The organism is Staphylococcus roterodami, assembly GCA_022493055.1.
GTDB classification, from domain to species: Bacteria; Bacillota; Bacilli; order Staphylococcales; family Staphylococcaceae; genus Staphylococcus; species Staphylococcus singaporensis.
Genome location: CP092781.1, coordinates 57,672 through 519,044, shown reverse-complemented (window position 1 = coordinate 519,044; position 461,373 = coordinate 57,672). Strand labels below are relative to the sequence as shown.

Sequence of the window (461,373 nt, the reverse complement as noted above, 5' to 3'; positions counted from 1 at the left end):
GTTCTGTAATTTCATTACCGTATAATAAAATATCTACATCTATTGTTCTTGGACCCCATCGCTCTTTCCTAACACGATGTAAGCGTGCTTCGGCTTCTAAGCAACGTTCTAATAGTTCAGATACTGACAGTGTTGTTTCAATTTCAATACATAAATTCAAAAAATTAGGCTGCTCGGTATAGCCTACAGGTGCAGTTTCATATATCGAAGAAACCTTTGACACGTTGATACCTTCATATGCACTCAACATCTTTATAGCTTCATTAAGTTGATTTTCTCTGTCGCCAATATTACTACCTAAACCTAAATATGCTTGAATCATATATTCTCCCTCACTATTTCGATACCAACACCATCATAATGACCTGGTATTGGTGGATTTTCTTTAGTGATTGTCACTTTCGTTTCCATTACACGATTATATTGTGAATTTATTCGTTTTGCAATACGTTCAGCCAGATGCTCAAGTAAATTTACTGGTTCACCTTCCATGATTAATTTAACTTCTTCAAAAACTTCACCGTAATGAACTGTATCAACAACATTATCAGTTCGTCCTGCTTCAGCCAAATCTACTTTCAACGTTACATCTACTTTAAAAATTTGTCCGATTTCATTTTCGGCTGATAAAGCACCATGATATCCATAAAAACGCATTCCTTTAAGAAAGATTTTGTCTTCCATTTTCATTCTCCTTTAAAAAATCTATACCTTTAGCTAGTTTCGCGTTTAACCCAACATTATGTACGCGTACTGCTTTAACGCCTTTCATAATACCATACGCAGTCGTTGCAGCAGTCACTTCATCTCTTTCAACTGGCGTTGTATCGTAACCCATCATCTCTTTTGTAAATCGTTTTCGGCTTGTCGCTAATAAAATAGGATACTCCGTAGCTACAAGTTCATCCAGTCTTGCCATTACTTCCGCTTCTTCACTTCTAGTTTTAGCAAATCCAATTCCCGGATCAAGCCATATTTTTTCCGAATGAATCCCTGCAAGTTTAGCCTGATGTGCCTGGGCCAGTAAAGAAGTAAGCATTTCTTCAATTACTGGTTCATCACGTTCACCATTACCATTATGCATTAAAATTATTTCTGCATCATATTTAGCAACAACTTGAAACATTCGTTTATCGTAGAGCCCTGCCCATTGATCATTAATCATATCTACTCCTAACTTCAAGCATGCCTCAGCCACTTCACTTCTAAATGTATCAACTGAAATTTTCACATCAAAACCAACAATAGCTTCAACGACTGGTAAAACTCTTTTCAATTCTTCTTCCAAAGTAATCATTTCATGTCCTGGTCGTGTCGAAACACCCCCGACATCTATGATATCAACACCTTCATCCATCATGCATTTTACCCTGTTTATTGCAGCTTCAACATTGTTATATTTGCCACCATCTGAAAATGAATCAGGTGTAACATTTAATATGCCCATAATTTCTGTTTTAGTCATCTTAATCATCCTTTAATTATGTATGTAATTTAACTGTAAGGTTAAGTTTATATATTCTGACTTACACTGTTTAATATGTACGCTTATTATATTAACATTCACTAGGTAGTTTTTTCAGAAAAATGTTTCAATGAATATTTATCTTTTCAAATTCACCAAATAAATCCTCGACCTATGTCTCCATAAAAAGGTAAAAAAAGAGCAAGCAATCCTTAAAGGACGGCTCACTCATATAATTAATATTAATTAGTCATCGAAAGAATATAAAGGTGTTGATAAGTAGCGTTCACCATTACTTGGCAATACAGTGACCACCGTTTTTCCTTTACCTAACTCTTTCGCTTTTTGAATAGCGGCATATATAGCAGCACCAGATGAAATACCTGCTAAAATACCTTCTTCTTTAGCAACACGACGAGACATTTCCATCGCTGTGTCATTACCTACTTTAATAATGCTATCATATATTTCTGTATTTAAAGTACCCGGAATAAATCCAGCACCTAAACCTTGTAATTTATGTGGCCCAGGCTCACCACCACTTAAAACTGGAGATGCTTCAGGCTCAATAGCAACAATTTCAATATTAGGGTATTCTTTTTTAAGAACTTTACCAACACCAGATAACGTACCACCAGTACCTACACCAGCTAAGAAGGCATCGATATTTTTACCTTCAAATTGTTGTAATAACTCAGGACCTGTAGTCAACTCATGTACTTCAGGGTTTGCTGGGTTTTCAAATTGTTGCGACTCAAAATAACCATGTTCTTCTTTTAATTCTTTAGCTTTTTTAATTGCACCCTTCATCGCTTCTGATCCAGGTGTTAACACTAATTCTGCACCATATGCTTTTAATAAATTACGGCGCTCTTGACTCATTGTTTCAGGCATTGTAAATACTGCTTTATATCCTTTAGCAGCACATACAAATGCTAAACCGATACCTGTATTACCACTTGTTGGTTCAACAATTGTATCGCCAGGTTTGATTTTGCCTTCACGTTCTGCTTTTTCAATCATCGCTAACGCAATTCTATCTTTAACAGAACCACCTGGATTTTGATATTCCAATTTTACATAAACGTCTGCTGCATTTTCATCTACTACATTTCTCAATTTGACTACTGGTGTACCACCAATAATTTGAGTAATATTATCTACTGGTTTTTGTGCCATTAAAACCACTCCTTTTTAGTTAGTTGTCGAAATCTTAGTTTATTTATCGGATATAAAATTATTTTATCAAATAAAATCTAGAAAGCAAACAAAAATACTAAGAATTATACAACTATTTAGTTCTACATTTCACTAAACCGCTAAAAATAAACATTTTAGCCTATTGGTTTAAATTAAATTACGCTAAACTTTCTAGCAACTCATTCAGTTCTTCTTCAGAATATTTATATTTATTCCCACAGAAATGACATACTGCTTCTGCACCATGATCTTCTTTAATCATATTTTGAATTTCTGCCTCGCCTAATCCTTTAATAGCATTCAAAAATTTCTCATGACTACAGTTACATTCAAATTGAACTGGCATTTTTTCTAAAATTTGTACATGTTCTTCACCTAAAATCTCATTTAATATTCTTTCAGGTGTTAAACCTTGTTCAATTAATTTAGACACTGGTGTCATTTCACTAATAGCTTTTTCCAGCTTTACAATAGTTTCTTCTTTTGCGCCTGGCATTACTTGAATAATAAAACCACCCGCTGCTTTAATTGTATTATCAGGATTTACTAGTACACCCAGTCCTACTGATGAAGGCGTTTGTTCACTTGTAGCATAATAATAAGTAAAGTCTTCCCCTAGTTCACCCGAAACAATCGGACTCGCTCCAGAGAAGTAATCTTTCATACCCACGTCTTTTACAACCATAATAGAACCATTTGTACCAACTGCTCGTCTAACATCAAGTTTACCTTGCTCATTTAATGGAAAATGCGTTTGTGGATGATCTACATATGCGCGTACCTCACCTTTGGCATTGGCATCAGCAATAATACGCCCAATAGGTCCTTGACCATCAACCGTGACTGTTAATTTTTGATCACCTTTTAACATAGCTCCCATCATTGCTGTCGCTGTCATTGTTCGTCCCATTGCAGCAGATGCTGTTGGCCATGTATAATGTCTCGTTTGAGCTTCTTGAACTGTTTCAGTTGTCAAAGCTGCATATGCCCTAATTTCCCCATCAAATGCTAACGCTTTAACAATATAATCATGTGTCATTATTTCAATCTCCTCTATTACTCTATATTTTAAAAATTATTTTACTTCCTAAAATGCAACAATTGTATATATTCTACACCCATCATTCTAAATAATGAAGTAACTTGTTTGATAGTTACTTCACCGTGAAACGATTTTATTGCTTACTATAAATCTATTAAACAACTTTCTTTCTCTTTAAAATACTAAAAAGTACCTCTTCCTATCACATAATCATAGAAAGAGGTACTAAATATTATTAATTATTTATTGTCTGGGTGATTTGGATCATAAGGTTTTTCGATATTAGGCGCTTGTTGATGTGCTGGCTCATCATTTTCATGAGATTTGTCAGCTTCTTTTCTATCTTCAGCAATATCTTTTTCTTCTTTACGATCTTCTTTCTCTTCACGTCGACCTTCTTCTAATTGCTCTTTACGAATGTCTTCATAAGATTTACCAAATTTACCATCATTAAATTCAGAATCTTCATCTTTAACAACTTTAGCTGCATCATAATCTATTTCAGGTAATTTACCTTCATAGAATAATGATTGAATTTGCTCTGCAACTAATGTTTCTTCTGTTAATAATGTTTCAGCAATTAAAATTAACTGTTCTTTGTGCTCTAATAAAATTTGTTTACAACGTTCGTATTGTTCTTTAACGATTCGTTGAACTTCTTTATCTATTTCATAAGCAATTTGACTTGAATAATTAGGTTCACCTTGCATGTCTTTACCTAAGAATACTTGTCCATTACTATGACCAAATTGTAATGGTCCTAGCTTTTTACTCATACCATATTGTGTAACCATTGATCTTGCGATTTGCGTAGCACGCTCGAAGTCATTTGAAGCACCAGTTGAAACTTCATTAAAGTTGATATCTTCTGATACTCGTCCACCAAGCAGACCACAAATTTTATCTAATAACTCTTGTTCAGTCATTAAGAATCGATCTTGTTTCGGTAACATCATAGCATAACCGCCAGCTTGTCCACGTGGTACGATAGTAACTTTGTGAACTACTTCTGCTTCATCTAATACCATACCAATAATTGTATGACCAGCTTCATGATGCGCAACGATATTACGTTCTTTCTTAGAAATAACACGAGATTTCTTAGCAGGTCCAGCAATAACTCTATCTGTTGCTTCTTCGATATCTCTCATATCAATTTTCTTCTTACCTTCACGTACTGCAATTAATGATGCTTCATTTAATAAGTTTTCTAAATCAGCACCAGAGAACCCTGGTGTACGTTGTGAAATAGCTTTTAAGTCTACAGTTTCATCAAGTGGTTTGTTCTTAGCATGTACATGTAGAATTGCTTCACGACCTTTTACATCTGGGCGACCAACTTGAATTTGTCTATCAAAACGACCTGGACGTAATAACGCTGGGTCTAGAATATCCGGACGGTTTGTAGCAGCTATCATAATGATACCTTCATTTTCACCAAAGCCATCCATTTCAACTAATAATTGGTTTAATGTTTGTTCACGTTCGTCATGACCGCCACCTACACCAGCGCCACGTTGACGACCAACCGCATCAATCTCATCAATGAAAATGATACAAGGTGCATTTTTCTTAGCATTATCAAACAAGTCACGTACACGACTCGCACCGACACCGACAAACATCTCAACGAAGTCTGAACCACTAATCGAGAAGAATGGGGCACCAGCTTCACCAGCAACCGCTCTCGCAAGTAATGTTTTACCTGTACCTGGAGGCCCCACAAGTAAGACCCCTTTAGGTATTCTTGAACCCATTTCTTTAAACTTCTTATTGTCTTTCAAGAAATCTACAATTTCAATTAACTCTTGCTTTTCTTCATCAGCACCCGCTACATCAGAGAAGCGAACTCGACGTTTATTATTATCGTACATTTTCGCTTTAGATTTACCAAAGTTCATCATACGACCGCCACTACCGCCGCCTTGTGCTTGGCTTAGGAAGAAAATAAATAATAACGCGATAACAACAACTGGAATTAATGTTGAAAGTATACTTACAAAGACACTTTGTTTTTCTTCTTCTTTAATCGTTAATTTTACACCGTTTTGCTTCTTAGCAGCATCTGTAATTTTTTGTAATTCTTTTTCATTGTTATATAAAATAGTTGATGAATAATCTTCATCATTTTTCGTCTTACCACTTACCATATACACATTTTGTTGTGGTTGGATTTCTAATGTTTTAAGGTCACCCTTTTCCAACTTCTCAGTAAACTGATTATATGTAAGCTGTTTCGGCATATTTCCATTACCGTTTAAATATGAAAATAGACCAAAAATAATAACGCCTATTATTACGATAACTAGCACATTGCGAAAAGCTTTCTGCATGCGTCATTTCCTCCTACTTCCCATAATAAAACTAACAAGAATTGTAACACATTACATATTTTGTATGCTAGTAATTGAGCTTACTGTCAATAACATTCACATCTTTTGTCAATTTTATCAATTTCTATATTTTTCCATCTTTGCAAGACATATGTCTTGTTTAAAATTAAATATATATGAAATACATTTTTCATATTTTTGAGTCTACACTATTCTTACTCAAAGGCATAGTAATAATAACTGAAATTGATTAAAAATTTAATTTGAATATACTTCAGGTTTTAACGTACCAATATATGGTAAGTTTCTATATAACTCGCGATAGTCTAAACCGTATCCAACAACAAATTCATCTGGAATTTTTTTACCAACGTACTTAGCTTCAATATCAGCTTTGCGACGATTCGGCTTATCTAGTAATGTAACTATTTCTAATGAGTTAACTTTTCTAGATTGTAATAATTCAGTAATAGACTTAAGTGTCGTACCAGTCTCTAAAATATCTTCAATGATTAACACATCTTTATTTTCAATAGAAGAACCTAGGTCTTTAATAATTTGTACTTCACCAGTTGATTCAGTACCACCGTGATAACTTGAAACATCCATGAAATCAATTGATAAATGTGTATCGATGCGTTTAATCAAATCTGACATAAACATTGCTGAACCTTTTAAAATTCCAACACATACTAATGGTTTATCTTTGTAATCCTTTGTTAATTGAGCTCCCAATTCTTTACAGATATTTTGAATATCTTCTTCAGTTAACAATACTTCCTTTAAATCATTATGCATAACGCTATTCATCTCCATTTTTACTAATTATAATCCATTGCTTTAATTGTTGTTGTTGATATAAATCTCCTACCGCAATAATGCGTTGCTGTTTATCCAATATAACTGGAATTTGATCACGAAGCCACAGAGGTTCTTTCTGATCTATAAACAAACGATTAACTTTCTTATAACCATCACGCCCATTAAGTTTAAATTTATCACCACTTTTTCTTGTCCTTACTGTAAGTGGAAATAAACTTTTTGGTAAATTAGAATGTATCTCTATTAAATATTTGTCAAAAATATAATTACCTGGCTTATCAATAATTTGAACTCTAAAATATGTATCGCCATTATTTTTAGCCATTATTATTAATTTACCATATGCGATTTGAATTATCCATTTTTCTGTAAGTTTAATACTGAATTGCGCTTTCTTACTTTTAAATTGTTGAAACCAATCATCATACGTTCTATCACTGATATTAAATATCTTAAAATGTTCAGATAAAACTCGATCAAATATAATCATTTTTAATTGATCTGGCAAATCATTAAAAACTTGTCTCGGCATTTCTATATTCATTAACTTTTCGTCAAACTTCACAAATTCTGTAATAAATTGCGTTGCTCTACATTGTAAAACAGCATATTGCTCATCATGCCAATGTTTTAATTTTAATAAATGTGAAACTTTAAGTTGATCATTTTCATCAATAGCTGGAATGATTCTATTACGAATGTCATTTCTAACATATTTATTATCTTGATTAGACGCATCTTCATAAAATGGTATCTCGTTTTCAATCTGGTATTGTTGAATTTCATTTTTAGAAACAGCTAGTAACGGACGATAAATATAATAACCTTCCCGTTTAGAATGTTCATCAATACCCAATCTATTACGCGTTGATTTGCCACTAAAAATACGGTACATGATGGTTTCAAGTTGATCATCTAGGTGATGTGCTGTTAATAAGACATCCGCTTCTAAATCCAACATCATCTCATCAAACCATTGATAACGTTTAATTCGAGCTTCATTTTGTATACTTATGTTTCTATCTAGACTATGAGATAAATCTAATCTCTTAATATGTAAATCTATGTGATGTTGTTTACAATATGCTGTTAAAAATTGAGCTTCTTCGTCAGATGCTAACCTAACACCATGATTAACATGCAAACAGGTCAACCGTCTATAGCTATCTTTGTATTCATTTAGGAGTTGGTACAATAAGCACATACTATCAATTCCTGTAGAAACAGCAACAACAAGATGGTCATCTCTATGCCAACCACTACTATTCAACTGCATACCCACACCTCACTCTTTACAATTTTTAAATACTCGAACTTCTAGAACTTCTATTTATATCATAACAAATAAAAAGAGACTGCTCCTTATTTAAGAAACAGTCTTAGACATTCTTCATACGCAATCACTACCATGATGCATACATTCTAAATTTATTCCTTATCGAAACAGTCTTTATTTATTTTAATTAACGTCTAGAACCTTTGCCACCGCGTCTAGATTCTGTTTGACGTTTGATTGAAGTTAATTTGTCTTCACTATCTTTTAAGAAATTGCTTAATTTCTTTTCAAAATCTTCGGCTTTTTGTACTGGTTTATGGTGACTTGGTTTACTTGTATGTTGTCTACGTGGACGATCTTTCGCTTTTTTAATTGAAAGACTAATTTTGCCATCATCAGCAATTGATAATACTTTTACGTCGACTTCATCACCTACAGTTAAGTGCTCTTCTACGTTTTCAACATAATTATCTGCTACTTCACTAATGTGAACTAAACCACTTTTTCCTTCAGGTAATTCTACGAATGCACCAAACTTTTTGATACCAGTGACTTTACCTTTAAGCTTATTTCCAACTTCGATTGACATATGCTAAATAAATCCTCCCGATTTGATTCGATTTTTCCTTATTATATCCTTGTTTGAGTTTTTTCACAATGTCTATACTCGTATATTTTTTGTTCAATTTTGAATTATTTTTTTGACGAATCAGAGTTTGACGAACCCTTGTCATTAGGAAGTCTAAATATTACTTCCCCTTTATTGCTTAAGTAATAATCATCACGTGCAATTTTTTCAATGTAATCTTTGTCATTTAGATTATTCAATTTCTCTTTTAATGCTATTTCTTCATTTTGTTGCTTTTGAAATTGTTCTTCTTTCGCTTTTCGTTCTTTTGCATCAACATCATTACGGTGTTTTTGGACAACAAGCAAGATTGATAAAATAATAATTATCGCAAGTAATACACCCGCAAAAACCGTGATTCGTCTTCGAACTACACGCATCTTCATTTTTTGACGTTGTTTTTTCTTATTTTCTTGTGATGTATACTGATTTTCTATATGCTCTACTTTATTTTTCATTGCTTGTCACCTCCAAATTACACTTCATCAATTCTTTGTTCTTCAATGATTTCATACATGCCCTTTGCATTATCTTTAGATGCATGTTCATTTAATGCTGTTACTTTTACAGTTACCAATTTCTGACCGAAGCGAATTGTTAAGACATCTTCTACTTTGACATCAGATCCAGCTTTAGCAATATTGCCATTGATTGTGATTCGTCCTTGATCGCTTACTTCTTTAGCTAATGTGCGTCTTTTAATTAGTCTCGAAACTTTTAAATATTTGTCTAATCTCATTTATTGCGCTCCCCCTTTTCTAACCATTGTTTCAACTCAGCTTCATCTAATGATTTACCTTTAGTCTCTTCATATAAGTTTAAAAAATGTTCAGCAAATACTTTTTCAAACTTAACTCTTGATTGTTTACCTTCAGCTTCTTTAGCTTTCGACCATATCTCTTTCAAATCTTCAATCGATTCAGCATGTGCATTGCCAAATATATGTGGGTGCCTATGAATCATTTTTGTATTTAAGCCCGTAATGACTTCTTTTATATCCATATACCCTTCTTTTTTACCAATACTTGTATGCAATAACACTTGTAGTAAAATATCTCCTAACTCTTCAATCATATGCCAATCATCTTCATTGTCAATAGCTTCGAATAATTCAAAGGTTTCTTCAAGTAAATATCGTTTTAAAGTATCGTGTGTTTGTGCTTTATCCCATGGGCAACCTTTTTCATCATCAACTAAAGTATCAATCACCTCTGTTGCAAAATCAAAGTCATTATACAAATATGCTTGTGTCGTTATTTTCGGAATAAATATACTTGTTAAATTATTGAACGCCTTTTCATCGTGATCTAATTCATATAAAGGGCAAGTCACAACATTTTCAGCGCCATTGCTGTGTGCACCCGTAACAATTTGAACAGGGTAATCATCTGGATAACGTTCCATTAACGTAATTTTTAAATCAGCAGCTACCATCGCACTGTAAACTTGAGTAATCAATGTATGAGTCCTAACATTCAATGTCACTTCTTGCAAAGATGTAGCATCTAACAAAGTAAATCCATCATTTGGATCAATATTTACAGCTTCAAATACGTCATCTATAAAGCTTTTTCCACCTAAAATCACTACATTAATATTAGCCTGCTTATCCGCAAATGCTTGCAATTTTACTGTAGTCGTCTCAGCAACTCTTGGATGCCCTGGAACCGCATAAACAATATCTTTTTCAGAAGCAAACGCGATCAATTTCTCTACAATTTCATCATAGACATCTTCAAACTGGTCATGTTCTTCATAAACGTAATCAAAACTTTCAAATGCCAATTCATCTTTCAAAGATTGAACAACCGGATGGTCCATCGTCCTAGCATAGACAATGTCCTGCGTCTTCAAAAATTTATATATTCCTAGTGGTAAATCATCTATATCATAATTACCTAAGCCAACAATCGTAATGGTATGTGCCATCAACGTCTTCCTTTCTTCATTTGATACAATTTAGAACCGAATGGTAAATAAGTTAACTCTTTATACGTCAATACATTAAATTTAAAAATATAGTAAAACAATGCTGCAATACCTAAAAAGGCTGCACATAATAATTCAATTAGTCCAGTTATTCGACCGTGTGTGGTCACTATAAATAAAACGAGTTGGACAACGATTGACATGAATACCATGCCGAAAACGACATTCATGAAAAATCGTCGCATCGCATGCAAATGATACTTTTTAGTTACAGCAATGTGAATAATTGCACCGAATATAATTAATGATACAACAGTACTTATACTTGCACCAATAATGCCACTTGAACGAATTATAATTATATTAAGTAAAAATTTAACTATTAATCCTGAGATTATACCAATAAATATAGGTCTCACAGCATGTTGCGCTTGTAACAATGCCATATCCATCATAATTAAAGACACACAAATCACTGTAAGCATATAAATACTTAATGTTAACGTTAAATCATTTGTTTTAAAAAACACGCTATTCATCAAAGGTAATAAATTGATTAATCCGATACCTGCTGCTGTACTAATTAAAATTGTAATTTTCAAAGAAGCATTTGCATAACGATTCATTAATACGCGCTTTTTCATTTTAATAGCATCACTTAGTAAAGGGATTAATGCAAAACTAAACGTTGTCGTTACAATTAAACCCATTTGAATGAATGAGGCACCTCGATCATAAACACCTTTTTCAGTAATAGCAATATTAAATGGTACACGTGTTGCTTGTAATGATTGAATAATCGTTATACTATCGATCACTTGCCACAAAATAACGATGAGTTGACTTATCGCGAAAATGATAATTGAAAGCATAAGCTGTTTCCAAGCTATCTTTGCTTTATTATTTATCACTTTAAATTTAAACGGTCTATGTGCAATTAAATATATCGATGAACCTAGAAATCCAATTGTTGATGCTAAAATAGCAATGGTACCAGCTTCATAAATATTCCATCCTTTATCTACAAAAATAATAATAGTTCCGATAATGATACCTACACGAATCACTTGTTCTATAACCTGGGAAATAGCTGGAATCGTCATATTATTTGCTGTTTGATAGTAACCTCTTAAAACACCAAGCATACCTATAAAAATAAAGCTTAAACTTGCGGCCTGAATCATTGAAGTCAAATGAATGTCTCCCATAATTTGAGCAATACGATTTGCAAACGCAAAGATTAAAACAAATATCGATATACCAATCATTTGAATATATATGACAGCTTTCGCATATGCATGGTCATTATGATATTGACCTATGTTTTGTGTAATAGCACTTGGAATAGCATTCATCGACAATATCATCCCTAATGCCACGATAGGATACACTTGTTGATAGGCATACAAACCTGTATCACCTAATATATTTTGATATGGGATACGATATACAGCACTTAGAATCTTTATAACAATTAATGCAGCAGTTAATACAACAACGCCATTAAATGCCTCTTTATGCTTCATCACTTATTCTCATACTTTCTTCGATACATTTCACTAGAAACTTAAGACTATCTAGCCATTGGGTTTGTTTCGTTAACGTTATCGTCATTTCACTATTTTGTACACCAACTTTCATTGTTCTACCAAGAGGTTGCGTAGCTTTGAACAACACTTCGCCATCAATGTTTTCAGTAGCTTTTACAGATAAATGAATATCGATTGTTTTCCCATTATCTTTAATTAACGTAATTCCTGCATGCAATGCACGTACTTTTATTTCTACAATATCAAGCAAACGTTCAACTTCAACCGGATAGTTATTAAAACGGTCAATCAACTCATCTTTAATATCCATGATTTGCTCATGCGTTTCTGTTTTTCGTAGCTTTTTATAAATTTCAATCTTAGCTTGCTCATTTGTTATATACTCTGTAGGTAAATATGCATCTAAGTTTAAATCCACTTCAACTTCTGGCACATCAGGTTCTGGTTCTTTAATACCGCGTTTCTCATTTACAGCTTCTTCTAACATTTGGCTATATAAATCAAATCCAACCGTGTCAATAAAGCCATGTTGTTGCTTACCTAATAAGTTACCTGCACCACGTATATTTAAATCACGCATTGCAATCTTAAATCCAGAGCCCAATTCTGTAAATTCTTTAATAGCTTGTAATCGATCTTCAGCCGTCTCTGTTAACACTTTGTTTGCTGGATGTAAGAAATAGGCATATCCAATTCGACTCGAACGTCCGACACGTCCTCTTAATTGATACAATTGACTTAATCCGAAACGATCTGCGTCTTCAATGATTAAAGTATTGGCATTTGGAACATCGACACCAGTTTCTATGATTGTTGTCGTTACCAAAATGTCATACTCATTATTAATAAAACTTAGCATCGTTTCTTCTAAATCTCGCTCCGTCATCTGCCCATGAGCAACCGCGATGTTAGCATCAGGCATTAACATTTGAAGCTGTTCACGCTTTTCATAAATAGATTGCACTTTATTGTACAAGTAAAATACTTGTCCGCCACGAGAGAGTTCTCTCTCTAACGCTTCTTTAATAAAACTCATATTTTGTTCTAACACGTATGTTTGTACTGGAAAACGATTTTCAGGTGGCGTTTCAATTACTGACAAATCACGTACACCTAGCATACTCATATGGAGCGTTCTCGGTATAGGCGTTGCTGTTAAAGTTAATACATCAACATTATGCTTTAATGTCTTGATACGTTCTTTATGGCGAACACCAAAACGCTGTTCTTCATCGACTATTAATAAGCCTAAATCTTTGTATTGTATATCTTTGCTGAGCAACTTGTGTGTACCAACAACTATATCAACGAATCCAGACTTAAGTCCTTCTTTCGTTTGTTTGATTTCTTTAGGTGTTCTAAAGCGACTCATTAATTGAATTTCAACTGGAAAATCCTGCATACGCTCTATTAATGTTTCATAATGCTGTTGCGCTAAAATAGTTGTAGGCACTAAAAACGCAACTTGTTTTCCTTCCATAACAGCTTTGAATGCTGCTCGAACTGCAACTTCTGTTTTACCATAACCAACATCACCACATAACAGACGATCCATTGGACGTGATTTTTGCATATCTTCTTTAATTTCATCAATAGATTTAGCTTGGTCTGGCGTAAGTTCATACGGAAAGTCTAATTCAAATGTAGTTTGCTCAGCAGTGTCAGAACCAAATTGATAACCTTCTGCCATTTCTCGTTCTTTATAAAGATCGATTAACTCTTCGGCAATATCTTCAACACTTTGTTGAACTTTAGCTTTCGTTTTTTTCCACTCACTACCGCCAAGTTTGTTTAATTTCGGCGTCTTATCTTCTGAAGCTACATATTTTTGAACTTGATCCATTTGATCAACAGGTACAAACAATTGATCCGTACCTTTATATTGTAATTTAATGTAGTCACGATGCGTTTGTCCGACTTCTAAAGTTTCAACACCTAGATATCTACCAACACCATGATGTACATGAACAATATAATCTCCTACATTTAAATCCTGGTATGATTTTATTTTTTCAGCATTTGAAATTGCTTTAGTGCGTTTTCGTTGTTTTTTCTGTTTTGATTTAAAAAGCTCTCGCTCTGTTATAACAACTAATCCCATATCAGGTAGTTCAAATCCTTCTGACAAACTACCTTCGATAATGACTGCTTGCCCAGCTAACATCGAGCTGTGCATGTTGGTTACAGAAGGAATATGCATTTCACTTAACATTGCTTGCATACGTTCAACTTTCGTTTCAGTCTCAACTAACACAACGATACGGTAATTCCGATTAACATAACGTTGAAATTCAGAGCGCATAATATCATATTGACCATAAAATTGTTGTACAGGTTTACATGACATTTTAATAATACGGTTAAGTTTTATCGGCATTGTTGTCGCAAATAATGAAAAATAAGTAGCTGGATAGTCTTCAATCAATGTTTCAAAATCATCATATTTTATAAAACTTTGTCCAATAAAACCATTACCACTTTCAATAATATTACTTATAAACGCATCTGATTCTGTAGTAAGACTTTCCTCAGTTTCTTTTATGCGATTGAATTCATCAATTGCTACAATTGCATCTTTTTGAAAATAATCTATAATTGTCGAAGGTTTATCATACATAAATGCTACTAAGCGTCGTAATATTTGATGATCAAAATAAGTACTTTCGAACAATTTAAAACTTTCATATGTTTCCTTCAAATCATTACGTACTGATTTATCGATTTTAGGTCTCGTATTTTCATAAGCTGCTTTCAATTCTGATTTAAGATGATTAATCACTTCATCTGTAATGATATAATCACTTGCAGTTGTAATATCAACTTCCTCTACATTATCTTTTGAACGCTGTGTTTCGACATCAAAATCTCGAATTGAATCAATTTCAGTATCGAAAAGTTCAATTCTAACAGGTTGCCCAATAAGTGGGAAAATATCAATAATACCTCCGCGCAATGAAAATTCGCCGATATGAGAAACGACCGATTCTCGTTTATAACCCATATTAACCAATTTATTAAGCAATTGATCCACATCGATATCATCGCCAACTCGTAATGTCATTTGATGGCTTTGCCACATTTCTACTGGCGTTAACCACTTTTTCAAGCCATTAAGGGGAACGATAAATAACCCTTTCTTACCTTGAGCTAACGCAGTTAATGTTCTAATACGTTCACTCATCAGTTGAGGGCTTTGTGTTGAAAATTCTTCAGTCATAATATCCTGTACTGGATACTTATATAATTCCTCTGCATCTACGAATTGTAAAAAGTCTGTTTCTAATTTATCCGCTTGGTATAAATTGTTAGTAATTAATAATAACTGTTGATTGCTTTGTGTATATTTTTCAGCAATCATCGTCACTTTTGCTGACGGGGAAAGTCCAGTTACTAATGTATTTTCTTGTCCAAATACCTGATTAAGTTCTTGAAAATGATTATTCTCTTGAATAAACGTTGTTAATATTGTCATTACTTTACTTCACCATTGAATTCATTCATTACGTGATCAAAACGTGATGTTTCAATAAACTTTTCAATTGCTCGCGCTGAATGTTCGATAACTTTTTCCATAGTTATCATTTCATCTTGTGAAAATCGTTGCAACACATAATCAGGAACAGACATGCCATTCGTTGGTCTTCCCACACCAATACGAACACGTTTAAATTGATCTGTACCAAGCATTTTGATGATTGATTTCATACCATTATGTCCGCCTGCACTACCTTTATGTCTTAAACGAACCTGTCCTTGTTCTAAATCTAAATCATCATACAGTACAATTAAATCTTCTGGATCAACATTATAATAATCCATAATAGGCGCTACAGCTTCACCAGATAAATTCATCATTGTCATTGGTTCAATGAATAAGACTTTATCGCCGTTCATGCGTTCAATGGTATATGCACCTTTAAATTTCTGTTTATCTAAAGTAAAATTATTTTTCTCTAAAATATAATCGACGACTTCGAAGCCGATATTATGTCTTGTAAGTTCAAAACGTTTACCTATATTACCAAGACCTACAATACACTTCATGCGTGTTTACCTCCATCGTAATTGTTTAATTTATTCATGTGGGAGTGGGACAGAAATGATAAAGAACCACTAATGATTTATTATGTAGTGGTTTTTACATATTAGCCACAGCTAATTTGTACTTCAATTCTCTGTGTTGGGGTCCCGACCCCAACTTGCATTGTCTGTAGAAATCGGGGACCAATTTCTCTGTGTTGGGGCCCCGCCACCTTGCATTGTCTGTAGAAATCGGGGACCAATTTCTCTATATTGGGGCCCCGACCCCCACTTAAAATTGCTCATCGAAATAGTAAGCATGTACTTAAACATTCTGTATGTCGATAAAATCTTTTTCATCGTTTTTATACTTTTCAATTAAGTCCACATTACTTACTAAAATTAATTCAACTTTGATACAAATCAATAAAGTTTAATTAAACCTTATAATAACACAAAAAGCACCATGCTTATATTAAAATAAGCACAGTGCTTGTTTAACAAAGTATAAAAACTTTATTGTAATGAGTTAAAATTACTCTTCAGTTTTCTCTTCGTCTTCTTTGCTTTCGCCAACAACTTCTGGTTCTTCAGTTTGTTGTTCGCCTTCCATAGCTTCGATTTCTTCTTCAGTTGGTTCTTCAGTTGGAGCAACTACTGTTACAACTGATTCAGCTGAATCATTTTCGATTTTGAAGTCGCCAGTTACTTTTACATCAGCAACAGTTAAGCTGTCGTTAATGTTTAATTCAGTAATGTCTACTTCAATAGCTTCTGGAATATTGTCAGGAGTAGCAGTTACTTCTAAGTTGAATAATGGTTGTTCAACTACACCGCCTTCTTTAGCGCCTACTGCTTCACCAACTAATTGAACTGGTACTTCAACAGTACGTTCTTCACTCATATTGATTGCTAAGAAGTCAATGTGAGTAATTTGGTTTTTAAGTGGATCGAATTGGTAGTCTGCAACCATAACTTTGATAGTTTTAGAACCAACACCTAATTCGATAACACCGTTACGACCTACTTCACGGATAACTTTGATGAATTCTACTTCATCAACTTTAACTGACACGTTTTTAGTACCGTAACCATATACAACTGCTGGTACTTTACCAGATTTTCTTAATTGTTTAAGGTCTGAACGTGTTTGTTTACCTTGACGGATGATTGACTTTAATGAAGCCATTCTCATTTCCACCTTTCATTTTCGCTCAACAAGAGCACCTCACTTACCCATCAACATGAACGTTGCTTGCAAGTGTTTATTTATTCGTATAATCACGAACGAAACTATTATACACGTTTGATATTTGTTCGTCAAACGGCTATTTAAAATTAGTCAAATAAAACACTAACTGATTCTCTTTCATAAACACGAATGATTGCTTGTGCAATTAAACCAGCAACCGATAATTCTTTAGTGTTAGAAGGTTTACGATCTTCATCTAAATGAATTGAGTTTGTCACGATTAATTCTTTAATCGCAGAATTTTCGATACGTTCTTTTGCAGGTCCTGATAAAACAGGGTGCGTACAACATGCATAAACTTCTTTAGCACCTTTATCTTTCAATGCTTGTGCAGCTAACGTGATTGTACCTGCAGTATCAATAATATCGTCAATAATAATAGCTGTACGCCCTTCAATTTCACCAACAATGTTCATAACTTCGGCAACATTTGGTCTAGGACGACGTTTATCTATAATTGCAATTGGAGTTTTTAAAATGTCCGCCAATTTACGAGCACGTGTAACACCACCATGGTCAGGTGACACAACAACACACTCTTCTGGGTTAATGTTTGGATCATCTTTAAAATGCTTAGCAAGAATTGGCACACCCATTAAGTGATCAATTGGTATATCAAAGAATCCTTGAATTTGAGGTGCATGCAAGTCTAACGCAATCATACGTGTTGCGCCAGCTGTTTCGATTAAGTTTGCTACTAACTTAGCTGTGATTGGTTCACGGCTACGTGCTTTTCTATCTTGTCTTGCATATCCATAATATGGCACTACAATATTGATTGTTGCTGCTGAAGCACGCTTACAAGCATCAATCATAATTAATAATTCCATTAAATGTAGGTTTACAGGATATGATGTTGGTTGAATAATAAATACGTCACAACCACGAATACTCTCTTCGATATTAATTTGAATTTCTCCATCACTAAAACGTTTAACTGAACATTTACCTAGTTCAATACCTACTTGGTCAGCAACTTCTTGCGCTAATGCTTCGTTTCCTTTCAATGAAAAAATCTTTAATGACGAATTCTTATATTCATTATTTAACATTTATAGTCCTCCAATTATTTACTTACGCAATTACTATTATATATAAAATGCAACCTCATTACTATGCGAATCCTTAAATCATAAAGATTACATTATTATTACATAGGATTATCCTTTTATCCTAGTCACCATAGATACGTAAATATTTATTTCCTATATCCTTCTTTTGTTGTTTGTCTTGCTCTTGCTACAGCTAAACTGTCATTAGGAATGTCGTTCGTAATTGTTGAACCTGCAGCCACTAATACTGCATCACCAACAGTTACTGGCGCTACTAAATTAACATTACAACCGATAAAGGAATCTTTACCGACAACTGTTTTAAATTTATTTATTCCATCATAGTTAACTGTAATCGTTCCACAGCCAATATTTGTACGTTCTCCTATGACAGCATCACCAATATAACTTAAATGTGAAACTTTAGAACCATCTTTAAGATCTGCTTTTTTAATTTCAACAAAATTACCAACTTTAACATCTGCACCTAAATTTGCACCCGGTCTCAACTGCGCAAATGGACCGACTTTAGTGTGTGCACCAACATACGCCTCATTTACAACTGATTGTTGAATCAATGCACCATTTTCAATCTTACTATTGTTGATTTCAGAGTATTGACCAACAACTACATCTTCACCTATTTCAGTTTGGCCATTAATTCTTACACCCGGCTCAATTACTGTATCGCTACCAATTGTAACGTTTGGACCTATAAACGTACTGTCAGGGTCAATAATTGTAACACCATTTATCATGTGTTTATGATTCGTACGTCGTTGCATCGCCTTTTCAGCTTGGCTAAGCATGACACGATCATTCACACCCATAATCTCTTCAATGTCATTAGTACGATATACTTCTACAATGCCATTATTTTCTAAAATTAACGCTAAAACATCAGGAAGATAATATTCACCTTGAGCATTATCATTTTTCACTTGTGCTAATTTTTCAAATAACACTTTGTTATCAAACGCAAAAATACCTGAACTAATTTCATTAATTTCTTTTTCAGATTGCGTTGCATCCTTTTCTTCAACAATGCGTTCTAAACGCCCTGATTGATTACGAACAATTCTTCCATAACCATATGGATTTTGAACTAAAGCAGATAACACCGTAGCTTGTGCATTATTATCCTCATGATGCGCAATTAGAGTTTCTAACGTTTCTTTTGTGATAAGTGGTGTATCGCCACATACTACAATTGTTGTACCTTCCTCACCATCTAAATGTGATTTCGCCATTAGTACTGCATGCGCTGTACCGAGTTGTTCTTGTTGAAAACTGTATAAAGAACGTTCGCCTAAATGTCCCTTTACACTTTCAGCACCATGTCCTACGATGGTTACAACTTGATCGACACCTGATCCTTTAACACTATCTAATACATGTTCGACCATAGGTTTACCAGCAACCTCGTGTAGCACTTTATATTTTTTTGATTTCATTCTTGTGCCTTTACCTGCTGCCAAAATTATCGCATGTCTTCGCATGAACATTAACCCCCATTAAATTTTACACTTCGTCATTATTATAATTTAATCTACAATGCTCTTTCAACATATAAAAGGCATTGTTTTCAATTCGTTGCTTTTTAAAATGAAATTCTTCATCGCTTATAAAAATATGTGTAACTCTTTTTCGAATCGAATCATGATTTTGTGTTGAATAAAATTATGACGTCAAAGTATCTTCCTAATTCAAGCTATATTTCTCCGGACCAATATGTAACTTTTACGTTGAGCATTTTCTCCTTAATATTTAAAACTAGTATCCTCATGTCAAACAATTTTGAATTCATTTAAAAAAACCAAACACACTGCAATTAGCAGTCCAAAATTTTATGTATCCCATGGATTAATATTCAGTGACAATATACTCCAACAAAGTATCATTACACAGTAAACATTAAATGTTGAACTGAAGCATAAAAAAATGTCGACAAAGCATTATACTTCATCGACAGTTTTATAAATACGCATTGCGAGTTACTAACATCATTGGATATTGAATTTATTAAGCTTCTTCTGAATCTTCTGATGTAGCGTTTTTATCTGGTACTACTTCATCTGTTTCATCATATACTTTCATCACAGCATCTTGAATTTCTTGTCTCATGTCTGAATTAATCGGATGTGCGATGTCGCGGAATTCACCATCTGGTGTACGTTTGCTTGGCATTGCGACGAACAGACCAGAGTTTCCTTCGATTACACGTAAATCATGTATTACGAAAGCTTCATCTAATGTAATGGAAACGAGCGCTTTCATTCGTCCATCTGTTTCTATTTTTCTAAGTCTTACATCTGTCACTTTCATGTAGTGAGCCCCCCTATAGTATATATATATCTGTGTTATTTAGAAGCTTGATTAAACCTATTAATCGAAAATTATAATTCCTTAACTTTACTTACTAATTCAATTTCTACTTTTACATCTTTTGGTAAACGCGCAACTTCTACACAACTACGCGCTGGTTTGTGTACATCAAAATATTGACCATACACTTCATTAATCTTTTGGAAATCATTCATATCCTTAATGAAGATTGTTGCCTTTGCAACAGAATTCAAATCAGAACCCGATTCCTCCAAAACAACTTTTAAATTTTCCAAAACTTGTTTTGTTTGTTCTTGAACATCATCACTAACAATATTTCCATCTAAATCCAATGGAATTTGTCCAGAAGTATAAACCATTCCATTTACAACTGTTGCATGAGAATATGGTCCAAGTGCTTCCGGCAATTTTGTTGTGTTAATTATTTTCATAATATTAAAAACTCCTTTTTATGAAAATTTAGATAAACTGTTACCAGGTTCTACGTTAAACTCTTGATTATATTCATCAACATCAGATAATTTCACTAAGGAAGTATAATCTTCAATTAATCGTTGTTTAACTTCTTTTGATTCTACAAGTACTGATACCCCTTTTACATGGGCTTTAAACTCATTCATTAAATTCATTACACCATTTATAGAACCACCGGCTCTCATAAAATCATCAACAACTAAAACATTTGAATTTTCAGCTAATGTTCTCTTTGAAAGCACCATCGTCTCTATTTTTCTCGAAGATCCCGACACATAATTAATTGAAACTGTAGAACCTTCAGTTACCTTATTATCTTTTCTAATAACTACTACAGGTAAATTTAAAATATTAGCAACTGCATTTGCTAATGAAATACCTTTTGTTGCAATAGTAACAACTGCATCTAATTTTTCATCCATGTAAATACTGGCAATTAACTTACCAACTTTATTAAGTAGCGTTGGATTACCTACCAAATCTGATAAAAATAAATATCCACCAGGTAACAAACGTTCTTTCTCTTCTAATAGAGTAATGACTTCGTTAACAACTTCTGTTGCTTCCTCTTTACTCATCATTGGTTTATACGTAACACCACCACTTGCACCAGCAGTAGTAATTACAGTACCTAACTTTTCTTTTTGGAATGTATTTTTTATAATTTGGACATCTTCACTTATTGAAGACTTCGCCTGCTTAAATTTTTTCACAAAAAAAGTTAATGGAATTAATTTGTTCGGATGGTTCATCAAATATTGCGTCATAAAAACAATTCTCTCGCTTCGTTTATATCTCATCTTTTCAACCCTTCTATCCTAATAGTCTAACTAAGTACACTTCATTACAACAACCGTTTACTGCATTATAAATATTTTTTGCTTGGCTTTCTTTACGTGCTAGCCCATACACAGTTGGTCCGCTTCCACTCATTAACGCACCGTCTGCACCACTTTTCAACATATTATTTTTCAACTTATCGATTTGTGGATGTTTCGAAACAGAAATTGGCTCTAATCGATTAGACAAACTTTGACATAATTGTTGATAATTACCATTTTCCAACGCCTCATAACACATTTTCGTATGTACATTATATTGCTTATCTAAATTGATTAACTTAAATATATCTGGTGATGATATGCCTAAGTTTGGTTTAGCTAGAATCACCCATGCTGATGGTGGTTTATTTAAAAACTCGATTTTTTCGCCTCTTCCAGAGCATAATGCAGTTTTATTATAAATACAAAACGGAATATCCGTTCCAATTTTACTGCCTAATTGAGCTAATTCATCTAAGCTCGCCTCAATATTAAAAAGTCTATTCAATCCTCTTAATGTTGCTGCTGCATCTGCTGAACCGCCAGCTAATCCTGCTGAAACAGGTATTTCTTTATCAATCGTAATAGTCACACCATGTTTTAGTTGATACTGCTCAATAAATAATTGTGCTGCACGATATGCAAGATTTTTATGATTCGAAGGCACATAATTGTGTTCAATTTCAACAACTATTTTTCGATCCTTTCTTTTACGAAAAGTTAAACGATCATTTAAATCAACTGTTGTCATTATCATTTCAATCTCATGATAGCCATCATTTCTTTTAAAAAGTGTATCGAGCGTAAAATTAATTTTGGCTGGTGCCGTTTCATATATCATTTTTGCGCCCTCTTTTCGTTATCTTAATATGATGATTTTAACATAAAGAGAATTAATATTTGACATTTTAATTTGTTTTTTAGTGTTTTTTTAATAAAAAAGTAATTTTTTCCATCTAATCACTTAATATTTACTTGTATTTTTATGTGTAAATACATTATCCATTTGCTGAAAAACTATAAGCGAAACACAGACATAAACGTGTCGTAAACAAAAAGAGTATTGAACATAATGCCCAACACTCAAATAATTATCATATTATTTACTTCTTATACTTAAGAAACGTTTAACATCTCTATGTGTCTTATTTAGTGTGCAATTGATTCGTGATGATTATCCTCTTCAAATGAAACTTGAACATTTTCAGTCAACACATCAGTGTATGTATACGATACTCTCTCAAAATTGTGTTTATCTTGATCTAACTCAACAATGAAAACTGACGGATATGTTTCTTTTAAAATTCCAGAACGTTTTATTGTTTTCTTACGGCCTCCATTGGCTTTCAGTACAATACGATTTCCTACATGACAATCAATAGAATTTTTGATGTCCAAAATTGATTTTGGCATATTGCTCCACCTCGCTACAAGTTACATAATACCATATTTGCAGCGTTTTCGTCAAATAAAATTTAAATTTTATCAATAGTGGTTTGCTTTGTCAATCATTTAAATTTCTAATTGAGGGAATTTTTTCTTTTCTTCATACAATTTAGCAAAATCTTGAATAGTTAATGTTTCACCACGTCGCCTTGGATCAATTCCCGCTTGTTCTAACCATTGTAAAATTACTTCTTTATGTTGTTTACCATCTTTAAAGAAATTCTGATAGTTATTGTTAATCGTCTTTCTTCTTTGAGCAAATGCCGCTTTCGCCAATTTAAAAAATGCTTCTTCATTATCAATTTTCACTAGTGGTTCTTTTCTTTGCATCAATTTTACAACAATTGAATCTACGTTTGGTGGTGGCATAAATACAGATTTAGGTACAGTTAATACTTTGCTTGTTTCAGTGTAGTATTGAACAACAATTGATAAAGAGCCATATGCCTTTGATCCTACTTCAGCATTTAAACGTTCACCTACTTCTTTTTGCATCATTACTACATAACCATCAATAGGTATATCTTGTTGCATCAAATTTAAAAGTATCGGCGTTGTAATGTAATACGGTAGATTCGCGACAACCATTATTTTTTCGCAGTCTTGTAAGTGGTTTTCAACTGCTTCTTTAATATTTGCTTTTAAAATATCTTCGTTAATCACTGTCACGTTATCATATGCTGATAAAGTGTCCTTGAGTACAGGTATTAAGCGTTGGTCTATTTCAAATGCCAATACTTTTTTAGCGTGTTTCGCCAACTGTTCAGTTAATGACCCCATACCAGGTCCAATTTCAATAACACCAGTACGTTCATCAATATTACTTGCATCGATAATATTATTTATAATATTAACGTCTATTAAAAAGTTCTGACCTAAACTTTTCTTAAAATTAAATCCATATTTATCTAATAATGCTCGTGTTCGAGATGGCGTTGCAATATCTTTATTATCCAACTGATTCACTTCCTTATTCATCTTTTAAAGCTTGCCTTACATCTGTTTCCGTATAACCAAAAGCATTTAACTTCTTCAATAATTGCTTTCCGTTTGAGTGACCAATTCTTAATTTCCTACTTAAAATTTCACGACGACGTCTAGCATCTTTGCCGACAATTAGCCCTAACTCTATTAACACGGTTTTATCAATTGACTCATATGCTTCTTCAAATGGTGAACTCACATGCATTAACGCTTCTTTTATATCTTCTAATTCAGCATGTTCAACACCGATTTTTCCTTTTTTATTTTTAGCTTTGTCTCTATCAATATATGCGTGTTTAACACCTTTTACATGCTCCGTAATTGTACTTCTAATTTTATCTCCAGGAAAATCTGGATCTGTCAGTACAATGACACCACGACTTTGTTGTGCATTTCTAATTACTTCCAAAGTTTGCTCATTGATTGCACTGCCATTTGTTTCAATCGTATCACATTCTACAGCTCGTTTAACACGTTCAGTATCATCTCGACCTTCTACAACAATAAACTCATTGATTTTCATTTAAAACGCCTTTCTCTACAATAAAGTTTTTAATACTAAAAACTAGCTTTTTTCAATCTATTCAACTGCTGTAATATTTTAATTTAAAAAAGCGAGAAAGAACCATAGCATATTTAACGAACATAATATCGTATCATTTAATGGCGATGTTCTTTCCCACTTTTAACTTTATGAATTTAAATTAAATAACTTTTCAGCATTTTTTGTAGTTTGTACACACACTTCTTCATAAGATAAACCTTTTAATTCAGCAATTTGTTCAGCTACCAATGTCACTCTTGCCGGCTCATTTCGCTTACCTCTATATGGATGTGGTGATAAATATGGTGCATCAGTTTCTACCAGCAATCGATCTAATTGCACATGTTTCGCAACTTCTTTAGGTTGCTTTGCATTTTTAAATGTCACAGGTCCCCCTAATGAAATATAAAAATTCAATTTATTAATAACAACATCTGCAATTTCTGGAGAACCACTGAAACTGTGCATTATACCACCTACTTCTTCAGCATGCTCTTCCAGTAAGATATCGATACAATCTTGTGTCGCTTCACGATTATGAATGATAATTGGTAATTTCAAACGCTTTGCTAATGCAATTTGTTTTCTAAAAACTTCTTTTTGAACATCAGCAGGAGATTTATCCCAATGATAATCTAATCCCATCTCACCAAGTCCAATCACTTTTGGATGTTTGGCTAACGATTCAATCCAATCTAGTCGCTCTTCTGTAAAATCAATTGCATCAACAGGATGCCAACCAATAATTGCGTATAGGAAATCATACTCATCGATTAAGTTCATCGCACGTTCGATTGTCGGTGTATTAAAACCGACTACAAACATACGATCGACACCTGCTTCTTTAGCACGTGTAATCACTTCACTTAAATCTTCATCGTATTGTTCATCATTTAAATGGACATGTGTATCGATTAACATAATTATCTCTCCTAATTTAAAAATACTGTTATTTAATCACTGCACCATTTGGAATCGCACTTGGTAAACTCACTAAAGTTAGAACACCATCTTTTTCAGCAGATAAAATCATACCTTCAGACTTTTGACCCATCAATTTAGCAGGTTTTAAGTTTGTAACGACAGCTACTTTCTTACCAATAATATCATCTGGCGTATAAAATTTCGCGATTCCTGATACGATTTGTCTTTGTTCAGAATCTAAATCCACTTGTATTTTTAATAATTTATCTGATTTTTTAACATGCTCAGCATCGATAATCGTAGCAGCCTTAATTTCAACTTTATTGAAGTCTTTGATATCAATTTCTGTCTTGCTAGGAACTTCTTCTTTTTCCTCTTTAGCAGCAGGTGGTTGCATTGATTCTTTAATATACGCGATTTCTGCTTCGCTATCTAACCTTGGGAAAATAGGTCTTGGTTGACCAGTTACCATTATAGGTTCAGTTAACACACCATATTGTTCTAAGCTATCCAATTCCATAAATTGTGGATTATTAATGTTTAACTGTTCAAAAATTTCTTTTGGTGCATGTGTTAAAAATGGACGTAATAACACTGCTGCAAATCGAATATTTTCAACTAAATGCGCCATAACATTGCCTAACATATCTTTTTGATTCTCATCTTTAGCTAATACCCACGGTGTTGTTTCATCGATATATTTATTTGTTCTACTAATGAACTTCCATACCGTAGATAATGCCACTGAAAATTGTAAACTTTCCATACTTTCTGTATAGCTTTTTACAGTTTCTAAAGCCATAGCTTCCATTTCTTCATCTAATTCATGACGTGGACCTTGGTATGCAGGTAATTCACCATCAAAGTATTTATTAATCATTGAAATCGTACGGTTTACTAAGTTACCTAAGTCATTAGCTAGGTCGAAGTTTGTACGTTCCACAAATGCTTCAGGTGTAAATACGCCATCTGAACCAAATGGTAGTTCACGCATTAAATAATAACGTGCAGCATCCAGACCATAACGATCAATTAAAATGTTAGGATCTACAACATTGCCTTTAGACTTACTCATTTTGCCATCTTTCATCAAAATCCAACCATGTGCAAAGACTTTTTTAGGTAACGGTAAGTCTAATGCCATTAATAAAATTGGCCAAATAATTGAATGGAATCGCACAATTTCCTTAGCCATTAAATGAATATCTGCTGGCCAGTATTTGTTAAATAATGACTCATCATCTGATAAATATCCTAATGCTGAAATGTAGTTAACTAATGCATCAATCCATACATATACAACGTGCTTAGGATTAGACGGAACATGGACACCCCAGTTGAATGATGTACGAGAAACAGCCAAATCAGCAAGTCCTGGTTTAATGAAGTTGTTAATCATTTCATTTTTTCTTGATGGCGGTTGAATGAAATCAGGGTTTTGATCATAGAATTCCAATAAACGATCAGTATATTTACTAATATTGAAGAAATAACTTTCTTCTTTAACTAGTTCAACCTCGTGTCCTGAATCAGGGCTTTTACCACCAATAATCTTACCGTTCTCGTATTGTGGGTCTACTAATTGCGACTCTGTATAGTATGTTTCATCCGGAACAGAATACCAACCTTCATATTCACCTAAGTAGATATCACCTTGCTTTAATAAACGTTCAAATACTTGTTCAACAACATGTTTATGACGTTCTTCAGTAGTTCTAATAAAATCATCATTTGAAATTTCAAGTTTTGCCCAAAGCTGTTTAATTCCAGCAATCATTTCATCTAAATATTCAATTTCAGTTTTCCCAGCTTTTTGTGCTTTTTCTTGAATTTTTTGACCATGTTCATCTGTACCTGTTAAGTAACGAACATCATACCCTTGCATTCTTTTATATCTTGCAATAACATCTCCAGCAACAGTAGAATATGCATGTCCTATATGTAAATTCCCACTAGGATAATAAATTGGGGTTGTTATATAAAATGTTTCTTTCGCCATAACTGTTCCTCCTCGTAATGTTTCACTTCAAATAATATCTAAGATTTTCAAGCATTTCAATGGACGTGGTCATATATCTTACTGTCCCATTTTTATTTTGCTCATTGTTTTATTATTTATTGCTATCAATGTATTTATTTTACATTAAAAATCGACGATGTCATTATTTTTTTTATCATAGTTAACATCATTTTATTAGTAGCAAATCAAATTGTTATCTTACTATTTAAAATTATAACTTTCGTTATTTGTTAACGTAAAATTTAGTCCATCAATAACTTGGTTAACTTATTTGATGATAAATATTATAAACTTCATTGGTTTTAAGTTGTCGTTCTTCTGCAACTTTCTTGATTGCCTGTTTAGGTTTCATCTGTTTAGTTTCAATATAATGTTCAACATGCTCTACAATAGACAAATCATCAAACCAAGACGTTTCAACATTTGCTTTCGCACCTTCAATTAAGATAACAAACTCACCTTTTAACGGAACGTCACCTTGTTGAATGAGTGCTATCATTTGTGTTACATCATTCGTGACTATTTGTTCAAACTTCTTAGTTAACTCTCGTCCCAAAGATACTTGTCTCGTGCCATCTATCTTTGCAATTGTTTTTAAAGTATCTGTTACACGATGTGGTGATTCATATAATATAAGCGTGCTATTTTCATACATGCGTTGTTCTAGTACAACAGTTTTTTCTTTTTCTTTTCTAGGTAAAAATCCTAAAAATGTATAAACATAAGAAGGTATTCCACTAGCCATCAAAGCAGTTAAACCTGCGTTCGGTCCAGGTACAGTTTCCACTTTAATATTAGCTTTTCTAGCTGCAACAACTAATTCATATCCTGGATCACTAATCAATGGCAATCCTGCATCTGATACAAGTGCAACATTTAGTCCAGATTGTAATTGTTCAATAATAAAAGTAGTCTGCTTATCCTTATTATGCTCATGGTATGACTTTAATGGTGTTGAGATATCATAATGATTGCATAATTTACTTGTTACACGCGTATCTTCACAGGCAATCATATCGACATGATGTAGTACATCGACTGCTCGATAAGTTATATCTGCCAAATTTCCAATGGGCGTTCCCACTAAATATAATACAGCCATGCTATCGCTCCTTAATCAATCGCAATTTCTTTTGTCTAGAATACGTTTTAATTTCATATTCACGCTTCAATGCTTCAGACTTTGTCTCATACGTTTCTTGATAAACTAACTGTACCGGCCGTCTTATTTTTGTATATTTAGCACCTTGACCGCGATTATGTTTTTCAATCCGCGCATTTACGTCTTTAGCATATCCTGTATATAAGCTACCATCACTACATTTTACTATATATACAAAGTGACTATCCATAATATACTTCCTTCATTTCGTTGCTATATTTTCCACTTTCATCATAAATATAAAACGGGGGCATAATTTCTAATCCTTGATTACCACCTTTACGACCTTCAACAACTATCGTGTGTGCTGACTTGCCTACCTTACTATATATAAAGACTACTTTCTTAGGTTCGATATTTACTTTTCTCATTTCAAATAAGACATCCATCAGTCTATCCGCACGATGTACCATATTTAGCCTGCCACCTTCTTTTAATAAATGACGTGCTGCAATCATACAATCTTCAAGTGTACACATAATTTCATGTCTAGCGATTTTGTGAGCCTCTATTTGATGTTGATGCTGCTGATTCTCTTTAAAATACGGAGGATTACATGTTACCAAAGTATATTGTGAAGGTTTAAATATTTTTGTGATATTTTTCAAGTCCATATGATGCATCATTAAATAGTCGTCAACCTCGTTAAATTGGAACGTGCGTCGTGCCATATCTACGAGAGTTTCTTGAATTTCGACACCTTCTATTCGATGGTGATGTTTTGCGAATAATAGTAAAGGTATTACGCCGTTACCAGAACATAAATCTAGTACTTTATCTTTTGCTCTTGGATTTGTAAAATGTCCCAATAATAATGCATCTGTAGAAAATGAAAATACATCGTCATTTTGAATAATACTAAAATTTTCTTTGATTAGTTGATCAAATCGTTCATTTTGTTTTAACATTTTTAACTCCTATGAAAATGTGCTTCTTTATGAAATACGTAAAATTCTAAATTTAATAGTGTTTACACATCGCATACCTATTTTAAATACTTTCAAATTATGCCTTACACATTAACAAACCTTATTATATTGCATGTTCACTAAATATGAAAAACTTATTTTTAAGTAATAACTCATAACATTATGTGAAACTAATACATAAGTAAAGTCTGAAACACATACTGTCTCAGACTTAGCATAACTTTATTTATTCATTATTATAACACTATTTGTGATTGAATGATTAGTCACTTAAAACTTCTAAACAAAACAAACAATCTTCACCATGTCTATGTTTTCCAAAAAGCTCACCTTTACAGATATGAAAACCTTCACCATATAATATTGCTAAATTATCTTTACTTGGTAATGGTTTTTTAACCTCTTTTGTAGGCATGGGATTTATTGTGTCTTGAATACTCGGCTCATCATTCCCTAACACTTTTTTCAAATTATCGTTTTCAATTTGTAGAGCCACATTTTCTTCAACAAGTTCAACAGCAAGTGTTTTTAACTCTGATGTTTCTTTTGAAAGTTGATTGACATTCATTTCTAAACGCATTATTTTTTCAAATATCTCATTGCGATCCAAATGTAATAATGCCTCCTTAATGCATAGTTTCTATTTCTTCTAATTTATATTCAAGTGGCTGTTCATGACCTTCAAGCTTCACTTGCATGGATATGTCTAATATATTTAATGCAACAACTTTCCCGCTACCATCTGGCGTTTCAATTGCTTCACCAATATCTGGTAATTGTGCACGTACTTCTTCATAGTAATCATTTTCATATTTCAGACAACACATTAAACGTCCACAGGCTCCAGAAATTTTAGTTGGATTTAAGGATAGATTTTGATCTTTGGCCATTTTAATTGATACAGGTTCAAAGTCACCTAAAAATGTTGAACAACATAATGAACGACCACATGGACCAATACCCCCAAGTAATTTGGCCTCATCCCTAACGCCAATCTGTCTAAGTTCAATGCGTGTTTTCAAATGCTGAGCTAATATTTTAACTAGCTTTCTAAAATCTATACGATCGTCAGCAGTAAAATTAAATATAACTTTTGATTTGTCTAATGTATATTCACAGTTGACTAACCTCATATCCAAGCCTTGTTCTCTTACAATATCCTTACATAATACTAATGCATTTTCAGCATCTTGCTCATTACAATAATATTTTTCAATATCATTTTCATCAGCAATACGAATAATACTTTTAAGAGGTAAACAAATATCTTCCTCTGCAATATCTATCATTGGATTTTTAACGATACCTATCTCTATGCCTCTTTTAGATTCTACGACAACCCAGTCATCTAAATCTATCTGTATATCACTAGGTGTATAATATTCTAATTTCCCCGCTTTTTGGAACTGAACACCTATTACATTTGGCATCTAACTCACACCCTTAATTACGATTTGTTCAAATACTAGCGTTGGATTAACATTTTGATTCAGTTTCTTATGTGCGTCTGTAAGTTGATCAAACATTAAAATCAATTGATTAAATGTTAATTTTTGCGCATACTGATTAATGTCACTTATCAAATCGCTGTATATTCGTTTATCATCTACATTGACCTTTGTATGTATGATATCTTCAAAGAATCCATTAACTGCTGCAATCGTTAAAGTTTGCAGTTTTTTATTTTTAGCCTGTTTCAATAAATCAATAATCCCAATCATTGCCATTGGTTTATTAGTAAGCAATAATTCACACCATCGTATAATTGTTTTTCTTAAAGCTAATAAATCAAATTCTTCGTTTAAAGCCATTGCATTATCTATTTGTGTTGTATACGTACTTATCATTTCAGCTACTGGCTTAGCAATGTCCTGTTCAACCAACCTATTTACAAACTGTTCTTTATCAATAGGTTTGAAATAAACATGCTGACATCTTGAATGAATTGTATCTAATATTTGTTCGGGCTTGGTAGACAATAAAATAGCAATCGTATTGTCCGGTGGCTCTTCGAGAAATTTTAATATACTGTTTTCCCCTTGAACAGTTAACTTTTCAAAATCTTCGATAATATACACTTTATATTTACTTTCTATAGGAAGTTGATTCATATGGCGCACAAGCTGTTCAATTTGTTCTTTCTTAATTGAGCTGTCATTAGTTGATATATACATAAAGTCTGGATGATTATATGTACTAACCTTTATTTCGCATTGATTATCTGTTTGACATAAAATGAGTTTTGCAAAATTAATCGCAACTTGTTTCATCGTTTGTGCGTCATCACCTTCAAATAAATAGGCATGCGATAATTTATTTGAATGATATGCATTTGTCAATTGTTGCTGTTCATCCATTTATTACAAACTCCCTTTTACTTTTATATAAAAAGGTTGCCAAAGAGCAACTAATTACTGCAACAATAGCAACTATGATTCGTGAAGCACTTTACAACCACGTATAATCATATCTATTTGCATCAGAACTAGTCGCAGTCAAGCAACCCAAAATTGTTAATAACTTATTAATACATTGTTTTAAGTATTTCAAATTGATGATTGTATTATAGAATTAAAATTGATGGAATGCGTCAACTGGCATAACAAATACAGTAGCACCGCCAACTTCAACTTCAACTGGATATGGAATATACGAATCCGCACTTCCTCCCATAGGTGTAATAGGTGAAACCAACTGTTCTCTATTACCACACGTATTATTAATAACAGTTAATATTTCATCTACGCGGTCATCGTTGACACCACATAAGAAAGTCGTATTACCTGCTCTTAAAAATCCACCTGTCGTTGCCAATTTTGTTGCTCTAAAGTTATTTTTAACGAGTTGATCTGCAAGTTCCTGACTATCTTGATCTTGTACGATCGCTATAATCATTTTCATTTTATAACACCTCTTCTAGCAATTATATCATATCTTTTCTAAATATTTGATGATAGTTTGATACGTGTCCTCAACAACATTTTCAAGAGGTTGATCTGCATTAACGCTTTTGAACCGTTGTGATTCATTATGAATGATTTCTTGGTAACCTTCAATTACTTTTTCATGAAACTTCAAATCTTCTTGATCTAATCTATTTTGATTTCTTGAATTTTTAATTATACGTTCACGACCTACCTCAGCGCTTACATTTAAATAAATCGTTAAATCGGGATACAAACCATTAATTGCAAACTCATTAATTGACTTTACTTCATCAACGCCAATACCTCTAGCATAACCTTGATAAGCTAATGAACTATCAATATAACGATCACATAATACAATCTTTCCTTCGTTTAATGCAGGTATGACTTTTAATACAAGGTGTTCCCTTCTAGAAGCAGCGAATAGCAAAGCTTCTGTTCTAATATCCATGTCATTACCCTCTAAGAGAATTTTACGTATTTCTTCGCCAGTAGGTACACCACCTGGTTCTCTTGTCATAATGACATCATAATCTTTTACTAATCTATGATAAACTTCATTAATTACTGTCGTTTTTCCTGAGCCTTCTGGGCCTTCAAAAGTTATAAAAGCTGACATTTTATTCATCCTCAACTAAAATTTTATTATTATTAATTCCTTCAACTATTATTCCAGTTTCCAGATATTCATTCATCAATTTTATCATATTTTTTGTTATACTTTCCCCTTTAAAAATAATAGGTACACCTGGAGGATACGGAACGATATGTCGTGCCAGAACTTTACCTTGTGCATTTTGTAATGCACACCAAGTTGTATGTTCAAAATGCTTCGGAGTGTAGTTTCCTTCAATTGTTAGTAACTTTGTTTGTTTAATATTAGAAAATTTCTTTTCTGGTAAAACCATTTCGTCAATCTTATGTAAAAGCGTATCAAATAAGAAAGTATCTCCTTCATGCCACAATGGTAGTATTGCTAAAGCTTGATAGTCGTCTGCTAACTCAAAATAAATATGATTATTCATAAACCATTCTTGAATATCATGTCCTGTAAATCCTTCATATTTTATTAGTAATTTCAATGGATCATCCACTTGAATAATTTCAAAACCTTTATTTTCCAAACATTCGATTAATTGCACTCTCTTTTTAAAAAATACGGTACTATCATATGTTTTGTAAAACTGAGCAGCTGACTCTAAACTAGTCATAATCAAATATGAAGGGCTAGATGTTTGGAAGTAGCTTAAATATTCTATAATATTTTCTCTATAAGGTGCATCTTTATGAATATAAAGTACCGATCCCATAGTTAAAGCTGGTAATGTCTTATGAAACGATTGAATAACATAGTCAGCTTGATAATTTAGTGTAGAATCTGGAAATCCCTGCAATCCAAAGTGCGCCCCATGCGCCTCATCAATGAGTACAGGAATGTCTAACTGGTGTAAAGATTTGATAACCTCTTCAACATTAAATGTTTCACCGTAATAATTTGGATAAGTCAATACAGCAAGTTTGTGACCATCATTATTCAAACTGCTTAAACTAACTTTATTATAATGATTCGTTAACAAACTTTGATGCGTTTCAATAAAATGGCCTTCTTGTTGGCTAATATCGAGAGCATGTAATACAGATTTATGTATATTTCTCGCCAATAAAATATCGCCTTTTTTCTGTGAAAAAGCCTGGATGACAGATAATATTCCTGAAGTCGTACCATTCACTAAGAAATAAGCATCATAATCTGAATGTTTCTCCGCTTGTTTCATACTTTCCAAAATGACTTCTTCAGGATGATGTAAATCATCTAATCCAGGTATTTCAGTTTTATCCATTGTAATTGATAATTGAGATAAATGACCGATAGTCATATTTTTGTGACCTGGAACATGCAAAGAAATTGCTTCTTCCTGATTAAATTGCTTTAGTTTATTTAAAATAGGTTGCTTCATTTATAAACGCTTCCTTTAAAGTGCTATGATATTGAACTAGATACTTATGAAAGTATTAATTATATAGTAACACTTCTTTGACAAAAGTTAGTGTTACTTATACAATAGCTTGTCTATTGTATAATAATTAATTGCCTTTTTGTATTTCAATTTAAGGTATATTAGATATAACATCTAAAAAAACAGCAGTAAGATGATTTATGATTAAAAACTATCTTACTGCTGTTCATTTTTTTATAATACATCTGAATGTCTTCACTTATACTTCTAGTCACAGATTTAAACAATCAAAAGTGCCCAATATTAAAATATCAATTTCACACTCAAGAAATTAAAAATAAGTAGGATAATAATTAAATTTCCTTTATAAGGTAAAGTTGCGCTCAAATTTGTTAAACACTTCGAATAACTTGCAACTCAATTTAACGAACCCAAAATAAAATTATTTAATTAAGTGGTCCATATCTCTGATTATGTTGTTTCTAATTTCTATAATTCTTTTTATCGCTTCTTCGTACCGTTTATTTTCCGGTCCCTCTACTTTTGTATTATATCGTTTTAACAAGTTTGCATTTAGAGTTATGTTTTCTTTTTTTTGGATTAATTTTTTTAAATCATTGTTTGTTATAATCTCTAATTTTTGTTTTTGAATTTCTGAAATTTTATCTCTTATTTCATTTAATTTATCGAATGTATTATCAATTTCTTTATTTATTTTTTCTGTATGCTTATCCAAGCTATCTGCTAGCGCAGAAGAAATAAGATATAGTCTACTTACTACATACATTCTATCCCTGAAGGTTTCATCGTCAATAAGCATTAGTAATCTTTCACTTTTCTTTTTAATATCCTTTTGCTTTTCTTTTTGATTTATATATATAGCATAACAAGCTACTAATATACTCCCTAAGCTCATAAACAAAGTTATAAAGCTGATTAGTAGTTGAGTCAAACTTTTATAATGAGATAAAAATCGTTCTGTATTTTCTAAAAAAAACACTAAACAATTGTCATTGTTCATTATTGATAAAGTTATTGTCCAGATTATTAATATTGATTTCATTTGTTTACCTCATTTTTTTCATAATAGCAAATTTAAAAAGAGATTTTAAATATTCTGAAAAAAATCACTTTTTATATTTACCTTTTCTTACTTTTTTACTTTGACATTTTTGGCATAAAAAAAGAGACCTTACGGTCTCAACTTGCCTGGCAACGTTCTACTCTAGCGGAACGTAAGTCCAACTACCATCGACGCTAAGGAGCTTAACTTCTGTGTTCGGCATGGGAACAGGTGTGACCTCCTTGCTATAGTCACCAGACATATGAATGTAGATTATACATTCAAAACTAGATAGTAAGTAAAAGTGATTTTGCTTCGCAAAACATTTAATTTGATTAAGTCTTCGATCGATTAGTATTCGTCAGCTCCACATGTCACCATGCTTCCACCTCGAACCTATTAACCTCATCATCTTTGAGGGATCTTATAACCGAAGTTGGGAAATCTCATCTTGAGGGGGGCTTCATGCTTAGATGCTTTCAGCACTTATCCCGTCCACACATAGCTACCCAGCTATGCCGTTGGCACGACAACTGGTACACCAGAGGTATGTCCATCCCGGTCCTCTCGTACTAAGGACAGCTCCTCTCAAATTTCCTACGCCCACGACGGATAGGGACCGAACTGTCTCACGACGTTCTGAACCCAGCTCGCGTACCGCTTTAATGGGCGAACAGCCCAACCCTTGGGACCGACTACAGCCCCAGGATGCGATGAGCCGACATCGAGGTGCCAAACCTCCCCGTCGATGTGAACTCTTGGGGGAGATAAGCCTGTTATCCCCGGGGTAGCTTTTATCCGTTGAGCGATGGCCCTTCCATGCGGAACCACCGGATCACTAAGTCCGTCTTTCGACCCTGCTCGACTTGTAGGTCTCGCAGTCAAGCTCCCTTATGCCTTTACACTCTATGAATGATTTCCAACCATTCTGAGGGAACCTTTGAGCGCCTCCGTTACCTTTTAGGAGGCGACCGCCCCAGTCAAACTGCCCGCCTGACACTGTCTCCCACCACGATAAGTGGTGCGGGTTAGAAAGCCAACACAGCTAGGGTAGTATCCCACCAGCGCCTCCACGTAAGCTAGCGCTCACGTTTCAAAGGCTCCTACCTATCCTGTACAAGCTGTGCCGAATTTCAATATCAGGCTACAGTAAAGCTCCACGGGGTCTTTCCGTCCTGTCGCGGGTAACCTGCATCTTCACAGGTACTATGATTTCACCGAGTCTCTCGTTGAGACAGTGCCCAAATCGTTACGCCTTTCGTGCGGGTCGGAACTTACCCGACAAGGAATTTCGCTACCTTAGGACCGTTATAGTTACGGCCGCCGTTTACTGGGGCTTCGATTCGTAGCTTCGCAGAAGCTAACCACTCCTCTTAACCTTCCAGCACCGGGCAGGCGTCAGCCCCTATACATCACCTTACGGTTTAGCAGAGACCTGTGTTTTTGATAAACAGTCGCTTGGGCCTATTCACTGCGGCTCTTCTGGGCGTTAACCCTAAAGAGCACCCCTTCTCCCGAAGTTACGGGGTCATTTTGCCGAGTTCCTTAACGAGAGTTCGCTCGCTCACCTTAGAATTCTCATCTTGACTACCTGTGTCGGTTTGCGGTACGGGCACCTATTTTCTATCTAGAGGCTTTTCTCGGCAGTGTGAAATCAACGACTCGAAGACACAATGTCTTCTCCCCATCACAGCTTAGCCTTAATGAGTACCGGATTTGCCTAATACTCAGCCTTACTGCTTAGACGTGCAATCCAATCGCACGCTTCGCCTATCCTACTGCGTCCCCCCATCGATTAAAACGATTATAGGTGGTACAGGAATATCAACCTGTTATCCATCGCCTACGCCTGTCGGCCTCAGCTTAGGACCCGACTAACCCAGAGCGGACGAGCCTTCCTCTGGAAACCTTAGTCAATCGGTGGACGGGATTCTCACCCGTCTTTCGCTACTCACACCGGCATTCTCACTTCTAAGCGCTCCACATGTCCTTGCGATCATGCTTCAACGCCCTTAGAACGCTCTCCTACCATTGTCCAAAGGACAATCCACAGCTTCGGTAATATGTTTAGCCCCGGTACATTTTCGGCGCAGTGTCACTCGACTAGTGAGCTATTACGCACTCTTTAAATGATGGTCGCTTCTAAGCCAACATCCTAGTTGTCTGGGCAACGCCACATCCTTTTCCACTTAACATATATTTTGGGACCTTAGCTGGTGGTCTGGGCTGTTTCCCTTTCGAACACGGACCTTATCACCCATGTTCTGACTCCCAAGTTAAATTAATTGGCATTCGGAGTTTGTCTGAATTCGGTAACCCGAGAAGGGCCCCTCGTCCAAACAGTGCTCTACCTCCAATAATCATCACTTGAGGCTAGCCCTAAAGCTATTTCGGAGAGAACCAGCTATCTCCAGGTTCGATTGGAATTTCTCCACTACCCTCAGTTCATCCGCTCACTTTTCAACGTAAGTCGGTTCGGTCCTCCATTCAGTGTTACCTGAACTTCAACCTGACCAAGGGTAGATCACCTGGTTTCGGGTCTACGACCAAATACTAAACGCCCTATTCAGACTCGCTTTCGCTACGGCTCCACATTTACTGCTTAACCTTGCATCAAATCGTAACTCGCCGGTTCATTCTACAAAAGGCACGCCATCACCCATTAACGGGCTCTGACTACTTGTAAGCACACGGTTTCAGGTTCTATTTCACTCCCCTTCCGGGGTGCTTTTCACCTTTCCCTCACGGTACTGGTTCACTATCGGTCACTAGAGAGTATTTAGCCTTAGGAGATGGTCCTCCCAGATTCCGACGGAATTTCACGTGCTCCGTCGTACTCAGGATCCACTCAAGAGAGACAATATTTTCGACTACAGGATTATTACCTTCTTTGATTCATCTTTCCAGATGATTCGTCTAATATCGTCCTTTGTAACTCCGTATAGAGTGTCCTACAACCCCAACAAGCAAGCTTGTTGGTTTGGGCTCTTCCCGTTTCGCTCGCCGCTACTAAGGGAATCGAATTTTCTTTCTCTTCCTCCGGGTACTAAGATGTTTCAGTTCTCCGGGTGTGCCTTCTGATATGCTATGTATTCACATATCGATAACATGACATAACTCATGCTGGGTTTCCCCATTCGGAAATCTCTGGATCAAAGCTTACTTACAGCTCCCCAAAGCATATCGTCGTTAGTAACGTCCTTCATCGGCTTCTAGTGCCAAGGCATCCACCGTGCGCCCTTAATAACTTAATCTATGTTTCCACCATTTTTATAAGTCAAACACTAGCATAAAGCTAAGTTCTTTTATAAAAAGATTTAAACGCGTTATTAATCTTGTGAGTGTTCTTTCGAACACTAGCGATTATTTCTTATGAATTCAAGCTTATTTAAAACTCTTTTTTTTCTTTTTTTTTTTTTTAAATATTTTTTTTTTTTTTTTTTTTTTTTTTTTTTTTTTAAAAAAAAAAAAAATTTTTAAAAAAACCTTCAAAAATAAATACAATATTTCCCGTTTTTCCCCATCTTCTTAAGAAGATGTTCCGAATATATCCTTAGAAAGGAGGTGATCCAGCCGCACCTTCCGATACGGCTACCTTGTTACGACTTCACCCCAATCATTTGTCCCACCTTCGACGGCTAGCTCCTAAAAGGTTACTCCACCGGCTTCGGGTGTTACAAACTCTCGTGGTGTGACGGGCGGTGTGTACAAGACCCGGGAACGTATTCACCGTAGCATGCTGATCTACGATTACTAGCGATTCCAGCTTCATGTAGTCGAGTTGCAGACTACAATCCGAACTGAGAACAACTTTATGGGATTTGCTTGACCTCACGGTTTCGCTGCCCTTTGTATTGTCCATTGTAGCACGTGTGTAGCCCAAATCATAAGGGGCATGATGATTTGACGTCATCCCCACCTTCCTCCGGTTTGTCACCGGCAGTCAACTTAGAGTGCCCAACTTAATGATGGCAACTAAGCTTAAGGGTTGCGCTCGTTGCGGGACTTAACCCAACATCTCACGACACGAGCTGACGACAACCATGCACCACCTGTCACTTTGTCCCCCGAAGGGGAAGGCTCTATCTCTAGAGTTGTCAAAGGATGTCAAGATTTGGTAAGGTTCTTCGCGTTGCTTCGAATTAAACCACATGCTCCACCGCTTGTGCGGGTCCCCGTCAATTCCTTTGAGTTTCAACCTTGCGGTCGTACTCCCCAGGCGGAGTGCTTAATGCGTTAGCTGCAGCACTAAGGGGCGGAAACCCCCTAACACTTAGCACTCATCGTTTACGGCGTGGACTACCAGGGTATCTAATCCTGTTTGATCCCCACGCTTTCGCACATCAGCGTCAGTTACAGACCAGAAAGTCGCCTTCGCCACTGGTGTTCCTCCATATCTCTGCGCATTTCACCGCTACACATGGAATTCCACTTTCCTCTTCTGCACTCAAGTTTTCCAGTTTCCAATGACCCTCCACGGTTGAGCCGTGGGCTTTCACATCAGACTTAAAAAACCGCCTACGCGCGCTTTACGCCCAATAATTCCGGATAACGCTTGCCACCTACGTATTACCGCGTACGCTGGCACGTAGTTAGCCGTGGCTTTCTGATTAGGTACCGTCAAGATGTGCACAGTTACTTACACATATGTTCTTCCCTAATAACAGAGTTTTACGATCCGAAGACCTTCATCACTCACGCGGCGTTGCTCCGTCAGGCTTTCGCCCATTGCGGAAGATTCCCTACTGCTGCCTCCCGTAGGAGTCTGGACCGTGTCTCAGTTCCAGTGTGGCCGATCACCCTCTCAGGTCGGCTATGCATCGTTGCCTTGGTAAGCCGTTACCTTACCAACTAGCTAATGCGCGCGGATCCATCTATAAGTGACAGCAAGACCGTCTTTCACTTTTGAACCATGCGGTTCAAAATATTATCCGGTATTAGCTCCGGTTTCCCGAAGTTATCCCAGTCTTATAGGTAGGTTATCCACGTGTTACTCACCCGTCCGCCGCTAACATCAGAGAAGCAAGCTTCTCGTCCGTTCGCTCGACTTGCATGTATTAGGCACGCCGCCAGCGTTCATCCTGAGCCAGGATCAAACTCTCCATAAAAAATTATGATGTTTGATTAGCTCATAAATACTAAATAATGTTTGTAACTTATAGTTACGTTTTTGGAATTAACGTTGACATATTGTCATTCAGTTTTCAATGTTCATTTTTCTTACCGACAAGAATTAATTATACATTTTATTAACATTTAAGTCAACAACTTTTTAAAATTAATTTTCGTTAGTAATTCAAGTTATTTCTTAAGTTGAGTTGTTTTGTTTGCCTCAACAAATAAATACTATACAGGCTTTCAAACTGCTTAACAACAGTAAAAATTACACCTTTACTATCTGTTCTGAACACTCTCGCCCTAAAATTCGAACTTAAAAAATACAGACTTATAAATAGTACGTTTTTTCAAAATCAATAAGCGGATATTTTATATAAAACCATAACAAAAACTCTGAAAAACTGAACTTTAATTTTTTACTGGAAATTAAAAATAAATTTACAGATTTTTAATAACGTCTCAAAACAGCGCTAAAACCGTTGATTTAATAAGTTTCAGACCTGAGAGGTACCACCACTAAACCATCATCTACCATTTCAATCACTAAAGAAATTCATTTACATTGTTATTAACTATCACTCGTATTAATCAAATTAATAACCCCAACGCACCACAATCGCAGACCTGCTTCCATCATCCAATTCACATCATTACTATTAGAAGTAACAAATCTCAACTAACGACTTTCTTTCTTAAGATGACCCACCCCGCCCCAGGAAAAATAGGTAAAACAATACTCTCGCCACACCACAAATAAAGTAGTCCAATACACACCTCAAAATAAAAAAGCCACAACAACTGCATTGTGACTTTTCCTACTATAGTATTAAATTCAAAATTATTTAATAGAAAGCATTACATTTCTGTTCTACCAGCAATCGCCTTAGATAGTGTTACTTCATCTGCGTATTCCAAATCTCCACCTACAGATAATCCTTGTGCTAATCTTGTTACTTTAATACCTATAGGTTTAACTAATCTAGAAATATACATCGCTGTCGATTCCCCTTCTAAGTTAGGGTTCATAGCTAAAATGAGCTCATTAACTTCATCACTTTTCAAGCGTTCAATTAATGAAGGAATATTAATGTCTTCTGGTCCAATCCCATCCATAGGAGAAATAGAACCATGTAATACATGATATAAACCTTTATACTCTCTCATTTTTTCCATTGCGATAACATCTTTATCATCTTCGACCACACAAATAACTGAACGATCTCTTTGCTTATCTTCACAAATATAACAAGGATCATTTTCAGTAATGTGACCACATACACTACAATATGTTAACTCTCGTTTAACATCCACTAAAGCTTTAGCAAATTGAACAACATCGTCCTCTTTCATATCTAAGGTATGAAAAGCCAGACGTTGGGCTGTCTTAGGACCAATGCCTGGCAATTTCATAAAGCTATCAATTAGTTTTGATATAGGTTCTGGATAATGCATCTACTATCACATTCCAGGGATGTTTAAGCCTTGAGTATGTTTACCTAAACGTTCTTGAGTAAGCTCATCAGCTTTGTTCATTGCTTCATTAGTAGCAGCTAACACTAAGTCTTGTAGCATTTCAATATCATCTGGATCTACAGCTTCTTCTTTGATTTCAACGTCGACAACTTCTTTATGACCAGTTACAGTAACTGCAACCATGCCACCGCCAGCTGTTCCTACAATACGCTCTTCTTTAAGTTTTTCTTGTTCTTGAGCCATTTTCTTTTGCATTTTTTGCATTTGTTTCATCATTTGTTGCATGTTTCCGCCACCGCGCATATTCCATTTCCTCCTTGAAAATCAATAAATATTTATCAATAAAATGATGTTTCTTCCATTATACATACGATTATATCGCTTGTCATGTATCACTCTTCATCAATAACATGTACCGTTTCTTCACCAAAAAGATCTTTCGCTTTTTGAGCAATATCAGTTTGTTGTACTTGCTGCTTTGGCATATCGTCATTATCATGTTTACGGTTTTGTAAATATTCCGTTCTAACTCTTTGCCATTGATCAGACGGTACACCAACCACTTTAACGTTTTTATTAACGATATTACAAACGACACTTTCTATATTATTACGTTTCTCATCGTCTTTATTAACGATTTCACAATGAATCTCTTCTTCAAACTTCACAAGTACATGATCTTCACTTGCTGCAACAGGTTCAGAGTTTTGCAATAAACTAACAAGCGATTTTTTATCATTGTTTTTAGCATGATCAATGACTTCTTGCCAGTGATCTTTTAACAATTTGATATCAGCCTTATTCGCTCTATCTAATACTTTTGCAATTTGTTGCATTGAAAATGCATTTTTAGATTTTTGCATACCTCTTACAGGTTTTTTCGAAGTTTTTTGTGTAGGCGCTGCAGTCACACCTTGTGCTTTCAATACTTTAAGTTCTTGCTCTAACTGTTCCATACGTTGCAACAACACATCTGAACTAGGTGCTGCAGCAATTTGTACCGGTTCAACTACATTCGTAACGCCTTGTGATTGACCTTTAATCAATTCAGCTAATTTCACCAGCAACACTTCAAAATGAACATTTTGATTCACACTAAAACGTATCGAAACTAACGTATCATTAATAAGGTCTATCATATGATACAGCATTTCCAAATCCAAGTTCATCAATGCGCGATAATCACTATCTTTTTCAGCCGTCTTATTCATAATCGTATCTCTGACAAAATAAATCATGTCATTAATTAAACGATTTACTTCTTTACCTTCAGCTATAAATTGATGGTATTTTTTGAAAGATGATTGTACATCACCTTGCACTATATCTTCAAACAATTGATTAAGTGCTTCATCATGTACGCTACCTGTAACATTCAACGCATCTTGCAATGTTAACGTACCATCACCAAATGCAATAGCTTGGTCCATAATACTTAACGCATCACGCATACCACCTTCAGATGCTTTCGCAATAAACGCCAATGCCTCTTCTTCATATTCAAGCGCTTGCGCATCTGCTACAAATTTCAATCGTTCAACAATCTGATCTAAACTTATTGCTTTAAAATCAAAACGTTGTGCCCTAGATATAATTGTTGGAGGAATTTTATGTGGCTCAGTTGTTGCTAAAATAAAAATAGCATGTGCTGGTGGTTCTTCTAATGTTTTCAAAAGTGCATTAAATGCACCAGTTGTTAACATATGAACCTCATCAATGATATAAACTTTATATTTCGATTCACTCGGTGCATATTTAACTTTATCTCTAATATTTCTAATTTCATCAACACCATTGTTACTAGCTGCATCTATTTCAATAACATCTGAATTTGTTCCTTGTGTAATGCCTTTACATATAGCACATTCATTACAAGGTTCTCCATTATTACTATTCAAACAATTGATTGCTTTAGCAAACACTTTTGCAATACTCGTTTTCCCAGTACCTCTCGGACCACTGAAAATATAAGCATGCGACTGTTTCTCTTTTGAAATCGCATTACGTAACGTCTTCGTTACATGTTCTTGCCCGACTACATCATCAAAGCTTTGGGGTCTATACATACGATATAAGGCTTGATAATTCAAGTTAGCACCTCCATAAACAATTACTTTTCATTATATCATGATAATACGATTACTTCTCAATCGAACTTTTAATAAAAATGTTCTGGAAACTTTACGATTCCATGTGGTGCATCCGTTAAATTATCCCATAAAAATTTCACAAGTAATGGCGCATCACTATTTTCTAATACAATATCTTGCCCCGAAGCATCTTCATATCCTAACTTTTCAAAGTAATCCAAACAATGGTCTACAACAATCGTACTGTATTCTTGTGCTTTCGCTCGTTCTTCAACGGCTTGAACCAATCCACGACCTAATTTTTGTCCACGCAATTCAGGATTGACCGATAAAGAAGCAATCGCCAAACCATAATACGTCTTATCCTCACTGTTAATTTCTACTTCTATTAATAAAACGTGCCCCACTACATCATTGTTTTCATTTTTGGCTATTACTTCTAATTCAAAATTATAATATGGCGACTTCCGTAAATTCTTCACTTTCCCACGTGCCTGCCAGCTCATTTCTGGATTGATATCAAAACTTTCTTCAATACTATTTAAAGATTTATCATAATCAAGTTCTGTTAATGTACTTAAATATATTTGCATAAGTCCTCCAAGTGCATTGCTTTACAATTATCGTAAAATAATAAATCAAATTAATACTTCCATTGTAAGACACTATAGTTTATTTCACCATCATTACTTTTATTAAAAACAATCATACATAATAAAAGCCCAAATATGCACTTCAAATAACATAATAATATTTTTCCTATTAACTGTTTCACTTAATTAACATATAAAAAAGCTACTGCCAATAAACGTTTACTCAAGCGCGATAACGCCAAGTCGTTTAAAGAAAGTAGCTTTTACTATTATGTATAATGATTTCAAGTCTTAATCAAAGATATTTATGTTTAAAAATAAAAAACCGTGCACCTAAGAATCGAACGTAATTCACGAACGTAACCAAAGTCGTTAGCTAAATCTCGGCTACCCTACGGCACATATGATGATCCACTTAATGCTGCTTCCGTCAGGACCTGACATGGTTCATGGGTTCATATTGCATAGGACCGAAATCTTCAAACACTACGTGCTTTGGGCAGACTTCGCAAAAATACGGCCTCAACAAAGGAATTAAGCCTCGCATAAAGCGGATTTCGAGTACAGGGAACCGCTACCTCCCCACCTAGCACGGCAAGATATATATTACTATATTTTAATAGTTAATTGCAAGTATAAATGTTTTATATCATTGTTTACTTAGAACGACGTCTTGAGAAGTCGTTAAATTTAAATTCATTAGCCAGATGCTTCGATATATTATATTGAAACGGAGATGTATTTTCTAAATACACAACACTTCTAACCGTTGCTGAAAAAGGAATAGATACATCACCAAACAATTGATATGCCTGTTCATCAAACGGTTCAAAAGTAATCGACTTACTTGAATAACTTATATTAAGGTCTAATTCTTTTTCTAAATAATCATAAATAGAGTTACTTGCAACCTCATTACTTATATCTGAAACAATCGACTTTAAAAAATAATCTTCATCAACTATCTTTACATGTTGATTAAGTCGGCGAGTTCTTACTATATGAATGAGTTGCTCACTTGGTCCTATGTTCAATGCACGTTGAACTTCTGGAACATTACGCGCTTCTGCTAATTCATTAACAACAACTTCAGTTAAATAAGAAACTCCCATCTCTTCTTGCATTTCTTTAAAACTAACTAATTCTGAAAATGGGAATTCTGTCATCTCTTGATAAATGACTAACGATCCTTTACCGTGAATCTTCTGAATCATGCCATCTAAAGCCAATAAATCTAATGCTTTACGCACAGTTTCTCGCGAAGCACTATATAACTTTACCAATTCGTGTTCAGATGGAATTTGTTCTCCATATTGAATCTTCCCATTCAATATATCAGCTTTCAATGCTTCACAAATTTTAATAAACTTCTTTTGCTTCATCATATTTACGCATCCACTTAATTTATTTTACGCGCTCGTTTCGACCACAATTGCTCCAAAACCGCTTATCACATTATTTTCTATCGTACCCGTTTGAATCACAATATCACCTTCATAATGCAATTCATCAGGTAATGTAACATTGGAAGATGAGAAATTCACAATCACCAACCATTGTTGACCTTTGTAATGACGTTCATAAACAAATAAACTGTCATGATCCATATAACGTGGCAAAATATCTCCATACGTAATGATATCATGCGTATGTCTCAATTGTATTAATTTTTGATAAGTGTAAAATACAGAAGCGCTATCTTGAAGTGCTTTTTCAACATTAATATCTTTATAATTCGCAGGAATATCTATCCAAGGTTTACCTGTTGTAAACCCAGCATTCATATTATCGTTCCATTGCATTGGTGTTCTTGAATTATCTCTCGATTTTTGTCCTAAAATCTCTAACACTTCAGCTTCAGGATGTCCCTCACTTAACAACTGATGATATGCATTGATTGATTCAACATCACGATACTGTTCTATTGAAGTAAAGTGCGGATCTGTCATACCAATTTCTTCACCTTGATAAATATATGGCGTTCCTTGAAGCATATGCAATGCAATAGCTAACATCTTGGCACTTTGCACTCTCATTTCTTCTGACGTATCATCACCGAATCTTGAAACCACCCTTGGTTGATCGTGATTACACCAAAAAATTGCGTTCCATCCGCCACCTTCATAAATACCTCTTTGCCATTCCATCAGAATTTCCTTTAACTTATGAAAATCAAGCTTCGCATTCGTCCATTTTTCACCATCAATATAGTCCACTTTTAAATGATGAAAGTTAAAGACACTATTCAATTCTTGGCGCTCTGGCTTCGTATATTGAATACAGTTTTCAATGGTTGTAGAAGACATTTCTCCAACCGTCATCATATTCGTTTTTCCAAAAGTTTGTCGATTCAATTCATGCAGAAACTCATGAACTCTAGGACCATCAGTATAAAATTCCTTACCTATTTTGTCAGAGTCCTTAAATTCACCTTTAGAAATTAAGTTAATGACATCAAATCGAAAACCATCAACGCCGAAATCTATCCAATGATTAACAATTCGATATAACGATTGACGTACTTCAGGATTATCCCAATTCAAATCAGCTTGACTCACGTCGAATAAATGTAAATAATATTCATCCGTTACAGGATCATATTGCCATGCATTGCCTCCAAATTTGGAATGCCAATTTGTCGGAGGACCATCTTCAGATGCTTTAAAAAAGTAATAATCTCTATATGGATTGTCTTTAGATTTACGAGCCGCTTTAAACCATTCATGATCCGTCGATGTATGATTGATTACAATATCTAACATCACTTTAATACCTTTTTCATGCGCAACATTAATTAACCTTTCAAAATCATCCATCGTACCGAAGTCTTCATTTATTTCTAAATAATTGCTTATATCATAACCATTATCATTCATTGGCGATTCATACACTGGTGTTAACCAAATATAATCAACACCTAACAATTTGATATAATCTAATTTTTCTATAATACCGTTGATATCACCTATACCATTTCCTGTCGTATCATTAAATGACTTAGGATATATTTGATATACTACTGATTTTCTCCAATCTATTTCTTTCAACACACGATGACCACCTTATAACATAATAAAGGACGTCCAAATAACGAACGCCCCTTTTTTATTTTATTAATCTTCAACAATTTCTTTTGCTTTTTGTTTACTAAAATTAGACATCACAATCGTTAATATACATGGTACAACAATTGCAATTCCTGTTACAACAAGATACACAGGCCAAAATTCTTTTTGAATCGAAATGAATGCCGGTACACCACCAACACCAACTTTTCCAAGTACATTATTCATACCAACGATTGCCCCCAATACACAAGACGTTGATATTGCGGCGATAAATGGATATTTTAAAGGTAAGTTCACACCAAACATGGCTGGCTCCGTAACACCTAACATACCAGAAATACAAGATGTTAATGCTAAACCTTCTTCTTTAACCATTTTACGTCGTTTATAGACAAACCATGCACCAAATGCTGCTGAACCTTGACAAATATTTGAGATTGCAACTATTGGCCATAAGTATGTACCGCCTAAACTGCTACCCATTAATTGGAAATCTACTGCTAAAAACATATGATGCAAGCCAGTAATTACAAGCGGTGCATATAGCAAACCATAAATTGCGCCACCTAACCAACCAGCATGTTGGAAAATAAATGTAACACCTGTTGTAATACCAGTTCCGATCATCAAAGCAATAGGTCCGATTACGATAAAAGCTAAAAATCCAGTAACTAAAAGAGCAACAGGTCCTACAACCAACATTTTAATAGAATCATGAACAACTTTATTTAATCCTTTTTCAATTTTAGCTAGAACATAAGCTGCAATTAAAACAGGCAATACTTGTCCTTGATAATTTAATTGTTTAATCTCTAATCCAAAAAGATTCCATGTTGGAATATGACCTTTCGCTATATCATACTGAGAAACTAACTGTGGATTCATTAATATTAAACCAAGTACTAACCCTAAAATTGGACTACCACCAAACACACGCATACTACTCCAACCGATTAATGCAGGTAAGAAAATAAATGCAGTGTTTGCTATGACGTTTATCATATTTGAAATATCAGCTATTTGTGGATACATCACAATGAGTTCTTTCGGACCAAATAATCCTTTCATTGTAAGCAAATTATTAATCCCCATTAATAAACCTGCTGTCACAATTGCTGGTAAAATCGGTATAAAAATATCACCCAATAACTTTATCAAACGTTGCACTGGATTTCCCTTTTGAGCTGCAGCTTGTTTAGCGTCATCTTTCGAAGCCTCTTGCGCACCAGTTTCATCAATAAATTGCTTATACACTTCATCCACTGTTCCAGGACCAATCACGATTTGATATTGATGATCTGCTTTGAACTGCCCTTTAACTAAAGCATTATTACTTAACGCATCCTTATCAACTTTACTTTCATCTTTAAGTACTAAACGCAATCTTGTTACACAATGCGTTGCAGCTTCTAGATTATCCTTCCCCCCAATTGCGGTAACGATGGCTTTTACATCTTCTCTTTTTACAGCCATGAACTTCACTCCCTTAATGTCTTAAAAAGAGTATAACTTGTCTAGACAAGTTATGTAAAGGCTTTCATTATAAAAATTTTAATATTGTCACAATTATCTAGTTTAGATATTTAAGAAAATTAAATGGCTACGACTACATATATAGCATAACTTCTCGCTACAATAGCATTGTCTATAATCTCCAAACACATATACTAAGTTAAAGAATAAGCGTGTATCATTTCCATGCCCAAGCAAACACTTCTACGTACATCACCAAATAAAAAAGACATTCAGCTATGTGTCATACAAAAGCCAAATGTCCTTTCTATTTCAATTCCTTATTACTTCCATAGCCAAAAATACGAGCCATTCAAAGACAAATAAAAAAGGTAAACACTCAAACTTTGAGTACTTACCTTTATTATATATAGTATTTAATATAAATATTGATGGCGGAGGAAGAGGGATTCGAACCCCCGCGAGCCGTTAAGCCCCTGTCGGTTTTCAAGACCGATCCCTTCAGCCGGACTTGGGTATTCCTCCTAAACACAATATTTATCATATATGAACGTTCTGTAAAAGTCAATATCGTTTTTAATCATTATAGGATAGACATCAATCTTTGTCATAAAATGTAATTCATCTATATATCAGATGTGAAAAATCAGCACGTCTAAACAATTATCAGTTATACAAATCTTTGTATCTATATGACAAAGATGACATGTGACGTTGATAGATACTAATTCGTTTCCTTTTCAATTCAGCACCATACAACGTCAACGCGAACATCATCATTTTCTACCAATAATTATACACAAACTTTACTAGCTAAATATTGATCTACTGCTTTTGCTACGCCTCTTCCTTCTTTAATTGCCCATACAACTAAACTTTGACCTCGTCTAGCATCCCCAGCAGCAAATACTTTTTCATTATTAGTTTGATAATTTGTGTCATCCGCAACAATTCGATTTCGATCCGTTTTAACATTAAAAGCATGCGGTACTGTTGGTTCAGTTCCTTCAAAGCCAATTGACAATAATACAAGGTCAGCAGGCCAAAATCTTTCAGGTCCTTCTTTCATGACCATACCATTGTCACTTTGCTCTAAAATTTGTGTATACAATCCACGAATATGCCCCTTGTCATCTATATCATAACGCATTGTTTGAACACCATATGCACGTGGTTCTTTACCGAACTTAGCTTCATATTCTTGATGTGCATAATCCATTTTAAATACTGGCATCGCTAATGGCCAAGAAGCATTTTCTTCAAATGTAATAGCTTCAGGTAATTTCGTATACTTATTGAATTGAACAATCGATTTACAGTTTTCTCTTAATGCCGTTGCTACACAGTCTGCTCCTGTATCACCAGCACCAATAATGATGACATTTTTATCCTTTGCTGTAATATTAATATCATCAATTTCACCATTTAAAAGTTGTGTTTGTTCAGTCAGATAGTCCATAGCAAAATGTATACCTTCACCCATGCGACCTTCCAAAGGTAAATCCCTACCTTTTTGTGCACCTGTACATAAAATAATAGCGTCATACTCAGATTCTAAAGTTTCTTTATCAATATCAACACCTACTTCAACGCCGTTAATGAAAGTAATGCCCGCTTCTTCCATTAATTTAATACGACGTCGAACGACATCTTTATCAAGCTTCATGTTTGGAATACCATACATTAATAAACCGCCTGATTCTCTAGCACGCTCATAAATTGTCACTTGGTACCCTAATAAATTCAGTTCTTCAGCGGCAGTCAATCCTGCAGGACCACTACCAATGATTGCAACTTTTTCATTTCTACGATGACTTGGAATTTTCGGCTCAACCCAACCATTTTCAAAAGCTTCATCAATAATCGTGCGCTCAATCCCTTTAATCGCTATCGATTCTCTATTAATCTTCATTACACAAGCACTTTCACATGGTGCAGGACACACACGTCCAGTAAAATCTGGAAAGTTATTTGTTTCGCTTAAACGTTCATAAGCAGATTTAAAGTCTTGATGATACACCAAATCGTTCCATTCAGGAATATAGTTTCCAATTGGACAACCAATCGTTTCCCTGCCATACTGTTGACCAGTTTGACAAAATGGCGTTCCACAATCCATGCATCGTGCACCTTGGATAGAGGCATCTTCTTTAGTAAATCGTTGTTGGTAAGCTTTATGATGTTTTAAACGGTCTACAAGTGATAATTCACCTAAGTACTGTTTGTCATACTTCATAAATCCTTTAAATTCACCCATCGTATCTCCCCCTTTCCTTAATACACAACGGCTGGTTTATATTTAGCATCGATTGTTTTACTTTCATCATAAAATGCAGCTAGCATCGCTTCATCTTCATTGTCATGCAATGATTTGTGTAGATGAATTTTTTGCATCATCAATTGATAATCTTTTGGAATAACTTTAACCACAACATCTTCAATACAATCGAAATGTTTTAAAATCTGAATCGCTCTAGTACTATTTGTATGAGTTACATGCTCTTCTAACATTTGTTTAATTAAGTTTTTTTCTTCATGATGTTTAATTTTTGTAAATAATAAAGTATCTAATTGGTTATTTTCCACAAATGTTTCTATATCTGATGGAATAACATAAGCAATACCACCACTCATACCTTGACCGAAGTTTTTACCGACGTCACCTAAAATGACAACATGCCCACCAGTCATATATTCTAATCCATGGTCACCTATACCTTCTACAACAACATCTACACCACTATTTCGGATGCAGAATCGTTCTCCAGCACTTCCGTTAATAAATGCTTTACCACCTGTAGCACCATAAAATGATACGTTACCAGCAATAATTTCGTTTTGTCGTTCTTCAAAAGGCGCTTTTACAATTACCGTACCACCAGATAACCCTTTGCCTACATAGTCATTAGCATCACCAGTATGATGAACCATCAAACCTTTCGGCGCATAGGCTGCTAAACTTTGCCCAGCATGTCCATTTGTATAAATATTGATTGTATTTTCTGGAAGCCCTTCTTCTCCATAACGTTTTGATATTTCACTACCAGTAATAACACCTACATCGCGTTGTTCGTTATTTACTGTGAAGCTACCAGTATATCTGCGTCCTTCAGCAATATAAGGTTTAGTAACTTCATAAACATTTGATAAATCAAAACCATGTTCTAAGCGATGATCCTGTTGAATTTCTTTTGTATTCGGCCCATCAAATGGACACAATAACTTTTCAACAGCTAACGTAGCTGCTTTACTATTCGCTTTTACAACTGATGATCGTTGTAATAAATCAGTTCTTCCAACTAAGTCTTCTACACGTTTCAAACCTAAAGATGCTAATATTTCTCTTAATTCTTGTGCAATAAAATGCATAAAATTAACGACATGATGTGCCTTACCTTTATATAAAGCACGTAAATCTTTATTCTGAGTTGCAACACCTACTGGACAAGTATCTTTATGACATACACGCATCATAATACAGCCCAATACTACTAATGGTGCTGTTGCAAATCCAAATTCTTCCGCTCCAAGCGCACATGCGTACGCTACATCTTTACCAGTTAATAACTTACCGTCCGTCTCCAACTTAACACGACTTCTTAAGTCATTAAGTTTTAATGTTTGATGTGTTTCTGCTAAGCCAATTTCCCAAGGAACACCGGCATGTTGAATACTCGTTTTAGGCGAAGCCCCTGTACCACCATCGTAACCACTGATGACAATTTTATCTGCAAATGCTTTTGCCACCCCAGATGCAATGGTACCAACACCTGTTTTCGAAACTAATTTTACAGCGATGTCTGCATCTTTATTCGCATTTTTCAAGTCATGTATCAATTGCGCCAAATCTTCTATCGAATAAATATCATGATGTGGTGGGGGTGAAATTAGACCGATACCAGGTGTCGATCCTCTTGTCTTTGCAATCCACGGATATACCTTTGTGCCAGGTAATTGACCACCCTCACCTGGTTTTGCACCTTGTGCAACTTTAATTTGAATTTCTTTGGCATGTTGTAAGTAATCACTTGTTACTCCGAAACGTCCAGAAGCAACTTGTTTAATTGCACTTACTTTATTACTTCCGTCAACTTGTACTTCGTATCGTTTGGCATCTTCGCCACCTTCACCACTATTACTTTTACCACCTAGTTGATTCATTGCTTGCGCTAATGTTTCATGCGCCTCTGCTGAAATCGATCCATAACTCATTGCACCAGTGTTAAAACGTTTTACAATCTCGCTTACTGGTTCAACTTGCTCAATATCAATTGGTGTACATGCTTTAAATTCAAGTAAATGTCTAATATGATCCGTTCTATCTTTATTCACCGCTTCAGAATAAGCTTTAAATTGCGCGTAGTCATTTTCCTTACAAGCATGTTGCAACAAGAAAATAGATTGCGGATTAAACGCATGATGTTGTCCTTGTTGTCTCCATTGGAACGTACTACCTGATGCAAGATAATTATCATCATTTTGTTGACGTGCTTTATTTTCAGCGTCAATTTGCTCTATCGAAATACCTGACAACTTAGATTGCGTTCCTGTAAAATAGCAATCAATAACATCATCCGATAATCCAATCGCTTCAAAAATTTGTGCACCTTGATAACTTTGCACTGTGGAAATACCCATCTTAGCCATTACTTTAATAACGCCTTCTGACAATACATCTGTATATGTTTTAACATTTTGAGCAACTTCACCTTTTAAACCTTCTGAGCGTGTCAATTGCTCAACTGTACGTTGTGCTAGATATGGCACAATCGCATTAGCACCATATGCGAGCAAACAAGCAACATGGTGTACTTCTCTTGTCTCACCAGACTTAGCAACCAAACTTGTAGACATGCGTAAATTCTCTTTAATTAATAATTGGTGCACATGGCTAATTGCTAATAAAATAGGCATTGCATAGCTATTTTCATTAACTAAACCACTATCATCTAACACTAGAATTTGAGCACCTTGCTTCACAGCTTTAACTGCATCACGACCTAATTTTTCAAGCGCATCTTCCAAATTACCCTCATATAATGTTGATAAGTAAGTCAATTTAAAATGATCTTGATCGATAGAAGATAAATGTTCTTCATTTAATACTGGGCGCTTCAACTGAATACGATCTAGAACCGTTTCGTCAGGTGCTAATAAATTCCCTTCTCCACCTAAATAAGATAATTCACTCGTAACAATTTTTTCACGATAGGCGTCAATTGGTGGGTTCGTTACTTGTGCAAATAGCTGTTTAAAATAATTAAACAATGATTCTGGGCGCTCGTTTAATACTGCGATTGGCGCATCATACCCCATCGCACCAATAGGATCTTTTTTACCTTCTACAAGTTCTAGAATATATTTATGAATATCTTCTTTCGTATAGGCAAATTGTCGTTGCAATTTAAATAACGTATCATCTTGCCATTTGGAAGGTTGATACGCTATATTTTCAAAATCAAAGTTAATTTTATGTGTATCAATCCATGTTTTATAAGGTAATTCTCCTGCAATCACACCTTTTAAATCATTATTTTCAATAACTTTATTCGCTTTAAAGTCAACTAACAATAACTTTCCGGGATTCAATTGTCCTTTAAAAGCAACATTACTTTCAGGGACGTCTACAACACCCACTTCAGATGAAAAGACTATAAAGTTATCTTTAGTAATTGTATATCGACCAGGTCGTAAACCATTTCTATCTGTCAGGGCACCAAGTTTGTCACCATTACAGAACGAAATCATTGTTGGCCCATCCCATGGTTCCATTAAATAACTATAAAATTCATAAAATGCACGCACATTTTCATCATTCGCTTCATTGTATAACCAAGGTTCAGGAATCAGTAGCATTGCTGCTTTTTCTGGCTCCATCGCTAACGATAAGAACTCTAATGCATTATCTACAATTGCGGAGTCACTTCCGTCTTCATCCACAATTTGAAAAACTTTGTGTTTCTCCTCACCAAATAATGTTTCAATTAATTTACTTTGACGCGCTCGCATCCAGTTCACATTACCTTTAATCGTGTTAATCTCACCGTTGTGCATTAGCATACGGTTCGGATGGGCTCTTTTCCAACTCGGAAATGTATTTGTACTGAACCTCGAATGTACTAAGCCAAGCTTCGATTGATATAAGTCATCCGATAAGTCTGTATAAAGCTTTTTAATTTGATCTGATCGTAACCAACCTTTATATACAATTGTTTTACGTGACAAACTCGTAAAGTACAATTCTAAATCGCATTGAGTCGAATAAAACTCTAATTGCTTTCTCGCTAAAAACAATCGCTTTTCAACATCTACAATGTTTCTAATATCAACAAACACTTGTTGGATGACTGGCATACTATCTGCCACATGTTTCGCAATCACCTCTTTATTAACCGGTACATCACGGTAACCTAGTATTGATAGACCTTCACCTTCAAAATATTTTTTGAATACTGCTTCATGTTCAGAACCTAATATGCGCTCTTTAGAAAAAAATAAACCCACGGCATATTCACCTTCACCTGGGATATCAAAGTCCGTTACATATTTTTTAAAAAATATAAAAGGTATTTCAGTCATAATACCTGCACCATCACCAGTGATGCCATCTGCGCCGACCCCGCCCCTATGATCTAAGCGTCGCAACATTTCAAGTGATTTATCAATGATATCATGAGACCTTTTATTGTCCATATTCGCATAAAAACCAATACCACAAGCATCATGTTCCTCACGATAGTCATATAAACCTTTAATTAATTTCTCATTGTGCATGATGCACACCCCTTTTTTAGAATATTCTGATATTAGTTGTTAATGATAATTACTATAATGTAAAAAATTTATCTGTTCAATATATAAAATAGAAGATATTCATCTAAAAAATAGAACAATCACTAATATTATTGCTATAATAGTTACAAAACACTCGTTTTTGGAGGTGCAAATTTCACCATGGAAATTAAACAATTACGATATTTTATAGAAGTTGCTAAAAGAGAACATATCTCCGAAACCGCACTAGAATTAAATATTGCGCAATCAGCGATTAGTCGACAAATTACTTTACTAGAACAAGAACTTAACGTGTCATTATTTAAAAAACATGGTCGCAACATTACACTCACGTCAGAAGGTAAGTTGCTGTTTAATGAAGCATTGCAAATTATAGAACATTTAGATAGTACAATTGAACAATTCCAAAGTCATGGCTTAACTAAAAATAAAAGCATATACATTGGCTATGATGAAAGTGATGTATCTCATATGTTATTGCCACTTATCCAAACATTTCATTTACAAAATGATACACATGTTATTCCTAATTTATTACAACATGACACGATTATTAATAGCGTGTTAAACGGTAATATCGATATTGGTTTTACAGAGCTTACACCTGAAATTAATAAACATAAACAATTACATATGATGCCTTTATTTGAAGAACATTACCATTTGTATGCACCATCAGATGATCCTATTGCAATGACGACGCATCCACCATTAGTGCAGTTTGAGCATCATCATTTTTATTGCTTAGCACCATTTGCTGAAACTGTAAAAAAGCAATTGCAAAAGGTTATTAAATCAGACGTATATACTATTAGTAGCCAACCACTTGCGCAATACTTACTACGTCAAAAAGAAGGCTATATTATCTCATCACATAATACACATTTACCTGAATCTAAAGATTGGGTAGACATTAAACTAGACCATACCGAACTAAAAAGAACAATATGCGCAATAACAAAAGAGCCTTATACGAAGAGTGATATTGGCATATTACTAACGCTTATCCAACAATTAATGGCTAAAACATCAACGTTTCATTAAACAAGTGTATTTTCCACGTCATCCTTATTAGTAATATCTTTGAAAATAAAAAATTAAGGGCGTATAATCACCATATTAATTCATTCATAGAATTGGGGTTTTGTTTTTGAAATATAGAAAATTATTTACAAAGCCATTTAATATTATTTTAAGTATATTTTGCATCGTTTTTATCGGTGCAATTCTATTCACATTACATAACGAGAATTTTTACAATAAACCTATTGGTCAAATTATAGATGTCAAACATGTTTCAACGACACCTACAAAAGATGCACAAAACAATCGTGATGTTAAATATAAAAATCAATTAAAAGTCAAAATATTAAATGGTCAATTTGCTGGAGAAACAACGACAATCAATCATCAATACGTCAAGTCTCAAGCAGATTCCGAAGCATTTCGCACACACGAAAAAGTGTTACTACATATTTCGGATAAACCTAGTGACGCTTACATTATAGAAAAAAAGCGTGATACATTAACAGTTGTCATCACTGGTTTATTCTTATTGACCGTATTATTAGTTGGTCGCAAAGTCGGACTTCAGTCCATTTTATCGTTAATTTTAAATTCGATTGCAATTTTAATCGCAATTTATATTCATATTCAACATACTAATATCAATTTATTCTTACTTATGACGATTGCAATGATCTGTTCAACAATTCTTACATTACTACTTGTTACAGGTTGGCACATTCGCACGCTGATAACAGTCGCAAGCACAATTATCGGGACCTTTTTAAGCATTGGTTTAACAGAGTTAATCATATTTATGACAGATGGAAACGGTATTAAATATGAAACGATGAATTTTTTATCTTTACCGCCGAAAGACATCTTTTTGGCATCAGTGTTAATCGGTTCACTAGGCGCAATCATGGATGTTGCAATTACGATTGCCAGTGGTATGCATGAAATTTTACAACGCACTCCTGATATTTCAATGAAACGTTGGGCACTTGCTGGACGAAACATCGGGCAAGATATTATGGGAACTATGACGAACATCTTATTATTTTCATATTTGTCAGGTGCTTTACCTATGTTTTTAATTTATTTAAAAAATGCCAATACAGTAACGTATACCATTTCAATGAACTGGTCTCTAGAAATTGCTCGAGCATTAACTGGTGGTATAGGTATCGTTTTAACTATACCTATCACGATATTATTTATGGAAATATTTGAAACATTAAGGAGGGCGAAACAATGAATGCTGTATTTATATTAGCGTTATTGCTCCTCTTGTTAATGGTTATTTTCGGAGGAAAAAAAGGACTTGTCTCTTATCTAACATTATTTTTAAACTTTGCAATTTTACTTATTAGTATTGTTTTCATTATCTTTGGTGTGCCAATTTATGTCGTAACATTTATTTTCTGCATCATAATCGCAGCGTGTAATTTATTCGTACTAAATAGTTATAATGTAAAAACGCAGGCTGCATTTATCAGTACCGTCGTTACAACAATCTTATTAATCACACTTATTTATTTGTCAGTGTATATTGGACACTTACAAGGATTTTCAACCGAACAACAAGACGAAACTTATGTGTATTCAATGAATATCGGTATTAATATGATTCAATTTATGGTATTTACTATTATCCTTGCTGTCATTGCAGCCGTGATAGATTTAGCAATTACAATCAGTTCACCTATCTACGAATTACATCAGGTAAATCCAACACTTACACAATATGAATTGTTCCAATCAGGCATGCGAGTGGGTAGAGAAATATTAGCAACGTCAGCTAACACGATTTACCTTGCCTTTTTCGGTGGTCAACTCGCCTTGTTTATTTGGTTTTTCAAACTCCAATATTCATTCGGCCATATTATCAACTCGAAAATATTCGCACAAGAGTTTATATTTATTTTACTAGGCGGTATTGCTGTAGCAGTGAGCATTCCTATTACTGCATGGATTACAGCATTTTTAATTAAAAGACCATCTCGTCGACGTCAAAATGATGAGACAATAAATTAAATCAAAGCAACTATATAACTTAAGCGACCTGTGAATCATACTTATGATATGCACGAGGTCGCTTGTTAATGTTTTTAAGTTAATCAATCTAAAATCACCTATACAAAAAAAGCATCTTTACACATCATTGCTGAAAATTCCAGTAACTATCAGCATTAGACGATAATAAAGATGCTTTTATTTTCAAGTTAAAATACGCGTCATAATATGAACAGGTCTTCCAACAAATACACTATCTCCAACATATTGATACCCTTGTCGACGATAAAGCGTCATGGCATGTGGGTTATCAGTATTAACTGTTAATACGATTTCATTAATATCTTGAAATGTCGCAGATATAAATGATGGGAGTTTTTCCATTACCAACTTGCCTATCCCTTGATTACGAAAACGTCGATCCACACTAAATGATCTAAAAAAGATTGCACCTGAGTGGTCGCTAAATGGTTTGACACCTTTACCACGATGTAATGTAAAAAAAGCAACACACTGTTGATCTCTCATTACGACGACTGGATACCTTTCATCATCTGACAATGCTGCTGTAATATTTTCCTTAGGTGTTTTAACAAACTTTAAATCTTCGTCACTTAATTGGAATTCTTCAATCATAGGTAAATCTTTTGAGACATATTTGCGTAAGACAATTGTGTTATTGTTTGGCATATTGACCACCATTTTCTTCAATCCAAACTTTAACAGCTGGCGCAATCAATTTGTCATCCTTTTTATCAATCCAACGAATATCTGTAATTTCATTATTAATTGTTACATGGTTCCAATCTATTTTAGTTAATGAACGATATCCATTTAATTCTGTAAGCATATCATGTTGAGGATATGCAGGACCTACAATCGTTCCGATATACTCAATGTCATTCTCTGTTAATGTTATATTTAGTTCTTCTTGAATTTCTCGTAATAGTGCATGAACTTGTGATTCCCCTTCTTCAATTTTACCACCCGGGAAATAATACTTTTCTCGATGTCTTACTTGTACTAGTAAAATTTTATCAGCTGTTTCTTCAACTAAACAAACACATTTAATCATCTATGTCACCCCAACTATGTTCACTCAATTATTCAAATTGTATTGTACAATTATGTTATCATATATGAGTAGTCAACGTGCACACTAACATATATAATAGATTCATATTTCACAGTGAAACAGAACATACTAGGGGGATTATTATTATGGCAAAACGTACAAAATCGCAACGTTTATCGAGTTTAATAAATATCGCAGGGTTTGTAGTTGATGGTTATAATGGCTATAAATATCATGCTAAAAATAAAAAATTAGTTTACATTTCATTAGGATTAAGTACAGTTGGAACATTATTAGATTTTTACATTTCAATCAAATCACCACGTAAATTCAAAAAAGCGGTCGCAATTGTTACATTAATAACTAATGGTACAAGACTATTTACAAGTCTTCGTAAAGTAAAACATGAATACTAAGTAGTAAAGGGTTAGTCGAATATAGAACATAAAGTTCATTCGACTAACCCTTTTTCTTATACAAAACTCCTATCACACACGTCATGAATGTAATAGGAGTTCATAATATATAAATATGCGTAAGACTTTAGTGAATATATCTATAATTGTTTACTTGGTAAGCTGGTACTGTTCTGTAAGTTAAAATACCTGGTGCAGCTGAATAGTTCATTTCTGAAACTAAAATACTACCATCGTTATTTACACGTTCTACAAACATAACATGTCCATAGTAACCTACATCAGTTTGTGCAATAGAACCTACAGTCGGTCTATTGTCGATAGTGTAACCATCTGCTGCTGCAGCGTTATCCCAGTTATTAGCATTCCACCAATAAGTGCTAATACCTTTACCAATTTCAGCACGACGATTAAATACATGATAAGTACATTGACCCCATGTATATAAGTTTTGATGATTGAAAATAGGTGTGTTGTAACCTCTATTTGTCGTTGTTGTAGATCCTGAATTCGTAGATGCTGTACCTGTTACTTTTAATTTTTGACCCGGATAAATAAAGAAATTATTTAAGCCATTTAAGCTCATAATTTTTTGATATGTTGTACCATATTTTGATGCAATTAGTGACAATGAGTCTCCTGCTTGTACTGTGTAGTATGATCCACCACCTGAATTTGTTGATGGACGACTACTATTGCTCGCAGAATTGCTTGAGCTTGCAGTACCTGATACTTTTAATTTTTGACCAGGATAAATAAAGAAATTATTTAAACCATTAAGACGCATTATGTTTTGGTATGTTGTACCATATTTCGATGCGATTAATGATAATGAGTCTCCTGCTTGTACTGTATAGTATGATCCGCCACCTGAATTTGTTGATGGACGACTACTATTGCTCGCAGAATTACTTGATCCTGATACTTTTAATACTTGATTTGGGAAGATAAGATTTGATGTCAAACCATTTAATGATTTTAATTTAGCAATCGAAATCCCATACTTATTTGAAATTGCCCACACTGATTCACCCGGTTGTACTGTGTGAGTCGTAGCCGCATTTGCTTGAGTTGCTGCAACAGCGCTAATCGCGCTTGTCCCAATAATAGCTGCAATTACTTTTTTTTGCACTTTAAAATCCTCCTCTTGCTTAACTTTCCTAACATTCTTTTTATCCGAATTTATGAATACTACATCATTATACGATTTAATTATGTATAATAGGTTGATGTTTGATGACATTATCATTACAAAAAAATCATATACTGTGTCATCAAATTTTATAATTACTCCTTAAAATTATTACAACTTATTAGATTTTACAATATCTAAATTATTACAATTTCATAATATTTAACTATAAAATGGTTACACCTCCTATCTCATCCTGAAATATTTTATTAGTCAAATAAAAATATCCTACAAACATAAGTGTTAACTTTGCTTGTAGGACTCACTTAACTTATTTCGCTAACGACGTTTCAATTGCCTTTATTTCATCTTTTGATAAATTAACTGGTTTCTCTCCATCTTTCACATCTTCTTGCAGCGCTTTTTGTGCTTCTTTAGAATGATACAATTCAACAATTTTCGCATAAGTCTTATTGTCTAAATCTTTGTCATTAACAGCAACAATATTAATATATGGTTTTACAGCATCTGAGTCAGATTTTTCTAAAAATATCGGATCTTTTTTTGGATCTTTGCCAGCTTTAGTTGCGACACCATTATTAATAACAGCAATATCTACATCTGATAATGCACGTGCTGTTTGTTGTGCATCAACTGCTGTAATTTTCAAATGTTTAGGATTAGAAATAATATCCTTTGTTGTTCCTGCCAATCCAAAATCTTTTTTCAATTTAATTAATCCTGCTGATTCTAATAACTTCAACGCACGAGCTTGATTAGATACATCATTAGGAATAACAACCTTGGCACCATCTTTCACACTTTTAACATTCTTGACTTTATCCGAATAAATACCTAAAGGTGCCAACACTGTTGTACTTAAAGCTGAAATCTTAGTTCCTTTATGTGCTTTCTTATACTGATCTAAAAATGCAAAATGCTGGAACGCGTTCATATCAATATCACCATCATTTAAAGCTTTGTTCGGCAAATTGTAATCAGAAAAATGCTTAATTTCTACATCAATATTATCCTTCTTAGCTAATTCTTTAACCTTTTCCCAAGCCTTTGTATCATTTGATGCGACACCAATCGTTACCTTTTTATCGTTATTGCCACCACACGCCGCCAATAACAATAATGCTACAATGACTAATCCAAATAATTTCTTCATTTTATCAATCCCCTTCAAATTAATACTTATATATCAATCGTTAATGTCTACGTATAAATCTAGCTAAGACATTTCCTAACGTTTGAATCACTTGAACAATAATAATTAATACAACAACCGTAATAATAATGACTGTTGTATCAAAACGTTGATAGCCATATACTAGGGCTAAATCGCCGATACCGCCTCCACCGACAGCACCAGCCATCGCTGTACTACCAATAAGCCCAATAATCGCAGTTGTAATTGCCAATACTAATGAGCCCAATGCTTCAGGTATTAAAAAATATCTAATGATTTGCAACGGTGAAGCTCCCATTGCTTTTGCCGCTTCAATAATCCCTTCATCTACTTCCAACAAAGAATTTTCAACAAGTCGGGCAATATAAGGAGCCACATATACTGTTAATGGCACAATTGCAGCAGTCGTACCAATTGAAGTGCCTACGACTAATTTAGTGAATGGTACAATCGCGATAAGCAAAATAATAAATGGTAATGACCTTAAAATGTTAACTAATGGATTTAAAATTTGATGTATCACCATATTAGGCCATATACCATTTTTTCTAGTAATCACCAATAAAACACCTAGTGGTATGCCTATCACTGCACCTAAAAATAAAGCAACCGACACCATATATAGCGTTTCATATAATGCTTGTAAAAGCTGCGCGCTATCTAAATCCGAACCAAACATACGCTATTGCACCTCCTCAAATTGAATATTTTTCTCTTTAAAATATTGATGTATTGCCGTGTCATCAAACTGTTGATTCGTATCAAATCTTAGCCATAAATAGCAAACAGTTTTACCTTGTATTTCAGACATAGAAGAAAACAATATTTTAACCTGCCCTTGATTAATTTGAATCAAATCATTCACAATAGGTTGCGTCAACTGAGTTTCTTCTACAAAGAGTTTATAATCTCTATAGTCACCAACTTGTCTGTCATTTAAATATTGTAGTAATTGCGAGCTTGGCTCGGTTTGGATTACAGTAGATACAAAATTTTGAGCAATTGTCGTTTTCGGATGACTAAATACGTCCGTCACTGTTCCTGTTTCAACAACTTGCCCCTTTTCCATAACAGCAACACGATTACATATATCTTTAATGACACGCATTTCATGGGTAATTATCATAATCGTAATTCCAAACGTTTGATTTACATTTTTTAATAATGCCAATATCGAAGCGGTTGTTGCTGGATCTAGCGCACTTGTCGCTTCATCACAAAGTAATATTTTCGGATTAGTAACTAACGCTCTTGCAATAGCTACCCTTTGCTTTTGTCCACCAGACAACTCATCAGGAAATTGATCTTTTTTATCGCTTAAACCTACAAATTCAAGCATTTCCGTTACTCGTTTCGTAATTTCTTTTTTACTTTTCTTACTTAAAATGAGTGGCATTGCGACGTTTTTAAATACGGTAGCTGAATTCAACAAATTAAAATGTTGAAAAATCATCCCGATATCTTTTTTTATTTCTCGCATGCCTTTTTCACTATAATCTGTAATATCATGTCCATCTACAAGCACTTGACCACTTGAGGCAGCTTCAAGATGATTCACAAGTCTTACTAATGTACTTTTTCCAGCACCACTGTATCCAATCACACCAAAAATATCATTGCGATTGACCTTAAATGATACATCTTTTAAAGCATGTATTTTTCGCTTCTTTTTATTAAAGGTCTTACTTACCTGTCGAAACTCAATCATGCAAAGCCCCCTCCTTCAAATTCTTATCAATTCACTAGGAATAAGAGCATTATATGTAACTTTGATGACATCGTCAATACAATTCGCTGAATTTTCTAAAAAATTAAAAAATAAATGAACTATGTGACTATAACAATTAGTGAAACTACTATGACCATCGTCCTATTAAATCCAGATAAATGACCAACAATCCCCATAACTAAAACATTAAAGACGTTGCCTCACACAAAAAAGCACTAGCATTTTCAAAATCAATTTAAGTTGATCTTAAAATATATGCTAGTGCCTCTATCATCTATAATTTATAACGTATCTAACGCTTGTTTTAAATCTTCTACTAAATCCTCTGTATCTTCAATACCTACAGAAATTCTAACGAGCCCATCTGTAATACCTTCTTTAGCTCTAATATCAGCTGGAATTGATGCGTGCGTCATCAATGCAGGTACTGAAATTAAACTTTCAACAGCACCTAAACTTTCAGCTAATGTGTAATAAGATGTTGCTCTAATTAATTGTTTTGCACTCTCAGTATCTTTCACTTCAAATGCAATCACACCTGTATGACCATCTGCTTGTGCCATATGTACATCATGATTCAAATGGCTTTCAATACTTGGATGGAATACTTGTTGCACAGCTGGATGTGCTTGTAACATTTTAATAATTTCAATAACACTTCGATTAATTTGTTCCATACGTAGACCTAACGTTTTAATACCTCTTACTAGTAGGTAACTATCTTGAGGCCCTAAAATGCCACCTGTTGAATTTGAAATGAATGCTAAACGTTCAGCAAGGGTATCATCTGATGTGGCAACTAAACCTGCAACAACGTCACTATGTCCACCTAAATATTTCGTTGCAGAATGTAAGACAATATCGATACCTAAATCTAATGGATTTTGATAATAAGGTGTCATAAATGTATTATCAACAACTGAAATCAAACCATGTTTTTTGGCAATCTCAGCAGATTTTTTAATATCTGTAACACGCAATAATGGATTAGATGGTGTTTCAATAAACAACATTTTTGTCGTTGGGCGAATCGCTTGTTCAATTGTATCTGTATATGTCGTATCTACAAAATCAACTTCAATCCCGAATCGTGTAAATACTTTTGTCAATGCACGATATGTACCACCATATACATCAGAATTTAAAATAATGTGATCCCCTTTATCTAATAACATGACTACTGCACTGATTGCTGCAACACCTGAACTAAATGCAAATCCATGTTTCCCATTTTCTAAAGCTGCAATAACACTTTCCACTGAACTTCTCGTTGGATTCGCTGTTCGTGAATATTCGTATCCTTGACGCAAATCACCAATATCATCTTGTAAGTATGTACTCGTTTGATAAATTGGTGTTGTAACGGCACCTGTATAATCGTCTGTTGTGTGCCCACCATGAATTAATTTAGTTTTCTTGTTCATTATTATTCTCCTCATATTCAAATATTTGTTTAGACATATAGCGATCACTACCATCTGGAAATACGACAACAATCGTACCTTCAGTTAGTTGCGCTTTTAAATTCAATGCACCTTGTAATGCTGCACCTGAAGAACTGCCTACTAACAACCCTTCATTCATAGCCAAACTTTTGACATTTCGAAAAGCATCTCGATCTTTAATTGTGAAAATCCCATCAACAAGTGTCCTATCTAAAAATGTTGGCCACTTCTCAGAGCCAATGCCTTCAGTGTCATGCGCATGTGCTGGTCCACCATTTAACACGGACCCTTCTGGTTCTACTGCATAACATTGCACTTGGTATTGCTTTAAGTAACTTGCTGTACCTGTAAATGTACCGCCAGAGCCAATACCAGCCACAAAATAATCAATATGATGTAATTCTGATATCAGTTCAGGTCCTAACGTATGAAAGTACGTATCTGGATTATGAAACGATTCAAATTGATTCATATAAACAGCGTTATATTTCTCAGCATAAGCACGTGCAGCTTTTTGTGCTCCAAGCATCCCTTCAGACTGACTAGTTCTTGAAACATTTGCACCAAGTGCTATCATTATATTGATTTTTTCTTCTGAAAATCCATACGGCGCAAAGATTTTGCATTTCAAGTGATGTCTGTTCGCAGCAATTGCTAAACCTATACCAGTATTGCCAGCAGTAGCTTCAACAATAGTTTGCCCTTCACGCACACGTCCATCTTTAATTGCCATCTCTACTAAATATTTTCCAATCCTATCTTTTACACTGCCTCCTGGATTCCATTGTTCGAGCTTGGCATAAATTTTAACTTTCTCGTCACTAAAATGTTCTAATAGTACTAATGGTGTATTGCCGATTAAATCATACGTAATCATTAATGTATCTTCATCTGACCGTCTTCTACCAAATGAATGAAACCTTCTTTCATATCGAATTTTAATCCTTACTTTTCAGATAAGAATTATAAACGACATTTTGCTATTTTGCAATTATCTAAGATTCTTTTAATTCAAAACAGACACAATCATTTTCGACCTCAAATAAAAAAGCACCTGAACAACACAAATACTTGTGCGCCAGATGCTTCCATATATTAACTAAATAGCTGTACGATAAAGACTAAAATAATAACAACTGGCATCGCATACTTAATTAAGTAATACCAGCCACTGAATAATCTAAACCGATTTTTACCAAAGTGTTGCTGCAATAATTTTTTATCTAATAATTGTCCTACGACCAGTGTAGTACCTAATGCACCTAATGGCATTAATACATTCGAAACGATGAAGTCCATATTATCAAAAATTGTTCCCGCTCCAAATCTTACGTCCTTTAAAATACCAAATGATAAAGTTGCTGGAATACTAATAATAAATACTAAAATACTGCCAATAACTGCTACCTTTTTACGTTTCGAATTGTCATTCTTCGTAAAGTTAGAAACATTCAATTCTAATAATGAAATTGATGATGTCAAAGCTGCAAATAAGAATAGTATTAAGAATCCTAAGTAGAATAATGTACCTAAATGCATTTGGCTGAATACCATAGGCAATACTTTGAATAATAGCCCTGGTCCCTCTTGCGGTTCATAACCAAAACTATGCAATGCCGGAAATATCGCTAAGCCGGCTAAAAGAGATACAAAAATGTTCATGACAACAATCGAAATAGCTGATGACTTAATCGTCATTTCTTTAGAGGCATAACTTGCATATGTAATCATACCTGTTGTTCCTAATGACAAGGTAAAAAATGATTGTCCTAACGCAAATAAGATACCCTGACCTGTAATTTCTGATATTCTTGGCTGTAAAATAAATTTCACACCGTCTAACGCACCATCTAATGTTAACGATTTAATTGTGATAACGATTAAAAAGATAAATAACAATGGCATCATCACTTTAGAGGCTTTTTCTAACCCTTTTTCGACACCTAACATCACAATGATCATCGTAACTATAATAAATAATCCTTGTCCAAAAACAGTTAACCATGGATTTGTTATTATCGCTTCAAAATTTATTTCTTGGAGATGATTGATTCGTTGAAATGCAATCAATTGCCACAACACCTGACCGATATAAATTACAATCCAACCACCAATAACACTATAGAAACCAAACAAGACAAATACAGCTAAGTTACCATTCCAGCCAATGACATTCAGCCATTTCTTACCTGTCAGTTTGCTGTAAATTTGCGTTGTATATGTTCGTCCCATTTTTCCAACTATAAATTCCATAACAAGCAGAGGTAAACCTACAAATATGGTAAAAATTAAGAACATAGCTAAAAATGCGCCACCACCATATATACCTGCCATATATGGAAATTTCCACATGGCACCTAGTCCAATTGCTGATCCGGCACTCGCTAAAATAAATCCCGTTGAAGTTTTCCATTGTGATTGTTGTTTCTTCATTGTTCATATCTCCTTTAAAGCGTTAAAGCGTCTACGTGTTTAAGTATCACTCTAACATGTATGTAATTAACATGCAATACACCTGTTTCAAAAATACATATTATTAAAGAGACGCCCCTTCATACTCAAACTGCCATGCTGACATGAATCATGTAAATACATAATACTTGGCACACATATATCACCACCACTAAAAAAACACTTGAATGACAGATGTAAGTACATCGTCACTCAAGTGTCTAATTTTAAAATCTTCAATTATTTTAATTTATTAAAGAAGTGAATGATATTGGCCTCTAATAAATCTCTGCCTTCTCCATGTGTCATCAAATGGTGTGAATCTTCAAGACCATTTAATTCTTTCTCTTCTGAGCCTAAATGTTCATATATAAAATGTGCACTTGTTTCATAAGACGGCTCATCTTTACCACCGAATAATATATTGGCCGGCATTTTAATCGTATCTAAATGCATCATAATATCATCAATAAAGTTTTGGAACTTCGTAATCTCAGCATCATAATCTTCGATTGCCGCTAATTGTGCATCTGCTGCTTGCTGATCCAAATTTAAAATATTAGCCATGCGTTGACTATAATAAACTAAATGTTCAATTAAACCATCGTCACTCTTTTCTTTCGGCGCTGACATCACAGCTATACGAGCCAATGGATAATGTTGCGCTAATTTCAACGTCATTAATCCACCTAAAGAGACGCCTGTCGCACTAATAGATTGATAACCTTCATTGACTAAAAATTGGTAAGCTTGCTCAACTTCTTTCCACCAATCGTCAACATTATATGTCATAAAATCTTTTAACAATAAACCATGTCCAGGATAATTGGGAGCATAACAACTAAATCCTTGTTCATTTAATTCTGCTGCAAGATGCTTCACATCTCGATTTGTACCTGTAAATGAATGCAATAATAATATTGCGTGTCCATTTGTACCTTTTAAATAAGATGGACTCGGTGTTTTAATTCTCATTTTCTATATACCTCCACTATGTCTAAAGATGTTAGCTAAACGCGTTGTCGTCGATGATTAATAAAGTATGGATATACCATTAAGAATAACGCTACCCAAATGATTGCTAGTGACGTGCCTCCAATGACATCTGAAAAATAATGTGCGTGAAAATAAAGTCGACAAAATAGTATGCTGAGCCACAATATCCCCATAACAATTGCACTTAAAACTTTCGTTACAGTTTTCGCTGCTAACGAAATAATGATAACCATTAAAGCGAAATACAACAAGGTACTTGCATTTGAATGTCCACTTGGGAAAGAAAACCCTGTATCAACCGCTAAATGATTATATGGTCTTGGACGTAAAACAGTATCTTTAATTAATTTGTTCATGATGACACCTGAAACCAAATACGTCACAAACCAGATAGCTAAATGCCTCTGTTTGATAAATAATATAATTGTTACAATTAGCGAAATCAATACAACACCTTTGACGTCACCTATTTCCGCGCTAAACGTCATATAATAATTAAACAAGCCATTTACATATTGTCGTTGTGGCTCACCGAAATAATCTGTAAACCATGTTAATGATCCCATATCTATATTTTTAAGCCATTCTTGATTAGTCACAACACCGTAAAACACACCTATAAATACAATCAGCGCAACTAAAAATAATGGCACTGTCATTTTAGGTGATGTTAACTTTTTATCTATCATCTTACAATCTCCTCATATCATCAATTTTTATTTTATAAATGTATTGCTTCATAACGATTTACCCTAGTTTTCACTTTATCGACAATATCAAAATTATAAACTTGATATTGTTATGTATATTGCAAATAAAACATTGTATAATTAGAACTAACAACATTTTGCTATTTCTAATATTGTACAATTTATATTTAATATACAGAGGGGGGTAAGGCGTATCAATAGAGTAATATTTGTCTATATAGCGTTAATTATTACATTAGTTCGATTCTTTACCCCTATTCATCCATCATTCTCCAATTTAATTTATTGGATTTTAATCTTATATTTAATCCCCATCATCTTATGCGTTATCGGTTTTAAAGCTGAAAAGCTCATTGCGATAATGGTGATTATACCTAACTTTTTAGGTATCTTATATCGACTTTACGCTTATATCGTTCACATTATTGTCATGCGATACATGGATAAAGCATACAGTATATAAAACAAAAGTTCCACTGCTCCATACTAAGGCACATATGGTAGTGAAACTTTTGCGTTTATATTCAATTATTTAATATAGTCGTCTACACTTTTTACACATATAAATGTCATACAACGATATACTTATAAAGATGAACCCTAAATGACATTACCGTACAACATCGATATAGCATCATCCTCGTATTCTTAAGACTTAGACAATATTTTACACTTTCTCAATGGACAATGACGACATCATTAAATATGCTTTTCCAAATTATCTTCAAGTTTGAATACAATAATACGTTCACCTGTAATTGTACTTAAATCACTATGAAAGCTCATCACTTTGATACCTGTAATGTTAAAGATGATTTCATTTAAATCTTGCTCACCTGATTCAACTAATTCAGAACGTGTTCGTTTAATATTTAATAATCCCTCATTCGTGCTGCACACACGATATTCTGCAGGCGTCAAAATACCTTGCAAACTAATTATTACCATGTCTCTTAAAATATCTGACTTTACGGACAAGGAGCCTCTACCAAGGAAATCTTTTTCCCATTGTGTTATGGCTTTACTAATTTCTGCTTCTATTTCACCTTTCGTTCTTTTCATATCACTAACTCCAATAATATTATGATTGATTACTTAATTTTTGCAACGTCGTCACGATGACGTCTAACACATTAAGTTTATCATTTTTAGTTATTTTAAAGAAGTTAGAACGTTACAACCGTAATGAAATTTCAGGCATTTCACACCATAACATTTTATCGTCAAATCCAATTTTTAAAATGACCTTCCTCATCGACACTCATTAAACGTAACCAGTGATTAGACATTTTTCTCGCAAAATGATTATTACTTTCAAGCAGTCTAGCTACTACATAATCAGGTGCTTGAATGACGATAAGTAATCGAATAGGTGAATGATACATCGATTTGTCAGCAGCCATAACAGATTGCCATGATAACCCATACATTAAATCACTTGCATTACCTTGCATTACACCAACACCAGACGTAACCGTTTGTGTCGCTTTATTGCCACTTCCGTAAAAATGCGGAGCTACCGTCGACGCGTAATATTGCAGATTAATCCATTGTGCTACAAGTGCTGGACCAGAAATAATAGTATTCAACAATGTTCCGTCTTCATCTTTACGCCAATCGTAATTGTGTAAAAATGTTCGACCTTCTAAATCAATGCCTTTTGTCAATTGGCGTCTTCCTATAATGAATGATGCATTTTTAGCTAGACCCCATTCTGGACGTACTTCACTCCAATCACTTGCAAATCGTTCTGCTTCTTCTACTGGATGCGCGACATTACCAATCGTTGGCAATTTAGCTAAACGTTCACGATTAGCATGTTCAGAGATTAATGGCATTGCATCATTCAAAGCTTCATACGCATTTAACGCTTCAGGCGACAATGTATCTGGTATGTATACCCATGCCAATGTATCTGTAGATGTATGATGTTCTGCCGCCGCAAAAATAGTTGTCTCTGGAATAAGCACGCCTAATTGCCCTAATCCTCGTCTGACTTTAGGACGGTTACATATCATCGCTAATAATTTAGCATTAAAACCGCTTGATGCCCCACCACAAGCACCACATTCAAGTGAAGCATGATGTGGATTATTATGAGAATGACTAGCGTGTCCAGCTAACACAACTAATGGTGCAAATGCTTCAGTTAAATCCATCAATTTTAACGCTTGCAAAGCGAAATCAATTTGTTCTTGTTCTGTAAAACCAATCGGTAAATCTGATGTACGATCAAACTCTCGATCAATCGTTAACTTGGTTTCAGGTTTCTTTAACCATTTTTGTTTAATTTTTTGCAGAGTCGCGCGACTTTTACTAGGCATAATCGTATTGACAATTGTACTCAAGCTTAAAAATGGTCCACTTAATTCAGGCAATAACAGACTAGGCATAACATTATTTTTCATCAATTTAAATGTGTAAAACATGGAAGACATCGTCTGTTGTTGCTGGCGATAAACATTCATATCATAACGATCCGCAAATTCTTTAATGCGGTATGCTGGCGGTACCATTACAGGTAATGAATCATGTTTAAATTGTTCATCGACGGCTTCTTTTTGAATAGGCAACCCAAAGAAACCTGCAATACCAATCGTTTCAAATGGCCCTGCCGCTTCAATGTGTCTACGAAACGGTTCTGAACGAACATCTATACAAAATGCAATTTGCGCTTTCGTTGATGTTTGCACCTGATTAGTATGCCCTACATTTGCTGTAGCTACTTGTGTAGCATTTAACGATACTGAATGCGACTGATTTGCGCAGTCATTTTCCGAAACATTTCCTTGATTAGCGTCTAGTGCGCCCGCCACATTTTCGCTACTTGCTTTAATTTTTTGTTTTAACTGTGCTTCATAAGTCATTTCCCAGGCAATCAACCATAAATTTTTAAATACATTTTTATTCATAGTTGCTGCAAATTGAATGAATTTTTGAATTTCATTGATCTCATGTTGTAATAATACGTCAATAGGCATATCACTGTAATAACACCAAGATGCAATAGTTTGTTTAAACCAATTTTCCGATCTACTCTCACAATCTTCAGTGGCTGACTTAACTTTATCTCCTACTATCAATTGTTCAACTACTAATCGAATCGCTAAATACTCTGTCAATAATTGTTGTTCAAAGTGATGCTGTTGTGAACGGTAATATAACATACCTGCCCATCCCGGCAACGCCAATAGATGCCCCTCGAAATATACTTGGTAGTCTTCCTGCATTATTGAAAAATGATTTAACACTGATTCTATAACCACTTCAGGATTTCTCGGCAAATGTTTAATCATTTGACGTTGTTCTTTAGTAAAAGTTCGATCGTGTTGTGCTAAATGTAACCATGCATGATAAAAGCTTTGCTCACGCTTTGGCATTGTCCAACTTGATAAAAATCGATCAATATATAACTTCGTCCATTTAATCATTTGACGATTAACTTGTTCGCTAAGTGGTTCACCTTGTTCATCTTTTACTGCATCGCTAACAGGGCGGATATTATATTGATGATAAGATTCAGACTTATCCTGTAATGACTTTTCCAACAACAAATCGACAACACCAGCATTTGATTGATTAATATATGATACTGGAACGTCTTCTAACGTTTTAATGTTATCAATATAACGCTTAATGTAATGTTGAGGAATATTGTAATGATGTTCAAGCAACATATCAGTTACTAGTTGATTAAAGATACTTTCGTCTAGTTCACCACGTTTTACAGCACTTTCAATTAACGCTTTATCGGGAAAAATATCCACATCTTTAAGGTCATGTAACCATTCGGCAACATCTTCAAATGTATCTGTTTCTAATCCTTCCCAGGGATTACGTGCAGCAAAAATTGAAATCGGTGATAACGGCGTAATAACACGTTTAGCATTTTCAATAACTTCATTTATATTTAACTGTGTTGTCATACCCTTTACCTCCTATAAATACTTCTTCAAATAACTTGGATGACTTTCTATCGCTTTCGAACGTGCTTCACCTAAATTTACTAGCCACACGTATAACACCGCAAAAGCTGTAGAATATCGACGACGTGCAACCCAGATACTTAATAAACTTCCAAAAATTAATATGATAACACTAATGATGACACTAATTGTAGGCGGTGTTGTCGCATGTGTAGTTATATTTTGTAATACATCGTAAAAATAATTATGTGTAATGATATAGATGAATGTCACGATTACAATCAAAATCATACCAACAAGACGTGCCATGCGTCCTTTACTAAAGGCTACCATTTGATTCCAAGACACAAGTAATGACCAAGCAAGAATTAGCGCACTTAACACTTCATACGCACTTCTATCACTGCTTACCCAAAATAAAAATGCCACAATAATAGCTAATATACGCCCCATGACAATCCAGCCATATGCATCTTTAGCCGAAGCTTGTTTTGGAATATTGAATCGTTTCACGATAGAACCCGACTGTAAAAATAACGTTGCTTTAAAGATGCCGTGTAGTAACAAATGAATAATCGCTGCTGAATAGACACCTAGTGCACACTGAACTAACATAAAGCCCATTTGACTCATCGTAGAGCCGACTAACTGTCTTTTGTAGTCCACTTGAACCAGGCTAATACCCGATCCTAATAATACAGAAATGCTTGAAAGAATCAGTAATAATGATAAAGCAAAACCATTATCAAATATCGGTGCAAATCGAGTTAGAATAACCCCACCTGCGTTCACAATACCTGCATGCATAATTGCTGATACAGGTGTTGGTGCCGTTACAGATTCGATTAGCCATCGATGAAATGGAAATTGTGCTGCTGGTATCATGACAGCTAATACAAGCAGTACATCAGTAATCAATGACCATGTCGAATTAGACATATGTTGAGGCACGCGCCATTCTCCAGTCGCAATATATATAGAAACGATGGCACCAACAAATGCAAGCCAACCACATAAAAATGTCATACTAGATAATTTCGCAGACTCACGTGGCACTTTCCAAAAACGATTCACGTTCATCAGCAAGGTTAAACATAATAATGTCATTCCCCAGCAGAGTGCCATCAGTCTTAAATCTGCTGACATCCATGCTAAAGATGCAAAAGAAGTAATTGCCGTAAACAATGGAAAGTAATGTCTATGATGATGATCACCTAATAAATATCGCATTGAAAATTTTTGAATAATAAATCCTAGCGCCATTACAAATCCAGCTAAAAGCCAAGATAATCGATCAATTTTAAAAGGTCCTAAGATATGTTGACCATGAATACCGAAAAAACCAATAATCGCAAATAATACTGGCATTACTAATATGTATAAATGTAATTTAATATATTTAATTGGCATGGCTGGTACTAAAAGCAACAAACCACTTATCAATGCAATGATAAGCGTAATAATAAATAGTGAAAATAGCAGTTGTAAACTTAACACTGCATAACCTCCTCATTTCCAATTTCTTGCAAAATCGCTAATTTATAAAAATAAAAACCTACAATAGTAGATTCTGTACATAATTGCAGAAAATTTACTATTGCAGGTTTCAGTTTAACTAGGCAATGCAGCATGGTATGTTGATATACCTTGTTACATTGTTCTCTTTAAGCGTGCTTCCTTGCACATATGTATATGTCATGTTACTTCTGTCTGTTCAATTCACTTTTATAAAATGCATTGCCTAGACGAGACCTAACGTGTTATTCATTTTTAAACTTATAACTTAAAATATAATTAAATTTCTTCTTCATGTCAACTTCATGAGCTTATCTCTGTTAAATCAATGTTTGTAAATCTTTTGTAAATGCACCTGTACAGTTAGGCAGTATTTCCCGTCCTTTTAAAATGAAAAAATCGCAGTTATGATCATAACAATTCAAGTTAGGAAAAAAATCAATTACGCACAAGATAACTATGTACAATGAAGTTAACTCATAAGCAAAGGAGGTAATCTTAATGGGTATCATCGCTGGCATCATTAAAGTTATCAAAAGCTTAATCGAACAATTCACTGGTAAATAAGTTTTCATAACAAACAAAGGAGGTTTTTCACATGGGTATCATTGCAGGAATTATTAAATTCATTAAAGGATTAATTGAGAAATTCACTGGTAAGTAATAAAAATCTCATAAAATATGAAATCTTCATTTAAAGGGGGCCACTCACATGGAATTCTTAGGAAAATTATTCAAATTCTTTAAAGATTTACTAGGTAAATTTTTAGGAAATAACTAATAACAATTATTGTGAACATCAACTTCATCACTATTTTCAAATAACATACAGGAGGACAAAACAATGGCTATTGTAGGTACTATTATTAAAATCATCAAAGCAATTATCGACATTTTCGTAAAATAATTTAAACGAATTGAATACTTAAAATTCTCAGGCCACTGTACCAATAGGGATGGTGGCTTTGCTTTGTTTCGATTTATTGCTGAAGCGTGAAAACGCCATGACTTGTTGCATATGAATGGAATAATAATAGTTATGGTTATCATCACTCGTTTTTATGATTGTTGAACATTGATTGTACCTTCATTTGACGAATGGCGTAATTATGTCGTCACCTACCATCGACACATACATAAAAAAAGAGCCAAGACAAATACATGTCTCAACTCTATTGGATAAAATGCAAATTTCTGCTTTATCAAAACTATCACACTTTGCATAGATTGAAAACAAAAACATCTTCCAATCATCTAAACTTTTCATTAATTTCTATAAATAGCAGGTAACAAATCCACAATTTAAAAACGACTATACTTTATTAAACTTAGCGTGCAGGTCTAATTTGCCATTGATATGGATCTTCAAATTGTTGCCAGTCAGCATCAATTTCTTGTGCGTTGACTAAACATGCATCAAGTTCTTTTGTAATTGCACCTTCATCTAAATCCGTACCAATAATGACAAATTGCGTATGACGGTCTCCATATTCTGGATCCCATTCAGCTGCGACGTCTTGACGTTCTGCTAATATTTGACTTTGTTGCACTTCAGACATACTAGCCACCCAATATGTTACTGGATGTATATTACAAGATGACCCTGCTTGAGATAATAAACATGCTACATGATTGTATTGCGCTAACCATACGATACCTTTTGAGCGTACGATATTACTTGGCATACTTTCTAACCAGTCATTAAACCTTTTAGCATGGAAAGGTAGACGACGTTTATATACAAATGATGATATGCCATATTCTTCTGTTTCAGGCGTATGCGATGCATGACCACCAGATTCAATCTCTTTAATCCATCCTGCTGATTCACTCGCTTTTTCAAAATCAAAACGCTGTGTATTTAAGACATCTTTTAAATCTACTTCAGAATTTGTTGTCTTAATAATTTTAGCAGTCGGTTGCAATGCGCTTAACACTTTTTCTAACTTTGCAAGTTCTTCTTCACTTATTAAATCAATTTTATTAATAATCAATACATCACAAAATTCAACTTGGTCAATTAATAAATCCGCAATCGAACGTTCATCTGTTTCATCAACGCTTTGATCACGATCCATCAATAAATCTTCTGAGTTGATGTCATGAACGAAGCGGTTAGCATCAACAACTGTAACCATTGTATCTAAACGACAAATTGCTGTAAGATCAATGCCAAGTTCATCATCAATATATGAGAAAGTTTGCGCAACAGGTACTGGTTCTGAAATCCCTGTAGACTCAATAACAATTTGATCGATGCCACCTTTTTTTACTAAACGCTCAACTTCTTTTAGTAAATCATCTCTAAGCGTACAACAGATACAACCATTAGATAGTTAGACTAATTTTTCGTCTGTACGCGATAGTCCCCCACCATCTGCGACAAGATCTTTATCGATATTCACTTCACTCATATCATTTACAATTACCGCGATACGTCGACCTTCACGATTTTGTAAAATATGATTTAACAACGTAGTTTTCCCCGAGCCTAAATAACCACTTAATACCGTAACTGGAATTTTAGCCATATATATACCCTCACTTCAATTTATTTGTTTCGTTCGTTTGCAAATAGGAATAATTCCGTTTTACATTATATAGGAGCATTTCGTCTTTCGCAATCTTCGATAATAAAAAAATAGTATACTTAATTAAATTATTGAGCACTTTACTTTATAATGGAGACAAAGATATATCTCACTAAAGAGAATCGAGGTGTATAAACATGTTATTTGTCATTTTAGCTTTATATGTCATTGGCATTGCATTTATTCTACTAAGTGTTTTTGGTTCTAAGACAGAAGGTTTATCTACGAAACATACTTTATATACAATCGGCAGTGCCATTATAACGATTGCTATTTTCATTTCTATTGGCTATGCCATTCAATACTTAACTGCAGCGCTTTATGGTTTGTAGGTTGAAGGTGATGAGTAGCGGGTAGTTTGGTCGATGTTGACTTGCATTGATTTTGATAAAGAGGTCATAGATTTTGGTACTTGAGGAATTTTATTATTGCTGTTTGGAATGTGGGTATGTTTAATGCTGGACAGTGATTTATGTTGTGTTTTTACAATTGAGAGTGTGATATGTCCATTCGGTTGGAATTACTTTACATGAGAATAAAATAAATTAAAAAGAAGCGGCCTATTGTCAGTTGTAAGTACACTGAACATTGGTCGCTTTATTTAGTAGTATGATATGTAGTTTAGCTATTAATTTTTTTAAAATCATCCTTAATACTGTCTATCTCAGACATAGCACTTTTAACCCAATCTCCTTGAGCTGCACCTTTAAAATTAGCTTTAAAAGCTTTGCAATGCTGCGCCATTTGTTCAATCAATACTTTTTCTTCACCTTTTAATTCATTTTCAATATCTTTATATTTATGCTTATGTTCAGGTGCAATAACAGTACGAATATTTTCTTTTTGAGCCTCCTTTTTCCTTAACGAAATATCCGGTCCTATGTCCGGTACTATAGTCGGTTCTATGTCCGGTACTATATCCGGGCCTATAAATGGTCCTATCATTGGACTCATATAATCGCCTCCAAATTATCAATCACTTAGTTTATCTAACTGCTTTTCATAAGATTTCTTTAAGTCTTTTTTATATTCTTCTAATTTCCATTCTTGCTTTCTAATTATCTCATTGATTTCTTGTTCATACGCTTCTATATTTCTCGTCATTTTCCTTTGTGCATCTTCACTGTAATTCATTTCGTGTTTCAAATATCGAAAAACATCATAACTACGCTCATTTTCTTTTCGAGCTCTATGCTTAAGCTCATTCAAGTTTTGCAGTTCATTCTCTATACGTTTTTTCTCAGAATCATATGATTCTTCTAATTCATTTTTATTATTAATTTGATTAAACATCATAGTAAACCACCTATTTGCGACGCAAGTGCTTGATCTTTATCAACGATTTCATTAATACTAAGCCTAACTCTTAGAATATAATTTGATATAGAAGATTTTATCGTTGAAAGTTGCCTTTCATTTAGAGATATCATTTGTTCAGGTTCTCTTACCATACTACTTTCATTCACTTGACCATCATTTAAAGCTTCTAGCACTTCATTCACGGTTATATCTTTACCTACAGCGTTCCCAGCTTTTTGTGCGTCTTCCCAATTTTTTTCAAATTTCTTTTTCTTTTCATTATGCATTTTTTTGATTTGATTAATTTCGTCCTCTATCAGTTGATTGAATGACTGTGCAATTGTTAAAGCTGTTAAACTTTCTAAAACTTTCTGTTGTGAAGAAGATAACCAACCACCATTTGTAGTCATCATATTGGCTCTAAGTAATTCTATACTAGCTAATTTAGACATAGCATTATTGGAATTTTTTACGAACGACTTATTATTTTCTTCTACATAACCTTGTACTTTTTTAAGTTCTTTTTTAATGGCTTTTTGTTCTTCTTTGGTTAAAAACCCATCCATTGAATGACCTTTACCATTTTTTAAGACTTTATCATTACCGAAAAAAACATAATGCTTAAATTTCTTCAGATATTCTGTCAATTCATCATTTTCTGCAACAAACCTAGTAATATTACCTTTATAATTCTTATATAATTCTAATAAACGTTTTCCTTCCGGGGAATTAGGGTTCAAACTAAATACAGAAATAGGAGCTGGATTATAAACAACAATATTCGGAATACCATTACTCATTCCTAATATTACAGCTTCTCTACCACCTAGTGAATGCCCAGTAATAAAATCAATGTCATACTTATTTTTTATTTTTTTGATGAACTCTTGTGTTTCTTCATAATGTTTGCTCTTATCAGACGGAGGAGATATTCCAATTTCGAAATCGGAAGTTAAATCCTTTCCAGTCTCGTCTGAGTCTATTTTATCTTGTTTGTCTCCGTTTCCCGAATATCGCTTCGCAAGAGCTTCCTTTTTGAAATTTGTACCAGTCATGCCAATAACTACTTTACCAGTATCTTTATTTAGGAAAGCAGTTGCTGTCACACCGTATTTTTTATCTGTGTGACTATCTATATATTCAAGATTAGAAGGGAATTTACCATCTGAACGTAACGTATCTAATTGTCTTTCTATTCTTCTACTATCAACACCATGTAGATAAGCATTTTCAACTTCATAACTTATTTTAGAAACAGCCGTGGTTTCTTCAGTATTATTATCGATAATTCCTGAATCTATTTTGTATTTATCTTTCATCGTTTTTCACCTTCGCTGGCTTATAACTTAAATAGTCAATAACTGATATATCTCTATCCTCTTTTGAAAAGTCTATTTCTAACCTTTTGTATCCAACAGAACTTCCTTTTAAGTCCCCATCAATATGCATTTTAAGTATTGGCGCTTTATCATTAGGAATGCTATAACGATTTCTTAATTGCTTAACATTTTCATCCTTATTACTCATTTTATATTCCACATCATAACTTGGAACATTACTATTAATAGAAACATCACCATTGTTGTAATTTTTCAAATCCTTGAAATTAGCATACTGACCGAAAAACTTAAAATTTTCTATTCTTTCTTTAAGATTTTGATTTTCAACCTTGTCTAATAAAATAATTTTATTGTTTTTCATTTCAACTTTATAATTTTTTCTATCAGGAAGTTTATCATTTTCATAAAATGTCTTAACAAAATAATATCCCTTAGCTGTGCGTGTATTTCTATCTAAGTGTAAGACCATACCTTCATTACTTAATTCGTCCGATTTATTACTTTTGGCGAAATCTGTATATATCGTCCACATCCCTTTGTCACCTTTTTCAAATTCGCCATCACGATATCCTTCTTTGTCATATAGATCCTCGAGATTCTTAATTGGGTACATATCTAACGTTTTCGCAAAACTCTTTTTGATTTGCTCTTCTTTTGAATTTGTTTTATTTGTTTGTGCTTCTTTTTTCTGTTCATCTTTCATATTTCCACATCCCCCAATAAAAATGATTAAAAGTAATACACTCATGTACAAAGCAATTTTTTTTATATACTCCATCATTTCACATCTCTCTGCTTTAATTTTATAAACAATTGAATATTTCATACAACTTATTAAAATAGTGATTATTCAACTTTTATGTTATCAAACAAAACTCACTTAATCAATTTAATATATATAACTAATTTAACTTTATTATTAAATGTTCTAACGTCATTTTTTATAATTGTAATTATACTTATTTATCCTCACTTGGATTAAAGTAGATACTATCTGTGAAGTAAATATTTTCTTCCTTATTTTCAACAAAGGTAAATTCAATATTTTTATATCCAACTGATGAGCCTTTTAGATTACCTGACCCTTTCAATAATAATTTAGGTGCTTTTTTCGTCGGTATATTATATCGCTTCCTTAATTGTTCAACATTGTAATCACTGTTTTTCAATTGATATTGTGCAGAGTATATTGGTACTTCTGGGTTATATGTCACTTCTCCGTCTTTATAGTTTTCCAATTCTTTGAAATTCCCGTATTGTACAAAAAATTTAAATTTTTCAATTTCTTTTTTTACTTTTTCATCATCAATTGGTTTTAATGGAATGATTTTATTATTTTCAATTTTGACTGGATATTTTCGTTCATCACTATATACCTTGCCCTCACTGTCTTCTTTAACTATCCTGACAAAATATTCCCCAGTGCATGTTCTGCTATTTCTATTTAGACGTACGACCATACCTTTGGATTCCATATTTTCATCTTTTAGTTCAGTTGTCATTTCAGATCTAATAACCCATGTACCTTTATCACCTTTTTTAAATTCTCCATCTCGATATCCTTCTTTGTCATAAAAGTCTTCTAGATTTTTCGTAGGGTATACATCTAATGTTTTCGCAAAACTCTTTTTGATTTGTGTTTCTTTTGAATCTCCAGTGATCTTATTACTTTCGCATCCTGCTATTAATACGATTAAAATTAATATAAATATGTATAATTTCTGAAAACACTTCATCTTGTCACATCTCTTTGCACATTTTTTGATATTTGATTATTTCATCAAACCACACATTGTAATTTAACTTTACTTACTTGGTATGAATTCAACACTATCGTTAAAATAAATATTCTCACCTTTTCTTTCAACAAAAGTAAATTCAATATCGTTTTGACCAACTGAGGAATCTTTTAAATCTCCTCCACCTTTCAAAATTAACTTCGGTGTTTCTTTTGTTGAAATGTCATATCTTTTACGTAGTTGTCTTACATTGTAATCATCGTTGTGTAATTGATATTTAGCCGAATAGATTGGTGCTTCAGGATTATATGAAAACTCACCGTTTTTGTATTTTTCGAAATTTTTAAAGTTTCCATATTGCACAAAAAACTTGAAGTTTTCAATTTCTTTTTTTATTTTCTCGTCATTAATTTGTTCAGTAGGAATAATTTTATTTCCTACCATTTTCACTTCGTATTTTTCCTCCTTATCTTTATTTACACGATTGTTATTTTCACTTATTTCTTTCAAAACAAAGAAACCTTTGGCTGTTTTGGTATTTCTATTAATATATAATTGCATACCTCTTGTTTTCATCACTTTGCCCTTTGGCTGTTTAACTATTTCAGATCTAATTAGCCAAGTCCCTTTATCATCTTTTTTAAATTCGCCATCTCGATATCCCTCTTTGTCATAAAAGTCTTCTAGATTTTCAGTAGGGTACATATCTAACGTTTTTGCAAAACTCTTTTTAATTTGTGCTTCTTTTGAATCTTCTTTTGGCTTTTCTGAAGTATCGCTTGATTTATCACAACCTATTATAAAAACACTCAAAACCATAACAATTATGTACAGTACAACTCTTTTTAAATATCTCATCATTTCACATCTCTCTCGTTTTTAAAATAGTTTATACACTTGGGTTTATATACTAATTACTATGTGATGGTCCGAAGTTCAAAAAATCACTGATAAAAGTCTCATCATCTTTCTCCTTAGAAAACGTGTACTCTATCTGCTTATATCCAACTGAGCTACCTTTAATATCTCCGTCTATATGCAGTTTTAATATCGGAGACTTCTTGGATGTAATTGGGTAATTTTCTCTAAGTTTTTTTACATTTCCATCACTATTATTCATTTTGTACTCTGCTTCATAAAACGGAGCATTTTCATTGATAGATATTCTTCCATTTTTATAATTTTTCAAGTCTTTAAAATCTGCATATTGCCCGAAAAATTTAAAATTTTCTATTTTATGTTTAAGATTTTCATCTTCTACTTTATCTAAAGACACTATCTTATTATTTTTAAGTTCAACACGGTAATTTTTTTCGCGTGTCATCTTGCCCATTTCATCATAAGTTGTTCTTACTGTATAATACCCAGTTGCCGTCCTCGTATTTCTATTCAAATGTAGTATCATACCTTCACTATCCATTTCACCTGGTTTGTTGCTTTTAGCAAAATCTGTTGATATTGTCCACGTCCCTTTATCGCCCTTTTTAAATTCCCCATCACGATATCCTTCTTTATCATATAAATCCTCGAGATTCTTAATTGGATACATAACTAACGTTTTCGCAAAACTCTTTTTGATTTGTTCTTCTTTTGAATCTTCTTTTGGCTTTTCTGAAGTATCGCTTGATTTATCACAACCTATTATAAAAACACTCATAACCATAATAACTATGTACAATACAAGTCTTTTTAAATAACCCATCATTTCACAACTCTCTTTATTCTCAATATTTTCTTTTGTTGACTAATATCAACTTTTTGTCATTTTGTTACTTGGAACGAACTCAACGCTGTCAACATAATAAATGCTTTCTTCTTTACTTCTACTAAATATGATTTCTATTTCCTTATATCCTACAGAAGACCCCTTTATATCTCCAGATCCCTTATACAATAATTTTGGTGTCTTGCTAGATTTTATATTAAATCTCTTTTTCAACTGTTGAATGTTTCTATCATTTTTCTTCATTTTATATTCTGCAGAATAATTGGGAGCATTAGGATTATATGAAATATTAGTAATCTCATTTTTATCAAAATGATTAAAGTTTCCATATTGTGAAAATAATTTAAAAGACTCTATTTCATCTTTCAACTTTTTATCTTTAACATCTTTTACCAAAACTATCCTATTATTCACCAATTTAACTGGATATCTCTTTTCATTTTTTTGAACATCATGATTTTTATCTTCTTTCAATGCTCTAATGAAATAATTACCTTCGGCTGTTCGCTTGTTTCTATCTATTTTTAATATCATTCCTCGAGATTTTAATTCCTCACTTTTTGGACTCGACACCATAGCTGAATACAATACCCACGTGCCCTTATCATCTTTTTTAAATTCTCCATCTCGATATCCTTCTTTGTCGTATAAATCTTCGAGGTTTTTGATTGGATACATATCTAACGTTTTCGCAAAGCTATTTTTGATTTGTTCTTCTTTTGAACCTTCTTTTGTTTCATTACCTTTGCCACAACCTGCTATCGCAAATATTAAAATCATAACGCTTATGCACATTCCAATCCTTTTTAAATATCCCATCTTTTCACGTCTCTCTATTTTAGAATTGTTTCTAAACCTAATAAATTTTAGCTACCTCCATCAGATGGTCCATAATTCACAAAATCTCTTACAGCAGTTTCTTGGTCTTTTACTTTTGAAAAATTATATTCTATATTTTTATAACCAACTGAACTTCCTTTTATGTCGCCATCTATATGTAATTTTAATACTGGTGACTTTTTGGTTGTAATCGGATAAACTTCTCTAAGTTTTTTTACATTTTTATCCGTATTACTCATTTTATATTCTGCATCGTATCTTGGCACATTATCTGTACTTGATATATTTCCATTTTTATAATTTTTAAGATCTCTAAAATCAGCATACTGACTAAAGAATTTAAAATTTTCTATTTTATTTTTGAGCTTTGGATCTTCTACTTTATCCAAAAGTACTATCTTATTATTTTTTAATTCAACATGATATTTTTTTTGTTGATCTTTTTCATTAAATTCATCATGAACTTTGCTCGTGTAATAATATCCTGTTGCCTTCTTTGTATTTCTATTAAGGAATAAAACCATACCTTCGTCATCTATCTCGCCTGGCTTGTTACTTTTTGAAAAACTTGTGAGTAAAGTCCACGTCCCCTTATCGCCCTTTTTAAATTCGCCATCTCGATATCCTTCTTTGTCATATAAATCCTCGAGATTCTTAATAGGGTACATATCTAACGTTTTCGCAAAACTCTTTTTGATTTGTTCTTCTTTTGAACCTTCTTTTGTTTCATCACTTTTGCCACAACCTGCTATCGTAAATATTAAAATCATAACACTTATGTACAATGCAAAACTTTTTGAATATCCCATCGTTTCACACCCTCCCTATCATTCATCACCTTTATTTTTTTTGGCAGGTTGAAAATTTAGTGAATCGACTACTGATAATTCGCTATTTTCTTCTTTTGAAAAGTCTATTTCTAACTTTTTATATCCAACGGAACTGCCTTTTAAGTCCCCATCAATGTGCATTTTTAATATTGGAGCTTTATCAGTAGGAATGTTATAACGGCTTCTTAATTGCTTAACATTTTCATCTTTATTACTCATTTTAAATTTCGCGTCATAACTTGGAACATTACTATTAATTGAAACGTCGCCATTGTTGTAACTTTTCAAACTCTTGAAATCAGCATATTGTCCGAAAAATTTAAAGTTTTCTATTCTTTCTTTAAGTTTTTGATCTTCCACATTGTCTAATAAAATAATTTTATTGTTTTTCATCTCAACTCTATAATTTTTACTATAAGAGTTTTCATGATTGTCATATATAGTATCTACAAAATAATATCCCTTGGCCGTACGTGTATTTCTATCCAAATTTAAAATCATACCTTCATTATCTAATACACCTGGTCTATTATTTTTGGCGAAATCTGTGTATATCGTCCACATCCCTTTGTCGTCTTTTTCAAACTCTCCATCTCGATATCCTTCTTTGTCGTATAAATCCTCGAGATTCTTAATTGGGTACATATCTAACGTTTTCGCAAAGCTCTTTTTGATTTGTGCTTCTTTTGAATCTTCTTTTCTTTCATCACTTTTGCCACAACCTGCTACAATAACTATTAAAATCAAGATACTTATGTACAATGCAAACTTTTTTAGATATTCCATTTTTTCACACCCTAATATTCCTTATCAATACTATTTTTTCGCTGGTTTATAACTTAAAAATTCAATGACTGATAATTTGCTGTTTTCACGTTTTGAAAAGTCAATTTCTAACTTTCTATAACCTACAGAACTGCCTTTCAGGTCCCCATCAATATGCATTTTTAATATAGGTGATTTTTCAGTCGAAATATTATAACGACTTCTTAATTCCTTAACTATTTCATCTTTATTGCTCATTTTGTATTCAACATCATAACTAGGAACATTTTCATTAATTGAAACATCACCATTATTACATTTTTTCAATTCTTTAAGATTTGCATATTGACCGAAAAATTTAAAGTTTTCTATTTTCTGCTTGAGCTTATCATCTTTTACTTCATCTAATAAAATAATCTTATTATTTTTCATTTCAATTTTATAATTCTTTTCATCTGGTAGTTTACCATTCCGGTAAAATGTAGTAACAAAATAATGACCTTTAGCGGTTCTAGTATTCCTATCCAGATTTAAAACCATACCTTCATCATTCAATTCATCCGGTTTATTACTTTTGGCAAAATCTGTATATATAGTCCACATTCCTTTGTCGCCCTTTTTAAATTCGCCATCTCGATATCCTTCTTTGTCATATAAGTCCTCGAGATTCTTAATTGGGTACATATCTAACGTTTTCGCAAAGCTCTTTTTGATTTGTTCTTCTTTTGGTTCTTTAGGAGTGTCAAATACGCCACCGCAACCTGATACTAATAGAATTAAGACCGACGTACCTATACACAACGTACATTTTCTAAAATTATTCATTGTTCCGTATCCCCTTTTTTTATCATAGCTAATAGTCCTCACTTGGGGTAAACTCTAAACTATCAGTAAAAAATATATTCTCTTCTTGATTCTCCACGAATGTAAACTCAATGTCCTTATGTCCGATTGATGAACCTTTTAAATCTCCAGTACCTTTCAACAACAATTTGGGAGCCTTTTCTGTTGGTATATCATATCTTTTACGTAATTGCTTTACATTATAATCATTATTTTTCAGTTGATATTTTGCTGAGTAGATAGGGGCTTCAGAATTGTATGAAACCTCTCCATTTTTATAATTTTTTAATTCTTTAAAATCACCATATTGTGAGAAAAACTTAAAATTTTCTATTTCTTTTTTTACACCTTCATCATTAATTGGATCAATAGGTACTATTTTATTATTCACCATCTTTACTGGATAACGTTTTTCTTTATCCTCTGTCTTTTTTAAAGTATCATTACTTGTTTCATCTACAATAAAATATCCTTTTGCGGTTCTTGTATTTCTATTTAAAAATAGATACATCCCTCTTGATTTCATAATTTCACCTTTTGGCTGTTTAACCATTACTGAACTGATAACCCACGTCCCCTTATCTCCCTTTTTAAATTCACCATCTCGATATCCTTCTTTGTCATATAAGTCCTCGAGATTCTTAATTGGATACATATCTAACGTTTTCGCAAAGCTCTTTTTGATTTGTTCTTCTTTTGAACCTTCTTTTGTTTCATTACCTTTGCCACAACCTGCTATCGTAAATATTAAAATCATAACGCTTATGTACAATGCAAAACATTTTAAATTCCCCATCATTTCACGTCTCTCTGTTTTATACTTCATTTATATTCTCTTTTCATATAAATAATTAATTATTTTGTATATTTCTCTTTTACGTTACCAAAATATACATATACAATCAATTTAATTTATTAATTAAATTTGTACTTATTATTATGTTGCATCATTTTTTTATTATTGTTTCATTTGAATTAAAATATCTTCGAAATCTACTTCTCAATACTAAGAAATATAAGCATCGTATTAAAGATTAATTGCATTTAAACAATATTTGTCGCTTTAACTATTTATTAAAAATTATTAAATCGACTTAATAAACGTAATTTTCTCAATATTCAGTGTTATGATAGAGTTACAATTTTTAGAGGAGTGATAGATATGAAATTTAAAAAAGTTTTAGTAGCTACGGCAATGGTAGGTGTATTAGCAACTGGCGTTGTTGGATATGGTAATCAAGCAGATGCGAAAGTTTATTCTCAAAATGGACTCGTACTACATGATGACGCAAACTTCTTAGAACACGAGTTAAGTTATATCGATGTGTTATTAGATAAGAATGCTGACCAAGCTACAAAAGACAACTTAAGATCATACTTCGCCGATAAAGGACTACATTCAATCAAAGACATTATCAACAAAGCTAAACAAGACGGCTTTGATGTTTCAAAATATGAACACGTAAAATAAATTCACTAATACTTTGTAACGAAGCACATAAAAACAGCTCAATGACGTTGAAGTTAGTGATTAACTCACTAATTTCATTACATCATTAAGCTGTTTTATTTAATTAATTATTTTTCTAATTTAGGTGTTGTACGTTCAACTTTCTTTTCACCTAATGGATAGAACCAAGTAATCGGGAATCCGTTAGTATCATAACCAACAATTTTATCGCCATGTAATTTATGATATGCTGGCGTGTTTTCCATTCTTTCGTCAAACTCACGATCAGCTTTTTCTTCAGGAGATTCATAAATATCTATGTTTTTAGAAACAAATCCTTTATGTAATAGCTCACCTGTAATAGGATCAACTACAGTAAAGTTTAGTGTTTCCCCATTATGTAATCTAAAACCGGCTTGATCTACATCAAAGCTGAATTCACCTTTTTCATCGACTTGCATATCAGGAAATTCTTGACCTTCACCTAGTTCAGAGTCTACCTTCACAACTGCATTTGCGAATTTAGTTTTCCCTTTAATTACTTTAGTACCTTCTTTATCAAGAATACCTTTACCCTTTTCTGTATGATACAAGCTACCATAAATATCATCTACATGTAAATCTTCTTTAACATCTTTCAAGACCTTTACTTTGTTAACTTTAGTATGGTCGTATTTAGTTTCTGCTTTATCAATATCTTTTAGACTTGTTACTTTAGTTTTGAAAATTAAAGGTTTTAATGCTTCGTCTTCTTCATCATCAGGTGCAAATGTTAATGAAATATCATTACCTTCTTTTAACTCTAAGTTATCAAAACGTTTTGTTTTGAAGTCAAAGTTAAAGTAACCTTTTTCATCAATAGGCATCCAGATACCTTCTGATCCAGATTTCGCTTCTTCTTTATTTGGACCACCATTAGCATTTGTTTCAAAATTAATGAATTTATTATTTATAGATAAAGCAACTTTTCCTTTTACAGATGTATGACCTTTAATAATACCTGTTCCTTCAGTAATAGGTTCAATGAAAACTTGGTGATGTCCATTTTCTTTATTTAACTGTTCATTCGGTATTTTATACGCTTTTTCATATCGTGGTGTTGTATATGTAGCCTTAGCATCTGTACTTTCTTCCTCAACACTTGCTTTTTCAGTTGAGGATTCTTCCACTTCTTCATCCTCTTCGTCGTACAAGCCATCCATTGAAGATGACGTTACTTCTATCTCTTGATTATGTACTATCTTTCGATCATTTAAAGGATATTCAAATGTTCCATCTCCTTTAGACATAACAAAATCACTTGTTCCACTATCAACCGAACTCACATCTTTTTTATCAATACTTAATAAAATCAATTGATTCGGTAATGTAGTACCTGTTACTTTTTGAGCTCCTGGTTTGATAGGATCTAAATTAACAAAGTTCTTAGAAGACTCTGCCGTTTTTGTTTCTTTTGAATTTTGTTCAGTCTGTGAAACAGCTTTTGATTCTTGATTTGTACTTGGCTCCTGATTGGTTTCTGATGCCTCTGCTTGTCCATTTGTCATGATATATAACATAGTAATTGCAACAGATACTAAACCGACTTTCATTTTACGTAATTTAAAATTTTCCCTCATGATTTACTCCCTCGAATATAATTAGTTTAATTCAACATTAATTTCTTTTATTTTAGTACCATCTATTACATCACCCATTCGGTGTTCTTGTAATTTTTTATTTAATTCAAAAGTATAATAATCACCATTTTCCATAGTAACTTTAATTTTACTGTCTTTAGGTTCAGTCTTATAAAGATCATGATTTTCAATTAATTGTTTTCTTAATTTAAAATCTAATTCCTTCAACGATATTTCTTCTTTATATATGTCATGGAATACCGATTTTACAGTAGTAGTATTATGACTTGTATTTCTATAAATCAACATATTTACATGTTTAACAGTGTCTCTATATTTGCTTTCATTTGTTTTTGTAATTCCACCAATTGATATATTATCTGCTTGTTTACCTGATCCTTCTCTTACAACAAATACATCTAGTCCATCATAATCTTCATCGTCTTTAAATCTTTCTTTGTCTGTGCCAAGTAATGTAACTACGTTAAGTTGTGGTCCATCAATAATGTTCATCTTATCCTTTTCTCTATAACCACTTACGTTTTGAAGACTAATTCCAGTTCCAGTATAATACGTTTTTAATTCTTGTGTATCTTTTGAAGTAACTGATAATCTGCTTTGCTCACTTGCTTTTACTGGCTGAGCAGTAGTTGTAATCATCCCTGTTGTTAAAATCCCAAGTGCTAAACTTGCTTTAGCAATATTTTTTAATTTCATAATTCTATGCTCCCAATTTTTAGTCTATTTGATTTATTCTATTACGCAATACGAACAATCCTCATTCATTATAATGAGCAATGGTCGTGCTTCACATTAAACTTACTTTAACTAAAAATTAATCATTATTAAGTAATTTAATAAATAGTTAACTAATATCATTTAATTCCTATCAATCTACTCTCTTTTATTTACGAATAACACTTTATCTCAAATTAATCTTTATTTAACCATTTATTCTGTACACAATTTCGACACAAAAAAGACACTGTGCTTTCACAGTGCCTAAATTTAATGTTCGTTTTTAATCGTAGCAAATTAGGTATTTTTAGTTACTAAAAGTTACATAAGGAAAATCGGCCAATTTAAGATTATTTTATTAATACTTAATTGATAGATGTGTTCAAATGCTTAAATAAACATCTTTTGTAAAAAGCTCTTTTTATTTTTCTTTAAAAGACTAATTTTACTCTGATAGTTTTTAATACATTTATCAATATTATCAAAGAATTGACCTATTTTTATTTGTTCATCCATACATGGGATGTATAATGGCATTTCCATAAATGTCTTATCTTTAATAGAAAACCTATCCGCTCGTGCACCTGAATCACCATTTAGTGCCATAAATCTATACCATTTTGAAGATTTAAAATAAAACTCAATAAAGTTTAAATCAATGCTTTGGATTCTAAATACAGTGTATAGAGGAGACATAACTCCTTTTTTTTCTAACTTATTTCTATTTACTGGTCCAAATGGAGCATAAGTAGAAATTCTAGGGTTATAAACGAAATCATTCTCTTCGACAACATAGTAGTTTTTTATATTATCTATATTTGAAATTTCTTTGTCAAAAAAATCTCTTTGAGATATGATGCCTAATTCAGCTGAATTAGTTAAAGTCTCAGTATATTTTTTATCAATATTCTTTTTAGTCACTTTACAAGCAAATTCTCCAAGTTGCTTCTTTTCCCACTCCGGATAATCATTGCCATTCTCATCCTTGAATCGTAATTCTTGTGAGAAGATTTTCTGCATATAGCCTTTTTTCTGTTGTTGAAGTAATTCAAGTTTTTGTTCTTCTAATTCAATTTGTCGGTCGAGTTTGCTGAAAAAACCACCTATTTTTTGCTGTTCTTTATTTGTAGGAAATTTTTTTATTATATTTTTAAATTCACTAAAATGAACTCTTTGCTTTTCCATCAAAGAACCTGTAGCTATTTTTTTATAATGAATAATCATTTTTTCTGTTTTTAAAAAGTTAGATATAAAATACGGATTAAAACTATTGATAATTTTCATAACATGATAGTATCCAGAAAGTGCAATATCATAATTATACTTTGATAAGTCTATAGCACCTAAAGTGACATTCATTGGATTATAAACTATATCCCTTGGTTCTACTATTTTAAAGTTGTCACTCTTTTTTACCAAAAAATCTCTTTTATATCTTTCTGTCTTCGGTGTAATACCTTTTTCTACTGTTAAACTGAATAACGGATACTTTGCTAAATCACTTGTTTTATTTGATACTTCTTGAAAAATACTAACAAATTTAACATCTTCCCATTCACCTTCAAATTCTGGGAATCTCAACTCCGGCACATTTTTCTTTTGTGTATTACTCATCTTTCAACACCCCAAGTTCTTTCAGGTATGCATTGATTTCTTGCTCAATTTCTGCGATTTCTTTGTCGATATTTTTCAAATCTTGTTGGACTTGATCTAAATCAATTGGTTCTTCTTCTTCAAATGTATCGACATATCTCGGTATGTTTAAGTTGTAATCGTTATCGGCAATCTCTTGTAATGTCGCGCTGTAGCTATATTTATCAATGGTTTCTTTACGCTTATATGTGTTAATAATGCGTTCGACTTGGGCATCGCTTAAATGGTTTTGATTCTTCCCTTTTTCAAAATCATTGGATGCATCGATAAATAATACGTTGTCGTCTTGTTGGCGACATTTTTTAAATACTAAAATACATGTTGGAATACTTGTTCCATAGAAAATGTTCGCTGGTAACCCAATCACGGCTTCTAAGTAGTTCTTTTCTTCTATTAAATAACGACGAATGACACCTTCTGCAGCACCTCTGAATAATACACCATGTGGTAATACAACAGCCATCGTACCTTCATCGTCTAGATAATGTACCATGTGTTGAATAAAGGCAAAGTCGGCTTTGGATTTTGGCGCAAGTTTACCGTAACCGCTGAAGCGCTCGTCATTTTCAAATTTTGAATCTGCTGACCATTTCGCACTGTATGGTGGGTTCGCTATTACCGCATCAAATGTATTGCCTAAAAAGGCTGGATTTTCCAAAGTGTCATCATTACGGATATCGAAATTTTCATAGCGCACATCATGTAATAACATATTCATGCGTGCTAAGTTGTATGTGGTATTGTTACGTTCTTGACCAAAATAACGATACACTTTTGTCTCTTTACCAACACGCAACAATAATGAACCTGAACCACATGTTGGGTCATACACGTGACGTAATTTATCTTTACCGTCTGTGACAATCTTCGCCAATATCTTAGATACTTGTTGTGGTGTATAGAACTCTCCTGCTTTTTTACCCGCTGTCGCCGCAAAGCGTCCGATAAGGAATTCGTATGCATCGCCTAACATATCAATTTCCATGTCGCTGTGAACGAATGGTAAATCGTCAAGATTAATCATAACTTTGGAAATTAACGCCGTACGTTCTTTCACATTGTTACCTAGTCGCGTTGAACTTAAGTCCATATCGCTGAACAGTCCGATAAAGTCATTTTCACTTTCTTCACCTAATGTAGATGTTTCAACTTTGCGAATTGCCGTTGCGAGATGTTCGATATCGAAATCTTGCGTTTCAATTTCACGAATCATCGCACTGAATAAATCTTGTGGCTCAATGAAGTAACCGACTTGATCAATTAATTCTGCTTTTAAGTCTTCACGGTATTCTTCATCTGCCCACGCTTCTTGATATGTAATATCTTCACCTGCCAAGGCATCAGCGTATTCTTGTTCTGCTTTTTCAGATAAGAAGCGATAGAAAATCAAGCCTAGTATGTAGTTACGGAATTCACTCGCATCCATGTTTCCTCTTAAATCATTCGCAATCGACCATAATTTTTTATGTAATTCAGCTTGTTGCTGACGTTGTTTTTCAGTAATAGACATGTGATTCCTCCGCCTTTGAATAAGTAATTTATCTCTTTGTGTAATAGATTTATTATAACATTTGGTTATGTTGAGATGTGGAGAATTTTGATGTTGGAGGTGGCATTTTTATATTAACGAAGATTGAGGTAGGATTCATGAAACGCACATAAAAACAGCTTAACGATAATGTCGATTGATACACCTTTTTTGTAAGGTATACATACCAATTTACATTTCATCGTTAAGCCGCTTCAATTACTTTTCTTATTCGAAATTATTTACTTCAAGTTAATTTCAATATCTTTAATCTGTTTACTCTCTATGACTTCTCCCATATATTTGAAATCTAATTTATATCTTAAATCAAGGTTATAAAAGCTGCCATCTTTCAAGTTAATTTTGACTCTACCATCTTTTGAGATTGTTTTATAAAGTCCGTATTTTTCAATTAGATGCTTTCTCAACTTATAATCCAGCTCTTTTAGTGTTATTTTTTCTTTTTTAATATAATAAGGGTAACCTTTCACAAAAGCATCTTCACCCTTTTCTTTTGAAATATTTAATATCGGTGCACTGACAACTCCAGATGTTTTATTATTCTGTATTACACCACCAACAGTATAAAATATATCGTGCTTATCTCTTTTTTCTTGAACAAAGAAAACATCTAACCCCTCATAACTACGCTGTTGAAATTTACTTTTATCATTTCCAGGCAATAATACTTGAATCTTAATACCTCTATATTTAAAACGTAAGTTGTTTTTACCATGTTTCAAAGCACTAATATTTTTCATTTCCATAGTTCTTCCAGTGTAGTATCGGTGTAGTGCCTCCTTGTCATGTTTATTTACTGACTTTTGATTTTGTTTTGCATGACCTGAATGAACTTCTGTTGTTAAAGTTCCTGTTGTTAAAATTCCTAAAGCTAATGTAGCTTTAGCTATCGCTGTTAATTTCATATTGTTTTGCTCCAATCTAAATGTATTAGATTGTTTTCATTACGTAATTTGAATCATACACTTTTATTATAACGTGCATCTCAGCAGACTAGAATTAACCTTGATTTAAATAATCTTGAAACATTGTTAATGAAAAGCATATATATTTTAATGTTCAGGTTAAATGGCTTTTATTATTTCATTTAGTTATTTTACTGGATTATCGTTTACTACATCTGACTTTGTTACTCTGTTCTGCTCTTTAATATGTAAAAACAACTTAACAACAATAATGTATTTAACATAGTTCCTTATATAAGGACATGGGTGTCAATTCACGTTTGTCGTTAAGTCGCTTCTTAAGCTATTATGCTATTATCTTCAATTAATTCAAATTTACTTCAATGTTTTTAATTTGCTTACTGTCCATGACATCAAACATACGATCAAAACTTAATTTTTCACTTAAATCAATTTCATATTTCTTTTCGTCTTTCATATTGATAACAATTCTACCTTTATCTGCCGTTCCTTTGTACAATCTATATTTTTCAATTAACATTTTTCTTATTTTAAAATCAAGTTCTTTCAATGATACTTCTTCCTTTTGAATAAAGAATAACTCATTTTTCGAAAAGCCATTTTTAGCATCAACTTTTTTAACTTGTAGACTTGTATTACTTACAAATCCAAATACTGATCTCACATTTTTCTTTGTTATACCGCCAACGCTATAAATGCCACCTTTTACATCTATCAATTCTGGTACTGCAAAGACATCAAGGCCATGCGTTTTTTCTTTATATTTATTTTTATAGTCTCCAATTAAAAATACTTTGAAGGTTTTATTTCGTTGGTTAAAGTTTAAAACATTTGAGCCATAATAATCTTCACTTTTAACACTAATGTTTGTTGATTCAAAACTTTCTTCAGAATAATATTGATGTAGCATATTGATATAATATTTGCGTTGTGTTTCATCCAGTTCTACTTTCGCGTGAACAGTTTGACTTTCTGTTGTAAACACACCTGTAGTTAATATTCCTAATGCTAATGTTGCTTTAGCTATCGTTGTAAATTTCATATTTCTGTGCTCCAATCTATTGTATTGGATTGTTATGATTACGTAATTTGAATAATACATCTTTATTATAAAGTGCATCAAAACAGACTGACATTAACCTACGTTTAAATAAACTTGAAACATTGTTAATGAAAATCAAACGTATTTTAATGTTCGTATTAACTGATTTTTAATAGCAACATAGTTATGTTTTTGGTGGATTATTGTTTTTTGACTAGTGTTAAATCTTAAGTTATTCGCTATAAAGTGTACAAAAAAGCAGCTTAATAACGTCGTCAATGCTCGATATGTATTTTACTATTAAAACACGTATCAATATCATTAAACATGGGGGTATTGAACCGCTTCTTAATCTTTTATTCTATATATTTTATTATTTCAAATTCACTTCGATGTTTTTAATTTGTTCACTATTAATGACATCTGCCATACGCTCGAAATCTAATTTATCACTCAGATCAATTTCATACTTATTTTCGTCTTTCATATTAATAACAATCCTACCTTTATCAGCTGCCCCTTCATACAATTTGTATTTTTTAATCAACAGTTTTCTTATTTTAAAATCAAGTTCCTTCAATGAGACTTCTTCCTTTTGAATAAAGAAAAATTCATCATACGAAAAACCGCCTTTATCGTCTATTTTTTTAACTAGTAAGTTCGGCGTTCTTAGAGACTCAAATATTGATTTTACGTTTTTCTTTGTTACACCACTAACACTAAATATTCTTCCATCTAAATCTACTAATTCTGGTACCGCAAAGACATCGAGGCCATGCGTTTTTTCTTTGTATTTATTTTCATCTTTTCCCAATAAAAACACTTGGAACTTTTGATTTTGTTGGTTAAAAAGCAAAACGTTAGAGTCATAATAACCTTGACTTTGGCCACTAACATTTGTTAACTCATAACTAGGCCCTGAATAATATTGATGTAACTTGTTTTTATCATATAAACGGTTCATTTTTTCATACTTTACTTTTGCATAAACTGTTTGACTTTCTACTGTAATCACACCTGTAGTTAATATTCCTAATACTAATGTCGCTTTAGCTATCGATGTTAATTTCATATTCATATGCTCCAATCTAAATGTATTGGATCGTTTTCATTACGTAATTTGAATCATATGCCTTTATTATAAATTGCCTTGAGACAGACTGTAATTAACGCTCGTTTAATTAAACTTGAATCATTGTTAATGAAGAGCTAATTAATATTCAATGGGCATCACTTTCAAGAGCAATGTAAATTTTTAGTATGCTCATAACCTGCGTTAAAAAAGTAAAAACAGCCTAACGACTGTGTTGATTTAGTTTCGCCCCTTTTTGTAAGGTGTACGTATCTATTCAACATTTCATCGCTAAGCTGCTTCAAAATTTATTACTTTAAAGTCATTGATTGTTTAATTTAAATTTGTTTCATAGTCACTGATATACCTCTAATATCTTTACTATTCAACACATCGCCCATGCGTTCGAATTTCAATTTATCACTTAAATCAATTTCTTCCTTTTTCTCGTCTTTCATATTGATAATGATTTTACCGTATTTAAATGTACCTTTATATAATCCATAACTTTTAACTAAATGCTGTCTAATTTTGAAATCAAGTTCTTTCAGTGAAACTTCTTCTTTATTAATTAAAAATGAGTCAATTGATGCATCTAAATTTCCACCATACACTTTATTAACAAATAAAGGTATTTTAGTTTCCGAAGTTTGGTTGTTTTTCTTCGTTACACCACCAACAGTAGATAGTCTGCCATTTGGATCAATTAATTCTTGTACTACAAATACATTTTGACCTTTAAGACCTTCTTTATATTCCTCTTTATCTTTTCCTAATAAGAATAATTGGTGATTTTGATTTTGTTGCTCAAAGCGTACAACGTTAGAACCATTGTAGTTTTCAACTTTGCCATTAATATTACTGTATTCAAAACTTGGTGCTGAGTAGTATCGATGTAAGTCTTTAATATCATATAAATGCTGTACTCTCTCTTGCTTTTCTTTTGCGTGGACTGCTTGACCTTCAGTTGTGATAACGCCTGTAGTTAATAATCCTAATGCTAATGTTGCTTTAGCTAACGTTTTTAGTTTCATAGCAGAATTCTCCCAATCTATTTTATAAATTCACTTGTATATATTTGTATATGATTAATTCAATTACGTAATACGAACAATCTACTATCATTATATTTCTGAGATGTCGGGCTATGAATTAACCTCGTTTTAACTATTTTTGAACCAACATTAAGTTAGTTAATTAAAATCTAACAGCGTTAATCTATTTTGATAACTTTACGCTGTTTTTTTCACATTTCACATTTTCCCTCAATTTAATTGCAAATTCTGTATTGTTTCATGTCACGAAAAGGACAACGCGCGACTATAGGTATCAACCGTTTTTTTCAAAAATTTGATCATGAACCCGCTCCTTTTTTCATCGTAACAACACAAAAAAGAAGCTAAGCAATATGTTATCGCTTAACTTCCCTATAATTACTAGTCTGCTTGTCCAAAGATTATTTATATTCTAGTTCAACATTAATTTCTTTGATTTTAGTACCGTCTATCGTGTCACCCATACGATGCGGTTGTAATTTTTTTGTAAGTTCGAAAGTATAAAACTTATCATCTTCCATTTTAACTACAATTTTACCTTTTCTATTGTTGACAGCACCATATAATTTTTCTTCTTCCATCAATTTTTTTCTTAATTTAAAGTCCAACTCTTTTAACGAGATTTCTTCTTTAGTAATTTTAAATTTACTATCTTTAGACTTTTCCGATGAGTCATCATTTTTTCTAGTTACTTTAACATCGACTTCTTTACTAAATTCTTTACTATTTGTCTTACTTAAACCACCAATTGAATATTGTCTTCCATTAACAGTTTCTTCCTCGATGACTAAAAATGCATCTTGCTTATCATGCTCACCTTGAGGGTATTTTTCAATATCTTTACCAAGCAAGCCAACAAAATAATCTTTTCGATCTTTCCAAACATATACTCCTTTATCTGTCACTTTCTGTCTATACAAACCATCAAGATTTTTTAACTCTATACTTGGCTTACTATAGTAATACTTTAACGATTTATAATTATGTTGACCTTGAGTTGACTCTGCTGCTTTAACTGCTTGGCCTTCTGTTGTAATGACGCCAGTAGTTAACAATCCCAATACTAATGTTGCTTTAGCTAACGTTTTTAGTTTCATAGTACTATTCTCCCAATCTATTTTATAAATTTACTTGTATATATTTTCATATGATTATTTCAATTACGTAATACGAACAATCTACTATCATTATATAAGCGGGATATCAAACTATGAATTAACCTCATTTAAACTATTTCTGAACCAACATTAAGTTAGTTAATTAAAATCTAACAGCGTTAATCTATTTTGATAACACAATGCAAATTTTTTAACTATTCACACTTTCCCTCAATTTAATTATGTTTTCCATATTGTTTCATGTCACGAAAAGGACAACGCGCGACTATAGGTATCAACCGTTTTCCCAAAAATTTGATTATGAACCCGCTCCTTTTTTCATCATATCAATACAAAAAAGAAGCTAAGCAATCAACGTGCCTAACTTCTCATTACTATCCATATTTGATTGTGACCATGTTCTGTGAAACTATCTTATATCGGCTTCTATTTTCTCAATATTTCTACCGTCAATGACGTCACTCATGCGATTTGTTTGTAATTTTTTATTAAGTTCAAACGTATAATAGTCGCCATCTTTCATTGTCACTTTTATCTTGCTATCTTTAGGAAACTTTTTATACAGTCCAAAATTTTGAATTAAATACTGTCTCAATTTAAAATCCAATTCTTTAAGTGATACTTCTTCTTTATAAATGTAGTGTATTCTATCGTACATAGCAATACCGTCACCTTCGTCTTTTTTAATTTGGAATCTTGGTGCGTTTAAATAATCATAATAGGCGCCTTTATTTTTCTTTGTCACGCCACCATATGAATAAACTGTACCGTTACGGTTTTCCGCTTCTTTAACAACAAATATGTCTAATCCCAGATTTTTGCGTGCTTTAAATCTTTCAATATCTTTACCAAATATCTGTACTCTTGTGAACTTTCTATTTTTATCAATGACAAGGTAGTGTCTACCGCCTTTACTATAGTGATAACCGATAACATTTTTAAGTTCTTTACTTGCACCACTATAGTAGTCTCTCAAGTCAAATATATCTTTTGTCACATTTTCATATTTTGATTCGTGTTCACTCGCATTTACAGTTTGAGTAGTTGATGTTATTGTTCCTGTTGCTAAAATACCTAATGCTAAACTTGCTTTCGCAATTGCTGTCATCTTCATTGTTGTATGCTCCATTCGTAATTATTAGATTTGTTCGCTTACGTCTATTGAATCATACAGTTTTATTATAGCTGGCGCATTTGGCCATTCATATTAATCCTTATTTAACTATCATTGAATCATCGTTAAGTAAATTAAGGAATCTATAATGTTCGTTAAATAAAAATAATCCCGTTGTGCTTTAACACTAGATATATAGGGGTTTTACGACACATTTAGGACACAAGCATGTCATATTTGGCCCCATCGAATATTCAGGTTCTCATTTTATTGAACGTAGCAAAAGAAGCTAAGCAACATATAGGCCGTTGTCGTTTAACTTCTTTTTTTATCGATGACAGGTTCTATTTTGAGAACGTCATGATTATTTTATATTCACTTCAATACTATCAATATTAGTGCCATCTATGACGTCTGCCATGCGATGTTCTTGTAGTTTTTTGTGTAATTCAAATGTGTACTTTCCACCGTTTTTCATTTTAATAACAATTGTTCCTGAACCAACATTTGCGTACAGATTATTTTTTTCAATAAGTTGTTTTCTCAATTTAAAATCAAGTTCTTTCAAGGAAATCTCTTCTTTAGTAATATTGTATTCTGAAACATCATGTGAGATTGTACCTTTATTATCTTCTTTAGTAATTCTTATTCCTGCCTTGTGATCAACTTTTTTACTATTAGCCTTCGTGATACCACCGACCGAGTATCTTTCCACTCCATATTTATTTTTTTCTTCTAAAATGACAAATACATCGACATGCCTATGCACTCCTTCACCATATTTCTTATCGTCTTTTCCAACTAAAGCTATTTTATATATGAAATAATCTGGAACAATATTCATAAATCTTATTGTCGTCCATTTTTTTAAAATAATACCAATCTCGTTTTTAAATTCTAAACTTGGTTTCGTATAATACGCTCTTAAATCTTTATATTTAGGGTTTATTTCTATTGGTACTTGTTTTGTATTTGGAGATTGTGGTGTTTCCACTTTAATTGAAGGCGGTGTTGTTGCGTTTGGTTTTGATTGCGGTGTTTTTATATCAGTTGAGGATGGTGTTGTCGCTTTTTCTGCGTTAGCCTTAGGCGACTGTTCGGGATTAGTAGCTAGTACATTTTCTGCGTTAGCTTTAGGCGTCTGCTCTGTTTTAGTTGACGGCGATGTTGTCGCGTTTGTTGCTAGTTGTGGTGCTTCTATTTTAGTTGAGGATGGTGTTGTCGCGTTTGCTGCTTGCGTTGTCGTTGTGATTACGCCCGTTGTTAAAAGGCCTAGTGCTAAACTTGTTTTCGCAATTGTTGTCATTTTCATAGTTGTATGCTCCAATCGTAATTATTAGATTTGTTCGATTACGTTCTTTGAATCATACAGCTTTATTATAGTTGGCGTATTGCTCCATTAACATTAAACCTTGTTTAACTTTATTTGAATCATCGTTAAGAAATCCATAATGTTCGTTAAATAAAATTGATTTTGATGTGATTCAACACTTGGCACATTTGAGGTTTCGTCACTTTTAAGCCATGTCACTTTTACAAACAAGAGTATATTCGTTTTCTTACACCATTGTGCATAATAAAAGAAGCTAAGCAACATGTAGGCCGTTGTCACTTAACTTCTTGTTTTACCGATGACAGCTTCTATTTAGAATCCATCACGATTATTTAATATTCACTTCAATTTTATCAATATTAGTGCCATCAATAACGTCTGCCATACGATGTTCTTGTAGTTTTTTGTGTAATTCAAACGTATACTTCCCACCGTTTTTCATTTTAATAACGATTGTTCCTGAACCAATGTTACCGTACAGATTATGTTGTTCAATAAGTTGTTTTCTCAATTTAAAATCAAGTTCTTTCAAGGAAACCTCTTCCTTAGTAATCTTATATTCTGAAACATCGCTTGAAATCTTGCCTTTATTATCTTCTTTAGTAATGCTTAATTCTGCTTTGTGATCAACTTTTTTACTATTCGTCTTCGTGATACCACCGACAGAATATTTTTTTAATTGATATTTATTGTCTTCTAATACGATAAATACATCGATATTATCGTAAGGTCCATCTTTATATTTTTTATCATCTTTTCCAACTAAAGCTATTTTATAAATGAACCAATTAGGAATAACATTCATAAACCTAACCGTCGTCCATGGTTTCAGCATAAATCCAAATTGTTTTTCGAATTCATAACTTGGTTTAGTATAATATGCTCTTAAATCTTTATATTTAGGATTTATTTCTATAGGCAGTGTTGCTGGGTTTGTCGATTGAGGTTGTGGTGTGTCTACATTAGACGAAGATGGTGTAATTGCGGTTGATGTTGGTTGTGTTGCTTTTATATTAGTTGAGGTCGGTGTTGATGCTTTTTCTGCGTTAGCTTTTGGCGCCTGTTCGGGATTAGCAGTTGGTGCTTTTTCTGCTTTAGCTGCTTGAGTTGTCGTTACTCCTGTTGTTAAAAGTCCTAGTGCTAAACTTGCTTTAGCAATTGTTGTCATTTTCATAGTTGTATGCTCCAATCCATTATATTCGATTGCTTTATTACGTAATTTGAACCATACAACTTCATTATAAAAGACAGTTTAAGAGATTCACATTAAACACCGTTTAACAGTTTTTGAAGTATTATTAAGTAATTTAAGCAAAAAATAATGAGTACTTCCGAGGTTTATGTAGCTATTCTATTTATGTTTGAATGATTTTAAGGCTCAAAAAAGAAGTTAAGCAACGCATTGTCATCACTTAACTTCTCTTTTTTCTATTTCAAATTATGTCGACAATAAGTATGTGTGTTATGCTTTTATAACTTTGATTTCAATTCTATCAATATCTGTAACATTGATAACATCGGACATACGGTCTTCTTGTAACTTTTTATCCAATTCAAATGTATACTTTCCATAGTATTTCTTTTTGACGGTAATTGTTCCTCTACTCATTTCACCGTAAAGACCATAATTATCAATAAGATATTTTCTTAATTTAAAATCAAGCTCTTTCAATGACATTGCTTCTTTATCTATTTTAAATGGGAAAAATTCATAATCATATTCACCAGTATGATCTTCTTTAACGACCCTTGCTTCTGCTATTAAGTCGACAGCTTTATCGTTTGCACTTGTGATACCACCAATAGAGTACTTTGCACCTTCAAATCTCTTATCCTCATTAACGTAAAATATATTAAGATTACGATGTACACCCGTATGATAATGTTGCTTGTCTTTGCCAATTAAAGCAAGATTATTAACAGTATTACCATCTATGAAATTCATAAATTTAATACTTGGTTGAATGAAACTGATATAACCTGTCACATTTTTATATTCAATACTTGGTTGAGTATAGTACGATTTTAATTTTTTACTATTTTCACTTATTACAATAGGTTTCTTTTCAGCATATACTGGTTTTTCCGTTGTAGTGTTTACACCTGTTGCTAAAATACCTAATACCAAACTTACTTTTGCAATTGATTTCATTTTCATAGTTGTATGCTCCAATCTATTATGTTCGATTGTCTTATTACGTAACTTGAACCATACACCCATATTATAGGAGCTATATGCTGATATTCACATTAAACCTTTTTTAACTATTCATAAAATATGATTAAGCTAATTAAGTAAAAGATAATGAGTAGTGCGTTTTTTTGTGTGTATGTTTGGTCACTTTGCCCCTCAAAAAAGAAGCTAAGCAACGATGTGTCGCTTAACTTCCATATATTTCTATAACAGGTACTATTTAATTTCTACTAGAATTTTTTGTATTTGTTTGCCATCGATAGACTCGCCCATACGTTCTTTTTCAAGTTTTTTACTTAAATCGATTGTATGTGATTTACCATCTTTCATTGTAATTGTAATTTGACCTTGTTTAAGACCGTTTGAATACAAGCCGTGTTGTTTAATCGCACGTTCTCTTAATCTATAATCAAGTTCTTTTAATGAGATGTCTTCTTTTGAAATGTAGTAAAAATCTTTAAGTACATCTTCATTACCTTTCTTGATTTCTAAAATTGGCGTATTGATATAATCAATATACTGCACACTATTTGATTTTGTAACGCCACCAATTGAGTAATTTGTTGCTTGTCTTCCCGCACCTTCTCTAACGACAAATACATCTATATTAGAATTTTCTCCTTCTTTAAATTTGTCTTTATCAGATTCTAGTAAAGTTATTCGAGAATGTTGTTGCCCTACTGTAACTTCCAAATAATGCTTACCATCTTCAGTATATTTAAATCCAGTAACTTTTTTATGTTCAAAACTTGGTCCACTATAATAAAGTTTTAAATCAGCTTCACTTTGTTGTTTTACTTCTGTTTTCGCTTGTACTGCTTGTGTATTCGACGTAACTACACCTGTTGCTAACATTCCCAATGCTAAACTTGCTTTTGCTATTGTTTTAAATTTCATAATTTTAAGCCCCAATCTATTTAAATTTGATTTTTCAATTACGTAATATGAACAATCTACCCACATTATATTCGCGCCAATATGCCATTCCAATTAAACCTCGTTTAACTAAACTTGAATCATTGTTAAGGTAATTAATAAAATGCTAACTGTTATTAATCAATTCTTATCCATCGAGACTCATTTTTATACCATTCATACTTTATTCCAATTTAATTTTAAAAACTGTAAAACTTTCAGACACAAAACAGACATCATATTGTCGTAGTACCTGATTAAAATTTTCAAAGATATTAGTGATACACATCAACTAAAACGCGTCATTACGGCGTTTCCAATATTAAGTATTTACTAAACATTATGACCATAAATGCAGACTACATTTTTTATAAAATCAAATATTTTGAAAATCATCGAATAAGTATTATGTTATGTATATCAATATTAGGAGATGACACAAATGAATATTATGCTAACAGGAGCTACAGGCAATTTAGGCAAACATATTACGAAGCAAGCCATTGATAATCACATAGATCATTTTCACATTGGCATTAGAAATATTGAGAAAGTACCAGATGATTGGCATGGAAAAGTTTCTGTCCGACAATTAGATTATTTTAATCCCGAAAGCATGGTAGAGGCATTTAAAGGAATGGATACCGTGGTATTTATCCCAAGTATTATTCACCCGTCATTCAAACGTATTCCTGAAGTAGAAAATTTAGTATATGCTGCAAAACGAAGTGGTGTATCTCACATTATTTTCATAGGCTTTTACGCGGATCAACATAATAATCCATTCCACATGAGCCCTTATTTCGGTTATGCCGAACGGTTATTAGCAACAAGTGGCATTGATTATACGTATGTCAGAATGGCGATGTATATGGATCCTCTTAAATCATATTTGCCAGAACTCATGACTATGCATAAACTTATTTATCCTGCTGGTGATGGTCGCATCAATTATATTTCTAGAAATGATATAGCTAGAGGCGTCATTGCTATTATTAAAAATCCAGATACTTGGGTCAAACGCTATTTATTATCAGGCTATAGCTATGATATGAAGGAACTTGCTGCTATTTTATCTGAGGCATCAGGTACTGAAATTAAATATGAACCCGTTACTTTAGAGACATTTGCAGCAATGTACGATGAACCTAAAGGTTTTGGTGCATTATTGTCATCAATGTACGATGCAGGAGCAAGAGGATTATTATACCAAGAATCCAATGATTTCAAACAATTAGTTAATGATAAACCACAGACACTGCAATCATTTTTACAAGAAAATATTTAATAATAAAGGAGCGTTACAGTGAATATCATCTCAACAATTTTAATCATATTTGTGGCAATAGAGTTTTTCTATATTATGTATCTCGAAACATTCACAACAACTTCAAGAAAAACAAGTGAAACATTTAATATTAGCGTTGGTAAATTGAAAGACAAAAATATTAAATTGCTTTTGAAGAATCAAGGCGTATATAACGGTTTGATTGGCGTTTTGTTATTATACGGTTTATTTTTCAGTAGTAACCCAAAAGAACTATGCGCTGCTATTTTAGTCTATATCATTGGCGTTGCTATTTATGGTGGCCTTTCAAGCAATATTAGTATCTTTTTCAAACAAGGTACGTTGCCAGTATTGGCACTCATTTCAATGCTTTGGTAAGTATTGGTGTTTGTGGGAGATGTAGTCGGAGGTTTGGAGGGTTTGGAGGATTTGGGTGTTGACGTTCATAAACTCAGAGTATTTCATCCTAATTATTTCAAGCAGAGGTGACAGTAGCGTTGCCTCTGTTTCCTTATAGAAAGATTATTTAATGAAGAAAACTCATATCTGTTTTAATTTTTAGTTGATAAATACTCCATATATTAGAATGGCTACTTTATCTATTGCATCAATCCATTAAAACAAAAAACCCATGATTTCGAAATTCCCGTATGGTGGGGTTTCTACTTTCATGGGTCTGTTAACTAAAATATCTATACTGATATATTATCACAATCAAACTATTATTAAAAAAAATTAAAATTATTTTCATAAGAAATAGCACAACTCAATAAATTAGTCCATTGCTTATATTCTTAATCCTTACTTTTCATGTACTATCGTTTCAATCATGTTTTGGTCAAAAAACGTATTTTCATCATAAACTTTTATACCTTCATTAATGAGTAAAGCAGTTGCCACACCTACACCCTTTTTCTTATTTCCTGTAAAATTCCCATCATATATCTCTTGTGATCCACATGATGGGCTATTTGCTTTTAAAATAACTGTATCACATTGATATTTTTTCAAGATTTTTAATGTAACTATTGCTCCATGTTTATAATCGTCAGTTACGTCTTTGTTCGAAATAGTAACAACCTTTGCAGCGTCATTCCACACATCAAAACCATCGCCACCAATAATTTCTGCAGGTTCTCTAGGAATTAATAATCCACCAAGTAATTCTGGACATGCGTGAATAGCTTTTCCGCTGTCTATTAATTTTTTCAATCTAACATTCAATTGATTACCACCATCGTATCTTACATTATCGCCTATCAAACACGAACTAATTAAAATCATCCCAACCACCTATAAATCATTTTGTTTTAATTTATTTGTCGTATTGCTAATGCCCCTTATGCTTCTCTTTTGCTTTAACCTTTTTAATTTCTCTTTTTCTTTTTTGAAATGCATCACGTTTTTCTTTATAGCGCTTCCGTTTTTGTTTTTTCTTTAGTTCTAATTCTTTCTTAATAGCTATTTGTGCTTGGGTAGAGTATTTAGGTTTCTTTTGCTCCTTAGCAATTTGTCTTTGTAGCCTTTTCGGATTTACTTTCCTTGAAATATTTTTAGTACAAACAATAGTTTGCACATCATCAATACTTTTCATTAATTGATGATGAATAAAATCTAATACCTCTAAATCATCAGGTTCATTCCCAAATGTGTATTGGATAAATTTAGATTTATTTCCCATTTTATATTCTACTAATGCTACAAAAAATTGCCCATTGTAAAAAATAGATAGCTCCATGCTATCCCTCCTCTAGTTTTATTAGAAATGACGGACGACCCGAGGAAGAAGGTTACTGACAGTTTTAAAACTGCATTGGGACTACCAACCCAATTGTGTTTTTACACTTCTATATACAGAATATATTGCACAACGTTACATGTAAACTGTAATTTTAAAAATTCACATTAAAGAACGTGTATGTAAATAATGCTAATAAAATATTCACAGGGAAGTACTTACACCCCATTAGTGTTGTTTGGCATTGCATAACGCTTTTAAGAGAGTTATTTGATAACAATAAGAAACTATTTACACAACTTCTGTTGTATAGTAAAATTATTTTATAAACTTTAAATCAAATTGCGTAAGGAGTAAATATCATGGTACCAGAAGAAAAAGGTTCTATTACTTTGTCAAAAGAAGCAGCTATCATATTTGCAACTGCAAAATTCAAACCATTTCAGAACAGAATTAAAAATAACCCACAAAAAACAAATCCATTTCTTAAATTACATGAAAACAAAAAATCTTAATCACTTTATTTATAGCATTTCTGATCTCAGAAATTTAATAAAGGACCACGCCCTCTTTCATAACTATATAAGTCAAGAAACCAAGAAATTCCAAACATCTTTAAACCCTTCAATAGCACATTTCCTAAAACATAAAGCAATAAGAATGAACGATCAAAATTCCTTACGTACTTATGATGTATCAGTGAATCGTCTACACTTAATTGAACAAATCCCATGAGAATAGATATTGTTAAATTAAGAAAGTAGTCAATTTTATTATGACAAGAGAAAGAAGAACATTTAGTTCAGAGTTTAAGTTACAAGTGGTTAGATTATATGAAAATGGTAAGCTTAAGAATGAAATTATACGCGAGTATGATTTAAAACCCTCAATTTTCTCAAATTCGATAAAACAATACCAAAATACTGGATCCTTCAATCATCAAGATAATTTAAAAAGTGATGAAAAAGAGTTAATAAAATTACGCAAAGAAGTTCAACATTTAAAAATGGAACATGTATCTGCTTTAAATCATTTACTTCATCGTAATAAAATACAATCACATATATATGATATTTTTATAATTGCAGTGCTTTTTGATTAATTCGCCATGATTATTTTCACAGACTTTAATATCACCATACACAGCAATGCCACTGAAACATGTATATCGCATTTTAATTTAATTTCATCCATTTTTGTGCGTCATTTAATTCGGTCGCCAAACTTATATCAGAAGATATTTTTTCTATTTCTTGAAACTTTTGTATAAGTTCATCAAATTCTTTTAAATGTACTAAATGATTTAATTAAATATAGTGTTTATATATATATGACAGCAACAAAATTGATTGTGAATCTATATATGAAATAGAAAATTTTCTAACTTCAAATATTAGAGTTGGTTTAGAAACTGAACTTTTTAAAGATACATTACTTGAAGATTCTAATTTATCTGATTATATAAAGAACCAACTTCCAACGATATGGAGAGACTAAGAAATAGTTTAAATTTATTTAATTTCAATAAAAACTCATAATAATATTTAAGTAAGTTAGATTGCTTTTAGCATTAGGAATTCGCTTATAATTAGATGTTCAATATAGACTTTTTTACACATACATGAACTATAAAAAGCGAATAAATAGGAGGTCATTGCGAAATTTGCTAAATACAAAATTGATGAGTTCCACCTAATAAAAATTGTTGGTTTTATAGTAACATCTATTTTCGTACCATTCATGTTAATTTCAGTGCTAATAATGCTGATATAAAGAAGAATAAATTGATTAGGAGAACACTATTTAATGTCTAAAAATATCAATCAAGCAAATAGTAAATTAAATACGTCAAACAAAAAACTAAAACAAGCTTATTCAAAATCCGATAGTAAAAACTTGAAAGTTATATACATGCCTCATTGGCTAGAGTTTTATTCAATTGCTATACATAGCGATGTTACAAGCAATAAAAAAAGATATTATAAATCATATAGTAGAGGAACAGTGGTATATGTAAAACTAGGGAGTAATATTGGAAGTGAGTTTTCTGGTAATCATTTTTGTGTAATATTAGATAACAAAGACAATAAAGGAAAAGAAACAGTTACAATAGTTCCACTTTCTTCCAAAGGTAATAAAAATTATTTGAAGTTAAACGAATCGGTGCTAAATCTAACAGCAACAGATTTAAAAAAACAGATTATCGATATCAGTAGTAAAGTACAAGCATTAGCCCAAAAATATAGAGATATTGACATTAAACTTAGCACAGAAGATAAAAAGCTTTTGTCTAACTTAAATCAAAAAGCTAATGAACTGTATAGAGTGATATGTGTTTATTCCAAGCACAAAGGGAAAGATACATACGTTAATATATCAGCAATTACAACAATAAGCAAAAGACGTATAAGCAAAATAAATGATTCTGATCCTACTGGAACGATAATAATTTCAGAAGATGACATGAATGAAATCGAAAAGCAAATAAAGATAAAGTTCTTTTCTAATTGAATTGTAATATTACATCTGATATAATTGATTTACAAATTCCCGGTAACCATTCCGGCTTCATTCTCTTGAAGAATGACATATTCTCAGCGTTTTAGCTGAAGGTCAGATGATACGTCATCTGGCCTCTTTTTTGTATAAATGCCCTTTAAGTGAAATATACAACAATCTGCAACCAATATAGACATCGCAAAACACACAATAAATTACACAATGTGTTATAAACCACATGTCACTATTATAGCAGCTAGCTGCGTCACTCGAAACGAATACGGAACGCGTTGGTTACTCCAATCATAATATTACTCTGCAAATACACAGCCCTGTAACCGAGCAAATGGATAGAGATTTGAACAAATGAAAACGATCAACTAATGGAAAGGATAAAATATTATGCAAAACAAAAATGAATTCAACAAAAAAACTGAAAGATTTTATAGGTAGCGATAAACGGATGGCTTTAGTAAAGGGTTATATTAACGAGTATAAATTAACAAATGTTTTAAGAGCTTTAAATAATTTCGATTACACAAAAGGGACGATACACACTCGTTCAATAGGCAACCTAAAACAAATAGTAGATAATCGAATTATCATCAATAAGATTTTGCTTTAAACATTGACTATGAAACTGGATAAATAAAGATTCAATTAATGCATCAGTATTAGGATTTACTCTAAAACGATTAATAGTTTTATAAGAAGGTGTTTGATTTTGAGCTAACCACATCATTTGAATACTGTCATGAAGTAATTTCTCTATTCTAAGACCAGAAAATATAGATTGAGTATATGCATATAAGATATTTTTAACATCATTTTGGATGATAGGAAGTTGCGCCACGATGGTGTCTGAATTCATCGAATTCACTATCAGGTATCGTTTCAACAATTTCATTAACATATTGCGAAATATCATTTTGAGGAATTCTAACAGAAGTTTCTATTGGTAGTGTAAGTTGGGTCATATTGTAATTTTTATACATAAGACACCTCGTTAATTTAGTTTAGTGGTATTTATCAAATTATACGAAGGGCCCCAACACAGAAGCTGACATATAGTCAGCTTACAACAATGTGCCGGTTGGGATAGCTGAGACGGCACCCTAGGAAGGGACCCGTCATCAAAAATTCTATAAATAGAATTTTACAGTAATGTGCCGGATGGGCATAGCGAAGCCATTCAATACGAAGTATTGTATAAATAGAGAACAGCAGTAAGATATTTTCTAATTGAAAAATATCTTACTGCTGTTTTTTTAGGGATTTATGTCCCAGCCTGCTATATATAATTATTCCCACTCAATTGTGCTTGGTGGTTTTGATGTAATGTCATAGACTACGCGGTTGACGTGATCTACTTCGTTTACGATACGACTTGAAATCTTTTGTAAGACTTCCCAATCGATACGTGCGAAGTCGCTTGTCATACCGTCGATAGATGTTACTGCACGGATACCTACTGTGTGATCATACGTACGGTAGTCTCCCATAACACCTACTGATTGAATGTTTGGTAACACTGTGAAGTATTGCCAAATTTCTCTTTCAAGACCTTCTTCTCTAATCACTTGGCGTAAAATTGCGTCTGATTCTCTAACAATTTCTAGTTTATCTTCAGTAATTTCTCCAAGTACACGAATGCCAAGACCAGGTCCTGGGAATGGTTGTCTCCACACTAAATGTTCTGGAATACCTAACTCAATACCTAATTTACGCACTTCATCTTTAAACAATGTATTGATTGGTTCGATTAATTCGAATTCCATGTCTTCTGGTAATCCACCAACATTGTGATGTGATTTGATTGTTTGTGCTGTCTTAGTACCTGATTCGATAACGTCTGTATAAAGTGTTCCTTGCGCAAGGAAGTCTACACCTTTAAGTTTTGATGCTTCATCATCAAATACATATACAAATTCATTACCAATGATTTTACGTTTTTGTTCAGGATCTGAAACACCTTTTAATTTATTCATAAAACGATCTTTCGCATTAACACGAATAATATTCATGTTGAATCCTTCACCGAATTGTTCCATAACCATGTCACCTTCACCTTTACGAAGTAAACCATGGTCTACAAAGATACATGTTAGTTGATCCCCAATTGCTTTATGCAATAATACAGCAACAACAGATGAATCTACGCCACCACTCATCGCACATAATACACGACGGTCGCCTACGCGTTGACGAATCTTTTCAATTTCAATTTCGATAAAGTTTTCCATCGTCCATTGTCCTTTACAATCACAAACACGACGTACGAAGTTGTTTAATAAGTCATTACCATATTCTGTATGACGTACTTCTGGATGGAATTGCACACCATAAATGCGACGTTTCTTATCTTCAATTGCTGCATAGTCTGTGCTTGGGCTATCAGCGATAACTTCGAAGCCTTCTGGAATTTCAATAACTTTATCAGAATGACTCATCCAAACTGTTTGTTCTGCTGGTAAGCCAGCGAATAACTCATCTGACTTCGCATTAATGATTGCTTTACCGTATTCACGTTCATTAGCACGCTCAACTTTACCACCTAATAATTTAGTAGTTAATTGCATACCATAACAAATACCAAGTACTGGAATTCCTAAATTATATATTTCAGGATCAATTGTAAATGAACCTTCTTCATAAACTGAATTTGGACCACCTGATAAGATGATACCTTTTGGATTCATTTTCTTAATTTCTTCAATTGAAATTTCATGATCATGTAATTCACTATAAACGCCCATTTCGCGAATTCGGCGTGTAATTAATTGGTTGTATTGGCTACCAAAGTCTAAGACAAGGATTAACTCTTGTTCTTTTGCCATTTCCATATTTGTCGTTCTCCTTTATCTTAATTAGAATGAGTAGTTCGGTGATTCTTTCGTAATTTGAATATTATGTGGGTGGCTTTCTGCTAAACCAGCTGGACCCATACGTGTGAATTGAGCTTCTTCACGTAATTCTCTTAAATCGTGTGAACCAGTATAACCCATACCAGCACGCACACCGCCCATTAATTGGTAAATTGTATCTTGTAACGCACCTTTATAAGCCGTACGTCCTTCGATACCTTCAGGAACAAATTTCTTAGGCGCTTTGTCTTCTTGGAAGTAACGGTCGTTTGAACCTTTTTCCATCGCACCTAAAGAGCCCATACCACGGTATACTTTATATTGTCTACCTTGGAAAATTTCTGTAGCCCCTGGACTTTCTTCAGTACCAGCTAATAAGCTTCCTAACATAACCGCATGTCCACCAGCAGCTAATGCTTTAATAATATCTCCTGAGAATTTAATACCACCATCAGCAATGATAGCTTTACCATGTTTGCGTGCTTCAGTTGCACAATCATAAATTGCTGTAATTTGTGGTACACCAACACCTGCTACAACACGTGTTGTACAAATTGAACCTGGACCGATACCGACTTTAACAATGTCTGCACCCGCTTCAAATAAATCTTTTGTTGCTTCTGCAGTTGCAACGTTACCAGCTACTAATGTGATTTCTGGGTAAGTCTTCTTAATATGTTTTACTTGATCGATTACACCTTTAGAGTGACCGTGTGCTGTATCGATAACTAAGACATCTACACCTGCTTCGACTAATTTTTGAGCACGAATATCAGTATCTTTTGAAATACCAATTGCTGCTGCTACAAGTAGACGACCATGTTCATCTTTAGCTGCATTAGGGAATTCGATAACTTTTTCAATATCTTTAATAGTAATAAGACCTTCTAGACGACCATCTTTAACTAATGGTAACTTTTCAATCTTATGTTTTTGGAGAATTTTTTCTGCTTCTTCAAGTGTTGTATTCATTGGAGCTGTAATTAAATTTTCTTGCGTCATTACATCTACAATTTTAATTGAGAAGTCTTCAATAAAACGTAAGTCACGGTTTGTTAAAATACCTACTAAGTTGCGATCTTCTTTATTATCAACAATTGGTACACCTGAAATACGGTATTTACCCATTAATGCTTCTGCTTCATAAACGCTTTCTTCTGGCGTTAAGAAAAATGGATTTGAAATGACACCATTTTCTGAGCGTTTTACTTTTTGAACTTCGTCCGCTTGTTCTTCAACGCCCATATTTTTATGAATAACACCTAAACCACCTTGACGCGCCATAGCGATCGCCATTTTAGATTCAGTTACTGTATCCATACCAGCAGAAATAACTGGAATATTCAATTTAACTTTGTCTGATAATTGTACGCTTAAATCAACGTCTTTCGGTAAAATATCAGATTGTGCTGGAATTAATAACACATCATCAAACGTTAATGATTCTTTTGCAAATTTACTTTCCCACATTAAAAACAGCCTCCATTTTCAAATTAATTAGTTATATTATTTCACATTTTCTTCTGTTTGTTTATACTTTATTCCATTAAAAAAGAAATTAAGAATAATTGCAGCGATTGCTCCTAACACAATACCGTTTTGAGTCAACCATGCAAATTGTTCGCCTAAGCCTTTAAATGCTTGTGGTACCGCGCTTATACCAGTACCTAATCCTACTGATACAGCAATAATTAATAAGTTGTTTTGATTTTTAAAATCGATATGTCCTAATATACTAACACCATATGCCATTACCATGCCAAACATAGCTATCATGGCACCGCCTAACACAGGTAGCGGAATGATATTCGCTAATGCCCCCAGTTTAGGTATACAACCACAAATAAGTAATAACACAACCATGCCGTATATAACATTATTTTTCTTAGCACCGGATAAAGAAACGAGTCCTACATTTTGCGAATAGGCTGTATACGGAAATGAATTAAAGATAGATCCTAACACAATTGCTAGACCTTCCGCAGTATAACCTTTACGAAAATCTTTTCTTTCTAACTTTTTACCGGTAATTTCACTTAATGCATGATAGACACCTGTCGACTCAATCAAGCTAACGATAGCTACAATGAAGAATACTAACGTCGATGTCACATCAAAACTGAATCCTGAGAACCTAAACGGTACTGGAATCCCTAACCAATTAGCATGATTGACTTGACTTACATCTACCATATCTAGTAAACCAGCACCTATCGTTCCAATTACTAAGCCGATTAAAATAGCAATACTCTTAATAAATCCAGTTGTGAATCGTTGTAAAACAAGAATAATGATTAATGTCATTAAACCTAATAAAATGTTCTTAACATCTCCATAATTTTTAGAACCTTGACCACCAGCTAAATAGTTCATAGCTACTGGCATTAAATTAATACCTATAATCGTCACAACACTTCCCGTTACTACTGGCGGGAAGAATTTCACAAGATGCGAAAAGAAAGGTGCGATGATAATAACCAATATCCCAGATAAGAATAACGAACCATATAACACATCGATACCTTTAGTTTGACCGATTAATATCATGGGTGCCACAGCCGTGAATGTACATCCAAGAACAATTGGTAATCCTGTCCCTGTTACTTTATTGGCTTGTAAAAATGTAGCGACACCACACATAAATATATCTACTGTAACTAAGTAAGCGATTTGTTCCGGTGTGAATTTCAAACTTGAACCAACAATAATTGGAACTAAGATGGCACCGGCATACATAGCTAAAAGATGTTGAACACTTAGGATTAAATTTTTCATTATTCTTCTCCCACCAATGTCACTTTATTACCTTCTAGTGATGCTACCTTGCAGAGAGATGAAACTGTTAAACCTGCTTCTTCTAAACGTTGATGTCCATTTTGGAAACTCTTCTCAACAACAATACCAATACCAGCCGTCTTAGCTTTAGCTTGTTGTGCGATATCGTATAAACCTAATGACGCATCTCCATTCGCTAAAAAGTCATCAATAATCAGTACTGTATCTTCTTCTGATAAAAATTCTTTCGAAACAATGACTGTACTAGTTTTATTTTTAGTAAATGAATGAATTGATGTTTCATAATAACCATCTGTCAAAGTACTAGGCTTTGCTTTTTTTGCAAATAAGCATGGTACATCAAAATGAAGTGCAGCCATAATTGCTGGTGCGATACCTGAAGCTTCAATGGTTAAAATTTTAGTGATTCCCTTATCTTTAAACTGCTCGTAAAAAGTACGCCCTACCTCATTCATTAACTTTGCGTCAATTTGATGATTTAAAAATCCATCGACTTTCAATATTTTTTCATCAATGACAACGCCGTCTTCTTTTACTTTTTGTCCTAGTAACTCCACTACTAAAACCTCCTCAGATTTGTGTGAAACATTTTGCTCTTAAAATTAGTGCTAGATACAAAAAAATCCCCAAACTAAATAATAGTTTCAGGGTTTATGAGTGAACGAACATGCATCACGAATTTGTCATGCAATCAATGTAAAAGAAGTTTCATCAAGTAAACTGTCTCCAATCATGAAAATGATACAAATCATCCATTCATGGTTACAATTTAATGGCTGAAGCTACTCCTAGTATTGTGTTGTTACTCATAGTCATGTCGTTCAAGGCAACATGGTAGAAACTTCTAAAGCCATATTCTTTAGATTATATGAGTTTATGTAAATTATTTAACGATAATAGCAAATTTTCGGCATTTTTTCAATAACTGCTTATGTAAACTTTTAATAGATTTATAAACGTGCAAATACATATAGTGAAAATGAAAGCTTATAATTTAATAATGAAAGGGTTTTACTTTATAATAAGAAGGGTAAAAGATTAAATAAACAAATTTTAAAAGGGGCGACAACTATGGCAGATATTACTGTAGTAAATGACACTGGTGAATTATACAACGTAATCAATCAAAAAAAATCTGAAGGTTATTTAGAAACAGAATTAGCGATTATAAGTAAAAGTAAATTGCATTTAAATGACTTACACGATTCTGAAATCTCCCTTATCTCAACAAGTGGCACGTTTAGCGATAGAATGACTAAATTGTTAACAGGTGAAGATGGTGAACATGCTGTCTTATCAAGATATAATTTAGCACCTGATGAATTAGAAAAATATAAGCAACTTATTTTAGAAGACAAAATGTTAGTTGTAGCTGTGCGTGACAATTCATCACATAAAGAAGTTCAAGAACATAACTCAGCATATGAAGAAATTGATATTACTCATTTTGCTGAAGCGTCAAAGGGTCCTAAAGCTTAATTAATCAAACACTCATTCTTAAAAGTTTACTGTACTGTCAAACGATTGATAGTACAGTTTTTTTATCACTTTAAAAGTAAACGAACCATCTATTACAACAGCCAATTATGCTATAATATTAAATAAATTGGGGAGGTGTTCTTATGGAATTTAAAACCATTCAATCTGTCAAAGATCCACATTATAAGGAGGCACTTCAACTTTATGATACTAAGTTGAACCTGTCTTTAACTGAAGATAAACGTATGATTAAATACTCATTAGAAAACAATAAAACTGAAAACGATTATGTCTTTATCGTAGGCTTAGAAAATGATGCCGTAGTTAGTTTAGCAACCGCGCATTATGAAGCCACAACCAATGCAGCATTTTTAATTTATTTATTTGCAAAAGACCTACCCAATCACGACGAGTTAATGACACAAACACTTCATCAAATCGAGCATGAGCTCAATGTATTATCAAATATCGTTCACTCAAGAGATATTAACTTTTTAATGATGGAAGTGCCGAAAGAACCAGCAGACTTAACAAAAGAAAATGGTCTCATCATTGAACATCGCAGACAATTTTTATATGAGCATCAGTTTGAAAGACAAACTGAAATTGATTATATTCACCCAAGTAAAGATGGTCATGCTAAAAAGGTGGATTTATTTTTAAAGAAAAATATTAAATTAACGAAAGATATTTATGGTACAAGCGTGAAATCAAATTATATATTAAAGTATGTTTTTGCTAATGGTATCTCACGCGATATTATTTATGCGCTATTAGAAGAAATGGATTTGCGCAAACCATTTTAAACAAACTTGAAATCACTAACAATAACGTTTAAACTATGTATGAAGCAAGACTGACGTTTCACTGCCCGTAGACAAACGTCAGTATACATAAAGTATATGCAGAAAGGACTTTAAAGTATGTTAACAAAAGAATTCGCACAACGCGTTGAACTAAGTGAGAAACAGGTCCGTAAAATAGTCCAACATTTAGAAGAACGTGGATACCAATTGAGCAAGACTGAATACCGTGGTCGTGAAGCAACAGACTTCAAAGAAGAAGATATCGAGCTTTTCAAAGACATCGCTGACAAAGTAAAACAAACAAATAGTTATGATTTAGCGTTTGATGAATTGGAAAAAGAAAAGGACTTCCTGCAAGTCATTGTTAAAAACGATGACAAACATTTACCTACTAACCAAAATGTCGCACAACTAGTAGAAGATTTACGTTTAGAAATCCAAAAAATGCGAGAAGAGCGTCATTTACTTGGTCAAATGATGAATCAAGTACATCAACAACAACAAGAATTGAAAGAGCTTCAAAATCAACTTACTACTAAAATTGATTCTAATAGCGAATCGTTAAAAGCAATCCAAACATCACAAGAAGCAATTCAAGAAACACAAGCATCTCAAGCTAAAGTATTAGCTGAGTCAGCAACGAAAACTAAATCTAATGTGGCAACTGATGAAAAGGTTGAAAGTAAAGATCCGAAAGATTCAACAGCAAATGCTACAACGGTTGCTAAAACTGACAAAGCAAATGATGACGCCACTACCAAAGTAGATAAAGAAGATCAAATTTCAGCAACAGAAGCAATTGAAAAAGCAAACGTTGAGCAATCTAAAAATGACAAGGCAACTGAAACTTCAGACAATGAAGCTACAGTTAAGGCACAACATGATGCCGAGCAACAAGTAGCAGAGGCACACGCTGATGCTTCTGAACAAGCAGCTACAAATGATTCAGCAGAAGCGAAATCAGAAAAAGATAATGGTTCAGAACCTGAAACTACAGAATCTAAACCGCAAGAAGAGAAAAAAGGATTCTTCGCACGTTTGTTCAATTTATAATTTTGTGATTTGAGCTCAAATTTCAACATTCAATACGTAAAGCTGAAATTTAACCATAAATTTAATTATCAATTCATAGAACCTGAAACAAGTTAGTTAGTTTGTTTCAGGTTTTTAATTATTATTTATGATTAAAATTTAATTTTGAATAAATTTTTATAGTGTGTTACTTTTAAGTGGGATGGCTTAATTGAATTTCTAAATAAATTCAATCTTTATAAGCCTATTAAATTTAGATATTTGGCTGCGATAGTTATTTAGCAATCACGCACGCTCACATTCGTCAGCACATCAAACGCCTTTTGCTGAAACAAAATTATTTGTTTACGGTAGCTTTCGAACTACCACCTGCACAGCATAATACTTTTGATTAAACATTATTGTCACACTTTATTTGTTTAGTGTTTTTAATTGAAGGCTTTTCATGGGTAATATTTTATTACCTTTTGACTCACTAAATACTGAGTTAGAAACATCATTTAAATTACAATCTCTCCATTTCTATTCGAGAGATACATTTGTATACATGACAAACTTTCTCCCCTCTATTCCGTAGAAATATTTTTATTGTTGCTTCTTTAACCAACATTTTACTTTATTACATTTAATACGCAGTTAACATTTTCGACCATCAACTTTAACCGACTAGCTCGTCACTCTATTTATCCTTTTCACCTCTCTACTAAATTAATAACGTTTCATTTTCAAATTCCCTTATGCCAACAGTCGAATTTCATCACAATTAAGTTAATTTACAAATGCCCTCTTGAAATATTTTATAATCAATATTATTCTTAGTTCAATAGTCGGGATTATATTTTAAATTTAAGGAGTGTCGTTCATGAATGCTTTTCTAACATTAATCAATATTGTTGCTTTAATCATTTTCATCATAATATTGCATCTTATGGCTCGTAAACATGTTTCATTTGCCAAACGTGTATTCACAGCTTTAGGTATTGGCATTGTATTCGGCATATTATTACATCTTGTTTACGGTACAAATTCTAATATCATTACGTCTACAAGTGATTGGTATAACATCGTAGGTCAAGGTTATGTCGCATTATTGCAAATGATAGTGATGCCTTTAATTTTCATCTCTATCGTAGCTGCATTTACTAAAATTCAAATTGGGGAAAAGTTTGCAAAAATTGGTAGTTTCATTTTTATGTTTCTAATCGGTACCGTAACAATTGCTGCTATTGTCGGTGTCGTATATGCTTTACTATTTGGTTTAGATGCATCAACTATTAATCTTGGCAATGCTGAACAAGCGCGAGGTAGTGAAATTGCTAAGCAAGCTAAAGATTTAACAGCACATACCTTACCACAACAAATTTTGGAGCTATTACCGAAAAATCCATTCTTAGATTTTACAGGACAACGTGCAACTTCAACGATTGCGGTAGTTATCTTTGCATCATTTGTAGGATTTGCTTATTTACGTGTAGCTCGCAAACAGCCCGAACACGGCGAATTGCTTAGACGTGGATGCTATCTATTCATTAGTTATGGCGATTGTGACGTTTGTCTTAAGATTAACGCCATACGGAGTGTTAGCAATTATGGCTAACACATTATCTACAAGTGACTTTGGTGCTATTTGGACTTTAGGAAAATTTCTAATCGCATCGTATGCTGCATTAATCACTATGTATATTATCCACTTAATCATCTTAAGTGTATTAGGTATTAATCCTATCCGTTATGTTAAAAAGACTTTAGAAGTATTAATCTTTGCATTCACATCTCGTTCAAGTGCTGGATCCTTACCGTTGAATGTTCAAACACAAACAAGACGTCTAGGTGTACCGGAGGGAATTGCCAATTTTGCAGCAACATTCGGTCTATCTATCGGGCAAAATGGTTGTGCTGGCATTTACCCTGCCATGCTTGCAATAATGGTTGCACCTATTGCTAATGTGGAAATTGATTTACAATTTATTGTCACATTAATCTCTGTCGTGATTATCAGTTCATTCGGCGTTGCTGGCGTCGGTGGCGGTGCGACATTCGCATCTATATTGGTATTGTCTACGTTAAACTTACCTGTCGCTTTAGCCGGTGTGCTCATTTCTGTTGAACCATTAATTGATATGGGTAGAACAGCATTAAATGTGAACGATGCAATGCTAGCTGGTACAGGTACCGCTAAGTTAACTAAACATTGGGATAAAGATACTTTTGAATCTAATGACGATGCTGCATTAACTTCACATTAATTCATTGCAAGAAATACCCGCCCCCACAAGCTATACTTATCATTTTAAGCTTGTGGGGGCGGGTCATTTTTGTATCTTGCTATCGCTGGATGAGTCCAGCTTTTTTCAATTGTTCTAACATATCTAATCTTGTTTTGTTTCCTAGGAACATTTCAATTTGTCTTGACCAAGTTTCCTTGCGAGCACCGTTTGTACGTTGATCATAATATTGACTAATTGTTTGATCATAATCAGCCATTTCTGCATATTGTGTTTCTTTAGTAGCATCATACTTATTATGGTGAAAGACATGTTCGAACGGTAAGCGTGGTTTGGCTGCTCCATTTTCATCATCTGCTGGTTCCCCTACTGCCATTCCAAATAATGGGAAGACATAGTCAAGTAAGTCTAAAATTTCACGAACTCGTGCAACATCATTTCTTAATGAACCTAAAAAGACAATGCCATAGCCCATATCTTCAGCAGTAACTGCAATGTTTTCAGCAACTAATGCCGCATCAATTGCGCCTACTAATAAACCTTCTGTTGAGCCGTATGCATTTTCCATATCAGTCTCAGCATGCTGATCGACTAAATGATGACGGTAATAATCAATTACAAAGACGAACAAATAGCCATTTTCTACTACATAAGGTTGTCCAGAAACTTCTTGTAAATTTTCTTTTATTGTCTCATCATCAATACCGATAATTGAATATGCTTGTAAAAAGCTAGATGTCGAAGCACTTTGACCTGCTTCTACTAATTTTTTTACAACATCATCACTTAATGGTTTATTTTTAAACTTTCTAACCGAATGATGTTTTTTCACAAGATTATATACATGATCTGACACGTTACCCACTCCTCAACATTTTACATTTAATTAAAAATCTTCATATTGCAATTGTACACTCCTAAACTTTTTTATAGCAATTATTTGCTTATACGATAATAATTAAACTACTCAAAATATTGCGCATCACTTGAATGTACTGTAATTGCATTCATAATCTATTTATCTCTAACCAATATTCTCACATCATTATCAATAAGGTTGACTTAGTTGAGAATAGCCAATTTATTTCTTTACATATTTTACATTACAGTCATGGTATTAATTATAATCGTTAATATTCCCTACTTTTACTACAAAAACCATTCTCAAAGCACTTTTTAATATATTACCCTAATTTAAAATTAATCATTCGTTTTGCAAAGTTATCCAGTTGACTATTCTGAATCAAAATGTAATAATGCTAACTAAGAGATTAGAATTATTATAATTAAGCACAATCAATTAATAGTTCTAATTCATACTTAAATTCTTAGGAGGAAGATATTTATGTCATTAATTAACAAAGAAATCTTACCATTTACAGCGCAAGCTTTTGATCCAAAAAAAGATCAATTTAAAGAAGTTACAGAAGAAGATTTAAAAGGTTCATGGAGCGTAGTATGTTTCTATCCTGCTGACTTCTCATTCGTTTGTCCAACTGAATTAGAAGACTTACAAAATCAATATGAAGAATTACAAAAATTAGGCGTAAATGTATTCTCAGTTTCAACTGATACACACTTCGTCCACAAAGCATGGCATGACCACTCTGATGCAATCAGCAAAATTACTTATACTATGATTGGTGACCCTTCACAAACAATCACTCGTAATTTTGATGTATTAGATGAAGCTACAGGTTTAGCTCAACGTGGTACTTTCATTATCGACCCAGACGGTGTTGTTCAAGCATCTGAAATTAATGCTGACGGTATCGGCCGTGATGCTAGCACATTAGCTCACAAAATCAAAGCAGCTCAATACGTACGTAAAAACCCAGGCGAAGTATGTCCAGCTAAATGGGAAGAAGGCGCTAAAACATTGCAACCTGGTTTAGATTTAGTAGGTAAAATCTAAGGAGGCATTACAAACATGCTTAATGCTGATTTAAAACAACAACTTAAACAACTATTAGAACTAATGGAGGGCAACGTTGAATTCGTTGCCAGCCTTGGTTCAGATGATAAGTCCAAAGAACTTAAAGATTTGTTGACAGAAATTACTGATATGTCACCTAGACTATCTCTTTCTGAAAAATCTTTAAAACGCACACCAAGTTTTGAAGTCAATCGTCCTGGTGAAGAAACAGGTGTAACATTTGCAGGTATTCCATTAGGTCACGAATTTAACTCACTTGTTTTAGCAATTTTACAAGTAAGTGGTCGTGCACCTAAAGAAAAACAATCTATTATTGATCAAATTAAAAACTTAGAAGGTTCATTCCATTTTGAGACTTTTATTAGTTTAACTTGTCAAAAATGTCCTGATGTCGTTCAAGCACTTAACTTAATGAGTGTGATTAATCCAAACATCACGCATTCTATGATTGATGGTGCAGTGTTCCGTGAAGAATCTGAAAACATCATGGCAGTTCCTGCTGTCTTTTTAAATGGTGAAGAATTTGGCAATGGTCGTATGACAATCCAAGATATTCTTTCTAAACTAGGTAGTACGGCAGATGCATCTGAGTTTGAAAATAAAGAACCTTATGATGTTTTAATCGTTGGTGGTGGCCCTGCTAGTGGTAGTGCAGCCATTTACACAGCGCGTAAAGGTTTACGTACTGGTATAGTTGCTGATCGTATCGGTGGGCAAGTAAATGATACTGCCGGCATTGAGAACTTCATTACTGTTAAAGAAACTACTGGTTCTGAATTTTCTTCTAACTTAGCAGCGCACATTGACCAATATGATATTGATGCAATGACAGGCATTCGTGCTACTGATATCGAAAAGACAGACGAGGCAATTAAAGTTACGTTAGAAAACGGAGCAGTATTAGAAAGTAAAACAGTCATTATTGCTACTGGTGCAGGTTGGCGTAAGCTAAACATTCCTGGTGAAGAACAATTGATTAATAAAGGTGTTGCATTCTGCCCGCACTGTGACGGACCTCTATTTGAAAATAAAGACGTAGCAGTAATCGGTGGCGGTAACTCTGGAGTTGAAGCAGCAATTGATCTTGCAGGTATCGTTAATCACGTAACATTATTCGAATTCGCTGGTGAATTGAAAGCTGACAACGTGTTACAAGATCGTTTACGTTCATTATCAAATGTTGATATCAAAACAAATGCTAAAACTACTGAAGTTGTAGGCGAAGACCATGTTACAGGCATACGTTACGAAGACATGAGTACTGGCGAAGAGCATTTACTTAACTTAGATGGTATCTTTGTTCAAATTGGTTTACTTCCAAACACATCATGGTTAAACGATGCTGTTGAATTAAACGAACGTGGTGAAATTGTGATTGATCGTAACAATAATACGAATGTTCCTGGTATATTCGCAGCTGGTGATGTCACAGATCAGAAGAACAAACAAATTATTATTTCAATGGGCGCAGGTGCAAACGCAGCTTTAAATGCCTTTGACTATATTATCAGAAACTAAAGTTTCATTCATTTCACTGACAGTATCTTACATTTGTTAAGATGCTGTTATTTTTTTATCCCGACATAAAGTCATGGTATGATAAACTAAATATATATAACGAGGTGTGCAAAAATGCTTGATGTTCATTTTATATACCCAGGAAAATTACAAAATGCATGCGAATATTTTAATTTACCGACCCAAAAAGAAGGATTTGAAGTCACGATTCATGCTTTACGCCCTGAAAATATACATAAAATTTATCATGATATGGATAAGACAGAACAAAAATTTATAGAAACACTTATATCTAATGGTAATCCTGTCACAATTATAAATAAACGCGATGTTAATATTTTAAAGCTAACAAATCATCTAGGTTTTGTTTATCAAATTAATGAAGATGAGTTCTTTGTCAATAATTTATTTTTAAGAAATATCAATTCAGAAGTACTAGATAGTACCTATGGTGAATTCGAAACATTAGATACAATAGACCATATGCATTTAAATGATGAAGTGTTTCGTGTAAGACAACATACGCGCTTAAACGATGTCACATTAGAACATGCTTTACTGCTAAAAACTAATGACGAGCTAAAAACAATATGCAGGCAATATGGTATTAAAGGATTCTCAAATAAAAACAAACAAAATCTTGTTGAATTAATTATGACAGCATTTTTCAATAATAATCACATCATTGAACAAGTGTTTTCTAATGCTACTCTATTTGAGTTTGATATTCTTTCTAGCATACTTGAAAGTGATGATAACTACCGATTAAACAATGAACTAACTAAATTTGAAAAGCTAAAATCAATAAATTTTGACAACTTTTTAACTAGTCATTTTTACTATTATTACAACTTTGAATATGATTGTCTTATTTTGCCAAATGATGTGCGTAAACATATTGAAAATTTCGTGAATCAAGTCGGCAATGGTGATTTTGAGAAAGCTGTAAATCAATTTGTTGATGAACAAACAATTGAGAATAGTTTAGCAGAGTTTGAAAACGCTTTAGTGTTATCATTTATGGACGACGAAGTTGACTTAGATATGTTACTTAAAGATGACGATTTTGGAGACTTTGGTATAACTGATAGCTTAAGAAATGATACAATCACTAAATTAATTTCTGAGATTAAGAAAGGTTTAATAGATAAAAAAGATATTTTACCTCTTCGTATTATACTTGGTTCTGTAAACTTGTATGGTATTTTATCAACTAATCATCTACTATATCTTTTACAAAGATTTTATGACTCTACTTTTAGTAAAGAAGAGTTACAATATAGCTTAGATACTTTAGCTGGTACTGAGCTATATTATGTTGAAGATGACTTCGTGTTTCATCCTGTGTTATTTGATGTTGTCGAGTCTGAGGCGTCAGGCATTGATATTTCTGATGATGGATATTATGTACCAGCTTCTGTTGAAGAATTAATCTATTATGATAGACATCACTATTTGAAATCTGATCAAGCAATTAAAGAGTTTACCAGTTATCTACGCAAACAAATCAATATGGCAAATGATATTGAGAAAGAAAAGTATGTGAATGAAATCATTATGCTTTTACGTACGATACCTATTTCTAAATTGATTCAACCAATTATGCAATTATTTATAGATAATGATATTCTTAACAACATTCAAAATGACGCATTATTTATCGACAAAGCAACTCATGCTCGTAATCATTTACGTTTATGGTCATTGCAAGGTCATCGTGACATTCCAAACTAATTGAACGTTACTCTATTAAATATAAATGCACATTTTTTCAATTAAAGATAAACCAAGGAGTTATATTACATTATGAAAAAGAGATTATTACTAAGTACATTTTTAGCATCAACATTAATTCTTACAGGTTGTGCAGCTGATCAATCTGACAAAGATGACCATCATTCTAGTACTGGCATACATGCACCTAAAAGTGCTAAAAAATTAGAAGAAAAAGATATCTTTAGTTCAAACAAGAAAAACAGTGATATTAGCGAGGAAGAAATGAAGAAAGCTGTCGAAAAATATTTATCTGTAAATAGCGATATACTTGATAACAAATATATTATGCAACACAAACTCGACAAACAAATTGACAGTCAAACAAAAGTAACCGAAAAGCAAGCAGAAACACTTAGCCACTTATCTAATTTAGCTGTTAAAAACGACTTACATTTCAAGAAATTTGTCACTGAAAACAATATTCCTAAAGAATATAAGAAACCCGTTGATCTAATTATGAATTACTTCAAAGCATTAAATAGTACAATCGCCAATGTTGATGAAGATATTGAAAAGCTTAACTATCAACCTCAAAACAAAATCAATGTGGTCGACGTACCAACAAAATATGCTGGAGACGTTAATAAAAAGCAACAAGATAAAATTAAAGATTTCTTAAAATCTAAAGGTATCAATAGCGATGTCATTGATAAATAACTGAATATTATCATTACGGCATGTAACATATCATTACATTAGCCATAATTCATGACGATTCTTTATCTTTTAAAATGACTAATCAATTTAGCTAAAGTCATCATTTGTGCATCAAGCAGTATATTACTGTTTGATGCTTTTTTAACTCTATCTATTCCAAAATCACCCATTAGTTGACGCATTTGACTATATATCTAACATATTTCATACTTATATTGACTCTATAAACAAAGGATGGTCATTATGAAAGTTCGAATTACTTTTATTATTTTATCAATTTTATCAACGATTGTTTGCTTATTTTTAGCAGCCATGCATCCAACAGGTCCAAACACAGTAACTTTTGAACAGCCATATTTATTCACCCTCAACATCATTATAATGGTATTAGTCGCATTGCCCGCACTTATTTTAGCTATATTCAATAATATGAGTTTTAGAATTTCTTCTGCTATTTTACAATTTCTAGGGGCTATCTCTTGGTTCTTTTTATCATTGATATTATCACTCACCCAATTTACACCTTTTACAGTAGCGTCATTTGTTACATCAATTATATTGTTCGTAAGTGCAATCATTACATTAGCTATTGGTGGTAAGCCTGTTAATAACGATGACTTCCATTAAATTCCTAATGTAAAAAGGTTCTGGAGACAGCGTTAGATTTTACTGCTTCAGAACCTTCAAACTTCTCTATTCAATGATATATGGCTTGCAATTTTCTACCTTTAAATCCACAGCTTCTTCCCTTGAAACTTTGTTAAAATAAACCATCAAACAACGAATAACAACTTGATGTGCAACAATAACAATATCATCTTGTTCAGTATTTTCACTAACAACATGATTCATAAAATGCGAAACACGTTGGTATACATCTTCGTAACTTTCTCCTTCAGGCGCTTTTTGAGAAAAACTATGACGAAAATCTTTAAACTTAGGATCATTAAAATATTTTTCATATTTCGGATTAACACTGACATCATCTTTATATTTACCCTCAAATACCCCTAATGAACGCTCTCTTAGTAAGGGTGTTGTCGTAGAAGGAATGTCATATGGAAAAATATGTTTAAATGTTTGTCGTGTTCTCAATAAGTCCGACACATATACATGTGCTATATTTTTTTCTTTAAAATATTGGCATAAATCATCTGCACTTTTTTTGCCAGCATTCGTTAACGGTACATCTAATTGACCACAAAAATATGATCGTGAATGTTTATTATCATAATTCGACTTCGATTCTCCATGTCTAACTAAATAAATCGTCATGCTATTACTCCTCTTCTTCTATATTTCATATTTACCATAACATTACTTTTAACCAAATGGAAATGATGTTTCTCAATATTTTTCTAATAATATTTAATTAATTTGCTTTTAAAATAAATAATAATGAAAATAGTGTTGTCTTTAGTCTAGTGATGTGTTACTATATGGGTGTAGTTCTTAAATGACTACACAGTCTTTTATATTCATGAACATAATACTCCTGGATGGCGCAACCCAACGTCATCCTTTTTTATTTGTCTATTGCTCACTTTTTTATTCTTACCTTTCCTCATATCAATCTATTGTGTTTTAATCCTATCTTGCCTATATTTTCCAACATTATAATACATATCGAACGTTTTCATGCAAATAAAAAAGATGACAACTAAGTGCCATCTTTATATTAATTCAACATAAGTTGAGTATTTATTATTTACGCATAGCTCTTAAAATTAAAGTTACAATTGCGATAAAGATAATTGAACCAATTAATGCTGGTAAGATGTAAATGTTTCCTAATTCAGGCCCCCATTGTCCGAATAGTTTGCCACCTACCCATGATCCAATAATACCTGCGATAATATTACCTAAAATACCACCTGGGATATCTTTACCCATAATAGCACCAGCAGCCCATCCAATTAAGCCACCGACAATTAACATTCCAAACATAATTCTCAGTCTTCTTTTTCTATTTATTTTGCGTTATTCTAAGTAGTACCCCTTATTCAAAATTTTAAAACAAAGTTAAAATATTTTTATTCAAATCTTTTTCCAGTCATTGATTTAATTTTGAAATTATTCAATGTGACTATAGCTAATTGTTATTTGTTACTCAGAAAATATTATATTTTGTGTCATTTTCTTAATTACGATTTCTTAGCTTGATTATTTTTTATCTTAGGAATAGAATATACACATATTATTAGCATCCTTGATTAGTAAAGCACAGAAATGAGGTTAAATGACAATGAATATGCATATTTTATATAACTTACGAACTAAACATAATTTAGAAATTGACGAATTAGCACAACAATTAAACGAAAAATATGGTACTAAATATGAAGCACATCAAATTTGGGAATGGGAGAATCATCACCATGAACCCAAATTTAAAGATGCCATGCATTTAGCTGACTTTTTTGATGCACCATATGAAATGTTTTTAGAAAGTAAAGTTAAAGAATATCAGAAGCATTTAGAAGAAGTCGATATTCGCATGGATAAATAAATATTATTAAACCCTCACAATATGTATGTCATATATCCTTTTACGTCAAACAGGACTTATGCATAAGTATTGTGAGGGTATTTTATTAATTAATATAAATTAAGACATTTTACAAGAGTTAATGCAACGAATCTTTTTAATGATCTTGTTCACTCTTTAATACTTTACCGTTTTTAGCATCGACAGTAACTTCTTGCTTTTTATTACCTTTTTTCAAATCGATGTTGTAAACAAGTTTGCCATCATCTTTTTCAAGTGACCATTCTTTAATATCACCATCAAATTCTTTTTGTCCTTTTTTGATAGCTTTTTTATAATCTACTGCATCACTATATTTAAAATTATCATTTTCATTTACGGTATCTTCTTTTTCAGTCTTTTTATTAATTACTTTTTGGTTTTTATCAGCAATAAGTACTTCTGATTCTTCACCTGATTTTTGTTGTGTCACTTTATAAGCCCATTCGCCATTAGAATTTTCAAATGAAATTCCTTTTAACTTTTGACCTTTATATGTTTCTTCAGCTTTTTTCACAGCATCTTCTGGACTTGTCTTAACATCTTTTAATGCAATAACGTCTTTTGTTGTATTAGTGTCTTGATTAGTATTTGCCTCTGTTGATTTTGTTTCATCTTTTGGAGTATCATTGCCACATGCCGTAAGCACCACCGCTGACATTGATAATACTGCTAATGATTTTAATTTCATAATATCACTCTCTCTTCCTATTTTTGAAACTCATAACAAAAGCTTATATGCTATATAGAATGTATTACCCCTTGTTTTTAATTTTATTCATAATTATTACAAATATTTTTAAATTAATCGTTATGTGTTACTTTCGTTCGTACTCATTTTTAAAATGAGCAATGTAATATAAGCACGTTATTATCGACTCAATTTCTCTAAAGCTTTTTTAGGCACTTGTCCCTTTTCAACTTCTTCAAAAGTTTCTACATGATGACCTTTATGTGTTATTTTCAAGTATCTATGCGGTTTAATATCAAATGTAGCAGTATACATTAATTGTGTTTCTTTCCCTTCTTTATTAAAAGCACTTTGATTATAACTTCGGAGTTGATCATCCATTCTAGTAGATACCTCTGTCGTTTTAACATAAGAATCTTCCTTCTTTACCAATGGATTAAACTGATCTGTTACACCATGAGAATCTATTGTTTTTAAAATGAACAAAGTAGCATAAGCGCCAATGATAGTAAGTGCGATATATATAATTGTTTTTAAAATCGTTTTCAAAAGATCACCTCTGCCAAAATATAATATAGGATGTCACTGAAAACAACTTACATAATTGTAATTAAAGTGTAAGTATTAGGAGAAAATGATGGGATTTGAATCTGAAAGATACGCATCGTTTTTAAACTAAGTTATTTTATAGAGGCTTTATTATGGAATTGAGAGAAGTTGATTTTAAGGTTGTCGAGTGTAAAAACATATTGATTAACCATAAAAGAGAAATTATTTTTATAGATTTCGGCATAAACGTCATTAAAGAATTTTCTATATGATGGTGTTGATCATAACAAAGAAAGCTAGGCACCTTTAGATACCTAACTTTCAAAGTATTAGCGATCAAACACTGTATATACTAATTTAACTTAATTTCAAACTTGTTCAATGTCATTAACACTTTTCACAAGTTCGAAAGTTACATTTTTTATATCATCAGTATTAATTTTTACATTTTCCCTATTTTTTTGTAACTCTTTATGCGACTCTAATGTATATTTACCGCCATTCTTTGTATTTATGACGATGTTACCCTTAGGCAAATGTTCTCCCATATATAAGCCATAAGAAATATGAGCAAATCTTATGATATGATCCAATTCTTTTAAAGTGACAACTTCTTTATTAAGAGTAATGTTCCTCTTAGGTGTATACACTCTGCCAGCAACTGTGTAAGTCCCTTCTAAATGTATACGAACTTGATTTTCATTTAAAGGTCTCTCTGAATAAACCCAATTCCTAGATTTATTAGATTTTCCGTTTATAGTATTTTTGCTGTATCTATCGTAAAGTTTTTTAACCAAAGCTTTTTCCGAATTATTTGGTACTTCTTCAACTTTTTGAAATTGTTTATCTTGTACACTTGAGGAATTTTGTGTTGACGCGTCTGCTTTTGGATATATTCCAATTGTTCCCCCATAGATGATACCTAGCGATAGAATAGATTTTAATACGATTGAATTTTTTGAGTCATATTTTTTGAACATATTTAATTACCTCCTTGAAGTAAAACTTTATTTTCTTCAATTATAAAAATAATAGCCGTGTTCATGAATTAAATTCATCTTAACTCTTGATTAACTTTAGTTTGCTACCACTCTCAAATTTAATAACTATAAGACGTCTACACTTAATTGGACAAAATCTATGAGAATAGAATTTGTTAATTTAAAAAAGTAGGCAATTCAAAGTTATAAGTGTACTAGGATAAATAGATACCCCTATAGTGATGTGTTACTAGCTAAACGTAATAACACTTTAGAAGTTAAGGAGTTACTGGATTATTTCGACTATGTAATTAAGTATAAAAAACAACCAACGAGAAAACGTAATTATAAAATGATAAAATTTATAATGCAGTTTCAAATTGCTAATGTCATGCATATCAACGAACTACTTACAATAAGGAAATTAAATACAAACTTTGAAGATAAAACGCTAGATATCGACGGCACAATTAATTGATTATCTCATTTTATTAATTCTAATTTGTTCCGGTCTTTCTTATTCTGAAACAGAACTTCAAAAAATTATAAGCCAATTCGAACAAAACCTTGATTTTTTACGATCAAAGATACGTGAGTCGACTTATGATAAAATTATAGGTGTTCAAGCAAGACCTAAATTAAGAAGTTTAAAGAACTTTATCAATAACCTTGATTTTTATCTAAAAATAGATTAATATCATATACAAATAGCGGTGCATATCTGCGGAATGCACTTGAGGTTAACTGTTACTGACGGTTGCCTCTTTTTTTTATGTCTAAATCTCAATAACTTTCACCTCATCTTTTTTACCCTTTTCTGTCCCTTTTCTATATCCCAAAGCATAAAAAAATCCCCCATAAGCCTATGCCTACGAGGGTTATAATATATTAAATATTATTGTTCTTCTTTTATATACCGCTATTTTATGAATAATCACTAGTGTTCAAAACACTATTAAATCAAGAATTTATAGTCATGATTTTCATTTTGAAAGTCTATGAATATGCACACTATTTCATAACTTTGCGAACTTTTTGCGAACATACTACCCTTGTCCCTAGTTTCACAATTACGCCTTTTTTTCACCATTAAAACAACCACGCTCCTAAATTAATAGGTGGTGTGGTTTTGTTGATTCGTTTTGGATATAATATTTATCAAAAAATTTTTAGTTCTCTATTTATTAAATTACAATGTCAAATTGACGCAATATATATCTAGGTATATATAAACGTATTGATTTTTGAGGATTAACTACCTGATTAATTTGCACTTCGCAAACTAAACTAAATAGTTTAAGGAGATCATTTGTAGATAGACCTGTCCTAAATTTAAAAAACTGAGCCAAATCTTCTATACCATTTTCAATAGCCTTTTCAATAGTGCATCCTGAAGAAATGAAATACATACCTTCTTCATTCGTTAAAATTGGGTTTTGTAAGTTCATACCGACATTGGCTTTTGAACATATAATTTCTACTTCTGCATTAATTTCTAGACCTGTTCCTCCAACTTCTCCATCTGACATAGCTAAATGTACGTCACCAATAGATAATAAAGCTCCCTCGTGATAAACTGGTAAATATAGTGAGCTATTTTCCGTTATTTTTTTACAATCCATATTTCCACCATGCCTTCCAGAAGTTGATGTAGAAATACAATCACCCTCAGGAGCTACACCAATAACACCTATCATTTTATTAATAGAGATATTAACGTCTTTAAATTTTATAGTTTTATCATTGAATTCATCTATAAATGCAAACTCACTACCTCTTATTATCTTATTAACACCTATCTCATGACCTGTATAAATAATACCATTTGATTTTTCCTTTATTTTTAAAACGTCCACCTTTAAAATATCACCTTTATTAATGCCATATATAAAAATAGGACCCGTTGCTGGATTAGTCTTCTGCAAAATTTTTTTAGTTAGTATCGCATTTTTATTTTTTATTTGTTCTTTATAACAATCATAAGTTTCAACCGTTACTCGCTCATTCTGTTCAATAAAATAATTAGTCTTATTATTTTTATCCATTGTGAATACATTACGTTCTTTAGATAAAAAATTTGCCAATCCATATATACCTCCTTTGACATAACTAAAGATATCTATGCTAATAACACACCACAGTCGGTGATTTTAAACATCTTATATCAAGGTAAAATTTGTATCGCGTTTAAGACTGAAAGTATTAGCATTGACATAAAAAGGTAAGCACCGAAATGCTTACCTACTTCCCATAAATATATTAGCATAAATGTAATGATTTTGATAGGAAATTTTAATTTATAAAAAACTAGTCCGAAGGCTGGTTTATTCATAGTTGAGAATTTGGACACTATATTAGTGTTTTCTATTGTTATAACACTTTGTCGTGGCATTTCATATAAAAAACTCCACTATCACATGACGTAAAAATTGTTCGTTTAATCAAAAAAACTATTTAAACACCTCTTCGTTAAAGTACAAATAAGCTAATACATCCACTTAAGGACACACTTAACGAAGCCACATTTGGCTCGGTTATATAAAAAAGGTACCCCTAATTTGGAGAAACCCTTTATTATAATATCAACTAACATACCTATAAAGCACTGCTTATAAATCTCTCTCACTTATCTCATCATCTTCGCTTATATTATCAATGAATACTGGTGTTGCTACATTTAAGTCTACTTTCTCAGTAAATAAGCTATGGTATCAAACTAATTAGCATTAATTTATAATTAGCATAACTTCATTTTCTTCAATCCTCTAACGGAATATCATCCACAATCACAGTATGGTTAGGGTTAGCGTTAGATACATCTTGTACAGCTTTGTCTAATTCCTCATCATCTCCATCCCATTCACCAATATTAATGAATATAGGCACATTCCCGTTAATATCATGCTTATCTGTAAATAACTTATGGTATTTACCCAACATATCACGAGCTTTTAAACGATCACTTGGCTTAATTGGTACCTCTATCAGTTCAACATGTTCATTATAGACTAGCTGTACTTTGCCATTTTGTGGATTCTCTTTATATTCCCCACGCTTGACTACAACTTCTTTCGTTTCTGTTTCATCACCGACTGCCGCATTCGTAAGCACATGTAGTAACTCTTTTGCAGTTAATACATTCTCATCTATAATCTTATCTTTTTGTTCTTGTATATATTGCTTGATGTGTGGCTTCTTTAATAACCTACATCCTGTCACATGTGCACTATTTGCGCTATAGCCTGCTTTTATGGCACTTTGTGTCACATTAAGTGTTCTAATATACTCATTCACAAAACGCGCTTGTTTTGCTGTTAACTCACTCATTCTATCACCTCCACAATTTTATCTAATAAGGTTTCATACCATAATCTTACAGATTGTTCTGAACACTCTAAGACATTGCTAATATCTTTAAAACTACGTCCTTGTATTAAAGAATCGAAAATATAAAACTCTTTATCATTAGCTACTCGGTCAACAATCATTTCTAAGTGATTCTTTACAATATGATCATCAATGTTATCGTCTGCCATCCATTCATTAGAATTTTCATCACCTATTGAAAAGAATTCATCGGTATTTATTTCATCATCTATCAACATATCCCTTCTAGTTCGCTTATGATAATCACAAACGAAGTCTTTTATTTGCTTTTTATCCATTGTTACACCACTTTTACATATGAAGATTGATGATAAGCATTTACTCGTGCAATCTTACTATTTTCAATTGCTATATTTCTTTGTTTTTGACGTTCTGAACGTTGTTTAATACTTGCTTGATACAAATCACCCTGTAAGCGTTCAATGACGTTGTAGGGCTTATATCGTCCATTTGAACGCATATATTTTACAACTTGCTTCTGCTCTCTTTCTGTATAATGATTTAGTACCGTTTTCAACAACACCATATTACTTATAGATCGATTTTTATAGTTTTGTAATCTTGCCTTTGTTTCAATAATTTTGATAACTAGTTTTTCAATTGGATATGAGACAGACACGACCCCCATTATTTCATCACATGTTGTTGTCGATGCACTCATATGGTACATACTTTCAATTTGGAATTCACACATCTTAATTTTCTTATTAATAAATGCTGGGTTAAATTGCGTTAATAGTTGATAATCAGATAATTTATTGTCACCATTACGATAATATAAACAATTCTTCGTTTTAAGCAGTTTCATTTATTCACCCCTATAAACAGAGCCTACCCGAATTGGATAGGCAATCATTGCTATTTAATAATTCGGTTTTGCTTAGCTAAATTTTGTAGCTCTTCATTATATTGTTTTTGCTTAGACCGCTCTGTTTGTTGTAACTCACTTGAAATATTCTGCATATTATTTTTAATATCCAAATCAACTGCATTTATTAATAGATTTGTATCTTCTTCATTTAAGCCAAATGCATTTGCGACCTTTTTAGTATTATTCAACTTATATTTTGTTTTCATTTTATTACCCTTTCCTTTTAACGTTTTAAAAACAACTTGTTATTGTGTTCGTATGGCAAATCATTACCATTAATAAATGATGTAAATATATTTTCTCTAAAGTAGCCATTTAACGCTTTTCTAGCCTCTTTGTCATCATATAATTGTTCTTGATTATACACACTCGCATATTGTTGATGTTCATCTTCATATCTATCATTAATATCTTCTATTTCATCAATGATCTCATTATATGCATCGACTACTTTTTTTAATTTACCTAAAGCTGATTGCTTTTCTGATTCATATAATGATGACAACTCGCTTTGATGTTTTAATAATTCAATTGTCTTTTGATATTTAACTTCTTTCGACACACTTTTCTTTGTCTCTAAGCGTTTATTAAGTGCTTTTAGTTTCTTTTCATCAGCATCTGTTGCTTGATATAGGTTATCTGCTTTATCATCTTGTCCATCCATGATTAACTGTTTGTATGTGGACTTATCTAACTTTATTTTACTTTCCAATGCATTGCACTCTTGTTCCAATTCTTGTATAGCCTTTTGTTGATCTATTACAAATTGGTTGTATTCTTTAAAGTACGATTCAGTTTTCATTTTTATCCCCTTTACACTTTAATTCGCTTCAAAGCTTCATAGCGTTTCATACTGCCATCAGCTAGTTTCTTAATACTTCTCATCGCTTGTTGCTTTTCTTGTTCTGTCGTAATGATGTAATAACCACGTTCACTAGGTTTATAACTGCATCCGATAGGATAGCCATAATCATATACTAATGAATTGATTACTCTTCGTAACCATCGTTCATTGCTTGAATTATATTCATATCCCAATTGATTTAAGATTTTAGTTTTAGTAATATACTTATTGGACGTATTTTTTATCACATTGAAAACTTGCAGGTGTTCGGTGGGTAAATGATACGTCTCTTTTTCTGCGATACTTTGCATTTCTACACCCCTTTATTTTAATTATTCCATATCTAAATTATACCATTTTTACAGGTCTAAAACAAACTTACGTTCGCTTTATAGCGCGTTTTATCAATTGTTTAGCTTATCGTATATAACACTTATAAAATCATGTTATAAACTTAACATTAGGCTTTTCACATTAACTTAATACAGAACTTAAGTTCGATAAAAATAGCACGAACAAATAGCGAACAAAATTAAGTTTTAGGCCTATACCAAAAACACACACTTTAGCTTGTATTAGCGTTAACAAAGTTCGCACACCTTGCACAAATCTTGCCATTTTTTCAATTCTCAAAGACTGTATACCTTCCGATTTTAAAAGCTAATACCTTTATATAACCTTATTATTTTCAAAGCCATAAAATAGCTTAATATCAACGTTTCATACTTTTTTAAAGTTCTGTACCTCAACCATTTTAAACTGCTATACCTCGTATAAAATCGTAGTATTTTATTAGGAGCCACACACTACATGTGACCCCTCATAACATTATTTACTCAAGCTATAGTAAGACGCTTTTAAATCATTCAATTTACGTTCTAAAGCCTTGTAATCCTCTTGTATCGCATTCTCATCTTGTACAAACTCAGTTACTAATTTCAATCCCTCAACTAACTCTGGTGCTGGTTCATTGATTCCCGTAGCTAACTGATACAACATTTCAATATTCGCTATCATATCAGTATTACTTGATTGAATGCCCTCAAGTGTATCTGTATCAAATCCATTTTCTAGGTACTCAAACACATCACTATTATTTGATTCTGCATATGTTTGTAATCCATACATAAAATACTCATCTTCAAACAAATGACTAGCCATCATATCACTAATAGAAAGCTTTTTACCGTCATGTAATTCATAACCCACATAATGTCCCTCTATGCTTCTTATAAGCCCCTCAGTGTGCTTAGGTGACGCTAATTCAAATGATTGCCTTACTTTACAATCTTTAATATATACATGACCGAATAACTTGCTGTTCATCACCACATAAACCATATCAAACGGATCATTATATAACTTAAAGCAATACGGTTGTACTTTACTATGTTCTAATAATCCTGTGTAGTACCTTAGTAACGTGCCTGCTCGTGTTTCGAATTCATTTACGATAGTTTCTATGTTCATTGTGTTATCTCCTTTTGAGCTATTTTGCTGAATTGTTCAAACTCACCTGTCTCAGTATTAAATTTTTTAATGCTAAATGTGGCTGCTTTATCAATGCACCCCACATCATCACAGTCATAAAAATTAATATTATGGGCTTTACTTAAAGCCATACATACAACTGGTGAATACCACACTTCGCCATCTTCTATATATTCAACAAATAAATTTTCAGGTGCTGGCATAATTTGAATTGGTGCATCATGATGAAGTTGATTGTAAATTTTCTCTTTGTCATTCATATTAGACACACTCCTTTTCTTTCTTACTAATATTAAACGTAACAGGCAACCAATGATCTGTTTTAATATTTTTCGACCTTACAATAGGCAAATCCAAACCTTTACCATCAACCATATAAACAATTGGCTCACAAATATCCATCTCAATACGTCCGTCTTTTTTAAGTTCAGCGATAACATCAAACGCTTCTTGATTCCACCCAATCCAAAACACAACATTGGGATGTTGACCACTTGTATATGCGCCGTCACCTTTATAATCAAAGTTATTTTCTTCAAATACACGTTCTATTTCTACAAATGATGTACCAGCATGAGCTTTTATATATTCTAAAATTTCTGACTTTAATTGATTTTTATTCATTTTCTTCCTCCTAAATTTTGGTAAGTGTCCCATTTCGCTATTTCCAACATATTTCGGGACATTGTCAGGACAATGCTCAAAGCTTACTCTCCCAAAGGATTAAAGTTAACCGTCCCGCTGTCCCACTATTTTATGACTACACTTATATATTTTTTGAATGTGCATATATTATTTATAAGTTTAGGGTAAAAGTTGTGGGACACAGGGACATACATAACATAGCGCTTACTGCCACAAGAGATTGAAGGTGTCCTACCACTGTCCCATAACCGTCCCATTGTCCCATTATTTTTGTTCTTTGCTTTTTAAGCTTTGATAATAGGATATTAAATTAATATCAAAACCATATTGTCTACCTATACCTTCGCCAAATCTATGACGCGACTTACTTTGCCCACAATAACACGTATTTCTTAACGCTTTATCAATTTTTCTTAAATGGTGTTGTTGTGGTTGGTCATCTCGTTTCATCATCACTTTCCAAATTTCCATGCTACATACCTTGTCACGCCATACATAAGCACCCGGTTTTGTATTCGGTAATTCAATCAATTTACCATCACCATATAATTTAATATAGTCTTGGTCTATAACATCATGCGCAGACACTCTTTTTTCTTCTAACGTTCTATACCAATAGTCTGACGGAATAGGACGTTCAAGGAATTCCTCTATTTCTCCAACTAAAGCATCTTTTTCGGAATGAGCTTCTTGGACTTTCAAAGCCATTTCACTCGCTTCTTTATCTAATAGCAATGCTTTATCCGTCGGATTCTCATCAAAATATACTTTAGCTTCGGCAAACATTTGTTGCACAACATCTGGTGTTAGATCGTCAAACGGGCTTTTAGTTGCTTTATTTTTATCTGTCGTAATAGGGAAAAAACGACGATTGCCTGTTTGGTCTTTTAAAAACTCATAGTTATTGGTTGTACCTACAAACACACACTGTCTAGGATGACGCTCTGTGCGTTTACCATACGAAGCTCTATAAATATCTACAATGGCACTTATAAACCCCTTAATATCTTCAATAGTAGACTTTTGAAATGCCGACAGTTCTTCAATTTCACATATCCAAGAACCCTGCAATTTCTTATAGACCTCATCACCTTTAAACGTTTTAATACTTTGGTTATACCAATGACCTCCCAATTTACTCACTGCCGTAGATTTTCCAACACCTTGACTACCATATAAAATAATCATGGAATCATATTTAATACCTGGCTGATAGATTCTAGCAACTGCACCCATCATCCATTTTTTTGTAACTTCTCTATTGTAGTGGTTATCTTGAGCACCTAAATAATCAATGAAGAGCGTTTCAATTCTTTTGATTCCGTCCCATGATTTAGATTCAATCATCGATTTAATAGGGTGAAATCTATTTTGATATGCTTCCTTTTCAATTACAGTATCAATAAGATCACGGCTAAACTGCACATTATACAATCTATCAATATGTGAAATTACATGTGTTGTATCTATATCAGCCCAATAATAATTCGCATCCCCTTTTGACCTCCAATATGGTAGACGTTTCAGTTTGGTTACTTTTTCAAAAGCGTCATATTGTACTAGCCCTTTTAAACTCTCATCATTACACAATATGATTTCAGCATTTGTAGTCGTTTTTTTCAATGCTTGTGTAGTAGCAGAACGCCTTAATTGACTTTTCCAATCATTAGCATTTAAAACACCGGTTCTACTATCAATCATTTCAAACACTTCATCATTTGTTACATTTTCCAAACAAAAACCTCCATTTCTAACTGCTTTTACTATCTTTTTTCAAAATACTTTTAAAAGTATTGTTTACTTCACTTTGATTAACAGGTGGTTTGCATACACTTGCCCACGCACTCACTAACCCATAAACTAAGTTTGGATCTACATGCCTACGTAAAAGATAACCTGTAATTGAAGCCAATGTTGAATTGCGCTCTCCCTCACTTACACCAAAAGCTATATCTCGCCAATACGCACTATCACGTCGTGTGTACCCTTTGATATTAGGACCATCATTTGATTGTTCATACTCTTTTGACCACTGTTCGAGCATATCAACATCCATAATTGGACAGTCATTCACTCGTTTAATAAATATGTGTCCTTTTTGAATAACTGGTAATGCAAAGCATCTACTTGGCTGATATGAACCTTCATCCACTTTATGGCCAATTTTATTTGCTAACACTTTTGTATATTTACGATAATCATCTGCACTTATCCGCTCATTCAAAGGGATATACAAGCGTATTCTAGCTTGTTCAGTTGTATGGCTAAACGATGTGTGCCAAAACCATGCAACATTGCTTAAAACTGAGCTGATTGCGTCATGTAATTGCTTTAAATCATTTATTTCATCGTAATCAAGTACAATCACATCTCGATATATGACATTTTTATCATTTCGATGCTTTTCGATAATTTCACCGTGATTATTTGTACCGTCTTTAATATCACCGTAAACAGCAACACCACGTGCATACTTATAATTTGATTCTATAGGCACAGACAGTTTATTAACCAACTTATTCCATTTAGGTTTTGAAAATCTCTTAAATGAACGTGAGTCTAAACTTTCATAATGTACCACTGAAACACGTGTGTCATATTCTAATTTAATTTCATTCATTTTTTGCACCTCTAGTGATTCACAGAGTAAAAAATGCTATAATAAACATGTGTAATTTCTAAATTACTCTGTGATTTTTAATTTCTGCGCGTCATCTGATTCCTCGTCAAAGTTCTCAGATGATGCTTTTTCTAATTCATGAAATCTTTCTATTAACTCATCAAAACGATTTAAGTATGCATGCATTAAATCGTGCAGTTGCTCATTGTGTATACGGTGTTCTTCGTATGCATATCCATGCCTCTTCACTTCTTCCATTGTGTTTAACTTATTAAAACCAAAAACATCGTTAATGAACCAACTTTGTATCAACTTTAAATCTTCAAACTTCTTTTTTATCACTTCAATATCACACATTATATTGCTAATCTCCCAATTCATTTATAATACCTCCACTTCAATATTTCCCACAATGTAATCTAATGCCCACTCTAACATTCCAATCACGTGTCCTTTGCGATCTGTTGTATGTTTATGTTCGCCTTTATCATCTATGACACTATAACGGTAAACATCTTGTGTTTCTTTCATGACATCGCTTAATGTCATTGTTACTTCATCAAGAATTAAAAACGCTTCATCTTTAAAATCTAATTCAGCAAGAACATTGAACAATCCAGTATGAACTAACTTTAAAGCATGTTCATAAAATACTGCATCCTCATTGCGATAACTAACATTATCATAAAGCTTACTTTTCTCGTATAATACTAATTCTAATATTTGAACCACTTTTGATAATTGATATTTTTGTTTGATTTCCATCTTAACTACCTACCTTTTTCTTATTTTTAATTTCTGTAATTTTTGGTAAATCCATTTCTAAACACGCAACTTGAACATCTTTACTAACATCAGGAAAGTACTGTTCAAATACTTTTGGCGGTATATTTAACATTAAATTATGTTGAGTATCTTTAATGTTGTACCAGCCAAATACTGTTTTTGTAATAATCACTTGTTTTCGCACGTTGCAATCTCTCCTGTTAAATTACATCCTAAAGTTATTAGCCAAGCATAAACGCTAAAAGCTACATACATGTTAGATATTGCTAGTAATAAAATTGTTAACAATGAAACTAAGCAAATATAAGTTAAGTACATTTTCATCGCCTTGCCTCCTACATCCATTTTTTATGACGCACCTTCATGTACTCCTCGAATCGCGGAATACTGATGACTATCATTGTTGATGATAGTGAATAATATAAATCATCCACACCTTTAGAATCTTTTTCCCACTCTTTTAAAATACGATTGACCGAACTGTATGAAATTCCAAAAATACTAGCTAGTGCATTAGGCTTTGCAAACAACGGATTTACTACAACTTGCTCCGGTTCTGTAACTGTATTTTCTTTTGATGGAAAATCTTGTAACTTTGTTCTAGGCATTTATTTAACCTCCTTTTTTTCATTAATTCCAAAAAATTCATTTGGTGTTACACCGAAATATTCACATAACTTCATAACTGTTTTTGTATCTGGATTTTCAGTACGTTCGTGATACAAGCCATGTATTGATGTTCTGGAAATACCAGTTACCGTGCTAAGTTTTGATGCCGTAACTCTATGTTTCCCCATCAACAAACTTAAATTATTATTCAAAATAAGTACTCCTTCCTTTTAGTACTACAAGTACTTTTTTTGTACATTGAGTACAAATCAAATATTACACATTTCTTTTTGTATTGTCAACACAAAAAATATTGTACTCAAAGTACAACTTATTTATAATTGTAATTAGAGGTGATTTATATGACTTTTGGTGAAATATTAAAAAAAGAAAGAGTGAGTTGGAAGCTTTCGGTTAAAGAACTCTCTACTTTATCAGGCGTTTCGCAAACATATATAAGTAAATTAGAAAACGGAAAAAGAAATTTCCCTTCTTTAGAAACAATTTTCAATTTACTAATAGGCTTTAAAACACATATCGAATATAAAATGGGGAGTGAAAGCCCGTTTTATGAAATCAATAATAGTTACTTAGATGAAATTCTTATAATGTTTATAAACTCATCTAATAGCACTATTAGCGATAGAGATCCCAATGAACTTATTACAAAATTCAATGAATATTATGATGTTACAATTAAAAATAAACAGAACGAAAACTCAAAAATTGAAAGTGATATATTCAGTAATAAAGTCAAATTGGTTAAAGGGACTACAAAAAAAGAAGTTATAGAAAAGCCTTATTTTGACTTAAATTGGCTACTTACTCAAAATGAATATGAAGTGTTTTTTGACAGAAGCTTTCTCTTAGATAATAATTTTTTAAATAAGAAGCATTTCACAGAAAAAGATATGTATTATTACAACGTTTTAAATGATAACGATTTAAAGACAATTAAAGATTTAATCGTTGTATTTTTACTTAATAAATACAATTACATTAAAAACAAGGATGATTTTTTTAATATCTTTACAAACTCGGAAGATGATAAAACTAAAAGAGACGCCTTATATAAATTTTTATATGAAACAGATTGATGTCATAATTTTCAAATAAATTATATAAAACAGTCAAATTCCTACGTGTCCTAGCATACCTACGTCTTATTTTAAGGTTGTGAGATACATAGTAAAAATGATTCAACCAATATACTCAAGGAGTGATTAATTGAATGTATTAATCGAATATTTACTTTTTACTATATATGCGTTAGTTATAACTATTTTTATCACTCAATGCATATCAATGTTTAAACTGATTGATAACATGTATAACTATGATCATTTAAAGCACTATAAAGAAAAAATTGATGAAGATGACAAGGAGGGATGACAAATGTGGGTTCGTGAAATCACTAAAAACAACAATACTGCCTATCGCTATTTAGAGCGCTATACAGACCCTTTAACTGGTAAGTATAAAACAGTATCAGTTACACGTAACAAGAACAATGTGCGCAGTCAGAAAGACGCTCAATTAGCATTAAACAAAATCATTGAGCAACGTCTTAAACATAACAGTACAAAACAACTTGAAAACTTAACATTCCATGATGCATGCGATGAATGGTTAGAGCATTACAAGACACATTCAGGCTCAAAGCCAACGACTATTAAAGAAAAGACAAGTAATGTTAATACAGTCAAAAATGCTATTGATAGTAAAGTGCTTATCAGCAAGATTACGCACACCTACTTACAAGACATCATTAATGAATGGGCTAAATCACATAGTATTGGCCATGTTCAGTCTCTTGTTATTGTTATCCGTTCCGTTTTCAAATATGCGTTTAAATATTATGATCTTCACGATATTAGTGTGTTAGATAAAATAGATATACCTAAGAAAGCCAAAACCAGAAACGAACTTCAAGCTAAACGTAATAACTATTTAGAAGATAGCGAAGTAAAGGAGTTACTTCAATGCTTCGACTATCTAATTAAACATAAGCGTCATGCTACACGTAAACGTAACTATGAAATGATAAAAGCATTAGTAGAATTTCAAATTAACAATGGAATGCGCATTGGCGAACTCCTAGCAATCAAGACAGACAATATAGGTATTGAGAATAAAACACTAGAGATTGATGGCACAATCAACTGGGTTACTGATACAGAAACTGGAGCATTTGGCGTTAAAGAAACAACTAAGACAAGTAAGAGTTATCGAACAATAGGCCTCACAACTCAAAGTATTAATTTACTTAAAAAGCTCATGCTAGAAAATAAAAAAGAAAATCAGTGGAATGCTAAATTCATAGATAGAGGTTATATATTTACTAACACTGCTGGTAGCCCTATTGACTTAAATAAGGTGAATAATATTATTAAAGAAGCTACTGATATAAGTTCAATTAACAAGCGTGTGACAACGCACACATTACGTCATACACACATATCTACACTTGCGCAATTAGGAATTAACCTAAAAGCGATACAAGAGCGTGTAGGTCACTCAGACTATAAAACCACCCTAGAAATATACACACACGTAACTGATCAGATGGCAAAAGATATGATGAATAAATTGGAAAGAATTGGGGGATAGAAATGATTAATATATATTGTGATGAAAGTTGTCATATACAAAACGATGTTGCAAATATTATGGTCTTAGGCGCTTTATCAGTTGATTCTAAGGATAAAATTAGTATAGTAGATTCATTTAGAAAGATAAAAAGAGAATTTAATATTAAAGAGTCTGTTGAATTAAAATGGACTAAAGCATCAAAGAGTAAACTTGGTATGTATAAAAAACTTATTGATTTATTTTTCAATGAAAGTTTATGTTTTAGGGTAGTAATTGCACACAATAAAAAAGAATTATCATTTTCTTCTGGCGATGATTATAATACATGGTATTATAAAATGTATTTTCTATTACTAGGCAAAATGATTAACAACCCTAATGAGCAATATAAGATATTACTAGATATTAAAGATACTCTTGGAGCTCCCAAAGTGCAATTTCTTCATGAAGTATTATGCAACAACATTTATGATTTTAAAAAAGATGTGATTAAAGAAATGCATCAAATTGACTCTAGAAGAAATGACTTACTTCAATTATGCGATATTTTAATTGGTATTTTTTCATATGATAGAAGAAATTTACAGTCTTCTCCTATTAAAACCGAAATAGTTAACTATTTCAAAAAAAAGGCTGGTAATAGTTTTAATGGCACAAGCCCAGATGAAAGCAAGCTAAATGTTTTTGATTGGGGAGAAAAATAAAATGTATTAAAATGATTTATTATCAGAAATAGATATAAACCTTGATAAAAGAAGTGATGAATTAGACTCTTCATATTCATTTTTTAAGAAATATTTTATGCAAAATGCGAATAAACCTACATTTAAAGGCAAACCCATTTATTTTGAATATGCCAATGACAATGCATTCAAGCATATATGTAGTATAGATGACATATTAAATGGGGGTAATGGAAGAGAAAAATATAACATGTATCCATGCGTAAACCATCATGCACATAGATTATGTAATGTAAATTGTTCTATCGCTTCCCCCAATAATCCTCAAGATTTTTTTCATGAAAACAGGGCAAAATGCATTTATAGAGCAAATCATCTCCCCTATATTTATTATGTGCTGAAAAATTTAGAACTTTCTAATGAAACAAATATAAAGGTATGGAAAAACCCAGACAAAAGAAAAGATAATAGAAAGAATAATAGATGGAATATATTGTACTCATATTCCAATTTTCATTATCACATTATTTTACAAGAATATTATAAAAATAGTGCTTTACATTCATATAGATTTATTACTGGCTATCCTTTAGTTTTAATAAGCGAAATAAAACGACTAGAGAGTAATTACAAAAAAGCAATAAAACAAACAAACAAAAAGACATAAAAAAAGCTTCCTTAGATCGTAAGGAAGTCGTGCTCCTTCTACACTGGGCAGATGAGTCATTAATATTATACCCTAAAATACTGGATTATATCAATATATAAATAGTTTTTCTTGACATGTATATATTAAGTAGATAATAAACGACAAATTATATACACATTCCACAATAGCTTTTAGGTTAAAATGTTACTGCAGTTACTTTTTTATGCCTAAACTTCCACACTCTGCGAATTTTTTGCGAATTTTCCAAATAAAAGCACACAAAAACAACCCCGCAAGTCTATACTTACGAGGTTTTACAATAAACTATATATTATTGTTCTTCTTTAACATATGGTAATAATGCCATATGACGAGAACGTTTGATAGCTGTAGTCAACATACGTTGATATTTAGCTGAAGTACCAGTTACACGACGTGGTAAAATTTTACCGCGTTCTGAGATAAAACGTTTTAATAATTCAGTGTCTTTGTAGTCGATATGTGTAATACCATTTGCTGTGAAATAGCATACTTTTTTACGACGACGTCCGCCTCTTCTTGGTCCACCTGCCATGATTGTGTGCCTCCTTTGATAATTTTTTCGCTTTAATTTCGTTAATTTTTATTAGAATGGTAAGTCATCATCACTTATGTCAATCGGTCCGTTTGCATTTGCAAATGGATTATCAGATTGTTTCGCGTTTGATGAATTATTGTACGAATTGTTTTGTCCTGATTGTTGACCACCGAATCCTTGACCGTAATCTTGGAATTCATTTTGTTGACGTTGGCCACCATTTTGTTGCGCATTTTTAGGTTCAAGGAATTGAACGCTATCACACACAACTTCAGTAACAAACACACGACGACCTTCTTGATTTTCATAATTACGGGATTGTAAGCGACCATCTACACCAGCTAAACTACCTTTAGATAAATAGTTATTTACATTATCTGCTTGTCTTCTAAAAACAACACAGTTAATAAAATCTGCTTCGCGCTCCCCTTGAGCATTCGTGAACGTACGATTTACTGCAAGAGTGAATGTCGCTACACTCACACCTGAGGGAGTGGTTCTGTATTCCGGATCTTTCGTTAAACGACCTACTAATACAACTCTATTTAGCATTTAAACGCCCCCTCTAATTATTACTTGTCTTCGTCTTCACGAATAACCATGTAACGAATGATATCGTCACTGATTTTAGCTAGACGTTGGAATTCGTCAGTAGCTTTGTTGTTATCAGATTTAACACGTACGATGTTGTAGAAGCCATCTTTGAAATCATTGATTTCGTAAGCTAGGCGACGTTTACCCCAGTCTTTTGCTTCTAAAACTTCTGCACCTTCAGTAGCTAAGATACCGTTGAAACGTTCAACTAACGCTTTTTTAGCATCTTCCTCAATGTTTGGGCGTACGATGTACATAACTTCATATGTTCTCATTTTATATTTGCACCTCCTTGTGGTCTATACGGCTTATCAATCTTAAAATAGATAAGCAAGGAATAATTTTCATTACTCACAATAAAGAATTATATCATGCGCCATTACTTTTTACAATAATAATTCAAACTACTCTTCATATCATTTCTGACATAAATACATTTGAAATTTTCTATTATATTTTTTAAAATACACTTCACAAAATCGAACACATGTTCTATAATGATTATGAGGTGGTAATGAATGAATTTAAATATTGATTGGTCTAAAGATTTTCAAGAATTCCAAGAGATACTTAATAGTGGTATTCATCCTGAATGGCTTTATTGTGCAAAGGCTAATCTTGTTTTAGAACCGGCTTATACTGGTGAAGGCAAACAATTTTTCAGCACTCCAGATATTATTAACGCTAGTAAAATTATTCCATTCTTTTAATAAATTATAATCATAATTAAAAGAGGCGAACAATTGATTCCGCCTCTTCTACATATATACTATTCAATTAACTTCACTGTATCGTTTATACATTAAATCTGAAATGAACGATATCGCCATCTTGCATAATGTATTCTTTACCTTCTAATCGTTGTCTACCCGCTTCTTTAGCACCACTTTCGCCGCCATATTGTACATAATCATCATAGCTTGTTACTTCTGCACGAATAAATCCACGTTCGAAATCAGTATGAATGATACCAGCACATTGTGGTGCAGTCATACCTTGTTTAAATGTCCAAGCACGAACTTCTTGCACACCAGCAGTAAAGTATGTTGATAATCCTAATAATTCATAAGTTGTTCTAATTAATCGATCTAATCCTGGCTCTTCAATACCTAAATCTTCTAAGAACATTTCTTTATCTTCGTCATCTAATGTTGCAATTTCTTCTTCAATTTTCGCACTAATAACAATTACTTCTGAATCTTCTTGTGCTGCATATTCGCGAATTGCTTTTACTTTGTCATTATCGTCATCACCAATCTCATCTTCACCAACATTAGCGATATAAAGCATTTTTTTAGAAGTCAATAGTTGCGCTTGATTAACCCATTTTTGATCTTCTTCATTAAAGTCAATACTGCGGGCAGGTTTACCATTTTCTAAAGCTTCTTTAATAGTATTTAAAATGCGCACTTCCATCTCAGCAGTTTTATCTTTTTGACGTGCTAATTTTTCAATTCTAGGCAATCGTTTCTCAACAGATTCTAAGTCCGCAAGTACTAATTCCATATTAATAACTTCAATATCATCAATAGGGTCTACTCGACCAGCAACATGAGTTACGTTATCATCGTCAAAAGCACGAACAACCTGACAAATTGCATCTACTTCTCTAATATGTGATAAGAATTTATTACCTAATCCTTCTCCCTTTGAAGCACCTTTCATAATACCAGCGATATCTGTAAATTCAAATGTAGTCGGCAATGTCTTTTTAGGTTGAACCATTTCTTCTAATTTAAGTAATCTAGCATCTGGCACTTCTACAATCCCTACATTAGGATCAATCGTAGCGAATGGATAGTTCGCTGCTAAAGCACCTGCTTTTGTTATTGCATTAAATAATGTTGATTTACCAACGTTTGGCAATCCAACGATACCTGCTGTTAAAGCCATTAATCATTCTCCTATCTTCGTGTATCATCATGAGATTCGATGATTTTTTTAAGTTTTTTATCAAACGTTTGACGTGGAATCATAATACTTCTTTGACAATTTTCACATTTAATTCTTATGTCTGCACCCATTCTAATAATCTTAAATCGGTTTGTTCCACACGCATGTTGTTTTTTCATTTCTACTATATCATTTATTCCATATTTTGACGCCATTAAATATGACCTCCATGTATTATAAACTACTAAACACCGTTTTCACTATGATTATAAGCAGTCATAATTGGTTGAGGTGTTTTAATACCTTCTTGTAAAAACATTTTTTGCACTTCTTTGCGAATAATTCGAGCTCCAGCAAATCCTTCACCCGGAATTGTTTCTGCAGATATTCTCAATATTACTCTTGTATCTTCAATAGCATCAATACCAATAACAACTGGATCACTAACAAATAAGTAATATTTACTACGTAAAGAAGTAAATAGTTTGTTTAGTTTTTTATCAACATTATCAATGTTTTCTTCGACAGACACTGGAATTTTAACGATAGCTGTACCATTTGTAATTGAGTAGTTCGTTATTTCTCCCATACTACTATTTGGTAAAATTGTTAATTCTCCTGAAATTGTATTGATTCGTGTTGAACGAAGTCCTATTGATTTAACCGTTCCCTCTGCCACAGTCGTACCACCATTGTTTATTTTAACATAATCACCTACATCAAATTGACTTTCAAATATAATGAAAAATCCAGTGATAACGTCTTTAACAATGGTCTGCGCACCAAAACCTACTGCTAAACCTACGACACCAGCACTTGCAATAACACCTTCAACACTAATGCCAAATTTACTTAAAATCGTCGTAATAACTATAAACCAAACGATATACTTCACTACATTTTGAACAAGAGATATTAAAGTTTTAGAGCGCTTTTTGTTACTCTTTTTACTTTTATTTTGAATCTTAAATCCCTGTTCAATCATTTTATTCAGTATTTTAATAACTATGAGGGCTACGATAATATAAATAACAATCATAGCGATTTTAGTTGCAATATTTTCATATGTTTCTATTTTTGTTAATGGCTCAAATAGAGATGAAATAATATTCATGACTTGATTCATGATAAGCGTTACTCCCTTCTATATGATATATCAATATTGTATTCATATTTTTATATACTTCCAACCTACGGAAGTCTCAATATATCTAGAATCAAATGTTCACTGATTACAATTTATTTACACTTGCACAAAGAGTTATTATATAAAATTGTGTAACTATTTACCATACCTACGATTTAATTGTTCAATTATTCTTAGAAAATCTTCTTGTGAATCAAACTCAAATGAGATTTTACCAACCGATTTCTTTATTGATATATCTACTTTGGTACCATACTGTTCTCTCAATTGGCGTTCTTGTTGCTTAATAAATTTAGGTTTTGACACATCCACATTACTTGTTTCAAGTTTTGATGCCATTTTCTTCATTTCATTAATATGATTTTCTAAAAACCTAACACTCCATTTTTCTTTAACGACTTTCTTCGCCAATTTCATCATTTGTTGTTCATCTTTAATGGCCAACAACGTGCGTCCATGTGCACTTGTAAGTCGTCCATCTTTTACCATATCGGAAATCTTTTTAGGTAAATGCAATAATCTCAACATATTCGCTATATATGGGCGTGACTTACTTAACCGTTTAGCTACTTCTTGTTGAGTAATTTTCAAATCAGTCATCAAGCGTTGATAACTTTCAGCTTCTTCAATCGCATTTAAATCCTCACGTTGCAAGTTTTCTATTACTGCAAGTTCCATCATATCTTCATCAGTTAACTCTTTAATAATTGCCGAAACATGTTTAAGCCCCGCAATTTTCGATGCCCTAAATCTTCTTTCGCCTACGACAATATAATAACCGCGAACTGTTTTTCTAAGTACAATCGGTTGCAAAATCCCATATTGTTTAATTGAATCAGCTAAATCATTTAAATGATTTTCATCAAATGTTTTTCTTGGTTGATATGGATTCGGTTTAATTTCAGTTATATCTATTTGTTTTATTTGCTCGCCTTTTGTTTTAGTAATACGTTGATCTTCACTTTTTGACAATTCACTCACATCACCTTTTATTTGATAACAGCAGTTAAATATATTTTATGTATTCTAAATGAGTCAGACAACCATTAACCACACTTTATTTTTTAAAACCTTTATTTTTACATCTCCACAATACCAGACACAATTTCATAAACAAATTAACTTTTAAATCAAAATTTTCTGAATAATTGTTGACAAATCATTTTTTACTCTGTAAGCTAATTAATATCTTATAACAGTTTAATGAAACGTAAACACTATAAAGAGGAAAGTAAAACACACCCTGCTTATACAGAGAGTCTTTAATAGCTGAGAGAAGATTTTGAAAGCGTGTTTGAAAATGGCCTTGGAGTGTTGATGCCAATATGAGGTGTCTACGGGTTCGCCCGTTATAGCGATACAGTATTAACATTGATGTTAAATGGCGTACTGGATATTCTTTACGCACAATTTTTTGTTAATAAGTATGAGATATTACAATACTATATCCTTACTTAGAAACTTTAATTTGTGATAATTGTTCAGTAAGCATATTCACATTACATGCGTACTGAATAAGGTTATTTCAGTGATGGAATAACAAATAAAGGTGGTACCGCGAAACTCAAGCTTTCGTCCTTTTTATCCGATTCATTCGGATACGAAGGACGGAAGCTTTTTTTATTTTAACTTACAGGAGGTCTTAATATGAAGGATACTCAGTTAGCACAAATCACATTAACAGATGATTCAACTGGTGCTATAGCGAATCCAATCCATCTATCAACTGCATACAAACATCCTAAACTAGGACAATCAACTGGATTTGATTACACACGAACTAAAAATCCTACTCGTTCAACATTTGAAACCTGTTTTGCAAAGTTAGAACAAGGTGTTGCATCATTTGCCACATCAAGTGGAATGTCTGCAATCCAATTAATATGTAATTTATTTAAGCCACACGATGAAATCTTAGTTTCCTTTGATTTATATGGAGGCACATTTAGATTATTTGAATTCTATGAACAACAGTATGATATCAAATTTAAATACGTTGATTTTACAGATTATGAACAAGTTCTAAATCATATAACAGATAAAACTGTAGCATTGTTCATTGAACCAATATCTAATCCACAAATGATTGCTATCGACTTGAAGCCATATTACCAGCTTTGTAAAGATAAAGGTTTATTATCTATTATCGACAATACCTTTTTAACACCTTATCTTTCAACGCCTTTAGCAGATGGTGCTGATATAGTCTTACATTCAGCTACAAAATATATTGGCGGACATAACGATGTGCTAGCTGGTGTAGTCACAGTTAAAGATGAATCGCTCGCTCAACAGTTGTTTGATTTTCACAACATGACTGGCGCAACACTATCACCAATAGATAGTTATTTGTTGTTACGCGGACTCAAAACTTTGCATCTCCGCATTGAGCGAGCACAATCAAACGCAAGAAGACTTGCTGAAAAATGTCAGTCACTGCAAGCAATTGACGAAGTACTATATAGTGGGCAAACTGGCATGCTTAGTTTAAGACTTAATAAAGCCTATAGCGTCGCTAAATTATTAGAAAATTTAGATATTTGTATTTTTGCAGAAAGTTTAGGAGGAACCGAAACGTTTGTAACATTTCCCTATACACAAACACATGTTGATATGCCAGATGCTGAGAAAGATAAACGTGGCATTGATGAGTATTTAATCCGCTTATCTTTAGGCGTTGAAAATTATGAAGACATCGAAAGCGATATCATCCAAGCATTAGATAAAGCTCAGATTGGAGAGATTGTATGACACTTTCAAAAGAGACAGAAGTGATATTCGATTGGCGTAGAGGTGTGGAATATCATTCAGCTAACCCACCACTCTATGATTCTTCAACATTCCATCAAAAACGTCTTGGTGGCGATGTTAAATATGATTATGCACGAAGTGGTAACCCTAATCGCGAGCTTTTAGAAGAGAAACTAGCACGATTAGAACACGGAAAATTTGCTTTTGCTTTTGCATCAGGAATTGCAGCAATCTCAGCTGTACTTCTAACACTTAAAGCTGGTGATCACGTCATTTTACCAGACGATGTATATGGCGGTACGTTCCGTCTCACCGAGCAAATTTTAAATCGTTTCAACATCGAGTTTACAACTGTTGATACAACAAAGATTGAACAAATTGAAGGTGCAATTCAATCTAACACTAAATTAATTTATATTGAAACACCATCGAATCCCTGTTTTAAAATTACCGATATCAAAGCTGTTTCAAACATAGCTAAAAAGCATCGACTACTAGTCGCCGTTGATAATACGTTTATGACACCGTTAGGTCAATCACCTTTATTACTAGGAGCTGACATTGTTATACACAGTGCTACTAAATTTTTAAGTGGACATAGTGATCTCATTGCCGGCGCGGTTATTACTAATAACGAAGAAATTCATGAGGCACTTTATTTAATTCAAAACGGTACTGGAAATATGTTATCTGCTCAAGATAGTTGGATGCTAGCTAAACATTTAAAGACATTTCCGATTAGATTTAAACAATCGGTCGAAAATGCTCAAAAAATCGTGTCATTTTTAATAGAACAAGAAGAAATTTCAGAAGTTTATTACCCTGGTCTCAATTCTGCTCATTTAGAACAAGCTGAAAATGGTGGTGCTGTTATCGGCTTACGTTTAAAAGATGAATCTAAAGCTCAACAATTCGTCGATGCTTTAACATTACCACTTGTCTCAGTGAGTCTTGGTGGTATTGAAACGATACTATCCCATCCAGCAACGATGTCACATGCAGCATTACCTGAAGAAGTAAGAGAAGCTCGTGGTATTACATTCGGTTTATTCCGATTGAGTGTTGGTTTAGAAGACCCTGATGAGCTTATTGCTGACATCAAATACGCATTAAAGGAGGCATTCAATGAGTCAATTCCTCACACAATTGAAAGATAATGTTTTGGTAGCTGATGGTGCTATTGGAACCATTTTATACTCTGAAGGTTTAGATACCTGTCCAGAAGCATATAACCTTAGCCATCCTGATAAAGTTGAACGCATTCATCGATCTTATATAGAAGCTGGTGCTGATGTCATTCAAACGAATACTTATGGCGCAAATTTCGAAAAATTAAAGCGCTTTGGTCTTGAAGATAAAGTCAAAGATATTCATCAAGCTGCTGTACGTATCGCCAAGAAAGCTTCAAATAAAGATACATTTATATTAGGCACAGTTGGTGGATTTAGAGGTATTAAGCAAGAAGAAATCAGCTTACAAACAATCCTTTATCATACAGAAATTCAAATAGACACATTGGTGGAAGAAGGCGTCGATGCCTTACTTTTCGAAACGTATTATGACTTGGAAGAACTAACGAATGTAATCACACGTACAAGAAAGAAATATGATATACCAATCATTGCCCAATTAACTGCATCAAATACAAATTATTTAGTTAATGGTAAAGCTATTAACGAAGGATTAAAACAACTCGTACAATGTGGTGCAAACATCGTTGGACTAAATTGTCATCATGGCCCCCACCATATGCAAGAGTCTTTTACACACATTGAATTACCAGAACAAGCATACTTATCTTGCTATCCAAATGCTAGCTTACTAGATATTGAAAATAGTGAATTTAAGTATAGCGACAACGCACAATACTTCGGTAAAGTTGCTCAAAACTTAATTCGTGAAGGCGTTCGCTTAATAGGTGGTTGCTGCGGTACAACACCAGAACATATTAAATTTATTAAAGAGTCTATTCAGACACTTAAACCAGTTAATGATAAGAAAGTGATTCCGATACCAACGAAAGCACTTTTCAATCCGTCTCAACATAAAGTGAGACAATCTTTAACATCTAAAGTTCAAGAACGTCCAACCGTTATTATCGAATTGGATACACCGAAACACTTAGATACTGATAGATTTTTTGAAAATATCGCTAAACTCGATAAAGCTAATGTAGATGCTGTAACACTAGCCGACAATTCATTAGCGACTGTCAGAATTAGTAATATTGCTGCTGCTAGCTTAATTAAGCAATATTACAATATCGAACCACTCGTACACATTACATGTCGAGATCGTAACTTAATCGGCTTACAGTCACACCTACTTGGATTATCACTCATTGGCGTTAACGAAATTTTAGCAATAACTGGTGACCCTTCAAAAGTTGGTCACTTACCTGGTGCGACAAATGTTTATGATGTTAATTCTAAAGGATTAACTGAACTCGCACTAAGATTCAATCAAGGTATTAACACTGACGGTGATGCGCTGAAGAAACGTACACACTTCAACATCGCTGGCGCCTTCAACCCAAACGTTCGAAAATTAGATGGCGCCGTGAAACGATTAGAGAAAAAGATAGAAAGCGGAATGTCTTATTTTATAACGCAACCCGTGTACAGCAAAGAAAAAATCATTGAAATTTACCATGCCACTAAGCACTTGAACAAACCATTTTTCATAGGCATTATGCCTATCGCAAGTTACAAAAACGCACTCTTTTTACATAATGAAGTGCCAGGCATCAAGATGTCAGACGAAATTTTACAACAATTTGAAGCTGTTAAAGATGATAAAGCCAAAACACGTGAATTAAGTTTAAAACTATCTAAAGACTTAATTGATACTGTCCACGAATATTTCAATGGTTTATACATTATTACACCGTTCCAAAATGTCGAAGATTCATTAGAACTTGCAGCATACTCAAAATCTATTACTGCTCACAAGGAGGCAATATTATGACAACAATTAAAACATCAAATTTAGGATTCCCAAGATTAGGTAGAAAAAGAGAATGGAAAAAGGCCATCGAAAGTTATTGGGCAAAAAAGATTTCTAAAGAAGAATTAGATCAAACTCTTACTGATCTTCATAAAGAGAACTTATTGTTACAAAAATACTACCATTTAGATAGTATCCCAGTTGGTGATTTCTCTTTATATGACCATATTCTAGATACGTCATTACTATTCAATATTATTCCAGAACGTTTCCAAGGAAGAACTATTGATGATGATTTACTATTTGATATTGCTCGTGGTAATAAAGAACATGTTGCAAGTGCACTTATTAAATGGTTTAACACAAACTATCACTATATCGTACCTGAATGGGATAACGTTGAACCTAAAGTAAGTCGCAACGTATTACTAGATCGTTTTAAATATGCACAATCTCTTAACGTTAACGCTCACCCTGTCATTGTAGGTCCAATTACTTTTGTTAAATTATCAAAAGGTGGTCATCAAACTTTTGAAGAAAAGGTTAAAACGTTATTACCACTTTATAAAGAAGTGTTTGAATCATTAATTGATGCAGGTGCTGAGTACATTCAAGTTGATGAGCCAATCTTAGTTACAGACGACAGTGAAAGCTACGAAAATATTACACGTGAAGCTTATGACTATTTCGAAAAAGCTGGTGTTGCTAAAAAATTAGTAATTCAAACATACTTTGAACGTGCGCACCTTAAATTTTTAAGTTCATTACCTGTGGGCGGTTTAGGTTTAGACTTTGTTCACGATAACGGATATAACCTTGAACAGATTGAAGCAGGTGATTTTGACAAGTCAAAAACTTTATATGCTGGCATTATTGATGGACGTAATGTATGGGCTAGTGACATTGAATCTAAGAAAATCTTAATCGATAAATTATTAGCACATACTAATAACCTTGTTATCCAACCTTCATCTTCATTATTACATGTTCCAGTATCATTAGATGATGAAACATTAGATGCAAGTGTTGGCGAAGGATTAAGCTTTGCGACTGAAAAATTAGATGAACTAGATGCATTACGTCGTTTATTCAACCAAGGTGATAATGCAAAATATGATAAATTTAAAGCGCGTTATGAACGTTTCCAAAACCAATCATTCAAAAACTTAGATTATGATTTCGAAAGTGTACGTACTTCTAGACAATCACCATTTGCACAACGTATTGAACAACAACAAAAACGTTTGAACTTACCAGATCTACCAACAACAACAATTGGATCATTCCCACAGAGTCGTGAAGTTCGAAAATACCGTGCAGATTGGAAAAACAAACGCATTACAGACGAAGCATATGAAACATTCTTAAAAAATGAAATTGCTCGATGGATTAAAATTCAAGAAGACATCGGCTTAGATGTATTAGTTCACGGTGAATTTGAACGTAATGACATGGTTGAATTCTTTGGCGAAAAATTACAAGGATTCTTAGTAACAAAATTTGGCTGGGTTCAATCATATGGTTCACGTGCAGTAAAACCACCAATTATTTATGGCGATGTTAAATGGACAGCACCATTAACTGTGGACGAAACAGTATATGCACAAAGTTTAACTGACAAACCTGTTAAAGGTATGTTAACAGGACCTGTAACGATTCTGAATTGGTCATTTGAACGTGTCGACTTACCACGTAAAGTTGTTCAAGATCAAATTGCTTTAGCGATCAACGAAGAAGTATTAGCGCTTGAAGCTGCTGGAATCAAAGTTATTCAAGTTGATGAACCTGCACTACGTGAAGGTTTACCATTACGCTCTGAATATCATGAACAATACCTTAAAGATGCAGTGTTATCATTTAAACTTGCAACGTCATCTGTTCGTGACGAAACACAAATCCATACACATATGTGTTATTCTCAATTTGGTCAAATCATTCATGCCATTCATGATTTAGATGCCGATGTTATTTCAATTGAAACATCTCGTAGCCATGGTGATTTAATCAAAGACTTTGAAGATATCAACTATGATTTAGGCATTGGATTAGGTGTTTATGATATTCATAGCCCACGTATTCCAACAAAAGAAGAGATTACGACAGCAATTAATCGTTCATTACAACAAATCGACCGCTCATTATTCTGGGTTAATCCTGACTGTGGTTTAAAAACAAGAAAAGAAGAAGAAGTTAAAGATGCTTTGACTGTTCTTGTGAATGCTGTTAAAGCCAAACGTCAAGAATAATCGGCACAATTATCATATAATAAACTAAAAACGGGTGATTTTATGACACAATATCCTTTATGGCAACAATTAAATACTTTAAAACAAGCAACTTGGGTAGATTTAACGCATACATTTGATCCTGAAATTCCACGTTTTAGTGAGTTCGAAAAAGGCGAAGTATCAACTTTATTTACTGTTAAAGATCATGGTTTCTATGTTCAACGTTGGAATATTGTAACGCAATATGGCACGCATATTGATGCGCCCATACATTTCGTTGAGAACAAACGATATTTAGAAGACATTGATTTAAAAGAACTGGTATTACCTTTAATCGTATTAGACTTTTCAAAAGAAGTAGCGAGCAACAATGATTTCATCGTAACACGAGCACATATAGAAGCATGGGAAAAAGAAAATGGCACAATTGAACCAGGTACATTTGTTGCGCTTCGCTCAGATTGGTCAAAGCGTTGGCCTAATATCGAGCAATTTGAAAACAAAGACGCTAATGGACAACAACATGCACCAGGTTGGGGATTAGATGCTTTGAAGTATTTGATTGAAGAACGTCAAGTTGAAGCTGTTGGTCATGAAACATTCGATACTGATGCATCTCTGGACGCTGTAAAAAACGGTGATTTAGTTGGCGAACGCTATATTCTTGGTCAAGATAAGTACCAAGTTGAGTTATTAACTAATTTGGATCAATTACCAACTCGTGGCGCCATTATTTATGCCATTAGTCCTAAACCAAAAGATGCGCCAGGGTTCCCAGTTAGAGCATTTGCAATCAAACCATCAAATGACTAATGTATATTACTAAATCAATAAATCCATAGACTAATAAAAACAGGTTATCTCAACGTGTATTCAATACTGTTGTGATAACCTGTTTTCTAATTATTAATATTTTGAAACGACTGCAGCGATTGCTTGTCCGCCACCAATACATAATGATGTTAATCCAGTTTCAACTTCATCATTTAATTGATGTAATAAAGTCACTAATACTCTAGCACCTGATGCCCCAATTGGGTGCCCTAATGCAATGGCACCACCCTTAACATTTACTTTTTCTTGTGGTAATTTCAACTCACGATCTACAGCTAATGATTGAGCTGCAAATGCTTCATTTAATTCAAATACATCAATATCGCTTAATTCTTTGTTACTACGTTTTAATACCTTTTCTACAGCGCCTACTGGTGCAATACCCATAACAGAAGGATCCACACCATGACTTCCAAAACCATCAAGCACTGCTAATGGTTCAATATTTAATTCGTTTGCTTTCTCTTCTGACATGACTAACATCATCGCAGCACCATCATTAATTCCTGATGCATTACCTGCTGTAACTGTTCCGTCTTTTTTGAAAGCTGGTCTCAAACGACTTAATTTTTCAACAGAGGCATCTCCTCGAACACCTTCATCTTTGGAAACAACGATTGGCTCACCTTTACGTTGTGGAATTGATACCGGAACAATCTCACTGTCAAATCCACCATTTTGTTGTGCATTTGCCGCCTTTTTCTGAGAATTAACAGCAAACGTATCTTGTTCTTCTCTTGAAATATCATATTGTTCTACTAAATTCTCAGCAGTAATACCCATATGATATTGGTTAAATACATCCGTTAGCCCATCATATACCATGCTATCAACCATTGTTTGATGTCCCATTTTAAAACCAAAGCGACCGTTATTGACAAGCATTGGTGACTGAGACATATTCTCCATACCACCAGCTAAGACGATATCATTTTCTCCCGTCAAGATAGATTGATACGCTAGTTGAATTGACTTCAATCCTGAACCACAAACTTTATTCACCGTAAATGCAGGTACTGTTTCTGGCAAACCGCCTTTCATAGCAGCAATACGAGCTGGATTTTGTCCTTGTCCTGCTTGAAGTACATTACCAATAATGACTTCATCAATGTCACTAGGATTCAAACGTGTTTCTTTAATAATATGTTCTATCAAAGTCGCACCTAAATCATAGGCTGGTACATCTTTGAATGCTCCTCCAAAAACGCCAATTGGTGTTCTATATGCTGCTGCTAATACGACTTTCGTCATGAAATATTCATCTCCTTATGATATATACAATTTTTATAACTAACATGTCTTATGAACCAATATTTCGTTAACATCCAAATGATGAATTCGATTGCTACCGATATTACATTTTCAATACTTGTTATTCATTCAACAAGACATATTATACAATGTAGTAATTTGATTGGGCAATTAGAAACGCAACCGTTTTCATACTAACACTTCACACTTTAATTTTTGCTCTATCATCCTCATCTATAGTACAAAATTATTAATTAATTTACCACAAATTATCATTATAATTAAGTGCAACGCTATCATCATTTTACAGTCAATTATGGAACTACTTTGTTGCTGTTGATTTCATAATGTTCTTCTCATCTATCGTTACAGCAACTATATTGTCATCAATTTCGAAACTATCTCCATATCAACTATCTCAAACGCTTCGTCGATACTAAAATATAAAAAAGCCCCTTTTCACTAGAATAGATGCATAGTATACTTAGAAAATTAATTATACATCCAAAAGGAGTTAAATTTTCATGGTTAATACATTAACGCCAAAACATTTAGCTGAAAAACGTGCAGGATTTCATGAGTTATTCTTTGATCTAATCTTCGTTTATGCGATTCAAAAAATAGCACATGTGATTTTAACAACACAAAATGGTTCTATTTCAGCTGAATTATTTTTCAAATATATCGTCATGAGTTTATTTTTATGGTTAATGTGGTCTCATCAAACATTTTTTACAAATCGATTTGGTCAAGTCACATTTAAAGATGTCTCGTTTATGATGTTCAACATGTTTATCATGGTCTTTCTATCTAATAGCTTATATCCAGACTTTGAAAAAACATTCTTTCCATTCTTCTTATGCGTTGCAATTATGTATCTAAGTATCGGTTTACAATACTTGTTACATATACGTACCGGTTTAGATTATGGGGATAAGCGTACATGCCAAGCCTTTGCTACTGTAGCTTTTGTGATTTCATTCTTATCATTTTTATCATTAGTACTACCTCAAAGTATCCATTACATTCCTGGTTTTTTAGGTGTATTTATAGCAGCAACAGGACTTATTCCATTCCAAAAATATCTCATATTGTCACCTGTTAATATGATGCATTTAGTAGAACGTTTTTCATTACTGACAATTATCATCTTTGGTGAAGTACTTGTCGGTTTAGCTTCTTCATCATTTAGTATTGAACGTTTTAGTTACATTTATATATTCCAATTTATGATTTTAATTAGCCTTTTCGGTGTATATTGGATTATTACTGAAAATTATATTAATCATAAATTAACATCCATCGGTTTTCGATTGTCGTATACACACTTGTTAATCAATATCGCTTTAGGTGTTATTAATGCAAAGCAATTGTTTTTAGTAATAATAATAAACTAAATGACTTATTTGAAATTAATATGATGTACATCAGTGTTTTAGTATTCTATATTGGATTATGGTTAATTACACCTTATTTCCATAACGAATTGACAAATGCGAAGTATATTTCATATTCACTAGGTATACTCGTTATATCTTATATTGTCAGCCTTTTATTTAAAGGTCACGACCATGTAATGATTATCTCAGTATCAGTTGCAACCTTCTGCATCATGCTGATTTATTTTAAAAATCAACGTCTACGTAATAGACATGAATAAATAGTATTTACCTCGGTCAAAGTATTTGAACTGAATCCAAAAGTGTCGAACTTCACATTATACTTTTGTGACAAGCTTCAGTTATGCTACATGATCGAGGTTTTTAAATATTTCCAAGGAAATCGTTAGCCTATTCAATCATCAAATGATACTCATAAATAACATATATTCTCTAATACCTACTATCTAAAAGGAAATAATTCTCACACAACATAACCACCTCAAAACAAATAAATCAATCTAGATATGCCACCTATACTTATCCCCCCACATTTCATTCCACACCAAAAAGAACAGATGACAATCGTAAAGATTTATCATCTGCTCTAAATATTATTTCAAATACTATCATCACCAAAGTCGACAATTATAGTTCTTGTTTGTTAAAAATTTTAATAGACAAGATATAAGAAACACTTGTTATAACTATGCCAATGACCGCATATGCTATGACAACTAGCCATCCTTCAGTGCTAATTTTGTCAAATTCTAATGCAGATGCACCACTAACCATACCATATATAAAGAAAAAGGCCATAAAAGAAATAAGTAGTAGTATAGATGCAAATATCATAATGACATTTGAGTTTTCAGCGCCAAATTTAAATGTCAACGGGAAAATGATAGAGTATGCCCCTATGACGCCAAAACTCATTAAACATGACATAATACCAATTATCACACTTTGGGTCACAATCGTAGTCACAACTAATCCAATCATTAAACTTGCACCGAATAAGATTAAGTAAAAGGCAAAGTATGACTTAATATAATCGCTTCGTTTAGCCGGTAAAGTAGATACATAGTACATCCATCTTGAATCTTTTTCATGTTTAATATTATCAGTAATGGGTGTAATTAACATAACCCCAGCCATTGCAGAACTCATCAACGGATTAAATACTGAAAAGTATCCCGCAGCTATTATAGCGACAATAAAATAAATATATGTTTGCTTTCTCGTTGCATAAAAACTACTTAGTAACATACCTTTCATTATACTTCACCTCGCATTATGATTTTTGTAGCTTCATCAATGTGTTTTAAAGGCACTGCATTTTCAATTTCTGCATAATCTTTAACTAAAATTTGATGTTTCCCCTTCGATAATCTAGAAGCAATCATTAAATGCTTAGGAATTTCGACATCTTTATCTTCCGTCGTTACGATTCCATATTGTGCTAACAGTATATCTTTCTGTTCAGTTAAAATAATTCGTCCATCTTTCATAAACACTAATTTATCCGCTAAATGTTCAATATCTTCAGAAATATGCGATGATATTAAGATGCCTCCACCTTGTGCGACAAAATCTTCTAGTATTTCCATTACTTCTTCTCTTCCAGAAACATCCATACCCGCAGTTGCTTCATCTAAGATTAATAACTTCACATCATGAGAAAGCGCAATCGTTAAAGCTATCTTCATTCGCATCCCTCTTGAAAAAGTTTTAATTTTAGTTTGTAGTGGCAACTCGAAATATTTGATTAAATCAAAGAATTTTTGACTATTCCAAGTCGTATAAATAGATTGAAATACTTTATCAATATCTTTAATAGTCAATTTATTAGGTACTCTCAGATCATCAAACACAACACCTATGTGTTCTTTATATTCGACATCATCCGCAGCATGTTCTTCTCCAAAAAATGCAATACTACCATTATCTTTATGTCGATTGCCTACTAGAATATTAATTAATGTCGATTTACCTGAGCCATTTTTCCCGATTAATCCTACTGTCTCATTAGTAGAAATCGTTAAAGATGCATCTTGTAATTTAAAATCCGAATCTTTGTATTGTTTGTTCACACGATCTACGTTTAACAATGTTGTCATATCCATGCTCCTCTTTGTTTAATTTTAATAAAAATGTCTTCTCTTCAATAAATAACTAAAAGCGTTATATATGAAAATAGCGATGATAAGTATCAAACTGAAGCTTTGATTAATTCCTGTAGCAATTGAATAAGACCCTATAAAAATAATGGCTAGTATCAATATTGATAAGTTAATCGCATAAGTTTTAAACAATGCAACCAATTCTATGTGTCGTTCACCTTCATCTAATATTTCCAAACGCTTTTCAGTGTAATTCTTATCTGCAATTTTTGGCATTCTATCATCAAATCTTCTATTAAACAGCGTAAATTGTGTATTGAAAATAGCACTAGCAAAAAATGGTATTAAAAAGAATAGCATTGCATTTGCTGCAGCGTGCCCTACCACAAAAATAAGCAATACTAAAAAAGCAATAACTGTCTGCAGAATACTTAATATATTTCCATTTAAAACATAACGATTCGCAAGCAACTCATATTGATCTGTTGCATCGATATCTACTTCTTTATCTACAAGTTGCTTATACTTCAATGCACGTCTTTGATTCATCAAAATAATGCCTTCTACCAATATGATGATAATCGTCGCAACTATCGATATTACAACGACATTGTTATATGTCGCAAACGTCAAGTTCTCAATACCAAATCCATCAAAGTTACCTAAAATTCCACCAATGATACCACCTACAATTCCACCCAGTAAAAGATATCCGATATATCTTAGTATTTTCATGCTTCATCCTCCTCAATAATAAAAACCGTTTCCACCGTTTCATTGAAAATGCGAGCAATCTTTATTGCCGTTAATACTGATGGCATAAAATTGTTTCGCTCAATTAGCGAAATGGTTTGTCTTGAAACACCAGCTAGTTTGGCAAGCTGCGTTTGATTTAAGCCATCTCGTGCTCGTAACTCTTTCAATCGATTACGCACATCGCATCAACTCCTTAATTCTACTGTAAATGATATTTGTCTTTTTGACAACTATATTTGTCAAATTCACACAAAAAAATACCATCGTTCACCAATTTATTAAATTATGATTCAAATTTCTCAACACTTGCGAGCCGTATTTTTTTACTTTCGCTAAATCTTGCTTCATAATTAACAGCATTCTAATTTTAGTATTATGCGCGCATTTTCAAACAGTAATTCAATAGCGTATTTCGCTAAATCAAACCATTCAAAGGAGATTATTATGACATTTACTTTATCTGCAATTCAACAAGCACATCAACAATTTACTGGTGTTGATTTTCCAAAACTATTCAAAGCTTTTAAAGATATGGGTATGACTTACAATATCGTCAACATTCAAGATGGCACTGCAACATACGTACATCAATCAGAAGATGATATCGTTACTTCATCTGTGAAAAGTACGATTCCTGTTGCTCAAAAATCAAACAAAACAATGGTTCAAGACGTCTTAACAAGACATCAACAAGGGCAAACAGATTTTGAAACATTTTGTAATGAAATGGCTGAAGCTGGCATCTATAAATGGCATATCGATATTCAAGCGGGTACTTGTACTTATATCGACTTGCAAGACCAAGCTGTTATTTCAGAATTAATCCCTCAATAAACTATATTTATAGCAATATTTTAATTATTTTATAAAATTTTATTGATAATCATTATCGTTCGGTATAAAGTAAGTACTATATACTACTTATTGAGCGAGGTTGATTATCATGATAACTAACACTTTCATTTTAGGCATTACAGGCCCAACTAGTCTTGTAGTCATAAGCATTATCGCTTTGATCATTTTTGGTCCGAAAAAATTACCACAATTTGGCCGTGCCATTGGTTCTACTTTAAAAGAATTTAAATCTGCAACAGAAGATTTAGATAAAGAGTCTCACGATACACCCAGTAAGGAATCGAAACAACAGCGAGAGCAAGATTAATAATACTGACCACACCTTACTAGTTCATTTTAGCGAGCTACGTCATCGTTTAGTTAAAATACTATTGTCGTTCGTCGTCGCAGTCATTATCGTTTATGTTTCATCATTTTGGTGGATGACATCAGTCATATCATACATTACTCGAGCAAATGTAACTTTACATGCCTTTTCATTCACTGAAATGATTCAAATATATGTGATGATTATATTTTTTATTGCATTTTGTCTCATTTCACCGGTTATGTTTTATCAATTGTGGGCGTTTGTTGCACCTGGTTTGCATGATAATGAACGTCAATTTATTTATAAATATAGCTTGTTTAGCGTACTTTTATTTATTTTTGGTGTCGCTTTTGCATTTTATATTGGCTTTCCAATGATTATTCAATTCGCTTTAAAATTATCAACCACTTTGAACATTTCGCCAGTGATTGGCTTTAAAGCGTATTTAGTTGAACTTATCCGTTGGCTTTTCACTTTTGGCATTTTATTCCAATTGCCAATATTATTCATAGGTCTTGCAAAATTCGGTCTTATAGATACCACATCATTGAAGCATTATCGAAAATATATTTATTTCGCTTGCTTTGTATTAGCAAGTATCATTGCACCACCCGATTTAACATTAAATATATTACTTACATTGCCACTCATATTGCTCTTTGAGTTCAGTATGTTCATTGTTAAGTTCACATGCCGAGGCAAACCGCCAACACACTAATCTTATAAGAATTAATGCTGTGATTATCGTTATACTGCAATACCGAATATTTCCAACATCACAACAAAAAAACAGGCACTCGGCCTGTTTTTTATTTTTTAAATTTAAAGATTAAGAAAGCTACAATAATAATATATACAACTTGTGCTATCAATGGTTCATAACTTGGATAGAATCCTAACCAGTTAATCGTTGGGAATCCTTCAATGACATGTCTAGGCATAGCACCTAATAATTGTAACTTTTGAATACTTACGCCAAGCATTTTGAATCCCATAATAAAAATAAAAATCGACAACACTCTAAATATATAGAAAATAGGTATTAATTTAACTATAAATCTAAATAATAATGCAAAGATGATTAAAATAACGATAGCTAAAGCAATACCAATAATAAAATCTTTTGTCGCTAGCTCACCTATCATTCCCATATAGAAAATGATTACCTCAACTCCTTCACGGAGTACAGAAATTAAACCAATCGTCGCTAACAACACCAAATTACCATTACTAATCGCATTAGCATACATATTTTTAATCATGTCATTCCAACGTTTTGCATTTGAACGTTTGTGCATCCAAACACCAACGATAAACATTAATATGACCGCAACAATACCTAATCCCGCTTCCATACTTTCACGAAGAATGCCACTATTACCTAAAGTTTCTACAAACGTAATTGCTAAGATGATACTCAGTACGAGTCCGGCAATTGCACCACCAATAACACTTGCAGTCCCTTTCTTATCTTTGACATTACGCGTCATGGTAGTCAATGTCATTACAATTAACAACACTTCTAGCCCTTCACGTAAAAAGATAATCATCACATCAACAAAGCTGTAACTATGGCCAACAACCTCTTTAATTTGATTGTTTATATCTATTAAACCATCTTTCACGTGGGATTTATTATGTTCGTCTAATACACTTTGATAATAAGGTATTTTATCTTCAATTTTTGTATACAAAGCACCGTCTTTAGTTTGAATTTGACCTTCAACATACGGCCAAATTTCTATAAAATGTTTAAGTGCAGTATCAGCATCCGACAATTGATTGCTATCTATTGCTTTAATCGCTTTATCTAATTCATCATTCAACTGCGATACATGAAATTGATTACTTTCAGAGGCACTACTTTTCTTATCGACATGATCAATATTTGATTTAAAAGTTGTCCAAGCATGTGACACTTTCGCTGTATCTAATGGCGACTTATGGATAGCGATTCTAAGTTGCAGTAATGCGACTTCAATTCGTCCATATTGATTTGCGTCATAATTGCGAATCACCGTTTCATTACTTGTCCAAATCTGATTCAAACTATTGTTCAGCGATTCTAGCTCTGCTTTATTTTTATCTTTAATCGCTTTTGTCATCGCTCTATCTTTACCATCGATTTGCTGTTGCAATAATTTAATTTTAGAACCTGCATCTTTACTAGCCAACTTCTCTTCATAGGCAATTAATGACTTCGTCAATTGTGATAACGCATCTGTTTGATCAGCATTCGATTTAGCATTTTTAAGTTTTCTCAAGTCTGATTTAACAGCATTTCCTTCACTGTTGTCATCAAGTGATAATTTCCCCACACTACTTACAACTTTTTTTACTGCATTATTTTTACTATCATTCGATATCGAATTATTTGAAAGTGCAGATTTAGCATCCGTTATCACACTATATACATCACTTATACTATGCTGTTCTGCTCCCTGACTTTTTAATAATCCAAAGCTAAATACCATAACTAAAGTAATTATCGTCGCTACAATTTTAATCAAATAATGTTTCACCAAGGTAACCTCCCTTACTAACACCTGGTAACACTAAAAATGAAGTAGACCCTCTATGTGTAATATATTCATTTAATTTATCATTACTACCTAAATTATTTTGTATATCGATAAATTGTTTTGTCGCTTTTTGAAAAGCAATAAAAAGTAAGCCTGTCTCAAAGTTACCAGTACGTTCATCGGTACCATCAACATAATTAAATGCTCTACGCAAAATGGAGGTATTAGCTTCTTTCGCTAGTCTCGTATGCGCATCTTTATCTATAATGTACTCACCGTGACTATCTTTCGCTTTCAAATCAATCTCATCAAACTCTTTGCCACCTGTTAAAGGTGCACCACTATGACGTTTACGACCAAATGTCGCCTCTTGTTCTTCTAATGCGGTACGGTCCCATGTCTCAATGTGTATTTGAATACGTCTGACAACACAATAAGTTCCATGTTTCGCCCATCCATCATCAATGAATACATAATCCTTCAGTTGATTACTTTTTCTAGGATTAATAGTTCCATCTTTAAAAGCCATCAAATTTCTAGGCGTTTCCTTACCTTTAGCAGATATGAAACCAGATTGTGTCCATCGTACCTTAACGACATCTCTAAAGGGACGAACTAAATTATGGACTGCATGAAATGAAACTTGCGAATCATTAGAACAAGCTTGAATCATAATGTCCCCATCACTGTAATCCTCTTCCAATTGATCATTTGGAAAATGCGGTATATCTTTGAAAGTATCAGGAATTTTACCGGATAATCCTATTTTCTTCATCATCGATTTGCTAATACCAAAGGTAAGAGTCAATTTACTCGCACCAAGACCGATAGCTTCACCAGTGTCTACAGGTGGCATTAGCGGATTCTTACTTGTTTTACCAACCGTATCTCCATCCATCATTCGATCAGCCATAACAGTCCACTTTTTAAACATCGACTTAATCGCATCACGATCTTTTGATTTTAAATCTAATGCTACAAAATGACATGTTTTTTGCGTTGGTGTTGTTATCCCTGGTTGAACTTTGCCATGAAATTCATATGCATCCTTTTCTGGGTCTTCAGGTGTATTAAACATCGATTTGAAGGACCAAACACTTCCCACACCACTCACGCCAATTGCAACACCAGCACCACCAATACCTAACATTTTTAAAAATGTACGTCTTGAAAATTGTGTGCTGTCATTAACTTGTTCGTAATTTGTCATTCAGTAATCACAGCCATTTTACTTAGTGGCTCTCCTAATGCATTAACGGCATCTGCAAATGCTTTACGATCTTTTTTCGATACTTTTTCAAATGATTCATAACCACCATTCTTATCTTTATATTTATCTAAAAGTTGATTTACTTTATCAAAGTTTGTTTGAATATCGTCACTTAATTTTTTATCTTTTTTCTCTAAGATTGGTTTGAATAAATCATAAATTTTTTGTGCACCTTCAACGTTTGCTTTAAAATCATATAAATCTGTATGCGAGTAAATTTCTTCTTCACCTGTAATTTTAGAAGTTGCAACTTCATTTAATAGGTCAACAGAACCTTGCAACATTAATTTCGGTGTAATATCTAAGGTATCTGCTTTTGCATGTAATTCTTTAGCATCTTTTAATAATTGTTGTGCGTCTTTTTTAGTCATATCATCAATTTTGTTATCTTCATATAAGTCTTTTTCAATTTTATGATATCCTGACCATTCTTTCTCTTTTTTCTCTTCTTTCATATCTGCTAGACGCGCATCAATTTTAGGATCTAAGTCACCAAATGCTTCGGCAACTGGTTCAGAGCGTTCATAATACATACGCACTTTTGGATATAATGCTTTTGCTTGAGCCATATCATTATTTTCAATCGCTTTAACAAATTTCTCTGTTCCTTTTAAAAAGTCATTCAACTGTTCATCAGTATATTTATCATATGCTTTAGTTGCTTGTTTCAACTCTGCTTTAATACCGTCATCTTTTTTCGATGCCTTTGAATCATCTTTCTTACTATCGTCGTTCCCACATGCAGCAATTAATAACGTTGATGCTAATAATAGCGTTGTTAACTTTTTCATTTTGACACCTCATTATAGAAATTCTATTATCCCCATAGATTTGTTCTTATAAATATTATTTTCGCATTCCCTACACGCTAAAATAATACATTACACTTAAAACGACTGTTTTAAAGCATACTCCCATAAACATCATCTAGATGATAATAATTATCAAAATCATTATATTGTTATAAAATAATACTGTCAACAACCTTTTATTTTTAGAAAATAAATAAAAGAGCGATACCATTTTAAATGTCATCACTCTTTTGTAAGTCTAATTTGTTATTTTTGGTCGTATTCTGATTTCAATAAACTATAAATATAACTCGATGAATAAACACCATTTAATAATTCATTGTCACGTAACATTCCTTCTTTAGTAAACCCAAGCCTTTCAGGAATCGCTTGGCTTTTCCGATTATTAACTGCGGCACTTATTTCAATTCGATTTAAGCCAATCTCTTCGAAACAATACTTTATCAATGTCTCGACGGCTTGTGTCATAACCCCTTTTCCCTCAAATTGTTTATCCAAATAATATCCTAATGATGTTTTTCTATGCATATGGTTAATTTCATGTAAACCGACTACACCAGCTAGCCTTCCTTCATACCAAATGCCACACTGAAACCCATTACCATCCGCAAATTGCAAAAGCCCTCTTTTAATAAACGCACGCGTATCTGATGGCTGCTCAGTTGCATCTACCCAAGGTAACCATTCCCTAAGTGAATCTCTTGAACGATTGACTAAATTGAAAAGCGCTTCTGTGTCATGAGCTTCTAAAATTTTTAATGTTATTTGTTCATTCACTTTCATTCCAAACATACCATCACATCCTCATTCATTTTTCATATAATTCTGTAAATTATCATTATAATAACATATTAATGTTACGCATTGTAGCTTAAATTTGTTGTCCCACCCCAACTTGCATTGTCTGTAGAAATTGTGGATCAAATTTCTCTATGTTGGGGCCCCGCCAACTTGCATTGTCTGTAGAAATTGTGAATCTAATTTCTCTATGTTGGGGCCCCGCCAACTTGCATTGCCTGTAGAAATTGAGATTCCAATTTCTCTAAGTTGGGGCCCCGCCAACTTGCATTGCCTGTAGAAATTGTGAATCTAATTTCTCTATGTTGGGGCCCCGCACCCCAACTTGCATTGTTTGTAGAAATTGTGGTTCCAATTTCTCTATGTTGGAGCCCCACCAATATAGCGTTCTAGTGCCTATTACTTTGATTTATGCCCTAACCTCCTGTCACACAACTTAAATGAAATAACAATTTATTAACCATTCCAAATTTATATTTAAAAATACGACAAAACAGTGCTAAAATGCTATTAAAGGGGGTACAGCTCATGGCATTATCGAAAAACAAGCATTTTATTGTTGGACTATCATTAACATTTATTGTGGCTTTATTTAGTTTTTTAGTAGCTAAATTACCAATATTAGATAAAGTCGGTGCACTAACTATCGCGATATTAATCTCTATTCTGTATCGTCACTTTAAAGGATATCCTGAAAAATATAGCTCAGGTATTACATTTTCATCCAAATATTTATTAAGATTTGCAATTATCCTATACGGACTTAAACTCAATATATTCGACATTATCGGGCAAGGAAGTAAATTATTGGCCATTGATGTAGGCGTCGTTATTTTTAGTATTGTAATGATGCTCTTGGTCAATAAATTATTGCATGGTGACAAAAATATCGCCTTACTACTCGGTGTAGGTACTGGTGTTTGTGGTGCTGCTGCTATTGCTGCAGTTGCCCCTATATTCAAATCGCGCGAAAAGGATACAGCCATTAGTATAGGTATCATTGCATTGATTGGTACTATATTTTCACTTATCTATACAGCAATCTACGCTATCTTCTCAATGACGACAAATGTTTATGGTGCATGGTCAGGAGTAAGTCTTCATGAAATTGCGCACGTTGTCTTAGCTGGTGGCTTCGGAGGTAGTGATGCACTTAAAGTTGCACTTCTAGGTAAACTTGGCAGAGTATTCTTATTGATCCCATTAACGATAGTACTCATTTTAATTATGCGTTTCCGTTCATCAGAATCGTCTAGCAATGGTCGTATTAGCATTCCTTACTTTTTAATTGGGTTTGTTATTATGGCATTAATAAATACATATGTAACTATTCCGTCAACATTGTTAAACATTTTAAACACTGTATCAACAATTTGTTTGTTAATGGCAATGGTTGCATTAGGTTTAAATGTTGCAGTTAAAGACCTTAAAAATCGTGCACTCAAACCACTCATCACTATTGTTATTACTTCAATATGCCTGTCTTCGCTTGCCCTTATCGTAGTACATTGGCTATATAGTTAATATAAAAAGACGCTCGAATTCTCACTAATACTATGCATCTAAAACGTTAGACTAAAAAAATCTAACGTTTTGAAGGCATTACATAATTTAGTGGACCGGGCGTCTTATCTTTTGACCTTTAAAAGTCATATTGGTTATTTTCTTCTTCAATCACTTGCTGCTGTACTTTAGCAGTTCGCATTGTGGATTGCGCCAATGTTTTTAAACGAAATACAACATCATCATTAACGATTTGTTGATTCAAAAAGTCTTTTTCTTCAATAAATACATATGTTTGCATCGTATGTGCTTTCATATAACTAAGGATTGGTTTTAAATGCATCTCAGGAATTAAATAGTGTTTGCTAGAACCTGCTGTAGCTATCAGTCCTATTACTTTGTCACGAAACGCATTGACCGGAAGTAGATCAAACACATTTTTCAAAGAACCTGGTATGGAAGCTTGAAAAATTGGAAAACCGATAAAAATCACATCAGCCTGCATTAAAGAGGTCGTCAATTTGTACACATCACCTGAAGTATCTAAATAGTTCTTTCCAACACTAAACTCTAATTCAAGATCTCTTAAATCCATCAACTCTATTTGATGTCCCTCATTGATGACTTCTAATTCATTTTTTAAATAATCCATAGCAGTTCTCGTTTTAGAACCGACTGTTGAGCCTGACAATAATACAATATTCATCATGACTATCCTCCTATTTTGATAAATGCTTTTTAATAGCTGGTATGATTTCGTTACCAATTAATTCTATATTTTTCATCACATTTTCGAAAGGTACACCACCAAAATCTAACTGAGCCATAAAGCGTTGATGACCATACAACTCATGTTGATACAATATCTTTTCAATAATTTGTTGAGGACTTCCAACCATTAACGCTTCACGATAATCCGGAGAATTAGCAAACTGTTGTTTTGGATATCCAACGCCACGGATAAATGACATGCCCGTATTCAAATGTGGATAAAACTCTCTCATAGCATCCTGCGTTGTTTCCGCTGTATAAAATAAACTTGCTGTACTTACCGGTAATGACTCAGGAGAAGCATCAAAACCTGCTTCAGTTGCCGCTTGGCGATATGCATCTATAGAACCTTTAAAGTTCATTGCTGGACCACCAAGTGTAGTAATCATCATCGGAACACCTTGTTTACCAGCTTTAATTGCACTTGCAGGTGGTCCGCCAACAGCACGCCATATTGGCAATGTATCATCGATTGGTCTTGGGAATATTTTCATATTTCTAAGTTCTGGACGATATTTTCCAGACCAAGTAATACGATCTGTTTTATTTAACTCTAGAAGTAGATTTAACTTTTCTTCAAATAATTCATCATAATCTTTTAAATCATACCCAAATAATTCAAAGATACCTGTTCTTGATGCTCTACCTGCAACAATTTCAGCTCTGCCATGCGAAATTAAATCTAACGTCGCAAAATCTTCAAATACTCTTACAGGATCTGTTGCACTAATAATAGTTGATGAGCTTGAGACTTTAATATTCTTTGTAGCTTGAGCGATGGCACCTAATACTACTGTATGGGCTTGCGTCGTAAAATGTTCCTGATGACTTTCACCAACAGCAAAGACATCAATACCCGCTTCATCAGCTAACTTACTTGCTTCAATAATTTCATTAATACGTTGCTCATAACTTATTTTTTCACCTTTAAATGGATTTAATAGATGCTCCCCTAATGAATATAACCCAAATTCTAACGGTGCATTTTTATTCATCTCTAATTTTGCCATCAGACATACTCCTTTACATTTTGTGTAACTTACTTTCTATTTGTTCACGTTTCTCTTCTAAAAAGCCCGGTAAGTTTAAGTTATTCCCTAAATCTTCAACAGATGTATCTACAGTGAATCCAGGTTCTTCAGTCGCGAATTCATACATAATTGAATTATGTCGATAATATAAAGATTTAAAGAAATAACGATCTATAATGCCTGAATTATTTTGTGGTTGTAGTTGTAATTTCTTGTAAATTGCATCTAAATCACTCAATTTCGGTGTATTTACTGCAATATGATGGATATAACCACGTCCTGGTCTTTCTCGTTCGCCTTGTTGTTCAACAACTACAAAATCAGAATATAACCCTTTCGGTGCAACAGTCATTACACTATGTTCAAAACCTTCTTTCATTTGATAGCCTAATATATTTTCTAAAAATTCAATCGTACGTTTCGCATCTCTAACTCTTAATTCTACTGGCCCTAATCCTAAAATTTGAAATTGTTCAGGAATGTCACTATAAGTATTAGTCTTCCATTTATGAGGGATTTCATAGTTATCATTTGCAATTAATAGTACTTCTAAATCATCTACATCTTTAAAAGCAATTGCCTCTTGTCCGAGATAGTTTAAACGTTCTGTCTTAATACTATTATCATGAAGTCGTGATTCATAAAATTGAAGTGCTTCAGCGTCTGGTACTAATAATGATAATCTATAAATAGACTCTGTACCTTGGCGTTTATGACCTGCATCTCGAATTTCAAAAAATGTTAAAAGTGTGCCAGCTGATCCAATTTCATCACCATAAAATAAATGATACATTGTTGGACTATCTTGATTAACTGATACCTCTACTAACCTTAAACCGAGTATATTTGTGTAAAAATCCTTATTAAGTTTTGCGTCTTTTGTATACATTGATATGTGATGGTGCCCTACTATATTCATATAATCCCTCCTATTAGTATAAATTTTATATCAACATCCATAAAAAAGATAGTTTTTTGCCATTTACCTCATTAATACATTTTCAAACTTACTTTTCACTATCATCATCACAGAATATATTTAAGTAATCATTCAAAATAATTGCATAATTATAACTTTAAGCTAAACAACAAATTATGGTTTAAAATTTATTTATATCTGCATACCACTTATTCTTCGCTATTTTAAAAAGTGTATTGACAACGCTTTCATACATGTCTACTATTAATTTATCTCACAAAATGCATATAAATACATATTAAGGAGGATTTTATGAATTTTCTTAAACCTGCAAAGCATATTAAGCCTTTGCCAGAAAATCAGATAGATGATACCTATAAACGATTACGTCTCCAAGTATTCCTTGGTATCTTTATCGGTTACGCCGGATATTATCTGTTACGCAAAAACTTTTCACTAGCTATGCCAGCATTACAAGAACAGGGCTTTACAAAAGCAGAACTTGGATTTGCATTATCTGCTGTTTCCATCGCATACGGATTCAGTAAATTCTTTATGGGTACTGTGAGTGATCGGAGTAATGCGCGGATTTTCTTAGTTCTTGGATTAGCTCTGACAGCTATCGTCAATTTATTAATGGGATTTGTACCATTTTTCACATCAGGTATAGGCATTATGTTTATCCTATTATTCTTAAATGGATGGTTTCAAGGTATGGGCTGGCCACCATCAGGTCGAGTGCTCGTTCACTGGTTTAGTGTAAGTGAACGCGGAAGTAAGACTGCCCTATGGAATGTTGCACATAATGTTGGTGGCGGTATTATGGCGCCAATTGCTGCTTGGGGTATTACAACAACAGCATTCATCAATTTCGGTTATTTAAAAGGCTTTGAAGGTGTATTTATTTATCCTGCACTTTTAGCACTTATCATAGCAGCAATTTCATATGTACTGATTAGAGACACACCACAGTCTCAAGGTTTACCTCCAATTGAAGTTTATAAAAATGACTTTGCAACAAGCGATAAAAAGACGCTAGAAACGGAATTAACAACAAAAGAAATTTTATTTAAATATGTACTAAACAATAAATGGGTATGGGCTATTGCATTTGCGAATATCTTCGTTTATTTCGTCCGCTACGGTGTACTTGATTGGGCACCCGTATATTTAAGCGAAGAAAAACACTTCGACTTAAAAGCATCAGGATGGGCATACTTCCTTTATGAATGGGCTGGTATTCCAGGTACATTATTATGTGGATATATTTCTGATAAATTATTCAAGGGACGTCGCGGACCAGCAGGTTTCTTCTTTATGTTAGGCGTTACAGTGTTTGTATTAATTTATTGGTTAAATCCTCCAGGCAATGCTTGGTTAGATAATGTTTCATTAATTGCCATCGGTTTCTTAATATATGGACCAGTTATGTTAATTGGTTTACAAGCTTTAGACTATGTTCCTAAAAAAGCTGCAGGAACAGCTGCAGGATTAACAGGCTTATTCGGATATCTATTTGGCGCCGTTATGGCTAACATAGTCCTAGGTGCCGTAGTAGATAAATTTGGCTGGGATGTTGGTTTTATTTTATTAACAGCAATTAGTGTGTTTGCAATGTTAAGCTTTATCCTAACTTGGAATAAAGTCGGTCAAGAAACCGTTCATCATTAATACAAATTAAAATAAAGTCATATGCTTACCTTATCGAAAGATGATCTATTCATCTCTTATAAGTTCAGTCATATGACTTTTTTATTAATATTCAAAAAATAATTGCATTGCCAATTTTGTGTACGTTGTGCCATTTGATTCAAATCATTGCACCATGTCGGATAAACTCTAAAAGCCATTTTCCCTTGATACTTAGATGAAGCTAAAATACCTTTTTCAACTAATACTTCTTTAGGAAATAGAAAGTAACCATTTAATTCATCATCGATAACAGCAACAATCAGGTAATCTGCAAATTCATCTATTTTGTATGGTCGATTATAATTATCTTCGTTTTTAGTCCAACATGTCACGAAATATCCCGATTTATTCGGCGTTTTCTTTGCTAATCTACTTTTGTAAATCTTTTCTTTATAGTTAAATGTTAAAGCTTCATATTCTTTATTATATTTTTCTTCAATTATGTCTATGGCTTCCAATTCCACACTAAAAACCTTTTCTAATATCTTTATTGATTTATACATTATTTGCCCCCTCAGTTTAATATCTTATTATCATAACACTCCCTAAACGTTAATAAAAAAACACTCCCAACGGCAATATACCAAATTGGAAGTGTATTAAGCGATTAACCTTCTATTAATTCAGATGTATCAACTGTTAAACGATTACGTAATAAATAAACAATTAACATTGCAGCAAATGCACAAAGTGACTCAGCAATTAGCAATGACCAAATAACGCCAGTTAATCCGAATAAACCATTCATGATAAACAATACTGGAATGATAATTGCACCTTGTAAAATAGCCATAATTGTAGCTCCACGACCTTGACCAGTCGCTTGAAGCATACCAGTGAATAAGAAGCCAATACCATTTAAAAGTAATGATGTCATTGTTACTTTTAAAATAAATGTAGCCATTTCAACAATTTGTTGATCAGTAGTAAATAGGCCTACCATATGATGTCCAATAGTAAATACAGCAATCATACAAATTGCAAATATAACACCAATAGACATAATAACTACTTTAATGACATCTTTCATACGACCTTTGTTTGCCATAAAGTTATACGCAATTAAAGGTACCACACCTTCACATAACCCCATGATAATAAGCTCAGGGAATTGTACAAGTCTAAATGAAATACCATAACTTGCGATTGCAAAGTTACCATAATGTGCCAAGAATAAATTTAATACTAAACCTGTGAATCCCATTAAAATACTCATTAAAAATGCTGGAATACCAATTTTGAAGATTTCTGAAAGCATTTCTTTATTAGGTTTCGCAAATTTAATATTCACAGATACAACATCACTATTTTTCATAAAGTAAACAATAAAGAAAACAGCCGCTGCAACATTACTGATAGCAGTACCCAAAGCTGCACCAACAACATTTAAATCGAAGCCAAAAATTAAAATTGGATCTAATATAATATTTAATCCTACACTAGCTAACATACCAATCATAGATATAATTGGTGCACCAATTGCACGCGCAAATTGTTCTAAAATAAAGAATAAAATAACAAACGGTGCGCTTAAAAACATTACTTTCAAATAATTACTTGTTAATGCTAAAGTTTCGCCTTTTGCTCCTAAAATCATCGCAATTTGATCACTAAATGGAATTGTAGCTAAAATAACTATAATTCCTAATACAATCCCACCATAAATCGAAAAGCTACTTACAAACTTACTTTTACTGTAATCTTTAGCGCCTAATAAACGTGAAATGTATGTGCCGCCACCAATTCCAAATAAATTACCTAGACCCATTAAGATGGCAAATACTGGTAGTGTAAGTGAAATAGCAGAAATCATATGGCTATCTCCTAAAAATCCTATAAAGTAAATGTTTAAAATCCCATAAACAACACTTAATAAAGTTCCTATCATCATTGGTAAAGAGAAATGCATCATTGCTTTAAAAACTGGTGATTTCTCAAAATAATATAATTGTTCGTCTTTCATTGTTCAATACTCCTTGTCCTTTATAATAATTAGTTCGCTAATAATTAGATATCTAACTATATCATCAAAGATAAAGCGACTGTATTTTTACCAGTCACGTTTATCATTTATTTTAAACTAGATAACATTTTAGTTAGATTTTCTTTCATGCGTTCGTTTTCTTCTTTAGAAAACTGTGATACAAGCGTTTGTTCCATTTCATCAAATATCGAAGTGAATGCTTCTACAAGCTTAATACCAGAAGTTGTCAATCCAATATTCTTTCTTCGCGTATCTTGTGCATCAACGTAACGATAAATAAGCTTTTTCCTTTCAAGGTTCTTCAGTAAATTACTTACGGTCGCCCCTGTTCGTTGCAATGCTTTAGCAATATCATTTTGCGTAAGTCCGTCTTGCTGATGCGCATAAAGATAACCTAAAGTGTGGCCTTGTTCATTCGTTATATCAAATTGCTCAAGTCTTTGATCTGCTTTTTGTTTCATTTCGTGACTTATCATTCGAAATAAATAAGAATAAGTGTACTCCATGAATTGCACCACCATTTCGTTAGATGTCTAACTAAATATACAGCGATGATTTCTAATTGTCAACAAAATTTGAGAATTTATTTTAAAAGTTTTCATAAAATCTAGTATTTTAACATTTTGATATGCAATTTTTCGGATTAAAATATGAAAGAGATTGCATATCTACGCAATTAAGTAATCGCTTACAATTATACATAGGAGGAAATTACGTTGCTAAGTCATAGACAAATTGAAATTTTGTATCTTTTAGTTCAAGAACAAACGTTTATCCCAATCAACAATATCGCTGACCAACTTGGTGTAACGCCACGTACCATTCAATATGATATATCGTACATCGAACAATATGCAGAAACATACCAATATCAAGTCATTCGCAATAAAGCAGCTGGCATTAAAATAATAACTAATGATTCAACACTTTTAAATGAGTTAGAACAACGCATAACAAATCAAATTCATTTTTCAAAGGATGAACGACTGACTCATATTGCTTTAAAATTATTCGAAACATCTGAGCCAATTTCAACAAAACAGCTTGCCCATGACGTCAATGTTTCTCGTCGCACCATTGCTGATGACATTAAGATTATTCAAAAGCGATTAGCACATTATCATTTAAAACTAAATTATATTCATAATAAAGGATTTAATATTGTTGGTGAAGAAGATCAATATCGAAAAGCATATGCTCATTTCATTCGTCAATACATGAAACAAGCAGCGCCATTTATCGAAGCAGATATTTTCAATTCACAAGCTATTGCAATTGTAAGGCAAGCTATAATCAATACATTAAACCGTGAAAATTATCATCTAGTACAGTCTGCCATTGATGGCTTAATTTATCATATACTCATTGCGATTCAGCGACTAAACGAAAACTTTTCATTTGCCATACCTGCAAAAGAAATTGATAAATGGCGCCATACTAAACAGTATGCTATAGCTTCAAAAATTAAAGAAAACTTGGAAAGCAGTTGTAATGTCAAATTTCCAGAATCTGAAATTATCTTCATCACGTTACATTTACTTGGTTCAAAAATGACTGATTGTACTATATCTACCAATATAAATGAACAACATGTTTTATCAGAAAACATCCAAGAATTCATCACTTGTGTTAGCCAAGAATTAGGAATTGATATGTCAAATGACCATAAACTGCATACCAGTTTGCTCACACATATAAAGCCAGCTATACATCGAATTAAATACGATATGATACAAGCTAATCCATTAAAACAAGAAGTGCATAAGCGCTATCCTCAAGTTGTCGATGCAATCAGCAAACATATTAGTACGATAGAAAAAGATACAGCTATTAGTTTCAATGAAGATGAATTAACATTTATTGCAATTCACTTTGCATCAAGTATGGAACGCGGCGCAACAAATAAACAATTAATGATTAAAGTTGTCTTACTTTGTGGATCAGGTATTGGCACATCTCAACTTTTAAAATCAAAATTAAATCATCTTTATCCAGAATTTAATATTTGGGACGCCTATTCTATCTATCAGTTAGATGAAAAGCAGTTAATTCAAAATAACATTGACTATGTGATTTCAACCGTACCGTGCGATATTTCAGTAGTACCCGTTATAAACGTCGATCCGTTCATCAATGAGCAATCACGCCAAAAATTAAATCAACTCATTAATGATGCTAGAGAAAAGCGTGTAATAAAAATGGCTACTGAAGGTAAGTCATTAGCTGATTTACTACCCGAACACCGTATCAGTGTAAACACACAATCACTATCAATTAATGAAGCAGTTACTGTATCAGTTCAACCTTTAATAAAAGATAATATTGTTGGTCCCAATTATATAGAAGCAATTTTAAATCAATTTGAACAATTCGGGTCATATATGGTGATTAGTCCACACATTTCACTAATTCACGCTGGAACTGAATATGTACACAATGGTGTCGGCTTTTCATTAACTTATTTTACTGAAGGTGTTGAATTTGGTAGCAAAGCAAATGATCCTGTATACCTTGTGATTACATTGGCAACGGATCATCCCAATGCACATTTAAAAGCACTAGGACAACTAAGTGAACTATTAAGTAACGACTTATCTCGACAAGATTTCTTAGATGGGAAAATTTGTAAAATTAAGCAACACATCGCTGTAACTAAGACAAAGGAGGTTTAACATCGTGGCATTAGACATTTTGACCACAACACGGATCATTGTAAAAGAACAAGTCAATAATTGGCATGAAGCCATTACTGTAGCTTCGCAACCTTTATTACAAGAACAAGTTATTGAACAAGGTTATGTTGAAGCAATGATTGAAAGTGTAAATGAATTAGGACCATACATCGTTATCGCACCTGAAATTGCAATTGCACATGCACGCCCCAATAATAACGTGCATCAAGTTGGATTAAGTCTATTAAAGTTGAATCAACACGTGGCGTTTTGCGATGAAAATCATTATGCATCTCTCATATTCGTATTAAGTGCCATCGACAATCATTCACACTTATCTATATTGCAAAATTTAGCAACACTATTAGGTGATAATCAAACAGTCCAGCAATTATTAAATGCAAAAAATGCACAAGAAATTACAACTATTTTAAAGGAGCATGATTAATATGAAAATTTTAGTAGTATGTGGCCACGGCTTAGGTAGTAGTTTTATGGTAGAAATGAATGCACAAGAAGCATTGAAACAACTTAATGCACCATCTGATATAGAAGTTGAGCACAGTGACATTATGACGGCTAGTCCAGAAATGGCAGACTTATTTATTTGTGGTAGAGATTTAGCTGAAAATGCCGAACGTCTAGGCGAAGTCTTAATCCTTGATAACATTTTAGACAAAGCAGAATTGCAGCAAAAGCTTGAAGAAAAATTACAACAACTTAACATTATTTAAAGGAGGTTAGACTTATGCAATCAATCCTTAATTTCATTGTCGATATTTTAAGCCAACCAGCAATTCTTGTTGCCCTGATTGCTTTTATTGGTTTAATTGTCCAGAAAAAACCTGCCGCTACGATTACTTCAGGTACCATTAAAACAATATTGGGATTCTTAATTTTAAGTGCCGGTGCCGACGTAGTTGTTCGTTCACTTGAACCATTTGGAAAAATATTCCAGCATGCTTTCGGTGTTCAAGGCATTGTTCCAAATAATGAAGCCATCGTTTCACTTGCCTTAAAAGATTTTGGAACAACAGCCGCACTGATTATGGTCTGCGGCATGATAGTAAATATCTTAATTGCACGTTTTACTAACTTAAAATATATCTTTTTAACAGGACACCATACATTTTACATGGCAGCATTTTTAGCAATTATTTTAACAGTGAGTCATATTAAGGGATGGCTAACGATTGTTATCGGCGCACTTGTATTAGGATTAATCATGGCAGTCTTACCTGCACTACTCCAACCTACGATGCGTAAAATTACTGGCAATGATCAAGTAGCATTAGGGCATTTCGGTTCAATCAGTTACTTTGCTGCAGGTGCCATAGGTCAATTATTTGAAGGGAAGTCTAAATCAACAGAAGATATTAAATTTCCAAAAGGATTAAGTTTTTTACGAGAAAGCACAATTAGTATTTCTATTACAATGGCATTACTTTATTTCATTGCCTGTTTGTTTGCAGGTGTCAGTTATGTACACCAATCAATTAGTAACGGACAAAACTTTATTGTCTTTTCATTAATTCAAGGTGTCACATTTGCCGCTGGTGTATTTATCATTTTAACAGGTGTGCGATTAATCTTAGCTGAAATCGTTCCAGCATTTAAAGGTATCTCTGAAAAACTTGTACCAAATTCTAAACCTGCGTTAGACTGCCCTATTGTATTCCCTTATGCACAAAACGCTGTGTTAATCGGGTTCTTTGTCAGCTTTATTACAGGTGTCATCGGTATGTTTATCTTATTCTTATTTGGTGGCGTCGTTATTTTACCAGGCGTTGTGGCACACTTCTTCTTAGGTGCAACTGCCGCAGTCTTCGGTAACGCAAGAGGCGGTATTAAAGGGGCGGTTGCAGGAGCTGCTCTTAATGGTATCCTGATTACATTCTTACCTTTATTATTCTTACCATTTTTAGGTGAGTTAGGTGGTGCAGCAACAACATTCTCCGATACAGACTTTTTAGCTGTCGGTATTGTATTTGGTAACGCAGTAAAATATATGGGATTATTTGGTGCTGTTCTATTTATTATCATCGTAGGAGCTACAGCGATTTTATTAAAAGGTCGTCAAAAAGCACAACAATAATATATAAACAAAAACACCGTCACAAGTTGAGTGTACTTTCCTTCTATCAAAAGGCATGTCACTTATTTTTGGACGGTGTTTTGTATTATATTAAATGATACTTAGCCATACTATCGACAGCTGCTAAAACAGCTTCTTCTTGAGTAGCAATCGGTTCCCAACCAAGAAGTGTTTTTGCACGTTCGTTACTTACATTTCGATTCATATCTAATAAAAGTTTACCTTCTTTAGCTTGATGATTAAATTTAGCACCTAGACTCAAAATAAAGTCTGGTAATTTTTTAGTAGAAACTTTTTGAGCTATTTCAGGTCGCTTTTCTTTAATTAATTTTGCAATTTCCAACAAATTAATTTGTCCATCAGCCGTAGCAATAAATCGCTTGCCATTAGCCTGTTCATTTGTCATTGCCAAAATGTGCAGTTCAGCTACGTCTCTGACATCAACAACATTCAATGGAATTTGCGGCACGCGTTTCATTGAACCATTTAATAAATTTTCCAACAAATGGAAACTTCCTGAAACATGCGCATCTAATGATGGACCGAAAATAGCAACTGGATTTATTGTGGCAAATTCTACTGTCGTATTTTCATTCTCAACAAAATTCCATGCTGCCTTTTCAGCTAATAATTTTGATTTTTCATATACTGATAAGCCTGGTTCATCTTGATTTGTCCAGTAACTTTCATTTGTGATTGAATTTTTATCTTTATTACTAAAACCAACTGCACCAAAGTTTGCAGTCATTACCACACGTTTAACACCCGCATGTTGTGCCGCTCTCAAAATACGTTGTATACCTTCAATTGCAGGCTTCGCCATCACTTCTGCATCGTCTGTTTTACCGAAAAACACCGGAGATGCAACACTCAAGACATACTTGCAATCTTTCATTGCTTCATCCCAATGTTCATCTTGTGATAAATCCGCTTCAACAAATGCAAGTTTATCTGTTGAAATACCATTGTCTTGCATCGTTTTAATTACTTTATCAGCTTTACTTAAATCACGTATCGTTGTTTGTACGTCATAACCTTGTTCTAATAATCGCGAAATAATACGCATACCAACAAAACCAGTACCACCTGTTACCAACACTTTATTATTCATCATATAATCTCCTCTTTGTCTCTATTGATTATCCATTATAACAGTCATTAAATTTTTGTATATATCAACAGACTTATATTGCTTAATATTCTATATGAATTATAAAAGTAAACATCGTTATATTCCTTAAAATATTAAAGTCATCTATTTTCAAATACCCAATCATTTAGAAACAAAAACCATATAAATATCATACTTTGAATAGTTAAAGGCAATAATTTCCACTCATATGTTCAACCTTCACCCACACACTATTGTCACCTTTTCAATAACAAGCAAACACTTCCAATGATTCAGCATACATAAAATACCAATATTAACTTAAAATCATATCTACTAATGCTTCTGCTGTCACTTTCCCAAAATAATAAGTAATGTCTATATTATTTAATTGATGCAATAAATCTTCTCTTGTCATTTTTGTACCTTGTAACACTTGTTCCACATCTTTAATATCACCTTGTCCAAAGAAATCCCCATAAATACGACAATCTGCGATACGATTTTGTTCAACAGAAATTGTAATGTCTACTGTACCTGAAGATAATCTTTCACTTCGATTGTATTCATATTTAGGTGACTTGCCATAATTCCAATCCCAATTTTTATACTTTTTATCAGCTAATTCATCAATCGCTTCCCAATCTGCATCCGTTAATTCATATCGTTTTGCCTCTTTAATATCATTGATTCCCAAAATCTGTGTCACCATTAAATTTTTGAATGCTTCAATTGTTATATCACGATAGGTTTCATCAAGCGCCTCTCGCAGATGACCAACGCGTGCTCTTACTGATTTAATACCTTTCGATGCAATCTTTTTACGATTTGGTTTTAACACCTTATCCATCGCCTCATAATTGACATCAAGTAATAAAGAATAACCGCCATAAATACGATTATTCATTAATGTCATTGCTGCACCTGATACTTTTTTACCGTTCAGTGTTAAATCATTTCTGCCACTCTGTATCACATCTGTTGCGCCTAATGTATGCAATGCCTTTATTGCCGGCTGATAAAATCGTTGAAAATCACCATAAATCGATGTATCTTGTTCTAAAATACAACACATATTGACGGCACCTTTATCAACATATACAGCACCACCACCAGTATCTCTACGAACTACTTGAATGTGGTGTTCATCTATATAATCTTGATTCACTTCTATAGCAGTATTTTGAAAACGACCAATTTCCACTTTTGGATCACAATAATAAGGGAATAAAATATCTTCACCTAAAAAGATATTCTGATTAACATACACTTGCATGGCGAGTGCAATCGCACCATCAGTAATATATTCACCATTTCTAATCGGTTCTATTAAGTACATCTTCTGTTTCTCCTATGTTGTTATTTTTCGTTATGCTGTCGTTCTGGAGTTCTGTTGTAATTAACGTTGAAATATCGTCGGTTAAATGAATTGTACGATCTTGAATCGATTTTGGAATACGATAAGCTTTTTTATTCATCGTCATATAAAGTGCATTTTCATTTTTACGCGTCATACGCTGAAACGGATGTTTCACAAACTGTGGCGTTGTATAACCAATTCCAATTTCCAAATACAATACTTTATCATCTTGATGTTGCTCTAGAAATGTATTATAACGTTGTAATTGTGCCTGAAAATCTGCATCTTCAACCATGCCAACTTCTGCTTTACGTTTATTAACTTCCATTGGAGCATCACATTTTGGACATCTTGGAATCATATCCCAAGGAATACGCATGTCTTGTTGTGCCACTACCATTTCACGAATTAAGTCATCATTACGATATGTTCGCGCGTGGCAATGCTGACTACATTGCTGCAAAATATACTCTCCTTGTATATGAAATACATGAGTCATATCATAATCAGCAACCTCAAAAGCATTATCTGCATTTGTAGTTATGATGTGATATTTTTTATCTTTCATTAGTGCTTTTAAAGCGAGGTAAGACTGACCTACAGGTTGATCTAAATAGTTTAATTTGATAAATCGACTCTCAAATGCCCAATATTCTTGCCAACTTCCGTACGGATGCAAACTCGCTTGCAACATATCAAAGAAACGATACTTTTCAATAAAGTCAGGGAAATTTTTTGTAAAGCGTTCCCCAACATATGTAAAGCCGTCCGATGCAGACATGCCCGCACCAATGCCAATGACTATTGCCTCCGCTTCCTCAATTGCAGTACGTAATATATCCGTCTGTGTTGTATTTTCATTTGTAATAAGAGACATCGCTTTCCATTCATTGTTCTGTACCACGATTAAATGCCTCCTCATACAATTGTAAATCCTTCTCTGTAAATACATTAAATACGACTTTTAATTTTGAATTTGTATCAGCAAGGTATTGTTGTACTGTTCGAATTGCGATTTCAGCTGCTTCATCTTGAGGAAAAGCAAAAACGCCTGTTGAAATACAACAAAATGCTATATGATTTAAACTTTGTTGATCTGCCAATTTAAGACAACTCAAATAGCATTTAGCTAACAAGTCCTGATTCATCTTTGAAACAGGCAATCGACGTATTTGAGGCCCTACCGTATGCACAATATACTTTGCAGACAAATTGTATGCACGCGTCATTTTAGCGTTACCAACACTTTCTTTGCGCCCTTGCTGTCGAATAATATCTGCACAATCTAATCGAACTTGGACACCCGCTTTTGTATGAATAATATTATCAATACAATCATGATTTGCTTGCATACACCCTAAAAAGCGACTATTCGCCGCGTTTACAATCGCATCAATCTTCAATGTGGTAATATCACCTTGCCAAACAAAGATATTGTCTCCTTTTATCGGCTTCAAATCATTTACATCCATAACATGTTGGCGGTTCAAATCACTTAACAACGCATCTTGAACGGCTAAATATGTCTCACTAACAGGTAAGGCTGGTCTTACATTAGCTAAACCTCGATATAATTCCCACATTGCTTCAAATGATGTTGGCATCTCTAATTCATTATTGTCATTTCGTTCTCGCCACATATAATCGATTAAATATTCTAATCGTTCTTCATTTGTCTTCAACGTCTTCATTTACGCCTCCGGTAATGCATTGAGTGCTTCTTTATCCACATCATCCAACTTGAACAACCAATTTTCTTCTGGCTTTTCAGAATTTAAAATATTTGGTTCATCTTCCGCTTTCGTATTACGCTCAACAATCGTTCCTGACAAAGGCGTCTGTACATCAATCACCGTTTTCGACGCTTCGATACTAACGATTTCGTCATCGACTTTCACCTCATCTGGACTTACAAATTCTACGTAGCCTACCGTTCCAATGTCATCTTGTAATTCAGGTGTCATACTAAATACATATAGATCTCCAACTTTTTCTACCCATAAATAATTGGCTAACTTTTTCATCTAAACCTCATCCTTTCACTTCTACTTAAAAATCCTATAAATAAACTTCTGCAAGTAATTCTAATGTTTTGCAACGCTGTTCAATGCCAGGAATTAGCGGTGCGACTAACATTTCATCAACTTCAAACTTAGCAATAAAATCATCTAACTGTGCTTTAACTTGATCTTTTGTACCTGCCATTATACGTGCACGATGCGCTTGAATCATCTCTTTGTCTCGCTCATTCAATTTATAATTTTGTGCTGTTTTCACTGAAGGAAAATAATCAAACTCTGCAAATTGTAATTTTCCTAATAACCAGACATCTAAGGCATGTTGTAATTTAGCAACATCTTCTTCCTTATCAGCAACGATAACAAACACTGATGCCATCACCTTTGCATTCATTTTAAGTGTCGACACTTGGAAATTCGTTTTATAAATGTCAATGTTATGCTTTGCAGACTGGATCATCTCTTTATTTGGCAGTAAAAATGTTCCAACTGATAGCCCTATACCTTGTTCTGCTGCTATTTTGGCAGAGGAGGGACTACTACTTAGTAACCACATTTCAGGAAAATGAAGTAAATGTGGCTGTACACCTAAATTATGTGCACTAGGTTTATCCGTAGTAGTAACAAATTGGCACAATAACTTAATCGCTTCTTCGTAATTATCATATGTTGGATTTTCACCGTCTAATGCTTGTTTTACCATCGTAGTACCTGGATTATTTCCAATACCTAAATCAACACGATTTGGGTATAAAGCCTCCAACATTCTAAAATGCTCAGCAATTTTATAAGGACTATAGTGAGGCAACATCACGCCACCAGAACCAACACGAATCCTTGATGTCTGTGACAAAACATGCATCATCATCAGTTCTGGACTACTACATGCAAATGCTGGCACATTATGATGTTCAGTAAACCAAATACGTTTATAACCTAGTTGATCTGCTAATTTTGCAAGTGTCACTGAATCTTGTAATGCCATTTGCGCATCCTTACCTTCATCTATTAAGGCATAATCTAATACGCTTAATTCAACCAAATCCTCATCTCCAAACTTTTATTTAATATAAAGTTGACATTACATTATAACTTTATAATTACCATTCCCATTTATGATACCCACGTATATGATAACGTTTTTCAATTAGATTTTATATATTTTCGCTTCACTTTTTCAGTATTTGATTCACATTTTTTAAATAAAATTAAAGTATTGTAATACCTCTTTTATTATAAGAATTCCATTAACACGCTACATGAAGTTGCTTACTCATAATTGCTTATTCAAGCTTTACATGGTAATTTGAAAGCAATATCGAATAGAAAAGGAAAATTTGCATGTACCGATACAAACCACTTTTACAACCACTCCAATTACCTAATGGCATTAACATAGCAAATCGTTTTGTATTATCACCAATGACTGTAAATTCATCTACAAAAGATGGCTATATTACTCAAGCAGACTTAGCTTACGCTGCACGTCGCTCTAATTCAGCAGGCATGCAAGTAACTGGTGCTGCCTACATTGAGCCATATGGTCAATTATTTGAATATGGGTTCAACATTGATCATGATGCATGTATACCTGGATTAACCGACATGGCAACTACCATGAAGCAACATGGTAATCTCGCTATAATTCAACTAGCTCATGCTGGTCGTTTTTCAAATCAAGCAATTTTAAATTTTGGAAAAGTATATGGACCTAGTCCGATGACATTACATTCGCCCATTCAACATGAAGTCATTGCTATGACACAAGATAAAATTAATGAAATTATTCAACAATATAGTGATGCTACATTACGAGCGATTAAAGCAGGATTTGATGGTGTGGAAATTTCAATTGCGCAACGTTTACTCATCCAAACATTTTTCTCAACATTTTCAAATCAGCGAACAGATCAATATGGTTTTGATACATTAGAAAATCGCGCAAGATTGTGCTTAGAAGTTATGCGTGCAGTACAAGATGTGATTGATAAAGAAGCACCTGCCAACTTTATTTTAGGCTTTCGTGCAACGCCGGAAGAAACAAGAGGTAGTGATTTAGGATATACCATAGATGAATTCAATCAACTAATAGATTGGGTGTTGGAAATTGCCAATATCCAGTATTTAGCGATTGCTAGTTGGGGACGTCATATTTATCAAAACACATCAAGAACACCCGGCAAACATTTTGGTCGTCCTGTTAATCAAATTGTCTACGAACATTTAGCTGGACGTATTCCATTAATTGCCAGTGGCGGTATAAATTCTCCAGAATCTGCATTAGACGCTTTACAACATGCAGATATGGTCGGTATGTCTTCCCCTTTTGTGACAGAACCTGACTTTGTGCATAAACTTGCAGAGCAACGTCTAGATGATATTGATCTTGGATTTTCTATGGAAGATTTAGAAAGTTTAGCTATTCCGCGTGCTGCTTTTAAAGATATTGTTAAAATGATGGATTATGGTGAGGGGCTTAAAAAGAATACGCGTGATACATTACGACAATTAGAACAAAATTATAATGATTCATCGTCCTAAGCCAATGTTGCATAGATAATTTAAGACAGTGTTATAATTGAACCATTATTAAAAGCAAGGAGTTTATTAAATCGTGACTGAAATTAAAGATAAAGTAACTACTACAGATGCTTTTACATTACCTTATACAATTATTAAAGCGAAAAAACAGCCAACTAAAGGAGCTATCGTGTACATACATGGTGGTGGTCTCATGTTTGGCAATGCAAATGATTTACCACAACAATACATCGATATACTTACTGAACAATACGACTTAGTTCAGTTGAGTTATCGTTTATCTCCAGAAGTAAGTCTAGATTGTATTATTGATGATATTTTCACATCATTTGATGCTATTAAATTACTATACCCTAATACCCCTATTTTCACATTTGGCAGATCATCTGGTGCATATTTAAGTTTATTGATTGCACGAGATAGAGCCATTGATGGCGTTATTGATTATTATGGCTATAGTCGAATCGACACAGAGCCTTTTAAAATTCAAAATGATTACTACGCTAAAATAGCCCGAAGCGTTAATGAATCTATGGTTAAACAACTGACTTCACCAACACCAATTATTCAAGATCAAATCGCGCAAAGATTCTTAATATACGTTTATGCGCGTGGCACTGGTGAATGGATGAATATGATTAATGTCCCTGATTATACTGATTTAAAATATAATATAGCTCCAAATGAGCTTAAATCATTACCACCAGTGTTTATTGCGCATTGTATTGGCGACTATGACGTTCCTATTGGGGAAAGTGAACATATAATGAATCATGCTCCAGACGTCACATTTGAACGCGTCGGTAAAAACGAGCATGATTTTGACCGTAGACCAAATGATGAAGCAATAACCGTTTATCACAAAGTCGTTGCTTTCTTGAACGCTATAATAACGAAGTAATATCGATTCACTTTTTCAAAAATTCACTATGCCATCAACATAAACGGCAATCCGACAAACACAATTAACAATACAATTTATCTCTATCATAAACAAAAACGCCTATCTCTTTACTTTAATGAGACAGGCGTTTTTTTCTTATACACTTTTATTTATAGCTCAATAATGCGAACCAAGCTATATACCTAAACATGATTTTTAAAATACATTTAGCATGTCAATCATCATTTCAAATTAATTAACTTGCTTTCAATTGTGCTACTTTCTCATCAGTTGCTTCAACGCGCAACAAGTCGTTAATAATACCTGTATAGAAATTTGCGAGTTCTGCACCTTTTCGTTTAAAATCTGCAAAATCTATCCCGATAAAGTCAACGTGATCCCAACCTTGTAAAATTGGTTTAACTTGCCAAATACCTCTTCGTGTCACCGGCTCATCAGACGTTACATTTACAAATGGCTGATTTGATGGATGTAACGATGAAATCACCGGTACAACACCATCATTTTTACGCCACTCTTCTCTTGCATCATGTCCAATAATTCTACTTGTTGCATCCATTAAAAAGAACGTACCTATATCTGGATTTTCGTATCCTAATGGTCCAGTATGTGAAGACACACCTGTATAAGTCGTATACGTAATATTAGGATTCATACTCGTCATTGCATTCAATTTAGCAGATCCGTCTAACGTTAAATCGTATGCTGCATTATCTGTTGTCGTCCAAATTTTACTGTTACTCACGCGTTTCATATAATCAATATAGCTTTCATTCGGTTGCTGTTTAAAGCCCCATTGCGTTAAACCTAAATCGATATTTGAATATTTATTACCTGCAATTCGATTCAATGCATACATAATTTTTCTGACGGTCTCTGTATTTCCAAATTTATCTGCCGCTTGTGAACCGTTATGTGGCGTACCTAATGTTGTAATCGAGGCAACCATATTATTTTTACCTCCAACAAATAATGGTGATATCTCTCCACCATGCTCTTTATGGTAAGCAATTTCTTCTTGATTACCATTCCTTAAAAATTCTTCCATTAAACGAATAGTTTGACCACCCATACTATGTCCAACTAGATGTACTTTTTTACCTGGTTCCCAATCCGGCATAATACCTTTGTATGTTTTGCCATATCGTTCATGTCCGTATTTTGCGGCGTGAGCTGCGCCATAATCAACGCGTCCACCTTTAATATAATAATAAAGTTCTACAGCACGATCATGGTTACTACTAAAAGCTCCGACACTTGCTTGATGGACATTATAGCCTTGTTTTTTCAGCTCTTCTATAACTTTAAACTTATTACCACCCCAGTAATTCGGATATAATGCTGGTGCATTGTCGCCAACTAACCCTAAAAAGCCATGTACAAATACAACTGGATACTTGTTGAGTGGTTGTACTTGATTCGCTTTAAGTGGATGTATTTTTTTAGCATCTGCCGTTGCTACATTTGTAGTCGAGCGCGTTTTAGGTGCTAAAAGTGCATCTTTAATTAGTCTTTGATTATCCGTATTTTTATCTGTCGGTATTGTTGGGGAATTTTGAGTATTGTTATGTTTATTTAAATCATTAACTAGCGGTTTGTCTTGTCTTTGATGAACAGCATCATCTTGCTTAGCATCTTTAATTTGCTGTGATACTTGATGTGTGTCCTGTTGATTTGGATTATTAGTTGTGGATGCATCTTGTATTTCCGATGCAGTTGTAGTCTTTTCTTTTGATGAGTGTGTAGTTGAAGATGATGTTGCCTTATCATCTTGTGTTGTCGGTATCTGTGTCTGAACAGATGGTTGTGATTTATCAACTTCTATCGCATCTGCATTTGATTCTGAATTATCCTGTTCTACACGAATATCATTTTGTTTATTAGCATCTTGATTTTTAGTGCTTTTATTCGAATTATCTTTAGATAATTGATTGACATTTTGTTGATCAGAATTTCGTGTTACTTTGCTATTACTTTGTGATTCATCCGTTTCATCGTCTTTAGTTGGTTGTTGCTTTGATGATTGAGACGCATCGTTAGCTTGTCTGCCAATTTGACTTTCGCTATTTATTTTGTGCGCGTTGTTTAATTGCCTTAATGACTGTTCATCTTGCTGTAATCGTTGAATATCCCTATGTTCTCCCGATTGATTCAATTTTTCTTGTTGTGTACCTGACAGTGACGTTGGCATTTTTTCTGCAGCTTTTGCATCATGTGTTGATACTATAAACATTGTTGCTGCTAGCACTGACACCACACCAATAGAATACTTTCTGATACTATACTTTCTTCTCTCTTGTTCTCTTATCATATAATCACCTCAAAAGTATTTTTTAGACCCCCTATTGAGAATGAAAAACAACTGCATCTTCAATATAACATGACATATATTTGTTTTTAATTCATATTACAAAATTAATAAAAAGTTAATAATATGTTCTTATACTCTCATCATATCTTTTCAAACCATTTCTTTATAGAATTTATAATTCTTTCATTTTGCGCTTTCAAATTCTATTCAACAATTGAATTCCTTTCTTATTTTAAGACTCAATATAGTTTTAAGTTATATATAATTAGTTAATTTGTATTGGTCGGTAAATACATCAAACTATACAATTAAAATAAGTTTTCAGATTTTTCTAAATTAAAATGCTGATGTATTTAAGGGGTATCTGCATCGCATATCTTTTATATTCACTTAAACAAAGGGGTTGTTTTAATGAATAATCAACGTTTAAATGCACAACAGCCAAGTGCATGGCGTTTTTATGTCTATAGCTTGATTGGTATACTTTGCTTTTTTGTACCTTTTACTATCAGTGAAAACAATACAATATTAGTGGATCATGTACATCTTGCAATTCGTTCATTGTTAGGTCCACTCATGCCTTATATCGCACTTATCATGATAATTATTGGTGCAGCATTACCGTTAATAAAACGGACTTTTATGACTTCGATGACTAACTTCATCATTTCATCATTTAAAATTGCAGGTGCAGTTATCGGTATAATGTATGTATTTAAAATCGGACCACCTTTATTATTTAAAGCAAACTATGGTCCATTTCTGTTTGAAAAATTAATGATGCCACTTAGCATTTTAATTCCTGTCGGTGCAATTGCACTTTCTTTATTAGTAGGTTATGGATTACTTGAGTTTGTCGGTGTTTATATGGAGCCTATTATGCGTCCTATATTTAAAACACCTGGTAAGTCAGCAATTGATGCAGTTGCTTCATTTGTTGGTAGTTATTCTTTAGGACTATTAATTACAAATCGAGTATATAAGCAAGGTATGTATAACAAAAGAGAAGCAACCATTATCGCAACTGGTTTCTCAACAGTATCAGCAACCTTTATGATTATCGTTGCTAAAACTTTAAATTTAATGCCTCATTGGAATTTATATTTCTGGGCTACATTGGTTATTACATTTATCGTGACTGCTATTACAGCTTGGTTGCCACCTATTGCTAATGAATCAACGGAATATTATGATGGCCAAGAAGGCGACAAAGAAGTTGCCATAGAAGGAAGTAGACTAAAAACTGCTTACGCAGAAGCAATGAAACAGAACGCGTCAACGCCGTCTCTATTAAAAAATATTTGGGATAACCTTAAAGATGGATTAGAAATGACTGTCGGTATTCTACCATCAATTTTGTCGATAGGATTTTTGGGGCTAATTGTAGCGAACTATACACCACTTATCGATTGGTTAGGGTATATTTATTATCCATTTATTTATATTTTCCCAATACCAGATCAAGTATTACTCGCAAAAGCTTCAGCAATTTCAATTATAGAAATGTTTTTACCATCATTATTAGTTGCTAAAGCCGCTATGAGTACAAAATTTGTAGTTGGTGTTGTAAGTGTATCAGCAGTAATCTTTTTCTCAGCTTTAGTGCCATGTATTTTAGCAACAGAAATTAAAATTCCTGTATGGAAGTTAGTAATTATTTGGTTTTTACGAGTAGCATTATCCCTATTAATTACAATTCCATTTGCGTTATTCATATTTGGATAAGCTCATTTTAATTTTACAGTTAACATAATAAAGCGAGATGCCCATTACCTAATCATAAACCTCTCTTATATTAACAGGTTTATTTATATAATCACTGGCATCTCGCTATTTAATTTCAATTATTCATCTTTCATAGCTTGTACAAATCGTTTCGTAATTTCTTTTGGTCGCGTAATCGCACCACCTACTACTGAACAATGAACACCTAAGTCCATAACGCGTTTGTACATATCTGGCGTAATAACATTTCCTTCTGCAATGACTTTCGCTTCAACACTATGCAGCACATCTTTCAAAAACTGGAAATCATTTTGATATAGTAACTGTCCTTTTGTATAGCTAGTATATCCATGTAATGTTGTACCAATATAATCAAAACCTAAGCGCTCTGCATTTTTTGCTTCTTCAATTGTTGCGATATCAGCCATAATTTCAACATTAGGTGCATGTTGTCTAATGTAAGCCACCAATTCATCTAGCGTTTCTTTCGGACGTTGCTGTAACGTTGCATCCAATGCGATCACTTCACATTGACTTTCAATCAATTCGTCTACTTCTTTTGACGTTGCTGTAATGAAAACATCTGATCCGTCATAATCACGTTTTACAATACCAATGACTGGTAAATCTACTGTCTTTTTAATCGCTAAAATATCTTCTTTAGTATTTGCGCGAATACCTACAGCCCCACCTTCATACGCAGCTAATGCCATTTTAGACATTATAAACGATGAATGTAACGGTTCATCGGGTAGTGCCTGACAAGATACAATTAAACCATGTGGTAACATTATTCCTCACTCCATAATCATTTTTTCACTTAAAGTCATTTAAAATATATCATTAAGATAATTTTTATCAATGCTTTTTACTATCTTGAAAATATTTTTCATATATAATAGTAATCATCAATATTAAGGGGTGACACAATGAAATTTGAGAATCGCGTTCAACGCCATCAACACTTATTTACAAAAACAGATAAACGAATTGTAAGCTATATTAGGAAACATGGATATAGTGATGCCTTTTCAACCATCAACTCCTTAGCACATGCCATTGGTACATCTCCAGCCACAATGACACGCTTTAGTCATAAACTGGACTACGAAAATTTTCAAGATTTAAAATTTAATATTCAACAAGAAATGACCGAAACTGTTATTGAAAATAGCCCAATCATTCAAAGGATTCATAAATATCATCAACAAATGCTTCAACAAACAGGCGAATTTATTGATAATGACATTATTCAAACTTTTATTGATAAATTACAATCAAGCAGTCATATATTATTCGCAGGACTAGGCAGTTCTGGGCTATCTGCTACAGAATTTTATTATCGAACAATTCGTATGGGACTTAAAGGTAATGTCACAACCGACTCACATTTGATGAAAATATCAGCCTCACTGTTATCGAAGTCAGATATGTTTATCGCTATGTCTAACAGTGGCAATACTTCAGAATTAATTTCGGCAGCTAAAGTTGCTAGGGCCCATGGCGCTTATGTTGTAGCCATTACCAATTTCGAAGGTAGTAACCTGACTGATTGTGCTGATTTAGTATTATTAACTACAGATCAGTCTCGTAATACCGATCATCAATTTATAAACACTCAAATTGCAACTCTATTTTTAATTGATATTGTGAGCTATCATTTATTAGAAAATAAACGTCTCAGTGATACATATCAACATACAAAATCAATTATTCTAGACAATAAATAATTGATAACTTATACACCTGCAACTGAAGACAATTATCGTTATTGTTATTTCATGTTGTCAGGTGTTTTTCATTTTTTAAAATATACTTCGTATATTACTTGTGTTACTTCAACATGTCATTCATATTATTGAGCTTTACCTGTCCCGCACTAGAACTAGACGCAAATAAAATAATGCCATATCCTCAACCTGGAATAAGCTTTTGCATTATCATGATGTGTCATATTTTAATTAGATTATTAATTATCTTTACCCTATACAACCTCGTTTAAATACCATTTTCATTTAAATGAATCTCTAACAATACCGCTTCAAAAACGCAATTTCTTCAACTCTGAAAAACTATTGCAAACAGCCATATAGTGCTGCATCATTTTGACTTATAGTTGTTCTAATAGGTGCATATTTATAATCTGCTGGTAAATAATTAGCGACTTTGGGTTCAATATATTTAATAAGTTTATCTCCTTGTGCCGAAATACCACCACCTATTAATATCAAACCTGGATCATAAATAATCTGTATTTGAGCTATACCTTCTGCAACATCTTCCGCCCATTCATTTAATATATGTTTTGCGATATCGTCACCTTCTTCAGCTGCTTCAAACAATACTGGTACATGTGTGCTTCTCGTAAATCCTCCGTCAATCATTCGTTTCTTTAAAGCACTTGTCGCAGCCCGTTCCTCAAATGTTGTATTATCGGATGGTCGATATAATAAGTAACCCACTTCATTAGCCTTATGTAGCTCACCATTATCAATATGTCCTTGGTCATTTTTATACGCACCACCAATACCAGTACCAAGCGTCATACAGAAAATCCGCTCAGCTGGGTATTGATATAATTTTAGTTCTCCTAATAAAGCTGCATTCACATCATTTCTTACTTTGACATACGGCGATAATGTTTTTAGTAATCGTTTGAAATTTGTCCCTTTATAATTTGGTATGGTTGGCCCAGCATAAACTATTTCACCTTTTTGCTCATCCACAACACCCGCTGTCGAAATACCTATAACAGGTTGAATTAAGCGGTATTTTTCCATATATTGCGTTACAATCTCGTATACTTTTTCAGTAATAAGTACAGTTTTATTGTCTGGTGTTGGTATTTGCTGATAATCAAACATATTCATTTGTTTATCAATGACTGCTGATTTAATTTGTGTTCCTCCAATGTCGATTGCAATGTAATACACCTTACTCACTCCAGTTCTTTCAGTTATGAAAAACATTTTCATTAATTATACATAAATATGACTTTGATTTTCAAAAATATATTGTTACATTACATGATAGCGTTTACAATTATAACTGTAAACTATATTATCAAATGATTTTTGGAGGGACTTCATAATGAACAAAGATTTAAAAGGTTTGTATGCAGCATTACTTGTTCCTTTCGATGAAAACGGTCAAGTAAACGAAAAAGGCTTACAACAAATTGCTAAGAATGCGATTGAAACTGAAGAATTAGACGGACTTTATGTAAATGGTAGCTCTGGTGAAAACTTTTTATTAAACACTGAACAAAAGAAGCAAATTTTCAAGATTGCTAAAGACGCAGTTGGTGACAACGTTAAAATGATTGCTCAAGTAGGTTCATTAGACTTAAATGAATCAATTGAACTTGGAAAATATGCCACAGAACTCGGTTATGATGCACTTTCTGCCGTAACACCATTCTACTATCCATTTACTTTTGAAGAAATTAGAGATTACTATTTCGACATTATCGAAGCCACGCAGAACAATATGATTATTTACGCTATTCCAGACCTAACTGGCGTAAATATTTCTATAGAACAATTCAGCGAACTATTTAACCATGAAAAAGTAGTAGGTGTTAAATATACAGCACCGAATTTCTTCTTACTTGAACGTATTAGAAAAGCATTTCCAGACAAATTAATCTTATCTGGTTTCGATGAAATGTTAGTTCAAGCAGCCATTTCTGGCGTAGACGGTGCAATCGGCTCTACATATAATGTTAATGGCCGTCGTGCAAGAAAAATCTTTGACCTAGCACAACAAGGACAAATTCAAGAAGCTTATCAACTGCAACATGATTCAAATGATATTATTGAAACTGTTTTATCAATGGGAATTTATCCTACATTAAAAGAAATATTACGTCACCGTGGTATCGAAGCTGGATTACCAAAACGACCTTTCAAACCTTTTAACGAAGCGCATCGACAAACATTAGAACAACTCATTGCAAAATACAATTTATAGACATCAAAGAATCAATACATTGTAAAGGGGAAGTTGCCCATGAAAGAAGTTGGATTTGGCACATTGAACTGGGTTGCCGTTATCATTTATTTATTAGCTATGTTATTCATTGGCGTGTACTTTACCAAGCGTGCAAGTCAAAGTACGAATAGTTTCTTTACTGCAAGTGGTCGCTTGCCATCTTGGGTAGTTGGTTTTTCCATTTATGCTACTACGTTAAGTGCGATTACATTTATGTCGACACCAGAGAAAGCATTTTTAACAGATTGGTCATATATCGCTGGTAACATTGCTATCGTCGCAATTATTCCATTACTTATTTATTTCTATGTCCCTTTCTTTAAAAAGTTAAAAGTAACATCAGCATATGAATATTTAGAAGCTAGATTCGGTCCTAGCATACGTGTTATTGGCTCATTGTTATTTGTCGTTTACCATTTAGGACGTGTTGCAATCGTTATCTACTTACCAACATTAGCAATCACATCTGTATCAGATATGAACCCTTACGTTGTTGCATCACTTGTTGGTTTGCTTTGTATTTTATATACATTTTTAGGTGGATTCGAAGGTGTTGTATGGAGTGATTTTATTCAAGGTGTCATATTGTTAGGTGGCGCTTTAGTAATTATCATTTTAGGTATTATGCACATTAAAGGTGGATTTGGTACTGTTCTTGCAGATGCAATTGAACACAAAAAATTAATTAGTGCTGACAATTGGAAACTAAATACTGCAGCCGCTGCCATACCCATTATTTTCCTTGGAAATATTTTTAATAACTTGTATCAATATACTGCGAGTCAAGATGTCGTACAAAGATACCAAGCTTCTGATAGCTTAAAAGAAACAAATAAATCATTATGGACAAATGGTATCCTTGCATTAATCTCAGCACCGTTGTTTTATGGTATGGGTACAATGTTGTACTCATTTTATGCACATGAAGCTGTTTTACCAAAAGGATTTAACACGTCATCTGTTGTGCCATATTTTATTTTAACTGAGATGCCACCATTTGTTGCAGGATTACTCATTGCAGCTATTTTCGCTGCTGCACAGTCTACCATTTCATCTAGCTTAAATTCTATTTCTGCTTGTATTTCAATCGATATTAAGCAGCGCTTCTTTGGTAAAGGTAGCGAGCGACATGAAGTTAACTTTGCTCGTTTGGTCATCATTATTGCAGGTATATTTGGTTTTGGTATGTCATTATACTTAATTGCTTCAAATTCAAATGATTTATGGGACTTATTCTTGTTTGTTACTGGATTATTCGGTGTTCCATTAGCAGGTGTATTCGCTGTCGGTATTTTTACAAAACGCACAAATACATTCGGTGTCATTTGTGGATTAATTTTAGGTATCATCTTTGCGTATGTATATAATGGCGTCGGTAAAGGTAACTCACCTTTCTATGTATCAACCATTTCATTTACTGTTGCCTTTGTCTTTGCTTATGTACTTAGCTTTATCGCCCCTTCAAAACATAAAAAAGATATTACGGGATTAACAATATTTGAAAAAGATAAACCATCAACTTACATTTCAAAAACTGCTATGAAAAAGTAATGTTAGTTGGGAAACCCCATCAGTAAGGTATCATGCACTATTGTGCCACCTTGGTGATGGGGTTTTGATTTTGTTATGAAAAACGTGATTCAGTTCCGACTGCTATGTCATCTGAATCACGTTTCTATATTTCTCTACTTTAATTAATTTACAATACTAAGCCAATGATTGATCCTGAAATGATTGAAGCTAATGTTGAACCAAGTAGCAACCTCATAGCAAATGATGCAACTTTTTCTCCTTGCTTATCACTAATCCCTTTAATTGAACCAACGATGATACCAACAGTACCGAAATTAGCAAAACTTACTAAGTAAACTGAGATAATACCTTGTGTTCTAGCTGATACGTCACCCAAGACATTTTTAAAATCTAGCATTGCTACAAACTCATTGGTAATTAATTTTGTAGCCATTAAAGAGCCAGCTGGAACAGCTTCACTCCAAGGAATCCCCATTAAGAATGCGATAGGTGCAAACAAATAACCAATTAACTGTTTAAAATTCAAACCTACACTACCAAAAATGATATTGATCGCTTCCATTAATGAAATAAACGCTAACAACATCACTGCTACTACAACAGCTATTTTAAATCCATCCATCGCACTGTCACCTATCATTTGGAAGAAAGCAACTTTCTTAGGTTTCCCTGTTTTTTCATTCACTGATTTCGTTTCCGTTGATTTAGTTAAATTATCAATTTCGACATCATTATCATCAGATTTATATGGATTGATAACACTAGCAATGATAAGTGCACTAAAAATATTTAACATTACAGCTGTAACTACGAACTTGGGTTCAATCATCTGCATATATGAACCTAGCATTGCCATACTAACAGCACTCATACCAGACGTCGCAATTGTATATAATTTCGCTCTAGATAATCTTGGAATAATATCTTTTATTGTTAAATATACTTCTGGCTGACCAAACATTGCTGTTGAAATAGCAAAGTAACTTTCTAAGCGCCCCATTCTAGTTATTTTATTAATAGCGATACCTACATATTTGATAATAAATGGTAATACCTTAATATAATTAAAGATGCCTATTAATACAGAAATAAAAACTAATGGCAGTAATACGTTTAAAAAGAACGTAAAGCCATTTTTATTTTGTATATCTCCAAAAACAAAATTTATGCCTGCTTTACTAATATTTATTAATCCTTCAAAAAATGAACCTAGTGCAGTTAAAATTGTCAAACCAATCGTTGTGTTCATCATAAATAATACGATCAACACTTGAACGAAAATCATAATTAATGTTTTTCTGAAATCTATATTCTTGCGATCAAAACTGAATAAAAACGCTACAAATAACGCAAATGCTACCCCTGTGATAGCGAATAAAATAGACATGTATCATCACCTACAATAATTTATTAACAGCGACAGCAATTTTAGCTCCCAACACAGCATTGTTTTCAACGAGTTTTATATTTGCTGCTAAACTTTCGCCATTTGTTTTTTCGGCAATTTTCCCTAACAAGAATGGTGTTGAATCCTTACCTTTAATCCCTTGATTTTCCGCTTCAACAACAGCTTCATTAATGATTGTCTCAATATATTCTTTTGACATGGCATATTCACGTGGAATTGGATTAGCTACGACAATGCCACCTTCAAGATTCAATGCTTGCTTCGTCAAATGAATGTCAGCAAGGCGTTCCGGAGTTTCAACCGAACTTGTTAGTTTAACACCGCTTTGACGAGTGAAAAATGCTGGCAGTTCTTGCGTTTGATAACCAATAACTGGAACACCTTTTGTTTCTAAATACTCCATCGTCTTAGGTAAGTCTAAAATGGATTTTGCACCCGCACAGATAACAGTGACATTTGTTTTAGACAATTCTTCTAAGTCTGCTGAAATGTCCATCGTATGTTCTGCACCTTTATGAACACCACCAATACCTCCTGTAACAAAAAATTGAATACCAGCCATTGCTGCACATATCATCGTCGTTGCTACAGTAGTAGCACCAATGCGCTTCATCGCAACGACTTCTGCTAAATCACGTCTAGATACTTTAGCAACTTCTTTACTAGTTGCCAGTATTTCTAAATCTTCGCTTTCTAAAGCAATTTTAATTTTGCCGTCAATAATTGCTATGGTTGCTGGAATGGCACCATTTTCTCTGATAATTTGCTCTACTGTTGTTGCCATTTCAACATTTTGGGGATACGGCATACCATGTGAAATAATTGTTGATTCTAATGCTACAATCGGTTGATTGTTATCCTTTGCTTGCTGAACTTCTTTGGAATACTCAATATACTTTTGTAAATTTGCCATTTTTATAGTCCTCCATATCGTGATAAAGTTGCGTTTGATCTAGATTTTGTCTAACTGTATATTTTGTTTCTATTGTTTTCTTTGCGTTAACCATTCCTGCTATTAATATATTTTCCGTAGACATCCCATTTAACCAGCTATACACTACAGCAGCACAGAATGAATCACCTGCACCTGTAACATCTTTCACATTATTTGATGGTATAACTGGTTTTATGATTTCTTCTTCACTACTTCGATAAATGAGTTCTTTCACTCCATTTGTAACAATAATATTTTTAACACCTAAATCATTCCATCGTTTAGCAGCTACTTTTAAATCTTCAGTAGTTTCAATTTTCAAATTTAAGTATGTCTCTGTTTCATCTTTATTTGTGATAATCCAATCAACAGCATGCAATGAATCTGGCATGTTTTTCATTTTTGGGGAAGATACGGTAGTAATAACTAATTTGATTTGATGTTTCGTGGTATAGGCACACAAGAAATTCAATGCTTCTTTGCCTAAATTTAAATCAACAATGATGCATTTAGCTTTTTTCAACAAGTGCGACCGCTTTATTAAAAACTCAGGTGTAATGTTGTCAAACACTTCCATATCAGCTAAACCATATGTCATGTCTCCTTCTTTACTAATTAAAGCTGTATACGAACCCGTATTTGCATTTTCAAATTGTTGAACATGATCCATATTCATAAAAGGGCTGGACAATCTTTTAATCATTTCCCACTCACTATCTTGTCCACTAGCAGATAAAAATGCGACTGTTTCACCAAGTCTGCCTAAGTTTTCAGCAATGTTTCTTGCTACGCCACCAATCGAACGCGTTGATGTTACAGGGTTTGATGTTTCTGCAACCAAAGCTTTATGGACATAAAACTTTCGATCTACATTCGCAGCACCAATACAAACAATAGGATATTCTTCATTTAAGACGTATGCTTTTCCCATAACATATTCCTTTTGTATTAATCCTGAAATGATGTTTGCAACACTTGGTCTAGATAATCCAATTGCTTCAGCAAGTTCACGTTGTGAAATAAATGGATTTTCTTTAATTCTCTTTAAAATTTCTTTCTCAGAATCACTCATAACATCCCTCCTCATATTGACTTAAAATACTTGAATCAGTGAATTTACAAAAATATCGTAGCATGCGACCATTTTTGTTGTAAACGCTTACATTCAGCGTTATATCAATGATATTTGTTTATAAGACACCCGGTTTTCTCGAAAAAGGTAGTTCATTCCATAAAGTAAAAGGCACCTACGAAAATGATAAATGTTTATGCGGCGTGATAATTGTCGACTTTAAATTATGACATTTTTATGTCTTATATTTTTCTATAAAAAAACGTGACTCAGTTCCGACTGTTATGTCATCTGAATCACGTTTCTATAGTTAATATTTAATTTGTCTTTAATGTTCGATACTATGCATCTACTGCGCCTCTATTAATCATATCTTGCTTAGTAACAATCGGATATTTTTTAAATACAATAGAACCAAGATAACCTGCAAGCGCACCTACAATCGCCATTACTACACCATAAATTACAATAGTCATTGGATGATTAAATCCAAACATTACTAAAAATCCTGCAATCGGTGTTGCTGTACCTGTTGCATCATTAACTAAACCAGAAATAGCGATGATTAGACCGGCAACGGCACCGCCAAAGAAGTTTGTAATATATATTGGAATTGGATTCGCTGATACAATATCTGCTTGTGATAAAGGCTCAATACTAACTGCTATCGTTGACTTACGATCGCCTAATTTTAAACGATGGAATAATGTTCCGTTCATAAACGCAGAACTAAATGCTGCCATCGCACCTATAGCCATAGGGACACCTGTTAAACCTAACAATGCGGTTAAGGCCATTGAACTTAAAGGTGCTGTTCCAACAACCGTAATAATACCACCTAAAATGATACCCATGATAATTGGATTAGTATTCGTACCGCTTTGAATAATATCACCAATTCGAATCAATGTACTATTCACTACTGGCGTTAATAACACAGCAATGAGACGAGCTAGTGGTGCTAAAATAACGATAGATCCAATCAAGTCGACACCATCTGGTACATATTTTTCTGTATATTTCATTACATAACCAATAATATATCCAGCAAAGAAGCCAGGTAATAAATCCATACCACCACAAGCTGCTGCAATTACTAAAGCATAAACTGGTGATACACCGATAGCTAATGCTGTTAATCCAGCGGCAGCGACACCACCTAGACTTCCTGCAGCATCCCCTAGCTCTCCTAAAAATTTAATACCAAATACTTCTCCACCAACATATTTATTAAATGCTTCCACTAAAAATGTTGCAATCGCTGCATTTGCCAATGCGCCCATAGCACGCATACCATTAGGCGCTTTATATGTAAATAATGTAAAAATGACTAAGACTAAAAATAAAAATAAAGTACCTATTAATAAATCCATTAAGCATGACCCCCATTATGATTATTTATATTCAATCCCCATAGTCAAATATTGAATACTTAGAGGCCATTTTACTACAAAAAATATTATATTTCACGGAATATTTCTAATTTTCGATAATAATTATTATTAATTGAATGTGAAAGTTTATTCAAATAATACATGGATATAAAAATACCGACACACAATGTGCCGGCTTGATAAAATTATTCTACTGTTTCATTTTCAAGATTAAGGACGCCATCTTTCATATGATACGAACGGTCACAATATGCCTTAAGCCTTTCATCATGTGTAACGATAATACACGCTTTTTCTCTTTGTTTGGCTTGATCACGCAGAATTTTAATAACCTCAATTGCATTTTCAGTATCTAACGATGCAGTGGGTTCATCCGCAAGTATAATAGAAGGATTTGTATACAATGCTTTCGCAATTGCAACACGCTGTTTCTGACCACCTGAAATTTCTGACGGTAATTTATTGAGTAAAGAATTTAAGCCTAATTGCTTCATAAGTTGCTCATAGTCCTCGTTCGACATGACATTCTTATTTTTCTTTTTCAGTAAGGTAAATTGCTGCTTTACTGTTAAAAATGGCACAAGATTGGTCGCCTGTAATATAAACCCTATCTCAGACATCCTTACCTTTGCTAATGCTTTTTGCTTCATTTCCGTAATATCTTGATTATTAATTAAAATATTACCAGATGTCGGCGTTTGTAAGGCACCTGCCATAGTTAAAAATGTACTTTTACCAGACCCAGAAGGTCCAACTAATGCTATAATATCACCTTTATTTATTTCAAAATTTGTATTTTTAACCGCTTCAATTGTACGATTACCATCTTTAAATGACTTCATTACATTTTCAAATTTCAACATTCGCTACACCTCCTATCCAATCGCCTTTAACGGATCTATTTTTCTAATCGTTAAAATGGAGAATAAACTTCCTAATACAGAGACAATCATTAACACAACTGCAAATACGAGTAATGTTAGTACATCAAATTTGACCGGTACTGCATCAGGTAAAAATGCACCTGTAATGCCTGTGAATAGTAGTCCCAATGCCGTACCGAATAGCGCTAATATGACCGTCTGAGAAATTACCACATTCGCCAAATAGCCATTCGTAAATCCTTGAGCTTTTAATATGCCAAATAAACTCGTCTTTTGTAATGTCATTACATATAGGAAAATACCAATCACTGTTGCTGAAATGACAAATAAGAACGAAATCATAAAGTTTAATGTTAAATTTTGCGGTTTGTAACCTGGTAAATTTTCAATAAAGTCATTAATACTTACTGCTTCAAGTTTTTGATTTAATTTTTTGTCTTTCCAGTTTGCATCACGTACAACAACTGCATTGATTTTATCGCCACTTAATCGAGGATTAATTTTAGCTATGGTAGCATCATTCGTAAAAATGACTGGTGATGCATTATACTTTGCACTTTCTGTAAAACCTACAATATGCAATTTTTCATCAGATTGAGATAGTGTTAATGTGTCACCAATCTTAAACCCTTTATTTTTAAGTGTTTCATCTGCTAACACTTCATTATCTTTAGTTGCTTTATGCCCATCGATTAGACTCGGAACTATAAACGACGACTTTTCAACGCCGAACACTAAGACATTGTCTTTTTGATGACCATTAGAAACTATTTCCCCTGTTTGCTTCAATGTAGCTTGTTTCTTGTATTTATTTTCAATATCTTTCTTATTAAAAATAGATTGTTGCACAGTTTGATTAGCATCCTTATTTAACACAATCGCATTCGCATGCCACTTATCAATACCTTCTTTATTCATATTAATTAAACCATTAGCCAATCCCGACAATAGAAAAAGTAAGTAACTTATCATTGCCAACACACCAATAATCAGTCCAAACTTCAATTTGTTGCGCCGTATTTCATTCCAAGCTAAAAACATGGATTCCTCTCCCTACTACTATGATTTAAACATTTTTTATATTCTTAGATGCACGTACGTCATGTTGCGCTATGTAATGTTATACATACACTTATTGTTCATTATACCCGAACTTTTTATATTAAAAGCAAATTTATGGAAAATGCAATTAGTTGCCTATTGCTTTTGTACTGTAAATTTAAAATTAAGGAACAATTTAAAAACGCCTACATATACCTATAAGTACATGTAGACGTCCAATTCATATGTTAATTAACTTCGCCTGTTTTAGGATCGAATTGTTTAATAGAATTTTTACGTAATTTATCTTTTGCTTTATCACTAGCTTTATAGTTATTGTTGTAAATTGTAGCTTCCCAACTACCATACATTGGGTTAGGGAAAATGATATATTTCTTACCAAAATCATCTTTATGTTTTTCGATTAAAGCTTCACGAGATTCAGCTGTTGCTTCTTTTGGATCTGTAAAGTCTAATAAATTATCTCCAAATAGCATGACAAGTTTATGATCTTTTTGAACCTTTTGTCTGCGTGATTCTTTACTCTTATCATCTTTACCTTTTAGTAAAATATGACTCTTCTTAGCTTGAGGGATACCTTGTTGTTTTAAGTTCTTTTGTGTTGCCTTTAAATCTTTCTCTTTATCTCTATCAGAAATATAGTAAATATCGACACCTTTTTCATCAGCATACTTCAAGAATTCTTTTGCGCCATAAACTGGCTTAGCTTTAGCAGCTTGTACCCATTCATGCCAACCTTCTGGGAAAGGTTTATTATGTATTGATGCATAGCCTTGATACGGAGAATTATCTAAAACTGTTTCATCTAAATCTAATGCAATTGCTAATTTATGCTTACCTTTATTCTTTTTAATTTCTTTATCTAGTTGAACTTTCGCACTGTTATAACCTTGCAAATATAAAGCTTTTGCTTCAGCTGAATTTTGGTACCAGGAAACTGCCATAATATTCTGATTTCCAAGATTCACTTTTTGTGAAGCCGGCATTGAAGCTTGTTGCGTTTGTTGAACTTCAGCAGAACTTTTGGCAATCGCTGTAGAATTTGTCGTTTGTGGTGCTGAAACTGTAACCGCTACCGATAATGATGCTATTGCAATATACTTTGAAATTTTATTCATCCTATCACCTCATGATTAATATTTAAAATACAGTTAAAATTATAAATGTATTTATTTAACTTTGCTATACTATGCAAAGATATTTAATATAATTTCTTGAAAAGCTAACAAATATGTGAACATTTCATGCAGATACAATTAAATGGATGAACAACTATAGATTTCTACGCTAATTTTCATCATGAAATAAACTTGAATAAATTTGTGCCCTTTCTATCCAAGTCACTCGTCTATATTTTTTAGATGCTTATGCAAGAATCATTATGTGTACAGTGTTCAATTTCCAGTTAGCCTATCGGAACAACTATAAACACATTTTATGAATAAATAACATCACTCATCTAACACTACGGATACAAATATTCATTTAAATTATGCCTTTCCAATGTATTTCTACTATACTCTTAACTATTTTAATTCATAAAAACGACACTTTAATTGTCATTATCCAATAACGCCAAGTTGTTATTATTGCAATCTTTTTTATAAAATAATAGAATCATAGTATTGTGATTTAAAGATAAAGTAAGAACGTTTTTATTTTTCAGATTTTTTAAATTATTATGAATATCTAGTTTTAGGAAGGAAATTACATTGAAAAAACAAGTTATTATTTCGGGCCTCATGTTATTTTCACTATTTTTTGGAGCCGGAAATTTAATATTCCCGCCCATGCTTGGCCATACAGCGGGTCAAAATATGTGGATTGGTATGCTAGGCTTTGCCCTTACAGGCATATTACTCCCCTTTATTACTGTTATTGTTGTTGCATTTTATGATGAAGGTGTTGAAAGTGTAGGCAATCGTATACACCCATGGTTCGGATTTATTTTTGCTGTCGTGATTTACATGTCTATCGGAGCATTTTACGGTATTCCACGTGCTGCAAATGTCGCGTACGAAATTGGTACAAGACACATTTTACCTGTGCATAACCAATGGACTTTAATTATATTCGCAGCAATCTTTTTCGCCATCGTTTACTGGATTAGTTTAAATCCATCGAAAATCGTTGATAATTTAGGTAAATTATTAACACCGTTATTACTATTAATGGTCGCTCTATTAAGTATTGCTGTCATTTTCAACCCTGAATCTGCACTAAGTGCACCTAAGGATAAATATATAACACATCCTTTCATTTCAGGAAGTTTGGAAGGCTATTTTACAATGGATCTTGTTGCTGCGTTAGCTTTTTCCGTAGTCATTGTCAATGGCTATAAGTTTAAAGGGCTCACAGATCGCATGAAAATTTTAAAATATGTCTGCTTTTCAGGTCTTATTGCAGCCATATTACTTGGAATGATTTACTTTGCACTTGCATACGTTGGGGCATCAACGGCTCCAGGAAACTTTAAAGATGGTACAGATATATTGACGTACAACTCATTACGAGTATTTGGTTCATTTGGCAACATAGTATTTGGTATGACAGTGATACTTGCATGTTTAACAACATGTATAGGACTCGTCAATGCTTGCGCCACATTTACTAAGAAACATGTGCCTAAGTTTTCTTATAAAATATTTGCACTTATTTTCTCTATCATAGGGTTCTTATTTACAACACTTGGTTTAGAAATGATTTTAAAAATTGCTGTACCATTGCTGACATTAATATATCCTGTATCAATTGCACTTGTGCTCATATCATTTGCTAATATGTTTAGCACATTCAGATTCAGTTGGGCCTATCGACTCGCAACTGTTATTACATTGATTATTTCAATTTTACAAATACTAAATAGTTTCAACTTATTACACGGTGTTATTTTGAAATGGTTTATGATGTTACCTTTAGCAGATATCGATTTAGCTTGGCTTGTACCATTCATGCTCTTTGCTATTATCGGTTTCATAATCGATGTATTGATACGCCGCCCGAAACAAGCGACAACTTAATAAATGCTCACTGCCTAGTAATGATTGCCCCCTCGTTACTAGGCTTTTCATATGAAATTCATGACTTTTCAGCGATACTGTCTGTCTATTGATTATTTTAAAATAATTGATTTGCCAAAAAATCCTATCAGTTATTCAAAAATATTAGTTTTTAAAATTAATTTTGTGAAATTATTCACAAATAAGGCGATTCATAGTATACTCTGATTAACAAATGAAAAGTGAGGATGTCATTGTGAAGGAGAAACATATTAAATGGGATAAGATTTTTTATGGGGATGACTGGGTAAATAACGTAGTCGAAACAATAAGAACAAAAGATATATTACAAAGCGTTTATTTAAAACGTTATTTATTACGCGCGATGATGGCAGGATTTATTATCGGGATTATTACGGTCTTCGTATTATCAGTTAAAGCAACACACGAACCAGATTTACCGCCAGGCATTGTGAATATGGCCAGTGCCATTACATTCAGCTTTGCGTTAGTACTCATTTTATTTACAAACTCCGAACTACTAACCAGTAACTTCATGTACTTTACTGTAGGCCTGTATTATAAAGTAATTAAACCGACTAGAGTATTGAAAATATTTTTATTGTGCTTTGCAGGAAATATTTTAGGTGCTGCTATTTTATTTAGTTTCATGCGTTTTTCAAATGTAATGACGCCAGATATGTTAAATCAGTTATCAGCAGTTATAGAGCATAAAACGTTGTCTACTGGTTTTGTAAGTATATTAATGAAAGCGATATTTGCTAATTTCTTTATCAATATTTCATTAGTTATTGCCATGCAAATTGACGATGTACTCGCAAAAATGTTTGTCATGATGTTCGGTGTTACCATATTCGCCTTTATGGGTTATGAACACGTAGTTTACAACAGTTGCTTATTTATGGGTGGTTTAATTTATCAAGTTGATACATTGCACTTCATTCCAGCTATTTCGAATATCGCTGCGGCTTTTATCGGTAACTATATTGGAGGCGGACTCATTATAGGTTTATTCTATGCTTACTTGAATGATCATCATCAATTTTATAAAAATAATTAACTATATTTGAACAATGCGTTAGTCGATGCCTTTAATATTTAGAAGTGCATTGTCTAACGTATTTTTTTAAAGTTCGTCAATGGTTTTTGTCCGATGCTATGAGCATTATCAAATATAAAATGCTCTCTTAAAAGCAGTTATTGACTGAAAATCTACTTCTAAGAGAGCAATTTATTTAATTGGTTAATTTATTAAAAACTAACAGAAATATAATTACTTAAGAAATCTTGAAATTTCAATATACGATGTTTATGATAAGTCGCTTATTTCATCTTTAGGCTTGTTATTAGTAAGGAGTTTAATACCACTGACTAACCATAAAGCAAATGTAATTATGTTACCACTTATTACAGCTCCAATAATCAACAATATACCACTCATTTTTTTGTTTTTAGATGCTTTAAACATACCGATTGCACCTAAAATAATTGAAATGATTCCAAATATGAATAGGAATAAGAATAATACAGTGAAAATTGCTGCTGCTGTTTCTGCATCAACTGGGTCAACCTCACCATTAACTGTTGTTGTTGACACATCTGTAGTCATTACACCTGATGCTGCTAAAACCATCAATAGTAAACTAAATACCGTTGCTAAACCTTGAACAACAATTCCTATTATTGTCATTATTTTGATCGATTTTTCCATTGCCTTACTCCTTTATTATTATTTACAAACTTACGTTTGTGTTCTTATATATAAATATTTAAATTTATATCGTGTTTATTGTAAAAATTATTGTCGCTAAAGCTCATTTATTTTTTGAAACTGGTTAAAAGTTTCAAAGAAAGCATACGTTATTTTTTTTCCACTTCTACATTTTCATCTTCATAATCTGCTTTATGGTCTTTCATATACTTAATTGGGTCTATTTCTCTATTAATCTCTGCCTTACCATCTTTTATTTCATATGCGAAATAATACATTTTTTCACGATCTTTATACAATTGAATACCAATAACAATGACTTTACCATTTTTATAGACATGTGTATTACTGTCTTCTTGTTTAATGTCTGTTTTAATAGTGTTTTGTACTTTCGAGGCAATTTTATTCATTTGATTCTGTTCTTTGTACACTTTATCAATATCTTTTTGATATTTTTCACCTTTATTAGAACAACCTGCTAATACAATTGCTAACATTAAAAATACTACCAATATTCTTTTCATCATTTTTCTCCTTAGATGGCTGTCATTTTCCACACACTACAAAGCTGATAATATTCTTTATCATTGTGATGTTTGAATAATGTTTAACCAATTGTTATAAACTTAAAATTCGTTTAAATGTTTGACGCAAGATTTTGATTAATTATGATATTAAAGTCTTCTTAATATAAACATCTATTTCAGTGTTAATTTACAACTATCTACTGAAAATTATGTCATCATAATAAATTATGCAATAACTATTTGATACCTTTACATTGCTATGTATCTCTAAAAATTGCCTCCCACACATTTATTTCATAACCACATATTTAACTATTTATAATTATAGTAAAAAACATTTTATTAGTATATACTTTTCTCATATTTTTTTGATATAAGTTTTAAAAAATAAGTCGATGTGCATCAACTTTATAAAATATACTACAATAACCTTTTCAATTAATGACAATTTTAAATTTATATCGTGATTTGTTAATTAGTTGAACTCATTTATCCATGATGTATGGATACCGATAAGCTAATTGACTTTTTAAGTTGCAAATAATCTTATCTTTTACCTTCTTCTTTGAGTCAAATGTAAAACGAGGGTGATTTTGCACAGCCTTTTATAACATGTCTGCTACTCTTGTTCTTTAACATACTTCTCTACTGCTCTAATTTCTTCCATTTCGTATTCCATTTCTGGTAAAACACCAAACTTTTTGTACATATAATAGTTTTCCTTTCCTGATGGGCCAAAACCTAATTTAATCCAATCTATATAATCAAAAGATACGTTTAATTTACCTTCGCTTGTAAAGTCAAATTCACATGATGTCCATGGGTCAAGACCTTCTTCTTTAAATGCATTTCTTAACTCATCAAACATTCGATAAACTTTAAACCATGAATTCTTAAAAATATCTTTTGAGACATTGCAATCTTTAGGAATATCTGAATAATAATTCAAATCTTCACTTCCAGGTTTAGTATAATTAAAAACGACCTCTCCACCTTCATCATCTACATAGGCAATTGTATATACCTTTTCCCACTCTACAGGTATCATCCCACTGATCTCATTCGCAATCTCGTTGTACATTTGACTTAATTTATCTTCGAAAGTCATATTATCTCCCCTATAGTTCAGCTTCATCTTGCTCTTTAACATATTGCTCGATTTCTTTAATTTCTTCCATTTCGTATTCCATTTCTGGTATAACCCCAAATTTTTTATACATATAATAATTTTCACGGCCTAATTGATCAAACTCTGTATTTATCCAATCAATATAATCAAATGAAACTTTTAATTTACCTTCGCTTGTAAAGTCAAATTCACATGATGTCCATGGTTCATGTCCTTCTTCTTTAAATAAATTCCTTAAATTCTTAAACAAATCATATAAATCCATCCATAAATCATCAAATACTTGCACAGAAATATTATACTCCTTAGGTATATCGGTGTAATAATTCAAATCTTCACTTCCTGGTTTAGTATAATTAAAGAATACTTCACCTCCTCCATCATCTATATAAGCCATTGTATATACTTTTTCCCATTCTACCGGTATCATGCTGCTAATCTTATTCGCAATTTCATTGTACATTTGACTTAGTTTTTCTTCGAAAGTCATATTATCGCCCCTAAAGGTTAGTTTTTTCTTGCTCTTTAACATAATCTTTTATTTTTTCAACCCAATTTATGGCATATTCTTTTTCAGGCCAAATTCCAAATTTTTTATACATGTAATAATGTTCTCTTCCCATTTGTCCAAACTCTGAATTCGCCCAATCAATATAATCAAATGAAACATTCAATTTGCCGTCTCTTGTAAAGTCAAATTCACATGATGTCCATGGTTCGAGTCCTTCTTCTTTAAATGCATTTCTTAACTTCTTAAACAATCTATATAAATCCGTCCACAAATCATAAAATACTTTTTCAGAGACATTATACTCTCTAGGGATATATGTGTAATAATTCAATTCATCACTACCTGGTTTAGTATAATTAAAAATGACTTCTCCAGCTTGATCAGTTACATAAGCTATTGTAAATACTTGCTCCCATTCTACTGGTATCATACTGCTAATCTCATTTGCAATCTCGTTGTACATTTGACTTAATTTTTCTTCAAAATTCATGTTATCTCCCCTAATCTCTACTTTAATAATAACGATATATTTATAAATACATTCAAATAACTTATTATTCTATTTTTACAATTCAGTAAAATCTAAATATATCCATCCATTTAAATTTTCATCCTAAATTGGTTCATTATCTTTAAACTATATAATCGCCTTGTATCCATGAAAGTTTTTACTTACAATACTCGTTTCCATTTTTAGGAAATGGAAACAGACTCGTGATTTTCAACGCAAATAAATGAAAGGGCAAATTTAATAAACTCGTTTGAGTTACTCCTGTTCATCTACCTTTCATTAATCATTATTAAAATTTAGATTCGCTTTCTAAACCATTACATTTTTATATTTTAATATTGAAAAAATCACATTTTACATTCATTGTCATTATCTTTTTATCTTCAAAGTAATTGAAGTCATTTATATTCAACTACATCTATTATGTATAAATCATTAGGACGGATTTCTTTTAAACCCGTCCCATTTTAAATTAATATATTCTATTGCTTTAATCTTGATTGCTGTATTTTATAAACGAATACTGTACCGATTGTAAATAAAATGATAGCAATAATGAATAATGGTATTCCAAACATATTAAAAAGTTCACCGTAAAGTTTTATTCCAATTTCCATAAACCTAGCTTTCATTACGAAGTAAAATAAGATAGACATAAATATAAATACTGCATATGTCCCAATGATTGATAAAATTATCGTTGGTTTTGATATAGATTCAAGTGCTTTAGAATTTTTATGCGGTGTATAAACAAATAGCCACATGACATTCAGTGCCAACATTCCAAAGCTACCTAAACATAAAATAAATCCATAAACACTTGTTAAACTTAAAATCCCTGCAATTGTTAAAAGTATCCACCAAGTATATTTCATGCTATGACACTTCTTTTCCTATTTTGTTATATCTTAAAACAAAAATCCCACTTATTAACCAAGCAATAAATGTTAATAAATTGGCACTGATCACTGCACCAATAATATACAAAATGCCACTCGCTCTATTATTCACAAACAACTTTTTCATAGCTATAATGCCTAATAAATCTGAAGCTAAAGAAACAACAAATAATATTGCAAATATTGTCACGAATGTTGCTTGAGCAGTTTCTGGACTTTGTATAGTTTGTTCACCATTAACAGTTGTGGTCAATTCTGGCTGTATAATTCCTGTTGCTGATAAAATTAAAAATATTAAAAATAACAATGTTAAAAAACTTTGAATAATAATTCCAATTAAAGACATCACTTTGATTAATTTTTCCATTTTCCTACTCCTTTAAATTATTTTACTTTAATATCTTTATAGTCTGGTTTGTGTTCTTTCACGTATGTTTTAGGATTAATATCTCTCTTATAATAAATTTTGTCGTTTTTAAACTCGTAAGTCGCGTAAAACATTTGATCTTTATCTTTAAATAACTTATAGCTGATGATAATTAATTTGCCATCATTAAATACATAAGTATTTACTTTATCCTTATTAAATTCAGGATTAACTTCATTACTCTTTTTAACCATCTCTTTATGAGTTTCTTGTTGAATTTTCATTACTTTATTAATTTGACTTTGATATTTATTTTCATTTTGCTCATTACCACAACCATAATTTATTATACTCATCATTATAATTAACAATCCTATGCATAATCTTTTCATTGGTTACTCCTTAATTATCTATTTTTAATAAAAAAGTCTTTCAACTCTATCGGTTTGCGATTAGGTTTTATAAAAAATTCCCAAAAGTGATAGGCCGGCTGTCCGGATTTTTTATTTTCTCTAAATGAGCGAATATGTAAAAATCTAAAATAGAATGGAATCGCATATAATCCTGGAATGATATACAGAATCGACAGTACTTTTGTAACTTTCACCCTATTAGCTAATTCAATATTACTTTGATCATATTGATAGTTTTTCAATAAAATAAAGTAAAAAATAATTTCTAACAAAATGGTAATTGCATATGCAACCATAATTGAAATATAGCAGTAAAAGCTTACTCTATCGTAGAGATCTCTACCATACTGCAAACGATTATTAATTAGACTTGCAATAATTGGTGGAAATGCTAGCAAAATCATCATTGCAAATGGAATAACTTCAAATGATAAAAATCTTTTGTTTATTTTCTTTATTTTTTCCATTACTGCTCCTTTAATTAGTTAACCTCTTTCCTATAATTAACTTTCTTGGCTTTTAATATATTGCTCGATTTCTTTAATTTCTTCCATTTCATATTCCATTTCTGGTAAAACACCAAACTTTTTGTACATATAATAATTTTCACGGCCCAATTGATCAAACTCTGTATTTATCCAATCTATATAATCAAATGATACATTCAATTTGCCATCTCTTGTAAAGTCAAATTCGCATGATGTCCATGGTTCAAGCCCTTCTTTTTTAAAAGTTTCTCTTAACTCATCAAACATTCGATAAACTTTAAACCATGAATTCTTAAAAATATCTTTTGATACATTGCAATCTTTAGGTATGTCTGAATAATAATTTAATTCATTACTTCCTGGCTTAGTATAATTAAAAATGACTTCTCCAGCTTGGTCAGTTACATAGGCTATTGTAAATACTTGCTCCCATTCTACTGGTATCATCCCACTAATCTCATTCGCAATCTCGTTATACATTTGACTTAGTTTTTCTTCGAAAGTCATATTATCTCCCCTATAGTTCAGTTTCTTCTTGTTCTTTAATATATTGCTCGATTTCTTTAACTTTATTAATTTCATATTCCGTTTCTGGTAAAACACCAAACTTTTTATACATATAGTAGTTTTCCTTTCCTGATGGACCAAAACCTAATTTAATCCAATCTATATAATCAAACGATACTTTCAAATTACCCTCTCTTGTAAAGTCAAATTCGCATGATGTCCATGGTTCTAAATCTTCTTCTTTAAATGCGTTTCTTAACTTCTTAAACAATCTATATAAATCCGTCCACAAATCATAAAATACTTTTTCAGAGACATTATACTCTCTAGGGATATATGTGTAATAATTCAAGTCATCGCTGTTTGGTTTAGTATAATTAAAAACGACCTCTCCACCTTCATCATCTACATAAGCAATTGTATATACCTTTTCCCACTCTACTGGTATCATCCCACTAATCTCATTCGCAATCTCGTTGTACATTTGACTTAGTTTTCCTTCGAAAGTCATATTATCTCCCCTATAGTTCAGCTTCATCTTGCTCTTTAACATAATCTTTTATTTTTTTAACCCAATTTATGGCATATTCTTTTTCAGGCCAAATTCCAAATTTTTTATACATATAATAATGTTCTCTTCCCATTGGACCAAATTCTGAATTCACCCAATCAATATAATCAAAAGATACATTCAATTTGCCATCTCTTGTAAAGTCAAATTCGCATGAAGTCCATGGTTCAAGCCCTTCTTCTTTAAAAGTTTCTCTTAACTCATCAAACATTCGATAAACTTTAAACCATGAATTCTTAAAAATATCTTTTGAGACATTGCAATCTTTAGGTATGTCTGAATAATAATTTAATTCATCACTACCTGGTTTAGTATAATTAAAAATAACTTCTCCAGCTTGATCAGTTACATAAGCTATTGTAAATACTTGCTCCCATTCTACTGGTATCATCCCACTAATCTCATTCGCAATCTCGTTATACATTTGACTTAGTTTTTCTTCGAAAGTCATATTATCTCCCCTATAGTTCAGTTTCTTCTTGTTCTTTAATATAATCTTCTATTTTTTTAACCCTATTTATTGCATATTCTTTTTCAGGCCAAATTCCAAACTTTTTATACATGTAATAATCTTCTCTTCCCATTGGTCCAAACTCTGAATTCGCCCAATCAATATAATCAAATGAAACATTCAATTTGCCGTCTCTTGTAAAGTCAAATTCACATGATGTCCATGGTTCAAGTCCTTCTTCTTTAAATGAATTTCTTAACTTCTTAAACAATCTATATAAATCCGTCCACAAATCATAAAATACTTTTTCAGAGACATTATACTCTCTAGGGATATATGTGTAATAATTCAATTCATCACTACCTGGTTTAGTATAATTAAAAACGACTTCTCCACCTTCATCATCTACATAAGCAATTGTATATACCTTTTCCCATTCTACCGGTATCATGCTGCTAATCTTATTCGCAATCTCATTGTACATTTGACTTAGTTTTTCTTCGAAAGTCATGTTATCTCCCCTATATTTTCAAAATAGATATTGGTTGCATTTCCGTTAAATAAAAAGCACTAAACAACACCTCTACGTCGCTTAATGCTTCTTCAAATTAATATTACTCATTTCATACCTAAATTCACTAATGGAACTAAAATAACTGCAACTATTGTTACGATAACTGGAATTCCAAATAATTTCGAGTCTTTTTTAGTATTATATTATTTGTAAATAATAACCCTAAAACTCCTACTCATTATTTTGTCTTTCAATTTATTTAACTATTTATAATTATAGTAAAAAATATATTAATAGTATATACTTTTTTACCATTTCGTAAATAAAGATTTACCAACACCTATATGTAATACAATTATAATAATCTTGATAAAATCATATTCAGAATAAATAACCAACAACTGAAAAATATTAGATTTATTACAACAAAAGCAAACGTTCCTTTTCTAATTCTAATAATCAAATCCCATTAATATCAATCCACTCAAATTCTTTCACATCATTGAGTAAAAAATAATGTGTTGAAGTTGATTTTTTATATACGTATACTCCAACAGTAATTTATAAAATTATTTAGTCATCATCTTCTTTGTTTAATTCAAAAATATAGAATCTACTGTATTGCATAATAAATTGAAAAGCTACAAATTGTGTACAAGCAATAATAATGATACTTACCATTATGACAAACTTGGATTCTACGACATTAGGAACCAATATATATTCGATAATTCTTTCAATATATATAAATGCGCTCAAAGCGGTTAATAATAAACCAAAATGTGTTTTAGTTTTACCACCCCAACGTTTTGTTACTTTAGGTAATTTTAATAACGTGAACATTCCGCCAATTACTAATAACAAATAACTAATTATGATTGAAATCGTACCCATCAACCAATAATTGAATAGGTCATAATGATTTTGTACAGCAACAAAATAATAAAGGTTACATGTTGCAAATACTGCGGTGATAGTAGTTAGCACATTTATAATAACTAAAAATCGGGCATATATTTTCTTATATTTCTGTGCGCTTTCCTTTTCGAAATCTATAAATCTAATCCATTGAAGTAAACTAATTATGATAATTATTAATTCTATAATTGTCGTTATCTTTAAATAATTTGGAAACCTTTCATAATCTAAACCAAAAAAGAAAGTCAGACATGAAAAAAGTATCATAAATAATGATGCTAAACTTAAGGCTTGTGCACCTGGCTTTCGAAGAATGTCTATATTTTCCTTAGTAGTCATATTTACCTATCTCCTATACATTGATTTTGTAATAGCATATTATGTATTTAAAGTTATAAGTACTTAGATTCTTTTCAATCAAAAGTATGAAAACTTAAAATTATCTTTATATTATTTAATGAGTATCAACTTTACGGTCTATATTGTTTTTTACTTAACCGCCAAAAAGACTAAACAAAGCTTTATTGTTTAGTCTCACATTAAGATTGTCTATTCTTCTTCTTGCTCTTTAATATATTGCTCGATTTGTTTAACCTCCTCCATTTCATATTCCGTTTCTGGTAAAACACCAAATTTTTTGTACATATAATAATTTTCACGGCCTAATTGATCAAACTCTGTATTTATCCAATCAATATAATCAAATGAAACTTTTAATTTACCTTCGCTTGTAAAATCAAATTCACATGATGTCCATGGTTCAAGACCTTCTTCTATAAATACTTCTCTTAGTTCCTCAAATTGATCATGCAACTCATATACTGAATCCATAAAGCTTGATTTCAATAAATTATACTTCTTTATCACACTTGTATAGTAAAATAATTCATCACTTCTTGGTTCAGTATAATTGTAAAACACTTCTCCACATTCTTCATCGATATATGCCATTGCATATACTTTTTCCCACTCTACCGGTATCATGCTGCTAATTTTATTCGCAATCTCGTTGTACTTTTGACTTAGTTTTTCTTCGAAATTCATGTTATCTCCCCTATATTTCAGCTTCTTCTTGCTCTTTAATATATTGCTCGATTTCTTTAACTTTATTAATTTCATATTCCGTTTCTGGTAAAATTCCAAATTTTCTATACTTATAGTAATTTTGTCGACCTACTTGACCAAATTCTGAATTTATCCAATCTATATAATCAAATGAAACTTTTAATTTACCTTCTCTTGTAAAGTCAAATTCGCATGATGTCCATGGTTCTAGTCCTTCTTCTTTAAATAAATTTCTTAATTCCTCAAACAAATCATATAAATCCATCCATAAATCATCAAATACTTGCACAGAAATGTTATACTCCTTAGGTATATCGGTGTAATAATTCAATTCATCGCTGTTTGGTTTAGTATAATTAAAGAATACTTCTCCTCCTCCATCATCTATATATGCCATTGCATATACCTTTTCCCATTCTACTGGTATCATGCTGCTAATCTTATTCGCAATCTCGTTATACATTTCATTTAATTTTTCTTCGAAAGTCATGTTATCACCCCTATATTTTCATTACCGTTAAATAAAAAGCATTAAACAACACCTCTACGTCGCTTAATGCTTCTATAAATTAATATTACTTATTTTAAACCTAAATACACTAATGAAACTAAAATAACTGAAACTATTGTTACAATAATTGAAATTCATTTAACTATTTACAATTATAGTACGAAACATATTAATAGTATATATTTTTTAAAACTTTCGCAAATAAAATTCACGCATACCTATATGTAATATAATTATAATAATCTTGATAAAATCATATTCAAAATAAATAACCAACAACTGAATAATATTGGCCTTATTACAACAAAAGCAAACGCTCCTTTTCTAACTCTAATAATTAAATCCCAAACTGCAAATATAATAATGATAAATAAGCTGAGTATGAAAAATGAGATACTTAAATCACGTGTTTCCGCAGTAATTTGAGGTGTTGACTTTAATGTCATTAACACCGTTAGTACTATAGCTACTATCAAAGAAATAATCCCTTTATACTTAGCTATTTCAATGTTTATACGTAAGCTTTCAACTGAATTGTATTCAGATTTATTAACTATTCCACTTGAACTATCTGTAATATTCTTATATTTTAATAATAATGGTCTGTTCCAAAGATTTCTAAAAGCCATCCATGCATAAAACAAACTCCCCATATACAAAATCACATTGAAATTTGTTAACTGATCATAGCTGTCACCTATAAAAATATAAGTGATACCAATTACTACAAACACAATGGCATAGATGATTATAGGCAATACTACTATTTTTTCAGAATACATCACAGCAGTTAAATATATAATATAATACAGTCCGGCTACGACAATTAATAATAAGAACTCCATATTCGCACCTCAATATTCCATAACTTTTACTTTAATATCAATCCACTTAAATCCATTCACATCATTGAGTATAAAATAATATGGTGATATACGTTGAAGTTGATTTTCTTATATAAGTATACTTCACAATATTTACAAATTCATTTAGTCATCATCTTCAGTGTTTAATTCAAAAATATAGAATCTACTGTATTGCATAATAAATTGAAATGCCACAAACTGTGCTCCAGCGATAACCAACATGCTTACAATAATTATAAACTTGGATTCTACGACATTAGGAACCAATATATATTCGATAATTTTTTCAACATATATAAATGAGCTCAACGCAGTTAATAATAAACCAAAATGGGTTTTAGTTTTACCACCCCAGCGTTTTGTTACTTTAGGTAATTTTAACAACGTAAACATTCCGCCAATTACTAATAATAAATAGCTAATTATGATTGAAATCGTACCCATTAACCAATAATTGAATAAATCATAATGGTTTTGTACAGCTGCAAAATAATAAAGGTTACACAGTGCAAATACTACAGTGATAGTAGTTAACACATTTATAATAACTAAAAATCGAGCATATATTTTTTTAAATTTCCGTGCACTTTCTTTTTCGAAATCTATAAACCTAATCCATTGAAGTAAACTAATTACAATAATTATTAATTCTATAATTGTCGTTATCTTTAAATAGTTTGGAAACCTTTCATAATCTAAACCAAAAAAGAAAGTTAGACATGAAAAAAGTATCAAAAACAATGATATTAAACTTAAGGCTTGTGCACCTGGCTTTCGAAGAATATCTATATTTTCCTTAGTAGTCATATCTATCTCCTATACATTATTTTTTAAATAGCATATTACGTATTTAAAGCTATAAACTTAGATTCTTTTCGATTAAAAGTTTAAAAACCTAAAATTATCTTTATATTATTATTTGATGAGCATCAACTTTACGGTATCTATTGCTTTTTACTTAAACGCTAAAAAGACTAAACAAAGCTTTATTGTTTAGTCTTACATCAAGATTATCTATCTTCCGCTTCTTCCTGTTCTTTAACATACTGTTCGATTTCTTTAACCCAATTTATGGCATATTCTTTTTCAGGCCAAATTCCAAATTTTTTATACATATAATAATGTTCTCTTCCCATTTGTCCAAACTCTGAATTCGCCCAATCAATATAATCAAAAGATACGTTTAATTTACCATCTCTTGTAAAGTCAAATTCACATGATGTCCATGGTTCAAGACCTTCTTCTTTAAATAAATTCCTTAAATTCTTAAACAAGTAATACAGATTCATCCATAAATCATCAAATATTTCCTCTGAAACATTATAATCTTTAGATATATTCGTGTAATAATTCAATTCATCGCTACCTGGTTTAGTATAATTAAAAACGACCTCCCCTCCTCTATCATTTACATAGGCTATCGTATATACCTTTTCCCACTCTACTGGTATCATGCCATCTATCTCATTCGCAATCTTGTTGTATATTTCACTTAACTTAGCTTCAAACCCCATACTAACACCTCTATATATTTTCTATTGTTTTAACTTTTCGTTCATTATTAATCTCATATCCAACCTTAAATATAGTTGGCCGTTGACTATTACCGCTGTATTTCACTTCCATTTTAATATTTTTCACTTCATCTCCCGACTTTAGTGCATCTTTCCACTCTTTTTCCAACTGGTACCAATCACCATTTTCCTTAAATGGACGGTTGATATATTTACTTTGTGCTACAAGGTTATCTATATCTTTTGACCCACCAAACATTCTAGCGATTAAATGGCCTCCATCATCGTCTGGTAATCTATCCTCTCCACCCACGGTTCTTTGTGCATGGTTATTACGACCGCCATCTTTTAGAGAGAGATTGTCTACATAAACTTCTTTTATGCGCCCTTTATGATCAGTCCGATATATGTGACCATTAGGCGTTGTATATTCAATATTCGCCTTTAGTTTCTTAGGTCTAAGTCTTGCATATTGTTTTCCGAATTCAACCTTCGTGTAGTTTGGTGATTCAACATATTTTGATGAATTAATTTCATAGCTACTTACACTATGTTTACCTTCACTTCTCACCATACTATCTTTTGGGCCATGTGTCACGTGATTTTGTGGTGTAACAGCACGTTTCATGTTTTGACCCATGTTTCTCAAAGTAGTTGTTTCAGCAAATTTTATACCACCCATTCCCGCTGGTGCAAGTTGTTGTTTAAATGGATGTGCTATTTCTTTATCAAGTCCATTATTCACTATTCGTTTGACATTTTGTGCTTGTTGTCCAATCCAATTTCTACTTTGTTGAACAGTTTGAGTTACTTGACCACGCATGTTACTCAGCATTTGTCCAACATGAGTATTTTGAGCAAAGTTACGAGATTGATTCAACACACTGTTTTTCATCATTCCCATTTTAGGTGAAATACGACTAACTGCTTGTTGCATTGTCTTTTGCAATCCTGTTTTAACTGCAAATTTTTCTCCGCCTTTGAAGCCTAATTTCATTAAACTTTTCCCAGCACCTTTGAGGAAGCCCATACCTGGCAATGGAATAAGCGAAAGTCCTTCCATGATTCGTTCTTCTTTAGATAGCTTTCTTCCAGTTACAATATTTTTTCCTGTGGCTGCATTTGCTGCTGAATAAGCGGAATAAGCACCAATAGCTACTGCTCCAGCAACAGGATTAATACAAGATAAAACTACCATACCAGCTAGTGCTGCAATCTCTATAGCTTCTTCTTTTTTCTTTTGCTCCTCTAGCTCTTCCGCTTCAGCTACTGTCATGTAATCACAAGAAGCGCCCTGAGTCATCATTTTTTCGAAATCACTTTTAGATAATTTCTTATCTTCTTTTTTCATTTCTTTGTAATGCTGATCAATTACTTTTACAAATTCTTGATCCGATTTTAATATTTCATCGATGCTATAAACATCGCTGTCACTTTTCTTGGCATCTCCCTTTGCAATTTTCCCAGAAGCCCCATAGGTATCTCTACCATGTCCACCACCATTTTTAATTAGTATATTTTCCAATTTAACATTCGTTATACCTTTGAATGCTTTATCTATATCTTCTATAAATGGCGTGTCAATAATTTCTTTCATTTTCGAATCTAATTGAGATGCATAATCATATAATTCATTTTGATAATACCCCATTAACTTAGATCCTTGTGGACCTACTACACTACTTGTTAATGATATTGCGCCATCTTCGTCTAAAGAACTGACATCGCTTACCGCATCATCCATTGTTGTATCTACATCTAAGAAGTCTTGACCCTCTATTGCATCTATTACACTTTGGATAGATGACTTTTCATTATCATAATCAGCTGTTAGATATTCAATATCTTTTGTCATGTCATGCACCTATCCTTCAATATTATAGTAAAGCTTGGCAAATTCCGTACCCCAATGTTCATCTGCTTCAAAGAACTTTTGTGCTGAATTCATGACGCCACCACCGAGTGTACTCAATGGACCTTTGAGACCACTAATGACTGTTGCAGCACTACTATAGCCATTTTCCATAGAATGTGCAGCTTTTTCACTACTGTAGTAATTTAATTGCGCTATTTTCCCAAAGTTTTGAGCTATTTCATCATACTTTTGACTAATGCTTTCTAATTCTTTTACAACATGTGCAATCGTTTCAGCTTTAACACTAATTTTCCCACTCAACGTCATTACTCCTCTGCTTTATTAATATGATTTTCATCAGTATCGAATCCAAATAATTCTCGTATAAATGTATTAATGACACCAATATGAACATTCAGCACTTTATCTTTTAATGGGTATCGAATGAGTAGCAAATCATTTTGTTCATAAATGTTATATAAACTTTGTTGAGGGTCACCTTGATGATTGTATATTTCAATTTCTAAAACACGCCCAATCGTATCGATACTTTCATTATTTAAGTTCTCCAATGTTTCATCGTCAATTTGTTTAAAGTCCCAATCATTAGACTTTTCTTGTCTCATCAATAAAGGATATGATTGTACAATCGACCACCATGCAATGTCTTTATTTATAATTCGTATTTGAAATCCATTATTTTTAAACCGGCTTAACAAAATATATTCATCTTTTTCATAGCTAAATGGTGCAAAATACATATCATTAATTCGAATATTTACAATTGCGCTAATATACTCTCTGACTAATGTAGCCACTTTAAAACCTGCATCAGTTAACTTGTCATTCTCTGTTACTAATTCCTTTTCAATTAAAGCAGCTTTAGCTTCTTCAAAATTTGATGGATCAAACAATTCAAAATTTACGAGAGGTAATTTACTACCACCTAAAATTGTTAATTCTTCGTAAGAAAAATAATCTATTCGCTTAACATCTTTCATCATGGGTTCACCCTATCAAGCCCTTGCTTAATTGATAATGTATCGTATTTCGCTAGATTTTGACTTAAGTTATCAATTGCTTTTTGATGGTCAGCCATCGGTTGTACTAATTCTTCTTGAAACTTTGCCATAATAAGTAACACATCTTTCACCTTATTGGCGAACTGTCCTTCCCAATCACTACCTTCGATATACTCAGCGAGCTGTTGCGTTTGCTTTTGACATTCTTCAATATCTTTAGCTGTTTTTGCCGCTAATTGTTTTGCTTGATCAACCTTGCCACCATCTGCTTTAATACCTTTATATCCACCCATATCTTCACCTCAATATTAATTCATTGCTTTATTAAAATATTCACTTGCCTTTTCGCCAGCAATTTCCTTAGCTTTTTGGAGGGATTCTTTATTTTTATCGATATCTTCACCCAACATTTCAAGCTTTTGTTTCATCAAATTTCTTTTTTCAATATATAACGTATTGGGCGCCTTTCCCTTAACAGTTACACTGTCCTTATTAGCACTAGATTTTGCAGTTTGTACGTCCTTTGCTGTGCTTTCAATATCATCTAGTGCAAAACTCAAATTAAATTCTAATCGCTTATATTGTTCAGCTTTTCTTAAATATCCAGAACGAACTTCAATTTCATGCGCAATCTCTTCTGCATGCTTTTTAATATCTTTAAATTTCGACTTAACCATTGTTTCAATATCATTAAAATTCATAACATACCTCCCTCCTATTTAATTCATTGCTATTTAAACCATCTAATCTTTTGATAAGCTTGGTTTGCGACCATATATGCTTCATTTTCTTTAATAACTGGTTCTCGTTGAATAAATCTAAATTTAAAGAATTGTTGGTCTGAAATACGAATACCTATACTAAATTGGTTAATCATTTTACGTGCAACATCAATCTGTTTATCATAAGCATCTATTAATTCTTTATGAATGCCGACAAATAAAATGTTCAAGCCAAGTTCTGGTCCTTTTGTAATAAGTTTTTTAACATCATCTTCCGGAATATACGTGCAATCAATAAATGTTTTAAAATCATTGATAATGTAAAGTGAATCTTTTTCAAACGGACCGTCCATTTCTCTTTGTTTTAAGTCTTCAATCATTAGTTGATGAATCGCTTTAATGTCTTCTCTTTCTTCGGCAAAGTTAGCCACTTGATGCCTATAAGCTTTAAACTCTCCACTTGAGTCTGCGATACAAATCGCATATTTTTCATTTAATATGTCAATCTCTTTCATCATAATTTCGGCAATATGCGCAATTTCTCTCGGATTTTCTGATGAAATCATTGCTGGTTCAGTTAATTTAATTTTTTGTAGTGTAACACCTTCATAATCTAATCCAATTGGTAAAGCACCATTTGCAACTATATCCGGTAAGCTTAATGATTCTCTGTAATCTTCATATTTAATTTCATCTGGCATCATAGGAATATCACTTGGTGTTTCACCTTTATAAAATTCTGTCATCGCCGATACTTCATCATTAATTTGATCATTATATGATTTGGTCTCATCATGTTTAAATGGTTGGCCAATATGGAATGATACGTTGTCATCGCTACTTAATAATGCTCGACCCACTACATCTTTAACCGCAAATTTTTGCTGTCCTACTACGTTCGACACCTCTGATTTATCATATAAAAACATGGCGATACGCGTTTTCATATTAATGTACATTGGTGTTTTCATAGCGTTAGCTCTTGAGGCAGTTAAGGTTACTTGCATGTCTAATGCTAGCCCTTCACGTGTCATTTTAATCATCATATTTTCAAAAACTTCTTGGAAAGGTGAATCTTTTACTGCGTCAAAGTTATCAATAAGAATAAAGACATGCGGAATTGTTTCACCAGTTAATTTTCGATATTCAGAAATGCTAGTGACACGATACTGACTTAAAATCTTCTTACGGCGATCGATTTCATCATTGAATATACGTATCGCCTTCGCAATCTTGTCTTCTTGATCTACTGTGAAATAATCAGCGACATGTGGTATGTCTGTGACTGGCATCAAACCATTAGTACCGAAATCGAACAAGTACATGTGTGCTTGATCAGGACGATGGTGTCTTGCAACATCGAAAATAATGTTGTGTAAGAACGTTGTTCTACCATATCCTGGACTTCCGATTAACGCGATGTGACCAGCTTTTTTCAATTGTAATACCATCGGCCCTTGATATTGTTCTTCTGGTACGTCTTTAAGTCCTAATGTTAATTCCACTTCTTTTGCATCATCTGACCATAATTTTCTAAAATCTGTTTCTACTAAATCTTCTTGATATACATTTTCTGGCAATGGTGGTAGCCATGGACGCTTAACTTCTTCAATTTCTAATCGTGTTGTAATAGATTCGATATGATCTATAACCGCTTCTAACTCAGTTTGATTTTCTTTCGTTTCTTCATCTTCAAGTCCACTCAAGTCTTTGTTGATTGCTTGAAGTTGACCATAGTCATTAATCATGTAAATTGTCTTATCTTCAACTTCTAATTTATCGCCTTCGATGTCATATGTTGCTCCACTCCATGCAGATTGGAACAATTCATAAATTTCATTATTACCAACTTGTAAATACGCACGACCTGGTAATGTAATGTCTGCTGCATCTGGTGTTTTTAAAATTTCATTACTGTCTTGTCTATCTTGTACTTTTAATGCCAATTTAAATTTAGAGTTAGACCAAATTTGGTCATCAACAACACCCGATGGTTTTTGTGTCGCAAGTATTAAATGAATACCTAACGAACGTCCAATACGTGCCGTTGATACAAGTTCTTTCATAAAATCAGGTTGTTCTGATTTTAATTCGGCAAACTCATCGGAAATAATGAATAAATGTGGCATTGGTTCTGTCGCAATACCTTCTTTAAATAACTTATGGTATTGATTAATATGGTTAACATCATGCTCTCCGAATAAACGTTGACGTTTTCTCAATTCGGCTTTGATTGATGTTAAAGCACGCATCGCTTCATCACCATCTAAGTTTGTAATCGTACCAACTAAATGGACTAAATCTTTAAATAAGTTCGCCATACCCCCACCTTTATAGTCAATCAATAGGAACGCAACTTCATGTGGGTGAAAATTAATAGCTAAAGATAAAATGTATGATTGGATAATCTCAGATTTCCCTGAACCAGTGGTACCAGCAACTAAACCATGTGGTCCGTGTGCTTTTTCATGTAAGTTCAATGATAAAATGTCATCTTTACCTCTTACACCCAAAGGTACTGCCATCGTTTTGTATGTTTCGTTTTGTCTCCATCGATTAACCACATCAAGCTGATCTACTTCTTTCACGTTATACATCTCTAAAAATGTAATACTATCAGGAATTGCATTTTTCAAATGTTCAACGTGTATCAAATTCGCCAAACGTCGCGCGATATATTCTTTATCGACGTTATCAATATTTTCAGGTGTAAATTTCAATTGAACTAATTCTTTTTCTTTCGTAATCAGTTCGCCTTCAGTACGAGACTTGATATCAATAATGGTATCTACATGCTCTGGCAAACTTTCAATCACATCTTCAACAAAGATTAATGAAATACCATATTCTGATAAATCTTGGTTTACATATTCTAAAATGACATGATCAATAATTAATGACATATCTGTAATGACAAACACTAATTGCGGTGTAAAAATAATTTGCTCATTACTTTTACTGCGTTCACGCACAGCTTGGATACGTTCTTTAATCATGCTGTAAATTGACGTTAAAATTTGGTCACGTGTTCGTTGATTGTAAACAAACCCTCTAATGTTTTGACCTCTCAATGTCATATGTGGCAACCAACGTGCCCATTTCAATGTTTCAACTTCATCTTCACGTGTCACAAATAGAAACTCTAAATCATGATAACTATGGAATGTTGATAATTGGATTAGCATTTTCTCCAATTCTTCTAAAATAAGATGTCGTGCACCAATATATGCAATCGGTCCATGATTTAAATCATTGATTAATGGTGCTTGTTCTACATCTGTGTAAAATTCATACAATTCCTTAGCATCGTCGAATAATTCATCACGACGTTGGTTAAATTCTTCTTCTTGGTAATCTAATTTGAATGACTTTTCTACATTCGCAATACCTAACTTATAATGTAAGAAATCGTGATGATGCGATGTTTTTTCATATATTCTTGGTGCTTTCGTTTCAACGATATCTTTAATTTCAGCAACCGTTGGATAATGGTAATTCAAACTAAAACGTTGTGCTTTAATCGCTTTATTAATTTCTTTAGATTTATTATCCAAATAATCTTTGTAATCTTTCTCTCGTTTTTCAACATCTTTGTTATACTTTTTCTTTTCAGAGAAATACGTTGTAATACCAAATACTATCGTTACTGTACTCATACCAATCATCATTAAAATATAAATACCAATTGGTCTCACTAAAAAGATGACAACAGTTAAAGCAATCATTACTAATGGCGGTATAATGGAACGCCATATCACTGTATTATTTTTCTGTATTGGCTGTGGCGGTCTTTCAATCTTAATATCATCGGTCGGTTCACGATGAATGATTCTTGGCGAACGATGGTACGTATTGTAATCATCTGCCTGTGCGTGTGGCATCTCTTGTGTTAAGCGAATTAATGACGATGCCACTGTATTCTGACTCAATACATTTAAACCATCAGCTTGTACTTCAAGCCATATCCCTTCAACATAAATATGATCACCAATGTAAGCTTTGTTCGTTAATTGCTCTTGTAGTTCATAGTTGATATACACATCTGTATTTTTATCGTGCACGATGCGCACATATTGAGTTTCTTGTATCGATTGAAAATCTTTAATAATGATGGCATTCATTAAACTTTGAATGACCATGTCATCATATGCATTTGATCCAATCGTCATCGTATCTTGAATCGAAGGATACGCAAATGATGCATAATCAGCTTCTGTATAAAGCTGTAATGTAATGGCATCAAGATCACCTTTTATAACATGCACCTTATTAATGGAAGTATGATTCGCTTGCCAAGTACCTTGATTATTTTGTTCTAAATGAATGACTTCGCCTAACGATTTCAATGTAATATCTGCACGCTCGTCTTCGCTAATAGTATATGTCTTACCATCTCGCAAATTGAGCATCTTCAATTGTTTGTTATATTTTATAATCAATTTATGCATTGTCTTTGCCTCAGTCCTATACTATTTTTTTCTTTCAGCTTCTTGACGTTTTTCTTTATCTTTTTGTGCTTGTTCTTTTTGTTTCTTTTCGTTCTCTTCTTGTTGCTTTAATTTCTCATCTTTCGCTTTTGCTTTCTCTTCTTCAGATTTTGCTTTTTCATCTTTAACTTGCTTTTCTTTATCTAAAATATCTTGCAATTTATCGTTATACTTTTTCGTTTCTTCAGAACGTTTATCATTCGATAAATCACCGTTATTTTTAATCTCGTTCAATTTATTTATTAACGCTAATTTCGTAATATCGTTATCATCTAAATATGTTGCAATGTCAATCGCTTCATCAAGATGTCCTTGTCCTAATTCCATCCAATATAATAAGTAATCTTTGTTTGAATTTGGTGTCACGTTATTAAGCAAGTTTTCTTTCTTATCTTTTTCTAAACCTTGTTTGTTTGTTTGGATATAGCTTTTGGCATAAATGTAAAGCGCTTCTTTATCTAATTTTTTACCATCTAAATCATCATACGTATTTAGTACTTGCGTATAATCTTCCTTCACAAATGCTTGGTATCCTTTTTCAATGCGCTCATTATGCTTCATTACTGAAAAATATAAAAAGGCTAAAAATGCAATTAATAACACACTTAATGTTGTCATACCGATAGCAACCCATTTAAAAACGGTATGCCCTACTTTACGAACATATGCATAATTTTCACTATAATCTTGTTCTTGTTTTTGATATTGTTCATCTAAAAACGACGTTAATAAGTCTAACGTTGCCGCTTCAATAACTTTAGTTTCAAATGGTGTTCCTTTATGTAGTTCTAAGTTTCCTTCAACTAATGCGTCAAATGATTGTTTCTCATTGAATGCACATATAACCAGTGCTTTATATCTTGTTAAAAATTCAGCTTCTGAAATCGGCAAGGGATCAACAACATTTTGTAACCCTCTCGTTTTTGCAATCGGCAATCCATCTCTTGTGAAAAATAATTCATCTGGTGCCAACACAAATGTATAGCGTGTACGATTTACTTCTTCTAAATTTTTGATATTAAGTAAGTAACGTAATTTTTCATTTTTAGTAAATGATTTAATATTATCAAAAGGTGTATGATTGTCATTAATGTCATAATGTATTTGGAAACTATCACGTAGTTCAGTTAGTTCAGCATCTATAAAATATGGAGAATGTTGTTCTAATAAGTACATTAAATGAAAATGTTCTGGTTTAATTGAAGACTTAGGAATCTCTCTCATATCTAAACGTAATTTTGTTTTAGCTGCTTCTTCGGCATCTAAAGGTGTTAACATATCTTGCATTTCATTTTTAGGGTCATGATTTTTAACCATCTATTTTTCCTCCTATAGTAACTTCAAAATATCTCCATCAGCGATTTGATAATCAATAAGTCGGTCGTTTTCAACAAGTAATTGACCTTTTGTCATTACTTTAATTTGTGTATTCACATCGAAAATCGAAATATCCAAACTGTCTAACACTAATGCAATTAAATTCTTAATCGGTAAATATGCCGGTACTGCTAGGTCATATGTGCCGTAATTATAATTAGTAAAATCAAATGTTACTTTTACGTGCTGATTCATTTTTCGTTCGTCTCCCTTTATGAATTGAAAAAATGACAAATCCTAAAGTCAAAAAAGCCCCTACAGACATCAAAATGTACGGGAATATTTTTTTCTCCTGCTTGTTTTGAATATAGGGGCTTTTATCACTCTCCGAAGTCTTTTCTAAGTTAGATTTGGAAAATAACACTTTTTTAGTTTCATTCAAGCGAGTCGAGTGACTCGCTTGATTATGAAACATATCATTTTTTATTTGTTGTTGTCGTTCTTTTTTCTGTCTAGCAATCGCGTCGTTGACTTCTTTACTATCTTTATTAAATAGCGTTGTATCATATTGATTTAAATCATTATTGATTCGCTTTTCCTCTTCTTGTTGCACATCAATATTAAGTCCGCCATTATTGCTAGATGCTGTTAAAAAAGTTAAAGCAATCACGCTATTCATCAACATTAGATTAATCTCTCTTTCTTAAAGTGTTTTATAAACATGTTCAATACAAATCCAATAATTACGATTAACGTCAATATTACTAACGCTAAACCTATTGGATGTTCTGCATTTAAATAATTGAAGAACATATTATCAATATAAGATAATGGTGAAATTTTATTAGTAACACCTTGGCCAGCTGCTTTTAAATTATTCATAGCTACAAAGTATAATCCTAATGTAGCAACCATTATGAACATACCTATTGATTTAACTTGTCGTAATAAATACGTATTGATAAGTACGAAGACCATCATTGTTAAAATCACCATTAAGATGAATTTCATTCTATAGCCAGCTAATACATGGAACTTATTCATTGCAATTAAACCGACAATTAATCCTTCTACTAAACCAGTTGCACCAATAACACCAGACGTAATTGCATTATTCCAAAGATTGTTTTTACTACTGTAATCATCTTTGATGAAATTCATTTGTCCTTTAGCGCGTTCATAGCTATAGAAAATATATGCCGTAATCATTGATAGTAAATACATCAATAATACAAATAATGTTGGTGAAATTACATCTGTATTACCATTATTTGCTAATACATTTTCTAAATTTTTCTTTTGAACCGGATTACTCATAAATGCTTTTAATGCTTGGTTTTGTCGGTCACCATCTTTAGAATTTTGTAATACTTTTTTGAATTCTTTAGCGAACAACTCATTATCTTTATCGTTTTTAGCCATTTGACGGTTCAAGTCATTCGCTCTTACGCCTAATGCTCGACCTGTCGCATGTAGTTTATTCACATTATTATCTAATTGATTTAATTGTCCACTAACTGAATCTGCAATTGTTTTTGATTCTTGTGTATCTGATAGCAATTGCGTACTCTTTTCAGAAATTCTACTAATTTCTTTATCTAAGTTAGAAGACATTGTGTTGAATTCATCATTTTTGCCTTTGTCAATTTTTGGTTCTTGTGGTTCTTCATCAAATGTCTTTTTAACGTTTTCTAGCTGATCAACCAGTTTAGAAATATCTTCTTTATTTTTTGTTGTATTCTTTTTGTTATTTAAAATGTCATCAATCAGTTTGTCTGAATTATCTTCCATAGTATCGATTTGATGTAAAACAGCTACTTTGTCGTCTTTGAAGCTTTCCATGTCATTAACAACTTGGTCAACCATCATATCAATTAAACGTTTATTATCGAATGGTTTATCTTCTCTACCTTTTGTCTCTTTGTACATTTGATAATGTGCATCGAATCTAGATAATGCGCTTAATTGTTGACTTAATGCATCTTTAGACAAACGACCATCAAGGTTATGATTCAACGTTACATCTACAACACTTGTTGATTTTTTATCATTCGGTTCATCTTGACGATTTGCTTGTCCGAATAATAATTGTAGATGCATTGTTTTATCTTTTAAGAAATCTTTTTCAGCATCTTTTTTCAATTTAGCGACACCATTGACTTCAACTTTATAATCTTTATTTGATGTATCTAGCTGTACACTTTGATCTTTAATATCATACTTTTTACCATTTATTTTAATTTCACCTTCAAAATTAAAATTAGGATCAGTTGCAACAGTTAATTGATTAATATCATTACTTTTAATTGTTTCAGTACGTTGAATTTTGACACCATCATTAATCAAACTAGTTGTGTCTTGCGCAACTTGGTTATCATAATCAGTTAGATTAATGTGTTCTGTTAAAGGCTTTTTCAAATTATATTCGTTTTTATAACGTTTTGCTTCTTTAACAATAGCTTCGTATTTATTTGCTTCTTCATCATTTAAACCAGCATTTAAGAAGTCTTGTTTAGACATGTTATAGATAAATGTTGTATCTGTATCAGGTTCTTTAACGATATCATCATGCAGTTGTTTTTCTAGATTTTCAGCAAATTGAGTATTGTTCATTTTAATACTGTCTAGCGCATCTTTTAAGTCTTTGTTATTCGCAAGCTCATCTTGTAATGATTCAGTTAATTGCTTACGATAATCTTCAATCATCCCTTTTGAAAATGGCGATTCTTGTGACTTGATGATATCTCTTAATCTATCTAAGTTTTCCTTAACTGTTTGTTTATATTCTTCTTTACCTGTATCTTGCATATTAGATTGTTGATCAATTTGGCTATCCATCTGTTTCAACGCATTAATATAGTTATCAAGTTCTACACTATTTTTTTGCGACTTATAATCTTGTAAAAACTTGTCCATCGCTGTATTTTGTTCATCGAATAGTGAACTTTGCTTTTCAATTAAGTTCGAAACATTATAATCTGTGTTTACTCTGAACGTATCTGAATTCGCACTTAATAGCGATTTATTGTATGTTTGGAACCATTTTGTAATGTCTTTATTCGCAGAAATTGAATTTACAAGCGTATCTGTAAACAATTCTGGGAAGTCGTTAATTGGATTTAATAAGTAATTCGAGAATTTACTATTCACACCATGTTCACGCGTCATAATAGCACCAACATTCTTTTGTGCATTATGTAAATTATCAATAATACTTGTTAAATAAATTTCTACTAAGTTTTTATTAAAGTCATTAAGTACATTACTTACAACTTTTTCTGTGTTTTTAGCTACTTCTTCTTTTTGTCCTACAGCTGTTTTATACTGTAATGATATTTTCGATGGTGTTTTAGCGTCTAATTGCATTGCTAATTTTGAAAAGTTTTCTGGAATAACAATCATGACTTGATAGCCACCATTTTTTAAGCCTGACTCGGCAACGTTTCTCGTTACAGTTTCAAATTTATAGTTTTTCTCATTTGCTAACCTTTTTATAAATGCTTGACCCAACTCAACCTTTTTACCGTTGTATGTAGTTGGTTGATCCTCGTTAACAATTGCGATATGTATTGTATTATTTTTATTACTTACATTGTGAGATTCTTTTTCAGATTGATCTCCATATTTTGTTTGAACAAAAAATATCATACTAACTATGGCAATTAAAATAATTAAAGTGACAATTAATGCATAAATCCAATTTTTCTTTTTCATGCTTATTTCCTTTCAGATATTTTCTTAAAAAAATGATAGGCAAAGCCACAATATTGATTGTGACTTTGCCAATTTCAGAATGCTTATTGCAAACCGAAATTATTAGAAAGTTGTTGGTCTTGTTCTTGAACAGCATCAGCAGTGCTATTCAATTGTTGTTTGATTTCTTCTAACAATTGAGCGAATTTTTCTACTTTAGGACTTAATTGTTGGAATTGCTCTTCGAAACGGCTGAAAGCTTGACCTTCCCAGTTTGCTGCAATTTCACCTTGTGCACGTGTTAAATCAGATAAAATTTGACGGATTTGGTCTGAACCTTGCCCGTAAGATTGTGATTTTGCTCTGATTTCCTCTGGACTCATCTTAATCATTGCCATAACTAGAAACCTCCTGAATATTTTAAGTTTATCAAAACTTTTTAGGGACACTATTATTTAGAAAAGTGTTCCTTACTCAAATAATATATAAATTATTAGTATATGTATATAGTTTTTTAAGTATTTTTAGCTTTTTTTAAATAAATATATTGAATATACCCATATATTTTTAATTAACCATTCATTTTTGTAATATAAATGTGTATACTAAAATTAAATTAAATACATAAAGGATTATATGGTTATTATGAAGAAAACAATTTTACTGACTATGACAACTCTTACTTTTTTTAGTATATTGCCCCATTCGGCCATAGCTACTACGAAGGACAATCAAACACTAGAAGAAGCACAAAAAGCACACCCAAATGCACAATTCAAAGTGAATAAAGACAATGGCACATATACATATACTTACGACAAAAATAGTGTGCCAAATAGTAATCAGCAATCACAGTCACGTACATCTGAGAATAATCAACGCACAAATCAGCGTGACCATAATACTAATCAGTACCCTTCACCATTGAGTGATCAGTACACTAACATTAACGATGCAATAGATTCACACACACCGCCTCAAACGCCACCAAGCAATCCATTGACACCTGCAACACCAAATATCGAAAGTAATGATGACGAATTAAATAATGCATTTTCAAAAGACAAAAAAGGACTCATTACAGGAATCGACTTAGATGAATTGTATGACGAACTACAAATTGCTGAATTTAATGACAAAGCTAAGACTGCTGACGGTAAACCTTTAGCGTTAGGTAACGGTAAAATCATTGATCAGCCTTTGTTCACGAGTAAAAATAACTTATATACTGCTGGACAATGCACTTGGTATGTCTTTGATAAACGTGCAAAAGAGGGACATACAATTAGTACGTTTTGGGGAGACGCCAAAAACTGGGCAGGTCAAGCTGCTAGCAATGGCTTTAAAGTAGATAGACATCCTACAAGAGGCTCTATTTTACAAACTGTAAACGGCCCCTTTGGTCACGTAGCCTACGTTGAAAAAGTTAATATTGATGGAAGTATTTTAATTTCCGAGATGAACTGGGTTGGTGAATATATTGTTTCATCAAGAACCATCTCTGCTTCAGAAGTTTCATCATATAATTACATTCACTAATTAATAATGACATCAATAAAAAGCGACCAGACAACATTTTACTAGATGTAAAATTTTAGCTGGTCGCTTTATTTTGTATGCTATTCGATTATAAAGTTACAAAGAAATGTTCTCTACATTCCCCATTAATCAAAATCATTTACGAAAGTATAATTGTAGCTATAATAATCCAAGTCGTAACAACATTTTTAAATAATCATTATGTAATCAAACTATTTTTTGTAGTTTATTAGATTTTCAATAACTTATTAATCATTATTATAACTAAAATCCTATTAATTTAAACAAAATTTAAAATAAACCATTTAATAAAATGTATTGTTCTGATATGATTAACTCATAAATAATTGGGAGGAAACAAAATGTCTAAAAAACTAAAAATTATAATTCCTATTATTGTTGTCTTATTATTAATAGGTGGAATCGCATGGGGAGTTTATGCATTTTTTGCTAATACACCGAAAAATACATACCTAAAAAGTGAACAACAAACAGCAAAAATGTATAAAGATTATTTTAATGACCGTTTTGAAAATGAAGTGAAGTTCCAAGAAAAGATGAAAGATAATTCATTTTTATCTTCATTAGAATTAAGTGCAGATGCATCAGACGAGCTCACTAAAAGTCTTGATATTCCAAAATCTGTTGTGAATGCTTCTAAAATTAAAATGTCGTATGGCTATGATCCTAAAAAAGAGAAATCAAAGATTAACCTTGAACCAACATTAGCAGACACTGAATTAGGGAAATTCCAGTTAGCTGCAGATAAAGATAAGCACTATTTTGAATCACCGTTATTTAAAGGGAAATATAGTATTGATAATTCTGATTTGTTATCAACTTATTCAAAACTTACAGGTGAAGATGAAGAAACAGCAAAAGAAAATGGTATTACAAACCAACAATTAAACTTAAATAGTATTTTTAGTAATGCTCAAACGCAACAAAGTGACTACGAAAAGATTGCTGAAAAATATTCAGAACTTATTGTCGATAAATTAAATGACGACAATTTTGAAAAAGGCAAAAAAGAAGAAATTAAAATTAATGGTGAAAAGTACAAAGTTAGACCTGTCACATTAACACTTAGCAGAGCAGACACTAAAAAAATTACATTAGCTGTATTAGAAGAAGCTAAAAAAGATAAAGATATTAAAAAATTAGTTGAAAAACAAGGTGCTAAAAAAGACTTTGATAAAGAAATCAAAAAAGCAATTGACGATGTCAAAGAAACTAAAAAAGATGAATTCCCTAAAATTCAATCTAAAATTTATACAGAAAAACATACAATTTTAAAAAGAGAAATTACAATTACAGACAAAGAAAATCATAAAACTAAAATTAAAGGTACTAACACTTTAGAAGACGATAAATTAAAAGTAGATTATGCAATTAACTTCGACCAAGATAAGTACTCGTATGATGAATCAAAATATACAATTAAAGGCGTATCTTCTAAAGAAAAAGATAATAAATATAATGATAAATACGAATTAGCTAAAAAGACAGAATATGATGAATCAAAAGTCACATTAGATAACCAAGAAAAAGTTGACGGCACAAAACGTCAAGATAAAGGTAAAATCGCTTTTGCAATGGATAAATATAGCGATGAAAATGAAATTACATTTGAAAACAACATAGAGTCTGATGTTAAAAATAATACTCAGAAATCTACTTTAAATATTGGTATCAAATTTGCTGAAGAACCTATTAACTTTATCTTAAAATCTAGTACAAAATTAAAAGCAGATATTGATTTTGATGCTAGCGGTGCTAAAGACTTCAATAGTTTATCTTCAAAAGACCGCGAAAAACTTGAAAAAGAAATCGATAAAAATAGCGGTAAAATGTTTGAATCAATTTTAAAAAAGACATCTAAATAACTAAAATATAAAAATAAGATTGGAAGGCCATCTTGCCTTTCAATCTTATCATTGGAGGAGTGGTTAAATGAAAACAATACATTTGTTTCGCATCTACCACTCTTTTTTATTGAAAAAGTGGTATTTGATCATCTATTTACTATTTATCTTAGCGGCACTTCTTATTACATTAACGACTATTCAACATGTAACAGAAGATGACAACCATTTTAATATAGGGGTCGTAGATAAAGATCAATCAAGTGAAACGAAATTAATCTTAAACTCTATTGGTAAAGGGAGTAACTTAGGGAAAAATGTGAGTATTAAAGGTTATGATGAAAAGAAAGCACATGATTTGCTAAAACAGCAGAAACTTCAAGGCTACTTTGTCTTTGATAAAGGTATGACAAAGGCCTTTTATAAACAAGGTGAATTACCAATTTCAGTATATACATACGATCAACAATCAATGAAGAGTGTTGTGTTGTCACAGTTAACAGATTCTGTTTACCAACGTCTTATGCTATCGATGGGTGGCATTTTAGCTTTTCAAGACTTAGCACCGAAAGCATCACATTCTGACAGTATTAATGTCATGACAGATTTGCTGATTACGGGATTAAACCGTTCAGGCGCATTCAACTTAGAACCTATTCATTTATACGATACGGGTAGTTATTATGCAATTACCGGATTTTTAGCAACGATATTCATCTTTGCACTATCTTTATTTACAGTTTTGAAAATGAATCAAGATACAGTATTAAAAGAGCGTTTGAAAATGTTTCATTTTGCTAAAGAGCATTTATTAATCATTCGTGCATTTATTACATGGATATATACGATGCTATGGAGCATCGTTGGCGTCGTTTGGATTATATTCAGTATTCCAAGTACCTTTGAATTATATAATTGGCCAACGTTAGCCATTCATTTAAGCTATTATGTTACCTTTTTAGTACTGTGTTTGCTGTTAATCGAACTCTTAACAACCTATTTATTCAATAGTATTTGTAAAATCATATTAGCAATTATAGTTTTGATGCTCTCTGGCATGACTGTACCTACTATTTTTCTACAGCACGTAGCAAACGGCATTTTTACTATTCAACCATTTGCTATTGTAACGAATCAACTATTAGAAATTATTTTAAACAACTATATATTAGAACTACATCCTAGTTTCTATTTCAGTATAGCCCTACTTCTTATTATTAACTTAGTTGTATTGGTTTGGAGGTATCGCAGATGAAACCTTATATCCAACTTGTTGTGTTAAAACAGTGGCTACAATACATTATGCTAGTTGCAATCATATTAATTGCACTTTTACTATGCAGTTTTGGTTATCGTATGGCGCATGACAACTTCAAAATACCGATTACCATTCAAGATTTAGACCAAACTACCGCTTCAAAATCATTAATAAATAAAATAAAACACTCTGACTATGTAACTATTAAAACAGTTGGTGAAGATGAAGGTTACATTGAAGATGATGTTACTAAAAAGGAATCTATTTTGAGTATGCAAATTCCTAAAGGGTTCTCTAAAAAGTTAAAAGAGAATCGTTTAAAAGAAGTCATACAATTATATGGTAGAGATGATTTTATCGGTAGCATTGCTGTAGAAATCGTTAGTAGTTCGTTGTATGAACAACAAATACCTAATATTATTTATGAACATCTTAAGGATATGAAACAACATCATTCTATAACAGATATCAATAAGTCGTATTATAAACATACACCAGACTCTAAAATTAAATTTGTTTCACTTACACATCAAGCACAACACTCCATTTCAATCAGCTTAATATTTGCTGTAATTTTATGTGTAAGTGCTGTTCAAGTTGTACTTCACTATCGATTAAACCAGCAAGCAGCTTTGCAACGTTTATCTCAATATCACTTAAGTCGCTTGAAACTATATAGCACCTATGTACTAACACATAGTACCTTGTTATTGGTTGTATTATGGGCAGTTAGTTTATACATGTCACAACCACTCAGCTTAGTATTTTACTTAAAATCACTGTTACTTATATTAGTTTATGAAATTGGCATTGTGTTCATCTTATTCCATATTCAAACATTAAGTCATCGTCTATTTATGACATTTATATATGCATTTGCTATGAGTATCGTATATTTGACCATTTTCATGTAAAGGAGCGTATCTAATGATAGAAATTAATAATCTTACAAAGCGATACCGCAATAAACAGATTTTCCATCACTTATCCATGTCATTTGATAGCAACCGCTTAACGATTTTACTCGGTGATAATGGCGCAGGAAAATCAACGTTACTTCGTATGATTGCTGGTATTGAAAAAGCTAACAATGGAAGCATCACCTATTTTGGTGAAAAATGGAATCAAAGACAAATTCAAAATCATATCGGTTATGTTCCTCAAGATATTGCATTATTTGAGCATATGACAGTTGCTGAGAATATTAAGTTCTTTAAATCACTTTGTAAAACACCTATATCTAACACAACTATCAACGAATATTTACAGCAATTAAACTTTGATGATACATCTGTAAAAGTATCTACATTATCTGGGGGTAACAAACGTAAAATTAATATATTAGTTGGTTTGTTAGGACAACCACGAATTCTTATTCTAGATGAGCCTACGGTCGGTATTGATTTAAAGTCTAGACATGATATTCACCAACTACTTAACATTATGAAAACTAAATGCTTAATTATATTAACTACTCATCATTTAGATGAGGTTGAAGCACTTGCAGATGATATCAAATTAATTGGACAAGATCCTTTTTATCAACACGTTTTAGAGGAAAAGCAATGGACATATACCTATTATTAAAATGAAAAAATCCCAAGTTGCGTATGTTATCGTAACTTGGGATTTGCTATATTATCTACTTTGCAAATATGACGTTGGGTCTACTGCATATTGATTACCAATTCCACCAGACATACGTTGGAAGTGTACGTGAGGTGCTGTTGAATTACCTGTACTACCTGAGTATGCAATTTGGTCGCCAGCTTTTACTTTATCACCAGCTGAAACAGTTAAACGATTGTTATGCATGTACCATTGATAGTTATTACTGTTCGCTTCTTTAATCGTCACTTGATTACCTCCACCATAATTACTCCAGCCTGCTTGTACTACTGTACCATCAGTCAGTGAGTATACAGGTGAATTTTCAGGCATTGCATAATCAACACCGTAATGCGCACCGCCACCGTGATATTGTCCATATGGTTGTAGCTGTTTACGGCTAGTTAACCAGCTTGCGTCTTTCGCATGACCACTAGCTGTTGCTTTACTTGCTGTTCCACCATTTTGATTTGTTGTTTGATTCGATGTGCCATTAGGATAATTAACTTCTCCATTTCCATCATGACGCGTATATGATTGACCATTATTGTTCTGTGAATAATAACTCGTATCTGGACCCACATTTGATTGATAACCATATTGATTAATATGTTGTTGGCTTTGACTCGTTGTGTAGTCATTGTTATCTCCTGCAGTTGCTGGATTCACATATGTTTGTCCGCTTCCGTTGGCATCTGCATGATTTGGATAACAGTTATAAAAGTAATGTGTATGCCCTTTTGCATCTACTAATGTATAGCTATATTCTTTATTGTCAAACATTGCTTGATTCCACTTACCATCTGGCGTGTGATGATAATTCCCATAAGAATCAATTGTATAATAAGTACCATAAGATACGTCTTGTGATTGTGTTGACATTTGTGTATGTGCTTGTTGCGAATTTGTCGTTTCTGCTGCGTCTGCTTGATGTGCCATTGTAAATGTAGCGAAGCCCATCGTTGCTATTGCTGCTGCCGTTAATTTTTTCATGTATAAAACATCCTCCATTAAAGTTAATGTTAGTTTTAAAATAAACTGTAATGCACATACTAAAATAATCAAACTATCTAGTAAAGTGTTTAAATCACATTTTCAAACTTTTTAATATTACGGAAATGTTTTACCAAACTCATTGCAACACTATTACAAAAAATATATGTATTGATAATAAAATGACATATCTTTACTTCTAAATCGCACAAAAATAAGCGTAAAAATATTGTTATCATCATACGCTTCTGTATATTATCAAATACATTAAAAAAAGCTGATTTCTATCAAATAATTAATAGAAATCAACGTTTTTACATTGCCTAAGAACTTAATGTCCCAAGCTTATAAATAAAGGAATATTTACTCCACATTTGCAAATCGCCAAATTGTTATATTTAACTTAATGATCTTCATTCAACTTTTTTACAACTAAATGAGTTTCTGGCTTAAAAATTGTCATATCCTTTTTACGAACTAAATCATCCGTAAGTTTAAGTTCTACAATTTCATTACTTCCATAATATTTAATGTACAACGTTTTTGTAGTTAAATTTATGACCGTTTGATACATCGTATAATGACTATCAGCATCATGTGGACGTACAATGCCTATAGGAATGTTAACTGCATCTAATAAATAAAATGCATTCATTAAATCCATCTCTTTATCATTATCCTGAGAAATATGTGACTTCATAAATGCCATACGTACAAAACGTTCTGTTGAAGTAAATCCACCCGGCAAACCATATGTGCCTGATTCATTACCTAAAGGTTCAATCGTTACATCTTCCAAAAGCTTTGATGAAGATGAATAAGGAGAAACATTAATATATTGTCTTAAATTACTATAATGCCATGCTAAATCTGGATGATTTGTTAATACACCGATAGGATTATCTGTTATAACTACTTCACCATTTTTAAATGACACTTCTACTGAGTGTCCTGTTTTATCAGAAACATGATAATGTAACGGAGGCACTTCACCAATATCATTTAAATAAACTGCAACAACATTAATTTGAGAAGCTTGTTGTTTAATATCTTCAATACTTGTTGTATATCCTAAAATCCATGTCACAATTTCATTTTGTGTAATATTCATCGCTCCTGTTTTATGAGCGGAAGCATATGAACTATAACCTCGGAAATACTGCGTTGAAATGGCAACGCCATGCTCATTAACACCATCACCATAAATAAAACCTTCCATATCTGTCCCAGTACCAATAAAGCCGAATTTAGTTTGACCTGTTGTTCCTGTTCGTGATGTCCAATGGTAATTTCTAGGTGTCACTGCAGGCGAACCATCTAACGGATAATCGTAATCCATTGTGCGACCAAGAAATATTTCATTATTTAATGTTTGCATTGTGAATCCTGTACACATTATATTCACTCCTCTACTATCTTTGTTTCCTTAAAATGCCTTCAAATAACGCTTCTTCATCTAAACATACTATAAAAAAATATGTCTATAAGCAATTAATTGATATTCATTCTCAATAACTATGGTATGATATGTAAGGAAATCATGACTAATTTGTAAGCGAATATTCAAATTCACATTTTCAGACTTAGAAACATGACTTTCTATACTTAATTTTTACAAGGAGTGTCATCAGTGAATCACACACAATCACAATCTTCAACACGCAGTCATATTATTATTGCGATTATGTTATCTGCATTAACATACTGGTTGTTTGCACAATCATTTATTAATATAGGACCACTCGTTGGTCAAACGTATCATACGTCACCTGCCCTTTTAAATTTATCGATTAGTTTAACTTCTTTTGCCACTGGCATTTTTATGGTAGCAGCGGGTGACATAGCTGATAAAATAGGACAATTAAAAATGACATACATTGGACTCATAGTCAGCATTATTGGTTCTATTCTGTTAATTATTTCTGACATAACTGCCCTTTTAATTTTAGGTAGAATTTTACAAGGTCTTTCAGCAGCTATCTTATTACCTTCAACAGTAGGTGTTTTAAATCATCAATTTAAAGGTGATCATTTAAGACGTGCTATTAGTTACTTAATGATTAGTACAGTAGGTGGTATCGGTCTAGCAGGTGTCATTGGCGGTTTAATTGCCACAAATTTCGGATGGCAAACTAATTTCATTATAAGTATCGTAATATCTTTAATTGCCATACTACTTCTGAAAGGAACTTCTGAAACAGTAAGACAACATCGTACTCATCATCCTTTTGATTATAAAGGTATGACAGTTTTTGCTGTAATGATTGGAAGCTTCACATTGTTATTAACACAAGGTTTTGAACAAGGCTGGTTTAGTACATTTTCATATATTTGTCTTGGTATATTTATTATCTCTACATTTATATTTATTATCATTGAACGCCGTCATACAGCACCATTTATTGATTTTGCAGTATTTCGTAACCGTCCATTTATCGGTGCTTTTTTAAATAACTTTGTTTTAAACAGCGGTCTCGGTGTAACGGTTGTCTTCTTTATATATGCACAAACTCATCTTGGCTTATCTGCTGCTCAATCTGGTTTAGTTACATTACCTTATGCCATTGTAGCCGTTGCGATGATTCGGTTAGGTGAAAAAGCGACATTACGTTTCGGTGGCAAATTGATGCTCATCATTGGTCCATTGTTCCCTGTCATCGGTATCTCTGTTATTAGTATGACTCAATTATCGGCATCACAATATGTCATTGCAGTTATCATTGGTTTCGTCATATGTGCGATAGGTAATGGTTTAGTCGCAACACCTGGACTTACGATTGCAATTTTTAGTATGCCAAATGAAAAAGTTGGTTTAGCTACAGGATTATATAAAATGAGTGGTACATTAGGTGGTGCTTTTGGTATAGCGTTAAGTACAACTGTTTTCAGTATGTTACAACTAAACTATACGCCTAGTGTAGCTGCAACTGTAACTTTTATAGTCAGCATTGTATTGATGATCCTTGGCTCACTGTCTGCATACATGATCATTCCAAAAACGGTTAAATCATAAATATAATAGAAGCATCATGTTTCGAATTATCTGTATCACTTTAAAATGATACTCAAGAAAAATAAGCGAAGAACGTTTTTCTCAGTTCTTCGCTTACACTAATTATATTCACTACCAATTAGACAAAATGGCCATTTTCAAAGATAACGCGTTGTTTCTGACCTTGAATATATTTATCATAATTCTCTTTTTGAAAATCAGTTAACATTAACTTAGATGTACCGTATTTTAATACTTTTTGCATTGTTTCTATTCTCATTTTTCTAAATAACCATCCATCTTTTAACACAATACGATGAACAGCATCATATGATAATTCTACTGTTTCTTTAATTTCAAATGTCTTGAACGAAATAATCGTGCACATTAAAAACGTATCACCAAAGTAATAAACATCTAAATCATCTCGTTTATGTTGTCCAACTAACAAACGACCATATTCGAACTCTTTTTCTGGATATTTCAATTCTAAAAAACTAATAATCTCTTCTTCTTTTAATTTGAATTGCATTAAAAACATCCTCTCTTCGATTGTAACTACTCTTTTTCAAAAACTAAACATTCATCTTACATAGTTAAATATACATTATTTTATTATATATTTTAATACTTTTTTCAAAATATAAAAATTAGTATATACAAATAATACCTTTATCATTTATATGTATTTCTAGTACACTAAATATTCCATGTATCTAGTCTTTGGATTCATTTAAAGTTAAATCACTTTTCTAATACTATATTCAACCTCATTAATCGAAAATAGCTGGTGCATGCTTACGTATGTCATCGAATGTTTTCTCATGATATGATAAATATAATAATTGGGTATATATTTAAAAGTTTAATTACAAAATAAAGAGAAGGAATCGATGATGAAAAAGATATCAATTAAAGATGTTGCTAAAGAAGCTGGTGTATCTGTTACTACTGTGTCACATATTTTAAATCATAATGATAGTAGGTTTTCAGCAACTACAATTAAAAATGTACATGCTGTTTCAGAGCGACTGGGCTATGCACCTAATAAACATGCCAAACAATTACGTGGTAGTAAGATTCGAACTATTGGTGTCATTCTCCCGAGCTTAACAAATCCGTTTTTCTCATCACTCATGCAAAGTATCCATGATTATAAACCATCTGATGTTGATTTATGTTTCTTAACGTCTACAGCTCACGAATTATGCAATAATGTTAAACATTTAATTGATCGCGGTATAGACGGCTTGATCATTGCGCAATATATCGCTTCTCCTGAAACACTTGATGATTATTTAAAAAAGCATCATGTTCCATATGTTGTTCTCGATCAAAATGACCATCAAGGTTACACTGATTTTGTACGCACAAATGAATATCAAGGAGGTCAACTTGCAGCTCAACATTTAATAGAATTAGGTCACAAAAATATGACGATTGTTGCACCATTTAACATGATGGCAAATATGACTGCACGTGTTACCGGATTTATTGATACTTTACGCGCACATCAATTATCGGAACCTGAAATCATTTATACTGATCTATCTAAACATGGTGGTCTAACTATCGTTGATGATATTATGATTCAACCTGCTACTGCGACATTTGCTATTAACGATGAACTCGCCATTGGTATTTTGCGTGGCTTAATCGAACATGGAATTAACATTCCGAAAGACATCTCATTGATAGGTTACGATGACATCGACTATGCCGCTTATGTCACACCTCCGTTGACTACGATAGCTCAACCAATTACCGAAATTGGTAAAATGTCTTTAAATTTATTACTTCAACGTTTACAACAATTAGATAAGACAATTGAAATGATTGAACTTCCGACGACATTAAAAATTAGATCCACGACCTCTTCAAATATTTTGCACTAAATGCCCATTCATAGCATACATACGATATATTTTTGAATCCTTTTCCCTTAGCGTTGATTTAACGTTGAGGGATTTTACTTTCTATAAAGTCATTCTAAAATTTAAACGATATTCATTAAAATTTGAAATATGAATTAAACGTAATTAACATTTTATGAAAACGCATGCATTTTACAATTAAAAGTGTTACTATGGCACTGGTAAAACGTTTTACTTAAATTAAATCGTGAGGTGTATAACATGAGCATTGTTGCTTTACTTATTGGATTGGGGCCTTTAATCGGCTGGGGCTTCTTCCCAACAGTTGCTTCTAAATTTGGAGGTAAACCTGTAAATCAAATTATCGGAGCAACTGTAGGTACATTAATCTTCGCTATTATTTTAGCCATGGTCACTTCAAGCGGCTTCCCTACTGGAGCAAATTTACTATTTGCCATTTTATCCGGTGCTGGTTGGGGCTTTGGACAAATTATTACATTTAAGGCATTTGAACTTGTTGGTTCATCTCGTGCTATGCCTGTTACAACAGCATTTCAATTATTAGGCGCATCTTTATGGGGTGTTTTCGCCTTAGGAAATTGGCCAGGCATTGGTCACAAAATCATTGGATTCACTGCTTTAATCGTTATCTTGATTGGTGCGCGTATGACAGTTTGGAGCGAACGTAAAGAAGCTAGTAACGCTAAAAATTTACGTCGTGCCGTTATACTTTTGTTAATTGGTGAGTTTGGATACTGGTTATATTCTGCAGCACCACAAGCAACATCAATTAATGGCTTAACCGCCTTTTTACCTCAAGCTATGGGTATGGTCTTAGTTGCAGTAATTTATGGTTTAATGAATATGAAAGAAGAAAATCCTTTCCGTAACAAAATTACATGGTTACAAATTATTTCTGGGTTTTTCTTTGCATTTGGTGCCTTAACATATTTAATTTCTGCTCAACCTGATATGAATGGTTTAGCGACTGGCTTTATTCTTTCTCAAACTTCTGTCGTACTTGCAACATTAACTGGTATATATTTCTTAAAACAACATAAAACATCAAAAGAAATGGTCATTACCATTATCGGCCTAGTACTCATTTTAGTAGCCGCTTCAGTCACAGTATTTATTAAATAAGGAGTGTCAATTTCATGAAAAAATCGAGCGTTTTAAATGAACATATATCGAAAGCCATCGCGACAATTGGACATTTTGACTTATTAACAATCAACGATGCTGGTATGCCAATTCCAAATGATCATCGTCGTATTGATTTAGCTGTCACAAAAAATTTATCACGCTTTATCGATGTATTAGCTACAGTATTGGAAGAAATAGAAATTCAAAAAATTTACTTAGCTGAAGAAATAAAGGAACATAATCCTGAACAATTACAACAAATTAAACAATTGCTTTCATCTGATATAGATATTGTTTTCATTCCTCACGAAGACATGAAAACAAATTTAACACATCCATTAAATAAAGGTAATATTCGTACAGGTGAAATAACACCTTATTCCAATATCGCCTTAGAATCAAATGTTACATTTTAAAAATTTAAAACTGAAAGGAGTCATACAATGACCAATAAAGTTGTTATATTAGGCTCTACAAACGTAGATCAATTTTTAACGGTTGAAAGATATGCTCAACCAGGCGAGACTTTACATGTTGAAGAAGCTCAAAAAGCATTTGGTGGTGGTAAAGGGGCTAACCAAGCGATTGCAACTGCACGCATGCAAGCAGATACAACATTTATTACGAAAATAGGAAATGATGGTGTTGCTGATTTCATCTTAGAAGACTTTAAAGAAGCAAATATAGATACATCATATATTATCAAAACTGATGAAGCTAAAACTGGTCAAGCATTCATTACTGTTAATGCTGAAGGTCAAAATTCTATCTATGTATATGGTGGTGCAAACATGACAATAACACCTGAAGATGTCGAAACAGCAAAAGATGCAATTGTTAAAGCAGAATTTATCGTTGCACAATTAGAAGTGCCGATACCTGCCATTATTTCTGCATTTGAAATTGCTAAAGCACATGGTGTAACAACGGTGTTAAATCCCGCACCAGCAAAACCATTACCTGATAAACTGTTATCACTCATTGATATTATCGTTCCCAATGAAACAGAAGCTGAATTATTGTCTGGCATCAAAGTAACAGATGAAGCATCCATGCAAGCGAATGCAGATTACTTTTTATCGTTAGGTATCAAAACTGTTTTAATTACATTAGGTAAACAAGGTACATATTTTGCTACACAAGACCATAGCCAGCAAATTCAGGCTTATAAAGTTAAAGCTATCGACACGACTGCTGCTGGAGATACATTTATCGGTGCTTTTGTGAGTCGTTTAAATAAGTCTCAAGATAATTTAGAAGAGGCTATAGACTTCGGTAACAAAGCAAGTTCGTTTACTGTTCAAAGACATGGTTCTCAAGCGTCAATTCCTCTTTTAGAAGAAGTTGAAAATAAAGCATAAATTTATAGGAACAATCGTTATATTAATGGGCAAGTTGTGACAGCTGCTGTCATACTTCAATTAATATAGATTGTTCCTTTTTATATTCGTACACCTTGTTCTCTTAAAAAGTCCTCAAACACCCCTAACATCACATTGCTATTATTTCTAAATAACACTTTGATTAATTGTCCATATACGTCGCAACATTTTTTAATTTACTTGTAATACCGTTATAAATATATACATCTCATAAATTAATCGATGCATATTTAAATATATTCCGTGCTTTATTATAAATAATATATAAAAACATTTATGCGAATAGTTGTAATTTTCAGACTATTAATGTATTGTGTTTTTAACGACGTCGCATTTTATTTGGGGTTATTTTTAAAAAGTATAGAAATTATCGTCTACAAATTGACCTTGACTTTCTATATTAACTGGGGAGAATCATATTATGACAAATGAATTAAAGAGGGATTTAAGCAATCGCCATATTCAACTAATTGCAATTGGTGGTGCAATTGGTACAGGCCTATTCTTTGGATCTGGTAATACTATTTCTAAAGCTGGTCCATCCATTTTATTTACTTATATGCTTGTTGGGTTCTTTTTATTTTTATTCATGCGAGCAATGGGAGAAATGTTGTTAGCGAAAACTAAATTTAAATCATTTCCTGATATCGCACATGAATATCTAGGGCCATTTGCTGGATTTATTGTTGGTTGGTCTTATTGGATGTCTTGGGTTATTACAGTTATGGCCGATGTCACTGCAATTTCCCAATACATTAAATATTTCAATCCAAACATCCCAACATGGCTTACTTGTTTTTCTATTATTTTATTACTGCTAGTTCTTAATTTAACGAGTACTAAAGTATTTGGAGAATTAGAATTTTGGTTTGCAATTATCAAAGTCATTACAATTATCGCTTTAATCGTAGTCGGCATTATTATGGTGGTGTTATCATTTAAGTCACCTTCCGGCACAACAGCAAGCTTCTCAAACCTATATTCACATGGTGGCATGTTCCCACATGGCTTCTTCGGATTCTTAATGTCATTCCAAATGGCTGTATTTGCATTTACAGGTATAGAATTCATCGGTATTACTGCTGGTGAAACAAAGAATCCTCATAAAACGTTGCCTCGCGCAATTAATAGTGTGCCATTACGTATTATTTTATTCTACGTTGATGCTTTGGCAGTCATTATGATGATTGTTCCGTGGAATCAAATCAATCCTCAAAACAGTCCTTTTGTTGGATTATTTGCTTTAGCTGGAATTCCATTCGCTGCAGGATTGATTAACTTTGTTGTTTTAACGGCTGCGGCATCTTCTGCAAATAGCGGTATTTTTGCAAATAGCCGAGTATTATTCGGTTTAGGTAACAAAAAACAAGCACCTGAAGCAATGCATCGTTTATCTAAACGAGGTATTCCTCAAAATGCTTTACTAGTTACATGTGCATTGATTTCAATCACAGTCATTTTAAATTTAGTGATACCAAATGGTGAAGAAGTATTTGTTTACATTACTTCTGTAGCTACATCTATCACTTTAGTTGTATGGTCATTAATCGCTATTTCATATATTAGTTATATTAAAAAAGATAAAGCATTACATGACGCAAGTACATTTAAATTACCGGGTGGCATCGCATCTGCTTATGCAGTTGTCGCATTCTTCGTCTTCATCATTATTATATTATTATTTAATGCTGAAACTCGAATCGGTATTATCTTGTCACCTATTTGGTATGCTGGATTAATTTGTGCTTATTTTTATAACAAGAAGAAATTACAATTAAGTAAATAATATAGTAAAGATCTTATATAATGCTTATGATTGCATTGGCTCAACACGACACCCTAACCTGTCATGTTCTATAGCTTAGCATTCAATAATCCATTTATATAAGATCTTTTTTGATTAATTATCGTTCACTACTTCACCATTCGTTGCGATTACTTGTTTATACCAATAGAAAGAATCTTTTTTCAATCGTTCCATTGTGCCATGCCCATCGTTATCTCGATCCACATAAATCAAACCATAACGTTTCTTCATTTCACCAGTTGTAAATGAGACAATATCTATAATTCCCCATGGTGTATAACCTATTAAATCTACACCATCTTGCTCTACTGCTTCGATTGCTGCTGCAATGTGTGCTTTTAAATATTCAATACGATAATCATCATGAATGTGTCCATCTATTACTTCGTCGACAGCACCAAATCCATTTTCAACGATAAACAATGGAACTTGATAACGTTCATACAATACATTAAGTGTATATCTTAGCCCGTCTGGATCAATAGCCCATCCCCAATCACTTGTCGCAATATGTGGATTTTCAACAGAATTGTTTAAACCGCCATTGACGATATTATTTTCAACTGTAGCATCAGCATCATGTTTAACAACAGTAGACATATAATAACTGAAACCGATGTAATCTACTGTACCATCTCTTAAAATTTTGTCGTCTCCTTCTTGCCATTCAATGTCATAACCTTTTCGAGCAAACATTTTTTTAGCATATCCAGGATAATACCCTCTCACTTGAACATCTGGGAAAAAGAATCTTAAGCGATTTGCACTTTGTGCTTCCATCATATCTTTTGGGTGACAGGAATACGGATAAATCGGTACATGTGAAATCATCGTTCCAATTTTAAATTCAGGATTTATTTCTTTACCAATTTTGACAGCTAAAGCACTAGCTAATAATTCATGATGTGCAACTTGATACAACACCTCTTCTGCGTTATCTTTTTCAGATATAATCACACCCGAATTCGTCCATAAAAAGATAGGATTTGATGTATCCATTTGGTTATTAATTTCATTGAATGTCATCCAATATGTCACTTTATCTTTATATCTTTCAAATACCACTCGCGCAAATCGTACAAAGTAATCCACAACTTGTCTATTTCTAAAACCACCATAATTTTTCGCTAAATGAAGCGGCATTTCAAAGTGTGATAACGTCACAACGGGTTCTATTCCTTGTGAAATCAGTTCGTCAAAGAAATGGTCATAAAATGCCAATCCTTCTTCATTAGGTGTTTCTTCGTCACCATTTGGGAAAATACGTGTCCATGCAATAGACGTACGTAAACATTTCAATCCCATTTCTTTAAACAATGCAATATCTTCTTTATATCGGTGATAAAAATCGATACCTTCATGATTAGGATAATACTGATTTGGATCAACGGAATCAGTAATTTGACGAGGTTTTCCATGTGCACCACTAGTCATAACATCAATGACGCTTAGTCCCTTACCACCTTTGTCATACCCACCTTCGAATTGATTCGCGGCCAGTGCACCACCCCACAAAAAGTTTTTAGGTAATTTCATCTTCATTACAATACACTCCTAGTTTTTAAATATTTTAAAAATAACATCTTCTGTCGTTATGATTTCATTCATTGTTAGTTCAACTTTGGCATAATCCGAAGAATTGCTAATCACAACAATAACGTCTGAGTTATAGCCTTGTTGTTCAATATAATCTCGATCAAATTTCAAAAGTGGTTGCCCCGAATTAACATAGTCATCTTGTTTTACAAGACATTCGAACCCTTCACCATTTAGTTTAACTGTATTGACTCCAATATGAATGACTAAGTCAACGCCTTCTTCTGAATGAATTCCAATGGCATGCTTGGTAGGTACAGTCATTGAAACGGTACCAGTAAACGGAGATATGATTTTAGACATATCATGTGCCTTAATCGCTAATCCTTCGCCTACCATTTCTTCTCTGAAAATGGAATCTCTAACTTCTTTTAGCAAAATACGACGTCCTGCAATTGGGGCTTTAACTAATATAGGCGTTGTTACTTTAGCATTTCGTCCTTGCTTTGTCTTTTGTGTTTTCTTGTTATTATTTTTTGAATCTGCTCGAGATTTATCTTTCTCAATTAATAGCTGTAGCTGTTTATAAATATCTTCAACATTTTCATCAAACATGATAATAAACTGCTCATCATGTTCCTCAACAGCTTTTACACCAGCTATCTGCTTGACTTCATTTGCAGTAGAAGGAATAGCATGATTCATATGAATCGTCATACGTTTTGTATCTCTTGAAACGTTAACAACATTTTCAACGCCACCAACAGCTGTAAGAATATCTTGTGCTTGCTCGATATGTGTATTACTCATGATTATTACCCCCTTATAAAAAACTGTGAAACCGTTTACTTAACTCAAGTATAATTGTACCGGTTTAATTTGTAAATACCGATACATTTATAATATTTCATGCTATAATAATCACAATTGAAAATGAAATGAGGATAAAATATTGTTAAAGTACGAACATATTGCTAAGCAACTTAATGTATTTATACATCAATCAAATTTTAAACCTGGCGATAAATTACCAAATGTAAATCAGTTAAAAGAACATTATCAAGTTAGTAAAAGTACAATCATTAAAGCGTTAGAGTTATTAGAACAAGATGGAATGATATATCAAGCGCAAGGTAGTGGCATTTACGTTAGAAATATTAGGGATGCAAATCGTATTAATGTTTTTAAAACGAATGGGTTTTCTAAAAGTTTAGGTGAAGACCGTATGACAAGTAAGATACTAGCTTTCGAGGAAATACATACACCACCTCAATCTGTAAAAGAAGAATTGCAGTTAAATGATGGCGATACTGTTTACTATTTAAAGCGATTGCGTTACGTAGATAATGACATTTTATGTATTGAATATTCTTATTATCATAAAGCTGTTGTTAAATATTTAACTGCTGATATTGCTAAAGGTTCTATATTTGACTATTTAGAATCACACATGAAGCTACGTATTGGCTTTTCAGACATTTTCTTTAACGTCGATCAACTCGATGTAGAAGAAGCAAATTTGCTACAATTATCTAAGGGCGAACCTTGTTTACGTTATCATCAAACATTTTATACAATGACTGGTACACCTTTTGATTCGTCTGACATCGTATTTCATTATCGTCATGCACAGTTTTATATTCCAAGTAAAAAATAACCTTATTTATCAACCAAACAATGAAAGCGTCCATGTTCCAGTTGTCGACCGGAGCATAGACGCTTTTTTGTGATAACAGCAATGACTCAAATTGCTATTATCTTACTTAGGTTTTAATAATTAAAAGAATATTGCTACAAAGACAGGCACAACTGCTACAACAACCACACCTACAAGCACTAAAGCAATACTTGCCATTGATTCCTCTACAGGTCCTAATTCTTTAGCTGGAGCTACACCTAATGTGTGTCCACTTGTTCCAAGTGCTAATCCTCGGGCAATAGGGTTAGTAATTCGGAATAGTTTTAAGAATTTATTACCTAGGGCATAAATAATAACACCATTTAAAATAACTGCTAATGACGTCAATTCTTTTATACCACCGATTCCGGCTGACACTGGTAATGCAATCGCTGTTGTTGCGGCTTGTGGTAACATTGATAAAATTACATCGTTCGCAAATTGCGCTAATTTCGCAAAAGTTAAGATAATTAATAACGCTACAACTGTACCGATACCAATACCTCCGATGATACGATGCCAATGTTTAACAAGCACTTCACGCTTTTTATATAAAGGAATCGCAAAACAAATTGTTGCTGGTTCTAGGAAGAAGTAAATGATATCTCCACCTATTTTGTAGGTTTTATATGGAATACCTGTTAAATAAAGGAAGGCTACACCAAACACCATGCTGACAAACAACGGCGCAAATAAGAAGAAACGATTTGTTTTTTCAAATAAGATTGTTGCTAAGAAGAATGGTATAACGGATAATAATATTCCGAAATATGGTGTATTCAGCGCTAAATGGTTAATCATGAGCTTGTGCCTCCTCTATTTTGATCTTTTTTGTGATTTTGTCACCTTTAGATCTTGAAGTAACTTTCATAATAATTTGTGTCACATATCCTGTACAAATTAGTAATAAAATTGTAGATACAATGATTAATCCAATGATTAAAAATGGTGCTTGGCTAATAACACCTAGTGAGTTAACAACTGAAATACCGGCTGGTACGAAGAGTAACCCAATGTTATTTGTTAGTGTCGTTCCTACTTTTTCGACTTCGCCTAACTTAACAGCACCAGTACATAATAAAACAAATAATAATACTAAACCGATAACTGATGCAGGCATAGGAATTGGCATAAATGATTCAATTATTTTCGATACAAAGAGTACTAAAGCAATTACAATGACTTGGTGAAAAAAGTGAGCTGGTTTTGATGCGTCTTTTTGTTGTTTCACGACCATTGCCTCCTACGTTTGATTTAACTAAAGTATAGATGGCTTAGTTGGATTTGCGTAAATTTCAGTCTGAAATACAAAATATCATAGGTAAAATGCATAAAAAAAAGGATTACTGTTAAAGTAACCCTATCGACGCTTTAAATTCCTTCATAAACGAGCGCCCAACTTGCATTTTGACACCATTTGTCAATATTACCATATATGTGTAGTTAAACCATTGCTGTACTTCTTTAATGTGCTTAGTGTTAATAATATATGATCGATGGATACGTAAAAAATACGATGGATTTAATCGTTTTTCATAACGATTCAACGGTTCTGTTGTTTCATACTTATGATTTGTAGTATGTATTGTTGTTATACCATTATGCGTACCAATACCGATAATATTTTGTTGCTTAATCATATGAATTTTATCATCAATTTCAACAGGCAAACTTTGATCAAAATTCATTGACATATCATTAATAATCGTACTAGAACTACTTTCATCTTTAGCCTTAGTCGCACGAACTTTATTGACTGCTTGTTCTATACGTTTTTGACCGAATGGCTTTAAAATATAATCTGTTGCATTTAATTCGAAAGCCTGTACTGCATATTGATCATGTGCAGTCGCAAAAATAATCGCGGGTGGTTCTTTCATCTTTTGAATTTTAGCACCTAATTCGATACCATTTTCATCCATTAAATTCACGTCTAAAAATATAATGTCATATTGATTGATAAGTAATGCTTCCAATGTTTCTTTCACATTTTCCGCCTCATTAATTTCTTCAAATCCACCAATTTCATTAAGTAAATAGGTCAATTCATTACGCGCTAATGGCTCATCATCTATGATTAATGCTTTCATATTTATTCCTCCTCTTGTCTTTCATAAGGAAGTACACACCAAAAAGTGGTACCGCTTGATGTCGATTCAAATTGTAATGCTGCGGACTTTCCAAATAATCCTTTTAGGCGTAAGTTTAAGTTTTCTAAAGCACTACCAGTTCCGGATTCTGATTCTACAGATGTTTCTCCCAACAAATGCATTTTATCTTTAGAAATACCTTGTCCATTATCTTGCACTATAATGCAAACATGTGACGCATTTTCTTTAATAACAGACACATCAATGTCGTTGCCTTGTTTTCGATTCGTAAACGCATGTTTGATGGCATTTTCAACTAAAATTTGAATTAAAAATGGTGGTACAAGAACGTGACGATATCGCTCCTCAACATTAATGTTAATGTTGAATCGTCCTGGGTATCTCGCTTGTTCCAACGATAAGTATGAGCGAACTTGACTCAACTCTTTGTCCAAAGTAATTGTATGTTGCTTTGAACCCTGTAAATTTGCTCGGAAAAAGTAACTCAGTTCTAATAATAATTCACGTGCCTTTTCACTATTAATCCTAACTAATGCAGAAATGGTATTGATTGAATTGAAGAAAAAGTGTGGGCTAACTTGTGCTTGTAATGATTTAATTTCCGCATCTTTCAATAATTTACTTTGTGTTTCTGCTTCACCTAGTTCAATTTGACTACTAAAAATATTAGCTAAACCTTCAGCTAGTTGACGCTCAACGAATGTTAAATCATTAGGATTAGTAAAGTACATTTTCAAAGTACCAACAATTGAACCATGCATCTCAAGTGGTATTACAATGGCAGCTCTAAGCGGGCAATTAGGATGGCTACAGCCAATTTCTTCTCTAGTGTGCACTTCTTTTAAGCGCCCCGATTTCAATACATCTTTAGATAAGCTCGTTAATATTTCATTAGTTGGAATGTGATGATCACTACCTGCACCAACATGAGATAAAATTTCATTTTTACTAGTAATCGCTACTGCAGATACTTTCATTAAATCTTTGATAATCATGGCAATTTGCTGAGCTGATTCTCTATTTAAACCTTCTTTAAAATAAGGTAATGTTTGATTCATCAATTGCAACACGTCATGGGTTTGCACGGCTTTCATTTGTTCTTCTTGTTTCAAAGTTGAAATAATAATAGACATGAATATAGCTGTACCCACGCTATTCACTATAATCATAGGTAAAGCGATTAATGAAATAAGTTCAATCGCATATGCTTTGTCATGTGAAAATGTTAAGATACTCAACATTTGAATGACTTCCATAAAAATACCAATCATAGCACTTTTCGCGATACTTGGATAACGTTTACGTCTCTGTGCTTGTAAACCATAATATCCAGCGATAATACCGATAAACAATGAAGAAATTAAATAAACTTGTGCATCAGCACCACCCATATAAACTCTAAAAATCCCTGAAATAATACCTACAAATAGACCTACAAAGGGACCGCCGACTAAACCTGCGACACCAATCGTTAACACACGTGTATTGGCTAAAGATACATCATCATCTAAGCGAAAATACACGCTACCAGATAAACTATGCTGATGATCTATGACTATGCCAGTTAAATTGGACATTAAGGCAAATAGACTAAAAATGATGCATAACTGCCAACGTGCTTTCCATGTACGTCGACGATTCATTAAGTTTTTAAAATATGGAATATTCATCAACACATAGGCCAAAATAATAATTAAACCTACACGCTCAAGTAATAACATTGTTAGCGATAGCACGATAGCACCTCAGTGAATTTTTAATTATGTTTATTTTATCACAATAGTACATGTAAAATTCATGAATAAATTATTAAAAAAATGCGCTAACGTTTAATTAACATTATTACTACAATTTGACATCATTTCTTATTATAAAACGGTATTTTACATCAAATAATTATTATAGATTTCACCATATCTGTTTCGATGCCAAGAAAACTGCTGACATGATTTTGCCAACAGTTTTTGTATGTCTTTAATTTAATTGATTTGATTACACATTTAAGCTTTCCACTCAAAACAAAGCCCTCAAATCATTGTGTATTATGGTTTGGGTCCACAATGATTTGAGGGAACTTTGTTATTTGTTTATTTGATATGTTACATGTGCTGTGTTTAATTTTATGATATTTTTGAAGTCGCGTTTTTTAATATCTTCGCTGAGTAGGATTTCCACTTCGTTGTCTGACGTTTGGCTTAACATTCCCATCACCATGTCGTCTTTTAAGACAACGCTAGCCATACCTTCTTCAAATACATAACCTCTATCAATACCGGTTAAGATAATTTTATTTTTACCTTTTAACTTCATTGATATTGAATCAGCTAACGTAATAGCAGTAAAGTATAATGAAATGTTATTAAAGTCTTTAGTGAAATAAGGTGTTAATCTATAAAAATCATTGTTCAAATGTATTAATGCACTTGTTTCAGCAGTATATGCATATTTATTACGTTGATTTCCAACACGAACCTCAAATACTTCAGTACCTATTTGGACTTCTAAGAAAACATCCCAAATTTTTTCCTTAGGTAAATACGCTTTAATGTCTTCTAACATGATGTTAAAACGATATTGTTTATTCGCATTAACACTTAAAGGTACATACATTGTATGTTTCTTGTTTCGTGAATGTAACTTAAGTCTGACATCATAATGTCCTTCGCCTATCATAAATTCATTTAATGTTAGCTCTGTAACGATTTTATGGTTATCAAATTTAAAGGCTGTCATTTTAACTTTCGGTTTAGCAATATCGATACCTTCAAAGAATGGTTCACCTTCATTGAATTGAATATTTAATTTGCCATCTACTATATCAAAATGATAATACTGCCCTTGACGATAACTTTCTTCTACAGTTCTATAATTATCGATATCTTTGGCTCTCGCATAGTGTAATAATGGGCGTAATTTGCTTAACACTAAGGCATCTACGCGTTCAGGTACTGCTTGTATAAAATCACCTAACGCATTAATCCATTGTGGTTGGTCTTCCAACTTAACTTTAAGTGAAAAACCATTCGTACGTGAAAAACTAAAATGACGATTTAAAAATTCTGCTAAGATTTGATCTTTATGTGATTCTTCTAAATCAGCGTTTAAAATTTCTAATGTAATCAATCGCATAACTTCATAAAAGTCTTCTGGTGAAACATATGCACTACTCATATGTTCCCCTTCACGCTTTGTAGCATAGTAATACGCTTTATCACTTAATACACTAATTCGATTCGCATTTAAATATGCTTTCATCGTAAATAATTGATCTTCTGCGCTCTTTAATTCTTCTGGGAAATAAATGTCATTATCTTTTAGTAAAGCTGTTCTATAGATTTTGGTTGGGCTTAAAGTATAGATAATTCTTGAATTTAACAAAGTGACTTCCGGTGCTGTTTCTTTAAACATTGATTGTGGTACTCCACGACCATTGACACCTTTCATTTTAATCAATAATACATCAGAGTGATGTTCATCAATAAATGCTGCTGCATCTTTCAATGTCTCTTTGTTAATGTAGTCATCAGAATCCACAAATAATACAAATTCACCTTCTGCTTGTCTTAACGCCACATTTCTCGGTTTACCTGGACCGCCTGAATTTGTTTCGAGTTGACTTACTTTCATGTTCAGTTTATTACGATACTTTTCAACTATTTGTAACGTTTGATCTGTTGAACAGTCATCAACGACAATCACTTCAAAATCAGTTTTCGGAAAATCTTGTTTCGCAAGGCTGTTTAGCAATTCTGTTATATATTTTTCTGAATTGTATGTCGGAACTATTACTGAAAATTTTACCATTATACCTCTCCCACTGTGACCACTATATAAACTTAGCTACCAAATAAATTTCTAACTAAACGTTCACTTGAGCGGCCATCTTGATATTTAAAATGTTTATCTAAGAACGGAATAACTTTTTCTCCTTCATAATCTTCATTATCCAAGGCATCCATCAATTCATCAAATGATTGTACAATTTTACCTGGAACAAATGATTCATATGGTTCATAGAAATCACGCGTCGTAATGTAATCTTCTAAATCAAATGCGTAGAAAATCATTGGCTTTTTAAATACTGCATATTCATATATTAAAGATGAGTAGTCACTAATTAATAAATCTGTTATAAACAGTATATCATTAACTTCTCTAAAGTCAGAAACATCAACAAAATATTGTTTATGCTTGTCTGCAATATTAAGTCTATTTTTTACAAACGGATGCATTTTAAATAATACAACCGCGTTATTTTTCTCACAGTATCTCGCTAAACGTTCGAAATCTATTTTGAAAAATGGATAGTGTGCTGTACCATGACCACTACCTCTGAATGTTGGTGCGAAAAGAATGACTTTTTTACCTTTAATAATTGGTAATTCATCTTCCATCTCTTGTCTAATTTGTTTCGCATAAGCTTCATCAAATAGTACGTCTGTACGAGGTACACCAGTAGGCACTACATTTTTCTCTTTAATGCCAAATGCTTCAGCGTAAAATGGAATATCGGTTTCTGATGATACATAAGCTTTTGTATAGCTACGATGATTTAAAGAATCTATGAATGGTCCACCTTTTTTACCAGTACGGCTAAAGCCGACTGTTTTAAAGGCACCAACTGCATGCCATACTTGAATAACCTCTTGAGAACGTCTGAAACGCACTGTATAAATCAATGGATGGAAGTCATCAACAAAGATGTAATCTGCTTTACCAAGCAAATATGGCAATCTAAATTTGTCGATAATACCACGTCTATCTGTAATATTTGCTTTAAATACAGTGTGAATATCATACTTTTTATCTAAATTTTGACGTAACATTTCATTATAGATGTATTCAAAGTTACCAGACATCGTTGGTCTAGAGTCTGATGTGAACAACACCGTATTCCCTTTTTTTAAATGGAAAAACTTCGTCGTATTAAATATCGCTTTAAAAATAAATTGTCTCGTATTAAATGATTGTTTGCGGAAATACTTACGCAATTCTTTATATTTGCGAACGATATAAATACTTTTTTCTTCCGGTGTTGTTACAACAACATCAAGGACGAATTCGTTAACATCGCTAGAAATTTCAGGTGTCACAGTATAAACCGTTTTCTTTGAAATGCCGCCTTTTCTAAATTCTTTTAGGTAAGTCTGCAATAAGAAGTTGATTTTACCATTTTGTGTTTCTAATTCGTTGTATTGTTCTTCTTGTTCTGGCTTTAAATTTTGATATGCATCGTTAATCACATCTGGATTTAACTGTGCTATATAATCAAGTTCTTGCTCATTAACTAATAAATACTTATCTTCAGGTAAGTAATAACCATTGTCTAAGATAGCTACATTGAAACGACAAACGAATTGATTACCATCAACTTTGATATCATTTGCCTTCATTGTGCGTGTCTCAGTTAAATTTCTTAATACAAAATTGCTATCTTTTAAATCTAGGTTTTCACTATGTCCTTCAACGAATAATTGAACACGTTCCCAATAGATTTTATCTATATATATCTTACTTTTAACCAACGTTAATTCATCCTTTTCTATTTACATAATCCATTTTAGTACTGTTTTACCCCAAGATGTAGATAAGTCTGCTTCAAAAGCTTCTGTTAAATCATTAATTGTCGCAATCTCAAACTCTTGACCTTTTAACAGTGCTAATTTATCTACGATATCTGGGTATTTAATGTATAAGTCTACAACATCTTGGAAATCTTTTGATCCGCTTCGGCTGCTACCAATCAATGTTAAACCTTTTTCTAACACAAGACGTGTATTAACTTCAACTGGGAACTCACTTACACCTAATAAAGCAATACTGCCCTCTGGTGAAATGTAATCAATCATCTGATTAATTGCTGATTGACTACCACGCCCGCCAACACATTCAAATGCATGATCAAATGTTAAGCCTTCAGGTATTTTGTTAATATAGAAGACATCATCAACAAATGAGAAGTGGCTCAATTTATAATCTGTCTTACCAAAGACATAAATTTTAGACTCTGGATATAATTTACGCAGTAAAATAGCTGTGATATAGCCTAAGTTTCCGTCTCCCCAAATACCAAATGTATTTTTGTTGGAAATAGATTTCTTTTCAAATCGACGGATGGCATGTAGGCTAACTGTCACAAGTTCTGTGTATGAAATGATACTTAAATCAATATCGTCGGGTAGCGGGACAGCTCTATCATGATTTAGCAATACGAAATCTTGCATGAAGCCATCATGACCACTTGATCTGAAATAACTTGATTTCAAATAGTTTTCAGCAATGACATCGTCTGTTTCTGTTGGCGTATTAGGTACCATAACAACTTTCGTGCCCTTATTGAATATACCTTTACTATCAAATACTACTTCTCCTACACCTTCATGAATTAAAGACATTGGTAGTTTTTGCGATAAAACATTTTCATCACGGCTACCTGTGTAGTATCTTTGATCGGCAGCACAAATTGACATATATAAAGGACGTACAATGACATAATCACTGTAAATATCTACGTTGTTATACGTAACTTCAAATTGTCTAGGTGCAACTAATTGATATACTTGATTAATCATCGGCAATACCACCTCGAATAATAGCGTTAGCTACTTTTAAATCATACGGTGTTGTTACTTTAATATTATATAATTCACCTTTTACAAGACGTACCGGTTTGTTTGTTTCAACAATAATTTTACATGCATCAGATAAGATACTCTTTTGCTCATCACTTAACTGCGCATAGCTTTCTTTTAATAAATTAATATTGAATGATTGTGGTGTTTGACCTTGATACATTTCATTACGCACTGGAATGGCATCAATTGTTTGATTATCTTTAGATGTAACAATTGTATCGATAGCATCAATAACTGTATCTACCGCGCCATACTCTAATGCAGCTTGAATATTTTCTTTAATAATACGATGCGTTAAAAATGGTCTTACTGCATCGTGCGTTACAATAACGTCATCCTCATTTACACCGTTTGTAGATTCAATGTGCTTAACGATATTCATAATTGTATCGTTACGATCACTACCACCTTGAATCACTTCAATTCTCTCATCAGAAATTTTGAATTTTCTAAGTGTATCTTTTGTATGCGTCATCCATTGTTGTGGTGTCGCAATAATAATTTTTTCAAAGTCATTAATTAAAATAAATTTTTCTAAAGTATGGATTAAAATAGGTTTGTTATCTAAATCTAAAAATTGTTTAGGTAAAGGTACATTACCCATTCTTGAACCTATACCCCCAGCTAGAATACCAGCGTATTTCATAAAATACTTCCTCCATTCAACTATATCTATATTTAATTATTTAAAATTCATTTCCTATTTTTTGTGATAACTCGTTTTTAAAATCAAAATTTTAAGTGTCAATGTAAAACATAAAATTACACACATTTTGCTTATATTTTAGCATATTTTGTTTAAGTCTATATTACAACATATCAGACGTTTTTATACACAAATAATAACACACAAGCAAACATTTCGTTTATTATTTATATCACTAAACCAATTAATTTATAATGTTTTATTGTTTTTTTACGGAATCACTTAAAAAGTGTTTGGCAAATTCGCTGCGATGCATATCCATCTTCTAATGAACAATATTTTTGATAAAAAGCTGTTCGTGCTGCAACATAATCATTAGCTGTTATATCTATATGTTTTAATGTCTCAATAAGTGCTGCTTGATTTTCAACAATAGGACCAGGCAACTCTTTCTTATAATCCATATAAAATCCTCTGAGTTCATCGCCATATTTTTCTAAATCATAAGCATAGAAAATTTGTGGGCGCTTTAAAACACCATAGTCAAACATAACAGATGAATAGTCTGTTATTAGTACATCACTAATCAAATACAAATCAGAAATATCTTCATAATCCGAGACATCTTTCACGAAATCATCATGCTCGTCTACACGAGTCACAACTAAATAATGCATGCGTAATAAAATGACATAATTATCATCCAGCGCTTGACGTAAAGCTTCGATATCAAAGTTAACATTAAATTGATATGAACCTTCTCGAATGGCTTCATCATCACGCCAAGTTGGCGCATACATAATTATTTTTTTGTCTAAAGGTATATTTAAACGCATCTTTATACGATTAATATATTCAGTATCATTTTGTTTATGTGTTAATTTGTCATTACGTGGATAACCCGTTTCCAATATTTTATCTCGGTTAACATGAAATGCATGTTGAAATATGTCTGTTGAATACGGATTAGGTGATACTAAGTAGTCCCAACGTTGACTTTCCTTTTTAAAATCATCTTGATATGCCGTTGTCGTTGTACCTAGCATTTTCACATTACTAATATCCAAACCAATTTTTTTCAGTGGTGTACCGTGCCAAGTCTGTAAATACGTTGTTTGAGGTCCTTTATATAACCAATCTGGGGTACGTGTATTAATCATCCACGCTTTCGCTCTTGGCATCGTTAAAAACCATTTCATCGAAAACTTTGTAACATATGGCACATTGTTTTGTTTGAATATACTTTCATATCCTTTTTTGACACCCCAAACTAATTGCGCGTCACTATGTTCAACTAAATACTCATATAACGCTTTAGGATTATCACTATATTGTTTACCATGAAAGCTTTCAAAATAAATTAGATTTTTATTTGGCAATTTTGATAGTAATTTAAAACTCGTATGTATACAACGTTCAATCATTTTTTTAATTATAGTTTTAATCATGTCGTACCTCCGACGTGTCTTTGTTAATAATATTATTAATACGTTTATGCAAACCTGTTGCAATTTATGCCTATTATAGCATTTCATTATAAATTTCTTTTAACCATTACACTCGTCGCTAGAAATTATACGAAATACATGATTAATGTTTCACTTTAACATAACAAAAAATCGTTATCCATTCATAAAGTATATGTCTATACAAAAATGAACTAGATAACGATTGGATTGGTTATTTTATTTTTTAAAAATGACAATTCAGTTGGAAGTGATAGATTTTTTGATTGAATCACCTTGTACATGAAAATAGGTAATTCTCATCACATAGGTCTGCTTCTCATGACATAATGTGCTCTTCATTGTCATCAGCATACTTTCTGAAAACTATGCCTTATTTCAAACTTAGACGAAATGTATTACCACTTAGCGTCTGAATAAGTCTTTGACTAAACGTTCACTTGAGCGACCATCTTGATATTTAAAATGTTTATCCAAGAATGGTACAACCTTTTCCGCTTCATAATCTTCATTATCTAAAGCATCCATCAAGGCATCAAATGATTGCACAATTTTACCCGGAACAAATGATTCATATGGTTCATAGAAGTCACGCGTCGTAATGTAGTCTTCTAAATCAAATGCGTAGAAAATCATTGGCTTTTTAAATACTGCATATTCATATATTAATGATGAATAATCACTAATCAATAAATCTGTGACAAAGAGTATATCGTTAACTTCTCGATAATCTGAAACATCTACAAAGTATTTACGATGTGCCCGTGAAATATTCAATCTATTTTTAACAAATGGATGCATTTTAAATAATACAACCGCGTTATTCTTCTCACAGTATCTTGCTAAACGTTCAAAATCTATTTTGAAAAATGGATAATGTGCTGTACCATGACCACTACCTCTAAATGTTGGAGCAAAAAGAATGACTTTTTTATCTTTAATAATTGGCAATTCTTCTTCCATTTCTTGTTTAATTTGTTTCGCATAAACTTCATCAAATAATACATCTGTACGTGGCACGCCTGTTGGCACAACATTTTCTTCCTTAATACCAAACGCTTCAGCGTAAAATGGAATATCCGTTTCTGATGACACATACGCTTTTGTATAGCTACGATGATTTAACGAGTCTATAAATGGACCGCCTTTTTTACCAGTACGACTAAATCCAACTGTTTTAAAAGCACCAACTGCATGCCATACTTGAATAATTTCTTGTGATGGTCTAAAACGCACGGTATAAATCAATGGATGGAAATCATCAACAAAGATGTAATCTGCTTTACCAAGTAAATAAGGTAATCTGAATTTATCTTTCCAATTACGTCTGTCTGTTATGTTTGCCTTAAATACCGTCTTTATATCATAATCATAGTCTACTTTTTGGCGTAGCAATTCATCATATACATATTTAAAGTTCCCAGACAAATTCGGTCTTGAATCTGATGTGAATAATATCGTCTTACTTTTTTTAATATGAAGTAATTTTGTAATATTGAAAATAGCTTTGAATAAAAAGCTACGACTTTCAAATGAGGCTTTATGTCCTTGTTTATGGATCCAGTGTGCGCCTGTCGCTATCATTCCTGATTTTTCTTGTGGAAAAGTAATCTGAATATCGAATACAAATTCATTTACATCACTCGCTATTTCCGGAGTAATTGTGTAAACCGTATGCTGTGATACGCCACCTTTACGAAATACTTTAGCTTCATTGGCTAATAAATAATTGATTTTCCCATTTTGCGTCGTCAGCTCATCATATTCTTCAATCTGTTCCTCATTTAAAGATGCGTGGGCTTGATCAATAATATTTGGATTTAGTTGTCCAATGTAATCTAATTGTTCATGATAGATAAATAAATATTTATCCATAGGTAAATAGTAACCATCGTCTAAAATCGCAACATTAAATCTACATTTAAATGCATTGCCATCTATAACTGTTTCATTTGCTTCTAACGTCTTCGTCTCAGTTAAATTTCTTAGTACAAATTGTCCAGCATTAAAATCGATACCTTCACTATGTCCTTCAATATATAACTGCACACGTTCCCAATATATTTGGTCAATATGTATTGCTTGTTTCATTTTTGTCATTGTCATTCCCCCATAGGTTTGTTAAATCGTCCATTTCAACACTGTTTTTCCCCAAGATGTCGATAAATCCATTTCAAATGCTTGAACGATATCTTGCATCGTACGTACATCGATTTCATGTCCTTTTAACAGCGCTAATTTTTCAACGATATCTGGATATTTACGATATAAATCAACTACTTGCTCGAAATCTTCAGAACCGCTTCGACTACTACCAATTAGTGTTAAGCCTTTTTCAAGCACTAAACGTGTATTTACTTCTACAGGTAATTCACTCACACCTAGCAAAGCAATACTGCCTTCTGGTGAAATGTGCTCGACGATTTGTTGAAGTGCAACTTGGCTACCTTTGCCCCCAACACATTCAAATGCGTGGTCAATCATTAAATCATGTGGTATTTGATTTACTGTATAAACTTCATCTACAAATGAAAAATGACTTAATTTGTAGTCCGTCTTACCAAATACATAAATTTTAGCTTCTGGATATAACTTACGAAGCAAAATAGCTGTAATATAACCTAAGTTGCCATCGCCCCATATACCAAAACTATTTTTCAATGGAATAGATTTACGTTCAAATCGTTGAATGGCATGATAACTCACTGAAACTAATTCTGAGTACGAAATCGTACTTAAATCGATATCCTCAGGTAATGGAACAACTCGATCATGCGCCATGACTACATAATCTTGCATAAAACCATCATAACCACTTGATCTAAAATAACTAGAAGTTAAATAGTTTTCAGCTATAACATCATGTTGTTCTGTAGGCGTATTAGGTACCATAACTACTTTCGTACCTTTTTCAAATAATCCTTTACTATCAAATACGACTTCTCCAACGGCTTCATGGATTAATGACATTGGCAATTTTTGTCGCAATACATTTTCATCTCTACGACCTGTGTAATATCTTTGATCTGCTGCACAAATTGACATGTACAGCGGTCGAACAATGACGTGGTTGCCATATATATCAACATTATTATATGTAACATCAAATTGTCTCGGTGCAACGAGTTGGTATACTTGATTAATCATCGGCAATATCACCTTGAATAATGGCGTTTGCTACTTTTAAATCATATGGTGTTGTCACTTTAATATTGTATAATTCACCACGTACTAACTTAACTGCATGACCTGATTCGACAATTATTTTACATGCGTCTGAAAGTATTTCTTTTTGAGCATCACTTAAGGCTTCATAACTCTCTTGTAATAGTTTAATGTTAAAAGATTGTGGTGTTTGACCTTGATACATTTCATTGCGTACTGGAATACTGTGTATATGTTCTTTATCTTTAGACATCACAATTGTATCAATAGCTTCAATTACCGTATCTACGGCACCATGTTCTACAGCCACTTGAATATTTTCTTTAATAATGCGTTGTGTTAAAAATGGTCTTACTGCATCATGTGTCACAATCACATCGTCATCATTAATACTATGATTATTGCGTATGTGCTCAATGATATTCATAATTGTTTCATTACGATCTGTACCACCTGCAACGACTTTGACGCGTTCATCATTAATACTATGTTTCTTTAAAATATCTTGTGTATGTGAAATCCACTGTGCTGGCGTCGCGATAATTATCTCTTTAAAATCATTTACTAAAATAAACTTCTCAATTGTATGGATTAAAATCGGTTTATTATCTATATCCAAAAATTGTTTTGGCAATGGGACATTTCCCATTCTTGAGCCAATGCCTCCTGCTAAAATACCTGCATAAATCATGTTGTCCTCCATTCTGTCATTACATCATTTTTCATCAAACATTATCTACTATCTATTCTTGATTTAATTCAGTACATGATTTACCGTATCTCATCATTTTGTATTACGACATAGTTGTCACAATAGTGTGATAATTTTTGATAAAAATAATAATTTTGTAACTGACAATTCTAAGTTGTTATGTCGTGCAGTTAATTATTAACGCTGACGATATTACATAGTTCATAAAGCTCATGCTTATTTATTTCAAAATCATTATTACTGCCTTCATTTTAACATATATTATAATAAATTTATCTTATTATACGGCGATGCCACATTTTCAGCATTAAAAATATAGAAAACGTCATATTTAGAAACTTATTTTACATAGAATGAACCGATTCACAAGTATATGTGTTATACAAGTAAACCGGCTGTTTTAAATTAATACTTCGTCAAAAGTTAACCTTAAATATGTTTTTATAATTCTTACATAATAGATATCGCATCAAATTATAGTTTTCAATATATAGTAAACATCACTTTATCAAACGCTTCTTTTTTGTTTACTAGCTTATCAAATGTTTCTGGTCCTTTTTCTAAAGGTAAATAATGTGAAATTATTGGCTTAACATTTATATCTTTCGTGGCCATGTAATTTAATGTTGCTGACCACTCTCGTCCTGGGAAATGACTAGACAAACCGTTCCATGAACCATATACCGTTAATTCGTTACGTAGAATTTTTTCAAAGTGTACTCTTTCAATATCAATATCATCATAAGGAATGCCTAATAATACTACTTCGCCACCTTTTTTGGGTAACGTCAGTATTTGACCAATTGTTACTTTTGCACCAGAAGATTCTATCGCTAAATCGATTTGGTTTGCGTAATTATCTTCAATAAATGCCTCAAGGTCTACATCTTTCGAATTGATTGTTTGATGTGCACCTAACGATTTCGCAATATCTAATTTATGAGCATCTATATCTATAGCAATGATATGTGTAGCACCGAAAATGCGTGCCCATTGAATCGCTAACAATCCTATGCTGCCACATCCCATCACTGCAACTGTCATCCCTGGTTTTAAATTCGTCTTATAAAATCCATGAGCTACAACTGCTGAAGGTTCGATCATTGCCGCTTCAATAAAATCAACATTTTCAGGTACCTTTATAATATTTTGTGCAGGTAATTTCACGTACTCCGCAAATGATCCAGGTTCATAAGAACCTATAACATATAGCTGTTCACATCGTGAAAATTCACCTTTCAAACAAAAATCACATTCATAACAAGGTATTGCTGGACACCCAGTTACCTTATCACCAACTTTTACATGCGTAACATTACTACCAATTGCTTCTACAACTCCTGAAAATTCGTGACCAAATGGCATACCTTTAATATATGGTCCCATCTTTTTATAACGTGATGTGTCTGAACCACAAATACCTGTTGCTCTAACTTTAACAACGACATCATTCGATTCCTCAATGTCTGGTTCGATACAATCCTCATATCTTAAATCTTCCACACCATATAACTTCAAAGCTTTCACTTGTAAATCACCTCAAATTTGATTTAATTCACAACTTTTTTCTTTTTAAAAATACCTGTTGCAAAATAACCTGCAATGACGATGGAATTACTTACAAGTAAATGTTCCATATAAAAATCAGTAATTTGTCTCAATGGTCCAAGCATAAATGTTAACATCGTTTCAACCATATTGATTCACTCCTTAATTGTTATCTAAATCGAGTGGTTTTAGTAGTGCTTTAATTCCCTCACCAGATTTTAAATGATGATAAGCGTCATCCCACTGTGAAATGTCATATACATTTGTCACTAATGCTTCAGCATCCACTAATCCATCTGCCATCAGTTGTAATGAAGGTTCCCAATCAGCAGGCTTTTGACTTCTACTACCGACAACTGTTAATTCTTTTTGGATCACTTTTTCCATATCAAATGGGATTTCAGCATCTTTAAAGATACCAATTTGGCTATATGATCCTTTTTTGCGTAAAATATCTAAACCTTGCCGTGCTGCTGGTACTGCGCCTGAACATTCAACAACAACGTCTGCACCGTAACCATCCGTCAGATTATCGATATATGTTTTTAAATCTGTTTGTTGCAAATTAACAACATAATCCATTTGTAATTGTTCAGCTTTATCTAACCTTACTTTGTCATTATCTAAACCCGTTACCACTACGATTGCACCTTTACTTTTCAATACTTGTGCTACAAGTAATCCTATTGGGCCAGGTCCCATCACCACTGCAACATCACCAGAATTTACTTGTATCTTTGAAACACCATGATGGGCACATGCTAATGGTTCAGTCATAGCCGCAGATTGGTACGATACTGTATCCGGTATATGATGCAAACTTTCTTCACGCGCAATCACATAGTTTGTAAATGCACCATCAACTTGTGTCCCAATACCTTTTCGATGATTACATAAGTTGTAATCTTTTGTTTTACAATACTCACATTCGTTACAAACATAAAATGTCGTCTCAGATGTCACACGATCACCAACTTTAAAATCTTTAACATCTTCGCCAACTTCAATAATTTCACCAGAAAATTCATGTCCTAATGTTACTGGGAAATTAACTTTATAATGTCCTTCAAACGTATGAATATCTGTACCGCAAATTCCTGCATAATGTACTTTAATTTTCACTTTATCATCTAGCGGTGTTGCCACTTCTTTATCAAGAAGTTCTAAGTTGCCATGTCCTTCTCTTGTTTTTACTAAAGCTTTCACCACAAACACCTCGATTTTTAATTAAATAAACTAAACAGTTTAAAAATAAGATAGTTAACAATGTTACCGCCTTGGTCAATACTTGAAATTTCAGATGAACCTTTAGGCATTTGTACATTAGTACCTTTCGCCATATCTGTGAAAATTGGTGCAACGTCTGTCGCAATATATAATGAAATAGCAATCATAATCGTACCTACAATAACAGAATGGATAATGTTACCTCTTGCTGCGCCAACGATAAATGCTACAACAAATGGAATCGTTGCTAAGTCACCAAATGGTAGTACTTGGTTCCCTGGCAAAATGACTGCTAACAATACAGTGATGGGAACTAAAATTAATGCTGTCGAAATAACTGCTGGATGACCTAAGGCTACTGCTGCATCCAAACCAATATAAATTTCACGTTCGCCAAAGCGTTTATTCAACCATGTTCTTGCAGATTCTGATACAGGCATTAAACCTTCCATTAAGATTTTTACCATTCTAGGCATTAACACCATAACCGCTGCCATTGACATTCCTAAATTTATAACGTCTCCAGGTTTATAACCTGCTAACACGCCAATTCCCAATCCTAAAATCAAACCAACAAAAATTGACTCTCCAAAAGCACCAAATCGTTTTTGAATCGTTTCAGGATCTGCATCTAATTTATTCAGACCAGGAATTTTTTGTAATAATTTAACTAAGTAGATACCTGGTGCATAAGAGATTGTACTTCCTGTGGCAATCGATACACCTGGTAAATCAAAGAATTCACTCATCATTGGTGCTGTCCAATCTGCTACTTTTAAACAGATGACTTGGAAAATAACTGCTGCTAATAACGCTTGCCAAATACTACCTGATACCGCATATACCATTGCTGCTGTAAACGTGTAATGCCAAAAGTTCCAAATATCAACATTCATTGTTTTAGTCATTTTAGTTACTAGCAATACAACGTTGACTATAATGCCGAGTGGAATGATAAATGCTGCTACTGACGATGCCCATGCAATAGATGATGTTGCTGGCCAACCTACATCAATTACATTCAAACTGACACCTAAATTTTTAACCATTGACTGTGTAGCCGGTCCTAAATTTTTCACTAATAAATCGATGACTAAGAAAATCCCTACAAAAGCCACACCTATAGTTAAACCAGACCTGAATGCTGCTCCAATTTTTTGTCTGAAAAATAGTCCAAGTAAGAATATGACAACCGGTAAAATAACAGTTGCACCTAAATCTAAAAATCCCCTTACAAAATCAGTGAAGTAACTCATATCTAAACCCTCCCTGTTATATCTCTATACTTACGCTAAATTTGAATTGTGTTGGTTATTTATATGCAAATTGCATATAAATAAATGTCATTGACCATAATCACAAATCAATACTTGCTATTTTTGTAACTCTGTTAAAATTTGTTGCTTTGTTTCTTCAATGCCGATACCAGTTAAAAAATTACGTGCATTAATGACTGGGAATTTATATTCTTTCTTCGTCATAGCTGTTGTAACTAATAAATCCGCTGTATCTTCATAAGGTCCGACTTCCGTAATTTTGATTTGTTTAATATCTACTTTAATATTGTGTTCCTTTGCCATTTGCTCAATTGCGTTATTTACTACCGTTGATGTTGCAATACCTGCACCACATGCGACTAATACTTGTTTCATTTTCAATTCCTCCAGTTTAATTTTAGTTATATTCCAAATATCCATTGATAATTGTTGCTAAAGCTGCTTGGTCTTTCGTTCGTAGAATCTGTTCTAGTTTTTCTTCACTTTGAAAAATCTGCATCAACTGCTGTAATAGCTTAAGTTGATCATCTACCTTGTCCATAGCTAACATAAAGACAATTTTCACATCAGTCTGTTGATCAAGTGTCCCCATTTCAACAAACGGTACTTCTTTTTCTAAAATAGCCACACCTATCGTCCTATTATTAATATGTTCGACATCTGTGTGTGGTATGGCTACCGAACAAAGATGTGTCGGTAATCCCGTCGCAAATTCTTTTTCTCTTTCAATGACTGCATCTTTAAACGTTGATTTTACAAAACCGTTTTGATACAACACATCTGACATTTGCGATAATACTGATTCTTTATCAGTTGCCGACAAATTGATGATTATATTCTCTTCATGGATTAATCGGTGTCCCATCCATTTCCCCTCGTTTCTTTATTTGAAAATGTATTTAAAATCTGATTCACATCATAATTTTTTCGACTACGAATAATTTGATTAATTGCATCTTGATTTTGTGCTAAATCTCTTAATTGTAGTAATGCTCTTAGATGCGTCACTTTATCAACAGCAGCAATTGGTACAATAATATGAATCGGCGTGCCATCTGACATGTATAATGGTTCTTGTAATACGAGCATACTCATCGCGGTTTTATGAACATAATATTCCGAATAAGCGTGTGGAATAGCGATATTTTGCATGATTACCATATAGGAATCATCGAACGCTTGTTGCATCTCATGAATATACTGTTCATCAATAAAATGATTTCTAACCAAAATGTCACTCGCTTTTGTAATTGCTTCATCAATATTATGGACTCGATGAGCTCGCACAATATGTCTTGCTGGTATTAAATCCACTAAATCTAATGTCTTACTTTGGGTAACAATAGAACCATTAATTGTTGAAATAGAATTGTAATTCGCAACAAAATCTTCAAGACCTTCACGCAGTTCACTTATGTCATTGACAGTTGTAGTTCGTTCAATCAACGCCATTAGCTTATTAATTTCTTTCTCAATATCTGCCGACTCTTTATTGATATACTTCATTACTTCTTTGCGTAATTTACGCTGTTCATTTTTGGATAATGCTACCTTTGTGATAAACAATTTTTTATGCGTTAATATGAACATTGGTGAAAAGACGATGTCATAATCCAGAGCGTAATTTTCAAATGTTCTAAGTGAAATTGCATCTAAAAAAATGATTTCTGGGAATAAACTTCGTAATTCATATAACATCATTTGTGATACCGATGTGCCTTGAGTACATACAATAATCGCCTTAATCTTTCCATCGAAATTTTCATCTTGACGTCTCAAGCTACCTCCGAACAACATTGTTAAATACGCAATTTCATTGTCTGGTAAAGATTTTCCGAAATATTCAGTTAATGATTGACATGATTGTTTCACCATATGAAATAACGATTTATAATTTCCTTGCAAAGGGTCTATCAATTCATCACGATCCGTCAGATTATATTTAATTCGATAAAAGGCGGGCGTTAAATGCAACAATAATTGATTCGAAAGTTTCTCCTTATCTTCGATATTGATAAACGTTATTTGCTCGAAATGACGAATCATTTGTTCAATAGCTTCGGTTAAATTCGACAAGTTATCAGATTCTTGCAAATCAGTCCATTGAACACTAGTTGATAACAGGTGCAATGTTAAATATAGTTTTTCCGCTTCTGGTACCCCTAGTTCGTCTTGCGTCATAATTTCTGTTGCTGCGTATTCCTTCGTATCCCTTAAATATCGATAATTAATATTTAACGGATTAATGACATGCCCACTTTTAATTCTTCTACGAATGACACATAGAACATATGGCAACGAACTCAATGATTTATCAATAAATTGGCTTTTCAAAAATTGTTCCACTTGTTTGATTTTGTCTTTTTGAAATGCGATATCTTCAAATGTAAGATTGAGCGCCTTCAAAACTTCACTTTTCGTAATATCATGGTCCAATCTCTGATCAATTAATTTAATGAAAAAACGTCGAATTTCAAATTCATCCCCTACTAATTCATATCCACGTTTACGAGAATATTTAAGTGCCAGTCCTTGGCTTTCAAGCAAATTTTTCACATGATTCAAATCGTGAATAATAGTGTTTTTACTAACTTGTAAATCAATCGCAAAATGATTAAGAGACATTGCATTTTCTTTGCTAAAAAGCATTAGCATTAAATAATATCGACGTGTTTCAATACTGAAAATCATCTGTTGTGCATTTGTACTTTGTTCATCTCTTAATTCTTGTTTAAATAACGTCATGATTTCAGAACTTACAATAAAATTCCCTCGGCTTGTTCGTTCAACCTTCGGATAACCTTCTTGCTCTAGCCATAGATTGATTTTTTGAATACGATAGCCTAATTGCCGTCTAGACAGTCCAAATATTGATTCAAGTTCTTTACCATGAATTGTAGGATTCAATACAATTTCTCTTAGTATTTGTTGATTATCCACGTTCATGTCCGATCCTCCTTTGAGCATCTGAGCTCAATTTATCATCAATCATCACATCGATGTACACACATTGAACACATATTTTTAAAATCAATTTGTACATCATTGTGATTTGTTGACAATATTTTAATTATAGCGGTATTTTTTTGTAATTTAATTCTTTTAAAATAAAGCAATTTAACTTTTTCCAAGTCTATTAACAGTGCATAGTTTGTTAAGCTATTTTCATTATTCAATGGCGTAGACTAAAGCAACACAAACTTCTTAAACAAGCAAAATAAAACCCCAAAACACATATAGAATGTGCCTCAGGGTCTAATTTACAAATATATTTAATTGACTATCAGTCGTATGTACGCAATTTTTCTTCCATTACGTTCCATACTTCTTCAACATTTACTGCCGTAGCAAAATAAGCATTGGCAGGCTTACCTGTAACATGATTTAAATCAACAGCCATTGTCCCGTATGTTAACGGACTTTGGTGTTCAATGTCGATATTGACATGTGTCATTGTAAAAAGATCTGGTCGTAATAAATACAGAATCGTACACGCATCATGAATTGGACCGCCATCCATATTAAAATGTTCTTTATACGTCGTCTTAAAGAATTCTAGTAGTTCTACAACGAACTGTGCTACAGGATTATTAATACGTTCAATGCGTTTTATTACTTCATTAGTTGCTAATACTTGATGCGTTACATCAAGACCAAACACATGGATTGGTATCCCACTTTCAAAAACACGCTTCGCTGCTTCAGCATCTACCCAAATATTGAATTCTGCTGTAGGCGTCCAATTACCAAAAGTGCCACCACCCATCAAAGTAATAGATTCAATGTGTTTAGCGATTCTTGGTTCACGAATCAATGCTGTTGCTATATTTGTAAGTGGTCCTGTTGCTACAATTGTGACAGGTACATCACTTGCCAATACTTTATTAATAATGACATCTGATGCTGACATTTCAATTGCTTGACGTGAAGGTGTAGAAGGTAGTTTCGGACCATCTAAGCCAGATTCTCCATGTATTTCAGACGCAAAGGCCGCCGGTTTAATCAATGGCCTATCTGCACCTTTGGCTACTTCTATATCTTGACGCCCCATAATATCTAATACGTTCAATGCGTTGGTCGTATTCTTTTCAACTGCTTGATTTCCCGCTACAGTCGTTACTGCCAATATATCTAACGGACTATCATTTGCGCCTGCTAAAATAAGTGCTATCGCATCATCATGTCCTGGGTCACAATCCATAATAATTTTTTTCTTCATATAAATTTCCGCCTTTCTTAAGTTGTCGTCGAAGTGCTTATGTAAATTTATTTATATTAGTTACGTATGATTACCTTGAAAAGTTGCCATACTAATATTCAAACTCGTGATTATATCGTAGCGGTATTGTTTTCAATTGTAAGTTTTTTTATCAAGTAATTTATATAATGGTTCATCAACACGCTTTTTAAAATTGTATACATTAACATTCCAATCTTTTCAAAATTACCTTTCACAACAATATAAATGCTGATTTATATGATTGTTACATGATTCAAACAATTTTTATGAAAAATATTTTCATACACAGAATATACATTGATATTAAATTTCTCAAAAGCTATATTGAGATTAATTAGGAGGGATGTTAATGAAATCTTTATTTGAAAAAGCACAGCAGTTTGGCAAATCATTTATGCTACCTATCGCAATCTTGCCAGCTGCAGGTCTATTGTTGGGTATCGGTGGTGCATTAAGTAATCCTAACACCGTGAAAGCGTACCCTATCTTAGATATTACCTTATTACAAAATATTTTTACATTAATGTCAGCTGCAGGAAGTATCGTTTTTCAAAATTTGCCCGTCATCTTTGCGATTGGTGTTGCAATTGGCTTATCTAGAAGTGATAAAGGTACAGCTGGTTTAGCTGCACTACTTGGATTTTTAATTATGAATGCGACGATGAATGGTCTATTAACAATTACAGGAACATTAGCGAAAGATCAACTCGCACAAAGTGGCCAAGGAATGGTACTAGGTATACAAACTGTTGAAACAGGTGTTTTCGGTGGGATTATTACAGGTATAATGACCGCATTACTTCATAATAAATATCATAAGGTGACCTTACCACCTTACTTAGGCTTTTTTGGTGGTTCTCGATTTGTCCCTATTGTCACTGCCTTTGCTGCAATTTTTTTAGGCGTCTTCATGTTCTTTATTTGGCCAACAATTCAAGCAGGTATTTATCATGTTGGTGGTTTTGTAACAAAAACAGGTGCCATTGGTACATTTGTATATGGTTTTATTTTAAGATTGTTAGGTCCCCTTGGTTTACACCATATTTTTTACTTACCTTTTTGGCAAACAGCGCTTGGGGGTACGTTAGAAGTGAAAGGACATTTGGTTCAAGGTACACAGAATATATTTTTCGCACAACTTGGTGATCCATATGTAACTAAATATTATTCAGGTGTTTCTAGATTTATGTCCGGTCGATTTATTACAATGATGTTTGGCTTATGTGGTGCTGCACTTGCTATTTATCATACCGCTAAGCCTGAAAATAAAAAGGTGGTTGGTGGTTTAATGCTATCTGCTGCACTAACATCATTTTTAACAGGTATTACTGAACCTTTGGAATTTAGTTTCCTATTTGTCGCACCAATTCTTTATGTGATTCATGCCTTTTTTGATGGTTTAGCATTTATGTTAGCCGATATCTTCAATATTACAATTGGTCAAACATTCAGTGGTGGCTTTATCGACTTCTTACTCTTTGGCGTGTTACAAGGCAATAGTAAAACAAACTATTTATATGTGATACCTATTGGCATTGTGTGGTTCTGCTTGTACTATATCGTCTTCCGTTTCTTAATCACGAAGTTTAATTTTAAAACGCCAGGTCGAGAAGATAAAGAATTGCAACAGCAAGTTGAGGCAACTGAAAGAGCACAAACTATTGTAGCTGGTTTAGGTGGAAAAGATAACATTGAAATCGTTGATTGCTGTGCTACACGATTACGTGTCACACTCCAACATAACGATTATGTTGATAAAGAAATGCTAGAAAGTACTGGTGCTAAAGGTGTCATTCAACAAGGTAGCGGCGTTCAGGTCATCTACGGTCCACATGTAACAGTTATTAAAAATGAAATTGAAGAATTACTCGGAGATTAATTTTAAGCATAAAATGAACATAAATTAAAGCAGCGATCCATAAATTCCATGTATATTTGAAAATTGGTTTCGTTGCTTTTATTATCGTATATATTGCAAATAAGATCCTAACAGGACTATCAATTTGACTTTCATATTCTGTATTAATTAAATCGAACTGGTAGAGGCATTTTTTATTTTTTGCATATTTGATTTTTGTTTTGAAAATAAAATAAGGACTATCTGATATATCTCTATATCAAATAGTCCTTTATACAATTTTTTGGGTAAGGTTTTACAATTTTTGGAATGGTATGGTTTTTAAATTAAAGTTATTTTAGTTCTTCGGCTTCAGCCATTATATCTTTTAATGTTTTAGCTGAATGCGCAAATTTACTACGTTCTTCGTCGTTTAATGGGATTTCAACGACATTACGAATACCGTTTCTATTGATGACTGCTGGAACACCAATATAAACATCTTCTTCTTCGTATTCGCCTTCTAATAATGCTGATACAGTCAATACGGCATCTTCATTTCTGAAAATCGCTTCAGTAATTCTAGCTAATCCCATCGCAACACCATAATAAGTGGCACCTTTAGCTTGAATGATGTCATATGCTGCATCACGTGTTTGAACAAAAATTTGCTCAATTTGTTCTTTGCCTTCTGGGCGTTCTTCAAGTAATTCCTTTAAAGGTTGACCTGCAATATTAGCGTGTGACCATACTGGTAATTCAGTATCACCATGTTCACCAATAATTTGAGCATCGACGCTACGTGGCGCAACATCAAATGCTTCACTTAATAATAATCTAAAGCGTGCAGAGTCTAAAATTGTACCTGAACCTATAACGCGCTCTTTAGGTAATCCAGAGAACTTCCATGTTGCATACGCTAATATATCAACTGGATTTGTAGCTACCAAGAAAATACCATCAAACTTAGATGCCATAACTTCACCAACGATTGATTTGAATATTTTCAAATTTTTAGATACTAAGTCTAAACGTGTTTCTCCAGGTTTTTGTGCAGCACCAGCACAAATTACAACTAAATCAGCATCATGACAATCGCTGTACTCGCCAGCTTTTACACGTACTGTTGTAGGAGAGTATGGTGTGGCATGTTTTAAGTCCATAACGTCTCCTCGAACTTTTTCAGTGTCTAAGTCAATGATTACTAATTCATCGACAATGCTTTGGTTTACTAATGAAAATGCATAGCTTGAACCTACTGCACCATTACCTATTAATACAACTTTGTTCCCTTTAAATTTGTTCATTACAAAAACTCCCTTATGATTAGTTCACTAAAACACCACTTACACTAGAAAGCATTTTAGTTATTAATTACTGCTTAATGATGATACAAAAGCAAATAAACATCTCTTTGATTTTCAACGCATAACTTAAAAGGTCATGTGTCTTACACTTTTAAGTTTGTGATTTATTTCACATATAAAATGTAACATGCATAAATCGATTGGTCAACGATTTATTGTGATTTATTTCACATTTTATTTTAATTTTTACACCTTTTTTATTTGTATCCGTTTACATTGTAAATTTTATTTGTTCCTTTGACTAAATTACATTCACATATCGATTAACAGCAATTAATTCTACTTTCACCAACAAATTCTTTTGCAAATCCCAAATAAATGAGTTCAATCGTTAAAGTTCGAATAAATTATTGTACACAATCCCTCTCGTTCTAACATAAAAAAATTAAAAACGTCATACAATTATCAAATTTGCCAATTTATTTATATTTTCCAAAACCAATCAATTGAATATTAATTTTTTTAGTAGAATAATCAAATTACACAGATTAAAGGAGGAGTATCATGCTTACAGAACAAGAGAAAGACATTATCAAACAAACGGTTCCTTTGCTTAAAGAGAAAGGTACTGAAATTACATCAATCTTTTATCCAAAAATGTTTAAAGCTCACCCTGAACTTTTAAACATGTTTAATCAAACAAACCAAAAAAGAGGCATGCAATCTTCAGCACTAGCACAAGCTGTGATGGCCGCAGCTGTTAACATAGACAACTTAAGTGTTATTAAACCAGTCATTATGCCAGTTGCATATAAACACTGCGCGTTACAAGTTTACGCTGAACATTATCCAATCGTGGGGGAAAATTTATTAAAAGCAATTCAAGATGTTACTGGATTAGAAGAAAATGATCCTGTCATTCAAGCTTGGGCAAAAGCATACGGTGTTATAGCAGATGTGTTTATCCAAATTGAAAAAGACATTTATGATCAGATGATGTGGATTGGTTTCAAACCGTTCAAAATCACTAACATTAAGCAAGAATCTGCAGACATTAAATCATTTACTGTTGAAACTGATGCATATGACTTTAGTAAATTTACACCAGGCCAATACATCACAGTTGATGTTTCTAGTGACAAACTTCCATATAGAGCTAAACGTCACTATTCTATCGTATCAGGTGATAAAAACCATTTAACTTTTGGCGTTAAACGTGATGTCACAACAGAACATGAAGGCGAAGTTTCTACAATTTTACATGACGAAATTAAAGAAGGCGATATGATTAATTTAGCTGCACCAGTAGGTGGATTCGTATTAGAAAATACGACTGTACCACAACTATTCTTAGGATCTGGTATTGGTGTAACACCTTTAGTTGCAATGTTTGAAGCTGCTAGTGCGAAAGGTATAGATACACAGATGGTTCAAGTTGCTGAAAATGAAGAACACTTACCATTTAAAGACAACTTCGACAGTATCGCGCGTCATCATGGCAATGCTAACGTATATACACATTTAAAAGATGAACAAGGCTATATTGGTGCTGAAGAATTAAAAGTATTTTTAGAGAATAAACCTGAAATTTATATCTGTGGTGGTACAAAATTCTTACAATCTATGATTGAAGCACTTAAGTCTTTAAATTACGATATGAATCGCGTCCATTATGAAACATTTATTCCAAGATTAAGTGTTGCAGTCTAATTAAGGAAAGAGGTTTAGTGTCGATATGAAACTTAACCAACGATACATTAAAGTATTTGCATTATATTTCACAAGCATTATTACTGCAAATATCATCGTTAAAAACAACAATTTAATTAAAACATTGGTGCAAACAATTACTGGCTATACTGTCTTCGCCATTGGTTTAAAGTATTTAACTAAACGTAAAAATAAATAACACGTATGTAAAACGAGGTCTGGACAAAAGCGTTTAGGATTTGAGCAGAACCGAACGATGAGCAAAATTGTTTTCGAAATTTTGTCGAATCGTGAGAGTTTCTGCCGAAAATCCTGCTTTTGGGACGCCGTTAATCGGTTTCCCAGAGCACAAAAACTCTATGCGTCAACCTCGTTTTTAATTTTAAGGCATTTTTAGGATGAAGGAATGCGCATTGAATTTCACAAAAAAGGAGTTTACAAAATGACCATAGATATCGCCCGAATTTACGATCACAAAGAACAGACTGATGCCATTCGTGTATTAGTTGATAGAGTATGGCCTAGAGGTATGTCGAAAAGTACTGCGAATATTGATTATTGGTTAAAAGACGTCGCCCCTTCTACTGAGTTGAGAAAATGGTTCCATCATGACCCAAGACTTTTTGGTGCTTTTAAAGAAAAGTATAAAAAAGAGTTGCGTGATAATGATGCTCAAAATGCTGCTTTCAAAGAATTAAAAGGTCTTGTTGAAAAACATAATCATATTCTATTGTTATATGCCGCCAAAGATATTGAACATAACCAAGCTGTTATACTTCAGCAGTTACTCAATACTTAAGCATATGTGTATGGCATAAATCACTATACATGCCGTTAACTTCATTTCTAATATTCGATTTTTTTAAAATATAATTACTAAGGTTAATAGTATTTTTAAAATTACTAAACTTAAGCAATATTTTACTTTATACAAACAAAGTTCTAAAATAATGTTTGCTGGGTTTAAATTAGTAATTAGAAAGAGAGTGTTATGAAATGAAGTTTAAAAGTCTTGCGACAATTATCGCAGCAGCAACTTTAGTATTATCAGGATGTGGTTCAACACATTCATCTGGCAAAGGTTTAAATATCTCGTTACCTTTAAAAACGAAGTCCATTGCGCCTTATGAAACAGATGTACCTGTTAAAATTGGTGCTGCAGAGTCCTTATTCAAAACAAATGATCAAGGTAAAATCGAAAAAGTATTAGTAAAATCATATCATCAACCAAATGATACGACATTAGATTTAGAGTTAAAAGACAATATAAAATTTCAAAATGGACAAAAACTAACTGCTGAAAAAGTAAAATCAAGTCTGGAAAATAGCATGAAGAAAAGTGATTTAGTTATATTTTCATTACCTATATCATCTATTACTGCTAAAGGTCAAAAACTAACGATTAAAACGAAATCAGCTTATCCTGAACTTGTATCAGAATTAGCGAATCCATTTATGGCGATTTATGACACGGATGCAAAATCAGATGTGAATCAAACACCTGTTGGTACAGGACCATATGAAATAAAAGATTATAAACAATCACAAAAAATATCTTTAGCAAAATTTAAAGACTATTGGCAAGGTAAACCTAAATTAGATCATATTACTGTAACGTATCAAGAAGATGGTAATAATCGTGTCAGAAATTTAGAATCTAAAAAAGCCGATTTAATTACCGATGTACCTGTTAATAAAGTAGAAGATATTACGAGCGACAAGCATTTGAAAGTATCGAAAAAGTCTGGTTTTAGAACTTCTTTACTTATGTATAATCATACAAATAAAAAAATGACTAAGCCCGTTCGCGAAGCACTAGACAATATCATTGATAGACAAGGTATTGCAGACCATATTTATCAAGGTTATGCAAAACCTGCAACAAGTCCATTTAATGATAAAATACCTTACATTAAAGAGCCTAAATTGACCAAGCAAAATATTGATAAAGCTAAGGATTTATTAGCCAAAGAAGGTTATACGAAAAATCATCCATTAAAAATTAAATTAATCACTTATGATGGTCGTCCAGAATTATCTAAAATTGCACAAGTACTACAATCAGATGCTAAAAAGGCGAACATTGATATCGATATTAAAAGTGTCGATGACATTGAAGGTTATTTAAAAGACCGTACTGCATGGGATGCAACGATGTATAGTTTTGGGACAATCCCTCGCGGTGATACAGGTTATTACTTTAATCAAGCATATAAAAAAGATGGTGCCATTAATAAAGGAAACTATGATAATAGTAAAGTTGATGATTTAATTGATCAGTTGAATCATACCGTTAATGTTGATGAACGTCACAATATTTCTAATGACATTATCAAATTATCTAGCCAAGATGTGCCAAATAGTTACATCGCCTATAATGATCAAATTGTCGCTGCAAATTCTAACGTTAAAAATTATAAAGTTACTCCTGAAGGCATATATTTAATAGATTATCAAACAACGATTGAACGATAGACATCCTATACGACTCGCCTAAACCTTAAAAAGCCACACCATAGTCATTCGTAATGATTGTGATGTGGTTTACTTTATTTTTGTGATTGTATTACTTTTTTGTTTTAATACTTCAATAAAATTGAATATTACATACTTCCATGAAACATGTTCATTTTACATAAAATTAATTGTCACTAATTGTTTAACGTGAAACACTTTTTGAAAACCAATGTTCCATTTCTTTATCAAGATATTAATTTCCTGACCAACCCCATTTAGTTTGCGCCTCTCCTCTTTAAATTGATTATTAATCTTTTACTTTCACATTAACTATTTAATAATCTGTTCATTATAAAAAATAGCTAGTTTCGCTATAACACAAAACCAGCCATTTCTCATAAATAATATTATTTCAATCTCATAGGAAGTCCTATAAATATTGACCATAAAATGATTTCATTTTTTCAACCGCTTCTGTTACAAATGGTTCTTTGTCATACATATCGAAATGATTCGCACCTTCTACAATGTGGATATCTTTCGGTTCTAGTGCACGTTCATATGCATTTTCACTTTGCCATAATGTACCAGCTTCACTACCAGCGATAAACAACACAGGTTGTGTCAATAATTTATCTACTAAATCAAATGCAGTAAATTCAATGATACGATCGAAACTAATAAATGGAAATTGATTAATTGAGCGTTCATGTTGTGCTCTTGGCGTACGATAATATTCCCACCCATCTTTTGTTTCTTGATCCATATCTTCAGTAGGTTCTTCTGGAACGAAACCTACTAGCTTTTGTGGCGCACCATTTGCTTCTGCTTTTCTTTGTTCTGCAACTTGTTCTAATAAAGGATTAATGTCTTTTTCATCTTGATTACCCGTCCAACCTTTACGGAAGTTTTGACCGATGTCAGCAGCACTAATGCCTACTACAGCTTTAATACGTTTTTCAGTTTGCGCTGCTTTAATTGTATAGCCACCACCTGCACAAATACCAAGCGCACCAATACGACTATCATCAATAAAATCAAGTGAATTAAAGTAATCCACAGCAGCTCTTACATCTTCTACACGTGATGATGGATTTTCTAAATTATGTGGTTGTCCTTCACTTTCACCTTGATAACTTGCATCATAAGCCATCGTGACATAACCTAAAGTTGCTAGTCGTTCTGCATATAAACCAACTGTTTGTTCTTTCACGCCTCCTGCTGGATGATTAACGACAATAGCAGGATATTGATTATTTTCATCAAAATTTTCTGGGAAATACATATTAGCTACTACATTTAAGTTATTACTTTTAAAATTTACTTTTTCCATGTCAAAAACTCCTTATAACCAGTGTGGCTTATCGCCATCTGTATTTGGTTTATTTACGCCTAAACTTTCGTTAACGTGGATTGAAGGATTCTCAATGATTTCTAATCCTAATGCAGCAACACTTTTACGCGAAACTTCTGTGCCTTTAAAATCTTCGCCTTTAATTGTTGTTTCATATTCAATCTCATCGTTATTCGTCAACCATGCGGGACGTAATACTGTATAGTCTAAGCTTGATCCTTCAATAATTTCTGCTGCTTTCTTATATGGTGGAAGATATGGCCCAATATTCTCATTATTCCATTTGCCAAATGCGCCAGGCACCTCATCATATATACCTAATGCAGTTACAAAAATAAGTCGTTGCACATTTTTATTTTCCATTGCTGATACAATTGCATAAGCTTGTTCATCTATATTACCGGCTAAACTAGCGAATACAACATCAATTTGATCCAATGCATTTTCCAAGGCAGCTTCATCTGTTGCGTCTGCTTCAATTAGTGTTACGCGTTTTCCATCTTCTATATTCATCAATTTCGCTTTATTTCTTAAGTAAAGTGTTAAATGATGTTCTGTTTTATCTAATAATAAGTCAATTAACTCTTGAGAAATTTGACCACTTGCACCTATGATTAAAATATTTTTCTTTTCCAACTAACATCACCTCTTTTTATTACTCACTTGTGTTTTAAATAACAAGTGTTACACTAATATATACCTTCACCGATCATTTTTAAACTTAAAAGGTAGTGAAAAAAGACTTATTGCACAGGTACTTAATTTTCGAGCAATATTTAGGAGCTATATCATGGATAAACGTATTAAAAAAACACAACGGACATTGAAACAAACAATGATTACGTTGTTAAAAGAGCAACACATCGAAGACATCACAGTGACAGATATATGTGATAAATCTGAAATCGTTAGACGAACCTTTTACGCACATTTCAATGATAAATATGATTTAGTTGAACATATTATGAGCGATTATATTTCAGATTTTGTAGAGATATGTCATTTCAAGGAGCAAATAAATTTTAAACTTGGTAATATTAAGTGGTTTGAATATTTATATAACAATAAAGACATTTTCAGTGTTTTATTCAAAAGTTCAATTTCAGCACTATTCAGTAAAAAACTAGAGACTGTTATTTACAAACAACTTGAAAATAAAATTTCTGAAAGCGTCATTAATGAAGGTATAAGTAAATCAACATTATTATGTTTTTTAACTTCGGCTATACTAGGTGTTATGGTGAATTTTGCATTAAACGGTGATTCAGATTATCAAAATAAAGCTGATGAAACCTTATTACTATTAAAACCTTATTTGAAGGATGACATACTCAACTCGTAAGTATCATGCTTATAATTATGATGACATATAAATCTATATCATTTAATTTTACACTTCGTATTAAAATTTTTACGACGTACGAAAAAAGCTTATGTCGCTAAAACACATAGCAACATAAGCTTTAATTTTTACTCTTCTACTTTATTCTGTTGTTCTTTGAATTCTTTTTGTAGTGTATTAACTTGTTTCAACCCTGCACCCATTAAAATGAATACGAGTATCCATACGACTAAGATTAAAATGAATATTTTTAAAGTATCACTGCCAAGAATCGTTAATGATGTATCCCAAATGCCATGTAACCCAACAGCTGATAAAAAGAATATTAAAAATCGTTTATCTAAAATATCTTTAAACTCGAAACCATGTTGCTCTTTAGCAATAACAATAGCTGCTCCGACTATGGCTGACCACACTAAATGACCACCAATTGCAGTCCATGCACGTGTGAAGACAATATCCAATAACGGTACATTTTCACCTAGAGCAAAATTTAAAATATAACCTGCCGATTCAAAAACTGCAAACCCGGCACCTATGGAAGCACCGATTAATAAACCATTCAAAATTTTATTCGTTTTCAATTTATTGACAAAATAAACAATAATAAGTGCTTTACCTGTTTCTTCAACCAATCCAACTAAAAATGCATCGAAAAATGTTAACGAACCAAATCTTTCAAATTGATCACTGAACACGACAAATCTATATAACACCATTGTACTTAATAATGAAAATACGCCACCAATAAAGAACATGATGATGACTTCAAAAATGCTTATATTTTTAAATGCATTTGATTCATAGAAGAAGAATAAACCCGATAATGGTACTGTTAATGCACCAATAAAAATTAAACCAGGAATCGCATTTGTATTATTGAAAAATGCAGCCATGACCCATAATGCAATAAATGTCACTGTAAAGGCAACAAACACACGTGAAAAGAGCCAAGGTTTACCCCACTCTTCTGAAATATCACAAATAGCCGGCGTTGTTTTTACCGTTCCCGCGATAAATATTTCATCTGCTTCATTTTTAGTATGTGGCTTAAAAACTTCTGAAAACATATCTTTCAAATTAAGGTTTAAACTTTCATCATTACCTGCCAGTCTACCAATAGATTTCGTCGCATTATCAAACAAACTCCTTGCTTCGTGCTTTAAATCTGCATTCTGAGCTGTCTCATATGCTTTATCATCCATTTGTTTTTCTATAGATTTATTGTTATGTATATCCGCTGTCTGCTTAGTTTGTACACTTTGATGAACAGCTTTTTGTTTTGTTGTTGATGTCCCTTCTTCCTTTGTCATATCTTGATCTAAAATCGATTGCTCTTGTGTTGTTGTTTCTTTTTCTGTGTCTCTTCGATGATTAAGACCTTCCATAGACTTACCTACTCTCATTTTCATAATAAAACTATTTTAATTGAATATTGATGGATTTTCCATTATTTAATATAAATATTTTGTGCAATTGAACACATTCAAATTCGACATTTGTTAAATAAAAATTCATCCTAGTCATTACGCTTTTACTATAAAATCTAATATTTTGAAGATAGTTACTCTATTTTGTTCTGGTACCTTAAAGGATAAAATGTCATCCGCCGACTGTTGCAAAACAGAATTAGCAATATACTCATGATCATTTATAACAATTTCCCTAACATCATCTGGACCAGGTTCAAAATGAAACTGTAATCCAATTACATTATTTCCAATGATAAATCCTTGGTTTCTAATGTGATTCCCAGAAAATAGTAATGTCGCTTGTTCCGGTACCTGAAACATATCCTCATGCCAATGCAGCGCCATTAATTGACTTGGTATGTCGGAAATAATGTCAGACTCTAAATACACGTCGTCCCATCCCACTTCTTTTACGGGTGATTTCAAAACTTCATTTCCTAATGCTTTAGAAATTTGTTGTGCTCCAAAACAGGCACCATATATCGGTTTGTGCTTAGCCATCAATTCCAATATTAATTGCCTCTCATTTTTAATCCAAGGTATATTATCATCAGGACTCATTGGTCCTCCAAGAATGACTAACATATCTGTTTCATCGGCACGGGGCAACACACCTTTATAACAATATGGATGATAAATATAAACAGTATGACCTCTCTCTTTAGCCCACTCCCTAATATATCCTAAGCCTTCGTTCGGTGTATGTTGTAAAACATTTATTCTCATTACATCTTCGACTTCTTTACATACAAACCCATTCTTATAGTTACATTATACACCATAGAAACTTAATGATTCTTTTGATGCCATTTACTCCAATTGCTTATTTTATTTTGCACACACATTTTAAAATTAAATCAAATCAACTTTTTATGTTCCGAACAATATTTTCATTTAAACATTTTAATAACATTCAATCGATTCCAAACCCTTGATTTTACAATCATTACGCACTCTATAATTATGTCTATAATGTGACTGTTATCAGAATAAAAAGATATTTATAATTGCATTTAAACTTCTTTATGTTATATTTCTTGTAAGGGTTTACACAAAGTGTAAAAACGCTATATTTCCAGATGTGATGGAGGTGAATTTCTTGAAGCAAATCACATGGCACGATTTACAACATATCATTAAAGACGGTGATGTGATTGGTTTATCGGCTCTAGCTGTTGCCAATTTACCTGCCGAAGTTCTACGTGCTGTGTTAGCGCAACACGACAAATACCAGACGCCTAATGATTTAACCTTTATTTTAGCGAATGATATCCATAGTTTGGGCGTTGCACCCGATCTAGATGACTTTATTGAACGTGGCATGATTAAGCGTGTCATTATGAGTATTTTAACTGCTTCGTCAAAAACAGCACAAGCTATGAAAAACAATGACATTGAAGCATACTTCTTACCACAAGGTGTCATTGCTACTCATTATCGTCAAAGTAACCATCTTTTACCTGGTGTGCTTACAAAAATTGGTTTAAATACTGCTGTTGATCCCAGATATGGAGGAGGCAAAGTAAACGCGTATACTACAGAAGACTTAGTTTCTATAGTCAACATACGCGATGAAACATATTTGCATTACACATTCCCTAGCGTTGATGTGGCATTGCTGAGAGGAACCTATGCAGATAAGCAAGGTAATATATATTTAACACAAGAAGCATACTTGAGCGAATGTTATCATGTTGCTTTAAATACTAAGGCCAATCATGGCACCGTTATCGTACAAGTTAAAGCTATAGTTGATGACTATCAACTAAAACCAAATGATGTTATTATTCCTGGAAGTATTGTTGATTATGTATATGTTACCCAAGATGATCACAATCATCGTCAAGTAATTCAAAGTCATTATTTACCTGCATTGTCAGGTCAAGAACGTATTGATTGTATACCTGAACAACCGTTGCCATTTAATAATCGCAAACTTATTCTTAGACGTGCCGCTCAATTTTTAACATACGGCGATACGATTAGTATTGGCTATGGTATTAACAATGAGCTTTCAAATTTGCTTTATGAAGAACGTGTCGCACATGACGTACAACCAATTCTAGATGTCGGCATTTTTGGTGGATTTGTAGGAAGCCGTGAACGTTTTGGTATGAACTATAACGCAGATGTACGTATGCGTCATGATCAAGCTTGGGATTTTATCTATAACAATGGTGTATCTGTTGCTTATCTTAGCTTTGCAGAAGTAGATCAATATGGCAATGTCAATGTGTCCTACTTTAATGACCGATTAAATGGTTGTGGTGGTTTTATAGACATTACGCAATCTGTTAACAAAATTATTTTTTCAGGAACGTTCGTCGCAGGGAGCACAATATCATGTTATGAACATAAATTAGATATTGAAAACGAAGGTCATACTAAAAAATTTGTATCCGAAGTAAGCCATATAGACTTTAATGCACAGTACTCGCGGTCACTTAATCAAGAAGTATACTTTGTTACTGACCGTGCCGTATTCGAGCTAGTGGATAAAGGTTTAAAGCTAATTGAAATCGCACCAGGCCTTGATTTGCAAAAAGATATATTAAATCAAATGGCATTTGAACCATTGATTGCTGACAATTTAAAAATGATTGATAGTAGCATTTATCAAAAAAAGTGGGGACAACTTAGACAATCAATTCATAAAGTATGAAAGTGAAGCTAAAGGGGGTATACTAATGAATTTCGATTGGATTAAAACGCGTTCAGATTTCGATGATGACAAACCTGCTGTCATTGATCACGCAAAACAGACCTCTTGGACATACCAACAACTTAACGCCCGCGCTGATAATATGGCGCATTATTTAACTTCTCAAGGTGTTAAGAAAGGTGATGTCATAGGTGTTTTTGCTCCAAATGATATTGCAATATTAGATTTACTATTTTCTTGTTTTAAAACAGGTGCTGTATTTTTACCCATGAATTGGAGACTCAGTCCTAAAGAGATAGCAGCTATTGTGGAAGATGCACAACTAAAGCTTCTCTTTTATGCAGAAAAACACCTAAGTTCTTTAACAAACATTGATCAAAAGCTATTACACATGGATATCGATTCGCGTCAATATGATGAAATTGTAGATCCAAATCATCATCAACCTTTTCAAGCAACACCGGTCGAACCACAAGATCTTGCAGCGTTAATTTATACAAGTGGTACTACTGGATCACCTAAAGGCGTAATGTTCTCGTATGAATCATTTGTTCATAATGGTGCAAACTTAGAACTGACATATAAGTTTAATTCAAATTATATTACGATTGTATCTACACCTATGTTCCATGTTTTAGGATTTAATGATACAGTGTTGCCCGTTTTGATGTCAGGTGGCACATTGATTCTACAACGTTATTTTAATGGAGAAGAATTGAACGACATGATTGCACAGTACAAGCCTACTTTTATTATCATGATTCCAACGATGTATTATAGTACGCTACGAGCCTGTAATTTTAATCCTGATAATTTTAAAGCAATGGATTACATTATTCAAGGTGGTTCACAGCCATTACCAAGTATTCAAGCAGCATTTAAACAATATGGTATTAATATTATCAATGGTTATGGATTAACTGAAGCACCTCTAGTACTCGTTAATACACCGGAAAATTCGAAACGCAAACCGATGAGTATTGGTAAAGCAGTCATGTTTGTTGATGCACGAATTCTTGATGAAAATGGTCAAGAAGTCCCTACTGGCGACATCGGCGAGCTTGCTATTAAAGCGAAAAATGTAACACCTGGATATTGGAACAAACCTGAAGAAACTGCCAAATCGTTTCATGGTCGTTATTTATTAACAGGCGATCTAGCAAAAATGGATGAAGATGGCGATATTTTCATCATTGATCGTAAAAAAGAACTTATCATTACAGGTGGCGAAAATGTCTTACCATCTGAAGTTGAAAATGCTTTAGCTGAGCATCCACTAATTGATCGGTGTGTTGTCGTAGGCTATGATCATCCAAAATATGGTGAGTCAATAGCAGCAGCCATCATACTTCGCGAAGATGATCCTAACTATGCTGAAAAGTTAGATCAACATATGCGTAATCGTTTGGCTGGCTACAAAGTACCAAGAATGTATGTACCTGTGACACATATGCCGTTAAATAGTACACAAAAACCAGACAAACTTGCGATTCGACAAATGATGAATGACAAAGTATCAGAAACATTAAAGTAAAAAATTTTACGCTGTTTTGTAAGCGTTTACAAATATCTTCATTAAGGTTTGTATGTATGTGATTTCCATAAATATTCATATTATTTTTAGGAGGAATTTATATGACATTTGAAAAAGAAAAAGTCTTAAAATCATTATTCCCTGAAGATGTGCTTAGTATTGCTAAAGGTTTAACAGACGGTGAAGTTGAATTTTTACAACAAGTTGACAATTTACTTGAAAGTAAATATCGACCAGATATCAATCAACATTGGATAGACGCCACAGTACCTGAAGATTATTTTAAAGATTTAGGAGAATTAAATTACTTTAATAACCCATTACTTTATAAAGATAGACCAAATGCCAAAATGCCGAGTCAACTATTTCAATTTTTCATGTCTTATCTACTCGCTCGTTTTGACATTTCACTCGCAACCCTACTCGGTGTTCACCAAGGTTTGGGGCATAACACTTTCTTTTTCGGGGGTAGCAAAGAACAAATCGCGAAATATGTACCAAAATTACAGTCTCATGAATTGCGTACATGCTTTGCATTAACAGAACCTGAGCATGGCTCTGACGTTGCAGGAGGCTTAGAAACAGTCGCAGAACGTCAAGGTGACACTTGGGTTATTAATGGCGAAAAGAAATGGATTGGTGGTGCACATGTTTCTGACGTAATCCCTGTATTCGCTGTAAATAAGGAGACAGGCAAACCACATTGCTTTGTTGTCAGACCAGAGCAAGATGGTGTGGATATTGAAGTCATTGATAACAAAATTGCCCTTCGTATCGTACCTAACGCACTAATTAAATTAACTAATGTCAAAGTAGATGAAGCAGATCGCTTACAAAACATAACAAGCTTTAAAGACATTGCTAAAATCCTTTATTCAACACGAGCAGGTGTCGCATATATGGCTACGGGTGGTATGGCTGGTGCACTACGTGCCACATTAGATTATGTCACTGAGCGTAAGCAATTCGGCAAACCAATTAGTAAATATCAGTTAATACAAGAAAAGCTAGCAATGATGCAAGGTAATTTAGCTCAAGCAATGGCAACATGTGCTCAATTAGCTAACATGCAAGCACATGGTGAATATGATGAAGTTGCAACTTCTACAGCTAAAATGATGAATGCATTACGTTTACGCGAGACGGTAGCAATGGGACGAGGCATTACAGGTGGCAACGGTATTCTTGCCGATGATTATGATATTGCACGTTTCTTCTCCGATGCAGAAGCAATTTACACATACGAAGGTACTCATGAAATTAATGCATTAGTAATTGGACGTGCCTTAACTGGTGATTCTGCATTTGTTTAAGCTAATAAGGATTTTGCAAAATATTAGCGTATCACATAACTAGACAATTATTTTTAATATGATGCTTTCCTTAAATCAGAGGTTAAGATAGCTGACAAAGATACTTTTAATTCATTTTATGAAATAGTAAAACTGGCTCGAAATGCTTAGAAGTTATCTTATCCTCAACTAAATTGGAGGTATAACTATGACAATTAATAAAGTAACAGTTCTTGGTGCAGGTACGATGGGTGCACAACTTGCAGCACTTTTTGTAAATGCAGGTCTAAAAGTAAAATTATTAGATATTGTAGTCGACGAAAATAATCCAAATCTTATTGCAAAAAAATCGTATGATAAAATCGTAGACAAAAAACGACCACTTCTATTTGACTTAAATTTAGCAAGTAATTTAACATATGGTAATTTTAACGATGACTTAGCTAATGATGATGCTGACTTATATATCGAAGCAGTTAAAGAAGACATTGAAATCAAACATGCGGTATGGCAACAAGTCGCTCATCATGCTAAAGAAGATGCTTTATTTGCTACTAATACATCAGGCATACCAATTACAGCAATTGCAAAAGCATTTAACAACACGGATCAAGAACGATTCTTTGGACTACATTTCTTTAACCCACCACGCATTATGAAATTAGTAGAGCTAATACCTACATCATATACGAAACACTCTATCGTATCAGAGGTAAAATCTTTTGCGCAAAATGTATTAGGCAAAGGTGTCATCGTTGTTAATGATGTACCAGGATTTGTTGCAAATAGAGTCGGTACACAAACGATGAATGATATTATGTATCGCGCAGAAGAGCAAAATTTAAACATTATAGATGTGGATGCTTTAACTGGTCAAGCTATTGGTCGTCCTAAAACTGGCACATATGCCCTATCTGACCTAGTCGGATTAGATATTGCAGTATCTGTAATTAAAGGTATGCAACAAGTCCCTGAGGAAGCACCCTACTTCCACGATGTTAAAGTTGTAAATACATTGTTTGACAATGGTGCACTAGGTCGTAAAACGAAGCAAGGATTTTATAAAAAAGATAAAGATACTAAAGGACGTCTTGTTTACGATAAAGAAAAGCAAGATTATGTTCCTGTATCACATCCACAATCACCTATTTTAAATGAATTTAATAAAGATTTAGCGCATAACCTTGATGTCATTTTTAATGCACAAGATGAAGCAGGACAATTTTTATGGGAGACCTTACGTAATAACTTCTATTATTCTGCCATCAATGTACCTAAAGCTACCGATGACTTCCGTGACATTGACCGCGCACTTGTTTGGGGATTTAACTGGAAGCTTGGACCTTTCCAATTATGGGATGCGATGGGATTTGAACGTGTTAAATCGCGCATGGAAGATGAACTTGGCGACTTACCACAATGGATTAATGAATTAGACGGTAGCTTTTATAAACAGAATGAAACGATTGAATATGCAACACCTGTATCTCACTTTGTAAAAGATGAACTTTGGGATAAAGGTGATGCTAAACTTTCTGTAACTCACGACGATCAACTTTTACTAAAATTACAGAGTAAAAATAATGTCATTACCGATGAATTTAATGATGCTTTAGTTGAGGCGATTGATTTGCTGGAAAACAAACATTATACGAGTATGGTTATTTATGCTGATGGTAATAATTTCAGCGTAGGTGCTAACCTCTTCTTAATGAAAAAGGCGCATGAAGAAGGTCTTGTGGATGATGTCGTTGCACAATCAATTGATAAATTACATTATAGCTTTAATCGTTTGAAGTATAGCTTAAAGCCAATCGTCACAGCTGTACAAGGTCGTGCCCTAGGTGGTGGATGTGAGCTTGTACTTTACTCGCCTATCGTTGTAGCAGCAAGTGAAACGTATATTGGCCTTGTTGAAGCGGGCGTTGGTTTATTACCAAGTGGTGGTGGACTTGCAGAAATGGCAGATCGCATTTTACACACATCACATAAATTTGATGATAAACAAGCTTCAATGACTAAAGTACTGACAAACATCGCATTTGCAAAAGTATCTACTAATGCATTTGAGGCTCGCCGTTATGGCTATTTACGTGATACAGATACGATTATTTTCAACACAGCACAACGTGTCGAAGTTGCACTTAAACGCGCGAAATATGAGGCAGAAACAAACTATATACCTAAACCAAAATACAAATATATCGGTTTAGGAGAAAATTACAAAGTATTAATTGAAGGACAATTAGACGCGCAAAGACTAGGTCATTTTATTAGTAATTACGATTATCATATTGCCTTAGAAATTGCATATGTTTTATCTGGTGGCGAACTACTTCGTAACACATATATTAATCAACGCTATATCCAAAAATTAGAGAAAATCAGTTTTATTGAGTTACTAAAATCTAAAAAAACATACGACAGAATTAAGCATATGTTAGAAACTGGTAAGCCATTACGTAATTAAAGAACATTTATTAAGAGAGGATGATAAGCATGCAAGAAGCATATATTGTAGCTTATGGACGTTCAGCTACTGCAAAGGCAAAACAAGGGTCATTATTTTATGAAAGACCAGATGATGTTGCTGCTAAAGTATTACAAGGTGTGTTACGTCGTGTTGGTGGAAAGTTTAATAATAATATGGTTGAAGATGTCATTGTAGGTACTGCTTTCCCTGAAGGGTTACAAGGACAAAACATTGCAAGAACGATTGCATTACGTACAGGCTTATCGCACTTTATTCCTGGACAAACTATAAACCGTTACTGTTCATCTGGGCTACAAACTATAGCAACTGCAGCCAATCAAATTATGGCTGGCCAAGGAGATATACTCGTGGCAGGTGGCGTAGAATTAATGAGTGCTGTCCCTATGGGTGGAAACGAACCTACCAACAATCCAATATTACAATTTGAAAACGTGGGTGCGTCATATCCAATGGGACTAACAGCAGAAAACGTAGCGTCACAATATGGCGTATCTAGAGAAGAACAAGATACCTATGCTGTTCAAAGTCATCAACGCGCATATGAAGCACAACGTGCAGGTCGCTTTGAAGATGAAATCATTCCAATAAGTGTTGAATACGTTGAATACACTGAAGACGGAGTCGACTTTAAAGAAGGTATATTTGAACAAGATGAGTTAATTCGCCCTGACACAACGAAAGAGGCATTAGCTAAATTGCCGACAGTGTTTAAGGCTGACGGCACAGTTACTGCAGGTACATCTGCCCCACTATCTGATGGTGCAGCATTTGTCGTCTTAATGTCAGGAGACAAAGTAAAAGAACTAGGTGTGAAACCCATCGCTCGATTCGTTGGTTTCAAAGCTGTCGGTGTGGATCCAAAAATTATGGGTATTGGTCCTGCATATGCGATTCCTGAAGTGTTATCACTCAGCAATTTAACAATCGAAGACATCGACTTAGTAGAACTAAATGAGGCATTTGCTTCTCAAACAATCGCTTCTATGAATGCGGTAGGTCTAGATTCATCACGTACTAATGTAAATGGTGGTGCTATTGCTTTAGGTCACCCATTAGGTGCAACCGGTGCTATATTAACCTCACGTTTACTTTCTGAAATGAGTAGACGTCCCGATAGTCGCTACGGCATGGTGACAATGTGTATTGGCGTCGGTATGGGCGCAGCTGCAATATTTGAGTATATTCATTAGATTGTTTGATTATGGATGAAGGTGGAATCGGATTAATGTTATCACTGTGCGAAATTTGGTAACTAAATAAATTGGAGATTCAATTGTATAGTTCGGCATATCGTTAGATTGGGAAAATTGAATTTTGGAAATTATATTAAGGTCCCTTCAAATTATTAGTGAATGTATAGAGCGTTTATCTAGGAACGTATAGAGTTACTTAAAGCCATATGCCGTTTAATTATTGATGTGATTGTTACAGATTGAGGACCTTTAATCTGATAATATTTACTTGAGTTACGCTTCAACTGAAATATTTTATTTTTGAAAATAAAGAAAACCACCCACATTATTGTGTTATCGAAATGTACTTAAATGTTGAATGTTCAATTCAATATTTATCGTTCACTTTCGATACGACTTGCAAAAGCATATGTTGCTTATACAATCGTCGTATTTCACAATGATGTGTGTGGTTTATTTAATAGGGTTTATGAAGTGTTAGGTCATGTTCATTTTGCGACTAAAATGATGAATAATAAAAAGATATGATTTTGTCTGTGTGATGTATTAACCTGGTGGGGAAACCATTCAATACATGATTGCTTAGTTTTAAGATACATATCGTTTTCTGTTAATAATATTGCTTAATGTTGATGAAGGATAAAGTTACAAATTTATTTTGTTACTCTAGGTCCATAAGTTGCAGTACCATCTGCATGTGTTGTTACGTTATATGCGTTGGTTTTGCTTGGTTTGTTTTGTGTCGGGCGTGCTCCATATGACACTGTGCCATTTGCATGTGCCGTTACGTTGTATGCGTTTGTCTCTGCTGGTTTCTTAGTTGTTGGACGTGCTCCATATGACACTTGGCCGTCTGCATGCGTTGTTACGTTGTATGCGTTTGTCTCTGCTGGTTTCTTAGTTGTTGGGCGTGCGCCGTACGACACTTGGCCGTTTGCATGTGTTGTTACGTTGTATGCATTTGTCTCTGCCGGTTTCTTAGTTGTTGGGCGCGCTCCGTATGTTACTTGACCATTCGCATGCGTTGTTACGTTATATGCGTTTGTCTCTGCCGGTTTGTTAAATCTAGGTCTTGCTTCATATCCAAATGTTCCATCATTATATTCACGGATACCAGTGCCAGCATCTCTATATTTAACATACTTAGGTGTTTTGTTAAATTGTGGTCTTGCTGGATATTGTGTAGCTTCTGTTGATTCAGTTACTTGAGGTTTAATCTCTAGTTTAGTTGAGTCTCCTTGGATACCTTTCAACGTTGATTCAGTACCTTGTGTTTTTATTTCAAGTTTAGATGAGTTGCCTTCAATACCTTTTAAAGTTGATTCAACAGGGTTTGTTACTTTAGATTCACCTGTAATTGTAGGTAAAGTAACAGACGGTTGTGTATAATTATCACTTAAAGAAGAAGAACTTTGCTCCATTGTTGGATATTCTGGTCCTTTTACTATTTCACCTTGTAACGTTTTATTTTCCATAGTTAGATAGTCTGGACCTTTTACAGTTTCGCCAGTAATTGTTCCTCCTGGAATCTTAACAAGAGGTTGTGCAACTGGTAATGTTGCTTCCTCAGTTTTATCAACTGTAGTTTTAACTTCTTGTTGGTTATCAACTTTAGGCGATTGAGAATCTTCAACTTTTTTCTCTTCTTTTGCTACTGGCGATTTTGTTTCAGTTTCACCATAACTTTTGACAGTTTTAGTTTTCCAAGATTCGTCTGCTTTTTCAACCGCTTCTCTTGTTTCTTTAACTAAAGCATCAAAATTTGTCTTGTTTTCTGGCTTATTTCTATAATTATGCTTATCCCAATCAAATTTCGTTATAGTTTTTGGCCTGTTTTGATTAGTCTCCATAAAGAAATCATCAATAATTGAATTTAAATCATCCATCATTTCTTTTTTAATTCGCTCGTTACTAATCTTATGTGGATTGTCTTTATCACCAAGTATTAAATCTAATTTAGCACGTAATTCTTTAGCATTTTGATCATATTTGTCATGTCCATAGTAAGATGCAAATAGTGTATCAACTTCGCACACAAGGCTATAAACATCATCTGTGGCTTTATCTTCTTCATCTTTACTATATGATTTTAGTCCTACCTTTTGTGATTGTATATTGTCCACATCTTTACGGAATTGATCTACTGCCTCTTTTAAAGAAAGCCTAATATCATTATATTCTTTCATTGTAAAATTATATAAATTATAATTATCGAAAGAAGTCATTTTTGAATTATCATTAGGTTTTTTCTCTTTAAACTTTTTATACCATTCTTTATATAAATTATACTCATCAATTTTTTTCTTTAATAAATACTGATCTTCACCCAAAATTCTTGTCATCAGTTTATCTTTAGCATTTTTATACTCTTTTTCGCCATATTGGTAGTCTTCTAATAAATCAACTGCTTCAGCAAATTGAGTTTCTAGATTTTTCACTACTCCCCAATAATAGGCATTTGAAATTGGCGAATCATTTTTGCTCTCTTCTTTCACCCTTGATTCTTTACTATAGTCTTTACCCACTATCGCATCCGCTTTGTTATCCCATGTAAATAAGCTAGATGCAACTGCTAATGCGCCTAGCGAAATTATTTGCTTTTTCATAATTTTTGTTTTCCTCCAAAATGTAATTGCCCAACCTACTTTAAAGAAACAAAATATTAAAAGACATTAACTATATATTAACTAGAATAAACGAATCATTAACTATCTTTTGGTTAAAGTTAATTAGCATTACAATATATAATAGTGTATAATCTTTTTGATTCATGTACATCAAAGGAGTAATAAAACATGACAACACACATGAAAATCAAAAATTATTTAGTAACTGGCATTAAAGCTGCACTCCTTGATACGACTGGGATAACATTAACTCGCAAGTCCGAAACAACAGCTCATACGTATCAACATCAAGCGCTTGTAGACCAATTACATACATTAATCACAAATACTGATATAAACAAATTAGCGCATCTACATTTAGATGCATATCAAAAACGAGATATTATGGCAGCACATTATATTGCTAAGTCTGCTATACGTACTAAAAATTTGGATCAAATGACTAAAGCAAAATATAGATTGGAAAATATTTATTCATCACTAACTAATAATGTTCAATCCAACAGTCTTTAACATATCATTATTAACAATGTTCCATCTACTTTCATATGAATACTTAATTCACTATGACGCATTAAAAAGACCTCTAAAAGTATCATTACGATAACTTCTAGAGGCCTTTATGCTATTCAAATAAAATTCTAATAGATCGATCGAAGTATGTTTCATGTTTTTTAGCTTCTTTTATATCATCAGCTAATGCTGGATCATCTGTAATGATACCATCAACGTTCGTTTGTAAATATTTCGTAAGATCTTCTTCTCCATTAATTGTCCATGTATACACTTCTTTATTTTCCATATGTGCCTGATTGACCAACCTTGGTGTATATGAAAAATCTTCAATAACAAAGAAGTCTAATGACGTTTCCTTAAAATGTCCAAATTGTAAAGGGATGATATAACCACACTTAATGTATGGTGCTTCTTTTTTCAATTTAGTCATTATATCGTAATCCAATGACATCACTCTATATTCATGTTCAACACCATGCTTTTTCAGAATCTCAATTACACGTTCTGTATAATCACTAGGTTCTTTACCGTGTGACTTCAATTCTACTAATAACTTTACATTTTCTTTTTTAGCCGCTTCAATAAATGCATCCAATGATACAAGTTTTGCTTCATGTCCATTTTGACGCATTTTTAATCCAACTACATCTTTAAAATTAGACTCAGAGATATTTTTATTAATACCTGTTAAACGCTTCAAATTATTATCATGACTAACTACAAATTGTTTATCTTTGGTCATCATCGTATCTAACTCAACATATTCAACTTTTGCTTTAGCCGCAGCTTTCAATGACGGAATCGAATTTTCAACACCTTTATCTTCAAAACCACGGTGCCCGATAATCGAAATGTTTTGATTAATTGAATTATTGTACAACAAATACATGTTATAACCGATAAAACAAGTCACCGCTAACAACATCGATACAATGAAAAATTTAGACTTACGTTTTGGTTTTGGGTATTTAAATTCTAATCCCGGTTGATCTAATACATTTTCTTGTTTTAAGTGAAGTACTAACACACTGATTAATGATAATTTCGTAAATAAATAATAGAAGAATAAAGCGCTTTTCAGTACAACAAATAAAATGGATGATACTAAAAACTTATCTCCTTCTTCATCTACATAAATGGCTAAAAAAGTTGCCCCGGAAATAATTAATGTTAAAATCGCACCAATGATGATTTCTAATATAACAATTTCTATTACTAATCGAAATTTATTCCGCTTCGTAATTTGCCAGCTCAATCTCATATTTTTAAATAATGATTGCCTATTTAAAATCGTCAGCGGTAAAGTGAATATTAATTTGAAGTTTAAAATGAAAACAGCAACCATAAAGGTTCCGTATATGATAATCCCCTTTGTCGTTTTCATAAGTTCTTCTGTTAAAAATTTAGGTATATAAATGTTCTTCGTCAGTACGGAACTTAAACCTAAATTGGCAATCGGTATCATTAATACTAAATATATAATAAAGAAAATAACAGGTACGCCGACTAATTTACGCACATTTACAAAAGCATTTTGAAAAATCGATTTGAACGTAATAATTTGTCGATCAAAGCCCGCATAAACCATATAAACTAATAATGAAAATTCGACATAAATCAGAAAGGCAACACTTAATATGAAGATAATAAGAAGTATCACACTGGCAGGATGACTTATGATTTCCGTCCAATTATTAATCGTAAGTTGGCTTTGCCCAGCTACTTTTAACATCATATTAAATAGTAAAATTAAGTATGTACTACTAATAAAAATCATGATTAACTGCAATAGTAAGGCGTTAATACTAAAGCGCCCTTTATTTTGATACAGTAATTTAAATACTGTCCATATATCTTTACTAATTCTCTTCATAATCACGCTCCGCATTGCTTTAATATTAAGTTTCATCTTAATATTTTTCATTACTCAGGGTCAATAAAAATTTGAAAAGACTCATATTCATATGCAAATAGCAATTAATAACCAACTCAACATCACCTATATGATAATATTAAAATCCATCTTCAATGAGGCATCACATTAGTCATTAGAATAGCTACTTGCAAAGAACATCTTCATTCAACAATTGTTTGACTTGTTTCATATACATACTGCGGCTTGCTAGTACTCAATTGAAAAAGAAGCATATGCCGCTTCAATCACGAAGTTGCATATGCTTTCTTTTCGGTCTGAATTGTATTTATAATTCAACGGGAATTTTCCCTTTGAAATTAACATAACGGTAGGCTGCTTTAACAGCTTCATCATCGGGCGCTTCTACATCTTCTAATTCATATGCAATACCCAATGTCTTCCACTTATGAACACCTAACTGATGATATGGTAGAATTTCAAACTTTTCGACGTTATCTAGAGAATTAATAAATTCACCTAGTTTAATTAAATCTTCTTTATCATCAGAATACCCCGGCACAAGGACATGACGAATCCACACAGGTTGTTTCATATCTGACAGTTTGCGCGCGAAGTTAAGGATGTGTGTATTAGGCTTTCCTGTCAATTTGATATGTTTTTCATTATCGATATGTTTAATATCTAACAATATTAAGTCTGTATGTCTTTGCAATTCTTCAAAATGCCTTTGAAACGCTTTAGTATCATTGGCACAACCAGCTGACGTATCTAAGCAAGTGTGCACACCATTTTCTTGTAACTCTGCAAACAGTTTTTCTAAGAATGGCATTTGTAATAATGGTTCGCCACCACTCACTGTTACACCACCACCTGATGTATCAAAGTATGGTTTGTATGGTAAAATTTCATTCACCATTTCATCAACTGTAACTTCTCTTGATGGCTCATTGATTTTCCAAGTATCTGGATTGTGACAATACAAGCATCGAAGTAAGCATCCTTGTGTAAATAATATATATCTTAATCCCGGACCGTCGACAGTACCCAAACTTTCGACAGAATGTAAGTGTCCCTTTAGCATAGTGCTCCCACCTTAAATTTTGTTACATACTTTCATGGAATGTACGAGAAATTACATCTAATTGTTGCTCACGTGTTAATTTAATGAAGTTAACAGCGTATCCAGATACACGGATTGTTAATTGTGGATATTCTTCTGGATGTTCCATTGCATCTATTAATGTTTCACGGTTAAATACGTTAATATTTAAGTGGTGACCACATTGCATTGCATAACCATCTAACATACTAGTTAAGTTACGGTTTTGATCTTCTGGTTCTTTACCTAATGATTTCGGTACGATACTGAATGTGTTTGAGATACCATCTTTACAGCAGTCGTAAGGAATCTTCGCAACAGAACTTAATGAAGATAAAGCACCTTTTTGGTCACGACCATGCATTGGGTTTGCACCTGGTGCGAATGGTTCGCCAGCTTTACGTCCATCTGGTGTATTACCAGTTTTCTTACCGTATACAACGTTTGAAGTAATTGTTAATACACTCATTGTATGTTCTGAATCACGATATGTTTTATGGCTACGTAATTTAGTCATGAAGCGTTCTACTAAATCAATTGCGATATCATCTACACGGTTATCATTGTTACCATATTTAGGGAAATCGCCTTCAATTTCAAAGTCTACTACAAGACCTTCTTCGTTACGAATTGGTTTAACTTGTGCATATTTAATTGCAGATAATGAGTCAGCCACTACTGATAAACCAGCGATACCTGTAGCCATTGTACGTACAATTTCTGTATCATGTAACGCCATTTCAATACGTTCATAGCTATATTTATCATGCATGTAGTGAATGACATTTAATGAGTTAATGTAAACACCTGCAAGCCAATCCATCATTTGATCGAATTTCTTGAATACTTCGTCATATTCTAATACTTCGCTGTTAATACCTTCGAAGTTAGGACCTACTTGCGCGCCAGATTTTTCGTCTTTACCACCATTGATAGCATAAAGTAATGTTTTAGCTAAGTTCGCACGTGCACCGAAGAATTGCATTTGTTTACCAATTGTCATCGCTGATACACAACATGCGATACCATAGTCATCACCATAGCTTTCACGCATAATGTCATCATTTTCATATTGGATAGAACTTGTTTTAATACTCATTTTTGCACAGTATGTTTTGAAGTTATCAGGTAAACGCACTGACCATAATACTGTTAAGTTTGGCTCTGGTGCTGGGCCTAAGTTATCTAATGAATGTAAGAAACGGAATGAGTTTTTCGTAACAAGTGGACGTCCGTCGATACCAACACCACCGATAGATTCAGTTACCCAAGTTGGGTCTCCAGAGAATAATTCATTGTAATCAGGTGTACGAGCAAATTTAACAATACGTAATTTCATGATGAAGTGGTCAATAATTTCTTGAACTTCGCTTTCAGTAATTACACCTGCTTTAAGGTCACGTTCAGCATAGATATCTAAGAATGTTGATGTACGACCTAAACTCATTGCTGCACCGTTTTGTTCTTTAATTGCAGCAAGGTATGCTAAGTATAACCATTGAACTGCTTCTTTAAAGTTTTCAGCTGGACGGCTTAAATCGAAGCCATATTTTTGTCCAAGTTCTTTTAATTCTTTTAATGCACGATATTGTTCTGATAATTCTTCACGTAAACGAATCACATCTTCTGACATTTCTGTAGACATCGTGTTGAAGTCATGCATTTTTTCTTCCATTAAGAAATCTACACCGTATAATGCAACACGACGATAGTCACCGATAATACGTCCACGTCCGTATGCGTCAGGTAAACCAGTGATTACACCTGCTTTACGACAGTTCAACATTTCTCTTGAGTATGCATCGAATACACCTTGGTTATGAGTTTTACGATAGTCTGTAAAGATTTTTTCAGTTTCTTCGTCTAATTCGTAACCGTAAGCTTCACAAGCTGCTTTCGCCATACGAATACCACCAAATGGTTGCATTGAACGTTTGAATGGTTTTTCAGTTTGCACACCTACAATTGTTTCTAAATCTTTGTCTAAATAACCAGCATCATGAGATGTGATTGTTGAAGCTACTTTTGTATCCATATCCCACATGCCGCCACGTTCACGTTCTTCTTTCGATAACTGCATTACTTGTTCCCAAAGTTTAGAAGTTGCTTCTGTTGGACCTTCTAAAAATGAATCATTGCCTTCATAAAGTGTGTAGTTTAATTGAATAAACTCTCTAACATCTACATGTCTGTTCCATTTTCCACCTTTAAATCCTTGCCAAGCTGTTGCATGATTTTTATTTGTTTCTAACATACTAAACGCCTCCATTTGTATAATGTTGTGAATTTGAAATGCTATGTTAACGTTTTCATAAACATTGTAGCATGATTGTTGTGATTTTTTTCACATAAATTATGTACAAATTTCATCAAATGTATGTCAAAACATAGAAACTGTACTATTTTGTGTAACAGTATCATGCTATTTCCATTCTGTTACACAACAGTTATAATGTTCACGATTTTCATTGATTTAAAAGTTTATATCAGTGCATATTTTTGTTGTTAAAAAATGATTGTCAAAGAGCGTTAAATCAATACTTAGAAAGATTTAATTTTACATATGAATAGACAAAATTAAATACCTTTTTCTACTTAAAAACTTCACTCCAAACCATTAAATATCTCGTTATTTTTTATATAACAGCTACAAATAAAATATAACAGTTTAGTTTTACAGCCTCGGCAAGTCATCTTGACAAACTAAAATCATCTGCTATTCACAATATTTGAAACGACTTAACAAGTCATATTTAAAACTTTTCTACATATTTAACATTACTTATGCATCATTTATTGCTAAAATTATTGTATTAAAATATACATAGAATTGATGGGATATCATGAAATTAAAAACTTATACCTTACTATTATTTCTCATTTTTTTAGCAGCATGTTCAAATACACATCATTCAGAAACAGAAAAGAACGTATTAACCGTATACTCCCCGTATCCAGCAAATTTAATTCGTCCGATTTTAAATGATTTTGAAAAACGAGAACACGTCAAAATAGAAATTAAACGAGGATCTACACAAGTATTGCTTTCGAATTTACATAAGGAGAAACTTTCTGAACGTGGTGATGTCTTTATGGGTGGCGTATTATCAGAAACGATTGATCATCCAGAGGATTTTGTACCCTATCAAGATCGTTCTGTCACACAACAACTAGATGATTATCAATCAAACAATAAATATGTAACCAGTTTTCTTTTAATGCCTACAGTAATTGTGGTGAATAAAGACTTACAAGGTGATATTGCCATTCGAGGTTATAAAGATTTGTTGCAACCTGTGCTTAAAGGACGTATCGCATATTCTAATCCAAACACAACAACCACAGGTTACCAACATATGCGTGCTATTTATAGTATAAATCATCAAGTGAGTGATGTTCATCAGTTTCAAAATCACGCAATGCAACTTTCACAAACTTCTAAAGTTATTGAAGATGTATCGAAAGGTAAATACTATGCAGGACTTAGCTATGAGCAGGATGCACGCACATGGAAAAACAAAGGCTATCCTATATCTATCATTTATCCAACAGAAGGTACGATGTTAAATGTTGACGGTATTGCATTAGTTAAAAATGCACATCCTCACCCTAAACGTAAGAAGTTAGTGCAATATTTAACAAGTCGGTCTGTACAACAACGTTTAGTCGCTGAGTTTGATGCTAAATCAATTCGAAAAGATGTCACTGAACAAAATGACCAATCTATTGCCAGTCTGAAGAATATACCTTTAATACCGAAGTCTAAATTACCGAACATTCCGCATCATAAGTTTTTGGAGATGATTCAATGACAGCATATAAACCATATAGACACCAATTAAGAAGATCGTTATTTGCGTCAACCATTTTCCCAGTATTTTTAGTAATTATTATTGGATTGATAAGCTTCTACGCAATATATATTTGGATTGAACATCGAACAATTCATCAACATACTGATGAAAGCCAAGCAGAATTACAACGTACCGAGAAGCATATACGGACATTCATTAAACAAAACCATCAATCATTTAATGATCTTGATTTAACAAATAATCATGATGTTACTGTTACAAAACGTGAATTATTAAAATTAATACATGAACAACCTGCTACACTTTATTATGAATTATCTGGACCGAAGCAATTTATAACTAACAATTATGAACATCTAAATACAAAACAAATGTATTTATTTTCAGAAAACCAACTTAAGTTCAAAAATGCTACATATACGCTCAAGCTGTATATGGCCAATACGCCACGATTAAGTGAAATTAAAAAAGACAGCCGTCAATTTGCACTTATTGTTGATCAATATGACAACATTCTATATGCCAATGATGATCGTTTTACTATTGGTGAAAAATACAAACCAGCACAATTCGGCTTTATGAATGAGTCAGTAAACCTAAACAACGCAGATCATCGTCTCATTATTTACAAAGATATACATGAAACGATTGAAGATGGTATTACATTATTGATTGTCATGATTATCGTTCTGTTTTTACTTGTCATTTTTGGATTTGTTAGCGCAGATAATATGGCTAAACGACAAACGAAAGATATCGAAACTATTATTCAAAAGATTTACTATGCTAAAAATCGACATCTAGGTGCTTATACACCATTAAATAATAATAGCGAACTAGAAGAAATAAATAATTATATCTATGATTTATTTGAATCAAATGAACAATTGATTCACTCGATTGAACATACTGAACGTCGATTAAGGGATATACAATTAAAAGAGATTGAACGTCAATTTCAACCTCATTTTTTATTCAACACGATGCAAACAATACAATATTTAATCACATTGTCACCTAAACTAGCACAAACTGTCGTACAACAATTATCGCAAATGTTGCGTTATTCACTACGTACAAACTCACATACTGTCAAGTTAGACGAAGAATTACAATATATTGAACAGTATGTCGCGATACAAAATATTCGTTTCGATGACATGATAAAACTTCATATTGAAAGTTCCGAAAATGCACGACACCAAACTATTGGGAAAATGATGATTCAACCTCTCGTGGAAAATGCTATTAAACATGGCAGAGATACAGAAACATTAATTATCAAAATTAGACTATCATTAAGACCTCATGCTTTGCATATTTTAGTTTGCGATAATGGTATCGGTATGTCAGATTCCCAATTAAAACATGTGCGTCAATCACTAAATGATGATGTATTTGATACTGAACATCTAGGTTTAAATCATTTACATAATAAGGCGATGATTCAATACGGCTCAATTGCTCGCCTTCATATTTTTTCAAAACCAAATCAAGGCACATTAATTTGTTATAAAATACCAATTTCAAGGGGGAATGTAGATGTTTAAAGTTGTGATTTGTGATGATGAACGTATTATACGAGAAGGTTTAAAACAAATGATTCCTTGGGGAGAATATCATTTTAACACGATATATACTGCTAAAGATGGCGTTGAAGCTCTGTCACTCATTCGTCAACATCAACCTGCTTTAGTTATCACTGATATTCGTATGCCTCGAAAAAATGGCGTCGATTTACTCAATGATATTGGACATTTAAATTGCAATGTTATCATATTATCCAGTTATGATGATTTCGAATATATGAAAGCTGGCATTCAACACCATGTTCTAGATTATTTATTAAAGCCCGTAGATCACGCTCAATTAGAAGGTATTTTAAAGCGACTTGTTCGAATGTTATTAGAGCAACAGTCACATTACGGACGTAGCTTAGCTCCTTGCCACGACGCTTTCCAGCCATTATTAAAAGTGGAATATGATGATTATTATGTTAATCAGATAATCGATCAAATTAAGCAATCTTATCAAACGAAAGTATCTGTGTCAGATTTAATTCAACATATTGAAGTTAGTGAATCATATGCAATGCGCACATTTAAAGACCACGTTGGCATTACAATTGTCGATTATTTAAATCGCTATCGTATTTTACAATCTCTACAACTCCTTGATCGTCATTATAAGCATTATGAAATTGCAGATAAAGTTGGCTTTTCAGAATATAAAATGTTCAGCTATCATTTTAAAAAATATTTACAAATGTCGCCGAGTGATTATAGTAAACAAACAAAATAGCATCACTAATAATTATCTATACAACAAATACTCCCTACTATATCGACACCGCTATATGTCTATATTGTAGGGAGTAAATTCATTGAGTCACCCTAAGTCGGGCAAATAAGGATACTTCATAACAGGGAATTATAATCTGCCCCGAGACATAGAGATGATATATTTGCAAGGGTAGAAGCAGTATCTTTCATCTCTTCACGCACATGCCTTCGGGGCAGGTATTGCCAAAATGAAAGTAATTAATTGACAAACCTCTGAATTATTTATATTAAATTTTTAAACTTCTAATTTTCTTTTCTTCATAATATGCAACGACACCTAACAAAATCATGCCTAGGAATAACGCTACATAGAAGACGATAAACACATCTGTCCAACCACTTAGTGTATAGCCAAAAACATTCAAACCATTACGTGTTGGATCTGCAATAGCAGCTAATCCAACTTTAGCCATTGAGTCACCGAATAAATAAGCGAATGAACCTGTCATACCGTTAGCCACACTAATGGCATTTTTAGGAACAAAACCAGTTAATGATACACCGATTAATAGTTGTGGGCCGAATATTAAAGCACCTAATGCAAACAATGAAATATTTACCATTGTTACACTTGTCGCATTTGTATAGAACAATACAACGAATGTAATCATGAACATACATCCAATAGCTACAATTGCGCGTCGTCCTTTTAACAAGTCTGATACATAACCCCATAATAAACTTGCAACTAATGCACCAATTTCAAAGTAGAAAATTGTGTTAACTGCATCACCTTTATTAAAGTGTAAATGCTCTGACACATATAATGGCGCCCAGTTATCAATACCGATACGCACGATATATACAAATACGTTCGAGATACATAGAATCCATATAACCGGATTTCCCAGGATATATTTTTTAAAGATTTCCCATTTCGTCATACCTTGAGAATCAATATTTTCCTTATCAACCGGCTCTTCCCAAATTTCTTCAGCACGATTCCAACCTAATTCTTCTGGATCGTCTTTTCCGATAAATAACGTTGCGATACCAATAAGTAATGCGATTACTGAAGGGAAAATGAACATACCTATAACATTACCATGGAAGAATACATTAGCCCCCCAAAGTGCGACACCACCTGCAATGGCACCACCAATATTATGAGATGTATTCCAGAACCCTAAATAACGACCACGTTTCGTTCGAGGTGCCCATCGTGAAATTGTTGAATAACTTGCAGGTCCACCAACCGATTGAAATACTCCGTTAAGTCCCCAAAGAACAATTAATAATCCCATTACAGAACCAAAGTAACTTAATACGAATCCCATAATTAAAACTGTAATAGCAGATAAAATAAGTAAGAAAGAAATAATACGTTTTGTGTTACGTCCATCGACAAAATAACCAAGCAACGTTTTCCCTAAACCGTACGTGATACTAAATGCTAATCCGATATAACCAAGTTCCAATGTAGATAATCCGATTTCTTCTTTTAAAAATGGTTGTGCCGCTTTAAAGTTGTTTCGAATTAAGTACATAGCCATATACACAAAGAACACAACGAAGAAAGCTTGCATAAAGTTTCTAAGCCATAATTTACGTTGTACTGATAATGGAATGCCTTTGTTTGGAACCTTATGGATATCAAAAAAGTTCATCTCTGTCACCTCTATCAATTTCGTTAAGCCAAATATAGCACGATGTTGTAAGCGCTTAATATCCTTAAAATTATTAAATTATCCCAAAAACTGAACATAAACTAGTATTGAAGGACATATTTATGTACTAAAATTAATAAATAGTTAATAGTATTTGACAGGCTTTATCTATAAAATACTTTATGTTGTCAAAATCAACGCTTATACATATAAACATAATGACGGAGGACATCATGATTTTATCTATATTACTGATCTTTTTCTGTATCCGATTAATCAGCTTAAAGATTTCAATTAATCATTCAAAACAATTAAAAGCAGATGGTGCTGTTGAATACGGCGTTAAAAATTCAAAGCTATTAGCTATTACACACGTATTAATTTATGTTTGTGCAGGTATAGAAGTTCTTATTAATAAAGATACTTTTAGCTTAGCAAATGGCATCGGATTAGTTATTTTAATCTTTGCTTACATCATGTTATTTATGGTAATTAAAACACTTGGCAGTATCTGGACGTTAAAATTATTCATTTTACCAAATCACCCTATTATTAAATCAGGATTATACAAAATTACGAAGCACCCAAATTATTTCTTAAACATAATCCCAGAATTAATCGGTGTATTATTATTAACACACGCAACATACACTACAATCTTATTAGTTCCATATGCATATTTCTTATATGTTCGAATTAAACAAGAAGAGAAATTAATGAATTTATAAAAAACAAAGCCTGTCATCACGTTAATCAAAATAGATATACATCTTTAAAGCATATTCTGATACATCCAGAAATCTTTAAAACATATTATATCTACAACGAACGTGACAACAGGCTTTTTACTATTAAAACCAACGCTTGTTATTATACTTATACACTCAATCTGATTGACATATTTAAATGGATAGCGAGATGTATTCTTTATTGTTATCATCGACTACAATTGACGATTGTCATAATTTTAATAGGATAGTAGCACATCAATTTTAACACCTACATCAGTCTAACTTCAGACAACCCTCACACTTACCAAACTTTTGGATTATGCCCACCACATGTCAGCTGGTTTATCGTAAATATTAACAGTCTTCAATGTTTGACATGCTTTTTGGAAACCTTCTTCTACTGACATAATCGGATCTTCATGTTCAATACTTAATACATAGTCGTAACCATTAATAATAAGTTGACTAATGATATCTGCCCAAATATACGGACTGTGTCCATAACCAACTGTACGGAATGTCCATGCTCTTGTTGCAACATTACCATATGGTTGCATATCAGTTAATCCATACATGTTTACATTTTCTTGATTAATGTACGTATCTTTTGCATGGAAGTGATGTATTGCATTTGCTTGGCCTAAAATTCGGATTGCGGCAACTGGATCAATTCCTTGCCACCATAAATGACTTGGATCTAAATTAGCACCAATATATTCGTTCGTAGCTTCACGTAATTTCAACATTGTGTATGGTGTATGCACTAAAAATCCTGCATGTAACTCTATTGCAATTTTAACATCTTGTTCTTTTGCAAATTCAGCTAAATCTTTCCAATATGGTATCAACTTTTCATTCCACTGATAATCATATATTTCAGAGTATGCTGTTGGCCAAGGTGTCACAGGCCAGTTTGGTTTTTTAGCTGTATCATCTGAACCAGCAATTCCAGAGAACGTATTAACAACAGGTACATCTAAAAGATTTGCTAAACGAATTGTTTTACGTAAAGTTTCATCCGCTTCTTTTGCTTCTTCAGGGTCTGGCGAAATTGGATTGTTATGACAACTGAAGCCACTTATTTGCAATCCTCTGTCTGTAATTGACTTCATAAATACTTGTCTCTTGTCTTCGTTTTCTAATAATTCATCTAGCTTACAGAATTTATCTCCTGGATTACCACCTGTTCCAACTTCAATCATATCTAATCCAGATTCTGCAACATAATCCAACATTTCCTCAAAGTTTTTATCGTAAAATAATACTGAAAATACACCTATTTTCATTGAAAAGCACTCCTTCATTTATATATTGAGAATTTTTTATCATTTATATCAATCATTAAAGTTGTATGCTCTTATCATCTAAATCACTACGATAAATCGCTTCTATAAGGGCATTTACATTGCGTGCTTCTTCCGGTTTCACCACAATCTCTTCTATCCCTAAACACGCATTAACAAAGTTTCGAGCCTGACTATCTCCAGCGATGTCTTCGTTATGCTCAACATCAGCACAACTTTCAACAATAGTTCCAAAACGGGGTTCATAAATTTCAAAAGGAAATAAATTAATACCGCCATTTTCACCCGATAAACTTACGTGCATCTTGTCTTCTTTAATATTTGCAGACCAAGAACATTCAAACTGCATACTAGCTCGATTGGAAAATGTCATATAACTCGTGACATGATCATCCACATCAAATGTTTCATGATCAAATGTTCCCCAATCATTAATTTGATTCGGCTGTTTGCTCAATTGATTATATGTTTTTCCTAAAACATTTTGTGGCAACATATCTTTACCTAATAACCACATGGATAAATCTAATAAATGGCATCCATAGTCGATTAAGCTACCGCCACCTTGCAATGCTTTATTTGTAAAAACACCCCATCCAGGCACTTTACGCCTACGCATCGCTTGTACACGTGCTACTAAAGGTTTACCAACCACACCTGATTCAATTGCTTTTTTAGCAGTTATAGCGACATCAGTATGTCGGTAATGATACGCAACAGTTAATAATTTTTGGTTTCTGTTAGCAGCTTCAATCATACGATCACACTCTTCTGTCGTCATTGCCATTGGTTTTTCACACATTACATGGACACCATGATTCAATGCTTCTATTGAAAGATCAGCATGGAATTTGTTAGGCGTGCATATGATAACCGCATCAACGAGTTTAAACAATTCTCTTGGCGTTTCAACTGCATGCGGAATATTAAAACGTTTGGCAACATCAATCATTTGCACGGTGTTAATATCTTGCACTGCTACTAGTGAAACTTTATCTTTTAGTTTCAGTAATGCTGGAATATGACGGTCTTGTGCAATGCCGCCAACACCTATCACACCAACGTTTAGTTTAGTCATGATGTTCCTCCTTAATAAAAGATATTAATCAAAGTAAACGGCTTTGCCTGATTTTGCAGATTGATAAATTGCTTCAAGTATTTTAGTTACTATCATTGCTTGTTCAGGTTTCACAACTGGTTCTGTATCATTCACAATTGCATTTATCCATGCTTTCGCTTCTTCTTCAGCTTCGTCCACTTCATTACCTTCATAAAAGTCGACACCTTTGTTTTCTAATTCAACATGTTTAGTATAAAGTGTCCCCATATCTTCTCCATGAATACGCAAACCGTCTTTCATATCAGCTCCCGCTTTTGTTCCGGATAACGAACATTTTGCTTCATCAACTTCCAAAGAATTAATTGCCCATGCAGATTCTAAAATAATGGTTGCACCGTTTTTCATTTTAATGAATCCAAATGCAGAATCTTCAACTGTAAATTCATCTGGATTCCATGATCCCCAAGCATTTGCAGCATCATGTTGTTTATTTAATTTATGAAATGTTGAACCCATCACTGATTCTGGTTCATAATTATTCATCATCCATAATGTTAAATCTAATGCATGCGTCCCGATGTCAATTAAAGGGCCACCACCTTGTGCTTCCTCATTTAAGAAAACGCCCCATGTTGGCACAGCACGTCGACGAATTGCATGTGCTTTTCCAAAGTAAATGTCACCTAAATCACCACGTTGCGCTGATTGATATAAAATTTGACTATCTGAACGGAAACGGTTTTGATAACCTATTGTTAACTTTTTACCTATTTCTTGAGCTGCATCTATCATTTTTTGAGCTTCTGCTGTCGTTTTAGCCATCGGTTTTTCACACATCACATGTTTACCAGCGTATAATCCCGCTACTGTAATTTCACAATGTGAATCATTCGGTGTACATACATGGATAACATCAATCTCTTTATCTTTTAACAAATCTTGATAGTCATCATAAACTTGTGCATCTTTCGTGCCATATGCTTCTGCCGCACACTCCGCTTTCGAAATATCTACATCGCAAAATGCGACCATTTCAACATCTTCAACTTTTTGCAAACTAGGCATGTGTTTGCCATTTGCAATACCACCACATCCAATAATTCCAACTTTAATCGTCATTATCGCGTCCTCCTTTAAATCATTATCATCATTTGTGGTTCTTTACCATTTCTGTCCTACTCCGATTCAAACTAACCTTTTGTTGCACCTGTCGTTAATCCTGATACTAAATAGCGTTGCAAGAACAAGAATACAATTGCTATAGGGACTGCAATCATAATGGCCCCTGCCGCAAACACTGTGAAATTGTTTGCATATTTATCGTTAATAAAGTTGAAAAGTCCGACTGCTAAAGTGAATTTTTCAGGGCTTCTCAATAAAATTTTAGGTAAGATAAAGTCCATAAATGGTCCCATAAAATTGAATAAAGCAACAACTGCTAGAATCGGTTTAGCTAATGGCAACATGATTTGTAAGAAAATACGCATATGTCCAGCCCCATCAATTTTTGCAGATTCATCAAGTTCTTTAGGGATCGTGTCAAAATAACCTTTCACTAAAAATGCATTCATCGGTATCGAACCACCAATATATACAAGCGTTAATCCAAATAATGAATCTAATAACCCGATTGTATTTAATAAAATATAGATTGCGACCATTGCCATCAATACTGGGAACATTTGTAAAATCAAAAATGTAATTAATCCATATTTGCGTCCTACAAAGCGATATCTTGAAAAGGCATATGCTGTTAACGTAACAAATATCACACTAAACAATGCATTTGCTGATGCTACAATGAGCGTATTTTTATACCAAGTTAAATATTGACTACTTTCATCAAATAATAAAAAGGCATAATTTTTAAATGTCGCATCATCCGGTATCATCTTAGCACCATATAAATTCGTACCTGGATTAAGGGAAATACCGAACGTCCACAATAATGGATACAATATGATGACAAACATCATCGCTATAAAACTATAAATTCCGATTGCTTTTATAATACGCTTCTTCTTTGCCATCTTATAAACCTCCCTCATCTTTAAAAGTACTAGTACGTCTGAATTGAATAAATGCCACAATAGCCACAATAAAACCAATAATTAATGACACAACTGCACCCATATTAAAGTTATTAAACTCAAATGTCAGATTGTATACCCAAGATATTAAGATGTCCGTACTACCCGCATTTTGACCTGAAACTGGCGGACCACCTTTATTAAATAAATAGATAAGATTGAAATTATTAAAATTGCCTGCATATTGCATAATTAACAATGGTGCAGTGGCATATATGACATGTGGGAATGTGATGTTTCTAAACTTTTGCCAGCTTGATGCACCATCCATGTCTGCTGCTTCATACCAATCAGATGAAATACTTTGTAATACACCTGTGAAAAGTGCAAAGACAAAGGGAAAACCTAGCCATACTTGGATACCAATTAAAGCAATTTTTGTCCAAAACGGATCACTTAACCACGCTGGTGCCACACCTAATAATGGTTGCAAAATGCTATTATTTATAGCACCAAATTCATCATTAAATAATGCTACAAAAATTAATATCGTTACAAATGATGGTACAGCCCAAGGTAAAATTAGCACCGTACGAATAAATTTCTTTCCTTTAACAACAGGATGATTGACAATGATTGCCAAAAATAGACCTAATGCAATTTGAAGTGTTGTTGCAACAAGTGTCCAAACTAATGTCCAAGTAATAACACTAAAAAATGTTTTGCGCCAAACACCGATTGTGAATAATGTTTTGAAATTATCTAAACCAACCCACTCTAATGTGTGCCTAGGAGGCGCATTGTATAAATTGTAGTTCGTAAATGCCACACCAAACATAAATATCAGTGGAAATACAACAACAAATATCAATAAGAATGTACCTGGTGAGATTAGTAAATATGGGAAAGTCTTATCCCAAGTTGCAACCATCAGTGCTTTCGGATTTTTTATTTCTTCATTACGATTAAACCGTTTAGCATTACGATATGCATCTAAAATGTTAATGATATATAACATTATTGCGAAAGCTACAAGCAATAAAGAAATGATACCTTGAGCTAGTAATACACGAGAATCATCTAATTTAGGTACAGTACCTAATGTGAATAATCCCCAAAAACCAATATTTAAAAAGCTATAAAATACAGAAATAAAACTGATAAAGAAGATAAAGAATATCGTGCCTTTTATAGGTCTTTTGTTATAAAACTGGCCCAATCCAGGTATGACAGATAATAATGCAGCTAATTTAGGGTTACGTTTCATCATAACTAATCTCCTTTCTCATCATTTTTTGATGGATGTAGAATCTTAATATTTTGCGTAATATCATTCGTTGCTTCATCTAAAGCTTCTTTAGGATTCTTACCATTCGAGATAAATGTACTGGCATTGCCCATCGGTTCCCAAACTTGTCTCATTTCTGGAATATTAGGCATCGGTTCAGCGTGACGCGCTTGTTTTTCAAACACTTTCAAATTCGGATTAGATGATTTCACATCCACACGACCAGTAATTTCGCTCATTTCATCTGTATACTTTTGTAATGTATCTTTACTAGTGATATACAACATTAAGTCTTTAGCCCAATACTTATGCTTACTATATTCAGATAGATACCAACCACGTACGCCAAGAAACGGCTTCATCTGTTTGCCACCATCTGTAGGCAATGTTGTCACACCAAGATCTTTACCAAATGTCTCTTGATACTCATTAATATTCCATGGTCCCGTTACAAATTGTCCTACTTTGCCTTCTTTAAAAAGACCAATCATCACATCATGAGTAGCAGCTTTTGGGAGATACCCTTTGTCATACCATTTTTGTAAACGTTCAGCATTCTTTACTACATTTTTAGAATTCAATCCTAATCGATGGATATCATATTCACTGCTATTTTTCTTGAAAATATAATCGTCATTTCCAAATAAAAATGGATAATTAAAATAGAAGTTTTTAGCATCGAATAGCATACCGTATTGTTTCTTTTTACTATTTGTTAATTTGGCAGCATTCGCTTCAACTTCTTCTAACGTTTGTGGCGCATTTTTCACTAACTTTTTATTATAGAAAAGTGCAGTTGTTTCAACGATAGCAGGTAATGCTAGTTGTTTGTTGTCATAATTCATCGCTTTAAGCGCTTGTTTATTGAAACCTTTTAACTCATCTTTTGATAATTTAATTTCCGCAGCTAAGCCTTGTAGATATGCACTTCCAGTATTATCATGTGCTAAAAAAAAGATATCTGGTCCTTTCCCAGCAGGTGCATCTAGTGAAATATTTTCTAATTGATCATTCTGACCCACATTTACAAGTTTTACTTTTATACCAGTTTTTTTAGTATACTGATTAGTAATTTTTTTATAAAAAGCCATCTGCTTGTCGCCATCCACCCACATCGTAAGTTGATTCGGCTTTTCTTTAGAATTATCTTTATTTAATGCTTTATCAATATCTTCCTTCGAACGATTAGGGCCACATCCAGTTACGATTAATAACATTGCAATAACTAACGTGATACATTTTAAAAATTTAGACATGAACATTCCCCCTTAAACAATTCGATTTCCAGTATTTTCATCAAAAAAGTGACACTTGTTCATATCAAATGCTAATGTAATCTTGTCATTCGCCATCACTTGCGTTCTTGAATCTAATTTAGAAATTAATTCCATTCCTTGGAATGTACTATGTACCATAATTTCAGAACCTAACAATTCAGATACAACTACTTCAGATACAAATTGTGTATCTGGAGAGGATTGTATAAATATCGGTTCTTCATGAATGTCTTCAGCTCTAACACCTAAAATGATTTCCTTATCTAGATAGCCAGCGTCTTTTAACTTTTCAAATTTTTTATTATGTAATTTAAAATGGTGTGTCCCAATTTTCAACCCATCCATTTCAACTGTAGCTTTCAACATATTCATCGCTGGAGAGCCGATAAATTGCGCCACAAATATGCAATTCGGCGAGTCGTATATCTCTCTTGGTGTGCCAACTTGCATAATGTCGCCATCTTTTAAAACAACAATTCGACTAGCCATTGTCAACGCTTCAGTCTGGTCATGTGTGACATAAATCGTTGTAGTATTAAGTCGCTTATGTAATTTCAAAATTTCTGTACGCATCTGTACACGTAGCTTCGCATCTAGATTTGATAATGGTTCATCCATTAAAAATACTTTCGCATCTCTTACAATAGCTCTACCTAAAGCAACACGTTGTCGTTGTCCACCTGATAACGCCTTTGGTTTACGTCCAAGATACTCAGTTAAACCTAGTATTTCTGCTGCTTCATTAACTTTTTGTTCAATCTCTTTTTTGTTAACTTTACGCAGCTTTAGTCCAAATGCCATATTTTCAAAAACAGTCATATGTGGATATAATGCATAATTTTGAAATACCATCGCAATGTCTCTGTTCTTAGGTTCAACATCATTCATGCGTTCCCCATCAATATAGAAATCCCCGGATGTGATAGACTCTAGACCCGCAATCATACGTAATGTTGTAGATTTACCGCATCCTGATGGTCCGACAAATACAATAAATTCTTTGTCAGTAATATGTAAATTGAAGTCTTTCACTACAGTGTTGTTATTGTCATACGTCTTTTTAATATGCTCTAACTTTAGTTCTGCCATGTTATGCCTCCCATACTTTGTTTAAACTTTTATTGTGTAATACATTTCGTGAAAACGTTTGCACAAATACTTACATAAATCATATAGTCAGTCATTATTAATGTCAATCATAAATTGTAAACGTTTACATTACTTTCAGAATTATACTTTTACACAAAAAATAGTTATCGTGCACAACTATTTTCTGTATGCCAATTATGATGTTCTATGTGTTTTTGTGTGATACTGTTAGCAAACATCCTTCGCATTTTAACTAGCAAACAAATCAAACAAGTATGACTTGGCATTTCGATTTTCAGTCAAAAAAATAGCAACCATTATATAAGTAGTATCCTACCCACATAATGATTGCTTAAATTTTAGACTGCCGGCATACTTCCAAACTATAAATCATATAGACTACGTTCCCCATCAGGTAACTTATCTATAAATGGTTGTGGATCTTCTGCATAGGCATTACCTACGCCACCCTTCATTCTTTGAAAATGTAAATGTGCGCCTGTCGTTTGTTTACCTGTATTACCAGAATACGCAATAATATCCCCAACTTTAACACGATCACCTACTTTGACGTTATATTTGTCTAAGTGTAAGTACCATTGGTGATACTCTCCATTATCTTCAGCAATCTGTAATACCTTACCGCCTAATTCATTATTAAAAATTCGTGTTACTTTGCCATTCGTTGGCGCTTTAATTGGAGTACCTTTTGGCAATGCAAAATCTATACCATAATGTTTACCTTCAAATGGAGAATGATTATATTTCCCAAAAGTTTCAGTAACCCGACTCCCTTTAAAAAAGTCTTCCCATTTTGAGTGTCCTTGTCCTTTATTATCTTGCGTTAATTTATTAGTATATTGGTTAAACCATTTTTGAATGTCATCTATATAAAAAACAGCTAATAATAAGGGTAGAAAAAGTAGTATTGTTGCCAAAATACGTTTAGGTCGTCTTGTCATCGTGGCATCCATCCTTTATATGTTTAGGATATTTAGTATATATTCTAAATCTGTTATTTCATAATTAATTGCACTCATACTTTGGTACTACTACCTTAAGTGTATAGTTATCATGGAGCTTATCAGTTGTAATTAAATTTTATATCTAGTATATTAATTATACTCAATTAAAATAGAAATAGAGGAGAATTTTTATATGGCGAAAGTATTGTATATTACAGCACATCCCTTTAATGAATTAGTATCAAATTCTATGGCGGCTGGTAAAGCATTTATAGAGACTTACCAACAACAACATCCTGACGATGAAGTGAAACATATTGATTTATTTGAAACTTATATTCCAGCCATCGACAAAGATGTATTAACTGGTTGGGGAAAAATTAACAATGGCGAGACATTAACAGATGATGAACAAATGAAAGTTTCTAGATTGAGTGACATTTTAGAAGAATTTCTAAGCGCTGATAAATATGTATTTGTGACACCTATGTGGAACCTTTCTTTCCCTCCTGTAGTCAAAACATATATTGATGCTATTTCAATTGCAGGTAAAACTTTTAAATACTCTGCGGAAGGACCACAAGGTTTACTAACTGACAAAAAAGTATTACACATTCAATCTCGTGGCGGCTATTATACAGAGGGCCCTGCTGCTGATTTTGAAATGGGTGATCGTTATTTAAGAACAATTATGACATTCTTAGGTGTACCATCATATGAAACAATCATTATCGAAGGCCACAATGCCGAACCTCATAAGACTGAAGAAATTAAAGCAACAAGTATTAATAATGCTGAAAAATTAGCAACTACATTTTAAATTTTTAATTACACTGTGTGACTCCTCAACGTCATACAGTTTTTTATTGTATGCATTTTCCACTTTTTATAAATACCTATTATTTTTATAAATTTAAAATTTGATATTCACTTTAATACTGATGTAAATATTTTTAAAATATATTATTATAGTGTTAATTAAGTATTTTAAGAAAAGGTGTGAATGTATGAAAGCGTATAAAATTTTCTGGTTAAACTTAGCAGCAATTATTATTATTTCAATTTTAGTCAGTGGCGGTATGTTTTTGGCAATGAAGTGGGAACAAATTCATTTGAAAGATGGTCTTAAAAAAGTACTAAGTACATATCCTATTAAAAACTTAGAAACGCTTTATGAAATTGATGGTCACGATAACCCCCATTACGAAAATAATGATCAAGACACATGGTATATAGAATCCTCTTATTCAGTTGTTGGATCAGATGAGCTTTTAAAAGAAGACCGTATGTTGTTAAAAGTAGATAAGAACACACATAAAATAACTGGTGAATATGACACAACTACAAACGATAGAAAAAATGCTACTGACTCGACATACAAAAGTTATCCAGTAAAAGTAGTTAATAATAAAATCGTTTTCACAAAAGACGTAAAAGATCCCGCGCTGAAACAAAAAATCGAAAACAATCAATTTTTGATTCAAAGTGGCGATTTACCAAGTATTTTAAACAGTAATGATTTGAAAATCACACATGATCCTACTACTGATTATTATAATTTATCTGGTAAGTTGTCGAACGATAATCCAAACGTTAAACAATTAAAACGTAGATATAATATTCCTAAAAACGCATCAACAAAGGTGGAATTAAAGGGAATGAGTGATTTAAAAGGTAATAAACATCAAGATCAGAAACTTTATTTTTATTTTTCAAGTCCTGGAAAAGACCAAATTATATACCAAGAAAGCCTTACTTATAATAAAATAAGTGAACATTAATATTTATGATGTAATTATAGAAATAACCAAATCATTGATTATCGTTTAACATACTAAAATCACACATTATAAAAACGCCTCACGTCATTCATTTAATTGTACCTAATCACATCTAGTTAGATTTCAGACTAACTATTGAGGTGTACATAAAAAACGAATTTGTGGGGCGTTTTATATTTTACAAAGGCGTCTAGCGTTTCTTATAACAACTTCAACATTACTACACTCAAGCGTCACTCTAAAATTTGAAACCGCATCCTTTAGTTCAACAAAAATCAAAATCCACTTCAAACTTCATATCAAACACACAAATGCATACTATAGATACTATCTCGATCGTATCTATAGTATGCATTTGTGTTTCGTTTTACTGAATGATACGTTTCATCATTTAAGTATAAACTGTCATCCTTTAAGGTAACTTGACAACCTTTCTTCCGTGCCAACCAGGCAATATCTATATAATTTTCTCCGTCGATATCATAACTTCTCAAATCTTCAATATGTGCACTAACTCCAGGGAAAATGATTCTTATAACACTTTCCTCAATCCAACATTTGTTATGCATCCATCGTACTTGTTCTGCTAATAATGGTAACTGCACATCATTGAAATATACACGATGGGTGTCATTATCGTATATTTCGCGACTAGGTAATGGTTGTTTTCTAATTGATAATACATCGCCACCTATCACTGTGCCTTCCCTCGTATCATCAGCACCTCCCGAAGCTTCACGTGTATTCAGATTAACCTGTAACCCATGTACGTCTCCAATATAGGCATCTGGTTTATGTTCCATCGCATGTCCCCGTGCGATTAATGCTAATATTGTAGACTGTGAAAATTGAGGCTCCCATTCGATACGATTAGGATGGCTACTATAAATTCTAGGTTCATCAATAGCTTCCTGAATATTCATATCGAACACTAATACATTGATTAAAGTTTGTGCCACGCTAGCAATAATACTTATGGCACCAGGTGCTCCTACCGTTAATATCGGTTCCCCATGATGTGTCACAATCGTTGGAGCCATATTACTTAGAGGTCGTTTATATGGTGCAATTTCGTTAATACCACCATCTACTACATCAAAGCCATCCATTGTCGTATTCAATAATACACCGTAACCTGGAATCGTGATACCTGAACCATAAATCATACCGATTGATGTTGTGAATGAAGCGATATTTCCTTCTTTATCAATCACACAAAAATGTGTTGTTTCGGTATGATTTTCATCAACATCTGTATGACTTATGCAATCAGAAATATTCCCATGTGCTATATCGATATTTGCTTTTTCACTATCAATGAGCTTACTACGTAAATTTAAATAGTCGTCATCAATTAATGACTCTACAGGTACATCATGAAAATTATCATCTGCCAAATACTGTGCACGATCACTATATGCTATATGCATAGCTTGTATCAAATGGTGCAAATAATCAACAGATCTTGGACCCATCGAATGTAAGTCTACATGTTCTAATAACTTCAATATTTGAATTACTGTGATACCGCCAGAACTAGATGGTCCCATTGAATGAATATCATAGTCTTTATATGTTGCACTAATCGGTGCTTTAATCTGAATGTCATAATTTACTAAGTCTTCTAAAGTAATTGTGCCACCATATTTTTTGACAACGTTTACTAACTTTTCCGCGATGTCACCTTTATAAAATGCATTAAATCCTTGCTCTTTTAATATTTGAAGTGTCTTACCTATTTCGGGTTGTACAATCCAATCATTTTCACGCCAATATTGATTTTCATTCGTAAAGACTTTCGCCGTTTCATGATACTTTGTCAGCCTTGCGTGTTGCTGGCGTGAATATTTTTCAGTAGCCCAATTGGCAGAATGGCCATCCACAGCTAACTCAATTGCAGGATTGATTAATTCTTCTAATGACAACTTAGCATAATGCTTATGAATATAATCAAATAGTTTTGGAATTGCCGGTACTGCCACAGTTTTACCGTGTGTAGTCATATCAAAAAATGATTTATACTCGCCTGAATCATTTAAATAAAATTGTTTATCTACATGTGCGGGCGCTGTCTCACGCGCATCAAATGCAGTTATACTGCCTGTACTTTGCTCATAATATAACAAGTACCCGCCACCACCTAAACCTGATGCAAATGGTTCTACAACATTCAGTGCAAGTTGAATCGCAATGACTGCATCCATGGCATTGCCGCCTTTATCTAATACATCCTTACCAATTTTAGCCGCAAGAGGATGAGACACGGAAATTAACCCTTCTTTAGATGTTGTTTTCTGTTTATTATTTAAGTTAATGACCATATTTTATCCTCCTACTTTCTTTAAATCATTAAAATATTATTGATTAATGGCTTTCTCAACTTTTTCTAGATCTTGACGTTGCACATTACCAGTATCGACAAGCGGTGTAATTGGTGATGCAATTTTAAATTTATCGCCACGATAAAACTTAATAAATTGATCCTGATCTATCGCATTCACAACTGCTTGTCTCAAGTTTGGATGTGTCTTAAATATACCTTTTTTAATATTTAGCATTAAAAAGACTGACTTACGTCCATTTTTACGTATAATGCTTAAATTTTTATCTGACTTAATTAAATCAAAATGTTTTTGATTCACATCTGCCAACATATCAATTGAATGGTTTCTAAGTTCTGACAATGCATTATTAGGATCACCATTAAATTTCAATGTGATGTTTTTAATTTTTGCTGGACTATAGCTACCTTGTTCTGTTTCGTTGAATCCAGGGTTACGTTGAAACTCTGCTTGGTAAGTATTTTTCTGTGTCAAAATGTATGCACCACTTGCATACAGCGCATTTTTCCCATCTGAAGTAGCAGGAAGAGTACTGCTATCACCATAGCCCTTTGGATATTGACGATTTACTTCAGTAACAAATTTTTTAGATAAAATACCAGCCGAAGAATGTGTTAAATAATTCACTTCTCGAGGCATCGATTGATCGGTTGTAATTTTAACAATTTGATAAATACCATCTTTGTTATTTACTTTTTGACCATCTGTTGTTAATGATTTGACGTTATATGCTTTAATCAGCTTGTCATAGATTGATTTATCATCTTTATCTTTCTCTTTACGCAACTGATCAATATCTGCATCAGTTAATACCTTGATATCATTAATATGCTTATGCATATTGTACGTATTATTGTTAGGCACAGACTTTTTATCACGTGCCCTATCTAAAGAAAATTTAACATCTTCAGCCGACACACGTTCACCTGTATTACGTGCTTCGCCATTAACCACTTTCGCAAAATAATCATCATCTCTAAGTAAAAAATAAAATGCTTTATTATCTTTATTCACAGCGTAATCACGACTCAATGAACCTTTCGTTGTTAAGTGGTCATTTTCATCTAAAAGCAATAACCTTGTATACATATTCATATTAATTGAATATACCGATGGCGCAATCGAACGTATTGGGTCCAATGTTGGAATTTCACCGTCTTGTTGCGTCATGACAAGTGGACGTGTATCTCGTTCTTTACTATTGTTATAGTCAAATTGTTGCCATATTAATGCACGTGAATTTGGTAATCCAACACTATTTTTATCCAACACTTTATTGTCATATACTAAATTCTTTTTGGATCCATATAATGGTGCCATATATCCTTTATCAAAGACAACTTCATCTTCAATTTGTTTATATGTTGATTTTACATCTACTTCATTTTGAGTAGAAGCTTTATTTAACAACTGGTCCACATGCTTATCTTTTAATAAACTATTTGATCCTGTAGAACTAAACAATGCTGTCATAGCATAGTTAGGATCTCCAAACACTGTCATCCAGTCATCGATTTGAATATCATAATTACCAGCTTGACGTTGCGTGCGATAACTACCATAATCTGGTTGAATATTCATCTTGACGTTAAATCCTGCATTTTCCAACTGATCTTTAACAATATTCATTTCATTCTCATAACTTGCTTGTCCTAGGAAATGTATCGTCGGTCGCTCACCTTTTACCTCAACTTTCGATGACTTCTGAGCTACTTCTGATTTTGTAGGGACACCACAACCACTTAATACCAACGCTAACACTATAATTGCGATACTAATGATTCTTTTCACATCTATCCCTACCTTTTTAATGAATTCTTGGATCTAGTGCATCTCGCACTGCATCACCTATAAAATTGAATGCTAAAACGACAAACATAATACAAATACCTGGTACAATCGCCAGATTACTATGTGTTTCTAAATAGTTACTACCGGTACGTAAAATGTTCCCCCATTCCGCTACGTCAGGCGCAACGCCAAGTCCTAAGAAACTTAAACTACTTGTTGTTAATACAACTACACCTATATTTAATGAAAAGCGTACAATCATTGGCGCAATCGCATTCGGTAAAATATACCGCCATATGATGTTCCAAGTATTTTCTCCTGTAATACGTGCTGCATCTACATATTCCATACGCTTAATCTCTAAGACACTCGCACGCATCGTCCGTGCAAACGATGGTATATTACCAATGCTTAAAGCAATAATTAAATTTGGAATACTTGCACCAAACGATGCGATAATTGCCACCGCTAAGAGTAATGAAGGAATTGCAAACACGATATCTAAAATACGCATCACTAAATTATCAATATGGTTGAAGTATCCGGCTAATGTGCCTAGTAACACACCAAAAATAACTGCAATTATCACAGAAACAATTGATATTGAAAATGTTAGCTTCGTACCTACTACTACGCGTGTAAATAAATCTCTACCAAAGTCATCAGTACCAAATGGGTATTCTAGACTTGGTGCATGTAACAGTGCATTGAACTGATTTTTAGTAGCCAACGTCGTATCAAATGTAAATTGTGACACGATTGATAATGTCAGCATGTAGACTAAAATCAGTAATCCGATAATAGCTATACGATGTTTAGTAATTTTTCGTATAAATGCTTCCCAACCGTTATAACTATGTATTTGCGATGTACGTTGATAACGTCTAACACTTACAAACATTAATAAAGTGAATACATTCCCTGTTAAAGTCATCAACATTAACAACACTTCAATGAAACGACGCCATACAACTCGACTTTTCCAATTTGATTCAGTTAATACAATAATAATTAATGCAATAGTTAATATAATCAACAATGTTTCAGCAATATAAAATGTATCAGCTACATAGCCCTTAAAAATGTTTAAAGCACTTGTTATTATGACTAAAATATATGTTGCTATGGCGTAACTTGCGAATAATTTTAAGGAAGCTATCTTTGAATTAAGTTGTGCCATATGCCTCACTTCCTTTCGTTGATTTCACTACGTAATTTTGGATCAATAAGTGTATAAAAAACATCAATGATTAAATTTGATAATGAAATAACAATTGATATATATACAACTCCACCCATGACTGCTGGGATATCAGGTATAAGTTGTTTTTGAACAATATAACGACCGATACCATTAATGTTAAATACTTGTTCTGTAACAGCAGAGCCACCAAGTAACTCTGCTACTAATAGACCGACTAGCGTCACAATTGGAACAATCGCATTTTTTAAAATATGCTTAATCACAACTTGTGTTGTTGATAGTCCTTTTGCATAAGCGGTTAATACATAATCACTGCGCATAACTTCAAGAACCGAAGACCTTGTCATACGTGTAATCGAAGCAGCAATGCTTGTTCCAATGACGAGCACAGGCAAAATCAGTGATATAGGATGTTCTGGCATATAAGATGGTGGCAAAATATCTAATTTCAATGAGAAGGCTAAAATAAATAATAGTCCTTGCCAGAAACTTGGAATTGATAGCCCAATTAATGCAATTGTCATCAATGTGATATCAAGCCAACTATTTCTCTTCATCGCACTTATAATCCCCACCGGTATCGCAATAAATAATGCCACAATTAACGCTAATACTGTGATAAGAATAGTAATTGGGATTCTCTCGCCAACTGCTTTCGTCACAACTTCATTCCCTTTGTATGTTGTGCCTAAATCAAATGTAAAGACGCCTTTAATGGTATCCCACAATTGAATAAAATAAGGTTCATTAAGGTGATGCAATACATTAAATTGATGTATTTGTGCTTTTGTAGCATTTTGTCCCAATATGCTATATGCCGCATCAAGTGGTGAAAAATATAAAATTGTAAAGACACTAATGATTACACCAATAATAACAATTACAGCCATAATGACGCGTTCGAAAATATACTTAACTAATGGCTGTAAATAAAATGTCAGCACAATAAACATTGGTAAAGCCAATATTACTTTGATAATGATGAACTTATGAAATAATATCTTTTCAAAGTATGCTGAAAAATGTGCTTGCTCAATGTTCTGAGTATTCGTATTAGAACTTTGTCCCTTAATTATTTTGATTGCTTCTCTATGTATTTGTGTGGATGACTTTTTCTGAGACAAATATTTATATTTTTGTTGTAACGCCTGTTCGATTTCTGAAATTTCAGAATTGTTAGCGTAAAAATTTTTTCTCTTAGTTGAAAAAGCAAAACCAATCACCGCATATAAAAATATCGGCAAGCTTAATACCGAAATAATAACCCTATAAAATGCCTTATGATACAACGACTTAAATGACTCTGAATAAGTAATTATGATAATCACTCCTTGTAAAATAATCTTGAGTAGATTACTATGATATACAAAAGTATAGAATAAATTTACACATTTGTGAATAGGGAGGCACAACATCATGTCAAATTTATTAGAAGTTAATAATCTAAATGTACAGTTCAATTATGATGAAACAACGGTTCAAGCTGTACAAAATGTCACTTTTGAATTACGTAAAAAACATATTTTAGGTATAGTCGGTGAGTCTGGTTCAGGTAAAAGTATTACTGCAAAGTCGATTTTAGGACTATTACCAGATTATCCAAACCATACTTTAACTGGAGAAATTATTTTTAATGGGCAGTCTTTAACTGATTTAACTTCGTCATCATTACGACAAATTCGAGGAAAAGATATTTCGATGATTTTTCAAGATCCGCTATCTTCTTTAAATCCTAGATTAACAATTGGCAACCAAATTACAGAAGTACTATTTCAACATAAACGCATATCAAAGTCAGAAGCAAAGTCAATGGCCATTGATATTTTAGATAAGGTTGGAATTAAAGATGCAACACGACAATTTGACGCTTATCCACACGAATTTTCTGGTGGAATGCGTCAACGTGTGATGATTGCAATTGCCTTAATTTTAAAACCACAAATTTTAATTGCAGATGAACCAACAACAGCATTAGATGCAAGCACACAAAATCAATTACTTCAGTTGATGAAATCACTTTATGAGTATACTGAAACATCTATTATTTTTATCACACACGATTTAGGTGCTGTGTATCAATTTTGCGATGATGTGATTGTAATGAAAGATGGAAGTGTCGTTGAAAGTGGTACAGTTGAATGTATTTTCAAATCGCCACAACATACATATACCAAACGATTAATTAATGCGATTCCTGATATTCATCAAACACGACCACCAAGACAAATAAGTAATGATCTTTTATTGAAATTTGATCACGTTAGTGTAGATTATACATCGCCAAATGGTAGTTTATTCCGTGCAGTTAGAGATATAAACTTAGCTATTAGAAAAGGTGAAACATTAGGTATTGTAGGAGAGTCTGGTTCAGGAAAATCCACTTTAGCTAAGACGGTCGTCGGTCTAAAGGAAGTGTCAGAAGGCTTTATTTGGTATAATGATGTGCCATTAAGTTTATTTAAAGGCGATGAATTGAAACCTTTACGCCAAGAAATACAAATGATTTTCCAAGATCCATTCGCTTCAATTAATCCTAGATTCAAAGTGATTGATGTGATTAAGCGACCACTTATCATTCATGGTAAAACTAAAAACGACGATGAAGCCATTAATAAAGTAGTCTCTTTGTTAGAAAAAGTTGGCCTGGATCAAAGTTTCTTATATCGTTATCCACATGAGTTATCTGGTGGACAACGCCAACGTGTAAGTATTGCGAGAGCACTTGCAGTTGAACCAAAAGTAATTGTTTGCGACGAGGCAGTGTCAGCTTTAGACGTTTCAATCCAAAAAGATATTATCGATTTATTAAAACAATTACAATTAGACTTTGGTATTACATACTTATTCATCACACATGATATGGGTGTCATCAATGAAATATGTGATCGAGTTGCGGTTATGAAAAATGGCGAAATCGTTGAACTTAATAACACAGAAAATATTATCAAACATCCACAATCAGATTATGCAAAACAACTTATTTCAGCAGTTCCTGTAATTGCTAAATAAAAGTTATGAGTGGTTCGCTTAAGTGACTTTGCAGTTTGGCATACATTGCGTAACTTCCTATGAGTGAGCTGATTTTGTCATTCTTTATTGTGCTTTTTAAGGCTTGGGCACCATATCAAGTTTTAGGCGCTTTGCCATGATTTAAGGTCACACCCATACTTTAGATATTTTGATACCATAAATAATCCCCCTACACTATATAGCGCGGGGGGATATTTGTAATTTGTTAGAATATTCAGATTTTAACTTATATCATCTTAATTTAGTCAATGTGTATTTAACATCACTTACTCTTTTACATTCATAATCAACACATTCAAATAAATTTTGATTAAAAAACACAAAGTTAAAAGTACCATCTTGCAGTATACTCTCGTACATTATCCCATCATATTTAAGACTTCGAATATAATCAGCTAAATATTGAAATGGTAAATAATCTATTCCTTGTTCATCGCTTGGGTTTGTAATTCCTTCATGAATCTTTTTTAATGTTTGGTGATTTACAAAATACTTTCTAAAACCATCATCACCAGCTTTGATTGCATTACTAGTTAAATTAGTTAAATTCGCTATTTTCAGCTTCTCTTTTGTAATGTTTTTTTGTAACTTAATCTTACTTATATAAACAATATCATTATGCTTAGGCTTAACTTCTTCTATACTGACCTGTTCTTTTGTACTAACGTATAACACGCTTATCCATTTAGAATTCAATCTTCCTGCCGTTGCTAGTTCCTTTGGTGGTGCCATTAATTCACTTTTCTCTGTAATGAAATTAACTACCCTAGATCTATATAATGGTTCAAATCTTTCTCTAAATTCCTCAATACTATAGTAATTAGTAGTGATATCGAGAAAGAACGCTAAATTCTCTAAATTGATCATATTATTATGAAATCTATTTTTATATTTCAAGCTCTCACAAAATCCATCCCAATCATTATTTGCTACAATTAGATTTTCATTTGTATATTTTTTATCGTTTATGATTTTAGCACCTACTAAGCCTTCCAACACCCGTCTATCTATATTTTCATCATCTTTAAAAAGTTCATTTAAAATACAACTTATTTGCGCTTCCTCAATATTATTAAATATACTCCAATCATCTTTTAATGCTGTTTCAATTTTTTTACCTTCTTTTTGGCTAAAAGTATCTGGTAAATTTATACTAATATCATATAATTCTAACGCTGGTCTTAAATAATCTCTAATCTGCTCTAATTTATCTATGTCTCGAGTCGTATCAAATATTTTAACACCAAGATGATCGTTATCAATATCACAATTGTCAAATTTGCTATTATCATTTACAATGATTTCTACGATTTCAGTATTATTAAAACATTTTTCACATATTTTCATTTTAAGACTCCAAGTATCTATTCATAATTTCTAGATGATGCATGATTGATAACCTTTTAATTAAGCCTAGGCCTGGATACTTATTATTTTTATTTAGTTCTTCAAATTGTCCGATCGCATAAGATCTATTTTTATTATCTAAGTTTTTAGACCAAGTTACTAATTTATCTACAGCCTCAAAAAACTTTTTAGCTGGATTTAATCTATCGTTATTAGAATCAGAGACAAAATGTTTAACTCTTAACTCATTAGCCTCATCAAAATAGACGATATGTATCGCAATAGCTAATGGTGAAAAGCCACCGTCTATATATTCTCCACCTATAACAGAATAGTCTGAAAATGCCTTGTATCCATCTTCTTCATAATAAAGGTGATCATCACTATAAAACTCGTCATCATTATCCAAATAATCAATATTTCGACTCAGTTTATTAAAAGGGTCCGTAATGAGCCCTTTGTTTCGAATATTACGTAATTTACGTTTAATGTGTCTATCATCTGGTACAAAAACCATTTCAAGTTCATTTTTATCTTCAAACATTTCCCAGTCATCTACACTCTTTAAAATAGCTAAACTACTATTTGAAAATTGTTGCTTCAACTTTTCATTACCTTCATCAGAGGGACCTAAATAAGCTTTTTGAATAATACTTTTGTTTTCTATTATTATTTCGCTTAAGTCTTCAACAGTTTCGTTACTAATCTCTTCTTCAGTTAACTTCGAATTTACTACTAAATTTATACGAAATTCTTTTTCACCACAATATTTCAAAATATTTTTAAACGTGGTTGTATACTTAATCGGTTCAATTATCGGTTGAATACAATTACCAATCAAACCTTTCTCTAACAATTCTTTAATTGCAAATAGTTCATTTTGTTTCCCACGTAAATAAGGATAATACATATTAATCCTCCTTAAGAAAATGATATAGTTTATTTTTATCTTTCTTTGTCATTTTTGCGAAATATAACAAGAACTTAATTTCAGCCGGCGCTGCTAAAAATGCATCTTTGTATTCTTTCATGTTGTCTCTTTTTTTCAACTCAGATATCATATCGTTATGCAATTCCGTCATTGGTATTTCTTTAAATACGTCATATAACACATCATACTCTGTGAAATCGTTATAACTTGGCATATCCATGTGATTCTGCGCAATAACTCTTTTTCTTTCTTCTTTTCGTAAAAAGTTATACATCGCTTTTGAGTTTAAGAGGCTATTGTTTTCTTTTGGTTTTTGAACTTCACTCAGTGTATTTCTAGATGTTAATACTAAAATTCCGACTGTTGTATCTTTGTATCTAGCCATAACTTTATTCAAGTGTTTGTCATTTGTTATGACTACTACATAATTAAATACTTCATAATAATCATTAATTTGATTATCCAATCTATCCAACTTATCTAATTCTGTTTTAATCTCATAGACAACGCCTTTACCGTTTAACAATATAAAATCAGCAATACTTTTTCCTATAGGCATTTCAGAAAGTGCAGTAGTTGTATTAACAGAATGTCGTCCTAAAAGAAGTTTATTAAGGATTGTGTTTTTGTAAAAATATTCGTTACGATAAGACTTTTTAAGATAGTTGTATAAAGACTTCATTTTCTGTATTACATTGATATTTTTAGGCCCTTGTATATAAAAATCATATGCCTCATCAACAACATCACTTTTGTTTTTGATTGCAATTTGATGTAATATCTTTTGACTAAAAACACGATTAATCATATTTCTATTATCCATAACTACGCACCTCCTTCAACATACATTTAATACTTATCCTGTTAATATTATAAACTATTTTAAATTCATATAGACATTATTTCTATACTCTTACGGCTATAATTTTTTGTAAAGAAGTGATATTACTAATCGCACCATAACCAACAAAAGATAATAATAATCCCCCCGCCACTTTATAAAGTACGGGGGGATATTTCCAATTATTAAACATCGTATTTTTCAGTTGTTTCTGCAACAAAAGATTCAATGGCTTTTCTTGCTTTGCGTTTTTCTTTCAATGGCAACTGACCAATAATTTTTTTAAGTTGATGAGGGTTCACGACTCCACTATATTGAAAATCATTAGTAATTGTTTTTAGAGCTTGTTCATTGATAGATTTCTCTCCTGCAAAGCCTTTGAATTCCGCTTCTTTTTTAATACTTTCGAAATTAACATATGCTGCATCAATATCGTCATCCTTATTTAAAGAAGGTACAACATTGTCGATAAATTCTTTAATTAAATCACGCTTCAATCGTAAAGTCGGATCATCTGCATGGTCTAAAATACGTCTAATTTGTTCTCTATTGCGTCGTTGTTCTGCTTTATCTTCTAAATCAATTTGCCTCAATATATTCATAATGTAATTCACATTAATCGTATCGTTACGCATCATTTCTATTTCGAAATCAATATCATTTAATATGGATACTTTATCTTTCTCAGCCGTCGCTCTTTTCACTTGATCATACACAGCGAGATATTTACTTTTATAATCTTCGTTTTCTTGTTCATCCATACCAATTTCATCAACTGTAAACTCAAACTCATCAAATGCTTTTAAACGTAATAAAATTTTAGCTAATAAACGATAAGCTTCTACAAAGCGTTTTAATTCTTCTTCATCTTGAATATCATCAACCATGTGTGGTGTCGGCACAATCAATTTAAGCTCATGATATGCCTCCATAAATTCTTTTTTATACTCTTCATAACTACGCATTAAAATCGTATCGGCATCATTTGTTTGTGAAAATACTCTCAATGCATCGTCCGTCTCTTTTTTCAAGTCACGATAGTTTACAATTTTACCGAACGGCTTTGATTCTTTTTCAACCCTATTTGTACGTGAATATGCTTGAATTAAGTCATGATACATTAAATTCCTATCAACATATAAAGTGTTCAGTACTTTACTATCAAATCCAGTTAAGAACATATTAACAACGATTAAGATATCAATTTTACTATCTTTAACGCCTTTTTTAACGTTTTTTGAAATATGATTAAAATATTCATTATGAGTGTCTGTTGAAAAATTCGTCTCAAACTTTTTATTATAATCGCTAATCATTTTCTCTAATTTTTCACGTGAATGATATGGTACTTCACCATCACGATCATCTTCATTAGGTTTAAACGTAAATATACCAGCTACCGTTAGTGGTCGTTCTAATTTTTTATTAAGTCGCTTAAAAGTCTCATAATATTTAATAAGTGCGTGAATACTTTGTACTGTAAATATACTTGAATATTGGCGATTACGTGTGTATTTATCATGATTATCAATGATATGTCGCGCTACTAATTCCACACGTTTATCAGCTAACCATACCTCTTCTGTATTTATTGCTTCCACCATGCTGTTGTCTTCTGCTTTTAAAGCTTTATTTTTAAAAGTATTAATATAGTCCACCGAGAAACCAAGTACATTACCATCATGTATGGCATCTCTAATTAAATACGTATGCAAACATCTACCAAAAATATCTGCAGTCGTACGGCCATCTTGACTACTATTTTCTGGGAAACGTGGTGTACCAGTGAATCCAAAATATTGGGCATTTTTGAAATGTTGTTTAACTAAACGATGCATGTCACCAAATTGACTGCGATGACATTCATCAATAATGAATACTACTTTATTTGTCTTATACTGCTCTAATAAATGGGCATTGCCTTGAATTGCTTTTGCCATTTTTTGAATTGTCGTAACAATAAGCGGTAAACTTTTATCATTTAATTGACGTACGAGCTGCGAAGTATTAAAGGTCTTATCGACAGCGCCCTTTGCAAACTTATTAAATTCTTCTTCTGTTTGACTATCTAAGTCTTTACGGTCAACCAAGAAAATAACTTTCTTAATACTTTCTTGTTGCGACAAAATCTGACTCGCTTTAAATGATGTCAACGTCTTACCGCTTCCTGTAGTATGCCAGATATATCCATTATTGCCTGTTTCAGTTGCTTGTTGTACCAGTGCTTCAGCTGCATACACTTGGTATGGACGCATTGCCATTAGAATTCTATCTGTTTCATTAATAATCATATAGCGTGAAATCATCTTGGCTAATTGACAAGGTCTCATAAATGTCTCAGTAAAAGATTGTAATATATTTATACGCTTATTTTGTTTATCACTCCAATAAAACATATGACTTTTTAATAATTCACTGTCATTATTGGAAAAATATCTTGTCTCAACACCATTACTAATAACAAACATTTGTATATAGCGGAATAGACCTGTGTAATTTTGTTTACGGTATCGTTTTACTTGATTAAAAGCTTCGTTAATATCAATGCCACGACGTTTCAATTCTACTTGAACAAGGGGTAATCCATTGATTAAAATGGTAACATCATAACGTGCTTTATACGCATCTTCAACTGCTATTTGATTTGTTACTTGAAACTTATTTTTACACCAACTTTTAGTATCTAAAAATGACAAATAAACCTCAGACTCGTCATCACGTCGAAGTGGTAATTTGTCACGTAAAATACGTGCACTCTCGAAAATACTTTTCCCATCAATCATCGTTAAAAGACGTTGAAATTCTTTATCGGTTAGTGGTTTTCCATCTAATTTATCCACATGGCGTTCATTTAAAATGGCTCTGAAATTATCAAGCAATTGCTCATCATTACGAATCGTTACCCTTTCATAGCCTAGTTGTTCAAGTTGATTCATCATTTCATTTTCTAATGCATATTCACTTTGATGTGCCATCCATATCCCCTTCCGTACACTTTCTATTGTTCTAAATATATCATAAATATTAATGAAAAATGTTTATTTTTTATCTTTAAACGTAAATATATTCTATTTTTATTGACCTTTAATTTAATGCTTATATTTTATATAAGGTGTATACTAATATTTGAAAGCACTACATCAAGTAATTTCTCACTACTTCGACTATAAAGTAATGGAGGTTGGCATGTGTGGTCTTATTTATCTATGAAATCATTTTATTTTTAATCATCACTCTTAGTTATTATTTAACTTTAAGTCATTTTATGTCAGTAACTATTGGTAACTTCACTTCAATATTTGGTATGTTCGCTGCCATTCTATTTATGTACTATTACCTACTCTATAAAAGCCCAGAATACAAACAACGTAAACGATTTAAACGTATCGTTCATATTACAAATTGGATTATGATTATCTTAATAATCTTTATATTAGTTCACTTAGCCTTAAAATTATTCTTGAATTTTTAATCATGAAAAAGCAAAGCTCCCTATAAGTATTTCACTTTTTTAAGTGCCTACTTTATAAGGAGCATTTTATATGAGATTTACTTTAATTTATTCGGATATGTCTTCTAAATCGTGATTTGATATCGACACAACAAATTTCCAACAAAGACTCATGCTACATATTAAAATAGTTTCTATCAAAAAATGTTCGTAAAGTAATTTATCTACGCTGCGTTATCCAATACAATGAAACGCCGACATCCCTCGATTACTTAATGTTTAAAATCAATCGTCGCAAGATGTTTTCTATAATTATCAAGTGCCATTTTTGATTGAGTAATACAATCAAGTATCGCATGATAATTTAAAGCTACGAAGCGATAGTACAATATATCTACTGTAAATAACTGTGCAAATAAAGATGTCGTAGCTGCCATACGCATTTCATTTTCATCAGTTCTGCCATAGATTAATGCATAATCTGCAATTTGTGCCACTGGATTATTAGCTGTACTAGATATAGTTATGATGGGAATACTGTAATGTGTGGCAACTTGTGCTATAGACTGCAATTCGCTATGACTACCTTGGTTCGTGACAAAAATCATGCAATCTCTTTTATCATGTGTCGCAAACGTTGACACAAGTAAATGTGTTTCATGTAATAACCTCACGTTTAACCCTATACGAGATAACTTTTGAAAAAGATCGCCGATTGTTAAACTGGATGCACCAAAACCGAACAAAAATATTGTTCTCGCATTTTTTAGTACATCACATATAGCATCAATTTGTGCATCCATTATATTTGTAGCTACAAATCTCATTGTATTTGTCGTTCTTGCAATCATTTTATTTTTTAAAGTTTCTACAGATTCATTTTCAATCAATTCCAAATGCGGATTCGTCGCAATATCTTCAGGTAAATATCTAGATATCGCAATCTTTAACTCTTGAAAACCTTGATGTGTCATCTTCCGACTAAATCGCACGATAGATGCTGTACTTACTTTTGCAACATCTGCCAAATCGTTTACTGTCATATCAATGATTTTATGTGGATTCTTTAAAATGTAATTAGCGATTTTCTTTTCTGTCTTTGTAAAATCACCCAATTGTTTGTCAATCCTATACAAAATATTTGTCATCATTAATCACCCAACAAATCTGTCTGTCGCATTGCCTTTGTCGTTCCAAATAAATAAGTACAAACGAATCCACCTGCATACGCAGAAAGTAGTCCTGCAATATACCCTAAATACATATTATCTGAAATTAATGGCAATAATGACACACCACTTGGTCCAATTGCTTTTGCACCGATATGTCCAATGCCACCAATCACTGCGCCGCCTATGCCACCACCTATACAAGCAGTCAAGAAAGGTCGTCCTAATGGTAATGTCACACCGTAAATCAACGGTTCTCCAATACCTAGGAAACCAACTGGCAATGCACCTTTCAGTGTATTGCGTAACGTCGTATTGCGTTTACATCTTACCCAAAGTGCCAAAGCTGCACCTACTTGTCCAGCTCCAGCCATTGCCGCAATTGGTAATAAGTAAGTAGCACCTGATTGATTTATCATTTCTATATGAATTGGCGTAAAAATATGGTGAAGTCCTAGCATAACTAACGGTAGGAAGCTAGCACCGATTATAAAGCCACTAAATACACCACCAATGTTAATAATACCGTTAACAACTGAAACCAAACTGTCTGAAACAAATCCTGCTAATGGCATAAAGATAAAGATAGTTAATAGTCCTACTATCAATAATGCAATTGTCGGTGTAACGATAATATCAATAGCATTTGGTACAATTTTATGTAGTCTTTTTTCAACAATACTTAAAATCCAAACTGCAAAAATAACGCCAATAATTCCACCCTGTCCAAGTTGTAATGGTTCCCCAGTAAAAACATTCATTAAAATATTTTTACCAGCTATACCAGTTAATAAAGTTGTACCACCAATGACACCGCCCAATCCTGGTGTCGCACCGAATTCTTTAGCAGCATTAATGCCAGTAAAAATAGCTAAATAAGCTAACATACCATCTTTAATTACATTAAAAACGGTAATCAATTGCGTAATCCATGCACCTGAAATATACCCAGCGACCATTAAATTGCTAAGTACAGCAGCAATTCCACCGATTAATCCTGCTCCAATAAATGCTGGAATCAATGGTATAAATATATTGGCAATTGATTTTAATACTTTATTCAACTTACCATTTTTTTGTTTCGCTTTGTGTGCGTCTTTATTCGCTTTCGCTTTGTCTGCCGCATATGATTTATAGTCCATTTTTTGTGAATCTTTGTGATGATGTGGTATTTGATCTCCTAGTTTTACACCACTCAATTCCGCCATATGGTTAGCCACTTTATTTACTGTACCAGGACCAACTACAACTTGAATACGTTCATCATGTATAACTCCCATGACACCATCAATTTGTTTTAGTCCCTGTTCGTCTACTTTATTTTCATCTAATACTTTAATACGAACACGCGTCATACAATTCATAACGCTATCTATATTATCCATGCCACCTACTGCAGCGATAATTCGTTCTGCAAGCTGTTGCTCTTTGGTCATTTAAATCCCTCCTAAGGTTGTTTATCTCTGATTGCTCGTTTAACAATATTGTCATTGTTTAATAACCGTCTTGTTGCCTCTTCCTTAGAAATGCCACACATACCCATGACTGTCGCAACTTTTACATCATGCTCAGACACTTGATATAAACGCATTGCTTCATCGTATGTGATAGCACATATATCTTGAATAATACGCACTGAACGGTCGATAAGTTTTTGGTTTGTTGCTTTCACATCAATCATGAGGTTATCGTATACTTTCCCGACACCCACCATGGTAATTGTTGAAATCATATTTAAAATTAATTTTTGTGCTGTGCCAGACTTTAATCGTGTAGATCCAGTTAATACTTCAGGACCAACTTTTACTTCTACAGGATATTTAGCAATTCCACTTATAATTGCATGTTCATTACATGAAATTGAAACAGTTGTCGCACCGATTGTGTTCGCAAATGTTAAACCCCCAATAACATATGGTGTTTTGCCACTCGCAGCAATACCAATTACGACATCTTTTTCCGTTAAATTTATCTTTTCTAAATCATTTTCTGCAAGTTTTTTATGATCTTCTGCACCTTCTACTGCCATCGTCATCGCGCGCTGACCACCTGCAATGATACCTATAATTTCATGAGGTTCTGTATTAAATGTTGGCACACATTCTGCCGCATCTAAGACTCCCAATCGTCCGCTTGTTCCTGCACCGATATAAATTAAGCGCCCACCTTTTTTATACTGTGATATTGTTTTATTCACGACTTCTGTAAGTTGTGGAATCACTCGCTTGACCGCTAACGGTACTTGTTGATCCTCTTCATTCATCGTAATTAGTGCCTCTTCCACAGTCATTTCATCGAGATGCATCGTCGCTTCATTGCGTGCTTCGGTCGTACTATTTTCCATTACTTTTGACACTCCCTAATTTTTGAAAATTAAATGTATCATTTGGTGCGATACAATTTAACAACGGTAAGTCTTCTTTGATAATTTGTGCAACAACGTTAACATTGTCATGCGCGCTAAGAGGATGTCTCACAATTTGGAGTTCACCTTGATAGCGCCCATTTTTCAGATTATCCACGGTCACTGAACCAATCTGTCGTTGTATCGTATGATGTGGTTGAATAGTTTGCGCACATATTTCTCTCGATATTTCTGATCGAATAACTTTTTCGGGGTTATCAGAACGAACTTTATGTTGCAAGTCAAAAAGAAATGCTACTTGTTCATCGAAATCTTCATTAATAGTTAATGAAAAATGTCGACGATTACAAAATTCTATAAGTTGTACTGCTAGCCTCTTTTCAATCTTTGGATCTCCAACTAACACATCGGTTATACCAATTTCTTGTAAAATATTAGTTGCAACAACTGGATGGTCATGCCGTGTTAATTCAACCGTTGGCAAACCTTTATGCAAAGGTCCTCTTAAATCTGTACCTGCTATGAAGCCATATATTTGTGCCTTTTTATTAAATTGATAAATATATTCATTTTTCTTTTTAACCCAATCAGCAGATAATCCCGTATCTGGTCTCGGATAATAGTTATGACAAAATGAAAGTAATGTAAAATCATTCAAATGTTGATGTAAGCTTGTTAACAATTCCCGGGAAATAATACTTGCATTCAAACAGCACTTAAAACCTTGTGCCATAATCGCTTCGATTGTCTCAATAGATGTACTATGATCGATACGAATCATAAACTGCGCATCATATTGTCGAAGATGTGCATAAAAAGATGGTGTTAAAATAGATGGATTAGCATCTATGAGGTAAGTCACTTGTTCATGTTGTAATAAGTTGAGTAGTTGTGTGAAATAATGATATTTTGTCTCGTCATCTTCTTCTGGTATTTGTACTGATGTAAAAATCGTTTGATAACCTAAACTAATCATATGTTTGATATACGTTTCGTCTAAAGGTTGTCCTAAATACACTGAAAAGCCTGTCAAAATAGCCCTCCTTATTGTTATAAATATTAGGAAAATATAGTAGAGTTGTGTAATCGCTTACATTTTACTATAAGAGAAACCACATTACAATATTAATAAGCTCAAGTACATTCATTGTAATAATGTTACAAATTTCTGTCACAACTTCTTCTTCTTAATCTCATTCCATAACTATCCATTCAATTCTTTAAAATCATTGATATTGCCGTATTTACCATTCACTTTTGTGCACTTTATTCTTGAATATCTTATATTAACTTTTCATATTAATCTTAAAATAATTTAGCTATTTGAAATTGAATTTAATAATTGTATTGAAAACGCATACTTTACCGTGCTAAAATAGGAGACGCAAACTAATAAGATTCAATAAGATGTGATGGTAAGCTCAACAAAATAAGCTTAGTCAATTGCTTCTTTTACATTAATTACATACACCAACGTGTTACTAAGTAAGATTAGGCATGAGTTAAATTAAGCTGTGATGGTTACCAACACAGTCTATTTACTCGTGTCTTTTTTATTGAATCTTAAATATTACATACAACTTTGGAGGTTGGACAAGTGAGAAAGAAACTTTTCGGTCAATTGCAACGTATCGGTAAAGCGCTAATGTTACCTGTTGCGATTTTACCAGCAGCCGGTCTGTTATTAGCTATCGGTACAGCTATGCAAGGTGAATCATTACAACACTACTTGCCTTTTATACAAAATGGTGGCGTACAAACTGTCGCTAAATTAATGACAGGTGCTGGTGGTATCATTTTTGATAACTTGCCTATGATTTTCGCATTAGGTGTCGCAATCGGATTAGCTGGCGGTGATGGCGTAGCAGCTATCGCAGCATTCGTCGGTTACATTATCATGAACAAAACAATGGGTGACTTTTTACAAGTAACACCTAAAAACGTTGGTGATCCAGCGAGTGGTTACGCTAGCATTTTAGGTATCCCAACATTACAAACAGGTGTGTTCGGCGGTATTATTATCGGGGCCCTGGCAGCTTGGTGTTATAACAAGTTCTATAACATTAATTTACCATCTTATTTAGGTTTCTTCGCTGGTAAGCGTTTCGTACCTATTATGATGGCTACAACATCATTTATATTAGCATTCCCAATGGCATTAATTTGGCCAACGATTCAATCAGGCTTAAATGCATTCAGTACAGGATTATTAGATTCAAATACTGGTGTTGCAGTATTCTTATTTGGTTTTATTAAACGTTTATTAATTCCATTTGGTCTGCACCATATTTTCCACGCACCTTTCTGGTTCGAGTTTGGTTCATGGAAAAATGCAGCTGGTGAAATTATTCACGGTGACCAACGTATCTTTATCGAACAAATTCGTGAAGGTGCACATTTAACAGCTGGTAAATTCATGCAAGGTGAATTCCCTGTTATGATGTTCGGTTTACCTGCAGCAGCTTTAGCAATTTATCACACAGCTAAACCTGAAAATAAAAAAGTAGTAGCTGGTTTAATGGGTTCTGCTGCTTTAACATCATTCTTAACTGGTATTACAGAACCTTTAGAATTCTCATTCTTATTCGTAGCACCGTTATTATTCTTTATTCATGCAGTACTTGATGGTTTATCATTCTTAACATTGTACTTATTGGATGTTCACCTAGGTTATACATTCTCAGGTGGTTTCATCGATTACTTCTTACTCGGCGTGCTACCTAATAAGACACAATGGTGGTTAGTCATTCCTGTAGGTCTTGTATACGCAGTCATTTACTACTTCGTATTCCGATTCCTAATTGTAAAATTAAAATACAAAACACCAGGTCGTGAAGATAAACAATCGCAAGCGACAACAGCTTCAGCAACTGAACTTCCATATGCAGTATTAGAAGCTATGGGTGGAAAAGCAAACATTAAACATTTAGACGCTTGTATCACACGCTTACGTGTTGAAGTCAACGATAAATCTAAAGTTGATGTTCCTGGCTTGAAAGATTTGGGTGCTTCTGGTGTATTAGAAGTCGGTAATAACATGCAAGCAATTTTTGGTCCTAAATCTGACCAAATTAAGCACGAAATGCAACAAATTATGAATGGCCAAGTGGTAGAAAATCCAACTACTATGGAAGACGACAAAGATGAAACAGTTGTTGTTGCAGAAGATAAATCTGCAACAAGCGAGTTAAGTCATATCGTTCACGCACCATTAACTGGTGAAGTGACACCATTATCAGAAGTTCCTGATCAAGTGTTCAGTGAAAAAATGATGGGTGATGGTATCGCTATTAAACCTTCACAAGGTGAGGTTCGTGCACCATTCAATGGTAAAGTACAAATGATTTTCCCAACAAAACATGCAATCGGTCTTGTATCTGATAGTGGATTAGAGTTATTAATTCATATTGGTTTAGATACTGTTAAATTAAATGGCGAAGGATTTACATTACATGTTGAAGAAGGTCAAGAAGTTAAGCAGGGCGATTTATTAATCAGCTTTGATTTAGACTATATTCGCAATAATGCGAAGAGCGACATTACACCAATAATTGTTACTCAAGGCAACATTACAAATCTTGATTTCAAACAAGACGAACATGGCAACATTTCATTTGGAGATCAATTATTTGAAGCTAAATAATTAATATACCGACAGGAGCGTATACCTTTTTATGGATACGCTCCTATTTATTTTCATTTTAAGAACTTTAATTTTTGACGCCATTTCATCTAATACATTCAGACCTCCATACTTTCTTTTAGTATCCTTTCTTTGCATTGTTCAATATAAATTCCTAAAAGAATATTAATTGCTCGCTATTGTTAGCGTTTTCACAATAAAGTCAACTTCCTTGACCTTATGATGCATTCAAGGCTATCATTTTAAGTGTAAATATAAAGAAAAGGTGGTTTTTTTATGAAACAACGCATTGGAGCTTACTTAATTGACGCTATTCATCGAGCAGGCGTCGATAAAATTTTTGGTGTTCCTGGTGATTTTAATCTCGCTTTTCTAGACGATATTATCAGCAATCCCAATGTAGATTGGGTTGGAAATACAAACGAATTAAATGCAAGTTACGCAGCGGACGGTTATGCCCGTCTTAATGGACTCGCTGCTTTAGTAACTACATTTGGTGTTGGTGAACTTAGCGCCGTCAACGGTATCGCAGGTTCTTATGCCGAGCGTATACCTGTCATTGCTATTACTGGTGCACCAACTCGTGCTGTAGAACAAGCTGGCAAATATGTACATCATTCACTTGGTGAAGGAACATTTGATGACTATCGTAAAATGTTTGCTCATATTACTGTTGCTCAAGGTTACATTACACCTGAAAATGCAACAACTGAAATACCACGATTGATTAGTACTGCTATCGCCGAAAGACGTCCAGTTCATTTACATTTACCAATCGATGTTGCAATCTCTGAAATTGAAATACCTACATCATTCGAAGTGACACCAGCACAACACACTGATGCATCAACATATATCGAGTTGTTAACTTCTAAATTGCAGCAGGCGAAGCAACCTATCATCATTACCGGACATGAAATTAACAGTTTTCATCTACATCAAGAATTAGAAGATTTTGTAAATCAAACACATATACCTGTAGCACAACTTTCACTTGGAAAAGGTGCTTTTAATGAAGAAAATCCTTACTATATGGGGATTTACGATGGGAAAATTGCCGAAGATAAAATTCGAGATTATGTAGACAATAGCGATTTAATTTTAAATATTGGCGCAAAATTAACAGATTCTGCAACAGCTGGATTTTCATACCAATTTAATATCGATGATGTCGTTAAGTTAAATCATCACAATATCAAAATTGATGATGTTACAAATGATACCGTATCTCTACCATCATTGTTAAAACAGTTATCCAATATTTCATATACAAACAGTGCATCGTTCCCTGTATATCAACGTCCAACATCAGCAGACTATCCTGTTGGCACAGAACCATTAACACAACAAACTTATTTTAAAATGATGCAAAATTTCTTAAAACCTAATGATGTCATTATTGCTGATCAAGGCACTTCATTCTTTGGGGCTTACGATTTAGCTTTATACAAAAATAATACCTTTATCGGTCAACCGTTATGGGGTTCTATCGGCTATACATTACCAGCAACTTTAGGTTCTCAATTAGCAGATACAAATCGTCGTAACTTACTATTAATTGGTGATGGTTCTTTACAATTAACTGTTCAAGCCATTTCGACTATGATTAGACAACATATTAAACCGGTACTATTCGTGATTAATAATGATGGCTATACGGTTGAACGACTTATTCATGGAATGTATGAACCTTATAACGATATTCATATGTGGGATTATAAGGCCCTACCTGCTGTATTTGGAGGTAAAAATGTAGCTGTTCATGATGTTGAATCAGCAAAAGACTTACAAGATACATTTAATGCAATTAATGACAATCCCGATGTCATGCATTTTGTAGAAGTTAAAATGTCTGTCGAAGATGCACCAAAGAAACTGATCGATATTGCTAAAGCATTTTCACAACAAAATAAATAATGTCACTCATTTTTGGGTATAAGTATATCTATAGTTACAAATACTTAAATACACAAAAGGACTTTGATATAAAATGATTGATTTCAACAAAACTGCATTAGTATTAATTGACTTGCAACAAGGCATTCTTAAAATGGACTATGCGCCCTATACTGCTGAAAATGTAGTTCAAAATGCTAATAAATTAATAGAATTATTCCGAAAAAATAATGGCTTTATCGCATTTGTCCGCGTTAAACTTTACGATGGTAAAGATGCATTGAAACCAAATTCGATGATATCATTACCACCTAAAGAAGGCGATGACTACAGCAAATTTCATCACTTGTTGGACAAAAGAGATGGCGATTTTGTTATAGACAAGCGACAATTCAGTGCATTTGTAGGGACAGATTTAGACTTACAGTTAAGACGCCGAGGCATTGATACTATTGTTCTTGGTGGTGTCGCAACACATGTCGGTGTAGATACGACAGCAAGAGATGCCTATCAATTAAACTATAATCAGTTCTTTGTAACAGATATGATGAGCGCACAAAACGAAACGCTTCATCAATTCCCTATCGAAAATATATTCCCATTAATGGGACAAACGATAACTATAAACGAACTACTGAACACATTAAAATAAGCGTATATTTCCCCCTTCACTTTCAATGATAATGAAGGGGGTTTTTATTTTATACGATACACATCACACATTATTAAACGTCGGGTTGTCTAACCTTCAGAATGTAAATGCACTCTATTTTAGTTAAATTATCTTCTTCACATCACTTTTATTACTTCGGGAACTGCAATTATTCCGGAATTTTCAAAAAATTTAGTATTTATTGCAAAATTATGTATCATTTTGTGTTTAGTTTTTGATATTATCTTAATTAAGTAGATTTTTATAAGTTCTATAAAGGAGAACAAATACATATATGAAAAAGAAACTAACATTTAAAGAAAACATGTTTATAGGTTCTATGTTATTCGGTTTATTCTTTGGTGCTGGTAATCTTATATTCCCGATTCACTTGGGACAAGCTGCTGGTTCTAACGTTTTTATCGCTAACTTAGGATTCTTAATTACAGCAATCGGATTACCATTTTTAGGTATCATTGCCATTGGTATTTCAAAGACAGCTGGTTTATTTGAAATTGCATCGCGTGTTAATAAAACATACGCTTACATTTTCACGATTGCATTATATCTAGTAATTGGCCCATTTTTTGCCCTACCTAGATTAGCTACAACATCGTTTGAAATAGCATTCTCGCCATTTTTATCACCAAAGCAGATTACTTTATATTTATTTATTTTTAGCTTTATCTTCTTTGTGATTGCATGGTTTTTTGCAAGAAAACCTTCACGAATTTTAGAATATATCGGTAAATTTTTAAACCCTGTATTCCTAGTATTATTAGCAATCATTTTATTATTCGCCTTTATCCATCCATTAGGTGGCATTTCAGATGCACCTATTAGTAACCAATATCAATCTAACGCTTTATTTAATGGCTTTTTAGATGGATACAACACATTAGATGCATTAGCATCGTTAGCATTTGGTATTATTATTGTTGCTACGATTAAAAAGTTAGGCATCGAAAACCCAACCGATATCGCTAAAGAAACGATAAAATCTGGTACTATAAGTATCGTTATGATGGGTATCATTTATACTCTATTAGCAATTATGGGTACATTAAGCATCGGTCACTTTAAACTAAGTGAAAATGGTGGTATCGCATTAGCACAAATTACACAATACTACTTAGGTAACTACGGTATTGTCTTATTGTCTCTAATCGTTATGGTCGCGTGCTTAAAAACAGCCATCGGTTTGATTACGGCATTTTCAGAAACATTTGAGCATTTATTCCCGAAACTGAATTATTTAGCGATTGCGACAGTTGTAAGCTTTATTTCATTCTTGTTTGCAAACGTTGGATTAACTAAAATTATTATGTACTCAGTTCCTGTATTAATGTTCTTATATCCATTGGCAATTGCTTTGATCATATTAACTTTATTTAGTAGTAAGTTCCACCATTCAAAGATTGTTTATCAATGGACGATTCTCTTTACAGCAATCGCTGCATTACTTGATGGATTGAAAGCTAGCCCAGAATTCATTTCAAGCACTTCATTTGCTCAAGCTTTGATTAACTTCGGACAAAAATATTTGCCATTATCAGATATCGGCATGGGCTGGGTTGTTCTTAGTTTAATTGGATTCATTATCGGCTTCATTATTTATAAAATTAGACATCGTAATTTACCGCAAACATAATATAATGCCACAAGCATACTTGAACATGTGCTTGTGGCGTTTTTCATTCTTCCTTGTATATAAAATGTTGCTACACTTTATCCTTGCTTCATTCTCCACAACTATTATTTAAAATTCGTTTTGTGCTACTGAAAATACACCTTCTAAAGTTAGTTTATATAAAAGTTCAGCCATATATATCGGACTATAATTCATATCGTCATCTAACCAAGTACAAATAACACCAATATGCGCAGACGTTATATAATTGAACAAATAATCTTGTGGAAATTTACTATCTGCATCACTATTTACATTCACGAGTGTATGAAACAACGGCAAATAAATTTCCTTTTGTACTACTGACTCTAATTTCGGTCTGAATTGTGATAGGCCTCTATCACTTAACATCACACTGAAAAACTCGTAATTCATATAGATGTATTCAAATAACCGTGTAAATGCATTTTTAATATCTGATTCATTCTTCAATCCAGATTCTATCAAATGGCTATCTTTTACATAATCGATCAAATCTTCTATAACATTCGTAATGATTCTATTGAAAAAATCTTGCTTGTTTCGATAATGAAGGTAAAATGTTGCTCGTGTCAGATCTGCTGAATCTGTAATATTTTGTACAGATATTTTATTAATATCTTTTTCATTGAGCAGTTTTACTATCGCATTAATTAAATATTGATTTGTCCGTTTTACCCGTGGGTCGATTTTCTTATTTGTCATTTTCAGAACCTCTATCTATCATTTTCTACTTTATTTACATATTTAATCGATTTGTATTTTAGTGTACAAATTAATATATTTTGTGAATTGCAATTAATTGTGTTAAGCGTACAATGAATTATATACAAGTTGTCTATAAATAGTCAATTTGTTCATTTTAAAGCTTTAGGAGGCTTGTATTATGGCAAATAAAACTGGTTATATCGACATTCATCATCACATCATTCCTGAATTTTACTTAAACGCATTGAAAGAAGCCGGCATTAACAAAGCCGGCGGTCTAAAAATTAATAATTGGCAACCTGAACAAAGTATCAAAATGATGGATAGATTAGGTATTGATGTAGGGATTACTTCCATTTCTGATCCAGCTTTAGAACCACTTGAACTAAATAAAAGAAAAGCAATTGCAAGAGAAATCAATTTACTTCAAGCACAAATGATCAAAGATTACCCAGATCGTTTCGGCGCCTTTGCATCATTACCACTACCTGATGTTGAAAGTGCAATTGAGGAAGTTAAATATGCTTTAGATGATTTAAAATTAGATGGTGTAGGTTTATTATCTAACTACAACGAAGCATTTTTAGGAGATCCACAATTTGAACAACTAATGAAAGTACTTGATGAAAGAGCAGCAGTCGTGTTTATACATCCAAGCACGCCACCTGATTATGTGCCTAGGCCAAAATATATGCCTGTGGATTTCATGGCTGAATTTACTTTTAATACAACACGTGCCGCAGCAAATTTAGTATTAAGTGGTACGATGGATCGCTATCCAAATATTAAATTTATTTTGGCGCACGCAGGCGGAACTTTGCCATATTTAACTTGGAGAATTAATGAATGCTATAAAATAATTAAACAAATTGCAGATGAAAATCAATTTGTTGTTCTAGCAAAAGAGCCCGAAGATTATATCAGCGATTTCTATTATGACACTGCTTTATCTACACAAGCTGCCACTTTTAGAGCATTAGAAGAAACAACACCAGCAGATCATATTTTATTCGGTAGCGATGCACACTATGCACCTGAACAAATTGATCAATCAATGATTAATACAATCGAACAACAATTAGATTTAAATACTGATACGATTGAAAATATTAAATATCACAATGCCCTTAAATTATTCCCAAGATTCCAAAAATAGTTTAAGTCTAACTATGTTACTGCTCATATAAATATAAGTACAGTGCTGTTGATACTACTCATTCATCTAGCACTGTACTTTTTTATGCAACAATTTCATAAACCAATTCGATTATTACTATCATTCATCACCTTTATCGCACCACAAATCTTGCAAATCGCTACCTAGATTGCATTTAAATATTTTCCAGAACCACAAAATTAAAGAGCACTACCTCTACCTATTTTAAAATTACCGTAATATTATGCATATATTATTAAATTTACATTTGACACTTATATTGAACAACTGTAATATATTAATATTAATTTTTTAAAATGTATAAATATAAAGGAGGGGGAGACCCATGAATTCTATCATTGAATTAACTGATCAATATAGCTCTAATAATTATGCACCACTTAAACTTGTTATTACTAAAGGAAAAGGCGCTAAAGTTTGGGATACAAATGGTCAACAATATATAGATTGTATCTCTGGATTTTCAGTGGCAAACCAAGGACATTGTCATCCACAAATTGTTAAAGCTATGACTGAACAGGCTTCAAAGTTGTCTATTATTTCACGCGTTCTTTATAGTGACAATCTCGGTAAATGGGAAGAAAAAATTTGTAATCTTGCTAAGAAAGACAAAGTACTCCCCCTTAATTCTGGTACAGAAGCTGTAGAAGCAGCTATTAAAATCGCTAGAAAATGGGGTTCTGATGTTAAAAAAATTCCTGACGGTCAAGTTGAAATCATTGCTATGAACAATAATTTTCATGGTCGTACATTGGGGTCATTATCGCTATCCAACCATGACTCATACAAAGTAGGATTTCACCCCCTACTTCAAGGTACGACTACAGTAGATTTTGGAAACATTGAACAATTAGAACAAACCATCACATCGAATACTGCTGCAATTATTTTAGAGCCCATTCAAGGTGAAGGTGGCGTTAATATTCCACCTAAAGGTTATATTCAAGCTGTACGACAATTATGTGACAAACATCAAATATTACTGATTGCAGATGAGATACAAGTTGGTCTTGGTAGAACTGGCAAATGGTTTGCTATGGAATGGGAGCAAGTCATACCAGATATTTATATTTTAGGAAAAGCTCTTGGTGGTGGACTATACCCTGTATCTGCTGTACTCGCAAATAATGATGTTATGCGTGTATTAACACCTGGGACACATGGTTCGACGTTCGGTGGAAATCCATTGGCAATTGCAGTATCAACAGCTGCACTTGATGTACTTAAAAATGAAGCCCTGATTGAACGCTCAGAACGCTTAGGATCGTTATTATTAACCCAACTTCAGCAACTTGATAACCCAAATATTAAAGAAATTAGAGGTCGTGGTTTATTTATAGGTATCAAACTTAACACAGATGCTGCACCATTTGTTCAGCAACTAATAAATCGTGGTATCTTATGCAAGGAAACGCATCGTACTATCATTCGCTTATCACCACCACTAGTAATAAGCGAAGAAGAAATTAATGACATCATTTCAGTTTTTCAAGATGTTTTTAAAATTTAAAAATAAGCATATTCATATATGATTTAGGAGGGATTCATGATGATTAAAGTAGGTATTGTTGGCGGCAGCGGTTATGGAGCAATTGAATTAATTCGATTATTGCAGACACACCCCCAAGTAAATATTGCACATATCTATTCACATTCAAAAGTAGACGAACCGTTGAAATTAACGTTTCCACATTTACAACATATCATTCAACATTTCGAAGCACTTACAGTTGAAAACAATGATTGTGATGTGATTTTCTTTGCTACACCCGCACCTGTGAGTAAAACATGCATCCCTCCTTTAGTCGAAAAAGGTATTCATGTTATCGATTTATCCGGTGCGTTTAGAATTAAAAATCGTGAAGTATATGAAACATATTACAAAGAATCAGCTGCATCTCAAGATGACTTAGATCATGCTATCTATAGTATTTCAGAATGGCAATCATTTGATAACAATGGTACAAAACTGATTTCTAATCCAGGTTGCTTCCCTACAGCAACCTTACTAGCATTACATCCGCTGATTAGTGAAAAAATTATAGATTTGTCATCTATCATTATCGATGCTAAAACTGGCGTATCAGGTGCTGGTCGTTCATTATCTCAACGTGTTCATTTTTCAGAAATGAATGAAAATCTAAGCGCTTATGCAATCGGTAACCATAAGCACAAACCAGAAATCGAACAATATTTATCGACAGTAGCTGGTCAAGATGTCTCAGTTATATTCACACCGCATCTTGTACCTATGACACGTGGTATTCTATCAACAATTTATGTCAAATTAACCTCTAAATATACGACTGAATCATTACATAAATTAATGACTTCTTATTATGCTAATCAACCATTTGTCAGAATTAGAGATATCGGTAGTTTCCCAACAACTAAAGAGGTACTCGGTAGTAATTACTGTGATATCGGTATTTACGTAGACGAATCGACACAAACAGCAATATTAATATCAGTGATTGATAACCTTGTTAAAGGGGCAAGTGGACAGGCTATTCAAAACTTAAATCAATTGTATGGTCTTGATATCACTACTGGTCTAAGACAATCACCAGTTTATCCATAAGGGGTGTTACGATGAAACAACAAGAAACGACATTACAAGAACATAATTTTTCAATAATCAAGCATGGGGATATCAGTACACCTAGAGGATTCACTGCTGGCGGTATGCATATTGGTTTACGTGCTAATAAAAAAGATTTCGGTTGGATTTATTCCACCTCATTAGCTAGTGCAGCTGCGGTTTATACTTTAAATCAATTCAAAGCTGCGCCACTCGTTATTACCGAAGCAACACTTGAGAAGTCCAAAGGTAAATTACAAGCCCTTGTTGTTAACTCAGCTAACGCAAATTCTTGTACAGGTAAGCAAGGTATAGATGATGCAAGACAAACACAAAAATGGACTGCACAGCAACTTCACATACCGTCTGAGTATGTTGCTGTTGCTTCAACGGGTGTTATTGGCGAATATTTACCTATGGATAAAATTAAGTATGGGACAGAACATATTAAAGATACCGACTATGCTAAGTCTGAAGCTTTTAATGAGGCTATTTTAACTACGGATACATGTACAAAGCATATCGCTGTGTCACTTAAAATTGATAATCAAACAATTACGATTGGTGGAACCGCTAAAGGTTCTGGCATGATTCATCCAAACATGGCTACCATGCTCGCATTTATTACAACAGATGCCACGATTGAAACAGATACACTACACCAATTATTAAAATCTACGACAGATCATACATTTAATATGATTACAGTAGATGGTGATACTAGTACAAATGATATGGTGTTAGTCATGGCAAATCACCAAGTTAAACATCAAACGTTAAATTCTAATCATCCACAATGGCAAACTTTTGTTGATGCATTCCACTTTGTTTGCACATTTTTAGCTAAAGCTATTGCCAGAGATGGCGAAGGCGCAACAAAGTTAATCACAGTGAATGTTTCAGGCGCAAAATCTATATCAGAAGCTAGAAGAATTGGTAAAACAATCGTAAGCTCAAGCCTTGTCAAATCAGCTATTTTTGGTGAAGATGCTAATTTTGGACGAATCATTACAGCTATCGGTTATAGCAGATGTAAGATTGAACCAAATCAAACTTATGTTCAACTTAACCATATTCCTGTAGTTGATAAAGGTATGGCTGTATTATTTGATGAACAAGCTATGTCAAATACATTAACTAAAGAAAATATCATCATAGATGTCCAGCTCGGTTTAGGTGATGCATCAGCCACGGCTTACGGATGTGACTTATCCTATGATTATGTACGCATCAATGCGTCATATCGTACGTAAGGTGGTGAAATCATATGATGAACTTTATTGTCATTAAAATTGGTGGCAGTACGCTTAGTGACATGCATCCATCAATTATTAACAATATTAAGCATTTAAAATCGCAAAACATTCACCCAATTATCGTGCATGGTGGTGGTCCATTTATTAATGAAGCATTATCAAGTCATAATATTGAACCGCATTTTATTGATGGTTTAAGAGTAACCGATAAATTAACAATGGATATTACAAAGCGAACTTTAATTGCAGAAGTTAACACCGCATTAGTTGCAACATTTAACCAACACGGTTGTCCAGCAATTGGTTTAAATGGTCTCGACGCACAATTATTTGAGATTAAACCATATAACCAACAATATGGATATGTAGGTATTCCTACTACCTTAAATAAAGAAACCTTAAATTACTTAAGTGCTCAATATGTCCCTATCATTAACTCAATTGGCTATAGCTATCATAACAATGCTTTTTATAACATCAATGCAGATACACTTGCCTATTTCATCGCGTCATCATTAGAAGTGCCGATTTATGTCCTCAGTAATATTGCAGGCGTAATTATTCAAGATTCTGTACTATCAAAATTGCCAATTAGTAATATTAAGCAGTATATTCATTGTGGTGATATATACGGTGGCATGATTCCCAAAGTACTTGATGCTAAAAATGCTATTGAAAATGGATGTCCTAAAGTTATAATTGCATCTGGTAGAAAACCAAATATTATTGAAAAAATTTATCATGACAACTTTGTTGGTACAACGATATGTTAAATTTTCATCTTCAATCACTTAATCGATGTCATATTTTTCATTGATTAAGTGATTTTCTTTTTGGACAATATATCAATAACATTAGAGGTCTACATCATTGATTTCTATAAGCACGACTATGTTTATAATGCTTCTTTTAAAAATTAAATTCACTACCCTATTTGTCATTTTCTAAATAGTTGATAGAAATATTTTAAATTTTAAAAAACTTTTTATTGTGAGTTTTTTCACATAGTACTATAATGAAAATAGATAAAAAGAGAGGGGTCCTTAAGTTGACGAAACGACAAATTGGCTTGTTTATTTATGCCGGAATTATTGGTGGTTTGTTATCTGGAATTGTTAAGTTAGGCTGGGAGGTCATGTTTCCACCTCGTACACCAGAACGAAATGCAACGAATCCACCTCAAGAGTTATTGCAACAATTAGGATTTAGCAGCGACTTTACTCATCAAACATATACATTTTCAAATATGGAGTTACCTTGGGTGAGCTTTATTGTTCATTTTAGTTTTTCTATCGTTATAGCGATTATTTATTGTATTTTAGTTAAAAGATATGCTTACTTAGCAATGGGACAAGGTGCTGTCTTTGGTATTGCAATATGGATTCTTTTCCATATCATCATTATGCCAATTATGCATACTGTACCAGCTCCATGGGATCAACCATTCCAAGAACATGCTTCTGAATTATTTGGTCATGTTGTGTGGATGATGACCATTGAACTAGTACGACAACATTTTGTCTATCGCTATAAATTGGATTAGTATGTAAATAATAAGATGTTGGAACATAAATCCCTAAAAAACAGCAGTAAGATAGTTTCTAATTGAAAATTATCTTACTGCTGTTCTCTATTAATACACTAGTTCGTATTCAATGACTTCGCTATGCCTGTTTCATCTTTAATTCGATAGTTTTATTATTAATTTTTCAAGATATACCTAAAAACGTCTAACAGCAATTCATTTAGCGTAATAAGCTTCAATCTTATTACTAAGAGCTACTGCTAGACGTGCTTTTAACTACTCAACAATTGAAAAATAGATAATTTTTTATAACCCCAAGGCGCTTGTCCGATAAAGCATACTTGTACCATAAAACGATCAAACATAAATTGCTTAAATTTCACTTCACGCGCTTGATAAAAGTGTGACTGGGTCATATCATAAACATCCAATCCTTTGATTAATCCTTCGCCAATTAACTTAGTGAAACTTTCTTTTTGCGTCCAAATTTGGTAAAAATCATTTAAACTACATATTTGGTGTGCTTCATTTGTAGAAAAACACGTTACTAATGTACGCCAATCTAAGCGATCTGAAATTTTTTCGATATCAATTCCAACCGGTTGTGTATCTACGACGCACACAATATAAGGATAACTATACGACAAGCTCACATGAATAGATGGACCATCGCTATGATGTTGAACGATCTCTGCCTTCCCTCTTGAAGAAATGTGATAATGCCATTCATGCGGTAACAAACCTGTATCATGTTGAATTCCGTATTGCAGTAAAATATCTCCCAATCTGTGCATGAGTTTATCTTGATTGTATCTATAGTTGACTGTTCGCGGTTTTTTATATGACCAACGACTTTGTGATATTAATTCTTCAATACTTTTCAAGTTACTCTGTAATTGCATTACAAATACTGTCATAACTTTCCCTACTTACTTATTGAATATTGTTTGGATATATTGTGCCCAATGACAAAGCCAATCGCTAGTCATTGTTGGCCACTGTTCACCGATGTCTTTCATTATGCTTAACGTCTTTTCTGCATCAATCGTCGCAAGTTGTTGTCCAATATCAACACTTGTTAGGCCGATTGTTTCGTACATTTGATGTTTGTGTAACATTTGCTCAAAATGCCTGTCACTGACGATATTTATCTCTTTGCACTTAACATTTTCTAGCAGAGATTTCATCGTCATTTTATGTGGTGATAAAACATGATAAATAATCAGTGACATGTTTAATTTTGCTAATGCAACAATTTGCCTTGCCGTCGTATCCACAAATGATAAATCAACAGGTGTTTCAGCTAAACCGTCACTTAAACAATCTAGTTGTAACAGGTCATTCATTACAATCGAAAAACGATTTGTTTTTATATTTCTCATGTTCCATCGTCCCTTATAAGGACTTGTCAAATTACCAACACGTATAATTCGTCCATCGAGACCATCTTTTACAGCTTCTAATACTTTTATCTCACTGTAAAATTTACTTCGTGTATAAGGCGATGTCAGTAATTGTCCTTTGTAAACATCCGCTTCTGAAAACGTTATTTCTTCAGTAGCCACATCAAAATAAGTTCCCACACTTATCGTTGATATATAAATTAACTTCGCTTGATGTTGACGTGCCATATGGATGACGTCAATAGTACCTTGAACATTAACTTTTTCAAATTCTGTATCATCACCAAAGTGATTCGTACGGGCGCCTGCATGAATAATGGTATCTATTGTTTCCGTCAATGATACCTCGTTCATATGTTCAAGGTCACCTACAATAACCTCTATATTAGATAACATTTTTTCAACTGTTTCTTCTGAAAAATAATAGTTCAAATTCGTCAGCAATTTATCCCGTGCATCATCATTATCATCCGCACGTATAAAACAATAAATACGATTATTATATCCTTGAAGCGCTTCAATTAAGTATGCACCTAAAAATCCTGTAGCACCTGTCAACAGCACATTTCCAAGTGTACCTCGCTCCATACTATGCTCAAAAACACCCATACAATAATGAGATTCAACCATTTGTTGTAATTCCGAATAATCTTTTGGCAACGTTACTTCCACTTGTTGACATTGATGCATATATTTAACGATACGTTTTACCGTTTTATACTGATACAAAGTTTGCATTGATAAATGACGTCCTAATGCTTTCAAACGAGAAACAACGAGCATGGCTTCCAATGAATTTCCACCTAGTTCAAAAAAGTCATCATCTACACCAATATGATTCTGCTTTAACACTGTTTCAAAAACATTTATAAATGTTTGTTCAGTTTCATTAGCAGCTTCACTATCCGTCTTGCCATTTTGTTGTAAAATTGATGGTTCTGGCAATTGTGACTTATCTACTTTATCATTCGCTGTTAAAGGCATATGATTAATATGAGTGACAGTTTTTGGAACCATATACTTAGGTAAATGTTCCAATAAATGATGCTTCACATCTTGCTCAATATTTGGTTGGCCCACATAATATGCATTTAATATATCATGTGTATCAAAGTGCTTTACTGTTACAACACAATCAGATACACCATGAATAGCAAGCATCGTATTTTCAATTTCATCTAATTCAATACGATAGCCATTCACTTTCACTTGTTTATCTATTCTTCCTAAAAATTCAATCTGTCCGTCTGGTGTATATCTTGCTAAATCACCACTATGATAAAGTTTTCCTTTACCAAATGGATTATCTTGCCATTTATCAGCAGTTAACTCTGGGCGATTAATATACCCTAGCGCCAAACTATCTCCTGCGACACACAATTCACCAGGCATACCAACACCACATAATAATCCATCTGACATGATATAAACTTGAATATTTGATAATGGTTTACCAATTGGAATGGTTTCAGGAACTTTATCAGCACATTGATGTGACCAATACGATGTAATGACTGTTGATTCCGATGGTCCATATGCATTGTAATAAGTGCTACAATGATGCTCAATATAGTTCACAAATGATGGCGTACTCGTTGCACCACCAGTAATTAATTTTTCAATATAAAAGTCACCCATCATACTGCACATTTGCAAAGGAATCGATGCAACCGTAATGTGATGTTTAGTAATAAGTTGCTGTAATTGTTCTGGATCAACACGTTGTGCTTTATTAGATATTACAAGTGTGTGACCATTTAGCAGACAACAGTATATTTCCATAACTGATGCATCAAAAATTATATTTGCATGCTGCAGGAATACTTCTGCATCTTGTAATTGCAATTCGTGTGACCATGCATATACTAAATTCAATAAATTACGTTGACTTACAGCAACACCTTTAGGAACACCCGTCGTTCCAGATGTATAGATTACGTACATCTCGTTATCCAACATCATTTCGCCACAACTATGGTTATCTGTCACTTTACAATCTTGAACGTCAGGCGCTTCTTCACCTTGATTATCTCGAATTCCCTCAGAATTATGACTATATTGATTATCTCGCACTTCGTCGGATGTACGACCATATTGATTGGTCCCTTTTAAACGGTCTTGGTTGTCGTCTCCTTCAGTACATATTTCATAATCTTGATCACAACTCACTCTATCACTATAATCATTTTCACTCGGTTGATGTTGACATTTAACATTTTCTAAATCAATGACAGGTAATGTCGTATTAATATCCACACCATAAGTCATGACTGCTACAATTTGAGCATCCTCTAAAATTGTTTCACGCCGCTTTTTCGGACAATCAGTATCAATCGGTACATATGACGCACCCACCTTCACGGCTGCTAGCATGGCTGCAATCATTTCAAAGCTTCGTTCAGCTAACAATGCTATGCGTTGCCCTCGAACAATACCTTTTGAAGTGAGTATTCGTGCAATTTTATTAACATAATGCTGCAAAGTTTCATATGACATCGTCAAATCATTCATTACTAATGCCGTATGACTGCTACGTCGTGCTTCAACTTCATCAAAATATTCTATTATAGATTTATTTCCTGGGACATCAAGTGTTCTATTGTTAACATGCTTATTAACCCAATCCAATAAATCTGCGTTATCATTCGGTATATCTTTAATTTGTAATGGATCATTATGCGCTAAAATATATTCAATCATAGCGATAAATTGTTGGCCCATATACTGTATCGTTTGCGAACGATATAAATCGCTGTTGTACTCAATATTGATAGTATAATTATCACAATCTTCTTCAATAATAAAGGCTAAATCGAATTTTGATGTCACTGATTTCGGTGGTATATGTGTTAACTTACTATGCCCAAAATGTGAGTGATTCGTTTCATTATTTTGTAAAACTAACATCACATCAAATAATGGATTTCGAGAAGCATCATGTGCTTGATCTAAATCTGCAACAAGACAGTCAAATGGATATTCTTGATGTTCATACGTTACTAAACTAAGCACTTTAATTTCTTGTAAAAACTGTGCCCACATTTTCTCTTTCACTGGTTGTCCTCGATACACTAAAGTATTAGCAAACATGCCTAACATACCCTCTGTATCACTATGCATACGTGCACTCATGACACTACCTACTGTAATGTCCTCTTTTCGTGCATATTTACCTAACAGTACCATTACTACACTCATAAAGAACATAAAATCAGTAACTTGATACTCCTCTACATATTGTTGCAACTGATATCTTGTAGTATTACTCAATGAAAATGATCTCATCGCACCATTTGTTGTTTTAACATTAGGTCTTACATAATCAGTAAGCATATTCAAAATAGGCACACCATCTTCAAATTGCGCTATCCAATATTGTCTATGTCGCTCCATATCACGTCGAGCCATCCATTCACTATAGTCTTTATACTGTAATTTAAGTGGGGACAACTTTTTATTTTGGTAAAGCGCATTAAGATCATTTACTAGCTGAATATTACTCATACCATCATTGATAATGTGATGTGTATCAATAAATAAATATGAATGCAACGGACTTCGAATATATCTAATTCGAATTTGACTTGGCTTTTCTAAATTAAAAGGTTCTATATACTGACGCATGATTTGTTGTTCATCTGTAAAATGAGTATTAACCTCTTCAAAGTCAACTTCAACATCTTTTTCAATACGCTGTCTAACTTCATCATCTACAACTATATATTTCGTCCGTAAAATCTCATGTCGTGCTATTAGTTGATGTATTGCATGTCGTAATTGTGCCACATTAAGATCCGATGACAAACGCCATAAAAACGGTACGTTATACACAGTATCTTTTTGATTTGCTTGCCATAATAAATACATGCGTTGTTGCGTAGAACTCAAGACGTAGTCCTCTTTATTCACCGCTATAGGAATCGATTCATATCTTTGTTCATGAATTGTCGAAATAGCTTGTGCTAATTCAAATACAGTTGGTGTTTGTAACAAATCACTAATTTTCAACCGTTTACCAGTATATTCCTCTATACGATTTACTACTAATGTTGCTTTTAGTGAATGTCCACCTAATTCAAAAAAGTTATCATGTATTCCGACTTGTTGCACATTTAAAATATCTTCGAAAATTTGGCACATCATATGTTCCATATCAGTACTAGGAGGTACATAAGTACCCATATCAACGACGTCCACCTTAGGTAAAGATTTTTTATCTATCTTTCCATTAATCGTAATTGGAATTTGTTCAATACGCAGGAAATTAACAGGTATCATATATTCTGGCAACGTTCTACGTAATTGTGCCTTAATCTTATTATTAGACAATACATGCATGCCCTCATAATAGGCCACAATATAGTCTTCTTGGTCATGTGTTTGAACAATAACCGCCGCTTTATTTATACCTTGTATATGCTCAAGTGCACGTTCTATTTCAGATAACTCAATTCTAAATCCACGAATCTTAACTTGCTTATCCATTCGATATAAATAATCGATATTCCCATCTGGTAATAAACGTACAATGTCACCACTTTTATACATCAATTGATGATTTTTGGCATTCATGATAAATTTATCTGCGGTCATTTCCGGCTGATTTAAATAGCCTGTTGCTAAACCAAGACCTCCTATACATAGCTCTCCAGGAACACCTACTCCACAACATCGATGACCTTGCATAACGTAGACATGCGTACCGATAATAGGTTTACCAATTGGAATACGTCTTGGAACTTCACTCGGTATAGCATAAGTTGTCGTAAATGTCGTATTTTCTGTAGGACCATACCCATTAATAATTTGAGGATGTTTCAATCTTTGATTTAACAAGTTTACCCACTTAGCATTTAAAACTTCACCACCGATTAATAAGTAACTCAACGGTTCCAATATTTCGATACGTTCACTAGCAATTTAGTTATATAACGAAGAAGTTAACCACATTGTATTAACATCATTTTCTTTAATCAGCCGTCCCAATGCCATTGGATTCAACAATTGCTCTTTAGTAGTTACGATGATAGTACCGCCATTTAACAATGCACCATATATTTCAAAGGTTGCAGCATCAAAAGCAATCGTACCTGACAGTAGCACCGTCGTTGCTTCATTTAATGGTACATAATGATTTCTATGAACTAAGCGAACAATCCCACGATGCGGAATCAATGTCCCCTTAGGCTTACCTGTTGTGCCGGAAGTATAAATGACATAAGCATGATTCTCATTCGTATTACATCTCGGAAGATTATCAGCATATTGCCAATTGACCTGTTCTAATTCTATGTGAGCAATATTTTGTTTACTATTTTTATATGATACTTGATATGTTATAACAACTTTTGGCATTGCATCATTTAAAATATATGATTGGCGTTCATCTGGATAATCAGAATCTATGGGCACATATGCACCACCCGCTTTTAAAACTCCTAACATTGCGACAATCATTTCAATGCTCCGATTAGCAATGATAGCAATTCTATCATTAGGTTTAACATTATAATGCAACCTTAAGCGCCTAGCTAAATCATTGGCACGTGCATTTAAAGTTTGATAAGTCATTGCTTTCCCTTCAAATTTAACAGCAATATGATTCGGTGTTGCTTCAACTTGACGTTCAAACAAATCAACAACTGTGTGCTTATTGTCTATAGCTGATATGTTTAAATTGATTGAATCATATATTTTCATATCATTCTCAGTCATCAAATTGAGTTCACCAATTGTCATTTTCTTATTTCTGCTTATTTGAACATAAATATTTTTCATTAAGTTACTTAGCGTTTCTATTGATAACAAATCATACGCCTCACTGTTATAAATAATTTTATAACCATACTCATTGGGGAAAATTTCAATATCAGCTAAACTTGTATGTGTGTCGTGTAATTGATGAATATCCATAACGACATCATTACAATACGTCACTGTTTGATGGTAACAGTGAAAAATAGTTTCTAACGAAAGTGATGTCTTTGCGGATTGTAATGTGTTGGCATTTTTAAAAACAATATTACCAAATTCAGATACAACATGATGACATGTTTCTTGATTATCAATTTTTAAAGTTAAGGGTACTACACTACCATGTAACGTTAATAAATCTTCGCTACTAGGAAACCTCGGAGGTATGTGCATACCTAAAGTCACATCATGTTGCTGACTTATAATATGATTGGCTAAATATACACTCACAGCCAATGATTTAATGTCGACTGATGACATATCATCAATCAAATATTGTTTATACATTGGTTGCTCATAGGTGAACTTGATTGGAAAATAACTCTCTTTATATACTTCACTATTATTCTCTAGCCGAAAACAGTCTGATTGTATATGAGATTCATCTTGATTGTGTGTGCACTTATCTTTTTGCTCATCACTTAAATGTGATTTATGTTTCGTATAGTTTAAAGAATTGATATCACGATATGCATTACTCATTTCACTCAGAAACATATCAAGATGACTATCATCAAAGATTGTCACATGAAAATCTAATAATATAAAAGTTGCATCAGTAAACTGAAACAATTTAAATTTAAATAACGGCATGCCATTATAATGGAATCTATTTAATTTTTGCTTAAAATAAGAGTCTAAATCATAATTTGTAGAAGAAAATGGAACTTGTTGTATTTCAATAAAAGGTAAAAATTCATGAAGCGTCATTGTATAGTCATTATTGACATTAGCATTAATACATTGTCTTAAAGATGGATGTTGTTGCACAACTTTCGATAGTGCATGCATCATTTGCTGAGTATCAACATTTGTAGCAAGTTTAACCCAATACGTATTACGGTGTGTCGTTGATTCTGTATGATTGCTGTATATTCTAAAATATTCTTGTTGAAATTTCATGTTACCCATAATCATATAAAGTCCTTCTTTCATATCATAATACCCAATCTATACTGAAATTGAATGATGATATGTTAATGAATGGTAGTACTACTTATCTCGTTAAATGATGATTATTACAGAACATCATTTGTGATATCAGGTCAGTAGCGATATATCTCTACCCTTAAAATACATCGCCCGTATCAATCACCGAACATTTTAAATGTAAATTACATACATTACGATAAGTAATACTTTATTTTTACTCAATAACTATCATTTATTAATATCATTCATTATCTTCAGTACTGTTGTTACAAAATATCCATGAAGCAAGTTTATATTAAACAAACAACTCGCATAAAACAATTGTTATCGCTAAATTTTAACAAATTCTTAATAAATTTATCTCCATTTTAATCACGACCTAATTAATAGGTTTTCAATATAAACAAATGTATAAAATAAATATTTAAGTAAATTCAATCTGTATTCGATTGTTTTTGTCCCCCGGATATACCAGCAACGAGCATGATAGCACCAATTGTTAACACTATAAACATATACAGTCCCATTTGTAATGATGTTAAGAAAGCACCCAACACAATCCCTAACCTAGCTAGTGTTTCTGATATATGAATACCTAATGCATTAACAGCACTATAAGTCCCCCTTTTAGCTTTAGGAATAATTTTAAAACGTTGTTCTGAAACTATAGGTGAATAAATAATTTCACCTACAGTTGCGACTATCATAAAGACTAGTAATAAGCCAAACTGATTAAGATAAGTTAGACCACTATAGCCGACAATATAAATCAATAAACCTGTTATTAAAGCTATTTTAAAATCTATTTTCAATACAACTTTCGAGATAAAATACGTGAGTAAAATGACGCCGACCGTATTAATCATTAGCAAGATTGCTAACATCTTAGCACCAGTAATTTCATATGAACCTATGCTTATTGTTTCAAACTGATCCTTTAGTCTAATAGCAATGTATGAAGAAATTGAAAATTCACCCATCATGATGATACTGAATCCCGAAATCAATAACATGTAATTACGGTCTTTTAAAACTAATTTATAACTACGAAATATTTTCATAATTTGTAAGTTTTGATAACTACTTACATGTCTGTAGTCATCACTTCGCCTTACTTGCTCTCGGTCTTGAGGTAACCAAATATATAAAATAATCAGTACAATTAAAAATATACAAGCCGCTATTAAAAAAAGTAGTAACATGTTATAGCCATACATCAAACCGCCTAACAATGCCCCAATAGCTACCGATAAGTTCGTAATCCAGTAGCTAAGCTTATAAATATAATGTTCCACGTCTTCGGTAATTGCATCCATAATTAATGTGTCCATAACTGGAAATTGTAATCCCCAAACAATTGTAAATATGGCATATGCAACGCAAAAGCCAATGATTTGCCACAACTGATGAGATCCAAACATGCCCATTAACACAAGCATAATAACCATCGTCGCCTGATAAATAAGTACTAGCAACTTTTTCGGAAATATCTCAATAAGATAACCAGATATAATGGACAATGGAAATTTTAGAACTACTAAACCAACAAGGTATATGCCAACAATTGATTGACTTAACATGTCTGTTAAATACAATGCTATAAACGGTATGAATGCCGTCGTAATAATCAGCTGTAAAAAATTACTAATCAATCGTACTTTCAAAGTCATACTTAAGCGTTTCATTGAAAACTACACTCCAATCCCCATCTATATACACATTAACATTTATATGAAATCTATTATTCAATCATACGTTGAAGCAAAGAATTTTTTAATTATGGCAAATTTATTTAATAAATAAATGCATCGACTTTAAAAAATTCTTGCATATAGCTCCTCAAAAATTTAGTGCTATATGATTATATATTATTCTAAATGAGTGAAATTTATCAATATTTGCGTAAGTGAACACATATGTGCGTAAATGTTAAATCATTGTCCTAACATAGCCGTGACTATACTTAGATGTAATCATAAAAAAACTACTGCCATCTTTATAACAGCAGTAGTACTTATATAATTCATTTATATAAAATTGAAAGCGTTAATCACTAGCCCAGCATCCTTATTCTATTTAGCTGTATAACTTTTACTAGCAATACGACCACTTGCAACAATAATATCTTTATCTTGGAAAGGTTCATGATTGAAGAAACGATCTAAAATATCTTTAACTCCATCTTCAATACGTTTTTGTGCTTCTAAAGTCATACCTGAATAGTGAACTGTCATAGCATTTCTAGGCATTGTTCTCCATGGATGATCAGCAGGTGCAGGTTGTGGATACCAAACATCACCAGCATATCCTTGTAAATGCTCAGATGCTAACGCTTCAACTAAAGCATCACGATTTACAATTTTACCACGTGCAGTATTCACTAAATAACTGTGTTTTTTCATACGACTTAAAACATCTTTATCAAATAAGTTATCAGTTTCTGGTGTTAATGGTGCATGAATTGTAATCGCATCACTTGTTGAAACAAGTTCATCAAAGCTTACAAATTTAGACAGTTTATGGTCTTGTTGATTGATTGGATCATAGTGTTGTAATGTCACATTAAATGGTGCTAATCTTTCAGCAACAAGTTGTCCAATTCGTCCAAATCCAAAAATACCAATTGTTTTGTGTTGTAATTCATGCGCATGATTACCTACTTGAGACAAGTTCCATTCACCCTCTACTGATTGACGATGACCTTCTTCATAGTTTCTAAGAAGTATTAATAAATCCATAACCGCATGTTCTGCCACACTAACTGTATTACTTCCTGTAACTTCAACGACACCAATGTTGTGTTCACTTGCTGCCGCTAAATCTACATGGTCAGATCCTACACCTGCTGTAATTGCTAATTTCAAGTTCGGTGCTTTTTCAATACGTTCACGAGTCATATATGCAGGATAAAATGGTGCACTAATAATCACATCCATATCTGGTAAATGTTTATCTAAGTCTTCACCATTATCTGCTAATATAATGAACTCATGTCCTCTTTCCTCTAAAAATGATTTTAATCCTAATGCTTTTTTAGTATTAAGTAATTGATTGTCTTGACCTTCTACTGCTTCTGGAAATAACGCTACGATTTTCATATCCATCTCTCCTAAATGATAAATTTTGACTTCCTTAAAGTACGTGTTGCATGTTGCTTGTTTTAAAAATGCGACAAAAAAACGGCACCGTTTGACATTCCACCCCCTTGAATTGTTGTTAAATTCAAAGCGAAGTTAGCAAACAGCACCGCGTACCTTACACCAGCAACACTTATTCTATTGACTTATCGAAAACAAATATCGAAATGACTTCATCATCATTCAAATCAATATCTGTAAATAATTTTACAAATTTAGCGCCTACAAGACTTTCCATCTCATTAACATCTATTTCTTTATACATCTGTTTAATCTTCTCTGTGCGTGTATAATGTAGCATCGATTCATTGCGTTTGTCGTTTAAGTAAAAACTTTCAACTTTACTCAAGACACCTGTCATATGCGCAATCGCCCAATTATCTTTAAACGACACTCGAATACTATTGGGTCCTTTACCCACGTATTCTTTACGATAAGATCTCACTAGATTCGAGAATTGTTGTTCTTTAGTCTGCGTATCTATTGTATTCACCTTCTTTAAAATAAGAAGTTCATTAATTGTTCACATTTTCATTATACACCTTATTAACACTTTTTCAATGATAACGATTATTATTATTACGAAATGTATATTTTTTAAGTTAAAAGGATATATCAAATTAACGGAAAATGTTTATAAACTAAGATTTATATTATTTTAAAAAATGTTTCAACAAACGCAGCTAAACAACAAATCAGCTTATCACACTTACCCCTTCAATGATTCTTCAAGTTTACCTAAATGTCTTAATGTCGGCGTTAATGCAGCAAAGAAAAAGCCTTCTTTTAATTTACGTACTTGTGGGGAATACAGCGTATATGCTCTTGAGCCACCATTAACAACAGAAGCTTGGTTTACATCCAACAATAAATAACCAATGTCCTTCTTCAATGATATTAGTTCACTTAAATGGTCATCTAAATTGCCATCTTCTAATAATGCATAAAATGCCTCTCTAAGTTGATGATAACGCTTTTTAAAATCTTCAACATCGTATTCTAAATATTGATTGATACCATTTTGCGCATTAGAAAATGCATCGATTAAATCTAATGAACTCTTGATTGATCCTAATCCTATTGGAATTTGGTATGCAATAAATTGTGGTCGAATAGTTGCAGCAAACTGTTTTGCATCATGCGTTATAATCTGAGATTGTGGTACCACCACTTGATTTAGCGTAATTTGATATGTAGCTGAACCATTGACTCCTAAAAAGTTTGTTTTCTCTACGAGTGTGATACCTTCTTGATTTGCTCGTAATATAAACATGACAAATTCATCTGATGATTGATGCTTCGAAATCGCACCAAAGTAATGATCTTCTTGGATATTACTAACAGCCGGCATACGTCCACTAACAACTAGTTGCCCATCGACATATGAATGCTCTAAGTTTAATTTTTCTAAATCATTAAAGGATTTCATTGGATTAGACAACCCGGTAGCACCTAACACTTCTCCAGATAACAATTGTACTTGTAAGTCTTTATTTAAATGTGGCTGTGGCGCATTTTGTAAATAAGTAGAAAAGGCCAACTGGCACCATAAGCAAAAGCCTGTTGTCAAACAAGACTGCGATACCGCTTCGATTACTTCAGCATTTTTTCTAAGTGATGCTTCACTAAAATATCCATCTATAAATAATTTTTGAATAAACGCCTTCGGATAATATGTGCCAGCATCAATTTCTTCTAAATATGGATTCAACTGTTCTTTGATTAATGTTTCTAAAGTCATCATTATCTCTCCTTATTCTCCAAATCTTTTCAGTATAAATTGCTCAATATAACTAATTAAACGGTCTATTATAAAGCCAAATAGACCTATAAAGAAGATTGCTGCTAATACATCTTCTAAATTCAACATATTTCGTGCATCTACAATTAAAAATCCTAGACCTGATTGCGCTCCTATCATTTCACCAGAAACTAAAAATATCCAACTTGTTCCAACGGCCATATGTATACCAGCCATAATCTGTTTGAATGCCCCAGGAAATAAAATGTTCCGGTATAGCGACCACCCAGTTAAATTTAAATTAGTAGCTATTTTCAAATATTGAGGCTCAATATCTCTTATACCTTTAATTGTGTTAAAAACAATTGGGAAAAAGGCTGCTATAAAAATAATTGCTATCGCTGGTAAACTTCCAATGCCAAACCATAGGACAACAAATGGCGCCCATGCTATCGGTGATATTGTTCTAATCAAATGAAATAGTGGTTCTACTGCATTGTAAAACCAGTGATTTCTTCCAAGTAGAAACCCTACTGGAATAGCAACGATTAGTGCGACAACAAAGCCTGCAACAAATCGCCATAAACTAATAACCAAATGTTGAAAAATCTCTCCAGTAACAATGAATGTCCAAATACTTTTTCCTACAAGCGCTGGACCAGGGAGCAATACTGGTTGGTAGTGTCCTATGATAATAACTAGTTCCCATATGCCTAAGAAAATAATAAATGTGATAATTGGTAGTAATATTTTATTTATTGTGAGACGTGTCATGAACGTGATGCCTCCTTATACAGTGATGGTTCAACAAAGTCATCATATGAAGGTGGGTTAAATAATTGATGCTGTCTTACCAATTTCGAAATTTCTTGATAGCCTGATGGTTTAATAGTTAAGTCACCATATGATGTCCACTCGGCTGATTGTGTTAAAACGTCACGGCTTTGTTTAAAATGATGTGTCATGACATCAACACTTTGCTTTTTATCGTTCATTTTAAATCCAGATTTTTTATAATCATCTATAAATGCTTGTGCAACATTTCTGTGTTGCTGTAGAAGTTCACCTCTAAGCACTAGTACACAACAATATGCATCCGGAATAATATCATCACCATGTTTTAAAGTTTTACCTTTTCCTAACTTTTCACCGAGAGCACCAAACGGTTCAGCTACAGCGTATCCAGTAATTCGATGTTCACTTAGAGCTGCTGGCATTTCTGCTGGTGACATTTCATGATAGCTAAAATGACCAGATTGAATCTTTAATTGCTTTCGTAATTCTTCTAGTAAAAGATAATGCGTTGAATAGCGGTGAGGTATGCCAAAATGATAGTCATCATTATTATTAAATTCACTCAAATGCATACCTTTTTGTCCCATAATGACATTACCTTCATGATGGCCTAATGCCACAGCTTTTATATTTGATCCCTTTTGTTTTGACTTCATAGCAAGTTCTATTAAAGTCGAAGCACCATCTATACGACCACTATTTAATGCATCCATTAAATCTGGCCAATTATTAAATTTTACTAATTCAAGTTTGTATTTAGGATGGCTCGATTGCGATAGTAATTTTTTAGTCATCATCAAATTCGCTGAATGTGTAATCGGCAAATATCCTATTTTAATTACTTGCTGATTTTGCGACTTTTTAGACGACTCTTTAGACGTCCTTTGCCAGTCACAGCCTGAAAGTATAAGGAATCCAATGATAACGATTGTGATAATTTTTTTCATCGTTTTTCACTCCTTATAAATAGTATTCAGGTTCAACTTGGTGATGATTCAAGGCAAATGTTTCCATAATATCATGCCGAATTTTAAGCAAATGACTATCATTACGATTACGGGGATGTGATGTTGTCATTTCATATTGAGAAATAATATGACAGCCTTCCCCTAATAAAACAATTCGATCAGAAAGATAAATTGCTTCATCAATATCGTGGGTTACAAGAATGATAGTGGCTTTTGTTTGATGTTTTAATTGCACTAGCTGATCCTGCAATTTATATCGTGTAAATGCATCTAATGCGCCTAATGGCTCATCCATTAATATGACGTTAGGCTGATGTACATGAGCACGACACAGTGCTACGCGTTGTTTCATACCACCAGATAATTGCTCCGGAAAATGCTTACCTTTTCCATCTAAATCAACTAATTTAAGTTGTTCATTGATATCTGTATCAGTGATTTTTTTATGTAAACCCATCCTAATATTGTCATTAATCGTCTTCCAAGGTAGCAAATTATGATGTTGGAATAACATCAAACAATCTGGCGATGGGTGTCGCTTTACTTGATCATTAATCACGACTTGTCCTGACGATGGTTGAATAAATCCACCAATAATATTAAGTAAGGTAGACTTACCACAACCACTTTTTCCTATAAATGAGATTATTTCCCCTTTGCTAATATCTAAATTAAAGTTATGTATGACTTGATGTGTACCGAAATGATGTTGTAATTGCTGTATTTTAATCATGACAATCCCCCTTATAATTCCTACTATTTTAATAAGAATTAAGTGTATATCTAAAGGGCTATGCTTAACACAGCCCTTATATCGTAAATTGTTATAACTAAAGATGATTATTGATATCGTGTTCGTTACTTCTTATTCCTTACCACTTTTATAAATTATCTTTAGAAAAATAGCAGTCCTATACTAGATTAGAAAAAATATTTACTTCAATACCTCTATAAACAAATGTTGTATTCCGTTAATGATACCTATCATTGAAACAACTCACGTTCATCGGTACTAAATACTCAAATTTGATGACAAACATCAACTTGTAGTCTTATTAAAGTTTTTCGATGCCATCGATTGGTGTATCTACTGCTTTACGCGCACGACGCACCGCTTCTTCATCAGGTGCATTATATAAACAAATACATTTAGACATATCTTCACATACATATGTACGTTTAAATTCTACTTCTGGTACTTCTTCATAATGAACAGAATTTTTCTTTTTACGCGCTAAATATTGATCCATAGTAATGCCATCAGGAATATTCCAAGTTACAAGGTAATCGACATGTGCATCTCCATTTTTAACTTCGTCTAAATCCTTTCCAACTAAACGTACTTCTTTCACTAATTGAATACTGATACCTACGTCTGTTAAAAATTGTTTAGCTTCTGATTCATCATTTGCTTCTACAATAAAATATCCATGAGTTAAATTTTCAGTAGCTTGTACTTCAATTAAAGTTGGTATTGCTTTCGTAGATAACGATGCTGCCTTTGCTTCCAGTTCTTCTTTCGATGATGCAAAATCATGATGATTGGCTTCCAGTAAAAATAATGTCATTAATAAGACCTCCTATAACAATGGTTGAAAAAATATTACTATAATTCATATCAGATTACAAGGATATTAAACTATTTTTTTAAATATTTAGATAAAATTTCAAGAAACATAATTTCAAAGAGTATAAAAATAATGTTAGGGTATAACTAAATAAACATATATATAGGGGGCTATCATTATGGATAAAGAATCTGTCGTAGCAAGTTTAGCAAGAAATAGAAAGATTGCTGTGGAAACAATGGCCGGTCAACGATACATCATAGAACGTATTTTACATACAGATGACGAAAAACATATTCATATTCTGAAACCTAAAGACGTCATTTTAGAAGTGGATGACATTAAAGAGATTGATGAAAATGATTTAGGTGACGCAACATAAACAAACCATGCGCTGTGCTAAAATTATTCTGGCACAGCGCATGTTGTTTAATTATTTTAATTTATCAAAGTATGGTTCATCTAATGGGTTTAGTTGTAAGTTTTCAATTTGCAATGTTGAATGTGCAATGCCATATTTTTCTTCAAGCAGCGTTGAAACTTGATCAATAGCTTGATAATCATCAACATCATAATTTCTATCTAACACAACATGAGCGCTTAATGAGTAATGTTCTGTGGTAATACTCCACAAATGAAACTCGTGTACATCTAAAATACCATCGATACTAATTATATCTTCAATGATTTCATCAGTATTTAAATGTTTAGGTACACTTTCCATTAGAATTAGCCAAGCATTGCGCGTAATTTTATAACCACCACGCAAAATTATGATTGAAATCACAATACTAATGATTGGGTCAATGATGCGCCAACCAGTAAAATGAATCAATACTACCGCTAAGATGACACCAATAGAGTTTAACAAGTCTCCCATAAAATGCCATAGTGCACTTTGAATATTAATATTGTCTTCTTGTTTTAAAGACCTTACTAAAATTATAGTCAAAATAACATTAACCAGCAGACCAATACTAGCTATGATAAACATAATGCCACTTTCGATTTGTTGTGGATAAATAATGCGCACAATCGCCTCATATAAAATCCAAATTGATATTACAATCAATGCTAAACCATTTAAAAATGCTGCTAATATCTCAAATCTCAAAAATCCAAATGTATAGCGTGCGGTCGGTTTCTTACTTGCAAAATAAATTGCTAGCATCGATAAACCTAGCGCTAATACATCACTTAACATATGAAATGAATCAGAAAGTAATGCCAATGAATTTGACACTAATCCTCCAACAAATTCAATCACTGTAAATAACAATGTAATAATCAGTGATGCCCATAATGTCCTTTTAGAACTTTGTTGAATTTTTTGATGATCAACATGATGGAAATATTTGTATCTGTTTAATGCAATTTTCTCCCTTTTATTCATCTAATTTTCCCCTCCTAAATAAAGCACCATATTCAATAAAATTAATTTCGAAAGTAAATATTTATAGTTTTATAAAAATAATAGCATTCTCGTGAATAAACACGTTTTATAAAATAACTATTTTATGACATGATAGTTCATTTATATTTACCCTTTATAACGTGATGTAATATTACTTTCACAAAATCTTTTACCACTTAACGTCTCGTTCCTTTATCCCTATCATATAGAATATATATGAAACTGCCGAGAGTATTAAGCTATTTACACAAAAATGACAAAAACTATAACCCCTTTTCAATCAAATAAACGTAATGCAAAAAATAATACAATTAAAAACAGCAGTAAGATGATTTGTAATTAAAAACATCCTACTGCTGTTATTTTTGTCATTATATACTAACATCATTACACGTATTCCCATGTATTACGTCATTCTAATTAAAATCTTAATCGCCTCGGTAAGTATTAAGACCTACCGCTAGACTGACCTAAGAACACGTTTCAAAAACTATATTTACTCTAGTACAAACCTTTTAAAGCGTTACTTGTATCAATATAAATATTTTTAACTTGTTGATAATTGCTTAACGCACCTTTATATGTTTCTCGACCAATACCTGATTTTTTATAACCACCAAATGGTGCGCCTTCTGGTACTTGGTTATAAGTGTTAATCCAAATACGTCCTGTACGTACGGCCTTCGCAATATTTAATGCACGTGTAATATTTTGAGAGAATACACCACCAGCCAAACCATACTCTGAGTCATTAGCGATTTCTATTGCCTCTTGATCATCTTTTACTTTAATGACTGTTAACACTGGTCCAAATATCTCTTCTTGAGCTAACTTGTGATGGTTATCTGGCACAGCAATTAACGTTGGTTCAAAGAAGAAACCTTTATCTAATCCATTTTCTGTTAGACGATGACCTCCTGCTAATATTTGTGCATCTGATTCTTTTGCTACATCAATATATGATTGAATTTTATCTAATTGATCCTTACCAGTTTGACTACCCATTTGTGTAGATTCATCTTGTGGATCACCGACTTTAATATTCGAAAATGCCTCTTGTAAACGTGGCACCAATTGATCATAAATTTTTTCATGAACTAATAATCGAGAGCCTGCACTACATACTTCACCTTGGTTGAATAAAATACCTAATTGAATACCTTCAACTGCTAAGTCTAAATTAGCATCATCTAAAATAATGTTGGCACTCTTACCTCCAAGTTCTAATGTAGCAGGAACCAAATGTTTCGCTGCAGCTTCTGCAACTTGATATCCCACATCAGTTGAACCAGTAAATGATAATTTATCCACACCTTCATGATTAAATATCGCATTACCTGACTCTGATCCTTTACCAGTTAGTATATTAACAACACCTTTTGGTAATACTTCTTGGAAGATTTTTGCAACTTCCAATAAACTTAATGGTGTCGAAGATGAAGGTTGTATCACAATCGTATTACCTGCAGCAATAGCAGGTGCAATCTTCCATGCAGCTAATAACATTGGGAAGTTCCAAGCAACAACTGCACCTACAACTCCAATTGGTTCATGTCTTACGATACTCATTGTGTCTTTATCGATATCATTCACTGTACCTTCTTCTGTTTCAATAACACTTGCGAAATAATGAAAATGTCTTGCCGCAAGTGGAATATCAATTGCTGTTGTCTCACGAATCGGTTTACCATTATTTAATGTTTCAATCATTGCAATTTTATCTTTTTGCGCCATTAATTTATCACCAATGTCACGTAACATGTGCGCTCGTTCTGTTTTTGATGTCAATGACCATGATTCAAATGCCTCTTGTGCTACTTTGACTGCAGCATCAACATCTTTATCTTTTGCTCTCGTAATATGTGATAGAGTTTCTCCAGTTGCTGGATTAGTCACTTCGATTGTTTCGTCACTGCTACCTTTAACAAATTCCCCATTGATAAATAAACCATAATTCTCTGCTATGTAATCTCGAACGTTTACTGCCATATTATCTCTCCTTTGTTTATAGGCTATAAAATAAATCATTCAGCATCATATATAATAATGATTTTAAACGATATGATTCACATTATATAGTAAGCGTTTACATTTTATAAAATAATCAGCTCACGGATACTTCAACTTTTAAAAACTTCGTCTTATTTAACCACAAAAACTGATTATATTATCGAAAATATATTGCACTTTTCAAAAATAAAACTCATAATATAACTATACTACTTAAGAAAGATTCTCATTATTCAACTGAATTGTTATGAAAGTCGCACTTAAAATGCATGAATAAGATAAAAACAATCCAAGATTTCGATTTACTTACGCATTGCGCTTGTCATACATATTACATCTAGCATGATTTATATTGATATAACGATATAACATGCGCATTAGTATTAGAATGGAGTTTTTACAATGCGACTTATATTAATCGTCATTGGCCTAATATTTACTGCACTTGGTATTGCTGGTGCTGTTTTACCATTATTGCCAACGACACCTTTCTTACTCGTAGCAGTTTTTTGTTTTGCACGAAGTTCGGATCGTTTTTACAATTGGCTTATTAACCAAAAAATTTATAAAGAATATGTTGAAAACTTTTACTTACACCGCGGTTATACGTTACCGCAGAAAATAAAAATTTTAATTAGCTTATACATTGTGATTGGTTTTTCAATTTATATGGTGGATGTTTTGGCAGTACGCATAGGACTAATCATTATGGTTGTCATTCAAACAGTCGTTCTGTTCACATTTGTAAAAACATTACCACAATCAAATAATAAAATAGAGGAGTGATTATCTATGTTTATGGCAGAAAATAGATTACAGTTAGAAAAAGGTAGTGCAGAAGAAACGATTGCACGCTTTTACAATAGACAAGGTATCGAAACAATTGAAGGATTCCAACAAATGTTTGTCACTAAAACATTAAATACTGAAGACACGGATGAAGTTAAAATCTTGACTATTTGGGAATCTGAAGAGAGTTTTAACAATTGGTTAAATTCAGATGTGTTTAAAGAGGCTCATAAAAATGTGCGTTTAAAAAGTGATCATGATGCAGAAAAAAGCCCAATTTTATCAAATAAAGTTTTCACTTATGATATCGGGTATCACTATCAAAAATAAGCATATAAAAATCCCCTAGTCATGTACATCAGCTTCATGATTAGGGGATATTTTAATTATTTATTTTTTAATGGTATGAATTCATCAGGCTTGTCCGAACGTAACCCAAAATAATATTCGATAGCTTCACAAATACGTCGTGATGCTTGCCCATCACCATATGGATTGTTCGCTTGGCTCATACGTCGATATGCTTCATCATCTTCTATGAGTTGCTTCACATTTCGAACAATATTGTCATAATCAGTACCAATTACTTTTGACGTCCCCGCTTTAACACCTTCCGGACGCTCAGTGTGATTCCTTAGCACTAACACAGGCTTTCCAAACGTCGGAGCTTCTTCTTGAATACCACCCGAATCTGTTAACACGAGATATGATTGGTTTGTAAAATTATGGAACTCAATCGCATCTAACGGTTCAATCAATTCAATACGATTTCTATTTGACAAATATTGCTCAGCAATTGCTCTAACCTTTGGATTTCGATGCATTGGATAAATAAAGACCACATCTTCATATTCATCTGCCAAATCTCTCACTGCTTTAAAAATGCGATGCATCGGTTCTCCAATATTTTCACGACGATGGGCTGTTAATAAAATAACTTTCTTACCCTTATGTTTATTAATAATTTTCGAAACGAAATCATCACGTACTGTTGTTGACAATGCGTCAATAACTGTATTTCCAGTAATAAAGATACTGTTTTTATCTTTATTTTCAAAAAGTAAATTTTCAGCAGCAATCACCGTTGGCGCAAAATTCAATTCTGCAATATTGCTTACCATGACACGATTTAATTCTTCAGGAAACGGTGAATATTTCTGATGTGTGCGTAGTCCCGCTTCAACATGTCCAACAGGAATTTGATGGTAAAATGCCGCCAAACTACCTACAAATGTCGTAGTTGTATCACCATGAACTAAAACCATATCTGGCTTTTCTACGTTAATGATATCGTCGAGCTTAGCGAGCGTATTCGCAGTAAGACTCGCTAATGTCTGTTGGTCTTTCATAATGTTTAAATCATGATCAGCTTGAATATCAAATATATTTAGTACGCTATCTAACATATCTCGGTGTTGTGCTGTAATCACAATATTCGCTTCAAGTTGCGCATTATGATCAATTTCTTTTACTAAAGGTGCCATTTTAATTGCTTCGGGTCGAGTTCCGAAAATAACCATAATTTTCTTCATATTATTATCCTCTCTGAGATTCAAACACGTGGCAACTGATCGCTTTTAATGATTCGAGCCTTTATTTTATAAAATGTGTTTGTCCATAAAATCAAATATATTTCCATAATTATAATATGATACATCTTTAAATGAAGATTTTACAACATCCTTAGTATCAAAAATCACTTTATGTTTCATTCCTTTAAAATCATTATCTGTTAAATGTTTAAATTCTGAATGATCACTTAAAATTAGTACTAACGATGCATCTGAAACAGCACGTGCCATTTCATGTTCAACGAAATCTAATTCAACATGTGGATCATAAGCACTTACTTCGATATCGCTCTCTTGCAATAGCAATTGATAAATATCAAATGCTGGTGATTCTCTAATATCATCTACATCACCTTTATATGTTAAACCAAAGACTGCAACTTTATTACCGTTAAGTACTTTAAGCATTTCTTTCGCTTTATCAACAACATAGGCCGGCATTGAATTATTAATTTCACGCCCAGTTTGGATGAGCGTTGCATTTTCAGGGTCTTTAGCAATTATAAAGTAAGGATCTACTGCCAAACAATGACCACCTACACCTGGACCAGGTTGATGGATATTAACACGTGGATGTTTATTAGCCATTTCAATAACATCCAACACATTAATATTTAAGTTATTACATATTTTAGTTAACTCATTCGCTAAAGCTATATTGACATCTCGGTATGTGTTTTCCATTAGCTTACTCATTTCAGCAGTACGTGCATCTGTTTCAATCATTTCTCCCTGAACGAATGTGCGATAGACACGTTTACCCGCTTCAATACAAGCTTTAGTCACACCACCAATAATACGGTTATTATGAACCAATTCTTCTAAAATTTTTCCTGGCAATACACGTTCTGGACAATGGACTAAATAAATATCCTCACCTATTATGAATCCTAAATTTTCAATAACTGGTTTTACAAAATCATCCATTGTTTTTGGGGCAATTGTCGATTCAACAATAATAGTATTTCCTTTTTCTAAAAATGGTAAAATACTGTCGAGTGCAGCCATTACAAGTGAAATATCACATGATTTGTATTGATCATTATTGTTCGGTGTCGGTACCGCAATGATAAATACATCAGATGCTTCAGGTGTTGTGGATACTTTTAATTTACCTGATGCAAGTACATCTTCATAAACTTCTTGCAACCCTGGTTCTTCAATACTAATTTGACCGCTTTGTAACTTATCAATCGTTTGCTGATTTATATCAACACCAAGCACATCGACGCCATGCTTTGCAAACATAATTGATGTTGGTAAACCGATATAACCTAAGCCAACTACTGCTAATTTCATACTATAACCTCCAAATAAAAACTATTTGTATGTTTATTCCATTTAATAGATGACTTATGCCTTATCTTTGGTTGTCGTTTCATCCATGATGTCCGCAATAACAAGTGACATTTTTCCAGGGATAATTTCTAATGCATTATTGTTTTCATATAACGTGTTACTGTAGGTTAAATTGCCAAATAATTTTCTAAAGATCGACAACTTATTAAAATACTTATTTAGCATTGAAGGCATGTGGATCAATACTGTTTTACGATGTGATTGGCGACGTATTTCATGCATTACCGCTGATGTATCAAAATAAAAACTGTCTTGCGGGTGATATACTCCGGTCACTTCTAGTGATATTAATTGATCAATAAACGCTGTCAGGTGTTTAATATATAAAGCACTACGCTGATTTTTAATATTAGGAATGATTGGTAATAATTGCGATAACCTCATTAAGCGTTGGAAATTTCCTGGGCAATGTGGACCATAAATCATTGGTGGTCTCACAATTGCAACGTTAAATGTATCACTCACCATCTCTTGCAATGTTTGTTCAGCAAACATTTTGGAAATACCGTAATTCGTCGTTGGTCTTATAGGTGTTTGTGTGCCGATTTCATCTATTTTCCCAACATTACCATCTTTACCATAGACAGCCATCGTACTCATAAAAATAAATTGCTTGATGCCTTCATCTTTTGCCTTTTGTGCTAATTGTTTCGTAAGCAACATATTCACTTGCATATAATCTGATAGTCGCGCTTTTGGTGTATTATTGTGAACTAAAGCTGCTGTATGAACTAAAACATCATAATCTTTGAACGATGTCGACTTCCATAATTGATTCCTAACATTAATTTGATCCACTCGATGTCCTTGTTCAATAAGCTTATTTTTCAGTGCATTTCCAATGTAGCCATGCATACCTGTAATTAAAATATTTTTTCTCATTAGTGATGCACACCTTCTGAAGTAATAATATTCTTAACCGTTTTATAAATGATATACATATCAAGCATCATGGATTGATGTGTTAAATAATAACGATCATAGGCTACTTTTTGATCATCAGTAATATCATCTCTTCCCATCACTTGAGCTAAGCCGGTCACACCTGGTCTTATCGTATGCACATTCGCTTTTGTACGCTTTTCTATTAACTCGTATTGGTTATAAAGTGCTGGTCTCGGACCTACAATCGACATTTCACCCTTTAAAACATTCAATAATTGAGGTAATTCATCTATAGATGTCTTACGAATGACTTTACCTGTTTTTGTAATATATGAAGTAGAATCCATTAAATCTGTTGCAACGTTTGGCGTGTCTATTTTCATAGATCTGAACTTATAAATATTAAAAAGTTTATTATTAACAGTCGGTCTTTTTTGTTTGAAAATGGCTGGTCCCGGTGATTCAATTTTTATCAGTAATGCTATAACTAAAAGAATCGGACTTAATACTACTAAACCGTAAATTGAACTTACTACATCGAATAATCGCTTCATAATTATCTCCTCACTTCAACAGATTGTAATACTTCATTGTATTGATTTCTCTTGTATATTTATCTTTAAACAGTTGATGTGCGCGCTCACCCATCTCGTGCAATGATTGACTAGAGTGGGTGTTGATGAAGTTATAAATGGCATGTGCATCGCCATTATCAATTTGGATACCCGCATCATATTGTTCAACATGTTGAACAATATCAGATTGCTTATCCATGATGAGTACCAACGGCTTCTTAGCTGCAAGGTAGCCATAATTTTTACTCGGCACTCCTAACCCGACACCTTCTTTAATCAGCGATGCAATACATACATCCGCAATTTTTAATACGTCAGCATAGTCTGTACCTGTTAAAAATTCAAACATTTTAACATTTTCAATACGATGGTCTTCTATTGCCGTTTTGACATCTACAAATTTCTTACCATGACCACAAAGTATTGTTAATGTTTTCGTTTGTTCCTTATTTAATTTTAAAAACGAAATCAGCGTCTCCATATCCTGTAACTGCCCCATATTTCCGCTATACAATAAAATCTTGTCATATTGTTCGCGATAAGCTTTAAATGTGTCATTATAGATACGATTGTTTTGTAACTGACGCATGTCATACCAGTTAGGAATCACATGAATATTGTCAGGATTTTTAGAAATTTGATGATTTACTAAGTAGTTTTTCATTTCCGTACCAAGTACAATGACATTTTCAGCATTCTTGTAGACATGTCTATTAATGTATCGCATCAGTTTATCAATCATGCTACCGGGACGTGTAGCTCCTGTCTTAATAGCATTGTCAGGTGCAATATCATACACTACAAATGAATATTTCTTCTTAAATACTCTATGCAAAACATCTGGTATTAATGGCAAAATGGGTGGATTAGAGTAAACAAGAATATGGTCGTACTTCAACATTTTTGGCATATTAAGCGCAAACTTTAAAAATAAACTAAAGAAATTAATTATTCTACCAACCTTGCTTTTATTATTAAGTCTCGAATATTTGAGACGTCGAATATGAATATCATGATACGTTTCCGTCTTAGAAACTCTGCTGTTTTGACTATATTCATAGGGCCAACCACATAAGACATCGACATTGATACCTTGAGCAGTTAAATCCTCAGCCAGTTGCGTTGGTAACGTCGCAGAAGACACATACTCCGGATAAAAATACTGGCATAGTATTAAAATATTTTTTTTGCTCATCTAATCGTCCTTTTCAGTAGTCATTTTAGATTTCAACTTAAATATCTTTGAAACTTTTGTTTTTAGCGAAATAAAACAGTGCTATAAAAAATATGGCGTATGATATTACTAGCACAATTGTATTAATAGAAACGAAGTTTAAAAATGTTAGGCTAAATATTTTTGAAATGATAAATGTTATAGTTGTTCCTACTAAAAATAATGCTTGTAAAATAAGTTCTAACTGTTGTTTTTGTAATACAATCACAGAAAGCGACACTGTTGAAACAATGAGTCTTACTACAAATAGTGGAATAACAATTTTAATAACTATGATTGCATCAACCCAACTATGTCCTAACAGTATGTTTACTAGTGCTTCACTGAATAAATAAAGTGGTACATAAAGTATGATTGAAACAATAATTAGTACTGAACTAAATTTAAGTAACAAATTCCTAAAGTTACCATGTTCAATATAATAGTCATTGGCCTGTTGCATAAATATTTTTGATAAACCTAAAGAAATAATTGTCACTGGTATGCCTAGTACTCTTATGGCCATACCATAAATACCTACTTCAGTATTCGTATACAAAATACCAATAAAGAACACAACAACCGAGAAAGACAAACTATTTAATAATATTGATGGTGTTGAATAAACTAACTGATTCTTATTTTCTATAAATATCGCTTTTGCCTCTTCTTTATCTTTTACAATATTAAAATGTTTTTTAAAGGTTCTATATCCGAGTGTTAGGCCTGCAATATAAGACAATGAAAATCCAACGATTAAACCTAGACTTCCAAATGCTAAAAAACCAAATATGATTTGCAGTAATGACATTGATGCAGCTCTAAAAACATTAATCAAACTTAATACTTTATATTTCCGTTCCTTATTTAAATAATTCGTAAATATATTTGTCAAACTTACCAAAAACAACATGATAATAATAAAAATAAAATCTAATATAAAGTTTGGAAACAATAATGCACTAACAATAAATACTGGAATAAGTATTAATATAATGACTAATGATATTAAAAAGCTAATCTGAGAAAGTATATTTGCAATACGATCATTTTTAGCATTTACGATTAATAAATCATATCTTGCATTAATAATAGGTATTAGAATCATTGCGATATTAGAGAAAATCGTAAACTCTCCAAATTCAGCCGGCGAATATAACCTTGTAATAATTGGAGTGGTAACGATTAGTATGATTTGCGCAATACCACTACTTAAAATCATTAAAAATGAATCACCAATAAATTTATTTATTTTCATAATTAGCCTCAGATTTTCTTAATGATTTTTGCTGGATTTCCGGCTATAACAACATTGCCTTCAGGAAAGCTTTTTGTAACAACTGATCCAGCACCTACTATAGTATGATTCCCTAACTCAACGCCTGGTAATATGACTGAATTCATACCGATCCAGCTATAATTGCCTATTGTGACATCTTTTCCTGGAACGTGCGACTTTAAATTTTTAATGTCATGATTTGCTGTAATAATACCTACATTAGGTGCTATGTAGACACCTCTTCCAATAAAAATTACTGCTGAGAAATTATTAAAATACGTACCTGGTGATTGGAATATATGAATATCATTTTTATCAAAAACAATATTATTTGGATTATGCATTCTAACAGTTATGTCAGCTGGAAATGGTATACGCGTATTAATACCTAACAATTTAAACGGAACTGCCTTCCACGCCCATAACCATCCAGCTACTTTATTTTCAAAATAGTATCCAGTTAAATATTCTTTTTTATAAAACAGCAATAGCGGTGTATTCATTAATCTAAACAGTTTGGTTTTCATAAATGTTTTGATTATCATTTTATCCCTACTTTTTGAGTAAATTTTTTAATAATAATGCCTGGGACAATAGCTAAACAATATACGACTAAAATCATAGAAATTAATGTAATTAGTGGTGTCGGATGACTAAAAACATTTGTTATTAGTCGCATATAAATATATGTACCAATAAATATCACTTCTAATGATTTACTTTTACGAATAATATATTCGGCTAAAAATGCAAAGAAAATATTTGCTACCAAATTCAAATAGAAGAATAATGGTCCAAAGTATATAATGCCGTATCCTGCACTAGATATAAGATGACCGGTCAATTGCTTACTACCATATATCAACTGATTAAAAAGTTGGCTCGTAATTAAATGTTGTTTATCAACAAAAAAGTTAATACCAAAAATCGCTCTCGTATTATCGAATAAATATTGTTTAAATGAACCGTTATAATAATTCAAATAATCTATAGAAGCCGCAATGTTACTTGGTCCATAAAAATATGATTGTAACGTATCAACGATTCTCAGGTTACCTACACTTGTGCTCTTAAGTGCTTCGCTATACGATGTATAATTAAACACATATAATTCTTTATATAATGTCATTAATGCTAATACAAAGATACCTACTGAAATAATGACAATATTGATGCGTCTTTTATGTTTAAAAAACAACAATGAAACAACTGTTAAAACAGCAATCATTGTATAAAGTTGATAACTTCTTCTCTCACCAACAATTAAACTAATATTAATAACTCCAATAATTAGCGGTAATATAACATAATAAATTTTAGGATTGTCTTTGTATTTTTTATATGATGCATACGCAATAACTAAGAATAGAAGCGCTAAAGCCAGTTGAAATAACATAACAAAAAGGACATTTAAACTACTTGTTGTCTCCGTTCCTCTACCCATTGCATCTGTTTTAATAATTAAAAATGATATATTTTGTCTTACTCCTGGAGAAGCTAAAAATATTCCAAAAATAACTATACTAAATAGAATGTAATAAACTGGCGATCCAGACAGCTTAAAACTATTGCGTGTCACTACCTTTTGTTTAAATAGCCTTGTCCTTGATAAAATCAAAATGAATAATGAACCAATGATAAACTCCACACACATGTATAAAACTGCATCATTAAAATATGATTGTCCTAATGGCAAATTATCTATAATTGAATCATTGAATAAGGCAATCATTGCTGGTATGATGACTAATCTTAGAAGACCCAAAACATCATATACAATTTTTGAGAACTTGAAATTAGCATTTTTAGAGAAACTTAAAAGGAGTTTTCCTACTCCATAACATATAGGTGCTAGAAATAATAATGGTTTGTCTCCAAATATAAGACATGGAAATATTAAAATAGCAATGATATATGATGTGACATTGTAGAATTTATTCATTGAATATCCTACCTATTTCCTTATAAAACTTTTTATTATTTTCTATTACATTATTTCTATAAGTTTCTCTTTTATTTTCAATGTCATTTACATCCAAATTGTTATACCAATTCATCAATACATCACCTATACCTTTTAAATTTCCTGGACTAACACTAAATCCCAATCCAAATTTATTCGCTTCCGTAGCAGTGAATGTACCCTCAGTTGTAATAATAGGTTTATTTAAAAACAAAGCATAGTACATTCTTATTGATAAAGCTGTATCTAAGGCAATATTTTGATTACCAAATAAATTATTCAAAATGTCAATTTTATTTAAGAATTTAGGTGTATCTTTCAAATCAAAACCACCTGAAAAGGTAACGTTATTAATATGATTTTTTTGAGCAAATGCTTCTAAATGTTTCGATCCCGTTCCAAAATATTGCAAATGGAACCTTGGATCATTAGCAAGTTCTTTCATCAATTTTTGATTTATTTCATTAAATCTAACATTTCCTATAAACCCTATATTAATAGGAAGTATTGATTTATAACTTTTATTTACATAACTTTCTTCTATAATCCTCAAGTTATAACTATAGATAATTCTATACTTATCAGATTTCGGTAAAAAAGATAGAAAACCCTCTGAAGATAACGTCGTTAGTCTACTGGCATTAACAATTTTTTTCATTCTATGCTTAATAAGTTTATTTCTTTCATAAAAGTAATCTCTTATATTTAATATAAATTTGTTTTTATAGTTCTTTTTTAAAAACCCTTTAAACAAATGTCCCGTATAACTTCCCCAAACAATAATAAAATCATAATTATTTTGTTTCAGAATTTGTTTTGCATAGGGCTTAAATTGATAATACGTTCTAGCTTTTTTAAAAAATGACCAATTGTCTTTAATATTTACTTTGTATTTATAGTAATTATTAATGCCTTGGATATGTTCGTTGATATCATATTTGTCAGTATATATAATGTCCACGTCATTTCTGTCCAAATCAATATGGTTTAAGTAATGCGATAACAATGACATGTGCTTAATATTTGTAGCGCCAAGAATCGCTATCTTCATCATCATTTCCTCCAAGTATTTCGATTAATAATGTCCTTGTAGCTTTGAATGATTTTGACTACTTTTGTTGAAACATTCGTGTCTTTGTAATCTATTGCATCAATCATCGGTTCATTATTATTTTGCATCTCTCTTGCTAGTTCAACAGATTGAATAAGGTTGTTATAGGTAATACCACCAACAATTACTGTACCTTTATCTAATACTTCTGGTCTTTCTGTTGAAGTACGGATGAGAACACCTGGAAACTTCAATATTGAAGACTCCTCTGATAAGGTACCACTATCTGATAACACAACGAATGCATCTTTTTGTAATGCGTTATAATCAAAGAATCCAAATGGTTTTAACTGCCTAACTAATGGATCAAATTCAAATTGGCTGTCTTCAATTTTTTTCCAGCTTCTCGGATGTGTCGAATATATAACTGGTAACTGATATTTTTTAGCAATATCATTAATCGCATTCATTAATGAATTAAAATTGTCTTCATTATCAATATTTTCTTCTCTATGTGCTGATACTAAAATATATTGTTGTGGTTCTAAGCCAAGCTCATTTAACACATCACTTTGGTTGATTTTATCTTGATGTGCTTCAATCACTTCCGTCATCGGTGAACCCGTAACAAATATATTCGCTTTATTGAATCCCTCATCTAATAAATAGCGCCTGCTATGCTCCGTGTATGGTAAATTGACATCACTGACATGATCAACGATTTTACGATTAATTTCTTCCGGCACATTTTGATCAAAACATCTGTTACCCGCTTCCATATGAAATACAGGTATTTTCAAACGTTTAGCAGATACTGCCGCTAAACAACTATTTGTATCACCAAGTATTAAAAGTGCATCTGGTTGTTCACGTAATAACACGTCATATGACTTCGCAATAATATTCCCCATCGTTTCTCCAAGGTTACTACCAACTGCCTCTAAATAATGGTCCGGCTGTCTTAATTCCAAATCATCAAAGAAAATTTGATTTAACGTATAATCATAGTTTTGTCCTGTGTGCACTAATATTTGATTAAAATATTTATCACATGCTTTTATCGTCGCTGATAAGCGAATAATTTCAGGTCTCGTGCCAACTATGGTCATTAACTTTAACTTTTCCATGTACTATACCTCCAAGAAATACGTGTCTGGTTGAGTTGGGTCAAACATCTCATTCACCCACATAATAGTTACCATATCTGTATCACCTAAATTTTCAATATTATGCGTGTATCCTACAGGTATATCTACAACTTCTAGTTTGTCTCCAGATACATAATATTCAATAACTTCATCTTCATTAACGTGTCTGAAACGAATCACACCTCTACCTGATACAACTAAAAATTTTTCATTTTTAGTATGATGCCAATGATTACCTTTCACGATTCCAGGTTTTGATATATTTACAGAAACTTGACCGCGATCCGGTGTTTTTATAAATTCTGTAAATGAACCTCTGTCATCTGCATTCATAACAAGTGGATAACTAAAATCCGTTGTCGGCAAATAACTTAAATACGTACTATATAAATCTTTTTCAAACAAACTATCTAATTTAGGCAATGTACGATCAACGCGTGACTGTTTAAATTTATATAATAGATCTACAATTTCGCCCAACGTCACTTTAAAAACATTCGGAACTATAGGCACACCATTTTCAATCGTTGGTTCCCCATCAATTGCACGTTTAATTTCAGCAACAATATCATCCACATAATTTAGCGTCAGTTCAACATTCCGATTATTGACTTGTATTTCTTCGTCTCGTGCTATTTTGTAGCAAAAAGTTGCAATAACTGAGTTATAATTTGGCTTACACCACTTACCAAAAAGATTTGGCCATCGATAAATGTAAACTTTATTACCATACTCCTCAGCATATTGACTTAATAGCTGCTCCCCTTGCAACTTACTTTCTCCATAAGGATTATCTTGCGTTGCTTGTATTGATGACGATAACAATATCGTTGGCTTTTTTGTATTTCTCGTTAATATTTCAAGTACATGATCTAAGTAACTTACATTTCCTAAACTGAATTCTTTATCATGTTCAGGTCTATTAACGCCCGCTAAATGAACAACAAAATCTGCTTTTAATAAAGCCTTCTCCAAATCCACTTCATCTGTTTGTCGATGTATTTCATAAATGTGATGATCTGTCGTTGATGCTAAATCTGCTTTTAAATTTTTCCCTACAAAGCCATTTGCGCCTGTAATTACAATGTTCAACATCAATCTCTCCTATCTCATTGAATCTTTATAATTATTCAATTCATTTCTAACATATTCTAGCGTTAGTAGTTTTTCTTTTATTTCCTCCACCGTTAAAATATGTGTGTTATCGGAGTTATATTCATAAGCTTTAGTAATCTTTTCGTTACCCGTTTCAACGTAATTACTATAGTTTAAATCTCTGGAGTCTGCCGGCACTCTAAAATAATCACCCATGTCTTCACAATGCGCGTACTCTTCTCGTGTCAATAATGTTTCTGCCTTCTTTTCTCCATGACGAGTACCAATAATCTCAATATCATTATCCGCGTCAAACAATTCTAATAAGGCTGTTGCAAGGTCACCTACAGTGGAACTAGGTGCCTTCTGAACCATAATATCGCCTGTCTCTGCATGTTTAAATGCATGAACAACGAGCTCTACTGCGTCCTCTAAACTCATTAAGAAACGAGTCATTTCTGGATCAGTAATCGTCAAAGGTTCCCCTGCCTTAATTTTGTCTATAAATAATGGAATTACGGATCCTCTTGAAGCCATCACGTTGCCATACCTCGTGCCACAAATTAGCGTTTGTTCACTTCGTACATTTCGCGATTTTGCCACGAACACTTTTTCCATCATCGCTTTTGAGATACCCATCGCATTAATTGGATATGCCGCTTTATCAGTAGATAAACAAATAACTTTTTTAACATTATGATGAATAGCACTTTGTAATACATTTTCAGTACCAATAATGTTGGTTTTTACCGCTTCAACTGGGAAAAATTCACACGATGGTACTTGCTTTAACGCGGCTGCATGGAATACGTAATCAACATCACGCATAGCTGTATCTACACTATGACTATCACGCACATCTCCAATGTAAAACTTCAATTTAGAATTGTTATATTTCTTTCGAATATCATCCTGTTTTTTCTCATCACGCGAGAAAATTCTAATTTCTTTGATGTTAGATTCTAAAAAGCGTTTCATAACAGCATTACCGAATGATCCTGTGCCACCAGTTATTAATAAAATTTTGTCATCAAACATCATTATTCCCCTTTTTGCCATTGGCATAGTTAATAATTTTTTCTTTACTAAAATCATTTACAATATCTTGAATAATCGCTTCAACTTGATTACTTGTCATATGTTTTACTTTGCCGCGATAAATTTTTTCATATACTTGTTCAGGGTGTACTTCATCTTTGTTCATTAACTCTTCAAACATTTTTTCGCCAGGTCTAATACCTGTATATGTGATACGAATATCTTCTTTTTTGCCACTTAGCTTAATTAAGTTGCGGGCTAAATCTACAATTTTGACTGGTTCTCCCATGTCTAACACAAATACCTCTCCACCCTCTGCAAGTGCACCTGCTTGTAAAACTAATCTAGAAGCTTCGGGTATCGTCATAAAATATCTTGTCATCTCAGGATGCGTTACTGTAACTGGGCCACCCGCTTCAATTTGACTTTTAAAAAGCGGAATCACAGATCCTCTCGAACCAAGTACATTACCGAATCTTACTGCAACAAAATCTGTTCGATGCGTTTCATCGTTTAAGCTTTGAATAATCATTTCTGCAATACGCTTTGAAGCCCCCATAACATTAGGCGGGTTAACTGCTTTGTCGGTGGAAATCATCACGAATTTCTTTACTCCTGCATGTTTCGCTGCTTCTGCAGTATTTTTTGTCCCTAAAATATTATTACGAACTGCTTCTTCAGGATTATATTCCATTAACGGTACATGTTTATGTGCAGCTGCGTGATAAACTGCATACGGTTTATATTGATCCATGACTTCAAACAGACGAGCTCTATTCTGAACGTCTGCAATAACAGGCACAATATCAAAGTGTTTTCCAAATCGATTACGTAATTCTCTATTAATTAAATAAATACTGTTTTCACCATGCCCAAGCAAAATAATTCGTTCTGGATAAAAATTACATACTTGCCTGCATATTTCAGATCCAATAGAACCACCTGCACCAGTCACTAGAATGGTTTTATTCGTTAATTCTTTTGATATCATATCCATATCTAATTCAACTGGGTCTCTACCTAACAAATCTTCTACTTCAACTTTTTTTAATTGATTTACTTCTAATTCTCCAGACATGACGTCTTCAATGTTAGGCATTTTCAACAACTCAACACCGTCTAAATGACAAATATTGTTAATCTCTTTCAAACGCGCTTGCTCAATTGTTGGAATGGCGATAATTATTTTTTTAATCTTATATTTCCTCACCAATTCTGGTATATCTGCTATCTTCCCTTGAACTTTAACGCCTTCTGTAATGGTGATATTACGTTTATGTTCATCATCATCAACTGCTAATACTGGTTCAAGTTTCATCTCATCACTTTTCAACATTTGTCTAATCAGCATTGATCCTGCTTGACCTGCACCAACAACTAGAGTAGGTTTTTTATTAAATGATTTACCTCCAAGATATTTTCGGTAAATTCGCCAAAAGAGGCGCGAACCACCTATTAAAATCAAGTGCATCATCCAAGTAATTAAATACAGCCTAAAAAAAGGTCTGTTGCCTGTTACAATTGTCACGACAATCATAGTTATAACGATAGATGTCGTAACAGCTTTAACAATTAAAATTAATTCACTCACACTGGCATATTCCCATGCCCGATGGTACATATTAAAAATAAATGCTGAAATATGATGTGATATGAATAGTGAAACAGCTGCCAATATTAGTAATTTGACAGAGTATGTTTTGAAATACGGTTCTAAAATGTAGTAACTCACAAACACTGAAACTGTCACTATCAGCGAATCGATTAATGCTAATATTAAAAGCCGCAATTTCACAGATAAATGTGCCATAAAACCCCTCATTTGCTGTTTATAACCCAAACCATCTTTTCTGTTTATAATCTTGTTGTGGCATTCGTTTAGGAATTTTTTTATTATTAACAACTAACTTCGCATTACTGATAAATCCGTTCATATCATCATGATATTGCCGTAATTTTTTATCTTTAAATAAATCATTCATTAAGAATGGTCTTATTTCTGTGTTATGCGCATCTGATCCTATGAAATGGGTCAGATTATTTTCAATCATTTGTATTGCCAATTTTCTAATTTTTTTACCTGAAATCCCCATAAGAGATGATGTTGTAATTTGGCTTAATGCACCTTTATTAATTAGATCGTAAAGAATATCAAGGTCTTGAGTGATTGCCTTATTACGCTCTGGGTGTGCAATGATAGGTATAAATCCTTTACTTTGTAACTCGAAAAATAATTGATCAGTATAATGTGGAACTTCATTTGATGGGAATTCTATAAGTAAATAGCGTGAATCATTAATACCAGTAATATTTTTATGATCAATGTCTTTAAGGATTTGATCAGTAATTCTTATTTCCTGACCATAATAAAACTTTAGGTTTAGTTTTTGAACTTCAGCTAAGTTTTGAATATGGTTTAAACATGATTTCACTTTTTCTATTGGAGTATTATATCGTGGGTGTAAGTGATGTGGTGTTACGATTATTTCTGTAATACCTTGAGTTGTTGCTTGCTTTAAAAGCTCTAGCATGTCAGCTCCATTTTTAGGTCCGTCATCGATGTCAGGCAATATATGATTATGAATATCAATCATATTTATTCATCTCCATAATAGTGATAATAACTAGAAGATTTATCTACCTTGGTCTTGTTTAAAATGACACCTAAAATGTTACTGCCTGCCTTTTCCATGAGTGCTTTTGCTTTTTTAACTTCATTTTTATCATTTTTTTCACTATCAATAACTAACAAGCTATCTTTAATGGCACGTGCATATAGTTGTGCATCAGTTACAGTATTAACTGGTGGTGTATCAACGATAATAATGTCATAACGTTCATTTAAAAGATCAACTAATTCTTTAAACCTTTCAGAAGCTATTAGTTCTGATGGATTAGGAGGTACGGGACCAGCTGTTAACAAATCTAAATTGTCAATTTCTGTCGATGTAATTGCTTCTGACATTGAAGTTCTACCAATAATTAAACTTGATAATCCATTATTATTTTGTTCATTAAAAATATAGTTTTGAGTTGGCTTACGCATATCACCATCGATAACTAATGTTTTATAATCTGCTTGTGCATACGTAATCGCTACATTTGATACTACTGTACTTTTACCTGCACCTGGTTTTTCAGAAGTAACCAACAAGCGCTTTACTTCACCATTTGCTTTTGAAAACATGATGTTTGAACGTATACCACGAAACTTTTCACTAATTGTAGATTTCGGTTTTTCATACACAAACAGTGTAGTTGTCGTATTTTCCTTTTTTGACATAAGTAGCAACCATCCTTAATTAAATTTTTGAATTGAACCTAATACAGGTAATCCCAATTCTTTCTCTGCGTCTTTCTCATCCTTAATTCGTTTGTCGAAAATAACTTTGAAGAATACATATATCAATGCGATAACTAATCCTAAGAAGAAGGCACCAATTAGATTCATAATAGTTTTTGGCGCAACTTTCACTGCAGTACCATTCGCTTTAGATAAAATTGATACGTTATCTACACTCATAATCTTTGGAATTTGTTTACTTGTTACTTTAGCGAAACTATTCGCAATTTTTTCAGAATCCTGTTTATTACCACTTTTAACTTGGATGTTAATAATTTGTGTATTTTCTTGGTTAGTAATGGTTAACATATTCGATAATTTAGAAGGTGAGTATTTATGATTTAAGTCTTTCGACACCTCATCTAAAATTCTAGGACTTTTAACAATTTCTTTATACGTATTTACAAGCTGAATATTACTTTGTACTTCTTGTGCCATAAACTGAGGATTGTCACCTTTAGTTTGATTCACTAAAATTTGTGTATTAGCTTGATATTTAGGTGATAAGACAAAAAACGTAACAATCGCGCTAATAATTAAAAATAATAGTGGTAAGATAATTAATATCTTTAAATTTTTCTGTAGTACTTCTTTAATTTTTGTTAATTCTAATGCACTATCCATTATTTACCTCCCTTAAAAATTTTCATTAAACTTGGTATTGTATATATATTATTGACATATTACAATGCATTTAAACAATTAATTATTGTTATTCCTCATTATTCTTCCTTATAAATTTATATTTAATTAAAAATAATTATACTCTAAAAGTGTAATACTTTGTGAAAATAATCCCAATCTTAAGAAAATCTTTATCTAAATTTTTTAACTTTTTATGATTATTTTGACAAATATTTTGATGATAAAAAATAAAAAGCCGATAACCTATTATGATTACCGACTTATAATTTCGTTTGATATATGATTAAACTTTTAATTTCAGAGGTGTATGCTCTATCATTCTTGGAACAATCTTGAAAAACTATTCTTCATAATCATAAGCTGTTTGAATGATACCTTTAATCTCACTAATGAGCGCCTCTTTAGGGTTTGCAGTTGTACATTGATCTTCAAATGCGAGCTCTGCCATTCTATCAATAGTGTTATTTAATTTTTCTTCAGAAACACCTTGTGCTTTCAAGTTCATTTCAATGCCAACCGATTTCCCTAATTCATAAACAGCTTTGGCCAAAGATTCTACAAGCGCTTCTGTCGTATTTCCTTTTAATCCTAAGAATTTCGCGATATCTGCATAATCTGTGTCTGCTCTAAAGAATTCATATTTAGGGAATAACGCATGTTTTTGTGGATCTTTAGCATTATAACGAATAATATGTGGAAGCAATATCGCATTTGTTCTACCATGTGGAATACCATATTCCCCACCAACTTTATGTGCAATTGAGTGTGCGATACCTAAGAATGCATTAGCAAATGCCATTCCCGCTAATGTTGACGCATTATGCATTTTCTCTCTTGAAACTTTATCACCTTGTTCAACAGATGATTTTAAATATTCGAACGTTAGCTTAATCGCTTGTAAACTCAATCCTCTAGTATAATCCGATGCCATAACTGACACATATGACTCCATCGCATGTGTTAAAACATCCATACCAGTATCTGCTGTGACGCTTTTCGGAACACTCATAACAAACTGAGGATCAATAATTGCTACATCAGGTGTTAATGCAAAATCTGCCAATGGATATTTTACATTCGTTTCACTATCAGTAATAACAGCAAATGGTGTCACTTCAGAACCTGTACCCGAAGTCGTTGGTATACAAATAAATGTTGCATTTTCAGGCATGCCAATTTTATAAGTACGTTTACCTATGTCTAAGAACTTTTGCTTTGCACCAAAGAATGATGTTTCTGGGTGCTCAAAGAACATCCACATTGCTTTGGCAGCATCCATTGCAGAACCACCACCAAGTGCAATAATTGTATCTGGTTGGTAATCTACCATCATTTCTAATCCTTTATAGACAGTATTCGTTGATGGGTTTGGTTCAACATCACGAAATACTTTAATTTGCGGTTGTTCAGATCGTTGATTCAATACTTTTTCAACAGTTTTCGCATATCCCAATTCGACCATACCAGGATCGCAAACAATCATAACTTTTTTAATATTTTCCATCGCTGTAAGGCTCATAATTGCATTTTCTTCAAAATAAATTTGAGAAGGGACCTTGAATATTTGTGTATTATTACGACGTTTAGCAATCGTTTTAATATTTAATAAATCTGTTGCACTTACATTGTGTGAAATAGAGTTTCTACCGTGAGAACCACAACCTAATGTTAATGATGGAATCAATTCATTATACATATCTCCAATACCTCCAACTGCTGATGGTGTATTTACAAGTACACGACACGCTTTCATTCTAAGTCCGAAGTCTTTTTGTAACGTTTCATCTTCTGTATGGATAACAGCTGTATGTCCTAATCCTCCAAAGTGCAATGTGTCTTCACAAATTTGAAATGCTTGTTTAGTTGATTGAGCTTTTACTATGGCTAATACTGGGGATAATTTTTCACGAGATAATGGATAGTCTGCACCTACACCATTAATTTCAGCTATGATAAGTTTTGTATTTTCGGGGACAGTAATACCAGCTAGTTCAGCAATTTCGACTGCAGATTTACCTACAATATCTGGCTTAATACCTGTTTTATCTTCATTCATAATTGCATTTTCTAAACGTTGTAATTCGTCTTTTTTAGCAAAGTACGCTTGATGGGCCTTGAATTCATTTGTAACGTCTTTATAAATCTCTTTATCAATCACTACAACTTGTTCAGAAGCACAAATCATACCATTATCAAACGTTTTTGAACCAATAATATCGTTTACTGCACGTTTGATGTGTGCTGTTTTTTCAATATAAGAAGGTACGTTACCTGGTCCTACACCTAATGCTGGTTTTCCAGTTGAATATGCAGATTTAACCATGCCGGAGCCACCTGTTGCTAACACTAACGCAATTCCTTTGTGATTCATTAATTGTTTTGTCGCTTCGATAGAGGGCACATCAATCCATTGAATGATATCATTCGGCGCACCTGCTTTGATTGCAGCCTCTAACATAACTTCAGCAGCACGTTTTGATGATTCTTGCGCGCTTGGATGGAATGCAAAAATAATCGGATTACCTGTTTTGATTGCAATCATCGCTTTAAAAATTGTTGTAGACGTAGGATTCGTTGTAGGTGTTACACCACAAATGACACCAATTGGCTCCGCTACATATGTCAGTCCTTTTTCTTTATCTTCACCAATAATTCCTACTGTTTTATTATCTTTAATTGAATTCCAAATATATTCAGAAGCATATAGATTTTTAATTGCTTTATCTTCGTATATACCTCTTCCAGTTTCTTCATGTGCTAATTTTGCTAGTACCATATGTTGATCAACAGCTGCTAAGCTCATTTGATGAACAATATGATCAATTTCTTCTTGTGACTTTTTAGATAATGCTTCTAATGCTTTTTTCCCTTTGTCAGCTAGAGCATCAATCATAATTGCCACTTCTTGTTCTTTCGATCCACGATTTTCTTTTTCAGGTATAGTTAACATATACAACCACTCCTTTATACTTTGTGAATTATTTCACAAACATTATAGTACATGTCTCTCAGGATATAAAGAAAATTCTATACAAAAAAGTTTAATTTCGAATATTATTTGAACAAATAACAAATTTTAAAATAAATGTTTTCTTGTAATCATTGTTATTTCAATGTTTTTAGAATGATTTTGAAAACATAATTTTTCTAATGACATAATTTATTCATAATTATATATTTAATTCTGAATATTCATTAATAGCCTAAAAAGCTTGTTATATCGCGTAAAACACAACATTTACAAGACTTTATAGATACCTATCAACAGTCGTTACACATAAAAAACCTTGAACTGAAATGATGATCTTTTCAGCTCGAGGTTTAAATATTGGTGCCTTATTTATATAGATTCGTTATATTATATTCTCTATTTTCATTAACATAATCCTTAAAGAGTTTTAAATTAATACCTGCTAGATGATTCAAAAATACTTCATCAACTTTTAAATAATTCAATAATTTTTGTGGTGTCAGTATATTTCTATCAAAATACAACTTTAATAAACTATTCATTTTGACAGGACGTGACATTTCAATCACGTCGTCTAAAGGCTCTTTACTTTTATAGCCTTTTTTATTTAATGATGCCCAATTTTAAAATCTTTTTTAACAGAATCAAAATCAAGATTTTTCTTAAAGTGTATTGCCATTTATTAGTGATTTATTTAAAGAAAAAACTCACCCGATTAAAACCAAGTAAGTTTTCACAATTCGTCACTTTTCAACTTTAAAATCAACAACTTGTGGCATGTGCATCAAATTGTTATTTGATAAAAAATCAATAAGTAGTTGTGCGCCTTCAACTTGAATATCTTTCACAACTGGTGCGTCGCTATACATATCATACTGACCACCGCCAACAGCACGATAATTATTCACACAAATTGTATATGTCTTATTTAAATCAACTGGATGACCTTGAATCTTCATGTCACTCACACGTTCTCCTTTCGGTCTTCCAACATGAATGGTATAACTTACGCCACCATATATATCATAATTAAAGTGTTGTGGTTTAGGTTCAAGGAAGTCTGCGCTCACACTTACTTCATCATCTTGCACGTCAAAATATTCAGCCGATCGTTCAATGGCTTCTTTAAGTTTGGCACCACTAACAGCTAAAACTTTAAATGTATTTGGAAATGGATAATTGTTAATAACATCTCGAATCGTCACGACTTGCTTGAAACCACTAGCAGAATCAAACAAAGCTGTACAGGCAACATCGGCACCACTTTTTTCTAACAAAGCGTAATTCATAAAATTAGTAAATGGATGCGGTGCTACACGTGCCTTAAATGCATAATCAATCGTCATATCATGTGGCAATGTTGCAATTTCATAATCTAACCAGTCCTCTAACTGATTTCTTAGATGTTGGTCATCTTCTTCAATAACAAATGTCGAATCGTCTTCAATAGTTAGTAATTCACATGATTCAACGGATACATTTTCATATTCATCAGTACTTAAGACAACTTTCCCTACAGTCGTTCCTCTCGTACCAGGTTGAACCACAGCCGTTTGCTGAAACATTTCAGCAATTTGTCGATGTTGATGACCTGTAATAAAGATATCAATGTCTTGTGAAAATGCTTCTAACATGGCATAGCCTTCATTTTCACCAGTAAGCATTTCAGTCGGATTACCACTCTCTAAATCTTTTTCAAAGCCACCATGATAACAAACAACAACAATATCAGCACGTCGCTTCATTTCGGGTAAATGTTGTTGAAGTGTTTCAAAAGCACTATGAAATGCAAGTGACTGAATATGCTCTGGTTGTTCCCAATGCGGGATAAATTGTGTCGTCAATCCTATTACACCAACTGTTTGATTGCCCGCTTGAAAATAGTGCACGCCTTTATCCGTTAATGTATTATCATTTTCATAAATATTAGCGCACAAAACTGGATGATTTAGCCTACGTATAGTGTCTTTTAAGTATGGCAATCCATAATTAAACTCATGATTCCCAAGCGTACCAAAATCAAATGCCATTCTATTATAAAAATCAACTAAAGGCTGACTACTACCGCAACGTGCAATTAAGTAATTGCAAAATGGTGACCCTTGCAAGAAATCACCATTATCTATTTTAAAACTCTGGTCATACTGCCTTCTGTCTTGTTCAATAACATGATTCGCCAATAACAATCCCATAGGCTTGTATTGATTTCTACTCGTAAAATCTGTTGGAAAAATATAACCATGCACGTCACTCACGACATAAAATGCTATGTTTGACATCTTCAACCACTCCTTAAATCACAAACATCTTTTCTTATTGCTATTATATATTTATTTGAAGTCTGTTGTAATCAAGGTTTTATCTCCAAGTTTCAGACGAATTTTCGAACCGTCAGTACTCTCGAGTACTTTTGCATTAATTTTAATTGTAGCATTTCCGTTTTCGTCAGCTTTAACTGTTGGCAACGTACTGTATCCTGGAGGACTGAATGCATCATTGCCATTTGAAAATTGTCCAATTTGTTGTCCACCTTCTTTGTAAATACCTACTCTAAGATTCTCAAGTGTTTGGTTCGCTTCAAATCCTTTTAAATGAATCGTTATTTCAAATGACTCATTTACAGATACATCCTGTGGAATATCAAATGATACTTTCCCATTCTGATTTGTCTTAGTATTATCATCTGGTGTATTTGGCTGAGGATCTGCGCCTTTTTCACTGCCATAACTACCTGCTTTAAAGGTTGTTGGATCATACCATTTATAACCACTTGGCGGTTGTGCCCACGGTTCTTTTTCAGGCTCTGTAGAATTTTCTGGCTTTTCAAAATCAAGTAACTTAGTCTTAGCATCTAATGTTACACCACTCGCCTTAAGTGATTTCCCATCATTATCTTTAGACATCCAAGTTGTTATATTATTTAATAATTTGCTATTGTCTTGCTCTTTAAATCCATCATATGTTTTCTTCTTTTCTCCAGTATCTTCTCTTAAATATTTAGGTGAGCTATCTTCTACTAATGATGAATCCCCGATGAAAGCTGCTTTACCTTTACCTACTTTTGATATTGCAACATATGCCCCTTCTTCCTTACCTCCGCCGTTATAAATACCTTGATCTACAGCATGTGACCATTTACTTTTAGCTGGCAGTTTTTCTGGTGTATACACAATACCTTTAGCTTTTTCAGGATTAGTGATGGCTAATGTGGAACCTGCATGCATGGATACTGATTTAACACCTTCAGTAATACCAAAACTTTCTTTTGAAGTAACTATATTACTCGTATTTAAATCACCAAGCGCATTGTAACGAAAACGTACACCAAAGTTAGTAGATAGCCAATCTGAACTTTTCACACCTTTCATTGCTGTAGAACTTTTTTCCTCTGCACTCATACCTTTCGACATATCCTCATAAGCACCGCGTCTATAACCATTCATTGCTTCAGATGAATCAATACGATTTAAATTTCGATCTGCATTATAGTGATCTGAAATAAAGACAACATTACCACCCTGTTTAACATAATTGACGATTGCAGCCTGTTCTGACTCTTTGAAAGGAATGTTAGCCTCAGGAATGACAAATATTTTAGAGTTTTTCAAACTTGCTTCTGTTATGTTCGAATGACCATCTATCGCTTTAACATCATAACCTTGCTTTTGCATCGAATCTGCATAATCTGAAAATGCACCATCACTAACCCAATCTGCTGCACCTGCCGTTTGACCATGCGAACGATCAAACAATACCGTTTGTTGTTTTGTAGATTGCGATGCATGCGTTATAGCTAAAGATTGTGGTAAAGCACTTAATGATACCGTTGCAACAATTGCAGAGACAGTTAATGACTTATATATTTTTTTCATTTTATGAGGCTCCTTTTAATTTGTATTTGCTCTTGAATTATAGGATAAATATAAGTTGAAAACAGGCAAATTAACTAAAAATTTACAAAATATTATCACACTCTTAAAGAAAGTTATTAAAATTCATTTTTATAAAATACTTTTTTACATTTAAATGTGATACGCTATAAGTGTAATTTTAATGCATACATATTACACGATTAAGAATGTGAAGGGGACAGTTATCAAAATGAAAAATTTTAAGTATTTATTTGTGTTAATGTTAGCAGTCATTGTTTTTGCAGCAGCATGTGGGAATTCAAGTTCTTTGGATAATCAAAAGAGCAGTAGTAATGGTTCAGACTCTAAATCAGGAGGATACAAACCTAAAGAATTAACAGTTCAATTTGTACCTTCTCAAAATGCTGGAACTTTAGAGGCTAAAGCAAAGCCATTAGAAAAGTTGTTATCTAAAGAGTTAGGCATTCCAGTTAAAGTTTCTGTATCTACAAACTACAATACAATAGTAGAAGCTATGAAATCTAAAAAAGTCGATGTTGGATTCTTACCACCAACAGCATACACATTGGCACATGATCAAAAAGCCGCAGATTTATTGCTACAAGCACAACGTTTTGGTGTGAAAGAAGATGGTTCAGCAAGTAAAGAACTTGTAGATAGTTACAAATCTGAAATCCTTGTAAAAAAAGACTCAAAAATTAAAAGTTTGAAAGACTTAAAAGGTAAGAAAATTGCATTACAAGATGTTACTTCAACTGCTGGGTATACATTCCCACTAGCAATGTTGAAAAATGAAGCAGGTATTAATGCAACAAAAGACATGAAAATTGTAAACGTCAAAGGTCATGACCAGGCAGTAATTTCATTATTAAATGGAGATGTAGATGCTGCAGCTGTATTTAACGATGCACGTAATACAGTGAAAAAAGACCAACCAAATGTATTTAAAGACACAAGAATTTTAAAATTAACACAAGCTATTCCGAATGACACAATTTCTGTAAGACCTGATATGGATAAAGACTTCCAAGAAAAATTGAAAAAAGCTTTTATAGATATTGCTAAATCAAAAGAAGGTCACAAAATTATTAGCGAAGTGTATTCACACGAAGGATACACTGAAACGAAAGATTCGAATTTCGACATTGTTAGAGAGTATGAAAAATTAGTGAAAGATATGAAATAATCACAATTTCAAAATACAACGAAGATCGAATATAAAATTTAAAAGCTTTCGTTCAATAGCTATATTCTAGATTGATATTGAAAAGCTAGGCGCTAAACTGGAGAAGATATTTAAAAGTTATAGTTGTACATTTGAAACGATTTGTACACTAGAACCGATGTCTATCATGTTTCAGTTTACCTTGGCTTTTCTTTATTAAAGAAAGGTGTCAAACATGAGTCAAATCGAATTTAAAAACGTCAGTAAAGTCTACCCTAACGGTCATGTTGGTTTGAATAATATTAATTTAAATATTGAAAAAGGCGAATTCACAGTTATTGTTGGTTTATCTGGTGCTGGGAAATCTACATTATTAAGATCTGTGAATCGTTTGCATGATATTACATCTGGAGAAATTTTCATAAAAGGTAAATCTATTACAAAAGCACATGGTAAAGAGTTATTAGCTATGCGTCGTAATATTGGTATGATTTTCCAACATTTTAATTTAGTTAAACGATCAAGCGTACTTCGAAATGTGTTAAGTGGACGTGTAGGTTATCATCCTACATGGAAAATGGTATTAGGTTTATTTCCTAAGGAAGACAAAATTAAAGCGATGGATGCATTAGAACGCGTTAACATTTTAGATAAATATAATCAACGTTCTGATGAGTTATCAGGTGGCCAGCAACAACGTATTTCAATCGCACGTGCACTTTGTCAGGAATCAGAAATTATTCTTGCCGATGAACCGGTTGCTTCTTTAGATCCATTGACAACGAAACAAGTAATGGACGATTTAAGAAAAATTAATCAAGAATTAGGAATAACAATATTAATCAATTTACATTTTGTAGATTTAGCGAAAGAATATGGCACACGTATTATCGGTTTACGTGATGGTGAAGTTGTCTTTGATGGCCCTGCTTCTGAAGCAACAGATGATGTCTTCAGTGATATTTATGGGCGCTCGATTAAAGAAGATGAAAAGTTAGGAGTGAATTAACATGACCATAGAAACATCATCAAAGTATGACTCACTTTTAAAAACGAAAGTATCGTTAAAAACGAGCTTTACCTTCATGTTAATCATCGCATTCATCATTTGGAGTTTTATTTATACTGGCTTTAACTTTGGAGATTTAATGATAGGTATCCCTCAAATTGGTGATTTATTTAAGCAAATGATTCCGCCTGATTTCGAATACTTACAACAAATCACAACCCCAATGTTAGATACAATTAGAATGGCTATCGTAAGTACCGTATTAGGCAGTATTGTTTCGATACCTATTGCACTATTATGTGCCAGTAATATCGTTCATCAAAAGTGGATTTCAATACCATCTCGTTTTATTTTAAATATTGTTCGTACTATACCTGATTTGCTATTAGCAGCAATTTTTGTAGCCGTATTTGGTATCGGCCAAATTCCAGGTATATTAGCTTTATTTATTTTGACAATCTGCATTATTGGAAAGTTATTATATGAATCTCTGGAAACGATAGATCCAGGACCTATGGAAGCAATGACAGCTGTTGGCGCCAATAAAGTAAAATGGATCGTTTTCGGCGTTGTGCCACAAGCCATATCGTCATTTATGTCATATGTATTATATGCATTTGAAGTAAATATACGTGCTTCTGCCGTACTAGGGTTAGTTGGCGCTGGCGGTATCGGATTGTTTTATGATCAAACACTTGGTTTATTCCAATATCCAAAAACAGCAACGATTATTTTATTTACTTTAGTTATCGTCGTCGTCATTGATTACATAAGTACGAAAGTGAGGGCACATCTCGCATGACACAGGAAATAGCAAAATATAACGTTCACACAAAAGCACACAAGCGAAAATTGATTAAAAGATGGCTTATAGCAATTGTCGTCTTCGCTATTATCATCTGGGCTTTTGCAGGTGTACCAAATTTAGAACTTAAAAGTAAATCATTAGAAATTTTAAAATCTATATTCAGCGGATTATTCCATCCTGATATCAGTTATATTTATATACCAGATGGCGAAGACTTATTACGTGGTTTACTTGAAACCTTTGCGATAGCCGTTGTAGGAACATTTATCGCCGCAATTATCTGTATACCATTAGCATTTCTAGGTGCAAATAATATGGTAAAGTTACGTCCAGTTTCAGGTATTAGCAAATTTATTTTAAGTGTTATACGTGTCTTCCCCGAAATTGTCATGGCACTAATATTTATAAAAGCTGTTGGTCCAGGTTCATTTTCAGGTGTGTTAGCTTTAGGTATCCATTCAGTAGGTATGCTTGGTAAACTTTTAGCTGAAGATATAGAGGGGTTAGATTTCAGTGCGGTAGAATCATTAAAGGCTAGTGGTGCGAATAAGATTAAAACACTCGTATTCGCAGTTATACCACAAATTATGCCTGCCTTCCTATCACTTATTCTTTATCGCTTTGAACTTAACTTACGTTCAGCTTCTATATTGGGGTTAATTGGTGCTGGTGGCATAGGAACACCACTCATATTTGCCATTCAAACGCGTTCTTGGGATCGTGTAGGTATTATATTAATTGGTTTAGTACTAATGGTCGCAATTGTCGATTTAATTTCCGGTTCAATACGAAAACGTATTGTTTAACCTTTTATAATTTAAGCGGTTAGGCAGTCTTACTTACCAATAAAAAATATAAACAGCAGTGAAGAAAACTATTGTTTTAGTTGCCTTCACTGCTGTTTTAATTATCTCTAAATTGATTCTATTTTAATTCTTTTAAATAGCTTTTACCGAACTCTGGTAATGTTACATTGAAATTATCTGCTATTGTTGCGCCAATAGAACTAAATGTAGTGTCACTTTCTAGTGCATGACCACCTTTAAATTTCGGACTATACATAATTACTGGAATATATTCTCTTGTATGGTCCGTACCTGGTGCTGTCGGGTCATTACCGTGGTCTGCCGTAATAATTACTAAGTCGTCCTCTTGTAAGTTGCTAAACAGTTCTGGCAAGCGATCATCGAAATCTTTAATTGCTTGTGCATAACCAGGTTTATCACGACGATGACCATATAATGCATCGAAGTCTACTAAGTTTAAGAAACTAATACCTGTGAAATCTTTTTTAACAATTTTCATCAATTGGTCCATACCATCCATATTGCTCTTCGTACGAACCGCTTCTGTTACACCTTCACCATCATAAATGTCATTAATTTTACCAATGGCAATGACATCATAACCACCATCTTTTAAATGATCTAAAACAGTTTTACCAAATGGTTTTAATGCATAGTCATGTCTATTTGATGTACGTGTAAAGTTTCCTGGTTCACCAACATATGGACGCGCGATAATACGGCCAATTAAATATTTAGGATCTTTTGTCAATTCACGAACCTTTTCACAAATGTCATATAACTCTTCTAATGGGATAATATCTTCATGTGCAGCAATTTGTAATACTGGATCTGCACTTGTGTAGACAATTAAGTCACCTGTTTTCATTTGGTGCTCGCCCCACTCATCGATAATTTGTGTACCTGATGCTGGTTTATTTGCAACAACTTTGCGACCAGTCATTTCTTCAATTTGTTGAATTAATTCTTCAGGAAAACCATTAGGATATACTTTAAATGGTTGCATAATATTTAATCCCATAATTTCCCAATGTCCAGTCATAGTATCTTTACCCACTGAAGCTTCGCTTAATTTTGTATAGTAAGCTTCTGGGTGCTCAACAGATTTTACTACCGGTAATTCATCAATGTTCCCTAGACCTAATTTCTCAAGATTTGGTAAAGTTTGTTCGAAGCCTTCTAAAGTATGTCTTAAAGTATGTGAACCTTCATCTTTAAAATCAGCTGCGTCTGGCGCTTCACCAATTCCTACTGAATCCATTACGATTAAATGCACACGATTAAATGGTCTTGTCATAACTATCACTCCCGAAATTTATATATATTAGTAATCTGAATCTGCTTCTAAGCCTTGCATAATTTGAACGCCAGCGCTCGCACCAATACGTGTTGCACCTGCTTCAACCATTTTATTGAAATCTTCTAAATTGCGTACGCCACCTGACGCTTTTACTTCTACATCCGCACCTACTGTGTCTTTCATTAATTTAACGTCTTCAGCTGTCGCACCACCGCCTGCAAAACCTGTTGATGTTTTAACGAAGTCCGCACCAGCTGCTTTGGTTAACTCACTCGCTTTCACAATCTCATCACGGTTCAATAATACCGTCTCAATAATTACTTTCACTGTGTGACCTTTTGCCGCTTTAACTACCGCTTCAATGTCTTGTTGTACATCATCATATCGCTCATCTTTTAATGCGCCAATATTGATGACCATATCAATTTCATCTGCACCATTTTGAATCGCATCTTCTGTTTCAAATGCTTTCGTTGCAGTTGTCGATGCCCCCAATGGGAAGCCAATTACCGTACAAACTAATACGTCTGAATCAGCTAGACGTTCTGCTGCATATTTAACATGCGTTGGATTCACACATACAGATTTGAAATTGTATGCTTTCGCTTCATCGATAATTTTATCGATTTGCGCACGTGTTGACTCAGGCTTCAATAAAGTGTGATCTATATATTTCTCAAATTTCATACTTACTACTCCTCGTGTTATATAATCTCTCAATTTAATTTTACTATAAATACGAATATATCTCGCGAATTTATATCTATTTATTTTTCAGATTGTGTCCAACGGTTTAAGATAACAAATAAAACTAATCCGACAATACTCATTAAGCCCAAGATAATTAAAATGATACCGAAATGTGAACTTAATGCATCATTACCTGGGAAATTTAACGCTTTAAAATCAATTAAAGCTGCTGCAATTGCAATACCTACTGATACCGCCACATTTATAATTAAATTGTAAAAACCAATCGCCACACCTGTCATATTAAGCTCAATTGTTTTAATAGCCTCATTTAGTAATGGTGCATACATTAAAGCAAAGCTACCTGCAAAGAATATCATAGAAATAACGAAGATTGAAATGTGATTACCTACTGCAAATGCAGGTAAAATCAAACTTAAAGCAATTAAAATAATTGCTGTAATAATCGCTTGTTTTGAATTAAGGTATTCACCAATTTTACCACTTAGCGCACCAACAACCACTGCTACAATATAACCCGGTACTAATAATAGTGATGTTGTATCTAGTTGAAGATGATAAATTTGTTCCATGATAAATGGGAATGTAAATATATATCCCAGTTGAATTGCATACATCACAAACACAATAAATAAAAATGAGGCATAACGTTTATTTTGGAAAAATGATTTGTTCACTAATGGGCGTTTAGCATTTTTAATATATAGTGCAAAAACGAGAATCGCAATTAAGGCGCCAATCATGTATAACCAATTAAAGTTCGTAATAAACAGCATAACTGTTGTAGCAATAGTTGCCACTAGAATTAAGCCAACAAAATCTAAATGAGCTTTATTCGTATTATTCTCTTTTGGTAATAATTTAAATAAAAATGGCAATGTAAACACAACGATTAATGCAATTAAAAACATATTTGTCCAGTGTAAATACGTAGAAATAAATCCACCTGATAATGTTCCGATAACTAATGACAAGGAATAACTACTCGTACTTAAGCCAAGGTAAGTCTTCTGATCCTCTTTAGAAAGATATTTCGCCACATATATTACATATAATGTCTCCGCAGCTGCTAAACCTGCTGTTTGTATAATACGTCCAACTAAAAGTAGTGGGAATTGATGTTGGAAAATATAACCAATTATTGAACCAATAATGATTAAAATCACACCGTAAATAAATAATGTACGTATACTAATCGCATCTGATAAAGAGGCGTATACTACAGCGCCTATACCAATAACTAATCCAGCTAATGTCGCTTGCCAACTTACTGTTGTTACAGAAATATTTAAGTCATCAGCAATGGCTACAGAAATCAATTTGAATGAGTTGTCTATAACCAAACTGAATACAAATAAGAATAATAATATAGGTACTGCTTTCTTTATTTTAGAATATTCAACATTCATAATTATCTATACCAATGACAGTGCAATTTCAATCATATCAGTGAATGCACGTTCCCTTTCTTCAGGTGTTGTTGATGTAGCATGAATTAAATGGTCACTCACTGTAAACACACCTAATGCTTCGACGCCAGCATAAATCGCATTCATATATAATGCAGCTGATTCCATTTCTACACCTAAAATACCCATACGCATCCAGCGCTCACTTGCAGTTGTATCCGCATTATAGAAAATATCGCTTGATAACACATTTCCTACATGATGACGCACACCTTTGTCACGTGCTTTTTCAACTGCTTTTTCTAATAAATGATAAGAAGCAATCGGTGCAAAATGTCCCGGCAACTGATATTGTTGCACGTAATTTGAGTCAGTAGAAGCACCTTGCGCAATAATTACATCGTATAAATCAATATTTTCTTGCATAGCACCACAAGAACCAACACGTATTAATTTTTTACAACCAAATGTATGAATTAACTCATAAGAGTATATTCCAATGGATGGCATTCCCATTCCAGAACCCATAACAGAAACTTTTTTACCTTTATATGTTCCAGTATAACCAAACATATTTCTCACGGTATTGAACTGTTCCACATTGTCCAAATATGTTTCTGCAATGAATTTTGCTCGTAACGGGTCTCCTGGCAATAGAACCGTTTCTGCAATTTCGACGTCATTCATCGGTTTAATGTGTGGTGTTGATTTCATAAAATATTCCTCCCAATACTTGTATAGTAATTTGTCTATTTGTCTAACCATGTATATAATAATATTTTTTAAAAGCGCTTTCAAGCATTACATTTTGACAATATTTAGAACATTTTACAGCAATACCTACTAGCACTATACAAATTCAATTTTTAAGTGTGCTCACTGTTTAATTTTTATTATTTTGCCAATTTCAGTAAAAATTATTGTATGATGAGAGTGATAAAGTAACTTTATGGAGGTTGGCTACGTGACGCAAACACAACCAAAATTTTTAACGATTTATAATACGTTATATAAAGAAATTCAAATTGGAAAGTATCCTAGTGGCCATGCACTGCCTACTGAAAAGGAACTATGTGCACGTTTTGAAGTAAGTCGGATGACATTGCGCCAAGCAATTAAATTGCTAGCTGAAGACGGTATTGTAGAAAGTACTAGAGGGAAAGGACACTTCGTCATACCACAAACGAATGCCCAACACGCGTCGAGCATGGATCAATTCAAACATCCACTTGATCAAATATTATTAGCAAAAGTATCTATGTCATCAATTAATTATCGTGTTGATTTAGAAAGTGAATATACAAATCATTTATTTGCAAATCACCCTTCAGCAGTCATTGCTATGGAGCGTTACTATCAAAAGAAGGATAATCATTCCAAGAAAGCTGATGCATTTTGCTTTACCTTTATACCACTCAACGTAATCGATACATTTAAAGTAAATACTCAAAATGAAGAAGATATGAAAACATTTGTTGAGCAAACAATATACAATAATGCCTATCAATCTGATTTGAAAATGTCTATTACCAAAGCACCACACTTTAAAAACCAAAGTCACGTATTTGATGGAGATATGCATTGTTGGCTTATTATTGAAACACTATATGCTCAAACGCCATATCCGATTGTGATTAATAAATGGTACATCCCACAAGATATTTCTGAATTAACGCTAACACGAATCAGGCAATCAGATTATTAAATATTTTAGACTAAAAAGAAATCATGTGATAACTGCTATGCTATTGCTTTATTGACAATAACAATTCAGATAATCACATGATTTTTTATACTTTGTTATGCTCTAATGTTATTTGTTTGCTGAGCGACGTCTAAATGTTAAGAATAAACCAGACACTAAAAGTAGTGCAGCAACACTCAAAGTAACTATACTTGTCGTTACACTTTCACCTGCCGCTGGTAATACTTTCTTATCATTTTGTTTCATTTGATGATGTGATGACTGCATATTAGCTTGTTGTTGCATATGTCCTTGTTGGTTTGACATGTGCTGTTGCCCCGTTTGCTTTTGATTCATCATTGATTGTTGATTCATATGTCCTGTTTTATTTTGAACCATTTCACTCCCGCCATGATTAACGCCATTTGCATCTACATTTGTTTGATAAAAATTACCATTTTTCGTTACAGGTAAAGCATGACCATTCATATCTCTAACAGCATGTGGTTTAAAAACACCTAAATTTGTTGTAATTGTTACATTGTATTTATCTGCAATGTTTTGAGTGGCATCAAACAATTTCATATTATAGTCTTGCATGTTACTACTTGCACTCAATTTAGGTACTGCTTTCTCTAATTCAGCATATTGTGCTTGCGTCATTCCTTGTGGGATAACGCCGCCATATGGGCGATCTTTTTGAGTAGCTTGATTTTGTTGATTTGTAACATTTGAAACTGTACTAGCGGCATGTGCTTCTTGATAAGGTACGCTTGTTAATAATAAAGTACTTGTTGCAATGATAGATCCTACAGTTGCTAATTTTTTCATTTTTTCTTACCCCTTATATTACAATTTGATTACAAATACATTATCATATGATTACAAAAGAAAAGCAACTATTTTTTTGAATCATTACATTTTTTTATAAAAAATTCACTTTAAATTCACAAAAACTACTTATAACATCAATTTATGTATTATTAATATGTTGCCCTATTAATAATATTGTTTAGTAAAAGTGGGCTGTTTTTCAATTAAACATCAATGATTAGCATCTGTTGTGAATAATAAAAAAGATGGAACACCTTAAAGATGCTCCACCTTCGTTCAATAATTATATTTATTATTTTGCTGCTTGGTATAATTCATCAACTTTTTTCCAGTTAACGATATTCCAAAATGCAGACATATAGTCTGGACGTTTATTTTGATATTTTAAATAGTAGGCATGTTCCCAAACATCAAATAGTAAAATAGGTGTTTTGCCTTCTGTAAGTGGATTGTCTTGATTTGGTGTAGTCACGATTTCTAATTTTCCATCGTTCACTACTAACCATGTCCAACCTGATCCAAATAATGTTGTTGCCTTATTTGCAAATTCATTTTTAAATTCATCTAAAGTGCCCCACTGCGCTTTGATGTCATCGATTACCCCACCTTTTTCTTCAGAATTAGGTGAAAGTATTTCCCAGAATAATGAATGGTTGAAATGACCACCGCCATTATTACGGACTGACATCCTCATCGCTTCCGGTACTTTGTCTAAGTTAGCAATCATATCAGCTAATGATTGATGCTCTAGGTCTGTTCCTTCCACTGTTGCGTTTAATTTTGTTACATAAGTATTGTGATGTTTATCGTGATGAAACTCCATTGTTCTTTGATCTATATATGGTTCCAATGCATCATATGCATATGGTAAATTTGGTAATTTAAATGCCATAAGTATATTCCTCCTTTTATGAATATACTTTTATAATAATTAATTCTGGGTGTGTTTTGCAATAATTATTATTTATTTGTTATATCCAATTATATAAAATTTAAATATTCGAAATTGCTATAATATTTCATCTTAAATATAAAAGGGCATTTAGCAGCTTTTGTAACTTCTCCAATTCACAATACGAAAAAGTAAATACTATTTTTCAATAAAAATTACGCTTCGACTCATTCCTTATCAATAGAACTGCTAGCCTGGATGTATACAATATCAAATAGTCTTATGTCTTAAATGTTTCAGTAATTGCCATAAGTAATGATTTTTCATAGCCATCATTAATAAAATATACACCACGATACCTATCACAATTAATAATATTGTTGCATAAATAGTTGGCGATAAGTACTGATTGATTATCCCAAGTACGATAAACATAATGACTGCTGCGATGGTACATTGAAACGCACTTAACACATTTAACTTTACGTTGATTTGAGTGATATCAATAAAACGCCAAATGAGTAAAATAAATTCTGTAATTAAACGTGCAATTGCAGCCCCATAAATACCAAATAAATATATTAGAATCAAACATAATAATATATTTATGGCTGCACCAATGGTAATGGATGCATTATATAATCGTATTTTATTCACTATCAATAAATATTGCCTACTAATTAACATATTTAAGGGAATGATTAATACGAGTATCGCCAAAATGGTCATTAATGGCACAGTTGATGCGAAAGCGTCTCCAAAAAACCATAAATAAAATGATGGCATGATTGCAATCAAACCAAAGACCATAGGAATTGTTAACATCAATTGGATATTCATATTATCTGCTAAAGTTTTAGTCAAACTATGTGACGGATGTGTCGACATTTTCGTAATTCTCGGAATCATCACAAGGTCGAATGTGTTAATCATAATGATTGCGACCGTTAAAATATTAAATGCGTTAGAAAAGATACCTACTTGTTGGTACGTACCTAATATTCCTAGCACAACACACGAAATACTTGTATATAAATTGAGCTGTCCATTCGGTAGCAAATATGCTAATGATGAACGAAATATTTGCCAAACTTGTCTCCAATTAATCGAAACAAATATGATATATCGTTTCAAGTAGATAAATAACGGTATTTGGTTTAACACTGTGACGATAGCAATAGTAAATACATACAATGATAAATCCGATTGGTCTTTAACAAAAATAACGACAACACCTAACACAATTCCAGAAGCAACAATATTACTTAAACTAGGGATTTTAAATTTTTCAGTTCCTGCATAAAACCATGAAATATCAAGTGCGGCACCTATAATATAAATCCCTTGTAGTAGAAAAATTATGTAGTAATCATCTATCAATAAAGTAATGGTTGCAATGTAAATGAACAATACAGTCACTGACAAGAGTAATTTACTAATAAATATGTCCCAAAATTGCTGAGATAACTGCTGTTTGTTATCCACAGATTGCGCGATAATTCTATTAAAATATAACTGTATTCCAACACTTGCAATCATTAAAAAGTATTGCACGATATTGAAAGAGAATGATGCTATACCTACTCCAGTAGGTCCAAATGCACGTGAAATAATTGGAATAGTAATCAATGGTGTTAGTGTTCTAATTAGTTGATAGAGTCCCTGATAAATAATATTTTCTTTTAGTGAATCACTCTTCATTACGATCCCTTTCCATTTTTTCATATTGAACAATAAAGACGATAATTCCTAAAATAAAAGCTACATATCTCGAATTATTAAACGATACAGTTAAGAAGTAAATCAGCATAGTCAACATTACAACAATTGCTGTTACATTTTTACCAGAAATGTTAAATCTAAATAATTCAAATAGTAAGTACAGTAAATAAATGATAAATAAAGCTCCGAATAAAATGCCCCATTCAGCAAAAATTTGTAAATAAGTATTATGTGCAACAAGCAATATACCATTAATTTGTGATCCAATATGTACATAATCAACTAAGCCTACACCGAACCCTAAAGTGTATTTGATTACTGAAATGGCATTGATCCATACAACACTTCGTTCAGACCCGCTATCATTTAATGATGCAAATCCTTCTTCAAAAATAGAAGCCATTCGATCTAATGACGGCAACGCATCAAGATCACTCAATTGGAATAAATAATAGTTAATGTTATAAAATGTGAAACAAAGTAATATCAGCATAATAACCAACATACTAATAACACTTACTGCATTCCTGCTAAATAACTTTTTAATAAAGAAATAAATCGCAAGAACGATTAAAATAATAAATGCTGTCTTAGAACCAGTAGTTGTTAAAGACCAAAGTAAAATGGCACACGCTATAAACTTAAATATGTAATTATGAATATACTTGTATGCGAGCACTAATGTAATAATTTGTGTCATCGCAAAATAGTTAGGATCATTCATTAACCCTTTCGAGCGAATATCATCAAAATAAAGTAATTTCATGAGTATTGGCGACTTATTCAAACCGGCAATTATGCAAAACAACCCGATTGTGACACTACTAATAATATAAGATGTAACGATTATTTTTTTACTGTTACCTAATTTAAAAATAATCATACCTAAATAGAAGTAAATGACTACAAAGGCATATTTAACTGTAGAAGCTAGTACTTCTTTAACCGTAATAAAAATCAAATCATCAAAAAATAGTAAAATTAGCGTCATTATCATACGATATGTATACAAAATAATGAAAAACGGTAAAAAATGATTTGCTTTTAATAAATGGTTAGCGAAAAAAAGTAAATAAACTAATATGAGTAATGTAATAAAGTCAGCTATAGATACATTCACACCAGCAATAACTGAAGATTGCTGAATGAATATCGATAAACCGATAAGTAACAATGTGAGATATTTACTATTGTGTTGATTTTCCATTATAAATCTCTTCCACTTCTTTAATCATTTTCGCCTCAGTAAAACATTCTAAATAACGTTTTCTCGATTGGTTACTTAATGTGCCATAATCACCATCTGTTAAATATTTCGCTAATGATTTAGCAATCGTCTCTGGTTGATTATTTTTGACACATATGCCATTATTCGTTACTAATTCAGTAATACCGCCCACACGACTCGCAATAACTGGTAACCCTGTAGCCATAGCCTCAATAATGCTAATTGGCAATCCTTCGTGCTTGCTTATTAAAATAAACGTGTCATATTGTGATAATAAGTTGCTCGCGTTAATGACATTTCCTAAAAATGTGACATCATTATCTAAACCAGCTTGCGACACTTGCTGCTTACAATCATTTAATGTCGGTCCATCTCCTATAAATGTGAAATGTGCATGTTTTCTGTATTTTGATTTCAAAATCGCTATGGCTGCAATTAAATTCTGTTGTAACTTTGGATAAGCAAACCGTGCAATCATGACAAATTGATGCTGTGAGGGCTGCTCACCTTGAATAATATTTGGATTTGTTAGATTTCCAACTACTCTGTCTACCTCTATTAATATATCTTGATTATGATTTTTGAATGTCTGCTTTACAACTGGAACGTCGGCAATGCCATTATGTATTGTAGTTAATTTCAAACGATTAAATCGATATTTCACAGCTAATTTTTCATCAAATTTTGAAACGCAAATAATGCAATCTGTAATACGTGATATTAATCTTTCAATCATCAAATATATTATTTTTTTAACTAGTTTAACGCCTTCTGTAAATGCCCAACCATGTGCTGTAAATATTACGCGTGCACCTGTTGACTTTGACATAAGATTTGCAATACGACCTACTGTGCCAGCTTTTGAAGAATGTAAATGAATGACATCCGGTTGAATCTTCGAGAATAGTTGTGTTAATGCTTTAATCGCTAATATGTCTTGCCTAATATCAATAGGACCGACTAAATGTTCAACAACAATCACCTTTACTCTTGTATCTAGCTGTTCAATCATTGGTCCACGGTCGCCTACAATGACATAAACATCATGATGTAAGCAAAAATGATTAGCAAGTTGTATGAGGTGTGTTTGTGCACCACCATTATCTGCTTTAGTTATACAATATATAATTTTCAACTGTTACAAACCCCTTTAACACTGTACTTTCATTTTCTTAACAATGATATCGCTACTAATGGTTTACCATCATATAAAATGTCACTCATAGCAGTATCGTATTCTTAATTTTATTAATGAGTCTCAAGGGTTTACTTTATTTATCATGACTACTGATTACAATTTTGAAAATGAATTATGAATTCAATTTTTCTATGAAAATTAAGACTACCTTGAGCCCTCCCCTGTTATAACAACCATAATTGTCCTAACTGATATGTACAATTCCATCATCATGCTACATTTATGTATATATTTCATGTCATATTTTAGTTTTTCTTCTGGCGTTAGGTCATATCCACCTTGAATTTGTGCAAGTCCTGTTAACCCTGGTGTAACAAGACATCTTTGCTCAAACCCTCTAACTTCTGAACTAAATAATTCTACAAATTCTGGACGTTCTGGGCGAGGGCCTATAAAACTCATTTCGCCTTTAACCACATTGATTAATTGCGGTAATTCATCAATTCGTGTTTTACGAATGAACTTGCCTACATTTGTTATACGATCATCATCTTTATCAGCCCACTGTGCACCATTTTTCTCTGCATTTTTGCACATTGATCGTAATTTATAAATTTTTATTAATTTACCCATTTTCCCAACTCGTACCTGACTATAAATAGGATTTCCAGGAGAGTCTATAACAATCGCGACTGCAAAAATAACCATAATTGGAAATGTTAAACATAATAAAATAATACTTAATACTAAATCGATTGTACGTTTGATTGGGAAATATGCTTTATGTACTTCTTCAAGTGCATCTAACTTTCTTTGATAATCATATTCTTTATTAATATGTACATCTTCATTAACACCTTTATGACATTTCCACTTCTTTTTTCTTAACTTCTTCAATATTATCTACCTCAAAATTAAAGTAATCCTTTAAACCAGTTTCTACTGTGTATTTAGGAACAAACCCTAATGCTTTTAAATTAGTAATATCTGCATAAGAATGCTTAATATCTCCTTTTCTTGCTTCTTTAAAATCATGCTCGATAGATTTACCATATAATTCACCAATAATGCGATATACTTCTAATAAATTTGTGAATGTCCCTGTGCCAATATTGTATCCACGTCCGATTGCATCTTTATGCTCCATAATTAAACGTACTGATTGAACAACATCATATACATATACAAAATCTCTTGTTTGTAAGCCATCCCCAAAGAACGTAAAAGGTTTATCATACTCAAATGAATCGAACATTTTTGAAATCACACCTGAATATTGAGATTTAGGATCTTGTCTGGGTCCAAATACATTAAAAAATTTAACAACTGATGTTGGAATGTTATATAGTGAACAATAATTCAATGTTGTTCGCTCTCCATAATATTTATCAATTGCATAAGGCGACAACGGTAAAATTAATGATTGATCACTCTTAGGTAAATCAGGTAAATCACCATAAACAGCCGCTGATGATGCAAAGATAAAGCGTTTAATATTACGATTATATGTTTTAATGGTTTCTAATAATCTTAATGTTGCAACGACATTAATTTCTTGAGATAAAATAGGCTTTTCAACAGACTCAGCAACACTTACTAAAGCTGCTAAATGAATCACATATTCAAATTGATATGTTTTCATGATTTGCTTTACTGCATTATAATCACGAATATCAAGTTCAAAGACATGATCTTCGGCCAAGTTTTTTATATTTTCTCGTTTGCCCGTTCTATAATTATCTAGAACATAAACATCATAGTCTTGTTGTAAAAAATCTACTAAATGAGAACCTATAAAACCAGCCCCACCAGTTATTAAAACTCTTTCCACATCTTCCACCTCTTTTATACATTAAAAATATATCACAAAAACATAAAGTATTGTAAGCTTTTTATCACTATTTTTTATTTATAAAAATATAATGAGATATTTTTGTGAATTTTTATTCGTATAGATTAGATAGCTGTGTCTTACTCATTATTATGCGAGTGATGATTTTGTTTAAGAATACATATGATGCGTTGATTTTATTGATAATAATGCTCCAAGTCTTTAAAAGCATATTAGTCCATCCAATATAATTCATTCTACTTGCACCAAAAAATCCTTACTGCCAAGTTTTAAACTTAACAATAAGGATTGATTTATCTTTAGTGAATCATTATTAACGGAATCTCATACCGCCATCAACAATAATTGTTTGACCAGTAATATAATCAGAATCTTTTCCTGCTAAAAAGCTGACTACATTTGATACATCTTCAGGCTGAGAAACTCTTCCTAAAGCAATTTGACTAGTAAATTGTTCCCAGCCCCATTCTTCAGGTTTACCTGCTTCTTCAGCAGTAGCCACCGCAATACTTTCCATCATTGGTGTTTGTACAATACCTGGTGCGAAAGCATTTACAGTAATACCTTCAGAAGCTAAATCTTGTGCGGCTACTTGAGTTAAACCACGTACTGCAAATTTTGTACTACAGTATAATGATAAACCAGGATTTCCTTCTACACCTGCTTGAGATGTTGCATTGATAATTTTACCGCCGTGATTAAATTTTTTAAATTGTTCATGTGCTGCTTGAATACCCCATAACACACCTGCAACGTTAACACCGTAAACTGTTTTAAATTGTTCTTCAGTAATGGTATCAATCGGTGTTGTTGGTCCAAGACCAGCGTTGTTAACCATGACATGGAAATCACCAAATTGTGCTGCAGTTTGTCTTACCGCATTAAAGACATCATCACGATTCGATACATCTGCTTTGATAGCAATAGCTTTTGAACCATCACTTGATAATTTAAGTGCCGCTTCTTTTGCGCCTTCCTCATTGAAATCAACAACTGCTACTTTAAAACCATCTTCCACTAAACGTTCAGCGATTTTAAAACCAATCCCTTGTGCTCCGCCAGTTACTAATGCTACTTTGTTATTTGTCATAAAAATCACTCCTCAAATTACTTTCTCTTTAATTACATTTTACTCCTCTTAATTTAATTAGTACAATAATGACACCCTTTTTAACGAAATATTCAAACTTTTAAGAAAAAATTAAACGCACTACCTATAATGACTGGCAATGCGCTTAAAAATTTTTTTTAAATAATCTTTTGTTCAAAGAATTAATTTCTTGAGAAAGACACTATCGTAATGTCGTTAATCTTTTTTAGATGAATGATTTTTTGGCTCAATTGGAGGTTCTGTATCATCACTATCACTTTTAGATTCTACACCAGCTGTGTGTGCTTCTTGTTTTGAGCCTTCATTATTTTTAGTCGCGACATTTTTAAACTCTGGATGTTCACTCATGTCTTTACTTTCCAATTCAGTTCTGGTGTCCTCTGTATGTTGTGCTTGATTTGAATCAGTGTTAATCTTTGTCAATATTTCATTAGCATCAAGGTGAATATCGATTGTTTTGTTATCAATTATTTTTTTATTTTCATCTGTATGTGCTGATTTGATTAAGCCATTACCATGTTTTGTTGAAGAAGATTTGTATATAAGTTTATAACGTATTGCTTGTTCGGAAGTTCCTTTGCGACTTTGAACAACAACAGTATCTTTAGCAGCTGACGATTCTTTCCTAACAAAAAGTAAAATAGCTGCAATAAACCAAAGTATTGCAGATACAAAGTTGTATATTAATAAAGCGATAATAGCATATACAACTAATATGATACCTTTTATAATTCTTCCTTTAGATAAGTCAAATGCCAATACGATAATAGGTATGACTGAAAATATAATTAAGCATGTGGCAAATATCATAAATGAATTTGGTGTTGCTAATAAATCTTCAATATCATTACCTTTTAACAAATATAAAAATCCAAAAAATGATCCAAAAAATAATGCAAATATATATATAAATAAAGATATAACAGCTACATATGCTATTTGAATGATTACGCCCATCCATATTAATATTATTTCTGTACTTTTCCCCATGACTACTCCCCATTTATTTAAAATTTATACTTCGCAGTAAGCATTCGTTTTACTTTTTAGTGGTGTTATCTGTGGATTCAATTCGATTCTCTGTACTCTCAATATCACCATTTTTATTTTCACCTTCGTCTGTCGATTCATCTTTTGAATATTCAGTCCAAATAAGAAAAACACCACCAATTAGCCATAAAATTGACGAAAGGTAATTATGTAAACACAGTGCAATAATTGCATAAACAATGAAAAGTGTACCTCCAATTCCCGAGTAACTTTCCATATAAACCGCAGTAAAAATGGTTGGTAAAACAGTGAAAAGCGTCAATATTAATCCTAATAAAAAAATTGCTTCGTAATCAAATCCTCCAGCAATAACGATAGATATCATCCTGACAAAGACAACACTAAAATATATTTGAGCTACGATGCCTATCCAAATTGCTATTCTTCCTATAATTGAGCTCATACTCATTCCCCATTTATTTAGAATTTATACTTCGCCTTAAATATTCACTTTATTCTTTAGTGGTTTTATCTATAGATTCAAGTTGATTCTCTGTACTTTCAATATCAACATTTTTATTTTCATCTTCGTCTGTCGATTCACCTTTTGAATATTTAGTCCAAATAAGAAAAATGCCGCTAGCTATCCATAACATTGACGAAAGGTAATTATGTAAACAAAATGCAACAATCGCATAAACAATAAAAAGCGCACCTTTTACTTCCATTTTATTCTCTAAATTAATGGCTGTTAGGACGAGTGGTAAACTTATGATAGCAATTATTACTAATGCTATTGAAATAGCTATTTCAGGGCTGGGTACTTCACCATATATATAAAAGATAAAGGCTGCCACGCTAACAATATAGACGTTATAACATATTTGAACTACGATGCCTATCCAAATGGCGATTTTTCCTATAATTAAATTCATGTTCATGATTACTCCCCATTTATTTAAAATTTATACTTTATATTAATATACCTTATTTTATTTAATTTTTATATGCAAAATGCAAAAATGGAGAACTTCCATATTTATAAAATACTAAAAGTTCTCCACACTATATTGTTATATTATATTTTCGCTATCAATTCTCTAAACCTTCTAATTTCCTAAAATTACAGTAAAACTATTGTTCAACAAGGTATACTTTTTCAGTATAGCACCTCATGCTAGCAAACTTATCTGCTAAAAACTGCTTCCAATTTCGCAACTGTTCAACGTCATCATCTTGTTTAAGTAATGACAGTGGTACTTGAAGATTAAGGCAACGTCCTGAAATATTAAAGCGTGTCACACCTGCTGGCACAGTTTCCCCTTTATGAACAACCGCTTCAATTTCTTTATAACTTAATGGTTGATACTTCATGAGTACATCTTGCTGAGTAAGGCAAGGATATGTACCTTGCGCAATTCTTTCTACAGAACAACATCCACTATAACTAGCAACAACCTTTTCCCATACATGAAAATGTGCTTCACCTAAATCTTTTGTATACAAATATTGTTCTGTGTCACCATGACACATCGTAATAAATGGTGCTTCTTGTCTTGTCTCAGTAGTCCAAGGTAAACGATGTTCTTGTTGTAAATTTTTCCACCATACTCCAAATGGTACTTTATGTTGCCAAGTACTAATTGAGTATTGCGTCTCATGAATTTCTTGAACGGGTATCATCTTGCACCCTAATTCTTTCAAACTCGTATATCGATGGACACCATCAATAACCATATATCGACCATGTTGCATAGGTGTCACTAAAATCGGATGACGTATGAAATCATCTGCCTGAATACTACTTTTTGTTTTTTCCAATCTTAAAGGTTCGAATGTTTCGTGAAGATCAATTTTATCTACTGCTACCAATTTTAAATTCTCATGAATATGATTCAATAGTTATTCATCCTCCTTTGTTTGCGTTAAATAAATAAATTCAGGATGTGGGTGGCTTAAGAAATCATGATGTGAGATAGACCATCCGTATGCACCAGCATATTTGAAAACAATTACGTCACCTGTACTCATTGAATCTATCTTTACACCTCTAGCAAAGACATCTTTCGGTGTACATAATTGACCGACTAACGTTATATCTTGTTGTGAAATTGAATTTTTTTCAAATGAATATGGATTATCCTTACAACGATAAATGTCAAAAGGATGATTATGCTGCCAAGATACCGGTAGTCTAAACTGTTGCGTACCACCTCTCAAAATTGCATACCATGCACCATGTACTTTCTTAATATCTAGAACTTCTGTCACATAGTAACCAATATGCGCCACAATAAAGCGCCCACATTCAAAGTTCAATGTCACATCTTCCATTTCTTGCTCAACGATCAGTGTTTTAAAACGTTCTACAAAATTATTCCACTCAAATTGGCTAGTTAAGTCCGCATAATTGACACCTATACCGCCACCTAAGTTAACATGCTTAAGAGAAAATTGATGCTTTTTAGACCATGCTTTAGCTTTTTCAAAATAAAGTTTCATTACATCAACATGTAAATTTGCATCTAAATTGTTAGAAATTGAATGAAAATGAAAGCCATCAAGATGTATATTTGGCATTGCTAGCGCAGCTTCAATAACATCATCAACTTCGTCTTCAGAAATACCGAATTGTGTTGGGCGTCCTGCCATATGCAACGTTGCATTAGGAAATGGTCCTGCTAAATTAACACGCAATAATATATGTTGTGTTTTCTGTTCTTCTTCTAAAATTGCATTTAAGCGTTGTAATTCATATAAACTCTCAACATGAATTCGTTGTATACCTTCGCTTACTGCATATCTTAGTTCCTCGTCTGTCTTACCAGGGCCACCAAAGATAATATGTTTGGCTGGTTTATATGCAAGTCCTTTAGATATTTCACCTTGAGATGCAACTTCAAATCCTTCAACATATTGACTTATTGTATCTAGAATTGTTCGTTCACTATTTGCTTTCATTGCATAATACATATGACAATTACTCGGCAATGATGATGTAATGTATTTTAAATGTTGCGCTAATCCGACTAAGTCATAAATATAATGACAAACTGGATGACGTTGTGCTTTTAATTGTTCGATAACTGGTTGAACCACATGCATTAATCTTTAACCCCTTCCTGCTTAGACGTCGCTAAAGTTGCTGAAAAATGACGATAAATTTTTCCTCGATCATCACCTAAGATAAACGTTTGTACACCTTGTTTATGCCATTTTGCAATATCTTCATCTTCACGCGGTAACGCACAAAAGTGTTTGCCATTTGCCTTTGCAACTTCAAATATATGTTGAACGTGTGACATTACCTTTTCATCTCTGGTTTTCCATGGCATACCAAGTGACTGAGATAAATCTGCAGCACCTTCAACTATCATGTCTAAACCTTCAACTTGTGCTATATCTTCAATGGCCATAACCCCTTCAACATCTTCTATCATAGCAATCACCATGATATGTTCATTAGCCATTTCCATAGTATCAAGTAATGGTATGCGTCCAAATCTAGCCATACGTCCACCATTCAAACTTCTCAAACCTTGCGGGTAATAACGACTTAGCTTAACGATATGTTCAACTGTCTCACGATCTTTCACATGTGGCACGATAATACCTCTTGCACCCATATCTAACACTTTAATGATATCCCTATCTATAACTGCAGTGACACGAACAATTGGAATAATATGTGCTGCTTCAGCTGCACGAATTAAATGCGCCAATGTCTCATCATTAATCGCTACGTGCTCTGTATCAATCACAACAAAATCATAACCACTTGCAGCAATAATTTCTATCATCAGTGGATCTGGTATGGAATTAAAAATGCCATAAACTGAATCACCATTGTTCAATCTATTTTTCAGGGATAGTTGTTGCATTAACACTACCTCCTATACCTAATGGATTAGTAACATGATGAATTCGCAACTCCGAGTCATTTAACAAACGACGTGTCGTTAACTTTTCAACTTGAATTGTAGGTTCAAACAAATCGAAATGTTGATAGTTATTCAATTCTGGAAATGCTTCTTGATAAGATACAATAACGTCTTTAACCCATTGCCACTGAACTTGTTCATCGATACCATATTGCTTTTCAATAAATAAGATGATTTCAGCAATATTGATGAAGAAAAATGCATCGTGTAAAAAGTCTCGTACCAATCGTTCATCATCTGTTTCAATAAATGAATTACTATTAACTTTTTTATGTGCTTCTGGCATTGGCTTTAACTTCAAATGTGAAGCAATTTCACTCAAATGTTCACGTTTAAATCGGACACCATCATGAAAATCTTTTAAAGCAATTCGCGTAGGCCAGCCATTTTCGTGAATGAGCATCATATTTTGTGCATGCGATTCAAAAGCAATGCCATGATAATACAGCATGTGAATCATTGGACGAACCGCAACAGATAAAAATTGCTTCATCCATGCTTCGACACCATAAGATTCTATCCACTTTTCAATGAATGGCACACCATCTTTGTCACTCGCATAAAGTGCATTAAACGGTATCGCTTCCTCTTCACCATTCAACATATGATATATATTTTCACGCCATATCACACCTAGCGCACCATAGATTTCAGTTTGCTTATAAGATGTAAGTTGTGTGTTTAAATAAGACTGTCCTAAGACTTCCCCTAAGAAAACCGTCTTTAATTCATCACTTAGATACGTATCTTTTTGCTGAATATGCTTTAACCAATCCGTAATTTGGGCAGCATTTTCAATTGTGTGAGGTGCCAATACTCGTTTCGTAGATGTATTCGTTATACTGATTGGTACTTTAAGATAATATTTCGATATATCTGACGGTGACATAGTTCGAACCGATTGTTGAGGATGATATACTTCATCACTTTCACCTAACCATAACACCGTTCCATTGAGCCATTCCTCTGCCAATTCAACTTGTATTACATGTTCAAATTGCCATGGATGAACAGGAATCAACTCGACATCCTCTATATCTTTGCCAGATTCCTCAATGTTTTCTATAAAACGTTGGTAAGTTACATCACCAAGTTGTTGTCGTAATAAATCATTTACCACAACATTACGCGATATCGTTGACTCCACTTTATCTTTTTCAATAGCTAACCATTGCAATTTAATTTCTGGTACAAAATCAGGTCCATAATTCAAATTATCACTCAGCGTAAATCCTAAGCGTGATTTGTAACTTGGGTGATATCGATGACCTTCCATCGCATAAGATTCGAAATCATTAAATGTTGTAGGTTTCGCTGGTGGATGTTCTTCGCGAAACTGCAAACTTTGCGTATCTTTCAATTCTGTTTGTAATAACTCAATGATAAATTGTTCTAACTTTTCATCATCTTTAGGAAATGTAAACAAAGCTTCTCTTAGTAATTGCGCGTAATCTGTCGTCTCAGTAATATCATTTCCTACAATACGTGTAACTGATGATGTTAGACATACTCGATCAAAACTATGTGCTTTTTTAGCAGTAAAATGATATTCAGAATCTTTTCCTTCTATTGTAAAATGACGCACACCATCTCGATATGCTTCCTTATATACAACGATATTTTCATAAATAAGTGATGATACAAGTTGGTACATGACTCTAGTTTTAACACGCTCAAGAATTGCGCTATTAATTGCATTATTCACAATACGATACCTCCTTGTTATGACAAATTGGATTTGGTATATGTGTATAAATTGGGTTTCCACCACAATCATTCAATTTACTCATTAAGTTTGCTTTAGCAGCAATCGTCGGTGATTGACATAAATCTTCAACACATTCAACAAACACTGCATTATCAACATATTTTTCCTTCCAATCTATAAGACGGCGCGCTACCAATTGCCACAATTCATCTTCATTCTGTGTTGCCTTACCAATTGTAGATACTAAATGCCCTAAATGATTTACTACAACGTAATATTTAAGTCGATGCCACGCTTCGTCATGTGCATATACAACAGGACTTGATATAGATACTACATTAGGGATAAGTTGTTTTTCCGTAGCAATTGTAGCTGAAAGACAAATCCCTTCTAAATCTCTGACATAGCACACTTCAGGAATACCGTCTTTTAATTCAATCAATGTATTTTGTACATGTGCTTCCAGACTAATTCCTGTGTCACTAAATAAAGTTAATATCGGCAATAACGTGCGATCTAAATAAGATTCGAGCCATGCTTCCGATGTTAAACCACTTTCCTCAATAACATGTGATAACTTAGACGTCGGTGCATCAGGCATTGTTTCAAATAATGATGCCAACACATGAATGTCTTTTTCTGAATGATAATTTGGAATACCTTCACGGACAATCATTGCACTATTCGTTAATAAATCCATTTCAGGTTCAACTGATTGTCCTAGTGGATTAGGTAATAGTGCACGGTATCCTTCTTCAAACATTAATTTAAAATGAGGTGTTTCTACATCATCTTTAATCGTTGCAATAACTTGAGCTGCATCAATTGTACGTTCAATCTGCTCAAGATCATTTGTACGTATAAAGTTAGTAATTTTAACGTGTATCGGTAATTTCAAATAAATGTTTAATGTCCTTGAAAATACCGTTCTTACAGAAGATGTTGGATATACAATGTCACCTGAAACACCTAAATCTTTAATTAAGCCTTGTTCACTATATTGAATAAAATGAGGATGTTGTCGCAACACACCAATTTGATAAGGATGTATCGGTAATAAAATAAAGTCTTTGGGTAACTCTGACATATCGATACCAGCTAATTGGTGTAATACTGTCGAAACCTGATTTTCCATATTTTCAACATAACGCGACAAAATGATATCTTGATGTACAGCTAAATAATGCAATTGAAATGAAGTATGACATTCCGGTGCGTATCGCTCTAAATCATCTTCTGAAAATCCACTTGCGCTCTTTGGCGTCGGATGAAACGGATGACCTAAATACAAAGATTGTTCGGAGACGATATAGCGATCCTCTGTATAGTCTGTCTTACTACTTTGCAAATAACGTGCTGTTCGATGAATACTATTATCTACATCTGACATAATTTGTGCCATATGTTGCTGTACAGCTGTTTGATTATCAGCACTTTGCGCCATATGTTGCAAAATACGTGCAATCGCTTCTTTATATGTTGCTAATTTCTTACTTTTGCCATCAAGAAGCCATACCTCTGCGCCATACATATGATGTCCCATAGCAGACCAATAACGAAATGTACCAGTTAATGTTTCAACTTCTGATAATTGAATAGACCATTGATTATCTTGAGCTGGAGCTTGATATAAGTTACTCTCTCTAAAATACTCATTTAAAATGCGCTCGATAGCCGCATACGCTGCATATTGTATTAATTCTTTATTTTGCACTTTTTTGTTTCAACTCCCATAATTTCATTAATGTGTGATCGTTGATTTGATTAGTGATGTTTGAACAAATTAAAAACAAGCTACTTACAGCAAATACAACGCCCATAACGATAAACGTAGTTGCCGGTGAAGTATAACTTGTAATGGCAGCACCACTAAGACTACCAATAATTTGACCAATGACTAACATACTATTTGTCGTTCCTACAAATGTGCCTTTTAGTTGTTGGTGACATGCATTTACGACGACAAACATAACACTTTGAATAAGTGCACTATATGTCAATCCTTGTAGTATTCTTGCGGCCATTAAAAATTCTACATTCGTCGCTAAACCTTGTAATATAGCACTACAGCCACACGCTACCGTTGCAAAAATATATACTGATTTAACGTAGGATTTATCATTAAAGCGCCCCCATAAAGGCGCACTTAATATCGAAGCTGTCCAAAATGCAGATTGTAGAAAACCAATGACACTACGATCGTCTAATGTTGTGTGGTTGACTGATGATGCTAACGGTGATAGCGCAGTTAACATACCGTACATAGCAAAATTTGCTAAAACACCAACTATAATAAATCGACACGTTTGTTGAGTGCATAACAGATATTGAAATGAACGACGAATACCTTTATTAATATTAGGTATTTGTGATTTCGGTACATGCGCTGTTTCAATTAATCTCCATGCACCAAAAATACAAACAACAAAAGTAATAACAGCAATACTCATTAGTAGTGCGCCAAACCCTAATATCGAAGCCGTAATGCCACCAATTAATGGTCCAACTAGTGAGCCAGCACTCACTGAACTTTGCAGCTTTCCTAATACTTTTCCACGATCTTCTACTGGTGCTTCTGCACTTGCAAAAGCACTTGATGCGTCAACTACGCCACCAAATAATCCTTGTAGTAGTCTCACAAGTACAAATTGTAACGGTGTCGAACATAATGCCATTAAAAACAAACATATTGCTAAACCAAGTAGCGCTCGCAATACCATCCATTTCCGGCTGATTTTATCGCCTAGCTTTCCCCAAATCGGTGAAGCTATCATCGTCGTAACAGCGGGAGCAGCAATGGCAATGCCACTCCACAACTGTATTTCGACGACTGAAAGGTTTTGTAACGATGCCATATAAATAGGTAATAATGGCACGAGTACTGTAAGACCTGCAATCGCGATAAACTGACTGAGCCATAAAATGCGAAAATTATTGCGCCAGATAGACTGTTCAATCATATGTCACCATTGGATTTGGTACAGTAGTTAAACCGGAAGGCATACTACCTCCACCGCTATCTCGTTGATAAAGCAATGGCAATAATATTTGCTTAAACGGCCATGTTTGTTTATCAAATAAAATATGTCTTACCGCTAACTGATCAGCTGTAACCCAGGAAATAGTTGCAACTTCAATTTTTAAAATTTGTTTTAACAATGACATAAGTTCATGCTCACTCACATCAAATAAATCTTGCATCGTATCAATAATGGCATATAGATTTACCGATACCGCTAACGTTTGGAAATAAGCAAAGAATGTTTCTAAGTCTTCATTTATCAAAGTATTAGGTGTATCTTCTCTTACAACATATTGCGGCAATGAAAGCTGATGTGATATCAGCCATGGTTTATAAATTCTGACTGTATCATGATCACGTAATACGCATTTTTGTACTCGCCCATTTTCAAATGACAATAAGATGTTTTGACCATGTAACTCTGGTAATGCACCATATTGCATAAATGATAAAGTCACTTTTAAAAAGATCTGTGCGATATCTTCAAACAATGTCATGATGTCATTTTTAGAAAGATCATCTTTTCCACAAATCATTTGATATAAGGTACGGTCATTTGCTGCAAGTGCAGCCATTGATACAAGTTGTTGCGTATCATTGTTAGCTAATGATTCCGGATATTTTCTTAGCTGGACAGTTAAATGTCCTAATTGGTCTTTGAAAATATCATTATCTTCACCCATATACGACCACCAAGCTGTCTCATCACAAACTGTCACATATTTAGCTAGTACTTCATCCTTATTAATAAGTTGACGTAATAATCGTTCTGCTTGTTCTCCATTTTTCATATAACGCGTAGGCGTTAACCTTAATGCACCTAATGACTGCATCGCAAATGGTACTTTGACATGATTATAAGGAGATGCAACGTCAATTAATGAACGCATACTTGAAGATGAAAGATAATCACCGAATTTTAGTGGCAACAAGATAACCAATTTCTCAGCAATCTCTTTCACAAAGATGTTCGGCAGAATGTGCTGATACTGCCAAGGATGCACTGGGAATAGCACATAGTCATCTATCGATAAACCTTGATGATTCAACATGTCTCTCGCTCGGTCTTTTATAGGAGCGGTCAAACGCTCTAACTCATCATAATCAGCTTCATCACCGTGAATCGTATGTGTCTTTTTAACAGCTGCAACCATTAAAGGAAATGATTGATTTAATTCAGCTTGATAAACTTGATAGTCTGCTTCTGATAAGCCTCTTTTTTCTTTAGCTAGTGGATGAAATGGACGATCTTTTAAACTTGCAAATTGCTCTGACATGACAAAAGGATGCGTTGCCAAGTCTAATTCCGATAATTGTTTAGCAAGTTGGGTTGTCGCAGTATTTAGTCCCTCTTCAACGCGAGCAACTTCCCACTCTCCACTTAAATCCCGATTCATATCAACAATCATTCGCCAAAATTCTGGCGCTGTTAACAGTTTGCTAGATGTCCTACCATCTATCGTGATAAGTTTTGAACTTTCATAGCGAAACATATTTAACGCACTAAAATATACAGGTATTTTGACTTGTTGATCCCCATTTTTATAAATTAATATCGTTTGTCCATGTTCCTTAGTTATCTCACTATTTGAAACAATTCCCGCGATATCTTCAAATAAAAGTGCATCAATTAAATCTCTTAATATTATCGTTTGTGCTGTATTCACTGCTTTATGAGTATGCAATATTTAGACACCTCGCATTCTTAATATAGGCTTAGTGTTGTACCAATATTTTGTTGCTGTGCTTGCTGATAAATAAAATAAGCACTTGCAATATCTTCAATGGCCATGCCCATTGGATTAAGTAATATGATTTCATCATCATTTTCACGACCAGGAATTTCACCAGTAACAAGCTGTCCAAGTTCAGCATGTAGTGCTTCTTTGCTAAATTTCCCTTCTAATACAAGTTGATTAATTGTTTTCTTTTCACGATTACATTGTGACCAGTCATCTACAACGACTTTATCAGCTTTAATAAATACTTCTTTATGTACATCCATAATAGAAATATTGCTAACAAATGCACCTTTTTGTAACCAATCGTATTCAATATATGGTTGATCTGTAACAGTACATGTAATGACTACTTCACCATTTGACACAGCTTCTTTAGCTGTTTCAGCTGCAATAAATTTAATTTCTGGGCGCTGTTGTTGCCATCTATCAACAAAGCGTACACATGCTTCAGGAAATTGATCATATACAAAGACGCGTTCAATATGATCAAATTGTTCTAACATACTTTGTAATTGCTTGTCTCCGATTAATCCACAACCAATAATTGTTAAATCTTTAAACCCATTTTTAGCTAAATGTTTGGCTGCAATCACCGAAACTGCTGCTGTACGCATACTACTAATTAAACTAGCTTCCATAACTGCAATTGGATAATTTGTTTCTGGATCATTTAAAATAATGACACCACTAGCACGTTCCATATTACGTTTTGATGGATTGTCGTGTTTACTACCAATCCACTTAATACCTGAAATCGCGTAATCGCCACCGATATGACTTGGCATAGCAATGATTCTATCTGCTATATGTCCATTTTCAGGATCTTGTCTTAAATATGGTTTAAGCGGTTGTACAAAGTCATTATGTGCATGCGCAGTTAATGCTTCTGTTAACGCGTCCACATAAACTTGTGAATGATTACCTCCTGCTTGTTCAATATCTGATCTATTTAAATACAACATCTCTTTATTCATTCTGATTTAACTCCTTGTCTTGACTTTATTTTTTCTAACCATGTATCTGAGTACACTAAATCTAAATAACGATCTCCTCGGTCTGGTAAAATCGTTACAATTGTTGCACCTTCGTCTATCTTTGTTATTAACTGCTCTATTGCTGCAATAATTGAACCTGTTGAACCACCTGCAAAAATACCTTCATAAGCAATTAATTTGCGGCAGCCTAGTGCAGATTGATAATCATCTACATGAATGACTTGATTAATCTCTGATCTATTCAAAATTTCTGGTACGCGACTTGCACCAATACCAGGTAACTCTCGGTTAATAGGTTTGTCACCAAAAATGACTGACCCTTTAGCATCCACGGCAACAATCTGTGCGTTTGGATGTACTTCTTTAATTTTTCTACTCATACCCATAATGCTACCTGTCGTACTTACTGGTGCGACAAAATAGTCTATAGGCTGTTTAATTGTTTCTACTATTTCAGTTCCAGCACCATGATAATGGGCTTGCCAATTTAACTCATTTGCATATTGATTAATCCAATATGAATCTTTAATAGAAGTTAATAGTTCTTGAACCTTAGCAATACGAGTCATTAAATAACCCCCATGCTCATCAGGTTCTTCAACCATTTCTACATTGGCGCCGTAACTTTTAATAATTTTCAAATTTGTTGGCGATATTTTAGGATCAACAACACAAGTGAGCTTTAATCCTTTAATTTTAGCTATCATCGCCAAGGCAATACCTAAATTTCCAGAGGTACTTTCAATTAAATGCGTATTCTCAGTTATAAGACCAGATTCAATACCATGTTCAATAATGTACTTGGCTGGTCGATCTTTCATACTGCCTCCTGGATTCATATACTCTAACTTTGCAAACACTTGGTGCTTTGGAAATAGTTGATGAAGTTGAACCATGGGTGTCTGCCCTACAGAATCTAATAATGAATCGTGACATGCTTGACTTCGTTCAATCAAAAGCGCTTCCTCCTCAAATTTAAAATTCTATAATATTGTGTGTTACCTAATTGATAATGATTCTCACTATCAAGTAACTAGGATTATATTTTTTATGCATTTATATGTCAAATAATTATAAGTTGCATGTAAATCATAAATATTTTATTGACTTAAGAAATAATTTAATTCATACTTGTTTGTGATAATGATTCTCATTGTCATACATCACGAAGGAGGCTAATTAATCAATGAATAAAGTAATTAAAATGCTTGTTGTTACACTTGCTTTCCTACTTGTTTTAGCAGGATGTAGTGGGAATTCAAATAAGCAATCAGATAGCAAAGACAAGGAAACGACTTCTATCAAACATGCAATGGGGACAACTGAAATTAAAGGGAAACCAAAACGTGTTGTCACATTATATCAAGGTGCCACTGATGTTGCTGTATCTTTAGGTGTTAAACCTGTAGGTGCTGTAGAATCATGGACACAAAAACCGAAATTTGATTACATAAAAAATGATTTAAAAGATACTAAAATTGTAGGTCAAGAACCTGCACCAAACTTAGAAGAAATTTCTAAATTAAAACCTGATTTAATTGTCGCGTCAAAAGTTAGAAACGAAAAAGTTTACGATCAATTATCTAAAATTGCACCAACTGTTTCTACTGACACAGTATTCAAGTTTAAAGATACGACAAAATTAATGGGGAAAGCTTTAGGGAAAGAAAAAGAAGCTGATGATTTACTGAAAAAGTATGATGATAAAGTAGCTGCATTCCAAAAAGATGCAAAAGCGAAATATAAAGATGCATGGCCATTGAAAGCATCAGTTGTTAACTTCCGTGCTGACCATACAAGAATCTATGCTGGTGGATACGCAGGAGAAATTCTAAACGATTTAGGATTTAAACGTAATAAAGATTTACAAAAACAAGTTGATAATGGTAAAGATATTATTCAATTAACATCTAAAGAAAGTATTCCATTAATGAACGCTGATCATATTTTTGTTGTAAAATCTGATCCAAACGCAAAAGATGCTGCATTAGTTAAAAAGACTGAAAGCGAATGGACTTCAAGTAAAGAATGGAAAAATCTAGATGCTGTTAAAAACAACCAAGTATCTGATGATTTAGATGAAATTACTTGGAACTTAGCTGGTGGATATAAATCATCATTAAAACTGATTGACGATTTATACGAAAAGTTAAATATTGAAAAACAATCAAAATAATTAAGGAGTTTTACGATGCTACTTAAACCGAAATATCAAATCGTTATTGCTGGTTTATGTCTTGCAATAGTAGCTATCTTAAGTTTAATGATTGGGAATACGCTTGTGTCACCTATTACGGTGATACAGGCGTTATTCAACTTTGATAGTGAAAGCGATTTACATAATGTTGTCACTGGTGCACGTGCATCGAGAACCATCATCGCCTTATTGACAGGTGCTGCACTTGCTGTGTCAGGTTTGTTGATGCAAGCACTCACACGAAATTCAATAGCATCTCCAGGTCTTTTTGGGGTCAATGCAGGTGCTGTATTTTTTGTCATTTTTAGTATTACATTTATTCAAATTCAGTCATTTAAAATGATTGTAGTTATTGCATTTTTAGGTGCCATTGTTGTTACTGTATTAGTCGTCGCACTTGGTATGTTTAGACAAACACTATTCTCACCTCATCGTGTCATCTTAGCGGGTGCAGCGATTGCAATGCTATTTACAGCCTTTACTCAAGGCATACTCATTATGAATGAAACTGACTTGCAAGGACTCCTATTCTGGCTAAGCGGCTCTGTTTCATTGCGTAATATATGGGATATACCATGGATTATCCCACTTGTGTTAATACTTATTTTAATCGCGTTTAGTATAGCTTCACATATTAATATATTGATGACCAGTGATGATATTGCAACGGGGCTTGGGCAAAATATTAAATTAATAAAATGGATTATTATTTTGCTCATTAGTATGCTAGCTGGAATTTCAGTTGCCGTTGCTGGATCAATTGTTTTCGTTGGACTCATTGTTCCAAATATTAGCAAACGTTTATTACCACCAAATTATAAATATCTGATTCCATTTACGGCACTAGCTGGTGCTATTCTAATGATCATATCAGATATGATTGCACGCGTGATTATTAAGCCATTAGAGTTACCTATTGGCGTTGTTACGGCTGTAATTGGCGCTATTGTCTTAATTTATATAATGAAGAAAGGACGTCAACGCTTATGACAGAAAAGATTAATAAAAAAGACTCCTATAACCTCATCTTCGCGTTAATCTTTTTAACCCTCGTATCTGTGGTAAGTATGATGGTCGGTTCTAGTTTTATACCATTTCAACGCGTATTGATGTACTTTTTAAATCCTAATGAAAGCATTGATCAATTCACTTTAGAGGTATTACGTTTGCCTCGTATTACACTTGCAATTTTAGCTGGAGCTGCATTAGGGATGAGTGGTTTAATGTTACAAAATGTATTAAAAAACCCTATTGCCTCGCCAGATATTATCGGCATCACAGGTGGCGCTAGCTTAAGTGCTGTTGTATTCATTGCATTTTTCAGTCATTTGTCGATACATCTACTGCCACTTTTCGCAGTGTTAGGTGGCGCATTAGCAATGGTAATACTATTAATATTTCAAACGAAAGGTCAAATTCGACCGACGACTTTAATTATCATTGGTATTTCAATGCAAACGCTGTTCATTGCACTTGTCCAAGGCTTACTCATTACAACAAAGCAATTATCTGCAGCTAAAGCATATACATGGCTAGTTGGTAGTCTTTATGGTGCAACGTTTAAAGATACTTTTATTTTGGGCATTGTTATTATAGCTATTGTTCCATTGCTATTTCTTGTCATTCCTAAAATGAAAATATCTATACTTGATGATCCTGTAGCAATTGGCTTAGGTTTAAATGTGCAACGCATGAAACTTATCCAATTAATTACCTCTACGATACTTGTATCTATCGCAATAAGTTTAGTAGGTAATATTGGTTTTGTAGGTTTAATTTCCCCTCACATTGCCAAAACAATCGTTAGAGGAAGTTACGCTAAAAAGTTACTCATGTCAGCAATGATTGGTGCTATTTCAATCGTTATTGCCGACTTAATTGGACGCACCTTATTTTTACCTAAAGAAGTGCCAGCTGGTATATTTATCGCTGCATTCGGTGCACCATTCTTCATTTACTTATTATTGACTGTAAAAAAATTATAAAGTTATCTATTAAAATAAAATGACCTCACAACATTGTTAGCTTATAAAAGTTGACATATAGTTGCGAGGTTTTTTCTTTACACGTGCCTGTATTGATTGTTAACAAGTGTCGACTTCTTTTATTGCATATTAATCCACTTTATACAATTAACACTGGCTCATATTCTATAATAGAGGACAATATTCTTCTATTTTTCAAATATCGATAGCTATTTCTTATTTAAATATAGTGTTTGATAATGTCATTTATTCAAAAACACAAATTTTAATAAAAATATCATATTATTTTTAATTGTAAATTATGGATTATTTTTCTTATTATATTGTGTTATATTAAAATAAAGTGCATATACAAGGAGAAAAACAATGAAATATAATAAACAAGACAAAATTAGAGATTTTATAATCATTGAAGCATACATGTTTCGTTTTAAGAAAAAGGTAAAGCCTGAAGTCGATATGACTATAAAAGAATTTATATTACTGACTTATTTATTTCATCAACAAGAAAAGACACTACCATTTAAAAAAATCGTCTCAGATTTATGTTATAAACAATCCGATTTAGTCCAGCATATAAAGGTTCTAGTGAAGCATTCATATGTTAGCAAAATTCGAAGTAAAATAGATGAGCGTAATACTTATATTTCTATATCAGAAGAGCAACGAGAAAAAATTGCAGAACGCGTATCATTATTTGATCAAATCATCAAAAAATTTAATCACGCGGATCAAAGTGAATCACAAATCATACCAAAAGATAGTAAAGATTTTCTTAATTTGATGATGTATACGATGTACTTCAAAAACATTATCAAAAAACATCTGACACTAAGTTTTGTAGAATTCACAATTCTAGCTATTATCACTTCTCAAAATAAAAACATCGTTCTTCTCAAAGATTTAATTGAGACGATTCACCACAAATACCCTCAAACTGTTAGAGCTCTCAATAATTTAAAAAAGCAAGGTTATCTAATAAAGGTACGCTCAACTGAAGATGAAAGAAAAATTTTAATTCATATGGATGACGCACAACAAGACCATGCTGAAAAATTATTGGCACAAGTAAATCAATTATTGGCTGACAAAGATCATTTACATCTTGTTTTCCAATAAAATAAGCCTCATGCAAGAGGTCGGGACAAAATCTTGCTTTTGGGACGCCGTTAATCGGTTACCCAGAGCACAAAAGCTTTATGTCTCGATCTCTTGTATTTTTATTTCACTTTATAGAGATCTTCTAAAAATCAATTGTTAGTCACAATGATGTTTATCCCTTTTTCAAATTTCAACTTAGTCCAAATTATTTCACTTACTCGAATTTGTTGTAAAAAAATATAATTAACTCTACTTTATTAAATCGCTTTCATCGTTGATTTATCGCTACATTTTATCGGTTTTTATAATTGGATTTAAAGCGAAATTGTCCAATCGAATCTTTGTATTTCTGAAAAATTATTTACACAAAATATTTATTTAATAAGTTGTAAAACTTACATTTAAATTTAATTATAAATATAGATTTTAGTATTGCAATACATAATTCGTTATATTATGATGACCTTATAAATACATACAGGGGGTATTAATTTGAAAAAGAAAAATATTTATTCAATTCGTAAACTAGGTGTAGGTATTGCATCTGTAACTTTAGGTACTTTACTTATCTCTGGTGGCGTAACACCTGCTGCAAATGCTGCGCAACACGATGAAGCTCAACAAAATGCTTTTTATCAAGTATTAAATATGCCTAACTTAAATGCTGAACAACGTAATGGTTTCATCCAAAGTCTTAAAGATGATCCTAGCCAAAGCGCTAACGTTTTAGGTGAAGCTCAAAAACTTAATGATTCACAAGCACCAAAAGCTGATGCGCAACAAAATAACTTCAACAAAGATCAACAAAGTGCTTTCTATCAAATCTTGAACATGCCTAATTTAAATGAAGAACAACGCAATGGTTTCATCCAAAGTCTTAAAGATGATCCTAGTCAAAGTAATAACCTTTTAGGCGAAGCTCAAAAACTTAACGATTCACAAGCACCAAAAGCTGACAACAAATTCAACCAAGAACAACAAAATGCTTTCTATGAAATCCTGCATTTACCAAATTTAAACGAAGAGCAACGTAATGGTTTCATCCAAAGCTTAAAAGATGACCCAAGCCAAAGTGCTAACCTATTAGCAGAAGCTAAAAAGCTAAATGATGCTCAAGCACCAAAGGTTGATAACAAATTTAACAAAGAACAACAAAATGCTTTCTATGAAATTTTACATTTACCTAACTTAACTGAAGAACAACGTAACGGCTTCATCCAAAGTCTTAAAGATGACCCTTCAGTAAGCAAAGAAATTTTAGCAGAAGCTAAAAAGTTAAACGATGCTCAAGCACCAAATGAGGAAGACAAAAACAAACCTGGTAAAGAAGACAACAACAAGCCTGGTAAAGAGGATAACAACAAACCTGGTAAAGAAGACGGCAACAAGCCTGGTAAAGAAGATGGCAACAAACCTGGTAAAGAAGACGGCAACAAACCTGGTAAAGAAGATAACAACAAACCTGGTAAAGAAGATGGTAACGGGGTACATGTCGTTAAACCTGGTGATACAGTAAATGACATTGCAAAAGCAAACGGCACTACTGCTGACAAAGTTGCTGCAGATAACAAATTAGCAGATAAAAACATGATTAAACCTGGTCAAAAACTTGTAGTTGATAAGAAGCAACAAGCAAATCATGCAGAAGCTAACAAAGCTCAAGCATTACCAGAAACTGGTGAAGAAAATCCATTTATCGGTACAACTGTATTTGGTGGATTATCATTAGCGTTAGGTGCAGCCTTATTAGCTGGACGTCGTCGTGAACTATAAAAAATAAACAACTATAGATATCATTTTATCCAAACCAATTTTAACTTATATATTCAAATCATTCTTATTTGTTCGGATGCGAACTATAATAAATGCACTGGCAACATCTTTTGTTGCTTAGTGCATTTTTTATTGACCTCATATTTCTGACAGCCATCGAAGAAACAAATCGTGAAATCTATAGACACAACAAGTGTTTCCAAATGTAAAAAATCGAACTAGTGAAATACATATAGTATCTCGTACTAGCTCGATTCTTCATTTATTATTTAAATTAAATCAAACACTACAACGTATATTTAGAATATTAACGTTAGTATAAATGTCCAAATACAGATAAAGGCTACAAATATAATACTGTATTTTAATGTCATTTTTAATAATGCAGATTCTTCACCAACTTTTTTAACAGCTGCAGTCGCAATGGCAATTGATTGTGGTGAAATAAGCTTCGCTGCTACACCACCTGCAGTGTTAGCTGCCACAAGTAATGAACCGCTTGTCGAAATTTGTTGTGCCACTGTCGCTTGAATAGGCGCAAATAAAGTATTGTTATTTACAACTGAACCAGTCATAAACACACCAATCCAGCCTAGTACTGGAGAGAATAATGGGAAAATCGCACCAGCTTTAGCAATACCTTGTCCAATTGCTACAGTCAAACCACCGTATGTCATGACTTTAGCAATAGCTAGAATAGCTGAAATTGTAAGGATCGGTAACCATAATTCTTTAATTGCTTCGACCAATAAGGCACCTGCACTTTTCCATTTTAACTTCGTAATTAAAATTGTAATAATCACCGTTAGTAAAATCGCTGTTCCAGTTGCCCCAATCATATCAAGACGCAACGCAATACCTTTAGGAGATAAATCACTCACAGTATTTGGAATTGGCATTTTTAATACTAAACTTTCAAGCGCACCTCCAGGTTGGAATAATTTTTTGAAGAATGGTGCACTCCATACTAATACAAAAGCAGTTAAAATGACGAATGGGCTCCATGCAAATACGATTTCTTTAGGTGTACGCTTTTGAATTTTATGTTCTGATTCTTTCAACCTGAAAATATTTTTCGGTTTAAATTTACGACAAACAAATGCTAGTACCACCATTGTTGCTAGTGATGGAATAATGTCTGCTAGTTCTGGACCATGGAATATTGTTAATAATAATTGTAATCCAGTATATGTACCACTCACTGTTAAGATGACAGGTAAAATTTCTTTAATACCTTTCATGCCATCTATAACAAATACTAAAACAAATGGAATAATAAAGTTTAAAATCGGAAGTGTTAATGCTGAATATCTCGCAACATCTAATGTTGTAACGCCTCCACTTAAGTTAAACGTATCAATAATACTAACTGGTAAACCTATCGCACCAAAGGCACCTGCCGCACCATTAGCAATTAAGCATAACATCGCAGCTTTTAATGGTTCAAAGCCAAGTTGAATCAATAACACTGCACAAATTGCAATCGGTACACCAAATCCTGCTGCACCTTCTAAAAATGCGTTGAAACAAAATCCAATTAATAATAGTTGAATACGTTGGTCTTCTGAAATACTTGCAATACTGTCTTGAATAATAGAAAATTGTCCTGTTTTAATAGAAACTTTATATAACCAAACTGCCATTAACACGATATATCCTATTGGGAAAATACCGGCAACAACGCCTTCTGTTATTGCACCTGCTGATACACGTGCTGGTAATTCGAACACAAATAAAGCCACAATTAATGTAACAACCAAAGTTGTCAATGCTGCATAAATGCCTTTCATTTTAAAAATGGTTAAGCATAATAGAAATAAAATAATAGGTACTGCTGCAACTAAGGCTGATAATCCAACATTATCGAATGGATTTACAGTAAGTAGTGTCATAATGACTCCCTCTCTTTATATAAAATATTTATCATCCAGATTAATCTACAACCTATTTCAACTTATATTTTGCGATGATCACATATTTAAAATGTAACATTCCTATATGTGACGGGCAATCGAATTTTTACAAAAAGTTCACAAAATTTACACAATATTTAACTATAATAAATAATATATCATTTTATTTATAAATACTAGATATTATTTATAATAATCTTCGAAATCCGCTTCAAAACTGCATCATGACAGTTTATATTTTTATTGAGAATCTCTCATTTTATGAATTGTAGGAAGTAAACAAAATATGACAAGCGTCAAACCAATGATAATGATAAATATCATATTAAACCATAATAAATTTAATTGATGATGGTGTTGTATTTGCCAAATTTCTAAAATCATGAAAATTGAAATATAGCTCATAATCTCCAAATTTAACGTACTTAAAAATAATTTAATCGCTCGAATTTCACGTGGTGTGTGATTATAATGTGACCATTTAGCAAATCGTTCATAGTATTTACCTGCGATGAAAAATATAAGCCATATCACTATAAATGCACTATTAATCAATAGCAACACCCATTTATCAGCAAAGTTATCAGCATCCCCTGCTAAATTATAATGAATAGGCACTTTCGTTGGTAATTTTGAATAGTTCATTACTGTATAGCACATCATAGCTAAGTAAATAAGTAGACTTAATATTGTAAAAGACCTGATTTTAGACATTCTATCGCCTCTTTCTTTACATTTTATGTATAACACTCTGCCTATTTTACCTTTTAATTACATTACCCCAAACGATTAAACAATATGTAATGATACTATAGTTGCGTTAGGAGTATCGGCTTGTTAAATGTGCATAGCTTATATTTACCTGTATAACATGCCACATAATGATCCGAGTTATTCCAAGTCCCGTACCTCAGAATCCAAAAATATTCGAGTGATAAAGTTTTAAAAATAAAAAATATAAAAATGATCTAATTTCGTCATATTTACCAATATAAATACTAATATTTGCAATTCACAAAGGGGTATAGTTTGAGTGTATTCTAATACGAAAGGACTTGGTGAATATGTATTACAGTTATGGTAACTATGAAGCATTTGCGCGCCCTAAAAAACCTGAAAATGTAGAAAACAAATCTGCTTACTTAATCGGGTCTGGGTTAGCTTCACTTGCGGCAGCTTGTTTCTTAATTAGGGATGGTCAAATGGAAGGTTCGAAGATTCATATTTTAGAAGAGTTACCTAAAGCAGGTGGTAGTCTTGACGGTGAAAATATTCCTTTAAAAGGCTATGTTGTCCGCGGTGGTCGTGAAATGGAGAACCACTTTGAGTGTTTGTGGGACTTATTCAGATCTATCCCTTCATTAGAAATCGATAACGCGTCTGTATTAGATGAGTTCTATTGGCTAAACAAAGAGGATCCTAACTATTCTCGCTGTCGAGTTATTGAAAAACAGGGTCAACGTTTAGTTACCGATGGAGACTTCACTTTGACCAAAAAAGCAATTAAAGAAATTTTAGATTTATGCTTAACGAATGAAGAAGATTTAGATGATGTCAAAATCACGGATGTATTTTCCAACGACTTCTTTAATTCAAACTTTTGGATTTACTGGAAAACAATGTTTGCATTTGAACCGTGGCATTCTGCAATGGAAATGCGTCGCTATCTAATGCGATTCGTTCATCATATTGGTGGTCTCGCAGACTTTTCAGCTTTAAAATTCACTAAATATAATCAATATGAATCTTTAGTATTACCTATGGTTGAATATTTGAAATCGCATGGGGTTCAATTTGAATACGATGTAAAAGTCGAAGATATTAAAGTAGATGTTACGACAAGTCAAAAAATTGCCCGAGAAATATTAATTCACCGACATAGCAAAGCAGAGTCAATTAAACTGACTGTAGATGATCTTGTCTTTGTGACAAACGGTAGTATTACGGAAAGCTCTACGTATGGTGATAACAATACGCCCGCGCCACCAACTAACGAATTAGGCGGTAGTTGGACGTTATGGAAAAATTTGGCGCGACAAAGTCCTGAATTTGGTAATCCTGACAAGTTTTGCCAAAATATTCCTGAAAAAAGTTGATTTGTTTCAGCAACTTCTACGACAAACAATAAAGAGATTATCGATACAATAGAAAGTATTTGTAAACGTGATCCACTTGCAGGCAAAACAGTTACAGGTGGTATTATTACAATCAATGATTCTGCATGGCAAATGAGTTTTACAATCAATCGTCAGCAACAGTTTAAAGAACAACCTGAAAATGAAATATCTACATGGATTTATGCCTTATATTCAGATGTAAGCGGCGATTATATTAAAAAGCCAATTACAGAATGTAGTGGTAATGAAATATGTCAAGAATGGCTGTATCACTTAGGTGTATCAACTGACAAAATTGAAGACTTAGCAAAACATGCATCTAATACGATTCCTGTTTATATGCCATATATCACTTCTTATTTCATGACGCGTGCTATCGGCGACAGACCTTTAGTCGTCCCTCATCAATCTCAAAATTTAGCATTTATTGGTAACTTTGCAGAAACAGAACGTGACACTGTATTTACAACAGAATATTCTGTTCGTACTGCAATGGAAGCTGTTTATCAATTGCTAAATATAGATCGTGGCATCCCAGAGGTCATCAATAGTCCATTTGATCTTCGCGTCTTAATGGATGCTGTATATGAGCTCAATGACCACCAAGATTTGCGTGAGATTACTAAAGATTCGAAAATGCAAAAACTCGCATTAGCTGGATTCCTTAAAAAGGTAAAAGGTACGTACATTGAGGCATTATTAAAAGAACACAAATTGTTATAACGAAAACCATTAATAGATTTTTATTTGGTGATTTCGAATCATGAGACTGGGACAAAATGATGTTTTTATAAAAATTATTTCGTTGTTCCACTCTCATGATTTTTTATTGCCAAAACATTGTCACATGATTTATTGCATCATTTTATAAAACAAGTGATTGCAAACCTGCCTTTTCACACTGAAAATTTACATAAATAGTGATGATATTTTACTAGCAATATACAAATAACATATATTGTTAAATAATTTTACCTAATCTTAACATTAAATTTACAATTATAAGCGATAATCGACATATAAAGCTTATTTGAGGTGAAATAATGGAAATGTCGGTTACAGAAGTCATTTTCTCCTTTTTAGGTGGTTTAGGTATTTTCCTATACGGCTTAAAAATTATGGGAGACGGGCTTCAAGCATCAGCAGGAGACAGGCTACGAGATATTTTAAACAAATTTACATCAAATCCAGTATTAGGTGTTATTGCAGGTATCGTTGTAACTATTTTAATTCAAAGTAGTTCAGGTACGACAGTTATCACAATCGGACTTGTCACAGCTGGATTTATGACTTTAAAACAGGCCATTGGCGTGATAATGGGTGCAAATATTGGTACTACGGTAACTGCATTTATTATTGGTATAGATTTAGGCGAATATGCAATGCCAATTTTAGCATTAGGTGCATTTTTAATCTTTTTCTTTAAACGCTCTAAAATCAATAACATTGGCCGTATACTATTCGGTTTCGGTTCTCTATTCTTCGGCTTAGAATTTATGGGTGATGCCGTTAAACCTTTAGCATCATTAGATGGATTTAAGCAATTAATGCTTGATATGTCATCAAATCCAATACTCGCTGTCATTGTTGGCGCAGGATTAACAGCGCTTGTTCAAAGTTCAAGTGCGACGATTGGTATTTTACAAGAATTTTATCAACAAGATTTAATTAGTTTAAATGCAGCAATTCCAGTTTTACTTGGCGATAACATCGGTACAACGATTACAGCTATTTTAGCTAGTTTAGCCGGCTCAATCGCTGCAAAACGTGCGGCGCTTGTACACGTCATCTTTAACCTAATCGGAGTAATTATCTTCACAATTTTCTTGCCAATTGTGATTCATTTAATTAGTTTGTTACAAGATGTATGGCACTTAAAACCAGCGATGACGATTGCTGTTTCACACGGTATCTTCAACGTAACGAATACTTTAATTCAATTACCATTCGTAGGCGCATTAGCTTGGATTGTTACAAAGCTTGTCCCAGGAAAAGATATTGCTGATGAGTATAAACCTCAGCACTTAAATAAAGATCTTGTTTATCACGCACCTGGTGTCGCATTACAAGAAACGCAAAAAGAATTACAAAATGTTGGTCAAATTGTCTTATCAATGTTTGAAGACATTCGCGAAATTACAAAAGACGATAAAAAATTGATCAAGAAGCTTGAACAAAAGCATCAAGCTGTTGAAACAATCAATGATAGCATTCGAAATTATTTAGTTAGAATTTCTACAAAAGCAATTACGAAGGCTGACGTTGAGCGTTTAGCAGTAATGTTTGATGTCAATCGCTCTATTTTAAAAGTAGCAGAGTTAACAGAAGAGTATGTCGCTCAATTAAAACGACAACATGATGAAGATATTCGAATTACAGTAGACGCACAACGCGGTATGGATAAATTATTCAACCATGTTGCCGAGTCATTTGATAAAGCCATCGATATGTTAGATGTTTATGACAAAACGAAAAAAGATGAAATTGTAGAACGTAGCAGAGAATCATTTAATATTGAGCATAAATTACGTAAAGGTCATATTAAACGCCTTAATCGTGGTGAATGTACAACAAAAGGTGGATTACTATATATCGATATGATCGGGGTTCTTGAACGTATCGGTTATCATTCACGAAATGTTTCTGAAGCACTTGTTGGTCTAAACGATGATGTTCCAACAGATGAAGAAATTGCAACAACTGAAATTTAATTTTTACTGTCTTATTTATATTAATATTTTTTAAAATTAGAAATTCAGATGCATGTAAAACAGGCTGGGACATAAATCCCTAAAAAACAGCAGTAAGATAATTTTCAATTAGAAAATATCTTACTGCTGTTCTATATTTATACAATACTTCGTATTGAATGGCTTCGCTATGCCCGTCTGGCACATAATTGTAAAATTCTATAAATAGAATTTTTGATGACGGGTCCCTTCCTAGGGTGCCGTCTCAGCCACCCCAACCGGCACATTGTTGTAAGCTGACTATATGTCAGCTTCTGTGTTGGGGCCCCTGTCTTCGACTGGCACTGCTCCCTCAGGAGTCTCGCCATTAATACTACGTATTAACATGTAATTTTACTTTTAAATACTTTAAAAAAATAAGACACTTTGCCCAACTTACACTACCATATAGAAACTTCTGTTAGAATTCCTCAAAATGATATTTCGTGATATGTTAATGAAATTGTTGAAACGATACCTGATAGTGAATTCGATGAATTCAGACACCATCGTGGCGCAACATCCTATCATCCAAAAATGATGTTAAAAATTATCTTATATGCATACACTCAATCTGTATTTTCTGGTCGTAGAATAGAGAAATTACTTCATGACAGTATTCGAATGATGTGGTTAGCTCAAAATCAAACACCTTCTTATAAAATTATTAATCGTTTTAGAGTAAATCCTAATACTGATGCATTAATTGAATCTTTATTTATCCAGTTTCATAGTCAATGTTTAAAGCAAAATCTTATTGATGATAATTCGATTTTTATTGAATGTCACAAGCTCTTTTATATTTAGCAAACTTTGTTATCTTAAATCCGCTATAAACACTTATATAATAAAGTTTCATTAGTGTGCGGTAAGCATGACGGACACTGTTCTCGGAGTCTGACCCCTTCACTATAATTTTTACAGTTGCGTTCACTATTTTTATTCGGTATAACGTGGATTATCTTTATTTAACAGCCAGTTTCCAACAGTTAAATAAGAAGCAAATGTACTCCATAACATATATGGAATAAGTATAATACCTGCTATTCGTTTAACTTTGAAAAATTTTACAGTCATCATAATAACGGCTGTAAGTAGGATAAAACTTTCAATTAATGCTGCAAAACGTAATTTGAATTTAAAGTATAAGATAGACCATAAATAGTTAAGGCTTAATTGGGCATAATAAATAGTTTTAACTTTTGCATTATTTGATTTACCACTTATAATTGCATAAGCAATACCAATAGTTGTATATAATATTGACCATACAATTGGGAATATATATCCTGGTGGTGACAATGGTGGCTTAGCATTGTCTTTATAATCTTTTCTTGCATTTTGGACAGCATACTTACCAATTAATCTACCACCTAATAAAGGCGTTACTACTTTAACTATCGTTTTCAATAAACGTTTAAATGTCATTATATTACTCCTTTCATATGGTTATTAATTGTCGTCTTAATATATTTTATATAACTATTAATTTAGGAATTTCTTGATTTGTAACTTTTTACTATTAGCGCTCCTAAAACAGCTCCTACTATAAGTCCTTGTTTAGTCACACTACTAAGTTTCTGATTATGTCGTTTCATATATAAATTAAACTTAAAGAGATTCATAACACTCTTATGAACTTTTGCCTGTGTATATTTATAGATCCACCACGGCAATGTTGGTTCATATTCTTGAAGTGCGATAATACATGAATCACTATTAGGTAGCCTTCTAAATTCTAATCGTGCATTGCCGCCATTATGGGCAAGTGCAAAATCGCCACCAATAATTTTATATGACACTCTGTCTTCATCAGAAGTTTGTGTATCCTTTTCTAATAAAAGTAATTCTTTCTTTAATAAAGGTAATGAAATAATAAATGCTTCCTCATCAAAATTACTGTTTACAATATTTAAAGTGATTTTATTCAAGAAATTCGCATAGATTTCTGCTAGTGCACTCATATTCATATGCTTAGGTAATACGACTCTGGAGATAGCTCTAACATCTTTGACATCAGTCTTTATAGTGCTTGTTTGTTTCTTCTTAGTTGTTGATGCCTCTTCTAGTGCCTGTTGCACACTTTCTTTATAATCCATTTGACCTATGGATATACCTTCTACTATCCTCTTTTGATCACGTGTCATATTATGAATTAAACTATCCATAAGGGGATAGACCATTTCTTTTGGAACACCTGAAATCAGTTTCACCCAAAATTTACTTAACCAAATAGGAATAATAGGTAAATTTATCATCGGTAAACGCTTATCTAATACTTCTGCGGTCTGTTTAAATAAATCTTTGTAAGTCATGTGTAGCGGACCACCGATATCTATCGCTTCATTTTCTTTAGGACTACGTGATACCACTTTATATAAACCTTGAATGACATCATCAATAGCAACAGGTAATGTCTGATTATACGCCCATTTTGGTAGTACCAATGCTGGTAGACGCTCAACTAGTGTTTTCAGTATTGGATATGAGCTACCTTTAGAACCGATAATTAAACCTGCTCTTAATGTTGTCACAGGTACACCATATGACCCTAAAATTCGTTCACATTCTAATCGACTTCTTAAGTGTGGTGATAGTTGATCATCATTTGGTATCAACCCACTCATAAATACAATATGTTTCACACCATTCTGACGGGCTGCTTTAGCAAAATTATCAGCTAATATTGCATCCATATCTTCAAAGCTTGCCTGTGTTAATTTGGCTGAGGGCATCATAGAATGGACAAGATAAATGGCGGTATCAATACCCTCCATTACATCATTTATTTCAGCTAAATCAAACAAGTCAGCCGATTTCCAAGTTACATTTCTTTCATTCTTTTTATTATCTATATTCCTTGAAATTGCAATAATATCATGATTCTCTTTTAACTTTTCCATTAAATGGCTACCAATATAACCTGAAGCCCCTGTTAATAGGATTTTTTTCATAAATATAACCTCCTATAAAAAAGATGAGCAAGCAATCTGGAGCTACACTCATCATAAATAATAGAAATCAACTTACCCATTACAATTCAATATATATGATTTTTCTTGCGTAAGTATTTGACTATCTAATAACGTATTTACCCTAAATCGAAGGGTCTATACTATAAAAACTTATAAAATTCTCAAAGCGGTTCCAATAACTGCTCTTTCATAAGTATTTAAACATAAATAAAGACTGCCCTCTTAACAACGAGCAGTCTAATTATTTTAATCATTCCCTATTAATATCTAAATATTTATTAAAACACTGGGCGTGTCATAGTTACCACAGTTACGCAACATCATTATTATTTCGCATCTTTGACACGTTTATCATCATTAGGAATCGCAAACAAGATTGCGATAAATGCAATGATACCCATTAATACGTTAACCCAAAGTGCAATCATCGCACCTGTATGAATGCTTGTAGCAGCAACTGCACCAGCATATACTGCACCACTAATTGCGACACCGAAAGCACCACCAAGTGATGAAGCCATTTTATAAATACCTGATGCAACGCCAACTTTATCTAACGGTGCATTTGAAATAGCTGTATCTGTAGAAGGTGTTGCATAAATACCTAAGCCTAGTCCGAAGCATAAATATCCTACGACACAACTGATAACATAAAATATACCTGGTAAGAATACTAATGAAATAAGTGCAATACCAATGACCACAATGAATGTACCTAATAACATTGGTCGCTTAGAACCCATTTTTTGTAATAATTTTTCACCAACACGAATCATCAGTAACACCATAATTAAATAAGTAATTGATAAGTATCCCGCTTGCAACGCTGTGTATCCTAATCCTTGTTGTACAAATGTATTCGCTACAATTAATGTACCTGCAACACCGTTTAATAAGAAGTTCGAAATCGTTGCACCTGTATATGGTTTATTTTCAAATAATTTAAAATCAATAAGCGGATTGTCTACCTTTTTCTCTACTTTTAAGAACATAAAGAAGGCCACAACAACGACTGCAATTAAACCAAAGAACCATAATGATGTATAACCAAGTGCTGCACCTTTAGTAATGACAACGTTTAAACTTAGCAACATAACTACTAGAACAATTAGCCCTGCAACATCAAATTTATGTGTATTGGTAACTTCTGATTTCGTTTCAGGCGTCCCTTTGATGAGTAACATTGAAAGTACGGCAACGATAATTGAGAAGATGAAAATCCATCTCCAACCCATAGTTGTCGCAACTGCACCACCGAAGAGTGTACAAATACCACTACCACCCCAAGAACCGATAGACCAGTAGCTTAAGGCACGCTGACGTTCAGCACCCTGATAATAAGTTTTCATAATAGCCAATGTAGAAGGCATAATACACGCTGCTGATACACCTTGTATAACACGACCTAAAATTAATAATGCCGGTAAATTCGTAATAATAATTAATGCTGAACCAATAATACTTAATAACAAACCGATATTCGTCATTTTCACGCGCCCAATTTTATCTGCTAGACCACCTGCTCCAACAACAAACATGCCTGAAAATAGTGCAGTTAGACTGACCGCAATACTAATTGTCCCCATGTCTGTACCAAAACTTTGTTGTAAATTCGGTACAACATTTACAAGTGATTGTGCAAACAACCAAAATGTAATAACACCTAATACAATACCTAAGATTAACTTGTTGCCCCCGCGATACGTTTCATTCATGTTAGTTATCTCCTTTAAGGTAATCTAAAACAACTGTCCCTACAGCTTCTGCCGAAATAAGTAATGATTTTTCTGAAATGTTAAATTTAGGATGATGATGTGGGTAAATTTCACCATTTTCCACCGCTGCACCTGTATAAATAAAGGCACTTGGACGTTCTTTAGCATAATATGCAAAGTCTTCTGATGGTGGTTGTGGTTCACACATTTCAACACCAAAATCAAGGTTTGCTTCTTTTAGCGTCTTAGCCACGTACTCAGTAAACTCTGGATCATTATATAATGCTGGATAATCATCGTTATATTCTAAGGTGCAAGTTACACCATACATATCCTCTAATCCTTTTGATAAACGTTTAATTTCTTTTTCAATTGTTGCTTTTGTAGCATCTGTTAATCCACGTACATCACCTTCAATTTCAACAACATCTTTAATGACATTGAATTGACCTTTACCGTCAAATGAACCGATTGTGACAACACCGGTTTCAAATGGACTTAGTCGTCTAGATACAACTGTTTATAACGCTGTGACAAAGTAGCTACCTGCAACAATGGCATCATTGGCCATATGTGGTGATGAACCATGGCCACCTTTACCTTGAACTTTCAATTTGAAGAATGCGCGTCCTGTTTGAACATAACCAGGTCTATAATACACATTACCTGTTTCCATCGTGCTCATGACGTGCACACCTAATACATGATCAACACCGTCTAATACACCATTCTCAATCATTGCTTTAGCACCACCTGGTGGTACTTCTTCAGCTGGTTGATGTATTACAACGACTTTTCCTGTAAAACTATCTTTCATTTCAGCAAGCGTCTCTGCTAATACAAGCATGTATGCTGTATGTGCATCGTGACCACATGCGTGCATAACACCTTTATTTTGTGATGCAAAAGATAATCCTGTATCTTCAGTAATGGGTAATGCATCAAAGTCTGCACGGATTGCTAATGTTTTACCAGGTTTCCCTGAATCAATCGTTACTTTAATTCCACGTGGTCCGACATTCGTTTCTACTTCCACATCTTTACCTTTGTAAAATTCAGCGATGTATTTCGCCGTTTCATCTTCATGAAAAGATAATTCTGGATGCTGATGTAAATAACGTCTGATCTCAATCATTTTGCCTTCTTTTGATTTTAAAGTTTCAATTAATTGTTGATTCATATCCTTCATCTCCTTAGTTACATCATAAATGATTAATCATTATTTATATTGCCAACAACAGAGATGTTAACCATTAATTTTTTGCAATTTTAACTTTGAATATAAAAAATCACAAATTCTGTATATCAAAATTTGTGATTTGTGATCATTTTATGAACTTGGGTAACGTTTTACTTCAATTAAGTGAATCCCATTCGTAATCATTTTAATGTTTAATGCCAGTATATCCGTCACATCTATATCGTACACTTCTAATTTTGGAAAACTCATTCGATTAACGTAATCTATAGAGTCCCTGTCCATACCATGAATCGTATGATGTTTGCGCCAAAGATTAAATAATGCACCATTTTCTTTATCTAAGGTAAAATGTTTAATCTTATACATACCTTGTTCCAGGGCATTTATGTTCAAATGAATCATTTCCGTCGCACGCATATTCATTTGATTGTCCAACGCTAAGTACGGATTAAAATGCTTTGCGTCATATAACAATATTTGAAAATTTGAATCAAATCCCGTGACAATACATGTATCATCAGAATATAAAATATTGCTTGTTAATTTATTAAATAACAATGCCGTGAAATAGACCGGACGTTTTCCATTATATTGATGAAATAGTTCAATAGAATTCATATAATCGCGTTCATTTCTACAATGACTAACGTGCAAATCATAATTCAACCAATATCCTATGCCTTCTACCTTTGAGCTTAACTTTAATAATTGCTCAATGATGATACCACCTCTAAAATATTCGCCGTTTGTAATAAATGTATCACCCGTCAATGTATTCCAATTGAGTAAAATAAGTGGTCGCTTTAGGTTATGGCGATGCATTAAGTCGATAAGGTAATTCGTTTTATTAATAATTATTTGACTCGCGGTTTTAAATTCATCATCATTCATTTTATTAAAATCAACAGCATCATTTGAATTGGCATCAAATACAAAATGGTCGATGTGTAGCTCAAGTCGTTTCAACAATGGTAGATGTCTTTCCGTAGCTTGATCTAAGTGAACGTACAAGCCACCATTAGGGAATAACGCTTTAAAATAATCAATCATTTCAATCAAAGAATTGTGCAATGTCGTCACATACAAGTTGAACTTCAAATCTTTTCTATGACTGACATGCAGGGCAACGTGATGGATAAAAATTTTAAATGCATCGATATAATCACGTGAGTCATACTGATTCAAATGCATTGTCAAACTAAAGTTATGATCTAATAAAAAGTCTAAACACAAATCGATATCATAAAATATATTCGAAATCTCTGCATCATACGTGAATGGCGCATTGAGCTTTTTCATGATATATGGCATCACATCATATGCTAATACTTCATTGACATGAAAATCATGATGACACGTAAGTAACTGTGATTGATACTGTGTATTGAGCAAATTCCTCAAATAGCCCACTTGAATAATATGATTAAATTGATTTAGTTGTTGATTAGTTGGTTTAAAGGCAATCTCTTTATAGTTCATCTTTTCAATATCTTCAATGAAATGATTCATTTCTTCAATGTAGTCATTTAAAAGTAATATCAATTCACGGTCGTGATAATCATGTTGTGACGATTGCTGGTTTTCAGTGACTGCTGGACGATCACCTCGATATTGTTTAGGTGTTTGATGCGTAAAGTGTTTAAATGTTCTCGCAAAGCTCGCTGCACTTGAAAAGCCATTTTGCAATGCTATATCAGTAATCGTTTCATCTGTGTATGTCAAATCGAGTTTCGCATGCTCAATTCGCGTCGTATTTAAGAAATGCTGGAATCCTACACCTAGCGATTCTGTAAACTTTTTAGACAGATGGCTCTCTGACCACCCAACATATTCGCTTAATTCCGAAAGGCTTAAGTCTTCATGAAAATGTAACTCTATATAGTCGCATACTTGATTCACTTTATCGTCATTTAAGATACTTTGGTTCGAATGATATGTACGCGGAACATAATGAATCATATGCATAAGTAATTGAATCACTAGTTGTTGCTCAGTCAATTTAGACAACTCATTATGTCGAATATGTGTTGAAACTAGTCTTGCCATTATATTTCTCAGTTGATGTATATTCTTTGTTGTGGTCGCATCTGTTAAGTGAAAATATAGACAATGCGCATCATCAAACTTGTCTGCTAAATATTTCATTTGGAATTGGATATAACATATGATGCCATCTTGTTGAAGTTGAAATCGATACAAGTCGCGGTGGTTAATAATGAAAATGTCGCCACTGTTGCATTGCGTCATATTATTTTCATCATAAATATGTGCCTCACCTTTAATAACAAAACCAATCATTAAACCATTGAGCCTTTTGAAATCTGACATACTTTCAGTTTCTACTCGAATTAAATAATCTCGTTGCATACTATCCCTCAATTCAGTAATATGAATACGTTTATTTTACATTATTTTACAGCAACATATTTGAAATTCGTGTTGAATCGTGTGGGAGGCAGAAGGTTATTTATCCTCACTCGGTTCAAGATGTAGACTATCACTAAAGTATATATTTTCTCCCTTTTTCTCCACGAAAGTAAATTCAATATCTTTATATCCAACTGATGAGCCTTTTAAATTACCTGTACCTTTCAACAATAACTTTGGTGCTTTATTCGTTGGTATATTATATCTTTTTCGTAATTGTTTTACATTATAATCATCATTAGTTAATTGATATTTAGCCGAATAACTCGGCACCTCTGGATTATATGAAATATCTCCATCTTTATAATTTTCCAAATCTTTAAAGTTTCCATATTGAACAAAAAACTTAAAATTTTCGATTTCTTTTTTTATGTTTTCCTCATTAATTTCTTTAGTAGGGATTATTTTATTGTCGATCATTTTAACGGGATATTCTTTATCTTTACTCTTAGGTCTACCATCTTCATCATGAAGTGTTTCACTCACTATATACTTCCCGGTTGTAGTTTTAGTGTTTCTATTCATATATAGAACCATACCTTTTGATTTCATACGTTTCCCTTTAGGTTGAACAACCATTTCAGAATTAATAATCCATGTGCCTTTATCATTTTTATCAAATTCGTCATCACGATAACCTTCTTTATCGTATAAATCCTCTAAATTTTTAATCGGATACATACTCAATGTCTTCTCAAAACTTTTCTTAATTTCCGCTTCTTTACCCATGCCACAACCAGCAGTGATACTAATGACTAATATCAAAAAACTAATATACAATACCAATTTGTTTAATCGTTTCATAATTTCACAATCCTATTCTTATTATTATCTTTCCTGGATTGATTTCATATTTTGATCGAGTCATGATTATTTATCCTCACTTGGTTTAAAAATTAACCCATCACTAAAGTAAATGTTTTCTTCTTTTTTCTCTACAAACGTAAATTCAATGTCTTTATATCCAACTGATGAGCCTTTTAAATTACCTGTACCTTTCAACAATAACTTTGGTGCTTTATTCGTTGGTATATTATATCTTTTTCGTAATTGTTTTACATTATAATCATCATTAGTTAATTGATATTTAGCTGAATAACTCGGCACCTCTGGATTATATGAAATGTCTCCATCTTTGTACTTCGACAAATCTTTAAAGTTTCCATATTGAACAAAGAACTTAAAGTTTTCTATTTCTTTTTTTATTTTTTCATCTTTAATTTCTTTTGTTGGAATGATTTTATTGTCGACCATTTTAACTGGATATCTTTTTTCATTGTCATGCGGTTTTCCTTCATCCTCGTCCTTAGTCACATCGACATAGTAATAACCATTTGTTGTTCTTGTATTTCTATTCATATATAGAACCATGCCTTTAGCTACCATATCTTGATTATTAGGTTGAACAACCATTTCAGAATTTACAATCCATGTTCCCTTATCTTTTTTATCAAATTGATCATCACGATAACCTTCTTTATCGTATAAATCCTCTAGGTTTTTAATCGGATACATACTCAATGTCTTTTCAAAACTTTTCTTTATTTCCGCTTCTTTACCTATACCACAACCAGCAGTAATACTGATGGCTAACATCAAAAAACTGATACCTAACACTAATTTATTTAATCGTTTCATCATCTTACAACTCTCTTCTTTTTATTTTGTTTCCTTGAATCGACTTCATACTCTTTATTAGTCACGATTATTCATCCTCACTCGGTTTAAAATGTAGGTTAGCTGTAAAGTAAGTGTTTTCTCCTTTTTTCTCTACGAAAGTAAATTCAATTTTTTTGTATCCAACTGATGAACCATCTAAATTTCCTGAACCTTTCAATAATAACTCCGGTGCTTTATTCGT

411 protein-coding genes, 1 tRNA gene, 3 rRNA genes, 1 other RNA gene, 21 pseudogenes, 1 riboswitch and 1 other annotated feature (2 of these 439 running past the window's edge) are annotated in these 461,373 nt (G+C 33.0%); of the genes and pseudogenes, 116 read left to right on the top strand and 321 right to left on the bottom strand.

Annotated elements, in window-relative coordinates; genetic code table 11:
• The 52 genes and pseudogenes from folK to gltB all read right to left on the bottom strand — a co-directional run.
• On the bottom strand, window positions 1–322 hold the 5' portion of the coding sequence (folK, locus tag ML436_02440) for a 2-amino-4-hydroxy-6-hydroxymethyldihydropteridine diphosphokinase (GenBank protein UMT78618.1). 158 nt of this gene lie to the left of the window's left edge; the window shows 322 of its 480 coding nt (coding positions 1–322); its start codon is at window positions 320–322; its stop codon lies beyond the left edge, outside the window.
• Entirely contained in the window at window positions 319–684 is a 366-nt protein-coding gene (folB, locus tag ML436_02435) for a dihydroneopterin aldolase (protein UMT78617.1), read from the bottom strand. The genes folK and folB overlap by 4 nt, the downstream gene beginning before the upstream one ends.
• Window positions 662–1,465 carry a dihydropteroate synthase gene (folP, locus tag ML436_02430; protein UMT78616.1) on the bottom strand — a complete coding sequence of 268 codons (804 nt, stop codon included), beginning with the start codon at window positions 1,463–1,465 and terminating at the stop codon, window positions 662–664. The genes folB and folP overlap by 23 nt, the downstream gene beginning before the upstream one ends.
• A gap of 246 nt (window positions 1,466–1,711) precedes the next feature.
• Window positions 1,712–2,644: a cysteine synthase A gene (gene cysK / locus ML436_02425; GenBank protein ID UMT78615.1), complete on the bottom strand. Its 933-nt coding sequence runs from the start codon at window positions 2,642–2,644 to the stop codon at window positions 1,712–1,714.
• Between the two features lie 178 nt (window positions 2,645–2,822).
• Window positions 2,823–3,704 carry an Hsp33 family molecular chaperone HslO gene (gene hslO, locus ML436_02420; protein ID UMT78614.1) on the bottom strand — a complete coding sequence of 294 codons (882 nt, stop codon included), beginning with the start codon at window positions 3,702–3,704 and terminating at the stop codon, window positions 2,823–2,825.
• A gap of 242 nt (window positions 3,705–3,946) precedes the next feature.
• Complete coding sequence (ftsH, locus tag ML436_02415) at window positions 3,947–6,040, bottom strand: ATP-dependent zinc metalloprotease FtsH (protein ID UMT78613.1); 2,094 nt, start codon at window positions 6,038–6,040, stop codon at window positions 3,947–3,949.
• Window positions 6,041–6,298: 258 nt separating this feature from the next.
• Window positions 6,299–6,838 (bottom strand): hypoxanthine phosphoribosyltransferase, encoded by a 540-nt coding sequence (hpt, locus tag ML436_02410; GenBank protein UMT78612.1) that lies wholly within the window; start codon window positions 6,836–6,838, stop codon window positions 6,299–6,301.
• A 4-nt stretch (window positions 6,839–6,842) separates the two neighbouring features.
• On the bottom strand, window positions 6,843–8,138 hold the full coding sequence (gene tilS / locus ML436_02405) for a tRNA lysidine(34) synthetase TilS (protein ID UMT78611.1): 1,296 nt from the start codon (window positions 8,136–8,138) through the stop codon (window positions 6,843–6,845).
• Window positions 8,139–8,325: 187 nt separating this feature from the next.
• The gene (locus ML436_02400) at window positions 8,326–8,727 is read right to left on the bottom strand and encodes a S1 domain-containing RNA-binding protein (protein ID UMT78610.1); all 402 of its coding nucleotides are present in this window, start codon (window positions 8,725–8,727) and stop codon (window positions 8,326–8,328) included.
• Window positions 8,728–8,831: 104 nt separating this feature from the next.
• Window positions 8,832–9,224: a septum formation initiator family protein gene (locus tag ML436_02395; GenBank protein UMT78609.1), complete on the bottom strand. Its 393-nt coding sequence runs from the start codon at window positions 9,222–9,224 to the stop codon at window positions 8,832–8,834.
• Window positions 9,225–9,241: 17 nt separating this feature from the next.
• Complete coding sequence (locus ML436_02390; protein UMT78608.1) at window positions 9,242–9,505, bottom strand: RNA-binding S4 domain-containing protein; 264 nt, start codon at window positions 9,503–9,505, stop codon at window positions 9,242–9,244.
• A complete protein-coding gene (locus tag ML436_02385) occupies window positions 9,502–10,695 on the bottom strand; it encodes an SAM-dependent methyltransferase (GenBank protein UMT78607.1) in 1,194 nt (397 codons plus the stop codon). The genes ML436_02390 and ML436_02385 overlap by 4 nt, the downstream gene beginning before the upstream one ends.
• The gene (locus tag ML436_02380) at window positions 10,695–12,221 is read right to left on the bottom strand and encodes a polysaccharide biosynthesis protein (protein UMT78606.1); all 1,527 of its coding nucleotides are present in this window, start codon (window positions 12,219–12,221) and stop codon (window positions 10,695–10,697) included. The genes ML436_02385 and ML436_02380 overlap by 1 nt, the downstream gene beginning before the upstream one ends.
• On the bottom strand, window positions 12,211–15,717 hold the full coding sequence (mfd, locus tag ML436_02375; protein ID UMT78605.1) for a transcription-repair coupling factor: 3,507 nt from the start codon (window positions 15,715–15,717) through the stop codon (window positions 12,211–12,213). Before mfd ends, ML436_02380 begins: the two co-directional genes overlap by 11 nt.
• Window positions 15,717–16,289 (bottom strand): aminoacyl-tRNA hydrolase, encoded by a 573-nt coding sequence (gene pth / locus ML436_02370; GenBank protein UMT78604.1) that lies wholly within the window; start codon window positions 16,287–16,289, stop codon window positions 15,717–15,719. Before pth ends, mfd begins: the two co-directional genes overlap by 1 nt.
• Before the next feature lie 511 nt (window positions 16,290–16,800).
• Window positions 16,801–17,454 (bottom strand): 50S ribosomal protein L25/general stress protein Ctc, encoded by a 654-nt coding sequence (locus ML436_02365; GenBank protein ID UMT78603.1) that lies wholly within the window; start codon window positions 17,452–17,454, stop codon window positions 16,801–16,803.
• 149 nt (window positions 17,455–17,603) lie between these two features.
• Window positions 17,604–18,569: a ribose-phosphate diphosphokinase gene (locus ML436_02360; GenBank protein UMT78602.1), complete on the bottom strand. Its 966-nt coding sequence runs from the start codon at window positions 18,567–18,569 to the stop codon at window positions 17,604–17,606.
• A gap of 146 nt (window positions 18,570–18,715) precedes the next feature.
• Window positions 18,716–20,068 (bottom strand): bifunctional UDP-N-acetylglucosamine diphosphorylase/glucosamine-1-phosphate N-acetyltransferase GlmU, encoded by a 1,353-nt coding sequence (gene glmU, locus ML436_02355; GenBank protein ID UMT78601.1) that lies wholly within the window; start codon window positions 20,066–20,068, stop codon window positions 18,716–18,718.
• Between the two features lie 22 nt (window positions 20,069–20,090).
• Window positions 20,091–20,171: pseudogene (locus tag ML436_02350) on the bottom strand (hypothetical protein).
• A gap of 420 nt (window positions 20,172–20,591) precedes the next feature.
• Window positions 20,592–20,894, bottom strand: a complete 303-nt coding sequence (gene spoVG / locus ML436_02345) for a septation regulator SpoVG (GenBank protein UMT78600.1) — start codon at window positions 20,892–20,894, stop codon at window positions 20,592–20,594.
• Between the two features lie 71 nt (window positions 20,895–20,965).
• Entirely contained in the window at window positions 20,966–21,346 is a 381-nt protein-coding gene (locus ML436_02340) for a RidA family protein (protein ID UMT78599.1), read from the bottom strand.
• Window positions 21,347–21,364: 18 nt separating this feature from the next.
• Window positions 21,365–22,189, bottom strand: coding sequence for a pur operon repressor (gene purR, locus ML436_02335; GenBank protein UMT78598.1), 825 nt, complete (start codon window positions 22,187–22,189; stop codon window positions 21,365–21,367).
• 13 nt (window positions 22,190–22,202) lie between these two features.
• Window positions 22,203–23,051, bottom strand: a complete 849-nt coding sequence (ispE, locus tag ML436_02330) for a 4-(cytidine 5'-diphospho)-2-C-methyl-D-erythritol kinase (protein ID UMT78597.1) — start codon at window positions 23,049–23,051, stop codon at window positions 22,203–22,205.
• Window positions 23,052–23,359: 308 nt separating this feature from the next.
• On the bottom strand, window positions 23,360–23,623 hold the full coding sequence (locus ML436_02325) for a Veg family protein (protein ID UMT78596.1): 264 nt from the start codon (window positions 23,621–23,623) through the stop codon (window positions 23,360–23,362).
• Between the two features lie 99 nt (window positions 23,624–23,722).
• Window positions 23,723–24,634, bottom strand: coding sequence for a 16S rRNA (adenine(1518)-N(6)/adenine(1519)-N(6))-dimethyltransferase RsmA (gene rsmA / locus ML436_02320; GenBank protein UMT78595.1), 912 nt, complete (start codon window positions 24,632–24,634; stop codon window positions 23,723–23,725).
• Window positions 24,627–25,163, bottom strand: coding sequence for a ribonuclease M5 (gene rnmV, locus ML436_02315; protein UMT78594.1), 537 nt, complete (start codon window positions 25,161–25,163; stop codon window positions 24,627–24,629). Before rnmV ends, rsmA begins: the two co-directional genes overlap by 8 nt.
• A 168-nt stretch (window positions 25,164–25,331) precedes the next feature.
• Window positions 25,332–26,105: a TatD family hydrolase gene (locus tag ML436_02310; protein ID UMT78593.1), complete on the bottom strand. Its 774-nt coding sequence runs from the start codon at window positions 26,103–26,105 to the stop codon at window positions 25,332–25,334.
• A gap of 28 nt (window positions 26,106–26,133) precedes the next feature.
• Window positions 26,134–28,107 (bottom strand): methionine--tRNA ligase, encoded by a 1,974-nt coding sequence (gene metG, locus ML436_02305; protein UMT78592.1) that lies wholly within the window; start codon window positions 28,105–28,107, stop codon window positions 26,134–26,136.
• 283 nt (window positions 28,108–28,390) lie between these two features.
• Window positions 28,391–29,230: a 16S rRNA (cytidine(1402)-2'-O)-methyltransferase gene (gene rsmI / locus ML436_02300; protein UMT78591.1), complete on the bottom strand. Its 840-nt coding sequence runs from the start codon at window positions 29,228–29,230 to the stop codon at window positions 28,391–28,393.
• 1 nt (window position 29,231) lies between these two features.
• Window positions 29,232–29,480 carry a GIY-YIG nuclease family protein gene (locus ML436_02295; GenBank protein ID UMT78590.1) on the bottom strand — a complete coding sequence of 83 codons (249 nt, stop codon included), beginning with the start codon at window positions 29,478–29,480 and terminating at the stop codon, window positions 29,232–29,234.
• A complete protein-coding gene (locus tag ML436_02290) occupies window positions 29,473–30,198 on the bottom strand; it encodes a tRNA1(Val) (adenine(37)-N6)-methyltransferase (GenBank protein UMT78589.1) in 726 nt (241 codons plus the stop codon). Before ML436_02290 ends, ML436_02295 begins: the two co-directional genes overlap by 8 nt.
• 283 nt (window positions 30,199–30,481) lie before the next feature.
• Window positions 30,482–30,829, bottom strand: coding sequence for a DNA replication initiation control protein YabA (gene yabA, locus ML436_02285; GenBank protein ID UMT78588.1), 348 nt, complete (start codon window positions 30,827–30,829; stop codon window positions 30,482–30,484).
• Between the two features lie 16 nt (window positions 30,830–30,845).
• On the bottom strand, window positions 30,846–31,649 hold the full coding sequence (locus tag ML436_02280; GenBank protein ID UMT78587.1) for a stage 0 sporulation family protein: 804 nt from the start codon (window positions 31,647–31,649) through the stop codon (window positions 30,846–30,848).
• Window positions 31,650–32,576, bottom strand: coding sequence for a DNA polymerase III subunit delta' (locus tag ML436_02275; GenBank protein ID UMT78586.1), 927 nt, complete (start codon window positions 32,574–32,576; stop codon window positions 31,650–31,652).
• A gap of 214 nt (window positions 32,577–32,790) precedes the next feature.
• Window positions 32,791–33,120, bottom strand: a complete 330-nt coding sequence (locus ML436_02270; protein UMT78585.1) for a cyclic-di-AMP receptor — start codon at window positions 33,118–33,120, stop codon at window positions 32,791–32,793.
• Window positions 33,121–33,147: 27 nt separating this feature from the next.
• The gene (gene tmk / locus ML436_02265) at window positions 33,148–33,765 is read right to left on the bottom strand and encodes a dTMP kinase (protein UMT78584.1); all 618 of its coding nucleotides are present in this window, start codon (window positions 33,763–33,765) and stop codon (window positions 33,148–33,150) included.
• 1 nt (window position 33,766) lies between these two features.
• Window positions 33,767–35,104 (bottom strand): aminotransferase class V-fold PLP-dependent enzyme, encoded by a 1,338-nt coding sequence (locus ML436_02260; GenBank protein UMT78583.1) that lies wholly within the window; start codon window positions 35,102–35,104, stop codon window positions 33,767–33,769.
• 442 nt (window positions 35,105–35,546) lie between these two features.
• The gene (locus ML436_02255) at window positions 35,547–36,167 is read right to left on the bottom strand and encodes a hypothetical protein (protein UMT78582.1); all 621 of its coding nucleotides are present in this window, start codon (window positions 36,165–36,167) and stop codon (window positions 35,547–35,549) included.
• Between the two features lie 144 nt (window positions 36,168–36,311).
• A 5S ribosomal RNA gene (rrf, locus tag ML436_02250) occupies window positions 36,312–36,426 on the bottom strand.
• A gap of 72 nt (window positions 36,427–36,498) precedes the next feature.
• Window positions 36,499–39,421, bottom strand: a 23S ribosomal RNA gene (locus tag ML436_02245).
• A 303-nt stretch (window positions 39,422–39,724) separates the two neighbouring features.
• Window positions 39,725–41,275: ribosomal RNA gene (locus ML436_02240) — 16S ribosomal RNA — on the bottom strand.
• Together the 16S, 23S and 5S rRNA genes form the textbook arrangement of a ribosomal RNA operon.
• 865 nt (window positions 41,276–42,140) lie before the next feature.
• The gene (gene recR, locus ML436_02235; GenBank protein UMT78581.1) at window positions 42,141–42,737 is read right to left on the bottom strand and encodes a recombination mediator RecR; all 597 of its coding nucleotides are present in this window, start codon (window positions 42,735–42,737) and stop codon (window positions 42,141–42,143) included.
• 6 nt (window positions 42,738–42,743) lie between these two features.
• Window positions 42,744–43,061: a YbaB/EbfC family nucleoid-associated protein gene (locus ML436_02230; protein ID UMT78580.1), complete on the bottom strand. Its 318-nt coding sequence runs from the start codon at window positions 43,059–43,061 to the stop codon at window positions 42,744–42,746.
• Window positions 43,062–43,150: 89 nt separating this feature from the next.
• The gene (gene dnaX / locus ML436_02225; GenBank protein UMT78579.1) at window positions 43,151–44,848 is read right to left on the bottom strand and encodes a DNA polymerase III subunit gamma/tau; all 1,698 of its coding nucleotides are present in this window, start codon (window positions 44,846–44,848) and stop codon (window positions 43,151–43,153) included.
• A gap of 68 nt (window positions 44,849–44,916) precedes the next feature.
• Window positions 44,917–45,441, bottom strand: coding sequence for an N-acetyltransferase (locus ML436_02220; GenBank protein UMT78578.1), 525 nt, complete (start codon window positions 45,439–45,441; stop codon window positions 44,917–44,919).
• A 325-nt stretch (window positions 45,442–45,766) separates the two neighbouring features.
• Window positions 45,767–46,036: signal recognition particle sRNA large type (gene ffs, locus ML436_02215), an RNA gene on the bottom strand.
• Window positions 46,037–46,097: 61 nt separating this feature from the next.
• The gene (treR, locus tag ML436_02210; protein ID UMT78577.1) at window positions 46,098–46,826 is read right to left on the bottom strand and encodes a trehalose operon repressor; all 729 of its coding nucleotides are present in this window, start codon (window positions 46,824–46,826) and stop codon (window positions 46,098–46,100) included.
• A gap of 24 nt (window positions 46,827–46,850) precedes the next feature.
• Window positions 46,851–48,491, bottom strand: coding sequence for an alpha,alpha-phosphotrehalase (gene treC / locus ML436_02205; GenBank protein ID UMT78576.1), 1,641 nt, complete (start codon window positions 48,489–48,491; stop codon window positions 46,851–46,853).
• 63 nt (window positions 48,492–48,554) lie between these two features.
• Window positions 48,555–49,982 carry a PTS system trehalose-specific EIIBC component gene (treP, locus tag ML436_02200; protein UMT78575.1) on the bottom strand — a complete coding sequence of 476 codons (1,428 nt, stop codon included), beginning with the start codon at window positions 49,980–49,982 and terminating at the stop codon, window positions 48,555–48,557.
• A 432-nt stretch (window positions 49,983–50,414) separates the two neighbouring features.
• Window positions 50,415–50,507, bottom strand: a tRNA-Ser gene (locus tag ML436_02195).
• A 268-nt stretch (window positions 50,508–50,775) separates the two neighbouring features.
• Entirely contained in the window at window positions 50,776–52,239 is a 1,464-nt protein-coding gene (locus tag ML436_02190) for a glutamate synthase subunit beta (GenBank protein ID UMT78574.1), read from the bottom strand.
• 17 nt (window positions 52,240–52,256) lie between these two features.
• The gene (gltB, locus tag ML436_02185) at window positions 52,257–56,756 is read right to left on the bottom strand and encodes a glutamate synthase large subunit (protein ID UMT78573.1); all 4,500 of its coding nucleotides are present in this window, start codon (window positions 56,754–56,756) and stop codon (window positions 52,257–52,259) included.
• A 180-nt stretch (window positions 56,757–56,936) separates the two neighbouring features.
• Here gltB and ML436_02180 point away from each other — a divergent pair, with 180 nt between their 5' ends.
• The 3 genes from ML436_02180 (at window position 56,937) to ML436_02170 (ending at window position 59,819) form a co-directional block, all read left to right on the top strand.
• Window positions 56,937–57,821 (top strand): LysR family transcriptional regulator, encoded by an 885-nt coding sequence (locus tag ML436_02180; GenBank protein UMT78572.1) that lies wholly within the window; start codon window positions 56,937–56,939, stop codon window positions 57,819–57,821.
• Between the two features lie 100 nt (window positions 57,822–57,921).
• Window positions 57,922–59,040: a YibE/F family protein gene (locus tag ML436_02175; protein ID UMT78571.1), complete on the top strand. Its 1,119-nt coding sequence runs from the start codon at window positions 57,922–57,924 to the stop codon at window positions 59,038–59,040.
• Window positions 59,037–59,819, top strand: a complete 783-nt coding sequence (locus tag ML436_02170) for a YibE/F family protein (protein ID UMT78570.1) — start codon at window positions 59,037–59,039, stop codon at window positions 59,817–59,819. The genes ML436_02175 and ML436_02170 overlap by 4 nt, the downstream gene beginning before the upstream one ends.
• 183 nt (window positions 59,820–60,002) lie before the next feature.
• Here ML436_02170 and ML436_02165 read toward each other — a convergent pair whose 3' ends face one another.
• Both ML436_02165 and ML436_02160 read right to left on the bottom strand, forming a co-directional pair.
• Window positions 60,003–60,488: a GNAT family N-acetyltransferase gene (locus tag ML436_02165; GenBank protein ID UMT78569.1), complete on the bottom strand. Its 486-nt coding sequence runs from the start codon at window positions 60,486–60,488 to the stop codon at window positions 60,003–60,005.
• Entirely contained in the window at window positions 60,475–60,873 is a 399-nt protein-coding gene (locus ML436_02160) for an NUDIX domain-containing protein (protein UMT78568.1), read from the bottom strand. Before ML436_02160 ends, ML436_02165 begins: the two co-directional genes overlap by 14 nt.
• Before the next feature lie 146 nt (window positions 60,874–61,019).
• Between ML436_02160 and ML436_02155 the strand changes: the two genes are divergently transcribed.
• Window positions 61,020–61,289: a hypothetical protein gene (locus ML436_02155; GenBank protein ID UMT78567.1), complete on the top strand. Its 270-nt coding sequence runs from the start codon at window positions 61,020–61,022 to the stop codon at window positions 61,287–61,289.
• 127 nt (window positions 61,290–61,416) lie between these two features.
• On the opposite strand, the gene aaa is transcribed toward ML436_02155, so the two are convergent.
• The 9 genes from aaa to ML436_02110 all read right to left on the bottom strand — a co-directional run bounded on the left by aaa (window position 61,417) and on the right by ML436_02110 (window position 70,926).
• Window positions 61,417–62,421, bottom strand: coding sequence for an autolysin/adhesin Aaa (gene aaa / locus ML436_02150; GenBank protein ID UMT78566.1), 1,005 nt, complete (start codon window positions 62,419–62,421; stop codon window positions 61,417–61,419).
• A gap of 331 nt (window positions 62,422–62,752) precedes the next feature.
• Entirely contained in the window at window positions 62,753–63,595 is an 843-nt protein-coding gene (gene gmpC / locus ML436_02145; GenBank protein ID UMT78565.1) for a dipeptide ABC transporter glycylmethionine-binding lipoprotein, read from the bottom strand.
• A 40-nt stretch (window positions 63,596–63,635) separates the two neighbouring features.
• Window positions 63,636–64,295, bottom strand: coding sequence for an ABC transporter permease (locus ML436_02140; GenBank protein ID UMT78564.1), 660 nt, complete (start codon window positions 64,293–64,295; stop codon window positions 63,636–63,638).
• A gap of 3 nt (window positions 64,296–64,298) precedes the next feature.
• Window positions 64,299–65,324, bottom strand: a complete 1,026-nt coding sequence (locus ML436_02135) for a methionine ABC transporter ATP-binding protein (protein UMT78563.1) — start codon at window positions 65,322–65,324, stop codon at window positions 64,299–64,301.
• Window positions 65,325–65,626: 302 nt separating this feature from the next.
• The gene (locus ML436_02130) at window positions 65,627–66,769 is read right to left on the bottom strand and encodes a bifunctional cystathionine gamma-lyase/homocysteine desulfhydrase (GenBank protein ID UMT78562.1); all 1,143 of its coding nucleotides are present in this window, start codon (window positions 66,767–66,769) and stop codon (window positions 65,627–65,629) included.
• Window positions 66,753–67,667 carry a cysteine synthase family protein gene (locus ML436_02125; protein ID UMT78561.1) on the bottom strand — a complete coding sequence of 305 codons (915 nt, stop codon included), beginning with the start codon at window positions 67,665–67,667 and terminating at the stop codon, window positions 66,753–66,755. Before ML436_02125 ends, ML436_02130 begins: the two co-directional genes overlap by 17 nt.
• Before the next feature lie 218 nt (window positions 67,668–67,885).
• Window positions 67,886–69,223, bottom strand: coding sequence for a sodium-dependent transporter (locus ML436_02120; protein UMT78560.1), 1,338 nt, complete (start codon window positions 69,221–69,223; stop codon window positions 67,886–67,888).
• A gap of 258 nt (window positions 69,224–69,481) precedes the next feature.
• Complete coding sequence (locus ML436_02115) at window positions 69,482–70,216, bottom strand: alpha/beta fold hydrolase (protein ID UMT78559.1); 735 nt, start codon at window positions 70,214–70,216, stop codon at window positions 69,482–69,484.
• A gap of 35 nt (window positions 70,217–70,251) precedes the next feature.
• Window positions 70,252–70,926, bottom strand: coding sequence for a phosphatase PAP2 family protein (locus tag ML436_02110; GenBank protein UMT78558.1), 675 nt, complete (start codon window positions 70,924–70,926; stop codon window positions 70,252–70,254).
• A gap of 38 nt (window positions 70,927–70,964) precedes the next feature.
• On the opposite strand from ML436_02110, the pseudogene ML436_02105 reads away from it, so the two are divergent.
• Window positions 70,965–71,410, top strand: a pseudogene (locus ML436_02105) (hypothetical protein).
• Window positions 71,411–71,646: 236 nt separating this feature from the next.
• On the opposite strand, the gene ML436_02100 reads toward ML436_02105, so the two are convergent.
• From ML436_02100 to ML436_02090, 3 genes are all read right to left on the bottom strand, one after another.
• Window positions 71,647–72,009: a DUF2294 domain-containing protein gene (locus ML436_02100; GenBank protein ID UMT78557.1), complete on the bottom strand. Its 363-nt coding sequence runs from the start codon at window positions 72,007–72,009 to the stop codon at window positions 71,647–71,649.
• Window positions 72,010–72,170: 161 nt separating this feature from the next.
• Window positions 72,171–74,873 carry a YbcC family protein gene (locus tag ML436_02095; protein ID UMT78556.1) on the bottom strand — a complete coding sequence of 901 codons (2,703 nt, stop codon included), beginning with the start codon at window positions 74,871–74,873 and terminating at the stop codon, window positions 72,171–72,173.
• A gap of 12 nt (window positions 74,874–74,885) precedes the next feature.
• A complete protein-coding gene (locus ML436_02090) occupies window positions 74,886–76,370 on the bottom strand; it encodes an NADH dehydrogenase subunit 5 (protein ID UMT78555.1) in 1,485 nt (494 codons plus the stop codon).
• Between the two features lie 519 nt (window positions 76,371–76,889).
• On the opposite strand from ML436_02090, the gene ML436_02085 reads away from it, so the two are divergent.
• The 4 genes from ML436_02085 (at window position 76,890) to ML436_02070 (ending at window position 77,295) form a co-directional block, all read left to right on the top strand.
• Window positions 76,890–76,955: a phenol-soluble modulin PSM-alpha-1 gene (locus ML436_02085; GenBank protein UMT79476.1), complete on the top strand. Its 66-nt coding sequence runs from the start codon at window positions 76,890–76,892 to the stop codon at window positions 76,953–76,955.
• A gap of 31 nt (window positions 76,956–76,986) precedes the next feature.
• Window positions 76,987–77,052 carry a phenol-soluble modulin PSM-alpha-2 gene (locus ML436_02080; protein ID UMT79475.1) on the top strand — a complete coding sequence of 22 codons (66 nt, stop codon included), beginning with the start codon at window positions 76,987–76,989 and terminating at the stop codon, window positions 77,050–77,052.
• 48 nt (window positions 77,053–77,100) lie between these two features.
• Window positions 77,101–77,169 (top strand): alpha-3 family phenol-soluble modulin, encoded by a 69-nt coding sequence (locus ML436_02075; protein ID UMT79474.1) that lies wholly within the window; start codon window positions 77,101–77,103, stop codon window positions 77,167–77,169.
• 63 nt (window positions 77,170–77,232) lie between these two features.
• On the top strand, window positions 77,233–77,295 hold the full coding sequence (locus tag ML436_02070) for a phenol-soluble modulin PSM-alpha-4 (GenBank protein ID UMT79473.1): 63 nt from the start codon (window positions 77,233–77,235) through the stop codon (window positions 77,293–77,295).
• 421 nt (window positions 77,296–77,716) lie between these two features.
• Here ML436_02070 and ML436_02065 read toward each other — a convergent pair.
• Window positions 77,717–78,919 (bottom strand): annotated as a pseudogene (locus ML436_02065) (GTP-binding protein).
• A gap of 191 nt (window positions 78,920–79,110) precedes the next feature.
• Here ML436_02065 and ML436_02060 point away from each other — a divergent pair.
• Window positions 79,111–79,311, top strand: coding sequence for a hypothetical protein (locus ML436_02060; protein UMT79472.1), 201 nt, complete (start codon window positions 79,111–79,113; stop codon window positions 79,309–79,311).
• 289 nt (window positions 79,312–79,600) lie between these two features.
• Here the strand turns inward: ML436_02060 and ML436_02055 are convergent, their stop codons facing one another.
• The 12 genes from ML436_02055 to ML436_02000 all read right to left on the bottom strand — a co-directional run bounded on the left by ML436_02055 (window position 79,601) and on the right by ML436_02000 (window position 89,157).
• Complete coding sequence (locus ML436_02055; GenBank protein UMT78554.1) at window positions 79,601–79,933, bottom strand: hypothetical protein; 333 nt, start codon at window positions 79,931–79,933, stop codon at window positions 79,601–79,603.
• An 18-nt stretch (window positions 79,934–79,951) separates the two neighbouring features.
• Complete coding sequence (locus tag ML436_02050; protein ID UMT78553.1) at window positions 79,952–80,275, bottom strand: hypothetical protein; 324 nt, start codon at window positions 80,273–80,275, stop codon at window positions 79,952–79,954.
• Entirely contained in the window at window positions 80,272–81,597 is a 1,326-nt protein-coding gene (locus ML436_02045) for a hypothetical protein (protein UMT78552.1), read from the bottom strand. Before ML436_02045 ends, ML436_02050 begins: the two co-directional genes overlap by 4 nt.
• Window positions 81,587–82,396, bottom strand: coding sequence for a tandem-type lipoprotein (locus ML436_02040; GenBank protein ID UMT78551.1), 810 nt, complete (start codon window positions 82,394–82,396; stop codon window positions 81,587–81,589). The genes ML436_02045 and ML436_02040 overlap by 11 nt, the downstream gene beginning before the upstream one ends.
• A 181-nt stretch (window positions 82,397–82,577) precedes the next feature.
• On the bottom strand, window positions 82,578–83,354 hold the full coding sequence (gene lpl7 / locus ML436_02035; protein ID UMT78550.1) for a tandem-type lipoprotein Lpl7: 777 nt from the start codon (window positions 83,352–83,354) through the stop codon (window positions 82,578–82,580).
• A 69-nt stretch (window positions 83,355–83,423) separates the two neighbouring features.
• Entirely contained in the window at window positions 83,424–84,215 is a 792-nt protein-coding gene (locus ML436_02030) for a tandem-type lipoprotein (GenBank protein ID UMT79471.1), read from the bottom strand.
• Window positions 84,216–84,267: 52 nt separating this feature from the next.
• Window positions 84,268–85,059: a tandem-type lipoprotein gene (locus ML436_02025; protein UMT79470.1), complete on the bottom strand. Its 792-nt coding sequence runs from the start codon at window positions 85,057–85,059 to the stop codon at window positions 84,268–84,270.
• A 48-nt stretch (window positions 85,060–85,107) separates the two neighbouring features.
• On the bottom strand, window positions 85,108–85,902 hold the full coding sequence (locus tag ML436_02020) for a tandem-type lipoprotein (GenBank protein ID UMT78549.1): 795 nt from the start codon (window positions 85,900–85,902) through the stop codon (window positions 85,108–85,110).
• A gap of 47 nt (window positions 85,903–85,949) precedes the next feature.
• A complete protein-coding gene (locus tag ML436_02015; protein ID UMT78548.1) occupies window positions 85,950–86,732 on the bottom strand; it encodes a tandem-type lipoprotein in 783 nt (260 codons plus the stop codon).
• Between the two features lie 18 nt (window positions 86,733–86,750).
• The gene (locus ML436_02010; protein ID UMT78547.1) at window positions 86,751–87,539 is read right to left on the bottom strand and encodes a tandem-type lipoprotein; all 789 of its coding nucleotides are present in this window, start codon (window positions 87,537–87,539) and stop codon (window positions 86,751–86,753) included.
• 30 nt (window positions 87,540–87,569) lie between these two features.
• Window positions 87,570–88,343, bottom strand: a complete 774-nt coding sequence (locus tag ML436_02005) for a tandem-type lipoprotein (protein ID UMT78546.1) — start codon at window positions 88,341–88,343, stop codon at window positions 87,570–87,572.
• Between the two features lie 28 nt (window positions 88,344–88,371).
• On the bottom strand, window positions 88,372–89,157 hold the full coding sequence (locus ML436_02000) for a tandem-type lipoprotein (protein ID UMT79469.1): 786 nt from the start codon (window positions 89,155–89,157) through the stop codon (window positions 88,372–88,374).
• Window positions 89,158–89,523: 366 nt separating this feature from the next.
• On the opposite strand from ML436_02000, the gene spn reads away from it, so the two are divergent.
• The gene (gene spn / locus ML436_01995) at window positions 89,524–89,832 is read left to right on the top strand and encodes a myeloperoxidase inhibitor SPIN (GenBank protein ID UMT78545.1); all 309 of its coding nucleotides are present in this window, start codon (window positions 89,524–89,526) and stop codon (window positions 89,830–89,832) included.
• 107 nt (window positions 89,833–89,939) lie between these two features.
• Here the strand turns inward: spn and ML436_01990 are convergent, their stop codons facing one another.
• The 15 genes from ML436_01990 to ML436_01920 all read right to left on the bottom strand — a co-directional run bounded on the left by ML436_01990 (window position 89,940) and on the right by ML436_01920 (window position 106,121).
• Window positions 89,940–91,430, bottom strand: coding sequence for an FKLRK protein (locus ML436_01990; protein UMT78544.1), 1,491 nt, complete (start codon window positions 91,428–91,430; stop codon window positions 89,940–89,942).
• Between the two features lie 21 nt (window positions 91,431–91,451).
• Window positions 91,452–92,147 (bottom strand): superantigen-like protein SSL11, encoded by a 696-nt coding sequence (locus ML436_01985; GenBank protein UMT78543.1) that lies wholly within the window; start codon window positions 92,145–92,147, stop codon window positions 91,452–91,454.
• A 411-nt stretch (window positions 92,148–92,558) separates the two neighbouring features.
• Window positions 92,559–93,782 (bottom strand): restriction endonuclease subunit S, encoded by a 1,224-nt coding sequence (locus tag ML436_01980; GenBank protein ID UMT78542.1) that lies wholly within the window; start codon window positions 93,780–93,782, stop codon window positions 92,559–92,561.
• On the bottom strand, window positions 93,775–95,331 hold the full coding sequence (locus ML436_01975) for a type I restriction-modification system subunit M (GenBank protein ID UMT78541.1): 1,557 nt from the start codon (window positions 95,329–95,331) through the stop codon (window positions 93,775–93,777). Before ML436_01975 ends, ML436_01980 begins: the two co-directional genes overlap by 8 nt.
• Before the next feature lie 260 nt (window positions 95,332–95,591).
• Window positions 95,592–96,275, bottom strand: a complete 684-nt coding sequence (locus ML436_01970) for a superantigen-like protein SSL10 (GenBank protein ID UMT78540.1) — start codon at window positions 96,273–96,275, stop codon at window positions 95,592–95,594.
• A 364-nt stretch (window positions 96,276–96,639) separates the two neighbouring features.
• Window positions 96,640–97,338: a superantigen-like protein SSL9 gene (locus ML436_01965; protein ID UMT78539.1), complete on the bottom strand. Its 699-nt coding sequence runs from the start codon at window positions 97,336–97,338 to the stop codon at window positions 96,640–96,642.
• Window positions 97,339–97,711: 373 nt separating this feature from the next.
• Window positions 97,712–98,410 carry a superantigen-like protein SSL8 gene (locus ML436_01960; GenBank protein UMT78538.1) on the bottom strand — a complete coding sequence of 233 codons (699 nt, stop codon included), beginning with the start codon at window positions 98,408–98,410 and terminating at the stop codon, window positions 97,712–97,714.
• A 338-nt stretch (window positions 98,411–98,748) separates the two neighbouring features.
• Complete coding sequence (locus tag ML436_01955) at window positions 98,749–99,444, bottom strand: superantigen-like protein SSL7 (protein ID UMT78537.1); 696 nt, start codon at window positions 99,442–99,444, stop codon at window positions 98,749–98,751.
• A gap of 422 nt (window positions 99,445–99,866) precedes the next feature.
• The gene (locus tag ML436_01950) at window positions 99,867–100,562 is read right to left on the bottom strand and encodes a superantigen-like protein SSL6 (GenBank protein UMT78536.1); all 696 of its coding nucleotides are present in this window, start codon (window positions 100,560–100,562) and stop codon (window positions 99,867–99,869) included.
• Window positions 100,563–100,992: 430 nt separating this feature from the next.
• Window positions 100,993–101,697, bottom strand: coding sequence for a superantigen-like protein SSL5 (locus tag ML436_01945; GenBank protein ID UMT78535.1), 705 nt, complete (start codon window positions 101,695–101,697; stop codon window positions 100,993–100,995).
• Between the two features lie 364 nt (window positions 101,698–102,061).
• The gene (locus tag ML436_01940) at window positions 102,062–103,009 is read right to left on the bottom strand and encodes a superantigen-like protein SSL4 (protein ID UMT78534.1); all 948 of its coding nucleotides are present in this window, start codon (window positions 103,007–103,009) and stop codon (window positions 102,062–102,064) included.
• A 93-nt stretch (window positions 103,010–103,102) separates the two neighbouring features.
• On the bottom strand, window positions 103,103–103,240 hold the full coding sequence (locus tag ML436_01935; GenBank protein ID UMT79468.1) for a hypothetical protein: 138 nt from the start codon (window positions 103,238–103,240) through the stop codon (window positions 103,103–103,105).
• A 118-nt stretch (window positions 103,241–103,358) separates the two neighbouring features.
• A complete protein-coding gene (locus ML436_01930) occupies window positions 103,359–104,204 on the bottom strand; it encodes a superantigen-like protein (protein ID UMT78533.1) in 846 nt (281 codons plus the stop codon).
• 288 nt (window positions 104,205–104,492) lie between these two features.
• On the bottom strand, window positions 104,493–105,188 hold the full coding sequence (locus ML436_01925) for a superantigen-like protein SSL2 (protein UMT78532.1): 696 nt from the start codon (window positions 105,186–105,188) through the stop codon (window positions 104,493–104,495).
• 252 nt (window positions 105,189–105,440) lie between these two features.
• Window positions 105,441–106,121, bottom strand: coding sequence for a superantigen-like protein SSL1 (locus ML436_01920; GenBank protein ID UMT78531.1), 681 nt, complete (start codon window positions 106,119–106,121; stop codon window positions 105,441–105,443).
• Window positions 106,122–106,581: 460 nt separating this feature from the next.
• Between ML436_01920 and ML436_01915 the strand changes: the two genes are divergently transcribed.
• Both ML436_01915 and ML436_01910 read left to right on the top strand, forming a co-directional pair.
• Window positions 106,582–107,427 carry an SDR family oxidoreductase gene (locus tag ML436_01915; GenBank protein ID UMT78530.1) on the top strand — a complete coding sequence of 282 codons (846 nt, stop codon included), beginning with the start codon at window positions 106,582–106,584 and terminating at the stop codon, window positions 107,425–107,427.
• A gap of 18 nt (window positions 107,428–107,445) precedes the next feature.
• Window positions 107,446–107,805, top strand: a complete 360-nt coding sequence (locus ML436_01910) for a DUF1304 domain-containing protein (protein UMT78529.1) — start codon at window positions 107,446–107,448, stop codon at window positions 107,803–107,805.
• A 423-nt stretch (window positions 107,806–108,228) separates the two neighbouring features.
• On the opposite strand, the gene ML436_01905 is transcribed toward ML436_01910, so the two are convergent.
• Both ML436_01905 and ML436_01900 read right to left on the bottom strand, forming a co-directional pair.
• A complete protein-coding gene (locus ML436_01905) occupies window positions 108,229–108,711 on the bottom strand; it encodes a DUF523 domain-containing protein (GenBank protein ID UMT78528.1) in 483 nt (160 codons plus the stop codon).
• A gap of 46 nt (window positions 108,712–108,757) precedes the next feature.
• Window positions 108,758–109,165 (bottom strand): YjdF family protein, encoded by a 408-nt coding sequence (locus tag ML436_01900; GenBank protein ID UMT78527.1) that lies wholly within the window; start codon window positions 109,163–109,165, stop codon window positions 108,758–108,760.
• Window positions 109,166–109,527: 362 nt separating this feature from the next.
• On the opposite strand from ML436_01900, the gene ML436_01895 reads away from it, so the two are divergent.
• Complete coding sequence (locus ML436_01895; GenBank protein UMT78526.1) at window positions 109,528–109,680, top strand: hypothetical protein; 153 nt, start codon at window positions 109,528–109,530, stop codon at window positions 109,678–109,680.
• 260 nt (window positions 109,681–109,940) lie between these two features.
• A pseudogene (locus tag ML436_01890) lies at window positions 109,941–110,111 on the top strand (transposase).
• 67 nt (window positions 110,112–110,178) lie between these two features.
• On the opposite strand, the pseudogene ML436_01885 reads toward ML436_01890, so the two are convergent.
• Window positions 110,179–110,318, bottom strand: a pseudogene (locus tag ML436_01885) (mobile element-associated protein).
• A 22-nt stretch (window positions 110,319–110,340) separates the two neighbouring features.
• Window positions 110,341–110,460, bottom strand: a pseudogene (locus tag ML436_01880) (pathogenicity island protein).
• Between the two features lie 511 nt (window positions 110,461–110,971).
• Between ML436_01880 and ML436_01875 the strand changes: the two are divergent.
• Complete coding sequence (locus tag ML436_01875) at window positions 110,972–111,676, top strand: type II toxin-antitoxin system PemK/MazF family toxin (GenBank protein ID UMT78525.1); 705 nt, start codon at window positions 110,972–110,974, stop codon at window positions 111,674–111,676.
• Window positions 111,677–112,066: 390 nt separating this feature from the next.
• A pseudogene (locus ML436_01870) lies at window positions 112,067–112,268 on the top strand (hypothetical protein).
• On the opposite strand, the pseudogene ML436_01865 reads toward ML436_01870, so the two are convergent.
• From ML436_01865 to xpt, 5 genes and pseudogenes are all read right to left on the bottom strand, one after another.
• A pseudogene (locus tag ML436_01865) lies at window positions 112,257–112,659 on the bottom strand (transposase). The pseudogenes ML436_01870 and ML436_01865 sit on opposite strands and share 12 nt — an antisense overlap.
• 306 nt (window positions 112,660–112,965) lie before the next feature.
• The gene (guaA, locus tag ML436_01860) at window positions 112,966–114,507 is read right to left on the bottom strand and encodes a glutamine-hydrolyzing GMP synthase (protein ID UMT78524.1); all 1,542 of its coding nucleotides are present in this window, start codon (window positions 114,505–114,507) and stop codon (window positions 112,966–112,968) included.
• Between the two features lie 24 nt (window positions 114,508–114,531).
• Window positions 114,532–115,998: an IMP dehydrogenase gene (guaB, locus tag ML436_01855; protein ID UMT78523.1), complete on the bottom strand. Its 1,467-nt coding sequence runs from the start codon at window positions 115,996–115,998 to the stop codon at window positions 114,532–114,534.
• 36 nt (window positions 115,999–116,034) lie between these two features.
• A complete protein-coding gene (locus ML436_01850; protein ID UMT78522.1) occupies window positions 116,035–117,303 on the bottom strand; it encodes a purine permease in 1,269 nt (422 codons plus the stop codon).
• Entirely contained in the window at window positions 117,303–117,881 is a 579-nt protein-coding gene (gene xpt / locus ML436_01845; GenBank protein ID UMT78521.1) for a xanthine phosphoribosyltransferase, read from the bottom strand. The genes ML436_01850 and xpt overlap by 1 nt, the downstream gene beginning before the upstream one ends.
• A gap of 232 nt (window positions 117,882–118,113) precedes the next feature.
• Window positions 118,114–118,216, bottom strand: a riboswitch (purine riboswitch).
• A gap of 179 nt (window positions 118,217–118,395) precedes the next feature.
• Here xpt and ML436_01840 point away from each other — a divergent pair.
• From ML436_01840 to ML436_01825, 4 genes and pseudogenes are all read left to right on the top strand, one after another.
• Window positions 118,396–118,803: a general stress protein gene (locus tag ML436_01840; GenBank protein ID UMT78520.1), complete on the top strand. Its 408-nt coding sequence runs from the start codon at window positions 118,396–118,398 to the stop codon at window positions 118,801–118,803.
• 143 nt (window positions 118,804–118,946) lie between these two features.
• Entirely contained in the window at window positions 118,947–119,609 is a 663-nt protein-coding gene (locus ML436_01835; protein ID UMT78519.1) for a hypothetical protein, read from the top strand.
• Window positions 119,610–119,726: 117 nt separating this feature from the next.
• Window positions 119,727–120,662: a hypothetical protein gene (locus ML436_01830; protein ID UMT78518.1), complete on the top strand. Its 936-nt coding sequence runs from the start codon at window positions 119,727–119,729 to the stop codon at window positions 120,660–120,662.
• An 841-nt stretch (window positions 120,663–121,503) separates the two neighbouring features.
• Window positions 121,504–122,887, top strand: a pseudogene (locus ML436_01825) (L-cystine transporter).
• Between the two features lie 79 nt (window positions 122,888–122,966).
• Here ML436_01825 and ML436_01820 read toward each other — a convergent pair.
• Window positions 122,967–123,722, bottom strand: a complete 756-nt coding sequence (locus ML436_01820) for an NADPH-dependent oxidoreductase (protein UMT78517.1) — start codon at window positions 123,720–123,722, stop codon at window positions 122,967–122,969.
• Between the two features lie 489 nt (window positions 123,723–124,211).
• Between ML436_01820 and ahpC the strand changes: the two genes are divergently transcribed.
• The 5 genes from ahpC (at window position 124,212) to ML436_01795 (ending at window position 129,380) form a co-directional block, all read left to right on the top strand.
• Entirely contained in the window at window positions 124,212–124,781 is a 570-nt protein-coding gene (ahpC, locus tag ML436_01815) for a peroxiredoxin (GenBank protein ID UMT78516.1), read from the top strand.
• A gap of 15 nt (window positions 124,782–124,796) precedes the next feature.
• Window positions 124,797–126,320 (top strand): alkyl hydroperoxide reductase subunit F, encoded by a 1,524-nt coding sequence (gene ahpF, locus ML436_01810; protein ID UMT78515.1) that lies wholly within the window; start codon window positions 124,797–124,799, stop codon window positions 126,318–126,320.
• A gap of 114 nt (window positions 126,321–126,434) precedes the next feature.
• Window positions 126,435–128,054 (top strand): hypothetical protein, encoded by a 1,620-nt coding sequence (locus ML436_01805; protein ID UMT78514.1) that lies wholly within the window; start codon window positions 126,435–126,437, stop codon window positions 128,052–128,054.
• 72 nt (window positions 128,055–128,126) lie between these two features.
• A complete protein-coding gene (locus ML436_01800; GenBank protein UMT78513.1) occupies window positions 128,127–128,753 on the top strand; it encodes an NDxxF motif lipoprotein in 627 nt (208 codons plus the stop codon).
• A 243-nt stretch (window positions 128,754–128,996) separates the two neighbouring features.
• Complete coding sequence (locus tag ML436_01795) at window positions 128,997–129,380, top strand: hypothetical protein (GenBank protein ID UMT78512.1); 384 nt, start codon at window positions 128,997–128,999, stop codon at window positions 129,378–129,380.
• A 66-nt stretch (window positions 129,381–129,446) separates the two neighbouring features.
• On the opposite strand, the gene ML436_01790 is transcribed toward ML436_01795, so the two are convergent.
• Entirely contained in the window at window positions 129,447–130,028 is a 582-nt protein-coding gene (locus ML436_01790) for a histidine phosphatase family protein (protein ID UMT78511.1), read from the bottom strand.
• 181 nt (window positions 130,029–130,209) lie between these two features.
• Between ML436_01790 and ML436_01785 the strand changes: the two are divergent.
• Window positions 130,210–130,417: pseudogene (locus tag ML436_01785) on the top strand (hypothetical protein).
• A 40-nt stretch (window positions 130,418–130,457) separates the two neighbouring features.
• On the opposite strand, the gene ML436_01780 reads toward ML436_01785, so the two are convergent.
• On the bottom strand, window positions 130,458–130,700 hold the full coding sequence (locus tag ML436_01780) for a GlsB/YeaQ/YmgE family stress response membrane protein (GenBank protein ID UMT78510.1): 243 nt from the start codon (window positions 130,698–130,700) through the stop codon (window positions 130,458–130,460).
• Window positions 130,701–130,998: 298 nt separating this feature from the next.
• Here ML436_01780 and ML436_01775 point away from each other — a divergent pair, with 298 nt between their 5' ends.
• Window positions 130,999–131,262, top strand: a complete 264-nt coding sequence (locus ML436_01775) for a helix-turn-helix domain-containing protein (GenBank protein UMT78509.1) — start codon at window positions 130,999–131,001, stop codon at window positions 131,260–131,262.
• A 136-nt stretch (window positions 131,263–131,398) separates the two neighbouring features.
• Here the strand turns inward: ML436_01775 and ML436_01770 are convergent, their stop codons facing one another.
• From ML436_01770 to selX, 3 genes are all read right to left on the bottom strand, one after another.
• Window positions 131,399–131,971 carry a PepSY domain-containing protein gene (locus ML436_01770; protein ID UMT78508.1) on the bottom strand — a complete coding sequence of 191 codons (573 nt, stop codon included), beginning with the start codon at window positions 131,969–131,971 and terminating at the stop codon, window positions 131,399–131,401.
• Between the two features lie 180 nt (window positions 131,972–132,151).
• Window positions 132,152–132,520, bottom strand: a complete 369-nt coding sequence (locus ML436_01765) for a YxeA family protein (protein UMT78507.1) — start codon at window positions 132,518–132,520, stop codon at window positions 132,152–132,154.
• A gap of 368 nt (window positions 132,521–132,888) precedes the next feature.
• Window positions 132,889–133,500: a staphylococcal enterotoxin-like toxin X gene (gene selX / locus ML436_01760; protein UMT78506.1), complete on the bottom strand. Its 612-nt coding sequence runs from the start codon at window positions 133,498–133,500 to the stop codon at window positions 132,889–132,891.
• 241 nt (window positions 133,501–133,741) lie between these two features.
• Between selX and ML436_01755 the strand changes: the two are divergent.
• Window positions 133,742–133,975: pseudogene (locus tag ML436_01755) on the top strand (site-specific integrase).
• A gap of 709 nt (window positions 133,976–134,684) precedes the next feature.
• On the opposite strand, the gene ML436_01750 reads toward ML436_01755, so the two are convergent.
• The 19 genes and pseudogenes from ML436_01750 to ML436_01660 form a co-directional block, all read right to left on the bottom strand.
• A complete protein-coding gene (locus tag ML436_01750) occupies window positions 134,685–135,584 on the bottom strand; it encodes an acetamidase/formamidase family protein (GenBank protein UMT78505.1) in 900 nt (299 codons plus the stop codon).
• A 525-nt stretch (window positions 135,585–136,109) separates the two neighbouring features.
• A pseudogene (locus tag ML436_01745) lies at window positions 136,110–136,211 on the bottom strand (terminase small subunit).
• Window positions 136,212–136,257: 46 nt separating this feature from the next.
• A complete protein-coding gene (locus ML436_01740) occupies window positions 136,258–136,827 on the bottom strand; it encodes a terminase small subunit (protein ID UMT78504.1) in 570 nt (189 codons plus the stop codon).
• Window positions 136,824–137,036 carry a pathogenicity island family protein gene (locus ML436_01735; protein UMT79467.1) on the bottom strand — a complete coding sequence of 71 codons (213 nt, stop codon included), beginning with the start codon at window positions 137,034–137,036 and terminating at the stop codon, window positions 136,824–136,826. Before ML436_01735 ends, ML436_01740 begins: the two co-directional genes overlap by 4 nt.
• Window positions 137,037–137,167: 131 nt before the next feature.
• Complete coding sequence (locus ML436_01730; GenBank protein ID UMT78503.1) at window positions 137,168–137,695, bottom strand: spore coat protein; 528 nt, start codon at window positions 137,693–137,695, stop codon at window positions 137,168–137,170.
• 50 nt (window positions 137,696–137,745) lie between these two features.
• Window positions 137,746–137,964, bottom strand: coding sequence for a capsid morphogenesis B protein (locus tag ML436_01725; protein ID UMT78502.1), 219 nt, complete (start codon window positions 137,962–137,964; stop codon window positions 137,746–137,748).
• A gap of 17 nt (window positions 137,965–137,981) precedes the next feature.
• On the bottom strand, window positions 137,982–138,560 hold the full coding sequence (locus ML436_01720) for a pathogenicity island protein (GenBank protein ID UMT78501.1): 579 nt from the start codon (window positions 138,558–138,560) through the stop codon (window positions 137,982–137,984).
• An 11-nt stretch (window positions 138,561–138,571) separates the two neighbouring features.
• Window positions 138,572–138,913, bottom strand: a complete 342-nt coding sequence (locus ML436_01715) for a pathogenicity island protein (GenBank protein ID UMT78500.1) — start codon at window positions 138,911–138,913, stop codon at window positions 138,572–138,574.
• Window positions 138,914–139,430: 517 nt separating this feature from the next.
• A complete protein-coding gene (locus ML436_01710) occupies window positions 139,431–140,072 on the bottom strand; it encodes a pathogenicity island protein (protein UMT78499.1) in 642 nt (213 codons plus the stop codon).
• Window positions 140,069–140,353, bottom strand: a complete 285-nt coding sequence (locus tag ML436_01705; protein UMT78498.1) for a pathogenicity island protein — start codon at window positions 140,351–140,353, stop codon at window positions 140,069–140,071. Before ML436_01705 ends, ML436_01710 begins: the two co-directional genes overlap by 4 nt.
• A 1-nt stretch (window position 140,354) precedes the next feature.
• Window positions 140,355–140,717 carry a pathogenicity island protein gene (locus ML436_01700; protein ID UMT78497.1) on the bottom strand — a complete coding sequence of 121 codons (363 nt, stop codon included), beginning with the start codon at window positions 140,715–140,717 and terminating at the stop codon, window positions 140,355–140,357.
• Window positions 140,718–141,002: 285 nt separating this feature from the next.
• A complete protein-coding gene (locus ML436_01695; GenBank protein UMT78496.1) occupies window positions 141,003–142,472 on the bottom strand; it encodes a virulence-associated E family protein in 1,470 nt (489 codons plus the stop codon).
• Between the two features lie 16 nt (window positions 142,473–142,488).
• Entirely contained in the window at window positions 142,489–143,358 is an 870-nt protein-coding gene (locus ML436_01690; GenBank protein ID UMT78495.1) for a primase alpha helix C-terminal domain-containing protein, read from the bottom strand.
• Between the two features lie 63 nt (window positions 143,359–143,421).
• Window positions 143,422–143,739 carry a DUF1474 family protein gene (locus ML436_01685; protein UMT78494.1) on the bottom strand — a complete coding sequence of 106 codons (318 nt, stop codon included), beginning with the start codon at window positions 143,737–143,739 and terminating at the stop codon, window positions 143,422–143,424.
• Entirely contained in the window at window positions 143,740–144,123 is a 384-nt protein-coding gene (locus tag ML436_01680) for a pathogenicity island protein (protein ID UMT78493.1), read from the bottom strand.
• A gap of 1 nt (window position 144,124) precedes the next feature.
• Window positions 144,125–144,328, bottom strand: coding sequence for a pathogenicity island protein (locus tag ML436_01675; protein UMT78492.1), 204 nt, complete (start codon window positions 144,326–144,328; stop codon window positions 144,125–144,127).
• Window positions 144,313–144,468 (bottom strand): pathogenicity island protein, encoded by a 156-nt coding sequence (locus ML436_01670; protein ID UMT78491.1) that lies wholly within the window; start codon window positions 144,466–144,468, stop codon window positions 144,313–144,315. Before ML436_01670 ends, ML436_01675 begins: the two co-directional genes overlap by 16 nt.
• A gap of 11 nt (window positions 144,469–144,479) precedes the next feature.
• Entirely contained in the window at window positions 144,480–144,752 is a 273-nt protein-coding gene (locus tag ML436_01665) for a helix-turn-helix domain-containing protein (GenBank protein UMT78490.1), read from the bottom strand.
• Window positions 144,753–144,965 carry a helix-turn-helix transcriptional regulator gene (locus ML436_01660; GenBank protein UMT78489.1) on the bottom strand — a complete coding sequence of 71 codons (213 nt, stop codon included), beginning with the start codon at window positions 144,963–144,965 and terminating at the stop codon, window positions 144,753–144,755. It abuts the gene before it with no gap.
• Window positions 144,966–145,115: 150 nt separating this feature from the next.
• Between ML436_01660 and ML436_01655 the strand changes: the two genes are divergently transcribed.
• The 4 genes from ML436_01655 (at window position 145,116) to ML436_01640 (ending at window position 148,695) form a co-directional block, all read left to right on the top strand.
• Window positions 145,116–145,850 (top strand): helix-turn-helix domain-containing protein, encoded by a 735-nt coding sequence (locus ML436_01655; protein ID UMT78488.1) that lies wholly within the window; start codon window positions 145,116–145,118, stop codon window positions 145,848–145,850.
• A 298-nt stretch (window positions 145,851–146,148) separates the two neighbouring features.
• On the top strand, window positions 146,149–147,363 hold the full coding sequence (locus tag ML436_01650; protein ID UMT78487.1) for a site-specific integrase: 1,215 nt from the start codon (window positions 146,149–146,151) through the stop codon (window positions 147,361–147,363).
• 2 nt (window positions 147,364–147,365) lie between these two features.
• A complete protein-coding gene (locus ML436_01645; protein ID UMT78486.1) occupies window positions 147,366–148,049 on the top strand; it encodes a DUF3800 domain-containing protein in 684 nt (227 codons plus the stop codon).
• 97 nt (window positions 148,050–148,146) lie between these two features.
• Window positions 148,147–148,695 (top strand): hypothetical protein, encoded by a 549-nt coding sequence (locus ML436_01640; protein ID UMT78485.1) that lies wholly within the window; start codon window positions 148,147–148,149, stop codon window positions 148,693–148,695.
• A gap of 313 nt (window positions 148,696–149,008) precedes the next feature.
• On the opposite strand, the gene rpsR is transcribed toward ML436_01640, so the two are convergent.
• From rpsR to rpsF, 3 genes are read right to left on the bottom strand one after another with little or no spacing between them, the layout of a single operon-like run.
• On the bottom strand, window positions 149,009–149,251 hold the full coding sequence (gene rpsR, locus ML436_01635; GenBank protein UMT78484.1) for a 30S ribosomal protein S18: 243 nt from the start codon (window positions 149,249–149,251) through the stop codon (window positions 149,009–149,011).
• A gap of 51 nt (window positions 149,252–149,302) precedes the next feature.
• Window positions 149,303–149,806: a single-stranded DNA-binding protein gene (ssb, locus tag ML436_01630; protein ID UMT78483.1), complete on the bottom strand. Its 504-nt coding sequence runs from the start codon at window positions 149,804–149,806 to the stop codon at window positions 149,303–149,305.
• Window positions 149,807–149,826: 20 nt separating this feature from the next.
• The gene (rpsF, locus tag ML436_01625) at window positions 149,827–150,123 is read right to left on the bottom strand and encodes a 30S ribosomal protein S6 (protein ID UMT78482.1); all 297 of its coding nucleotides are present in this window, start codon (window positions 150,121–150,123) and stop codon (window positions 149,827–149,829) included.
• A 243-nt stretch (window positions 150,124–150,366) separates the two neighbouring features.
• Between rpsF and ML436_01620 the strand changes: the two genes are divergently transcribed.
• On the top strand, window positions 150,367–150,558 hold the full coding sequence (locus ML436_01620) for a hypothetical protein (GenBank protein UMT78481.1): 192 nt from the start codon (window positions 150,367–150,369) through the stop codon (window positions 150,556–150,558).
• 85 nt (window positions 150,559–150,643) lie between these two features.
• Here the strand turns inward: ML436_01620 and ychF are convergent, their stop codons facing one another.
• From ychF to ML436_01600, 4 genes are all read right to left on the bottom strand, one after another.
• Window positions 150,644–151,741, bottom strand: a complete 1,098-nt coding sequence (ychF, locus tag ML436_01615) for a redox-regulated ATPase YchF (GenBank protein ID UMT78480.1) — start codon at window positions 151,739–151,741, stop codon at window positions 150,644–150,646.
• A gap of 11 nt (window positions 151,742–151,752) precedes the next feature.
• Entirely contained in the window at window positions 151,753–151,956 is a 204-nt protein-coding gene (locus tag ML436_01610; protein UMT78479.1) for a DUF951 domain-containing protein, read from the bottom strand.
• A 29-nt stretch (window positions 151,957–151,985) separates the two neighbouring features.
• Entirely contained in the window at window positions 151,986–152,867 is an 882-nt protein-coding gene (locus ML436_01605) for a mechanosensitive ion channel family protein (GenBank protein ID UMT78478.1), read from the bottom strand.
• A 156-nt stretch (window positions 152,868–153,023) separates the two neighbouring features.
• On the bottom strand, window positions 153,024–153,869 hold the full coding sequence (locus ML436_01600; GenBank protein ID UMT78477.1) for a ParB/RepB/Spo0J family partition protein: 846 nt from the start codon (window positions 153,867–153,869) through the stop codon (window positions 153,024–153,026).
• 229 nt (window positions 153,870–154,098) lie between these two features.
• Window positions 154,099–154,471, top strand: a binding site (T-box leader).
• A gap of 64 nt (window positions 154,472–154,535) precedes the next feature.
• Between ML436_01600 and ML436_01595 the strand changes: the two genes are divergently transcribed.
• Genes ML436_01595 through ML436_01575 form a run of 5 tightly spaced genes read left to right on the top strand, consistent with a single transcriptional unit; the run spans window position 154,536 to window position 161,626 of the window.
• Window positions 154,536–155,639, top strand: coding sequence for an aminotransferase class I/II-fold pyridoxal phosphate-dependent enzyme (locus ML436_01595; GenBank protein ID UMT78476.1), 1,104 nt, complete (start codon window positions 154,536–154,538; stop codon window positions 155,637–155,639).
• Window positions 155,636–156,796: a PLP-dependent aspartate aminotransferase family protein gene (locus ML436_01590; protein UMT78475.1), complete on the top strand. Its 1,161-nt coding sequence runs from the start codon at window positions 155,636–155,638 to the stop codon at window positions 156,794–156,796. The genes ML436_01595 and ML436_01590 overlap by 4 nt, the downstream gene beginning before the upstream one ends.
• Window positions 156,765–158,606, top strand: coding sequence for a bifunctional homocysteine S-methyltransferase/methylenetetrahydrofolate reductase (locus ML436_01585; GenBank protein ID UMT78474.1), 1,842 nt, complete (start codon window positions 156,765–156,767; stop codon window positions 158,604–158,606). Before ML436_01590 ends, ML436_01585 begins: the two co-directional genes overlap by 32 nt.
• Window positions 158,603–160,831, top strand: coding sequence for a 5-methyltetrahydropteroyltriglutamate--homocysteine S-methyltransferase (metE, locus tag ML436_01580; protein UMT78473.1), 2,229 nt, complete (start codon window positions 158,603–158,605; stop codon window positions 160,829–160,831). Before ML436_01585 ends, metE begins: the two co-directional genes overlap by 4 nt.
• 42 nt (window positions 160,832–160,873) lie before the next feature.
• The gene (locus ML436_01575) at window positions 160,874–161,626 is read left to right on the top strand and encodes a cyclase family protein (protein UMT78472.1); all 753 of its coding nucleotides are present in this window, start codon (window positions 160,874–160,876) and stop codon (window positions 161,624–161,626) included.
• Between the two features lie 93 nt (window positions 161,627–161,719).
• Here the strand turns inward: ML436_01575 and ML436_01570 are convergent, their stop codons facing one another.
• Window positions 161,720–162,898 (bottom strand): acetyl-CoA C-acetyltransferase, encoded by a 1,179-nt coding sequence (locus ML436_01570; GenBank protein UMT78471.1) that lies wholly within the window; start codon window positions 162,896–162,898, stop codon window positions 161,720–161,722.
• A 524-nt stretch (window positions 162,899–163,422) separates the two neighbouring features.
• On the opposite strand from ML436_01570, the pseudogene ML436_01565 reads away from it, so the two are divergent.
• Window positions 163,423–164,558: pseudogene (locus ML436_01565) on the top strand (low temperature requirement protein A).
• A 367-nt stretch (window positions 164,559–164,925) separates the two neighbouring features.
• Here the strand turns inward: ML436_01565 and ML436_01560 are convergent.
• The 4 genes from ML436_01560 to ML436_01545 are packed head-to-tail and all read right to left on the bottom strand — an operon-like array spanning window position 164,926 to window position 167,335.
• A complete protein-coding gene (locus tag ML436_01560) occupies window positions 164,926–165,555 on the bottom strand; it encodes an ABC-2 transporter permease (protein ID UMT78470.1) in 630 nt (209 codons plus the stop codon).
• The gene (locus tag ML436_01555; protein UMT78469.1) at window positions 165,555–166,397 is read right to left on the bottom strand and encodes an ABC transporter ATP-binding protein; all 843 of its coding nucleotides are present in this window, start codon (window positions 166,395–166,397) and stop codon (window positions 165,555–165,557) included. Before ML436_01555 ends, ML436_01560 begins: the two co-directional genes overlap by 1 nt.
• Before the next feature lie 24 nt (window positions 166,398–166,421).
• The gene (locus tag ML436_01550) at window positions 166,422–167,135 is read right to left on the bottom strand and encodes a DUF3169 family protein (protein UMT78468.1); all 714 of its coding nucleotides are present in this window, start codon (window positions 167,133–167,135) and stop codon (window positions 166,422–166,424) included.
• The gene (locus tag ML436_01545; GenBank protein ID UMT78467.1) at window positions 167,132–167,335 is read right to left on the bottom strand and encodes a helix-turn-helix transcriptional regulator; all 204 of its coding nucleotides are present in this window, start codon (window positions 167,333–167,335) and stop codon (window positions 167,132–167,134) included. Before ML436_01545 ends, ML436_01550 begins: the two co-directional genes overlap by 4 nt.
• A 265-nt stretch (window positions 167,336–167,600) precedes the next feature.
• Between ML436_01545 and ML436_01540 the strand changes: the two genes are divergently transcribed.
• From ML436_01540 to tatC, 3 genes are all read left to right on the top strand, one after another.
• Complete coding sequence (locus ML436_01540; GenBank protein UMT78466.1) at window positions 167,601–167,990, top strand: DUF1398 family protein; 390 nt, start codon at window positions 167,601–167,603, stop codon at window positions 167,988–167,990.
• A 100-nt stretch (window positions 167,991–168,090) separates the two neighbouring features.
• Window positions 168,091–168,318, top strand: a complete 228-nt coding sequence (locus ML436_01535) for a twin-arginine translocase TatA/TatE family subunit (GenBank protein ID UMT78465.1) — start codon at window positions 168,091–168,093, stop codon at window positions 168,316–168,318.
• Window positions 168,314–169,039, top strand: a complete 726-nt coding sequence (gene tatC / locus ML436_01530) for a twin-arginine translocase subunit TatC (protein UMT79466.1) — start codon at window positions 168,314–168,316, stop codon at window positions 169,037–169,039. The genes ML436_01535 and tatC overlap by 5 nt, the downstream gene beginning before the upstream one ends.
• A gap of 91 nt (window positions 169,040–169,130) precedes the next feature.
• Here the strand turns inward: tatC and ML436_01525 are convergent, their stop codons facing one another.
• The 4 genes from ML436_01525 to ML436_01510 form a co-directional block, all read right to left on the bottom strand.
• On the bottom strand, window positions 169,131–170,843 hold the full coding sequence (locus ML436_01525) for an FTR1 family iron permease (protein ID UMT78464.1): 1,713 nt from the start codon (window positions 170,841–170,843) through the stop codon (window positions 169,131–169,133).
• Window positions 170,824–172,053 carry an iron uptake transporter deferrochelatase/peroxidase subunit gene (gene efeB / locus ML436_01520; protein ID UMT78463.1) on the bottom strand — a complete coding sequence of 410 codons (1,230 nt, stop codon included), beginning with the start codon at window positions 172,051–172,053 and terminating at the stop codon, window positions 170,824–170,826. The genes ML436_01525 and efeB overlap by 20 nt, the downstream gene beginning before the upstream one ends.
• Window positions 172,050–172,904: a hypothetical protein gene (locus ML436_01515; protein ID UMT78462.1), complete on the bottom strand. Its 855-nt coding sequence runs from the start codon at window positions 172,902–172,904 to the stop codon at window positions 172,050–172,052. The genes efeB and ML436_01515 overlap by 4 nt, the downstream gene beginning before the upstream one ends.
• A 267-nt stretch (window positions 172,905–173,171) precedes the next feature.
• Window positions 173,172–173,717: a GNAT family N-acetyltransferase gene (locus ML436_01510; GenBank protein ID UMT78461.1), complete on the bottom strand. Its 546-nt coding sequence runs from the start codon at window positions 173,715–173,717 to the stop codon at window positions 173,172–173,174.
• Between the two features lie 534 nt (window positions 173,718–174,251).
• Between ML436_01510 and ML436_01505 the strand changes: the two genes are divergently transcribed.
• Window positions 174,252–175,247 carry a YeiH family protein gene (locus tag ML436_01505; protein ID UMT78460.1) on the top strand — a complete coding sequence of 332 codons (996 nt, stop codon included), beginning with the start codon at window positions 174,252–174,254 and terminating at the stop codon, window positions 175,245–175,247.
• Between the two features lie 118 nt (window positions 175,248–175,365).
• Here the strand turns inward: ML436_01505 and ML436_01500 are convergent, their stop codons facing one another.
• The 3 genes from ML436_01500 to ML436_01490 are packed head-to-tail and all read right to left on the bottom strand — an operon-like array spanning window position 175,366 to window position 177,947.
• On the bottom strand, window positions 175,366–175,932 hold the full coding sequence (locus ML436_01500; GenBank protein UMT79465.1) for an NAD(P)H-dependent oxidoreductase: 567 nt from the start codon (window positions 175,930–175,932) through the stop codon (window positions 175,366–175,368).
• Window positions 175,933–175,945: 13 nt separating this feature from the next.
• Window positions 175,946–177,007 carry an LLM class flavin-dependent oxidoreductase gene (locus ML436_01495; protein UMT78459.1) on the bottom strand — a complete coding sequence of 354 codons (1,062 nt, stop codon included), beginning with the start codon at window positions 177,005–177,007 and terminating at the stop codon, window positions 175,946–175,948.
• 13 nt (window positions 177,008–177,020) lie between these two features.
• Window positions 177,021–177,947, bottom strand: a complete 927-nt coding sequence (locus ML436_01490; GenBank protein UMT78458.1) for a VOC family protein — start codon at window positions 177,945–177,947, stop codon at window positions 177,021–177,023.
• 312 nt (window positions 177,948–178,259) lie between these two features.
• Between ML436_01490 and glpT the strand changes: the two genes are divergently transcribed.
• A complete protein-coding gene (glpT, locus tag ML436_01485; GenBank protein ID UMT78457.1) occupies window positions 178,260–179,618 on the top strand; it encodes a glycerol-3-phosphate transporter in 1,359 nt (452 codons plus the stop codon).
• A 68-nt stretch (window positions 179,619–179,686) separates the two neighbouring features.
• On the opposite strand, the gene ML436_01480 is transcribed toward glpT, so the two are convergent.
• The 3 genes from ML436_01480 to ML436_01470 all read right to left on the bottom strand — a co-directional run bounded on the left by ML436_01480 (window position 179,687) and on the right by ML436_01470 (window position 182,129).
• Window positions 179,687–180,142 (bottom strand): MepB family protein, encoded by a 456-nt coding sequence (locus ML436_01480; protein UMT78456.1) that lies wholly within the window; start codon window positions 180,140–180,142, stop codon window positions 179,687–179,689.
• 104 nt (window positions 180,143–180,246) lie between these two features.
• Window positions 180,247–181,602 (bottom strand): multidrug efflux MATE transporter MepA, encoded by a 1,356-nt coding sequence (gene mepA / locus ML436_01475; protein ID UMT78455.1) that lies wholly within the window; start codon window positions 181,600–181,602, stop codon window positions 180,247–180,249.
• A 107-nt stretch (window positions 181,603–181,709) separates the two neighbouring features.
• Window positions 181,710–182,129, bottom strand: coding sequence for a MarR family transcriptional regulator (locus ML436_01470; GenBank protein UMT78454.1), 420 nt, complete (start codon window positions 182,127–182,129; stop codon window positions 181,710–181,712).
• 210 nt (window positions 182,130–182,339) lie between these two features.
• Between ML436_01470 and ML436_01465 the strand changes: the two genes are divergently transcribed.
• The 4 genes from ML436_01465 to ML436_01450 are packed head-to-tail and all read left to right on the top strand — an operon-like array spanning window position 182,340 to window position 186,390.
• Window positions 182,340–184,295: a BglG family transcription antiterminator gene (locus tag ML436_01465; protein ID UMT78453.1), complete on the top strand. Its 1,956-nt coding sequence runs from the start codon at window positions 182,340–182,342 to the stop codon at window positions 184,293–184,295.
• 4 nt (window positions 184,296–184,299) lie between these two features.
• Window positions 184,300–184,743 carry a PTS sugar transporter subunit IIA gene (locus tag ML436_01460; protein UMT78452.1) on the top strand — a complete coding sequence of 148 codons (444 nt, stop codon included), beginning with the start codon at window positions 184,300–184,302 and terminating at the stop codon, window positions 184,741–184,743.
• Window position 184,744: 1 nt separating this feature from the next.
• Window positions 184,745–185,029: a PTS sugar transporter subunit IIB gene (locus ML436_01455; GenBank protein ID UMT78451.1), complete on the top strand. Its 285-nt coding sequence runs from the start codon at window positions 184,745–184,747 to the stop codon at window positions 185,027–185,029.
• Window positions 185,030–185,043: 14 nt separating this feature from the next.
• Complete coding sequence (locus ML436_01450; GenBank protein ID UMT78450.1) at window positions 185,044–186,390, top strand: PTS ascorbate transporter subunit IIC; 1,347 nt, start codon at window positions 185,044–185,046, stop codon at window positions 186,388–186,390.
• A gap of 85 nt (window positions 186,391–186,475) precedes the next feature.
• Here ML436_01450 and ML436_01445 read toward each other — a convergent pair whose 3' ends face one another.
• The 6 genes from ML436_01445 to ML436_01420 all read right to left on the bottom strand — a co-directional run bounded on the left by ML436_01445 (window position 186,476) and on the right by ML436_01420 (window position 191,921).
• Entirely contained in the window at window positions 186,476–187,501 is a 1,026-nt protein-coding gene (locus ML436_01445) for an aldehyde reductase (GenBank protein UMT79464.1), read from the bottom strand.
• 316 nt (window positions 187,502–187,817) lie between these two features.
• Window positions 187,818–188,840, bottom strand: a complete 1,023-nt coding sequence (locus ML436_01440) for a lipoate--protein ligase (protein UMT78449.1) — start codon at window positions 188,838–188,840, stop codon at window positions 187,818–187,820.
• Window positions 188,818–189,783 carry an NAD-dependent deacetylase gene (locus tag ML436_01435; GenBank protein ID UMT78448.1) on the bottom strand — a complete coding sequence of 322 codons (966 nt, stop codon included), beginning with the start codon at window positions 189,781–189,783 and terminating at the stop codon, window positions 188,818–188,820. The genes ML436_01440 and ML436_01435 overlap by 23 nt, the downstream gene beginning before the upstream one ends.
• Entirely contained in the window at window positions 189,749–190,552 is an 804-nt protein-coding gene (locus ML436_01430) for a protein-ADP-ribose hydrolase (GenBank protein UMT78447.1), read from the bottom strand. The genes ML436_01435 and ML436_01430 overlap by 35 nt, the downstream gene beginning before the upstream one ends.
• The gene (locus tag ML436_01425; GenBank protein ID UMT78446.1) at window positions 190,553–190,885 is read right to left on the bottom strand and encodes a glycine cleavage system protein H; all 333 of its coding nucleotides are present in this window, start codon (window positions 190,883–190,885) and stop codon (window positions 190,553–190,555) included.
• Between the two features lie 34 nt (window positions 190,886–190,919).
• Window positions 190,920–191,921 carry an LLM class flavin-dependent oxidoreductase gene (locus ML436_01420; GenBank protein ID UMT78445.1) on the bottom strand — a complete coding sequence of 334 codons (1,002 nt, stop codon included), beginning with the start codon at window positions 191,919–191,921 and terminating at the stop codon, window positions 190,920–190,922.
• Between the two features lie 299 nt (window positions 191,922–192,220).
• Between ML436_01420 and ML436_01415 the strand changes: the two genes are divergently transcribed.
• Window positions 192,221–193,420, top strand: coding sequence for an NADH-dependent flavin oxidoreductase (locus ML436_01415; GenBank protein ID UMT78444.1), 1,200 nt, complete (start codon window positions 192,221–192,223; stop codon window positions 193,418–193,420).
• A gap of 73 nt (window positions 193,421–193,493) precedes the next feature.
• Complete coding sequence (locus ML436_01410; GenBank protein UMT78443.1) at window positions 193,494–194,321, top strand: alpha/beta hydrolase; 828 nt, start codon at window positions 193,494–193,496, stop codon at window positions 194,319–194,321.
• Between the two features lie 238 nt (window positions 194,322–194,559).
• On the opposite strand, the gene ML436_01405 is transcribed toward ML436_01410, so the two are convergent.
• On the bottom strand, window positions 194,560–196,635 hold the full coding sequence (locus ML436_01405; protein UMT78442.1) for a YSIRK-type signal peptide-containing protein: 2,076 nt from the start codon (window positions 196,633–196,635) through the stop codon (window positions 194,560–194,562).
• Between the two features lie 411 nt (window positions 196,636–197,046).
• Between ML436_01405 and ML436_01400 the strand changes: the two genes are divergently transcribed.
• On the top strand, window positions 197,047–198,360 hold the full coding sequence (locus tag ML436_01400; protein ID UMT78441.1) for a YjiH family protein: 1,314 nt from the start codon (window positions 197,047–197,049) through the stop codon (window positions 198,358–198,360).
• 119 nt (window positions 198,361–198,479) lie between these two features.
• Here ML436_01400 and ML436_01395 read toward each other — a convergent pair whose 3' ends face one another.
• Window positions 198,480–199,151 carry an N-acetylmannosamine-6-phosphate 2-epimerase gene (locus tag ML436_01395; GenBank protein ID UMT78440.1) on the bottom strand — a complete coding sequence of 224 codons (672 nt, stop codon included), beginning with the start codon at window positions 199,149–199,151 and terminating at the stop codon, window positions 198,480–198,482.
• A 138-nt stretch (window positions 199,152–199,289) separates the two neighbouring features.
• Here ML436_01395 and ML436_01390 point away from each other — a divergent pair, with 138 nt between their 5' ends.
• Window positions 199,290–200,090, top strand: a complete 801-nt coding sequence (locus ML436_01390) for a MurR/RpiR family transcriptional regulator (protein ID UMT78439.1) — start codon at window positions 199,290–199,292, stop codon at window positions 200,088–200,090.
• A gap of 342 nt (window positions 200,091–200,432) precedes the next feature.
• Here ML436_01390 and ML436_01385 read toward each other — a convergent pair whose 3' ends face one another.
• Window positions 200,433–201,293 carry an ROK family protein gene (locus ML436_01385; GenBank protein UMT78438.1) on the bottom strand — a complete coding sequence of 287 codons (861 nt, stop codon included), beginning with the start codon at window positions 201,291–201,293 and terminating at the stop codon, window positions 200,433–200,435.
• Between the two features lie 157 nt (window positions 201,294–201,450).
• Here ML436_01385 and ML436_01380 point away from each other — a divergent pair, with 157 nt between their 5' ends.
• A complete protein-coding gene (locus ML436_01380; protein ID UMT78437.1) occupies window positions 201,451–202,332 on the top strand; it encodes an N-acetylneuraminate lyase in 882 nt (293 codons plus the stop codon).
• A gap of 39 nt (window positions 202,333–202,371) precedes the next feature.
• Window positions 202,372–203,904 carry a sodium:solute symporter gene (locus ML436_01375; protein UMT78436.1) on the top strand — a complete coding sequence of 511 codons (1,533 nt, stop codon included), beginning with the start codon at window positions 202,372–202,374 and terminating at the stop codon, window positions 203,902–203,904.
• A gap of 148 nt (window positions 203,905–204,052) precedes the next feature.
• Here the strand turns inward: ML436_01375 and ML436_01370 are convergent, their stop codons facing one another.
• From ML436_01370 to ML436_01355, 4 genes are all read right to left on the bottom strand, one after another.
• Window positions 204,053–205,273, bottom strand: coding sequence for a NupC/NupG family nucleoside CNT transporter (locus tag ML436_01370; GenBank protein ID UMT78435.1), 1,221 nt, complete (start codon window positions 205,271–205,273; stop codon window positions 204,053–204,055).
• A 10-nt stretch (window positions 205,274–205,283) separates the two neighbouring features.
• Window positions 205,284–206,207, bottom strand: coding sequence for a pseudouridine-5'-phosphate glycosidase (locus ML436_01365; protein UMT78434.1), 924 nt, complete (start codon window positions 206,205–206,207; stop codon window positions 205,284–205,286).
• Entirely contained in the window at window positions 206,182–207,300 is a 1,119-nt protein-coding gene (locus ML436_01360) for a winged helix-turn-helix transcriptional regulator (GenBank protein UMT78433.1), read from the bottom strand. The genes ML436_01365 and ML436_01360 overlap by 26 nt, the downstream gene beginning before the upstream one ends.
• 341 nt (window positions 207,301–207,641) lie before the next feature.
• Entirely contained in the window at window positions 207,642–208,628 is a 987-nt protein-coding gene (locus tag ML436_01355) for a PTS sugar transporter subunit IIC (GenBank protein ID UMT79463.1), read from the bottom strand.
• Here ML436_01355 and ML436_01350 point away from each other — a divergent pair.
• Window positions 208,582–208,736 (top strand): annotated as a pseudogene (locus tag ML436_01350) (hypothetical protein). The gene ML436_01355 and the pseudogene ML436_01350 overlap by 47 nt on opposite strands.
• Before the next feature lie 143 nt (window positions 208,737–208,879).
• On the opposite strand, the gene ML436_01345 reads toward ML436_01350, so the two are convergent.
• The 3 genes from ML436_01345 to ML436_01335 all read right to left on the bottom strand — a co-directional run bounded on the left by ML436_01345 (window position 208,880) and on the right by ML436_01335 (window position 211,758).
• Window positions 208,880–209,557: an ABC transporter ATP-binding protein gene (locus ML436_01345; protein ID UMT78432.1), complete on the bottom strand. Its 678-nt coding sequence runs from the start codon at window positions 209,555–209,557 to the stop codon at window positions 208,880–208,882.
• Between the two features lie 12 nt (window positions 209,558–209,569).
• Window positions 209,570–210,619 carry an FtsX-like permease family protein gene (locus ML436_01340; GenBank protein UMT78431.1) on the bottom strand — a complete coding sequence of 350 codons (1,050 nt, stop codon included), beginning with the start codon at window positions 210,617–210,619 and terminating at the stop codon, window positions 209,570–209,572.
• A 248-nt stretch (window positions 210,620–210,867) separates the two neighbouring features.
• Window positions 210,868–211,758: a 5'-nucleotidase, lipoprotein e(P4) family gene (locus ML436_01335; GenBank protein ID UMT78430.1), complete on the bottom strand. Its 891-nt coding sequence runs from the start codon at window positions 211,756–211,758 to the stop codon at window positions 210,868–210,870.
• A 594-nt stretch (window positions 211,759–212,352) separates the two neighbouring features.
• On the opposite strand from ML436_01335, the gene brnQ (ML436_01330) reads away from it, so the two are divergent.
• Together brnQ (ML436_01330) and ML436_01325 are read left to right on the top strand one after the other, a co-directional pair.
• Complete coding sequence (gene brnQ / locus ML436_01330) at window positions 212,353–213,660, top strand: branched-chain amino acid transport system II carrier protein (GenBank protein ID UMT78429.1); 1,308 nt, start codon at window positions 212,353–212,355, stop codon at window positions 213,658–213,660.
• A gap of 235 nt (window positions 213,661–213,895) precedes the next feature.
• Entirely contained in the window at window positions 213,896–214,720 is an 825-nt protein-coding gene (locus ML436_01325; protein UMT78428.1) for a formate/nitrite transporter family protein, read from the top strand.
• 249 nt (window positions 214,721–214,969) lie between these two features.
• Here the strand turns inward: ML436_01325 and ML436_01320 are convergent, their stop codons facing one another.
• From ML436_01320 to esxA, 31 genes and pseudogenes are all read right to left on the bottom strand, one after another.
• Window positions 214,970–215,371 carry a DUF4064 domain-containing protein gene (locus tag ML436_01320; protein UMT78427.1) on the bottom strand — a complete coding sequence of 134 codons (402 nt, stop codon included), beginning with the start codon at window positions 215,369–215,371 and terminating at the stop codon, window positions 214,970–214,972.
• 149 nt (window positions 215,372–215,520) lie between these two features.
• Window positions 215,521–215,895, bottom strand: coding sequence for a DUF4467 domain-containing protein (locus ML436_01315; GenBank protein ID UMT78426.1), 375 nt, complete (start codon window positions 215,893–215,895; stop codon window positions 215,521–215,523).
• A 622-nt stretch (window positions 215,896–216,517) separates the two neighbouring features.
• Window positions 216,518–217,006, bottom strand: a complete 489-nt coding sequence (locus tag ML436_01310) for an antitoxin YezG family protein (GenBank protein UMT78425.1) — start codon at window positions 217,004–217,006, stop codon at window positions 216,518–216,520.
• Window positions 217,007–217,016: 10 nt separating this feature from the next.
• Window positions 217,017–217,517 (bottom strand): TIGR01741 family protein, encoded by a 501-nt coding sequence (locus ML436_01305; protein ID UMT78424.1) that lies wholly within the window; start codon window positions 217,515–217,517, stop codon window positions 217,017–217,019.
• 10 nt (window positions 217,518–217,527) lie between these two features.
• Window positions 217,528–218,028: a TIGR01741 family protein gene (locus ML436_01300; GenBank protein UMT78423.1), complete on the bottom strand. Its 501-nt coding sequence runs from the start codon at window positions 218,026–218,028 to the stop codon at window positions 217,528–217,530.
• 503 nt (window positions 218,029–218,531) lie between these two features.
• Window positions 218,532–218,924, bottom strand: a complete 393-nt coding sequence (locus ML436_01295; protein ID UMT78422.1) for a DUF5084 family protein — start codon at window positions 218,922–218,924, stop codon at window positions 218,532–218,534.
• Window position 218,925: 1 nt separating this feature from the next.
• Entirely contained in the window at window positions 218,926–219,315 is a 390-nt protein-coding gene (locus tag ML436_01290) for a DUF4064 domain-containing protein (GenBank protein UMT78421.1), read from the bottom strand.
• 17 nt (window positions 219,316–219,332) lie between these two features.
• Entirely contained in the window at window positions 219,333–219,707 is a 375-nt protein-coding gene (locus tag ML436_01285; protein ID UMT78420.1) for a DUF4467 domain-containing protein, read from the bottom strand.
• A 14-nt stretch (window positions 219,708–219,721) separates the two neighbouring features.
• Window positions 219,722–220,195 (bottom strand): DUF5083 family protein, encoded by a 474-nt coding sequence (locus ML436_01280; protein ID UMT78419.1) that lies wholly within the window; start codon window positions 220,193–220,195, stop codon window positions 219,722–219,724.
• Window positions 220,196–220,231: 36 nt separating this feature from the next.
• Window positions 220,232–220,723: an antitoxin YezG family protein gene (locus ML436_01275; GenBank protein ID UMT78418.1), complete on the bottom strand. Its 492-nt coding sequence runs from the start codon at window positions 220,721–220,723 to the stop codon at window positions 220,232–220,234.
• Between the two features lie 10 nt (window positions 220,724–220,733).
• Complete coding sequence (locus ML436_01270; protein UMT78417.1) at window positions 220,734–221,234, bottom strand: TIGR01741 family protein; 501 nt, start codon at window positions 221,232–221,234, stop codon at window positions 220,734–220,736.
• Window positions 221,235–221,244: 10 nt separating this feature from the next.
• On the bottom strand, window positions 221,245–221,745 hold the full coding sequence (locus ML436_01265; GenBank protein UMT78416.1) for a TIGR01741 family protein: 501 nt from the start codon (window positions 221,743–221,745) through the stop codon (window positions 221,245–221,247).
• 10 nt (window positions 221,746–221,755) lie between these two features.
• Window positions 221,756–222,256, bottom strand: a complete 501-nt coding sequence (locus ML436_01260; protein ID UMT78415.1) for a TIGR01741 family protein — start codon at window positions 222,254–222,256, stop codon at window positions 221,756–221,758.
• Window positions 222,257–222,614: 358 nt separating this feature from the next.
• A pseudogene (locus tag ML436_01255) lies at window positions 222,615–222,728 on the bottom strand (DUF5080 family protein).
• Window positions 222,729–222,832: 104 nt separating this feature from the next.
• Window positions 222,833–223,516 carry a DUF5079 family protein gene (locus ML436_01250; GenBank protein UMT78414.1) on the bottom strand — a complete coding sequence of 228 codons (684 nt, stop codon included), beginning with the start codon at window positions 223,514–223,516 and terminating at the stop codon, window positions 222,833–222,835.
• Window positions 223,517–223,726: 210 nt separating this feature from the next.
• Entirely contained in the window at window positions 223,727–224,221 is a 495-nt protein-coding gene (locus ML436_01245; protein UMT78413.1) for a TIGR01741 family protein, read from the bottom strand.
• Between the two features lie 10 nt (window positions 224,222–224,231).
• Entirely contained in the window at window positions 224,232–224,732 is a 501-nt protein-coding gene (locus tag ML436_01240) for a TIGR01741 family protein (GenBank protein ID UMT78412.1), read from the bottom strand.
• A 254-nt stretch (window positions 224,733–224,986) separates the two neighbouring features.
• The gene (locus tag ML436_01235; GenBank protein ID UMT78411.1) at window positions 224,987–225,598 is read right to left on the bottom strand and encodes a DUF5080 family protein; all 612 of its coding nucleotides are present in this window, start codon (window positions 225,596–225,598) and stop codon (window positions 224,987–224,989) included.
• A gap of 144 nt (window positions 225,599–225,742) precedes the next feature.
• Window positions 225,743–226,426, bottom strand: a complete 684-nt coding sequence (locus tag ML436_01230; protein UMT78410.1) for a DUF5079 family protein — start codon at window positions 226,424–226,426, stop codon at window positions 225,743–225,745.
• A gap of 203 nt (window positions 226,427–226,629) precedes the next feature.
• Window positions 226,630–227,133 (bottom strand): TIGR01741 family protein, encoded by a 504-nt coding sequence (locus tag ML436_01225; protein ID UMT78409.1) that lies wholly within the window; start codon window positions 227,131–227,133, stop codon window positions 226,630–226,632.
• A gap of 10 nt (window positions 227,134–227,143) precedes the next feature.
• On the bottom strand, window positions 227,144–228,988 hold the full coding sequence (locus tag ML436_01220; protein UMT78408.1) for a DNA/RNA non-specific endonuclease: 1,845 nt from the start codon (window positions 228,986–228,988) through the stop codon (window positions 227,144–227,146).
• Window positions 228,989–228,997: 9 nt separating this feature from the next.
• Window positions 228,998–229,315 (bottom strand): hypothetical protein, encoded by a 318-nt coding sequence (locus ML436_01215; GenBank protein UMT78407.1) that lies wholly within the window; start codon window positions 229,313–229,315, stop codon window positions 228,998–229,000.
• Window positions 229,315–229,989 (bottom strand): DUF5081 family protein, encoded by a 675-nt coding sequence (locus ML436_01210; protein UMT78406.1) that lies wholly within the window; start codon window positions 229,987–229,989, stop codon window positions 229,315–229,317. The genes ML436_01215 and ML436_01210 overlap by 1 nt, the downstream gene beginning before the upstream one ends.
• Window positions 229,989–230,303: a WXG100 family type VII secretion effector EsxB gene (esxB, locus tag ML436_01205; protein UMT78405.1), complete on the bottom strand. Its 315-nt coding sequence runs from the start codon at window positions 230,301–230,303 to the stop codon at window positions 229,989–229,991. The genes ML436_01210 and esxB overlap by 1 nt, the downstream gene beginning before the upstream one ends.
• A gap of 15 nt (window positions 230,304–230,318) precedes the next feature.
• Window positions 230,319–230,711 carry a type VII secretion substrate EsaC gene (gene esaC, locus ML436_01200; GenBank protein ID UMT78404.1) on the bottom strand — a complete coding sequence of 131 codons (393 nt, stop codon included), beginning with the start codon at window positions 230,709–230,711 and terminating at the stop codon, window positions 230,319–230,321.
• Between the two features lie 29 nt (window positions 230,712–230,740).
• A complete protein-coding gene (essC, locus tag ML436_01195) occupies window positions 230,741–235,180 on the bottom strand; it encodes a type VII secretion protein EssC (GenBank protein UMT78403.1) in 4,440 nt (1,479 codons plus the stop codon).
• A gap of 21 nt (window positions 235,181–235,201) precedes the next feature.
• Entirely contained in the window at window positions 235,202–236,536 is a 1,335-nt protein-coding gene (gene essB, locus ML436_01190) for a type VII secretion protein EssB (protein UMT78402.1), read from the bottom strand.
• A gap of 12 nt (window positions 236,537–236,548) precedes the next feature.
• Complete coding sequence (esaB, locus tag ML436_01185) at window positions 236,549–236,791, bottom strand: type VII secretion protein EsaB (GenBank protein UMT78401.1); 243 nt, start codon at window positions 236,789–236,791, stop codon at window positions 236,549–236,551.
• Window positions 236,763–237,221 (bottom strand): type VII secretion protein EssA, encoded by a 459-nt coding sequence (gene essA / locus ML436_01180; GenBank protein UMT78400.1) that lies wholly within the window; start codon window positions 237,219–237,221, stop codon window positions 236,763–236,765. Before essA ends, esaB begins: the two co-directional genes overlap by 29 nt.
• The gene (gene esaA, locus ML436_01175) at window positions 237,221–240,250 is read right to left on the bottom strand and encodes a type VII secretion protein EsaA (GenBank protein UMT78399.1); all 3,030 of its coding nucleotides are present in this window, start codon (window positions 240,248–240,250) and stop codon (window positions 237,221–237,223) included. Before esaA ends, essA begins: the two co-directional genes overlap by 1 nt.
• Before the next feature lie 83 nt (window positions 240,251–240,333).
• On the bottom strand, window positions 240,334–240,627 hold the full coding sequence (esxA, locus tag ML436_01170; protein UMT78398.1) for a WXG100 family type VII secretion effector EsxA: 294 nt from the start codon (window positions 240,625–240,627) through the stop codon (window positions 240,334–240,336).
• A 247-nt stretch (window positions 240,628–240,874) separates the two neighbouring features.
• Here esxA and ML436_01165 point away from each other — a divergent pair, with 247 nt between their 5' ends.
• The 5 genes from ML436_01165 to ML436_01145 all read left to right on the top strand — a co-directional run bounded on the left by ML436_01165 (window position 240,875) and on the right by ML436_01145 (window position 246,478).
• Complete coding sequence (locus tag ML436_01165) at window positions 240,875–241,768, top strand: CHAP domain-containing protein (protein UMT78397.1); 894 nt, start codon at window positions 240,875–240,877, stop codon at window positions 241,766–241,768.
• Between the two features lie 362 nt (window positions 241,769–242,130).
• Window positions 242,131–243,654: a hypothetical protein gene (locus ML436_01160; protein UMT78396.1), complete on the top strand. Its 1,524-nt coding sequence runs from the start codon at window positions 242,131–242,133 to the stop codon at window positions 243,652–243,654.
• 67 nt (window positions 243,655–243,721) lie between these two features.
• The gene (locus ML436_01155) at window positions 243,722–244,888 is read left to right on the top strand and encodes an ABC transporter permease (GenBank protein UMT78395.1); all 1,167 of its coding nucleotides are present in this window, start codon (window positions 243,722–243,724) and stop codon (window positions 244,886–244,888) included.
• Window positions 244,885–245,805 carry an ABC transporter permease gene (locus ML436_01150; GenBank protein UMT78394.1) on the top strand — a complete coding sequence of 307 codons (921 nt, stop codon included), beginning with the start codon at window positions 244,885–244,887 and terminating at the stop codon, window positions 245,803–245,805. Before ML436_01155 ends, ML436_01150 begins: the two co-directional genes overlap by 4 nt.
• Before the next feature lie 13 nt (window positions 245,806–245,818).
• Window positions 245,819–246,478, top strand: coding sequence for an ABC transporter ATP-binding protein (locus ML436_01145; protein ID UMT78393.1), 660 nt, complete (start codon window positions 245,819–245,821; stop codon window positions 246,476–246,478).
• Window positions 246,479–246,529: 51 nt separating this feature from the next.
• Here ML436_01145 and ML436_01140 read toward each other — a convergent pair whose 3' ends face one another.
• Window positions 246,530–247,492 carry a peptidoglycan DD-metalloendopeptidase family protein gene (locus tag ML436_01140; GenBank protein UMT78392.1) on the bottom strand — a complete coding sequence of 321 codons (963 nt, stop codon included), beginning with the start codon at window positions 247,490–247,492 and terminating at the stop codon, window positions 246,530–246,532.
• A gap of 403 nt (window positions 247,493–247,895) precedes the next feature.
• Window positions 247,896–248,888: a linear amide C-N hydrolase gene (locus ML436_01135; GenBank protein ID UMT78391.1), complete on the bottom strand. Its 993-nt coding sequence runs from the start codon at window positions 248,886–248,888 to the stop codon at window positions 247,896–247,898.
• Between the two features lie 234 nt (window positions 248,889–249,122).
• Between ML436_01135 and ML436_01130 the strand changes: the two genes are divergently transcribed.
• Window positions 249,123–250,505 carry an MFS transporter gene (locus tag ML436_01130; GenBank protein UMT78390.1) on the top strand — a complete coding sequence of 461 codons (1,383 nt, stop codon included), beginning with the start codon at window positions 249,123–249,125 and terminating at the stop codon, window positions 250,503–250,505.
• Between the two features lie 118 nt (window positions 250,506–250,623).
• Here ML436_01130 and ML436_01125 read toward each other — a convergent pair whose 3' ends face one another.
• Complete coding sequence (locus ML436_01125; protein UMT78389.1) at window positions 250,624–251,016, bottom strand: hypothetical protein; 393 nt, start codon at window positions 251,014–251,016, stop codon at window positions 250,624–250,626.
• Window positions 251,017–251,380: 364 nt separating this feature from the next.
• On the opposite strand from ML436_01125, the gene ML436_01120 reads away from it, so the two are divergent.
• The 5 genes from ML436_01120 to ML436_01100 all read left to right on the top strand — a co-directional run bounded on the left by ML436_01120 (window position 251,381) and on the right by ML436_01100 (window position 256,672).
• Complete coding sequence (locus tag ML436_01120; GenBank protein UMT78388.1) at window positions 251,381–252,379, top strand: LacI family transcriptional regulator; 999 nt, start codon at window positions 251,381–251,383, stop codon at window positions 252,377–252,379.
• Window positions 252,380–252,619: 240 nt separating this feature from the next.
• Window positions 252,620–253,501 carry a ribose transporter RbsU gene (gene rbsU / locus ML436_01115; GenBank protein UMT78387.1) on the top strand — a complete coding sequence of 294 codons (882 nt, stop codon included), beginning with the start codon at window positions 252,620–252,622 and terminating at the stop codon, window positions 253,499–253,501.
• Window positions 253,502–253,515: 14 nt separating this feature from the next.
• Window positions 253,516–253,920 carry a D-ribose pyranase gene (gene rbsD, locus ML436_01110; protein UMT78386.1) on the top strand — a complete coding sequence of 135 codons (405 nt, stop codon included), beginning with the start codon at window positions 253,516–253,518 and terminating at the stop codon, window positions 253,918–253,920.
• A 27-nt stretch (window positions 253,921–253,947) separates the two neighbouring features.
• Window positions 253,948–254,865, top strand: coding sequence for a ribokinase (gene rbsK, locus ML436_01105; protein UMT78385.1), 918 nt, complete (start codon window positions 253,948–253,950; stop codon window positions 254,863–254,865).
• 442 nt (window positions 254,866–255,307) lie between these two features.
• Window positions 255,308–256,672, top strand: a complete 1,365-nt coding sequence (locus ML436_01100) for an amino acid permease (protein UMT78384.1) — start codon at window positions 255,308–255,310, stop codon at window positions 256,670–256,672.
• A 114-nt stretch (window positions 256,673–256,786) separates the two neighbouring features.
• On the opposite strand, the gene ML436_01095 is transcribed toward ML436_01100, so the two are convergent.
• Window positions 256,787–258,229 carry a 6-phospho-beta-glucosidase gene (locus ML436_01095; protein UMT79462.1) on the bottom strand — a complete coding sequence of 481 codons (1,443 nt, stop codon included), beginning with the start codon at window positions 258,227–258,229 and terminating at the stop codon, window positions 256,787–256,789.
• 18 nt (window positions 258,230–258,247) lie between these two features.
• Window positions 258,248–259,039, bottom strand: coding sequence for a PTS glucose transporter subunit IIA (locus tag ML436_01090; protein ID UMT78383.1), 792 nt, complete (start codon window positions 259,037–259,039; stop codon window positions 258,248–258,250).
• Between the two features lie 142 nt (window positions 259,040–259,181).
• Between ML436_01090 and ML436_01085 the strand changes: the two genes are divergently transcribed.
• Complete coding sequence (locus ML436_01085) at window positions 259,182–259,886, top strand: GntR family transcriptional regulator (GenBank protein ID UMT78382.1); 705 nt, start codon at window positions 259,182–259,184, stop codon at window positions 259,884–259,886.
• A 120-nt stretch (window positions 259,887–260,006) separates the two neighbouring features.
• Here ML436_01085 and lrgB read toward each other — a convergent pair whose 3' ends face one another.
• The 20 genes from lrgB to ML436_00985 all read right to left on the bottom strand — a co-directional run bounded on the left by lrgB (window position 260,007) and on the right by ML436_00985 (window position 282,913).
• Window positions 260,007–260,708, bottom strand: coding sequence for an antiholin-like protein LrgB (lrgB, locus tag ML436_01080; GenBank protein UMT78381.1), 702 nt, complete (start codon window positions 260,706–260,708; stop codon window positions 260,007–260,009).
• Window positions 260,701–261,144, bottom strand: coding sequence for an antiholin-like murein hydrolase modulator LrgA (lrgA, locus tag ML436_01075; GenBank protein ID UMT78380.1), 444 nt, complete (start codon window positions 261,142–261,144; stop codon window positions 260,701–260,703). The genes lrgB and lrgA overlap by 8 nt, the downstream gene beginning before the upstream one ends.
• A 112-nt stretch (window positions 261,145–261,256) precedes the next feature.
• Window positions 261,257–261,997: a response regulator transcription factor LytR gene (locus ML436_01070; protein ID UMT78379.1), complete on the bottom strand. Its 741-nt coding sequence runs from the start codon at window positions 261,995–261,997 to the stop codon at window positions 261,257–261,259.
• Between the two features lie 2 nt (window positions 261,998–261,999).
• On the bottom strand, window positions 262,000–263,754 hold the full coding sequence (locus ML436_01065; protein UMT78378.1) for a sensor histidine kinase: 1,755 nt from the start codon (window positions 263,752–263,754) through the stop codon (window positions 262,000–262,002).
• A gap of 343 nt (window positions 263,755–264,097) precedes the next feature.
• Window positions 264,098–265,822: a poly(ribitol-phosphate) beta-N-acetylglucosaminyltransferase gene (gene tarS, locus ML436_01060; protein ID UMT78377.1), complete on the bottom strand. Its 1,725-nt coding sequence runs from the start codon at window positions 265,820–265,822 to the stop codon at window positions 264,098–264,100.
• A 32-nt stretch (window positions 265,823–265,854) separates the two neighbouring features.
• Window positions 265,855–267,543 (bottom strand): CDP-glycerol glycerophosphotransferase family protein, encoded by a 1,689-nt coding sequence (locus ML436_01055; protein UMT78376.1) that lies wholly within the window; start codon window positions 267,541–267,543, stop codon window positions 265,855–265,857.
• Between the two features lie 21 nt (window positions 267,544–267,564).
• Window positions 267,565–268,590 carry a ribitol-5-phosphate dehydrogenase gene (locus ML436_01050; GenBank protein UMT78375.1) on the bottom strand — a complete coding sequence of 342 codons (1,026 nt, stop codon included), beginning with the start codon at window positions 268,588–268,590 and terminating at the stop codon, window positions 267,565–267,567.
• Window positions 268,583–269,299, bottom strand: coding sequence for a D-ribitol-5-phosphate cytidylyltransferase (locus ML436_01045; protein UMT78374.1), 717 nt, complete (start codon window positions 269,297–269,299; stop codon window positions 268,583–268,585). Before ML436_01045 ends, ML436_01050 begins: the two co-directional genes overlap by 8 nt.
• A 278-nt stretch (window positions 269,300–269,577) precedes the next feature.
• Window positions 269,578–270,747: a CDP-glycerol glycerophosphotransferase family protein gene (locus tag ML436_01040; protein ID UMT78373.1), complete on the bottom strand. Its 1,170-nt coding sequence runs from the start codon at window positions 270,745–270,747 to the stop codon at window positions 269,578–269,580.
• A 423-nt stretch (window positions 270,748–271,170) separates the two neighbouring features.
• The gene (locus ML436_01035; protein UMT78372.1) at window positions 271,171–272,865 is read right to left on the bottom strand and encodes a CDP-glycerol glycerophosphotransferase family protein; all 1,695 of its coding nucleotides are present in this window, start codon (window positions 272,863–272,865) and stop codon (window positions 271,171–271,173) included.
• A gap of 21 nt (window positions 272,866–272,886) precedes the next feature.
• Complete coding sequence (locus ML436_01030) at window positions 272,887–273,912, bottom strand: alcohol dehydrogenase catalytic domain-containing protein (GenBank protein ID UMT78371.1); 1,026 nt, start codon at window positions 273,910–273,912, stop codon at window positions 272,887–272,889.
• Window positions 273,905–274,621, bottom strand: coding sequence for a D-ribitol-5-phosphate cytidylyltransferase (locus ML436_01025; protein UMT78370.1), 717 nt, complete (start codon window positions 274,619–274,621; stop codon window positions 273,905–273,907). Before ML436_01025 ends, ML436_01030 begins: the two co-directional genes overlap by 8 nt.
• 504 nt (window positions 274,622–275,125) lie before the next feature.
• Window positions 275,126–276,169 (bottom strand): galactitol-1-phosphate 5-dehydrogenase, encoded by a 1,044-nt coding sequence (locus ML436_01020; GenBank protein UMT78369.1) that lies wholly within the window; start codon window positions 276,167–276,169, stop codon window positions 275,126–275,128.
• A 23-nt stretch (window positions 276,170–276,192) separates the two neighbouring features.
• Window positions 276,193–276,339, bottom strand: coding sequence for a hypothetical protein (locus ML436_01015; protein UMT78368.1), 147 nt, complete (start codon window positions 276,337–276,339; stop codon window positions 276,193–276,195).
• A gap of 13 nt (window positions 276,340–276,352) precedes the next feature.
• The gene (locus ML436_01010; GenBank protein ID UMT78367.1) at window positions 276,353–277,396 is read right to left on the bottom strand and encodes a zinc-binding dehydrogenase; all 1,044 of its coding nucleotides are present in this window, start codon (window positions 277,394–277,396) and stop codon (window positions 276,353–276,355) included.
• A gap of 17 nt (window positions 277,397–277,413) precedes the next feature.
• On the bottom strand, window positions 277,414–278,673 hold the full coding sequence (locus ML436_01005) for a PTS galactitol transporter subunit IIC (GenBank protein ID UMT78366.1): 1,260 nt from the start codon (window positions 278,671–278,673) through the stop codon (window positions 277,414–277,416).
• Window positions 278,674–278,790: 117 nt separating this feature from the next.
• Entirely contained in the window at window positions 278,791–279,069 is a 279-nt protein-coding gene (locus tag ML436_01000; GenBank protein UMT78365.1) for a PTS sugar transporter subunit IIB, read from the bottom strand.
• A gap of 22 nt (window positions 279,070–279,091) precedes the next feature.
• Window positions 279,092–279,559: a PTS sugar transporter subunit IIA gene (locus tag ML436_00995; protein ID UMT78364.1), complete on the bottom strand. Its 468-nt coding sequence runs from the start codon at window positions 279,557–279,559 to the stop codon at window positions 279,092–279,094.
• A complete protein-coding gene (locus ML436_00990) occupies window positions 279,544–281,640 on the bottom strand; it encodes a BglG family transcription antiterminator (GenBank protein UMT78363.1) in 2,097 nt (698 codons plus the stop codon). Before ML436_00990 ends, ML436_00995 begins: the two co-directional genes overlap by 16 nt.
• 337 nt (window positions 281,641–281,977) lie before the next feature.
• A complete protein-coding gene (locus tag ML436_00985) occupies window positions 281,978–282,913 on the bottom strand; it encodes a nucleoside hydrolase (protein UMT78362.1) in 936 nt (311 codons plus the stop codon).
• A gap of 370 nt (window positions 282,914–283,283) precedes the next feature.
• Here ML436_00985 and ptsG (ML436_00980) point away from each other — a divergent pair, with 370 nt between their 5' ends.
• Window positions 283,284–284,813 carry a glucose-specific PTS transporter subunit IIBC gene (ptsG, locus tag ML436_00980; GenBank protein ID UMT78361.1) on the top strand — a complete coding sequence of 510 codons (1,530 nt, stop codon included), beginning with the start codon at window positions 283,284–283,286 and terminating at the stop codon, window positions 284,811–284,813.
• A gap of 311 nt (window positions 284,814–285,124) precedes the next feature.
• Here the strand turns inward: ptsG (ML436_00980) and ML436_00975 are convergent, their stop codons facing one another.
• A complete protein-coding gene (locus ML436_00975; GenBank protein UMT78360.1) occupies window positions 285,125–286,078 on the bottom strand; it encodes an L-lactate dehydrogenase in 954 nt (317 codons plus the stop codon).
• A 564-nt stretch (window positions 286,079–286,642) separates the two neighbouring features.
• Here ML436_00975 and ML436_00970 point away from each other — a divergent pair.
• The 4 genes from ML436_00970 (at window position 286,643) to ML436_00955 (ending at window position 290,263) form a co-directional block, all read left to right on the top strand.
• On the top strand, window positions 286,643–287,788 hold the full coding sequence (locus tag ML436_00970; protein ID UMT78359.1) for an FAD-binding oxidoreductase: 1,146 nt from the start codon (window positions 286,643–286,645) through the stop codon (window positions 287,786–287,788).
• 25 nt (window positions 287,789–287,813) lie between these two features.
• Complete coding sequence (locus ML436_00965) at window positions 287,814–287,987, top strand: hypothetical protein (GenBank protein UMT78358.1); 174 nt, start codon at window positions 287,814–287,816, stop codon at window positions 287,985–287,987.
• Between the two features lie 243 nt (window positions 287,988–288,230).
• Window positions 288,231–288,587 (top strand): DUF488 domain-containing protein, encoded by a 357-nt coding sequence (locus tag ML436_00960; protein UMT78357.1) that lies wholly within the window; start codon window positions 288,231–288,233, stop codon window positions 288,585–288,587.
• 197 nt (window positions 288,588–288,784) lie between these two features.
• The gene (locus tag ML436_00955) at window positions 288,785–290,263 is read left to right on the top strand and encodes an ABC transporter substrate-binding protein (GenBank protein ID UMT78356.1); all 1,479 of its coding nucleotides are present in this window, start codon (window positions 288,785–288,787) and stop codon (window positions 290,261–290,263) included.
• A 412-nt stretch (window positions 290,264–290,675) separates the two neighbouring features.
• Here ML436_00955 and ML436_00950 read toward each other — a convergent pair whose 3' ends face one another.
• Together ML436_00950 and ML436_00945 are read right to left on the bottom strand one after the other, a co-directional pair.
• The gene (locus ML436_00950) at window positions 290,676–291,578 is read right to left on the bottom strand and encodes an alpha/beta hydrolase (GenBank protein UMT78355.1); all 903 of its coding nucleotides are present in this window, start codon (window positions 291,576–291,578) and stop codon (window positions 290,676–290,678) included.
• A gap of 12 nt (window positions 291,579–291,590) precedes the next feature.
• Complete coding sequence (locus ML436_00945; GenBank protein UMT78354.1) at window positions 291,591–292,235, bottom strand: SDR family oxidoreductase; 645 nt, start codon at window positions 292,233–292,235, stop codon at window positions 291,591–291,593.
• A gap of 154 nt (window positions 292,236–292,389) precedes the next feature.
• On the opposite strand from ML436_00945, the gene ML436_00940 reads away from it, so the two are divergent.
• A complete protein-coding gene (locus ML436_00940) occupies window positions 292,390–292,941 on the top strand; it encodes a TetR/AcrR family transcriptional regulator (GenBank protein ID UMT78353.1) in 552 nt (183 codons plus the stop codon).
• A gap of 128 nt (window positions 292,942–293,069) precedes the next feature.
• On the opposite strand, the gene ML436_00935 is transcribed toward ML436_00940, so the two are convergent.
• Window positions 293,070–294,254 (bottom strand): PrsW family intramembrane metalloprotease, encoded by a 1,185-nt coding sequence (locus tag ML436_00935; protein ID UMT79461.1) that lies wholly within the window; start codon window positions 294,252–294,254, stop codon window positions 293,070–293,072.
• Window positions 294,255–294,467: 213 nt separating this feature from the next.
• On the bottom strand, window positions 294,468–295,139 hold the full coding sequence (locus ML436_00930) for a type 1 glutamine amidotransferase (GenBank protein UMT78352.1): 672 nt from the start codon (window positions 295,137–295,139) through the stop codon (window positions 294,468–294,470).
• A gap of 358 nt (window positions 295,140–295,497) precedes the next feature.
• Between ML436_00930 and ML436_00925 the strand changes: the two genes are divergently transcribed.
• From ML436_00925 to ML436_00905, 5 genes are all read left to right on the top strand, one after another.
• Entirely contained in the window at window positions 295,498–297,075 is a 1,578-nt protein-coding gene (locus ML436_00925; GenBank protein UMT78351.1) for an acyl CoA:acetate/3-ketoacid CoA transferase, read from the top strand.
• 25 nt (window positions 297,076–297,100) lie between these two features.
• Complete coding sequence (locus ML436_00920; protein ID UMT78350.1) at window positions 297,101–298,609, top strand: acyl--CoA ligase; 1,509 nt, start codon at window positions 297,101–297,103, stop codon at window positions 298,607–298,609.
• Between the two features lie 101 nt (window positions 298,610–298,710).
• Window positions 298,711–299,922 carry an acyl-CoA dehydrogenase family protein gene (locus ML436_00915; protein UMT78349.1) on the top strand — a complete coding sequence of 404 codons (1,212 nt, stop codon included), beginning with the start codon at window positions 298,711–298,713 and terminating at the stop codon, window positions 299,920–299,922.
• Window positions 299,923–300,109: 187 nt separating this feature from the next.
• Window positions 300,110–302,371, top strand: a complete 2,262-nt coding sequence (locus ML436_00910) for a 3-hydroxyacyl-CoA dehydrogenase/enoyl-CoA hydratase family protein (GenBank protein ID UMT78348.1) — start codon at window positions 300,110–300,112, stop codon at window positions 302,369–302,371.
• Between the two features lie 29 nt (window positions 302,372–302,400).
• Window positions 302,401–303,585, top strand: coding sequence for a thiolase family protein (locus ML436_00905; protein UMT78347.1), 1,185 nt, complete (start codon window positions 302,401–302,403; stop codon window positions 303,583–303,585).
• 656 nt (window positions 303,586–304,241) lie between these two features.
• On the opposite strand, the gene coa is transcribed toward ML436_00905, so the two are convergent.
• Window positions 304,242–306,194 (bottom strand): staphylocoagulase, encoded by a 1,953-nt coding sequence (gene coa, locus ML436_00900; protein UMT78346.1) that lies wholly within the window; start codon window positions 306,192–306,194, stop codon window positions 304,242–304,244.
• A 189-nt stretch (window positions 306,195–306,383) separates the two neighbouring features.
• Between coa and ML436_00895 the strand changes: the two genes are divergently transcribed.
• Entirely contained in the window at window positions 306,384–306,728 is a 345-nt protein-coding gene (locus tag ML436_00895; protein UMT78345.1) for a complement inhibitor SCIN, read from the top strand.
• Between the two features lie 112 nt (window positions 306,729–306,840).
• Here ML436_00895 and ML436_00890 read toward each other — a convergent pair whose 3' ends face one another.
• The 3 genes from ML436_00890 to pflB all read right to left on the bottom strand — a co-directional run bounded on the left by ML436_00890 (window position 306,841) and on the right by pflB (window position 311,960).
• A complete protein-coding gene (locus ML436_00890; GenBank protein ID UMT78344.1) occupies window positions 306,841–308,604 on the bottom strand; it encodes a glycerophosphoryl diester phosphodiesterase membrane domain-containing protein in 1,764 nt (587 codons plus the stop codon).
• Window positions 308,605–308,932: 328 nt separating this feature from the next.
• Window positions 308,933–309,688, bottom strand: a complete 756-nt coding sequence (gene pflA, locus ML436_00885) for a pyruvate formate-lyase-activating protein (GenBank protein UMT78343.1) — start codon at window positions 309,686–309,688, stop codon at window positions 308,933–308,935.
• 22 nt (window positions 309,689–309,710) lie between these two features.
• Window positions 309,711–311,960, bottom strand: a complete 2,250-nt coding sequence (pflB, locus tag ML436_00880; protein ID UMT78342.1) for a formate C-acetyltransferase — start codon at window positions 311,958–311,960, stop codon at window positions 309,711–309,713.
• Between the two features lie 589 nt (window positions 311,961–312,549).
• Here pflB and ML436_00875 point away from each other — a divergent pair.
• From ML436_00875 to ML436_00865, 3 genes are read left to right on the top strand one after another with little or no spacing between them, the layout of a single operon-like run.
• Window positions 312,550–313,518 (top strand): extracellular solute-binding protein, encoded by a 969-nt coding sequence (locus ML436_00875; protein ID UMT78341.1) that lies wholly within the window; start codon window positions 312,550–312,552, stop codon window positions 313,516–313,518.
• Entirely contained in the window at window positions 313,515–315,071 is a 1,557-nt protein-coding gene (locus ML436_00870) for a sensor histidine kinase (protein ID UMT78340.1), read from the top strand. Before ML436_00875 ends, ML436_00870 begins: the two co-directional genes overlap by 4 nt.
• Window positions 315,064–315,822 carry a response regulator gene (locus tag ML436_00865; GenBank protein ID UMT78339.1) on the top strand — a complete coding sequence of 253 codons (759 nt, stop codon included), beginning with the start codon at window positions 315,064–315,066 and terminating at the stop codon, window positions 315,820–315,822. The genes ML436_00870 and ML436_00865 overlap by 8 nt, the downstream gene beginning before the upstream one ends.
• Before the next feature lie 268 nt (window positions 315,823–316,090).
• Here ML436_00865 and uhpT read toward each other — a convergent pair whose 3' ends face one another.
• The gene (gene uhpT / locus ML436_00860; protein UMT78338.1) at window positions 316,091–317,470 is read right to left on the bottom strand and encodes a hexose-6-phosphate:phosphate antiporter; all 1,380 of its coding nucleotides are present in this window, start codon (window positions 317,468–317,470) and stop codon (window positions 316,091–316,093) included.
• Window positions 317,471–317,703: 233 nt separating this feature from the next.
• Between uhpT and ML436_00855 the strand changes: the two genes are divergently transcribed.
• A complete protein-coding gene (locus tag ML436_00855) occupies window positions 317,704–318,198 on the top strand; it encodes an isoprenylcysteine carboxyl methyltransferase family protein (GenBank protein ID UMT78337.1) in 495 nt (164 codons plus the stop codon).
• Window positions 318,199–318,518: 320 nt separating this feature from the next.
• Here ML436_00855 and ML436_00850 read toward each other — a convergent pair whose 3' ends face one another.
• The 8 genes from ML436_00850 to ML436_00815 all read right to left on the bottom strand — a co-directional run bounded on the left by ML436_00850 (window position 318,519) and on the right by ML436_00815 (window position 327,211).
• Window positions 318,519–319,487, bottom strand: a complete 969-nt coding sequence (locus ML436_00850) for a sugar phosphate isomerase/epimerase (protein UMT78336.1) — start codon at window positions 319,485–319,487, stop codon at window positions 318,519–318,521.
• A gap of 55 nt (window positions 319,488–319,542) precedes the next feature.
• Entirely contained in the window at window positions 319,543–320,583 is a 1,041-nt protein-coding gene (locus ML436_00845; GenBank protein ID UMT78335.1) for a Gfo/Idh/MocA family oxidoreductase, read from the bottom strand.
• A 24-nt stretch (window positions 320,584–320,607) separates the two neighbouring features.
• Window positions 320,608–321,684: a Gfo/Idh/MocA family oxidoreductase gene (locus tag ML436_00840; GenBank protein ID UMT78334.1), complete on the bottom strand. Its 1,077-nt coding sequence runs from the start codon at window positions 321,682–321,684 to the stop codon at window positions 320,608–320,610.
• Window positions 321,685–321,755: 71 nt separating this feature from the next.
• On the bottom strand, window positions 321,756–322,595 hold the full coding sequence (locus ML436_00835) for a sugar ABC transporter permease (GenBank protein ID UMT78333.1): 840 nt from the start codon (window positions 322,593–322,595) through the stop codon (window positions 321,756–321,758).
• Window position 322,596: 1 nt separating this feature from the next.
• The gene (locus tag ML436_00830) at window positions 322,597–323,865 is read right to left on the bottom strand and encodes an ABC transporter permease subunit (GenBank protein UMT78332.1); all 1,269 of its coding nucleotides are present in this window, start codon (window positions 323,863–323,865) and stop codon (window positions 322,597–322,599) included.
• A gap of 2 nt (window positions 323,866–323,867) precedes the next feature.
• On the bottom strand, window positions 323,868–325,139 hold the full coding sequence (locus tag ML436_00825; protein ID UMT78331.1) for a maltodextrin ABC transporter substrate-binding protein: 1,272 nt from the start codon (window positions 325,137–325,139) through the stop codon (window positions 323,868–323,870).
• Window positions 325,140–325,151: 12 nt separating this feature from the next.
• Window positions 325,152–326,249 carry a sn-glycerol-3-phosphate ABC transporter ATP-binding protein UgpC gene (gene ugpC / locus ML436_00820; protein ID UMT78330.1) on the bottom strand — a complete coding sequence of 366 codons (1,098 nt, stop codon included), beginning with the start codon at window positions 326,247–326,249 and terminating at the stop codon, window positions 325,152–325,154.
• 383 nt (window positions 326,250–326,632) lie between these two features.
• On the bottom strand, window positions 326,633–327,211 hold the full coding sequence (locus tag ML436_00815) for a M23 family metallopeptidase (protein UMT78329.1): 579 nt from the start codon (window positions 327,209–327,211) through the stop codon (window positions 326,633–326,635).
• Window positions 327,212–327,407: 196 nt separating this feature from the next.
• Between ML436_00815 and ML436_00810 the strand changes: the two genes are divergently transcribed.
• Together ML436_00810 and ML436_00805 are read left to right on the top strand one after the other, a co-directional pair.
• Entirely contained in the window at window positions 327,408–328,034 is a 627-nt protein-coding gene (locus ML436_00810) for an FMN-dependent NADH-azoreductase (protein UMT78328.1), read from the top strand.
• Window positions 328,035–328,221: 187 nt separating this feature from the next.
• Entirely contained in the window at window positions 328,222–328,995 is a 774-nt protein-coding gene (locus ML436_00805) for a tandem-type lipoprotein (GenBank protein ID UMT78327.1), read from the top strand.
• A gap of 299 nt (window positions 328,996–329,294) precedes the next feature.
• On the opposite strand, the gene ggt is transcribed toward ML436_00805, so the two are convergent.
• The 4 genes from ggt to ML436_00785 are packed head-to-tail and all read right to left on the bottom strand — an operon-like array spanning window position 329,295 to window position 335,792.
• Entirely contained in the window at window positions 329,295–331,316 is a 2,022-nt protein-coding gene (gene ggt, locus ML436_00800) for a gamma-glutamyltransferase (GenBank protein ID UMT78326.1), read from the bottom strand.
• Between the two features lie 36 nt (window positions 331,317–331,352).
• A complete protein-coding gene (locus tag ML436_00795; protein ID UMT78325.1) occupies window positions 331,353–333,128 on the bottom strand; it encodes an ABC transporter substrate-binding protein in 1,776 nt (591 codons plus the stop codon).
• Window positions 333,129–333,144: 16 nt separating this feature from the next.
• On the bottom strand, window positions 333,145–334,308 hold the full coding sequence (locus tag ML436_00790) for an ABC transporter permease (GenBank protein ID UMT78324.1): 1,164 nt from the start codon (window positions 334,306–334,308) through the stop codon (window positions 333,145–333,147).
• Between the two features lie 5 nt (window positions 334,309–334,313).
• On the bottom strand, window positions 334,314–335,792 hold the full coding sequence (locus tag ML436_00785; GenBank protein UMT78323.1) for an ABC transporter permease: 1,479 nt from the start codon (window positions 335,790–335,792) through the stop codon (window positions 334,314–334,316).
• Between ML436_00785 and ML436_00780 the strand changes: the two genes are divergently transcribed.
• Window positions 335,749–337,341, top strand: coding sequence for an ABC transporter ATP-binding protein (locus tag ML436_00780; protein UMT78322.1), 1,593 nt, complete (start codon window positions 335,749–335,751; stop codon window positions 337,339–337,341). The two genes, ML436_00785 and ML436_00780, sit on opposite strands and share 44 nt — an antisense overlap.
• Before the next feature lie 252 nt (window positions 337,342–337,593).
• Here ML436_00780 and ML436_00775 read toward each other — a convergent pair whose 3' ends face one another.
• The 4 genes from ML436_00775 to ML436_00760 all read right to left on the bottom strand — a co-directional run bounded on the left by ML436_00775 (window position 337,594) and on the right by ML436_00760 (window position 343,456).
• Entirely contained in the window at window positions 337,594–338,709 is a 1,116-nt protein-coding gene (locus tag ML436_00775; GenBank protein ID UMT78321.1) for an RES family NAD+ phosphorylase, read from the bottom strand.
• A 1-nt stretch (window position 338,710) separates the two neighbouring features.
• On the bottom strand, window positions 338,711–339,619 hold the full coding sequence (locus tag ML436_00770; protein ID UMT78320.1) for a sce7725 family protein: 909 nt from the start codon (window positions 339,617–339,619) through the stop codon (window positions 338,711–338,713).
• A gap of 1 nt (window position 339,620) precedes the next feature.
• Window positions 339,621–340,463, bottom strand: coding sequence for a sce7726 family protein (locus tag ML436_00765; GenBank protein UMT78319.1), 843 nt, complete (start codon window positions 340,461–340,463; stop codon window positions 339,621–339,623).
• A 203-nt stretch (window positions 340,464–340,666) separates the two neighbouring features.
• A complete protein-coding gene (locus ML436_00760) occupies window positions 340,667–343,456 on the bottom strand; it encodes a type I restriction endonuclease subunit R (GenBank protein ID UMT78318.1) in 2,790 nt (929 codons plus the stop codon).
• 215 nt (window positions 343,457–343,671) lie between these two features.
• Between ML436_00760 and ML436_00755 the strand changes: the two genes are divergently transcribed.
• Window positions 343,672–343,953 carry a hypothetical protein gene (locus ML436_00755; protein UMT78317.1) on the top strand — a complete coding sequence of 94 codons (282 nt, stop codon included), beginning with the start codon at window positions 343,672–343,674 and terminating at the stop codon, window positions 343,951–343,953.
• A 251-nt stretch (window positions 343,954–344,204) separates the two neighbouring features.
• Here ML436_00755 and ML436_00750 read toward each other — a convergent pair whose 3' ends face one another.
• The 4 genes from ML436_00750 to ML436_00735 are packed head-to-tail and all read right to left on the bottom strand — an operon-like array spanning window position 344,205 to window position 348,499.
• Entirely contained in the window at window positions 344,205–345,080 is an 876-nt protein-coding gene (locus ML436_00750; protein UMT78316.1) for a MurR/RpiR family transcriptional regulator, read from the bottom strand.
• Between the two features lie 2 nt (window positions 345,081–345,082).
• A complete protein-coding gene (locus ML436_00745) occupies window positions 345,083–346,537 on the bottom strand; it encodes a PTS transporter subunit EIIC (protein ID UMT78315.1) in 1,455 nt (484 codons plus the stop codon).
• Window positions 346,538–346,548: 11 nt separating this feature from the next.
• Complete coding sequence (murQ, locus tag ML436_00740; GenBank protein UMT78314.1) at window positions 346,549–347,445, bottom strand: N-acetylmuramic acid 6-phosphate etherase; 897 nt, start codon at window positions 347,443–347,445, stop codon at window positions 346,549–346,551.
• A complete protein-coding gene (locus ML436_00735; protein ID UMT78313.1) occupies window positions 347,435–348,499 on the bottom strand; it encodes a MupG family TIM beta-alpha barrel fold protein in 1,065 nt (354 codons plus the stop codon). The genes murQ and ML436_00735 overlap by 11 nt, the downstream gene beginning before the upstream one ends.
• Window positions 348,500–349,063: 564 nt before the next feature.
• Between ML436_00735 and ptsG (ML436_00730) the strand changes: the two genes are divergently transcribed.
• From ptsG (ML436_00730) to brnQ (ML436_00715), 4 genes are all read left to right on the top strand, one after another.
• Window positions 349,064–351,109, top strand: a complete 2,046-nt coding sequence (gene ptsG / locus ML436_00730) for a glucose-specific PTS transporter subunit IIBC (GenBank protein UMT78312.1) — start codon at window positions 349,064–349,066, stop codon at window positions 351,107–351,109.
• Window positions 351,110–351,385: 276 nt separating this feature from the next.
• Complete coding sequence (locus tag ML436_00725) at window positions 351,386–353,026, top strand: alpha-keto acid decarboxylase family protein (protein UMT78311.1); 1,641 nt, start codon at window positions 351,386–351,388, stop codon at window positions 353,024–353,026.
• A 73-nt stretch (window positions 353,027–353,099) separates the two neighbouring features.
• Entirely contained in the window at window positions 353,100–353,657 is a 558-nt protein-coding gene (locus ML436_00720; GenBank protein ID UMT78310.1) for an isochorismatase family protein, read from the top strand.
• Between the two features lie 295 nt (window positions 353,658–353,952).
• Complete coding sequence (gene brnQ / locus ML436_00715) at window positions 353,953–355,308, top strand: branched-chain amino acid transport system II carrier protein (GenBank protein UMT78309.1); 1,356 nt, start codon at window positions 353,953–353,955, stop codon at window positions 355,306–355,308.
• A gap of 108 nt (window positions 355,309–355,416) precedes the next feature.
• On the opposite strand, the gene ML436_00710 is transcribed toward brnQ (ML436_00715), so the two are convergent.
• Complete coding sequence (locus tag ML436_00710) at window positions 355,417–356,031, bottom strand: TetR/AcrR family transcriptional regulator (protein UMT78308.1); 615 nt, start codon at window positions 356,029–356,031, stop codon at window positions 355,417–355,419.
• Window positions 356,032–356,212: 181 nt separating this feature from the next.
• Between ML436_00710 and ML436_00705 the strand changes: the two genes are divergently transcribed.
• From ML436_00705 to ML436_00680, 6 genes are all read left to right on the top strand, one after another.
• Window positions 356,213–357,190 carry an amidohydrolase gene (locus ML436_00705; protein UMT78307.1) on the top strand — a complete coding sequence of 326 codons (978 nt, stop codon included), beginning with the start codon at window positions 356,213–356,215 and terminating at the stop codon, window positions 357,188–357,190.
• A gap of 346 nt (window positions 357,191–357,536) precedes the next feature.
• On the top strand, window positions 357,537–358,721 hold the full coding sequence (gene rocD, locus ML436_00700; GenBank protein UMT78306.1) for an ornithine--oxo-acid transaminase: 1,185 nt from the start codon (window positions 357,537–357,539) through the stop codon (window positions 358,719–358,721).
• 39 nt (window positions 358,722–358,760) lie between these two features.
• Window positions 358,761–359,792 carry an N-acetyl-gamma-glutamyl-phosphate reductase gene (gene argC / locus ML436_00695; GenBank protein UMT79460.1) on the top strand — a complete coding sequence of 344 codons (1,032 nt, stop codon included), beginning with the start codon at window positions 358,761–358,763 and terminating at the stop codon, window positions 359,790–359,792.
• An 11-nt stretch (window positions 359,793–359,803) separates the two neighbouring features.
• Window positions 359,804–361,045: a bifunctional glutamate N-acetyltransferase/amino-acid acetyltransferase ArgJ gene (argJ, locus tag ML436_00690; GenBank protein UMT78305.1), complete on the top strand. Its 1,242-nt coding sequence runs from the start codon at window positions 359,804–359,806 to the stop codon at window positions 361,043–361,045.
• A gap of 17 nt (window positions 361,046–361,062) precedes the next feature.
• Window positions 361,063–361,821 carry an acetylglutamate kinase gene (gene argB, locus ML436_00685; GenBank protein UMT79459.1) on the top strand — a complete coding sequence of 253 codons (759 nt, stop codon included), beginning with the start codon at window positions 361,063–361,065 and terminating at the stop codon, window positions 361,819–361,821.
• A gap of 290 nt (window positions 361,822–362,111) precedes the next feature.
• The gene (locus tag ML436_00680; GenBank protein ID UMT79458.1) at window positions 362,112–362,591 is read left to right on the top strand and encodes a YagU family protein; all 480 of its coding nucleotides are present in this window, start codon (window positions 362,112–362,114) and stop codon (window positions 362,589–362,591) included.
• A 254-nt stretch (window positions 362,592–362,845) separates the two neighbouring features.
• On the opposite strand, the gene ML436_00675 is transcribed toward ML436_00680, so the two are convergent.
• The 11 genes and pseudogenes from ML436_00675 to ML436_00625 all read right to left on the bottom strand — a co-directional run bounded on the left by ML436_00675 (window position 362,846) and on the right by ML436_00625 (window position 379,091).
• Complete coding sequence (locus ML436_00675; protein ID UMT78304.1) at window positions 362,846–363,490, bottom strand: 4'-phosphopantetheinyl transferase superfamily protein; 645 nt, start codon at window positions 363,488–363,490, stop codon at window positions 362,846–362,848.
• A gap of 12 nt (window positions 363,491–363,502) precedes the next feature.
• Window positions 363,503–366,472 carry a thioester reductase domain-containing protein gene (locus tag ML436_00670; protein UMT79457.1) on the bottom strand — a complete coding sequence of 990 codons (2,970 nt, stop codon included), beginning with the start codon at window positions 366,470–366,472 and terminating at the stop codon, window positions 363,503–363,505.
• 234 nt (window positions 366,473–366,706) lie between these two features.
• A pseudogene (locus tag ML436_00665) lies at window positions 366,707–369,547 on the bottom strand (amino acid adenylation domain-containing protein).
• Between the two features lie 1,769 nt (window positions 369,548–371,316).
• On the bottom strand, window positions 371,317–372,567 hold the full coding sequence (locus ML436_00660) for an MFS transporter (GenBank protein UMT78303.1): 1,251 nt from the start codon (window positions 372,565–372,567) through the stop codon (window positions 371,317–371,319).
• Between the two features lie 387 nt (window positions 372,568–372,954).
• The gene (locus tag ML436_00655) at window positions 372,955–373,980 is read right to left on the bottom strand and encodes an NAD-dependent formate dehydrogenase (protein UMT78302.1); all 1,026 of its coding nucleotides are present in this window, start codon (window positions 373,978–373,980) and stop codon (window positions 372,955–372,957) included.
• A gap of 172 nt (window positions 373,981–374,152) precedes the next feature.
• The gene (locus tag ML436_00650; protein ID UMT78301.1) at window positions 374,153–374,512 is read right to left on the bottom strand and encodes a DUF2294 domain-containing protein; all 360 of its coding nucleotides are present in this window, start codon (window positions 374,510–374,512) and stop codon (window positions 374,153–374,155) included.
• A 216-nt stretch (window positions 374,513–374,728) separates the two neighbouring features.
• Window positions 374,729–375,760 (bottom strand): acyl-CoA dehydrogenase, encoded by a 1,032-nt coding sequence (locus ML436_00645; protein UMT78300.1) that lies wholly within the window; start codon window positions 375,758–375,760, stop codon window positions 374,729–374,731.
• A 12-nt stretch (window positions 375,761–375,772) separates the two neighbouring features.
• On the bottom strand, window positions 375,773–376,534 hold the full coding sequence (locus tag ML436_00640) for an ABC transporter permease (GenBank protein UMT78299.1): 762 nt from the start codon (window positions 376,532–376,534) through the stop codon (window positions 375,773–375,775).
• Window positions 376,531–377,502: an ABC transporter substrate-binding protein gene (locus tag ML436_00635; protein ID UMT78298.1), complete on the bottom strand. Its 972-nt coding sequence runs from the start codon at window positions 377,500–377,502 to the stop codon at window positions 376,531–376,533. Before ML436_00635 ends, ML436_00640 begins: the two co-directional genes overlap by 4 nt.
• 13 nt (window positions 377,503–377,515) lie before the next feature.
• On the bottom strand, window positions 377,516–378,256 hold the full coding sequence (locus ML436_00630) for an ABC transporter ATP-binding protein (protein UMT78297.1): 741 nt from the start codon (window positions 378,254–378,256) through the stop codon (window positions 377,516–377,518).
• A 322-nt stretch (window positions 378,257–378,578) separates the two neighbouring features.
• Window positions 378,579–379,091: a DUF4242 domain-containing protein gene (locus ML436_00625; protein ID UMT78296.1), complete on the bottom strand. Its 513-nt coding sequence runs from the start codon at window positions 379,089–379,091 to the stop codon at window positions 378,579–378,581.
• A gap of 178 nt (window positions 379,092–379,269) precedes the next feature.
• Between ML436_00625 and ML436_00620 the strand changes: the two genes are divergently transcribed.
• Complete coding sequence (locus ML436_00620) at window positions 379,270–379,473, top strand: hypothetical protein (protein ID UMT78295.1); 204 nt, start codon at window positions 379,270–379,272, stop codon at window positions 379,471–379,473.
• Between the two features lie 51 nt (window positions 379,474–379,524).
• On the opposite strand, the gene ML436_00615 is transcribed toward ML436_00620, so the two are convergent.
• Both ML436_00615 and ML436_00610 read right to left on the bottom strand, forming a co-directional pair.
• On the bottom strand, window positions 379,525–380,484 hold the full coding sequence (locus ML436_00615; GenBank protein ID UMT78294.1) for a cation diffusion facilitator family transporter: 960 nt from the start codon (window positions 380,482–380,484) through the stop codon (window positions 379,525–379,527).
• A 522-nt stretch (window positions 380,485–381,006) separates the two neighbouring features.
• Entirely contained in the window at window positions 381,007–382,494 is a 1,488-nt protein-coding gene (locus ML436_00610; GenBank protein UMT78293.1) for an aldehyde dehydrogenase family protein, read from the bottom strand.
• Between the two features lie 423 nt (window positions 382,495–382,917).
• Here ML436_00610 and ML436_00605 point away from each other — a divergent pair, with 423 nt between their 5' ends.
• Window positions 382,918–383,301: a YbaN family protein gene (locus tag ML436_00605; GenBank protein UMT78292.1), complete on the top strand. Its 384-nt coding sequence runs from the start codon at window positions 382,918–382,920 to the stop codon at window positions 383,299–383,301.
• A 6-nt stretch (window positions 383,302–383,307) separates the two neighbouring features.
• The gene (gene isdI / locus ML436_00600) at window positions 383,308–383,634 is read left to right on the top strand and encodes a staphylobilin-forming heme oxygenase IsdI (protein ID UMT78291.1); all 327 of its coding nucleotides are present in this window, start codon (window positions 383,308–383,310) and stop codon (window positions 383,632–383,634) included.
• 56 nt (window positions 383,635–383,690) lie between these two features.
• Here the strand turns inward: isdI and wecB are convergent, their stop codons facing one another.
• The 20 genes and pseudogenes from wecB to ML436_00500 all read right to left on the bottom strand — a co-directional run bounded on the left by wecB (window position 383,691) and on the right by ML436_00500 (window position 407,312).
• Window positions 383,691–384,836 carry a UDP-N-acetylglucosamine 2-epimerase (non-hydrolyzing) gene (gene wecB / locus ML436_00595; GenBank protein ID UMT78290.1) on the bottom strand — a complete coding sequence of 382 codons (1,146 nt, stop codon included), beginning with the start codon at window positions 384,834–384,836 and terminating at the stop codon, window positions 383,691–383,693.
• A gap of 66 nt (window positions 384,837–384,902) precedes the next feature.
• Window positions 384,903–386,174 (bottom strand): nucleotide sugar dehydrogenase, encoded by a 1,272-nt coding sequence (locus ML436_00590; GenBank protein ID UMT78289.1) that lies wholly within the window; start codon window positions 386,172–386,174, stop codon window positions 384,903–384,905.
• Window positions 386,175–386,228: 54 nt separating this feature from the next.
• Window positions 386,229–387,116 carry an NAD-dependent epimerase/dehydratase family protein gene (locus tag ML436_00585; GenBank protein UMT78288.1) on the bottom strand — a complete coding sequence of 296 codons (888 nt, stop codon included), beginning with the start codon at window positions 387,114–387,116 and terminating at the stop codon, window positions 386,229–386,231.
• Window positions 387,116–387,673 (bottom strand): type 8 capsular polysaccharide synthesis protein Cap8M, encoded by a 558-nt coding sequence (gene cap8M, locus ML436_00580; protein ID UMT78287.1) that lies wholly within the window; start codon window positions 387,671–387,673, stop codon window positions 387,116–387,118. The genes ML436_00585 and cap8M overlap by 1 nt, the downstream gene beginning before the upstream one ends.
• Before the next feature lie 10 nt (window positions 387,674–387,683).
• Window positions 387,684–388,889, bottom strand: a complete 1,206-nt coding sequence (locus ML436_00575; GenBank protein ID UMT78286.1) for a glycosyltransferase family 4 protein — start codon at window positions 388,887–388,889, stop codon at window positions 387,684–387,686.
• A 37-nt stretch (window positions 388,890–388,926) separates the two neighbouring features.
• Window positions 388,927–390,165 carry an oligosaccharide flippase family protein gene (locus ML436_00570; protein ID UMT78285.1) on the bottom strand — a complete coding sequence of 413 codons (1,239 nt, stop codon included), beginning with the start codon at window positions 390,163–390,165 and terminating at the stop codon, window positions 388,927–388,929.
• Window positions 390,166–390,173: 8 nt separating this feature from the next.
• Window positions 390,174–390,731 carry an acyltransferase gene (locus tag ML436_00565; protein ID UMT78284.1) on the bottom strand — a complete coding sequence of 186 codons (558 nt, stop codon included), beginning with the start codon at window positions 390,729–390,731 and terminating at the stop codon, window positions 390,174–390,176.
• Window positions 390,728–392,128 carry a capsular biosynthesis protein gene (locus ML436_00560; protein UMT78283.1) on the bottom strand — a complete coding sequence of 467 codons (1,401 nt, stop codon included), beginning with the start codon at window positions 392,126–392,128 and terminating at the stop codon, window positions 390,728–390,730. Before ML436_00560 ends, ML436_00565 begins: the two co-directional genes overlap by 4 nt.
• Complete coding sequence (locus tag ML436_00555; protein UMT78282.1) at window positions 392,121–393,200, bottom strand: capsular biosynthesis protein; 1,080 nt, start codon at window positions 393,198–393,200, stop codon at window positions 392,121–392,123. Before ML436_00555 ends, ML436_00560 begins: the two co-directional genes overlap by 8 nt.
• Before the next feature lie 2 nt (window positions 393,201–393,202).
• The gene (gene cap8G, locus ML436_00550; GenBank protein ID UMT78281.1) at window positions 393,203–394,327 is read right to left on the bottom strand and encodes a type 8 capsular polysaccharide synthesis protein Cap8G; all 1,125 of its coding nucleotides are present in this window, start codon (window positions 394,325–394,327) and stop codon (window positions 393,203–393,205) included.
• 3 nt (window positions 394,328–394,330) lie between these two features.
• On the bottom strand, window positions 394,331–395,440 hold the full coding sequence (locus ML436_00545) for a capsular polysaccharide biosynthesis protein CapF (protein ID UMT79456.1): 1,110 nt from the start codon (window positions 395,438–395,440) through the stop codon (window positions 394,331–394,333).
• Between the two features lie 12 nt (window positions 395,441–395,452).
• On the bottom strand, window positions 395,453–396,481 hold the full coding sequence (cap8E, locus tag ML436_00540) for a type 8 capsular polysaccharide synthesis protein Cap8E (protein ID UMT78280.1): 1,029 nt from the start codon (window positions 396,479–396,481) through the stop codon (window positions 395,453–395,455).
• The gene (gene cap8D, locus ML436_00535; GenBank protein ID UMT78279.1) at window positions 396,474–398,291 is read right to left on the bottom strand and encodes a type 8 capsular polysaccharide synthesis protein Cap8D; all 1,818 of its coding nucleotides are present in this window, start codon (window positions 398,289–398,291) and stop codon (window positions 396,474–396,476) included. The genes cap8E and cap8D overlap by 8 nt, the downstream gene beginning before the upstream one ends.
• Window positions 398,292–398,310: 19 nt before the next feature.
• On the bottom strand, window positions 398,311–399,075 hold the full coding sequence (locus ML436_00530; protein ID UMT78278.1) for a tyrosine-protein phosphatase: 765 nt from the start codon (window positions 399,073–399,075) through the stop codon (window positions 398,311–398,313).
• 2 nt (window positions 399,076–399,077) lie between these two features.
• The gene (gene cap8B / locus ML436_00525) at window positions 399,078–399,764 is read right to left on the bottom strand and encodes a type 8 capsular polysaccharide synthesis protein Cap8B (GenBank protein ID UMT78277.1); all 687 of its coding nucleotides are present in this window, start codon (window positions 399,762–399,764) and stop codon (window positions 399,078–399,080) included.
• Between the two features lie 15 nt (window positions 399,765–399,779).
• The gene (locus tag ML436_00520; GenBank protein UMT78276.1) at window positions 399,780–400,448 is read right to left on the bottom strand and encodes a Wzz/FepE/Etk N-terminal domain-containing protein; all 669 of its coding nucleotides are present in this window, start codon (window positions 400,446–400,448) and stop codon (window positions 399,780–399,782) included.
• A gap of 361 nt (window positions 400,449–400,809) precedes the next feature.
• Window positions 400,810–403,419 (bottom strand): bifunctional acetaldehyde-CoA/alcohol dehydrogenase, encoded by a 2,610-nt coding sequence (adhE, locus tag ML436_00515; protein UMT78275.1) that lies wholly within the window; start codon window positions 403,417–403,419, stop codon window positions 400,810–400,812.
• A gap of 386 nt (window positions 403,420–403,805) precedes the next feature.
• Window positions 403,806–404,060: pseudogene (locus ML436_00510) on the bottom strand (zinc peptidase).
• Between the two features lie 123 nt (window positions 404,061–404,183).
• Window positions 404,184–405,719 (bottom strand): bifunctional metallophosphatase/5'-nucleotidase, encoded by a 1,536-nt coding sequence (locus tag ML436_00505; GenBank protein ID UMT78274.1) that lies wholly within the window; start codon window positions 405,717–405,719, stop codon window positions 404,184–404,186.
• 51 nt (window positions 405,720–405,770) lie between these two features.
• Window positions 405,771–407,312, bottom strand: coding sequence for a DNA-binding protein (locus tag ML436_00500; protein UMT78273.1), 1,542 nt, complete (start codon window positions 407,310–407,312; stop codon window positions 405,771–405,773).
• Window positions 407,313–407,541: 229 nt separating this feature from the next.
• On the opposite strand from ML436_00500, the gene ML436_00495 reads away from it, so the two are divergent.
• The 4 genes from ML436_00495 (at window position 407,542) to phnE (ML436_00480) (ending at window position 411,100) form a co-directional block, all read left to right on the top strand.
• Window positions 407,542–408,498 carry a phosphate/phosphite/phosphonate ABC transporter substrate-binding protein gene (locus tag ML436_00495; protein ID UMT78272.1) on the top strand — a complete coding sequence of 319 codons (957 nt, stop codon included), beginning with the start codon at window positions 407,542–407,544 and terminating at the stop codon, window positions 408,496–408,498.
• 214 nt (window positions 408,499–408,712) lie between these two features.
• On the top strand, window positions 408,713–409,486 hold the full coding sequence (phnC, locus tag ML436_00490) for a phosphonate ABC transporter ATP-binding protein (GenBank protein ID UMT78271.1): 774 nt from the start codon (window positions 408,713–408,715) through the stop codon (window positions 409,484–409,486).
• Between the two features lies 1 nt (window position 409,487).
• Window positions 409,488–410,288 carry a phosphonate ABC transporter, permease protein PhnE gene (gene phnE, locus ML436_00485; protein UMT78270.1) on the top strand — a complete coding sequence of 267 codons (801 nt, stop codon included), beginning with the start codon at window positions 409,488–409,490 and terminating at the stop codon, window positions 410,286–410,288.
• On the top strand, window positions 410,285–411,100 hold the full coding sequence (gene phnE / locus ML436_00480; protein UMT78269.1) for a phosphonate ABC transporter, permease protein PhnE: 816 nt from the start codon (window positions 410,285–410,287) through the stop codon (window positions 411,098–411,100). The genes phnE (ML436_00485) and phnE (ML436_00480) overlap by 4 nt, the downstream gene beginning before the upstream one ends.
• A 118-nt stretch (window positions 411,101–411,218) precedes the next feature.
• Here the strand turns inward: phnE (ML436_00480) and deoB are convergent, their stop codons facing one another.
• The 4 genes from deoB to deoD all read right to left on the bottom strand — a co-directional run bounded on the left by deoB (window position 411,219) and on the right by deoD (window position 415,234).
• Window positions 411,219–412,397 (bottom strand): phosphopentomutase, encoded by a 1,179-nt coding sequence (deoB, locus tag ML436_00475; GenBank protein ID UMT78268.1) that lies wholly within the window; start codon window positions 412,395–412,397, stop codon window positions 411,219–411,221.
• A 27-nt stretch (window positions 412,398–412,424) separates the two neighbouring features.
• Entirely contained in the window at window positions 412,425–413,087 is a 663-nt protein-coding gene (gene deoC, locus ML436_00470) for a deoxyribose-phosphate aldolase (protein ID UMT78267.1), read from the bottom strand.
• Window positions 413,088–413,167: 80 nt separating this feature from the next.
• Window positions 413,168–414,520, bottom strand: coding sequence for a tetracycline efflux MFS transporter Tet(38) (tet(38), locus tag ML436_00465; GenBank protein UMT78266.1), 1,353 nt, complete (start codon window positions 414,518–414,520; stop codon window positions 413,168–413,170).
• A gap of 6 nt (window positions 414,521–414,526) precedes the next feature.
• A complete protein-coding gene (gene deoD, locus ML436_00460; protein ID UMT78265.1) occupies window positions 414,527–415,234 on the bottom strand; it encodes a purine-nucleoside phosphorylase in 708 nt (235 codons plus the stop codon).
• 235 nt (window positions 415,235–415,469) lie between these two features.
• Between deoD and ML436_00455 the strand changes: the two genes are divergently transcribed.
• Window positions 415,470–416,225, top strand: a complete 756-nt coding sequence (locus ML436_00455) for a GntR family transcriptional regulator (GenBank protein UMT78264.1) — start codon at window positions 415,470–415,472, stop codon at window positions 416,223–416,225.
• A 108-nt stretch (window positions 416,226–416,333) separates the two neighbouring features.
• Here ML436_00455 and ML436_00450 read toward each other — a convergent pair whose 3' ends face one another.
• The 21 genes and pseudogenes from ML436_00450 to sbnA all read right to left on the bottom strand — a co-directional run bounded on the left by ML436_00450 (window position 416,334) and on the right by sbnA (window position 438,335).
• A complete protein-coding gene (locus ML436_00450; protein ID UMT79455.1) occupies window positions 416,334–416,471 on the bottom strand; it encodes an LPXTG cell wall anchor domain-containing protein in 138 nt (45 codons plus the stop codon).
• Between the two features lie 22 nt (window positions 416,472–416,493).
• Window positions 416,494–417,035 (bottom strand): annotated as a pseudogene (locus ML436_00445) (cell wall surface anchor family protein).
• 295 nt (window positions 417,036–417,330) lie between these two features.
• The gene (locus ML436_00440) at window positions 417,331–417,930 is read right to left on the bottom strand and encodes a superoxide dismutase (protein ID UMT78263.1); all 600 of its coding nucleotides are present in this window, start codon (window positions 417,928–417,930) and stop codon (window positions 417,331–417,333) included.
• A gap of 270 nt (window positions 417,931–418,200) precedes the next feature.
• Window positions 418,201–419,631 (bottom strand): lipopolysaccharide biosynthesis protein, encoded by a 1,431-nt coding sequence (locus ML436_00435; GenBank protein ID UMT78262.1) that lies wholly within the window; start codon window positions 419,629–419,631, stop codon window positions 418,201–418,203.
• Complete coding sequence (locus ML436_00430) at window positions 419,621–420,859, bottom strand: O-antigen ligase family protein (GenBank protein UMT78261.1); 1,239 nt, start codon at window positions 420,857–420,859, stop codon at window positions 419,621–419,623. The genes ML436_00435 and ML436_00430 overlap by 11 nt, the downstream gene beginning before the upstream one ends.
• A complete protein-coding gene (locus ML436_00425) occupies window positions 420,840–422,015 on the bottom strand; it encodes a glycosyltransferase family 4 protein (GenBank protein UMT78260.1) in 1,176 nt (391 codons plus the stop codon). Before ML436_00425 ends, ML436_00430 begins: the two co-directional genes overlap by 20 nt.
• A 207-nt stretch (window positions 422,016–422,222) precedes the next feature.
• The gene (locus ML436_00420; protein UMT78259.1) at window positions 422,223–422,915 is read right to left on the bottom strand and encodes a sugar transferase; all 693 of its coding nucleotides are present in this window, start codon (window positions 422,913–422,915) and stop codon (window positions 422,223–422,225) included.
• A complete protein-coding gene (locus tag ML436_00415) occupies window positions 422,878–423,858 on the bottom strand; it encodes a GDP-mannose 4,6-dehydratase (GenBank protein ID UMT78258.1) in 981 nt (326 codons plus the stop codon). The genes ML436_00420 and ML436_00415 overlap by 38 nt, the downstream gene beginning before the upstream one ends.
• Before the next feature lie 325 nt (window positions 423,859–424,183).
• Complete coding sequence (locus ML436_00410) at window positions 424,184–424,960, bottom strand: (S)-acetoin forming diacetyl reductase (protein ID UMT78257.1); 777 nt, start codon at window positions 424,958–424,960, stop codon at window positions 424,184–424,186.
• Between the two features lie 216 nt (window positions 424,961–425,176).
• Window positions 425,177–425,971 carry a DUF4064 domain-containing protein gene (locus tag ML436_00405; protein ID UMT78256.1) on the bottom strand — a complete coding sequence of 265 codons (795 nt, stop codon included), beginning with the start codon at window positions 425,969–425,971 and terminating at the stop codon, window positions 425,177–425,179.
• Between the two features lie 49 nt (window positions 425,972–426,020).
• Window positions 426,021–426,434: a hypothetical protein gene (locus tag ML436_00400; protein UMT78255.1), complete on the bottom strand. Its 414-nt coding sequence runs from the start codon at window positions 426,432–426,434 to the stop codon at window positions 426,021–426,023.
• A 49-nt stretch (window positions 426,435–426,483) separates the two neighbouring features.
• Window positions 426,484–426,912 carry a hypothetical protein gene (locus tag ML436_00395; GenBank protein UMT78254.1) on the bottom strand — a complete coding sequence of 143 codons (429 nt, stop codon included), beginning with the start codon at window positions 426,910–426,912 and terminating at the stop codon, window positions 426,484–426,486.
• Window positions 426,913–427,105: 193 nt separating this feature from the next.
• Window positions 427,106–427,870, bottom strand: a complete 765-nt coding sequence (gene sbnI, locus ML436_00390) for a bifunctional transcriptional regulator/O-phospho-L-serine synthase SbnI (protein ID UMT78253.1) — start codon at window positions 427,868–427,870, stop codon at window positions 427,106–427,108.
• Between the two features lie 3 nt (window positions 427,871–427,873).
• A complete protein-coding gene (sbnH, locus tag ML436_00385) occupies window positions 427,874–429,076 on the bottom strand; it encodes a staphyloferrin B biosynthesis decarboxylase SbnH (GenBank protein ID UMT78252.1) in 1,203 nt (400 codons plus the stop codon).
• Window positions 429,076–429,852, bottom strand: coding sequence for a staphyloferrin B biosynthesis citrate synthase SbnG (sbnG, locus tag ML436_00380; protein ID UMT78251.1), 777 nt, complete (start codon window positions 429,850–429,852; stop codon window positions 429,076–429,078). Before sbnG ends, sbnH begins: the two co-directional genes overlap by 1 nt.
• Window positions 429,827–431,689: a staphyloferrin B biosynthesis protein SbnF gene (gene sbnF, locus ML436_00375; protein UMT78250.1), complete on the bottom strand. Its 1,863-nt coding sequence runs from the start codon at window positions 431,687–431,689 to the stop codon at window positions 429,827–429,829. The genes sbnG and sbnF overlap by 26 nt, the downstream gene beginning before the upstream one ends.
• A complete protein-coding gene (sbnE, locus tag ML436_00370) occupies window positions 431,610–433,334 on the bottom strand; it encodes an L-2,3-diaminopropanoate--citrate ligase SbnE (GenBank protein UMT78249.1) in 1,725 nt (574 codons plus the stop codon). Before sbnE ends, sbnF begins: the two co-directional genes overlap by 80 nt.
• Window positions 433,324–434,580: a staphyloferrin B export MFS transporter gene (gene sbnD, locus ML436_00365; GenBank protein ID UMT78248.1), complete on the bottom strand. Its 1,257-nt coding sequence runs from the start codon at window positions 434,578–434,580 to the stop codon at window positions 433,324–433,326. Before sbnD ends, sbnE begins: the two co-directional genes overlap by 11 nt.
• The gene (gene sbnC / locus ML436_00360; protein ID UMT78247.1) at window positions 434,573–436,327 is read right to left on the bottom strand and encodes a staphyloferrin B biosynthesis protein SbnC; all 1,755 of its coding nucleotides are present in this window, start codon (window positions 436,325–436,327) and stop codon (window positions 434,573–434,575) included. The genes sbnD and sbnC overlap by 8 nt, the downstream gene beginning before the upstream one ends.
• Before the next feature lie 20 nt (window positions 436,328–436,347).
• On the bottom strand, window positions 436,348–437,358 hold the full coding sequence (gene sbnB, locus ML436_00355) for an N-[(2S)-2-amino-2-carboxyethyl]-L-glutamate dehydrogenase SbnB (protein ID UMT78246.1): 1,011 nt from the start codon (window positions 437,356–437,358) through the stop codon (window positions 436,348–436,350).
• The gene (gene sbnA / locus ML436_00350) at window positions 437,355–438,335 is read right to left on the bottom strand and encodes a 2,3-diaminopropionate biosynthesis protein SbnA (GenBank protein UMT78245.1); all 981 of its coding nucleotides are present in this window, start codon (window positions 438,333–438,335) and stop codon (window positions 437,355–437,357) included. Before sbnA ends, sbnB begins: the two co-directional genes overlap by 4 nt.
• 230 nt (window positions 438,336–438,565) lie before the next feature.
• On the opposite strand from sbnA, the gene sirA reads away from it, so the two are divergent.
• The 5 genes from sirA (at window position 438,566) to spa (ending at window position 444,435) form a co-directional block, all read left to right on the top strand.
• Entirely contained in the window at window positions 438,566–439,555 is a 990-nt protein-coding gene (gene sirA, locus ML436_00345) for a staphyloferrin B ABC transporter substrate-binding protein SirA (protein ID UMT78244.1), read from the top strand.
• Window positions 439,556–439,570: 15 nt separating this feature from the next.
• On the top strand, window positions 439,571–440,566 hold the full coding sequence (gene sirB / locus ML436_00340) for a staphyloferrin B ABC transporter permease subunit SirB (GenBank protein ID UMT78243.1): 996 nt from the start codon (window positions 439,571–439,573) through the stop codon (window positions 440,564–440,566).
• The gene (locus ML436_00335; GenBank protein ID UMT78242.1) at window positions 440,563–441,561 is read left to right on the top strand and encodes an iron ABC transporter permease; all 999 of its coding nucleotides are present in this window, start codon (window positions 440,563–440,565) and stop codon (window positions 441,559–441,561) included. The genes sirB and ML436_00335 overlap by 4 nt, the downstream gene beginning before the upstream one ends.
• Window positions 441,562–441,927: 366 nt before the next feature.
• Window positions 441,928–442,680 carry an HTH-type transcriptional regulator SarS gene (gene sarS / locus ML436_00330; protein UMT78241.1) on the top strand — a complete coding sequence of 251 codons (753 nt, stop codon included), beginning with the start codon at window positions 441,928–441,930 and terminating at the stop codon, window positions 442,678–442,680.
• 474 nt (window positions 442,681–443,154) lie between these two features.
• Window positions 443,155–444,435 (top strand): staphylococcal protein A, encoded by a 1,281-nt coding sequence (gene spa / locus ML436_00325; protein UMT78240.1) that lies wholly within the window; start codon window positions 443,155–443,157, stop codon window positions 444,433–444,435.
• Window positions 444,436–444,734: 299 nt separating this feature from the next.
• Here the strand turns inward: spa and ML436_00320 are convergent, their stop codons facing one another.
• Both ML436_00320 and ML436_00315 read right to left on the bottom strand, forming a co-directional pair.
• On the bottom strand, window positions 444,735–446,327 hold the full coding sequence (locus ML436_00320) for an L-lactate permease (GenBank protein UMT78239.1): 1,593 nt from the start codon (window positions 446,325–446,327) through the stop codon (window positions 444,735–444,737).
• Window positions 446,328–446,588: 261 nt separating this feature from the next.
• Window positions 446,589–447,062, bottom strand: a complete 474-nt coding sequence (locus ML436_00315) for a DUF1648 domain-containing protein (protein ID UMT78238.1) — start codon at window positions 447,060–447,062, stop codon at window positions 446,589–446,591.
• A gap of 350 nt (window positions 447,063–447,412) precedes the next feature.
• Between ML436_00315 and ML436_00310 the strand changes: the two are divergent.
• The 3 genes and pseudogenes from ML436_00310 (at window position 447,413) to ML436_00300 (ending at window position 451,977) form a co-directional block, all read left to right on the top strand.
• Window positions 447,413–449,188: pseudogene (locus ML436_00310) on the top strand (oleate hydratase).
• A gap of 326 nt (window positions 449,189–449,514) precedes the next feature.
• Window positions 449,515–451,176 (top strand): Na/Pi cotransporter family protein, encoded by a 1,662-nt coding sequence (locus tag ML436_00305; GenBank protein ID UMT79454.1) that lies wholly within the window; start codon window positions 449,515–449,517, stop codon window positions 451,174–451,176.
• 405 nt (window positions 451,177–451,581) lie between these two features.
• Window positions 451,582–451,977: pseudogene (locus ML436_00300) on the top strand (transposase).
• Window positions 451,978–452,133: 156 nt separating this feature from the next.
• Here the strand turns inward: ML436_00300 and ML436_00295 are convergent.
• The 8 genes and pseudogenes from ML436_00295 to ML436_00260 form a co-directional block, all read right to left on the bottom strand.
• Window positions 452,134–452,622 carry a tryptophan-rich sensory protein gene (locus ML436_00295; protein UMT78237.1) on the bottom strand — a complete coding sequence of 163 codons (489 nt, stop codon included), beginning with the start codon at window positions 452,620–452,622 and terminating at the stop codon, window positions 452,134–452,136.
• 62 nt (window positions 452,623–452,684) lie between these two features.
• Window positions 452,685–454,148, bottom strand: coding sequence for an NAD(P)H-binding protein (locus ML436_00290; protein UMT78236.1), 1,464 nt, complete (start codon window positions 454,146–454,148; stop codon window positions 452,685–452,687).
• A gap of 347 nt (window positions 454,149–454,495) precedes the next feature.
• Window positions 454,496–455,884: an MFS transporter gene (locus ML436_00285; protein ID UMT78235.1), complete on the bottom strand. Its 1,389-nt coding sequence runs from the start codon at window positions 455,882–455,884 to the stop codon at window positions 454,496–454,498.
• A gap of 1 nt (window position 455,885) precedes the next feature.
• Window positions 455,886–457,064, bottom strand: a pseudogene (locus ML436_00280) (M20 family metallopeptidase).
• Window positions 457,065–457,214: 150 nt separating this feature from the next.
• Window positions 457,215–459,452, bottom strand: a complete 2,238-nt coding sequence (locus ML436_00275) for a helix-turn-helix domain-containing protein (protein ID UMT78234.1) — start codon at window positions 459,450–459,452, stop codon at window positions 457,215–457,217.
• A 96-nt stretch (window positions 459,453–459,548) separates the two neighbouring features.
• A complete protein-coding gene (locus ML436_00270; GenBank protein ID UMT78233.1) occupies window positions 459,549–460,316 on the bottom strand; it encodes a tandem-type lipoprotein in 768 nt (255 codons plus the stop codon).
• Window positions 460,317–460,382: 66 nt separating this feature from the next.
• On the bottom strand, window positions 460,383–461,153 hold the full coding sequence (locus tag ML436_00265) for a tandem-type lipoprotein (GenBank protein UMT78232.1): 771 nt from the start codon (window positions 461,151–461,153) through the stop codon (window positions 460,383–460,385).
• Window positions 461,154–461,217: 64 nt separating this feature from the next.
• Window positions 461,218–461,373 carry the 3' portion of a tandem-type lipoprotein gene (locus tag ML436_00260; GenBank protein UMT78231.1) on the bottom strand. The gene runs 615 nt beyond the window's last position, so only the last 156 of its 771 coding nucleotides appear in the window; the start codon falls outside the window, past its right edge — the gene reads right to left on this strand; it ends in the stop codon at window positions 461,218–461,220.

Bases quoted from the DNA above. Each gene is read 5' to 3' on its own strand.
- folB (UMT78617.1), bottom strand. From the start codon at position 684: ATGGAAGACAAAATCTTTCTTAAAGGAATGCGTTTTTATGGATATCAT.
- folP (UMT78616.1), bottom strand. From the start codon at position 1,465: ATGACTAAAACAGAAATTATGGGCATATTAAATGTTACACCTGATTCA.
- cysK (UMT78615.1), bottom strand. From the start codon at position 2,644: ATGGCACAAAAACCAGTAGATAATATTACTCAAATTATTGGTGGTACA.
- hslO (UMT78614.1), bottom strand. From the start codon at position 3,704: ATGACACATGATTATATTGTTAAAGCGTTAGCATTTGATGGGGAAATT.
- ftsH (UMT78613.1), bottom strand. From the start codon at position 6,040: ATGCAGAAAGCTTTTCGCAATGTGCTAGTTATCGTAATAATAGGCGTT.
- hpt (UMT78612.1), bottom strand. From the start codon at position 6,838: ATGCATAATGATTTAAAGGAAGTATTGTTAACTGAAGAAGATATTCAA.
- tilS (UMT78611.1), bottom strand. From the start codon at position 8,138: ATGCAGTTGAATAGTAGTGGTTGGCATAGAGATGACCATCTTGTTGTT.
- ML436_02400 (UMT78610.1), bottom strand. From the start codon at position 8,727: ATGTCAATCGAAGTTGGAAATAAGCTTAAAGGTAAAGTCACTGGTATC.
- ML436_02395 (UMT78609.1), bottom strand. From the start codon at position 9,224: ATGAAAAATAAAGTAGAGCATATAGAAAATCAGTATACATCACAAGAA.
- ML436_02390 (UMT78608.1), bottom strand. From the start codon at position 9,505: ATGAGATTAGACAAATATTTAAAAGTTTCGAGACTAATTAAAAGACGC.
- ML436_02385 (UMT78607.1), bottom strand. From the start codon at position 10,695: ATGGCACATACCATTACGATTGTTGGCTTAGGTAATTATGATATAGAT.
- ML436_02380 (UMT78606.1), bottom strand. From the start codon at position 12,221: ATGAAGCATAAAGAGGCATTTAATGGCGTTGTTGTATTAACTGCTGCA.
- mfd (UMT78605.1), bottom strand. From the start codon at position 15,717: ATGACAATATTAACAACGTTTATTCAAGAGAATAATCATTTTCAAGAA.
- pth (UMT78604.1), bottom strand. From the start codon at position 16,289: ATGAAGTGTATTGTAGGTCTTGGTAATATAGGTAAACGTTTTGAACTT.
- ML436_02365 (UMT78603.1), bottom strand. From the start codon at position 17,454: ATGGCTTCATTAAAGTCAATCATCCGTCAAGGTAAACAAACACGTTCA.
- ML436_02360 (UMT78602.1), bottom strand. From the start codon at position 18,569: ATGTTAAATAATGAATATAAGAATTCGTCATTAAAGATTTTTTCATTG.
- glmU (UMT78601.1), bottom strand. From the start codon at position 20,068: ATGCGAAGACATGCGATAATTTTGGCAGCAGGTAAAGGCACAAGAATG.
- spoVG (UMT78600.1), bottom strand. From the start codon at position 20,894: ATGAAAGTGACAGATGTAAGACTTAGAAAAATAGAAACAGATGGACGA.
- ML436_02340 (UMT78599.1), bottom strand. From the start codon at position 21,346: ATGAAAATAATTAACACAACAAAATTGCCGGAAGCACTTGGACCATAT.
- purR (UMT78598.1), bottom strand. From the start codon at position 22,189: ATGAGATATAAACGAAGCGAGAGAATTGTTTTTATGACGCAATATTTG.
- ispE (UMT78597.1), bottom strand. From the start codon at position 23,051: ATGATATATGAAACGGCACCAGCCAAAATTAATTTTACGCTCGATACA.
- ML436_02325 (UMT78596.1), bottom strand. From the start codon at position 23,623: ATGCCAAAATCAATTTTGGACATCAAAAATTCTATTGATTGTCATGTA.
- rsmA (UMT78595.1), bottom strand. From the start codon at position 24,634: ATGAATAAGGAAGTGAATCAGTTGGATAATAAAGATATTGCAACGCCA.
- rnmV (UMT78594.1), bottom strand. From the start codon at position 25,163: ATGAAAATCAATGAGTTTATTGTTGTAGAAGGTCGAGATGATACTGAA.
- ML436_02310 (UMT78593.1), bottom strand. From the start codon at position 26,105: ATGTTAATCGATACACATGTCCATTTAAATGATGAACAATACGATGAA.
- metG (UMT78592.1), bottom strand. From the start codon at position 28,107: ATGGCGAAAGAAACATTTTATATAACAACCCCAATTTATTATCCTAGT.
- rsmI (UMT78591.1), bottom strand. From the start codon at position 29,230: ATGGCTGTATTATATTTAGTGGGAACGCCCATTGGAAATTTGGCAGAT.
- ML436_02295 (UMT78590.1), bottom strand. From the start codon at position 29,480: ATGGATAGTCACTTTGTATATATAGTAAAATGTAGTGATGGTAGCTTA.
- ML436_02290 (UMT78589.1), bottom strand. From the start codon at position 30,198: ATGTTAAAACAAAATGAACGATTTGATCAACTAATCAAAGAAAATTTT.
- ML436_02280 (UMT78587.1), bottom strand. From the start codon at position 31,649: ATGCCAAATGTAATAGGTGTTCAGTTCCAAAAAGCGGGGAAATTAGAA.
- ML436_02275 (UMT78586.1), bottom strand. From the start codon at position 32,576: ATGGATGAACAGCAACAATTGACAAATGCATATCATTCAAATAAATTA.
- ML436_02270 (UMT78585.1), bottom strand. From the start codon at position 33,120: ATGAAAATGATTATAGCGATCGTACAAGATCAAGATAGTCAGGAACTT.
- tmk (UMT78584.1), bottom strand. From the start codon at position 33,765: ATGTCAGCTTTTATAACTTTTGAAGGCCCAGAAGGCTCAGGAAAAACG.
- ML436_02260 (UMT78583.1), bottom strand. From the start codon at position 35,104: ATGAAGCAACCTATTTTAAATAAACTAAAGCAATTTAATCAGGAAGAA.
- ML436_02255 (UMT78582.1), bottom strand. From the start codon at position 36,167: ATGAAATCAATATTAATAATCTGGACAATAACTTTATCAATAATGAAC.
- recR (UMT78581.1), bottom strand. From the start codon at position 42,737: ATGCATTATCCAGAACCTATATCAAAACTAATTGATAGCTTTATGAAA.
- ML436_02230 (UMT78580.1), bottom strand. From the start codon at position 43,061: ATGCGCGGTGGCGGAAACATGCAACAAATGATGAAACAAATGCAAAAA.
- ML436_02220 (UMT78578.1), bottom strand. From the start codon at position 45,441: ATGCAAATATATTTAAGTACATTAACAGAACTTGATTATGATAAATCT.
- treR (UMT78577.1), bottom strand. From the start codon at position 46,826: ATGATGAAGCAAAAGAAGTTTATTAAAATTTGTGAAGCATTGAAAGCT.
- treP (UMT78575.1), bottom strand. From the start codon at position 49,982: ATGGCTGTAAAAAGAGAAGATGTAAAAGCCATCGTTACCGCAATTGGG.
- ML436_02190 (UMT78574.1), bottom strand. From the start codon at position 52,239: ATGGGTGAATTTAAAGGATTTATGAAGTATGACAAACAGTACTTAGGT.
- gltB (UMT78573.1), bottom strand. From the start codon at position 56,756: ATGCACAATGAGAAATTAATTAAAGGTTTATATGACTATCGTGAGGAA.
- ML436_02180 (UMT78572.1), top strand. From the start codon at position 56,937: ATGGAAATTAAACAATTACGATATTTTATAGAAGTTGCTAAAAGAGAA.
- ML436_02170 (UMT78570.1), top strand. From the start codon at position 59,037: ATGAATGCTGTATTTATATTAGCGTTATTGCTCCTCTTGTTAATGGTT.
- ML436_02165 (UMT78569.1), bottom strand. From the start codon at position 60,488: ATGCCAAACAATAACACAATTGTCTTACGCAAATATGTCTCAAAAGAT.
- ML436_02160 (UMT78568.1), bottom strand. From the start codon at position 60,873: ATGATTAAATGTGTTTGTTTAGTTGAAGAAACAGCTGATAAAATTTTA.
- ML436_02155 (UMT78567.1), top strand. From the start codon at position 61,020: ATGGCAAAACGTACAAAATCGCAACGTTTATCGAGTTTAATAAATATC.
- gmpC (UMT78565.1), bottom strand. From the start codon at position 63,595: ATGAAGAAATTATTTGGATTAGTCATTGTAGCATTATTGTTATTGGCG.
- ML436_02140 (UMT78564.1), bottom strand. From the start codon at position 64,295: ATGTTTGGTTCGGATTTAGATAGCGCGCAGCTTTTACAAGCATTATAT.
- ML436_02135 (UMT78563.1), bottom strand. From the start codon at position 65,324: ATGATTGAGTTTCGACAGGTAAGTAAGACCTTTAATAAAAAGAAGCGA.
- ML436_02130 (UMT78562.1), bottom strand. From the start codon at position 66,769: ATGAACAAGAAAACTAAATTAATTCATGGTGGGCACACAACAGACGAT.
- ML436_02125 (UMT78561.1), bottom strand. From the start codon at position 67,667: ATGATTACGTATGATTTAATCGGCAATACACCATTAGTACTATTAGAA.
- ML436_02120 (UMT78560.1), bottom strand. From the start codon at position 69,223: ATGAAGAAACAACAATCACAATGGAAAACTTCAACGGGATTTATTTTA.
- ML436_02115 (UMT78559.1), bottom strand. From the start codon at position 70,216: ATGAGAATTAAAACACCGAGTCCATCTTATTTAAAAGGTACAAATGGA.
- ML436_02110 (UMT78558.1), bottom strand. From the start codon at position 70,926: ATGATAGATAAAAAGTTAACATCACCTAAAATGACAGTGCCATTATTT.
- ML436_02100 (UMT78557.1), bottom strand. From the start codon at position 72,009: ATGAAAAGAACGAAAGGTGAAATAGAAGCAGAAATTAGTAAAGCCATA.
- ML436_02095 (UMT78556.1), bottom strand. From the start codon at position 74,873: ATGACAACACAGTTAAATATAAATGAAGTTATTGAAAATGCTAAACGT.
- ML436_02055 (UMT78554.1), bottom strand. From the start codon at position 79,933: ATGAGTCCAATGATAGGACCATTTATAGGCCCGGATATAGTACCGGAC.
- ML436_02050 (UMT78553.1), bottom strand. From the start codon at position 80,275: ATGATGTTTAATCAAATTAATAATAAAAATGAATTAGAAGAATCATAT.
- ML436_02045 (UMT78552.1), bottom strand. From the start codon at position 81,597: ATGAAAGATAAATACAAAATAGATTCAGGAATTATCGATAATAATACT.
- ML436_02040 (UMT78551.1), bottom strand. From the start codon at position 82,396: ATGGAGTATATAAAAAAAATTGCTTTGTACATGAGTGTATTACTTTTA.
- lpl7 (UMT78550.1), bottom strand. From the start codon at position 83,354: ATGAAGTGTTTTCAGAAATTATACATATTTATATTAATTTTAATCGTA.
- ML436_02030 (UMT79471.1), bottom strand. From the start codon at position 84,215: ATGAGATATTTAAAAAGAGTTGTACTGTACATAATTGTTATGGTTTTG.
- ML436_02025 (UMT79470.1), bottom strand. From the start codon at position 85,059: ATGGGTTATTTAAAAAGACTTGTATTGTACATAGTTATTATGGTTATG.
- ML436_02020 (UMT78549.1), bottom strand. From the start codon at position 85,902: ATGGGATATTTAAAAAGGATTGGAATGTGCATAAGCGTTATGATTTTA.
- ML436_02015 (UMT78548.1), bottom strand. From the start codon at position 86,732: ATGGGATATTCAAAAAGTTTTGCATTGTACATAAGTGTTATGATTTTA.
- ML436_02010 (UMT78547.1), bottom strand. From the start codon at position 87,539: ATGGAATATCTAAAAAAGTTTGCATTGTACATAAGTATCTTGATTTTA.
- ML436_02005 (UMT78546.1), bottom strand. From the start codon at position 88,343: ATGAATAATTTTAGAAAATGTACGTTGTGTATAGGTACGTCGGTCTTA.
- ML436_02000 (UMT79469.1), bottom strand. From the start codon at position 89,157: ATGGGGAATTTAAAATGTTTTGCATTGTACATAAGCGTTATGATTTTA.
- spn (UMT78545.1), top strand. From the start codon at position 89,524: ATGAAATTTAAAAAAGTTTTAGTAGCTACGGCAATGGTAGGTGTATTA.
- ML436_01990 (UMT78544.1), bottom strand. From the start codon at position 91,430: ATGAGGGAAAATTTTAAATTACGTAAAATGAAAGTCGGTTTAGTATCT.
- ML436_01985 (UMT78543.1), bottom strand. From the start codon at position 92,147: ATGAAATTAAAAAATATTGCTAAAGCAAGTTTAGCACTTGGGATTTTA.
- ML436_01980 (UMT78542.1), bottom strand. From the start codon at position 93,782: ATGAGTAATACACAAAAGAAAAATGTGCCGGAGTTGAGATTCCCAGAA.
- ML436_01975 (UMT78541.1), bottom strand. From the start codon at position 95,331: ATGTCTATTACTGAAAAACAACGTCAGCAACAAGCTGAATTACATAAA.
- ML436_01970 (UMT78540.1), bottom strand. From the start codon at position 96,275: ATGAAATTAACAGCGATAGCTAAAGCTACATTAGCTTTAGGAATTTTA.
- ML436_01965 (UMT78539.1), bottom strand. From the start codon at position 97,338: ATGAAATTTACAACGATAGCTAAAGCAACATTAGCATTAGGAATATTA.
- ML436_01960 (UMT78538.1), bottom strand. From the start codon at position 98,410: ATGAAATTAACATCGATAGCTAAAGCGACATTAGTATTAGGAATATTA.
- ML436_01955 (UMT78537.1), bottom strand. From the start codon at position 99,444: ATGAAACTAAAAACGTTAGCTAAAGCAACATTAGCATTAGGATTATTA.
- ML436_01950 (UMT78536.1), bottom strand. From the start codon at position 100,562: ATGAAACTAAAAACGTTAGCTAAAGCAACATTAGTATTGGGATTGTTA.
- ML436_01945 (UMT78535.1), bottom strand. From the start codon at position 101,697: ATGAAGATGACAGCAATTGCGAAAGCAAGTTTAGCATTAGGTATTTTA.
- ML436_01940 (UMT78534.1), bottom strand. From the start codon at position 103,009: ATGAAAATGACAACAATTGCGAAAACAAGTTTAGCACTAGGCCTTTTA.
- ML436_01930 (UMT78533.1), bottom strand. From the start codon at position 104,204: ATGAAAATGACAACAATTGCTAAAGCAAGTTTAGCACTAGGACTTTTA.
- ML436_01925 (UMT78532.1), bottom strand. From the start codon at position 105,188: ATGAAAATGAAATCAATTGCAAAAGTAAGTTTGGTATTAGGTATTTTA.
- ML436_01920 (UMT78531.1), bottom strand. From the start codon at position 106,121: ATGAAATTTAAAACAATAGCAAAAGCAAGTTTAGCATTGGGAATGTTA.
- ML436_01915 (UMT78530.1), top strand. From the start codon at position 106,582: ATGAATATTATGCTAACAGGAGCTACAGGCAATTTAGGCAAACATATT.
- ML436_01905 (UMT78528.1), bottom strand. From the start codon at position 108,711: ATGATTTTAATTAGTTCGTGTTTGATAGGCGATAATGTAAGATACGAT.
- ML436_01900 (UMT78527.1), bottom strand. From the start codon at position 109,165: ATGGAGCTATCTATTTTTTACAATGGGCAATTTTTTGTAGCATTAGTA.
- ML436_01895 (UMT78526.1), top strand. From the start codon at position 109,528: ATGGTACCAGAAGAAAAAGGTTCTATTACTTTGTCAAAAGAAGCAGCT.
- ML436_01875 (UMT78525.1), top strand. From the start codon at position 110,972: ATGTCTAAAAATATCAATCAAGCAAATAGTAAATTAAATACGTCAAAC.
- guaA (UMT78524.1), bottom strand. From the start codon at position 114,507: ATGGAAATGGCAAAAGAACAAGAGTTAATCCTTGTCTTAGACTTTGGT.
- guaB (UMT78523.1), bottom strand. From the start codon at position 115,998: ATGTGGGAAAGTAAATTTGCAAAAGAATCATTAACGTTTGATGATGTG.
- ML436_01850 (UMT78522.1), bottom strand. From the start codon at position 117,303: ATGAAAAATTTAATCCTAAGTGTTCAACATCTTTTAGCTATGTATGCC.
- ML436_01840 (UMT78520.1), top strand. From the start codon at position 118,396: ATGGCAGATATTACTGTAGTAAATGACACTGGTGAATTATACAACGTA.
- ML436_01835 (UMT78519.1), top strand. From the start codon at position 118,947: ATGGAATTTAAAACCATTCAATCTGTCAAAGATCCACATTATAAGGAG.
- ML436_01830 (UMT78518.1), top strand. From the start codon at position 119,727: ATGTTAACAAAAGAATTCGCACAACGCGTTGAACTAAGTGAGAAACAG.
- ahpC (UMT78516.1), top strand. From the start codon at position 124,212: ATGTCATTAATTAACAAAGAAATCTTACCATTTACAGCGCAAGCTTTT.
- ahpF (UMT78515.1), top strand. From the start codon at position 124,797: ATGCTTAATGCTGATTTAAAACAACAACTTAAACAACTATTAGAACTA.
- ML436_01805 (UMT78514.1), top strand. From the start codon at position 126,435: ATGCTTGATGTTCATTTTATATACCCAGGAAAATTACAAAATGCATGC.
- ML436_01800 (UMT78513.1), top strand. From the start codon at position 128,127: ATGAAAAAGAGATTATTACTAAGTACATTTTTAGCATCAACATTAATT.
- ML436_01795 (UMT78512.1), top strand. From the start codon at position 128,997: ATGAAAGTTCGAATTACTTTTATTATTTTATCAATTTTATCAACGATT.
- ML436_01790 (UMT78511.1), bottom strand. From the start codon at position 130,028: ATGACGATTTATTTAGTTAGACATGGAGAATCGAAGTCGAATTATGAT.
- ML436_01780 (UMT78510.1), bottom strand. From the start codon at position 130,700: ATGTTTGGAATGTTAATTGTCGGTGGCTTAATTGGATGGGCTGCTGGT.
- ML436_01775 (UMT78509.1), top strand. From the start codon at position 130,999: ATGAATATGCATATTTTATATAACTTACGAACTAAACATAATTTAGAA.
- ML436_01770 (UMT78508.1), bottom strand. From the start codon at position 131,971: ATGAAATTAAAATCATTAGCAGTATTATCAATGTCAGCGGTGGTGCTT.
- selX (UMT78506.1), bottom strand. From the start codon at position 133,500: ATGTTCAAAAAATATGACTCAAAAAATTCAATCGTATTAAAATCTATT.
- ML436_01740 (UMT78504.1), bottom strand. From the start codon at position 136,827: ATGAGTGAGTTAACAGCAAAACAAGCGCGTTTTGTGAATGAGTATATT.
- ML436_01735 (UMT79467.1), bottom strand. From the start codon at position 137,036: ATGGCAGACGATAACATTGATGATCATATTGTAAAGAATCACTTAGAA.
- ML436_01730 (UMT78503.1), bottom strand. From the start codon at position 137,695: ATGAAACTGCTTAAAACGAAGAATTGTTTATATTATCGTAATGGTGAC.
- ML436_01725 (UMT78502.1), bottom strand. From the start codon at position 137,964: ATGAAAACAAAATATAAGTTGAATAATACTAAAAAGGTCGCAAATGCA.
- ML436_01720 (UMT78501.1), bottom strand. From the start codon at position 138,560: ATGAAAACTGAATCGTACTTTAAAGAATACAACCAATTTGTAATAGAT.
- ML436_01715 (UMT78500.1), bottom strand. From the start codon at position 138,913: ATGCAAAGTATCGCAGAAAAAGAGACGTATCATTTACCCACCGAACAC.
- ML436_01710 (UMT78499.1), bottom strand. From the start codon at position 140,072: ATGAACATAGAAACTATCGTAAATGAATTCGAAACACGAGCAGGCACG.
- ML436_01705 (UMT78498.1), bottom strand. From the start codon at position 140,353: ATGAATGACAAAGAGAAAATTTACAATCAACTTCATCATGATGCACCA.
- ML436_01700 (UMT78497.1), bottom strand. From the start codon at position 140,717: ATGAATAAAAATCAATTAAAGTCAGAAATTTTAGAATATATAAAAGCT.
- ML436_01690 (UMT78495.1), bottom strand. From the start codon at position 143,358: ATGAATGAAATTAAATTAGAATATGACACACGTGTTTCAGTGGTACAT.
- ML436_01685 (UMT78494.1), bottom strand. From the start codon at position 143,739: ATGAATTGGGAGATTAGCAATATAATGTGTGATATTGAAGTGATAAAA.
- ML436_01680 (UMT78493.1), bottom strand. From the start codon at position 144,123: ATGGAAATCAAACAAAAATATCAATTATCAAAAGTGGTTCAAATATTA.
- ML436_01670 (UMT78491.1), bottom strand. From the start codon at position 144,468: ATGAAAATGTACTTAACTTATATTTGCTTAGTTTCATTGTTAACAATT.
- ML436_01665 (UMT78490.1), bottom strand. From the start codon at position 144,752: ATGCCTAGAACAAAGTTACAAGATTTTCCATCAAAAGAAAATACAGTT.
- ML436_01655 (UMT78488.1), top strand. From the start codon at position 145,116: ATGACTTTTGGTGAAATATTAAAAAAAGAAAGAGTGAGTTGGAAGCTT.
- ML436_01650 (UMT78487.1), top strand. From the start codon at position 146,149: ATGTGGGTTCGTGAAATCACTAAAAACAACAATACTGCCTATCGCTAT.
- ML436_01645 (UMT78486.1), top strand. From the start codon at position 147,366: ATGATTAATATATATTGTGATGAAAGTTGTCATATACAAAACGATGTT.
- ML436_01640 (UMT78485.1), top strand. From the start codon at position 148,147: ATGCAAAATGCGAATAAACCTACATTTAAAGGCAAACCCATTTATTTT.
- rpsR (UMT78484.1), bottom strand. From the start codon at position 149,251: ATGGCAGGTGGACCAAGAAGAGGCGGACGTCGTCGTAAAAAAGTATGC.
- ssb (UMT78483.1), bottom strand. From the start codon at position 149,806: ATGCTAAATAGAGTTGTATTAGTAGGTCGTTTAACGAAAGATCCGGAA.
- rpsF (UMT78482.1), bottom strand. From the start codon at position 150,123: ATGAGAACATATGAAGTTATGTACATCGTACGCCCAAACATTGAGGAA.
- ML436_01620 (UMT78481.1), top strand. From the start codon at position 150,367: ATGAATTTAAATATTGATTGGTCTAAAGATTTTCAAGAATTCCAAGAG.
- ychF (UMT78480.1), bottom strand. From the start codon at position 151,741: ATGGCTTTAACAGCAGGTATCGTTGGATTGCCAAACGTTGGTAAATCA.
- ML436_01610 (UMT78479.1), bottom strand. From the start codon at position 151,956: ATGGCGTCAAAATATGGAATAAATGATATAGTAGAAATGAAAAAACAA.
- ML436_01605 (UMT78478.1), bottom strand. From the start codon at position 152,867: ATGAATCAAGTCATGAATATTATTTCATCTCTATTTGAGCCATTAACA.
- ML436_01595 (UMT78476.1), top strand. From the start codon at position 154,536: ATGAAGGATACTCAGTTAGCACAAATCACATTAACAGATGATTCAACT.
- ML436_01590 (UMT78475.1), top strand. From the start codon at position 155,636: ATGACACTTTCAAAAGAGACAGAAGTGATATTCGATTGGCGTAGAGGT.
- ML436_01585 (UMT78474.1), top strand. From the start codon at position 156,765: ATGAGTCAATTCCTCACACAATTGAAAGATAATGTTTTGGTAGCTGAT.
- metE (UMT78473.1), top strand. From the start codon at position 158,603: ATGACAACAATTAAAACATCAAATTTAGGATTCCCAAGATTAGGTAGA.
- ML436_01575 (UMT78472.1), top strand. From the start codon at position 160,874: ATGACACAATATCCTTTATGGCAACAATTAAATACTTTAAAACAAGCA.
- ML436_01570 (UMT78471.1), bottom strand. From the start codon at position 162,898: ATGACGAAAGTCGTATTAGCAGCAGCATATAGAACACCAATTGGCGTT.
- ML436_01560 (UMT78470.1), bottom strand. From the start codon at position 165,555: ATGAAAGGTATGTTACTAAGTAGTTTTTATGCAACGAGAAAGCAAACA.
- ML436_01555 (UMT78469.1), bottom strand. From the start codon at position 166,397: ATGACAACATTGTTAAACGTAGATCGTGTGAACAAACAATACAAAGAT.
- ML436_01550 (UMT78468.1), bottom strand. From the start codon at position 167,135: ATGAAAATACTAAGATATATCGGATATCTTTTACTGGGTGGAATTGTA.
- ML436_01540 (UMT78466.1), top strand. From the start codon at position 167,601: ATGACATTTACTTTATCTGCAATTCAACAAGCACATCAACAATTTACT.
- efeB (UMT78463.1), bottom strand. From the start codon at position 172,053: ATGACAAATTACGAACAAGTTAATGACAGCACACAATTTTCAAGACGT.
- ML436_01515 (UMT78462.1), bottom strand. From the start codon at position 172,904: ATGAAAAAGTTAACAACGCTATTATTAGCATCAACGTTATTAATTGCT.
- ML436_01510 (UMT78461.1), bottom strand. From the start codon at position 173,717: ATGTTTGGAATGAAAGTGAATGAACAAATAACATTAAAAATTTTAGAA.
- ML436_01505 (UMT78460.1), top strand. From the start codon at position 174,252: ATGGCATTATCGAAAAACAAGCATTTTATTGTTGGACTATCATTAACA.
- ML436_01500 (UMT79465.1), bottom strand. From the start codon at position 175,932: ATGAATATTGTATTATTGTCAGGCTCAACAGTCGGTTCTAAAACGAGA.
- ML436_01495 (UMT78459.1), bottom strand. From the start codon at position 177,007: ATGGCAAAATTAGAGATGAATAAAAATGCACCGTTAGAATTTGGGTTA.
- ML436_01490 (UMT78458.1), bottom strand. From the start codon at position 177,947: ATGAATATAGTAGGGCACCATCACATATCAATGTATACAAAAGACGCA.
- glpT (UMT78457.1), top strand. From the start codon at position 178,260: ATGAATTTTCTTAAACCTGCAAAGCATATTAAGCCTTTGCCAGAAAAT.
- ML436_01480 (UMT78456.1), bottom strand. From the start codon at position 180,142: ATGTATAAATCAATAAAGATATTAGAAAAGGTTTTTAGTGTGGAATTG.
- mepA (UMT78455.1), bottom strand. From the start codon at position 181,602: ATGAAAGACGAACAATTATATTATTTTGAGAAATCACCAGTTTTTAAA.
- ML436_01470 (UMT78454.1), bottom strand. From the start codon at position 182,129: ATGGAGTACACTTATTCTTATTTATTTCGAATGATAAGTCACGAAATG.
- ML436_01455 (UMT78451.1), top strand. From the start codon at position 184,745: ATGAAAATTTTAGTAGTATGTGGCCACGGCTTAGGTAGTAGTTTTATG.
- ML436_01450 (UMT78450.1), top strand. From the start codon at position 185,044: ATGCAATCAATCCTTAATTTCATTGTCGATATTTTAAGCCAACCAGCA.
- ML436_01445 (UMT79464.1), bottom strand. From the start codon at position 187,501: ATGAATAATAAAGTGTTGGTAACAGGTGGTACTGGTTTTGTTGGTATG.
- ML436_01440 (UMT78449.1), bottom strand. From the start codon at position 188,840: ATGTACTTAATAGAACCGATTAGAAATGGTGAATATATTACTGATGGT.
- ML436_01435 (UMT78448.1), bottom strand. From the start codon at position 189,783: ATGAGGAGGCATTTAATCGTGGTACAGAACAATGAATGGAAAGCGATG.
- ML436_01430 (UMT78447.1), bottom strand. From the start codon at position 190,552: ATGAAGACGTTGAAGACAAATGAAGAACGATTAGAATATTTAATCGAT.
- ML436_01425 (UMT78446.1), bottom strand. From the start codon at position 190,885: ATGAAAAAGTTAGCCAATTATTTATGGGTAGAAAAAGTTGGAGATCTA.
- ML436_01415 (UMT78444.1), top strand. From the start codon at position 192,221: ATGTACCGATACAAACCACTTTTACAACCACTCCAATTACCTAATGGC.
- ML436_01405 (UMT78442.1), bottom strand. From the start codon at position 196,635: ATGATAAGAGAACAAGAGAGAAGAAAGTATAGTATCAGAAAGTATTCT.
- ML436_01400 (UMT78441.1), top strand. From the start codon at position 197,047: ATGAATAATCAACGTTTAAATGCACAACAGCCAAGTGCATGGCGTTTT.
- ML436_01395 (UMT78440.1), bottom strand. From the start codon at position 199,151: ATGTTACCACATGGTTTAATTGTATCTTGTCAGGCACTACCCGATGAA.
- ML436_01390 (UMT78439.1), top strand. From the start codon at position 199,290: ATGAAATTTGAGAATCGCGTTCAACGCCATCAACACTTATTTACAAAA.
- ML436_01380 (UMT78437.1), top strand. From the start codon at position 201,451: ATGAACAAAGATTTAAAAGGTTTGTATGCAGCATTACTTGTTCCTTTC.
- ML436_01375 (UMT78436.1), top strand. From the start codon at position 202,372: ATGAAAGAAGTTGGATTTGGCACATTGAACTGGGTTGCCGTTATCATT.
- ML436_01370 (UMT78435.1), bottom strand. From the start codon at position 205,273: ATGTCTATTTTATTCGCTATCACAGGGGTAGCATTTGCGTTATTTGTA.
- ML436_01365 (UMT78434.1), bottom strand. From the start codon at position 206,207: ATGGCAAATTTACAAAAGTATATTGAGTATTCCAAAGAAGTTCAGCAA.
- ML436_01360 (UMT78433.1), bottom strand. From the start codon at position 207,300: ATGAGTGATTCTGAGAAAGAAATTTTAAAGAGAATTAAAGAAAATCCA.
- ML436_01345 (UMT78432.1), bottom strand. From the start codon at position 209,557: ATGTTGAAATTTGAAAATGTAATGAAGTCATTTAAAGATGGTAATCGT.
- ML436_01340 (UMT78431.1), bottom strand. From the start codon at position 210,619: ATGTTTTTAGCTTGGAATGAAATACGGCGCAACAAATTGAAGTTTGGA.
- ML436_01335 (UMT78430.1), bottom strand. From the start codon at position 211,758: ATGAATAAAATTTCAAAGTATATTGCAATAGCATCATTATCGGTAGCG.
- ML436_01320 (UMT78427.1), bottom strand. From the start codon at position 215,371: ATGGAAAAATCGATCAAAATAATGACAATAATAGGAATTGTTGTTCAA.
- ML436_01315 (UMT78426.1), bottom strand. From the start codon at position 215,895: ATGAAAAGAATATTGGTAGTATTTTTAATGTTAGCAATTGTATTAGCA.
- ML436_01310 (UMT78425.1), bottom strand. From the start codon at position 217,006: ATGACTTTCGAAGATAAATTAAGTCAAATGTACAACGAGATTGCGAAT.
- ML436_01305 (UMT78424.1), bottom strand. From the start codon at position 217,517: ATGACTTTCGAAGAAAAACTAAGTCAAATGTACAATGAAATTGCGAAT.
- ML436_01300 (UMT78423.1), bottom strand. From the start codon at position 218,028: ATGAATTTTGAAGAAAAATTAAGTCAAATGTACAACGAGATTGCAAAT.
- ML436_01295 (UMT78422.1), bottom strand. From the start codon at position 218,924: ATGAAATATACTTGGTGGATACTTTTAACAATTGCAGGGATTTTAAGT.
- ML436_01290 (UMT78421.1), bottom strand. From the start codon at position 219,315: ATGGAAAAATTAATCAAAGTGATGTCTTTAATTGGAATTATTATTCAA.
- ML436_01285 (UMT78420.1), bottom strand. From the start codon at position 219,707: ATGAAAAGATTATGCATAGGATTGTTAATTATAATGATGAGTATAATA.
- ML436_01280 (UMT78419.1), bottom strand. From the start codon at position 220,195: ATGGAAAAAATAAAGAAAATAAACAAAAGATTTTTATCATTTGAAGTT.
- ML436_01275 (UMT78418.1), bottom strand. From the start codon at position 220,723: ATGACTTTCGAAGAAAAACTAAGTCAAATGTATAACGAGATTGCGAAT.
- ML436_01270 (UMT78417.1), bottom strand. From the start codon at position 221,234: ATGACTTTCGAAGGAAAACTAAGTCAAATGTACAACGAGATTGCGAAT.
- ML436_01265 (UMT78416.1), bottom strand. From the start codon at position 221,745: ATGACTTTCGAAGAAAAACTAAGTCAAATGTATAACGAGATTGCGAAT.
- ML436_01260 (UMT78415.1), bottom strand. From the start codon at position 222,256: ATGACTTTCGAAGAAAAACTAAGTCAAATGTACAATGAGATTGCGAAT.
- ML436_01250 (UMT78414.1), bottom strand. From the start codon at position 223,516: ATGACTACTAAGGAAAATATAGACATTCTTCGAAAGCCAGGTGCACAA.
- ML436_01245 (UMT78413.1), bottom strand. From the start codon at position 224,221: ATGAATTTCGAAGAAAAACTAAGTCAAAAGTACAACGAGATTGCGAAT.
- ML436_01240 (UMT78412.1), bottom strand. From the start codon at position 224,732: ATGACTTTCGAAGAAAAATTAAATGAAATGTATAACGAGATTGCGAAT.
- ML436_01235 (UMT78411.1), bottom strand. From the start codon at position 225,598: ATGGAGTTCTTATTATTAATTGTCGTAGCCGGACTGTATTATATTATA.
- ML436_01230 (UMT78410.1), bottom strand. From the start codon at position 226,426: ATGACTACTAAGGAAAATATAGATATTCTTCGAAAGCCAGGTGCACAA.
- ML436_01225 (UMT78409.1), bottom strand. From the start codon at position 227,133: ATGGGGTTTGAAGCTAAGTTAAGTGAAATATACAACAAGATTGCGAAT.
- ML436_01220 (UMT78408.1), bottom strand. From the start codon at position 228,988: ATGACAAAAGATATTGAATATCTAACAGCTGATTATGATAATGAAAAG.
- ML436_01215 (UMT78407.1), bottom strand. From the start codon at position 229,315: ATGACGTTGAGTGGGAAAATTAGTGTTAAAGCTGAAACGATTGCACAT.
- ML436_01210 (UMT78406.1), bottom strand. From the start codon at position 229,989: ATGAAAGATGTTAAGCGAATAGATTATTTTTCTTACGAAGAATTAACA.
- esxB (UMT78405.1), bottom strand. From the start codon at position 230,303: ATGGGTGGATATAAAGGTATTAAAGCAGATGGTGGCAAGGTTGATCAA.
- esaC (UMT78404.1), bottom strand. From the start codon at position 230,711: ATGAATTTTAATGATATTGAAACAATGGTTAAGTCGAAATTTAAAGAT.
- essC (UMT78403.1), bottom strand. From the start codon at position 235,180: ATGCATAAATTGATTATAAAATATAACAAACAATTGAAGATGCTCAAT.
- essB (UMT78402.1), bottom strand. From the start codon at position 236,536: ATGGTTAAAAATCATGACCCTAAAAATGAAATGCAAGATATGTTAACA.
- esaB (UMT78401.1), bottom strand. From the start codon at position 236,791: ATGAATCAGCACGTAAAAGTAACATTTGATTTTACTAATTATAATTAC.
- essA (UMT78400.1), bottom strand. From the start codon at position 237,221: ATGTTGATGAATAGCGTGATTGCTTTAACTTTTTTAACAGCATCTAGC.
- esaA (UMT78399.1), bottom strand. From the start codon at position 240,250: ATGAAAAAGAAAAATTGGATTTATGCATTAATTGTCACTTTAATTATT.
- esxA (UMT78398.1), bottom strand. From the start codon at position 240,627: ATGGCAATGATTAAGATGAGTCCAGAGGAAATCAGAGCAAAATCACAA.
- ML436_01165 (UMT78397.1), top strand. From the start codon at position 240,875: ATGAAGAAAACAATTTTACTGACTATGACAACTCTTACTTTTTTTAGT.
- ML436_01160 (UMT78396.1), top strand. From the start codon at position 242,131: ATGTCTAAAAAACTAAAAATTATAATTCCTATTATTGTTGTCTTATTA.
- ML436_01155 (UMT78395.1), top strand. From the start codon at position 243,722: ATGAAAACAATACATTTGTTTCGCATCTACCACTCTTTTTTATTGAAA.
- ML436_01150 (UMT78394.1), top strand. From the start codon at position 244,885: ATGAAACCTTATATCCAACTTGTTGTGTTAAAACAGTGGCTACAATAC.
- ML436_01145 (UMT78393.1), top strand. From the start codon at position 245,819: ATGATAGAAATTAATAATCTTACAAAGCGATACCGCAATAAACAGATT.
- ML436_01140 (UMT78392.1), bottom strand. From the start codon at position 247,492: ATGAAAAAATTAACGGCAGCAGCAATAGCAACGATGGGCTTCGCTACA.
- ML436_01135 (UMT78391.1), bottom strand. From the start codon at position 248,888: ATGTGTACAGGATTCACAATGCAAACATTAAATAATGAAATATTTCTT.
- ML436_01125 (UMT78389.1), bottom strand. From the start codon at position 251,016: ATGCAATTCAAATTAAAAGAAGAAGAGATTATTAGTTTTTTAGAATTG.
- ML436_01120 (UMT78388.1), top strand. From the start codon at position 251,381: ATGAAAAAGATATCAATTAAAGATGTTGCTAAAGAAGCTGGTGTATCT.
- rbsU (UMT78387.1), top strand. From the start codon at position 252,620: ATGAGCATTGTTGCTTTACTTATTGGATTGGGGCCTTTAATCGGCTGG.
- rbsD (UMT78386.1), top strand. From the start codon at position 253,516: ATGAAAAAATCGAGCGTTTTAAATGAACATATATCGAAAGCCATCGCG.
- rbsK (UMT78385.1), top strand. From the start codon at position 253,948: ATGACCAATAAAGTTGTTATATTAGGCTCTACAAACGTAGATCAATTT.
- ML436_01100 (UMT78384.1), top strand. From the start codon at position 255,308: ATGACAAATGAATTAAAGAGGGATTTAAGCAATCGCCATATTCAACTA.
- ML436_01095 (UMT79462.1), bottom strand. From the start codon at position 258,229: ATGAAATTACCTAAAAACTTTTTGTGGGGTGGTGCACTGGCCGCGAAT.
- ML436_01090 (UMT78383.1), bottom strand. From the start codon at position 259,039: ATGAGTAATACACATATCGAGCAAGCACAAGATATTCTTACAGCTGTT.
- lrgB (UMT78381.1), bottom strand. From the start codon at position 260,708: ATGATTAACCATTTAGCGCTGAATACACCATATTTCGGAATATTATTA.
- lrgA (UMT78380.1), bottom strand. From the start codon at position 261,144: ATGGTCGTGAAACAACAAAAAGACGCATCAAAACCAGCTCACTTTTTT.
- ML436_01070 (UMT78379.1), bottom strand. From the start codon at position 261,997: ATGAAAGCATTAATCATAGATGATGAGCCATTAGCGCGTAATGAATTG.
- tarS (UMT78377.1), bottom strand. From the start codon at position 265,822: ATGGTAAAATTTTCAGTAATAGTTCCGACATACAATTCAGAAAAATAT.
- ML436_01050 (UMT78375.1), bottom strand. From the start codon at position 268,590: ATGATTAATCAAGTATATCAATTAGTTGCACCTAGACAATTTGAAGTT.
- ML436_01045 (UMT78374.1), bottom strand. From the start codon at position 269,299: ATGAAATACGCTGGTATTCTAGCTGGGGGTATAGGTTCAAGAATGGGT.
- ML436_01040 (UMT78373.1), bottom strand. From the start codon at position 270,747: ATGATTAAAACTATAATTAAAAAAATGATTGAACGTTGTATACATACG.
- ML436_01035 (UMT78372.1), bottom strand. From the start codon at position 272,865: ATGACAAAAATGAAACAAGCAATACATATTGACCAAATATATTGGGAA.
- ML436_01030 (UMT78371.1), bottom strand. From the start codon at position 273,912: ATGATTAATCAAGTATACCAACTCGTTGCACCGAGACAATTTGATGTT.
- ML436_01025 (UMT78370.1), bottom strand. From the start codon at position 274,621: ATGATTTATGCAGGTATTTTAGCAGGAGGCATTGGCTCAAGAATGGGA.
- ML436_01015 (UMT78368.1), bottom strand. From the start codon at position 276,339: ATGGTTGAAACGATGTTAACATTTATGCTTGGACCATTGAGACAAATT.
- ML436_01005 (UMT78366.1), bottom strand. From the start codon at position 278,673: ATGAGTTACTTCACTGATTTTGTAAGGGGATTTTTAGATTTAGGTGCA.
- ML436_01000 (UMT78365.1), bottom strand. From the start codon at position 279,069: ATGAAACAAGTATTAGTCGCATGTGGTGCAGGTATTGCAACATCAACG.
- ML436_00995 (UMT78364.1), bottom strand. From the start codon at position 279,559: ATGGGACACCGATTAATCCATGAAGAGAATATAATCATCAATTTGTCG.
- ML436_00990 (UMT78363.1), bottom strand. From the start codon at position 281,640: ATGAACGTGGATAATCAACAAATACTAAGAGAAATTGTATTGAATCCT.
- ML436_00985 (UMT78362.1), bottom strand. From the start codon at position 282,913: ATGAAGAAAAAAATTATTATGGATTGTGACCCAGGACATGATGATGCG.
- ptsG (UMT78361.1), top strand. From the start codon at position 283,284: ATGAAATCTTTATTTGAAAAAGCACAGCAGTTTGGCAAATCATTTATG.
- ML436_00975 (UMT78360.1), bottom strand. From the start codon at position 286,078: ATGAACAAATTTAAAGGGAACAAAGTTGTATTAATAGGTAATGGTGCA.
- ML436_00970 (UMT78359.1), top strand. From the start codon at position 286,643: ATGCTTACAGAACAAGAGAAAGACATTATCAAACAAACGGTTCCTTTG.
- ML436_00965 (UMT78358.1), top strand. From the start codon at position 287,814: ATGAAACTTAACCAACGATACATTAAAGTATTTGCATTATATTTCACA.
- ML436_00960 (UMT78357.1), top strand. From the start codon at position 288,231: ATGACCATAGATATCGCCCGAATTTACGATCACAAAGAACAGACTGAT.
- ML436_00955 (UMT78356.1), top strand. From the start codon at position 288,785: ATGAAGTTTAAAAGTCTTGCGACAATTATCGCAGCAGCAACTTTAGTA.
- ML436_00950 (UMT78355.1), bottom strand. From the start codon at position 291,578: ATGGAAAAAGTAAATTTTAAAAGTAATAACTTAAATGTAGTAGCTAAT.
- ML436_00940 (UMT78353.1), top strand. From the start codon at position 292,390: ATGGATAAACGTATTAAAAAAACACAACGGACATTGAAACAAACAATG.
- ML436_00935 (UMT79461.1), bottom strand. From the start codon at position 294,254: ATGACAAAGGAAGAAGGGACATCAACAACAAAACAAAAAGCTGTTCAT.
- ML436_00930 (UMT78352.1), bottom strand. From the start codon at position 295,139: ATGAGAATAAATGTTTTACAACATACACCGAACGAAGGCTTAGGATAT.
- ML436_00925 (UMT78351.1), top strand. From the start codon at position 295,498: ATGGAGGTGAATTTCTTGAAGCAAATCACATGGCACGATTTACAACAT.
- ML436_00920 (UMT78350.1), top strand. From the start codon at position 297,101: ATGAATTTCGATTGGATTAAAACGCGTTCAGATTTCGATGATGACAAA.
- ML436_00915 (UMT78349.1), top strand. From the start codon at position 298,711: ATGACATTTGAAAAAGAAAAAGTCTTAAAATCATTATTCCCTGAAGAT.
- ML436_00910 (UMT78348.1), top strand. From the start codon at position 300,110: ATGACAATTAATAAAGTAACAGTTCTTGGTGCAGGTACGATGGGTGCA.
- ML436_00905 (UMT78347.1), top strand. From the start codon at position 302,401: ATGCAAGAAGCATATATTGTAGCTTATGGACGTTCAGCTACTGCAAAG.
- coa (UMT78346.1), bottom strand. From the start codon at position 306,194: ATGAAAAAGCAAATAATTTCGCTAGGCGCATTAGCAGTTGCATCTAGC.
- ML436_00895 (UMT78345.1), top strand. From the start codon at position 306,384: ATGACAACACACATGAAAATCAAAAATTATTTAGTAACTGGCATTAAA.
- ML436_00890 (UMT78344.1), bottom strand. From the start codon at position 308,604: ATGAAGAGAATTAGTAAAGATATATGGACAGTATTTAAATTACTGTAT.
- pflA (UMT78343.1), bottom strand. From the start codon at position 309,688: ATGCTAAAGGGACACTTACATTCTGTCGAAAGTTTGGGTACTGTCGAC.
- pflB (UMT78342.1), bottom strand. From the start codon at position 311,960: ATGTTAGAAACAAATAAAAATCATGCAACAGCTTGGCAAGGATTTAAA.
- ML436_00875 (UMT78341.1), top strand. From the start codon at position 312,550: ATGAAATTAAAAACTTATACCTTACTATTATTTCTCATTTTTTTAGCA.
- ML436_00870 (UMT78340.1), top strand. From the start codon at position 313,515: ATGACAGCATATAAACCATATAGACACCAATTAAGAAGATCGTTATTT.
- ML436_00865 (UMT78339.1), top strand. From the start codon at position 315,064: ATGTTTAAAGTTGTGATTTGTGATGATGAACGTATTATACGAGAAGGT.
- uhpT (UMT78338.1), bottom strand. From the start codon at position 317,470: ATGAACTTTTTTGATATCCATAAGGTTCCAAACAAAGGCATTCCATTA.
- ML436_00855 (UMT78337.1), top strand. From the start codon at position 317,704: ATGATTTTATCTATATTACTGATCTTTTTCTGTATCCGATTAATCAGC.
- ML436_00850 (UMT78336.1), bottom strand. From the start codon at position 319,487: ATGAAAATAGGTGTATTTTCAGTATTATTTTACGATAAAAACTTTGAG.
- ML436_00845 (UMT78335.1), bottom strand. From the start codon at position 320,583: ATGACTAAACTAAACGTTGGTGTGATAGGTGTTGGCGGCATTGCACAA.
- ML436_00840 (UMT78334.1), bottom strand. From the start codon at position 321,684: ATGACGATTAAAGTTGGAATTATTGGATGTGGTGGTATTGCAAATGGC.
- ML436_00835 (UMT78333.1), bottom strand. From the start codon at position 322,595: ATGGCAAAGAAGAAGCGTATTATAAAAGCAATCGGAATTTATAGTTTT.
- ML436_00830 (UMT78332.1), bottom strand. From the start codon at position 323,865: ATGATGAAACGTAACCCTAAATTAGCTGCATTATTATCTGTCATACCT.
- ML436_00825 (UMT78331.1), bottom strand. From the start codon at position 325,139: ATGTCTAAATTTTTAAAATGTATCACGTTAGTTATTGCAATGTTATTA.
- ugpC (UMT78330.1), bottom strand. From the start codon at position 326,249: ATGGCAGAACTAAAGTTAGAGCATATTAAAAAGACGTATGACAATAAC.
- ML436_00815 (UMT78329.1), bottom strand. From the start codon at position 327,211: ATGACAAGACGACCTAAACGTATTTTGGCAACAATACTACTTTTTCTA.
- ML436_00810 (UMT78328.1), top strand. From the start codon at position 327,408: ATGGCGAAAGTATTGTATATTACAGCACATCCCTTTAATGAATTAGTA.
- ML436_00805 (UMT78327.1), top strand. From the start codon at position 328,222: ATGAAAGCGTATAAAATTTTCTGGTTAAACTTAGCAGCAATTATTATT.
- ggt (UMT78326.1), bottom strand. From the start codon at position 331,316: ATGGTCATTAACTTAAATAATAAACAGAAAACAACATCTAAAGAAGGG.
- ML436_00790 (UMT78324.1), bottom strand. From the start codon at position 334,308: ATGGCACAACTTAATTCAAAGATAGCTTCCTTAAAATTATTCGCAAGT.
- ML436_00780 (UMT78322.1), top strand. From the start codon at position 335,749: ATGTCAAATTTATTAGAAGTTAATAATCTAAATGTACAGTTCAATTAT.
- ML436_00775 (UMT78321.1), bottom strand. From the start codon at position 338,709: ATGAAAATATGTGAAAAATGTTTTAATAATACTGAAATCGTAGAAATC.
- ML436_00770 (UMT78320.1), bottom strand. From the start codon at position 339,619: ATGTATTATCCTTATTTACGTGGGAAACAAAATGAACTATTTGCAATT.
- ML436_00765 (UMT78319.1), bottom strand. From the start codon at position 340,463: ATGGATAATAGAAATATGATTAATCGTGTTTTTAGTCAAAAGATATTA.
- ML436_00760 (UMT78318.1), bottom strand. From the start codon at position 343,456: ATGGCACATCAAAGTGAATATGCATTAGAAAATGAAATGATGAATCAA.
- ML436_00750 (UMT78316.1), bottom strand. From the start codon at position 345,080: ATGACAAATATTTTGTATAGGATTGACAAACAATTGGGTGATTTTACA.
- ML436_00745 (UMT78315.1), bottom strand. From the start codon at position 346,537: ATGACCAAAGAGCAACAGCTTGCAGAACGAATTATCGCTGCAGTAGGT.
- murQ (UMT78314.1), bottom strand. From the start codon at position 347,445: ATGGAAAATAGTACGACCGAAGCACGCAATGAAGCGACGATGCATCTC.
- ML436_00725 (UMT78311.1), top strand. From the start codon at position 351,386: ATGAAACAACGCATTGGAGCTTACTTAATTGACGCTATTCATCGAGCA.
- ML436_00720 (UMT78310.1), top strand. From the start codon at position 353,100: ATGATTGATTTCAACAAAACTGCATTAGTATTAATTGACTTGCAACAA.
- brnQ (UMT78309.1), top strand. From the start codon at position 353,953: ATGAAAAAGAAACTAACATTTAAAGAAAACATGTTTATAGGTTCTATG.
- ML436_00710 (UMT78308.1), bottom strand. From the start codon at position 356,031: ATGACAAATAAGAAAATCGACCCACGGGTAAAACGGACAAATCAATAT.
- ML436_00705 (UMT78307.1), top strand. From the start codon at position 356,213: ATGGCAAATAAAACTGGTTATATCGACATTCATCATCACATCATTCCT.
- rocD (UMT78306.1), top strand. From the start codon at position 357,537: ATGAATTCTATCATTGAATTAACTGATCAATATAGCTCTAATAATTAT.
- argC (UMT79460.1), top strand. From the start codon at position 358,761: ATGATTAAAGTAGGTATTGTTGGCGGCAGCGGTTATGGAGCAATTGAA.
- argJ (UMT78305.1), top strand. From the start codon at position 359,804: ATGAAACAACAAGAAACGACATTACAAGAACATAATTTTTCAATAATC.
- argB (UMT79459.1), top strand. From the start codon at position 361,063: ATGAACTTTATTGTCATTAAAATTGGTGGCAGTACGCTTAGTGACATG.
- ML436_00675 (UMT78304.1), bottom strand. From the start codon at position 363,490: ATGACAGTATTTGTAATGCAATTACAGAGTAACTTGAAAAGTATTGAA.
- ML436_00670 (UMT79457.1), bottom strand. From the start codon at position 366,472: ATGTCATATGAAACTTTGCAGCATTATGTTAATAAAATTGCACGAATA.
- ML436_00660 (UMT78303.1), bottom strand. From the start codon at position 372,567: ATGAAACGCTTAAGTATGACTTTGAAAGTACGATTGATTAGTAATTTT.
- ML436_00655 (UMT78302.1), bottom strand. From the start codon at position 373,980: ATGAAAATCGTAGCGTTATTTCCAGAAGCAGTAGAAGGTCAAGACAAT.
- ML436_00645 (UMT78300.1), bottom strand. From the start codon at position 375,760: ATGACTTTAGAAACATTAATCAAAGAACAGTTGAATCCATATTTAGAA.
- ML436_00640 (UMT78299.1), bottom strand. From the start codon at position 376,534: ATGACACGTCTCACAATAAATAAAATATTACTACCAATTATCACATTT.
- ML436_00635 (UMT78298.1), bottom strand. From the start codon at position 377,502: ATGAAAAAAATTATCACAATCGTTATCATTGGATTCCTTATACTTTCA.
- ML436_00630 (UMT78297.1), bottom strand. From the start codon at position 378,256: ATGATTAAAATACAGCAATTACAACATCATTTCGGTACACATCAAGTC.
- ML436_00625 (UMT78296.1), bottom strand. From the start codon at position 379,091: ATGACATTATTTTTACTGGAAGCCAATCATCATGATTTTGCATCATCG.
- ML436_00620 (UMT78295.1), top strand. From the start codon at position 379,270: ATGGATAAAGAATCTGTCGTAGCAAGTTTAGCAAGAAATAGAAAGATT.
- ML436_00615 (UMT78294.1), bottom strand. From the start codon at position 380,484: ATGAATAAAAGGGAGAAAATTGCATTAAACAGATACAAATATTTCCAT.
- ML436_00610 (UMT78293.1), bottom strand. From the start codon at position 382,494: ATGGCAGTAAACGTTCGAGATTACATAGCAGAGAATTATGGTTTATTT.
- ML436_00605 (UMT78292.1), top strand. From the start codon at position 382,918: ATGCGACTTATATTAATCGTCATTGGCCTAATATTTACTGCACTTGGT.
- isdI (UMT78291.1), top strand. From the start codon at position 383,308: ATGTTTATGGCAGAAAATAGATTACAGTTAGAAAAAGGTAGTGCAGAA.
- wecB (UMT78290.1), bottom strand. From the start codon at position 384,836: ATGAAGAAAATTATGGTTATTTTCGGAACTCGACCCGAAGCAATTAAA.
- ML436_00590 (UMT78289.1), bottom strand. From the start codon at position 386,174: ATGAAATTAGCAGTAGTTGGCTTAGGTTATATCGGTTTACCAACATCA.
- ML436_00585 (UMT78288.1), bottom strand. From the start codon at position 387,116: ATGAGAAAAAATATTTTAATTACAGGTATGCATGGCTACATTGGAAAT.
- cap8M (UMT78287.1), bottom strand. From the start codon at position 387,673: ATGAAGCGATTATTCGATGTAGTAAGTTCAATTTACGGTTTAGTAGTA.
- ML436_00575 (UMT78286.1), bottom strand. From the start codon at position 388,889: ATGAGCAAAAAAAATATTTTAATACTATGCCAGTATTTTTATCCGGAG.
- ML436_00570 (UMT78285.1), bottom strand. From the start codon at position 390,165: ATGAAAATAAATAAATTTATTGGTGATTCATTTTTAATGATTTTAAGT.
- ML436_00565 (UMT78284.1), bottom strand. From the start codon at position 390,731: ATGATAATCAAAACATTTATGAAAACCAAACTGTTTAGATTAATGAAT.
- ML436_00560 (UMT78283.1), bottom strand. From the start codon at position 392,128: ATGAATAAATTCTACAATGTCACATCATATATCATTGCTATTTTAATA.
- ML436_00555 (UMT78282.1), bottom strand. From the start codon at position 393,200: ATGAAGATAGCGATTCTTGGCGCTACAAATATTAAGCACATGTCATTG.
- cap8G (UMT78281.1), bottom strand. From the start codon at position 394,327: ATGGAAAAGTTAAAGTTAATGACCATAGTTGGCACGAGACCTGAAATT.
- cap8E (UMT78280.1), bottom strand. From the start codon at position 396,481: ATGTTTGATGACAAAATTTTATTAATAACTGGTGGCACAGGATCATTC.
- cap8D (UMT78279.1), bottom strand. From the start codon at position 398,291: ATGGCACATTTATCTGTGAAATTGCGGCTTTTAATATTAGCATTAATC.
- ML436_00530 (UMT78278.1), bottom strand. From the start codon at position 399,075: ATGATTGATATTCATAATCATATATTGCCTGACATCGATGACGGACCT.
- cap8B (UMT78277.1), bottom strand. From the start codon at position 399,764: ATGTCAAAAAAGGAAAATACGACAACTACACTGTTTGTGTATGAAAAA.
- ML436_00520 (UMT78276.1), bottom strand. From the start codon at position 400,448: ATGGATAGTGCATTAGAATTAACAAAAATTAAAGAAGTACTACAGAAA.
- adhE (UMT78275.1), bottom strand. From the start codon at position 403,419: ATGTTAACTATACCTGAAAAAGAAAATCGTGGATCGAAAGAACAAGAA.
- ML436_00505 (UMT78274.1), bottom strand. From the start codon at position 405,719: ATGTCAAACATAGCATTTTATGTCGTGAGTGACGTGCATGGTTATATT.
- ML436_00500 (UMT78273.1), bottom strand. From the start codon at position 407,312: ATGAAAAAAATATATAAGTCATTAACTGTCTCTGCAATTGTTGCAACG.
- ML436_00495 (UMT78272.1), top strand. From the start codon at position 407,542: ATGAAAAATTTTAAGTATTTATTTGTGTTAATGTTAGCAGTCATTGTT.
- phnC (UMT78271.1), top strand. From the start codon at position 408,713: ATGAGTCAAATCGAATTTAAAAACGTCAGTAAAGTCTACCCTAACGGT.
- phnE (UMT78270.1), top strand. From the start codon at position 409,488: ATGACCATAGAAACATCATCAAAGTATGACTCACTTTTAAAAACGAAA.
- phnE (UMT78269.1), top strand. From the start codon at position 410,285: ATGACACAGGAAATAGCAAAATATAACGTTCACACAAAAGCACACAAG.
- deoB (UMT78268.1), bottom strand. From the start codon at position 412,397: ATGACAAGACCATTTAATCGTGTGCATTTAATCGTAATGGATTCAGTA.
- deoC (UMT78267.1), bottom strand. From the start codon at position 413,087: ATGAAATTTGAGAAATATATAGATCACACTTTATTGAAGCCTGAGTCA.
- deoD (UMT78265.1), bottom strand. From the start codon at position 415,234: ATGAAATCAACACCACACATTAAACCGATGAATGACGTCGAAATTGCA.
- ML436_00455 (UMT78264.1), top strand. From the start codon at position 415,470: ATGGAGGTTGGCTACGTGACGCAAACACAACCAAAATTTTTAACGATT.
- ML436_00450 (UMT79455.1), bottom strand. From the start codon at position 416,471: ATGAAACAAAATGATAAGAAAGTATTACCAGCGGCAGGTGAAAGTGTA.
- ML436_00440 (UMT78263.1), bottom strand. From the start codon at position 417,930: ATGGCATTTAAATTACCAAATTTACCATATGCATATGATGCATTGGAA.
- ML436_00435 (UMT78262.1), bottom strand. From the start codon at position 419,631: ATGAAGAGTGATTCACTAAAAGAAAATATTATTTATCAGGGACTCTAT.
- ML436_00430 (UMT78261.1), bottom strand. From the start codon at position 420,859: ATGGAAAATCAACACAATAGTAAATATCTCACATTGTTACTTATCGGT.
- ML436_00410 (UMT78257.1), bottom strand. From the start codon at position 424,960: ATGACAAATAACAAAGTAGCATTAGTAACTGGCGGAGCACAAGGGATT.
- ML436_00405 (UMT78256.1), bottom strand. From the start codon at position 425,971: ATGGGGAAAAGTACAGAAATAATATTAATATGGATGGGCGTAATCATT.
- ML436_00400 (UMT78255.1), bottom strand. From the start codon at position 426,434: ATGAGCTCAATTATAGGAAGAATAGCAATTTGGATAGGCATCGTAGCT.
- ML436_00395 (UMT78254.1), bottom strand. From the start codon at position 426,912: ATGAACATGAATTTAATTATAGGAAAAATCGCCATTTGGATAGGCATC.
- sbnH (UMT78252.1), bottom strand. From the start codon at position 429,076: ATGCATGTGGTTCAACCAGTTATCGAACAATTAAAAGCACAACGTCAT.
- sbnG (UMT78251.1), bottom strand. From the start codon at position 429,852: ATGCAACAACTATCCCTGAAAAATAGATTGAACAATGGTGATTCAGTT.
- sbnF (UMT78250.1), bottom strand. From the start codon at position 431,689: ATGATTGTGGTGGAAACCCAATTTATACACATATACCAAATCCAATTT.
- sbnD (UMT78248.1), bottom strand. From the start codon at position 434,580: ATGATTGAACAGTCTATCTGGCGCAATAATTTTCGCATTTTATGGCTC.
- sbnB (UMT78246.1), bottom strand. From the start codon at position 437,358: ATGAATAAAGAGATGTTGTATTTAAATAGATCAGATATTGAACAAGCA.
- sirA (UMT78244.1), top strand. From the start codon at position 438,566: ATGAATAAAGTAATTAAAATGCTTGTTGTTACACTTGCTTTCCTACTT.
- sirB (UMT78243.1), top strand. From the start codon at position 439,571: ATGCTACTTAAACCGAAATATCAAATCGTTATTGCTGGTTTATGTCTT.
- ML436_00335 (UMT78242.1), top strand. From the start codon at position 440,563: ATGACAGAAAAGATTAATAAAAAAGACTCCTATAACCTCATCTTCGCG.
- sarS (UMT78241.1), top strand. From the start codon at position 441,928: ATGAAATATAATAAACAAGACAAAATTAGAGATTTTATAATCATTGAA.
- ML436_00320 (UMT78239.1), bottom strand. From the start codon at position 446,327: ATGACACTACTTACTGTAAATCCATTCGATAATGTTGGATTATCAGCC.
- ML436_00315 (UMT78238.1), bottom strand. From the start codon at position 447,062: ATGTCTAAAATCAGGTCTTTTACAATATTAAGTCTACTTATTTACTTA.
- ML436_00305 (UMT79454.1), top strand. From the start codon at position 449,515: ATGTCGGTTACAGAAGTCATTTTCTCCTTTTTAGGTGGTTTAGGTATT.
- ML436_00295 (UMT78237.1), bottom strand. From the start codon at position 452,622: ATGACATTTAAACGTTTATTGAAAACGATAGTTAAAGTAGTAACGCCT.
- ML436_00290 (UMT78236.1), bottom strand. From the start codon at position 454,148: ATGAAAAAAATCCTATTAACAGGGGCTTCAGGTTATATTGGTAGCCAT.
- ML436_00285 (UMT78235.1), bottom strand. From the start codon at position 455,884: ATGAATGAAACGTATCGCGGGGGCAACAAGTTAATCTTAGGTATTGTA.
- ML436_00275 (UMT78234.1), bottom strand. From the start codon at position 459,452: ATGCAACGAGATTATTTAATTCGAGTAGAAACTGAAAGTATGTCAGAT.
- ML436_00270 (UMT78233.1), bottom strand. From the start codon at position 460,316: ATGAAACGATTAAACAAATTGGTATTGTATATTAGTTTTTTGATATTA.
- ML436_00265 (UMT78232.1), bottom strand. From the start codon at position 461,153: ATGATGAAACGATTAAATAAATTAGTGTTAGGTATCAGTTTTTTGATG.